General features: G+C 59.8%; 373 protein-coding genes, 6 tRNA genes, 3 rRNA genes, 1 other RNA gene, 8 pseudogenes and 1 riboswitch (1 of these 392 running past the window's edge). Of the genes and pseudogenes, 176 read left to right on the top strand and 215 right to left on the bottom strand.

Annotated features, from left to right (window positions below; all coding sequences use genetic code 11):
- Positions 1-55: 55 nt before the first annotated feature.
- The 13 genes from truB to rlmE all read right to left on the bottom strand — a co-directional run bounded on the left by truB (position 56) and on the right by rlmE (position 12,659).
- Positions 56-973, bottom strand: a complete 918-nt coding sequence (truB, locus tag ACNYC6_RS09560) for a tRNA pseudouridine(55) synthase TruB (RefSeq protein WP_419712090.1) — start codon at positions 971-973, stop codon at positions 56-58.
- A 3-nt stretch (positions 974-976) separates the two neighbouring features.
- On the bottom strand, positions 977-1,378 hold the full coding sequence (rbfA, locus tag ACNYC6_RS09565; RefSeq protein ID WP_034148332.1) for a 30S ribosome-binding factor RbfA: 402 nt from the start codon (positions 1,376-1,378) through the stop codon (positions 977-979).
- A gap of 159 nt (positions 1,379-1,537) precedes the next feature.
- Entirely contained in the window at positions 1,538-4,057 is a 2,520-nt protein-coding gene (gene infB / locus ACNYC6_RS09570; protein WP_419712091.1) for a translation initiation factor IF-2, read from the bottom strand.
- 27 nt (positions 4,058-4,084) lie between these two features.
- Entirely contained in the window at positions 4,085-5,566 is a 1,482-nt protein-coding gene (nusA, locus tag ACNYC6_RS09575) for a transcription termination factor NusA (RefSeq protein ID WP_093226792.1), read from the bottom strand.
- Between the two features lie 47 nt (positions 5,567-5,613).
- The gene (gene rimP / locus ACNYC6_RS09580) at positions 5,614-6,072 is read right to left on the bottom strand and encodes a ribosome maturation factor RimP (protein WP_419712092.1); all 459 of its coding nucleotides are present in this window, start codon (positions 6,070-6,072) and stop codon (positions 5,614-5,616) included.
- A 138-nt stretch (positions 6,073-6,210) separates the two neighbouring features.
- A tRNA-Met gene (locus ACNYC6_RS09585) sits at positions 6,211-6,287 on the bottom strand.
- Between the two features lie 97 nt (positions 6,288-6,384).
- A tRNA-Leu gene (locus ACNYC6_RS09590) sits at positions 6,385-6,470 on the bottom strand.
- Positions 6,471-6,492: 22 nt separating this feature from the next.
- Positions 6,493-6,876, bottom strand: coding sequence for a preprotein translocase subunit SecG (secG, locus tag ACNYC6_RS09595; RefSeq protein WP_017336473.1), 384 nt, complete (start codon positions 6,874-6,876; stop codon positions 6,493-6,495).
- 4 nt (positions 6,877-6,880) lie between these two features.
- On the bottom strand, positions 6,881-7,636 hold the full coding sequence (gene tpiA / locus ACNYC6_RS09600; RefSeq protein ID WP_419712093.1) for a triose-phosphate isomerase: 756 nt from the start codon (positions 7,634-7,636) through the stop codon (positions 6,881-6,883).
- 66 nt (positions 7,637-7,702) lie between these two features.
- The gene (gene glmM / locus ACNYC6_RS09605; RefSeq protein WP_419712094.1) at positions 7,703-9,040 is read right to left on the bottom strand and encodes a phosphoglucosamine mutase; all 1,338 of its coding nucleotides are present in this window, start codon (positions 9,038-9,040) and stop codon (positions 7,703-7,705) included.
- A gap of 16 nt (positions 9,041-9,056) precedes the next feature.
- Entirely contained in the window at positions 9,057-9,908 is an 852-nt protein-coding gene (folP, locus tag ACNYC6_RS09610; protein ID WP_419712095.1) for a dihydropteroate synthase, read from the bottom strand.
- A gap of 8 nt (positions 9,909-9,916) precedes the next feature.
- The gene (gene ftsH, locus ACNYC6_RS09615) at positions 9,917-11,827 is read right to left on the bottom strand and encodes an ATP-dependent zinc metalloprotease FtsH (protein ID WP_338584640.1); all 1,911 of its coding nucleotides are present in this window, start codon (positions 11,825-11,827) and stop codon (positions 9,917-9,919) included.
- A gap of 202 nt (positions 11,828-12,029) precedes the next feature.
- Positions 12,030-12,659, bottom strand: coding sequence for a 23S rRNA (uridine(2552)-2'-O)-methyltransferase RlmE (gene rlmE, locus ACNYC6_RS09620; RefSeq protein WP_419712096.1), 630 nt, complete (start codon positions 12,657-12,659; stop codon positions 12,030-12,032).
- Positions 12,660-12,760: 101 nt separating this feature from the next.
- Between rlmE and ACNYC6_RS09625 the strand changes: the two genes are divergently transcribed.
- Complete coding sequence (locus tag ACNYC6_RS09625; protein WP_007942889.1) at positions 12,761-13,069, top strand: YhbY family RNA-binding protein; 309 nt, start codon at positions 12,761-12,763, stop codon at positions 13,067-13,069.
- Between the two features lie 9 nt (positions 13,070-13,078).
- On the opposite strand, the gene ACNYC6_RS09630 is transcribed toward ACNYC6_RS09625, so the two are convergent.
- From ACNYC6_RS09630 to grpE, 8 genes are all read right to left on the bottom strand, one after another.
- A complete protein-coding gene (locus ACNYC6_RS09630) occupies positions 13,079-13,483 on the bottom strand; it encodes an MFS transporter (protein WP_419712937.1) in 405 nt (134 codons plus the stop codon).
- A gap of 28 nt (positions 13,484-13,511) precedes the next feature.
- On the bottom strand, positions 13,512-13,988 hold the full coding sequence (greA, locus tag ACNYC6_RS09635; protein ID WP_003221530.1) for a transcription elongation factor GreA: 477 nt from the start codon (positions 13,986-13,988) through the stop codon (positions 13,512-13,514).
- Positions 13,985-17,206, bottom strand: a complete 3,222-nt coding sequence (gene carB, locus ACNYC6_RS09640; RefSeq protein WP_419712097.1) for a carbamoyl-phosphate synthase large subunit — start codon at positions 17,204-17,206, stop codon at positions 13,985-13,987. The genes greA and carB overlap by 4 nt, the downstream gene beginning before the upstream one ends.
- 115 nt (positions 17,207-17,321) lie before the next feature.
- A complete protein-coding gene (gene carA / locus ACNYC6_RS09645) occupies positions 17,322-18,458 on the bottom strand; it encodes a glutamine-hydrolyzing carbamoyl-phosphate synthase small subunit (protein WP_419712098.1) in 1,137 nt (378 codons plus the stop codon).
- Between the two features lie 259 nt (positions 18,459-18,717).
- Positions 18,718-19,524 carry a 4-hydroxy-tetrahydrodipicolinate reductase gene (dapB, locus tag ACNYC6_RS09650; RefSeq protein WP_419712099.1) on the bottom strand — a complete coding sequence of 269 codons (807 nt, stop codon included), beginning with the start codon at positions 19,522-19,524 and terminating at the stop codon, positions 18,718-18,720.
- Between the two features lie 10 nt (positions 19,525-19,534).
- Complete coding sequence (gene dnaJ, locus ACNYC6_RS09655) at positions 19,535-20,659, bottom strand: molecular chaperone DnaJ (protein ID WP_419712100.1); 1,125 nt, start codon at positions 20,657-20,659, stop codon at positions 19,535-19,537.
- A gap of 297 nt (positions 20,660-20,956) precedes the next feature.
- The gene (dnaK, locus tag ACNYC6_RS09660) at positions 20,957-22,873 is read right to left on the bottom strand and encodes a molecular chaperone DnaK (RefSeq protein WP_150703929.1); all 1,917 of its coding nucleotides are present in this window, start codon (positions 22,871-22,873) and stop codon (positions 20,957-20,959) included.
- Between the two features lie 102 nt (positions 22,874-22,975).
- Positions 22,976-23,542, bottom strand: a complete 567-nt coding sequence (gene grpE / locus ACNYC6_RS09665) for a nucleotide exchange factor GrpE (RefSeq protein ID WP_419712101.1) — start codon at positions 23,540-23,542, stop codon at positions 22,976-22,978.
- Between the two features lie 239 nt (positions 23,543-23,781).
- On the opposite strand from grpE, the gene recN reads away from it, so the two are divergent.
- On the top strand, positions 23,782-25,455 hold the full coding sequence (recN, locus tag ACNYC6_RS09670; RefSeq protein WP_419712102.1) for a DNA repair protein RecN: 1,674 nt from the start codon (positions 23,782-23,784) through the stop codon (positions 25,453-25,455).
- A gap of 73 nt (positions 25,456-25,528) precedes the next feature.
- Here the strand turns inward: recN and fur are convergent, their stop codons facing one another.
- Complete coding sequence (gene fur, locus ACNYC6_RS09675; RefSeq protein ID WP_003197684.1) at positions 25,529-25,933, bottom strand: ferric iron uptake transcriptional regulator; 405 nt, start codon at positions 25,931-25,933, stop codon at positions 25,529-25,531.
- A 97-nt stretch (positions 25,934-26,030) separates the two neighbouring features.
- Between fur and ACNYC6_RS09680 the strand changes: the two genes are divergently transcribed.
- On the top strand, positions 26,031-26,558 hold the full coding sequence (locus ACNYC6_RS09680) for an outer membrane protein assembly factor BamE (RefSeq protein ID WP_419712103.1): 528 nt from the start codon (positions 26,031-26,033) through the stop codon (positions 26,556-26,558).
- A gap of 61 nt (positions 26,559-26,619) precedes the next feature.
- Here the strand turns inward: ACNYC6_RS09680 and ACNYC6_RS09685 are convergent, their stop codons facing one another.
- Genes ACNYC6_RS09685 through ACNYC6_RS09695 form a run of 3 tightly spaced genes read right to left on the bottom strand, consistent with a single transcriptional unit; the run spans position 26,620 to position 28,772 of the window.
- Entirely contained in the window at positions 26,620-26,934 is a 315-nt protein-coding gene (locus tag ACNYC6_RS09685; RefSeq protein ID WP_419712104.1) for an RnfH family protein, read from the bottom strand.
- Positions 26,927-27,361, bottom strand: a complete 435-nt coding sequence (locus ACNYC6_RS09690) for a type II toxin-antitoxin system RatA family toxin (RefSeq protein WP_338584629.1) — start codon at positions 27,359-27,361, stop codon at positions 26,927-26,929. The genes ACNYC6_RS09685 and ACNYC6_RS09690 overlap by 8 nt, the downstream gene beginning before the upstream one ends.
- Positions 27,362-27,368: 7 nt before the next feature.
- A complete protein-coding gene (locus tag ACNYC6_RS09695; RefSeq protein WP_419712105.1) occupies positions 27,369-28,772 on the bottom strand; it encodes a sodium-dependent transporter in 1,404 nt (467 codons plus the stop codon).
- Between the two features lie 117 nt (positions 28,773-28,889).
- On the opposite strand from ACNYC6_RS09695, the gene smpB reads away from it, so the two are divergent.
- The gene (gene smpB / locus ACNYC6_RS09700) at positions 28,890-29,372 is read left to right on the top strand and encodes an SsrA-binding protein SmpB (protein WP_007933497.1); all 483 of its coding nucleotides are present in this window, start codon (positions 28,890-28,892) and stop codon (positions 29,370-29,372) included.
- A gap of 119 nt (positions 29,373-29,491) precedes the next feature.
- On the opposite strand, the gene ACNYC6_RS09705 is transcribed toward smpB, so the two are convergent.
- Positions 29,492-30,259, bottom strand: a complete 768-nt coding sequence (locus ACNYC6_RS09705; protein WP_419712106.1) for a GntR family transcriptional regulator — start codon at positions 30,257-30,259, stop codon at positions 29,492-29,494.
- 263 nt (positions 30,260-30,522) lie between these two features.
- Here ACNYC6_RS09705 and ACNYC6_RS09710 point away from each other — a divergent pair, with 263 nt between their 5' ends.
- From ACNYC6_RS09710 to ACNYC6_RS09745, 8 genes are all read left to right on the top strand, one after another.
- Positions 30,523-32,217 carry a lactate permease LctP family transporter gene (locus tag ACNYC6_RS09710; RefSeq protein WP_419712107.1) on the top strand — a complete coding sequence of 565 codons (1,695 nt, stop codon included), beginning with the start codon at positions 30,523-30,525 and terminating at the stop codon, positions 32,215-32,217.
- Positions 32,218-32,368: 151 nt separating this feature from the next.
- Positions 32,369-33,193: a (Fe-S)-binding protein gene (locus ACNYC6_RS09715; RefSeq protein WP_419712108.1), complete on the top strand. Its 825-nt coding sequence runs from the start codon at positions 32,369-32,371 to the stop codon at positions 33,191-33,193.
- On the top strand, positions 33,190-34,644 hold the full coding sequence (locus tag ACNYC6_RS09720; protein ID WP_419712109.1) for a LutB/LldF family L-lactate oxidation iron-sulfur protein: 1,455 nt from the start codon (positions 33,190-33,192) through the stop codon (positions 34,642-34,644). The genes ACNYC6_RS09715 and ACNYC6_RS09720 overlap by 4 nt, the downstream gene beginning before the upstream one ends.
- Entirely contained in the window at positions 34,644-35,315 is a 672-nt protein-coding gene (locus ACNYC6_RS09725) for a LutC/YkgG family protein (protein ID WP_419712110.1), read from the top strand. Before ACNYC6_RS09720 ends, ACNYC6_RS09725 begins: the two co-directional genes overlap by 1 nt.
- Positions 35,312-38,122: an FAD-binding and (Fe-S)-binding domain-containing protein gene (locus tag ACNYC6_RS09730; protein WP_419712111.1), complete on the top strand. Its 2,811-nt coding sequence runs from the start codon at positions 35,312-35,314 to the stop codon at positions 38,120-38,122. The genes ACNYC6_RS09725 and ACNYC6_RS09730 overlap by 4 nt, the downstream gene beginning before the upstream one ends.
- A gap of 193 nt (positions 38,123-38,315) precedes the next feature.
- A complete protein-coding gene (locus tag ACNYC6_RS09735; protein ID WP_419712112.1) occupies positions 38,316-38,591 on the top strand; it encodes a hypothetical protein in 276 nt (91 codons plus the stop codon).
- Positions 38,592-38,687: 96 nt separating this feature from the next.
- Positions 38,688-39,084, top strand: a transfer-messenger RNA (tmRNA) gene (ssrA, locus tag ACNYC6_RS09740).
- Between the two features lie 186 nt (positions 39,085-39,270).
- Positions 39,271-40,527, top strand: a complete 1,257-nt coding sequence (locus tag ACNYC6_RS09745) for an integrase domain-containing protein (RefSeq protein WP_419712113.1) — start codon at positions 39,271-39,273, stop codon at positions 40,525-40,527.
- A gap of 101 nt (positions 40,528-40,628) precedes the next feature.
- Here the strand turns inward: ACNYC6_RS09745 and ACNYC6_RS09750 are convergent, their stop codons facing one another.
- The 5 genes from ACNYC6_RS09750 to ACNYC6_RS09770 all read right to left on the bottom strand — a co-directional run bounded on the left by ACNYC6_RS09750 (position 40,629) and on the right by ACNYC6_RS09770 (position 49,275).
- Complete coding sequence (locus tag ACNYC6_RS09750) at positions 40,629-43,658, bottom strand: DEAD/DEAH box helicase (RefSeq protein ID WP_419712114.1); 3,030 nt, start codon at positions 43,656-43,658, stop codon at positions 40,629-40,631.
- A gap of 7 nt (positions 43,659-43,665) precedes the next feature.
- A complete protein-coding gene (locus tag ACNYC6_RS09755; protein ID WP_419712115.1) occupies positions 43,666-45,738 on the bottom strand; it encodes an EH signature domain-containing protein in 2,073 nt (690 codons plus the stop codon).
- A gap of 86 nt (positions 45,739-45,824) precedes the next feature.
- Positions 45,825-46,568, bottom strand: coding sequence for an OmpA/MotB family protein (locus ACNYC6_RS09760; protein ID WP_120125144.1), 744 nt, complete (start codon positions 46,566-46,568; stop codon positions 45,825-45,827).
- The gene (gene zorA / locus ACNYC6_RS09765) at positions 46,568-48,916 is read right to left on the bottom strand and encodes an anti-phage ZorAB system protein ZorA (protein ID WP_419712938.1); all 2,349 of its coding nucleotides are present in this window, start codon (positions 48,914-48,916) and stop codon (positions 46,568-46,570) included. The genes ACNYC6_RS09760 and zorA overlap by 1 nt, the downstream gene beginning before the upstream one ends.
- A gap of 182 nt (positions 48,917-49,098) precedes the next feature.
- A complete protein-coding gene (locus tag ACNYC6_RS09770; RefSeq protein ID WP_419712116.1) occupies positions 49,099-49,275 on the bottom strand; it encodes a hypothetical protein in 177 nt (58 codons plus the stop codon).
- A 1,268-nt stretch (positions 49,276-50,543) separates the two neighbouring features.
- Between ACNYC6_RS09770 and ACNYC6_RS09775 the strand changes: the two genes are divergently transcribed.
- The 11 genes from ACNYC6_RS09775 (at position 50,544) to ACNYC6_RS09825 (ending at position 66,929) form a co-directional block, all read left to right on the top strand.
- Positions 50,544-51,944, top strand: a complete 1,401-nt coding sequence (locus ACNYC6_RS09775; RefSeq protein ID WP_419712117.1) for a YfjI family protein — start codon at positions 50,544-50,546, stop codon at positions 51,942-51,944.
- Positions 51,928-52,281: a hypothetical protein gene (locus ACNYC6_RS09780; protein ID WP_419712118.1), complete on the top strand. Its 354-nt coding sequence runs from the start codon at positions 51,928-51,930 to the stop codon at positions 52,279-52,281. The genes ACNYC6_RS09775 and ACNYC6_RS09780 overlap by 17 nt, the downstream gene beginning before the upstream one ends.
- Positions 52,259-53,239, top strand: coding sequence for an integrase domain-containing protein (locus ACNYC6_RS09785; RefSeq protein ID WP_419712119.1), 981 nt, complete (start codon positions 52,259-52,261; stop codon positions 53,237-53,239). The genes ACNYC6_RS09780 and ACNYC6_RS09785 overlap by 23 nt, the downstream gene beginning before the upstream one ends.
- Positions 53,236-53,577 (top strand): hypothetical protein, encoded by a 342-nt coding sequence (locus ACNYC6_RS09790; RefSeq protein WP_419712120.1) that lies wholly within the window; start codon positions 53,236-53,238, stop codon positions 53,575-53,577. The genes ACNYC6_RS09785 and ACNYC6_RS09790 overlap by 4 nt, the downstream gene beginning before the upstream one ends.
- Positions 53,578-53,689: 112 nt before the next feature.
- Complete coding sequence (locus tag ACNYC6_RS09795; RefSeq protein ID WP_419712121.1) at positions 53,690-56,185, top strand: type I restriction-modification system subunit M; 2,496 nt, start codon at positions 53,690-53,692, stop codon at positions 56,183-56,185.
- Entirely contained in the window at positions 56,178-57,443 is a 1,266-nt protein-coding gene (locus ACNYC6_RS09800; protein ID WP_419712122.1) for a restriction endonuclease subunit S, read from the top strand. The genes ACNYC6_RS09795 and ACNYC6_RS09800 overlap by 8 nt, the downstream gene beginning before the upstream one ends.
- Before the next feature lies 1 nt (position 57,444).
- Entirely contained in the window at positions 57,445-59,097 is a 1,653-nt protein-coding gene (locus ACNYC6_RS09805; protein ID WP_419712123.1) for an ATP-binding protein, read from the top strand.
- 78 nt (positions 59,098-59,175) lie between these two features.
- Positions 59,176-62,502 (top strand): type I restriction endonuclease subunit R, encoded by a 3,327-nt coding sequence (locus ACNYC6_RS09810; protein ID WP_419712124.1) that lies wholly within the window; start codon positions 59,176-59,178, stop codon positions 62,500-62,502.
- A complete protein-coding gene (locus ACNYC6_RS09815) occupies positions 62,499-63,200 on the top strand; it encodes a M48 family metallopeptidase (RefSeq protein WP_419712125.1) in 702 nt (233 codons plus the stop codon). Before ACNYC6_RS09810 ends, ACNYC6_RS09815 begins: the two co-directional genes overlap by 4 nt.
- A 5-nt stretch (positions 63,201-63,205) precedes the next feature.
- A complete protein-coding gene (locus ACNYC6_RS09820) occupies positions 63,206-65,584 on the top strand; it encodes an McrB family protein (RefSeq protein ID WP_419712126.1) in 2,379 nt (792 codons plus the stop codon).
- Between the two features lie 13 nt (positions 65,585-65,597).
- Entirely contained in the window at positions 65,598-66,929 is a 1,332-nt protein-coding gene (locus ACNYC6_RS09825) for an McrC family protein (RefSeq protein ID WP_419712127.1), read from the top strand.
- 360 nt (positions 66,930-67,289) lie between these two features.
- On the opposite strand, the gene ACNYC6_RS09830 is transcribed toward ACNYC6_RS09825, so the two are convergent.
- The 11 genes and pseudogenes from ACNYC6_RS09830 to ACNYC6_RS09880 all read right to left on the bottom strand — a co-directional run bounded on the left by ACNYC6_RS09830 (position 67,290) and on the right by ACNYC6_RS09880 (position 82,496).
- Positions 67,290-67,550 (bottom strand): hypothetical protein, encoded by a 261-nt coding sequence (locus tag ACNYC6_RS09830; protein WP_419712128.1) that lies wholly within the window; start codon positions 67,548-67,550, stop codon positions 67,290-67,292.
- Positions 67,551-67,761: 211 nt separating this feature from the next.
- Positions 67,762-69,132 carry an exopolysaccharide Pel transporter PelG gene (pelG, locus tag ACNYC6_RS09835; RefSeq protein ID WP_419712129.1) on the bottom strand — a complete coding sequence of 457 codons (1,371 nt, stop codon included), beginning with the start codon at positions 69,130-69,132 and terminating at the stop codon, positions 67,762-67,764.
- Positions 69,133-70,647 carry a GT4 family glycosyltransferase PelF gene (pelF, locus tag ACNYC6_RS09840; RefSeq protein WP_419712130.1) on the bottom strand — a complete coding sequence of 505 codons (1,515 nt, stop codon included), beginning with the start codon at positions 70,645-70,647 and terminating at the stop codon, positions 69,133-69,135.
- A complete protein-coding gene (locus ACNYC6_RS09845) occupies positions 70,644-71,633 on the bottom strand; it encodes a HEAT repeat domain-containing protein (RefSeq protein WP_419712131.1) in 990 nt (329 codons plus the stop codon). Before ACNYC6_RS09845 ends, pelF begins: the two co-directional genes overlap by 4 nt.
- Positions 71,611-72,975 (bottom strand): PelD GGDEF domain-containing protein, encoded by a 1,365-nt coding sequence (locus ACNYC6_RS09850; RefSeq protein WP_419712132.1) that lies wholly within the window; start codon positions 72,973-72,975, stop codon positions 71,611-71,613. Before ACNYC6_RS09850 ends, ACNYC6_RS09845 begins: the two co-directional genes overlap by 23 nt.
- A 5-nt stretch (positions 72,976-72,980) precedes the next feature.
- Positions 72,981-73,499, bottom strand: coding sequence for a penicillin-binding protein activator LpoB (locus ACNYC6_RS09855; protein WP_419712133.1), 519 nt, complete (start codon positions 73,497-73,499; stop codon positions 72,981-72,983).
- A gap of 29 nt (positions 73,500-73,528) precedes the next feature.
- Positions 73,529-77,152: a tetratricopeptide repeat protein gene (locus ACNYC6_RS09860; protein ID WP_419712134.1), complete on the bottom strand. Its 3,624-nt coding sequence runs from the start codon at positions 77,150-77,152 to the stop codon at positions 73,529-73,531.
- On the bottom strand, positions 77,130-79,943 hold the full coding sequence (locus ACNYC6_RS09865; protein WP_419712135.1) for an endo alpha-1,4 polygalactosaminidase: 2,814 nt from the start codon (positions 79,941-79,943) through the stop codon (positions 77,130-77,132). Before ACNYC6_RS09865 ends, ACNYC6_RS09860 begins: the two co-directional genes overlap by 23 nt.
- A gap of 62 nt (positions 79,944-80,005) precedes the next feature.
- Entirely contained in the window at positions 80,006-80,938 is a 933-nt protein-coding gene (locus tag ACNYC6_RS09870) for an NAD-dependent epimerase/dehydratase family protein (protein WP_419712136.1), read from the bottom strand.
- 480 nt (positions 80,939-81,418) lie between these two features.
- Positions 81,419-82,182, bottom strand: a pseudogene (locus ACNYC6_RS09875) (HipA domain-containing protein).
- Entirely contained in the window at positions 82,179-82,496 is a 318-nt protein-coding gene (locus ACNYC6_RS09880; protein ID WP_419712137.1) for a transcriptional regulator, read from the bottom strand. The pseudogene ACNYC6_RS09875 and the gene ACNYC6_RS09880 overlap by 4 nt, the downstream one beginning before the upstream one ends.
- An 87-nt stretch (positions 82,497-82,583) precedes the next feature.
- Here ACNYC6_RS09880 and rimJ point away from each other — a divergent pair, with 87 nt between their 5' ends.
- Positions 82,584-83,171, top strand: a complete 588-nt coding sequence (rimJ, locus tag ACNYC6_RS09885) for a ribosomal protein S5-alanine N-acetyltransferase (protein WP_419712138.1) — start codon at positions 82,584-82,586, stop codon at positions 83,169-83,171.
- Positions 83,172-83,199: 28 nt separating this feature from the next.
- Here the strand turns inward: rimJ and ACNYC6_RS09890 are convergent, their stop codons facing one another.
- Complete coding sequence (locus tag ACNYC6_RS09890) at positions 83,200-84,042, bottom strand: phosphatase PAP2 family protein (protein ID WP_419712139.1); 843 nt, start codon at positions 84,040-84,042, stop codon at positions 83,200-83,202.
- The gene (locus ACNYC6_RS09895; protein ID WP_419712140.1) at positions 84,039-84,710 is read right to left on the bottom strand and encodes a histidine phosphatase family protein; all 672 of its coding nucleotides are present in this window, start codon (positions 84,708-84,710) and stop codon (positions 84,039-84,041) included. The genes ACNYC6_RS09890 and ACNYC6_RS09895 overlap by 4 nt, the downstream gene beginning before the upstream one ends.
- 376 nt (positions 84,711-85,086) lie before the next feature.
- Here ACNYC6_RS09895 and ACNYC6_RS09900 point away from each other — a divergent pair.
- Together ACNYC6_RS09900 and ACNYC6_RS09905 are read left to right on the top strand one after the other, a co-directional pair.
- Positions 85,087-85,965, top strand: a pseudogene (locus ACNYC6_RS09900) (methyl-accepting chemotaxis protein); the annotation flags it as partial.
- Between the two features lie 201 nt (positions 85,966-86,166).
- Positions 86,167-86,871 (top strand): methyl-accepting chemotaxis protein, encoded by a 705-nt coding sequence (locus ACNYC6_RS09905; protein WP_419712939.1) that lies wholly within the window; start codon positions 86,167-86,169, stop codon positions 86,869-86,871.
- A gap of 56 nt (positions 86,872-86,927) precedes the next feature.
- Here ACNYC6_RS09905 and ACNYC6_RS09910 read toward each other — a convergent pair.
- From ACNYC6_RS09910 to ACNYC6_RS09950, 9 genes and pseudogenes are all read right to left on the bottom strand, one after another.
- A pseudogene (locus tag ACNYC6_RS09910) lies at positions 86,928-87,139 on the bottom strand (XRE family transcriptional regulator).
- Between the two features lie 252 nt (positions 87,140-87,391).
- On the bottom strand, positions 87,392-87,760 hold the full coding sequence (locus ACNYC6_RS09915; protein WP_419712141.1) for a glyoxalase superfamily protein: 369 nt from the start codon (positions 87,758-87,760) through the stop codon (positions 87,392-87,394).
- 119 nt (positions 87,761-87,879) lie between these two features.
- The gene (locus ACNYC6_RS09920) at positions 87,880-89,337 is read right to left on the bottom strand and encodes an N-acyl-D-amino-acid deacylase family protein (RefSeq protein ID WP_419712142.1); all 1,458 of its coding nucleotides are present in this window, start codon (positions 89,335-89,337) and stop codon (positions 87,880-87,882) included.
- A 1-nt stretch (position 89,338) separates the two neighbouring features.
- On the bottom strand, positions 89,339-90,199 hold the full coding sequence (locus ACNYC6_RS09925) for a MurR/RpiR family transcriptional regulator (RefSeq protein ID WP_419712143.1): 861 nt from the start codon (positions 90,197-90,199) through the stop codon (positions 89,339-89,341).
- Between the two features lie 15 nt (positions 90,200-90,214).
- On the bottom strand, positions 90,215-91,564 hold the full coding sequence (locus ACNYC6_RS09930) for a gluconate:H+ symporter (RefSeq protein ID WP_056854921.1): 1,350 nt from the start codon (positions 91,562-91,564) through the stop codon (positions 90,215-90,217).
- Positions 91,565-91,750: 186 nt separating this feature from the next.
- A complete protein-coding gene (locus ACNYC6_RS09935; protein ID WP_419712144.1) occupies positions 91,751-93,196 on the bottom strand; it encodes a SulP family inorganic anion transporter in 1,446 nt (481 codons plus the stop codon).
- A gap of 190 nt (positions 93,197-93,386) precedes the next feature.
- Positions 93,387-94,280: an NAD-dependent epimerase/dehydratase family protein gene (locus ACNYC6_RS09940; protein ID WP_419712145.1), complete on the bottom strand. Its 894-nt coding sequence runs from the start codon at positions 94,278-94,280 to the stop codon at positions 93,387-93,389.
- Between the two features lie 103 nt (positions 94,281-94,383).
- Positions 94,384-95,295, bottom strand: coding sequence for a LysR family transcriptional regulator (locus tag ACNYC6_RS09945; protein WP_419712146.1), 912 nt, complete (start codon positions 95,293-95,295; stop codon positions 94,384-94,386).
- A 59-nt stretch (positions 95,296-95,354) separates the two neighbouring features.
- Positions 95,355-95,945 (bottom strand): NAD(P)H-dependent oxidoreductase, encoded by a 591-nt coding sequence (locus ACNYC6_RS09950; RefSeq protein ID WP_419712147.1) that lies wholly within the window; start codon positions 95,943-95,945, stop codon positions 95,355-95,357.
- 163 nt (positions 95,946-96,108) lie between these two features.
- Here ACNYC6_RS09950 and ACNYC6_RS09955 point away from each other — a divergent pair, with 163 nt between their 5' ends.
- Positions 96,109-96,423 carry a putative quinol monooxygenase gene (locus ACNYC6_RS09955; RefSeq protein ID WP_419712148.1) on the top strand — a complete coding sequence of 105 codons (315 nt, stop codon included), beginning with the start codon at positions 96,109-96,111 and terminating at the stop codon, positions 96,421-96,423.
- Here the strand turns inward: ACNYC6_RS09955 and ACNYC6_RS09960 are convergent.
- A complete protein-coding gene (locus ACNYC6_RS09960) occupies positions 96,413-97,177 on the bottom strand; it encodes a sulfite exporter TauE/SafE family protein (RefSeq protein ID WP_419712149.1) in 765 nt (254 codons plus the stop codon). The two genes, ACNYC6_RS09955 and ACNYC6_RS09960, sit on opposite strands and share 11 nt — an antisense overlap.
- A gap of 189 nt (positions 97,178-97,366) precedes the next feature.
- On the opposite strand from ACNYC6_RS09960, the gene ACNYC6_RS09965 reads away from it, so the two are divergent.
- The 3 genes from ACNYC6_RS09965 (at position 97,367) to ACNYC6_RS09975 (ending at position 100,299) form a co-directional block, all read left to right on the top strand.
- Complete coding sequence (locus ACNYC6_RS09965) at positions 97,367-98,269, top strand: LysR substrate-binding domain-containing protein (protein ID WP_419712150.1); 903 nt, start codon at positions 97,367-97,369, stop codon at positions 98,267-98,269.
- Between the two features lie 105 nt (positions 98,270-98,374).
- On the top strand, positions 98,375-99,778 hold the full coding sequence (locus ACNYC6_RS09970) for an amino acid permease (RefSeq protein WP_419712151.1): 1,404 nt from the start codon (positions 98,375-98,377) through the stop codon (positions 99,776-99,778).
- Positions 99,779-99,954: 176 nt separating this feature from the next.
- Positions 99,955-100,299 carry a cupin domain-containing protein gene (locus ACNYC6_RS09975; protein WP_419712152.1) on the top strand — a complete coding sequence of 115 codons (345 nt, stop codon included), beginning with the start codon at positions 99,955-99,957 and terminating at the stop codon, positions 100,297-100,299.
- Between the two features lie 109 nt (positions 100,300-100,408).
- On the opposite strand, the gene mmsB is transcribed toward ACNYC6_RS09975, so the two are convergent.
- Both mmsB and ACNYC6_RS09985 read right to left on the bottom strand, forming a co-directional pair.
- Positions 100,409-101,296: a 3-hydroxyisobutyrate dehydrogenase gene (gene mmsB, locus ACNYC6_RS09980; RefSeq protein WP_419712153.1), complete on the bottom strand. Its 888-nt coding sequence runs from the start codon at positions 101,294-101,296 to the stop codon at positions 100,409-100,411.
- Between the two features lie 10 nt (positions 101,297-101,306).
- Positions 101,307-102,833, bottom strand: coding sequence for a CoA-acylating methylmalonate-semialdehyde dehydrogenase (locus ACNYC6_RS09985; RefSeq protein ID WP_419712154.1), 1,527 nt, complete (start codon positions 102,831-102,833; stop codon positions 101,307-101,309).
- A gap of 149 nt (positions 102,834-102,982) precedes the next feature.
- Here ACNYC6_RS09985 and ACNYC6_RS09990 point away from each other — a divergent pair, with 149 nt between their 5' ends.
- Positions 102,983-103,930: a LysR family transcriptional regulator gene (locus ACNYC6_RS09990; protein WP_419712155.1), complete on the top strand. Its 948-nt coding sequence runs from the start codon at positions 102,983-102,985 to the stop codon at positions 103,928-103,930.
- A gap of 98 nt (positions 103,931-104,028) precedes the next feature.
- Here the strand turns inward: ACNYC6_RS09990 and recD are convergent, their stop codons facing one another.
- The 10 genes from recD to ACNYC6_RS10040 form a co-directional block, all read right to left on the bottom strand.
- Complete coding sequence (gene recD / locus ACNYC6_RS09995; RefSeq protein ID WP_419712156.1) at positions 104,029-106,137, bottom strand: exodeoxyribonuclease V subunit alpha; 2,109 nt, start codon at positions 106,135-106,137, stop codon at positions 104,029-104,031.
- On the bottom strand, positions 106,134-109,826 hold the full coding sequence (gene recB, locus ACNYC6_RS10000; protein ID WP_419712157.1) for an exodeoxyribonuclease V subunit beta: 3,693 nt from the start codon (positions 109,824-109,826) through the stop codon (positions 106,134-106,136). Before recB ends, recD begins: the two co-directional genes overlap by 4 nt.
- Positions 109,823-113,275 carry an exodeoxyribonuclease V subunit gamma gene (recC, locus tag ACNYC6_RS10005; protein ID WP_419712158.1) on the bottom strand — a complete coding sequence of 1,151 codons (3,453 nt, stop codon included), beginning with the start codon at positions 113,273-113,275 and terminating at the stop codon, positions 109,823-109,825. Before recC ends, recB begins: the two co-directional genes overlap by 4 nt.
- A gap of 154 nt (positions 113,276-113,429) precedes the next feature.
- A 5S ribosomal RNA gene (rrf, locus tag ACNYC6_RS10010) occupies positions 113,430-113,545 on the bottom strand.
- 167 nt (positions 113,546-113,712) lie between these two features.
- Positions 113,713-116,604 (bottom strand): 23S ribosomal RNA (locus ACNYC6_RS10015).
- A gap of 246 nt (positions 116,605-116,850) precedes the next feature.
- Positions 116,851-116,926 (bottom strand) — tRNA-Ala (locus ACNYC6_RS10020).
- A gap of 30 nt (positions 116,927-116,956) precedes the next feature.
- Positions 116,957-117,033 (bottom strand) — tRNA-Ile (locus ACNYC6_RS10025).
- A gap of 80 nt (positions 117,034-117,113) precedes the next feature.
- Positions 117,114-118,650: ribosomal RNA gene (locus ACNYC6_RS10030) — 16S ribosomal RNA — on the bottom strand.
- The 16S, 23S and 5S rRNA genes sit together here with 2 tRNA genes alongside, the layout of an rRNA operon.
- Positions 118,651-119,218: 568 nt before the next feature.
- Positions 119,219-120,712, bottom strand: a complete 1,494-nt coding sequence (locus ACNYC6_RS10035) for a CoA-acylating methylmalonate-semialdehyde dehydrogenase (RefSeq protein WP_419712159.1) — start codon at positions 120,710-120,712, stop codon at positions 119,219-119,221.
- A gap of 74 nt (positions 120,713-120,786) precedes the next feature.
- On the bottom strand, positions 120,787-122,136 hold the full coding sequence (locus ACNYC6_RS10040; protein ID WP_419712160.1) for an aspartate aminotransferase family protein: 1,350 nt from the start codon (positions 122,134-122,136) through the stop codon (positions 120,787-120,789).
- 124 nt (positions 122,137-122,260) lie between these two features.
- Here ACNYC6_RS10040 and ACNYC6_RS10045 point away from each other — a divergent pair, with 124 nt between their 5' ends.
- From ACNYC6_RS10045 to ACNYC6_RS10070, 6 genes are all read left to right on the top strand, one after another.
- The gene (locus ACNYC6_RS10045; RefSeq protein WP_338584572.1) at positions 122,261-123,181 is read left to right on the top strand and encodes a LysR family transcriptional regulator; all 921 of its coding nucleotides are present in this window, start codon (positions 122,261-122,263) and stop codon (positions 123,179-123,181) included.
- Positions 123,182-123,272: 91 nt separating this feature from the next.
- Positions 123,273-123,923, top strand: coding sequence for a TetR/AcrR family transcriptional regulator (locus ACNYC6_RS10050; protein WP_419712161.1), 651 nt, complete (start codon positions 123,273-123,275; stop codon positions 123,921-123,923).
- Between the two features lie 7 nt (positions 123,924-123,930).
- Positions 123,931-124,512, top strand: coding sequence for an IMPACT family protein (locus ACNYC6_RS10055; protein WP_419712162.1), 582 nt, complete (start codon positions 123,931-123,933; stop codon positions 124,510-124,512).
- Between the two features lie 534 nt (positions 124,513-125,046).
- The gene (locus ACNYC6_RS10060; protein ID WP_419712163.1) at positions 125,047-126,612 is read left to right on the top strand and encodes an ABC transporter ATP-binding protein; all 1,566 of its coding nucleotides are present in this window, start codon (positions 125,047-125,049) and stop codon (positions 126,610-126,612) included.
- A gap of 11 nt (positions 126,613-126,623) precedes the next feature.
- Positions 126,624-127,727, top strand: coding sequence for an ABC transporter permease (locus tag ACNYC6_RS10065; protein ID WP_419712164.1), 1,104 nt, complete (start codon positions 126,624-126,626; stop codon positions 127,725-127,727).
- Positions 127,727-128,653, top strand: coding sequence for an ABC transporter permease (locus ACNYC6_RS10070; protein WP_419712165.1), 927 nt, complete (start codon positions 127,727-127,729; stop codon positions 128,651-128,653). The genes ACNYC6_RS10065 and ACNYC6_RS10070 overlap by 1 nt, the downstream gene beginning before the upstream one ends.
- Before the next feature lie 70 nt (positions 128,654-128,723).
- Here the strand turns inward: ACNYC6_RS10070 and ACNYC6_RS10075 are convergent, their stop codons facing one another.
- Positions 128,724-129,158 carry a hypothetical protein gene (locus ACNYC6_RS10075; RefSeq protein ID WP_419712166.1) on the bottom strand — a complete coding sequence of 145 codons (435 nt, stop codon included), beginning with the start codon at positions 129,156-129,158 and terminating at the stop codon, positions 128,724-128,726.
- Between the two features lie 83 nt (positions 129,159-129,241).
- Here ACNYC6_RS10075 and ACNYC6_RS10080 point away from each other — a divergent pair, with 83 nt between their 5' ends.
- The 3 genes from ACNYC6_RS10080 to ACNYC6_RS10090 all read left to right on the top strand — a co-directional run bounded on the left by ACNYC6_RS10080 (position 129,242) and on the right by ACNYC6_RS10090 (position 131,852).
- Complete coding sequence (locus ACNYC6_RS10080) at positions 129,242-129,598, top strand: MerR family transcriptional regulator (protein WP_419712940.1); 357 nt, start codon at positions 129,242-129,244, stop codon at positions 129,596-129,598.
- A 19-nt stretch (positions 129,599-129,617) separates the two neighbouring features.
- Positions 129,618-130,307 carry an SDR family oxidoreductase gene (locus tag ACNYC6_RS10085; protein WP_419712167.1) on the top strand — a complete coding sequence of 230 codons (690 nt, stop codon included), beginning with the start codon at positions 129,618-129,620 and terminating at the stop codon, positions 130,305-130,307.
- Positions 130,308-130,493: 186 nt separating this feature from the next.
- Entirely contained in the window at positions 130,494-131,852 is a 1,359-nt protein-coding gene (locus ACNYC6_RS10090; RefSeq protein ID WP_419712168.1) for an 8-oxoguanine deaminase, read from the top strand.
- 125 nt (positions 131,853-131,977) lie between these two features.
- Here the strand turns inward: ACNYC6_RS10090 and ACNYC6_RS10095 are convergent, their stop codons facing one another.
- Positions 131,978-133,069 (bottom strand): calcium:proton antiporter, encoded by a 1,092-nt coding sequence (locus ACNYC6_RS10095; RefSeq protein WP_419712169.1) that lies wholly within the window; start codon positions 133,067-133,069, stop codon positions 131,978-131,980.
- Positions 133,070-133,355: 286 nt separating this feature from the next.
- Here ACNYC6_RS10095 and ACNYC6_RS10100 point away from each other — a divergent pair, with 286 nt between their 5' ends.
- The 3 genes from ACNYC6_RS10100 to ACNYC6_RS10110 all read left to right on the top strand — a co-directional run bounded on the left by ACNYC6_RS10100 (position 133,356) and on the right by ACNYC6_RS10110 (position 136,572).
- Entirely contained in the window at positions 133,356-134,429 is a 1,074-nt protein-coding gene (locus ACNYC6_RS10100) for a BMP family ABC transporter substrate-binding protein (RefSeq protein WP_419712170.1), read from the top strand.
- 141 nt (positions 134,430-134,570) lie between these two features.
- On the top strand, positions 134,571-135,536 hold the full coding sequence (locus tag ACNYC6_RS10105; RefSeq protein ID WP_419712171.1) for a 2-oxoglutarate and iron-dependent oxygenase domain-containing protein: 966 nt from the start codon (positions 134,571-134,573) through the stop codon (positions 135,534-135,536).
- An 82-nt stretch (positions 135,537-135,618) separates the two neighbouring features.
- Positions 135,619-136,572 (top strand): adenosine deaminase, encoded by a 954-nt coding sequence (locus tag ACNYC6_RS10110; protein ID WP_339556741.1) that lies wholly within the window; start codon positions 135,619-135,621, stop codon positions 136,570-136,572.
- 63 nt (positions 136,573-136,635) lie between these two features.
- Here ACNYC6_RS10110 and ACNYC6_RS10115 read toward each other — a convergent pair whose 3' ends face one another.
- Together ACNYC6_RS10115 and ACNYC6_RS10120 are read right to left on the bottom strand one after the other, a co-directional pair.
- Positions 136,636-137,370 (bottom strand): ArsR/SmtB family transcription factor, encoded by a 735-nt coding sequence (locus tag ACNYC6_RS10115; RefSeq protein ID WP_419712172.1) that lies wholly within the window; start codon positions 137,368-137,370, stop codon positions 136,636-136,638.
- Positions 137,371-137,684: 314 nt separating this feature from the next.
- Entirely contained in the window at positions 137,685-138,614 is a 930-nt protein-coding gene (locus tag ACNYC6_RS10120) for a LysR family transcriptional regulator (RefSeq protein WP_419712173.1), read from the bottom strand.
- Positions 138,615-138,731: 117 nt separating this feature from the next.
- On the opposite strand from ACNYC6_RS10120, the gene ACNYC6_RS10125 reads away from it, so the two are divergent.
- From ACNYC6_RS10125 to ACNYC6_RS10135, 3 genes are all read left to right on the top strand, one after another.
- On the top strand, positions 138,732-139,025 hold the full coding sequence (locus ACNYC6_RS10125; RefSeq protein ID WP_419712174.1) for a putative quinol monooxygenase: 294 nt from the start codon (positions 138,732-138,734) through the stop codon (positions 139,023-139,025).
- Between the two features lie 30 nt (positions 139,026-139,055).
- Entirely contained in the window at positions 139,056-140,069 is a 1,014-nt protein-coding gene (locus ACNYC6_RS10130; protein WP_419712175.1) for a zinc-binding alcohol dehydrogenase family protein, read from the top strand.
- A 169-nt stretch (positions 140,070-140,238) separates the two neighbouring features.
- Positions 140,239-140,412 (top strand): hypothetical protein, encoded by a 174-nt coding sequence (locus tag ACNYC6_RS10135; RefSeq protein WP_419712176.1) that lies wholly within the window; start codon positions 140,239-140,241, stop codon positions 140,410-140,412.
- A gap of 7 nt (positions 140,413-140,419) precedes the next feature.
- Here the strand turns inward: ACNYC6_RS10135 and ACNYC6_RS10140 are convergent, their stop codons facing one another.
- Complete coding sequence (locus ACNYC6_RS10140) at positions 140,420-141,616, bottom strand: multidrug effflux MFS transporter (protein WP_419712177.1); 1,197 nt, start codon at positions 141,614-141,616, stop codon at positions 140,420-140,422.
- Positions 141,617-141,709: 93 nt separating this feature from the next.
- Positions 141,710-141,907: a heavy-metal-associated domain-containing protein gene (locus tag ACNYC6_RS10145; RefSeq protein WP_338584553.1), complete on the bottom strand. Its 198-nt coding sequence runs from the start codon at positions 141,905-141,907 to the stop codon at positions 141,710-141,712.
- A gap of 159 nt (positions 141,908-142,066) precedes the next feature.
- On the opposite strand from ACNYC6_RS10145, the gene ACNYC6_RS10150 reads away from it, so the two are divergent.
- From ACNYC6_RS10150 to cueR, 3 genes are all read left to right on the top strand, one after another.
- A complete protein-coding gene (locus ACNYC6_RS10150) occupies positions 142,067-142,450 on the top strand; it encodes a hypothetical protein (protein WP_419712178.1) in 384 nt (127 codons plus the stop codon).
- 111 nt (positions 142,451-142,561) lie between these two features.
- Complete coding sequence (locus ACNYC6_RS10155; RefSeq protein WP_419712179.1) at positions 142,562-144,955, top strand: heavy metal translocating P-type ATPase; 2,394 nt, start codon at positions 142,562-142,564, stop codon at positions 144,953-144,955.
- A complete protein-coding gene (gene cueR / locus ACNYC6_RS10160; protein WP_419712180.1) occupies positions 144,952-145,365 on the top strand; it encodes a Cu(I)-responsive transcriptional regulator in 414 nt (137 codons plus the stop codon). Before ACNYC6_RS10155 ends, cueR begins: the two co-directional genes overlap by 4 nt.
- 843 nt (positions 145,366-146,208) lie before the next feature.
- Here cueR and ACNYC6_RS10165 read toward each other — a convergent pair.
- Complete coding sequence (locus ACNYC6_RS10165; RefSeq protein ID WP_419712181.1) at positions 146,209-147,102, bottom strand: PA4780 family RIO1-like protein kinase; 894 nt, start codon at positions 147,100-147,102, stop codon at positions 146,209-146,211.
- A gap of 603 nt (positions 147,103-147,705) precedes the next feature.
- Between ACNYC6_RS10165 and ACNYC6_RS10170 the strand changes: the two are divergent.
- Together ACNYC6_RS10170 and ACNYC6_RS10175 are read left to right on the top strand one after the other, a co-directional pair.
- Positions 147,706-148,590, top strand: a pseudogene (locus ACNYC6_RS10170) (cache domain-containing protein); the annotation flags it as partial.
- A gap of 201 nt (positions 148,591-148,791) precedes the next feature.
- A complete protein-coding gene (locus ACNYC6_RS10175) occupies positions 148,792-149,496 on the top strand; it encodes a methyl-accepting chemotaxis protein (protein ID WP_408003245.1) in 705 nt (234 codons plus the stop codon).
- Between the two features lie 47 nt (positions 149,497-149,543).
- Here ACNYC6_RS10175 and ACNYC6_RS10180 read toward each other — a convergent pair whose 3' ends face one another.
- Together ACNYC6_RS10180 and ACNYC6_RS10185 are read right to left on the bottom strand one after the other, a co-directional pair.
- Positions 149,544-150,335, bottom strand: a complete 792-nt coding sequence (locus tag ACNYC6_RS10180) for an AraC family transcriptional regulator (RefSeq protein ID WP_419712182.1) — start codon at positions 150,333-150,335, stop codon at positions 149,544-149,546.
- Positions 150,336-150,516: 181 nt separating this feature from the next.
- Positions 150,517-151,794, bottom strand: coding sequence for an acetyl-CoA C-acetyltransferase (locus tag ACNYC6_RS10185; RefSeq protein ID WP_419712183.1), 1,278 nt, complete (start codon positions 151,792-151,794; stop codon positions 150,517-150,519).
- 122 nt (positions 151,795-151,916) lie between these two features.
- On the opposite strand from ACNYC6_RS10185, the gene ACNYC6_RS10190 reads away from it, so the two are divergent.
- The 4 genes from ACNYC6_RS10190 (at position 151,917) to ACNYC6_RS10205 (ending at position 157,792) form a co-directional block, all read left to right on the top strand.
- Entirely contained in the window at positions 151,917-153,269 is a 1,353-nt protein-coding gene (locus ACNYC6_RS10190; RefSeq protein WP_419712184.1) for a 3-oxoacyl-ACP reductase, read from the top strand.
- Positions 153,270-153,271: 2 nt separating this feature from the next.
- Complete coding sequence (locus ACNYC6_RS10195) at positions 153,272-154,126, top strand: MaoC family dehydratase (RefSeq protein ID WP_419712185.1); 855 nt, start codon at positions 153,272-153,274, stop codon at positions 154,124-154,126.
- A gap of 378 nt (positions 154,127-154,504) precedes the next feature.
- Complete coding sequence (locus tag ACNYC6_RS10200) at positions 154,505-155,995, top strand: collagen-like triple helix repeat-containing protein (RefSeq protein WP_419712186.1); 1,491 nt, start codon at positions 154,505-154,507, stop codon at positions 155,993-155,995.
- 126 nt (positions 155,996-156,121) lie between these two features.
- On the top strand, positions 156,122-157,792 hold the full coding sequence (locus ACNYC6_RS10205; RefSeq protein WP_419712187.1) for a ShlB/FhaC/HecB family hemolysin secretion/activation protein: 1,671 nt from the start codon (positions 156,122-156,124) through the stop codon (positions 157,790-157,792).
- A 274-nt stretch (positions 157,793-158,066) separates the two neighbouring features.
- Here ACNYC6_RS10205 and ACNYC6_RS10210 read toward each other — a convergent pair whose 3' ends face one another.
- Entirely contained in the window at positions 158,067-158,513 is a 447-nt protein-coding gene (locus tag ACNYC6_RS10210) for a response regulator (RefSeq protein ID WP_419712188.1), read from the bottom strand.
- Between the two features lie 39 nt (positions 158,514-158,552).
- A complete protein-coding gene (locus tag ACNYC6_RS10215) occupies positions 158,553-158,750 on the bottom strand; it encodes a Flp family type IVb pilin (protein WP_419712189.1) in 198 nt (65 codons plus the stop codon).
- A gap of 322 nt (positions 158,751-159,072) precedes the next feature.
- Here ACNYC6_RS10215 and cpaB point away from each other — a divergent pair, with 322 nt between their 5' ends.
- The 8 genes from cpaB to ACNYC6_RS10255 are packed head-to-tail and all read left to right on the top strand — an operon-like array spanning position 159,073 to position 166,563.
- Entirely contained in the window at positions 159,073-160,023 is a 951-nt protein-coding gene (gene cpaB / locus ACNYC6_RS10220; RefSeq protein WP_419712190.1) for a Flp pilus assembly protein CpaB, read from the top strand.
- A 22-nt stretch (positions 160,024-160,045) separates the two neighbouring features.
- On the top strand, positions 160,046-161,308 hold the full coding sequence (locus tag ACNYC6_RS10225) for a type II and III secretion system protein family protein (RefSeq protein ID WP_419712191.1): 1,263 nt from the start codon (positions 160,046-160,048) through the stop codon (positions 161,306-161,308).
- Entirely contained in the window at positions 161,305-162,492 is a 1,188-nt protein-coding gene (locus ACNYC6_RS10230) for an AAA family ATPase (protein WP_419712192.1), read from the top strand. The genes ACNYC6_RS10225 and ACNYC6_RS10230 overlap by 4 nt, the downstream gene beginning before the upstream one ends.
- Complete coding sequence (locus tag ACNYC6_RS10235; RefSeq protein ID WP_419712193.1) at positions 162,489-163,769, top strand: CpaF family protein; 1,281 nt, start codon at positions 162,489-162,491, stop codon at positions 163,767-163,769. Before ACNYC6_RS10230 ends, ACNYC6_RS10235 begins: the two co-directional genes overlap by 4 nt.
- 10 nt (positions 163,770-163,779) lie before the next feature.
- Complete coding sequence (locus tag ACNYC6_RS10240; RefSeq protein ID WP_419712194.1) at positions 163,780-164,664, top strand: type II secretion system F family protein; 885 nt, start codon at positions 163,780-163,782, stop codon at positions 164,662-164,664.
- An 8-nt stretch (positions 164,665-164,672) separates the two neighbouring features.
- Positions 164,673-165,551: a type II secretion system F family protein gene (locus tag ACNYC6_RS10245; protein ID WP_419712195.1), complete on the top strand. Its 879-nt coding sequence runs from the start codon at positions 164,673-164,675 to the stop codon at positions 165,549-165,551.
- An 11-nt stretch (positions 165,552-165,562) separates the two neighbouring features.
- On the top strand, positions 165,563-166,276 hold the full coding sequence (locus tag ACNYC6_RS10250) for a tetratricopeptide repeat protein (RefSeq protein ID WP_419712196.1): 714 nt from the start codon (positions 165,563-165,565) through the stop codon (positions 166,274-166,276).
- A gap of 11 nt (positions 166,277-166,287) precedes the next feature.
- The gene (locus ACNYC6_RS10255; protein WP_419712197.1) at positions 166,288-166,563 is read left to right on the top strand and encodes a DUF3613 domain-containing protein; all 276 of its coding nucleotides are present in this window, start codon (positions 166,288-166,290) and stop codon (positions 166,561-166,563) included.
- A gap of 166 nt (positions 166,564-166,729) precedes the next feature.
- Here ACNYC6_RS10255 and ACNYC6_RS10260 read toward each other — a convergent pair whose 3' ends face one another.
- The 3 genes from ACNYC6_RS10260 to ACNYC6_RS10270 all read right to left on the bottom strand — a co-directional run bounded on the left by ACNYC6_RS10260 (position 166,730) and on the right by ACNYC6_RS10270 (position 169,428).
- A complete protein-coding gene (locus ACNYC6_RS10260) occupies positions 166,730-167,089 on the bottom strand; it encodes a DUF6124 family protein (protein ID WP_419712198.1) in 360 nt (119 codons plus the stop codon).
- A 971-nt stretch (positions 167,090-168,060) separates the two neighbouring features.
- Positions 168,061-168,846: a response regulator gene (locus ACNYC6_RS10265; RefSeq protein WP_419712199.1), complete on the bottom strand. Its 786-nt coding sequence runs from the start codon at positions 168,844-168,846 to the stop codon at positions 168,061-168,063.
- Positions 168,847-168,957: 111 nt separating this feature from the next.
- Entirely contained in the window at positions 168,958-169,428 is a 471-nt protein-coding gene (locus ACNYC6_RS10270; protein WP_419712200.1) for a prepilin peptidase, read from the bottom strand.
- Between the two features lie 75 nt (positions 169,429-169,503).
- Here ACNYC6_RS10270 and ACNYC6_RS10275 point away from each other — a divergent pair, with 75 nt between their 5' ends.
- Positions 169,504-169,944 (top strand): TadE/TadG family type IV pilus assembly protein, encoded by a 441-nt coding sequence (locus ACNYC6_RS10275; protein WP_419712201.1) that lies wholly within the window; start codon positions 169,504-169,506, stop codon positions 169,942-169,944.
- Positions 169,941-172,694: an ATP-binding protein gene (locus ACNYC6_RS10280; RefSeq protein ID WP_419712202.1), complete on the top strand. Its 2,754-nt coding sequence runs from the start codon at positions 169,941-169,943 to the stop codon at positions 172,692-172,694. Before ACNYC6_RS10275 ends, ACNYC6_RS10280 begins: the two co-directional genes overlap by 4 nt.
- Here the strand turns inward: ACNYC6_RS10280 and ACNYC6_RS10285 are convergent.
- The 5 genes from ACNYC6_RS10285 to ACNYC6_RS10305 all read right to left on the bottom strand — a co-directional run bounded on the left by ACNYC6_RS10285 (position 172,679) and on the right by ACNYC6_RS10305 (position 177,114).
- Positions 172,679-174,601, bottom strand: a complete 1,923-nt coding sequence (locus tag ACNYC6_RS10285; protein ID WP_419712203.1) for a pilus assembly protein TadG-related protein — start codon at positions 174,599-174,601, stop codon at positions 172,679-172,681. The two genes, ACNYC6_RS10280 and ACNYC6_RS10285, sit on opposite strands and share 16 nt — an antisense overlap.
- A 216-nt stretch (positions 174,602-174,817) precedes the next feature.
- Positions 174,818-175,375, bottom strand: a complete 558-nt coding sequence (locus ACNYC6_RS10290; RefSeq protein WP_419712204.1) for a DUF4136 domain-containing protein — start codon at positions 175,373-175,375, stop codon at positions 174,818-174,820.
- Between the two features lie 54 nt (positions 175,376-175,429).
- Positions 175,430-176,050 (bottom strand): DUF4136 domain-containing protein, encoded by a 621-nt coding sequence (locus tag ACNYC6_RS10295; RefSeq protein WP_419712205.1) that lies wholly within the window; start codon positions 176,048-176,050, stop codon positions 175,430-175,432.
- 12 nt (positions 176,051-176,062) lie between these two features.
- Positions 176,063-176,812, bottom strand: a complete 750-nt coding sequence (locus ACNYC6_RS10300; protein ID WP_419712206.1) for a methyltransferase domain-containing protein — start codon at positions 176,810-176,812, stop codon at positions 176,063-176,065.
- Positions 176,812-177,114: a MazG-like family protein gene (locus ACNYC6_RS10305; protein ID WP_419712207.1), complete on the bottom strand. Its 303-nt coding sequence runs from the start codon at positions 177,112-177,114 to the stop codon at positions 176,812-176,814. Before ACNYC6_RS10305 ends, ACNYC6_RS10300 begins: the two co-directional genes overlap by 1 nt.
- 165 nt (positions 177,115-177,279) lie before the next feature.
- On the opposite strand from ACNYC6_RS10305, the gene ACNYC6_RS10310 reads away from it, so the two are divergent.
- The gene (locus ACNYC6_RS10310) at positions 177,280-177,573 is read left to right on the top strand and encodes a hypothetical protein (RefSeq protein ID WP_419712208.1); all 294 of its coding nucleotides are present in this window, start codon (positions 177,280-177,282) and stop codon (positions 177,571-177,573) included.
- Positions 177,574-177,643: 70 nt separating this feature from the next.
- Positions 177,644-178,990 carry an MATE family efflux transporter gene (locus tag ACNYC6_RS10315; protein ID WP_419712209.1) on the top strand — a complete coding sequence of 449 codons (1,347 nt, stop codon included), beginning with the start codon at positions 177,644-177,646 and terminating at the stop codon, positions 178,988-178,990.
- An 11-nt stretch (positions 178,991-179,001) separates the two neighbouring features.
- Here ACNYC6_RS10315 and ACNYC6_RS10320 read toward each other — a convergent pair whose 3' ends face one another.
- The 6 genes from ACNYC6_RS10320 to ACNYC6_RS10345 form a co-directional block, all read right to left on the bottom strand.
- Positions 179,002-179,790 (bottom strand): DUF4123 domain-containing protein, encoded by a 789-nt coding sequence (locus tag ACNYC6_RS10320; protein ID WP_419712210.1) that lies wholly within the window; start codon positions 179,788-179,790, stop codon positions 179,002-179,004.
- Positions 179,787-181,109, bottom strand: a complete 1,323-nt coding sequence (locus ACNYC6_RS10325) for a type VI secretion system Vgr family protein (protein WP_419712211.1) — start codon at positions 181,107-181,109, stop codon at positions 179,787-179,789. Before ACNYC6_RS10325 ends, ACNYC6_RS10320 begins: the two co-directional genes overlap by 4 nt.
- Before the next feature lie 232 nt (positions 181,110-181,341).
- Positions 181,342-183,255 (bottom strand): arginine decarboxylase, encoded by a 1,914-nt coding sequence (gene speA, locus ACNYC6_RS10330; protein WP_419712212.1) that lies wholly within the window; start codon positions 183,253-183,255, stop codon positions 181,342-181,344.
- 219 nt (positions 183,256-183,474) lie between these two features.
- Positions 183,475-183,846 carry a translation initiation factor Sui1 gene (locus tag ACNYC6_RS10335; RefSeq protein WP_338584517.1) on the bottom strand — a complete coding sequence of 124 codons (372 nt, stop codon included), beginning with the start codon at positions 183,844-183,846 and terminating at the stop codon, positions 183,475-183,477.
- A 273-nt stretch (positions 183,847-184,119) separates the two neighbouring features.
- Positions 184,120-184,677 carry an NUDIX hydrolase gene (locus ACNYC6_RS10340; RefSeq protein WP_419712213.1) on the bottom strand — a complete coding sequence of 186 codons (558 nt, stop codon included), beginning with the start codon at positions 184,675-184,677 and terminating at the stop codon, positions 184,120-184,122.
- Positions 184,678-184,680: 3 nt separating this feature from the next.
- Positions 184,681-185,748 (bottom strand): DUF2333 family protein, encoded by a 1,068-nt coding sequence (locus ACNYC6_RS10345; protein ID WP_419712214.1) that lies wholly within the window; start codon positions 185,746-185,748, stop codon positions 184,681-184,683.
- A 425-nt stretch (positions 185,749-186,173) separates the two neighbouring features.
- Between ACNYC6_RS10345 and gcbA the strand changes: the two genes are divergently transcribed.
- From gcbA to ACNYC6_RS10415, 14 genes are all read left to right on the top strand, one after another.
- Positions 186,174-187,844, top strand: coding sequence for a diguanylate cyclase GcbA (gene gcbA, locus ACNYC6_RS10350; RefSeq protein WP_419712215.1), 1,671 nt, complete (start codon positions 186,174-186,176; stop codon positions 187,842-187,844).
- Between the two features lie 955 nt (positions 187,845-188,799).
- Positions 188,800-189,843 carry a methyl-accepting chemotaxis protein gene (locus tag ACNYC6_RS10355; protein WP_419712941.1) on the top strand — a complete coding sequence of 348 codons (1,044 nt, stop codon included), beginning with the start codon at positions 188,800-188,802 and terminating at the stop codon, positions 189,841-189,843.
- 81 nt (positions 189,844-189,924) lie between these two features.
- Positions 189,925-191,670 (top strand): protein-disulfide reductase DsbD, encoded by a 1,746-nt coding sequence (locus tag ACNYC6_RS10360; RefSeq protein WP_419712216.1) that lies wholly within the window; start codon positions 189,925-189,927, stop codon positions 191,668-191,670.
- A 132-nt stretch (positions 191,671-191,802) separates the two neighbouring features.
- On the top strand, positions 191,803-192,258 hold the full coding sequence (gene aroQ / locus ACNYC6_RS10365; protein WP_223541706.1) for a type II 3-dehydroquinate dehydratase: 456 nt from the start codon (positions 191,803-191,805) through the stop codon (positions 192,256-192,258).
- A 24-nt stretch (positions 192,259-192,282) separates the two neighbouring features.
- The gene (accB, locus tag ACNYC6_RS10370; protein WP_419712217.1) at positions 192,283-192,741 is read left to right on the top strand and encodes an acetyl-CoA carboxylase biotin carboxyl carrier protein; all 459 of its coding nucleotides are present in this window, start codon (positions 192,283-192,285) and stop codon (positions 192,739-192,741) included.
- 17 nt (positions 192,742-192,758) lie between these two features.
- On the top strand, positions 192,759-194,117 hold the full coding sequence (gene accC, locus ACNYC6_RS10375; protein ID WP_056852463.1) for an acetyl-CoA carboxylase biotin carboxylase subunit: 1,359 nt from the start codon (positions 192,759-192,761) through the stop codon (positions 194,115-194,117).
- 321 nt (positions 194,118-194,438) lie between these two features.
- Positions 194,439-195,317 (top strand): 50S ribosomal protein L11 methyltransferase, encoded by an 879-nt coding sequence (prmA, locus tag ACNYC6_RS10380; protein ID WP_419712218.1) that lies wholly within the window; start codon positions 194,439-194,441, stop codon positions 195,315-195,317.
- Between the two features lie 30 nt (positions 195,318-195,347).
- Positions 195,348-196,601, top strand: a complete 1,254-nt coding sequence (locus tag ACNYC6_RS10385; protein WP_419712219.1) for a DUF3426 domain-containing protein — start codon at positions 195,348-195,350, stop codon at positions 196,599-196,601.
- A 185-nt stretch (positions 196,602-196,786) separates the two neighbouring features.
- Positions 196,787-197,797, top strand: a complete 1,011-nt coding sequence (gene dusB / locus ACNYC6_RS10390; protein ID WP_419712220.1) for a tRNA dihydrouridine synthase DusB — start codon at positions 196,787-196,789, stop codon at positions 197,795-197,797.
- A complete protein-coding gene (gene fis / locus ACNYC6_RS10395; RefSeq protein ID WP_015093301.1) occupies positions 197,794-198,114 on the top strand; it encodes a DNA-binding transcriptional regulator Fis in 321 nt (106 codons plus the stop codon). The genes dusB and fis overlap by 4 nt, the downstream gene beginning before the upstream one ends.
- Before the next feature lie 81 nt (positions 198,115-198,195).
- Positions 198,196-199,803, top strand: a complete 1,608-nt coding sequence (gene purH / locus ACNYC6_RS10400; RefSeq protein ID WP_419712221.1) for a bifunctional phosphoribosylaminoimidazolecarboxamide formyltransferase/IMP cyclohydrolase — start codon at positions 198,196-198,198, stop codon at positions 199,801-199,803.
- A 156-nt stretch (positions 199,804-199,959) separates the two neighbouring features.
- Complete coding sequence (gene purD / locus ACNYC6_RS10405; protein ID WP_419712222.1) at positions 199,960-201,255, top strand: phosphoribosylamine--glycine ligase; 1,296 nt, start codon at positions 199,960-199,962, stop codon at positions 201,253-201,255.
- A 98-nt stretch (positions 201,256-201,353) separates the two neighbouring features.
- A complete protein-coding gene (locus tag ACNYC6_RS10410) occupies positions 201,354-204,131 on the top strand; it encodes a response regulator (RefSeq protein ID WP_419712223.1) in 2,778 nt (925 codons plus the stop codon).
- Between the two features lie 61 nt (positions 204,132-204,192).
- On the top strand, positions 204,193-204,789 hold the full coding sequence (locus ACNYC6_RS10415; RefSeq protein ID WP_419712224.1) for a MarC family protein: 597 nt from the start codon (positions 204,193-204,195) through the stop codon (positions 204,787-204,789).
- Between the two features lie 19 nt (positions 204,790-204,808).
- Here the strand turns inward: ACNYC6_RS10415 and ACNYC6_RS10420 are convergent, their stop codons facing one another.
- The 7 genes from ACNYC6_RS10420 to ACNYC6_RS10450 all read right to left on the bottom strand — a co-directional run bounded on the left by ACNYC6_RS10420 (position 204,809) and on the right by ACNYC6_RS10450 (position 211,784).
- The gene (locus tag ACNYC6_RS10420; protein ID WP_419712225.1) at positions 204,809-205,471 is read right to left on the bottom strand and encodes a hypothetical protein; all 663 of its coding nucleotides are present in this window, start codon (positions 205,469-205,471) and stop codon (positions 204,809-204,811) included.
- A gap of 108 nt (positions 205,472-205,579) precedes the next feature.
- Positions 205,580-206,404 carry a hypothetical protein gene (locus ACNYC6_RS10425; protein ID WP_419712226.1) on the bottom strand — a complete coding sequence of 275 codons (825 nt, stop codon included), beginning with the start codon at positions 206,402-206,404 and terminating at the stop codon, positions 205,580-205,582.
- 185 nt (positions 206,405-206,589) lie between these two features.
- Positions 206,590-208,293: a precorrin-3B C(17)-methyltransferase gene (cobJ, locus tag ACNYC6_RS10430; protein WP_419712227.1), complete on the bottom strand. Its 1,704-nt coding sequence runs from the start codon at positions 208,291-208,293 to the stop codon at positions 206,590-206,592.
- The gene (locus ACNYC6_RS10435; RefSeq protein ID WP_419712942.1) at positions 208,293-209,024 is read right to left on the bottom strand and encodes a precorrin-2 C(20)-methyltransferase; all 732 of its coding nucleotides are present in this window, start codon (positions 209,022-209,024) and stop codon (positions 208,293-208,295) included. Before ACNYC6_RS10435 ends, cobJ begins: the two co-directional genes overlap by 1 nt.
- Entirely contained in the window at positions 209,024-209,650 is a 627-nt protein-coding gene (locus ACNYC6_RS10440; RefSeq protein WP_416129421.1) for a precorrin-8X methylmutase, read from the bottom strand. Before ACNYC6_RS10440 ends, ACNYC6_RS10435 begins: the two co-directional genes overlap by 1 nt.
- Positions 209,643-210,965, bottom strand: coding sequence for a precorrin-3B synthase (gene cobG / locus ACNYC6_RS10445; protein ID WP_419712228.1), 1,323 nt, complete (start codon positions 210,963-210,965; stop codon positions 209,643-209,645). Before cobG ends, ACNYC6_RS10440 begins: the two co-directional genes overlap by 8 nt.
- A 141-nt stretch (positions 210,966-211,106) precedes the next feature.
- Complete coding sequence (locus tag ACNYC6_RS10450; protein WP_419712229.1) at positions 211,107-211,784, bottom strand: hypothetical protein; 678 nt, start codon at positions 211,782-211,784, stop codon at positions 211,107-211,109.
- Between the two features lie 213 nt (positions 211,785-211,997).
- Here ACNYC6_RS10450 and cbiE point away from each other — a divergent pair, with 213 nt between their 5' ends.
- The 25 genes from cbiE (at position 211,998) to ureC (ending at position 236,399) form a co-directional block, all read left to right on the top strand.
- A complete protein-coding gene (cbiE, locus tag ACNYC6_RS10455) occupies positions 211,998-213,209 on the top strand; it encodes a precorrin-6y C5,15-methyltransferase (decarboxylating) subunit CbiE (RefSeq protein WP_419712230.1) in 1,212 nt (403 codons plus the stop codon).
- Positions 213,202-214,299 carry a cobalt-precorrin-5B (C(1))-methyltransferase gene (locus ACNYC6_RS10460; protein WP_419712231.1) on the top strand — a complete coding sequence of 366 codons (1,098 nt, stop codon included), beginning with the start codon at positions 213,202-213,204 and terminating at the stop codon, positions 214,297-214,299. The genes cbiE and ACNYC6_RS10460 overlap by 8 nt, the downstream gene beginning before the upstream one ends.
- Positions 214,296-215,033, top strand: a complete 738-nt coding sequence (locus ACNYC6_RS10465; protein WP_419712232.1) for a cobalt-precorrin-6A reductase — start codon at positions 214,296-214,298, stop codon at positions 215,031-215,033. Before ACNYC6_RS10460 ends, ACNYC6_RS10465 begins: the two co-directional genes overlap by 4 nt.
- A 183-nt stretch (positions 215,034-215,216) precedes the next feature.
- On the top strand, positions 215,217-215,519 hold the full coding sequence (locus ACNYC6_RS10470) for a type II toxin-antitoxin system RelE/ParE family toxin (RefSeq protein WP_419712233.1): 303 nt from the start codon (positions 215,217-215,219) through the stop codon (positions 215,517-215,519).
- Positions 215,520-215,522: 3 nt separating this feature from the next.
- Positions 215,523-215,813, top strand: coding sequence for an addiction module antidote protein (locus ACNYC6_RS10475; protein WP_419712234.1), 291 nt, complete (start codon positions 215,523-215,525; stop codon positions 215,811-215,813).
- Positions 215,814-215,911: 98 nt separating this feature from the next.
- Complete coding sequence (locus ACNYC6_RS10480; protein WP_419712235.1) at positions 215,912-216,310, top strand: DUF2946 domain-containing protein; 399 nt, start codon at positions 215,912-215,914, stop codon at positions 216,308-216,310.
- Positions 216,311-216,358: 48 nt separating this feature from the next.
- Positions 216,359-216,838 (top strand): copper chaperone PCu(A)C, encoded by a 480-nt coding sequence (locus ACNYC6_RS10485; protein WP_419712236.1) that lies wholly within the window; start codon positions 216,359-216,361, stop codon positions 216,836-216,838.
- A gap of 21 nt (positions 216,839-216,859) precedes the next feature.
- Positions 216,860-217,327: a DUF2946 domain-containing protein gene (locus ACNYC6_RS10490; RefSeq protein WP_419712237.1), complete on the top strand. Its 468-nt coding sequence runs from the start codon at positions 216,860-216,862 to the stop codon at positions 217,325-217,327.
- 83 nt (positions 217,328-217,410) lie between these two features.
- Positions 217,411-219,528 (top strand): TonB-dependent copper receptor, encoded by a 2,118-nt coding sequence (locus tag ACNYC6_RS10495; protein WP_419712238.1) that lies wholly within the window; start codon positions 217,411-217,413, stop codon positions 219,526-219,528.
- 109 nt (positions 219,529-219,637) lie between these two features.
- Positions 219,638-221,017, top strand: coding sequence for a PepSY-associated TM helix domain-containing protein (locus ACNYC6_RS10500; RefSeq protein ID WP_419712239.1), 1,380 nt, complete (start codon positions 219,638-219,640; stop codon positions 221,015-221,017).
- A 153-nt stretch (positions 221,018-221,170) separates the two neighbouring features.
- Positions 221,171-223,291 (top strand): TonB-dependent receptor, encoded by a 2,121-nt coding sequence (locus ACNYC6_RS10505; protein WP_419712240.1) that lies wholly within the window; start codon positions 221,171-221,173, stop codon positions 223,289-223,291.
- Between the two features lie 114 nt (positions 223,292-223,405).
- The gene (locus tag ACNYC6_RS10510; RefSeq protein WP_419712241.1) at positions 223,406-224,194 is read left to right on the top strand and encodes an ABC transporter ATP-binding protein; all 789 of its coding nucleotides are present in this window, start codon (positions 223,406-223,408) and stop codon (positions 224,192-224,194) included.
- Positions 224,191-225,141, top strand: coding sequence for an ABC transporter substrate-binding protein (locus ACNYC6_RS10515; RefSeq protein WP_419712242.1), 951 nt, complete (start codon positions 224,191-224,193; stop codon positions 225,139-225,141). Before ACNYC6_RS10510 ends, ACNYC6_RS10515 begins: the two co-directional genes overlap by 4 nt.
- Entirely contained in the window at positions 225,138-226,148 is a 1,011-nt protein-coding gene (locus ACNYC6_RS10520) for a FecCD family ABC transporter permease (protein WP_419712243.1), read from the top strand. Before ACNYC6_RS10515 ends, ACNYC6_RS10520 begins: the two co-directional genes overlap by 4 nt.
- Before the next feature lie 224 nt (positions 226,149-226,372).
- Entirely contained in the window at positions 226,373-227,638 is a 1,266-nt protein-coding gene (gene urtA / locus ACNYC6_RS10525; protein ID WP_057712186.1) for an urea ABC transporter substrate-binding protein, read from the top strand.
- 138 nt (positions 227,639-227,776) lie between these two features.
- Positions 227,777-229,279 (top strand): urea ABC transporter permease subunit UrtB, encoded by a 1,503-nt coding sequence (gene urtB, locus ACNYC6_RS10530; RefSeq protein WP_419712244.1) that lies wholly within the window; start codon positions 227,777-227,779, stop codon positions 229,277-229,279.
- On the top strand, positions 229,279-230,358 hold the full coding sequence (gene urtC, locus ACNYC6_RS10535; RefSeq protein WP_419712245.1) for an urea ABC transporter permease subunit UrtC: 1,080 nt from the start codon (positions 229,279-229,281) through the stop codon (positions 230,356-230,358). Before urtB ends, urtC begins: the two co-directional genes overlap by 1 nt.
- A complete protein-coding gene (urtD, locus tag ACNYC6_RS10540) occupies positions 230,355-231,227 on the top strand; it encodes an urea ABC transporter ATP-binding protein UrtD (protein ID WP_419712246.1) in 873 nt (290 codons plus the stop codon). The genes urtC and urtD overlap by 4 nt, the downstream gene beginning before the upstream one ends.
- Positions 231,228-231,253: 26 nt before the next feature.
- Positions 231,254-231,952, top strand: a complete 699-nt coding sequence (gene urtE, locus ACNYC6_RS10545) for an urea ABC transporter ATP-binding subunit UrtE (RefSeq protein ID WP_008031204.1) — start codon at positions 231,254-231,256, stop codon at positions 231,950-231,952.
- A gap of 42 nt (positions 231,953-231,994) precedes the next feature.
- Entirely contained in the window at positions 231,995-232,834 is an 840-nt protein-coding gene (locus tag ACNYC6_RS10550) for an urease accessory protein UreD (RefSeq protein ID WP_419712247.1), read from the top strand.
- A gap of 33 nt (positions 232,835-232,867) precedes the next feature.
- Positions 232,868-233,170 (top strand): urease subunit gamma, encoded by a 303-nt coding sequence (gene ureA / locus ACNYC6_RS10555; protein ID WP_007907366.1) that lies wholly within the window; start codon positions 232,868-232,870, stop codon positions 233,168-233,170.
- A gap of 9 nt (positions 233,171-233,179) precedes the next feature.
- The gene (locus tag ACNYC6_RS10560; RefSeq protein WP_419712248.1) at positions 233,180-233,713 is read left to right on the top strand and encodes an N-acetyltransferase family protein; all 534 of its coding nucleotides are present in this window, start codon (positions 233,180-233,182) and stop codon (positions 233,711-233,713) included.
- A 6-nt stretch (positions 233,714-233,719) separates the two neighbouring features.
- On the top strand, positions 233,720-234,253 hold the full coding sequence (locus ACNYC6_RS10565) for a GNAT family N-acetyltransferase (RefSeq protein WP_419712249.1): 534 nt from the start codon (positions 233,720-233,722) through the stop codon (positions 234,251-234,253).
- On the top strand, positions 234,253-234,558 hold the full coding sequence (locus tag ACNYC6_RS10570; RefSeq protein ID WP_419712250.1) for an urease subunit beta: 306 nt from the start codon (positions 234,253-234,255) through the stop codon (positions 234,556-234,558). Before ACNYC6_RS10565 ends, ACNYC6_RS10570 begins: the two co-directional genes overlap by 1 nt.
- A gap of 140 nt (positions 234,559-234,698) precedes the next feature.
- Positions 234,699-236,399 (top strand): urease subunit alpha, encoded by a 1,701-nt coding sequence (gene ureC, locus ACNYC6_RS10575; protein WP_419712251.1) that lies wholly within the window; start codon positions 234,699-234,701, stop codon positions 236,397-236,399.
- Between the two features lie 66 nt (positions 236,400-236,465).
- Here ureC and ACNYC6_RS10580 read toward each other — a convergent pair whose 3' ends face one another.
- Positions 236,466-241,736 (bottom strand): dermonecrotic toxin domain-containing protein, encoded by a 5,271-nt coding sequence (locus tag ACNYC6_RS10580; protein ID WP_419712252.1) that lies wholly within the window; start codon positions 241,734-241,736, stop codon positions 236,466-236,468.
- Between the two features lie 249 nt (positions 241,737-241,985).
- Between ACNYC6_RS10580 and ACNYC6_RS10585 the strand changes: the two genes are divergently transcribed.
- Positions 241,986-243,113 (top strand): sensor histidine kinase, encoded by a 1,128-nt coding sequence (locus tag ACNYC6_RS10585; protein WP_419712253.1) that lies wholly within the window; start codon positions 241,986-241,988, stop codon positions 243,111-243,113.
- 230 nt (positions 243,114-243,343) lie between these two features.
- On the opposite strand, the gene ACNYC6_RS10590 is transcribed toward ACNYC6_RS10585, so the two are convergent.
- Positions 243,344-243,649 carry a chaperone modulator CbpM gene (locus ACNYC6_RS10590; protein ID WP_419712254.1) on the bottom strand — a complete coding sequence of 102 codons (306 nt, stop codon included), beginning with the start codon at positions 243,647-243,649 and terminating at the stop codon, positions 243,344-243,346.
- A gap of 23 nt (positions 243,650-243,672) precedes the next feature.
- A complete protein-coding gene (locus tag ACNYC6_RS10595; protein WP_419712255.1) occupies positions 243,673-244,617 on the bottom strand; it encodes a DnaJ C-terminal domain-containing protein in 945 nt (314 codons plus the stop codon).
- 297 nt (positions 244,618-244,914) lie between these two features.
- On the opposite strand from ACNYC6_RS10595, the gene ACNYC6_RS10600 reads away from it, so the two are divergent.
- Positions 244,915-246,189, top strand: a complete 1,275-nt coding sequence (locus ACNYC6_RS10600) for an Hsp70 family protein (RefSeq protein WP_419712256.1) — start codon at positions 244,915-244,917, stop codon at positions 246,187-246,189.
- Positions 246,190-246,244: 55 nt separating this feature from the next.
- Here ACNYC6_RS10600 and ACNYC6_RS10605 read toward each other — a convergent pair whose 3' ends face one another.
- From ACNYC6_RS10605 to ACNYC6_RS10620, 4 genes are all read right to left on the bottom strand, one after another.
- Positions 246,245-247,258 carry an AI-2E family transporter gene (locus ACNYC6_RS10605; protein WP_419712257.1) on the bottom strand — a complete coding sequence of 338 codons (1,014 nt, stop codon included), beginning with the start codon at positions 247,256-247,258 and terminating at the stop codon, positions 246,245-246,247.
- 144 nt (positions 247,259-247,402) lie between these two features.
- Positions 247,403-247,711: a PsiF family protein gene (locus tag ACNYC6_RS10610; RefSeq protein ID WP_419712258.1), complete on the bottom strand. Its 309-nt coding sequence runs from the start codon at positions 247,709-247,711 to the stop codon at positions 247,403-247,405.
- 102 nt (positions 247,712-247,813) lie between these two features.
- Positions 247,814-252,286 carry a dermonecrotic toxin domain-containing protein gene (locus tag ACNYC6_RS10615; RefSeq protein WP_419712259.1) on the bottom strand — a complete coding sequence of 1,491 codons (4,473 nt, stop codon included), beginning with the start codon at positions 252,284-252,286 and terminating at the stop codon, positions 247,814-247,816.
- 46 nt (positions 252,287-252,332) lie between these two features.
- Entirely contained in the window at positions 252,333-253,115 is a 783-nt protein-coding gene (locus ACNYC6_RS10620; protein ID WP_419712260.1) for an AraC family transcriptional regulator, read from the bottom strand.
- Between the two features lie 96 nt (positions 253,116-253,211).
- Between ACNYC6_RS10620 and ACNYC6_RS10625 the strand changes: the two genes are divergently transcribed.
- A complete protein-coding gene (locus ACNYC6_RS10625) occupies positions 253,212-254,102 on the top strand; it encodes a DMT family transporter (RefSeq protein ID WP_419712261.1) in 891 nt (296 codons plus the stop codon).
- An 8-nt stretch (positions 254,103-254,110) separates the two neighbouring features.
- Here the strand turns inward: ACNYC6_RS10625 and ACNYC6_RS10630 are convergent, their stop codons facing one another.
- The 3 genes from ACNYC6_RS10630 to ACNYC6_RS10640 all read right to left on the bottom strand — a co-directional run bounded on the left by ACNYC6_RS10630 (position 254,111) and on the right by ACNYC6_RS10640 (position 256,053).
- On the bottom strand, positions 254,111-255,001 hold the full coding sequence (locus tag ACNYC6_RS10630; RefSeq protein WP_419712262.1) for a lipase family alpha/beta hydrolase: 891 nt from the start codon (positions 254,999-255,001) through the stop codon (positions 254,111-254,113).
- Positions 255,002-255,108: 107 nt separating this feature from the next.
- Entirely contained in the window at positions 255,109-255,414 is a 306-nt protein-coding gene (locus ACNYC6_RS10635) for a DMT family transporter (protein ID WP_416130089.1), read from the bottom strand.
- Positions 255,415-256,053, bottom strand: a complete 639-nt coding sequence (locus tag ACNYC6_RS10640; RefSeq protein WP_419712263.1) for an FMN-dependent NADH-azoreductase — start codon at positions 256,051-256,053, stop codon at positions 255,415-255,417.
- 131 nt (positions 256,054-256,184) lie between these two features.
- Here ACNYC6_RS10640 and ACNYC6_RS10645 point away from each other — a divergent pair, with 131 nt between their 5' ends.
- Positions 256,185-257,129, top strand: coding sequence for a LysR substrate-binding domain-containing protein (locus ACNYC6_RS10645; protein WP_419712264.1), 945 nt, complete (start codon positions 256,185-256,187; stop codon positions 257,127-257,129).
- Positions 257,130-257,157: 28 nt separating this feature from the next.
- On the opposite strand, the gene ACNYC6_RS10650 is transcribed toward ACNYC6_RS10645, so the two are convergent.
- Complete coding sequence (locus tag ACNYC6_RS10650) at positions 257,158-259,233, bottom strand: AsmA family protein (protein WP_419712265.1); 2,076 nt, start codon at positions 259,231-259,233, stop codon at positions 257,158-257,160.
- A 388-nt stretch (positions 259,234-259,621) separates the two neighbouring features.
- On the opposite strand from ACNYC6_RS10650, the gene ACNYC6_RS10655 reads away from it, so the two are divergent.
- The 7 genes from ACNYC6_RS10655 to ACNYC6_RS10685 all read left to right on the top strand — a co-directional run bounded on the left by ACNYC6_RS10655 (position 259,622) and on the right by ACNYC6_RS10685 (position 264,700).
- Positions 259,622-259,999, top strand: a complete 378-nt coding sequence (locus tag ACNYC6_RS10655; protein WP_419712943.1) for a hypothetical protein — start codon at positions 259,622-259,624, stop codon at positions 259,997-259,999.
- Between the two features lie 172 nt (positions 260,000-260,171).
- Positions 260,172-260,804, top strand: coding sequence for a TetR family transcriptional regulator (locus ACNYC6_RS10660; protein ID WP_419712266.1), 633 nt, complete (start codon positions 260,172-260,174; stop codon positions 260,802-260,804).
- A gap of 208 nt (positions 260,805-261,012) precedes the next feature.
- The gene (ureE, locus tag ACNYC6_RS10665) at positions 261,013-261,513 is read left to right on the top strand and encodes an urease accessory protein UreE (RefSeq protein ID WP_419712267.1); all 501 of its coding nucleotides are present in this window, start codon (positions 261,013-261,015) and stop codon (positions 261,511-261,513) included.
- Positions 261,510-262,184, top strand: coding sequence for an urease accessory protein UreF (locus tag ACNYC6_RS10670; RefSeq protein WP_419712268.1), 675 nt, complete (start codon positions 261,510-261,512; stop codon positions 262,182-262,184). Before ureE ends, ACNYC6_RS10670 begins: the two co-directional genes overlap by 4 nt.
- Before the next feature lie 23 nt (positions 262,185-262,207).
- On the top strand, positions 262,208-262,822 hold the full coding sequence (ureG, locus tag ACNYC6_RS10675; RefSeq protein WP_419712269.1) for an urease accessory protein UreG: 615 nt from the start codon (positions 262,208-262,210) through the stop codon (positions 262,820-262,822).
- Positions 262,823-262,851: 29 nt separating this feature from the next.
- Positions 262,852-263,424 carry a HupE/UreJ family protein gene (locus ACNYC6_RS10680; RefSeq protein ID WP_419712270.1) on the top strand — a complete coding sequence of 191 codons (573 nt, stop codon included), beginning with the start codon at positions 262,852-262,854 and terminating at the stop codon, positions 263,422-263,424.
- A 142-nt stretch (positions 263,425-263,566) separates the two neighbouring features.
- Positions 263,567-264,700, top strand: a complete 1,134-nt coding sequence (locus ACNYC6_RS10685; protein WP_419712271.1) for an AGE family epimerase/isomerase — start codon at positions 263,567-263,569, stop codon at positions 264,698-264,700.
- Between the two features lie 88 nt (positions 264,701-264,788).
- On the opposite strand, the gene ACNYC6_RS10690 is transcribed toward ACNYC6_RS10685, so the two are convergent.
- From ACNYC6_RS10690 to ACNYC6_RS10730, 9 genes are all read right to left on the bottom strand, one after another.
- Complete coding sequence (locus tag ACNYC6_RS10690) at positions 264,789-265,550, bottom strand: SDR family oxidoreductase (protein WP_419712272.1); 762 nt, start codon at positions 265,548-265,550, stop codon at positions 264,789-264,791.
- A gap of 242 nt (positions 265,551-265,792) precedes the next feature.
- The gene (locus tag ACNYC6_RS10695) at positions 265,793-266,041 is read right to left on the bottom strand and encodes a hypothetical protein (RefSeq protein ID WP_419712273.1); all 249 of its coding nucleotides are present in this window, start codon (positions 266,039-266,041) and stop codon (positions 265,793-265,795) included.
- 337 nt (positions 266,042-266,378) lie between these two features.
- Positions 266,379-267,095: an ABC transporter ATP-binding protein gene (locus ACNYC6_RS10700; RefSeq protein ID WP_419712274.1), complete on the bottom strand. Its 717-nt coding sequence runs from the start codon at positions 267,093-267,095 to the stop codon at positions 266,379-266,381.
- A complete protein-coding gene (locus ACNYC6_RS10705; RefSeq protein ID WP_419712275.1) occupies positions 267,092-267,964 on the bottom strand; it encodes an ABC transporter ATP-binding protein in 873 nt (290 codons plus the stop codon). The genes ACNYC6_RS10700 and ACNYC6_RS10705 overlap by 4 nt, the downstream gene beginning before the upstream one ends.
- Positions 267,961-269,244 carry a high-affinity branched-chain amino acid ABC transporter permease LivM gene (gene livM / locus ACNYC6_RS10710; protein ID WP_419712276.1) on the bottom strand — a complete coding sequence of 428 codons (1,284 nt, stop codon included), beginning with the start codon at positions 269,242-269,244 and terminating at the stop codon, positions 267,961-267,963. Before livM ends, ACNYC6_RS10705 begins: the two co-directional genes overlap by 4 nt.
- A 3-nt stretch (positions 269,245-269,247) precedes the next feature.
- Positions 269,248-270,162: an ABC transporter permease subunit gene (locus tag ACNYC6_RS10715; protein ID WP_046819754.1), complete on the bottom strand. Its 915-nt coding sequence runs from the start codon at positions 270,160-270,162 to the stop codon at positions 269,248-269,250.
- A 171-nt stretch (positions 270,163-270,333) separates the two neighbouring features.
- Positions 270,334-271,467 carry an ABC transporter substrate-binding protein gene (locus ACNYC6_RS10720; protein WP_338584448.1) on the bottom strand — a complete coding sequence of 378 codons (1,134 nt, stop codon included), beginning with the start codon at positions 271,465-271,467 and terminating at the stop codon, positions 270,334-270,336.
- Positions 271,468-271,830: 363 nt separating this feature from the next.
- Positions 271,831-273,114: an NAD(P)/FAD-dependent oxidoreductase gene (locus ACNYC6_RS10725; RefSeq protein WP_419712277.1), complete on the bottom strand. Its 1,284-nt coding sequence runs from the start codon at positions 273,112-273,114 to the stop codon at positions 271,831-271,833.
- 98 nt (positions 273,115-273,212) lie between these two features.
- The gene (locus tag ACNYC6_RS10730; protein ID WP_419712278.1) at positions 273,213-274,703 is read right to left on the bottom strand and encodes an aldehyde dehydrogenase family protein; all 1,491 of its coding nucleotides are present in this window, start codon (positions 274,701-274,703) and stop codon (positions 273,213-273,215) included.
- Positions 274,704-274,879: 176 nt separating this feature from the next.
- Here ACNYC6_RS10730 and ACNYC6_RS10735 point away from each other — a divergent pair, with 176 nt between their 5' ends.
- The 3 genes from ACNYC6_RS10735 to nadE are packed head-to-tail and all read left to right on the top strand — an operon-like array spanning position 274,880 to position 277,917.
- Positions 274,880-275,818: a LysR family transcriptional regulator gene (locus ACNYC6_RS10735; protein ID WP_419712279.1), complete on the top strand. Its 939-nt coding sequence runs from the start codon at positions 274,880-274,882 to the stop codon at positions 275,816-275,818.
- Positions 275,819-275,858: 40 nt separating this feature from the next.
- A complete protein-coding gene (gene pncB / locus ACNYC6_RS10740; RefSeq protein ID WP_419712280.1) occupies positions 275,859-277,085 on the top strand; it encodes a nicotinate phosphoribosyltransferase in 1,227 nt (408 codons plus the stop codon).
- Between the two features lie 4 nt (positions 277,086-277,089).
- Positions 277,090-277,917, top strand: a complete 828-nt coding sequence (gene nadE, locus ACNYC6_RS10745; RefSeq protein ID WP_338584443.1) for an ammonia-dependent NAD(+) synthetase — start codon at positions 277,090-277,092, stop codon at positions 277,915-277,917.
- A gap of 156 nt (positions 277,918-278,073) precedes the next feature.
- Here the strand turns inward: nadE and azu are convergent, their stop codons facing one another.
- Positions 278,074-278,520 carry an azurin gene (gene azu / locus ACNYC6_RS10750; RefSeq protein WP_419712281.1) on the bottom strand — a complete coding sequence of 149 codons (447 nt, stop codon included), beginning with the start codon at positions 278,518-278,520 and terminating at the stop codon, positions 278,074-278,076.
- Between the two features lie 344 nt (positions 278,521-278,864).
- Between azu and ACNYC6_RS10755 the strand changes: the two genes are divergently transcribed.
- Together ACNYC6_RS10755 and ACNYC6_RS10760 are read left to right on the top strand one after the other, a co-directional pair.
- Positions 278,865-279,452 carry a TIGR00730 family Rossman fold protein gene (locus tag ACNYC6_RS10755; RefSeq protein ID WP_419712282.1) on the top strand — a complete coding sequence of 196 codons (588 nt, stop codon included), beginning with the start codon at positions 278,865-278,867 and terminating at the stop codon, positions 279,450-279,452.
- 68 nt (positions 279,453-279,520) lie between these two features.
- Positions 279,521-279,700: a hypothetical protein gene (locus tag ACNYC6_RS10760; RefSeq protein ID WP_419712283.1), complete on the top strand. Its 180-nt coding sequence runs from the start codon at positions 279,521-279,523 to the stop codon at positions 279,698-279,700.
- Positions 279,701-279,779: 79 nt separating this feature from the next.
- On the opposite strand, the gene ACNYC6_RS10765 is transcribed toward ACNYC6_RS10760, so the two are convergent.
- The 11 genes from ACNYC6_RS10765 to rnr all read right to left on the bottom strand — a co-directional run bounded on the left by ACNYC6_RS10765 (position 279,780) and on the right by rnr (position 296,610).
- Positions 279,780-280,670, bottom strand: coding sequence for a transglutaminase family protein (locus ACNYC6_RS10765; protein ID WP_419712284.1), 891 nt, complete (start codon positions 280,668-280,670; stop codon positions 279,780-279,782).
- Positions 280,670-283,156, bottom strand: a complete 2,487-nt coding sequence (locus tag ACNYC6_RS10770) for a circularly permuted type 2 ATP-grasp protein (RefSeq protein WP_419712285.1) — start codon at positions 283,154-283,156, stop codon at positions 280,670-280,672. The genes ACNYC6_RS10765 and ACNYC6_RS10770 overlap by 1 nt, the downstream gene beginning before the upstream one ends.
- 88 nt (positions 283,157-283,244) lie before the next feature.
- A complete protein-coding gene (locus ACNYC6_RS10775; protein ID WP_419712286.1) occupies positions 283,245-286,520 on the bottom strand; it encodes a DUF2126 domain-containing protein in 3,276 nt (1,091 codons plus the stop codon).
- A 347-nt stretch (positions 286,521-286,867) separates the two neighbouring features.
- Entirely contained in the window at positions 286,868-289,171 is a 2,304-nt protein-coding gene (locus tag ACNYC6_RS10780; protein WP_419712287.1) for a YgiQ family radical SAM protein, read from the bottom strand.
- Between the two features lie 143 nt (positions 289,172-289,314).
- Positions 289,315-290,712 carry a replicative DNA helicase gene (gene dnaB / locus ACNYC6_RS10785; RefSeq protein ID WP_110661047.1) on the bottom strand — a complete coding sequence of 466 codons (1,398 nt, stop codon included), beginning with the start codon at positions 290,710-290,712 and terminating at the stop codon, positions 289,315-289,317.
- Between the two features lie 121 nt (positions 290,713-290,833).
- Positions 290,834-291,280 carry a 50S ribosomal protein L9 gene (gene rplI, locus ACNYC6_RS10790; RefSeq protein ID WP_034149636.1) on the bottom strand — a complete coding sequence of 149 codons (447 nt, stop codon included), beginning with the start codon at positions 291,278-291,280 and terminating at the stop codon, positions 290,834-290,836.
- A gap of 19 nt (positions 291,281-291,299) precedes the next feature.
- On the bottom strand, positions 291,300-292,193 hold the full coding sequence (locus ACNYC6_RS10795; RefSeq protein ID WP_419712288.1) for a hypothetical protein: 894 nt from the start codon (positions 292,191-292,193) through the stop codon (positions 291,300-291,302).
- Positions 292,194-292,229: 36 nt separating this feature from the next.
- Positions 292,230-292,460, bottom strand: coding sequence for a 30S ribosomal protein S18 (gene rpsR / locus ACNYC6_RS10800; RefSeq protein ID WP_002551829.1), 231 nt, complete (start codon positions 292,458-292,460; stop codon positions 292,230-292,232).
- 28 nt (positions 292,461-292,488) lie between these two features.
- The gene (gene rpsF / locus ACNYC6_RS10805) at positions 292,489-292,911 is read right to left on the bottom strand and encodes a 30S ribosomal protein S6 (protein ID WP_008048087.1); all 423 of its coding nucleotides are present in this window, start codon (positions 292,909-292,911) and stop codon (positions 292,489-292,491) included.
- A 307-nt stretch (positions 292,912-293,218) separates the two neighbouring features.
- A complete protein-coding gene (gene rlmB, locus ACNYC6_RS10810; RefSeq protein ID WP_419712289.1) occupies positions 293,219-293,986 on the bottom strand; it encodes a 23S rRNA (guanosine(2251)-2'-O)-methyltransferase RlmB in 768 nt (255 codons plus the stop codon).
- Positions 293,983-296,610, bottom strand: a complete 2,628-nt coding sequence (gene rnr / locus ACNYC6_RS10815) for a ribonuclease R (RefSeq protein ID WP_419712290.1) — start codon at positions 296,608-296,610, stop codon at positions 293,983-293,985. Before rnr ends, rlmB begins: the two co-directional genes overlap by 4 nt.
- Before the next feature lie 224 nt (positions 296,611-296,834).
- Between rnr and ACNYC6_RS10820 the strand changes: the two genes are divergently transcribed.
- The 4 genes from ACNYC6_RS10820 (at position 296,835) to ACNYC6_RS10835 (ending at position 300,013) form a co-directional block, all read left to right on the top strand.
- Positions 296,835-296,921 (top strand) — tRNA-Leu (locus tag ACNYC6_RS10820).
- Positions 296,922-297,088: 167 nt separating this feature from the next.
- Positions 297,089-297,175, top strand: a tRNA-Leu gene (locus ACNYC6_RS10825).
- A gap of 268 nt (positions 297,176-297,443) precedes the next feature.
- The gene (locus ACNYC6_RS10830) at positions 297,444-298,454 is read left to right on the top strand and encodes an extracellular solute-binding protein (RefSeq protein WP_419712291.1); all 1,011 of its coding nucleotides are present in this window, start codon (positions 297,444-297,446) and stop codon (positions 298,452-298,454) included.
- Entirely contained in the window at positions 298,454-300,013 is a 1,560-nt protein-coding gene (locus ACNYC6_RS10835; protein WP_419712292.1) for an ABC transporter permease, read from the top strand. Before ACNYC6_RS10830 ends, ACNYC6_RS10835 begins: the two co-directional genes overlap by 1 nt.
- 90 nt (positions 300,014-300,103) lie before the next feature.
- Here the strand turns inward: ACNYC6_RS10835 and ACNYC6_RS10840 are convergent, their stop codons facing one another.
- The 12 genes from ACNYC6_RS10840 to ACNYC6_RS10895 all read right to left on the bottom strand — a co-directional run bounded on the left by ACNYC6_RS10840 (position 300,104) and on the right by ACNYC6_RS10895 (position 315,108).
- Complete coding sequence (locus tag ACNYC6_RS10840; RefSeq protein ID WP_419712293.1) at positions 300,104-302,038, bottom strand: methyl-accepting chemotaxis protein; 1,935 nt, start codon at positions 302,036-302,038, stop codon at positions 300,104-300,106.
- A gap of 149 nt (positions 302,039-302,187) precedes the next feature.
- The gene (locus tag ACNYC6_RS10845; protein ID WP_419712294.1) at positions 302,188-303,480 is read right to left on the bottom strand and encodes an adenylosuccinate synthase; all 1,293 of its coding nucleotides are present in this window, start codon (positions 303,478-303,480) and stop codon (positions 302,188-302,190) included.
- Between the two features lie 54 nt (positions 303,481-303,534).
- On the bottom strand, positions 303,535-304,722 hold the full coding sequence (locus ACNYC6_RS10850) for an ATP phosphoribosyltransferase regulatory subunit (RefSeq protein WP_419712295.1): 1,188 nt from the start codon (positions 304,720-304,722) through the stop codon (positions 303,535-303,537).
- A gap of 313 nt (positions 304,723-305,035) precedes the next feature.
- Positions 305,036-305,905 carry a protease modulator HflC gene (gene hflC / locus ACNYC6_RS10855; RefSeq protein WP_419712296.1) on the bottom strand — a complete coding sequence of 290 codons (870 nt, stop codon included), beginning with the start codon at positions 305,903-305,905 and terminating at the stop codon, positions 305,036-305,038.
- Positions 305,905-307,077: an FtsH protease activity modulator HflK gene (gene hflK, locus ACNYC6_RS10860; protein ID WP_338584428.1), complete on the bottom strand. Its 1,173-nt coding sequence runs from the start codon at positions 307,075-307,077 to the stop codon at positions 305,905-305,907. The genes hflC and hflK overlap by 1 nt, the downstream gene beginning before the upstream one ends.
- 96 nt (positions 307,078-307,173) lie before the next feature.
- Positions 307,174-308,475, bottom strand: a complete 1,302-nt coding sequence (hflX, locus tag ACNYC6_RS10865; protein ID WP_419712297.1) for a ribosome rescue GTPase HflX — start codon at positions 308,473-308,475, stop codon at positions 307,174-307,176.
- A gap of 12 nt (positions 308,476-308,487) precedes the next feature.
- On the bottom strand, positions 308,488-308,748 hold the full coding sequence (hfq, locus tag ACNYC6_RS10870) for an RNA chaperone Hfq (protein WP_007902656.1): 261 nt from the start codon (positions 308,746-308,748) through the stop codon (positions 308,488-308,490).
- A 93-nt stretch (positions 308,749-308,841) separates the two neighbouring features.
- Positions 308,842-309,813: a tRNA (adenosine(37)-N6)-dimethylallyltransferase MiaA gene (gene miaA, locus ACNYC6_RS10875; RefSeq protein WP_419712298.1), complete on the bottom strand. Its 972-nt coding sequence runs from the start codon at positions 309,811-309,813 to the stop codon at positions 308,842-308,844.
- Positions 309,813-311,723: a DNA mismatch repair endonuclease MutL gene (gene mutL, locus ACNYC6_RS10880; RefSeq protein WP_419712299.1), complete on the bottom strand. Its 1,911-nt coding sequence runs from the start codon at positions 311,721-311,723 to the stop codon at positions 309,813-309,815. The genes miaA and mutL overlap by 1 nt, the downstream gene beginning before the upstream one ends.
- Positions 311,720-313,150: an N-acetylmuramoyl-L-alanine amidase gene (locus tag ACNYC6_RS10885; RefSeq protein WP_419712300.1), complete on the bottom strand. Its 1,431-nt coding sequence runs from the start codon at positions 313,148-313,150 to the stop codon at positions 311,720-311,722. Before ACNYC6_RS10885 ends, mutL begins: the two co-directional genes overlap by 4 nt.
- Positions 313,151-313,621, bottom strand: a complete 471-nt coding sequence (gene tsaE, locus ACNYC6_RS10890) for a tRNA (adenosine(37)-N6)-threonylcarbamoyltransferase complex ATPase subunit type 1 TsaE (RefSeq protein ID WP_419712301.1) — start codon at positions 313,619-313,621, stop codon at positions 313,151-313,153.
- Positions 313,609-315,108 carry an NAD(P)H-hydrate dehydratase gene (locus ACNYC6_RS10895; protein ID WP_419712302.1) on the bottom strand — a complete coding sequence of 500 codons (1,500 nt, stop codon included), beginning with the start codon at positions 315,106-315,108 and terminating at the stop codon, positions 313,609-313,611. The genes tsaE and ACNYC6_RS10895 overlap by 13 nt, the downstream gene beginning before the upstream one ends.
- Before the next feature lie 63 nt (positions 315,109-315,171).
- Here ACNYC6_RS10895 and queG point away from each other — a divergent pair, with 63 nt between their 5' ends.
- The gene (queG, locus tag ACNYC6_RS10900) at positions 315,172-316,251 is read left to right on the top strand and encodes a tRNA epoxyqueuosine(34) reductase QueG (protein WP_419712303.1); all 1,080 of its coding nucleotides are present in this window, start codon (positions 315,172-315,174) and stop codon (positions 316,249-316,251) included.
- Here queG and ACNYC6_RS10905 read toward each other — a convergent pair.
- Both ACNYC6_RS10905 and orn read right to left on the bottom strand, forming a co-directional pair.
- Positions 316,233-316,844, bottom strand: a complete 612-nt coding sequence (locus tag ACNYC6_RS10905) for a trimeric intracellular cation channel family protein (protein ID WP_053153668.1) — start codon at positions 316,842-316,844, stop codon at positions 316,233-316,235. The two genes, queG and ACNYC6_RS10905, sit on opposite strands and share 19 nt — an antisense overlap.
- A 225-nt stretch (positions 316,845-317,069) precedes the next feature.
- Positions 317,070-317,612, bottom strand: coding sequence for an oligoribonuclease (gene orn / locus ACNYC6_RS10910; protein WP_419712304.1), 543 nt, complete (start codon positions 317,610-317,612; stop codon positions 317,070-317,072).
- A 107-nt stretch (positions 317,613-317,719) separates the two neighbouring features.
- Here orn and rsgA point away from each other — a divergent pair, with 107 nt between their 5' ends.
- The 4 genes from rsgA to ACNYC6_RS10930 all read left to right on the top strand — a co-directional run bounded on the left by rsgA (position 317,720) and on the right by ACNYC6_RS10930 (position 320,823).
- Entirely contained in the window at positions 317,720-318,751 is a 1,032-nt protein-coding gene (rsgA, locus tag ACNYC6_RS10915) for a small ribosomal subunit biogenesis GTPase RsgA (protein ID WP_419712305.1), read from the top strand.
- A gap of 211 nt (positions 318,752-318,962) precedes the next feature.
- Positions 318,963-319,370, top strand: a complete 408-nt coding sequence (locus tag ACNYC6_RS10920; RefSeq protein WP_419712306.1) for a TIR domain-containing protein — start codon at positions 318,963-318,965, stop codon at positions 319,368-319,370.
- A 2-nt stretch (positions 319,371-319,372) separates the two neighbouring features.
- On the top strand, positions 319,373-320,332 hold the full coding sequence (locus ACNYC6_RS10925; RefSeq protein WP_419712307.1) for a caspase family protein: 960 nt from the start codon (positions 319,373-319,375) through the stop codon (positions 320,330-320,332).
- Positions 320,332-320,823, top strand: a complete 492-nt coding sequence (locus ACNYC6_RS10930) for a toll/interleukin-1 receptor domain-containing protein (RefSeq protein WP_419712308.1) — start codon at positions 320,332-320,334, stop codon at positions 320,821-320,823. The genes ACNYC6_RS10925 and ACNYC6_RS10930 overlap by 1 nt, the downstream gene beginning before the upstream one ends.
- A gap of 49 nt (positions 320,824-320,872) precedes the next feature.
- Here the strand turns inward: ACNYC6_RS10930 and motB are convergent, their stop codons facing one another.
- On the bottom strand, positions 320,873-321,901 hold the full coding sequence (gene motB, locus ACNYC6_RS10935) for a flagellar motor protein MotB (RefSeq protein WP_419712309.1): 1,029 nt from the start codon (positions 321,899-321,901) through the stop codon (positions 320,873-320,875).
- A gap of 3 nt (positions 321,902-321,904) precedes the next feature.
- Positions 321,905-322,756, bottom strand: a complete 852-nt coding sequence (motA, locus tag ACNYC6_RS10940) for a flagellar motor stator protein MotA (protein ID WP_419712310.1) — start codon at positions 322,754-322,756, stop codon at positions 321,905-321,907.
- Between the two features lie 166 nt (positions 322,757-322,922).
- Here motA and ACNYC6_RS10945 point away from each other — a divergent pair, with 166 nt between their 5' ends.
- The 3 genes from ACNYC6_RS10945 to asd are packed head-to-tail and all read left to right on the top strand — an operon-like array spanning position 322,923 to position 326,198.
- Entirely contained in the window at positions 322,923-324,461 is a 1,539-nt protein-coding gene (locus tag ACNYC6_RS10945; protein ID WP_419712311.1) for an HDOD domain-containing protein, read from the top strand.
- A 42-nt stretch (positions 324,462-324,503) separates the two neighbouring features.
- The gene (gene rhdA / locus ACNYC6_RS10950; RefSeq protein ID WP_419712312.1) at positions 324,504-325,319 is read left to right on the top strand and encodes a thiosulfate sulfurtransferase; all 816 of its coding nucleotides are present in this window, start codon (positions 324,504-324,506) and stop codon (positions 325,317-325,319) included.
- A gap of 18 nt (positions 325,320-325,337) precedes the next feature.
- Entirely contained in the window at positions 325,338-326,198 is an 861-nt protein-coding gene (asd, locus tag ACNYC6_RS10955) for an archaetidylserine decarboxylase (protein ID WP_419712313.1), read from the top strand.
- A 119-nt stretch (positions 326,199-326,317) separates the two neighbouring features.
- Here asd and serB read toward each other — a convergent pair whose 3' ends face one another.
- The gene (gene serB / locus ACNYC6_RS10960) at positions 326,318-327,532 is read right to left on the bottom strand and encodes a phosphoserine phosphatase SerB (RefSeq protein WP_034148725.1); all 1,215 of its coding nucleotides are present in this window, start codon (positions 327,530-327,532) and stop codon (positions 326,318-326,320) included.
- Between the two features lie 135 nt (positions 327,533-327,667).
- Between serB and ACNYC6_RS10965 the strand changes: the two genes are divergently transcribed.
- Positions 327,668-329,185 (top strand): AhpA/YtjB family protein, encoded by a 1,518-nt coding sequence (locus ACNYC6_RS10965; RefSeq protein ID WP_419712314.1) that lies wholly within the window; start codon positions 327,668-327,670, stop codon positions 329,183-329,185.
- A 220-nt stretch (positions 329,186-329,405) separates the two neighbouring features.
- On the opposite strand, the gene ACNYC6_RS10970 is transcribed toward ACNYC6_RS10965, so the two are convergent.
- The 9 genes from ACNYC6_RS10970 to ACNYC6_RS11010 all read right to left on the bottom strand — a co-directional run bounded on the left by ACNYC6_RS10970 (position 329,406) and on the right by ACNYC6_RS11010 (position 338,727).
- Positions 329,406-330,119: a PqiC family protein gene (locus tag ACNYC6_RS10970; protein ID WP_419712315.1), complete on the bottom strand. Its 714-nt coding sequence runs from the start codon at positions 330,117-330,119 to the stop codon at positions 329,406-329,408.
- Between the two features lie 226 nt (positions 330,120-330,345).
- Positions 330,346-332,613 (bottom strand): DNA topoisomerase IV subunit A, encoded by a 2,268-nt coding sequence (parC, locus tag ACNYC6_RS10975; RefSeq protein ID WP_419712316.1) that lies wholly within the window; start codon positions 332,611-332,613, stop codon positions 330,346-330,348.
- Between the two features lie 7 nt (positions 332,614-332,620).
- Positions 332,621-333,145, bottom strand: coding sequence for a retropepsin-like aspartic protease family protein (locus ACNYC6_RS10980; protein WP_419712317.1), 525 nt, complete (start codon positions 333,143-333,145; stop codon positions 332,621-332,623).
- Entirely contained in the window at positions 333,142-334,134 is a 993-nt protein-coding gene (locus ACNYC6_RS10985; RefSeq protein WP_419712318.1) for an esterase-like activity of phytase family protein, read from the bottom strand. The genes ACNYC6_RS10980 and ACNYC6_RS10985 overlap by 4 nt, the downstream gene beginning before the upstream one ends.
- Positions 334,134-336,041, bottom strand: a complete 1,908-nt coding sequence (parE, locus tag ACNYC6_RS10990) for a DNA topoisomerase IV subunit B (protein ID WP_419712319.1) — start codon at positions 336,039-336,041, stop codon at positions 334,134-334,136. Before parE ends, ACNYC6_RS10985 begins: the two co-directional genes overlap by 1 nt.
- Positions 336,042-336,085: 44 nt before the next feature.
- On the bottom strand, positions 336,086-336,694 hold the full coding sequence (locus ACNYC6_RS10995) for a YqiA/YcfP family alpha/beta fold hydrolase (RefSeq protein WP_419712320.1): 609 nt from the start codon (positions 336,692-336,694) through the stop codon (positions 336,086-336,088).
- Between the two features lie 45 nt (positions 336,695-336,739).
- On the bottom strand, positions 336,740-337,555 hold the full coding sequence (cpdA, locus tag ACNYC6_RS11000) for a 3',5'-cyclic-AMP phosphodiesterase (RefSeq protein ID WP_419712321.1): 816 nt from the start codon (positions 337,553-337,555) through the stop codon (positions 336,740-336,742).
- Positions 337,556-337,666: 111 nt separating this feature from the next.
- Positions 337,667-338,119 carry a DUF1249 domain-containing protein gene (locus ACNYC6_RS11005; RefSeq protein WP_008063540.1) on the bottom strand — a complete coding sequence of 151 codons (453 nt, stop codon included), beginning with the start codon at positions 338,117-338,119 and terminating at the stop codon, positions 337,667-337,669.
- Entirely contained in the window at positions 338,110-338,727 is a 618-nt protein-coding gene (locus ACNYC6_RS11010; protein ID WP_419712322.1) for an NUDIX domain-containing protein, read from the bottom strand. Before ACNYC6_RS11010 ends, ACNYC6_RS11005 begins: the two co-directional genes overlap by 10 nt.
- A gap of 223 nt (positions 338,728-338,950) precedes the next feature.
- On the opposite strand from ACNYC6_RS11010, the gene ACNYC6_RS11015 reads away from it, so the two are divergent.
- Positions 338,951-339,697 (top strand): RsiV family protein, encoded by a 747-nt coding sequence (locus tag ACNYC6_RS11015; RefSeq protein ID WP_419712323.1) that lies wholly within the window; start codon positions 338,951-338,953, stop codon positions 339,695-339,697.
- Here ACNYC6_RS11015 and cytX read toward each other — a convergent pair.
- Together cytX and thiC are read right to left on the bottom strand one after the other, a co-directional pair.
- Positions 339,666-340,958, bottom strand: coding sequence for a putative hydroxymethylpyrimidine transporter CytX (gene cytX / locus ACNYC6_RS11020; RefSeq protein WP_419712324.1), 1,293 nt, complete (start codon positions 340,956-340,958; stop codon positions 339,666-339,668). The two genes, ACNYC6_RS11015 and cytX, sit on opposite strands and share 32 nt — an antisense overlap.
- Positions 340,959-341,109: 151 nt before the next feature.
- Positions 341,110-342,999, bottom strand: a complete 1,890-nt coding sequence (gene thiC / locus ACNYC6_RS11025; RefSeq protein WP_338584399.1) for a phosphomethylpyrimidine synthase ThiC — start codon at positions 342,997-342,999, stop codon at positions 341,110-341,112.
- Between the two features lie 150 nt (positions 343,000-343,149).
- A riboswitch (TPP riboswitch) is annotated at positions 343,150-343,255 on the bottom strand.
- A 205-nt stretch (positions 343,256-343,460) separates the two neighbouring features.
- Here thiC and ACNYC6_RS11030 point away from each other — a divergent pair.
- A complete protein-coding gene (locus tag ACNYC6_RS11030) occupies positions 343,461-344,900 on the top strand; it encodes a TolC family outer membrane protein (protein ID WP_419712325.1) in 1,440 nt (479 codons plus the stop codon).
- Between the two features lie 64 nt (positions 344,901-344,964).
- On the opposite strand, the gene waaA is transcribed toward ACNYC6_RS11030, so the two are convergent.
- Together waaA and ACNYC6_RS11040 are read right to left on the bottom strand one after the other, a co-directional pair.
- Positions 344,965-346,242: a lipid IV(A) 3-deoxy-D-manno-octulosonic acid transferase gene (gene waaA / locus ACNYC6_RS11035; RefSeq protein WP_419712326.1), complete on the bottom strand. Its 1,278-nt coding sequence runs from the start codon at positions 346,240-346,242 to the stop codon at positions 344,965-344,967.
- An 11-nt stretch (positions 346,243-346,253) separates the two neighbouring features.
- Positions 346,254-347,156 carry a LysR family transcriptional regulator gene (locus ACNYC6_RS11040; protein WP_419712327.1) on the bottom strand — a complete coding sequence of 301 codons (903 nt, stop codon included), beginning with the start codon at positions 347,154-347,156 and terminating at the stop codon, positions 346,254-346,256.
- A gap of 103 nt (positions 347,157-347,259) precedes the next feature.
- Between ACNYC6_RS11040 and ACNYC6_RS11045 the strand changes: the two genes are divergently transcribed.
- From ACNYC6_RS11045 to ACNYC6_RS11060, 4 genes are all read left to right on the top strand, one after another.
- Complete coding sequence (locus tag ACNYC6_RS11045; RefSeq protein WP_015093202.1) at positions 347,260-347,592, top strand: DMT family transporter; 333 nt, start codon at positions 347,260-347,262, stop codon at positions 347,590-347,592.
- Between the two features lie 133 nt (positions 347,593-347,725).
- Entirely contained in the window at positions 347,726-348,901 is a 1,176-nt protein-coding gene (locus tag ACNYC6_RS11050; RefSeq protein WP_419712328.1) for an NAD(P)/FAD-dependent oxidoreductase, read from the top strand.
- The gene (locus tag ACNYC6_RS11055) at positions 348,898-349,710 is read left to right on the top strand and encodes an aldo/keto reductase (protein ID WP_419712329.1); all 813 of its coding nucleotides are present in this window, start codon (positions 348,898-348,900) and stop codon (positions 349,708-349,710) included. Before ACNYC6_RS11050 ends, ACNYC6_RS11055 begins: the two co-directional genes overlap by 4 nt.
- 33 nt (positions 349,711-349,743) lie before the next feature.
- The gene (locus ACNYC6_RS11060) at positions 349,744-350,712 is read left to right on the top strand and encodes a metal ABC transporter ATPase (protein ID WP_419712330.1); all 969 of its coding nucleotides are present in this window, start codon (positions 349,744-349,746) and stop codon (positions 350,710-350,712) included.
- A gap of 45 nt (positions 350,713-350,757) precedes the next feature.
- On the opposite strand, the gene hldE is transcribed toward ACNYC6_RS11060, so the two are convergent.
- From hldE to ACNYC6_RS11085, 5 genes are all read right to left on the bottom strand, one after another.
- A complete protein-coding gene (gene hldE, locus ACNYC6_RS11065) occupies positions 350,758-352,182 on the bottom strand; it encodes a bifunctional D-glycero-beta-D-manno-heptose-7-phosphate kinase/D-glycero-beta-D-manno-heptose 1-phosphate adenylyltransferase HldE (RefSeq protein WP_419712331.1) in 1,425 nt (474 codons plus the stop codon).
- A 102-nt stretch (positions 352,183-352,284) separates the two neighbouring features.
- On the bottom strand, positions 352,285-352,890 hold the full coding sequence (gene cysC, locus ACNYC6_RS11070) for an adenylyl-sulfate kinase (protein ID WP_419712332.1): 606 nt from the start codon (positions 352,888-352,890) through the stop codon (positions 352,285-352,287).
- Positions 352,883-353,587 carry a sulfotransferase family 2 domain-containing protein gene (locus ACNYC6_RS11075; protein ID WP_419712333.1) on the bottom strand — a complete coding sequence of 235 codons (705 nt, stop codon included), beginning with the start codon at positions 353,585-353,587 and terminating at the stop codon, positions 352,883-352,885. Before ACNYC6_RS11075 ends, cysC begins: the two co-directional genes overlap by 8 nt.
- Positions 353,588-353,777: 190 nt before the next feature.
- On the bottom strand, positions 353,778-355,583 hold the full coding sequence (gene msbA, locus ACNYC6_RS11080) for a lipid A export permease/ATP-binding protein MsbA (protein WP_419712334.1): 1,806 nt from the start codon (positions 355,581-355,583) through the stop codon (positions 353,778-353,780).
- A gap of 15 nt (positions 355,584-355,598) precedes the next feature.
- Positions 355,599-356,771, bottom strand: coding sequence for an O-antigen ligase family protein (locus ACNYC6_RS11085; RefSeq protein ID WP_419712335.1), 1,173 nt, complete (start codon positions 356,769-356,771; stop codon positions 355,599-355,601).
- 108 nt (positions 356,772-356,879) lie between these two features.
- Here ACNYC6_RS11085 and ACNYC6_RS11090 point away from each other — a divergent pair, with 108 nt between their 5' ends.
- Positions 356,880-357,485 carry a toluene tolerance protein gene (locus ACNYC6_RS11090; protein WP_419712944.1) on the top strand — a complete coding sequence of 202 codons (606 nt, stop codon included), beginning with the start codon at positions 356,880-356,882 and terminating at the stop codon, positions 357,483-357,485.
- Here ACNYC6_RS11090 and ACNYC6_RS11095 read toward each other — a convergent pair.
- From ACNYC6_RS11095 to glnE, 15 genes are all read right to left on the bottom strand, one after another.
- Positions 357,480-358,574 carry a glycosyltransferase family 4 protein gene (locus ACNYC6_RS11095; protein WP_419712336.1) on the bottom strand — a complete coding sequence of 365 codons (1,095 nt, stop codon included), beginning with the start codon at positions 358,572-358,574 and terminating at the stop codon, positions 357,480-357,482. The two genes, ACNYC6_RS11090 and ACNYC6_RS11095, sit on opposite strands and share 6 nt — an antisense overlap.
- Positions 358,575-358,579: 5 nt before the next feature.
- Positions 358,580-359,536 carry a glycosyltransferase family protein gene (locus tag ACNYC6_RS11100; RefSeq protein ID WP_419712337.1) on the bottom strand — a complete coding sequence of 319 codons (957 nt, stop codon included), beginning with the start codon at positions 359,534-359,536 and terminating at the stop codon, positions 358,580-358,582.
- An 84-nt stretch (positions 359,537-359,620) separates the two neighbouring features.
- Positions 359,621-361,021: a PIG-L deacetylase family protein gene (locus ACNYC6_RS11105; RefSeq protein WP_419712338.1), complete on the bottom strand. Its 1,401-nt coding sequence runs from the start codon at positions 361,019-361,021 to the stop codon at positions 359,621-359,623.
- Positions 361,022-361,029: 8 nt separating this feature from the next.
- Positions 361,030-361,926, bottom strand: a complete 897-nt coding sequence (locus ACNYC6_RS11110) for an antimicrobial resistance protein Mig-14 (protein ID WP_419712339.1) — start codon at positions 361,924-361,926, stop codon at positions 361,030-361,032.
- Positions 361,926-363,056 carry a glycosyltransferase gene (locus tag ACNYC6_RS11115; protein WP_419712340.1) on the bottom strand — a complete coding sequence of 377 codons (1,131 nt, stop codon included), beginning with the start codon at positions 363,054-363,056 and terminating at the stop codon, positions 361,926-361,928. The genes ACNYC6_RS11110 and ACNYC6_RS11115 overlap by 1 nt, the downstream gene beginning before the upstream one ends.
- Complete coding sequence (locus tag ACNYC6_RS11120; RefSeq protein WP_338584384.1) at positions 363,040-364,797, bottom strand: carbamoyltransferase; 1,758 nt, start codon at positions 364,795-364,797, stop codon at positions 363,040-363,042. The genes ACNYC6_RS11115 and ACNYC6_RS11120 overlap by 17 nt, the downstream gene beginning before the upstream one ends.
- 165 nt (positions 364,798-364,962) lie before the next feature.
- Complete coding sequence (locus tag ACNYC6_RS11125; protein ID WP_419712341.1) at positions 364,963-365,298, bottom strand: YceK/YidQ family lipoprotein; 336 nt, start codon at positions 365,296-365,298, stop codon at positions 364,963-364,965.
- 145 nt (positions 365,299-365,443) lie between these two features.
- Positions 365,444-366,895 carry a lipopolysaccharide kinase InaA family protein gene (locus tag ACNYC6_RS11130; RefSeq protein ID WP_419712342.1) on the bottom strand — a complete coding sequence of 484 codons (1,452 nt, stop codon included), beginning with the start codon at positions 366,893-366,895 and terminating at the stop codon, positions 365,444-365,446.
- Positions 366,895-367,647, bottom strand: coding sequence for a lipopolysaccharide kinase InaA family protein (locus ACNYC6_RS11135; protein WP_419712343.1), 753 nt, complete (start codon positions 367,645-367,647; stop codon positions 366,895-366,897). Before ACNYC6_RS11135 ends, ACNYC6_RS11130 begins: the two co-directional genes overlap by 1 nt.
- Complete coding sequence (locus ACNYC6_RS11140; protein ID WP_419712344.1) at positions 367,644-368,378, bottom strand: lipopolysaccharide kinase InaA family protein; 735 nt, start codon at positions 368,376-368,378, stop codon at positions 367,644-367,646. Before ACNYC6_RS11140 ends, ACNYC6_RS11135 begins: the two co-directional genes overlap by 4 nt.
- On the bottom strand, positions 368,378-369,184 hold the full coding sequence (gene rfaP / locus ACNYC6_RS11145; RefSeq protein WP_419712345.1) for a lipopolysaccharide core heptose(I) kinase RfaP: 807 nt from the start codon (positions 369,182-369,184) through the stop codon (positions 368,378-368,380). The genes ACNYC6_RS11140 and rfaP overlap by 1 nt, the downstream gene beginning before the upstream one ends.
- Positions 369,185-370,306: a glycosyltransferase family 4 protein gene (locus tag ACNYC6_RS11150; RefSeq protein WP_419712346.1), complete on the bottom strand. Its 1,122-nt coding sequence runs from the start codon at positions 370,304-370,306 to the stop codon at positions 369,185-369,187. It lies immediately after the preceding gene.
- Positions 370,306-371,367 carry a lipopolysaccharide heptosyltransferase I gene (gene waaC / locus ACNYC6_RS11155; protein WP_419712347.1) on the bottom strand — a complete coding sequence of 354 codons (1,062 nt, stop codon included), beginning with the start codon at positions 371,365-371,367 and terminating at the stop codon, positions 370,306-370,308. Before waaC ends, ACNYC6_RS11150 begins: the two co-directional genes overlap by 1 nt.
- Position 371,368: 1 nt before the next feature.
- Positions 371,369-372,403 carry a lipopolysaccharide heptosyltransferase II gene (gene waaF, locus ACNYC6_RS11160; RefSeq protein ID WP_419712348.1) on the bottom strand — a complete coding sequence of 345 codons (1,035 nt, stop codon included), beginning with the start codon at positions 372,401-372,403 and terminating at the stop codon, positions 371,369-371,371.
- A 50-nt stretch (positions 372,404-372,453) separates the two neighbouring features.
- Positions 372,454-375,393: a bifunctional [glutamate--ammonia ligase]-adenylyl-L-tyrosine phosphorylase/[glutamate--ammonia-ligase] adenylyltransferase gene (gene glnE / locus ACNYC6_RS11165; RefSeq protein WP_419712349.1), complete on the bottom strand. Its 2,940-nt coding sequence runs from the start codon at positions 375,391-375,393 to the stop codon at positions 372,454-372,456.
- A 383-nt stretch (positions 375,394-375,776) separates the two neighbouring features.
- Here glnE and aceE point away from each other — a divergent pair, with 383 nt between their 5' ends.
- The 5 genes from aceE to msrA all read left to right on the top strand — a co-directional run bounded on the left by aceE (position 375,777) and on the right by msrA (position 385,678).
- Entirely contained in the window at positions 375,777-378,422 is a 2,646-nt protein-coding gene (gene aceE, locus ACNYC6_RS11170) for a pyruvate dehydrogenase (acetyl-transferring), homodimeric type (RefSeq protein WP_419712350.1), read from the top strand.
- A gap of 11 nt (positions 378,423-378,433) precedes the next feature.
- Entirely contained in the window at positions 378,434-380,404 is a 1,971-nt protein-coding gene (gene aceF / locus ACNYC6_RS11175; protein WP_419712351.1) for a dihydrolipoyllysine-residue acetyltransferase, read from the top strand.
- Positions 380,405-380,683: 279 nt separating this feature from the next.
- Entirely contained in the window at positions 380,684-382,084 is a 1,401-nt protein-coding gene (locus ACNYC6_RS11180) for an alkaline phosphatase D family protein (RefSeq protein ID WP_419712945.1), read from the top strand.
- A gap of 190 nt (positions 382,085-382,274) precedes the next feature.
- Positions 382,275-384,968, top strand: a complete 2,694-nt coding sequence (locus tag ACNYC6_RS11185; RefSeq protein WP_419712352.1) for a putative bifunctional diguanylate cyclase/phosphodiesterase — start codon at positions 382,275-382,277, stop codon at positions 384,966-384,968.
- A gap of 62 nt (positions 384,969-385,030) precedes the next feature.
- Positions 385,031-385,678 carry a peptide-methionine (S)-S-oxide reductase MsrA gene (gene msrA / locus ACNYC6_RS11190; protein WP_419712946.1) on the top strand — a complete coding sequence of 216 codons (648 nt, stop codon included), beginning with the start codon at positions 385,031-385,033 and terminating at the stop codon, positions 385,676-385,678.
- 149 nt (positions 385,679-385,827) lie between these two features.
- On the opposite strand, the gene ACNYC6_RS11195 is transcribed toward msrA, so the two are convergent.
- The 6 genes and pseudogenes from ACNYC6_RS11195 to putP all read right to left on the bottom strand — a co-directional run bounded on the left by ACNYC6_RS11195 (position 385,828) and on the right by putP (position 395,180).
- Positions 385,828-386,664, bottom strand: coding sequence for a 23S rRNA (adenine(2030)-N(6))-methyltransferase RlmJ (locus ACNYC6_RS11195; RefSeq protein WP_419712353.1), 837 nt, complete (start codon positions 386,662-386,664; stop codon positions 385,828-385,830).
- Positions 386,665-387,057: 393 nt separating this feature from the next.
- Positions 387,058-387,783: a DUF4123 domain-containing protein gene (locus tag ACNYC6_RS11200; RefSeq protein WP_419712354.1), complete on the bottom strand. Its 726-nt coding sequence runs from the start codon at positions 387,781-387,783 to the stop codon at positions 387,058-387,060.
- Between the two features lie 549 nt (positions 387,784-388,332).
- Positions 388,333-388,680, bottom strand: coding sequence for a hypothetical protein (locus tag ACNYC6_RS11205; RefSeq protein ID WP_419712355.1), 348 nt, complete (start codon positions 388,678-388,680; stop codon positions 388,333-388,335).
- Between the two features lie 1,330 nt (positions 388,681-390,010).
- The gene (locus ACNYC6_RS11210; protein ID WP_419712356.1) at positions 390,011-390,400 is read right to left on the bottom strand and encodes a hypothetical protein; all 390 of its coding nucleotides are present in this window, start codon (positions 390,398-390,400) and stop codon (positions 390,011-390,013) included.
- Positions 390,401-391,442: 1,042 nt separating this feature from the next.
- A pseudogene (locus ACNYC6_RS11215) lies at positions 391,443-393,437 on the bottom strand (type VI secretion system tip protein VgrG); the annotation flags it as partial.
- A 258-nt stretch (positions 393,438-393,695) separates the two neighbouring features.
- Entirely contained in the window at positions 393,696-395,180 is a 1,485-nt protein-coding gene (gene putP, locus ACNYC6_RS11220; RefSeq protein WP_419712357.1) for a sodium/proline symporter PutP, read from the bottom strand.
- A gap of 461 nt (positions 395,181-395,641) precedes the next feature.
- Between putP and putA the strand changes: the two genes are divergently transcribed.
- A complete protein-coding gene (putA, locus tag ACNYC6_RS11225; RefSeq protein WP_419712358.1) occupies positions 395,642-399,592 on the top strand; it encodes a trifunctional transcriptional regulator/proline dehydrogenase/L-glutamate gamma-semialdehyde dehydrogenase in 3,951 nt (1,316 codons plus the stop codon).
- Between the two features lie 145 nt (positions 399,593-399,737).
- Positions 399,738-401,540, top strand: a complete 1,803-nt coding sequence (locus ACNYC6_RS11230) for an acyl-CoA dehydrogenase (RefSeq protein ID WP_419712359.1) — start codon at positions 399,738-399,740, stop codon at positions 401,538-401,540.
- Between the two features lie 158 nt (positions 401,541-401,698).
- Here ACNYC6_RS11230 and ACNYC6_RS11235 read toward each other — a convergent pair whose 3' ends face one another.
- From ACNYC6_RS11235 to ACNYC6_RS11250, 4 genes and pseudogenes are all read right to left on the bottom strand, one after another.
- A complete protein-coding gene (locus tag ACNYC6_RS11235; RefSeq protein WP_419712947.1) occupies positions 401,699-402,544 on the bottom strand; it encodes a methyl-accepting chemotaxis protein in 846 nt (281 codons plus the stop codon).
- A gap of 66 nt (positions 402,545-402,610) precedes the next feature.
- Positions 402,611-403,636, bottom strand: a pseudogene (locus tag ACNYC6_RS11240) (cache domain-containing protein); the annotation flags it as partial.
- A 100-nt stretch (positions 403,637-403,736) separates the two neighbouring features.
- The gene (locus tag ACNYC6_RS11245; RefSeq protein ID WP_338584357.1) at positions 403,737-404,036 is read right to left on the bottom strand and encodes a cell division protein ZapA; all 300 of its coding nucleotides are present in this window, start codon (positions 404,034-404,036) and stop codon (positions 403,737-403,739) included.
- Entirely contained in the window at positions 404,033-404,263 is a 231-nt protein-coding gene (locus ACNYC6_RS11250) for a hypothetical protein (protein ID WP_008149645.1), read from the bottom strand. Before ACNYC6_RS11250 ends, ACNYC6_RS11245 begins: the two co-directional genes overlap by 4 nt.
- A 341-nt stretch (positions 404,264-404,604) precedes the next feature.
- Between ACNYC6_RS11250 and ACNYC6_RS11255 the strand changes: the two are divergent.
- The 6 genes and pseudogenes from ACNYC6_RS11255 to trxC all read left to right on the top strand — a co-directional run.
- Positions 404,605-405,261 (top strand): annotated as a pseudogene (locus tag ACNYC6_RS11255) (MCP four helix bundle domain-containing protein); the annotation flags it as partial.
- Between the two features lie 303 nt (positions 405,262-405,564).
- A pseudogene (locus ACNYC6_RS11260) lies at positions 405,565-406,164 on the top strand (methyl-accepting chemotaxis protein); the annotation flags it as partial.
- A gap of 229 nt (positions 406,165-406,393) precedes the next feature.
- A complete protein-coding gene (locus ACNYC6_RS11265; RefSeq protein WP_419712360.1) occupies positions 406,394-408,136 on the top strand; it encodes a potassium/proton antiporter in 1,743 nt (580 codons plus the stop codon).
- Positions 408,137-408,170: 34 nt separating this feature from the next.
- Positions 408,171-411,524, top strand: a complete 3,354-nt coding sequence (gene mscK, locus ACNYC6_RS11270; RefSeq protein ID WP_419712361.1) for a mechanosensitive channel MscK — start codon at positions 408,171-408,173, stop codon at positions 411,522-411,524.
- Positions 411,525-411,572: 48 nt separating this feature from the next.
- Positions 411,573-413,036 carry a protein adenylyltransferase SelO gene (gene selO, locus ACNYC6_RS11275; RefSeq protein WP_419712362.1) on the top strand — a complete coding sequence of 488 codons (1,464 nt, stop codon included), beginning with the start codon at positions 411,573-411,575 and terminating at the stop codon, positions 413,034-413,036.
- Positions 413,037-413,110: 74 nt separating this feature from the next.
- The gene (trxC, locus tag ACNYC6_RS11280) at positions 413,111-413,545 is read left to right on the top strand and encodes a thioredoxin TrxC (RefSeq protein WP_030129872.1); all 435 of its coding nucleotides are present in this window, start codon (positions 413,111-413,113) and stop codon (positions 413,543-413,545) included.
- Positions 413,546-413,609: 64 nt separating this feature from the next.
- Here trxC and ACNYC6_RS11285 read toward each other — a convergent pair whose 3' ends face one another.
- Entirely contained in the window at positions 413,610-414,380 is a 771-nt protein-coding gene (locus ACNYC6_RS11285; RefSeq protein ID WP_419712363.1) for a ParA family protein, read from the bottom strand.
- Between the two features lie 355 nt (positions 414,381-414,735).
- Here ACNYC6_RS11285 and ACNYC6_RS11290 point away from each other — a divergent pair, with 355 nt between their 5' ends.
- From ACNYC6_RS11290 to ACNYC6_RS11385, 20 genes are read left to right on the top strand one after another with little or no spacing between them, the layout of a single operon-like run.
- Positions 414,736-415,461, top strand: a complete 726-nt coding sequence (locus ACNYC6_RS11290; RefSeq protein WP_419712364.1) for a beta-ketoacyl synthase chain length factor — start codon at positions 414,736-414,738, stop codon at positions 415,459-415,461.
- The gene (locus ACNYC6_RS11295) at positions 415,437-416,246 is read left to right on the top strand and encodes a lysophospholipid acyltransferase family protein (protein WP_419712365.1); all 810 of its coding nucleotides are present in this window, start codon (positions 415,437-415,439) and stop codon (positions 416,244-416,246) included. Before ACNYC6_RS11290 ends, ACNYC6_RS11295 begins: the two co-directional genes overlap by 25 nt.
- Complete coding sequence (locus ACNYC6_RS11300) at positions 416,227-416,487, top strand: phosphopantetheine-binding protein (protein WP_338584348.1); 261 nt, start codon at positions 416,227-416,229, stop codon at positions 416,485-416,487. The genes ACNYC6_RS11295 and ACNYC6_RS11300 overlap by 20 nt, the downstream gene beginning before the upstream one ends.
- Positions 416,488-416,496: 9 nt before the next feature.
- Positions 416,497-416,751, top strand: coding sequence for an acyl carrier protein (locus ACNYC6_RS11305; protein WP_007992314.1), 255 nt, complete (start codon positions 416,497-416,499; stop codon positions 416,749-416,751).
- Positions 416,748-417,293 (top strand): hypothetical protein, encoded by a 546-nt coding sequence (locus tag ACNYC6_RS11310; protein ID WP_419712366.1) that lies wholly within the window; start codon positions 416,748-416,750, stop codon positions 417,291-417,293. Before ACNYC6_RS11305 ends, ACNYC6_RS11310 begins: the two co-directional genes overlap by 4 nt.
- Positions 417,290-418,969, top strand: coding sequence for an AMP-binding protein (locus ACNYC6_RS11315; RefSeq protein ID WP_419712367.1), 1,680 nt, complete (start codon positions 417,290-417,292; stop codon positions 418,967-418,969). Before ACNYC6_RS11310 ends, ACNYC6_RS11315 begins: the two co-directional genes overlap by 4 nt.
- A complete protein-coding gene (locus tag ACNYC6_RS11320) occupies positions 418,962-419,696 on the top strand; it encodes a glycosyltransferase family 2 protein (RefSeq protein WP_419712368.1) in 735 nt (244 codons plus the stop codon). Before ACNYC6_RS11315 ends, ACNYC6_RS11320 begins: the two co-directional genes overlap by 8 nt.
- Complete coding sequence (locus ACNYC6_RS11325; RefSeq protein ID WP_419712369.1) at positions 419,693-420,634, top strand: glycosyl transferase; 942 nt, start codon at positions 419,693-419,695, stop codon at positions 420,632-420,634. The genes ACNYC6_RS11320 and ACNYC6_RS11325 overlap by 4 nt, the downstream gene beginning before the upstream one ends.
- Positions 420,615-422,159: an HAL/PAL/TAL family ammonia-lyase gene (locus ACNYC6_RS11330; RefSeq protein ID WP_419712370.1), complete on the top strand. Its 1,545-nt coding sequence runs from the start codon at positions 420,615-420,617 to the stop codon at positions 422,157-422,159. The genes ACNYC6_RS11325 and ACNYC6_RS11330 overlap by 20 nt, the downstream gene beginning before the upstream one ends.
- Positions 422,152-422,577 (top strand): acyl-CoA thioesterase, encoded by a 426-nt coding sequence (locus ACNYC6_RS11335; protein ID WP_419712371.1) that lies wholly within the window; start codon positions 422,152-422,154, stop codon positions 422,575-422,577. The genes ACNYC6_RS11330 and ACNYC6_RS11335 overlap by 8 nt, the downstream gene beginning before the upstream one ends.
- On the top strand, positions 422,574-423,278 hold the full coding sequence (locus ACNYC6_RS11340; protein ID WP_419712372.1) for an outer membrane lipoprotein carrier protein LolA: 705 nt from the start codon (positions 422,574-422,576) through the stop codon (positions 423,276-423,278). The genes ACNYC6_RS11335 and ACNYC6_RS11340 overlap by 4 nt, the downstream gene beginning before the upstream one ends.
- On the top strand, positions 423,268-425,601 hold the full coding sequence (locus ACNYC6_RS11345; RefSeq protein WP_419712373.1) for an MMPL family transporter: 2,334 nt from the start codon (positions 423,268-423,270) through the stop codon (positions 425,599-425,601). Before ACNYC6_RS11340 ends, ACNYC6_RS11345 begins: the two co-directional genes overlap by 11 nt.
- Positions 425,601-426,758 carry a sodium:proton antiporter gene (locus ACNYC6_RS11350; RefSeq protein ID WP_419712374.1) on the top strand — a complete coding sequence of 386 codons (1,158 nt, stop codon included), beginning with the start codon at positions 425,601-425,603 and terminating at the stop codon, positions 426,756-426,758. The genes ACNYC6_RS11345 and ACNYC6_RS11350 overlap by 1 nt, the downstream gene beginning before the upstream one ends.
- Positions 426,745-427,992, top strand: coding sequence for an NAD(P)/FAD-dependent oxidoreductase (locus tag ACNYC6_RS11355; RefSeq protein ID WP_419712375.1), 1,248 nt, complete (start codon positions 426,745-426,747; stop codon positions 427,990-427,992). Before ACNYC6_RS11350 ends, ACNYC6_RS11355 begins: the two co-directional genes overlap by 14 nt.
- Entirely contained in the window at positions 427,989-428,714 is a 726-nt protein-coding gene (locus ACNYC6_RS11360; protein ID WP_419712376.1) for a class I SAM-dependent methyltransferase, read from the top strand. The genes ACNYC6_RS11355 and ACNYC6_RS11360 overlap by 4 nt, the downstream gene beginning before the upstream one ends.
- Positions 428,714-429,313, top strand: coding sequence for a hypothetical protein (locus ACNYC6_RS11365; RefSeq protein WP_419712377.1), 600 nt, complete (start codon positions 428,714-428,716; stop codon positions 429,311-429,313). The genes ACNYC6_RS11360 and ACNYC6_RS11365 overlap by 1 nt, the downstream gene beginning before the upstream one ends.
- Entirely contained in the window at positions 429,310-430,506 is a 1,197-nt protein-coding gene (locus tag ACNYC6_RS11370) for a beta-ketoacyl-[acyl-carrier-protein] synthase family protein (RefSeq protein WP_419712378.1), read from the top strand. The genes ACNYC6_RS11365 and ACNYC6_RS11370 overlap by 4 nt, the downstream gene beginning before the upstream one ends.
- On the top strand, positions 430,503-430,976 hold the full coding sequence (locus ACNYC6_RS11375) for a hotdog family protein (RefSeq protein ID WP_419712379.1): 474 nt from the start codon (positions 430,503-430,505) through the stop codon (positions 430,974-430,976). The genes ACNYC6_RS11370 and ACNYC6_RS11375 overlap by 4 nt, the downstream gene beginning before the upstream one ends.
- Positions 430,973-431,701 carry a 3-oxoacyl-ACP reductase FabG gene (gene fabG, locus ACNYC6_RS11380; protein ID WP_419712380.1) on the top strand — a complete coding sequence of 243 codons (729 nt, stop codon included), beginning with the start codon at positions 430,973-430,975 and terminating at the stop codon, positions 431,699-431,701. Before ACNYC6_RS11375 ends, fabG begins: the two co-directional genes overlap by 4 nt.
- Positions 431,701-432,927, top strand: a complete 1,227-nt coding sequence (locus tag ACNYC6_RS11385) for a beta-ketoacyl-ACP synthase (protein WP_419712381.1) — start codon at positions 431,701-431,703, stop codon at positions 432,925-432,927. Before fabG ends, ACNYC6_RS11385 begins: the two co-directional genes overlap by 1 nt.
- A gap of 113 nt (positions 432,928-433,040) precedes the next feature.
- On the opposite strand, the gene ACNYC6_RS11390 is transcribed toward ACNYC6_RS11385, so the two are convergent.
- The gene (locus ACNYC6_RS11390; RefSeq protein ID WP_419712382.1) at positions 433,041-433,943 is read right to left on the bottom strand and encodes a LysR substrate-binding domain-containing protein; all 903 of its coding nucleotides are present in this window, start codon (positions 433,941-433,943) and stop codon (positions 433,041-433,043) included.
- A gap of 152 nt (positions 433,944-434,095) precedes the next feature.
- On the opposite strand from ACNYC6_RS11390, the gene ACNYC6_RS11395 reads away from it, so the two are divergent.
- The gene (locus tag ACNYC6_RS11395) at positions 434,096-435,343 is read left to right on the top strand and encodes an MFS transporter (protein ID WP_419712948.1); all 1,248 of its coding nucleotides are present in this window, start codon (positions 434,096-434,098) and stop codon (positions 435,341-435,343) included.
- Here ACNYC6_RS11395 and gspM read toward each other — a convergent pair.
- The 23 genes from gspM to ACNYC6_RS11510 all read right to left on the bottom strand — a co-directional run.
- Positions 435,336-435,767: a type II secretion system protein GspM gene (gspM, locus tag ACNYC6_RS11400; RefSeq protein ID WP_419712383.1), complete on the bottom strand. Its 432-nt coding sequence runs from the start codon at positions 435,765-435,767 to the stop codon at positions 435,336-435,338. The two genes, ACNYC6_RS11395 and gspM, sit on opposite strands and share 8 nt — an antisense overlap.
- A gap of 20 nt (positions 435,768-435,787) precedes the next feature.
- Positions 435,788-436,894 (bottom strand): type II secretion system protein GspL, encoded by a 1,107-nt coding sequence (gspL, locus tag ACNYC6_RS11405; RefSeq protein ID WP_419712384.1) that lies wholly within the window; start codon positions 436,892-436,894, stop codon positions 435,788-435,790.
- Positions 436,891-437,721, bottom strand: coding sequence for a general secretion pathway protein GspK (locus ACNYC6_RS11410; protein ID WP_419712385.1), 831 nt, complete (start codon positions 437,719-437,721; stop codon positions 436,891-436,893). The genes gspL and ACNYC6_RS11410 overlap by 4 nt, the downstream gene beginning before the upstream one ends.
- Positions 437,718-438,260: a type II secretion system minor pseudopilin GspJ gene (gspJ, locus tag ACNYC6_RS11415; RefSeq protein ID WP_419712386.1), complete on the bottom strand. Its 543-nt coding sequence runs from the start codon at positions 438,258-438,260 to the stop codon at positions 437,718-437,720. Before gspJ ends, ACNYC6_RS11410 begins: the two co-directional genes overlap by 4 nt.
- A complete protein-coding gene (gspI, locus tag ACNYC6_RS11420) occupies positions 438,253-438,636 on the bottom strand; it encodes a type II secretion system minor pseudopilin GspI (RefSeq protein WP_419712387.1) in 384 nt (127 codons plus the stop codon). The genes gspJ and gspI overlap by 8 nt, the downstream gene beginning before the upstream one ends.
- Positions 438,629-439,096 carry a type II secretion system minor pseudopilin GspH gene (gene gspH, locus ACNYC6_RS11425; protein WP_419712388.1) on the bottom strand — a complete coding sequence of 156 codons (468 nt, stop codon included), beginning with the start codon at positions 439,094-439,096 and terminating at the stop codon, positions 438,629-438,631. Before gspH ends, gspI begins: the two co-directional genes overlap by 8 nt.
- A gap of 3 nt (positions 439,097-439,099) precedes the next feature.
- Positions 439,100-439,549, bottom strand: a complete 450-nt coding sequence (gspG, locus tag ACNYC6_RS11430) for a type II secretion system major pseudopilin GspG (RefSeq protein WP_419712389.1) — start codon at positions 439,547-439,549, stop codon at positions 439,100-439,102.
- A gap of 3 nt (positions 439,550-439,552) precedes the next feature.
- The gene (gene gspF, locus ACNYC6_RS11435) at positions 439,553-440,761 is read right to left on the bottom strand and encodes a type II secretion system inner membrane protein GspF (protein WP_419712390.1); all 1,209 of its coding nucleotides are present in this window, start codon (positions 440,759-440,761) and stop codon (positions 439,553-439,555) included.
- 3 nt (positions 440,762-440,764) lie between these two features.
- Complete coding sequence (gspE, locus tag ACNYC6_RS11440; RefSeq protein WP_419712391.1) at positions 440,765-442,246, bottom strand: type II secretion system ATPase GspE; 1,482 nt, start codon at positions 442,244-442,246, stop codon at positions 440,765-440,767.
- Entirely contained in the window at positions 442,243-444,171 is a 1,929-nt protein-coding gene (gene gspD / locus ACNYC6_RS11445; protein WP_419712392.1) for a type II secretion system secretin GspD, read from the bottom strand. Before gspD ends, gspE begins: the two co-directional genes overlap by 4 nt.
- Before the next feature lie 7 nt (positions 444,172-444,178).
- Entirely contained in the window at positions 444,179-444,718 is a 540-nt protein-coding gene (locus tag ACNYC6_RS11450) for a type II secretion system protein N (RefSeq protein WP_419712393.1), read from the bottom strand.
- Positions 444,719-444,797: 79 nt separating this feature from the next.
- Positions 444,798-446,264 (bottom strand): N-acetylglucosamine-binding protein GbpA, encoded by a 1,467-nt coding sequence (gene gbpA, locus ACNYC6_RS11455; protein ID WP_419712394.1) that lies wholly within the window; start codon positions 446,262-446,264, stop codon positions 444,798-444,800.
- A 291-nt stretch (positions 446,265-446,555) separates the two neighbouring features.
- Entirely contained in the window at positions 446,556-447,623 is a 1,068-nt protein-coding gene (gene hemE / locus ACNYC6_RS11460; RefSeq protein WP_419712395.1) for a uroporphyrinogen decarboxylase, read from the bottom strand.
- Between the two features lie 251 nt (positions 447,624-447,874).
- A complete protein-coding gene (locus tag ACNYC6_RS11465; RefSeq protein WP_218439012.1) occupies positions 447,875-449,293 on the bottom strand; it encodes an FAD-dependent oxidoreductase in 1,419 nt (472 codons plus the stop codon).
- 32 nt (positions 449,294-449,325) lie between these two features.
- On the bottom strand, positions 449,326-453,774 hold the full coding sequence (gltB, locus tag ACNYC6_RS11470; protein ID WP_419712396.1) for a glutamate synthase large subunit: 4,449 nt from the start codon (positions 453,772-453,774) through the stop codon (positions 449,326-449,328).
- 350 nt (positions 453,775-454,124) lie between these two features.
- Positions 454,125-455,720: an AAA family ATPase gene (locus ACNYC6_RS11475; protein WP_419712397.1), complete on the bottom strand. Its 1,596-nt coding sequence runs from the start codon at positions 455,718-455,720 to the stop codon at positions 454,125-454,127.
- Positions 455,721-455,730: 10 nt separating this feature from the next.
- Positions 455,731-456,831 (bottom strand): 3-dehydroquinate synthase, encoded by a 1,101-nt coding sequence (gene aroB / locus ACNYC6_RS11480; RefSeq protein WP_419712398.1) that lies wholly within the window; start codon positions 456,829-456,831, stop codon positions 455,731-455,733.
- Between the two features lie 151 nt (positions 456,832-456,982).
- Positions 456,983-457,501 carry a shikimate kinase AroK gene (aroK, locus tag ACNYC6_RS11485; RefSeq protein ID WP_047536474.1) on the bottom strand — a complete coding sequence of 173 codons (519 nt, stop codon included), beginning with the start codon at positions 457,499-457,501 and terminating at the stop codon, positions 456,983-456,985.
- Positions 457,502-457,505: 4 nt separating this feature from the next.
- Positions 457,506-459,575 (bottom strand): type IV pilus secretin PilQ, encoded by a 2,070-nt coding sequence (pilQ, locus tag ACNYC6_RS11490; RefSeq protein ID WP_419712399.1) that lies wholly within the window; start codon positions 459,573-459,575, stop codon positions 457,506-457,508.
- Between the two features lie 13 nt (positions 459,576-459,588).
- Complete coding sequence (locus ACNYC6_RS11495) at positions 459,589-460,116, bottom strand: pilus assembly protein PilP (protein WP_419712400.1); 528 nt, start codon at positions 460,114-460,116, stop codon at positions 459,589-459,591.
- Positions 460,113-460,736: a type 4a pilus biogenesis protein PilO gene (pilO, locus tag ACNYC6_RS11500; RefSeq protein ID WP_419712401.1), complete on the bottom strand. Its 624-nt coding sequence runs from the start codon at positions 460,734-460,736 to the stop codon at positions 460,113-460,115. The genes ACNYC6_RS11495 and pilO overlap by 4 nt, the downstream gene beginning before the upstream one ends.
- Positions 460,733-461,299, bottom strand: coding sequence for a PilN domain-containing protein (locus tag ACNYC6_RS11505; RefSeq protein WP_419712402.1), 567 nt, complete (start codon positions 461,297-461,299; stop codon positions 460,733-460,735). The genes pilO and ACNYC6_RS11505 overlap by 4 nt, the downstream gene beginning before the upstream one ends.
- Positions 461,299-461,373, bottom strand: the final stretch of a protein-coding gene (locus ACNYC6_RS11510) for a pilus assembly protein PilM (protein ID WP_419712403.1). The gene runs 987 nt beyond the window's last position; only the last 75 of its 1,062 coding nucleotides appear in the window; the start codon falls outside the window, past its right edge — the gene reads right to left on this strand; the stop codon is at positions 461,299-461,301. The genes ACNYC6_RS11505 and ACNYC6_RS11510 overlap by 1 nt, the downstream gene beginning before the upstream one ends.

Below are 461,373 nucleotides of genomic sequence, written 5' to 3' on the forward strand. Positions count from 1 at the left end.
CCCTGTATCTAAAAATGAGTAGTGACCGTGCCTGTTAACAGCCACCCTCGTTCGGTCATTCTGACCGAATCAGTCGACGTGGCGCGATGCGCCCGTCTTCGCTCACTTCACCGATACCGATGAAGCGACCATTGTGATCCTGTACCCGTACCATGCCAAACTTCGGAGCATCCGGAGCACGTACCGGCTGGCCGTTGAGCCAGTAGAACGCGCTCGCTTCCGAGAATTGCAGCAGTGGCCAATCCAGCAGGCCGCTGTCCGATGGCATCAGGAAGCGATCGACCGCTTCGTTGCCGCCTTCGGCATGTACCGCTTCCAGCTCTTCCAGAGTGACCGTCTGCGCCAGCGTGAAAGGCCCGGCCTGGGTACGTCGCAGTTCTGCCACGTAAGCGCCACAACCGAGTTGTTCACCAATATCCTCCACCAAGGTACGGATATAGGTGCCTTTGCTGCAATCCACTGCCAGTCGAGCAGTATCACCTTCGAAGGCCAGCAATTCCAAGCGCGTAATAGTAACAGAACGCGGTTCACGCTCCACTACTTCGCCAGCACGAGCCAGCTTGTACAGCGGTTGCCCATCACGCTTGAGTGCCGAGTACATCGGCGGTATCTGACTGATTTGACCGCGAAAACCCGGCAAAGCAGCTTCGACATCGGCGCGACCAACGGTCACCGGGCGCTCCTGCAAAACCTCACCCTCGGCATCCGCCGTGGTGGTGGTTTTGCCCAATTGCGCCAGGGTTTCGTAACCCTTGTCGGAATCGAGCAGATATTGCGAAAACTTGGTGGCCTCGCCGAAGCACAACGGCAACACACCGGTGGCCAAGGGATCAAGACTGCCGGTGTGCCCGGCCTTCTCAGCGTTGAGCAACCAGCGAACCTTCTGCAAAGCCGCGTTGGAAGTAAACCCCAGCGGCTTGTCGAGCAGGATGATGCCGCTGACGTTACGACGGATACGTTTGACCTGAGCCACCGGTTACTCCTTGGTGTCTTCGGCTTCTGCCGCAACCGGATGCTGATTGTCTTCAGCCACTGCGCGCTCGATCAATGCCGACAGGTGCGCACCGCGTACGACGCTTTCGTCGTAATGGAAGTGCAACTGTGGAACGCTGCGCAGCTTCATCTCACGAGCCAGCTGCATGCGCAGGAAACCGGCGGCGGAGTTCAGCACCTTGATGCTTTGTGCAATGTCTTCGGCACTGTCCTGCCCCATCACGGTGATGAAAATCTTGGCGTGACCGACGTCGCGACTGACTTCCACAGCAGTAATGGTGACCAGGCCTACGCGCGGGTCTTTGACTTCGCGACGGATCAGTTGGGCCAGCTCGCGCTGCATCTGATCGCCGATACGCTGGGTACGGCTATATTCTTTTGCCATGTCTTGTTACCTGTAACTGCCCCACGGTGAAACCCGTAAGGTCTGAAAGCGGCAAACGCCCGGCCTGACAGAAGCCAGACCGGGCGTTGCGTTTAGAGTCCGGACGATGCGCTGCACAATTGCATGCGGCAGGCCATCGCGGCTCTTGAAGTGCGCGAGTTAGAGGCTGCGAGCAACCTGAACCTTCTCGAAGACTTCGATCTTGTCACCGACTTTGACGTCGTTGTAGCTCTTCACGCCGATACCGCATTCCATGCCGGCACGTACTTCAGAAGCGTCATCTTTGAAGCGCCGCAGGGATTCCAGCTCGCCTTCGAAGATAACGATGTCTTCACGCAGTACACGGATTGGACGGTTACGGTGAACAACACCTTCGATAACCATGCAACCGGCGATCGCGCCAAACTTCGGCGAACGGAACACGTCACGCACTTCGGCGACACCCAGGATGTTCTCGCGAACATCGCTGCCGAGCATACCGGTCAGGGCTTTCTTGACGTCTTCGATGATGTCGTAGATCACGTTGTAGTAACGCATATCCAGACCTTCCTGCTCGACGATCTTGCGAGCGCCGGCATCGGCACGCACGTTGAAGCCGAACAGTACAGCGTTGGAGGCCAGTGCCAGGTTGGCGTCGGATTCGGTGATACCACCAACACCGCCACCCACTACACGCACTTGCACTTCGTCGTTGCCCAGGCCGTTCAAGGCACCGTTCAACGCTTCCAACGAACCACGGACGTCGGATTTGAGGACGATGTTGAGCGTCTTCTTCTCTTCCTGACCCATGTTTTCGAAGATGTTTTCCAGCTTGCCGGCGTGAGCGCGAGCCAGTTTGACTTCGCGGAACTTGCCTTGACGGAACAGAGCCACTTCACGGGCTTTCTTCTCGTCGGCAACCACGCTCATCTCGTCGCCAGCGTCTGGGGTACCGTCCAGGCCGAGAATTTCGACAGGGATGGCCGGACCGGCTTCCTTGATTGGCTTGCCGTTCTCGTCGAGCATGGCACGTACACGGCCATAGTTCGAACCGACCAGGACCATGTCGCCTTGACGCAGGGTACCGTCCTGAACCAGAACGGTAGCCACCGGGCCACGGCCCTTGTCCAGACGGGACTCAACCACGACACCACGGCCAGGAGCCGATGGAGTTGCAGTCAGTTCCAGAACTTCGGCTTGCAGCAATACGGCTTCGAGCAGTTCGTCGACGCCAGTACCCATCTTCGCCGAGACCGGTACGAATGGAGTGTCACCACCCCACTCTTCCGACGTCACGCCGTGAACGGACAGTTCGCTACGGATGCGATCGAGATCAGCGCCCGGCTTGTCGATCTTGTTCACTGCAACAACCAGTGGAACGCCGGCCGCTACTGCGTGCTGGACAGCTTCAATGGTCTGCGGCATTACGCCGTCGTCCGCTGCAACCACCAGGATCACGATGTCGGTCGCCTTGGCACCACGGGCACGCATTGCGGTAAACGCGGCGTGACCAGGGGTGTCGAGGAACGTCACCATGCCACGGTCGGTTTCAACGTGGTATGCGCCGATGTGCTGGGTGATACCACCGGCTTCGCCAGCAGCAACCTTGGCACGACGGATGTAGTCGAGCAGGGAAGTTTTACCGTGGTCAACGTGGCCCATTACGGTCACGACCGGAGCACGGGAAACTGCCTCACCTTCAAACTTCAGGGACTCGGCCAGGGAATCTTCCAGGGCGGTGTCGCTGACCAGGGTCACTTTGTGGCCCAGCTCTTCAGCAACCAGTTGGGCAGTTTCCTGATCCAGTACCTGGTTGATGGTCGCTGGAGTACCCAGTTTGAACATGAACTTGATGATTTCAGCAGCCTTGACCGACATCTGCTGAGCGAGATCGCCCACAGTGATGGTCTCGCCGATCTTCACTTCACGCACGACAGGGCCGGTTGGGCTCTGGAAACCGTGGGCGTTGCGTTTCTTCAGCTTGGCTTTGCCGCGACCACCACGACGGAAGCCATCGCTTTCTTCGTCGGTAGTACGTGGGGCAACGCGTGGCGCAGGCGCTTTCTCTTTGACCGAAGCACGATGCGGAGCGTTTTTGCGCTCACCATCGCCACTGCCGCGACGATTGTTATCGTCGGCACGTGGTTTGTCCGGACGGCGTGGTTCGTCACGCTTGCGAGCGTCGGCAGCTGGCGCTGCAGCCACGACCGGCGCGCTTTCACGCACAGGCTCGGCCACTGCAACAGGTGCAGCAACAGGTTCGGCTGGAGCGGTCGGCGCAGCAGCAGGCTGGCGACGCGCTTCTTCTTCGGCGCGACGCTTGGCTTCTTCTTCAGCCTTCTGACGAGCAGCATTTTCTACTGCGCGACGTTCATCCAGTTCACGCTTGCGCTCGGCTTCAATTTCTTCCGGGCTGCGCTGTACGAAGACTTTCTTCTTGCGTACTTCAACGCTGATGCTTTTGCTGCCAGCAACACGCAGGGTGCTGGTGGTTTTACGCTGCAGCGTAATCTTGCGTGGTTCTTCCACTTTCGCCTTGTGGCTGCTTTTCAAGTGAGTCAGCAACGATTGCTTCTCACTGTCAGTCACACTTTCTTCGGCGGCGGTGTGCGGCAGACCTGCCTCACGCATCTGCTGCAACAGGCGCTCTACCGGTGTTTTGACCTCATCGGCCAGTTGTTTCACCGTGACTTGCGTCATGCACTTCTCTCCTCAGGCCGCGCCTAATTACTCGAACCAGTGGGCTCGGGCGGCCATGATCAACTTGCCGGCACGATCATCGTCAATGCCGTCGATGTCGAGCAGGTCGTCAATAGACTGCTCGGCCAGGTCTTCGCGGGTAATTACGCCGCGCACCGCCAGTTCCATCGCCAAATCCTTGTCCATACCCTCAAGCGAGAGCAGGTCTTCGGCCGGATGGGCGTCTGCCAGCTTTTCCTCAGTAGCGATGGCTTTGGTCAACAAACGATCCTTGGCACGAGCGCGAAGCTCGTTGACGATGTCTTCGTCAAAGCCGTCGATGTTGAGCATTTCTTCCAACGGTACGTAGGCAATCTCTTCCAGGCTGGTGAAGCCTTCATCTACCAGCACCTGAGCCAGTTCTTCGTCGACTTCCAGCTCGTCGATGAAGTTGCGCAGGATGTCGCCGGTTTCTGCTTGCTGCTTAGCCTGGATGTCCGATTCGGTCATCACGTTCAGGGTCCAGCCAGTCAATTGGCTGGCCAGACGCACGTTCTGACCACCGCGACCGATGGCCTGAGCCAGATTGTCTGCGCCAACGGCGATGTCCATTGCATGGGCATCTTCGTCAACGATAATTGCCGCAACCTCGGCCGGGGACATGGCGTTGATTACGAACTGAGCCGGGTTGTCGTCCCACAGGACGATGTCCACACGCTCACCGCCCAACTCGCCCGACACTGCCTGGACGCGCGAACCGCGCATACCGATGCAAGCGCCCTGCGGGTCGATGCGTTTGTCCTTGGAGCGGACGGCGATCTTGGCGCGTGAACCCGGGTCACGGGACGCTGCCATCACTTCGATCAGGCCTTCAGCAATTTCCGGCACTTCGATGCGGAACAACTCGATCAGCATTTCCGGCGCGGTACGCGACAGGATCAGCTGAGGGCCGCGGTTCTCGGTACGGATTTCCTTGAGCAGCGCACGCAGACGCACGCCAACCCGGAAGGTTTCGCGAGAAATGATGTCTTCACGAGCCAGCAACGCTTCAGCGTTGTTGCCCAGATCGACGATCACGTTGTCGCGGGTCACTTTCTTCACGGTGCCGGAGATGATTTCACCCAGGCGTTCGCGGTAAGCGTCAACAACCTGAGCGCGCTCGGCTTCGCGAACTTTCTGCACGATCACTTGCTTGGCAGTCTGTGCAGCGATACGGCCGAATTCGATGGACTCGATTTTCTCTTCGACGACGTCACCGACCTTGGCGCCTGGATGCGTTTCAGCAACCTTGCTCGGCCAGGTTTCGATGGCCGGATCATCCAGGTCATCTTCTTCGACGACCGTCCAGCGACGGAAAGTCTCGTAAGCACCGGTGTGGCGATTGATTTCCACACGCAGATCGACTTCGTCCTCGAAACGCTTTTTGGTAGCAGTGGCCAGAGCCAGCTCCAGCGCTTCAAAAATTACGTTTGCCGGTACACCCTTTTCGTTGGATACCGACTCAACAACCAGCAGTACTTCTTTGCTCATCGTACGCCTCGCCTTTCGCAAGCCATTGGATCCGCGGGATCCGCGTCTCAGTCAAAACTGGGAATAATGTTGGCCTTGTCGATCATATCGATCGGCAACAGGAACTCATGGTCTTCAACCTGCACCACGACGTCCTGCTCTTCTACGCCGCGCAGAAGGCCCTGAAAGTTGCGTCGACCTTCAAAAGGCGAGCGCAGCTTGATCTTCACTTGTTCACCGGCAAATTTTGCAAACTGCTCAAGAGTGAACAGAGGGCGTTCCATGCCAGGCGAGGAAATTTCAAGGGTGTATTCAACGGAGATTGGATCTTCAACATCCAGTACACCGCTGATCTGACGGCTGACAATGGCGCAATCGTCCACCAGCACGCCGCCCTCTTTATCGATATAAACGCGCAACATCGAGTGACGACCCTGGGCCGAAAACTCAATACCCCAGCATTCATAGCCTAGGGCCACGACCACCGGGGCCAGCAAGGCCTGCAACTCTTCTAGCTTGCTCGACACCTGAACCCCCTAGTGCATGTATGTGCATGCTATGCAAAATAAAAAAATGGGCGAAACGCCCATCCTTGAAACGCCGTCGAACATCGGCGTTGAAAGTGTCCAGCTAACAAAAAGCCCCTTAAAAGGGGCTCCTTAAACTGGTTGCGGGGGCCGGATTTGAACCGACGACCTTCGGGTTATGAGCCCGACGAGCTACCAGACTGCTCCACCCCGCGACAAAGCTGGGGCGGAAGTATACGACCGATCCCCTACAGGGTCAATGTAACCTTCCACCTGCAAGAAAGCCCGCAACAGCGGGCTCTCCTGACTAATTGGTACCGAGAAGGGGACTCGAACCCCTACACCCTATGGGCACAACCACCTCAAGGTTGCGTGTCTACCAATTCCACCACCTCGGCAATACTACGTTTGAAACCCTTCTTACTTCTGCTCTTGAGCTGGAGGCACGTCAGTCGCTGGGGTAGCCGACTTTTGCTCTTGAAGCACCGGGACATCATCAGAAGCCGGTTGTTGCTTTGGAACTTCCAGAACTGCTGGATTTGGGAGACCTACTTGAGTCAGCTGGTGAGCCTTCTCTTTAGCAAAGTAACCTAACCCCAAGCTGGTTATGAAAAAACCTGCGGCAAGTATAGCAGTAAACTTACTAAGAAAGGTAGAGGAACCTTGGCTTCCGAACACAGTATTTGAAGCACCTGCTCCGAAAGACGCGCCAGCATCCGCACCTTTACCCTGCTGCAGCAATACGAGAGCAACTACGCCCAATGCACCCAACAGATGAAAAACGACTACGACTGTTTCCAGCATTTTTTCAGTTTCCCGCGGCGCGACAGATCGCACCGAACTCATCTGCATTCAGGGAAGCCCCACCAATGAGACCCCCATCGATATCCGGCATGCCGAACAGTTCGACCGCATTGGCCGCCTTCACGCTGCCGCCGTATAGAAGTCGCACACCTTGTGCGACTTCAGAATTCTCTGCCGCCAACTGGGCGCGGATGGCTGCATGCACATCCTGCGCCTGTTGCGGCGAAGCAGTCAGCCCGGTACCAATGGCCCAGACCGGCTCGTAAGCAATTACTGCATTTGCAAAGACACCGACACCCAGCTCGTCGATGATGCTGCTCAGCTGACGCGAGACAACTTCAACAGTCTTCCCCGCTTCACGCTGTTCAAGGGTTTCCCCTACACACAACACCGGGATCAAGCCACTTGCCTGTGCCGCTGCGAACTTGCGGATCAGCACTGCATCCTGCTCGCCCATAATCTGGCGGCGTTCGGAGTGCCCGACAAGCACCAGGGAACAACCTGCATCCACCAACTGACTCGGTGCAACTTCACCGGTCAACGCACCTTGTCCGGATTCCACCGCAGCATTCTGCGCACCAACCGAAATCGGCTTTTCCTGCAAGCCATCAATCACTTGATTGATATGCAGGCAGGACGGGAATACCGCGACATCAACACCACTCGGCAAGGCCAAGTCACGAAGGCCGTTGATCAGCTCAGCGACGCTGGCGCGGGTACCGTGCATCTTCCAGTTACCAGCTACCATAGGGCGACGCATGCTGTACCTCGTCGGTCAAAGTGGGCGCAGATGTTACCCAACACAATCATGGCTGGCAAGCCGAATTCAGGCAGAAACTTCAGCAACCAGTTTTGCCAGCTCTTCGGCGTAGCCGCGAACCTGCGTTTCGTCCTCGCCTTCAACCATGACACGCACCAGCGGCTCTGTTCCGGACTTGCGCAACAGCACCCGTCCGCGACCCGCCATGGCCTTGGTCACACGCTCGCTGGCCTCTTTCACCGATGGGTGATCGAGAGGGTTCGCACCACCACCAAAACGCACGTTGATCAACACCTGAGGGCATTTGCGCAGGGCCTGACGAGCCTGCCCCAAGCCTTCGGACCGAGTCTTCAGCGCCATCAGCACCTGCAGCGCGGCAATGATCGCATCACCCGTTGTGGTGTGGTTGAAGCACACGATATGCCCCGAGTTTTCACCACCCACCAGCCAGTTGCGTTCCAGCAGATCAGCGATGACATAACGATCACCGACATTGGCCCGCACAAATGGAATCGCCAGGTCCGCCAAAGCCAACTCAAGACCCAGGTTACTCATCAGCGTACCGACCACGCCGCCTTGCAGCTTGCCCCGCTCATGCAGATCACGAGCAATGATAAACAACAGCTCATCACCATCGACGATAACACCGGTGTGATCGACCATCAGAACGCGATCACCATCGCCATCGAAGGCGATACCCAGGTCTGCGTGCTCAGCCAGGACAGCAGACTGCAACTGTTCCATGTGCGTCGAACCACAGTTGTCGTTGATGTTCAAACCGTCGGGCTGCGCGGACAGCACCACGACCTCGGCGCCCAGCTCACGGAAAACGCTAGGCGCAACCTTGTAGGTCGCTCCATGGGCGCAGTCGATAACGATTTTCAGCCCAGCAAAACTGGTGCCGGTCGGCACACTGCTTTTGCAGAACTCAATGTAACGGCCGGAGGCGTCGTTGATTCGCGACACCTTGCCGATCTTGCTCGACTCGACAACTGTCATCGGGGTATCGAGCAACTCTTCGATCATGTGCTCGACCTCATCCGGTAGCTTGGTACCCTTGCCGGAGAAGAACTTGATGCCGTTGTCGTCATGCGGGTTGTGCGAAGCACTGATCACAATACCGGCTTCAGCGTGGAAGGTACGCGTCAGGTAAGCGATGGCCGGGGTCGGCATCGGGCCCAGGAGCATCACGTCGGCGCCCGCCGAAGTGAGCCCGGCCTCAAGTGCCGATTCAAACATGTACCCGGAAATCCGCGTGTCTTTGCCGACCAGCACCTTGCAGGCACCCATCTTGCGAAATGCCATGCCCGCGGCCCAGCCCAGCTTGAGCATGAAGTCAGGAGTAATCGGGTACACACCGACCCGACCACGAATGCCATCGGTTCCAAAATATTTCTTAGTCATAAGCGCTCCATCATTCTTATTCGGCTGATTCCACTGCGGCGATCATCCTCACCACATCGACTGTTTCGGCTACATCATGGACGCGCAATATACGCGCACCCTTGTGCGAAGCCAGCGCCGCGAGAGCGAGACCACCGTACAAGCGCTCACCCACAGGGCGATTCAACGCCCGACCGATCATGCTCTTGCGCGACACCCCGACCAACAGGGGTCGCCCCAAGGCATGCAAAGCTTCCATATGCTTGAATAAGCTTAGATTGTGCTGCAAGGTTTTGGCGAAACCGAAGCCCGGATCGAGAATGATCCGCTCGGCCGGAATACCCACCGCCGCACACTGAACCATGCGCTCGGCAAGAAACTCGCCCACCTCTTTCGTAACGTCCTGGTAGTGGGGGCTGTCCTGCATGTCGCCCGGCTCACCGAGCATATGCATCAGACAGACCGGCAAACCCGTTGCCGCCGCAGCATCCAGCGCGCCATCGCGGCGCAAGGAACGTACGTCATTGATCAACCCAGCCCCCAGCCGTGCGGTTTCGCGCATGACGGCTGGCGTGGAGGTATCGACCGAAACAATCACATCCAGCTCGCGATGTATCCGCTCGACGATCGGTGCAACGCGCTCAAGCTCTTCCAGCGGTGAAACCACCCTGGCGCCCGGCCGCGTCGACTCACCACCAACATCAATGAGCGTTGCGCCGGCCGCGACCATGGCCTCAGCATGGCGCAAAGCCGCATCGAGCTGGCTGTATTGGCCACCATCGGAGAAAGAATCGGGAGTGACATTGAGAATGCCCATGACATGCGTCTGGGCCAAATCAAGAACCCGGTTGCCGCAAGGCAACCGGGTCGAGGACTGAACAGAAGTCATTTCAAACCTTAAACGTCAGCAGCCGGACCGCCGATAGGTGTTTGCGGACGCTCATCCTGTACCGCAGGAGGTGTTCCGGATGTACCGGTACCACCCGACCAATCACGCGGTTCACGCGGAGTGCGCCCCGCCATGATGTCGTCGATCTGCTCGGCATCGATCGTTTCGTACTTCATCAGGGCATCCGCCATGGCGTCAAGCTTGTCACGGTTGTCCGTGAGGATCTGCTTCGCCGTGCCGTAGCACTGATCAATGATACTGCGCACTTCAGAATCGATCAGCTTCGCCGTCTCGCCCGAGAAGCTTGCACTCTGACCGCCACCGCCGCGACCGAGGAACACTTCACCCTCTTCTTCGGCGTACATCAACGGACCGAGTTTCTCGGACAGGCCCCACTTGGTCACCATGTTCCGCGCAATCTGGCTGGCACGCATGATGTCGTTGGATGCACCGGTGGTGACACCATCGAAACCCAAGGTCATCTCTTCAGCGATACGACCACCGTACAGCGAACAGATCTGGCTGATCAGTGCACGCTTGGAGAGGCTGTAGCGATCTTCTTCCGGCAGGAACATGGTCACACCCAGCGCACGACCGCGCGGGATGATCGACACCTTGTACACCGGATCATGCTCTGGCACGACGCGACCAACAATAGCGTGGCCAGCTTCGTGATAAGCGGTGTTCTGCTTTTCTTTCTCGGACATGACCATGGATTTGCGCTCGGCGCCCATCATGATTTTGTCTTTGGCCAGTTCGAATTCCTTCATCTCGACGATGCGCTTACCGGCACGGGCAGCGAACAGCGACGCTTCGTTGACCAGGTTGGCCAGATCTGCACCCGAGAAGCCCGGAGTACCACGAGCGATCACGGCCGGAGCGACGTCGTCACCCATTGGCACTTTGCGCATGTGGACCTTGAGAATCTGTTCGCGACCACGGATATCCGGCAGACCGACCACAACCTGACGGTCGAAACGGCCCGGGCGCAGCAGCGCTGGGTCGAGTACGTCAGGACGGTTGGTCGCAGCAATCACGATGATCCCGTCATTCATTTCAAAGCCGTCCATCTCCACCAGCAACTGGTTGAGAGTCTGCTCGCGCTCGTCGTGACCGCCGCCCATACCGGCACCACGGTGACGACCGACGGCGTCGATTTCGTCAATGAAGATGATGCATGGAGCGTGTTTCTTGGCCTGTTCGAACATATCGCGAACGCGGCTGGCACCGACACCGACGAACATTTCGACGAAATCGGAACCGGAAATGGTGAAGAACGGCACCTTGGCTTCGCCGGCAATCGCCTTGGCCAGCAGAGTTTTACCGGTACCCGGTGGACCCACCATCAGCACGCCGCGTGGAATGCGACCGCCCAGACGCTGGAATTTGCCCGGGTCACGCAGGAACTCGACCAGCTCGCCGACTTCTTCCTTGGCTTCGTCGCAACCGGCAACGTCAGCCAGGGTGGTTTTCACCTGATCTTCAGAGAGCAGGCGCGCCTTGCTCTTGCCGAAGCTCATCGGCCCGCCCTTGCCACCCGCACCGCCTTGCATCTGGCGCATGAAGAACATGAACACCGCGATGATCACAAGGATCGGGAAGCTGGCGACCAGAAGCTGGGTCCAGATGCTTTGCTGCTCAGGCTGCTTGCCTTCGACCACGACGTGGTTATCCACCAGATCGCCGATCAGGCCATTGTCCTGGATCGCCGGACGAATGGTCTTGAAGCTGTCGCCATCGTTGCGCTTGCCGGTAATCACGTAGCCATCAACCGCCACGCGCTCGACCTTGCCATCCTTGACCTGCTGGATGAAGTCGGAATAGTTGAGGGTCTGCGGCTCGTTAGGGCTGGAGAAGTTGTTCATCACCGTCACCAGGACTGCCGCGATGATCAACCACAGGATCAGATTCTTTGCCATATCGTTCAATTAACTACCCTCTGAAGCAAGCGCCGCTGGTGGCGCGCGCTTCGCATGATATTCACCGGCCTAACTTACTACATTACCTACAACACTGGCAGGCGCCGTCTGTAACCCTTTGTGAAACACTTTCTACACAATATTCGTTTATGCACCCGGGGCGAAATACGAAAAACCTATCACCCCGCAAAAAAACCTCGTTTTACTCACTACGGCCGCGGTAGCCCCAAGCCAGCATGTATTGCTCACGGGAACTACCACGAGACGAGTCGGGCTTGATCATCTGGACCTTGTCGAATTTCTGACGAGCGTCCTTCACGTAAGCATCAAACCCCTCACCCTGAAAAACCTTGATCACAAAATTACCACCCGGCTTGAGTATCCGGGCTGCCAGATCAAGCGCCAGCTCGCAAAGAAACATCGCTTTTGGCATATCTACAGCAGGCGTACCACTCATATTGGGGGCCATATCGGAAATCACAAGGTCCACCTGCGAATTACCCACGGCGTCCAGGATCTTAGCGAGCACTTCGTCCTGGGTGAAATCACCCTGGATGAAAGTCACGTCCGGAATGCTGTCCATTTCGAGGATGTCCGAGGCGATCAGACGCCCCTGCCCACCGATCAGCCGGCTAGTGACCTGCGACCAGCCACCGGGCGCCGCACCCAGGTCGACAACGCTCATGCCCGGACGGATCAGCTTGTATTTCTCCTGGACCTCAAGAAGCTTGTAACTCGCACGCGAGCGGTATCCATCCTTCTGCGCCTGCTTCACATACGGATCATTGACATGTCTTTTCAGCCAACCAAGGCTTGTCTTGGAACGCGCCATTGGGCACCTCGATGATAAGGGTCGTGATTAATTGGGCGGATCCACGAACCCTCGGGTAAAATGGCCGCCATTTTACAGAATCCAGACGAAAGGGTCAGATTATGCCGCTCACTCAAGAGCAGAAGAAACAGTACAAATCCATTGGCCACCATCTGAAACCAGTTCTGATTGTGGCAGACAACGGTTTGACTGAAGGTGTCCTAGCCGAACTGGAACGCGCTCTGGCGGATCATGAGCTGATCAAAATCAAGCTCAACATCCTCGATCGCGAGTCGCGCCTGGCGTCCATTGCAGAACTGTGCAAGGTCGGCAAAGCGGACCTGGTTCAGGTCATCGGCAAGATGGCACTGATTTACCGCAAGAACTTCAGCGTCAACAAGCAGCTGTCGAACGTTCATCGCTTCAAGTGATGACAAGGGTCACGGGTGTGCTTCGCGCACCCTGCCACTCCATCCCGGCACCGGCTGCAGTACCAGCACCAGCCCGGAGAAGCCCAGAATCAAAAAGCTGAAAACCTGCCAACGCACCGCATCCGGCCAGCCAATGCGCGCAACGATGTACATCACGCACGCATAAAGCGCCATCAACAGCAGTTGCCCACGAATATCGCGCCATACACTGGCAAGGCCCTCGGCCCGTATCAGCACCAAAGCCTGAAAAATTACACACGCCGCTGAAAATCCAACCATCAGCGCATTCAGCGTGCCTGCGATTTCGTCAATCAGCAGCGGTGCCAGGCCGATTTGACCCAGCACCGGCGGCAGACCGATGTGCAACAACCACAGGCCGCCAACCCAAAACATCTGGGCGAGCTGCCAGAGCATGGCGCCCGCACGGAGCGGGCGCCTGCCTTTAGATGTGGCGAACTTCGACAATCTCATACTCGATAACGCCACTTGGCGTTTTCACCGCGACCACATCACCCTCTTCCTTGCCGATCAAGGCACGAGCCAAGGGCGAACCGACCGAAATCTTGCCGAGTTTGAAGTCAGCTTCATCCTCACCCACGATGTGGTAAGTGACGCTTTCATCCGTCTCGACATTGGCGATTTCAACGGTAGTGCCGAAAATCACTTTGCCAGTGTGTGGAATGGTCGTGACATCGATGATGACCTGATTCTGAATCCGGCCTTCGATGTCACGGATCCGCGCCTCGACCATACCCTGCTGCTCGCGGGCAGCGTGGTATTCGGCGTTTTCCTTCAAGTCACCCAACTCGCGGGCCGTACCGATGTCCTGGCTGAGCTTAGGACGAACGACCTTGGTCAGGTGAGCGTGCTCCTCTTCCAGGGCTTTGGCGCCCTGGACGGTCATTGGGTATTTGATCATGCCTTCAATCCTGCGTGTAGATCCTGCAAGCGGCGTACGGTCTTCTCGGGACCGAACTTCAGCGCTTCGCAGATGGCTTCGCCAGCAGCAATGGTGGTGGTGCAGTAGATCTTGTGCTGCAGGGCGTTGCGACGAATGGAATAAGAGTCCGCGATCGACTGACGACCTTCGGTGGTGTTGATGATCAGGGTGACTTCGTCATTCTTGATCATGTCGACCACGTGTGGACGGCCCTCGGTCACCTTGTTCACGCGGCGCACTTTCAGGCCTGCGGCTTCGATCAACTTGGCAGTACCGGCAGTGGCGACTACTTCGAAGCCCAAGTTGATCAGATCACGGGCCACGCCCGCAACCAGTGGCTTGTCGTCGTCACGCACGCTGATGAACGCTGTACCGCCAGTCGGCAGCACTTCGCTGGCGCCCATCTGAGCCTTGGCGAACGCTTCACCGAAGGTATCGCCCACGCCCATCACTTCACCGGTCGACTTCATCTCTGGGCCGAGGATCGGGTCAACGCCAGGGAATTTGGCGAACGGGAACACCGCCTCTTTCACGCTGTAGAAGTTCGGAATGATTTCCTTGGTGAAGCCCAGTTCCTTCAGGGTTTTACCGGCCATCACACGTGCCGCGATCATCGCCAGGGAAACACCGATGCACTTGGACACGAACGGTACGGTACGGGAAGCGCGCGGGTTGACTTCGATGACGTAGATGTCTTCGCCTTGCAGCGCCAACTGAACGTTCATCAGGCCGACAACGCCCAGTTCCAGGGCCATTTTCTTGACCTGCTCGCGCATCTCGTCCTGGATGTGCGCTGGCAGCGAGTACGGCGGCAGCGAGCATGCGGAGTCACCGGAGTGAACACCGGCCTGCTCGATGTGCTGCATGATTGCGCCGATCACGACGTCTTTGCCGTCGCAAACCGCGTCCACGTCCATTTCGATGGCGCAGTTGAGGAAGTGATCCAGCAGCACCGGGCTGTCGTTGGACACTTGAACCGCTTCACGCAGGTAGCGCTTGAGCTCCTCTTCTTCGTAGACGATTTCCATCGCACGGCCGCCCAGTACGTAGGACGGACGCACCACCAGCGGGTAACCGATCTTGCTGGCTGCACGAATCGCTTCGTCTTCGCTGCGCACGGTGGCGTTTGGCGGCTGACGCAGGTTCAGGCGCTGAACCATTTGCTGGAAGCGCTCACGGTCTTCGGCACGGTCGATGGCGTCAGGGCTGGTGCCGATGATCGGCACGCCAGCGGCTTCCAGGGCACGCGCCAGTTTCAGCGGGGTCTGGCCGCCGTACTGGACGATCACGCCTTTCGGCTTCTCGACGCGGACGATTTCCAGTACGTCTTCCAGGGTCACTGGTTCGAAGTACAGGCGATCTGAAGTGTCGTAGTCGGTGGAAACGGTTTCCGGGTTGCAGTTGACCATGATGGTCTCGTACCCGTCATCGCGCAGGGCCAATGCTGCGTGTACGCAGCAGTAGTCGAACTCGATGCCCTGGCCAATACGGTTCGGACCGCCGCCCAGGATCATGATCTTGTCGCGGCCCGACGGCGCGGCTTCGCACTCTTCTTCGTACGTGGAGTACAGGTAAGCGGTGTCGGTGGCGAACTCGGCAGCGCAAGTATCGACGCGCTTGTAGACCGGGAAGACTTCCAGCTTTTGACGGTGAGCGCGCAGGCTCTTCTCGGTCACACCCAGCAACTTGGCCAGGCGCATGTCGGAAAAGCCTTTGCGCTTGAGGCGGAACATCAGGTCGCGGTCGATGCTGGTCAGACCCAGGGTCTTGACCTTCTCTTCGTCCTTGATCAGATCTTCCATCTGCACCAGGAACCAAGGATCGATCATGGTCATGCCGAAGATATCTTCAACACTCATGCCGGCGCGCATTGCGTCCGCCACGTACCAGATACGCTCGGCGCCCGGCACGGTCAGTTCGCGCTTGAGTACGCTCATGCTTTCCGGATTGCTCAGGTCAACCTTTTCGTCCAGACCGCAAACACCGACTTCCAGGCCACGCAGGGCTTTCTGCAGGGATTCCTGGAAGGTACGGCCGATGGCCATGACTTCACCAACCGACTTCATTTGAGTGGTCAGGCGTGCGTCAGCCTTGGCGAATTTTTCGAAGGCGAAGCGTGGCAGCTTGGTGACGACGTAGTCGATGGACGGCTCGAAGGACGCCGGGGTCTTGCCGCCGGTGATGTCGTTCGACAGTTCGTCGAGGGTGTAACCCACGGCCAGTTTGGCCGCGACCTTGGCGATAGGGAAACCGGTGGCTTTCGAAGCCAGTGCCGAGGAACGCGATACACGCGGGTTCATCTCGATCACGACCATGCGGCCAGTGTTCGGGCAGATACCGAACTGAACGTTGGAACCGCCGGTTTCCACGCCGATCTCGCGCAGTACCGCCAGGGAGGCGTTACGCAGGATCTGGTATTCCTTGTCGGTCAGGGTCTGTGCCGGCGCCACGGTGATCGAGTCACCGGTGTGCACGCCCATCGGGTCAAAGTTTTCGATCGAGCAGACGATGATGCAGTTGTCCTTCTTATCGCGGACAACCTCCATTTCGTACTCTTTCCAGCCGATCAGCGATTCGTCGATCAGCAGCTCTTTGGTCGGCGACAAATCCAGACCACGGGCGCAGATTTCTTCGAACTCTTCACGGTTGTAAGCGATACCGCCACCGGTGCCGCCCATGGTGAAGGACGGACGGATGATGCACGGGAAGCCCAGCTTCTCAAGGACCGCGTTGGCCTCTTCCATGCTGTGGGCGATACCGGAACGCGGGCACGCCAGGCCGATGGATTTCATCGCCTTGTCGAAACGCGAGCGGTCTTCAGCCTTGTCGATGGTGTCAGCGTTGGCACCGATCATTTCTACGCCGAACTTCTCCAGAACGCCTTCGCGCTCCAGGTCCAGGGCGCAGTTCAGAGCGGTCTGGCCACCCATGGTTGGCAGCAGCGCGTCCGGACGCTCTTTCTCGATGATCTTGGCAACGGTCTGCCACTTGATCGGCTCGATGTAGGTGGCGTCGGCCATGGCCGGGTCGGTCATGATGGTGGCCGGGTTGGAGTTCACCAGGATGACGCGGTAACCCTCTTCGCGCAGGGCTTTACAGGCCTGGGCGCCGGAGTAGTCGAATTCGCAGGCCTGGCCGATTACGATCGGGCCAGCGCCGAGAATCAGGATGCTTTTAATGTCTGTACGTTTTGGCATGGGGTTGTCACTCAAATCCGCAGGTCAGTCGGCAAGCCGTCTTGTTCAATCTCTTACTTGAGGGGGCCGCCGGTGTCGGGACCGCCCTCAAGCGTTGCTACATCAGGGCGAGCGATCAGCGTCGCTTGGCCATCTCGTTGATGAAGCGATCAAACAATGGCGCTACGTCGTTCGGGCCAGGGCTGGCTTCAGGGTGTCCCTGGAAGCTGAAGGCGCTCTTGTCGGTACGCTCGATCCCCTGCAGGGTGCCGTCGAACAGCGACTTGTGGATCGCGCGAACGTTGGTTGGCAGGGTCGCTTCGTCTACCGCAAAACCGTGGTTCTGGCTGGTGATCATCACGACGCCAGTATCCAGGTCCTGGACCGGGTGGTTCGCACCGTGGTGACCGTGACCCATTTTCAGGGTCTTGGCGCCGGAGGCCAGGGCCAGCAGTTGGTGACCGAGGCAGATACCGAAGACCGGAATCTCGGTTTCCAGCACGTCCTTGATTGCCTGGATCGCGTAGTCGCAAGGCTCCGGGTCACCAGGGCCGTTAGACAGGAACACACCGTCCGGCTTCAGTGCCAGTACATCGGCAGCAGGCGTTTGCGCCGGCACCACGGTCACACGGCAACCGCGCTCTACCAGCATGCGCAGGATATTCACCTTGACGCCGTAGTCGTAGGCAACCACGTGGTACGGCAGCTCGGAAGCTTCGATGGTTGCGTGACTGTCGGTTTTCAGATCCCAGACGGTCGAACGCCATTCATAGGCGTCCTTGGTGCTGACGACTTTAGCCAGGTCCATGCCTTTCAGGCCAGGGAAGCCCTGGGCAGCGGCGATGGCGGCTTCTTCGGAAATATTGTCACCGGCCATGATGCAGCCGTTCTGCGCACCTTTTTCACGCAGGATGCGCGTCAGGCGGCGGGTGTCGATACCGGCGATGGCTACAACATTGTTGGCCTTCAGGTAGTCGGACAGGGACATCGTGTTACGCCAGTTGCTCGCTACCAGTGGCAGGTCACGGATGACCAGGCCAGCGGACCAGACGCGGTTCGATTCGGCGTCTTCCGGCGTGGTGCCGGTGTTGCCGATGTGCGGGTAAGTCAGGGTAACGATCTGTTGGGCGTAGGAAGGATCGGTAAGGATTTCCTGATAGCCGGTCATTGCGGTGTTGAACACCACCTCACCAACGGTTTGACCGTCGGCTCCAATGGCTTCGCCGCGAAAAATGCTGCCATCAGCAAGGGCGAGTATGGCTGGCTTAGTCAAGAAGACCTCCCGTAAATAAAGCCTGAAAGGGCGATCGCAGGTTGTAAAAAAGCGGAGTGACGTATGGACACGTCACCCCGCTTCTTCACTGAATTATTCTGCGCGCTTTTAGTGGACACACTAAAGCTGTAGCTTACAGAAAAAGGCATTTTTGGTCTACCGCCAATGAGCCCGAAAGGCCAGAGAATGCGACAGGTCGTCGCTTGGCGGAACAAAACCGGGCTCAAACGCTGTGCGCGAGCCCGATTTCGGGTGCATCTTAACGCAAGTCGAGCACGTCTTGCATGTCGTAAAGACCAGACTCACGTCCGTCGAGCCACAATGCGGCACGCACCGCGCCTTTGGCGAAGGTCATGCGACTGGATGCCTTATGAGTGATTTCCAGGCGCTCACCTTCGCAAGCGAACAGCACGGTGTGATCACCAACCACATCGCCACCACGAACCGTGGCAAAACCGATGGTTTCACGCTCACGCGCACCGGTATGGCCTTCACGCCCATAAACCGCGACCTTCGACAGATCGCGATCCAGCGCGCCGGCGATCACCTCGCCCATACGCAGGGCAGTACCTGAAGGCGCATCGATCTTGTGCCGATGGTGCGCCTCGATGATTTCGATATCCGCGTCATCGCCGAGCACCCGCGCCGTCATCTCCAGCAGTTTCAGCGACAGGTTTACACCCACGCTGAAATTCGCAGCGAACACGATAGGGATATCCTTGCCCGCCTCGGCCAGCAACTGCTTCTGCGCAACATCCAGCCCGGTGGTGCCGATGACCATGGCCTTGCCCGCCTTGCGGCAGAACGCCAGGTTTTTCAGCATGACTTCCGGCAGCGTGAAATCGATCAACACATCGAACTCTTCCGCCACCGCATCCAGGTTACCGGACAGCGGCACACCGATACGCCCCAAGGAAGCGAGTTCGCCGGCATCCACACCAATCAGCGTGCTGCCAGGCCGCACGATGGCGGCCGTCAGACCGGTCAGCGGCGCACGCTGCTGCACCGCCTCGACCAGGATTTTACCCATGCGCCCGGCGGCACCCATCACAGCAATACGTCGCATGCCTGTCTCCTTACAAGTCGCCGAAGAAGCGCTTCACGCCTTCGAACCAGCCAGTGGTTTTCGGCGAATGACTGTTGTCGTCCGCCAGCGAACTGCGGAACTCTTCGAGCATTTCGCGCTGACGGCGGCTCAGGTTGACTGGCGTCTCGACCGCCACACGGCACATCAAGTCACCAGCACCGCCGCCACGCACGGGCGCAACGCCTTTGCCACGCACGCGGAACTGCTTGCCGGTCTGAGTCCCTTCAGGGATCTTCAGTTTGACTCGACCATCAAGGGTCGGAATCTCCAGCTCGCCACCCAGCGCCGCGTCGACGAAGCTGATCGGCACTTCGCAGAACAGATGCTTGCCGTCACGCTGGAAGATCGAGTGCTCACGCACGTTGATCACCACGTACAGATCGCCGGTCGGTCCGCCTTGAGCGCCCGCCTCACCTTCGCCCGACAGACGAATGCGATCACCGGTATCGACACCGGCCGGCACTTTCACCGACAGGGTCTTGTACTCTTCGACACGACCTTCGCCGTGGCAGGAATCGCACGGGTCGGAAATGATCTTGCCCTGGCCATGGCAACGCGGGCAGGTTTGCTGCACCGAGAAGAATCCTTGCTGCATGCGCACTTGGCCAATGCCGCCACAGGTCGGACAGGTCACTGGCGAAGAACCTTTCTTGGCACCCGAGCCATCGCACGGCTTGCAGTTGACCAGCGTCGGAACGCGGATATTCACGGTCGTGCCGCGCACCGCTTCTTCCAGATCCAACTCCAGGGTGTAGCGCAAATCGCTGCCACGCTGGGCGCCGCCACGGGAACCGCCGCGACCGCCACCGAAGAAGTCACTGAAGACATCGCCAAAGATGTCGGAGAAATTCTGCCCGCCGAAACCGGCACCGCCACTCCCCATGCTCGGGTCGACGCCGGCATGGCCGTACTGGTCGTACGCCGCACGCTTGCTGGAATCGGACAGCACTTCGTAGGCCTCGTTGGCCTCCTTGAACATCTCTTCCGACGTTTTGTCATCGGGATTACGGTCCGGGTGGTGCTTCATCGCCAGGCGACGGTAGGCCTTTTTCAGGTCCGCCTCGCTTGTGCCTCGCTCAACACCCAATACTTCGTAATAGTCACGCTTTGCCATAAGTCATTTGCACTCTTGAGGACGTTCGACAAACCTCTCCTGAGCCTCGCCGAACTCGTTGAGCCCCAATACAGGCCCGGACCCAACTCACGTCAATTCAACGATCCTGGTCTTGTTTCGATGTGGCACTTTCAGCTCGGAAAGCAGGAGCATTCCCGGCCATGCCTCCAGCACGCGAACGCTGTCGCATGCTGTAAAAATTCGCGTATTCCAGACACGCCAACGCGGGAGCAAGCTCCCGCGCGGCGACATCCTACCAGTCACCGCCTGAAGGCAGTCAACCGGGCGACCAACAACTTACTTGTGGTCTTTTACTTCTTCGAACTCAGCATCGACAACGTCGTCAGCCTTCTCGGCGGATTCACCTTGCGGTGCTGCGCCTTCAGCTGGCTGAGCCTGTTCGGCGTACATTTTTTGAGCCACTGGCGCGGAGACCTTGGACAACTCCTCAACCTTGGCTTCGATAGCGGCCTTGTCGTCGCCTTTAACAGCGGTTTCCAGGGCTACTACGGCAGCTTCGATTGCAGTCTTCTCTTCAGCGCTCACTTTATCGCCAGCATCAGCGACCATTTTGCGCGTCGAGTGAACCAGTGCATCACCCTGGTTACGGGCAGCGGCCAGCTCTTCGAACTTGCGGTCTTCCTCGGCGTTGGCCTCGGCATCACGCACCATGCGCTCGATTTCTTCGTCGGACAGACCGGAGTTGGCCTTGATCACGATCGACTGAGTCTTGCCAGTAGCCTTGTCTTTCGCGCCTACGTGCAGGATGCCGTTGGCGTCGATGTCGAAGGTCACTTCGATTTGTGGCACGCCACGCGGTGCTGGTGGAATCTCGGCCAGGTCGAACTTGCCCAGGGACTTGTTCTGTGCAGCCTGCTTACGCTCACCTTGCAGCACGTGAATGGTCACGGCGCCCTGGTTGTCGTCGGCAGTCGAGAACACTTGCGATTTCTTGGTAGGAATCGTGGTGTTTTTCTCGATCAGCGCAGTCATCACGCCGCCCATGGTTTCGATACCCAGGGTCAGTGGGCTTACGTCCAGCAGCAGAACGTCTTTCACGTCACCGGCCAATACCGCGCCCTGGATGGCAGCACCCATGGCAACCGCTTCGTCCGGGTTCACGTCTTTACGTGCTTCTTTACCGAAGAACTCGGTGACCAGCTTCTGAACCAGTGGCATACGGGTCTGACCGCCGACCAGGATCACGTCGTTGATCGCGCCAACGTCGATACCGGAGTCTTTCAGCGCAATGCGGCAAGGCTCGATGGTACGTTGAACCAGGTCTTCAACCAGCGCTTCCAGCTTGGCGCGAGAGATCTTCACGTTCAGGTGCTTAGGACCGGTGGCATCTGCAGTGATGTACGGCAGGTTCACGTCGGTCGACTGAGCGGAAGACAGCTCGATCTTGGCCTTCTCAGCGGCTTCTTTCAGGCGCTGCATCGCCAGCGGATCACCTTTGAGGTTCATGCCGCTTTCTTTCTTGAACTCGTCGACGAGGTAATCGATCAGACGAATGTCAAAGTCTTCACCGCCCAGGAAAGTATCGCCGTTGGTGGCCAATACTTCGAACTGGTGCTCGCCATCGACTTCAGCGATTTCGATCACGGAAACGTCGAAAGTACCGCCACCCAGGTCGTAAACGATCACGGTGTGATCGCCCTTGGCCTTGTCCATACCGTAAGCCAGAGCGGCTGCGGTTGGTTCGTTGATGATACGTTTTACGTCCAGGCCCGCGATGCGGCCGGCGTCTTTGGTCGCCTGACGCTGGCTGTCGTTGAAGTAGGCCGGAACGGTGATCACCGCTTCGGTCACAGGCTCGCCGAGGTAGTCTTCGGCGGTCTTCTTCATTTTCTTCAGAATTTCAGCCGAGATTTGTGGCGGCGCCATTTTCTGGCCGTTCACTTCAACCCAGGCGTCGCCGTTGTCAGCCTTGGCGATCTTGTAAGGCACCATCTGGATGTCTTTCTGTACAACTTCTTCTTCGAAGCGACGACCGATCAGACGCTTTACCGCGTACAGGGTGTTGTGCGGATTGGTCACTGCTTGACGCTTGGCGGACTGACCAACCAGGATTTCGCCATCGTTGGCGTAAGCGATGATCGACGGCGTGGTACGCGCGCCTTCGGCGTTTTCGATAACTTTGGCTACGCCGTTTTCAAGTACGGAGACGCAGGAGTTGGTAGTCCCCAGGTCGATACCGATAATTTTGCCCATGTTCACTCTCCCGAAACTTTGGATTTGGTTGCCGCAGCAGTGGTGGCTAACTGCGGTAGCACTTAAACGCTTGACTTATAAATGGGGGCCTTGCGGCGGATTTCAAGCCTGCTCATCAATCGAAGGCGAAACCGGCGCAGGCACCTTGCTGACCACAACCATTGCCGGGCGCAACAGGCGACCATTGAGCTGATAGCCCTTCTGGAACACCTTGAGTACGCTGTTCGGCTCGACGTCAGCGCTTTCCTGCATGGCCATTGCCTGATGAAGAACGGCGTTGAACGGTTCGCCATGCGGATCAATCGCTTCCAGCTGATAACGCTTCAGGGTGTCCTGGAACATTTTCAGGGTCAGCTCGATGCCTTCGCGCATTGGACGGATGCTTTCGTCATCCGGATTGGACAACTCCAGGCCGCGCTCCAGGCTGTCGATAATCGGCAGCAGATCGCCGGCGAATTTTTCCAGCGCGAATTTGTGCGCTTTTTCTACATCCTGCTCTGCACGACGACGGACGTTCTGCAGATCGGCGGCTACACGCAATGCCTGATCCTGCGCGCCTGCCAGTTGCTCTTCGAGCACTTGAACACGAGCCGCCAGGTCATCACCCGAGGACTGGGGAGCCTGATCGGCGTCTAGATTTTGCGTATCCACTGTCTGTTCGTCAGCCATAGAATTCTCCTTTCAATATCGTCCGCGAGCTCGACTCGCGCTTCTGCCCAGCTATATGGGGCCGCAAAATCCGGCTTCAAGGGGTGGAAGTGATTAACCCTACAAAAAGCTCAGTATTGTCATTCCAAGGCGCGCTAAGGATTTCGTCGGATCAAGCGAAACGAGCTAAGCGAGGGCATTGTCAGCCAGAAACAAAACACTGTATAAATAACCAGACCTAAAGCCTGGGAGCGGCCTTTATGCTGGTGCACCTGTCCGTACACAACTACGCCATCGTTGAACATCTCGATCTCGAACTCGATCGCGGAATGAGCGTGATCACGGGGGAAACCGGCGCCGGCAAGTCGATCATGCTCGACGCCCTGGGCCTGACACTCGGCGATCGCGCCGACAGCGGCGTGGTCCGTCCCGGCGCAGACAAGGCCGATATCCTGGCAACTTTCGACCTGACCGATATTCCGGAAGCCAGCACCTGGCTGGCCGAGCGCGATCTCGAGAACGATGGCCCGTGCATCCTGCGCCGAGTGATCACCGCTGAAGGTCGCTCGCGCGGCTACATCAACGGCACGCCCTGCCCTTTGGGCGACCTCAAGGCACTGGGTGAGCTGCTGATCGACATCCACAGCCAGCACGAACACCAATCCCTGCTCAAGACCGACACCCATCGCCGTCTGCTCGACGAGTACGCCGGCGCGACCGATCTCGCCCGACAGGTACAGCTTGCCGCCCAGCGTTGGCGCCAGACTCGCCAGGAGCTGGAGCGACTCTCCAACTCCGGCGATGAACAGCGCGCCCGCCACCAATTGCTCAGCTATCAACTTGAAGAGCTGGAAAACCTCGGCCTTGGCGACAATGAACTGGAGCAACTGGAACAGGAACACAAGAATCTGACCAATGCCGAAACCTTGCTGGGGATCTGCCGGCAAGTGGTCGAGCAATGCAGCGAAAGTGATTCCGGCAATGTACTGAATGCCCTCACCGTCAGCCTCAACCGCCTGTCGAGCGTGAACAACTCGATTGGCGCATTGGGCGAAGCCAGCAGCCTGCTGACCAGCGCACAGATTCAGGTTGAAGAAGCCGTGGGCGAGCTCAACCGCTTCCTGGACAACTTCGATGCCGACCCGGGTCGGCTTCAATACCTGGAAGAACGTCTCGACGCGATTTACACCATGGCGCGCAAACATCGCATTCAACCGACCGAAGTCGCGGAGATGCAACAGCGCCTGCTGGATGAAATCGAAACCCTGAATGCCAATGACGAATCCATCGAGCGACTGAGCGACGAGCTGTCTTCCTATGCCCGTCACTACCAGGAAAAAGCCCGGGAGTTGAGCGACTTGCGCCACCAGGCATCCAGCAGCCTGGCCAGCGCCGTGGAGCAGGAAATCCAGCGACTGGGCATGCCCGGCGGCCGTTTCACCATTGAGCTGCGCCCCAACAGTGGCGATGAATTGCTGCCTAACGGACTTGAACAGGTTGAATTGCTCGTCAGCGCCAACCCGGGGCAGCCTTTAAAAGCCCTGGCGAAAGTCGCATCGGGCGGTGAACTGTCGCGGATCAGCCTGGCCATCCAGGTAATCACCGCACAAACATCTCGCGTGCCGACGCTGGTGTTCGACGAAGTTGACGTGGGCATTGGCGGCCCGACCGCCGAGATCGTCGGGCAGTTGCTACGCCGACTTGGCGAACGCGGACAGGTTCTGACCGTGACCCACTTGCCGCAAGTAGCCGCACAGGGACATCAGCATCTATTTGTGCACAAGGTACGAGGCGAGGACGCCACTCGCACCGCTGTCTCCAAATTGAGCAAGAACGATCGTGTCGAAGAGGTGGCTCGAATGCTGGGCGGCATCGATCTCACCAAGGAATCTTTGGCCCACGCCAAAAAAATGGTGGTTACCGCAAAAGTTTAAGACGAGCAGAAAGCACGAAGGCGACCCTGAGGTCGCCTTCGTTCGTTTCGCGAACCAGGTTCGCGCGACATGCTTACTTTTTCTTGCGTACGTACAGCACCAGATTGTGATCAACCATCTCGAAGCCATACTTGTCGACGATTGCTTTCTGCAGGCGCTCGATTTCTTCGTCGAAGAATTCGATCACTTCGCTGGTTTCGACGTTGACCATATGGTCGTGATGCTTGCCGTCGTCCAGCTCGAAGACCGCATGGCCCCCGTCGAAGTTGTGCCGCACCACAAGGCCAGCTGCCTCGAACTGGGTCAGTACACGGTAGACCGTGGCCAGACCGACGTCCTCGCCAGCCTCCATCAGTGCCTTATAAACATCTTCAGCACTCATGTGGCGTTGCTCGGCGGAATCGAGCATTTGCAGAATTTTGACCCGTGGCAGGGTCACTTTGAGGCCGGCTTTGCGTAGTTCGCTATTTTCAACCATGGTCAGCTTTCTCGCGATGCTGCTTCGCAGCTTCTCTTAATGCGGGTATGATCGGCGTTTACGTTGTCCCAGCCAAGATAGTGGAAGTCGCCCACCGATGCAAAACACCAAGCTCTTGCTAACCAGTTTCACCTTTGTGGGACTGCTCGCACTCGCCGGTTGTTCATTCCCCGGGGTTTACAAAATCGACATCCAGCAGGGCAATGTCGTCACGCAGGACATGATAGACCAGTTACGCCCGGGAATGACCCGCAAGCAAGTACGGTTTATCATGGGTAACCCTCTGCTGACCGACACGTTCCATGCCGATCGCTGGGATTATCTGTACAGCCTGCAACCGGGTGGCGGTGAACGCCAACAGGAACGCATTAGCGTTATCTTCAACCCAAATGACCAGCTTGTCAGCCTTTCTGGTGATTTCATGCCAGGCGTGAGCCGCGACGAAGCCATTCTCGGCAAGGACAGTGACACGACAGTGGCCGCCCCAGCAGAGAACGTCGAGAAGCCGAAACCGGAAAAACCGGTCAAGCCAGGCTCGCTGCTCGATCAGATCCAGAAGGAAGTGGACGGCGTAGAGACTGTCCCGGTCCCGACTCCAGAACCACTGGACACCACGCCGCAATAATTTGCGACGCAATAAAAAACCCGGCATGTCCGGGTTTTTTTATTGCCTGGCGTTTATCGTCTCACTGATTTCGGGCTTTAGCCTCGGCCGCCTTGGCCGCACGCAACCGACGAACTTCCTTCGGGTCCGCCAGCAACGGCCGGTAAATCTCGATGCGATCCCCCGTCTGAACCGGGCGACTGCCCGCATCGACGATCATTTTGCCGAAAATTCCCACGGGGCAAACAGCCAAATCCAGCTCCGGAAACGCCTGGCCAATACCGGATTTGAGCATCGCTGCCCGAACGCACGTTCCTGCCGGCACGGTCACCGACAAAAGCACCTGACGATCCACGGCAGCGTACGCCACCTCGATCTCGACCACCGCCTCAACCATGTATTTGCTTGGCCCGCTGGCAGAACGCATCCACCAGCGTATTGGCCGCCTGATTGAACAAAGGTCCGAGCGTCGCTCGAATAATGGGGCCAGCGTAATCAAACGACAGGTCCAGACTGATCTTGCAGGCCTTTTCGCCCAACGGCTTGAATACCCAGACTCCGTGCAACTGAGTGAACGGCCCCTCTTCCAGGTTCATTTCGATCGACTGACCGGAAACCAACGTATTACGCGTCACGAAATGCTGGCTGAGCCCTCCCTTGGCCACACCGACGCTGGCGCGCATGTGCTCAGGGGAGCTTTCAAGGACTTCAGCTGTTGAGCACCAGGGCAGGAACTCCGGGTACCGCGCCACGTCGTTGACCAGGTCATACAGGGCTTGTGCCGGGTACGGCAGCAAGGCCGAACGTGAAATGTGTGTCGTCATGTCAGCGTCACTTCCACAGCTGGGCGGCAAATACTACGAGAATGCCGATGGGCGCCACATAGCGCATCAAAAACAAAGACAAGGCGAACAACGCAGGATTACGGATCGACAACTCGTCGCGCACCGCTTCCCGCCCCATCACCCAGCCCGCAAACACCACGAAACACAAACCGCCGAGTGGCAACATGATCCGCGAGGTGAAGAAATCGATCACGCCAAAAAAGTCCAGTCCGCCCGCAGCACCCCATTGATAGAGGTGGAACAAACCGCCTTCGTTCACGAAAAACTTGGCTTCCTTCCAGACATTGAAAGAAAAAACTGTACCCAGGCCGACAAACCAACAGCTGAATGCAAGCCAGAAGGTCACCCAGGCGCGGCTGATTTTGCTCCGCTCGACCAGGTACGCCACCATCGGCTCAAGCAGCGAGATCGCCGAGCTCCAGGCCGCAATGGCCACCAGCACGAAGAACACTACGCCCATCACCTGGCCGAACGCTACGTTACCGAAGGCAAACGGCAGGCTGACAAACATCAGGCCAGGCCCCTCACTCGGGTTCAACCCTGCGGCAAACACAATCGGAAACAACGCCAGGCCGGCCACCAGAGAAACAAAGGTATCGAGCAGTGCCACGCCAACCACGGTCCCGGAAATCGACGAATTCTTCGGCATGTAGGCGCCGTAGATCATGATCGAACCGACGCCGACGCTCAGGGAAAAGAACGCGTGCCCCATGGCTGGTAACAAGCCGTCGAGGACTTTTTCCGGCTGGAAGTCGAACATGAAATGCACTCCCTCCATGAAATGCCCGGTGGTCATGCTGTAGCCCAACAGCACAAGGATCATCACGAACAGCAGCGGCATCATGATCCGCAAGCTGCGTTCAAGCCCGGCAACCACGCCCTTGGCGATGACGATCGCCGACAGCAGCATGAAAATCGTGTGCCAAAGTGTCAGGCGCCACGGGTCGGCAATGACGCCGCCAAAATAGGCGCCCACCTGATCCGGTGTCACCCCCTGGAAATCGCCACGCCCCATGTCGATGATGTAATCGAGCGACCAACCGCCAACCACACTGTAGAAAGACAGGATCAGTAACGCCGTGATCATCCCGGCGAAGGCGCCCCAGGACCACTTGGCCGAATGCCCCACCTCCAGCGCCAACACCTTCAAGGCGTTGGCCGGACTCTGCCGTGCACGCCGGCCGATCAGGGTTTCCGCCAGCATCACCGGAATGCCGATCAGCGCGATACAGGCCAGGAACATCAGCACGAAGGCGCCGCCGCCGTAGACACCGACCATGTACGGGAATTTCCAGATGCTGCCCAGCCCCACGGCCGAACCGGTCGCGGCGAGTATGAAAACCCAGCGGCTAGCCCAACTGCCGTGGACAGAAACCTTGTCTGTCGACATTGATATTACGACCAAGCGTTAATAAAGAGCGCGCATTGTCCGGGATTCAATCAACCTGCTCAAGCACGCAGCAACACCGTAGCCGACTCGCGTGCAACTCCCTATAATGCCGCCCCTATGGCTAAACAGAAGAAACACCCAACAGGGACCATCGCGCAAAATAAAAAGGCGCGACACGATTACTTCATCGAGCATAAGTTCGAGGCTGGTCTGGTCCTGGCCGGCTGGGAAGTAAAAAGTCTGCGGGCAAGCAAGCTACAGCTGGTTGACAGTTACGTACTGCTCAAGGATGGCGAAGCCTGGCTGCTCGGCAGCCATATCACGCCGTTGACGACTGCCAGTACCCACGTCATCGCTGACCCGGTCCGCACCCGTAAACTCCTGCTCAACCGGCGCGAGCTGGAAAAGCTCGCCGCTGCCGTGCAGCAGAAGGGCTACGCCTGCGTCTGCCTGTCCTGGTACTGGAGCAAGCACATGGTCAAGTGCGAGATCGCTCTGGGCAAGGGCAAGAAGGAATACGACAAGCGTGATACCGAACGCGAACGTGACGCCGGTCGCGAGTTGCAGCGTGCGGTGCGCAACAAAGGCAAGGAAGATTAATCTTTCGGCCTGAGTTTTGCGGCGCTAGCGAAAAGATCGCAGTCTGCGGCTGCTCCTACCTTGGAATGTGTTCCCTGTAGGAGCTGCCGCAGGCTGCGATCTTTTTTTGCGTTCAACGATCACATCCCCTTGCGCCGCTCCGCCCGTGCCATGCGCTGCACTTCCTGGCGCACCTCTTCCAGCACTTCCTGTACGTACAGAATGTGGCGACTGGAAACCTCCCGCGCGTGTTCCGCCCTGCCTTCGATAATCGCCAGGTACAACTCCCGATGCTGCGTGATCAGCATGTCGCGGGTTTCGGTGCGCTGCTTGTACATGCCGCCGATATTGGTCACCACGTTGCGCTTGAGCAGATCGAACAAGCCACGAATGGTGTGCAGCAAAACCGCGTTGTGACTGGCCTCGGCAATCGCCAGGTGAAACTTGGCATCCGCCGCGCCCTCTTCCGCCCGACTGACTTCATCGTGCCGCGAATAGCAGTCCTGCAATTCATTGAATGCCGCAGTCAGTCGCTCGCGATCGACATCCGTAGCGCGTAACGCCGCGTAATAAGCACAGGACGCTTCCAGAGTATGGCGAAACTCCAGCAGGTCTCGTTGCGCTTCAGGATTACTTTCCAGCAGTTGCAGCAATGGGTCACTGAAGGTCGTGCCCAGGGATTCCACCACATAATTGCCGCCGCCCTGACGACTGACCAGCAAGCCCTTGGCCGTCAGCTTTTGAATGGCTTCGCGCAGCGAAGGACGCGATACACCGAATTGCTCGGCTAACGCGCGCTCGGCCGGCAAGCGCTCACCCGCCTTCAGCGTGCCTTCGAGGATCATGCCCTCCAACTGCTCGACAATATCGTCAGACAAACGGCGCTGACGAATCTGATCAAACCCCATAACTCGATTTCTCCACGATCCCGACGGCTCGCCGGGGCTCTATTCTGGCCGATTCGCGCTGCGACAGCACCTGCCAGAAAGCAATTACCCAAGCACAGCAGGTGCCCGGTCGGGCCACACCTCAGACAAAAGTTTTAGGGCGGCAAATTGACACACCGCCTACAAGGCTTTTACCCTAGCCAACAGCGATTGTAAATTGGTATTACCAATTACCCAAGAACGCTGAACAGTGCCTGACCAACAACAATTAGGGGCCACCCCATATGCAAACCTGGCAACAGCTCTACAGCCCGCTCGGCAGCCTCGGTTTATCCGCGCTCGCAGCCGTCATTCCCATCGTGTTTTTCTTCCTGGCCCTGGCCGTGTTCCGTCTCAAAGGACACGTTGCCGGCAGCATCACGCTGGCCCTGTCGATCCTGGTGGCGATCTTTGCCTTCCAGATGCCCGTCGACATGGCGTTCGCCGCCGCCGGGTATGGCTTCGCCTACGGCTTATGGCCGATTGCCTGGATCATCGTGGCGGCCGTGTTCCTCTACAAACTGACGGTCAAAAGCGGCCAGTTCGAAGTGATCCGCAGCTCGGTGCTGTCGATCACCGACGACCAGCGCCTGCAAGTGTTGCTGATCGGCTTCTGCTTTGGCGCCTTCCTTGAAGGTGCGGCCGGCTTCGGTGCGCCGGTGGCAATTACCGCCGCGCTGTTGGTAGGCCTGGGCTTCAACCCGTTGTATGCCGCAGGTCTGTGCCTGATCGCCAACACCGCTCCGGTAGCCTTCGGCGCGCTGGGGATTCCGATCATCGTCGCCGGCCAAGTGACCGGCATCGACGCATTCAAGATCGGCGCCATGACGGGCCGCCAACTGCCGCTGTTGTCGCTGTTCGTGCCGTTCTGGCTGGTATTCATGATGGATGGCCTGCGCGGCGTCCGAGAAACCTGGCCGGCAGCATTGGTCGCGGGTTTGAGCTTCGCCGTAACCCAGTACTTCACGTCCAACTTCATCGGCCCGGAACTGCCGGACATCACCTCGGCCCTGGCCAGCCTGATTTCCCTGACCCTGTTCCTGAAAGTCTGGCAGCCAAAACGCGCTGCAGGCCAACACATCGCCGGTGCCGTTTCGGCCTCCGTGGTCACCGCCAGCGCCGGTGGTTTCGGCCAGAAGCGCAGCACCGTTGCCTCGCCTTACAGCCTGGGAGAGATCTTCAAGGCCTGGTCGCCGTTCCTGATCCTGACCGTGCTGGTCACCATCTGGACTTTGAAACCGTTCAAGGCGATGTTCGCCGCCGGCGGTTCGATGTACAGCTTCGTGTTCAACTTTGCCATCCCGCATCTCGATCAAATGGTGATCAAGGTCGCGCCGATCGTGGCCAACCCGACCGCCATTCCAGCAGTGTTCAAGCTCGATCCTATTTCCGCGACAGGGACGGCGATTTTCTTCTCCGCGCTGATCTCGATGCTGGTGTTGAAGATCAATCTCAAAACTGGTCTGACCACTTTGAAAGAGACCTTTTACGAACTGCGCTGGCCGATCCTGTCCATCGGCATGGTGCTGGCTTTTGCCTTCGTCACCAACTACTCGGGCATGTCGTCGACCATGGCCCTGGTGTTGGCCGGCACTGGCGCAGCGTTCCCGTTCTTCTCGCCGTTCCTCGGTTGGCTGGGCGTGTTCCTGACCGGTTCCGACACCTCGTCCAACGCGCTGTTCAGTTCGCTGCAAGCGACCACCGCACACCAGATCGGCGTCAACGACACTCTGCTGGTCGCGGCGAACACCAGTGGCGGAGTGACCGGCAAAATGATCTCGCCACAATCGATCGCCGTGGCCTGCGCCGCGACTGGCCTGGTGGGCAAGGAATCGGATCTGTTCCGCTTCACCCTCAAGCACAGCCTGTTCTTCGCCACGATTGTCGGTTTGATCACCCTGGCTCAAGCCTACTGGTTCACCGGCATGCTGGTGCACTAAGTACGACACGCGACATGGAAAAAACCGACGCCGGACCACGATTCCGGCGTCAGCTATTCACAACCCGGTCTGCAAGGCTGCTGAAAGAATCTCTCTCTATATTCAGCAGCCTCAGCGGACGGATAACCGGGCCCACCCGGAGACACGCCTGATGAGCGAGCTTTTTTACAACGCCGTGCCGAATGCGACCCGCGTCGCCCCGCCACTGCCCGAGCCTCGGCAATACCCCAGCGAGAAACCGCAACGGGTGTACCTGTTCGGGACTTGCGTAGTGGATTTGTTCTACCCGCAAGCCGGAATGGACGCGATTCACTTGCTGGAGCGCGAAGGCATCCGTGTCGAGTACCCGCAAGGGCAAAGCTGCTGCGGTCAACCGGCCTACACCTCGGGTTACACCGAGCAGGCACGGACCGTGGCGCGCTCGCAACTGGCGCTGTTCGCCGGAGATTATCCGGTGGTGGTGCCATCCGGTTCCTGCGCGGGCATGTTGCGTGAACACTATGCCGACTTGTTCAAGGACGAGCCGGACACGCTGAAACAGGTTCAGGCCCTGGCCGCCAGAACCTACGAACTGGCCGAGTTCCTGTTGTTTGTCTGCAAGGTGCAGCTCAATGACAGTGGCGAGCCGGTAAAAGTCGCGCTGCACACATCGTGTTCGGCACGCCGTGAAATGAACACCCACCTGCACGGCCGCGAGTTGTTGGCGCAACTGAGCAATGTGGAGCGTGTCGACCACAGCCATGAAAGCGAATGCTGTGGCTTCGGTGGGACTTTCAGCGTCCGTATGCCAGATATTTCCGGCGCGATGGTGGCTGACAAGACCCGCTCGTTGAAGGAATCCGGCGCGCACAAGGTACTCAGTGCCGACTGCGGTTGCCTGATGAACATCAACGGCTCGCTGGAAAAGCAGCAGGAAGCGTTGCGCGGCCAGCATCTGGCGAGTTTCCTCTGGCAACGTACCGGGGGTGCCCGATGAGCGCCGCCGAGATTATTCCTACGGTTACCGTAGAAGAGGATTTCCGCACCCGGGCTCACGAGGCCTTGGGGGATGCGCAATTGCGAGGCAACTTCCGCAAGGCGATGGATTCGCTGATGACCAAACGTGCGGCCGCTTTCAGCGATGCCCACGAAAGAGAACATTTACGCGCGCTGGGCAATGCTGTCCGCGCCCGTGCGTTATCCAAGTTGCCCGAATTGCTCGAGCAACTAGAACAGAACCTGACCCGCAACGGTGTGACAGTGCACTGGGCGGAAACGGTGGACGAGGCCAATGGCATCGTCCTCTCGATCATCCGCGCTCACGAGGGGCGGCAAGTGATCAAGGGCAAATCGATGGTCAGCGAAGAGATGGAGATGAACCATGTCCTCGCTGAACAGGGCATTGAATGCCTGGAATCGGACATGGGCGAGTACATCGTCCAGCTCGACCACGAGAAGCCTTCACACATAATCATGCCGGCGATCCACAAGAACGCCGGTCAGGTCGCGTCCTTGTTCCACGAAAAACTTGGCGTGGAATACACCAAGGACGTAGACCAACTTATTCAGATCGGTCGCAGGGTCCTGCGGCAGAAATTCTTCGAAGCGGACATCGGCGTCTCCGGTGTCAACTTCGCCGTGGCCGAAACCGGTACCTTGCTGCTGGTGGAAAACGAAGGCAACGGTCGTATGACCACCACAGTGCCGCCGGTGCATATCGCCGTCACCGGTATCGAAAAAGTCGTGGAAAACCTGCGCGACGTGGTGCCGCTGCTGTCGCTGCTGACCCGCTCGGCGCTGGGCATCCCGATCACCACCTACGTCAACATGATCTCCGGCCCACGCAAGGAACATGAGCTCGACGGCCCACAGGAAGTGCATCTGGTGCTGCTCGACAACGGTCGCAGCCAGGCCTTTGCCGACAGCGAATTGCGCCAGACCCTGAACTGCATCCGGTGCGGCGCCTGTATGAACCATTGCCCGGTCTATACCCGAATCGGCGGCCATGCCTACGGCGAGGTTTACCCCGGCCCTATCGGAAAAATCATCACCCCACACATGGTTGGCCTGGCGAAAGTCCCCGACCACCCGAGCGCCTCTTCGTTGTGCGGCGCCTGCGGTGAAGTCTGCCCGGTAAAAATCCCGATCCCTTCGTTGCTGCGTCGTTTGCGCGAAGAGAACGTCAAGGCACCGGACAGCACCCATCAAGTGATGCGCGGCCAAGGCAGCAAGTACTCGCGCAAAGAGCGTTTCATCTGGAACGCCTGGGCGAAACTTAATAGCTCACCCACGCTGTATCGCCTGTTCGGTCTGGCCGCTACTCGCCTGCGTGCCCTTACACCCAGCAATGTCGGCCCGTGGACGCAAAACCACAGCGCCCCGAAACCCGCTGCCCGCTCATTGCATGACATGGCTCGCGAGCATCTGGCCAAACAGGGAGATCATTGATGAGCGCCAAGCAAAACATCCTCGCCAAATTGCGCAAAAGTCTGACAGGCACCACGCCGGTGGCTGACAACTTCGATGTCGATCTGGTGACGCAGCCTTACACCTACGCTGCCGAACAACGCATCCCGCAACTGCGCAAACTGATGGAAGCCGTGCACACGGAAATCCACCTGACGTCAGGTGAGGCCTGGCCAGAATTGCTCGCGCAGCTGCTGCAGGATCGTCAGTTGCCGAGCCTGTTGATCGCGCCGACCACACCTCACGGACAACGTGTCGCACAACACTGGGAGAAAAATCCTGGCTTGCCAACACTCAAGGCCTACGATCGCCCAGTGGAAGAATGGAAAGCCGAACTGTTCAACGACACTCCGGCGAGCCTGACCACGACCCTCGGTGCAATCGCTGCCACCGGCAGCCTGATTCTCTGGCCGACACGGGAAGAACCGCGGCTGATGAGCCTCGCGCCACCGGTGCATTTCGCCTTGCTCAAGGCCAGTGAAATCCGCGACAACTTCTATCAGGTGCAGCAGGAGTTCGAGTGGGCCCAAGGCATGCCGACCAATGCGCTGCTAGTCTCCGGCCCATCGAAAACCGCTGACATCGAACAGGTGCTGGCCTACGGCGCCCACGGTCCGAAAGATCTGGTGGTGTTGATCCTGGAGGACCAATGAGTCTACCGGCCGCTTTCCTGCGTGACGCGCAGCAACTGATTCCCCGGGAGCGTCGCTTCGACGACCCGTTGTCGACCCTGGCTTTCGGCACCGACGCCAGTTTCTATCGCTTGATTCCGCAACTGGTGATCCGTGTCGAGTCCGAAGAGGAAGTAGTTGCACTGCTGAAACTGGCCCAGCGCGATCAAGTGCCGGTGACCTTCCGCGCCGCCGGCACCAGCCTGTCCGGACAAGCCATCAGCGATTCAGTGCTGATCGTCCTTGGGGATAACTGGAACGGGCGCGAGATCCGTGGCCAAGGCACGCAAATTCGCCTGCAACCCGGCGTGATCGGCGCACAGGCCAACGCATGGCTGGCGCCGTTCGGGCGCAAGATCGGCCCGGACCCGGCGTCGATCAACGCCTGCAAAATCGGCGGTATCGTCGCCAACAATGCCAGCGGCATGTGCTGCGGCACGGCGCAAAATACCTATCACACCCTGGCCGGCATTCGATTGGTGCTGGCCGATGGCAGTCGTCTCGATACCGAAGATGCCGCCAGTGTCGCGGCGTTTCGGCAAAGCCACGGTGGGCTATTGGAGCGCCTCGCAACGCTGGGCCGGGAGACCCGCGCAAATGCCGAACTGGCTGCGAAAATTCGCCACAAATACCGTCTGAAAAATACCACCGGCCTGTCACTCAACGCCCTGGTGGATTACGACGAGCCTGTGGATATCTTGAGCCACTTGCTGGTAGGTTCCGAAGGCACGCTCGGCTTCATCAGCGCGGTGACTTACGACACAGTGATCGATCACCCGAACAAAGCCTCGGCGCTGATCGTGTTCCCGGATGTGGAAACCTGCTGCAACGCGGTCACCGTACTGAAAAGCCAACCGGTGTCGGCGGTGGAACTGCTGGACCGGCGCAGCCTGCGCTCGGTGCAAAGCAAACCTGGCATGCCCGCTTTCGTACAGCAACTGTCGAACAATGCCTGCGCCCTGCTGATCGAATCCCGCGCCGCATCCTCCACACTACTGCAGGAACAACTGGCGCAGATCATGGCGTCGCTGGCGTCTTTCCCGGTGGAGAAGCAAGTCGACTTCACTGAAGACCCGCTGGAAAACGCCCGACTCTGGGCGATCCGCAAGGACACCTTCCCCGCTGTCGGCGCCGTGCGCAAAACCGGGACCACGGTGATCATCGAGGACGTGACTTTCCCGGTGGAACAACTGGCCATCGGCGTGAACCGGCTGATCGAGCTGTTCGACAAACATCACTACGACGAAGCGATCCTTTTCGGACACGCTCTGGAAGGCAATCTGCACTTCGTCTTCACCCAAGGCTTCAACAACCCGGAAGAAGTCGCACGCTACCAGGCGTTCATGGACGATGTCGCGCAGTTGGTCGCGGTGGAATTCGGTGGCTCGCTCAAGGCTGAACACGGCACCGGACGCAACATGGCGCCGTTCGTCGAGCTGGAATGGGGCAGCGATGCCTACCAGTTGATGTGGCAGCTCAAACGCCTGCTCGACCCCAACGGCATTCTCAACCCGGACGTCGTGCTGTGCGACGACCCGCAGATCCATCTCAAGCATCTCAAGCCGTTGCCGGCCGCCGACGAGATTGTGGATAAGTGCATCGAATGCGGCTTCTGCGAGCCGGTCTGCCCGTCGAAAGGCCTGACCCTGAGCCCGCGTCAGCGCATCGTGATCTGGCGTGACATCCAGGCGAAAAAACGCGCCGGGGTCGACACCCGCGAACTTGAAGCCGCGTATGAATACCAGGGCATCGACACCTGCGCTGCCACTGGCCTTTGTGCGCAACGCTGCCCCGTGGGAATCAATACCGGCGAACTGGTGAAAAAGCTTCGCGGCCAGCACGCCACTCATACGAAAACCGCCAATTGGCTTGAAGGCAATTTCGCCACGGCGCTGCAAGGCGCGCGTTTCTCCCTGCACGTGGCCAATGGTGCGCGGATGCTGCTGGGCGCACCAAGATTGGCGAAGTTATCGGCAACGCTGACACGTTTGTCCAAAGGTCAGGTCCCCCAATGGACCAACGCCATGCCGCAACCGGAAAAAGCCATTCGCTTCAGCCCGACGGTGACGGATGAGCGTCCGCGCGTGGTGTATCTGGCCGCGTGTGTTTCACGCGCCATGGGCCCGGCGGCCGGCGACAAGGAGCAAATGTCGCTGTACGACAAAACCCGTGGCCTGCTGGAAAAGGCCGGTTATCAGGTGGTCTTCCCGGACAACCTGGACAACCTCTGCTGCGGCCAGCCATTCGCGTCCAAAGGCTATGCCGAACAAGCCGAACACAAACGCCAGGAGCTGATCGGTGCCCTGCTCCATGCCAGCCGTGGTGGTCTCGATCCGATCTATTGCGACACCAGCCCTTGTACTCTGCGTTTGACTCAGGACCTGGGCGATGTGCGCCTGGACCTCTACGATCCGGTGCGTTTCATCCGCACGCATTTGATGGATCGACTGGACTTCACGCCGCAGGACACGCCGATTGCGGTGCATGTCACGTGCAGCACCCAACACCTTGGGGAAAGCCAGGCGCTGATCGATCTGGCGCGCAAGTGCAGCAAAAACGTGGTCATCCCCGAAGGCATTCATTGCTGCGGATTTGCCGGCGACAAAGGCTTCACCACGCCCGAATTGAATGCGCATTCACTGCGCACGTTGAAGGACGCGGTGCAGTATTGCAGCGAAGGCATTTCCACCAGCCGCACCTGCGAAATCGGCCTGAGCCAGCATGGCGGAATCGATTATCACGGGCTGGTTTATCTGGTGGATCGTGTGACGCAAGCACGCCCGATTTAAGGACGCTGGATTGAAAAGGGGTATTTTTTGCCCCTTTTTACTGTGCATCGCCATCCTCCACCCGCAAAAAAAAACCGAATTCCTGCGCGCGGCTATAGTCATTTAGCTAGGCCCTGTGAAAGGGCTTATAACCACCTCGGCCAGCGGCCCGCTTCACCGGCAGCACCGAGCCCTCATGCGCAAGGAGATAACCATGAAGCACACTGCAATTGCTGGATTGTTCATCGCTGCTGCAATGTTGGCGTCGCCGGTGTTTGCGGCGGATAAAGATCTGTGTGCCGGGAACATTCAACAAATAAGCGATTTCGTGGACAGCGCGCCGTCCCTCCCGGAAGGCACAATGGACTCCGTCAAAGCTGCCCTGACAAAAGCGAAAGAAGCTCAGGCCGCTGGTAACGACAAGGACTGCGTGGAAATTTCCTCTGGCATCATCACTAAAATGCAGATTCGCAACCCTACCCGGAACTGATACCAGACAGGGCCAACCTTCGGGTTGGCCTTCCGGGGCACATTGACGTAGACTACACAGGCTTGTTGCTCATCGTGATTCACGAGCAATGAGTTCGGGGCCGTTTAGGATTCGACGCCGGTTGCGAAACTTTAGGTGCATGCCGAGTTGGTAACAGAACTCGTAAATCCACTGTTGCAACTACTTATAGTTGCCAATGACGAAAACTACGGCCAGGAATTCGCTCTCGCTGCGTAAGCAGCCTTAGCCCTGAGCTTCTGGTACCTTCGGGTCCAGCAATCACCAGGGGATGTCTGTAAACCCAAAGTGATTGTCATATAGAACAGAATCGCCGTGCAGTACGTTGTGGACGAATCGGCTAAAACTTACACAACTCGCCCAAAGCACCCTGCCCGTCGGGTCGCTGAGGGTTAACTTAATAGACACGGCTACGCATGTAGTACCGACAGCGGAGTACTGGCGGACGGGGGTTCAAATCCCCCCGGCTCCACCAAATGATCAAAAAAGACGTCCACGGACGTCTTTTTTTGTGCCTACGACCCAGCAAATACGCGGCTTCCAGCGCTTTTGCCGTCTTTTGGGAGTTTTTGAGTTCCAGCCATTCGGGTATTCCAGGCGGTATTCCAGCTCATCCGGTGCTAGTCTTTGGAATACCGAATCAGTGCCTGAGGAGAATCTCATGCCTGCTCAAAACCTCCGCCTCTCCGATCGACAGCTCAAGGGAGTCAAACCCGCGTCCAAGGATTACGTCCTCACTGACGGTGATGGTTTGCAGCTCCGCGTACGCAGCAACGGCTCGTTGCTGTGGAATTTCAACTACCGCGAACCGGTGACCAAGAAGCGCATCAACATCGGCTTCGGGACCTACCCCGAACTGTCACTGGCGAATGCACGAAAGATGGCAGTCGATGCGCGCGAGCTGCTCGCCCAAGGCATCGATCCGAAGGTGCAGCGCAATACGCTGAATGAAGCCAAGCGCGCAGAAACGGAACACACCTTCGAGAACGTGGCCACCGCTTGGTTCGAACTCAAGAAGGACTCGGTCACCCCTGCCTACGCCGAGGACATTTGGCGGTCGCTCACGCTGCACGTGTTCCCCGATTTGAAGACGACACCACTCACGAAAATCACCGCGCCGATGGTGATCGCATTGCTTCGTCCAATCGAAGCGAAAGGCAGCCTGGAAACGGTCAAGCGTCTTAGCCAGCGGCTTAACGAGATCATGACCTATGGCGTGAACTCCGGCCTGATCTTCGCCAACCCGCTCAGCGGTATCCGAGCGGTATTCAAGAAGCCCAAGAAAGAGAACATGGCTGCGCTTCCGCCCGAAGAGCTCCCCGAGCTCATGCTGGAGATCGCGAACGCCAGCATCAAACGCACGACGCGCTGCCTGATCGAATGGCAGTTGCACACGATGACTCGCCCCGCCGAGGCGGCAACTACTCGGTGGGCAGACATCGACTTTGAAAGGCGTGTCTGGACTATCCCACCGGAGCGGATGAAGAAGCGCCGCCCACACAGCATTCCGTTGAGTGATCACGCTGTCGCACTGCTGGAGTCACTGAAGACTCACAGCGGACATCGCGAATACGTCTTCCCTGCAGACAGAAATCCACGCACCCACGCCAATAGCCAGACCGCCAACATGGCGTTGAAACGCATGGGATTCCAGGATCGGCTGGTCAGCCACGGCATGCGCTCGATGGCCAGCACCATATTGAATGAACATGGGTGGGACCCGGAGCTCATTGAGGTCGCACTGGCGCACGTCGACAAGGATGAGGTGCGGAGCGCCTACAATCGAGCCGACTACATCGAGCGCCGGCGTCCGATGATGGCCTGGTGGAGTGAATACATCCAAAAAGCGGCCACCGGTAGCCTGCTCGCTTCGGCATACGGTCAAGCCAGAGACAGGAATGTGGTACCAATCCGCTGATTGCCGCTACAAGAGCAGTGACAACGGCGCTGACTTGGACTGCGTCGCTACTCGGCGAGATTGGTTAACAGCAGTTCCTGATTACCTTTGTGTAGAGTCAGCTAGAGCCCCATGGATTGAATCATCTCACTCTCGCTAACCGCTTCAGGCGTCACGACCGCATCCTTTAGCATCAGCTTGCCTCGAAGTAGGCGATCCAAATGAACATCGAACGAATCAAATTGCGGGTGTAGTACAGCAGGAAGATGAATGTGCACGTCTTTCTTCTGACCAATTCGATAGACTCGGTCAGATGCCTGCGCTTCCTTTGCAGGGTTCCAGTGGCGCTCCAAGTGCACAACGTGGTTGGCACCAACCACTGTCAATCCAACCCCTGCAGCTACTGGTGACATGATCATCACGTTGAAACCAGGCTTCGATTCGAAAACAGTGATCAGTTTCTTGCGAGTCAACTCGTCAGATTTCTTTGCAACTGCTGCCGTGTCACCATTGATAACAGCCACATCCAGTCCATAGATCTGGTCCAACCAAAGCTTCAGGATTCTCTGAAGCCGCTTGGTGACCATGAACAAAATGACCTTCTCTTCGTTCTGCCGGATACGATCAAGTAACTCCAGCAGCACTGCCAACTTCCCCGACTGCGCCATGTTTGCGCGCGCCTCGCTGGCATTGCTGGCCATCAGTTTTGTTTCTTCGCGAAGACACGGATGGAGCGAGATCTCACGCAACTGGGCCAATGCCGCCAGTGCAGTACCTCGCATGTCCTCGGTCGCACGTCGAGCACGAAAATCATTTAGTACTGCATCGTACGCCTGTAGCTGGGCACCCTTCATACAAACGGAAAGATGTGCCGCATGTAGCTGCTGGCCGCCCTTCGGCTGCTCCACACCGCTATGGATGGTCTTGCTGGGAAGCCCCTTCAGTTGATCTTCCTTGATGCGACGGAGCATAAACCTGCCGACGGCCTCGCGTAGCCCCGCGCCGAACTTCCGCCTTATCTCATCCTTTTCATCCTCTGCTGCGGACAGGATTGGTTTGATCCAGCTATCGCGGAACTGGCCCCATCCTCCGAGAATGCCTGGCTGCGCGGTGTCCATCAGGCACCAGAAATCCCCCAGGCTGTTCTCGACCGGTGTGCCAGTTGCCAGCAGCTTGAAATCCGCCTTCAGTCCTTTTGCCGCTCGCGTCTGCGCAGCATTGGGATTCTTGATGTTCTGCGCTTCGTCGAAGATCACCAAGCCCCAGTCAATCCTGCACAGTGAAAACTGGTAATCCCTGAGTGTCTGATAAGTGGTCAGTACAAGGCGGCGATCCATGTCCAGGCGATGTACCCCAGCCTCCGGGCCGATGGAAAGAGCGTAACGAATGGCATCGTCAGCCATCACTCCATCCTCATCAATCAGAGAAGCCAGCTGTGCCGACTCCCGCTCAGCCCCCTTGACCTTGAAGCGACTCAGATCCCTTCCCGACTGTAGTACCACGATGTCCCGGAAAGGGATGCCCTTGAAAGTCTGATTGACCTCATCCTCCCAATTCTCCAGGAGGCTTAAGGGTGCCACGACCAGAACTGGCTTCTGCGCACGTTCCGTAACTTTCTGACGGGCAAGGTATTCACCTACCGTCACCAATGACATGTAAGTTTTGCCAAGGCCCATGTCGTCGGCCAGCAGTCCACCCTGAAGCCGGTATAGATCACCATGATCATCCTGAACTGCCGACTCCAGCAGCCCAAGCATCCATTCGACACCCTCCCGCTGGTGCGGGAACGGCTGGCGAGCATAGGCTCCCCAATTAGGCTCATGCGCTGGTTTGGCCTCACTTGCCTTACACAGCAAAGCACTGTTGATCTCGTCGGCATCGTGCAGCAGTACGCTGACTCGCTCCTTCGGACCCACCGATGGCTCCTCATCAGAAGGCAAGTCGGTTTCCGGGTCTACCAAGGACCTCTCGACTTTCTTCAGCTGCTCATCGATTCGAACATGGTCGGAGATATCAATGACTTCTCCGGCGAAAATCATGCTGTCTGCGCCCTGCTCCTTGGCAGCCTTGTAGACTTCGGTGAAGCGTACCAAGTCCTCTTCGGATTGCACCAGGGTCGGAATGATCTCTGCGGGCGCCGGCCGTGAGTCAAGCGCGAACCAGTCATTCTTCCGATTGTCCAGGTCACCAAACTCCATGTGCTGGAGCTTGCCGATTCCGGTGACACGAATTGAGAAACCAAGATCGAGATTGACCAGGGCCGCATCCAGGAAAGCACTGGGAGTAGCGATGAACTCGGCCACTTTGTCAGCAGGAATACGCTTGTTACTCAGCACCTCCTTGATCGCCGCCATTTTCTGCGGCTCGAGAAGCACCACCCGATTGTCGATTCGCAAAACGCCGCCATCGGCCCCTATATCCAATTGCGACCAGCGTTTCTCTAATTGGTCCGGCGTAGAGCCATCTCCCAAGCTGGGGCTGAGCATTAGGCTGCCATTGGGCAATCGAGTTGCAATGACACCGATATTTTCAGGCACCACCACATCCAGCCTGTCGAAATGGCTGAGGTCGATACGCATACCACTACGAGCCGCAGTCTGCAGCTCGGCCATCATACGCAGATTGGCTGCCTCCCCTCGTTGCTCGGGTAGCAAATTCTGGTGGCGTTCCCAAGCCATCAAACCCATCAACTCGGCCGGGGTCAGTCGATAGGACTCTGTTGAAGTGAGAAAAAGCAGTGGCCCCTTGCGAGTGAAAGGTACTTCAACGGACTCGGATAGAACCGCCAGATCAATGCGGAAACCGCTATTCCCCGTTCTACCACCGATCTTACTGGCGAAGGTCATGTTGAAGCGTCGCGGCAGCCGAAGAATTTCCGCCTGCTCTTCATCCGTGCCTGCAACGTCCTCGGCAGCAACATGGAATCCATTGGCCAGGGGCTCAGCTATGCCCTGCTCCTGCATCATGCGCAGAACGACCATCTGGACCTTCTGCAAGGAATTACCCTTTCCCTCCAACAACGCTGTATACGCTGTCTTGTCCAGATAGAAATTCACACCATCCGAGTCCGCCGCGTGGGAGAAGCCCTGCTGGTTACTTAGCGTTACCCCCCCTTCCCCCAGCAAGCTTTTGAAGATGTCAGCTAGTCCCATGATCATCTCACTTCCCCGCCGGCTGGCGATCCAATGCCAAAGAAACTTCTTTTTTTACCGACCAGCAGAAGCCGCTGCCTTGCTCGCACGCACTCTTTAAGGGCCCATTGAGCACCCGATTAATTTCACGTGCATCGACCCCCAGCACATTTGCCGCGTGTCGAACCTTGTCCCCCGGGTTCTCTTTGAAATACCAGAGCACCTGTAACTCAAATACTCCAAGTCGCCCTAAGTCAATGGCTACAGGTGACCGAACTACTTTCGCCGCTACCGATGCTAAAGCGGTTTTACGCAGCAATGCATTACCCTTGTCGGACAATGACCATTGGAAGGCACCATTTTGCTGTACGTACGTTGAAAGGCTTCCGCCGAGGCTGTCCTGAATCTCATAAAAGAGCGCCTCATCTCCCTTTAAAGCCCGGCGGATATCTCCCATCAAACTTCCTGGATGATCGGCCAGATAAGTCAAAATGGACAGCTGATTATCGGTCAGCTCCTTGTCGACGGTACCAGGCACCCCCGAAGCGTGGGCGTCTTCCGTCATTACACGTGGCATAACCACACGCTGCTCCACCACAGACGCAATCGTTGATGGCTTGGTGGCTAGGGCTAAATCAGGCGTTGTGCCTTGTTGCGCCAGGGGCTCAACTCGCGCTTTCTTCCAACCCACAACCGGCATGCCGTACTTGCTCAGATATGCCTTGTACTCAGATCGGCTCAGCAGTTTCTCGATATCCACTGAAATACCGTTTTCCGCCAGGAAGTCGAATACCTTGCGTTGCCAGGAGCCATTGTGGGTTACCGCCTCGTAGGGAAGAGTCGGGTAGGCCGCCTTGTACTGCCCCGGCAACGACGTGGTCAAATCGTAATGCGAAAACTGATTGCGTTCGTAAGACTTGATCCAGTGCCCAGGCTGGCCGAGATACACCCAGATCTTGAAGCTGTGTGACCCCTCGACCAGATGGAAATCGCCGCAGTCCAGATAGATCACAGCCTTGTCGTTCATGATTGAGTCCATGCTCGCGAAGCTGGTTTTTACCTCGCCCCCGAGAATACGCTTTACGGAATGCTTGGCACTGCGACCGAGCATCAGCCTCGTGTGCCGGATCAATCCGAGCCTGAACAAACCCTCCAAAAACAATTTACGCGCCGGGAACATTCGCTTGAGATCTTCCTTTCCCGATTCCAAGCCATACTGTTCGACTGCCTGCAGGAACAGCCGCAAGTCCTCTTTGGAGAGCCAGCCACAGACCTTGGCAATGCGCTCCTGGCCTAATGGCTTCCACCATTCACGGAAGTTCTGCGCTGAACTGGCAATTCGCGGGTCGCCGGCGAGAGTGAGGAAGAAGTTCTGCCAAGCGTCACCGGGATCGTCCCCCGCTCGGTCGATCATTATCTCCAGGGCGGCATGACCTATTCGTTTGTCGCCCTCATAAGGAGCCTTGCTCACCGAAGGTTTGAGCAACTCATCAAGCACGTCATCCCATTCTCCAGGGTGCAGCTGGCGTAGTACTTCGAGATAGTAGTGCGCGCGACAAATATCGCCATAACGCCCGACATCGAAGCCACTTAGACCAAGGGTTTCAAAGGTCTGGCCCAGCTCCTCCCCCTTACTGCGGACTGACTTCACCAAAATCAGTGGGCCATCAAGCGTCAGTAGCCACTCACCTTCCCGTCTAAGGGTTACGAGTGAATCACTACCGAATGCCTGGCGTGGCGCAGGCATTCGCTTTAGCTGGTCCAACAAATGAAGTTCCAATCGACCACGTAAGCTGCTTTCTGCCTGTTTTTCGCGCTCGTCCAAATGATCGAAATGGCGGAAGTACAGCTGGATCAGCTGGATTAACGTCAGTCGGCTAAGTCGAGGCTTCTGGTGCTCAATCAGCACATCGAGCATTCGCGCATTGAACAGTCGGAAACCTACAACTTCGTCATGCAACCAGAGCCAAGTCAGCGCCCTCGCGCCAAGTCGACGCGTCAGCAACTCTTTAAGTCCGTCGAAACGCCCGCTGCCAGCCATGTCGCGAAATCGAGCGAGCATTCGTTCGAACGCACTACTCCCCCCCACCTTGGCCTTCATCCGATTGGCCTTTTCCACTAGCCGTACCCAACCCTCAATGACTGTAGGCGGCCATTCACCGGGGCGGTTGTCTATCGGCGGCAGCTTCACTGGCCGGAATTCCCAAGCAAGGTCTTGACTGCCTCATAATCAGCACTCTGCGGCCGACGGATAGTGAAGCGGATGTCAATGCGGCGGTTAAGCCGATAATCCTCTTCACCTCGTTGCTGCTTGCTCACGGGTCGAGTCTCTGCATAACCGCTAACTGAAAACAGTGGTTCGCCATCCTGGTTACTCAGCCGGTTCAGGCGCTCAGCCTCAGGTATCTCAGTGCTCCAGAATTGCCAAAGCGAGATTGCGCGAAACGTCGAAAGCCCCCAGTTACCTTTCCCCATGAAGCCAGGAAACGGACGGTTGTCCGTATGGCCTTCGATAAAAATGGTGTCGAGATAGTTGATGCGGTCATCCTGGCTAACCACCTGATTGATGACCTCACCAATCTCCAGTGCCGTTTGTTGATAACGCGGCTGGATCTCGTAAGCGCCAGTATCGAAGCCAAGTAATTCGTTGGGAATACGCAACACCGTATGGTTTTCACTAACCTCTACCTTGATGCCCCGCTGTCGCAGCTTTTCGACTGCTTCATCGAGAATCTGTTGCCGAACCGTTTCTGCCTTTTTCAGTTGCTCAACCTGCTGATCGAAGTCCGCGCTTTTCTCCATCAGCTGAAGAATCAGAACAACCGAAGCGAGGATAAATAGCACTAGAAGGGCCGACATGATATCTACGAAGGACTTCCAGTACGGATCTTCATCCTCCATTGGAACGTCATTAGATTTACGCCAGCGCATCAGCGGGCCTCCAGCTCATCGACCACGTCGTTAATCACCTTCACTACGGCATGCATCTGGTTGGCAAAGCTCATAGTCTCTTTGTTCCACTGGTCCATGCGCTCATGCACCTGATCACGCACCTCGCTGGAATAATTGCGCAACCATTGTTCTGCTTGCTGCTCTATGCCTTGTACCTGGCTACGCAGCACCTCCCCTAGGGCCGTGAACTCGCCACGCACACCCGCGAGGAATTCCTGCTGATGGCTCCCCATCTCACCAAATCCGTTTCGCGCCTCGGTGGCGGCCTGTTCGAAGCGCTGTGCACTTTCCAGCAGGGCGCCTTGAAGTTGTGCCAACGCAGCGGCCTGGCTCTGTAAGTGGCCAGCCAGCTGAGCGTTCTGCTCACCCGCAGACTCGATACGATGCGTCACGCTCTCCAAGCGCTGGCCGAGCAATTCAGCCGCTTGGCGAACATTGGTCGAAAGCAGGCCGAGCTGGTTGGCACTACTATCCATATGCCGACTGCTGGTAGCGGCAGCTTCACTGGCTTGCTGTAGGCGGCCCATCAGTTGCAGATGTTGTTCAGTCATCTGCCTGCTCTGCTGCTGAGTCGCCTGAACGGCCGTGGCTATACCCTCAAGAAGCGCCTGTTGTTGCAGCGCCATGTTTTCCAACTGCTCGGTAAAACGCTGCTGACGCGATTGTTCGCGATGTTCCGCTTGCTGCCCATGGCCTGCAATCTGCTCACTGAAGTTGCCCAGCAACTTACCGACTGTGACTTCCAATGCCTGCTGCTGAGCAGAAGCGGTCTCAGCTATAGCGTTGATTTGCTGCTGGCTGGTTTGCCCTAGGCTACCAATCAATTGCTGCTGTTGGGCCAGTGAAGCGGCCTGTTGATGCTCGTGACGCTGGGCACGCTCTTGCTCACGTGTTTCTGCAGCGCCCATCTGCGAATCCAGCTGGGAGTTCATCGTCATCATCAATCGCGAGAAAACTGTCTCCAGGCTCCTGTGTTGCTCATTGCCGGCCTCGGTCATGGCCTTCAGCTGCTCACGGCTGGCGCTGGCGGACTTCTCAAGCAACGCGGACTGGCTCGCACTGGCCTCGGCCAGAGTGCGTTCGAACAACAATTGGCGCTCCTCATCCCGTCTTTCGACGGAGCTGAGTTGAATGTCCAGTTGCCCCGTCAACCCGCTCATCAGCTCATTGAAACGCGTCTCCAATTGCTGCTGGCGCTGATCAGCTGAATTGGATAGTTGCTTCAGCTGGTCCTGAAACTCTCCGTTTTGCTGACGGACAACTTCTTGTTGGCGTCCCTGCTGGTCGCTCAAACTCTGGAACAGCTGGTTGAGTTGCTGCGTCATGCTACCCACGGCGGTGTTCACATCCGCAGCAGCCTGCTGCATCAGATTGCCCTGCTCACGCCCAGCCGAGGTCAGTCCTTGTGTGAAGTTGCTTACCAACTGTTCAAGCACTTGGGTGGATTGCTGACTGGTAGTGCTGACGAGCGTCTGAATGGCAGGTGCCATTATGTTGTTCAACGCATCGGTGAGTGCCGTCTGCATCGCCTCACTCATACCTACAAGGCTTTCCTGCAGGCGATCACCGATACGTTCGTGCAATTCCTGAAGGGCTTCCTTGCTTTCGCGACTGTAATCCGCGATATGTACCAGCGACTGCTCGGCAGGAATCAGTGGATACAGCGCGTCGATCTGGTGCTGAAGATCATGTATCCGACCTAACGCCCAGCGCTCGGCAATCTTCTCGATCAAGTTCAGCACTAGGCTAAACCCAACGCCCCATACCGATGCCATGAAAGCAACAGCTGCGCCCTGGATCATCACGGAGATTCCTGCCCGTAACTGATCTACTCCTCCGCTGCTGTCTAACTTCAGCTTAGACAGGCCGATGGTCAGACCCACAAACGTGGCCAGCACGCCCAAACCGACCAATAAACCAGGCAGCGAACCGAAAAACCGACTTCCGCTCAGGCCCGGAGCCAGAGTGCGCGCATTGAAGAAATGCTCAGCATCGAGAGTGTTGAACAACTGTTTGTGATCACTAGAGCTAACCAGGCTGTCGTCAAACTCGTGCCACAGTACACCGACTCGCTTGACCTTGAGCCCAAGCGCTTTCTGCAAGGTCTCTCGACGATTCAGGGCCAGGTTTTCACGACTCTGTCCAGCGACAAGGGTGTTCAGCGCACGCATGCGCGCCCTAAAGCTCAGCCCGCTGCGAATCAAAGAGATGACCGAATAGGTGAAAAGTGCCGCCATGATCAACCAGAACACGACACCTAGGGCCTCGGTACTACCGCTCTTCAGCAAGGAAAAGTTGGGCAACAGGTGATTCAAGAATTCCATGATATCGGTCCAGAGGATCAGCGTAAGCAGTAAGTAAGCAGCCTTTTCCACCAACACATTGGTCAGAGGCTCACACTTCTGACGATGTTTGGTTGAGGCGGGCGCAGGGTTAGTTGCAGAGTGGCGTTAGTTGATCAACCTTGGCGACAACAAGGTGTTATTTAGCAAGGGAGATGTTGAATTGCTCAACGTCGCCTCCCACAAAAAAAATTCAGATGCGACTTACCGCGCACGACGATAGCGCCCTTGATCAAGCCGTTTTTCTCTCGCACCGGCTTGCGCAGGCCCCATCTCCTATTGGCGATAGCCGGTGAGGTAAATTTGCTGAAGATGTCTCGTACCGAGAGCGACTTCTTGTCCATGCTGAATTCCTAGGGGACGCGGCCGAGCCAGCCCATACGAGCGTTCAGGGGCAGCGAGAAGCTGAAAAACGGCTGGGAACGCGCATTCGGTCACGAGTTCATACAGGCCGCTAGTGTGTGACTGCGATCACAATAACCACCAGATTTTCGTGCGTAAAGGTCGACGACCGTCGAAATGGAACTATTTGAGCAGAAGACTGTCCCGACGAGTATTGAACCCAATCGTGAATTGCCATTTCCCAGCCATCTCGCCCTTGATGACGACTCCCGAGCGTCACAACCCAATGCATGCCGATCCGTTAGGGTGGCGACAACGGCGACACGGGCGACAGACCGCGTGGCGTCTACATCATTGCCGTCGGAGCAGATGGCGACAGTCGCCAACGCCTCCCTGCTCTTAGCCTCTCCGGCTAAGTCCCTGAGCATGGGGAGGCTTCGCACCCCCATGCTCAGGGACTAACACTATAAAAGCGACAAACGGCCACTTTGCTAATGACTGCCACCGATCTCCAAAGCAGGCCAAACCATGTGCCTGGCAAATTTCCAGACGCTCTCCCCCGATTGACCCATACCCCTGCGACCGATAAAACAAAGCTTCAAAGCGCTGCCATCGGCAGCACCTAAGATGGCCAGAACCTTCAAGGTCATGCCGCTATCACGGTGGTTCATCCCTAAGTGCGATTCGCGCCCGGAGGCTCGCACAGTCATTCGCCAGAGTGATGGACGCCTACTTAACGATCCGCCTAGTGCGGCAACCCGCTAACCCTCAAGCCCCGCAGCAACGAGCCTGCCCGGCCAACTTTTTGCGCCAACCCTTCGCCCGTCTCTTTCTCCAGAAAAGAGACGGGCGCATCTCACACTGCTGCAGCTCTGCTCCCACGGGCCTTTGCAGCTCTCCCCCTCGTGACAATCGGCGTGACAAACGCCGCTGTCACCAGCAACAGCGCTGCAGATGATGGTGCCGCAGACCAAGGAATGGACTGCACCTGACTGACAGTCAGGCATGCCCCGGTCATCACATCGCTGCTTTTACCCGACTCAGGATCTCGCGGCACTGGTCTCGTCAGCCAGTGCAGCCTCCACCCGCCCACCGGTATCGGTGTTCAGGAGGCCAGATCATGAGATGCCCAAGCTCCCGGCCGTAAGGAGCCGTCAGTCCCGCGCTAGTGGACAAACCTCACAGGTCGCAGGGGCCTTGATCCCTGATAACACTCAACAACCGTGGCGGGATGAGTGAGGACAAAGTTGATCATCTCAGGAGAATAGCGATGCAACTGCGCGAAGCGTTCGAGCCTCCACAACCCTTGCTGGAATACCAGCAGGCACCACTGCCCTACCCGGTTGAAGCACTCGGGAAACTGTTGGCCCCTGCGGTCGAACGACTGGCCGAGGTGATCGGCGTGCCCCGCGCCATGGCTGCACAATCGGTGCTGGCCAGCGCTGCTCTGGTGAGCCAGGGTCATGCCAATGTCCAACTCGACGGCCGAACCTATCCGCTGTCCCTTTACCTGCTGACAGTGGCGTCCTCGGGTGATCGCAAAAGCGCGGTGGATCATCTGGCACTAAAGACGGCGCGCGACTGGGAACGACAGCAGTGGGCCCTGTATGCGGAAAAGCTCAAAGCTTATCGCGCCGCTACCAGCATCATGGCCAAACCCAAAACCTCAAAGAAACAAGCGGAGGCGGAAGGCAGCGAACTATCTGAGCCAGTCCCGCCGAGGCTGATCATCGCCGAACCCACCATTGAGGCCTTGATCAAAAGCTTATGCCATGGCTTGCCCAGCATGGGCTTGTTCAATGATGAAGGTGGCCAATTCTTGGGCAGCAGCACCATGAGCAAAGAGAACTTGCTCAAGGCGATCACCACCTTGTCGACACTGTGGGATGGCAGCCCCATCGACAGGGCGCGCTCCATGGCCGGAGAAAGCCTGCGCGCTTACGACCGCCGTCTCAGCCTGCATTTGATGCTGCAGCCTTACTTGGCCAACCAGCTACTCAAAGACTCGGTTATCAAAGGCCAAGGCATCCTGGGTCGCTGCCTGATCAGCTGGCCCGAACGTCTGGTCGGCCGGCGTTTGTACAAGGCAGTCGACTTGACGCGAGATGCCAAGGTCCAGCGCTACCAAACGCGCATCACCACCCTGCTGGATAAGCCATTGTCGCTGCACAAAGACGGTTCACTTAACCCCGCCAAGCTGGAACTGACGCCCAGCGCTCGCACTGCCTGGATTGATATTCACGACACCATCGAATGCCAGTCTGGCGAGTTCGGTGAGCTGGCGGGCGTCCAATCCGTCGCAGGAAAAGCGGCGGCGAATGTACTGCGCATCGCCGGTGTGCTCGCGGTAATTGAAGATGCGAATGTAGTGAGTGAGGCCCATATTCAACGCGCCTCAACACTGATGGATTACTACCTGGCGGAGATCCAACGCCTGACCGAACAAGAGCCAATCAACACTTTACGTGAGGAAGCGGATCGACTGTTGCGCTGGCTGACGCAAAAAGGCTGGACCCACTTCACCATCCGCGATCTCAATCGCAACGGCCCTCGCTTTGCCCGCAAGAGCAGCCATCACACCGCCACACTGCTCGTCGAGCTGATCACGCATAACTGGCTGAACTGTCGCGATGCCAAAACTTTCGAGGTCCGCCATGTTTCGCCTCAATGACGCGGTGCGCCGCTACCAGGCGCAACATCAATCACAATCAGAAACACGGCGTGTCGCCGCTTCTGTCGCCACCTTGTCGCCACACGCCAGGCCAAGAATGAAGCGGGTTGTCGCCACTGTCGCCGCTGTCGCCACACCACCTCTTGCCCCCGCCGACATCGCCCTGTTGATCGAGCAACTGCGTGAGGAAGGGGCACTGCTAGAACACCAGGAGAACGCCCTCCTGATCCGCCCAACACACTGGCAGCAGGTGGACAGGTTCAGCCCCCACTGGAAAGCCCTGCTTCTTTTTCTGCAAACACACGAAAACGGTGATGACGATGGTCGGTCGGCGTGATGGTCGCAACTTTGGCTATGGCCGCCAGTTGAGCTACGCCGGCCCACAAGCGCTCAAGGATCTGTTTGCCGGTGGCCACTTCGCCACGGTCAAAGCGCATAGCGACCGCTGGCAAGCGTTCGTGCGTTGGTGTCGATCAGAGGACGGCCCAGGTTGCAACGATGCGCGCCAGATTGATCGACAGACGCTGCAAGACTACGCCGCTTACCTGCGCCAGCAGATCCAGCAAGGTGAACTCTGCATCGCCACCGCGCAGAACCGCCTAAGCAGCGTCAACCGCACCCTCGCTGCGCTGCGCGGTGATCAGGACGTGAGGATCGCCAGCCCGAGTCAGGCGTTGGGACAACAGCGCTCCAGCGTACGCACCCGTGCGCCAGATGGTCAAGACCAGCAACAGGTGCAGCGAGTACTCGAGGCGCTCGGCGAACAGCAATACGAGCGGGTGGCCGCGATTGTTCTGTTGGCCCGAACAACCGGTATGCGCCTGCGCGAAGCGATCCTCGCTGACCTGCCGCGACTGCAACGCGAAGCCGAACACTTGGGACGTATCAACATTCAGGACGGCACCAAAGGTGGCCGCTCGGGGGCATCAGCACCGCGATGGGTCATAGCCAATGAAGCGGTGAAGGCGGCGCTGCAGTTTGCTCGTCATGCGGCACCGACCGGCAGCCGCAACTTGCTGGCCCGAAACGAAAGATACGCAGCGTTCCTGCAGAAGACCGTGCTCCCCACCCGCGAAACGCTGCATAAACAAGAGCTGAAGGGTTTTCATGAACTGCGCGCGGCCTACGCCTGCGAGCGTTACGAGCAACTCACGGGCCACGCCGCACCGGTCAACGGTGGCCACTGCTATCGCATTGACCGCGACCTTGACCAACAGGCGCGGCAACAGATCAGCCTTGAGCTCGGGCATAACAGGATCGATGTAGCGTCGGCCTACATTGGAGGTCGAGCGTGAGCAAGCCCTTTGATATGGCGCTGTTCCTGAGCGGCGTACTGACTGGCTCGAAGGTCACACAGCAACGTCACCTACGGCAAGCTCGAGTCATGCAAGCGGCCATTCAAGAGCGCTGGCAACGTGATAATCCTTGGACTTGGCAACTCAAGCATGTGCGCTGGTTTCTCACCCAGTACCTGAAAGACCATTCCGACGCCACCCGGTATTACTACCTACTCACGGCTTCATTGGTCTGGAAGCGATTAGGGAGGGACCGAGACTTGGTCATCGCCCCTGCCGTGTGTCGCAACACCGCTTATTGGCGGGATGACGTGAGGGAGAGATTGGTATTTCCCTGAATCCCTGCAACCGAGACTGCTCAGTGCCGAGCTTGGATTGGGGTACAATCACCGGCATTTTATGCCATCAGGATCGGCATCCGCTCCCTGGGTGCCCACAAGAGATTCCGCAATGCCCCTCACGCTGCAACAACTGGAACGCCATCTGTTCAAGGCTGCCGATATTCTGCGCGGCAAGATGGATGCCTCGGAGTTCAAGGAATACATTTTTGGCATGCTGTTCCTCAAGCGCTGCTCCGACGTATTCGAGGAGCGTTATGAGCAGGTAGTTGCCGATGAAGTAAACGCCGGCAAGAGCAAGGCCGAGGCCTTTGTCACAGCGGAAAACCCGCGCTGGTACAAGCGTGATGGCAATTTTTGGGTGCCCAGCCATTCGCGCTTCAAGTATTTGCTCAACGAAGCGCACATCAATGTCGGCGACCTGCTTAACAAGGCGCTGGGCGGCATCGAGGAAAACAACGTCTCCCTGGAAGGGGTGCTGGAGCACATCGACTTCACCCGCAAGGTCGGCCAGAGCAAGATTTCCGATCAGAAGCTGCGCCAGCTCATCACCCACTTTGGTGAAGTGCGCCTGCATAACAGTGACTTCGAATTCCCTGACCTACTCGGGGCAGCCTACGAGTACCTGATCGCCGAGTTCGCCGACTCGGCCGGCAAGAAAGGCGGTGAATTCTATACGCCGCGCTCTGTCGTGCGACTGATGGTTCAACTGCTCAAGCCGACTCTGGCACACGATGTCTACGACCCCTGCTGCGGCTCGGGCGGCATGTTGATTGCTGCCAAGGAATATATCGACGAGCACGGCGAGGACGGCCGCAAGGCCAACCTGTTCGGCCAGGAATTCAACGGTACCGTCTGGTCCATCGCGCAGATGAACATGCTGTTACATGGCATCAGCAACGCCTGGCTGGAGAACGAAGACACACTGGCCGACCCTCGGCATATCGAGGGCGGCGAACTGCGCCGCTTCGACCGAGTCCTCACCAACCCGCCATTCTCCATCAACTGGGGTCATACCGAGAAAAGCCCAGATGGCAGCCTGGCCTGGAACCCGACATTCCGCGAGCAGCGCTTCCGCTTCGGTGAAGTGCCGCTGGGCTCGAAAAAGGCCGACCTGATGTTCCTCCAGCACATGCTCGCCGTGACCCGCGACGAGGGCATGATCGCCACCGTACTGCCCCACGGCGTGCTGTTCCGGGGCGGTGAGGAACGCGGAATCCGCGCTGGCATTATCGAAAACGACCTGCTCGAAGCCGTGATCGGCCTGCCGGCCAACCTTTTCTATGGCACTGGCATTCCCGCCTGCATCCTCATCCTGCGCCAACAAAAGCAGGAAGGTGCCAACCGTATCAGCGCCAAGCCTGCCCAGCGGCAGGGCAAGGTGCTGTTTATCAACGCCGACCGCGAGTACTTCGAGGGCCGTGCGCAGAACTACCTACTGCCCGAGCACATCGAGAAGATCACCACCGCCTTTGACGAATTTCGCCGGATCGGCGGTCTCAGCGACGTGGTGGATATCGCCACACTGCGCGAAAACGACTACAACCTTAATATCCGCCGCTATGTGGATAACGCACCGCTGCCCGAGCCGCATGATGTGCGTGCACACCTGTTTGGCGGTGTGCCCGAGGCCGAAATCGAGGCGAAAGCTCCGTTGTTCGCCGCGCATGGTCTCGACCCGCATGACCTTCTCGTGGCGCGCGAATTGCAATATTTCGACTTTGGCGGCGAGCTAACCCGCCGTGCCGACCTCAAGCCGGCCATCGAAGGCAATGCCGGCCTGCAGTCCAAGGAAGCCGCCCTGCGTGAGGCATTCGAGAGCTGGTGGCACGAACACAGCCCGCGTATAACCGCCTTGGCCGGGAAGTTCGATAATAACGCCGCGCTGGTCAATCTGCGTGGAGAACTGCTGGTCAGCTTTAGCCAGACGCTGGAACGTATTGCCCTGCTCGACCCCTTCCAAGTCAGGGGCATCGTCGCCGGCTTCTGGTACCAGAGCAAGTATGACTTTCTCGGTTTGATGGCGCGCGGCAGTCGGGGTGTGATCGACGCTTGGCGCACCAGCATCATCACCGCCTTGGAAGACAAGGCCAGCAAGCAAAGCCCATTGGAGCACAAACTGGTGAAGTTCCTTCTCGGCGATTTCGTAGCCGGGCTAGCCGAGTTGGAAGCGAGAAAAGCCGAACTGGATAGCCAGCTTAAGACCGCCGCCACAAGCAAGGGAGAGGATTCCGACGAGGAAGACGGCGAAGTGGATGCCGACGACGAAGAAAGTCCGATCAACGAAGCCCATATCAAGGCCTGGAAGGTCGAGCTGGCCAACGTAAAGAAGCTGCTTAAAACCCAGCAGGAAAACTTCGCCAGCCACCTGAATCAAGCTGTCGACGGCCTGGACGAGCCACAAGCCGCCGAGCTGCTGCTGACTATTCTGCACAACGATATGCAGACTATCGTTGAGCGCTATATCTCCGCTCAACGCGCGCAGATTATTGCCGCATTCGAGAACTGGTGGGACAAGTACCGGGTAACGCTGAAAGAGATAGAGCAGAAGCGCGATGCGGCGGCAGAGGTGTTTGAGGGGTTCCTGAAGGGGTTGGGGTATGTTTGAGCTCGATAAGGCTCCATTACTCAATGGAAAGATTGAGGTACTATCTGGCTTTGCCTTTCCGTCTAGCGGCTTCAATCAGCTTGATGGTTTGCCGCTGATTCGGATTCGTGATCTCGGTGGCAGCACCACTGAGGTTCGATTCCGAGGCGCGTATGACCCTGCATATCGCGTCTCCAAAGGCGACCTACTGGTTGCCATGGATGGCGATTTTGAGGTGCATCGATGGGAGGGTGAAGATGCTCTGCTCAATCAACGTGTGTGCAGAATCTCATCGGCTAGTAGAGAAATTGATCAAGGCTTTTTGTATTGGTACCTGAAGCCAAAAATCGCGGAAATCCATCGTAGAACCCCGCAAACGACAGTCCGACATCTGTCGACGAAGGATGTTTATGCGATAGCCGAACCGCCTATTGGCTATCCCGCTCAGAAGCGCATTGCCCAAATCCTCGACACCCTCGACACCGCCATCCGCGAAACCCAGGAACTGATCGTCAAGCTCAAGGCCGTCAAGCAGGGCCTGCTGCACGACCTGCTGACCCGTGGCATCGACGCCAACGGCCAACTGCGCCCGCGGCAGAGCGAAGCGCCGCAGCTCTACAAGGAATCGCCGCTGGGGTGGATCCCGAGCAAGTGGGAGGTGCTCCGGCTCGATACGGTTACGGCACGTGGCAGCGGGCACACGCCGAGCAAGGATGTTCTTTCCTACTGGAATGGCGGAGTGAAGTGGGTTTCTCTGGCCGACTCGCATCGCCTCGACCAGATCTACATCCACGAAACGGACAAGGAAATCAGCGAGCTTGGTATAGCCAACTCATCGGCAGTTCTTCATTCCGAAGGAACTGTCATTCTGTCCCGCGATGCAGGGATTGGTAAGAGCGCCATCCTCGGCTGCAACATGGCGGTTAGCCAGCACTTTATGGCGTGGCGTTGCGGAGAAAAGCTGAACAACCTTTTCCTGTACTTCTACCTGCAGCGAGAAAAGCCTAAGTTTGAAGCGATAGCGATGGGAAGCACGATCAAGACCATAGGCCTGCCATTCTTCAAAGGCTACGAAATTGCGTTACCTCCGCGCCGAGAGCAGGATCAAGCGGCCGCCATCATGATGGAAACTGAGCAGCATTTGACAGCGCATGATGCCGAACTGGAAAAGCTTCGGCAGCAGAAGATTGGCCTAATGGACGACCTGTTGACCGGCCGCGTGCGTGTCACCCCGCTACTGGAATCTATGCAGCAAGCAGCTGCACAAACGGAAGCCTGATATGCCACAGCGCCTGCCACCTCGCGAATCCCTCACCGTCGAATTCAAGAGCGACCGCAGCAAGCTCCCCGACCGCGAACTAATCGAAGCGCTGGTCTGCCTGGCAAATGCCGAAGGCGGCGAGCTATGGCTAGGTGTCGAGGACGACGGTACGCCCACCGGCCTGCATGCGGAGCATCGCCTGCTGGAGGGCTTGGCCGGCATGGTCGCAGCGCGCACCTCGCCGTCGCTGAACGTACAGGCCGAGGCGCTCGACCTGGATGGCGTGACCGTGGCGCGTATCCATGTACCCAAAACCCAGGGCGAGGTGGCCACCACCAGCGGCGTCTACCTGCGCCGTCGTTTGAAGCACGACGGCACGCCCGAATGCATAGCCATGCTGCCACATGAGCGCAGCAGCCGCGCAAGCAGCTTCGGCCTGCTCGATGTTTCCGCCCAGCCGGTGGCCGGTGCCACTCTCGCCGACCTCGACCCGCTGGAGCGCGAGCGCCTGCGCCAGGCGGTGCAGCAATACGGCGGCGACCGAGTGCTGCTGGAATTGGACGACGAAGCCCTGGACGGCGCACTGCTGCTCACTGCGCGCCAGCCGGACGGTATGCGCGTGCCGACCCTTACCGGCCTGCTACTGATCGGCCGGGAAACCTCCCTGCGCCAACTGGTACCCACCCACGAGTTCGCTTTCCAGGTGCTGGCCCAGCAGGCAGTGCGCTTCAATGAGTTTCGCCGCTTCCCATTGCTCAAGGCACTGGACTGGCTGGAAACCAACTTCCGTCCCTACAACCCCGAGGAAGAACTGCAGGTCGGCCTGTTCCGCGTGCCGGTGCCCAAGGTGGACCTCGGCGCCTTCCGAGAAGCCGTGGCCAATGCCCTGGTCCACCGTGACTACCACGGCCGGGGCGCGGTGCATGTGCGTCTTGAAGACGATGCCCTGGTGGTCAGCAACCCCGGTGGCTTGGTCGATGGTGTGACCCTGGCCAACCTGCTGGTGACCGAACCGCGCCCGCGCAACCCGACCCTGGCCGACGCCATGAAGCGCGTCGGCGTAGTCGAACGCTCTGGCCGAGGCGTCGACAAGATTTTCCGCGGCATGCTCAAGTTCGGCCGACCGGCCCCGGACTACAGTTACACCACCGCCCAGAGCGTGGTGCTGCGCCTGCCCACCGCAGAGGCCGACCTGGACTTCCGCCGCCTGGTAGTCGAGCAGGAGCGTGCCACCAACGCCGAGCTGCCCATCGACAGCCTGATCGCCCTGGCCGCCCTGCACGAAAGTAAGCGCGTCACAGCCGACGAACTGGCCGTACAGATCCAGCGCGACCCCGCCAGCGCCAAACGCACCCTGGAAGCCCTGACAGAAGCCGGGTTGGTGGCAGCCCACGGCTCTACCCGCGGCCGCAGCTATACCCTGTCGGCCAGCCTGTACCAGGCAGTGGGCGACAAAGCCGCCTATACCCGCCAGGCAGGCTTCACACCCATTCAACATGAGCAAATGGTGTTGAACTATGTGCAGCAGCATGGGCAGATTCAGCGCGCTGAAGTAATGGATCTTTGCCGGCTCTCGCCTGATCAGGCGGCAAAACTACTCAAGCGCATGAAAGACAAGGGCGTACTGATACAGCAAGGTGAACGACGCTGGTCGGTCTATAAGCTCGGCTAAAAACTCTATGAGCTGCTATGAGCTGCTATGAGCCTGTATGAGCCCATACATACCTGAACTGGATTAAAGGAGTAACCCGTGGGCTGGGAACTGGAAGACGTCGAAAAACCCTTTGTGGCTCAGTTACAGGGGCTGAACTGGAAGCATATCGAGGGCAGCCTCGACGACCCGGCCATCACTGGCCGCAACAGCTTCAGTGAAGTGATTCAGCGGGCCGCACTGGCCGAGCGCTTGTGTGCCATCAACCTGCGTGACGGTCAGCCCTGGCTGGATGAGCAGCGCATTGCCGAAGCACTGGCGGCCATTACCCGCGTGGGCGCCGGCAAGTTGATGGAAGCCAACCAAACAGTCACTGAGCTGTTGCTCAAAGGCATCACTGTCGACGGCCTCCCGGGCTGGGAAGGCGGGCGTGGCCAGACTATCCAATACATCGACTGGGCCACCCCGGCCAATAACCACTTCAGTGTGATCAACCAGTTCCGAGTGGATTGCCCGCCAGGATATAACAGCGGCAAGAAATTTATTGTCCCGGATCTGGTGTTGCTGGTTAACGGCATCCCGCTGGTGCTGGTGGAGTGCAAGAGCCCCTCCATTCCAGAACCGCTTGCCGAGGCTGTCGATCAATTACGTCGTTACAGCAACCAGCGCAAGGCGGCCTTCGAGGTCGAGGAGAACGAGGGAAACGAGACTCTGTTCGCCAGTGTGCAGCTATTGGTCGCCAGTAGCTACGACGAAGCACGGGTGGGCTGCATTGGTGCTGGCTTCGGGCATTTCTCCCAATGGAAGACCGTGGTTGGCCCGGATGGCAACGGCAGCGAACAGTCAGGAGCCGAGCAGTTGGGCAAAGCCAAACTGTCCGAACAGGAGCGCCTGGTGGCAGGCATGCTCACGCCAGCCCACCTGCTCGACCTGATCCGACATTTCATGCTCTTTATGCAGGTTGGCGGGCAGACCATCAAGACGGTCTGCCGCTACCAGCAATACCGCGCGGTGAACCGCACATTGACCCGCATGAAACGCGGGCAGACACGTCTTGAGCATGGCGAGAGTGACCAGCGCGGCGGCATCGTTTGGCACACTCAAGGCTCGGGCAAAAGCCTGACCATGGTATTTCTGGTGCGCAAGATGCGCACGGATACACAACTGCGCCGCTTCAAGATCATCGTGGTCACCGACCGTAAAGACCTGCAAAATCAGCTCGCCGCCACTGCCACACTGAGCGGCGAGCTGCCGGAGGTGGCCTCCAATATTCAGGGTGTCAAGGCCTTGGCACGTCGCCAGGGCCCCGGCTTGGTATTCGCCACCATCCAAAAGTATCGAAATCCCGAGCAGGAGGAAGATGGGGAGGCGCCGATCCCTGTGCAAGCTGCGGCCCCCCTCAAAGCCGCAGAAAAGCGCGCGCCCTATCTTGTGAACAAACCGTTCGAGGTGCTCAACCACGACGAGAGCATTCTGGTATTGATCGATGAGGCGCACCGCACCCAGGCCGGCGATCTGCACGCGAACCTGCTGGCAGGCCTGCCCAACTGCGTGCGCATCGGTTTTACCGGTACACCGATCATCATGGGCGATAAAAAACGCACCCACGAAATTTTCGGCGCGTTCATCGATAAATACACCATCAAGGAAGCCGAGGCAGATGGCGCGACGGTGCCGGTGCTTTACGAAGGGCGCACTGCCCAGGGCGCAGTGAAAGATGGGGCGAGCCTGGATGAACTGTTCGAGGATTTGTTCCGCGAGCACAGTCAGGACGAGCTGGAGCTGATCAAGAAAAAATACGCCACCAAAGGCCATATCTTTGATGCCCCCGCGCTGATCGCTGATAAGGCGCGCGACATCCTCAGACATTACGTCACCAATATTCTGCCCAATGGCTACAAGGCGCAGGTTGTAGCCTATAGCCGGATTGCGGCAATCCGCTATTTCCACGCGCTGCAGGCCGCCCGCGATCAGTTGCTGGCCGAGGCCGAAGCGTTACCAGCAACCGACAAGGACCTCGACGATGAAGCACTGTGCCAGCGTCCACCCAAGCTGCAGGCGCGCGTGCAGGCGTGGCGCTATCGCGACAGGCTACGCAGCCTGGAGTTCGCGCCGATTATTTCCGGCTCAAATAACGATCCGACCGAGTGGAAAACCTGGACGGATGGCAGCAAGCACGAGCTGCTGATCCAGCGCTTCAAGAAGCCCCTGAATCATGAGCAGCCGGGCAAGGCCGACCCGCTGGCTTTCCTGATCGTTAAGTCTATGTTGCTCACCGGCTTTGACGCCCCCATCGAAGGGGTCATGTACCTTGACCGGCCAATCAAGGAAGCCGAGCTGCTGCAAGCCATTGCGCGGGTCAACCGTACTGGTTTCGGCAAGCGCTGTGGCATCGTGGTCGACTACTACGGGGTCGCCAACCACCTGCGCGAAGCCCTGGCAGCCTATGCCGACGAGGATATCGAAGGTGCGCTGAGCAGCATCAAGGACGAGGTGCCGGTGCTGCGAGATCGTCATCTGCGTGTAGTGGATGTGCTGCGTCGCCAGGGCATCGAGTCGCTGGAAGATGCCGAAGCCTGCATTGCCGCACTGGAGTCGGAAAAGGTGCGCGCCGAATTTGCGGTAAAGCTCAAAGCGTTCCTCGACTCATTGGACACCGTACTGCCACGCCCCGAGGGCCTGCCCTTCGTCAAGGATGCCAAGCGCCTGGCCTATATCCATGCACGCGCGCGCGGGCGTTACAAGGACCTGCCGCAACTGGGCAAGGATGTCGGCGCCAAGGTGCGCAAGCTGATCGACGATCACGTTATTTCGCTGGGCATCGACCCGAAGATTCCGCCGATCCAGCTCACCGATGCAGACTTCGAGAAACAGTTGTCCCGTAGCGTCAACGACCGCGCCAAGGCCTCAGAGATGGAGCACGCCATTCGCTCGCATGTGCGCAAGCATGCTGATGAAGATCCGGTGCTTTATCGCAAGCTGTCCGAACGCCTGAACGAGCTGCTCAAGTCGCTGGGCGAGCAGTGGGATCAGTTGGTTGAGCAGATGCAGAACATCATCAACGAGCTGCGCAGCGGTCAAATGAGCGATGACTACAGCCCTCTGGATTTGCCCGAGCACTATGCATCCTTCCTGCGTACCCTGCTGGATGTGGTGTGTGCCGACGCCAATCCGCAGCCCGCTGAGCTGCTGCGCTTGAAGGATGTGACAGTGGAACTGGTCGATCTGTTGGTGGGCGAACTCCAAAGCCACCGCGATATCTGGAGCCCGCGCAAGCGAGCGGCACAAGAGGAGCTGGCCGGGCAGCTATTCGATTACGTGATGCGACTACGTCCGCCCTTGGTAGATAGCGATACGGCGGGTGCACTGTCTGACCGCCTGATGGATCAGGCGAGAGCTAGCCATGAACGGTTGATGCAGCTGTGAGCAATCAAACCCTCACCGTAGACGACCTACAACTGACGCTACGCCGCAGCGCGCGGCGCAAGACGCTACAGATCACTGTCGAACGTGACGGCACACTTATTCTGTCTGCCCCGCCAGAGGTTGAGGAGCAGGCGCTGCGGCAATTCGTAGCGAAAAAAAGCTTCTGGATTTACTCGCGTCTGGCGGAAAAAGAACGCCTGCAACGCGCGATCCCTACCAAGGAATACGTCGACGGAGAGGGGTTTCTGTACTTGGGGCGAAGTTATCGCCTCAAACTGGTTGATGAGCAGGATGTGCCTCTGAAACTCTCTGCCGGTCGCTTCCGCCTGCTGCGCAGCGAATTGCCTCGGGCCCGCGAACACTTTATCCGCTGGTACAGCGAACATGCCCGCAGCTGGCTGGCCTTGCGCATTAAGAGCCACCAAGGCCGCATGGACCTTATCCCAAGCGGAGTGCGTGTGCAGGATTTGGGCTATCGCTGGGGTTCCTGTGGCAAGGGCGCTCAGCTCTATTTCCATTGGAAAACAATCCTGCTACCCAAGCCCATTGCGGAGTATGTGGTGGTGCATGAGATGGTGCACCTGCAAGAGCCACATCACACCCCAGAATTTTGGCTCCGCCTGGAGCGCGTCATGCCTGACTATGCACAGCGCAAGACATGGTTGGCAGAACACGGAATTGATGTTGAAGGAATCTGAGTACCATGGCGGACTATTTCACCAGTGACCATTTCGAGCTATTGAGCAAGTGGGCAGGACACAAGCGTGACGAGTCCAAACCCGAGCAAAACCGAGCTTACGATGATCTAAAAAAGGCCTATGCAGTCACACAGGCATGGGCGAACAAGCTCAAGGCTGAGCTGTTTCCTGTAGGGCGCGTCGAAATTCGCAAACGACCCACCAACCAGGGTAATCACTTCTCTGGCTACAACTGGGCGAAAATCTACCCCTCACCAGAAGCGCCGAAGGAATTGGCCTTTACCGTAGGTATCGATGCCGACGACGGTTTTGTGGTCAAGATCGATACCGTCGGGCTGGGTGAGTCTAATAAAACGCGTAAAGCCTATTTGGCCCTGCGAGGCGACTATTACAACGCCCCCTTTGTAACCACTATGCCCACAGGCGATGGTTTGGAAAAGTCGCTGGACCAGCTCACCGCATGGAGCGCTGAAGCCATCCGCAACTTCGAGCTGCGTTACGAAGAGGTAGTAGCCAAAATGAACCTGAGTAAGTCACTGGGCGACGAAGACCTGCTCCAACACTTCGACAGCAAGCCTGCATTCCAAACTTTCCGCGCCTCATGGTCGCCAGAGGACAAAGCGCTGTTCTGTCGGTTGGCACGGGCTGTTCATATGGCCGGCTTGGATTGGTGGCACACGAGCAAAGGTATCCAAGTGCGCTTTGGCCGCAAGAATCCCGGAAGCGAGCGCGCAATCGGCGTACTTGGCATAGTGCGTGGAATGCGAGTGCGGAAACTCTCGTGGACACGTGAGGTGGGCGCGCTCTCCAGACTCCACCGTGAACCGCTAACTGACGAACTGCTCGCGAAGATCGAAGCGTCCCTTTCTGACAAGCATGATTTACCGAACGACTGGATATTGCTTGAAGCCGAACGACCGGGACTGTGGCCAGATCAATTGCGGGACGATCCAGTGGAAGACAGCGATGAGCCTGACGAAGATGACACTGCTGATTCTGATGCAATGAGGCTTCCCCTCAATCGTATCTACTACGGCCCACCGGGCACGGGCAAGACCTACGAATTGTCGAAGCTAATGAAGCGAGAGTATGAGCAAGTCACGACCTCGGTATCCAAGGAAGAATGGCAAAATCAGTTTGTGAGCGAAAGGATTGCGAGCCTTACCTGGTGGGAGGCGACCGCAGCAACTCTGTACCACCTGGGCGGGAAAGCAAGTGTCGATGTATTACTTGATCACCCATTCATGAAATCGATTGCCGCCGCCAAAAGCGCGAACAAGAGTGTGCGAAACACCGTTTGGGGCGCTCTCCAGTACCATGCAATCGAGTCCTCCGAAACCATCAAGATGAGCAAGCGAATGGCACCGGCTGTCTTCGACAAGCTATCGGACTCATCATGGATACTAACTGGAGACTGGGCGGACGCAGCTGCCGATCTGAAGCGGCTGGTAGACGAGTACAATGCCGGCCCTCCCTCAGCCGAATACATCAAGCGCTACAGTTTTGTCACCTTCCACCAATCGTACGGGTACGAGGAGTTCGTGGAGGGTCTGCGTCCGGTTCTCGAGGGCGATGCGGAATCCGGTGAAGTCCAATACGAGATCCGCGCAGGTGTCTTCAAGGACTTGTGCCGCAAAGCACGTATGGCGCCAGATCAGCAGTTTGCGATGGTGATCGACGAGATCAACCGGGGAAACATCAGCAAGATCTTTGGCGAGCTGATCACCTTGATCGAATCTGATAAACGCGAAGGCGCTAAAAACGCCATCTCGGTGACTTTGCCATATTCCGGAGAGAGTTTTTCGGTACCAGCCAATGTCGACATTGTCGGCACTATGAACACGGCAGACCGATCCCTTGCGTTGCTGGACACCGCCTTGCGTCGCCGATTCGAGTTTGTGCCGCTAATGCCGGACGCTCGCGACGAGCCAGGCGCACCGCTTGCAAACCTTCGGGTCAGTCTGGGGGAGCAAGTGGTGGATGTGCCACGTATACTTGATGCAATAAACCAGCGTATCGAGGTGCTCTACGACCGCGACCATTGCATCGGCCATGCGTACTTCACAGCATTAGCGCAGGTGCCTGATGGGGACGAACGATTTGTGGCCCTGCAGCAGGTGTTCAGCACACGTATTCTGCCCCTGCTCGAAGAGTACTTTTTCGAAGACTGGCAAAAGATCCGCCTTGTCTTAGCAGACAATCAGAAATCCCAAGCCGCACGTTTTATCGTTGAGGGTGAAGATCAGGAGGACGATCTGGCTCGCCTGTTCGGCAGCGATCATGGCATGGACAGCTATTCCACTAAGCGCCACTACGCTCTGCAGAAGGCTGCGCTCTCTAATCCGGATGCCTACATTGGCATATACAAGACGCTGTCGACATGAAAGGCGGAGGCACGTGAGCGGAATATCGATTTACGAATTTGACGTGTTGATGGCTGCGACTTCGACTGGCTCGTTGTCCGAGGGTTTGCACATTATCCCGGACACGGTCTACGAATGGCTTGAGCGCCAGTGCCTGCAGGCCTCCAACGACAGTAGGCCAGCGTGGCTGCGCCTGACTCAACGGCGCGGGTATCGCGCCGTTCAGGTCACTAGTTTTGTTGGAGTGATACGTGCACCAGACGGTTACCAAATCGAGGTACTGCCGAAAGTCGGAAAAGTAATAGGTGCAGGCGCGTTGAAGGCTCGTCAGCTGTTGATCGAAATGCTCTGCTGCCTTCAAGAGTTTCGCCACCTTCAAACTGACACCGCCAAGCTCGCGGCGGCACGAATGCCCTTGCTGGAAGTTTTTATTGCCGAGTTCCTACGCACCGTCGGGCATATCATCAAACAAGGACTGCGCAGCACCTATACCACTCAGCAAGGCAACCTGTTTGCCCTTCGCGGCAAACTGATGATGGCATCTCATCTGCGGCAAAACCTTTATAGGGCGGACCGATTCTTTACAGAGCACGACGAGTTCTCGATTAATCGTCCAGAAAACCGTTTACTACACACCGCATTGCAACGAATCCTGCAACTGACGGCATCTCAGGTCCATCAGCAACTGGCCCGAGAACTTAAATTTGTCTTCGCAGAGGTCCCGATCTCAGCGCAACCCCATATGGATTTCCAGCGGGTACGCCTTGAGCGGGGCATGGGTTACTACGAAGAAGCACTCGCTTGGTCAAAGTTGATTCTAGAACAGCAATCACCCATGACAGGCCGCGGAGGCAATCATGCTCCGTCGCTGCTGTTCCCAATGGAGGCAGTATTCGAAGCGTTCGTCTCCAAGCATCTCGCGAAGCAACTGGCGAGGCCGCTTCACCTGAAAACCCAAGCACGCAGCCATCACTTGGTTCGCCATCAAGAACAGAATTGGTTTTGTCTAAAGCCAGACCTGTTGATCAAGGATACCAAGAAAGATCTGCTGGTTCTCGATACAAAGTGGAAACTGCTGGATGGTCTCAAGGCAAATGGGACGAATAAATACGGCCTCGCACAGGGTGACTTCTATCAGTTGCAGGCCTATGGGCAAAGCTATCTGAATGGGTCGGGAGATGTGGTGCTGATTTACCCCAGGACTGGGGCATTTGATCGACCGCTGCCAGTATTCGAGTTCCCCAAGACAGGCGGACTGCGGCTATGGGTACTGCCTTTTTGCTTGAAGTCACGCCAGCTGATGGTCCCAGGCGATGCGCCGTTCAAAACGGTGTTCAAAGACTCGTGTGGCGGGTTACCTGAGTAGCGGGCTGAGCTGGGTTTGGCAAACCCGCGACAGATGGCCTAGTTAGCTTGGCCGCTTTCGGATAAACAGATGATCTCTTCGGCCATGCCTGCAGGACGGTAATGAGGCATTTCGCTCGATTCAGCTCTCTTGGTATTCCAGCCGGTATTCCAAAGAATTTTACAGAATCACATTAGTCAGTTAGATCAAATGCCTAAGTAACGAATTCAACTTCCCCCGGCCCACCAGAATTACATCTAAAGACGTCCACGGACGTCTTTTTTTGTGCCTGAAATCCAGCAAAACCCTGGCGCTCATGAACCGCAATCCCGCCTGCACCACCACCGCTCAGGACAATCTGTAAAATCCGTGCCCCCCCTTTCACCACGTCGAATCGGACTCGATGGCGGTCACGACCTCGTTCAACGGCGGCATGGTTTCCGGGCCGTAGATGTTGTACGGCGGATTGTGGAACGTGACACGCCAATACTCGGGCGTAACGCGTGTGAGCTTGATCTCCTGTTTAACGGCGGTGCTCGATTGTGCCTTGTCGGATGATGCAGTGGTTTCAGCAGCGAGTACCACATCTGGCGTCGCCATTGCGGCGAAGATCATTGCAGCAGACAGCAAGTGAAGTCTCATGGGAGCCTCTCCAGAGAATGGCCTGAAGGCATGTGGAGTCCCGTTAGAGCTTTTGTTGCGGCTTGCCTGCAGCCGGAGCCGGCCTGGCACGAATAATCAAGCGTAGCCGCGCAATGCTGGCTTACTTGACCTGTCATCGGATGCAATCACGACGAATAAAAAAGGCACTGACGGTTTATCGCCAGTGCCTTTTTTCTACCGCAAGGAAGTATCAGCGCGACAACATGAACGTGTCGTACTCAAGGTCTTCCAGCGCCGTGGACAGTCGATGCAGCCCCAGCAACACGCACACCAGCAACGACAGGGTAAAGCCATAGCCGAAGAAGCTCGGGCCAAGGTGCATGCTGAGCAGGGTCAACCCGGCGTTCAACACCGCGAAGATCACGCACAGTTCCAGCACTACGGCGCGCTTGTCGAGGTAGAAGAACACGTTGAGCAACGCCATGAACACCACCTGAATGCTCACGCCAATCAGGTCGATGTAGAACAGCGGCAGGTAGTAACTGGAGATGCCCAGCCAGTCCAGCAAGCGCGGGGCGAACAGGAACAACAGCACCACGGTCAGCCCTTGCACCTTGCAGATTTCCAGCAGGCCCTGACGGATCGACAGGGTCATTTCGGTTTTCAGCGAACCGATGTGCTGCAGGGTTTCCCCCTCGCGAATGGCCCTGAACAGTCGGTCATACCATTCGGCGAAATCGGTTTCGATACGCACCAGGAACACCGCCATCCCGGGAATGATCGCCAGGTACGCGAGGAAGATCGGCAAGTCGTACAGGATCGAGGCGCGCAGTGGGCCGATGACAGTGTTCGAAGTGCCGGGGTTGAACCAGAAGATGAACTTGTCGACCCAGATGCCAAAATTGTAGAAAAACCCGGTCACCAACAGGCTGACAAACACTTGGCGGCGTTCAAGGAAATCGAAAGCCACCAGTTTCTCGGCACGGTACTCGCGCAGGATGTCGTAGAGAAACAGGAACAACAGCGTACTGTGCCCGATCAACAGCGCCAGCAGCAGGCCCGCGATCCCCAGGAAGCTAAGCAGATAAGCACTGATGACCATCAGCGTATAGCCCACCAGCATCACCAGCAGGATGCGATTATAGGCTTTCATCCCCGAGAGGAAGATGATCACCATCCACAGGTTGCACAGCACCACGAAGTTCGCCAGCACCAGCAACCGGTACATCAGCGGCTGATCGAACAAAACACTCAGCACAACGATACCCAGCAACCCGGCACCGATGGTGACCATCAACAGCACGCCCACCAGGTTGGGCAGGATCTGATCGTACTTGTGCTCGAACAGACGGTCGGAAACGAACCGGGTGAAAAACAGCTGCAAGCCGCCCGTGAGGATCAACGAGCTGGCCATCAGGTACGTCACCGTCACCAGGAACTGCCCCACCAGCGTATTGGGCACGACACGGCTCAGGCTGATGATCCCCACCAGCATCACGCTGATGATCGACAACACCCACGGCCCTGAGCTGATCAGCCCGGCATACACGTAGGCGTGCAGGGTCGAGGTGTAGGAATCGCGAGACAGGATCTTGCGAAGTTCGAAGCCAATACCGGCCATTTAACTGTTCTCCATGGCGGCTTGATACAAGTCGCGATAACGCTGCAGCATCAAGGCTTCGGTGTAATAACGATTGACCCGCAGCAAGCCGCTGGCCTGAGCGTCCTGCCAGCGTTGCGGGCTACGCAACAGTTCAAGGATCGCCACGCTGGTGGCTTGCGGGTCGGCAATCGCGACCACTTTGCCGGCCAGACCGAGGTCGCGATCTTCAGCGGTGCCGCCTTCGATCAGCTCGCGGCACGAACCCACGTCGCTGCTGACCACCGGCGTGCCGGCAGCCCAGGCTTCGAGAATCACCAGCGGTTGCGCCTCGCTGATCGAGGTCAGCACCATCAGGCCCAGTTGCGGCAGGATCTCCTGAATGCGCTGGAAGCCAAGGAAGTGCACCTTGCCCTCCAGTCCCAGACTGGCCATCAGGCTGCGGCATTCGCTGACGTATTCCGGGTCTTCCTCTTCCGGCCCGACGATCCAGCCTTCAGCCTCGGGCATGGCGCTGATCACGCCGCGCATGGCCCGCAAAAAGGTCTTCACGTCCTTGATCGGCACCACACGCCCGATCAGCCCCACCACCGGCGCAATGCCTGGCGCGCGGGACTCAAGCGCGGCAGTCCACTGCGGCAAATCAATGCCGTTGGGAATGACCCGGGTGCGGACCGGATCGGCGCCATCCTTGATTTGCCGCTGACGGTTGCCGTCATACAGCGAGATGATGCTGTCGGCACTGTTGTAGGTCAGTTGACCGATACGCTCGAAGAAGCGCACCCACAAGGTACGGATATAACCCGAGCCGGCGTCGAGGCTGCGGTTGAGTGCCTGCCCTGAACTCTCGGCGATCCAGCTGGCCTGGGCCAGGTCGATCTTGCGTTCCTTGGTGTAGATCCCGTGTTCGCTGAGCAGGTAAGTACAGTTCCAGCGTTGCTTGAGGATGCAACCCAGCAGCCCGGCGTAACCGGTGGAAATCGAGTGCAGCACCCGCGCCCGCGGCATGCGTCGCGACGCCTCGGCGAGCATCAGCAACGGCGACTGCATCGAGCGCAGGGTCCAGAAATAGTTGATGAACGACGGGTCGGCGCAATGCAGGCGATAACCTTCGCTCAACGCCTCCCAACTGGCGCGGCTGCGCAACACGTCGTCAAGGGTCAGTCGGCCTTGGGCAATGCTGTCGAGCAGGCTTTCACCCAGCGCAGGCTCCGGTGCATCCGGGTGATGCAGGAAGCGATACAAATCCTGCAACTGCTGAAGGTCGGCCTCGCGCGGCGTGCCACGAGTGTCAGTCGGATGAGTCGCATCTTCGAGGAAGACCTCTTCAATGTGCAGCACATTGGGCGGCACCTGATAGCGTCGCTCGCCATACGCCGAGCGCTGTCCGCCGATGAACATCACCGAGAACGTCACCTCGGGCAAACCGAGAATCATCTGGTGAATCCAGCTCGACACGCCACCACGCACATAAGGCCAGGTACCTTCGAGCAGCAGGCAGATGTCGGCCAGCGGCGCCTCTTCCTTGTGACTCATGTCCAGCTCCTCACCAGGTCAGCGAAGGGTGGACGCTGACGGGTTTTCTCCGGAAGGCTGGCGAGCAACCCTGGGATTTCATGGTAACGACCGGCCTCGAATGCCAGCTCGGCGTGGAACGGCAGAATCTGCGCCGCGCCCATGCCGTTTTCCTGGGCCTGGGTCAGCAGCACTTCGGCGCGCTCGATGTCACCGCGTTCCAGGGCAATGCGCCCGGCCAGCAGAAACAGCTCACCGCCCTCGCCCGCTTGCAGGCCTTGTTCGGCATGTTCGCTGGCCTGATTGAGTACGTGTTCAAGCACGCTGCCTTGCGCCAGCCCCAGATACGCCAACTCCCAATACCAGCGCGCCAGCGTGCCGTGCAGCACACCCGCGGCTTTGGTGGTGGTGCCGTGCAGTTGGCCCAAGGCGATCTGGATGCGCAGGTTGATATCGCTTTCCTGCTTGTCGAGCATCGAGTAGGCCAACAGGCGTACGTCATCGCTCGGGTCGCCCAGTGCCAGTTTGAGAATCGGCACCGCTTCTTTGCCGGGCATGCGTTTGGTCGCCAGCAAGGCGGCCAGACGTTGATCCGGGTCCGGCGCATGGCGCAACACGTCCTGCAATCCGCCATCGGCGAAAATGGGCGAATGCAAATTTGTCTGCGCGCGATACGGAAGGCTCGGAATGCCTACCGCTTGCCATTCTTGCTTGTCGCGTTTGCGCGGCAAATACAGCGCCGGGAAGATCGCCGCGACCACACCGACAGCACCCAGCACCGGCACAAAAAACGCCAGGCTGAAAATGAACAGCGGGCTCCACGGCAGCGGCGAGCGATAACGCGCCGGCAACAGCAGCCAGACCGCGCCACACAGCATCGCGCAGGCCAAGCCGTGGCTGAGGGTGAACACCAGCAATTGATGCGCCTCGGGCAAGTCGGTCCATAAACTGGCCCAACTACCCGTCTCTAACAACAAGGCTCCGCTAAACAGCCACTTGCTGATCATTCAGACCACACTCGTTGAACAGGTAATTACGCAGCCCGTTGGGTTCACCAGGCTCCAGATTGAACGGCATGACCCGCACGCCGAGGCTATCCATGTCACTTTCAATGCCGAAGTGTTCGTGGATCAGCAGGTTGATACGCGCCAGGTAACCTTCGGTGCCTTGCGGGCTGGTCAACGGCAGGAGCACCAGCAGCAGCTGATGATCGCGGTTATTGCGCAGTGGCAAGTGCAAGTCCAGACCGCGCTGACTGCGTTCCAGCAAGCGCGTCAGCTCTTCGTTGGCGCGGGTCATTTCAAAGGCGAACAGACCGGCCGACAATTTGTGCTGCTCGACGTCGACCAGCGAGCGTTTGAGTTGCAGGGTGAAGTGCTGCGCGTCGGCATCGGCCAGTTGCAGCACCTGAACGTCACGCAGCAACAGGTCGGCGATGTGCCCGGCCAACAGCGCCAAGAGACTCAGGGTACGATCCTGGAATGCAAAAAACGGCATCTGCCGCACCGCCAGCACCGCCAACAAACGCCCCTCGGCATCGATCAACGGAATGCACGCCTGCAACGACGAGAACTGCGCCGAGCTGCCGGCTTCGAGCAACTCCTGGCGCACGCTCACCAGTTCGCCACGATTCAGGCACAGCTTGACCAGGTCGTCTTCGGTATCCAGAGATCCCATGACGCCGATGGTCGCCAGCGGTGTAGGCAATACCCGTTCTCCGCGATCGTCGACCCGGTACAGACCGGCCACCCGCAGTGCACCGTACTGACCAAATACCGCGATGATCGGATCAGCCAATGCCGCCAGTGCATCGCCCTCTTCCGGCATCACCCGCAGTCTTTCGCGCAAGCCCAGCAACGAACTGCGCAAGCTTTGGTCGCTGCCCGCCACGCGTTGCTCCAGGCGGTCGTGGGAGACCCGCAGGATCTGATGCGCGCGGGTGAATTCATCGAGACGATACTGGCGATAATCGTTGGCCATCTGCAGACGCTCCAGGCGTCGCTCCCACAGATCGCGAACCTCGCCTACCAGCATGCCGCACACCAGCACACCGACGATCCACGACGGCTCAAGTTGCGCATACCCGGCATGGCCGCTGTAGCGCAGGGCGAATACCGCCATCACCAACAACGCGGCGCTGAGCAGACCGCGGAAAAAACCGTAACGCACACCCAACAGCAGCGGCGCCAGAATCGGCCAGGGGAAACCGCCGTGCATTTGCATCGGGTCGTCCGGGGTCAGCCACAGGCCGAGGCCGATGGCCAGGCCGGTCACCAGGAACGTTTCCAGCCAAGACACCGGGCTACTGGCGCGAGGCGCCAGGCTGTAATCCATGTGTGGAGAATTCATTGCGATCACTCGAACCGAAGGGCGCCAACAAGGTTATCGAGCACTTTTTGCGCAGTGCCGGCGAGGCTTTCACGGGACCAACCGGCGCGCGCGCCACTTTTGCTCCAGAGTACCCGGCCGCTGTTGGCATCGAGTACGCGCAGGCTGATGCCCACCGCCGGCTCGCCATCCAGACCGTTCTTGTACTGCCACTCCTCGACGCTGCCAGCGACCACGTAATCGAGTTTCTGCTCGCGCGCCCAGTCCAGGGCACCGGCCAGACGCTCGTTGTCATCCATCAACGCCTGCTCGCCCTGGGTGCTGGCCGGGTAAACACGTGGTTGCAGGCCGTGGCTGCTGAGCACGCTGAGCAGGATTTGCTCGCTGCGCTCACCGGCCTGCGGTGTCTGCGAGTAGTTGACCATCGGCACGATGCCCCACTGCGCAGTGCGCGGCAGGCTCGGGCTGCTTTCGTCGGTGAAGCTGGCGCAACCGGCGACAAACAGAACAGTCAGTGCCAGGCTCAGATTACGAATTGCTTGCATACGTTTTTCTCCCGTAGAAAATTCCATGATCAGCGTCCGAAACGCACGCCGTAGCTCACGCCCAGTGTTCCGCCGGCCTTGCCGTCCCCGCCTTGTGGCGCGGATTGGTAGCCGAAGGTCAGGGCCAGTTCGTCATCACCCAGCACCTCAACGCCGATCCCGGTGTTGATGCCGTAGTTGAAAGTTTGATCCGTCCATTGCCAGCCAGCCGTCAGGTCCACCAGCCAGGTGTATTGCGGCTTGGTCCGCACCAGCGCGCCGGGCAAACCACGGCGCCAGGAACTGCCGAAATACAGTTGGCCATAGCGGCTTTGCAGCAAGTCGCTGGCGTTGACGGTTTCGATATCCAGTGGATTGATCGGATCGGGCTCACCGGTATCCGGGTCGAACGTCTGCTCAGGCGCCGCCCTGATGACCGGCCCGCCAAAGTTACTGGACAGATAATCCAGATTTTTGTCCTTGACCCGGTTCTTCTGGTAATCGACACCGCTGCGCACGGTCCAGTTGGGACCGGCGAATTCCAGCGTGTGGTTGTACTCCATTTTCAGCGCGTGGCCATCGCCCAGATCGTCACCGGCACGGGTGGAAAACGACCGCTGTGCGACTTCCCAACTGATTTGATCACGGGCCGTGAGGCTATGGCGACCACCCAGGTACACACGGTCCTGTTGGCCGAAGGCGCGCATCAAACCGCTGTCTTCGTTTTTGCGATGCCAATCAACACCGGTCTCCAGCTCATCGCTGACGCCCAGCTGCCAGGTCCGGGACAGGCCCAGGCCGTTGCGGTCGTCATCGTCGCGCTGGCTGGTGTCTGCGAAGAGTTTGTAGCTGCCGTTATCCACTGCACGTTGCAGGGTCAGCGCCGCGTTGCGCTCCGTACCGATGCGCGATGATTCGATGTCGTCACCGCTGTAGTCGCCCTGTTCCAGCTCAAGATCGGCGTACCACTTATCACCCAGGTTGTGTGCAATCTCCAGGCGCGGCGCGTTGAACTCAAGGCCGCCGAAGTCCTGCTCATGCCACGACAGCTGTGCACCTTGCGGTGTGCGCTCGTGGATTTCCACGGCCTGGCGACGCAGTTGTTCGCGCACAGCTTCCGGCTGCTCGTCACCGAGCGCTGTCAGGCTGGTATCGAGCGCTTCACTCAAGCGCCCCAGACGGCTGAGCGCCTGGGCACGTTGCGCCGGGTTCAGGTCACTGCTGGCCAACAGCGTTTCGACCTGCGCCTTGTTACGGCTGCGTAGGGCCTGCTGAATTTGTTCATAACGCTCGACTTTCAAACCCTGACTGCGTGCCCAATCGAGCCATTGGTCTTTCTGCGCTTCCTGATTGGTCGCGTCAAGACGCGCCAGCAAGCGCTCGAACCACAGCTGCAACATCGCCGGCGAGCCGTCCTTCCACTTCAAGACTTCCTGCTGCGCTTTTTTCGGCGAATAACTGCTCGCCATCAGGCGCAGCCAGATGCCGTAGCGCTGGGACGACGGTTGCAGGTTTTCGCCTTCCGGGCTACGCAACAACTTCAAGCGCAAACGCTGCGCCGCATCCTGGTAACCGGCACTGTCCAGCGCATCGGCGTAGGCGGCTTGTACCAGCCAGTCATTAGGACTGGACTTGAGGTACATGCGATACCAGGCCAGCGCCTCGCTGTCGCGACCGAGCATCTGGCTGGCACTGGCAAACGACAGCCACAAGATCCGGTCTTCACGCGCCTGGGCTTTCCATTTAGTCAGCAACGGCTTGAGTTCGGCGGTGTTGCCTTGATCGACGTAGAGCCACATCAGGCGCTCACGGAACAAGTTGTCGTCAGGGAATCGCTCGAGGCCTTCCTTGTACAGGCGTTGCGCTTCGTCGGTCTGGCCTTTCTGCACAGCCAGCGCACCGCGTACCGCCAACACCTGAGCTTGCTCATAGGCGTTCGGGTATTGCTCCGCGTCCTTGAGCAACGACTCCACTTGTGGCCAGTCCTGCAATTCCTGCGCTTGTTGCAGTGCCTCGACCAAGCGCTGTTGGTCATGGGTACGCTGCCAACTGCCCACCATCAACTGCAAGGAACGCTGCGGATTGTTGTTGCGATACAGGGTGATCAACTGGCTCTCGTCGCCGCTGTTGAGCGAGCCTTTGAGCGTCAGCATCTTCTCCAGCGACTCTTGCAGCTCATCGTCCAGCTCCAGGTCCCAGGCCAGTGCGGCTCGGGAGCGCCAGTAGTTCGGGTCGGTGATTTTGCGGTTGTCGACCTGCAACACCTCCCAGGCTGATTTGTTATCAAACAGCTTGAGGTAGGTGTCGACCCAATCGACGCGCTCGGTGGTGGTCAGCGCGAAACGCTTGGAGTAGTCCTTGTAGACGTTGGCCTTCGCTTCGTACTGTCCGGTGTTTTCCAGGTTCTGCAGCAGGCGCGTCCAGGCCAGACGATGCGTGGGGTACTTGTGCAAATAGGTGTGCAGCCAGGCTTCGGCCTGCTTCGGTGTGCCACGCGACTCGTGACCGTAGATCAACGCATCGAGTTCGATATCGGTCAGCGCACGTTGGTCCATGATCTCGGCGAGCAACGGAATCGAGCGATCAAAGTCGAACTGCTGACTGGCCAGGCGCCAGGCGTGTTCACGGGTTTCCGCGGTTTCGCGCAACTTCAGCAGACGAATCCAGTAGCCGAGCGCCGCTTCGGTTTCGCCACGCCACTCACCGAGCTGAGCCATTTGCTCCAGCAGGTGCAAATCTTCCGGATGTTCAGCGAGCAGTTGTTGGCCGCTTTCCCAGGCACCGGACAAATCGCCGAGAGCCAGGCGCATGCTGAAATCCCTCTTCAGAATTTCCGGGTTGTCCGGTTGCAGGACGCGCCACTGTTGCAGGAAGCGTTGCGCCAGATCGAAACGCTTGCTCGCGATGGCCACATCGACGCCTTGCTGCACCCACGCCGTGTCGGTTTGCGGGTTGATCAGCGAGTCGATCTCATCGTCGAGCACTTGCGCCGCCTGGTCGCCCTGACCGGACGCCAGCAGGCTGTTGAATGCCAGCTGCGCGTACTCACGACGCTCGCCCGCCTGATCAGTATCTTTTTTCAGTTCAAGATAAATCTCGGCTGCGCGCGCCGGGTTCTCGCCTGCCAAGTACCACTGCGCAGCAGACTTGAGCGCCGCGATGTGCTGCTGCGGATCGCGGGCAGCAATTTCTTCATAGACACTGGCGGCAAACGCCGGGGCCTGCAAGGTCAGCGCAAGTTTGGCCAGGCTCTGCAATTGTGGCAGCGGCAACATCCGATGATCGAAGCTTTTCAGACGCTCGACCAAGGCCTGCTGGGTGATCAGATCACTGTCCTTGGCGGCTTCCAGCGCATCCAGCTCGAGCCGGTAATACGTCTGCAGTTGTGCGTTTGGCTTGGGCCAGTTTTCCAAGTGCAGACGCGCCTTGGTGTAATCACCGAGGCGAATCAACAGGTCGATCAATTGCAGTCGCAGGTGATCATCTTCCGGGTGGGCGGTCAGCAGTAGCTCGGCATAGTTGGCCGACACCGCATCCGGCTCGCGGCCATCGGGCTGGAACACTTCTTCACGCTGGAAGGTCGCCCACAGCAGACCTCCCACAGCAACCGCCACCACCGCCAATGCCCAAGGGTTGAGCAAGCGGCTGCTTTTAGTTGCAGAGGAGCTGACCATTACTCACCTGCTTCATTGGTAATTGAAAAATCCACAGACCGGCAGATGCCTTGCCTGCAAAACGCTGTCCATCGACTTCAACCCGGCAAGCACTCGCCGAGCGCACCGAGAAGGTCAGGTCGACTTGACCTGCAAAGGAAAAATTCACGCGCTGGTCATCCAGGTAACGCCATTCCAGCAACGGCAAGTTGGCTTCTTCCAGCGCCGGGCGCGGGTCGCGATCCGGGCGCAAGACCAGCAAGGCGCGGTCACTGCTCAAGTGCACATAACGCCCCTGCTTCAAATCACGCACCCCGGCAATTCCCTGCGAACGCAGCAAGTCCGGCCAACCCATTTGCGGGTCGAGGCGCACGGTGCGCAATGCGTCCATACCGCGAATCTGCCAGTCGCCGTCGGCGGTGCGCGCCAGGCTCGCCTGATACAGGCCATGCAGACGGTCAAGGTAATCGCTCATCCACAACGACATCGGCTGCTGGTCGCGCATGTAGCCGTAGATCTCGTCCATGGCCTTGATCGACGCCTGTTTGGTGCTCGAATAGAAGTGGTAATACAGATGCAGGCCACGTAGACGGCGCGGACTGTCGGTCAGTTCGAAGGTATCGATCACATCGCGAAAGCCGTAGTACGGACCTTTCCAGAGGTTGGTGTAGAGGTTCTCGTTGATGATCGGCGCGTAATATTGCAAGCCGCCGGCGGTTGGCCGCAGCAACGGATTCAGGCCCGTCAGAGAAGGGTTGGCCTTGGTCAGCATGGTTTCGGCGCCGTTGACGTTCTTCAGGCCTGCGTCGTAAGCCAGTTTGATTGTCGCCGCCGACGGCAAGGCATCGCCCGGCCAGAAGATCAGCTTCACCGGTTTTTGCGCAGTGGTCAGCTGCGAATTGATGTAGTCACGCGAGCCAAAAATCTCACGACGGAAATCCAGTTTGTCGTAGTTGGGAATGGCCATTTTCAGACCGTATTCCGCGTTGAAGCCTTCGCGTTTCTGCGCCACTTCAGGCTGCATGAAAAACGGGTGGCTGAAGGTGTGCGTGGCCACCTCGACTTTCGGATTGGCGAACAACTCGCGAGCGATGGGCTCAAGCTCGCGGGCCAGAAACGGAAACATCCCGCGCGGGGAGATTTCACCTTCGACGATCGATACCGAGGTCAGGAACGGATTGGGCCGAATGAAATCGTCGAGCACCTGCTTGCCCGCATAAGGCGTACCGCGCACTTCCGCGCGGGACGGGAAACCGTCGCCATCGATGTGCACCGTGGCGATGCGACGACCGTTTTCCGTGGTGGTGTCCGGACGCGGTTGCACCGGAAGACGCAAGCTGGCCTGGAGGAACGCGAACGGGTCGAGAATCCAGCGACTGCGCTCGTTATTGGTTTCGAGAATGTACGGCGCGAGCGCCAGACCGCCCCAATTGGCGATGGCCACCGGGGTAAACGTTTGGCCACCTTCGCCGGTTAACAGCAACGCGGGCTTAGGGCCGCCCGGCAGGACGGAAACAGCGGTCAGGTCACGGGATCGGGGCTGCACCGGTGCTTCGAATGCCCCAAGCAGCGCCTTGTCCTGATAAGTGATGGTCAACGCTTGGGTGGCCGGTGGAGCGCCGCGATTGAGGCCAAGACGCTTGAGCAGCAATTTGTCTTCCACCGGCAGGCCGGCAAAAAACACCAACGGCACCTGCTCGTCCAGACGCTTGCTCAACCAGCGGTTGAACGCGGGAGCATCCTGCGGCGGACCGCTGGTCATCCAGGTGATGACGCCGGCGTACAAACCGCTGAAACGGTGGTCGGGCAATGTCTCATCGGCAGGCAGGTAATCAACCCGGTAACCCAGGTACTCAAGCAAGCCGCCAAGCAACGTGTGCCCGGCGTTGCGGATCACATCACCTTCGCGCGGATCGTACACCAGCGCGACTCGACGTGGCTGGACTTCGATGCTGCTGATGCCCATCGAGTCCAGGTCCGGAGTACCGATGTACGGGATAAACCCTTCCTCGCGCAGACGCTTGGCCAGTTTGCGCGCTTCATCGCGGCGCTCTGGCGGCAAGTAGTCGATGGCCACCAGCGGGATGCCTTTGGCGCGCAGCGGTTGTATCTGGGTTTCCAGCCATTGGCGATCGGCTTCCGGCACCGGGCGATAACGCTTGGCGGAAGCGTCCCAACCAGCGTGAATGGACTCCACGGCCACGGCGGCGGCCACGCCATCGAGTTCTGGCAGTACTTCAAAACCGCGGTTGAAAAACAGCTTCAGGTTCGGTTGGGTCTTGTGCAGTTCACGCAGGAAACTGGCCAGGGCCAGACGCTGGTTTTCGCGCTCACCCTGGGGCAACAACTGGAAGCTGTCCAGGGTGTCAAGGAACAGACCGGCATAACCTTGCGCCTGGAACGTTTTGGCTTGTCCCAGCAAATGCTCACGCCACGCCGGCGAAGAGAGGTCCATGACCTGGCTGTCCCAGGCACCGTTACGCACCGGGCTGACGGCCTTGGCCAGGCCTGCCTTGGTGATGGCCGCCTTGTTGCCGCTGAACTCGCCAACCGACAGGTAGGCGAACGGCTGGCTGCCCAACTTGCGCAAGGTTTTGACGTCGCCCTCGCTCACATGACCTGGCTCTACGACCGCCCAGTCGAACTGTGCCAGTTCAGAGATTGGCGGCTCATCGGCATACCAAAAAGTCACGCTGGAGGGAGGCGTCAATGCGGCGGCTTGCACGGCTGGTCCGCTCACACACAGCGCCAAAGCGGCTAACAGTCGCTTGGCGACCGAGCGGACACGCGTCCTGCGAAAAACGATTTCCATAACTCACTCTTGAAATGACTTGATCAGTACTGCTTGTGCGTCGGACAGTAATACAGACCGAGTTACAAACTGTGGATGAGCTGCGCTAGACCTTTGCCGATGGATGTCGGTTCCGGGAGATTGAAGCGCTCAAGCAAGCGGGCATTGTTGGCGCGCGAATGGCGAATGTCGCCCTGCCGTGGCGCCTGATGATTCACCGTCAAAGGATTGCCGGTGGCATTCCCCAGTTCAGCGATCAGATCATTGAGGCTGGTGGAGCGGCTGAGGCCAATGTTCACTGCGCCGGCTCGCGGCTCGCGGGTCTCCACGGCCTGGAGCAGAATGCTCACCAGGTCCAGGACATACACGAAGTCGCGGGTCTGCTCGCCGTCACCGAAAATCGACACGGGCTGCTGTTTCAGTGCCCGCTCGGTAAAAATGCTGATCACGCCGGAGTACGGCGAAGACGGATCCTGGCGTGGGCCAAAGATATTGAAGAAGCGCAGGATCACCGGCTCCAGGCCGTGCTCACGGCGATAGAAATCCAGGTAGTGCTCACTGGACAATTTATCGCTGGCATACGGTGTGAGCGGCGACTTCGGTGTGTCTTCGTCGATCGCCGTGCCTTCGCCGTTATTGCCGTAAATGGCCGCGCTGGAGGCGAACACGACACGCTTGATGTCAGCCTTCAACATGTTTTCACAGACGTTGAGGGTGCCGACGAAATTGCTTTGATGAGTGCCGACCGGGTCATCCACTGAGGCTTGCACCGAGGCCACTGCCGCCAAATGAACGACCGCGCTGCAATCGCGCATGGCCTGAGCCACGGCGGCGCTGTCGGCGACATCGCCGATCACCAGGTTCAGGTTGGCGTTGTCCATCGGCAAATTACTGACTTTACCGGTGGACAGGTTGTCCAGCACGCGAACCTTGTACCCCTTGGCCAGCAATGCTTCCACAAGATGCGACCCGATAAATCCTGCCCCGCCAGTGACCAGTACTCGCTCAACGAACATGAAGTTTCTTCCTGAAGATTCAAGCGGATACTCGAGTTTGAAGTCCGCTGACGGTATGGGCTTTATCATCGTATTGCGGTTGCGAAGCGTGGGAAACTACCCAGTCACGACCGACGCTTTTATGGCGCAAAGCCATCAAAACGGGGCAGATAATGGGAGAACAAACGGATACTGTCAATAGCTTGTCTGTTTTGCCTTCATTCGGAAAATCGCAGCGCGATAACGCCATTTTATTGACGACTAAAATTGGATCCGCATGACCAAGCGCCCCTGGTCATTGATGTTCAACCCTGCTTTACCCGCCTCATCGGCTCGTTGCCCAGCGTCACCACCGTCGAACGCTACGCAGCCGACGTTGATCCGCGATCTGACAGTGGGTCGGCGCTGGCTCGGGCGGGTTAGGAGTCAGGTTTTAGGCGCATCATTTCAAGCACATTATAAAAATGAGTGAAATTTGATCAGCAACCCACTGGAGCGACATCAGCCAAACGTCAAAACAAAAGGCGCCGCGGCCTGTTCAATGGCACCAACGACATGAGGTGCCTGTTCTCGATATGGGGGGTAGCGCGCAATGACCACTTCAACGGCGGCAAGCATTTTCTGAATGCGCTCCCTTGGCTTTTCGATCTCGCAGTTTTGTGCAAACTCCAGCAATCCTTGTGGCGAGGCAAACATTGACTTGTTACCTGCCAGATCCAGCGCCAGCACATCCTCCGGAATATAGGCGGTGGTGTTGACGATGTCGTAAGCCGGTGCAAGGCGTGCATCGCGCTGCGTGGACTCCGAATAGAGCAAACCGAAGTTCTTCAAGTGTGCATCGCCATTTCCGACGATGCAGCTCAAGGCGACGCTATCGAACAGTTGATCAAGGGAGGACCGCAGATGTTGCGCGGGGCAGAACAAGCGAATGGCCTTGGTGATTGCCGCGTAGCTTTTGCTGTATTTCTGATCCGCTGACAGCCCCATGAGAGCGGCCATGTCCTCAAAACCAATCGGGTTTCAATTACGGTTTTAGCCAGGCGATTACGAAGCTGTTCCAGCACATAGCCTTCCGGCAGGTTCATCTGAAAAATCGGGTGCAGATTCCGTCGTCGAAACTCGTCAGGCCGCACAGGCATCGACAGGCTGATTGCCATTTCCGGCAATGCTTCTTCGTGATAACGAAAAATGAAATCGTCAGCGCTGGTGAGGACTCGGCCGTTGAGTCCCTCAGGTGTACTGACAGCAAGAGAAGTCATTTTCATTCAAACAGATCCCCTAGCTCTTCAAGGGTTGGCATCGCCGCAGGAGTGACCGCAAATTCACAATCCAGAGCGCCCAGGACGCGTGCATAAGCGACCATGGCTACCGACAGAGTGCCCTTCTCGACCGCAATGACTTTCTGTCGAGTCAGCCCGGCGAGTTCGGCAAGCCGAGCTTGTGTAAGGCTCAAGTACAACTTCTGACGCAGCGTCGATGGGTACACGCAGCGCTTCAGGCCTGCGTCGCCCATCGCCCGGCAGATGAACTTTTCTTCACCCCGCCGTTGCACGCCAACCTGTACATTTGCCTCGCTCATTCAAGAAACTACGGTTTGCCCGCCCTCCCGCGGGCTTTTTTTTGCCTGTAGATTGCTCGTCATCCGCAATGTCCACCGGAGCGCCCGATGACGATCCTCTCTCTGCCTTGCAAACGCGTGACGCTGGCCATCCTCAGCCCGAGCCAGGCTGCGTTGGAAAGCGACTTTTACCTTCGAAACCAGACACACCTCGCGCCGTGGTCGCCAATCCGTCCCGACGATTACTACAGCCCGGAAAAAATCCGCTCACGGCTCGCGCAACAAGCCATGGCATTTGATGAAGGCTACGCGGTGCATTTCGCGGTGCTCGATCGCGACAGCGGGCAGATGATCGGCGCGTGCAATTTCAGCGGCATCATCCGCGGGGCGTTCCAGTCCTGCTATCTGGGCTATCACATCGGCCATGCCCATCAAGGCCAAGGCCTGATGCAGGAAGCCGTGGAAGCGGGCATCCGCTATCTGTTCGAAACGATGAACCTGCACCGGATCATGGCCAACTACATTCCCGGCAACGAGCGCAGCGCGCGGTTGCTGGAGCGGTTGGGGTTTGAACGGGAAGGCTATGCCAAGGCCTATCTGAACATTGACGGACGCTGGCAGGATCATGTGCTGACGGCGTTGGTCAGCACGGTCTGGGAGGATCCGGACCGGCAATGGTCGCGGCGCCTGGGTTAACACACCAAAACGGTGTGCTGAACCGGCTCTACTGCAGGAGCGAGCTTGCTCGCGATGGTGTTGGTTCAGTCGATAGAGATCTCACCTGACTCACTGGCAATTCCAGCCGCGCCCGCCCATAAAACGCCAGCGCCGTCAGCAAACACGCCAGCCAGACGAAGATCCCGGCCCAGAATGTGTGGGACATGTAGTGCCAACCCTGCAACACCCGCGTCGTGCCATAGACGAAACCCAACGCCAGCGAACCGTACATGACTGCCTTGGAATATCGCCAGCGATAACGCCGCGCCACGAAATACAACGCGAGCATGGTGAAGCCCCCCGAAGCATGTCCGCCCGGCCAGCAGCGACCGTCACCGGCGACCTTCAGCAAATCGAAGTTCTCGTACCATTCCTTGTGTTCAATCTTGCCGCCGTACTGGGTCGTTTCAATCGGGCAATACACGCTGGTGTGGCCCTTGAGGTAGTGGATCACACCGGTGCTGATGGAGAACGCGAGCACCACGTAGAGAAAGTCCCGTCGATGTTTGCTGGCAAACCGCAGCACTGGCGCGACTTTGATTTTTTCCAGAAACGCGATGATCTTCGGATGTTTTTCCGCCTTCAGGCGTGGCCAGAGAAACGACAGCAAAGCGCCGATAATTGCGATCTCGCCGGTCCAGTTGGGGATGATCCGCGCCCATTTGTGGGTGATTTTTTCGAACAGGTGCACATGGTCCAGCGGGAACGTCTGCGTCACCGGGTCATAAAAAAGATTGTTGAAGGCGATGTCGATGTTGGTCAGGTCGAACATCAGGAACACCACCGCTGCACAGGCCAGTGGAATACCGAAGTTCATCCAGTAAAAACGATAACGGGATACTGACTTCATTGGGCGGTCACCGAGTGCCAGTCCGAGGCTTCGATGAAGCCGAGCATGCGGGGTTTGTGCAGTGTTTCGGCAGAAACAAACAACGAAGCGCCGTAACCCAGAGTCGATGTTGGCAATTTGAGGTCTTTCTCCAATTGCGCCATGCATTCGCTGTGGGTCACCAGGATCAGATTGCGCCCGGCGACCTTGTGCGCCAGAGCGTCGCGCAACATGGTGCCCTTGCAGTTGATCAGCCACTCGTCACCGCTACTGACCTTGTTAAACATGTAACCGGCGGTCTGTGCCGTACGCATCATCGGGCTGTTGTAGACATCGGTCTTGTCCAGGCCCAGTTGCTCGTACTCTGCACCGACGGCCACCGCGACACTGCGCGAACGATCAGTGATGCCATCGTTGCCACTCAGACAAGCGGCGCGGGAGTGGTCACAGCGCTCGACATGCCGCACCAGCACAATCATGTCGCCCTTGGCCCATCCCGCCAGCAAGGCGCGTGCACCCGCGACGTTACCGTGGGCCAGGTCCGGCACCGCTGCGGGCCGCAAAAGAAACACCGTGAGGGGAATCACCAGCAGCGCCGAGGCCAGCACCACTGCCGCATTGCGATATCGGGCAAAACGGCTCAAATCGATCGAGCGGCTTACCCCGAACAGACTCAGTCTCAATTCCACATTAAGCCGCCTCACCGGCATGCAACCTTTGATTCAATGCCGCGAGAGTAAAGAGGCTGGCGTCGGCAACCAGTGAAACGTATGTGAAAAAAACCTTGTTACATCATCCCGGTGACAAAATCCTTTCAGCTCTCACGATTGCTGCCGATACAGTCCGTCTACACCGCATGCTGGCCCCCAAAAACAACAATCTTCCAGCCAACCGACGATCAAGACGCATACGTTTCTGGAGGATTTTTTGATGAATAGCTGGTTCGGCAATATCAGCGTGAACCTGAAACTGGGCCTGGGGTTTGGCCTAGTCCTGGCACTGACCTGCGTCCTCGCCCTGACAGGCTGGACCAGCCTCGGCAGCTTGATTGACCGCAGCAACTGGATGAGCGACATCACCCAGCTCAACGCGGGCCTGACCAAGCTGCGCGTGGTACGTCTGCAATACATGCTGGCCAACGGCGACGAAACCACCGCACAAAATGTGCAGACCACCCTCGAAGCCTTTTCCGCTCAGCAGCAAGCGTTGCTGGTGAAATTCAAGAGCCCGGAAAACCTCAAGTTGCTCAAGGAGCAAGGCACCGTCATCGATGCCTACAAGACGTCCCTGAACAAAATGCGCGGTGCCTACCGCGCCGGCAACAGCGCGCGCGACGTCATGAGCGCCAACGCCGAAACCGCCAACACGTTGATCAATGACATCAACACCCGCGTGCAGCAAATGCCGCTGAGCGACCAACGCTTCGAACAGTTCCAGGTCATCACCGCCGCCAAGCAAGCGTTCCTGCTGGCTCGCTACGAAGTGCGCGGCTACACCGCCAGCACCAACGCCGAGACTGAGCAAAAAGCTGTCACCCAACTCGACGCCGCGATCGCCAGTTTAAAATCCCTCAACGCACACTTCGCCGACGTGCAGCCAGATGCCCTGCGTCAACTGGAAACCGCGCTGGGCAACTATCGCAGCGCGTTGCAGGCCTACAAGACCGCGAACAGCGATGTGGTGCAGGCACGCAAGGAAATGACCGACCAGGGCGCGGCTATCGTCAGCCTGAGCGAGCAGCTGTATCAGATCCAGCTTGACCGCCGTGACGCCGAGAGCGACAAGGCCCGCACCCTGCAACTGGTCAGCACGTTGCTGGCGCTGCTGGTGGGCATCATTGCCGCCGTGCTCATCACCCGGCAGATCACCGGCCCGTTGCGCGAAACCCTGGCAGTGGTCGATCGCATCGCCAGCGGCGACTTGTCCCAGGACGTCAAGGTCACGCGCCGCGATGAACTCGGCGTGTTGCAGCAAGGCATTGCGCGCATGGGCGTGACCCTGCGCGACTTGATCAGCGGCATCCGCGACGGCGTCACCCAGATCGCCAGCGCCGCCGAAGAACTGTCGGCCGTCACCGAACAAACCAGCGCCGGGGTCAACAACCAAAAAGTCGAGACCGATCAGGTTGCTACCGCCATGCACGAGATGACCGCCACCGTGCAGGAAGTCGCGCGCAACGCTGAACAAGCGTCGCAAGCCGCCGCTGCCGCCGATGGCGAAGCCCGTGAAGGTGACAAGGTGGTTGGCGAAGCCATCGCCCAGATCGAACGCCTGGCCAGCGAAGTCGTGCGCTCCACCGAAGCCATGGGCGTGCTGCAACAGGAAAGCGACAAGATCGGCAGCGTCATGGACGTGATCAAGGCCGTGGCCGAACAGACCAACCTGCTGGCGCTCAACGCAGCGATTGAAGCGGCACGCGCCGGTGAAGCCGGACGTGGTTTTGCCGTGGTGGCCGACGAAGTCCGCGGCCTGGCTCAGCGCACGCAAAAATCCACCGAAGAAATCGAAGGCCTGGTGGCCGGTCTGCAAAACGGCACCCAGCAAGTGGCCACGGTGATGAACAACAGCCGCACCCTGACTGACAGCAGCGTAGCCCTGACCCGCAAGGCCGGCGCCTCACTGGAAAGCATCACCCGCACCGTGTCCAACATCCAGTCGATGAACCAGCAGATCGCCGCTGCCGCCGAACAGCAAAGCGCGGTGGCTGAGGAAATCAGCCGCAGCATCATCAATGTGCGCGACGTGTCGGAACAGACTGCTGCGGCCAGCGACGAGACAGCGGCGTCCAGTGTCGAGCTGGCGCGGTTGGGGAATCAGTTGCAACAGATGGTGAGTCACTTCCGCGTATAAGTCGTCTACGCCGCCAACTCGAACAGAAGCCCTTTGAATAAAGGGCTTCTGTTTTTTCAGTGGGAGAAATTCTCGATCTTCACCTGCCCCTCAGGAAAGGTCGCGACAATTTCCAGTTCGCCACCCATGGCGCGGATGTAGTTGCGCAATGTACTGATGTACGTCGTTCCATTTTGGAAATCGCCGCCTGGTTGACGTGGAGTGTTTTGGCCAGGGTTTCCTGGCGCAACTCGTGCAGCGGCATTTCCGCTCGCAGCTTTTTCAGCAAGACCTCGACACGCGCTTGAGACGCAGGAGATCGAGGTGCCGCTGGTATATGGAAACCCCAAATGCGGCCCCCCCCCAGATCCCTCCATGGAATTGTTAATGGCGATGTCTGGGGGATAGTCGAGTGTGGGAAGTAGTGGCGGTATTATTGAGGGCGTTGCGGAGAATTAGCTGGCCCTGAACGAGGCCGAAGTGGACGCGAACTGATCACTCCCACGCTCCCGCGCGGGAAGGATCAATAGCTGTCTAAAACTCAAACACTGATCGCATTGGTAAACACCAACCGATTACCAAACGGATCGCTAATGGTCATGTCCTGGCTGCCCCAAGGCATCGCCTGGATCTCTGGCCGGGCGAACGTGTATTCCTTGGCCTGCAGTTGCTGCTGGAACGTTTCCAGTTCGTCGGTCTCGATGCGCAGGGCCGAGCCGGGTGTCGCGTCGCCGTGATGTTCGGAGAGGTGCAACACGCATTCGCCACGAGAGACTTGCAGGTACAGCGGGAAGTTGGCTTCAAAGCGGTGCTGCCAGTCGATCTTGAATCCGAGGAAGTCGACGTAGAATTCAATGGCCTTGATTTCATCGAAGATCCGCAGGATCGGGGTGGTTTTGCCGAAGCTCATCGAGTTGCTCCCAGACAGAAATAGCCCACAGTGTAGCCGGGCTGTACATCAGCAATTCGGCGTGTAGAGGGCTTTCTTTAATCTCAATGTGCCACTACTGTGACGCACTGCGCGATTCTTCAATTAAAGCCATCGCGCAAATCCCCTTCCCGTGCCAGAAACCGCCCTTCCCGGCGCCCGTTCGGCTGACCGTCCTGATAACTCAGCACGCCGTTGACCCACACACCCTCAATGCCTTCGGCCGCCCGTTGCGGATCGTTGAAGTCCGCTACATCGCGAATGGTCGCAGGGTCGAACAGCACCATATCCGCCCAATGGCCTTCGCGGATCTCGCCGCGCTCTTTCAAGCCGAATCGTGCCGCCGACAACCCGGTCATTTTGTGCACGGCGGTGTGCAGCGGGAACAGTCCTACGTCGCGGCTGAAATGTCCGAGTACCCGAGGGAATGCGCCCCACAAACGAGGATGGGGAAACGGGTCTTCCGGCAAACCATCGGAGCCGACCATCGACAGCGGGTGGGCGAGGATTCTGCGCACATCGGCCTCGTCCATTCCGTAGTAAACCGCCCCCGCCGGTTGCAATTGGCGAGCGGCATCAAGCAGCGACAGATTCCATTCGGCAGCGATGTCCATCAAGTCACGTCCGCCCATGTCCGGATACGGCGTCGACCAGGTAATGGTAATGCGATGGGCATCGGTGACCTGTTTGAGATCCAGCGTCGAAGAGCTCGCCGCATAGGGATAGCAATCGCAGCCCACCGGATGGGTTTTCGCAGCCTGTTCAAGCGACGCCAACAGTTGCGGACTGCGCCCCCAATTCCCGGCACCGGCACATTTGAGATGGGAAATGATCACCGGGGATTTCGCGTGGCGGCCGATCTGGAATGCCTCGTCCATGGCCTCCAGCACTGGTTCGAATTCGCTGCGCAAATGAGTGGTGTAGACCGCGCCGAACGCGGTCAGCTCTTCGGTCAATTGCATGACTTCATCGGTCGAAGCCGAGTAAGCGCTGGCGTAGGCCAGACCGGTGGACAAACCCAACGCGCCAGCCTCAAGACTCTCACGCAGTTGCGCACGCATACCGGAAATTTCATCTGGCGTTGCTGTACGAAACAGGTCATCGAGGTGGTTGCTGCGCAGCGCGGTGTGCCCGACCAGCGCCGCGACATTCAATGTGGTATTCGCAGCTTCGACCGCTGCGCGATAGTCGCTGAACGTTGGATATACAAACGCGGCCGCGCTGCCAAGCAGGTTCATCGGGTCCGGTGGATCGCCGCGCAAACTCACCGGCGACGCACTGATCCCGCAGTTGCCGACGATCACCGTGGTCACGCCCTGGCTGAGCTTGGGCAGCATCTGCGGCTGGCGGATCACCACCGTGTCGTCGTGGGTGTGCACGTCGATGAAGCCTGGCGCCAGCACTTTCCCCGCCGCGTCTATTTCTTCGCTGGCGTGTGCGTCGTGCAAGTCGCCGATGCGTTGAATGCGCCCGTTGAGAATCGCCACATCGGCGGAGTAACCGGGGCTGTTGCTGCCGTCGATGATCAGGGCGTTGCGGATCAGCGTGTCGTACATCATGTCAGTCTCCCAGCGGCAAGTGGTCGTCGCCGCCGCGGTAATCGTCCAGGGCGAGTTTGATCCGCCGCAGACGTTCTTGATTGTCCTGAGGATTGGCCAGTGCCAGCTCGGTGGCAAGCACATCGATGGCCAGCAGCATGCCGTAGCGCGCCGCCGTGGGTTTGTAGATGAATGAGGTTTCGGCGCTTTGCAGCGGCAGCACGATGTCAGCCAGTTGCGCCAGCGGCGAGTCGCTTCGGGTGATCGCCAAAATGCGTGCACCGTAGTTGCGTGCCAGCACCACCGTCTCAACCAGTTCCGGGGTGATCCCGGTCAGCGAGCAGACGATCACCACGTGCTCGGCGCTGAGGCTGGCGGCAGTGACGCGCATCATCACCGCATCGTGGCACACCGCGATCGGATAACCGAGGCGCACCAAGCGCACTTGCAGTTCATCACTGCACAGGGTCGAGCAACCGCCCATGCCGAAAGCGTGAATCATCTGTGCCTTGCCCAGCAGCTTCACGGCATCGGCGAAGCGTGACTCATCGAAGGCCGACAGATGCTGGCGCAAGGTCGATTCGATATCACCCACGATCTGCCCGTAGAACGCCGATTGTTCGGGAGTGCCCGCCGGGTCGAGAAACCGGCTGCCGACGCCGCTGGCCTGGGCCAGTTGCAAACGCAAGTCGCGCAAATCCTTGCAGCCGACCGTGCGGGCAAAACGCGACAGTGTGGCGGTGCTCACCTCTGCCCGCTGGGCCAGCTCATCGAGACTGGCGGACGCGGCAAATCCTACGTCGTCGAGCATCAGGCGAGCGATACGTCCTTCACCGGCACTGAAGGAATCCTGGCGAGCGCGGATCTGGTAGAGGATGTCCATGGCAGGCGACTCCGGTTAAATCAGGTAAGAAAGGCCGACGGTCAGACCGAAAGCAACGAGCGAGATCAACGTCTCCAGCACCGTCCAGGTCTTGAAGGTCTGGGTGACCGTCATGTTGAAGTATTCCTTGATCAACCAGAAGCCGCCGTCGTTGACGTGGGAAAAGATCACCGAACCGGCGCCGGTCGCCAGCACCAGCAACTCCGGATGCGGATAACCCAAGCCAATCGCCACTGGCGCGACCACGCCGGACGCAGTGGTCATGGCCACGGTGGCGGAGCCCGTGGCGATACGCATCAGTGCGGCGAACAACCAGCCCATCAGCAACGGCGACAAATGGAATTCGTGGGCCAGCCCGACGATCTGGTCGGTGACGCCAGCGTCCACCAGAATCCGGTTCAGGCCACCACCGGCGCCCACCAGGAGTGTAATGCTGGCAGTCGGTGCCAGGCATTCGTTGGTGAATTTGAGGATCGATTCACGGTTGAAGCCCTGGGCCAGGCCGAGGGTCCAGAAGCTCAGCAAAGTTGCCAGCAACAGCGCGATCACTGAGTTGCCGATGAACAGCAGGAACTGGTTGAAACCGGTGCCCGGCGTGGAAATCAGGTTAGCCCAGCCTCCAATCAGCATCAGCACCACCGGCAACAGAATGGTCGCCATGGTGATGCCGAAACCTGGCAGGCTGTCGCGTGGTTCACGTTCAAGGAACTGCCGCTCCAGCGGGTTTTCCGCCGGCAGCTGGATGCGCGGCACGATGAACTTGGCGTACAGGGGACCTGCGATGATGGCGGTCGGAATGCCAATCGCAATCGCGTAGAGCAAAGTCTGCCCCACCGAGGCCTGATACACCTGCACCGCGAGCATCGCCGCCGGGTGCGGCGGCACCAGCGCATGCACCACCGAAAGCCCGGCGACCATCGGCAAACCGACCATCAGGATCGACACGCCAACCCGCCGCGCCACGGTGAACGCAATCGGCACCAGCAACACGAAGCCGACTTCGAAGAACAGCGGCAAGCCCACCAGAAACGCGATGCAGACCATCGCCCAATGCGCGTTTTTCTCGCCGAAACGGTCGATCAGGGTGCGCGCCACCTGCTCGGCGCCGCCGGACTCGGCCATCATCTTGCCGAGCATCGTGCCCAGCGCCACCACCAACGCAATGTGCCCCAGGGTCTTGCCGACCCCGGCCTCGTACGCCCCGACCACACCCGATGGCGGCATCCCCGCCACCAGCGCCAGGCCAATGGAAATCAGGGTGATGACAATGAACGGGTTGAGCCGGTAACGGGCGATCAGAACGATCAGTGCAATGATGGCGATAGCGGCATACACCAGCAGCCAATAGCCGAAGGACAGGGTCATGCGGTACTCCTCGAGAGGGTCACGTCGAAATACTTGTGAAACTCTTAAAACATTTCGAGGCGTGATTATCAAACGAGGTGAAAGTAATTTTCGTGCAGAGGCAAGGGATGTCGCTAATGGATATGTCGTGTCGCGAATAATGAAAATCAGGGCGGCGAACTTTCATCGCCGACCACCTGTTTCCTGTCAGTCGTGATGCACGCGCGCACGCTTGAGCAGCTTCTTGCAACGCTCGGACAGGCCCAGCACCCGCAGGTGTTTGCCGGCCTTGGTGTAACGCTCGCGCAGGGTGTCCAGCGCGGCAATGGCGGAGTAGTCGACAAAGCTCAGGTGGCGACAATCCAGCGTCACTTGCGTCGGGTCGTTGGCCGGATCGAATTGATTGAGAAACGGCGTGGTCGAGGCGAAGAACAAGGTGCCATGCACCCGGTACAGCTTGCTGCCGTCGTTTTCCAGATGGCTGTCGGCGTACAACTGACGCGCCTGCTGCCAGGCAAAGTTCAGCGCCGCAATGATGATGCCGCACAGCACAGCCGTGGCGAGGTCGGTGAACACCGTGATCACCGTCACGGCGATGATCACCAGCGCGTCGTTCAGCGGTACTTTATTGATCACGCGCAACGAGGCCCAGGCAAACGTCTGCTGCGACACCACGAACATCACTCCCACCAGCGCTGCCAACGGAATACGTTCGATCAGCGGCGACAGGAACAGGATGAACAGCAGAATCGACACCCCCGCCACGACGCCGGACAAGCGCCCACGCCCACCGGAACTGAGATTGATCACGGTCTGGCCGATCATCGCGCAGCCGCCCATGCCACCGAACACACCGGAGACCATGTTGGCCGCGCCCAACGCCACGCACTCGCGATCCGGATAGCCGCGGCTCTCGGTGATTTCGTCGGTCAGGTTCAGCGTCAGCAGGGTTTCCAGCAAACCAACCAATGCCATCAGAATGGCGTACGGCGCGATGATGCGCAGGGTTTCCAGATCCCACGGAATGTCCGGCAGCGCCAGCGTCGGCAAGCCTCCGGCAATATGCGCCATGTCGCCCAGAGTGCGAGTTGGCAGGCCAAGCAGATAAACCGCCAGGCCCACACCCAGGATCGCCACCAGAGCCGGTGGCACGGTGCGGGTCAGGCGTGGCAGCACATAGACGATGGCCATGGTCACGGCGACCAGCCCGATCATCATGTACAGCGGTGTGCCGCTGAGCCACGTTTCACCGCTCTTGAAATGCTCCAACTGCGCCAGCGCGATGATGATCGCCAGGCCGTTGACGAAGCCAAGCATCACCGGATGCGGCACCATGCGCACCAGCTTGCCGAGTTTCAAAAGCCCGAACGCCATCATGATCAGCCCGCCCAGCAACACTGTTGCGAGCAAGTACTGCACGCCGTGTTGCACCACCAGCGCGACGATCACCACCGCCATCGACCCCGCCGCACCGGAGACCATGCCCGGCCGGCCGCCGAACAGCGCGGTCAGGGTGCAAATGATGAACGCGCCATACAGCCCCATCAGCGGGTTGAGGTGAGCAACCAGGGCGAAGGCGATGCATTCGGGCAGCAGGGCGAAAGAGGTGGTGAGTCCGGCCAGGACATCGGCGCGTAGACGTATTGGTTTCATGAGGGACCGCATGCAGGGGCGAAAAGAGAGTGCGGATGTTACGGAATCGCAGGCAGACCGACCAGTTATTGCGCCTCCGCCAACGCAATCGTGAGCAGGCTCGCTCCCACATTTGACCGCGCCAGTCTGGAAAACGCGGTCCACTGTGGGAGCCTGCTCGCGATGAACGATGACGCGGTCTAATGCGAACTCACACCATCTCGTTACGAATCCATTCAACCACCGATGTCCGCTTCGGCACCCAGCCCAACAACGCCCGTGCCTGCTTGCCACGCACCCGGCTGTTTGAACCCAGGCCATAGTTGGCCATTTCATAACCCCACTCGGTTTCAGCATCCTTGAGCGGCCAATCCTGCGGCTTGCCCAGACTCAACGCTTGGCCCATGGCCGTGGTCATGTCGATGAACGACGCTTCGCCGCTTTCGACAAAGTAGAACGTGCCCGGGATGTTTTTGGTCAGCGCCAACACGTACAACGAAACCACGTCTTCGATGTGCACGTTGGACCAGATGTTCTGGCCAGTGCCAACATGGCGCACCACACCGCTTTTGCGCGCCTGTTTCAGCAAGCGTGGCAGTTGCACGCTGTCGCGGTTGACGCCCAGGCTGTGGCCGTAGATCAGGGTGTTGCAGATGACTGCAGAGTTCACCCCGTCCTTCGCCGCGGCGAGGATCAGGTTGTCGATGGCCACGCGAGCCGCCTTGTCGACGGTCGGTGCCGGCAGGTTGTCTTCAACGTAAATGACGTCGCTGGATTTGCCGCCCGACGCATCGCCGACGATGCTCGAACCGCTGGTGTGCAGGAACACTTTATTGGAACCGCGCAAGGCATCGAGCAAGGCTTCCACGGCGCCACGATGGTCGCTGCTGGCTGCGTTAATCACGGCGTCCGCGGCGCGGGCCTGCTCGGTCAGTAGTGCGCTGCCATCAAGAGTGCCGATCACTGGCGTGATACCCAGCGCACGCAACTCTTGGGCTTGTGCGGGGTTGCGCACCAGTCCGGTGACGCTGTGACCGGCCTTGATCAGACCCGTGGCGATGGAGCCGCCGATAAAACCGGCAGCGCCGGTGACGAATACGTTCATGGAGAAACTCCCTGCGTTGATAAGTGATACAGCCAGTATCAAGCAGTGGTCCGTGACGAAAAATCCCTGCCGGACCAATTCACTCTTGCGCAACGATCACGAATCACTCACTGAAATCGTCGGAAGCGTAAAGCGCCAGTTTGCTCTGGATGAAGTCCAGGAAGCATTGAATCCGCAGGGCCAGTTGCGAGTTGCGGTAGTACACGGCGTTGATGGGTTGGCGATAACCGCTGTTGAACTCCGCCAGCAACACTTTCAAGCGCCCGGCACGAATGTCTTCGATGGTCATGTAGTGCGACAGGCTGGCGATGCCCTGGCCTTCCAGCGCCAGATGGCGGATGGTCTCGCCGCTGGAGGCGCTGAGCGACGCCTGGATCGGCCAGCGATCGCCGTGCACGTAGCGCAGCGGCCATTGGTTGAGGCCTTCGTTCTGGGTGAAGCCCAAAAGCGTATGTTCGGCCAGGTCGGCCACCGCCGTTGGCGTGCCGTGCTTTTCCAGGTACGCCGGGCTCGCGACGATGTGCAACGGACTGCAACCCAGGGAACGGGCGTGCAGGGTCGAGTCGGCCAGCGTGCCGATGCGAATGGCGATGTCGGTGCTTTGCTCAAGCAGGTCGATGATCAGGTCATTGCTGTTGAGTTCGAGCTGGATATCCGGATAGAGCCGGCGAAACTCATCGATGTACGGCACGATGGCGTGCAGCATGAACGGTGACGCGGCGTTGATGCGCAAGCGCCCCGACGGCGTTTGCTGGCGCGAGGACAAGCGCTCTTCAAGCTCATCCATCTGATCGAGAATCAGCTTGGCGTGCTCGAAAAAATACTTGCCCTCTTCGGTCAGGTCCATGCGCCGCGTGGTGCGGTTGATCAACGTCGTGTCGAGCTTGGCCTCCAGCCGTGAGAGCGTACGGCTGACTGCCGACGGGGTTTGCCCGACTTGCTCGGCCGCCGCGGAAATCGATCCGCATTCAATTACGCAGACGAAAATCTGCAACTCATCGGATCTGGCTTTCACGGCTGCCCCCTCATTCAAAAACTGGCTTGATAGTAGCCGGATGCGGGGCAAAAGGAACCTCAGGTCGGCAGGCCGAACACCTCGGTCAAATGCTGCTCATAACGCGCCACATCACCTTCGATGTTCGGGCGCTTCATCACGTCCACGCTCAGGAAGGTTGGCAGGCCGGTCATGCCGAGGAACTCGTTGGCCTTGTGGAACGGGAAGTACACCGCATCCACACCTTTGCCTTCAAAGAAATCAGTCGGGTCGTCGAAGGCTTGCTGCGGGGCGTTCCAGGTCAGCGACAGCATGTATTGCTTGCCGTGGATCAAACCACCACTGCCGTACTTCTGCGACGAATCGGAGCGGGTGCGGCCGTCGCTGGCGTAGAGGCTGCCGTGGCCTTCAGTGAAGACTTCGTCGAGGTACTTTTTCACCGTCCACGGCGCACCCATCCACCAGCCGGGCATCTGGTAGATGATCACGTCGGCCCAGAGGAACTTGGCGACTTCTTCAGCGACGTCGTAGCCCTCGTCGATGAACGTGGTTTTGACATCCACGCCGCCACGATCCAGCACGCTCAATGCAGCTTCATGCAGGGTGGTGTTGTAGCGGCCATCGGAGTGGGCGAATTTTTTGCCGCCATTGAGCAACAGGACTTTTTTCACAAGAAATCTCGGGAAGGTCAGGAATTGGATGGCGGCAGAGTAACGATCTGCCTCGCGCGGAAAAAGCGCCCACGGCGCAAAATTCATTTGACCTATACGCACGAATAGTCGACCGATTGTTGCTTTAGACTGGCGCCGATTCTGACCCTGAGGAGCGTCTTTCATGAGTGAAATCCAAGGCTTCATCCTGCACGCCAAGACCCGCCCGGGAAAATCCGACGCCTTCGAAGCCTTTTTCAGCGGTTACGTGGAAGCGAGTCGCGCCGAACCCGGCTGCATCGAGTACCACATGCTGCGCGACAAACAGGACCCGACCCTGTTTATCTTCTATGAGATCTGGCAGTCCCAGGCCCACCTCGACGTGCACTCGAGCCTGCCGCACATGAAGCAGTTTCTTGAACAGCGCGACGAGTATCTGGAACGGGATTTCGAGATTCGCGCCATCGAGATGATCAGCCCGTCGTCCGCTAACCGCTGATCAACAAATGGCCACCGAGCAATCCGAGGCCAATGAAGAACACGCGCTTGAACAGCACGGCGCTGATCCGCTGGCGCAGCCACTGCCCGAGCAACATGCCGAGCACCGCCGGAATCAGCGCCAGCAACGACGCACTCAACTCGTCACCGCCAAGCGCGCCGCGCCACAGCAATCCACCCGCCAGTGCCAGCGTCGAAACGGTGAACGACAAACCCAGCGCCTGCACCAGTTCGTCCTTGCTCAACCCCAGCGCTTGCAGGTACGGCACCGCCGGAATCACGAACACGCCAGTGGCCGAGGTGATGACACCCGTGATCAGGCCGCAGAACGGACCGAGCCAGCGCTCGCTGCGACTGCCCACGCGCAATGTCGGCAGGAATAAACCGCTCAACGCATAGAGCAACAGCGCCGCGCCCAATCCCCGCACCACCCAGTGTCCACCGGCCATGCCAATCCATAGAGTGCCCGCACCGGTGCCGATGAAAATCGCCAGCAGCATCGGCCACAGCCGTTTGACCAGCCCGAGCAGATGCCCGCCGAAAGCCAGTTGCCAGACATTGGTCAGCGTGGCCGGGATGATCAGCAACGCTGCAGCCTGCGACGGCGCCATAGCCAGACCGAGCAACCCCATGGCAATGGTCGGCAGGCCGAGACCGATCACACCCTTGATCATGCCGGCCAGCAGGAAGGTGGCGATAACCAGCAGTGAAAGGGACAGGCCGAGATTTTGGTAGAACGAGGCGAGCGTATTCATGAGCCAATCCTGAGCCCGGATAAGCTGGTTGGAAATCTGCCATATACTGAGGCTGCCTCTTTCAAATCAAGAGGCTTTAGTGAGACGACGATCGAAATCGCGAGCAGGCTAGCTCCCACGCACAACCACTGTGGGAGCTAGCTGCTAGCGATGAAGCCCTCCCAGACAACACACAACCAGAGGCCACCCATGCACTTCGACCTCACCGACCTGCGCCTCTACCTGAACATCCTCGACACCGGCAACATCACCGCCGGCGCTGCCCGCAGTCATCTGTCCCTGGCGGCGGGCAGTGCGCGCATCCGGGCCATGGAAGCATCGCTCGGGATCGACTTTCTGGAGCGCGGTCGCCGTGGAGTGACACCGACACCTGCCGGCAAAGCCCTCGCACAACACGCCCGCACGCTGCTGCAACACGCCGAACGCATGCAGCAGGATTTGGCCGAATACGCCAAGGGCGTCAAAGGCCAGGTCCGGTTGTTGTGCAACACCACGGCGATCAGCGAATACCTGCCCGAATTGCTCGCCGACTTCCTGAGCGGGCATCCCAACCTCGACATCGACTTGCAGGAACTGCCCAGCACCCGCATCACTCACGCCCTGCGCCAGGGTGCGGCGGACCTCGGGATCGTCTCGGATGCGGTGGACACCCACACCCTCGACACCCTGCCCTTTCGCGACGATCCGCTGGTGCTGATCATGCCGCCCGGGCATCCCTTGGCCGACGGCGAACCGCCGAGTTTCAGCGATACATTGCTGCACCACTACGTCGGCCTGACCGCCAGCAGCGCATTGGCGGTGTATCTGGAAGAACAGGCGTTGCACGCCGGTATGCGCATGCAGATCCGCGTCCGTGCGGAAGGCTTCGACGGGGTGATGCGCATGGTCGCTCACGGTGCCGGGCTGGGGATTGTGCCGTTGGCGGCCCTGCGTCGCTGGTCGGTCGATCAACCGCTGACAAGCTTCGCGCTGAAGGAGCCATGGGCGCAGCGAAAACTGCTGCTGTGCGCCCGCTCATTCGAGTACTTGCCCGCTTATGCCAGAGCCTTGCTCGAAGCATTGCGCACGACCAACCACAGCGCCAGCCCTTGAAAACCAACGCTCAACCCACCCCGTGACTGTATGACGAAGGGGTGAGCGAGAGTAAGATTCGACCTTTCAAATCAGGCTTGGCCACAACAGTCAGAAGGAAACCAGATGGCGGATGAAATCTTGCAACAGGGAACGCTCAAGCGAGGGTTGAAAAATCGACATATTCAACTGATCGCCCTGGGCGGAGCCATTGGTACGGGGCTGTTCCTGGGCTCGGCCGGCGTGCTCAAGTCCGCCGGGCCATCGATGATCCTCGGCTATGCGATTGCCGGGTTCATCGCGTTCCTGATCATGCGCCAGCTCGGCGAGATGATTGTCGAAGAGCCGGTGGCCGGTTCCTTCAGTCACTTTGCCCACAACTACTGGGGCGGCTTTGCCGGTTTCCTGTCCGGCTGGAACTACTGGGTGCTGTACGTGCTGGTGGGCATGGCCGAGCTGACGGCCGTCGGCAAGTACGTGCAGTTCTGGTGGCCGGAGGTGCCGACCTGGGTCAGCGCCGCGGTGTTCTTCGTGCTGGTCAACCTGATCAACACGCTGAACGTCAAAGTCTTCGGTGAAATGGAGTTCTGGTTCGCGATCATCAAGGTCGTGGCCATCATCGGCATGATCGTCCTCGGCTGCTACATGCTGTTCAGCGGCACCGGCGGCCCGCAAGCCTCGGTGAGCAACCTGTGGGATCACGGCGGATTCTTCCCCAACGGCTACAGCGGTTTGCTGATGGCGATGGCGTTCATCATGTTTTCCTTCGGCGGCCTGGAATTGGTCGGCATCACCGCCGCTGAAGCCAGCGAACCGAGAAAAGTCATTCCAAAGGCCATCAACCAAGTGGTTTACCGGGTGCTGATCTTCTACGTCGGTGCGCTGACCGTGCTGCTGTCGCTGTATCCGTGGGATCAACTGTTGCAGACACTCGGCGCGTCGGGCGATGCCTACAGCGGCAGCCCGTTCGTGCAGATTTTCGCCTTGATCGGCAGCGACACCGCCGCGCAAATCCTCAACTTCGTGGTGCTCACCGCCGCGCTGTCGGTCTACAACAGCGGCGTCTACTGCAACAGCCGCATGCTCTACGGCTTGGCCGAACAGGGTGATGCGCCGAAAGTGCTGATGAAACTGAACAAGCAGGGTGTGCCGTTGCTGGCGTTGGGCGTTTCAGCGCTAATCACCATGCTGGCCGTGCTGGTCAACTATGTTGCTCCGCACGAAGCCCTGGAGTTGTTGTTTGCCCTGGTGGTCGCCTCGCTGATGATCAACTGGGCGCTGATCAGCCTGACGCATTTGAAGTTCCGCAAAGCGATGGAACAACGCGGCGTCGTGCCGGGCTTCAAGGCCTTCTGGTCGCCGTACACCAACTTTCTGTGCCTGGCCTTCATGGCCGTGATCATCTGCGTCATCTGGATGATTCCGCCTGTACGCCCGTCGGTGTACGCCATGCCGGTGTGGGTACTGTTCATCTACGCCTGCTATCGGTTGCGCATGGCCAGGCACCGGAACCTGCCTGTGGCTCAGTAACCCCGCAAACGCTTAAAAAAACGCCCCGGCATTCAACCAATGCCGGGGCGTTTTTTATTGTGTGCATCAATGACGCGATGCGCTTCTGGATACCTCAGTGTCGAGCACAGACAACTGATGCCGGGCCAGGCCCGATAGGGTGCGACTTCAGCTCTCCCCCAACGCCCGGAGTCATCATGACCGCACCGATTACCGTTCTTCGCGATACCCACCCGCTGCCCGTACTCGACGCCTGCAAATGGGAAAAACTCGAAGGCGACCCGCACACCGTCAACCTCAACGCCTACACCAGCGAAGACGGCAGCAAGATCATGGGTACCTGGATCTGCACACCGGGCAAGTGGTACGTGGAATACGCGAAGTGGGAATACTGCCACTTCCAGGAAGGCTACTGCATCATCACCCCGGAAGGCATGGCGCCGATCCACCTGCGCGCCGGTGACATTTTCGTCATCGAACCGGGGATGAAAGGCACCTGGGAAGTGGTGGAAACCGTGCGTAAATATTTCGTGTTTGCCTGATAAAGCAAAAGATCGCAGCCTTCGGCAGAGCTGCCGAAGGCTGCGATCTTTTCTTTGCGCCAAATAAAAAACCGGGAACCCGCCCGACGCGGATCCCCGGAAACAGCCCCTATTGGGGTTTGCGATAGCTGTTGATGATCGCCGAGAAGTCGCTGCCACCTTCCCCACGCAAACTCATCGCCTGATACAACTGCTGGGCCACCGCGCCAAGCACCACCGGTTGGTGCGCCTGACGTGCCGCTTCCGTCGCCAGCCCCAGATCCTTGAGCATCAGTTCGGCTCCAAAGCCACCGGTATAACCGCGCGACGCCGGCGCCGTTTCGACGATGCCCGGCCACGGGTTGTACATCTCCGAACTCCAGCAACGCCCGGTGGAACTGTTGATGATGCCCGCCAGCACCTTGGTGTCGATGCCCAGGGCATCGCCAAGTGCCATGGCCTCGCTGACGCCGACCATGGAAATCCCCAGCAGCAGGTTGTTGCAGATTTTAGCGATTTGCCCGGTGCCGACCTCACCACAATGGACGATGTTGCGGCCCATTTGTGCCAGTACCGGTTGCAGCGTGGCGAACAGTTCCGGGGTGGCACCGACCATGAACGTCAGTGTCCCGGCCGCCGCACCGCCCGTGCCGCCGGAAACCGGTGCATCGGCCATGGTCACACCCTGTTTGGCCGCAGCGGCTGCCACGTCACGGGCAGTCTGTGGATCAATCGTGCTGCAATCCACCGCCGGCACGCCTCTGCCGATACCGGCGAGCACGCCGTCTTCACTCAGCCAGACACCGCGAACATGCACGGCAGCCGGCAACATGGTGATCACCAGTTCCGCGTCCTGCGCCGCTTCACGGGCCGACGCGCTGATGCTGCCGCCCAATTGTTCCAGCTCTGCCAGCACGGCCTTGTTCAGGTCGACCAGACGCAACGAATGGCCGGCCTTGATCAGGTTGCGCGCCATCGGCGCACCCATGTTGCCGAGACCGATAAAAGCGATTTTCATGTCCGGCTCCTTAACGCAAGTTGATGGTGGTGTTCACACCGTCGTTGACGCTGTCGTCATCGAACCAACGACTGGTGACGGTCTTGGTCTGAGTGTAGAACTGCACCACTTGCTTGCCATAAGGGCCGAGGTCGCCGAGTTTGGAGCCACGGGAACCGGTGAAGCTGAAGAACGGGACCGGCACCGGAATCGGGATGTTGATGCCGACCTGGCCGACGTCGATCTCGGTCTGGAATTTACGCGCCGCCGCACCACTCTGGGTGAACAGGCCCGTGCCGTTACCAAACGGGTTGGCGTTGACCAGGGCAATGGCTTCATCGAGCGTGGCGACTTCCAGCACCACCAGCACCGGGCCAAAGATTTCCTGGGTGTAGATCTGCATGTCAGTGGTCACGCCGGAGAACAGGGTCGGGCCGACGAAGTTGCCCTTCTCGTAGCCCGGAACCGAAATCTCGCGACCATCCAGTTCCAGCTTGGCACCTTCCTTGATCCCGCTCTCGATCAGGTCGAGAATCCGCGCCTTGGCCTTTTTCGAGATGACTGGACCGACGTCGGTGCCTGGCTCGCTGCCGGCATTGACCTTGAGTTTTTGCGCCAGCGCCTTCAGATCCGGCAGCCACTGCTTGGCCGCGCCCACCAGCACCACCACCGAAGTGGCCATGCAACGCTGCCCGGCGGCACCGAAACCGGCACCGACCAGCGCATTCAGCGCTTGTTCGCGATTGGCATCCGGCAGCACCACGGCGTGGTTCTTGGCACCCATCATCGACTGCACGCGCTTGCCGTGCTTGCCGGCCAGGTCATAGACATGCGTACCGACCGCGGTCGAACCGACGAAGGAAACCGCCTTGATGTCTTTGTGAGTGCAGAGACCGTCCACCACGTCCTTGCCGCCATGCACGACGTTCAGCACACCGGCCGGGATGCCGGCCTCGATAGCCAGCTCCACCAGCAGCATGGTCGACATCGGGTCCTGTTCGGACGGCTTGAGCACGAAGGTGTTGCCGCAGGCGATGGCCATCGGGAACATCCACAGCGGAATCATCGCCGGGAAGTTGAACGGGGTGATGCCGGCGCACACGCCGATCGGCTGGCGCAGGGTATAGGTGTCGACACCGCCCGCGACGTTTTCAGCGAATTCGCCCATTTGCAGGCTGCCGATGGAGCAGGCGTGCTCGACCACTTCCAGGCCACGGAAAATATCGCCCTCGGCGTCGGCAATGGTTTTGCCCTGCTCTGCGCTAAGGACCACGGCAATACGCTTGGAGTGTTCGCGAATCAGTGCCTGGAGCTTGAGCATGATGCGCATGCGCGCGCCGATCGGCGTCAACTTCCAGGTCTGGAAGGCACGATGGGCTGCGCTGATTGCCGCGTCGACTTCTTCGGCGGTGGCGAATGGCACCTTGGCCAGCACTTGCTGAGTGGCCGGGTTGATGATGTCGTGCCACTCGGTGGACTTGGATTCGACCCACTGGCCGTCGATCAACAGCTTGACCTTTTGCACGGTGGTTTCGTTAGGCGTGAGCGATGCGTTCATGTGGGTCTCCTGGACTTGTTGTTATCTAGAGAGCCAAGGCGAGAAAGTCGCCTTGCGATGAGGCGTGTGCCGCGAATTGGTTGTCGGGCTGTTTTTGGAGTATAGATGTGCAAACTTCTAATAAGAACGCACATAAAAGCCGGTCCATCATGCAAAAAAACATCACGTCTTTAGGTTCGCTGAACTGGGATGACCTCAAGTTTTTCCTTGAAGTCGCCCGGACCCGCAAGGCCAGCACCGCCGCCAAGCGCCTGGCGGTCGATTACACCACCGTGTCGCGACGCATCAGTTCACTGGAAGCTTCGTTGGGCACCTTGCTGTTCGAGAAGTCCCGGACCAGCGGTTTCGTCCTGACCGCCGAAGGCCAGCGCTTGCTCGGTTATGCCGAGTCGATCGAAAGCACGCTGCACATGGCGTGCGAGCAGGTTTCGGGCTCTGGCGTGGCGTTATCCGGGCATGTGCGCATGGGCTGCACCGAAGGTTTCGGCAGTTTTTTCATCACCCCGCAGCTGAGCCATTTCGTCGACGCCTACCCGGCAATCTCGGTGGACATCCTGCCTCTGCCGCACTTCATCAGCCTGTCCAAGCGCGAGGCCGATATCGTCATCGCTCTGGAACGTCCGGAACATGGGCCGTACGTCTGCTGCAAACTCTGTGATTACCGCTTGCAGCTCTACGCGACCCAGGAATACCTGGACAAACACCCGGCCATCCGCCGCCCGTCAGACCTGGGTAAACATTCATTTATCAGTTATGTCGACGACCTGGCATTCAGCTCGGAGCTGCTGTACCTGGCAAACGTGCTCCCCGGCGCCAGCGCCAATTTGCGCAGCACGAGCGTGATTGCGCAGTTCGTGGCGGCGCAGCAAGGGCGATCCCTGGCGATCCTGCCCTGCTTCCTCGCCGCCCAGGACCCGCGCTTGCTGCCGGTACTGCCGCAAGAAATCAACATCACCCGACAATTCTGGATGTACTGCCGCGAAGACCTGCGCAAACTCAAGCGGATCACCCTGTTGTGGGACTACATCAGGGAAGTCACTGAGCTCAATGGCCCGTTGTTGCTGGGTGAGACGGGGGAGTTGCGGTTTGTAGACTGAGTGACTCGATACCGATGTCGGGAGGATACCGGTACTTGACCACTTTCGCCGGGACGCCGGCGATTATCCGTACGGAGGCACATCGTGAGCGGCTTATATCACTCCGGGCTATCGCCGCCCTCCTTGAGCTCCAGCATCAACCCGCTCAAGCGTTTGACCTTGCGTCTCACCGCCTCTTCAAACACACCGGTACGCGGTTCGATCAAGGTAAACCAGTCCTTGGCCCGGGTGATGCCGGTATAGATCAACTCCTTGGTGAGCACCGGATTCAGGGCATCCGGCAGAATCAGCGCCGTATGGGCAAATTCCGAACCTTGGGATTTATGTACCGTCATGGCGTAAACGGTTTCGACATCATTGAGTCGACTTGGCAGAACAAAACGCACCCCGCCCTGCCCGTCATTGCGCGGGAACGCCACTCGAAGAACCTGCTTGCCCGCCTCTGGTCCATCACGCTCGGGAAGTTTGAGCGCGATGCCGATATCGCCGTTCATCAAGCCCAGGCCGTAATCATTGCGCGTCATCAGCACGGGCCGTCCCTCGTACCACTGCTGGTCGCTATCAATCAGACGGGCCTTGAGCAACGCCTCGGTCACTCGCAGATTCAAACCCTCCACACCCCACGGCCCTTTGCGAACCGCGCACAGTAGCTGGAAGGCATCGAAGGCTTGCAAGACCTCACGAGCCCAATCAGTCCAGCGTGAATCCTCAAGCGGACTGTCGAGCGCGGGTCGCTGCTTGCGCAGCAGGCTCAAGTAATGCCGATAGCCCTGCGGTCCATCGCCATGACCTTCGAGCAACAAACGCTCCAACGCCCGATCCTGTTCATTCTTGAGGGACAGGCAAAACACATCGCCATGACTGCGCGCCTCCAGCAACTTGCGCGCCTCTTCTGGCTGCTGCTGGTTGACCCAGCGGGCCAACTGACCAATGCCGCTGCCTTCGCCGAACCGGCGCGAGTGGCGCAGCATCACCACTTGCTGAGCCAGTGGATGACTGCCCTGGGTGTCCTCCTGCAACCCACTTGTCTCCAGGCTTTCGCCGCTGACCGCCTCCAGCCACTGGCGTGTCTGCGGGCTGTACCAGCCGGCTTCGGCATCGCGACATAAATCGCCAAGCACCGCACCGGCCTCTACCGATGCCAGTTGATCCTTGTCTCCCAACAGCACCAGCCGGGCGTGAGGTGGTAGCGCGTCGAGCAGATTCGCCATCATCTCCAGGTCGATCATCGAAGCTTCGTCCACCACCAGCACATCCAGCGGCAGGCGATTGCCCGCGTGGTGGCGGAAATGTCGCGTACCGGGACGGCTGCCAAGCAGGCGGTGAACCGTGGTGACGTCTGACGGGATTTTGTTGCGTATGTCTTCACTGACTTTCAGCGTCTGGATTTGCTGGCTGATCGACTCTGTCAGGCGCGCAGCGGCTTTGCCGGTCGGCGCGGCCAGGCGAATGCGCAGCGGCTTGCCGACCTCCACTGCCGGTGCCTGGAGCAATGCCAGCAAACGCACGACCGTGGTGGTTTTGCCGGTGCCCGGACCACCGGTGACGATGCTGAAAGCGCCACGTGTAGCGAGAGCACAGGCAAGTTTCTGCCAGTCGATCACTTCACCGGGTTTGGCCGGACCGAACAGACCGGTAAGGCGCTGGAGCAAGTCGGCCGGTGTTGCTTCGTGCTCCGCCAGACGTTGACGCAGCGAGTAATCTATACGCCGCTCATATACCCAGTAGCGGCGCAAATACAGCCGCTTGCCAGACAACACCAAAGGCCGTTGCCGCGCGGCCTCACGCCCATCGGCCGCCAGTGCGACCAGGCTGCTGGAAGCCAGCACCTTGCACCAATGTGCGCCATCCAGCGCCTCGAGCAATTGCGAGGGCAGCAACATCGCGCCACTGTGCAGATCGCCTTCCGGCGGCAGCGACAGGGCGAAGTCCGGTTCTTTCAACGTCTCGAACAGATCCAGGCAGACATGCCCGTGGCCCAATTGGTGACTGGTCAACGCCGCCGCCAGCAACACCAACGGATCATCATCCGGTGCCAGTTCATGAAGGAAGGCCACGAAGGCTTTGTCCAGCGCGCGCAACCAGTCACGCTCGACCCAGCGCGTGAGCAACAGCAGTAAATCGTCGGCGCGATTCAACGGGGCAAGGTCAGCCAGGCTGTCAGAGGCCAACGACGTGGGCAACAGATCGGCGAAGGTGCGGCTCATAGCAATACTCCCTGTTCCCACGACGGTTCAGCCTTCGGCTCCGGTTTACCTTGAAACATCCGATCCAGTCGCTCGATCAACTCTCTCGGCGGCCGGGCAAAATACACACCCTGGCTGGGCGCGCGCGTACCGCGCAGGAACAGATATATCGCGCCGCCGACATGCCGGTCGTAATCGTAGTCGGCAAGTCGGGCCTTGAGCTGTCGATGCAGGGCCAACAGGTACAACACGTATTGCAGGTCGTAGCGGTTGTCGAGGATCGACTGCTCCATGGCTTGCCCGGTGTACGCCTGGTCGTCAATGCCGAGCCAGTTGGATTTGTAGTCGGCGACGTAGTAGCGACCGTCGTGTTCGAACGTCAGGTCGATGAAGCCCTTGAACATGCCGTTGAGCAATACCGGTTCGGCAGCCATCCGGGCCACACCGTTGTGCGTGTATTGGCACACCAGCGCATCGAGCTTGAGTACATCGACCTTATGGCTGGCGAACCAGAACTCCATTTCGACCTGATATTGGGTCAGCTGCTCAAGCATCACCGGGGGTTGCCCAGCCCCAACAGGCAGCGGTGACTTGAGCAAATGCTGCAGCCAGTCGCTGAGCGTGGTTATCCAGCCTTCCCAGCCGCGACGATTACAGCGACGAGCGATGGCGTCCTCCACGGCCTGCGGCGTGGCACCGAAACCTTCGTCGCCAGCCCATTCGAGCAAGCCATGAAGAAAGGTGCCCGGATTCGGACCACGGGGGAATCGATGGATATCCGCGCCACCGGCAACCATCTCCCGGGGTGCCTGCGGATCGAGGCGTTCATCGTCGAAGAGTTTCTGGGCCTGCGGACTTTCGGGCGCCTCATCACTGCCGATGCTCAGGCTGTCGCTCAGGCGCAAGGCGCTGTAGGAGGCGATCCACCAGTTTTCGCTGGCCTTGCGTTTCGGAATCAACGGGGCAAGCAAGGCCGCTTCGTTTTGCGGTGGCTGGTAATGCTCTGCCGTAGCTTCCGGCATTTCGCCGTAGCCCAGCGCCGGACAGTCCTGTTGAAGATCTTGCAGCCAACGAATGAGTCCCGACGACTCGCTCAATGCTGCGCCGCCGCCCAACAAATAACCCAGCGCTGAAAGATGCAGCACCGAACTGTTGTTATTGCCACGCTTGAGGTCCGTCACCCCCAGCCAGCAGGCATGTTGCGCCCGTGTCAGGGCTACATAAAGCAAGCGCAGGTCTTCCGCCAGTCGCTCATCATCGGCCAGGGCAATCAACTCGGCGGACGGGCTCAAGGTCACTTGGGCCTTGCCGGTGGCGTCGTGGTAATGCAGCGGCAAGCGGCTGCCATCCACGGGTTTCGCCGAGCAAATGAAAGGCAGGAACACCAAAGGATATTCAAGCCCCTTGGACTTGTGGATGGTCACGACCTTGACCAGTTGCTCATCACTTTCCAGACGCAGGATTTGCTCTTCGCCGGCCTGACCGGACAGCGCCAGATGCTCGGTCAAATGACGGATCAGCGCTTGTTCGCCATCCAGCTCGGCGGCGGCCTGTTGCAGCAATTCGCAGAGGTGCAAAAGGTTGGTCAACACCCGCTCGCCATCGCTGCGCGCGATCAATGCCTGGGGCAATTGGAAGTCATGCAGCAAGCGGCGCAGCATGGGCAGCACGCCCTGCTTGCGCCAGATCTCGCGATAGCCGCGGAACTGCATGACTCGTGCTTCCCAGGCCAGTTCGTCCTGATTGAGCCGCTCCAGTTCCGGCAACGAAAGATTCAGCGTGATGCAGGCCAATGCGGCGCGCAGGGGGCGTTCGACATCCGGTTCGGCGCAGGCTTTGAGCCACGTCAGTACATCGTGAGCTTCCTGGGCAGCGAACACCGAATCCTTGTCAGACAGATAGACGCTGCGCACACCGCGGGCGGAGAGTTCGGCACGCACGGCCTGCGCTTCCTTGCCATCGCGAACCAGGATCGCGATGTCCGCGGGAAGCAGCCCCTGGAAATCCTTGCCGTCCCGCACAAACCCAGCCTGAGCCCCTTGCCCACCGTTGAGCAACGCGGTGATTTCACTGGCACACGCGGCAGCCAATTGTTGTCGATACACCGCGCCGGACAATGGCTGCTCGGCAGGCAAGTGCCAGATGTTGAGCGCGGGCACGACCTGACCGTCGATGTGCAGAACCTCTTTACGCCCCTGGGACTCAACAGGCAAAAACGGCACCGGGTTATCGCCATTGCGTTCACGAAACAGGAAGGCTCCGCGCCCGGCTTCGCGAGTCTCGGCGCGCTCAAACACATGGTTCACGGCGCTGACCATGCCGTGACTGGATCGGAAGTTGGTGCCCAAGGTATGCAAGCGGCCATAAGTCGCCTGACGGGCGCGCAGGTAGGTATAGATGTCGGCGCCGCGGAAGGCGTAGATCGCCTGCTTCGGATCACCGATCAGGAACAGGCCGCTCTCGGGATTGTTGTCTTCGATGCGATAGATGCTCTCGAAGATACGGTACTGCACCGGGTCGGTGTCCTGGAATTCGTCGATCAGCGCCACCGGAAACTGTTCGCGGATCAAGGTTGCCAGGCGCTCGCCGCCATCGGCCTGCAATGCCGCATCAAGGCGTAGAAGCATGTCGTCGAAGCCCATTTCCGCACGACGACGCTTTTCCTCCTCGAACCGTGCGCCGACCCAATGGGCGGCGTGTTGCAGCACGGCGGCATCCGGTGTCGGCAAACCATCAAGACAGGCTTTCAGAGCGGGCATTGCATCCAGCCCCGGATGGTTGGGAACGTCGCCTTTTTTCCAGGCTTCTGCCATGCCGTCGGGAGTAAGCCGCGTGAAGCCGGTGCCGATGTCCAGTTGCTCAAGGGATTCGTCTTCAGCCCAGGCTTTGATCTTCTCGAACCAGGGCTCGAAGTAACGCGCCTGCATTTTGCGACCGTCGACACTCTTGCTCGCGACGCCTTCATGGCAGATGGCGAGCAGCTCGTCAGCCCATTGCCGCCAAGGCATCTTGAGTTCCAGCAATGCAACCCGCCGCTCCTGCAAACATTCGGTGATCAGCTCGGCAGGTTCTTTGCCTTCAACGTTGTCGCGCTCGCTGGCAAACAGTCCGCGAACGCGCGGCAACAATGCCGCCGGGCCTCCCCAATTGCTACGCACCCAATTCAACGCATCGCCCTGCATCGGGTAACAGAACAGACGCCAGTAGTCGCGCAGGACTTCACCGAGCAGATCGCTGTGATCGGTTTCCAGGGTCTGGGTGAACAGGCTGCCACTGTCGAAGGCGTGCTCGCGCAACATGCGCTGGCACCAACTGTGAATCGTCGAAACCGCAGCTTCATCCATCCACTGCGCGGCAATGTCCAGTCGATTGGCACAACCGGGCCACTGCTCCGGCAAGTACTGTGCACGCAGTTCGGCAATCAGGCCGTCGGGTGCAGGGGTTTCGTCACGGAAAAAACGGGCGGCCTCCGCCAGGCGGGTGCGAATACGCTCGCGCAGCTCTTTGGTGGCGGCATCGGTGAAGGTCACGACCAGGATTTGCGGTGGCAACAGCTCGCGTCCGAAGCCATTGGCCTCCCCGCCGTGACCAAGAACCAGGCGCAGGTACAGCGCGGAAATAGTGAACGTCTTGCCGGTCCCGGCGCTGGCTTCGATCAACTGACTGCCGCGTAGCGGGAATGCCAAGGCCAGAGGCGTCTTGGTGGTCATGAGCGCGCCTCCTCGCTGGACGTTGAACGCCATGGGGCTTCGAGCAGTGGCCGGTAGAGCGCATTGCACCAATCGACGAAAGTCTCGTCGGCGACCAACGCGTCGTAATCGGCAAATTGACGAGCCAGCGCAACGCTTTCGCGTCGTTCACCGTCCGTGGTCAATCCATCGCCCTCATAAGCCTTGCGAGCCGCTGCTTCGGCCTTGACCGGTTCGGTTTGCCCCAGCCAGGCGAAGGCTGTCTTGACCGCGATCGGCAATGGTTGGCGCATACCGGATTGCCAGGCTTGCAACAGGTCGCCCAACATCTGTCGTGCTGAATCCGCCTCCATTGGAGCGAGTAGCAGACTGTCGTCACTGGCCACCAACGCGGTGGTCATCGACAGACCGCTGGCACACGCGACCAGATGATTGACCCAGGGCCGCGTCAGGCGATGCCATTTGCGTGACTTGGTCGAACCGATGCCATTGGGGATCGTAGTGACAGACAGCAAGCCACCATCAGCCCGTTGATGCAGACCGCTGAGCCAACCTTCAAGGCGCAGGTCATGCAACTCCAGATTGACAGGAAGAGCACTGGTCAATGGTGTTGGCCATAAAGCCAGAAGCTGCTGGTAACGCTGCAGCAAATCTGGCAACGGCTCGATCAGCTCTCGCTGAAGGCATTCGCCAAAACCGGCCATGGGCAACAACCCGCTGTTTTGCAAACGCCGGGCCTGCGCTTCAAGCGCGTGATCGGTGTCGTCCAGATCGGCCAATGCAGCTTCAAGCAAACTGTCGCTGAGGCTATAGCGTTGCAAGGCGTCGAGCACAAAGGGCTCCTCATCCGCCAAAGGCACTTCGGCGGCCTCGAAGAACACCTTCAAGCGTTGACTGAAGAAATGCCGCACCGGGTTGCGCAGGAAATCCTGGAGTTGCCCGAGGCTCAGCGGCTCCTCCTGAACGTGAGGTTCAAGGATCTCGATATCCATCGCTTGTGCCTGATCCTGGTGAAGCACCTGCCACTCATTGGCGTAGCTGAACAACTCATCGCCTTCATGGAAGTAACGGGCACTGAAGGGTTGCAGCGGATGCTCCTGAGTGATGGCCTCCAGCAAGTCTTCGTCGACACCGCTCAATCGCCAGCCACTGGCAAGGTGGTCACGGAGTTGACCGATCAGTACCGACGCAGGGCGCTCACTGTTATCGCGAATGCTGCGGCCGACCCAGCTGATATAGAGCTGGTCCCGTGCCGACAACAGGGCTTCGAGCAAGAGGTAGCGGTCATCTTCGCGTCGCGAACGATCCCCGGGACGGTAGTCACTGCCCATGAGGTCGAAGTCCAGCGGCGGCTGCGCACGCGGGTAGTCGCCATCGTTCATGCCCAGCAGGCACACCAGTTTGAAGGGGATCGCTCGCATCGGCATCAAGGTGCAGAAGTTCACCGCACCGGCGAGAAAGCGTTGAGACAAACGCCCCTGATCGAGACCGGCGAGCCAGGCTTCACGGACGACAGTCAGCGGTAGCTCATCTTGCAGGCTGACCGATTCACAATTCTCGAGCCAGGCTTCGCGTAACTCTTCCAGTTGAGTCAGCAAGAAGTCGTCGTGCTCGTTACTGGCCTGGAAGAATAGCGACACTAATGCCTGCAAACGCGCGCTCCATTGTTGGGGCGATGCCGGCTGCGTGAGTTCCTGATGGGCAACTTCCAACGCATCCAGCAGCGCAACCAACGGGCCGATGAGCGCAGCGTCGAGACCACCGATCTCATCGTAAGGCTCGATTCCGGCACAAGCGTCGGCACTGCCAACGGCATAACCCAGCAACATGCGTCGCAGGCCGAAACGCCAACTGTTTTGTTCCAACGCCTCAGGTAAACCGAGGCCCGCACGCTGCTCGGCATTCATCCCCCAGCGGATACCTGCACCTTCGATCCAGCGGTGCAGGGTCGGCAAGTCGCGCTCCTCGACACCAAAGCGGGCACGTAGCGCCGGAACGTCCAACAGGTCGAGGATTTCACTGACCGGGAAACGACTGTCGGGCAGCTTCAGCAGATGCTCGACAGCGATCAGCAGTGGATCGCGCCCGCGCTGCCCCTGGTCAGCCAGCGTGAAGGGAATGAAGCGCGGATCATTACGCTCCAGTTGTCCGAACACCGCCCGGATATGCGGTGCATAACTGTCGATATCCGGGACCATCACAATCACATCGCGAGGACGCAATTGTGGATCGGCGCTGAAGCGCGCGAGCAACTGATCGTGAAGGATCTCTACTTCACGCTGAGCGCTGTGAGCGATGTGAAAACGGATCGACTCATCTTTCTCAAGAGTTACGGCTGGCCAGTGTTCGCGCGTCTCGTTCAGTGGCCGCAATTCAAGGATGTCGTCCTGCAACTGGTTGAGCATGTTCAGAGGCAGGCTGTCGCTGAACAAGTCGATACGACCGTCGCGAAACGTCGAGCGATAGCTGTTGGGATCGTCGTAGCTGTCGAGCAGGTTGATGTAGTCACGCCCCTGCTTGCCCCATGCCGCCAGTAATGGATGCGCGTGCTGGTGAAGGGTTTGCGGATCGAGGACAACCGGCATGCCGCTTTTGCGAGCCTGCCGTTTGTACTGATGCCGCAGCAGGTCCTTATCGGCAACGATGTCGGCCCAGTGGTGACGACACGGGTTATGGACGCACAACAAAACCTGACTGAATCGAGCCAGCCCGGCCAAGGCTTCCAGGGCTTGAGCGGGCAAGGAGGAAATCCCGAAAACAATCACTCGGGAGGGCAAACCATCAGGGGCGACGTCGAGACTGTTGATGCGCTCGATAAACCGCTGATGGACACCGGCACGGCTCTGCGCCATACCTTCGTCACCGACATCCAGTAGCAGTGCACGCCATAATTCCGCCTGCCAGCAATTGGCCGGGGTTAACGGTTTGGTTTCCCCTCTGCCATTGCGTAACTGATGGCGACCTTCGGCCCAGTCTTCGAGCCAATCAGCGCGGTACACCTGATACTGGTCGAACAAGTCCGCCAAGCGCTCGGCCAATTGATAGCGTTTGCGAAGATCAGTGTCATTGGTAAGAAATCGTTGCAGGGGTTCGAAGTGCGGTTGATTGATCAACTGCGGAAGGAGGCGCATCAGACGCCAGGTCAGCGGGGCTTTATCGAGCAGCGACTTGACTGGAATTTCATCACGCCCCAAGACCATGCGATAAAGCTGCCACATGAAGCTGCCGGGTAACTGAACGTCGATGGCGGCGGCGACTCCACAGCCGCCCATGTCGTCATCTTCAGCGTCTTCTGCCAGCGCCAACTTTAGCCATTGGGCTATTCCGTTGCTCTGGACCAGGGCGATTTCATTTTCCAAGGGAGCCAACGGATAGCGCCGCATCCAGCTGACCACCAGGCTGCGCAACTCGTCCAGGCGGTTGCCGTGAACCACCATAAAACCAGCACTGAGGGACGTCGCGTCCGGCATAAAGGCTTCCTTGGGAAAATACAAAAGCTAGGGCCGAACCTTAGCATTGTCGGGAGACTGTGACAGCGTGGACCTGTCCGATGTTGCTGTACGAACTTTCCTGCGGACAAAACAAAACCCCAACTGCTTTCGCAATTGGGGTTTCGGAATTTAATCTTGACGATGACCTACTCTCACATGGGGAAACCCCACACTACCATCGGCGATGCATCGTTTCACTTCTGAGTTCGGGATGGGATCAGGTGGTTCCAACGCTCTATGGTCGTCAAGAAATTCGGGTACTGACTCGTGACCAGATGGTCTCGCTTCAGCAAATTGGGTATGTGATAGCTTGGTGTTTTGTGAGCATCGAACTTTCGGTTCATTGCGTCTTCACACACCGCAATCTGGTCTCTCTCGTTTCTTCAACGAGGAGCGTCAAATTGCTTGGGTGTTATATGGTCAAGCCTCACGGGCAATTAGTATTGGTTAGCTCAACGCCTCACAGCGCTTACACACCCAACCTATCAACGTCGTAGTCTTCGACGGCCCTTCAGGGAACTCAAGGTTCCAGTGAGATCTCATCTTGAGGCTAGTTTCCCGCTTAGATGCTTTCAGCGGTTATCTATTCCGAACATAGCTACCCGGCAATGCCACTGGCGTGACAACCGGAACACCAGAGGTTCGTCCACTCCGGTCCTCTCGTACTAGGAGCAGCCCCTCTCAAATCTCAAACGTCCACGGCAGATAGGGACCGAACTGTCTCACGACGTTCTAAACCCAGCTCGCGTACCACTTTAAATGGCGAACAGCCATACCCTTGGGACCGGCTTCAGCCCCAGGATGTGATGAGCCGACATCGAGGTGCCAAACACCGCCGTCGATATGAACTCTTGGGCGGTATCAGCCTGTTATCCCCGGAGTACCTTTTATCCGTTGAGCGATGGCCCTTCCATACAGAACCACCGGATCACTAAGACCTACTTTCGTACCTGCTCGACGTGTCTGTCTCGCAGTCAAGCGCGCTTTTGCCTTTATACTCTACGACCGATTTCCGACCGGTCTGAGCGCACCTTCGTACTCCTCCGTTACTCTTTAGGAGGAGACCGCCCCAGTCAAACTACCCACCATACACTGTCCTCGATCCGGATAACGGACCTGAGTTAGAACCTCAAAGTTGCCAGGGTGGTATTTCAAGGATGGCTCCACGCGAACTGGCGTCCACGCTTCAAAGCCTCCCACCTATCCTACACAAGCAAATTCAAAGTCCAGTGCAAAGCTATAGTAAAGGTTCACGGGGTCTTTCCGTCTAGCCGCGGATACACTGCATCTTCACAGCGATTTCAATTTCACTGAGTCTCGGGTGGAGACAGCGCCGCCATCGTTACGCCATTCGTGCAGGTCGGAACTTACCCGACAAGGAATTTCGCTACCTTAGGACCGTTATAGTTACGGCCGCCGTTTACCGGGGCTTCGATCAAGAGCTTCGCGTTAGCTAACCCCATCAATTAACCTTCCGGCACCGGGCAGGCGTCACACCCTATACGTCCACTTTCGTGTTTGCAGAGTGCTGTGTTTTTAATAAACAGTCGCAGCGGCCTGGTATCTTCGACCGGCGTGGGCTTACGGAGCAAGTCCTTCACCCTCACCGGCGCACCTTCTCCCGAAGTTACGGTGCCATTTTGCCTAGTTCCTTCACCCGAGTTCTCTCAAGCGCCTTGGTATTCTCTACCCAACCACCTGTGTCGGTTTGGGGTACGGTTCCTGGTTACCTGAAGCTTAGAAGCTTTTCTTGGAAGCATGGCATCAACCACTTCGTGTTCTAAAAGAACACTCGTCATCAGCTCTCGGCCTTAGAATCCCGGATTTACCTAAGATTCCAGCCTACCACCTTAAACTTGGACAACCAACGCCAAGCTGGCCTAGCCTTCTCCGTCCCTCCATCGCAATAACCAGAAGTACAGGAATATTAACCTGTTTTCCATCGACTACGCTTTTCAGCCTCGCCTTAGGGACCGACTAACCCTGCGTCGATTAACGTTGCGCAGGAAACCTTGGTCTTTCGGCGTGGGTGTTTTTCACACCCATTGTCGTTACTCATGTCAGCATTCGCACTTCTGATACCTCCAGCAAGCTTCTCAACTCACCTTCACAGGCTTACAGAACGCTCCTCTACCGCATCACCTAAGTGATACCCGTAGCTTCGGTGTATGGTTTGAGCCCCGTTACATCTTCCGCGCAGGCCGACTCGACTAGTGAGCTATTACGCTTTCTTTAAAGGGTGGCTGCTTCTAAGCCAACCTCCTAGCTGTCTAAGCCTTCCCACATCGTTTCCCACTTAACCATAACTTTGGGACCTTAGCTGACGGTCTGGGTTGTTTCCCTTTTCACGACGGACGTTAGCACCCGCCGTGTGTCTCCCATGCTCGGCACTTGTAGGTATTCGGAGTTTGCATCGGTTTGGTAAGTCGGGATGACCCCCTAGCCGAAACAGTGCTCTACCCCCTACAGTGATACATGAGGCGCTACCTAAATAGCTTTCGAGGAGAACCAGCTATCTCCGAGCTTGATTAGCCTTTCACTCCGATCCACAGGTCATCCGCTAACTTTTCAACGGTAGTCGGTTCGGTCCTCCAGTCAGTGTTACCTAACCTTCAACCTGCCCATGGATAGATCGCCCGGTTTCGGGTCTATTCCCAGCGACTAGACGCCCTATTAAGACTCGCTTTCGCTACGCCTCCCCTATTCGGTTAAGCTCGCCACTGAAAATAAGTCGCTGACCCATTATACAAAAGGTACGCAGTCACCCAACAAAGTGGGCTCCCACTGCTTGTACGCATACGGTTTCAGGATCTATTTCACTCCCCTCTCCGGGGTTCTTTTCGCCTTTCCCTCACGGTACTAGTTCACTATCGGTCAGTCAGTAGTATTTAGCCTTGGAGGATGGTCCCCCCATATTCAGACAAAGTTTCTCGTGCTCCGTCCTACTCGATTTCATGACCAAGAGATTTTCGCGTACAGGGCTATCACCCACTATGGCCGCACTTTCCAGAGCGTTCCGCTAATCTCAAAGCCACTTAAGGGCTAGTCCCCGTTCGCTCGCCACTACTAAGGGAATCTCGGTTGATTTCTTTTCCTCAGGGTACTTAGATGTTTCAGTTCCCCTGGTTCGCCTCTTGCACCTATGTATTCAGTACAAGATAACCATCTTATGATGGCTGGGTTCCCCCATTCAGACATCTCCGGATCAAAGTCTGTTTGCCGACTCCCCGAAGCTTTTCGCAGGCTACCACGTCTTTCATCGCCTCTGACTGCCAAGGCATCCACCGTATGCGCTTCTTCACTTGACCATATAACCCCAAGCAATCTGGTTATACTGTGAAGACGACATTCGCCGAAAATTCGAATTTCTCAACTAAGAGAACTCACAAATTTTACCTTAGCCTGATCCGTTACCAGTGAAAGTAACGTTCAGTCTATCTTTCTATCACATACCCAAATTTTTAAAGAACGATCTAGTCAAAGACTAGAAATCAACATTCACCATCTTACCGATGGAATGCTCATTTCTAAGCTTTATACAAGAGAAGCAGTAGTGGTGGAGCCAAGCGGGATCGAACCGCTGACCTCCTGCGTGCAAGGCAGGCGCTCTCCCAGCTGAGCTATGGCCCCGTATTTCTACAGGCGTTTCCCACACAAAATTGGTGGGTCTGGGCAGATTCGAACTGCCGACCTCACCCTTATCAGGGGTGCGCTCTAACCAACTGAGCTACAGACCCAATTTCGGGCTGCTTCTTTCGTCTTCTTCAATGAATCAAGCAATTCGTGTGGGAGCTTATGGAGCAGCTGAGTCGTCGATTAAGGAGGTGATCCAGCCGCAGGTTCCCCTACGGCTACCTTGTTACGACTTCACCCCAGTCATGAATCACACCGTGGTAACCGTCCTCCCGAAGGTTAGACTAGCTACTTCTGGTGCAACCCACTCCCATGGTGTGACGGGCGGTGTGTACAAGGCCCGGGAACGTATTCACCGCGACATTCTGATTCGCGATTACTAGCGATTCCGACTTCACGCAGTCGAGTTGCAGACTGCGATCCGGACTACGATCGGTTTTATGGGATTAGCTCCACCTCGCGGCTTGGCAACCCTCTGTACCGACCATTGTAGCACGTGTGTAGCCCAGGCCGTAAGGGCCATGATGACTTGACGTCATCCCCACCTTCCTCCGGTTTGTCACCGGCAGTCTCCTTAGAGTGCCCACCATAACGTGCTGGTAACTAAGGACAAGGGTTGCGCTCGTTACGGGACTTAACCCAACATCTCACGACACGAGCTGACGACAGCCATGCAGCACCTGTCTCAATGTTCCCGAAGGCACCAATCCATCTCTGGAAAGTTCATTGGATGTCAAGGCCTGGTAAGGTTCTTCGCGTTGCTTCGAATTAAACCACATGCTCCACCGCTTGTGCGGGCCCCCGTCAATTCATTTGAGTTTTAACCTTGCGGCCGTACTCCCCAGGCGGTCAACTTAATGCGTTAGCTGCGCCACTAAGAGCTCAAGGCTCCCAACGGCTAGTTGACATCGTTTACGGCGTGGACTACCAGGGTATCTAATCCTGTTTGCTCCCCACGCTTTCGCACCTCAGTGTCAGTATCAGTCCAGGTGGTCGCCTTCGCCACTGGTGTTCCTTCCTATATCTACGCATTTCACCGCTACACAGGAAATTCCACCACCCTCTACCATACTCTAGCTCGTCAGTTTTGAATGCAGTTCCCAGGTTGAGCCCGGGGCTTTCACATCCAACTTAACGAACCACCTACGCGCGCTTTACGCCCAGTAATTCCGATTAACGCTTGCACCCTCTGTATTACCGCGGCTGCTGGCACAGAGTTAGCCGGTGCTTATTCTGTCGGTAACGTCAAAATTGCAGAGTATTAATCTACAACCCTTCCTCCCAACTTAAAGTGCTTTACAATCCGAAGACCTTCTTCACACACGCGGCATGGCTGGATCAGGCTTTCGCCCATTGTCCAATATTCCCCACTGCTGCCTCCCGTAGGAGTCTGGACCGTGTCTCAGTTCCAGTGTGACTGATCATCCTCTCAGACCAGTTACGGATCGTCGCCTTGGTGAGCCATTACCTCACCAACTAGCTAATCCGACCTAGGCTCATCTGATAGCGCAAGGCCCGAAGGTCCCCTGCTTTCTCCCGTAGGACGTATGCGGTATTAGCGTTCCTTTCGAAACGTTGTCCCCCACTACCAGGCAGATTCCTAGGCATTACTCACCCGTCCGCCGCTGAATCAGAGAGCAAGCTCTCTTCATCCGCTCGACTTGCATGTGTTAGGCCTGCCGCCAGCGTTCAATCTGAGCCATGATCAAACTCTTCAGTTCAAACATCTTTGGGTTTTGAGAAAACCCTAAACTTGGCTCAGCAATCGTTGGTTACATCTTTGATTTCTCGCGGAGTAACTTGTGATGCTGATAATCTGTTGACTAGCAGTCTGACTCCACAAGCACCCACACGAATTGCTTGATTCAGTTGTTAAAGAGCGGTTGGTTAAGATCTTTCGTCTCAACCGAGGCGCGCATTCTACAGCAGCCTCATTTGCTGTCAAGTGATTATTTTCAGAAGCTTTCGAGGAATTCCCCAACAACTTCAACCACTTGCGCCTCAGATCTCTCATCAGCGGGAGGCGAATTCTACAGCGTTACACGCTGCTGTCAACACCTCTTTTTCAACTTCCTTTTGGCTTCGATGAACTGAAGCAACCTGCTGCCGAAAACTGCGTAACTCGTTGTTTACCAAGGAGTTTTCCGTTTCGACTGCGCCGGAAGTGGGGCGAATTATAGACACCTGAGATCTGCCGTCAACACCTATTTTCACAAAACTGTCATATAGGTCAAAAAAGCCCGGAAACGCGAAGGCCGGCCCAATCGGGCCGGCCTTCTTCCCTTCTACTTACAAGCTAGGGAACGCGAACTGCGATGCTTCATGGCTGGCGCGTTGTGGCCAGCGCTGAGTGATGGCTTTGCGGCGAGTGTAGAAACGCACACCATCCGGGCCGTAAGCGTGCAGATCGCCAAACAGCGAACGCTTCCAGCCACCGAAGCTGTGGTAAGCCACAGGTACCGGCAACGGAACGTTAACGCCAACCATGCCGACTTCGATCTCATCGCAGAACAACCGTGCCGCTTCGCCGTCACGGGTGAAGATGCAAGTGCCGTTGCCGTATTCGTGATCGTTGATCAACTGCATGGCTTCTTCCAGGCTGTTGACCCGAACGATGCACAGCACCGGCCCGAAGATCTCTTCTTTATAGATACGCATCTCTGGAGTGACGTTGTCGAACAGGCAGCCACCCAGGAAGAAGCCTTCCTCATGACCCGCCACGGTCAGACCACGACCATCCACCACCAGTGTCGCGCCGGCGGCCACGCCATCTTCTACATAACCGCTGACCTTGTCGCGGGCCTGGCCAGTGACCAGAGGCCCCATGTCCAGACCGCAAGAAGTACCGGCACCGATTTTCAGCGCCTGGATTTGCGGAACCAGTTTGGCTACCAGGGCATCCGCTACCTGATCACCCACGCACACGGCCACCGAAATCGCCATGCAACGCTCACCACAAGAACCGTAGGCAGCGCCCATCAGTGCGCTGACGGCGTTGTCCAGGTCCGCATCCGGCATCAGCACCGCATGGTTCTTCGCACCGCCCAGTGCCTGGACGCGTTTGCCGCGCTTGGTGCCTTCGGAATAGATGTACTCGGCAATCGGCGTCGAACCGACGAAGCTCAGTGCTTTGACTTCCGGCGCTTCGATCAACGCGTCCACCGCAGTCTTGTCACCATGCACCACGCTCAGCACGCCTTTCGGCAAACCGGCTTCCAGCAGAAGCTGTGCGATCAACAATGTCGAGCTTGGATCACGCTCGGATGGTTTGAGGATGAAGCAGTTGCCGCAGACGATCGCCAGCGGGTACATCCACAGCGGCACCATCGCCGGGAAGTTGAACGGGGTGATACCAGCCACCACGCCCAACGGCTGGAAGTCCGACCAGGCATCGATGTTCGGGCCGACGTTACGGCTGTACTCGCCCTTGAGGATTTCCGGTGCCGCGCAAGCGAACTCGACGTTCTCGATACCGCGCTTCAGCTCACCCGCAGCATCTTCGAGCGTCTTGCCGTGTTCTTCGCTGATCAATTGCGAGATGCGCGCTTCGTTCTGTTCCAGCAGTTGCTTGAAACGGAACATCACTTGGGCACGCTTGGCCGGTGGCGTGTTGCGCCAAGCCGGGAATGCAGCCTTGGCAGCGTCGATGGCGCTCTGGATGGTTTCGCGGGTCGCCAGTGGCAACTTGTGAATAGCCTGACCCGTCGACGGGTTGAACACATCAACTGCGCGACCGTTCTCGGTCACCAGTTCGCCATTGATCAAATGCGGAATAACGCTCATGGAAGCTCCTGAAAAGTTGTCCACAGGCGCCCTATTCCGGACGCCCGTTGTTGATAGCTATATAGAAGGAGAAATCAGTCGATCTTGCTCAGCACTTCGCCGACCGCGTCGAACAAACGATCCAGGTCTTGCGGCTTGCTGTTGAAGGTTGGGCCGAACTGCAGAGTGTCGCCGCCGAAGCGTACGTAGAACCCGGCTTTCCACAGCGCCATGCCGACTTCGAACGGACGCACGATGGCGTCACCGTCACGCGGTGCAATCTGGATCGCACCGGCCAGGCCGTAGTTACGGATGTCGATGATGTTCTTGGTGCCCTTCAGGCCATGCAGTGCATTTTCGAAATGCGGCGCGACTTCTGCCACGCTCTGCACCAGGTTTTCCTTTTGCAGCAGGTCGAGTGCTGCCAGGCCCGCGGCGCAAGCCACCGGGTGTGCGGAATAGGTGTAGCCGTGAGGGAATTCCACCGCGTACTCAGGCGTCGCCTGGTTCATGAAAGTCTGGTAGATCTCGGAGCTGGCAATCACCGCGCCCATCGGGATCGCGCCGTTGGTGACTTGCTTGGCGATGCACATCAGGTCCGGGGTCACGCCGAAAGTGGTGGCGCCGAACATGGTGCCGGTACGGCCGAAACCGGTGATCACTTCGTCGAACACGAGCAGGATGTTGTGCTGGTCGCAGATTTCGCGCAGACGCTTGAGGTAACCCTGTGGCGGAACCAGCACGCCAGCGGAACCGGCCAGAGGCTCGACGAATACGGCGGCGATGTTCGAAGCATCGTGCAACTCGATCAGCTTCAGCAGTTCGTCAGCCAGTGCGATGCCGCCCTGCTCCGGCATGCCGCGGGAGTAAGCGTTGCTTGCCAGCAGTGTGTGCGGCAGGTGATCGACGTCCATCATCGCCTGACCGAACAGTTTGCGGTTACCGTTCACGCCGCCAAGGCTGGTGCCGGCGATGTTCACACCGTGGTAGCCACGGGCACGGCCGATCATTTTGGTCTTGGTCGACTGGCCTTTCAGACGCCAGTAAGCGCGGACCATCTTCACGGCAGTGTCCGCACACTCGGAGCCCGAGTCGGTGAAGAACACATGGTTCAGGTTGCCCGGCGTCAAGTCGGTGATTTTCTCAGCCAGTTGGAACGACAGCGGATGGCCGTACTGGAAGCCTGGCGAGTAGTCGAGAGTGCCCAGTTGCTTGGCCACCGCTTCCTGGATTTCCTTGCGGGTGTGCCCGGCGCCGCAGGTCCACAGACCGGACAGCGAGTCATAAACCTTGCGGCCCTTGTCGTCGATCAGCCAGCTGCCTTCTGCACCAACGATCAGGCGTGGGTCGCGCTGGAAGTTACGGTTGGCGGTGTATGGCATCCAGTGAGCGTCGAGCTTGAGCTGGCTGGCCAGGGAAGACGGGGCGTTTTCAGGCAAGTTCATGGGCGAAACCTCGCAAGGCGATAAGCGGCGTAGGGAGAAAAACCGTTCTTGCAGCTAAATTGCCACGGGGATAAAGTCGGTGAAATCCAACTTTTCTAACCTTTAGTCAGGTCATTGCTAAACTATGAGTGTTCGTCGCCCCGATCCCCTGGCGCAAGTCAGCGACTTCGATATCCGTTTGTTGCGGATCTTTCGCAGCGTCGTCGAATGCGGTGGGTTCTCCGCGGCCGAAAGCGTACTCGGTATCGGTCGCTCGGCCATCAGCCAGCAGATGAGCGATCTGGAGCAGCGTCTCGGCTTGCGCCTGTGCCAACGCGGTCGTGCCGGTTTTTCCCTGACCGAAGAAGGCCGCGAGGTGTATCAGTCGGCGTTGCAGCTGTTGAGTGCACTCGAAAGCTTTCGCACGGAGGTCAACGGCCTGCACCAGCACTTGCGCGGCGAACTGACGATTGGCCTGACCGACAACCTCGTCACGCTGCCCCACATGCGCATCACCCACGCTTTGGCGCAATTGAAGGAGCGCGGGCCCGACGTGCAAATCCAGATCCGCATGATCGCGCCCAACGAAGTGGAGCAAGGTGTGCTCGACGGTCGCTTGCACGTCGGCGTGGTGCCGCAGGCCAGCGCGTTGTCAGGTCTGGAATATCAACCGCTCTACAGCGAACGCTCGTTGCTGTACTGCGCAGTCGGCCATCCGCTGTTTTATGTCGACGACAAGCAACTGGACGATGCGCGCCTCAATAGCCAGGACGCCATCGCGCCGACCTTCCGTTTGCCAGCGGAAATCCAGGCCCATTACCAGGCGCTCAATTGCACCGCCAGTGCGTCGGACCGTGAAGGCATGGCGTTCCTGATTTTGACCGGCCGTTATATCGGTTATCTGCCGGACCATTACGCGAGCCTTTGGGTGCAACAAGGCCGGTTGCGAGCGCTGAAATCAAAAACGCGCTTTTATGACTTGAGCCTCGCTTCGGTCACGCGCAAGGGGCGTCGCCCTCATCTGGTGCTCGAAAGCTTTCTGGAAAGTCTGGCAGCGACACGTTAATCATCTTTGCGCCGCATAAGGGCTTGTCTGAAGCCTGTGGGTGCGCTATCAACGCAATGGCCTGCACCCACCCACCCGATCGGAAGTGCCTATGACCTTTGAAGTCCCAGCTCACGGCGGCAAACCCGCCAGCCGCATTCGTCAGAAAAACGAAGAGACCATCATCAAAGCCGCCGAAGACGAGTTCGCCCGTCACGGGTTCAAAGGCACCAGCATGAACACCATCGCTCTGAATGCCGGGCTGCCGAAGGCGAACCTGCACTACTACTTCACCAACAAACTGGGTTTGTACGTGGCGGTGCTAAGCAACATCATCGAGTTGTGGGACAGCACCTTTAACACCCTGACCGCCGAGGACGATCCGGCACAAGCGCTGACCCGCTACATCCGCGCGAAAATGGAGTTTTCCCGGCGCCAGCCGCAAGCTTCACGAATCTTCGCGATGGAAGTCATCAGCGGTGGCGAATGCCTGACCGAATATTTCAACCAGGACTACCGCACCTGGTTCCAGGGTCGGGCGGCGGTGTTTCAGGCGTGGATCGACGCCGGTAAAATGGACCCGGTCGACCCGGTCAACCTGATCTTCCTGTTGTGGGGCAGCACCCAGCACTACGCCGATTTCTCCACGCAGATCTGCCGCGTCACCGGCCGCACCAAGTTGACCAAGCAGGACATGGAAGACGCCGGCGACAACCTGATCCGCATCATTCTCAAGGGCTGCGGCCTGACGCCAAGCATCTAAGACACTTATGCCATTTACCCTCAGCGGCTTTTGCGAATACCGCGAAGAGATTCGCAAAAGCCGTTTCATTACCTTCGCCGCCCCCATCGGCAGCCCTGCCGAAGCGCAAGCGTTTATCGAACAGCACAGCGACCTCAATGCCACGCACAATTGCTGGGCGTGGAAGCTCGGCGACCAATACCGCAGCACCGACGACGGCGAGCCTGGCGGCACCGCCGGGCGGCCGATTCTGGCGGCGATCGAGGCGCAGGATTGCGATCAAGTCGTTGTGCTGGTGATTCGCTGGTACGGCGGCATTCAACTGGGCACCGGCGGACTCGCCCGGGCTTATGGCGGTGGCGCCAACAAATGCCTGCAAATGGCGCCGAAACTCGAGTTGATCAGCCGGGTACCCTTGCGTTGCGCCTGCGCGTTCAGTGAGCTGGCCTTGGTAAAGCTGCGAGTCGCCGATCTCGGTGGGCTGGTTGTGCAAGAAGACTTCACGGCCAACGGTGTTGAACTGCAATTGGCGGTGGGTGAAGCGCAGATTGAAATCCTTCAGAAGCAACTGGCCGACTTGAGTCGCGGGCGCATTTTGTTGCAACGCTGAGGCTGCGATCTTTTGGGGCACGGCTTATTACTCATGCACCCGACAGTTGCCCACATCAACTGTGCACCCGACTGTGGATAACCTGAGCACATACCGCTGTAACCCTTCTGTCATGCGGCTTTGCGGGCTTTGCTCACTTTTCGTCCAAATCGCCATCAACCAGTACAAATCTACGCAAAAACAAATACTTAGAGTGGTTTATCACCTTTAGAAGATAGCCGCCCCGCGCTTATGCCCGACCTTTGCGCTTGCGCACAAATACTGTGGAGCAATCTGTGGATAACCCGTTCATTCCTGTCGCGGCACCATGCGGGGCATGGCTCGCACGCGACTGCTCATTTTTTGATCAATGAATGCGGGCAAAATTGGAGCCCTGCCCGTGGGCATTGCTCCCAAGTGGTGCTGCTCAGGATACAAACGTGAGCCAGGCACCGGACTCAACACCTTGCACCGCATGACTTTTCAGCTTTCCTGACTCAATGGCCAGGAAATTGCTTTATCCACAGGCATAAGTCCAATCGCCTTGAGCCTGTCATGCCCAACTCCGTGCCGATCCCCGATCAAACGCCGCGTCTGCAATTGCGCAGAATCAGTAAACGCTATCCCGGCTGCCTCGCCAACGATGCCATCGACCTGAGCATTGCCCCCGGTGAAATCCATGCCCTGCTCGGCGAAAACGGTGCAGGCAAAAGTACGCTGATGAAGATCATCTACGGCGTCGTCCAGGCCGATGCCGGGGAACTGCTCTGGCAAGGGCAGCGAGTGACCATGCGCAATCCGGCCCAGGCTCGCGGCCTCGGGATCGGCATGGTGTTCCAGCATTTCTCGTTGTTCGAAACCCTGAGCGTGGCGCAGAACATTGCTCTAGCCATGGGCGCCAAGGCTGGCACGCCGAAACAGCTCGAACCGAAGATCCGTGAAGTGTCGCAACGTTATGGCATGGCGCTGGAACCGGAACGACTTGTCCACAGCCTGTCCATCGGCGAGCGGCAACGGGTCGAAATCATTCGCTGCCTGATGCAGGACATCCGCCTGCTGATCCTCGACGAACCGACCTCTGTGCTGACGCCGCAGGAGGCCGACGACTTGTTCGTTACCCTGCGCCGACTCGCCGCCGAAGGCTGCAGCATTTTGTTCATCAGCCATAAACTCGGCGAAGTCCGCGCCCTGTGTCACAGCGCAACGGTGCTGCGTGGCGGACGTGTAGCCGGGCATTGCGTACCGACCGAGTGTTCGGATCAGCAACTGGCGCGGCTGATGGTGGGTGAGGCAGCAGAGTTGATCACTGACTATCCGAAGGTGACGGCTGCCGAGGCGTTCTTGCAGGTGAAGGGATTGTCCTGGCACAACCCTGATCCCTTCGGCTGTTCGCTGAAAAACATCGATCTGGAAGTGCGCAGTGGTGAAATCGTCGGCATCGCGGGTGTCGCCGGCAATGGTCAGGACGAATTGCTGGACTTGCTCAGCGGCGAACAGCGACTGGCCCGCGACGACGGCACGACGATCAGTTTCGCCGGTGAGCCGGTCGCGCATTTGCGCCCCGATGCCCGACGTCGACAAGGACTGGCATTCGTCCCCGCCGAACGCTTGGGCCATGGCGCCGTGCCGGAACTGAGCCTGGCGGACAACGCCCTGCTCACCGCGTTTCAGCAAGGGCTGGTGAGCAATGGCTTGGTGCAGCGCCGCAAAGTCGAGGCACTGGCCGAAGAAATCATTCGCCGCTTCGGGGTCAAGACTCCGGACAGCCAGACGCCGGCCCGCAGTCTGTCCGGCGGTAATCTGCAGAAATTCATCCTTGGCCGGGAAATTCTTCAACAACCGAAACTACTGGTGGCCGCGCACCCGACCTGGGGCGTGGATGTCGGCGCAGCAGCGACCATTCACCGCGCGCTGATTGCCTTGCGCGATGCCGGCGCGGCGATCCTGGTGATCTCCGAAGACCTCGACGAACTGTTTCAGATCAGCGACCGCCTCGGTGCCTTGTGCGGCGGGCGACTGTCGCCGCTCAGGGCCACGATCGACACCCGCCTTATCGATGTCGGCGGCTGGATGGCCGGCCGCTTCGACGCCCCTCAATCACCTGCGTCCGCACCGCTTTAACGGAGTGTCACATGCTGCTTTCTCTTGAACCCCGAGGCCAGCAATCGCGCCTGATGCTGTGGTGCTCGCCGTTGCTGGCCGCGGTCCTGACCCTGGGCTGTGGCTCGCTGCTGTTTATCGCCCTGGGACACGACCCGGTGCTGACCTTGCATACGCTGTTGATCGCGCCAATCAGCGACCTGTATGGCGTATCCGAACTGTTGGTCAAAGCCTTGCCGATTCTGCTCTGTGCATTGGGCCTCGCCGTGGCCTATCAGGCGCGGATCTGGAACATCGGCGCGGAAGGCCAACTGCTGCTCGGTGCACTGGCGGGCAGTGCGTTGGCGGTAAATATCATCGACATGCAAAGCCGTTGGGCACTGGTGATGATCCTGTTTGCCGGCACCCTGGCCGGCGCCGCGTGGGCGGGGCTGACCGCGTGGTTGCGCACGCGTTTCAATGCCAACGAAATCCTCACCAGCATCATGCTCAATTACATCGCCCTGAACCTGCTGCTGTTCTGCGTGCACGGTCCACTGAAAGACCCGGAAGGTTTCAACTTTCCACAATCGGCGATGTTCGGCGATGCCAGTCGTCTGCCGTTGTTGATGGAGGATGGCCGGGTTCACGCGGGTGTGTATTTCGCCCTGCTTGCCTTGGTGGCGGTGTGGGTGTTGTTGCAGAAAAGCTTTGTCGGTTTCCAGATCAAAGTGCTCGGGCTAGACAAGCGTGCTGCCGGTTTCGTTGGCTTTCGCGAGAAGCGCCTGATCTGGCTCGCGCTGTTGATCAGCGGCGGTTTGGCAGGGCTGGCCGGCGTGTGTGAAGTCACCGGGCCGATCGGCCAACTGGTGCCGCAGGTCTCTCCGGGTTACGGCTATGCGGCGATCACCGTGGCGTTTCTCGGACGGCTGAACCCCATCGGCATTCTGTTTTCCAGCCTGTTGATGGCGTTGCTGTACATCGGTGGCGAGAGCGCACAAATGAGTCTGAACCTGCCGCAAGCGATCACCCAATTGTTCCAGGGGATGATGCTGTTTTTCCTGCTGGCCAGTGATGTGCTGATTCTCTATCGACCGCGTTTGAACCTGCGCTGGTCCCGCCGCGCAACCACCGCCGTACCCGCAGGAGCGCTGTGATGGATATCGATCTGCTGAGCAATATTTTCTACGCCATGGTCCGCTGCGGCACGCCGCTGCTGCTGGTGGCGTTGGGCGAACTGATTTGCGAGAAAAGCGGAGTGCTCAACCTCGGTCAGGAAGGGATGATGCTGTTTGGTGCGGTGATCGGTTTCATCGTCGCCTTCAACAGCGGCAACCTGTGGCTTGGCGTGTTGCTGGCGATGCTCGCCGGGATGCTGTTGTCCTCGCTGTTTGCGTTGGTGGCGTTGGTGTTCAACGCCAATCAAGTGGCCACCGGGTTGGCGCTGACGATTTTCGGCGTGGGTCTGTCGACCTTTGTCGGCGCGGCGTGGGTCGGCAAGCCACTGGCGGGTTTCGAACCGCTGGCGATCCCGTATTTGAATGAGATTCCACTGATCGGGCGGATGCTGTTTGCCCAGGATCTGCTGGTGTATTTGTCGTTCGCGCTGTTTGCGCTGGTGGCCTGGGTAATTCTGAAAAGCCGCGTCGGGCTGATCATTCAGGCCGTGGGAGAGAGCCCGGATGCGGCCAGCGCCATGGGCTTGCCGGTGTTGCGCGTGCGGACGTTAGCGGTGTTGTTCGGCGGCGCCATGGCCGGGTTGGCCGGGGCGTATCTGTCGCTGGCTTACACGCCAATGTGGGCGGAAAACATGAGCGCCGGTCGTGGCTGGATCGCTTTGGCGCTGGTGGTGTTCGCCAGTTGGCGGGTGTGGCGCCTGCTGCTGGGCGCGTACCTGTTTGGCCTCGCCAGCATCCTGCACCTGGTGGCGCAGGGATTGGGGCTGGCGATTCCGTCGAGTTTGCTGGCGATGCTGCCGTATGTCGCGACCATTGTGGTGTTGGTGCTGTTGTCGCGGGATGCGGTGCGCACACGGTTGTATGCGCCAGTGTCGCTGGGGCAGCCGTGGCAGGCCGGGCATTAGGCGGTGACTGGGCGGGTCTCATCGCGAGCAGGCTCGCCCACAGGGATCGCCGGTCTGGCATCGATCTACGTCACACAACGGAACCCTGCAGGAGTGAGCCTGCTCGCGATGGCTGCTGAACAGGCAGCACTTGAGCGATGCCCCACGCCAATTCAAAGAACAAGAAAATCACCAGCAGCGAACTCGCGCCTTGGGCCAGGGCATATGCCTCCCAAGTCGCAAAAAGGAGTCTGGCCACCGCGTCATACCGCCCATAAACCTGCTGCGGATCACGAATCCGCAGCACCGCCCACACGCAAACAATCGAGCCCAACAGATTCGCCATCAACATGTGCGCTGGCGCGAACGGCGGCAGCTCTCCAGGCAGAATCAAAGCCTGACTCACAGCCGTCAACAGCCCATGCAGCGCCGCGAAACTCCACGGTGAGACAAACGCGATCGTAACGATCAAGTCATACCAGGCACTGCCTTGCACCAACCGGCGATATTGCGTTGAAGTCCACATCGACATTGCTCCATCAATTCAGGGAGCAATAACGCTAAAGCCTGGAGTATGCTCCAGGGTCAAGCCCTCCATGAGATGTGATGATGCGCATCGGTGAATTAGCCCAGGCCAGCGCGGTCAGCCGCGACACGTTGCGGTTCTACGAGCAACGAGGTTTGATTGCCGCGCAACGCAGCGCCAATGGTTATCGCGACTATCCGCCCGACATGGTGCAACTGGTGCAATACATCAAGACGGCTCAACGGCTGGGCTTTACCCTCGGAGAGATCGGCAACAGCGTCGCTACGATCTGGCAGTCGCCCGATCCCGACACGGCCGTCACCCAACTGCTGCAAGATAAACTCAAACTGATCGAAGCCCGGATGGCCGAACTCGGCGCGCTGCGCAAAGAGTTGCAACAACGGCTCGGGCAACAGTGTCCATTGAATCCACGACTCTGATTTTTCAAGGAAGCCACTCATGTCAACGGCAAAAAACGCACTCGTCATCGGCGCCTCCCGGGGCTTGGGCCTCGGTCTGGTGAAGACCCTGCTGGCCGATGGCTGGCAAGTCACCGCCACCGTGCGCAATCCGCAGAACGCCGAAGCCTTGCAGGCTTTGGGCGATGTGCGGATCGAGAAGCTCGACATGGACGATCAGCAAGCGGTGATCGCACTGAACCAGCAACTCAAAGGCGAAGTGTTCGATCTGCTGTTCGTCAATGCCGGGGTCAAGGGGCCGGAAGTCCAGACGCCGAACGGCGGTGCGACGCTGGCCGACGTTGGTCAGCTGTTTTTCACCAACGCCGTGGCGCCGATCAACCTGGCGCAGCGTTTCGTCGGGCAGATCCGTCCGGACACCGGCGTGCTGGCGTTCATGAGTTCGGTGCTGGGCAGCGTGACCATGCCTGATGCGCCGGAACTGGCGCTGTACAAGGCCAGCAAGGCTGCGCTGAACTCCATGACCAACAGCTTCGTCACCCAGTTGGGCGATACACAACTCACCGTGCTGTCACTGCATCCGGGTTGGGTGAAAACCGACATGGGCGGTGAAGGTGCAGACCTTGATGTGCAGACCAGCACGCGGGGTTTGGTGGATCAGGTGAATGCCTATGTCGGCAAGGGTGGGCATCACTTCGTCAATTACCGGGGTGAAACCATTCCCTGGTAAGCACCCCGTCCCCCTGTAGGCGCTAGCTCCAACAGGGGGTTTGGTGTTGTCCTGTCGGGCCGGGCTTGCCCCTGACAGCGTTTTGTTCGACACTTCGCACCTCGCCTCCCCGGCGACCCTGGATCAGCAGACAGGGCAACACTGAGCTGGCAACCCTGAACCCAACTTTCAGAGGAGCCGGCCAACATGCCTGCCATCCGTACCTGGTTAAAAAATCCCCTCGCCATTTTCACGGCCAACGGTCTCGATGCCCGTGGCGGCCTTGTGCTGCAAGACGGTGTGATCGTCGAAGTGCTCGGCGCGGGTCAACAACCGTCCCAGCCGTGCAATGAAGTGTTCGATGCCCGCGAGCATGTGATTCTGCCAGGCCTGATTAACACCCATCACCACTTCTATCAAACCCTGACCCGCGCCTGGGCGCCGGTGGTCAACCAACCGCTGTTCCCGTGGCTGAAAACCCTGTACCCGGTTTGGGCGCGCCTGACCCCGGAAAAACTCGCCCTCGCCACCAAAGTCGCGTTGGCCGAATTGCTGCTGTCCGGTTGCACCACGGCGGCCGATCACCATTACCTGTTTCCCGAAGGCCTGGAAAACGCGATCGACGTACAAGTCGAGAGCGTTCGCGACCTGGGTATGCGCGCCATGCTGACGCGCGGCTCCATGAGCCTTGGCGAAAAAGACGGTGGCCTGCCACCGCAGCAAACCGTGCAGGAAGGCCAGGTGATTCTCGATGACAGCCAACGTCTGATCGCCGAGTACCACGAACGCGGCGACGGCGCGCAGATCCAGATCGCCCTGGCGCCTTGCTCGCCGTTCTCGGTGACCCCGGAAATCATGTCCGCCAGTGCCGACCTGGCGAACAAGCTCGACGTGCGCCTGCACACACACCTGGCGGAAACCCTCGACGAAGAAGACTTCTGTCTGCAACGTTTCGGCCTGCGCACCGTGGATTATCTGGACAGCGTCGGCTGGCTCGGCCCGCGTACCTGGCTGGCCCACGGCATCCACTTCAACCCGGACGAAATCGCCCGCCTCGGCGCGGCCGGCACCGGTATCTGCCATTGCCCGAGCTCGAACATGCGCCTGGCCTCCGGCATCTGCCCGAGCATCGAACTGACCGACGCTGGTGCACCACTGGGCCTCGGCGTAGACGGTTCGGCCTCCAACGACGCCTCGAACATGATCCTCGAAACGCGCCAGGCTTTGTACATCCAGCGCCTGCGCTACGGCGCCGAGAAGATCACGCCGGAGCGCGTGCTGGGCTGGGCCACCAAGGGTTCGGCGCAGTTGTTGGGTCGCACAGACATTGGTGAAATCGCGGTGGGCAAGCAGGCTGACCTGGCGCTGTTCAAGCTCGATGAGCTGCGCTTCTCCGGCAGTCACGATCCGGTTTCTGCGCTGCTGTTGTGCGGTGCGGATCGCGCGGATCGGGTGATGGTCGCCGGCAAGTGGCGGGTGATTGACGGGCAGGTTGAAGGACTGGACCTGAAAGGGTTGATCGCTGATCACACTCAGGCGGCTCGGCAGTTGATCGCCGGTACCTGATTCAACACCGATCAAAACTGTGGGAGCGAGCCTGCTCGCGATGGCGGATGGTCAGTCGACACCATCTGTGTCTGACACACCGCGATCGCGAGCAGGCTCGCTCCTACAGGGTTTTTGTGGTGGTTTCAGAGTCCGAGCAAGGACAACATGATGAACGTCGCAAACAGCACAAAGTGAGTCATGCCTTCGATGGCGTTGGTTTCGCCATCGTTGAGGTTGATCGCGCTGACGATCAGGGTGATGAAGATCATCACGGTTTGCACCGGGGTCATGGCCATCTGGAATGGCTGGCCGGTGTAGAGCGCCATCGCTTCCATCACCGGCACCGTCAGAATCACCGTCGACAGCGACGCGCCCAGTGCGATGTTCACCACCGACTGCATGCGGTTGGCCAGCGCGGCCCGCAGCGCGGTCAGGATCTCCGGCGCCGCAGAAATCGCCGCCACCAGAATCGCCGTGATCACCGGCGGTGCGCCCGTCCCTTCCAGGCCCAGATCCAGGGTCTTGGACATCACCTCGGCCAATGCGCCGATCACCACTACCCCGAATACCAGAATGCCGATCGATAACGTCAGGTTGATCGGTGCCGGCTCATCTTCCAGCGGTTCTTTTTTGCGACGTTTGTCCGGGTAGCTGTAGCTGAAAAAGTAGCTGTGCGGCCCGACCTGCATACGCAGGAACAAAGCATAAAGCACCACCATCGCGCCGATGGTGAACGCCGAATAAAGCTTCCAGTTGGCTTCTGGAATGAACTCGGGCACCACCATCGAAACGCCCATGGCCGTGAGGATCATCACGCTGTAGCTGCGCGCCGAGTCATCGTTGTAGGACTGCTCGCCATGCTTGAGCCCACCCATCAGCGCCGCCAGGCCGAGGATGCCGTTGATGTCGAGCATGACAGCCGAGTAGATCGTGTCACGGACCAATGTCGCCGAGGCTTCGTTGCTCATCATGATCGCCAGGATCACCACCTCCACCAGCACGGCGGCCAGGGTCAGGATCATCGTGCCGTAGGGATCGCCGACTTTTTCCGCGAGCAATTCCGCCTGATGGGCCACGCGCATCGAAGCGGCGACGATGAAGGCGATCAGCACCAAACCGGCGCTCAACGCGATGACCTGACCGCTGTGCAGCAACCAGTGCTCCAGCGGGAAGGCAACCAAAGCGGCGATCAGGGCCAGCAGCAGAAAGGTTTCTTGCTTGAGGACAGTGAGCATGTCGGACCTTTGCCGTGAAGAAGCGGATAAGCGACTGACTGCGGGGCGGCGCTAACGTTTCGTTAAACCTTAGCGCACCAGTGGATGGCAGCCTTGTCAGGTTATGCACTTTTATCGGCCTCAAGGGCCCTATTGCGAGCAGGCTCGCTCCTACGAGGGAACGCGGTCAAATGTGGGAGCAGGCTTGCTCGCGAAGGCCGCGCCTCGGTTTGAAGCAGTTTGTTGTCTTGTTGGTCAGCAATTTGCATTGACCCTGTCCACACACAACAAAATGGGGTTCGAATTCATGCAAATACGTCCGCTGCAAAAACTGCTGTGCGCCGCCATCGGTCTGGGGATCAGCCTGACTGCCAGTGCCGCCGACCCGCTGAAAGTCGGCTTCGTCTATATCGGCCCGATCGGTGACCACGGCTGGACGTATCAGCATGAACAGGGACGCAAGGCACTCGCGGAAAAATTCGGCCCGCAGATCACCACCAACTACGTGGAAAACGTTGCCGAAGGTGCCGACGCCGAGCGGGTGATCCGCAACATGGCCAAGGACAAATACGACCTGATTTTCACCACGTCTTTCGGCTACATGAACCCGACGCTGAAAGTAGCCAAGCAGTTTCCCAAGGTGACCTTCGAACACGCCACCGGCTACAAGCAGGACAAGAACCTCGGCACTTACCTGGCGCGCACCTATGAGGGTCGCTACGTCGGCGGTTTCCTCGCGGCGAAGATGACCAAGACCAAGAAGATCGGCTACGTCGCCTCGTTTCCGATCCCTGAAGTGATCCGCGACATCAACGCCATTCAACTGGCCCTGAACAAGTACAACCCCGGCACCGAGATCAAAGTGGTGTGGGTTAACTCGTGGTTCGATCCGGGCAAGGAAGCCGATGCCGCCAACGCGCTGATCGACCAGGGCGTGGACGTGGTATTCCAGCACACCGACAGCCCGGCACCAATCCAGGCGGCCGAGCGTCGCGGTGTGTATGCCGTGGGCTACGCTTCGGACATGGCGCACTTCGGGCCGAAAGCGGTGCTGACCTCCATCGTCAACGACTGGGCGCCGCACTACATTCAGGCAACCCAGAGCGTGATCGACCGCACCTGGAAATCCCAGGATTACTGGGGCGGCTTGAAGGAAGGCACGGTGGAACTGCCGATCAGCGACCTGGTGCCTGCCACCGTAAAAGCTGAAGCCGAACAGATCATCACCGACATCAAGAGCGGTGCACTGCAACCGTTCACCGGCCCGATCAAGGATCAGGCGGGCGTCGAGAAAATCCCGGCGGGCGTGAGCGCAACCACGGAGGAACTGGCGTCGATGAATTATTACGTGGAAGGCATGAAGGCTGAGATTCCGAAGTAAATTTTGCTCCCCACACAAACCCTGTGGGAGCCAGCCTGCTAGCGATGACGGCGTATCAGGCGACTTTTTTGTTGCATGACACTCTGCTATCGCCAGCAGGCTGGCTCCCACAGTTGATCTTCAGCGTATTCAGGATTGTGTATGAACAGCCTTCCCATCATCGACATCGCCCCGCTCTACAGCGAAGACCAAAACGCCTGGCTCGCCGTGGCAAAAGAAATCGACCACGCCTGTCGCGAGTGGGGCTTTTTCTACATCAAGGGGCATCCGATCAGCGCCGAACGTATCGACGCGCTGCTCGACAATGCCAAGCGCTTCTTCGCTCAACCCGCTGACGAAAAACTCAAGATCGACATCACCCAGACCCGCCACCATCGCGGCTACGGCGCCATCGCCACCGAGCAACTCGACCCGAGCAAACCGAGCGACTTGAAAGAAACCTTCGACATGGGCCTGCACTTGCCGGCCGAGCATCCAGACGTACTGGCGGAAAAACCCTTGCGCGGCCCTAACCGTCATCCATCACTGCTCGGATGGGAAGCGCTGATGGAGCAGCACTACGTCGACATGCAGGCACTCGCGCAAACACTGTTGCGGGCAATGACGTTGGCGCTGGGCATCGAGCGCGACTTTTTTGATTCGCGCTTCGGCGAGCCGGTCAGCGTATTGCGGATGATCCACTACCCGCCGCGCCACACCGCCAGTTCCGCCGAGCAGCAAGGCGCCGGTGCCCACACCGATTACGGCTGCATCACCCTGCTCTATCAGGATGCTGCCGGTGGCCTGCAAGTCAGGAACGTAAAAGGCGAATGGATCGATGCACCACCGATCGAGGGCACCTTTGTAGTCAACCTCGGCGACATGATGGCGCGCTGGAGCAACGACCGTTATCTGTCGACGCCGCACCGGGTAATCAGCCCGTTGGGTGTGGATCGCTATTCGATGCCGTTCTTCGCCGAACCGCATCCCGACACCCGCATAGAATGTCTGCCCGGATGCCAGGACGCACAGCACCCGGCGAAATATCCGACCACCACCTGCGCCGAATTCCTGCTCTCGCGCTTCGCCGATACCTATGCTTATCGACGGGAACAGGAAGCGGTGTAATGAACCGGCTGGTCAGGTTTTACCAATTGTTGCGGCTAGCATCTGTAGAATGGCGACCATTGCACCTGATGAGAAAAGAATTATGTACGACTGGCTGAATGCCCTGCCCAAGGCAGAATTGCACCTGCACCTGGAGGGTTCGTTGGAGCCCGAGTTGTTGTTCGCCCTGGCCGAACGCAACAAGATCGCCCTGCCGTGGAGCGACGTCGAAACCCTGCGCAAGGCTTACGCCTTCAACAACCTGCAAGAATTCCTCGACCTGTATTACCAGGGCGCGGACGTGCTGCGTACGTCCCAGGATTTCTACGACCTGACCTGGGCCTACCTGCTGCGCTGCAAAGCACAGAACGTGATTCACACCGAACCGTTCTTCGATCCGCAGACCCACACTGACCGTGGCATTCCGTTTGAAGTGGTACTCAACGGCATCGCCGCAGCACTGAAGGACGGTGAGCAGCAACTGGGCATCACCAGCGGTTTGATCCTGAGTTTCCTGCGCCACTTGAGCGAAGAACAAGCGGAAAAAACCCTCGACCAGGCGCTGCCATTCCGCGATGCGTTTGTCGCTGTCGGTCTGGACAGTTCCGAGATGGGTCACCCGCCGAGCAAGTTCCAGCGCGTGTTCGACCGTGCCCGCCACGAAGGCTTCCTGACCGTCGCCCACGCCGGTGAAGAAGGTCCGCCCGAGTACATCTGGGAAGCCCTGGACCTGCTGAAAATCCAGCGCATCGACCATGGCGTGCGCGCCATTGAAGACGAGCGTTTGATGCAGCGGATCATCGACGAGCAAATCCCGCTGACCGTGTGCCCACTGTCCAATACCAAGCTTTGTGTGTTCGATCACATGTCGCAGCACAACATTCTCGACATGCTCGAACGTGGCGTGAAAGTGACCGTGAACTCCGATGACCCGGCGTACTTCGGCGGTTATGTCACCGAGAACTTCCATGCGCTGTACACCGATCTGGGCATGACCCAGGACCAGGCCAAGCGCCTGGCGCAGAACAGCCTGGATGCGCGGTTGGTAAAACCGTAAGCAAACAAATCGCATTGTAGGAGCCGAGCTTGCTCGCTCCTACAGGTTTAGTGTTCGGCCCCGTTAAAGCGCCATCTCCAACTCCGTATCCTTGGCGAATCGGTGGATTTCACGCTGACCGGCAGCGGTGACCTGCAAGGCCCGCGAATCGTTGGGCAGGCTCAACCAACCGGATTGCATGAACAGCTGCAACAACGCCGCGCCCAGCGCCCCACCCATGTGCGGGCGTCTTTCGCTCCAGTCAGGACAGGCACACGCAGACTGGCCATTACGATGGGCCAGTGCCTGGATGAATACACCACGCGCCGCCAACTCGGTAGAACCCTTGAGTGTGATCGTGATCCGCTGATCGAACTGTTCGATCCAGCCGGCATCCAGCAAACGCTGGAACAGATCCGCCGCCAGCGTGCCACCCAAATGGTCGTCGCAAAGTCGCGCGCGCAGCAACGACGAGCGTAGCGCCTGAGGTTTCGCCAAGGGCGGAGTGCGTTTGAAAATATCCGGGATGTCCTGGGGTGCGCTGGCCAGCGTGGCACTGGCCAGCGCTTCGATCGCGGCACCTATTTCGGGGGCTGCCAGGCGGAAGAAGCGTTTGCGTGCGCGGGTTTCGACTTTCAACAGACCTCCGGCAGACAAACGCCCCAAGTGGGCATTGGCCGAGGACGGTGACAACCCGGCCAACAGGGCCAGTTCTTCGGCTTGGCGCGCCGAGCCGTCCATCAAGGCCCACATCATTGTGCTGCGCTTTGGGTCAGCCAGTAAGGTGGCTATCTGGCTGATGCAAGGTGCATGTTCCATGAATTCACTCCCTGTTGAATCGTTTCGTCTACTGCTCGGAGACATCTTGACCAGAATTGTGCCGTCGGCCAAGACGTGGAAACCGCCACAAACCAGGCAACACCTTCGCTCATACCCACCATCACCGGGCACCGGTTGAAGAGGTCTGGTGATGGGGCATGGGGCACAGCCGAATCGAGCATGGCTGCGCTATTGCGATGAACGCGGCGTACATGAGGCGAGCGCTAGTATAGGCGGGTTGACCGCAGGTTCCTGCCCTCCGCAAACCAGCGAAGGTGATAGTTCCTGAGGGAAATTTCGCTTTTTGCCTGCGACTAATGATCGATTCCCGAGAACCCCGGAAAATGACTGCTCAACCGGGCGCAACGACTGGCAAGCATTTCCCGCAACAGGTTCACCGGCTTACTCAATTGTGCGCGATGGGCGCACAACAGATTCAGCGGTGCGCGCTCACAGAGCAGCTCCGGCATCAGTACTTTCAAGCGACCGGCGAGCACATCGGCGGCCACATCGAGCCACGACTTGTAGGCAATCCCGGCTCCCGCCACCGCCCACAGGCGCACGACATCGGCATCGTCACTGAAACGATCACCGCTGACGGTCAGGCCGACCTCGCGCTTGCCATCGTGGAAACTCCAGTGGTCGTGGACCCGACTGCCGAGCATGAACAGCAGGCAATTGTGCTGGGCCAATTGCTCCAGTTGCCGCGGCTCGCCATGTCGGGCCAGATAACTCGGCGCGGCACACAGCACGCGGCGGTTTTGCGGGGCGATGGGCAGCGCCACCAGGCTGGAATCTTCCGGCTCACCGTAGCGCAGGGCGATGTCCACCGGTTGGCGGAACAGATCGGCGATGCGGTCACCCAGCAACAAACGCACGGTGAGCTTCGGATGCTCACGCTGAAACTCGTCCAGCCAGGGCAGCAGCAAGTTGCGACCGAAGTCCGACGGCGCCGACAGTTGCAACACCCCACTGACCTGATCCTGGCCACTGGCCAATAAACGTCGGCCTTCGTCGAGGTTGCTCAGGGCCGCCCGGGCATATTCGAGAAAACCTTCACCTTCGGCGGTCAGGCGCAGGCTGCGCGTCGAGCGAGCAAGCAGACGGGCACCGAGTTGCTGTTCGATACGTTTCAACGCCGCGCTTGCCACCGCCGCCGACATGTCCATGCCCCGCGCAGCCGCCGACAGGCTGCCGAGGTCCGCCGCCCGAACGAACAATTGCAAGTCATCGAAACGCAGCATCTGAAGCCCTGATTATCAAAAAAATATTGAAAGAGACTGCTCTTTTAGCGGGTTTTATCTTCATGAGAAATAGCCAATCATCTGCCCATCGAAATCAGCCCGTTCCCGGAGTCGCCGATGTCCCACCCTTTTACCGCTATCGCCACCCTCATCGCCAAACCCGGCCAGCAGGACGCCCTTGAACAACACCTGCGGGCGCTGGTGGAGCTGACCCGCGCCGAAGCCGGTTGCGGACAATACGACCTGCATCAGGACCTGGCCAATCCGCAGGCCTTCTACATGATCGAACAGTGGAGCAGCGACGAAGCCCTGCGAGCCCACGACGACAGTGCGCATATCCAGAACTTCCGCGCCAAGGCCCCTGACTTCCTCGAACACTTCGAGCTCAAGCGCCTGCGCACCCTCGCCTGATTTTTCTTCCATTCGTTTGCGGAGTCTTTGATGAAAGCCATTGCCTATTACGCGTCCCTGCCGATCAGCGACGAAAAATCCCTGCAAGACATCGAACTGCCGGAGCCGGTCGCCGGGCCGCGTGACCTGTTGGTGGAGGTCAAAGCCATTTCGGTCAACCCGGTGGACACCAAGGTCCGCCAGAACGTCCAGCCTGAAGACGGCACCGCCAAAGTGCTGGGCTGGGACGTGGCCGGTGTGGTCAAAGCCGTCGGCAGTGAAGTGACCTTGTTCAAGGCCGGCGACAAAGTGTTCTACGCCGGCTCCATCGCCCGCGCTGGCGGCAACAGCGAATTGCACGTGGTGGATGAGCGGATCGTCGGCCATATGCCGAAAACCCTGGGTTTCGCTGAAGCCGCCGCCCTGCCGCTGACGGCGATCACCGCATGGGAATTGCTCTTCGAACGCCTGCAAGTGCGCGAAGGTAAAACCGACGAAGGCCAGAGCCTGCTGATCGTCGGTGCGGCGGGCGGTGTCGGCTCAATCCTGACGCAACTGGCCAAACAACTCACCGCTCTGAAGGTGATCGGCACTGCTTCGCGTCCGCAAACCCAGAGCTGGGTGACAGCGTTGGGTGCCGACCAGGTGATCGATCACAGCCAGCCACTGAGTGAAGAACTCAAGCGCGCCGGCATCCCTCAAGTGACTCACGTTGCCAGCCTGACCCAGACCGACCATCACCTGGATCAATTGGTCGAGGCGCTGGCGCCACAGGGCAAACTGGCGCTGATCGATGACCCGAAATCCCTCGACGTGACCAAGCTCAAGCGCAAGAGCCTGTCGCTGCACTGGGAGTTCATGTACACCCGCTCGCTGTTCGAAACCGCAGACATGATCGAGCAGCACAACCTGCTCAACCGCGTGGCGCAGCTGATCGATGCCGGGACACTGAAAACCACGGTTGGCGAACACTTCGGCACCATTAATGCGGCGAATCTGCGCCGGGCTCATGCCCTGCTGGAAAGCGGTAAATCCAAGGGCAAGATTGTGCTGGAAGGGTTCTAAACCCCGGAAAGCAACATCGCAGGCTGACCCAGAGCCTGCGATGTTTCTTGTTACAAACCGTCAGTCCGACAGTTACCTCTTGTCACAATAGCGATCGTATTCAGGTCTACAATCGAATCTCCTGCGAGGCACCCTTTTACAAAACGTCTTTTACAAGAGGAGTTCAGCTATGAAGATCCTGATAAAAGAAGTGGCAAAATCCCAGTGGCAGGTCCGCCTGGACCAGCATGCGGTTACCTTCCGCAGCGAAACCGAAGCCCGAACTTTCATGCGTACCCTTGAAGCACGCATTCAAGCCCCTCACCCGATTCCCGCCCTTCACGCGCAGCGTGCTGCTGGCTGACCCCCTCTCAAACCTGGGCTTGCGCCAGTGCCCGGGCATTTTGCAAACGCCGGGTGAGCATCGCCACGCTCACCACCAGAATTGCGCACAGGCTGATGACCATGGCCATCGGCATGGCGCTGCCATCGTGCAAAACGCCCACCAGCGCGGCCGCACCGGCGGCGACGCTGAATTGCAGGCAACCGAGCATCGCCGAAGCGCTGCCGGCGCGAGCACCCTGGCCGTTCATCGCACACGCTGACGCGTTGGGCAGGATGCAGCCGAGGCTGGAGATACAGACGAACAGTGGAATCAGCAATGGCCACAGTTGTGTCGTGTGCAATGCACTCACGGCAAGCAGAGCCAGGCCGGCGCCAAGGTAAACCCACACGGCGCGCGTCAACAGGAATGCCGGCCCACGCTTGGCCAGCAAACGTGCGTTGACCTGCGCCACCAGAATGAAACCCGCCGCATTGGCGCCGAAGAACCAGCCAAAATGTTCGGCCGGGACGCCATAGAGCTTGATGATGACGAACGGTGAACCCGCGATGTAGGAAAACATCCCGGCGATGGCGATACCACCGGTCAGCGCATGGCCGAGGTACACCGGATCCTTCAACAACCGACCGTACTGTCGCAGCGACCCAGACAACGGTTGGCGCGGCAAATGGGCGGGCATGCTTTCCGGCAACCCGAGTGCGACAGCCAACCCAGCCAGCGCGCTGAAACCGGTCAATACCAGAAAGATCGACTGCCAACCTGTGGTGTTGACCAACAGCCCGCCGAGCATCGGCGCGAGGATCGGCGCCAGGCCCATCACCAGCATCAGCTGCGAAAAGACTTTCGCCGAACCCACTGCATCGCATTTATCACTGACCACCGCCCGCGAGATCACCATCCCTGCGCAACCGCCCAGAGCCTGGACGAAACGTGCACCGATCAGCCATTCCAGGTTCGGCGCATAGGCGCACGCCAGCGAAGCGCCAGTGAACAGACCCACGCCCAAGAGCAATGGAAGGCGCCGCCCGAATCGATCCGCTACCGGCCCGTAAGCCAGCTGACCAATGGACAAACCAAGGAAATACGCCGCCAGGGTCAGCTGAACATGTTTCTCATCAGTGCCGAAGGCAAGCGCCATGGCCGGGAACGCGGGCAGGTAGAAATCGATCGCCAGCGGACCGAATGCGCTCAAGGCGCCAAGAATCAGAATTGTGCGGAAGTTCATCAGGCATCCAGTGAGGCAGAGGTCGGCAGCCCGACAGTTTAGCCGCGCATGGACGCCATGAACATTCAGATAGCTCGCTAACTATTAAAAAGCTCAGGCCAATTTGATGCCGTAGCCTTCTTCACTGATCGCGTCGATCACTTGCTGGGCGGTGAGCGCACTCTCGACACCGACCTCTTTCGCCGCCAGATCGACGCGCACGCTGGCCGCCGGGTCCTGAGCCTGAACCGCCTGAGTGATGGCCCTGACGCAGTGACCGCAGGACATACCTTCAACATTGAACACTTGCATGGAATGACTCCTTTGATGAGGCTCTTGAATGAGGCTGAGTACAGTCTTGAGCTTGCCACCATGGCAAGGTCAAGTTCTGCAGTGATCTGCCGGGCTGGCAATCGGCGCCGCGCTCGGCCAAGCTGCGTTCATCAATGACTCGACTCAGGAGATTCAGCCATGCGCTGGTCAGCTTTCAGCCTGTTTGGCTTCCTCAGCCTTTTCGCCGCCCTGCCTTCGGCCCATGCCGCCGGGGAGGACTATGGCGTGCTGATCATTTCCCGCGAGCGCCTGGAAGTCGCGACCAATTGCGAGATCGGCGTATATATCCAGGATCAATTGGCGGCGCGGCTGTTTCAAGAGCAAAGCACTTCGTTCAACCTGCCGCCGGGCAATGTGTCCCTGCGCCTCAAACTGCTGCCGGGTCAGGCACCGGGTTGCAACCCGGGCATGCTCGCACCGGGTTCGCAGGACATTCAGCTCAGGGCCGGCGACGTGCTCAAGTACCGGATTGCGATGACCCAGGAAGGGATGTACCTCAAGCGCGCAGGCTTGGGGTACTGACACCCATCCCTCTTCCTGCAATTGGATTTTCGGTGAATTTCAGAATGGCGCTTGACCTTGCCAGCATGGCAAGGTTGATCCTGTAGGCATCTTCTACAGGGAGCGCGACCGATGTCCGAATCCACCACTTTCGATCTGCCGATTGCCGGCATGACCTGCGCCAGTTGCGCCGGGCGTGTCGAGCGTGCCTTGAGCAGAGTCATCGGCGCCAGTGCCGTCAGCGTCAACCTAGCCACCGAACAGGCTCGGGTCCAGGCGCCTGCCGACAGCCTGCCAGCCTTGATGGATGCGGTGCAAAAGGCCGGTTACAGCGTGCCGCAGCAGACGATTGAATTGAGCATCGACGGCATGACCTGCGCCTCCTGCGTCGGTCGCGTCGAGCGGGCTCTGAGCAAAGTGCCGGGGGTGAAGAGCGTCAGCGTCAACCTCGCCAACGAACGCGCACACTTGGAACTGCTTGGGCAGATCGATCCGCAAACCTTGATCGCCGCCGTGACCAAGGCAGGTTACGCCGCCAGCCTCTGGGAAGCCGAACACCCACAGACCGACAATCAACAAACCCGCCTGCACCGCGAGCGCTGGGCCTTGATCGCGGCCATCGTCCTCGCCTTGCCGCTGGTGTTGCCGATGCTGCTGCAACCGTTCGGCGTGCACTGGATGCTCCCGGCCTGGGCGCAATTCGCCTTGGCCACGCCAGTGCAATTCATCTTCGGCGCACGGTTTTATGTGGCCGCGTGGAAAGCCGTGCGCGCTGGCGCGGGCAACATGGATTTGCTGGTCGCGCTCGGCACCAGCGCCGGTTATGGCTTGAGTGTCTATGAGTGGGCCACCGCCGCCGGACGCATGCCGCATCTGTATTTCGAAGCCTCGGCGGTGGTGATCGCTCTGGTGTTACTGGGCAAATACCTGGAGAGCCGCGCCAAGCGCCAGACGGCCAGTGCCATTCGCGCCCTTGAAGCGCTGCGCCCGGAGCGGGCGATTCAGGTGATTGACGGCCGCGAACAGGACGTCGCCATCAGCGCCCTGCGCCTCAATGATCTGGTAATGGTCAAACCCGGCGAGCGCTTTCCGGTGGACGGTGAAGTGATCGAAGGCCAGAGCCATGCCGACGAAGCACTGATCAGCGGTGAAAGCCTGCCGGTGCCGAAACAACCCGGCGACAAGGTGACCGGCGGCGCAATCAACGGTGAAGGTCGACTGCTGGTTCGCACTCAGGCGCTTGGCGCGGAAACCGTGCTGGCGCGCATCATCCGCCTGGTGGAAGACGCTCAAGCGGCGAAGGCTCCGATCCAGAAACTGGTGGATAAGGTCAGCCAGATTTTCGTGCCGGTGGTCCTGCTGCTGGCGTTGGCGACGCTGGTCGGTTGGTGGTTGTATGGCGCGCCGCTGGAAATCGCGCTGATCAATGCCGTTGCGGTGTTGGTGATCGCCTGCCCTTGCGCTTTGGGCCTGGCCACGCCAACCGCGATCATGGCCGGCACCGGCGTAGCAGCGCGCTACGGGATTCTGATCAAGGACGCCGAAGCGCTGGAGCGGGCCCATGAAGTCAGTTCGGTGGTGTTCGACAAGACCGGCACCCTGACCTCGGGCACGCCGCGCATCGCCCACTTGAGTGCCGTCGATGGTGACGAAGCGACCCTGCTGCAATGGGCCGGTGCCCTGCAACGCGGCAGCGAGCACCCGCTGGCCAAAGCGGTGCTGGATGCGTGCGAAGAACGCGATTTGTCCGTGGCCGATGTCACTGACAGCCAGTCGCTGACCGGGCGCGGTATCGCTGGCAGCCTCTATGGTCGTCGTTTGGCGTTGGGCAACCGGCGTCTGCTGGAAGAAAGCGGCCTGAGCACAGGTGCGTTGGCTGATTCAGCCACTGCGTGGGAAACCGAAGGCCGGACGCTGTCCTGGCTGATCGAGCAGAGCCCCGCGCCGAAGGTGTTGGGGCTGTTCGCCTTCGGTGACACGCTCAAACCCGGCGCACTGCAAGCGGTGCAGCAACTCAATGCACGGCACATCAGCAGCCACCTGCTGACCGGTGACAATCGCGGCAGTGCCAACGTCGTTGCCGAGGCGCTGGGCATCACCGACGTGCACGCCGAAGTGCTGCCGGCGGACAAAGCCGCCACCGTCACGGCGCTGAAAAAAACCGGCGTGGTGGCGATGGTCGGTGACGGCATCAACGATGCACCGGCCTTGGCGGCGGCGGACATCGGCATCGCCATGGGCGGCGGTACAGATGTGGCCATGCACGCGGCCGGAATCACCCTGATGCGCGGCGATCCACGTCTGGTGCCGGCGGCGCTGGAGATCAGCCGCAAGACCTACGCGAAGATCCGGCAGAACCTGTTCTGGGCCTTCGTCTACAACCTGATCGGCATTCCACTGGCGGCCTTCGGCTTCCTCAACCCGGTGCTGGCCGGTGCGGCGATGGCGTTGTCGAGCGTCAGTGTGGTGAGCAATGCGTTACTGTTGAAAATCTGGAAACCCGAGGATCTGGAGGACAACCGATGAACATCGGTCAAGCGGCTCGCCATAGTGGCCTGAGCGCAAAAATGATCCGTTATTACGAGTCGATCGGTTTGCTCAAGGCCGCACATCGTGCCGACAGCGGTTATCGGATGTACGGCGATGACGACTTGCATACGCTGGCGTTCATCAAGCGCTCCCGGGACCTGGGGTTTTCCCTGGAAGAGGTCGGCAAGCTGCTGACCCTGTGGCAGGACCGCCAACGCGCCAGCGCCGATGTGAAGGCCCTCGCCCGGCAGCATATCGATGAGTTGAACCAGAAGATCCGCGAGTTGGGGCAACTGCGCGATACGTTGCAGGATTTGGTTGAGCACTGTCAGGGGGATCACCGGCCGGATTGTCCGATTCTCAAGAGTCTGGAGTCGGGGTGTTGTGATACCCCAACCCGCGCGTGATTGCAGGACACTGCAAAACCCTGTGGGAGTGAGCCTGCTCGCGATAGCGGTGTATCTGACAAATCAATGTTGGATGTGCCGACGTCATCGCGAGCAGGCTCGCTCCTACAGGGGGATTTGCGTTGCAATCGAGTAGGAGGCGGGGTTGCCCCCGCCGTCCTCTCACACCACCGTACATACGGTTCCGTATACGGCGGTTCCTGCCTACTGACATACAACGTCAGCGAGCTTCGTTCCGTTGATGTGTCGCCTGTGGTATCTAAGCGCCCAGACCGGCCCTCGGAGCTTCCGGCTCCTACCTCCTAATGGTCTCGACCCCCGCTATGCGGTGTTTCTGCTTTACGCTCCAACAGAGATCACACCCGACTATCCACTCATGGCAGGTTCAGCCCTTCGTTACTCCGGTGTCGAGCAACTACTACGGCCTCTGCTGACTTCTGTCGCCCATCCCGTCATCTCGCGACGCCGGTAGCACATGGCAGGCTATACAGATCTCCCAGGGTAATTCGCGCGACCTTCCTGCTTATGCCTGTCGGATCTACGTCACAGCGTTCCGTGCAAGTATTGGGCTTTGAAGATATTGGCCTTCTTACCCCGCTGCACCGCCTAATCCGCTTCCTGTTCGTCAGGCCAGCATTTTGCCTCGGGCTTCCTTCAGATTCGCAGTCGCCCGCGACACCCTTGCCTCTGGCTAACACTTCCCCTTGCCGGGTGTGTAGAGGACTTTCACCTCCAAGTCACCAGCGTGGCCACCACAGCCAAGCTGGTTGCGCTTACGCGCAACGCGCCATGCCTGGCGCACCAATAAAAAACCCGGCCGAAGCCGGGTTTTTGTTTAGCCAATCACTGCATCCACGGCGGAGGCGGCTCTTCGGCTTTGTTGGGTGGTGCGTCATCAGCGGCACGGGCTGCTTGCTTGCGCGCTTCATCGAGGCGCGCGGCCTCGATCTCGCGCATGATGCCGCCCACGTCGGCCAGTTCTTCCGGTTCGTCGAACTCGCCGGTCAACACGCTGGCCGGGTGCAAGGTACCCGCCTCGTAGAGCGCCCACATTTCCTTGGCGTACCTGGTCTTTTTCAGCTCCGGCGCAAACCGGCCGAAATAGGACGCCATGTTGCCCACGTCGCGCTCCAGCATGCTGAACGCGTGGTTGTTGCCCGCTGCGTCCACGGCTTGCGGCAAGTCGATGATCACCGGGCCGGTCGGGGTCAGCAGCACGTTGAACTCGGACAGGTCACCGTGCACCAGGCCGGTACACAGCATCAGCACGATCTGCGAAATCAGAAACGCGTGATACTCGCGCGCCTGGTCCGGCTCCAGCACCACGTCGTTCAGACGCGGCGCGGCATCGCCGTACTCGTCGGCCACCAGCTCCATCAGCAGCACGCCTTCAAGGAAGTCATACGGCTTGGGCACTCGCACGCCGGCGTTGGCCAGGCGGAACAGTGCCGCCACTTCAGCGTTCTGCCAGGCGTCTTCGGTTTCCTTGCGACCAAACTTGGAACCCTTGGCCATGGCCCGGGCCTGACGGCTGTTGCGCACCTTGCGGCCTTCCTGATACTCGGCCGCCTGACGAAAACTGCGTTTGTTCGCCTCCTTGTAGACCTTCGCGCAACGTAACTGGTTACCGCAGCGCACCACGTAAACAGCTGCTTCTTTCCCACTCATGAGTGGGCGCAGCACCTCGTCGACCAGACCGTCTTCGATCAGGGGTTCAATGCGTTTTGGAGTCTTCATCAGCTTTTATTGTGGGTCCTTTATTACCAAACACGCGAAAGTCATTCGTTATACGGCAATCCACCCAATCGGGGGAGGGGGTGCCGACCTATGAACATTGCAGAAGCACACAATGTGCCGGTTTCATCATGAAAACCTGCGCTCCATCCCCCGCCTGCTTCGGATGATAACCGAGCCTGAAGCACTTGTTGTCCGGGGGTTGCATGGGCATTTGTGACAGAAGCTGACACCTGGACACGACCATTCTCAGGATTTTTCGGAACAGGCCTCAATTTCCTCCGACAACAGCCGAAGCCCTGAGTGACAAACTGATTTGTCCGACAATCGCAGCACCAACAATAGCGATGTCGCACTCATGGACCGGGATTGACCAAAAAACGTTTTCGGCTGCCAAAAAACCGCGAGTCATCTGCACTGCGTGGGCCTACAAGAAAATCTGGAGCGCGGATGAACATCAAACAGAAGTTGACCTGGGCGTTTGCAATCATCGCCTGCTTGCCCGTGGTGCTGGTCGCCACCCTCGTTGTGCTGAACTTGCGCAGTGATGCCAAGGACGAATTCGTCGACAACAGCGGTCGCGAAATCCGTCAGGTCAGCAATGCCATGCAACTGTTCTTCGACGGCATCAGCCAGAACGTCGAATACCTGGCCAGGCAACCGCTGATTACAAACTCCGACGACAGCCTCAAGACCTACATGAGCGCTAACGCCGCCAGCATTCCTCAGGGCGAGGCGGACAAAAAAGTCTTCAGCTTCCTGCAGGACCTGGGTAACGCCCATCCGTCTTATGCCTACGCGATTCTCGGCACCGCCGCCGGTGGTTACGTGTCATGGCCGGACGATGCCAAGCTGGCCAACTACGACCCGCGCCAGCGTCCGTGGTACAAGGCGGCCCAGGGCAAACCAGGCAAGCCGTTCCGTACCGAGGCCTATTACTGGGCCGAAAACGATACGTCCTACGTCAGCACCGTACGCACCATCGACAACAAGCTGGGCACCAACGGCGGCGTGGTCAGCATCGACGTGTCGCTCAAACAGCTCACCGAACTGGTCAAACAGATCAAGCTTGGCGAAACCGGCTACCTGATGCTGCTGGAAAACTCCGGCACCGTGCTGGTCGATCCGAAGCAACCGGAACACAACTTCAAGGCCCTCGGTAGCCTCGGCGAGGGTTATGCGCAACTGGCCAAGGCCGGCAAAGGCCTGGTCGAAGTCGAACTCAATGGCGAGCGCTACATGGCCAACGTCTGGCCGTCCGAGCAACTGGGCTGGACCTTCATCGGCCTGATCAAGCAGAGCGATGTGATGAGCACCGCGACCCAGCTAACCTGGTTGATCGCGATCATCGCCGCCGTGCTGGCCGTGGTCTTCGCCATCGTCGGTGCCAGTTTCGCCAGCGTCATCGTGCGGCCGATCCGCAGCGTGGCCGACGGCCTGGAAGGCATCGCCCAGGGTGAGGGCGACTTGACCAAGAACCTGCAAGTGCGCGGCAGCGATGAAACCGCGCAACTGGCCAACTGGTTCAACCAGTTCCTTACCGCGATTCGCAACCTGATCCAGAGCATCGGCGGCGCCGCGACCAAGATCCTCGCCACCTCCAAAAGCTCGACCCAGGTCTCCAGCGACATGGCCGAAGCTGCCGGGCGCCAGCGCGAAGCGGTGGACATGGTGTCCACGGCGTTCCACGAAATGGTCGCCACGGCCAACGAAGTAGCACGCTCTTGTAGCCAGGCCGCCGAGTCGGCAGACAGCGGCCAGCGTCAGGCCCGCGAAGGCCAGCAACAGATCGATGCCGCCGTGAACAGCGTGGATCGCCTGAGTCAGGAAATCGAACAGTCGGCGCAGTCGATGCAACAACTGGAACGCGACAGCAACGACATCCAGTCGATCCTCGGGACCATTCGTTCGATCGCTGAACAGACCAACCTGCTGGCGTTGAACGCGGCCATCGAAGCGGCACGCGCCGGTGAGCAAGGTCGTGGCTTTGCGGTGGTGGCCGACGAAGTTCGGGCGCTGGCCAAGCGCACGGCAGACTCCACGGCGGAAATCGACGGGCTGCTGGGCAACCTCGCCAAGCGCACCAGCCAGGTGACCCAGCAAATGCATGCGAGCCTGGAAGTGTCGCAGCAATCGGTAACTCGCATCGGCGAAGCACGCAGCAGTTTCGGGCAGATCCGTGAGTCGGTGGACGTGATCCGCGACATGAACACCCAGATCGCCACGGCGGCGGAACAACAGCACCAGGTGGCCGAAGACATCAACCGGCACATCAGCCAGATCCATGGCGATGCGCAGCTGGTGGCGGAACTGGCCAACTCGGCGCGCCTGGACTCCCAGAGCCTGGCCGGGTTGTCGAATGAGCTGGATGGGTTGGTTCGCCGGTTCAGAACCTGAAGATCAAAAGATCGCAGCCTGCGACAGGCTGCGATCTTTTAGCCTCATCACTGCCGAAACAGCTCTCCCGGGGTAAACCCGAACAAGCCCTTGAACGCCGCAATAAACGCCGACGTCGAGTCATACCCGCAGGCCAGCGCGGCATTGGTCACGCTGTCCCCCTCCTCCAGCAAACTCAGCGACGACAACAGCCGCATACGCTGGCGCCAGCCACGAAAACTCAACCCGGTTTCGCGCTGGAACAAACGCATCAGGGTTTTCTCCGACGTGCCCAAACGCTCTGCCCATGCCTGCAAGGTCGCGTGTTGTTCAGGGTTTTCAATCAGCTCGTTGCACAATCCCAACAACCGTTCATGGCGGGGCAGAGGCAGGGAAAATCCGACTTCCGGCAGCGTCGCCAACTGATCCAGCAACACACTCACCAGCCGTGCTTCCTGACTGTCGCCTTGCGGATACTCCACTGGCAACAAACAAAAACTCTTGATCAGCTCCCGGGCCAGCGGTGTCACTTCCAGCACCCGACAACGCCCGTCCGCCCATTGGCAATCCTCGCGACGCACGTAAAGGCTGCGCATCTCGGCCCGCATCGACGTGACCACCTGATGATCAAGATCCGCCGGAATCCAGATGCCCCACTGCGGCGGAGCGAAGAAACTGCCCTCGGCGGTGTGCACGCCGAGAACACCGCTGATGGCGTAGGAAAACTGCACCCAGTCATGGCGATGGGACGGCGTCCACGAACCGGCATTGAGGCTTTCCACCCGGGCGTACAGCGGGCGCGGTAGCGCGGTGATCGGCGGGATGCTGCGCTCGAGGGAAATTTGTCCGTTAGTCGGCATTGATGGGCCTTGTGTTGCGAGACGGCTGATGGAGCGACGTTAGGCCATGTCCCCAATCTATTCAACACCACAGATTCCCTGTGGAAGCGAGCCTGCTCGCGATAGCGATCTGTCGGTCACATCAGTATGAATGTGCTGCCGCCATCGCTAGCAGGCTAGCTTCCACAGGTATTGTCCGACTTCAACGTTCGATGATGGCGGTCACACCCTGCCCTCCCGCCGCACAAATCGAAATCAGCCCGCGCCCCTTCCCCGCCGCATCCAGCAGCTTCGCCAGGTTTGCAACAATGCGCCCACCGGTGGCAGCGAACGGATGCCCCGCCGCCAATGAACTGCCTTTGACGTTGAGTCGGCTGCGGTCGATCGAGCCCAACGGCGCCTCGAGGCCCAGGCGGGTTTTGCAGTACTCCGGATCTTCCCAGGCCTTCAACGTGCAGAGCACTTGTGCGGCGAAGGCTTCGTGGATTTCGTAGTAGTCGAAGTCCTGCAAGGTCAGGCCGTTGCGCGCCAGCAAGCGCGGCACGGCGTACACCGGCGCCATCAGCAAGCCTTCGGCACCGTTGACGAAATCCACCGCCGCCGCTTCGCCATCGCGCAGGTAGGCGAGGATCGGCAAGCCTCGTTCCTTCGCCCATTGCTCGCTGCCCAGCAACACCAGCGACGCGCCATCGGTCAGCGGCGTGGAGTTGCCTGCCGTCAGCGTGCCCTTGGCGCTTTTCTCGTAAGCCGGCTTGAGTGCGGCAAGCTTTTCCAACGTCGAATCCGGACGTAAATTGTTGTCGCGGGTGAGGCCGAGAAACGGTGTCATCAGATCGTTGTGCCAACCCTCGGCGTAGGACGCGGCGAGTTTCTGATGACTTTCCAGCGCCAGTTGATCCTGCGCTTCGCGAGGAATATTCCAGGTCTGCGCCATCAACTCGCAATGCTGCCCCATGGACAGACCGGTACGCGGTTCGCCATTGCGCGGGAACTCAGGGACAAAGTCTCGTGGACGCAATTGCAGGAAGGTTTTCAGTTTGTCACCGGTGCTCTTGGCGCGGTTGGCTTGCAGCAGAATCTTGCGCAGGCCTTCGCTGACACTGATCGGCGCATCCGACGTGGTATCGACACCACCGGCGATGCCGCACTCGATCTGGCCCAGGGCAATCTTGTTCGCCACCAGCAGCGCCGCTTCCAGTCCAGTGCCGCAGGCTTGCTGGATGTCGTAGGCCGGCGTCGAAGGCGACAGCCGCGAGCCGAGCACGCACTCGCGGGTGAGGTTCATGTCCCGCGACAATTTCAGCACTGCCCCGGCAACCACTTCACCGATGCGCAGGCCATGCAGGTTGTAGCGTTCGATCAGACCTTCGAGCGCGGCGGTGAGCATGTCCTGGTTACTGGCGGTGGCGTACGGTCCGTTGGAACGGGCGAAAGGAATCCGGTTACCGCCGATGATCGCGACGCGGTGCAGTTGAGTCATGAAAATCCCCTGATGAATGACCTGATCCTACAATGATCAAGCGTAGGCCTAATCTCGTGGATCGAACGACTGATCGCCATTCATGGTCCACACTTTGAACCCCAGCTTTCGGAGCGCGTTCCATGTCTGACCGCTATATCGACTTCGCCAACTCCTCCATCGGCCATCGTCTGGTCGGGGCCTTGGGCCTGCCTTCGCCGACCCGCCTGGAACGCTGGCAAGCCGGCCGGCTGCGGCCTGTAGACGGTGCGTTGCTGATCGGTGGCGGACCGCTGACGGAGAACGTCAGCGCGTTCGCCAACCGCCTGACCGATGCGATCTACCGCTACGGCACCGAGCCTTCGATGGCGACAGCGTGGATTCCCGGCCACGGCCCGAAACTCAAGGCCGTGGTGTTCGATGCCAGTGATCTGGTGCAAACCGATCAACTCAAACAGCTGCGCGAATTCTTCCAGCCGTTGATGAAGAACCTTGATCACTGCGCACATCTGGTGATTCTCGGGCGTGACCCACAGACCTTGAGCGACCCGTTCGCCGCCAGCGTGCAACGCGCTCTGGAAGGCTTCAGTCGCTCGCTGGCCAAAGAGCTGCGCAGCGGCGGCACCTTGCAGCTGATCCATGTCGGTGAAGGTGCCGAGGATCAACTGGAAGGGCCGCTGCGGTTTTTCCTTTCGCCGAAAAGTGCGTTCGTCTCCGGGCAAGTGATTCGCCTGAACGCTTGCGATACGCAGGTGAGTGACTGGACGCGACCGCTGGCCGGGCGCAAGGCATTGGTCACCGGTGCCGCACGTGGCATCGGTGCCTCCATCGCCGAAACCCTGGCCCGCGACGGCGCCGATGTCATCCTGCTTGACGTGCCACCGGCCAAAACCGATCTCGAAGCCCTCGCCGCACGCCTCGGCGGGCGCAGCATCACCCTCGATATCTGTGCCGAAGACGCCGCCGCACAATTGATCGAACAGTTGCCGGACGGTATCGACATCGTGGTGCACAACGCCGGCATCACCCGCGACAAAACCCTGGCCAACATGACCCCGGAATTCTGGGACGCGGTGCTCGCGGTCAACCTCAATGCGCCGCAAGTGCTGACCAAGGCCTTGCTCGACAACGGCACCTTGCGCGACGACGGTCGGGTGATTCTGCTGGCGTCGATCAGCGGCATTGCCGGCAATCGCGGGCAAACCAACTACGCGGCGAGCAAGGCCGGGTTGATCGGTCTGGCGCAAGCCTGGGCACCGCTGCTGCAGGAACGCGGCATCAGCATCAACGCGGTGGCACCCGGTTTTATCGAAACCCAGATGACCGCCCACATTCCGTTCGGCCTGCGCGAAGCCGGGCGGCGCATGAGTTCGTTGGGCCAGGGCGGCCTGCCGCAAGACGTCGCCGAAGCGGTGGCGTGGCTGGCGCAACCGGGCACTGGCGCGTTCACCGGACAGGCCTTGCGCGTCTGCGGGCAAAGTGTTCTGGGGGCTTAAACATGATCACTGACTGGCACACGCTCAACCGCGAACCCAGCCTGCCGGGGCTTTATGCGCGAGCAGCGACGCGACGAAAAATTACCGGCACCGCCCTGCCCGACTCGGGTTTGCGTTGCTGGGTCGATGTCGAGCCGAAACGTCTGGCGGCCTATCGCCAAGTCTGCGGTTTCGTCGACAACAGCCTGCTGCCACCCACCTATCCGCACATCCTCGCTTTCGCATTGCAGATGCAACTGCTCACTGCGAAAGCGTTTCCGTTTCCGCTGCTGGGGCTGATTCACCTGAGCAATCGTATTCGCGTGCTGCGCCCCATGGGCGGGGTCAATCGGGTGCGGGTCGGCGTACAAGTGCAGAACCTGCAACCTCACGCCAAAGGGGCAACGTTCGATCTGCTGACAACCCTGGACGATCAGTTGGGGCCATTGTGGGAAGCACAGAGCCAGATGCTCTGTCGTGGGGTCAAGCTCGAAGGCGAGCCTGTCGAAGAGGTGTTGGTGCCGACGTTGATACTGACGCAGGTCGCGCAATGGAAAGCGCCTACCGACATCGGCCGGCGATACGCCAAAGTCTCCGGTGACTACAACCCGATTCACCTGAGCGCGACCAGTGCAAAGCTGTTCGGCTTCCCCTCGGCCATCGCCCACGGGTTATGGAACAAGGCGCGCACACTGGCCGCGCTGGCCGACCATCTGCCGACGGCGAACATCGAGATTGCGGTGCAATTCAGGAAACCGGTGCGTCTGCCCAGCGAAGTCGCCTTGCTGGCCAGTGCAGCGGGGGCCAGCGGTGATCTGCAATTGATCGGGGCCGGGGATCTTGAGCACATGGCCGGGCATTGGCGACCGGTTACCTGACAGATCAAAAGATCGCAGCCTGCGGCAGTTCCTACAGTAGGAATGCATCCCCTGTAGCTGCCGTAGGCTGCGATCTTTTCGGCTCTCAAACATGGTCAATTGTGTATATATCACTTAAGTGTTCAACACCCGATTCCACCCTGAGTAACCATCCACGCCCATTGATTTACAAAGCATTTTCATCCAAGTCTATACCCAAGGTATTAGCCCTTAGGCAGCACGCCCGCGCCTGTATAGAACGGTTTAATACCAAGTTGAGAGTGGTGTTGTAGAGCCCTTGCGTTTGTCATGCGGACAACGGACGAAGACATGGCCGGCGACAGAACCGGTCAGCCATCGAAGACAACGACGTTGTTACAGGTGCAAGGACTCTCACTCATGAACACTCAAGTGTGGTGCAAATCGGCAACAGCATTGGCGCTCATTCTCTCCCTCGGCCTGGCCGGCTGCAGCAGCGGCGGTGGCGGCCATCACAGCAGCTCCGACAGTTCCTCCCCGGACAGCGAAACCACGGCGGGCACAGGAGGCACGGACGGCAGCGGCGGCGGAACGGGGGGCACTGGCGGCGGTGGCACCACCGACCCGACCAACCCCACCAATCCAACCAACCCCACAGACCCGACAGACCCAACCACCCCGATCAACCCCGGCGCGACACCGCTGGTGACTACCACGCTGGTGCAGGATGTCGGCACCACCGTGGGTGGTGTGGGCGAGGGTGTCGGGCAAATCGGCGACTCGCTGGGCTCGGTGCCGGTAGTCGGTGGCGTGGTGCAAAGCGTGGCCAACACAACCGGCAATGTGGTCAGCACACTCGGCGACGGCGTCGCCAATGGCCTGGGCAAACTGGGCACCGATCCGAACGGTCTCGGCGTCACGGCATCGGCGGTGGGCGGCGTGGTGCAGGATGTCGGCAACGGCGTGTCCGATGTCAGCGGCAAACTCGCTACCGCCACCAGCAGCGTCCCCGTGGTCGGCGGTGTAGTGACCCGGGTTGCCCCTGTACTCGATGGTGTCGGCGAGAAAGTCACCATGCTCGGCGACACCCTGAACACCGCGACCACGACCGGTCCGCTGGGCTCGGTGACCAAAGAAGTCGGCAACAAACTGGTGCCGGTGATCGCCATGGTCGAGAGCACCACCGACAAAATCGGTGACGCGACCGGCCTGGGTGATCCGCTCAAAGGCATCGTCAAAAAAGTCGGCGACAGCGTCGATGGCGTGGGGGACAACCTCACTACTGCCGGCAATGGCAATGCGTTGACCAACACCGTGGGCGGCGCACTGAGCAACACCGGCATTGCGGTCGGCAACGCCGGCGGCCTGGTGTCCAACGGCAGCGGATCGGGCGGCAGCGGCTTGCTCGAAACGGTGGGTGGCGCCGTGGTGAATGTTGGGGCGGGACTGAACATCGGCAACACCAATGGCGTGGTCAGTGCAGCCGGAGTAAACGGTGTCGCTGGCGGCAACCTGATTGCCACGGTGGGTGGTGCACTGGGCGGTAGCGGCATCGCCAACACAGGCCCGACCGCGCCGCTGGCCTCGCTGGGTACAAACATTGGCACCGCGGTCAACCCGGTCACAACTGCAGTGTCTGGGCTGACCCAAAACCTGGGCGCCGCCACCGGGACCGGTGCCCCGATCGCCAGCCTCACCGGCCAGGCCGGCGGTGCAGTCGCCAACCTCGGCGGCGCGATTGCCGGCAGCAACGCCAACCCCGTAGTCACCGCGCTTGGCAATACGGTCACCACCGTGGGCGGAACCGTCGGCGCGGTCGGCGGACTGGTCAATGGCGGCACGGGTACCACCGGTGGTCTCGGTGGCGTGCTGGGCGGACTGACCGGCGCACTGGGCGGTAATCAACGCTGATTTGCACCTGGCCGCATCGACGGCCATACCTACAGCGCCTACGCTTGGTTGGAGGCGGAAGATCCTGCTCAGTCTTCCGCCTTTTCTTTGGATCATGGAGATCCACACGCAAACAAGGAGTGTCCCATGCGAGTCATGGTTTGCTTGCTGCTATTGCCCCTCAGCTCCAACCTCTTCGCCGACACCTTGCCCAGTTTTCTCAACAGCAACGAAACCATCCGCAACCTGCCTGTGCCGAACCTGCCCGCCGACGCCTATCGTCCAACGACCGCGCCACTGCAAGTGCCGGAACCCGGCACGGCCCAGGCCCAACCGCTGATGATGGGCACCAAAGTCACCCTCAAAACCGTGCAGATCGAAGGCGGAACAATCTACCCGCTGAACGAACTGGCCGCGGTCTATCAACCGCTGCTGGGTCACGAAACCAGCCTGGCCGATCTGATCGAGGCAACCCGCAATATCACGCGTCGCTATCAACAGGATGGCTACCTGCTGTCCTACGCCTTCCTGCCACAACAGACGTTCGAAAACGGCGTGGCGCGCGTGGTGCTGGTGGAGGGTTACATCAAGGACTATCAACTGCAGGGCGACGTCGGCCGGGTCAAAGGTTTGCTCGACAAACTGGTGGCCAAACTCCAGGCCGAACGACCGCTGACCCGCAAGACGTTCGAACGCTACACCACACTGATGAGCCGCATCCCCGGCGTGACCTTGCAGGCGCAGGTGCCGCCACCGGGCACCACCGATGGCGCGACACAACTGCTCGCCCAGGCCAGCCGCAAAGCGTTCACCAGCACGATGAGCACCACCGAGGACAACCGCAACAGCCTTCAGGCATTGCTCGGTGTGAGCAGCAATTCCCAGACGGCGATGGGCGAACAACTGAGCCTCAGCGGCCTGTTTCCACCGGGCGATGATGACGAGCATTACTACCGTCTGGACTACAACCAGTTCCTCAATACCGAAGGCACGCAACTGGCGTTATCCGCCTCGCGCTACCGCGCCGACCCGGGCACGAATGTGCAACTGGACAACGGCCTCGAACTCAAACCCCATCGGGAAAACGATCGCTACTCGATCGGCTTCAGTCATCCCGTGATCGCCGCGCCCAACGAATTGCTCAGCGTCGGTTCGCGTCTTTATGCGGTCAATGACAAGACCCGCTACAAGGTGGTGGGCTTCCCGCTCAGCATCGAAGAACGCACCGACATCCGCGCCCTGGCGTTCGAAAGCGACTGGCGCAAAGCCGACGCGCAGCGATTGCGTATCCTCAGCGGCGGTTTGTATCAGGGCATCGACGGCATGGGCGCAAAAACCAACAACACCGCCCTCGACCTGGACTTCTTCCGGCTGCGTTTGTCGGGAGTGCAGAGCGACAAGTTTTTCGACAACTGGCAAGGCGTACTGTCCGCCGCGCTGTACTGGAGCGACGACACCTTGCCCGACAGCGAGCGCGCCGTGTTCGGCGGACAAAACTTCGGTCGCGGCTACCCCGACGACCAGGCGTCCGGCGACAAGGGTTGGGGCATGGCCTACGAGGTCAACTACAGCTTCAATCGCGAGGGGAATTGGGTGCGGGTCCTGCAACCGTATGTGGTGCTGGACCGGGCGAGGGCCTGGTTCAATGATTTGCCCGTCAAGGCCAATGACATGTCATCGGCGGCGGTGGGTTTGCGGTTTGGCGATGCCCGGTACTACAACATTGCGCTGGAGGTGGCCAAGGCGATGTCGGAGGAAGCGCTGGATACGTTCAATCGGCGGCCGCGGTATAGCGTTAGTTTTAGTTATCAGTTGTAGGCGATGGGTTGGCTGTGAGGCCGCCATCGCCAGCAGGCTGGCTCCCACAGGGGACGGGTGTATCCGTAAGAAATTGGTTGGCTGAGAGGGCGTCATCGCGAGCAGGCTCACTCCTACAATGGATCGGCGTACATCCAGGCTTTTCACCACTCCACAGGGCGAGCGCTTTTTTTGCTTACTTTTTTGAGGCGTTTGTCAAAAAAGTGAGTCGCCGTAAGGGCGAAACCATAAGTGGCCGTTACCGCAGCTACGGATATTCACTCAAAAGCCCGAATCACCCCTTGACCAAATAAACCTGCGGCAACGGAAACAAATTATTCAAAGTCTCCAACAACCTCACGTGATAAATCGGCTTGCGAAACAAGTCCAGCACCTGCAACCGCAACATGTCACTCACATCGTCCATATCCGCATGCCCGGACATCACAATCACCGGCAGATGCTGCCGCGACGTATGCTCGCGCAAACGCTTGATCAACGACAGGCCACTCTCCTCTGGCATGCGCAGGTCAGTGATGACCAGCGCAATATCCGGATGACGCGTCAAATGCTGCAACGCCACCTTGACCGAAGTAGCGGTAAAACAGTTAAACCCCTCGCCCTCCAGCCACTCCGCCAACTCAAGCAAAGCATCTTCTTCATCATCGACCAGAAGAAGTTGTTGGCGCGAACATACTGAAGAGTTCATAGGCAACACCGGCAATAAAATGAGCGCTGACATTAACCTGCCTTTTGCAATAGCAAGTCACCTGACTCCCTGTTACAGCGCACTCTTGATCGCGGTAAACGTATCAGTAATTCCCTTCGAAATATCCGTAGTAAACCCGGCTATCACCACTGCAATCATGGCCGCCACAATCGCGTACTCAATACCCGAAGCACCCTCGGTATCCTTGGCCAATCCCTTGTAAAACACGACTTCCGATTTGACCTTCTGAACAAGCTTCGAAAAAGACATGACCGTTCTCCTGGAGCACCGGGTGTTGCATAAGCGCAACATGATTCCCCTGTGCCAGCACCAGCATTGTCGGCATTCCCCCACCCAACAACTGTAAATACGCATTAACACGAAAGTATTAGTCGTTTCGTTGACGTCAAAAAAACACGACATTTCATCGTAATGTTTTACTTTCACTGGATTTTTACTCTTCGGTAATGGCGTTTTGCTCTAGCTGCGCTACGGTCAAATAGCGAAATGGTTTTATGTTCATAGCTGCCTGATTGCGAAGTTTTCTCGTTGGAAGGACGAGGTCGTTAGCAGAAGGAAAGGGAGAGCCGTCATGAACAGTCGTGTCATCTTGAGTCTTGCCGGATTGTCTCTGGTGGGCGCTGTCATTGCCGGTTACTGGGGATTCACATTAAGCCGTCAACCGGCCGCTGCCGCCGTTGCGCAACCCGCGATCATCACACCGGGAGCCACCGCTCAGGCACCTGTACCGCAGGAAGAAGACACCACCCGTCAACCGGTGGTGGTTCTGCAACGTGACATCACGCCGTTTGTGCAAATCACCGCTGCCGACGTCGCCCTGGAAAAACTCCGCACCGTTCCCGCCGGCAGCCTGACCCGGCTTGATCAAGCCATTGGCCGCACACCCTGGCGCGCGCTCAGCGCCGGCAGTTGGTTGAGCGACGAAAGCTTCGAAGCTGGCAGCACGCTGGCGCGGATGATCCGCCCCGATGAACGCGCCCTCGCCGTCGCCGTGGATGAAGTGATCAACGCCGGCGGCCAACTGACGCCGGGGGATTACGTCGATGTGCTGCTGTTTTTGCGCGGCGACACCAACAACCTTCAGCCCTCGGCACAACTGGTGGTTCCGGCCTTGCGGGTGCTGGGCGTGGGCGAGCAAATGGGTTTGACCAACGACGGCCAACCCGCCAGCCCGGCCCGCAGCAACGATGACAAGCTCAGACAGGAACATCAACGCGCCGGCGCCCGCACCGTACTGCTGGCCGTGCCTGAACAACTGCTCAGTCGCCTGATGCTCGCCGCGCAGGCCGGGGTGTTGCGCCTGGCCGTGCGCAGCGCCGATGAAAAGCGCCTGGCCCGTTACTGGGCCGGCCAAGGCGATTCGCCGTCCAACATCGCCAACGCCAATCGCGAATTGATCCAGTTCAACCAACTGGCCATGACAGCGCCATCCAAACCTGTCGTCGCCAGCGGTGCCGCCGCGCCGCGCAGGTCAGGCGTGGAAGTCATCCGCGGCAATGAAATCACACAACAGACCCCCTGAAATCGAGCAAGGACGCCTTTTAATGCGCAGACGTTTTACGCCGTTGTTCAACGGCTTGATCTGGGCCACCTTGCTGAGCGGCTTGCCGCTGGCGTCGGCAATCGCAGCAACCGGCAGTTGCGCCACGCTCGGCCCATTGCCGGCCGCGCTGGAAGTGGGCGAAGGTCAGCAACAGGAAGTGCAATCGCCCGTGGCGATTACCCGCATCGCTGTCGGCGACCCGAAAATCGCCGACGTGCGGGTCAACGGCAATCAGGCGTTCCTGCTCACCGGTGTCGCCCCCGGCACGACCAGCCTGATGGTCTGGACTGCCTGCTCCAGTGCACCGCGCCAAAGCATGGTGTTCGTCCAGGGGCGCGCAACAACGGCGATGACCACCGCGCGACAATTACCGTCCGCTGATCCCTTGTTGCCATCGCAGGTGCAGACCGACATCCGCTTCGTCGAAGTCAGCCGCACCAAACTGAAAGAGGCCAGCACCTCGATCTACGGCAAAAACTCGAACTTCCTGTTCGGCTCCCCCGGCACCGTCCCCGGCACAGCAGTGACGCCTCGGGTGTTCCCGCTGCGCAACCTCGATCCGCGTATTGCCGTGCCGAGCATTCCGCTGGCCAACGACATGTTCAACATCGTCGCCGGTGGCGGTAACTTCCTCGCCATCATCAACGCCATGGAAGGCAGCGGTTTTGCCTACACCCTGGCGCGGCCGAGCCTGGTGGCGATCAGCGGACAGAGCGCAAGCTTCCTGGCGGGCGGTGAAATCCCGATCCCGATTCCCAGCGCCAACAGCAACAGCTACTCCATCGAATACAAGGAATTCGGCATCCGCCTGACGCTCACGCCGACGGTGGTCAGCAGTGACCAGATCGCCCTCAAGGTTGCCCCCGAAGTCAGCGAACTGGACTACAACAACGCCGTGACCATCGGCGGCACCACCGTGCCGGCCTTCACTATCCGCCGCACCGACACCAGTATTTCCCTGGCCGACGGCGAAAGTTTCGTCATCAGCGGTTTGATCAGCACGCAAAACACTTCGCAGGTGAACAAGTTTCCGGGGCTGGGTGACATCCCGATCCTCGGCGCGTTCTTTCGCAGCTCCTCGATCAATCGCGAAGAACGGGAACTGCTGATGATCGTCACCCCACACCTGGTGCAGCCGTTGGCCGTCAACGCACCGCTGCCGTCACTGCCCGGTGAAAAACTGCGCAATTACGACCCGAACTGGTATCGCCTGTACTTCCTCGAAAACGGCGATTTCGATAAACGCAGCGGGCTATCGCAATGAGCCAGAACCTGAGTCAGACCTTTCTTGCGATCACGCGCAACAGCACCGATCTGGAGTGGCTGCAAGGCGCCCTCGCCCCGCTGGGCCAAGTGGTCAGCGCCGGTGGCGGCAGCCTCGACGAACTGCTGGCGCTGGTGGACGTGACCTTCGCCAGCCTGGTGTTTGTCGGCCTTGATCGGGAACACGTGGTCGCCCAATGCGCGTTGATCGAAGGTGCGCTGGAAGCCAAACCGATGCTGGCCATCGTCGCGCTGGGCGACGGCATGGACAACCAACTCGTCCTCAACGCCATGCGTGCCGGGGCGCGGGATTTCGTCGCCTATGGCTCGCGCTCCAGCGAAGTCGCCGGCCTGGTGCGCCGCCTGGGCAAACGCCTGCCGCCCGTGGCGCCGAACACTCAACTGGGTGGCCTGACCGTGTTGTACGGGGTGCAAAGCAATGCCGATGGCGCGTTGCTCGCCAATCACATGGCGCAGGTGGTGCAAAAGAGCGGCCAGCAAACCCTGTTGCTTGATCTCGGCTTGCCCCGCGGCGACAGCCTCGCGCTGCTCGGGCTGGAGAGTTCGTTTCATTTCGGCGATGCCTTGCGCCACGTGCGCCGCCTCGACGCGACACTGATCGACAGCGCTTTCACGCGTTGCGAAGTGGGGTTGCGCATCCTCGCCTACGCCAGCAACGACGAGCCGCTGGAACACACCAGCGCCGCCGAGCTGTACATGCTGCTCAGCGCCCTGCGCCAACACTTCCAGCACATCGTGGTGAACCTCACCGGCCAACCGGACAGCGAAGCCTTGCGTACCTTCGTCAGCCACTGCGACAAACTGCTGTGGTACACCGACCAGAACGTGATCGACTGCCGCCGCAACCTGGCAGTGCTCAACCTGTGGCGCGAAAAAGGCATGAAGCTCGATCACGCCAAACTGTTGATCGATCGCTACCTGCGCAGCGTCGCGCCGGACTCCGATGCCCTGGGCAAAAGCTTCGGCATGGAAATCATCGCCACCCTCGCCTACAGCCCGGAGGTGCGCCTGAACGCCAAGAACCAGGGCGTGACCCTGTTCGAACTGGCGCCCCGCGAAGTCCTCACCCAAAGCCTGCGCACCCTCGGTGAACGCCTGGCCAAACGTTCCGAAAGCCTGGCCAAACCCAAGTCCTGGTTCAGTCGCTTGCGAGGTGCGCAATGAGCGCAGAAAAACTGTTCGGCGCCAGCCCGCGCGCAGTGGCCGGCAACACCGACCACGAAGGCCTGAAGCTGGTGCTGCACCGCTACATCATCGATGCCATCGAAGAGTCCGGCAAAAACCTGCTGGAAGGTTCACGGCAAGTGCTGTCGCAGTTCGTCATCGACAAAGTCGCCGAGTACATCGCGCGTTTGCACCTGGCGATTTCCCGCTACGAGATGGAGCGACTGGCCGAAGAAATCGTCGACGAGCTCACCGGTTTCGGCCCGCTTGAAGTGCTGCTGCGTGACTCGGCCGTGACCGAAATTCTGGTCAACGGCCCGCACCGGGTGTTCATCGAGCGCGACGGCGTATTGCATCAGAGCGATTTGCGTTTCATCGACGCGCACCACGTCGAGCGCGTCATCCAGCGCATTCTGGCACCGTTGGGCCGGCGGCTGGATGAGTCCTCACCGATGGTCGATGCACGCCTGCCGGACGGCAGCCGGGTCAACGCGATCATTCCGCCGATTGCCCTCGACGGCCCGTGCCTGTCGATTCGAAAATTCCGCCAGGACATGCTCAACAGCACCGACTTGATGGCCATGCAAACCATCGATCAAGCGATCTACGAATTCCTGCAGGAAGCCGTCGGCAAGCGCTGCAACATCCTCATCAGTGGCGGCACCGGCACCGGCAAGACCACGTTGTTGAACATTCTCAGTCAGCTCATCAACCCTCACGAGCGACTGGTGACCATCGAAGACGTCGCCGAACTGCAACTCGGCCACCCACATGTCGTGCGCCTGGAAACCCGTCCGCCGAATGCCGAAGGTCATGGTGAAGTGAAGGCCAGTGACCTGATCCGCAACGCCCTGCGGATGCGTCCAGACCGGATCATCCTCGGCGAGATCCGTGGTGTCGAAGTGGTCGACGTACTCACGGCGATGAACACCGGCCACGACGGCTCCATGAGTACCGTGCACGCCAACAACGCACAGGACGCCTTACTGCGCCTGGAAACCCTGGTCGGCCTGACGGGTCGCAGCATCGCCGAACGAACTTTGCGCCAAATGATCTGCGCAGCGCTGGACGTGGTGATCCAGTTGACGCGCATGCCCGATGGTCGCCGCTGCGTCAGCGAAGTGGTCGAGGTGATCGGCATCCGCGAAGACGTGTATGTGACCAATACCCTGTTCCGCCTCGACCGGCGCACAGGTTTCGGTTTCATGCGCGAAGCGGCCAATCCAGCCGGCGACAAACTGCGTCGCGAAGCGGCGCTCTCCTCCAACGTGTACTGAAGGGCACGGCATGTTCAAACCGTTGCTGCTCACCCTCGTTTGCCTGGCCCTGCTCGGTCTGTCGGTGCGCCTGCTCGTTCGCGGGTTGCGCCAACCCGGCACCGAGCGCGCACTGGAACGCCTGACCCAGGGGCAACCGGAACGCGCAGTGCAGAAAGTCACGTGGGTGGCACTGGAACGCGCCTTTTTACGCGCAGGCCTGGGGCGCCCCACCGAGCGGCTGGGGTTATGGCTGACACTTTGGGGGGTGGGCGCCCTACTCGGCCTGGTAGCAGGCGGCTGGCTGGGGTTGCTCGTTCTGTTGCTGCTGCCGCCAGTGTTTTTGCGGCTGTATGTGCAGTGGCGATACCAGCGCCGGCTCAAGCGCATGATCGAACAATTGCCGCCGCTGCTCGATCACAGCGTGCGTAGCCTGAAGTCCGGACGCACCTTGGCCGATGCCGTGCTCGGTGCGATCGACGCCGCCGAGAATCCACTCAAGCAGGCGCTGGGTCGAGTGCAGCGCAATGTGCAGTTGGGCGTCAGCCTGCCGGATGCCGCCTCGGACTTCGCCGAGCTGTACGACAAAGATGAACTGCGCCTGTTCGCCCTCGGCCTGAAGGTCAACCACCGCTACGGCGGCAACGCCAGCGAGCTGCTGGAAAACCTGATCAAGTTGATTCGCGAACGCGAGCAAGCCGCTCGCCAACTGAGCGCCATGACCGGCGAAACCCGGGTCACGGCGGTGGTCCTGGCGCTGCTGCCGATTACCGTCGCCGCCTACTTTCTGATCTCCAATCCGAACTACCTGATGGGCATGTGGAACGACGGTTCCGGGCAAATGATGCTGGTGAGCGCGATCGGCTTGCAGGTGTTCGGATGTCTGGCGCTGTGGCGCATGTTGCGCAGCCTATGAACCTGTCCATGCTGCTGAGCTCGCTGCTGTTTCTGTTGGCCTCGTTGCTGATGCTGAGTGTGGTGCTGGAGCTGCGTCGACGTGCCCGTCAGGTGGTGCAGCGCCTGGACGGCAAAACCCCGAGCGACAATCGTTTCAGCCAGTGGCTGCATGCACTGGGCACCAGCCGCGTTGGCCAGCAGTCAGTCAAACTCGACAACGAAACCCAAACGCTGCTCAACGCCCTCGGCTGGCGTACCGCACGCAAGCGCGCGATGTTCGCGGCGTTCCAGGTTGGCGCCCCCGTACTGATGCTGATCTTGTGCCTGCTGATCCAGGGTTTGTTTTTCCCCAATGTGGTCAATCAGTGGATCGCCCCGGCATTCGCTCTCGGCATCGGTTATCTGCTGCCCAAACGCCTGTTGGCGGCGGCCGCACACCATCGGCAGAAAAAGCTGGCGATTGAAATTTCCACCTTCATTCCGCTGCTGCGCATCCTGTTTGAATCAGGCATGGCGGTGGAGCAATCGCTACGGGTCTTGAGCAACGACGGCAAACAACTGCTGCCCGTCCTGACCCATGAACTGCGCCTGGTGCTGGCCCGGGTCGACTCCGGCCTGGAACTGGGCGAAGAACTGCACAAAGCCACTCGCCTGCTGGCGGTGGAAGAATTCACCGACACCTGCGTGATCCTGCAACAGCTGATCCATCAGGGCGGCGGTGCGATGAAATCCCTGCTGGCGCTCAAGCTATTGCTCGATGACCGGCGCCTGACGCGCCTGCAGGAATACATCTCCAAGATGTCCGCAAAAATGTCCGTCGTGATGATGCTGTTCCTCTTCCCGGCGTTGTTGATCGTACTGGCCGGCCCGGGCTTCACCGCCCTGGCCCGGGCCTTTGCATCCTGAGAGGGAACCTGATGAAAGCACTGATTGCCGGTTTGAGTCTGCTGATGCTGGGCGGTTGCGCGAGCAACGGCCAGACACCCTGGAGCGCCCTGACCGACTCCGCCAGTTGCGGCAAATTGAGTTCCGAACAACAGCTGTCGCTGAACCTCGCCGATGACATGGCCAAGGACGGCAAACTGCACGCCAGCCTGGCCAACCTGCAAAGCCTGCCGGACAACCTCGCCGACGTGCGCCTGCGCAAGGCCAAGGTTTATCGACTGCTGGGCCGCAGCGAAGCCGAGCCGTTGTACCGCAGCCTGCTCGGCGGCTGCATGGCCGCCGAAGCCGAACACGGCCTGGGCCAACTCGCCGCCGCCTCGGGCGATCACGGCCAGGCACAAGCCCACCTGCAACGGGCCGCACGACTGGCGCCCACCGATGAGAAAATCCGCAACGACCTGGGCGTGGTGTACCTCAATCAATTACGGGTCGAAGACGCCAAATTCGAATTCCTCACCGCCATCGAACTCAAGCAAAGCGATCAACTGGCGGCGGTGAATCTGGTGACTTTATTGATCTACCAGGACGACTGGAACCGCGCGGCCGAACTGGTCAGTCGCCTCGGCCTGAGCCCGGCCCAAGTCACCGAAGCCCAAGCCCGCGCCGAAAAACTCAAGGTCCCGGCCAAACCCGGCGCAGCCATCGCCGCCCAAGTCGCCGCCGTCACCAGCCCGGTACTTCAGTAGGGAGAACCCGCATGAAACCGACTACCCTCTGCTGCCTCAGTCTGCTGGCCCTGCCCTTCGCCAGCCACGCCATCGACGCTGGCCCGGCCTCACCGCAACAACAGGAAACCGAAGGCTGGCTGCAACTGCAATCGCGCAACACCTTCGCCTCCGACAAACCACAAACCGCCAGCGCCACCGAACGCGAACTGGCCATGCAGCGCTGGTTGAAGAGCTTTCAGCATGAGATACCGGCGTTTTTTGATCAGTATGAGGGGGGGAAAGTGGACAGTGGGTCAGGGGAATAAATGGAGCGTTGCACCTGACAAACCGTGGCGAGGGAGCTTGCTCCCGTTCGACTGCGTAGTAGTCGCGATCAAGGGCCGCGATTTGCCATATGCACCGCAAACTGCGGTTTTGGGGTCGCTGCGCAACCCAGCGGGAGCAAGCTCCCTCGCCACAGGGAAGCTGTGATCAATCCTGCGGATCGAGGTTATCCAGCGCCCGATTCACTGCCAGCTCACCGAGCATGATGATCTGCGCAATACCCAGCAACGCATTGCGATGCGGACTGTCCAGAAAACCCGCAAGGTCACTGGCCATGATGCTGGCCGACGCCAACGATTCGCATGCGTGGGCCAACAGGGTTTCGGTGTTGATGTCGGGAACGATGACGAACATCGAGCTGGGCTGGCGCGGGGATGCCGAGTTTCTATCGGCATTGAGATGGTAATCCAGCGCACGATCGGCGGCTTCGTGGAGTTTTTTTGAGTGGGTAGATTCGTAGGGGGAAGCGGGGTCGGTTTCGGGGGGATTTGGGGTTGGTTTGATCATGGTGAAGCTCCATTCGAAGATCGGAGTTCGCCACCACTGCGACCAAGCAGAAGGGTGGCGAACTGAACGCAGGTTGGTCGACCAGGGAATGGAAACCCGGCAGGGCCTAGGCCCTCCCACGCACAGCTCGCCATTGAGCAAACACCAAAATGCCGCTCGCGCGGCACTGTGCGCCATTCTAAACCCGGGCGACCAAACCCGATCACTGAATTTGCAGTGACGAACAAAGGCTAAAGAACGCACGTCCGACGGACAACCTGAAAACCGTGTGGGAAGGTTCCGGTGTTTTTATCCACTGTTAAACATCGTCGACTTTTCCGCCGCCATCGCCAGCAGGCTGGCTCCCACAGTTGGATTGGGTGCAGTTGCAAGAAACTGGTCGGCTGACAGGTCGCCATCGCTGGCAAGCCAGCTCCCACAGGGTTGGTGGGTGTACCCAGGATTTGCGAACAACCGAGATTATTGTGGGAGCGGGCTTGCCCGCGATGAGGGCGTTGGATTCAACATCAATGTCGCCTGACACTCCGTCATCGCGAGCAGGCTCACTCCTACAATGGATCGGCGTACACCCAAGCTCTTCACCACTCAACAGGCCGAGCGTTAGCTCGCCTGCAGCTTTTGATCTTGATCCACCCGCCCCATCGGCAGGCTGAGTGGAGGCGTTTATCCGGGGGTGGGCGCGTAGCGCCGTGCGGCGAAGCCGCACACATCGAGAGGAGGTCGTCGCGCAGCAGACCGGAGGGCAGTGTCCCCGGATGGATACCGGAGCGAAGGAACCCCGAGCTCTAGCGAGGGGCCGTACGTAAGGGGCGAGGCTTTTTGGTTCCTTTTGTGGCGTTTGACAAAAGGGACTCGCCGTAAGGGCGAAACCATAAGCCGCCGTTACCGCAGAAATGGATATGTACACCGGGAGGCCGCCATCGCCAGCAGGCTGGCTCCCACCGTTTTGATCGGCGTACACCCAGGAAAACTCAGTGCGCCGTAACCCTCTGCCGCATCCCCGAATTACTAGGCGACAAAGCCAACGCCAACTGCGTCCGGTTATGCATATGCGTCAAACGCAAAACCTGCGACACATACAACTTCACCGTGTTCTCGGTAATCCCCAACTCACAGGCAATCTGATAATTGGTCTGCCCCTTGCCCACCAACCGCGCCACTTCCAATTGCCGCGGTGACAACTGATTGAAAATCGCCGGAATCTCCACCCGATCCACATCGCTGACATCACCGTCATCCGTCGAAGCGGACGAATACGGCGTACGCCGAACCTTGTCCAGGTCCTGGTACAAATCATCGATCGACTCGGACAGGTATTGCAGCTTCTGATTCAAATGCCCCAACTGCAGCGTCTTCTGCCGTTCATGCAACGCCACCTCCTGACGCCGCAAGCCTTCGAGCAACTCGTGCAGGTCAATCGGCTTCTGGTAGTAATCGGCAATCCCGGCGCGCAGGGCCTTGATCACATCCTGCTTGTCCGCCTGCCCGGTCAACATGATCGCTTCAAACGCACGATGCTTGCCGGACAACCGCTGAAGCTCCTGAACCAGTTGAATCCCGTCCAGGCCCGGCATCTGCAAATCACAGAGCACCAGACCGATGTCATTGTCGTCATTGAACTGTTCGATGGCCTGTTGGCCGGACTCGCAAGGCACGCAACGGTAACCGTTGCTCTCAAGAAATTCGCAGAGTTCTTCAACGATCGAACGCTGATCATCGACCACAAGGATTTTTACTGCCGAGGTACGCTTGTTCACGTGCAACTCCCTGCAAGGTCAAAGGCTGACCGTTCCTGTATCCACCGCTTAAGGCTGTACAACGCTCGTATGAAAGTAGTCGCTCTTGGCCACTCTGTACAAAACGAATGACTAGCGGAGCCAGGCCAACGTCAGTAAAAAACCCACCAGCAAGAACGGCGCAAAGGGTTGTTTTTTTGACATTCCCGGCTCCAGATAGCGGATATGGCTTCTAAAGCCTTGACCGATAAGCAGCCAGACTCTTGGCGCCAGCAGCCACCAAAACACGCTGGCCAATCCGGCGCCGATAAACACGCCCAGCACATGCCGACCGTCGGTCGCGAGACCCAGTGCGGTCATGAGTTTCACATCGCCCGCACCCAACCTTCGCAACGCATAACCGGGCAAGGTGAAGGCCAGTGCCAGCAATGCCGCCCAGCCGCCCTGTTCGGCAGGTGCGCCCAGCCAAGTGGTGCCGCTCCACAGCAACCAGGCCAGGGCCAATGCCCCGACGCCCAATGTCAGGCTATTGGCGATATGCCGCTCACGGGCATCCTGCGCGGCGCACAGCGCCAGCCAGATCAGTAGGACAAAGCTTTGCATTCGGTAAAAAACACCCCTTTTTGCTGAATGATTCTATGCTGACATTACGCAGTGATGGTCAGGGTAGACGCACTCATGAAAACCAACCTCCCCCGCAAACAAAAAGGCGCCGCCGCGATTGAATTTGCCTTGGTGTTCGTCATTTTTTTCGGCGTGTTCTACGCCATCGTTACGTACAGCGTGCCGCTGTTGTTGATGCAATCCTTCAACCAGTCCACCGCCGAAGCCGTGCGTCGCAGCGTGGCGCTGGACCCGAACACACCTGGCTACGAAGCCGCGCTGAAAACCGTGGTCAAGGATGAGTTGAAGCGGCAACTGGCGTGGATTCCCTCCGGGCTGCAATTCAACGTCGACACGGACACCAGCACCACGCTTACGGCCGGTGTGCTGAAGGTCAGCATCAACTACCCCTCCAACAAATTGAGCGCGGTGATTCCATTTCTGCACCTGCCGGGTATCGGCCCGGTACCGAATTTACCCGCCACGCTCACCGCCAGTTCGAGCCTGCAGTTTTGAGTGCCGGGGACAAACTTTTCGGGCGTCTGCTCAATCGTCATCCATCACCGCCTGCGCAATCCCTGAAACCGCTGAGCGTGCTGAGTGTCGGTTTGCAGATGCATCTGAATGCCGAAGGCCAGGTATTGCATCTGACGGGGCCGTTGCGGCATCTATTGGCCCAACAGAAACCCACCGCGCAGGCGCCGCTTCTGCTCGACTTTCTGTTGCCCCATTGCAGTCTCGTGATCGAGGGCTCACCGGCTGATTGGCAAGGGCACCAACTGGACCTGGACTTTTACAGCCTCAGCGGCCAACCCCTGCATTTGCGCGGCTGGGTTCAGCCGTTGGCCGATGCGTGGTTGTTGCAACTGCTGGACATCGGCGACCTGCTGCTCGAACGCCGGCAATCGCGCCTGCGCGAGCAATGTCAGTTGCTGGCGGCGCAGATCGGCGAGCATTTGCGCGTGTGCAGCCTGACGCGTTTACCCGAGATACTGACCGAACAACTGCAAAGCTTGGCCCAGCGTTTCCAGATCCCGTGCATCGCCTTGGCATTGCTCGACGAGCAGGAACAGGGTTGGAAAATTCATCAGCAATACGCCAGTTTCGATGCGCCGCAGCTTTGGCAAACCGGGCAACGCCTGGGCACCGGTCTCGACAGCCTCAACGGCTCCGCGCCCCAGCACCTCAGTCTGATGGAGCATGCGCGCCTGCAAGGCACCTTCGGCAATACCGAAGGTTTCGTCGTGCCTTATCACGACGCTCAAGGGGTGGCGGCCTGGTTGCTGTGTGGTGGCTGGTCGGTGCAGCGACGAGCGCCCGACGTCGGGATGATTGACTGGTTGCAATTCGCTGCCGCGCTCGCCGCGCCCGTGCTGGAGCGCTTGCGCGAACACCGGCATCACCTGCAACTGGAACGCCTTGAGTCGCTGCAAGCGCTGCTCGGCACGGGTTGGTGGGAGGTGTTCAGCGACAGCGCTGAGGTGCAATTGGCGCCCTCGCTGGCTGGCACGCTGAACCTCGGGATCTCGCGTTTACCCGTGCAGGCCTGGCTTGATCAAGTGCACCCGGCGGACCTCGAAGAGCTGCGCAGCCGCCTGCAATCCTTACAGGATGAAGGCACGCCACTGCTGCTGTGTGTGCGCCTGCATCCCCTCGATAACGCCTCGACACCCGCCTGGTATCGCTTGCAAGGCCAGGCCCTGGGCGTCGGCAAGAACCGACGGCTGGTCGGTTTCATGCTCGACATCAGCGACATCAAGAACCAGGAACAAAACGCCGCCGCGGCCCATGCGCGGCTGGACAATCTGATCGCCCGTTCGCCCGCGGTCATTTACGTGCAGCGCTACGTCGAAGGCGCGTTGCAATCGACATTCTTCAGCGACAGCCTGGGCCCGTTGCTCGGCTGGACCCTCGCCGAATGCACCGACGCGGCGTTGGTCGAACGGCTTCATCCCGAGGACCGCGACCGCTATTTCGAACGCACCCGCCAACTGTTGCGCGAAGGTTCGGTGAGCAGCCGCTATCGGCTACGCGACAGTCGTGGCGATTACCACTGGTTACTCGATGAAGCCAAGCTGCTGCGCGATGACCTTGGCCTGCCGGTGGAAGCCGTTGGCTTGTGGCTGGACGTCACCGAAGCGACCCTGGCGACCGAGCGGGTCAAGCAGAGCGAGGAGCGTTACCGGATTCTGGTGGAAGACTCGCCAGCGATGATCTGCCGCTATCGCCCGGACCTGACCCTGACCTTCGGCAACAAGCCACTGGCGACGTATCTGGAGTGCACGCCGGAACAGTTGCCGGGGGTGAATCTGGGCAGCTGGATGTCCCCGGAACAGCGCAAGGCATTCACTCAGCGTCTGAGTCAGTTGAGCCTTGAGTTTCCGGTCAGCACAGCGGAAATCAACCTGCAATTGCCTGGCCGTGAACATGCGTGGTGGGTCTGGTCGGATCGCGGCGTGTTCGACCAGCAAGGCCAATTGCTGGAAATTCAAGCCGTGGGCCGCGACAACACCGAAGTGCGGCGCTCGCAACAGCAACTCACGCAAAGCGCGAAAATGGCCACCCTCGGCGAAATGGCCACGGGCCTGGCCCATGAAATCAATCAGCCGCTGAACGTGATGCGCATGGCCATCGTCAATGTCCTCAAGCGCCTGAGCAACGGCGATGCGCAGATTGATTACCTGACCGACAAACTCAACCGCATCGATGCACAGCTGCAGCGCGCCGCTCGGGTGGTCGATCACATGCGCGTGTTCGGGCGGCGCTCGGAAATCGAAGATCATCCGTTCAACCCGATCCAGGCCATCGAAGGCACGCTGTCGTTGCTGGCCGAGGGCATGCGCGGCAAAGGTGTGGACTTACGCATCAGTGAGACGGATTTTGAGGTGTTGGTGCGCGGCCATGTCGATCAGCTTGAACAAGTGCTGATCAATCTGATGGTCAACGCCCGGGATGCATTGCTCGGCAAGCGTGAAGGCAATCCTGAATTCAAACCGTGGATCGCCGTGCACGCCGAGCAACATGAGCAGTCGGTGCGACTGTGGGTCGAGGACAACGGTGGCGGCATTGATCACCGTTTGCTGGAACGGATTTTCGAGCCGTTTTTCACCACCAAACCGGTGGGCGTCGGCACCGGCCTGGGGCTGTCGGTGAGTTACGGCATTGTCGAGAACATGGGCGGCACACTCAGCGTCGAGAACGCCACCGAAGGCGCGCGGTTTTGCATTGAATTGCCGGTTGTGCCGCCGGATCAGATCACCAGGTAGGCTTTGCCTTTCTCGCCGCAGGTCAGGTTGAAACCGACGTCGACTTTGTTGATGTCGATGCCGAGGTTCATCAGCAGATTGTCCACGATCGGGTCGACCAGCGGTGCGAGCAGGCCGCTGATGGCGGTGATCAATAGTGAAACGACGTCTGACAGAACTGACAACAGTGAACTGAGCAACGACCCCAGCAGGCTTCCGATAGTGGGCGCGTGCTTGATCAGGGTGACACCGCCCAGCGTCCCTTTCAGGCTGCCCACCACTCCGGACACTGCGACCGGGTGCGTGGGGTTCGGCGACACGTTGATCTCATGGGGATTGGCGAAGGTGTAATTAGGCTCGGTTTTACCGGCAATCGGACTGTCGATCATGATTTCGCTGCCGCCACCGCCGAAGGGGGTTCGCGCACCACAGGTGAACAGGTGACAGGTTTTCGAACCGATATCGACTAGAGGCAACGGCGACAGGCTTGGAGCGGGTGAGGACGAGAGCCAGATCGCGTCGTCGATCTGTCCGACTTTGACTTGTACCACCGCAATGTTGGTGGTGGCCGTGAGACTCTTGCTGTTCGGGGTGGCACAGGAGTAATCGGTCACATAACTACTGCCCATGCCCGCTTCGATACCGACGTCGAGGCTAAGTCCATTGGGCAATATTTTCAGATCCGTCTGCGTGCAGTTGCCGAGAATGCAGCCAGGCCACAGCAACGTATTGACCGCCCCCACCACCGGAGTCAGCAACGAGTTGACCAGTTGCAGAACGGAGTCGATCAACGACAAATCAACCGCCACCAATATGCGAATCTGCGCCGTACTCACATAAATCCTGTTCACCCCCAACGGTGCGACTTTCGCCAGCGCCGGGTCACCCACTGCCGAAAACTGCGGCGGCTGAATGACTTTTATACGGGTGGTAACGCCCGCCAATCCCAACAAATTCACCGGCAACACGGCGTTCACCGCGCTGTTCTTGTTGGCCAGTTGGACAACCCCCTGGATCAATTGGAACAGTTGCACCGTAGCGTCCAACCCTTGTGCTTGCGCACCGGTTTGCAGTTGCAGCAGATCACCCAGCTTGATGGGCGACGTGGCGGAGGCCGACAGTTGCAGATTGGCCAACGCAGCTTTGACCTCAACCGTGGCGCCGCTCTGACCCGCTACAGTGGCCGCAGCCTTGATGAACTGGGTGACACTGCCTTGCGTGTCCAGCAGCGCGGTGTAGTTGCCGGCCGTAACGCCCAATTCGATGGCGAGCTGATCCATGAATTTCAGCAGGTTGATATCGGTCTTGACCAGGCCGTCCCAGCCGCCGACGGTCAGGTTGACATTGCCCCCCAGCAGCGTCGAAAACAGTGGGTTCAACAGGTTTGATTTCGCGCTATCAACCCCCAGCAAGGTGCTGCGGATACTCAGTTGCGCCAGCGTCTGTTTGGGCTCGGCGGCGACGGCGGTGGCACTGAGCCGGGTCGTGAGGCTGACCGGTCCGCCGGACAACAAGGCACCGATGCCCGCCGCCACGCTGGTGGTGACCGGACGGCTGACGGTGACTTGCACGGCTGCGGTTTTCGTTGCGTCGGCGGTGAATGCTCGCAGGTTATCCGCGCCAGTCTGCAAGCTGCCGCAATTGACCGCCAGCGTGTTGTCCGCGTCGACGGTAAACCCGTTGCGCGCCGCACTTTCAGTAGCGTAGGTGGCGGCACTCTGGCCGGACTTGCAGTTGCCATCGCGGGCCACAGCTTCGAGTGCAGCAACATCAGCCACCCGTTGCAGCTTGCGTTGTTCCAGATAAAGCCTGCCGGAATCGATCACCAGCAGTGTGAACCCCAACGCCAGCGCCAGGGTGCCGGCCGCCATCAATCCAATCGCCCCCCGTTGCCGGGCCGGGCCGCGAAACTGCATGCGAGGCGACATCGCGCACTCCTTTGCCGGCGCACTGCCGAGCGCTACCTCCGTTGGTTAGAGCAGTGTAGACACAGGCTGACGTTACTGCTGGCAACTCGCCAGCCAAGACCACAAAAACCCCTGTGGGAGCCAGCCTGCTGGCGATGGCGCTGTATCAGTCAGCATCTGTGTCGACTGACACTCCGTCATCGCCAGCAGGCTGGCTCCCACAGGGTAACGAGATGATTATTTGGGTGGATAGTTCGCCAAAATCCGGGTCACCGTTTCGCGTATGGCATTGCTGCGATCGGAAGGGTTCGGGGTGCGGCTGAGCATCTGTTCGTCGCTGCCGCGCCACACGAGTTTGCCGTCCTTGCCGTCGAGCAGGTCGATCTGGATGGTCGCTACCTTGTAGTTGACCAGACGGGTTTCGTTGTACATCGGCGCGCCCCAGTAGCCGTTCCACGGGTTGCCCCAACCACCGCCGTAGTTGGTGGTCACCTGTTGCTGGCGCTCTTCGACAATCAGGTAGGTCTGCACATTCAAGTCACCCTTGGCACCCGCTGCGGCCGGGCGCAGGCCGCGCTGATCGAGTTGATCGGCTACCGACTGGCGGATGCGCTGCTCGGTCAGGTCGCTCTTGATTCGTGGGTCATCGGGGCGGTATTGCAGGACCGGTTCTTTCCAGCTCCAGCTGCGGTAGGCGGCGAAGTCGCGGCTGGCATCGAAGTCATGATTGACCTGGTTGGCGGCGCAGGCACTGAGCAGCGCGACCACTGCCAGTAAAGCGAAACGGCGGAACATGATGATTCTCCGATTGAAGACATGAACCTGCGAAATGCTTCTTAACTACAGAAGCTAACTAGGAGGATACGCCGACATTGCCTTTTCTACAGCCTCCCGTATGGCATCCACCTGCTGGCTTTGCGTGCCCCGGTTGCTGGTTTCGGCGCTGGAACTCCACACCGGCTGGCCGCTCTGTGCGTCGAACAGATCCACATGCACCACCACGACCTGTTCCTGATAGGTGCGGATGATCGGCACTGTGGCGTAGCCACCGTAGCCACTGCCATAGCGGTTGTAACCGCCATAACCACCGTAGTAGCCACCGTCGTAGTAATCATCGCGAACCTGGCGCAAACGGGTTTCCATCCGCAGATCGGCACTGACGAACAGGTCTGCCGGACGATTGTCATGCAGCGGACGCAAGCCGCGTTGATCAAGCGCACTGCTGACCGCTTCGGCGACCTGCGCCGAGTCTGCCCACGCGGTGCCCGGCGGCATTTGCCCGTTGAGCCAGGCCCAGCTGCGGTAGCGCCCGTAGTCACGGGGCGGCGCCGGGTAGGCGCTGCGGTCGAAGGTGCTGGCCGCCTGCGGTGGCGCCGGTGGAATGGGGTTGGAGGACGCCACATACGGGTTGCTGCCCTGACAGGCAGCCAAACCCAGACAGATCACCAACAACCCTGAGCGACTTTTCATTTCGGGCTCCGATCAGACCGGCCGACAGATCCAGTGCAAGTAACGCCCAAGCCCGGCAAAGCTTGGGTGACGGCGGTGCGCCAGTTCCATTTCGAGCAAATCCAGCAGTTCGGCGCGGGCCTGGAATTCCACCGGCATATAGTCGTGAAAAACCCGCACCCCGCTCTGGCTTTCGACCTGCCACAGGCCTTCAAGTTGCGCCGCCAATTCCCGTGGATCCAGCGGCTGTTGCGGAGTCAGGCTCTGCTTCTCGCCCGCCATGTCGTTCTTGCGCATCTTGCGGAAATGGCCCTTGAGCAAGTTTCGGTAAATCAGCGCATCGCGGTTGTAGAACGCCAGTGACAGCCAGCCATCGGCCTTGGTCAGTTGATGCAATACCGGCAGGATCGCATGGGGCTCGGCCAGCCATTCCAGTACGGCGTGGCACAGCACCAGATCGTAGGGTTCGGTGAGCTGGCCGAGCAGCTCCTGCCACGGCGCCTGAATGAACGTTGCCGTTTGACCGGCCTCGGCGAAGCGCTGGCGGGCGCCTTCGAGCATCGGCTCGGCAGGCTCGGCCAACGTGACGTCATGCCCGCGTTCGGCCAGCCACAACGACATGTGGCCAAGCCCCGCGCCGATATCCAGCACGCGCAGCGGTCGGTCCGGCAGGGTTTCGGCAAGGTCGGCCTGCAACACTGCCAGGCGAATCGCGCCTTTGGCACCGCCGTAGATTTTTTCCGCGAAACGGGTCGCCAGTTGATCGAAATGACGGTCGCTCATCAGCTGAACCTCCGCTCGCTGTCGGCCAGTTTGCTGTTCACCACTTCATTCATGTCCAGCCCCAACTCGCCGCACAGCAACAGTAGATAAAGCACGATGTCACCGATTTCCTGGCCGGCATGGGCCAGTTTTTCCGCCGGCAACTGCCGTGACTGGTCTTCGGTCAGCCACTGGAAAATCTCCACCAGCTCGGCCATTTCGACACTCGCGGCCATGGCCAGGTTTTTCGGGCTGTGAAATTGCCGCCAGTCATTGCGGTCACGAATGGCGTGCAGGCGTTCGGTCAGTTCAACAAGGTTCATCGGGCTCTCCTGAAGGCGTATAGCTTCGGGGGGATGGCGAGTGAAGGCAAGTGACAAAGAGTGGCCGGCTCCCACAGGTACAGCGCAACCCTCTATGCTTGTGGGGAACTCGGTACGGCGATCAATGGCCCAACCGTGCATCTCATTCATCAGGACGCTCATTCCATGCAGGTAGAAGGTTTTTTCGAATGGCTCGGTCAGGCCCTTGGCTCCGTCATCCGTTTCATCGTTGATGCCCTCAGTGGCCTGTTCCAGTTGGTGAGCCGTGCCAGCAGCAACTTTGTCGAAGGCTTGTCTCGTGCCCTGGGCATGGACACCTCGATCATCAGCATCGCTATCTTGATCCTGGGCCTGGTGCTCTTGTGGTCCGCGATCCGCGCGTTCATGAATGCGGCGTTCATCATGGGGATCATCTGGCTGATGCTGGGGCTTTGGTTGCTCAGCTGGATCATGCACTGACACCCCCCACATTCGATCGCGGCAGATTGCCGATGTGCCGCTACAATGCCCGCTCCCCCAAGGAGCCTGCATGTCCAACCTGATTGCCGACTGGCGCGACCATCCTACCCATCTTCGGGTCTGGGCGCTGGCGGCGCCGATGATTCTCTCGAACATTTCCGTACCGCTGGTGGCGCTGGTCGACAGCACCGTCATCGGTCACTTGCCCCATGCCCATCAACTCGGCGCCGTCGCGGTCGGGGCCAGCCTGTACACTTTTCTGGCCTGGGCCATGGGCTTTCTGCGCATGGGCACCACCGGGTTCGCGGCTCAAGCCGCCGGGCGTGGCGATGGCGCGGCGTTGCGGCAGATTTTGTTGCAGGGCCTGCTGTTGGCCATGGGCCTGGCAATTGTGCTCGGCGCCGTGGGCGTGCCGTTGAGCGGGGTCGCGCTGCACTTCATGCAGCCGTCGGCGGAACTGGACCAGATGACCCGCGAGTTTTTCCACACGCGGCTGTTCGGCCTGCCGGCGGCACTGGCCAGTTATGCGCTGGTCGGCTGGTTCCTCGGCACCCAAAACGCCCGTGCTCCACTGGCGATTCTGCTGACGACCAATCTGGTCAACATCGCCCTGAACCTGTGGTTTGTCCTTGGTCTGGAATGGGGCGTGGTCGGTGCCGCCCGCGCCTCGGTGATTGCCGAGTGGACCGGCGCATTGATCGGCCTGCTGATGACTCGCCACGCCTTGGGCGCATACCCCGGTCACATCGTCTGGGCTGCATTGCGACGGTGGCAGAGCTGGCGGCCGCTGCTGGCGGTTAACCGCGACATCTTCCTGCGCAGCCTGGCCCTGCAATCGGTGTTTTTCCTGATCACCGTGCAAGGCGCGCGTTTGGGTGATGCCACTGTCGCTGCCAACGCCCTGCTGCTCAACGGCTTGCTGCTGACGGCCCACGCGCTCGATGGCCTGGCCCACGCCGTGGAAGCCCTGTGCGGGCATGCCATCGGAGCCCGTGACCGCGATGCCCTGCGTCGCTCTCTGGTGGTGGCGGGCGGTTGGTCGTTGCTGGCGAGCCTGGGCTTTGCCGCATTGTTTCTGTTGGCCGGGCACTTGTTCATCGAGATGCAGACCGACATCACCAGTGTGCGTGACACCGCGTTCATCTACCTGCCCTACCTCGCCGCGCTGCCATTGATTGCAGTCTGGAGCTACCTGCTCGACGGCTTGTTCATCGGCGCCACCCGCGCCCGTGAAATGCGCAACGGCATGCTGCTGACCGTGGTTTTGCTGGTGCCGTTCGCCTGGGCGTTGCAAGGTTTGGGCAACCATGGATTGTGGATAACTTTCCTGCTGTTCATGGCGTTGCGCAGCCTGACCCTCGGTGTCATCGCCTGGCGCCTGCGCCGCAACGACGGCTGGTTCGCCCGCGCACACTGATCGAAGGGTGTTCAGGATTGATCGCTCTGCCAGCGGTTGCGCAGGCCGTCGAGCCGCTCCTGCTGGGTTTGCCCGGTCAATGGCGATAAAAGCGATGCGTAAGGATGCAGCAGGCGCAACCATAACCAGTCATCCAGCACCGGGCGCTCGCTGAAACCCAGCGCCAGCCCTTCCTGCAAATGGCACCACAGGCGCGCGTAGTCCGTCGCGGTGGACCGACTCCAATGCCAGGCGTGTTGTTCGAGCAGGCAGGTTTGCAGCTTTTCCCGCTGCCGGGGGCTGAGGTTTTCTTCGACGGTCAAAGGGCTGACGGCCACCCCGGGATTGAGCAACTGCTGCCAGCCCTGACTGCCGATCGCCCGGTCGGCCCAGGTGCCACCGAACCAGCGCATCTGGCTGATCGGCCCCAACCAGCGAGTCAGTTCCCCGGCATCACAGGCATCGAAAAAGTAACTGGCGGTGTGCGGGTTGTAGTAACTCAGCAAGGCGCGATGGTGCAGGCCGAAGCTGACCGTGAGCATACGCCGCAAGTGCGCCAGCAACATCGATGTCGAGGCCTCGCTGACCAACAGCAAGCCACGCCAGTGCTGAGCTTCGCGCTGGCATACCTGGGCCAGCGCCGGGCAGCTACGCAGGTCAATCAGCGCCGGGCCTTGTTCGCGCAACACATGCCATTCGGTAGTTTCGAACAGCCAGAACCATCGGGCCTGGGCAAACCTGCTTTTCAACATCACACCCGCCTGCGGCACATCCAGCAACAGCCATTGCGCGATCGCATCGGGCGTGTGCACGGCGTTCATGCCGCACCGCTCTGGCCAAGTCGCATTGCCACCCGGCAGGTGCACAGCGCCTGCGCGCAATGATTGAAGCTGCCGCCACCGGGTATCAGACACAACATTAGCAAGGGCTCACCTGAACGCAGCCAGTCCTGCACGCCTTCGGGCGGGTGTCCATCGACGGGGGCGGCCCCCATCGCATCAGTCTTTTCACCCTGCTTGGGCGGGTGAAGAACCCCGGTAATCAATGGCTGATCCGGATCGCCTTCGATGAAACTCACCACCACCTCCACACCTTCGTTCAACGACACGCCACTGGCCGCTTTCAACTGCGGCGCCAACGGCAGCCAACAGTGGCCGGGCGTTGCTCCTTCACCCTGATACGACCAGTCAAACTGCACGGCCACCGGTCGTGACGGATCCGGCTGTGGCTCATCAACACTCACCACCCATCCCCGTTGCAGACTGTGCATCCTCGGCTTTGGCGCGCATTGCGGTGACTCGAACGGTGCAGCCCAGTGCATCGCACGCACCTGATTACGGTAAGGAGTGTGCGGGTCCTGGCTGCCCTGATGTTCGACATGGGTCAGCAGCCACAGCTGATTCCACTCCTTGACCGGATGGTCGGCCAGCGGCATCCATTGCCCGCTGCGCAACGTCGCCAGATCCGTGTGGCATTCAGCACGTTGCTGCACGCTGTCGGCACATCGCTGCACCTCAAAGCGTCGCACCGACGATGGATCACCCTCGCGCCTGAAGACCGCCACGTCACCCACGGGGAAATGCGCCTGCCCATCGGCGAACACCACGCAGTGCCCACGTGCGGGGGACTCAAAGTGATAGTGAATCCGCTCCTGGGCACACAACCGTTGCAGGAATTGCAGATCCGATTCGCGGTACTGCGTGCAGAAATCCCGCAGCGGATAATCATCATCCAGCTCGAAGCACCGGTCCTGGCCGACAATTCCGTGTTCCCTGAGCACCTGGTCGAGGATTTGCGGCACCGAACGGGCGCTGAAGATTCGCTGGCTGACTCGCTGGGCCAGGCACGAAAGTTTCGGCCCAAGCCGCACATGGCAAAGCCTGAGCGTCGAACCATGGTCGCGCTGCACCAGTTCATGCAATTGACCATGGACGCTGTTTCCCACTGGCCCGAAATGCAAGACGGCCGAGCGGTACAGCAGACTGGCGAGGTCGAGTGCCGGGTCGTTGATCAGCAGATCCACGTCGAACACGAACGGCTCGCTGATGGCTTCTCTACCGGTAAAGGCCAGGACCTCGAAGGCGTCGGACAGACCTGCTACGACCAGACGAAATTCAGGTTCGTTGACTGGATCGAACATCGGCGATTCTCTACAGGAGGGACAGCCGGGGATTCTCGCCGAGAGACATGGCCGAGTAGAGAGGCGAAGGACAACTTAGGAAATGACCTACGCGAAAAGAAGACCAAATGGCTTGGATAGCCGAGGACGTAGGTCGTTTCGCGTGAAAAAAGAGAGTCGCCGCACCAGGCCATCTGAAATTTCCGCAGCGTGCGGTACATTTTCAGACAACCTGATGTGAGCGGGACTTACCTCAGGAAGACAGGTAAGACGAACGGGTCAGGCCCAGACGCAGGGCATCGAGGAACTGGGTGCGCTCGGAGGCACTGATGCGGGCATTGGCGCACTTGTCGCGGTAATGGGTCATCAGCTCTTCGGGCGACAAGTGCACATAGCGCAGCATGTCTTCGATGGTGTCGTGGGTTTCGATACCGGCGTGGTACACGCTGCCATCGGCGTTCTGGTAGATGTTCACCGAATCGGTGTCACCGAACAGGTTGTGCATGTCGCCGAGAATTTCCTGGTAGGCGCCCACCAGGAACACGCCCAACAGATAATCCTCGCCTTCGTTCAACGCGTGGACCGGCAGGCTGGTTTCAATGCTCTGCTCGTCGACGTACTGGTTGATCTTGCCGTCGGAGTCGCAGGTCAAATCCTGCAGCACGGCACGGCGCAGCGGCTCTTCGTCGAGACGGTGCAGCGGGATGATCGGCAGGACCTGATCGATGGCCCAGGTGTCTGGCAGGCTCTGGAATACCGAGAAGTTGCAGATGTACTTGTCGGCCAGCTTGTCGTTGAGCTCGTCCAGCACCTGACGGTGGGAACGCTGACGCGCCTTCAACGAGTTGTGCAGGCGACGGCACACGGCGAAATAGCATTGCTCGGCCAGGGCTTTTTCGGCCAGGGTCAGCTTGCCGTCGGCGTACTGCGACGCCACGTCGCTCATGTAGTGCGTGGCGCGCCAGTAGGTTTCGGTGACCATCTCGATATCGGTCGGGCCCAGCAGGTCCACCAGCCACTGCACGGTTTCCGGCAGCGCTTCCTTGTTCTCGATCTGCGGCACGTCGTCGTTGTGTTTCTCGACGTCGGTCACCTGGATCACCAGCATGGCGTGGTGCGCAGTCAGGGAGCGGCCGCTTTCGGAGAAAATGTTCGGGTGCGGCAGGTTCTGCGCGTCGCAGAATTCCTTGAGCATCCCGACCACGACACCGGCGTAATCGTCCATGTCGTAGTTGATCGAACTGGCGTTACGCGAGTGCGTACCGTCGTAGTCCACGCCCAAACCACCGCCGACGTCGATGTGGTCCACCGGCAGGCCGAGGTTGCGCAATTCGCCGTAGTAACGGATCGCTTCCTTGAACCCGTGCTGGTAGTCCGCGAGGTTGGCGATCTGCGAACCCATGTGGAAGTGCAGCAGGCGAATGCCCTGATCCAGGCCAGCGGCGCGGAAACGCTCGACCACCGACAGCAGCTGTGCCGCCGACAGACCGAACTTGGATTTCTCGCCACCGGTGTCCGCCCACTTGGACGAGGCCAAGGACGACAGGCGCACACGCAGGCCAACCTGTGGCTTGACCTTCAGCGAAGCCGCTTCTTCGATCACCAGGCCGACTTCGGATTCTTTCTCGATCACGATGAACACGTTGTGGCCGAGCTTCTGGCCCATCAAGGCCAGGCGAATGAACTCGCGGTCCTTGTAGCCGTTGCAGACGATGGTGCCGCCCTTCGGCGCCAGTGCCAGCACCGCCAGCAGTTCAGGCTTGGAGCCCGCTTCCAGACCGATGGACACGTTCTGGGTAGCGATGATGTTCTCGATCACCGCTTCCTGCTGGTTCACCTTGATCGGGTACAGCGCGGTGTACTTGCTCTGGTATTCCAGACGCGCAATGTTGGCGTCGAACGCACCGGTCAGCTGACGCACGCGGTCTTGCAGAATGTCCGGGAAACGAACCAGCAACGGCAGCGACAGGCCGCTTTTGCGCAGCTGGTCGACTTGTTCGAACAAGTCGATAGGCGAACTGCTCGGACCGTTCGGACGAACTTCGACGCGACCGGCGTCATTGATCGCGAAATACCCGGCCCCCCAATGGCGAATCCCGTAAACACTGCGGCTATCCGCAACTGTCCATTGGCTGCCATCGTCTTTGCGTGTGCGTCGTACGGACATCGAAGTCCCCTATAAAGAAGTCATAGTGCGTCGCCTGGATTCAGGCCGGCGCAGTCTAAAGAATGAAAATGACGGTTCGTCAACGAGGGGGTAGACCCCGCCGACGGCAGTGAGTTTAGAAACCGGTCATGAACAGGCTCTGTGAAAACCATGGTGACGACGCCGGGCCTGAACGCAATCAGGACCGGATCAAGCCGCAGGTGGGTTTCACAGAGGCTGCTAGCCGCCGGACTTCTTCGCTTTGAAACCGAGCTTGATCAGTTCAGCCAAGAGTAGCTCGACATGATCGCCCTGGATTTCAATGATCCCGTCTTTCAACGCCCCGCCGGTGCCACAACGTTTCTTCAACGTGGTCGCCAGCTCCTTGAGCGCGTCTTCAGCCAACGGCACGCCGGTGATGGTCGTCACCGTCTTGCCGCCACGGCCCTTGCTTTCGCGACGCACGCGAGCAATGCCGTCGCCGGCCGGGATAACGGTCTGTTTGCAGATGCAGGCGTCCACCGGTTTACTGCAATCCGGGCAATGACGACCTGCGTCGGTGGAAAATACCAGGCCACCTAAGGCGGCGAAGGATGCGGCTTTTTTGGCCACCGGCAATCCTCTTGGGAGGACAAAGACTGGTCGCAGCACTCGGGAAGTGCCATCGACCGCGAAGCCCCACTCAGGCAGGGGCAGCGCTACTGAAACGGTACAACATGCATTTCACTGCAGGAGCGAGCCTGCTCGCGATGGACGTCAACGATAACGCACGGCATCAGGCAGCACACGTCGTCCTTGCGTTTTTCGCGAGCAGGCTCGCCCCTACAAAAGGTCGCGCAGTGTAACGGCAAAAACGCCGATTGCTAAGGGCCAATCAGCGCCAATTTATGCCTCTTTTGCGACGTCCTCGCCACGGGAACGAAGATAGCGCTTCAACGCGGCCAAAGAGTCCGGGCAGTAAGGCTTTTGCTCGATTTCCTGCATGACCTGTGCAATGGGGATAAAGCGCGCTTCCAGCACCTCTTCCGGCTGCAGGATCAATGGGCCGTCCCACACCGCCGAAAACGCCGAACACCACAGGCGATTGCCGGTGTCCTCGAAGAAAAAGTGATCGTGGGCGCTCAACGCCACGCCGCTCACACCCAACTCCTCTTCCAGCTCCCGGGCCGCCGACTCGGCATAGGTTTCCGTGGCAAGCACCATACCGCCCGCCGCGACGTCCCAGTAACCGGGATAAATAGCCTTGCTCAACGTCCGCCGATGCACGCAAAGCTCACCGGCGGAGTTGAACAACATAATGTAGGTGCCGCGCCCGATCAGCCCGCGCTCACGCAGCTCGGAACGGACAAGGGCGCCGAGCAGGTTGTCTTGCTCGTCGACCCAGGCGATCTGTTCAGCATCCGAGGCCGCACGGTGCGCAGCCTCTCTGGCGTTATCGACCATGACTCAGCCCTGATTGAGCAATTGACGCAAATCGATCATCGCCGCGTTGGCCCGGGAAATATAGTTGGCCATGACCAGCGAGTGGTTGGCCAACACGCCGAAGCCGCTGCCGTTGAGGATCATCGGGCTCCAGACCGGTTCCTGGGAAGCCTCCAGCTCACGAATGATCTGGCGCACGCTGACCGTGGCGTTCTTCTTGGCCAATACATCGGCGAAGTCGACTTCGATGGCGCGCAGCAAGTGCGACAAGGCCCACGCCTGGCCGCGAGCTTCGTAGAACACGTTGTCGATTTGCAGCCATGGGGTTTCGACGATTTCTTCGTCAACCTGCGGCGCTACACCCGGTGCCACGACCTCGGTCTTCAGCGCCGTGTTGAGCTTGACCCGGCCAACGCTGGCCGACAGGCGTTGCGACAACGAACCCAGGCGCGTGCCGACATCGCCCAGCCAGTTGTTCAGGTTGTCGGCACGGGCATAAAACAGTGCGCTCTTCTGGTTCGGGTCGGACAGACGCGCCTGATAGCGGCTCAGGGAGTTGATGCCTTCCTGATATTCGGACTCACTGGACGGCAGCACCCAGCTCTTGTTGTCGAAGTTGAAACGCGGCTCGGCCTTGGCCAGGTCGGCGTCTTCAGCGGACTGCGATTGCGAGCGCGCGAAGTCTTTACGCAGTGCACGGCTCAAATCACGCACCTGCACCAGCACGCCATATTCCCAGCTCGGCATGTTGTCCATCCACAGGCCCGGCGGGAAACGGTCGTTGGAAATGTAGCCGCCCGGCTTGGTCAGCAACGTGCCGGCAACGGTCTTGAGGGTTTCCACCGTGGTGTAGCCGATCACCATTTGCTTGCCTTCTTTCTCGGCAGCCATTTGCGCCGTCTGCTGCACCGGGAACAACTCGGGCTCCTGGCTCCAATACCAACCGAGAGCAATCGCCACCAACAGGTAGAGGCCGATCAACGTGGCCAGCGCGCGGCTGAACAACAGGCCACCCAGATAACTGCGGGTGGCCGATTTCGGCTCAGCGGCACGTTCAGGTGCGCTACCGGCGCGGTTCTTCCAGTCCAGCATGGCGATTTCCTTTCAATTACTTGGGTTCATCGGTTCGACCACAACCATACAACAACGTGCCTTGGCCCGGCACCCGACGTCGGGTTAATGAGGAAAATTATCCGCCCGCAGCCTCTAAGGGAATCCCTGAGCCCCCTACACGCGAAATTGCTCTTCTATTTACTTCGACGAAAAATCGAAAGAGCCTGACAGACGAGGTTCACTTTCACCCTCGGAAATAGCTGTGTGAACAGCAGTAAAACCCTTGAAAGCCCCAGCTAACAGACACTTCACGAGAATCAGCATTCGATTATCGACTCATGAGTCAGAAACTGAATGCGCTCGCTTGGCAGATTATTGACGTACAACTCTCATGTTATTGAAAAGAGATGCTAGCATAGAGCCACCAGTCGACCTCAGCGTGCCCCCTAATCAGTAGTCAGGATATGACCGAGCCAGCAGACCCCAGCCGCGAGCGCCTCAAGCACCACTTTGCCCAGCGGGTAATTCATCAGGCACGTCAGATACTTGAGATATGGCAGCGCCTGCAACGCAGCGAGTGGTCCACTACCGATTTGTCGGAACTGAGCGAGGCAAACCTGCGCCTGCTGCGTTTCGCCGAGCGCTTCGAACAGCCGGAACACACGCAACTGGCACGCCACATCGGCCAGTCGCTGGAGGCTGTCGACGCCAATCGCGGACGCCTGAGCAGCGGCCTGATCACCGACCTCAACCGTTTGATGCAGCGCCTGTCGCGCACCGGTCTGCGGCATGGCGATCAGCTCGACCAAACGTTCCTGCCGCCGCTGCGCAAGCCGATCTACGTGATGCTGCAGGACCATGACCGCGCCGAACGCCTGGCCAAACAACTGGAATTCTTCGGGCTCAGCGCCCAGTCCCTCGACAGCGTGGCGGCGTTTCGCTCCTCGATGGTCGAGCGCCTGCCTGCTGCGATTGTCATGGACGTCGACTTCAGCGGCCCCGGCGTTGGCCTGAAACTGGCCGCCGAAGCCCAGGAAGGTCTCGATCATCGTTTGCCGCTGCTGTTCTTCAGCCTGCACGAAACCGACACCCCGACCCGTCTCGCCGCCGTGCGCGCCGGTGGCCAGGAGTTCCTCACCGGCACCCTTGAAGCGTCGAGCCTGCTGGAGAAAATCGAGGTCCTGACCTGCGTCGCCCAGTACGAGCCTTATAAAGTGCTGATCATCGACGACTCCCGCGCCCAGGCCCTGCACACCGAGCGCCTGCTCAACAGCGCCGGGATCGTCACCCGCACGCTGATCGAGCCGATCCAGGCCATGGCCGAACTGGCGGACTTTCAGCCGGACCTGATCATCCTCGACATGTACATGCCGGCCTGCACCGGTACCGAACTGGCCAAGGTGATCCGCCACAACGACCGTTACGTCAGCGTGCCGATCATTTATCTCTCGGCCGAGGACGATCTGGACAAGCAACTCGAGGCCATGAGCGAGGGCGGCGACGACTTCCTGACCAAGCCAATCAAGCCTCGGCACCTGATCACCACCGTGCGCAACCGCGCGGCGCGGGCGCGTAACCTGAAGGCACGGATGGTCCGCGACAGCCTCACCGGTCTGTACAACCACACCCACATCCTGCAATTGCTCGAAGATTGCTCGTTCCGCGCTCGCCGGGAGAGCAAGCCGCTGAGCTTTGCCATGCTCGACATCGACCACTTCAAGCGGGTCAACGACAGCCACGGGCACCCCATGGGCGACCGGGTGATCAAGAGCCTGGCGCTGTTTCTCAAGCAGCGGTTGCGCAAGACCGACTTCATTGGCCGATACGGCGGCGAAGAATTCGCCATCGTCATGCCCGACACCGACCTCGAAGCGGCGTGGAACGTACTGGATGAAATCCGTCAGCGTTTTGCCGAAATTCACTACCCTGCCCAGCCGCAGGACCTGTGGTGCACCTTCAGCGCCGGGGTGGTCGAACTGTGTGAAAACTCCGACAGCCTGTCGATGGCCAGCCTGGCCGACGAGGCGCTGTACCGTGCAAAAGGCGCCGGACGCAACCGCGTGCAGGCCGCACAGACGTCAAAGCAAAGTGCCACTTTTTCATCTCAATCGACCCCTTCCGTCATAACCCTGTAACAGAAACGCAATAACTTCAGGCGCTTACCATTCTGCCGTTGGTAGTCCCGCGATGCGCCTGAAGCTGCTGACCAATCTCAACACCGTCCTTTTAGTTGCCGTGTGCGTGGCCCTTGGCGCCACGCTCTGGTGGTCGCAAAAAGCCCTCGAACGCCCCTATCTATTAATGGAGCGTTACCTGGGTTTGTCCCAGCAGTTCCAGAATGAAGTGGCGCGCAATGTCGAGGACTACCTCGGCAATGGCGACGCCCTGCGCTTGAGCAGCGCCAGCCAGGCCATCGATAACCTGCAAAAGGAACTCGGTGAGTTACCACCGGCGCTGGCTGAAACCTTGCGCCCCAGCCTGTCGAACCTCAATGACTTCAGCAAAACCGACTTGCTCGCCGCTGGCAAACTTGCGGGCGACCCGCAGGCCCTGTTGCTGCAAGCCGAGCGCGAACTGAGCGCCAGCCTTGACCAACTCAGCCAGTACGCCAAAGGTAACCCGACCTACCTGACACCGCTGCTCACCGCGTCCCAGCATCTGGGCAAACTGTCGCTGGCCCGGGACAAACTGGTGAGTAGCGGTCGCAGCGAACTGACCGCCGATGTCGAGCGCGAAGTCAGCAATATCCGCACCCAAGCCGAGCAAATCGACGCCTTGCCGTTGCTTGGCGTGGCGGTCAGCAGCGAATCGAACACCGATGATTTCGCCGCAATGATGGGTCTGGAGAACACCGAGAAAGCTGTCGCCGAAGACGCCGGGGTCGGTTTCAAGCGCGAACTCAACAGCCTGCTCAACCGCTACCCGGCGGAACTGGCACGCACCCGTGACCAGATCCGGAAACGGGCCGACCTCAGCACCGCGACGCACCTGAAAATCGCCGACGTGCAGCACGCCATCGCCGGCCTGGAGCCGGTGGTACGTGCCCAGCACGGACAGATCCAGGGCGAAGTGCGATTGATGCAAGGGCTGATGATCGGCCTGATTCTGCTGATCGCGCTGCTGATCGACACCCTGCAACGCAAACTCGCCCGTACGCTGACCAACCTCGCCCCCGCCCTGTCGACCTGGGCCGAGGGTAATTTCAGCCAGGACATCCAGTTGGGCAAGACCAACCGCGAACTGCATGACATTGAGGCGTCGCTCAATCGCTTGCGCACCTATCTGGTGGCCCTGGTGGGGACCATTCGCCTCAACGCCGAACAAGTCGCCGGCAGCAGCCGCACCCTGGCCGAGTTGAGCAATGAACTGCACAGCGGCGCCGAACATCAGGCCGGAGACACCGCGCTGATCCGTGATTCCCTCGGTGAGCTGGAAGCGACCATCCAGCAAGTCGCCGGAGACGCCAGCCAGGCCGCCGACGCCAGCCGTCATGCCGGGCTGGCAGTGGAGCAGGGGCAAAAAGTCATCGGCCTGAGTCTCACCGGCCTGCATGCGCTGGTAGAAGAAGTACAGGGCAACGCGCAGATGATCGAACATCTGGCCGAAGAATCCGCAACCATCGGCGGCGTGTTGACGGTGATCCGCTCGATCGCCGACCAGACCAACCTGCTGGCCCTGAACGCCGCCATTGAAGCCGCACGTGCTGGGGAAATGGGCCGCGGTTTTGCCGTGGTGGCCGAAGAAGTGCGCTCGCTGGCGCAACGCACCGCTGGCGCCACGGCCGAAATCCAGACCTTGATCGCCGGCCTGCAAACCGCCGCACGGCAATCGGTCGAGGGCATGCGCGCCCAGGTCGAACATGCCGAGGCCACGGCCAACCAGGCCCAGGCCGCCGACGGCGCGCTGGATAAAATCGTCGGGGCGATCCAGACCATTTCCGATACCGCCGTCCGCATCGCCGATGTCACCGCCCAGCAGAGCGGCGCCGTCAGCGAAATTCGCGATCACAGTGAGCGGATTCATCAATTGGGTGGGGATAACTTGCTGCGCATCGGTGAAGGGCGTGAGCAAGGGGAGAATCTGCTGGTGCTGGGTGGGCGACTGCATACCGCCGTCCAAGCCTTCCGCGTCTGATCGATCGCCTTCACTGTAGGAGGGCGGCGACAGCGTGCGCTCTCAGCTATCATGCCGGCATCATTGATACGCGAGATTGTCATGCGCCGTTTGCTCTGCCTGCTGCTTTTAGTCTTCGCCCTGCCGGCCGCCGCCACCGGTCTGCTGGAAAGTCGCCCCAGTTCCACCCTGGGATCGATCAACAACAGCGCCGACTTTCTGCCGGTGCGCGAAGCGTTTCAGTTGAGCCTGGTAGAAAGCACGCCGCAATCGATCAAACTGCGCTTCGTCGCCACCGAGGGTTATTACCTCTACCGCCACCGCTTTCAATTCCGCGCCGATCCGGCCGATGTCGTCCTTGGTGCGGCGCAATTGCCCGACGGGCAAAAAAAGCACGATGAGTACTTCGGCGATGTCGAGGTCTACCACGGCATTCTCGATGTAGAACTGCCGCGCACCGATCAGCGCGCCTTCACCCTGGCCGTGACTTATCAGGGCTGCGCCGACAAAGGCCTGTGTTATCCGCCGGAAACCGAGCGCCTGAGCATCGACGGCAGCGGCAGTCCTGCAACGATTCATGACTGGGGCTGGCGCGAACTGGCGCTGTTCTTCCTCGCCGGCCTCGGCCTGACCTTTACCCCCTGCGTGCTGCCGATGCTGCCGATCCTTTCCGGCGTGGTGTTGCGTGGTCAGGTCGGCGGCTGGCGTGGTTTCAACCTGTCGCTGGCTTACGTGCTGCCGATGGCGGTGTGCTTCGCTTTGCTCGGTGCGTTGATGGGGATGTTCGGCGCGCAGTTGAATCTTCAGGCGCGGCTGCAATCAGCCTGGGTGCTGGTGCCGTTCGCGATGTTTTTTGCCGTGTTCGCTTTGGCGATGTTCGGCGTGTTCGAACTCAAGCTGCCGCAAGCCATCAGCACTCGACTGGACCGCATTGCCGGTCGCACCGAGGGTGGTTCGCTGTGGGGCGCGGCGGTGCTCGGCGTGGTTTCCAGCCTGTTGGTTTCGCCCTGCGTTTCAGCACCATTGGCCGGCGCGTTGCTGTACATCAGCGCCAGCGGCGATGCCTTGGGCGGCGGCTTGAAACTGTTCATGCTCGGTCTCGGCATGGGTGCGCCGTTGTTGCTGGTGGCCACTGGCGGCGCGGCGTGGTTGCCGAAAAGCGGACCGTGGCTGATCTACGTGAAAAACGCGATTGGCGTATTGCTGCTGGGGCTGGCGATCGGCTTGCTCAGCCGGGTATTGCCAGGCCAGGTCACTTTGCTGTTGATCGGTTTGCTGGCCGCTGGCGTCGGGTTGTTCATGGGCGCGCTGGAGTTCGTCTACAAGCCGCCGAGAAAACGCCTGGCTCAACTGTTCGGAATGTTCCTGCTGTTTTATGCACTGGCCTGCTGGTATGGCGGATTCAGCGGGCAGAGCGACCCGTTCAATCCGATCGGCCAGTCGCGCACGGTCGCCGGCAACGAGCCTGCACCCGACACCAGCCGCTGGCAAACCGTCAGCACCCCGGCAGACCTCGACCGCGTTCTCGCCGAAGCCAGCTCGTCCAGCACCCCGCTGCTGCTCGACTGGTACGCCGACTGGTGCATCAGTTGCAAAGTCATCGAGCACGAAGTGCTGAATGACACTACCGTTGTCGAACGCCTCAAGGGCTACCGCCTGGTCCGTTTCGACATCACCGAGAGCAATGCCGAACAACGCGCACTGCTCGACCGCTACAAACTGTTCGGACCACCGGCCCTGATGTTTTTCGGCAAAGACGGTGTCGAACGCGCCGATGTGCGGGTGATCGGCGAGATCAATGCGGCGGACTTCGCCGAACGTGTCGCCAAAGCGAATGACCGGATTTAATCAGGCAGTCATATATTTCGCGCAAACATCGGTCATCGTGCTGGCTATTGCAGAGAACTGGACAGTCACAAAGGCTTTGCGGCATAGTCGCCGGGTTCTGACAATTGCACACGGATAACAAAGGAACAGCCGATGGCGACGCTACTCGTCCTGCACGGACCCAACCTGAACTTGCTCGGCACCCGCGAACCGGGCACGTACGGCGCCACGACTCTGGCGCAGATCAACCAGGACCTGGAACGCCGCGCCCGTGAAGGCGGCCACCATTTGCTGCACCTGCAAAGCAACGCCGAGTACGAATTGATCGACCGCATCCACGCGGCTCGCAGCGAAGGCGTTGACTTCATTTTGATCAACCCGGCAGCTTTTACACATACAAGTGTCGCATTACGTGACGCGCTGCTGGCGGTGAGCATCCCATTCATCGAAGTGCATTTGTCTAACGTGCACAAACGCGAACCTTTCCGCCATCACTCTTACTTCTCCGACGTAGCGGTGGGAGTGATCTGCGGCCTTGGCGCCAGCGGTTACCGACTGGCCCTGGAGGCCGCCCTGGAACAGCTTGAACAACAAGTTAACCGCCCCTGACCGACCCTTGGGAGTTGATGATTCATGGATATCCGTAAAGTTAAGAAACTGATCGAATTGCTGGAAGAGTCCGGCATCGACGAGCTCGAGATCAAGGAAGGCGAAGAGTCCGTACGCATCAGCCGCCATAGCAAGACCCCGGCTCAGCAGTACTACGCACCGGCTCCAATGCCTGCTCCGGCCGCCGCGCCTGCCGCTGCTCCGGCTGCCGCAGCTGCACCAGCCGCTCCTGCTGCACCAGCGCTGAACGGCACCGTTGCCCGTTCGCCGATGGTCGGTACGTTCTATCGCAAATCTTCGCCAACCTCGCCGTCCTTCGTTGAAGTCGGCCAGACCGTGAAGAAAGGCGACACCCTGTGCATCGTTGAAGCCATGAAGATGATGAACCACATCGAAGCTGAAACCAGCGGTGTGATCGAATCCATCCTCGTTGAAGACGGCCAGCCGGTTGAGTACGACCAACCGCTGTTCACCATCGTTTGAACCGCGGAGAGCCTTTGATGACTGCGAAGTTGGAAAAAGTTCTGATCGCCAACCGCGGTGAGATCGCCCTGCGGATCCTGCGCGCTTGCAAAGAGATGGGCATCAAGACCGTCGCCGTTTACTCCAAGGCTGACAAGGAACTGATGCACCTGGGTCTGGCAGACGAGTCCGTCTGCATCGGCCCGGCATCGGCCGCCCACTCCTACCTGCACATTCCGGCAATCATCGCCGCCGCCGAAGTGACTGGCGCCACCGCCATTCACCCGGGCTATGGTTTCCTCGCGGAAAACGCCGACTTCGCCGAGCAGGTCGAGAACTCCGGCTTCGCCTTTATCGGTCCGAAAGCTGAAACCATCCGCCTGATGGGCGATAAGGTTTCGGCCAAGCACGCGATGATCGCCGCTGGCGTACCGACCGTTCCCGGTTCCGACGGCCCGCTGCCGGAAGACGAAGAAACCGCTCTGCGCATTGGTCGCGAAGTCGGTTATCCGGTGATCATCAAGGCCGCTGGCGGCGGCGGTGGTCGCGGCATGCGCGTTGTGCATAAAGAAGAAGACCTGATTTCCTCGGCCAAACTGACCCGCTCCGAAGCTGGCGCGGCGTTCGGCAACCCGATGGTCTATCTGGAAAAATTCCTGACCAACCCACGTCACGTGGAAGTTCAGGTCCTGTCCGACGGCCAGGGCAATGCCATCCACCTGGGCGACCGCGATTGCTCGCTGCAACGTCGTCACCAGAAAGTTCTCGAAGAAGCGCCGGCACCGGGCATCGACGAGAAGGCTCGCCAGGAAGTTTTCGCTCGCTGCGTCAAGGCGTGCATCGACATCGGTTACCGTGGTGCAGGTACTTTCGAGTTCCTGTATGAAAACGGTCGCTTCTACTTCATCGAGATGAACACTCGTGTCCAGGTAGAGCACCCGGTTTCGGAAATGGTCACCGGTATCGACATCGTCAAGGAGATGCTCAGCATCGCCGCCGGTAACAAGCTGTCGTTCACCCAGGATGACGTGGTCATCCGCGGTCACGCGCTGGAATGCCGGATCAATGCCGAAGACCCGAAAACCTTCATGCCGAGCCCTGGCACGGTCAAGCACTTCCACGCTCCAGGCGGCAACGGCGTTCGCGTCGATTCGCACCTGTACAGTGGATATGCCGTTCCGCCGAACTACGATTCGTTGATCGGCAAGCTGATCACCTACGGCGCAACCCGTGACGAAGCCATGGCGCGCATGCGCAATGCGCTGGACGAGATCGTGGTCGACGGGATCAAGACCAACATCCCGCTGCACCGCGACCTCACCCGCGATGAAGGCTTCTGCAAAGGGGGCGTGAACATTCACTACCTCGAGCACAAGCTGGCTGGCGAGAAGCACTAAGCTTCGACCCGATCAACAAAGCCGCCTTCGGGCGGCTTTGTTGCTTCTGGACATTACTGCGCACCGTATCTTTGTGGCGAGGGAGCTTGCTCCCGCTCGGTTGCGCAGCAACCGCAAAACCATCAAGCCGGGCCAGAGAGATCCGTTTCTGCCATTTTGGGACCGCTGCGCGCTCCAGCGGGAGCAAGCTCCCTCGCCACAAGTTTTTCGTTCACACCTGAACACTACCAACCCGGTCGTCATCCGCCCCGCGCTCGCGTAAACTTGCGCGCTTCTCGCAGCCCGCTAGGCTGCAATCAATATTTTTCAAAGGTGCCCGCCATGCCTTGGCTGCAAGTCCGTCTCGCCATCAGCCCAGAACAAGCCGAAACCTACGAAGACGCTTTCCTTGAAGTGGGCGCCGTATCGGTGACCTTCATGGACGCCGAAGATCAGCCGATCTTCGAGCCGGAACTCAACACCACGCCACTGTGGTCGCACACGCACCTGCTGGCCCTGTTCGAAGGCGGCACCGAGCCTGGCCCGGTGCTGGCCCATCTGGAATTGCTGACCGGCAGCCCGCTGCCCGAACATCACAGCGAAGTGATCGAAGACCAGGATTGGGAGCGCAGCTGGATGGACGGTTTCCAGCCAATGCGTTTCGGCCAGCGCCTGTGGATCGTGCCGAGCTGGCACGCAGCACCGGAGCCGGATGCGGTAAACCTGCTGCTTGATCCGGGCCTCGCATTCGGCACCGGCACTCACCCGACCACCGCACTGTGCCTGGAATGGCTCGACGGTCAGGACCTGAAAGGCTGCAACGTGCTGGACTTCGGCTGCGGTTCGGGGATTCTGGCGATTGCCGCCCTGCTGTTGGGCGCCAAGGAAGCGGTCGGTACTGACATCGACGTGCAGGCGCTGGAAGCCTCCCGCGACAACGCCGGGCGCAACCATATTGCTGACGAGCTCTTCCCGCTGTACCTGCCGGAAGATCTGCCGCAGGTTCAGGCCGATGTGCTGGTCGCCAACATTCTCGCCGGCCCACTGGTATCCCTGGCACCGCAACTGTCCGGTCTGGTCAAGTCCGGCGGGCGTCTGGCGCTGTCGGGCATCCTCGCCGAGCAAGGCGATGAGGTCGCCGCCGCCTACGCCAAGGACTTCGATCTGGACCCAATCGCCAATCGCGATGGCTGGGTGCGCATCACAGGCCGTCGGCGCTAGAATGAACGCCTGCACAAACCGGATCGCCGCATGACCGACAGCTTCGTCACCCAGTGCCCGCATTGCCAAACCAGCTTCCGCGTCAGCCACGCTCAGTTGAGCGTGGCACGTGGTGTCGTTCGCTGTGGCTCTTGCCTGCAGGTGTTCAATGCAGCCAAGCAATTGCTTGAGCAGGCTGGCAAAGAGCCGGTCGCTCCGACTGTCGTCGAAACACCACCAGCCGCGGAGCCCCGGGCCATCAGCCAAAAGCAATGGTCCGCCGCCGAGCTGGATCTGGACAGTCTCGACCTCGACGAAGAACTCGCCCGCCTCGAACAGCGGGAAATCCAGCCGACCACCGAATTCGGCCGGCCTCGCGAAGACAACCTCAGCGCGCGCCGCGACAGCGTCGAAAATGACGAGGAACCCTGGACCACCGACAGCCTGTTCAGCGAGTCGGTCGCCGACCGCACGCAAGCGGACAATGATCTTGATGACCTCGACACACTCGACTCGCCTGTCTCAGAGGAACCGCTGAACGAGACGGGCATACTTGCACGCACCGAACCGTCGCTGTCGCTGGAACCCGTGGAGCTGGACGACGAACCGCAGCCGCCGCAGCTTCGCCTGAACGATCCGCTCGACACACCGCTTCATCACGAACGCCTGTCGGCAACGACAACTGAAGAAATCGACGACGAACTGCCCTCGGTCGAGCCGCTGCGAAAGCGACGCGAACGCAGCGAACCGGGAGTTCGTGCCGAAGTCTTGCAAGACCTGACCGATGACCCACTGCAACTGGATTGGCAAAAACGCCGTTCCCCGTGGGGTCGCCGTTTTTTCTGGTTGTTGATGATCCTGCTCGGCGCCGGCGCACTCGTCGGCCAATACGTCGCGTACCACTTCGACGAACTGGCGCGCCAGGACCAGTACCGCCCATGGTTCCAGCAACTGTGCCCGCAAATCGGCTGCACCGTGCCTTCCAAGGTCGACATCGCGAAGATCAAAAGCAGCAATCTGGTAGTGCGCAGCCACCCGGAATTCAGCGGTGCACTGGTGGTCGATGCGATCATCTACAACCGCGCGACCTTCTCCCAGCCCTTCCCGTTGCTGGAATTGCGTTTTGCCGACCTCAACGGCCATCTGATCGCCAGTCGTCGCTTCAAACCCGGCGAGTACCTCAACGGCGACCTCGAAGGCATGGTGGAAATGCCTCCGCAAACGCCGATTCACATCGCGCTGGACATTCTCGACCCCGGCGCCAAAGCGGTGAATTACAGCCTGAGCTTCCACTCGCCCGAGTGAAACGATTCACTGCCCCCCGATTGACGACGGCTTTCTGACTACGCCCGCCCGGACCAAACCGCTGGCGATAACAGAATAACTGTTCAGATTTTGTTCAATTCGACCTTTATCCAGTCATCGAGAGCGGGTATCATGCCAACCCTTTTTCGAACTCTCATGATCCGGCCCCACAACAGGGAAGTCCTATGTCGGCGGTACGCATCGGTCCATATACATTACACAACGGCTTGATTCTCGCCCCGATGGCGGGCGTCACCGACCAACCCTTTCGTCAGTTGTGCAAGCGATTGGGCGCGGGACTAGTAGTCTCGGAAATGGTTACCAGCGACATGAGTTTATGGAACACCCGCAAGTCGCGGATGCGCATGATCCACGAAGGTGATCCCGAGCCACGCTCGGTACAGATCGCCGGTGGTGACGCACAGATGCTGGCGGATGCGGCCCGGGCCAACGTCGAACTGGGCGCACAGATTATTGATATCAACATGGGCTGTCCGGCAAAGAAGGTCTGCAACAAGGCCGCCGGTTCCGCACTGTTGAAAGATGAAGCACTGGTAACCGAGATCCTGCAGGCTGTCGTGGCGGCGGTCGATGTGCCGGTTACCTTGAAGATCCGTACCGGCTGGGACCGGGACAACAAGAATGGCCTGACGGTGGCGAAGATCGCCGAGCAGGCAGGCATTACGGCGCTGGCGGTCCATGGCCGCACCCGCGCCGACCTGTACACCGGTGAAGCCGAGTACGACACCATCGCCGCGATCAAGCAGGCGGTGTCGATGCCGGTTTTCGCCAACGGCGATATCGATTCGCCGGAAAAGGCCCGTTACGTGCTCGACGCGACCGGTGCCGATGGCCTGTTGGTTGGCCGGGCTGCCCAGGGGCGGCCATGGATTTTTCGCGAGATTGACCATTTCCTGCGTACCGGCGAGAAGCTCCCGGCGCTGGAGCTGGCCGAAGTGGAACGCATTCTGCTAGAGCATCTGGCTGCGCTGCACGCCTTCTATGGAGACGTGATGGGCGTGCGCATTGCTCGAAAGCATGTGGGCTGGTATCTCGCAACCTTGCCGGGCGCCAGGGAGTTTCGCGCCCACTTCAATCGTTTGGAAGATACGGAAGCACAATGCGCCAACGTTCAGGGCTTCTTTGCTGAACGTTACAAGAGCCTGACAGGGGACGGAGAGTGGGTGGCCGCATGACGATGATGACCGAGACTTTAGTGAGTGGAACAACACCCGTGAGCGACAACGTGAATTTGAAACAGCACCTCAATACCCCGAGCGAAGAAGGCCAGACCCTTCGCGGGAGTGTCGAGAAAGCGCTGCACAATTATTTCGCCCACCTTGAGGGCGCTGCCGTCACGGATGTGTACAACCTGGTGCTCTCCGAAGTCGAGGCTCCCCTGCTCGAATGCGTGATGAACTACGTCAAGGGCAACCAGACCAAGGCCAGTGAGATGCTCGGACTGAACCGGGGCACGCTGCGCAAGAAACTCAAGCAGTACGATTTGCTGTAAGCATTCAATCAAACCAGAAAGGCGCCCGCGTAAAACCGGTCGCCTTTTTTGCTGACTCCTTTGCTTTTGATGGAAATTGAGATGACCGACCAGACTACCCGCCTGCCGATCCGCCGCGCTTTGATCAGCGTTTCCGACAAGACCGGGATCCTCGAATTCGCCAAAGAGCTTGAAGCCCTGGGCGTCGAGATCCTCTCCACCGGCGGAACGTTCAAGCTGCTGCAGGACAACGGCGTTGCCGCAGTGGAAGTCGCTGATTACACCGGTTTTGCCGAAATGATGGACGGCCGGGTAAAAACCCTGCACCCGAAAATCCACGGCGGGATCCTCGGTCGTCGCGGTATCGACGACGCCATCATGAACGAGCACGGCATCAAGCCGATCGATCTGGTAGCGGTGAACCTGTACCCGTTCGAAGCCACCATCAACAAGCCAGGCTGCGACCTGCCGACCGCGATCGAGAACATCGACATCGGCGGCCCGACCATGGTCCGTTCCGCAGCCAAGAACCACAAAGACGTGGCCATCGTGGTTAACGCCGGCGATTACGCCAGCGTCCTGGAAAACCTCAAGGCCGGCGGCCTGACCTACGCTCAGCGTTTCGACCTGATGCTCAAGGCCTTCGAACACACCGCTGCTTATGACGGCATGATCGCCAACTACATGGGCACCGTGAACCAGGCTGCCGAGACACTCTCGACCTCCGGCCGCAGCGAATTCCCACGCACCTTCAACAGCCAGTTCATCAAGGCCCAGGAAATGCGCTACGGCGAGAACCCGCACCAGAGCGCGGCGTTCTACGTGGAGGCCAATCCTGCCGAAGTCGGCATCGCCACCGCGACCCAACTGCAAGGCAAGGAACTGTCGTACAACAACGTGGCCGACACCGACGCCGCGCTGGAATGCGTGAAGAGCTTCGTCAAGCCGGCCTGCGTGATCGTCAAGCACGCCAACCCGTGCGGCGTGGCCGTCAGCCCTGACGCTGAAGGCGGTATCCGCAAGGCCTACGACCTGGCTTACGCCACCGACACCGAATCGGCTTTCGGCGGCATCATCGCCTTCAACCGCGAGCTGGACGCCGAGACTGCCAAGGCCATTGTCGAGCGTCAGTTCGTCGAAGTGATCATCGCGCCATCGGTCAGCGAAGAAGCCCGCGCCATCGTCGCGGCCAAAGCCAACGTACGCCTGCTGGCCTGCGGCGAGTGGTCGGCTGACCGCGCCGCTGCCTGGGACTACAAGCGCGTCAACGGTGGCCTGCTGGTGCAGAGCCGCGACATCGGCATGATCAGCGCCGATGACCTGAAAGTCGTGACCAAACGCGCACCGACCGAACAGGAAATCCACGACCTGATCTTCGCCTGGAAAGTCGCCAAGTACGTGAAGTCCAACGCCATCGTCTACGCCAAGAATCGCCAGACCATCGGTGTCGGCGCGGGCCAGATGAGCCGCGTGAACTCGGCACGTATTGCTGCAATCAAGGCAGAGCATGCTGGCCTGCAGGTAGCCGGCTCGGTGATGGCTTCCGACGCATTCTTCCCGTTCCGCGACGGTCTGGACAATGCAGCCAAAGTTGGCATCACTGCGGTGATCCAGCCAGGCGGTTCGATGCGTGACGCAGAAGTGATTGCCGCCGCTGACGAAGCCGGCATCGCCATGGTCTTCACCGGCATGCGCCATTTCCGTCACTGATTCAACTCGATCCAAATGTGGGAGCTGGCCTGCCAGCGATAGCCTCTCCTCGGTCTAACTGATGAACCGGGTCGCCAGCATCGCTGGCAGGACAGCTCCCACAGAAAAGCAGCCTCAGTGCTGCCTCCAGAATTAGCGTCATCCGAGGTTTTTGAAATGAATGTTTTGATCATTGGCAGCGGTGGCCGTGAACACGCCCTGGCCTGGAAAGTGGCTCAGGATCCGCGCGTACAGAAGGTTTTCGTCGCGCCTGGCAACGCCGGTACCGCCATCGAAGCCAAGTGCGAAAACGTCGCCATCGACGTGCTGGCCCTTGAGCAACTGGTGGACTTTGCCGAGAAAAACGTTTCCCTGACCATCGTTGGTCCGGAAGTACCACTGGTCGCTGGCGTCGTTGACCTGTTCCGCTCCCGCGGTCTGGACTGCTTCGGCCCGACCGCTGGCGCCGCTCAGCTGGAAGGCTCGAAAGCCTTCACCAAGGACTTCCTGGCTCGCCACAAGATCCCGACCGCCGACTACCAGAACTTCACCGAAATCGAGCCGGCTCTGGCTTACCTGCGTGAAAAAGGTGCGCCGATCGTAATCAAGGCCGATGGCCTGGCGGCCGGTAAAGGCGTGATCGTTGCCATGACCCTGGCCGAAGCCGAAGACGCCGTGCGCGACATGCTGGCGGGCAATGCCTTCGGCGATGCCGGTTCGCGCGTGGTGATCGAAGAATTCCTGGACGGCGAAGAGGCCAGCTTCATCGTCATGGTCGACGGCAAGAATGTGCTGCCGATGGCCACCAGCCAGGACCACAAACGCGTCGGCGACGGCGACACCGGTCCGAACACCGGCGGCATGGGTGCTTACTCCCCTGCTCCAGTTGTGACCAGCGAAGTGCACAAGCGCGTCATGGACCTGGTGATCTGGCCGACGGTTCGCGGCATGGCCGAGGAAGGAAACGTCTACACTGGCTTCCTGTACGCGGGCCTGATGATCGACAAGGCTGGTAACCCAAAAGTTATCGAATTTAACTGCCGTTTCGGCGACCCTGAAACCCAACCTGTCATGCTGCGTTTGCAGTCGAGTCTGGTGTTGCTGGTAGAAGCGGCGTTGGCACAGGCGCTGGACAAGGTCGAGGCACAATGGGATCCACGTCCGAGCGTCGGCATCGTGCTGGCTGCAGGCGGCTATCCTGGTGACTACGCCAAAGGCGCGGCCATCAAGGGCCTGGATGCAGCGGCGGCACTGGACGGTAAAGTCTTCCATGCCGGTACTGCTCTCAAAGACAGTCAGGTAGTAACCGCCGGTGGTCGGGTGCTTTGCGCCACTGCCATGGGCGCCAGCGTCGATGCTGCACAGCAGCAAGCTTACAAACTGGCGGCCAGTATTGATTGGGAAGGCTGTTTCTATCGCAAGGACATTGGCTACCGTGCCATTGCCCGCGAGCGTGGCGAAAATCAGGAATAAGCTTCCATTCAGCCAGGCAAGGGCTTCGAGCCCTTGCCTGACTATTCCGGCGCCGCGCATAGTTATATTCTGGCATTAACCTACGAAGGGATTTCGCCGTGCGCTGGCTCAGGATTGCCATAGGTTTCACCGTCACTCTGCTGACCCTGCTCTGCATGCTCCCGGCTCAGGCCGGACAAGGCAGTGGCCTAGCGGTATTGCTCGACGAACAGGGCGACCTGCAACTGAGCGACATCCGCTCCGCTCGCTACACCAACCAATTCAGTCCTATCGACCTTGAACACATCACCGCAGCCGAACCCGATGGTGCGCTCTGGCTACGCTTTCGTCTTGCACCGGGCAAGCATGAGCAGCTGCTGAGAGTATTTGCACCCGACCTGCTGCAACTCAATATGTACGTGCTGGACGGCGACAAGCTGATCGAGCAATCGAGCACCGGCCACAAACAGCCCCAGGCTGACCGACCACTGCCCAGCAGCGACTTCATGCTGCCGTTGCCGCAAGTCGACAAACCCCTCGACGTTTACCTGCGACTGGTCTCCGAACACCAGTTACGGCCCTTTATCACCCTGCAATCGGCGGTGATGGCCGCGGCCAGCCAGAACCAGACGTTGATCTACGGCCTGCTGCTGGGCTGCATCGGCATGCTGATCCTGCACAACCTCATCCGTTACGCCTACACCCGCTCACGCAGCAGTCTCTGGCTCGCCGTCTGCGAAGGTTTGCTGATGCTCAGCCTGGTGCTGTTGCTGAATCTGGCCGGGCCCTGGCTGCCGAACTGGCAAGCCGTACAAACACCCGGCGCCTACCTCGCCTTGCTACTGACGGCACCTGCCGGTCTGATGTTCGCCTATCGCTTCTTCACCCCACTCGGCCCACACCCGCTGAACAAACTGATGCTCGGCGAGATCCTGTTCATTACGATCTGCGGCCTGTTGCTGCTGTTCGTCAACACATTGCCGCTGAACATCATCACCTATGGCCTGGTCGCCCTGGCGGGACTGACCATGCTGTTCGTCAGCACCTATCACTGGCAAAAGGGCTATCGCCCGGCGCGACTGTTCGTGGCGGCGATGGTAGCGTTCAACCTCGGCACGCTGATCATCCTGCCCGCACTGCTGGGGCTGACCCTGATCGAACCCCATGGCCTGATCACCACGCTGCTCGCGTTCATTTGCATCAGCGGCCTGCTGATGAGCATCGCCTTGAGCGAGCGCCAGCGCCGCATCACGGAAGATCGCTTCAGCATCAGCCGCGATCTGGCAGCCAGCAACGCCGAGATCAATGCCAAGGCCGAATTCCTGGCAAAGATCAGCCACGAGATCCGCACGCCGATGAATGGCGTGCTGGGTATGACCGAGCTGCTGCTCGGTACGCCACTCTCGGTCAAGCAGCGTGACTATGTGCAGACCATCCATAGCGCTGGCAACGAGCTGCTGACGCTGATCAACGAAATTCTCGACATCTCCAAACTCGAATCCGGGCAAATCGAACTCGACGACGTGCAATTCGATCTCAATGCACTGATCGAGGACTGCCTGAGTATCTTCCGCGCCAAGGCCGAACAGCAGAACGTCGAGCTCATCAGCTTCATCCAGCCGCAAGTGCCGCGGGTCATCAGCGGTGATCCGACCCGCTTGCGCCAGACCCTGCTGAGCCTGCTGGAAAACGCCCTGAAGAAAACCGATGAAGGTGAAATCCTGATCGTCGTCGCCCTCGATGAGCGCAGCACCAAACCGCGCCTGCGTATCGCCGTGCAGGACAGCGGCGAACCGATGGACGCCGAAGAGCGTGATGCGCTGATGCATGCCGAACTGCACAGCAAGCACTTCCTGTCGGCCAACCGCCTGGGCGGTAATCTGGGACTGGTGATCGCCCGTCAGCTGATTCGCTTGATGCAAGGCGAGTTCGGCATCAAGAGTGGCACCAGCCAGGGCAGCACCTTGTGGCTGACCTTGCCGCTGGACCCTGATCGTCTCGAACACCCGACCTCCGACCTCGATGGCCCGCTGCAAGGTGCGCGGGTATTGGTGGTGGATGACAACGACACCTGTCGCAAGGTCCTCGTGCAGCAGTGCAGCGCCTGGGGCCTGAACGTCAGCTCTGCGCCGTCCGGCAAGGAAGCCCTGGCGCTGCTGCGGACCAAGGCGCACTTGCGTGACTACTTCGACGTGGTCCTGCTGGACCAGAACATGCCCGGCATGACCGGCATGCAACTGGCCGCCAAGATCAAGGAAGACCCGAGCCTGAACCACGATATCCTGCTGATCATGCTCACCGGCATCAGCAATGCGCCGAGCAAGATCATTGCGCGCAATTCGGGGATCAAGCGCATCCTCGCCAAACCGGTGGCCGGCTACACCCTCAAGACAACCCTGGCCGACGAACTGACCCAGCGCAACAAGGGCCTCGCCGTCATGCAGCTACCCTCTTCCGGCCCGACGCTGCCAGTCAAGGTGCCCAGCGACTTCCGTATTCTGGTGGCCGAAGACAACAGCATCTCGACCAAGGTTATCCGCGGCATGCTGGGCAAGCTCAATTTGCAACCGGACACTGCCAGCAATGGCGAGGAAGCCTTGCAGGCAATGAAGGCCCAGCGCTACGACCTGGTGCTGATGGACTGCGAAATGCCGATCCTCGACGGCTTTTCGGCCACCCAGCAATTGCGCGCCTGGGAAGTCGGCAACCAGCGGACCCGTACTCCCGTGGTGGCATTGACTGCACACATCCTCGCCGAACATAAAGAGCGAGCACGTCAGGCCGGCATGGACGGGCACATGGCCAAACCGGTCGAACTCTCGCAGTTGCGCGAGTTGATCGAACACTGGGTTGCACAGCGTGATCTGCAGAACCGCACGGCGACACCAACGTCCTGAGCCGACAGCCCCATCGCCTGATAGACTCCCACTCGACTTCCCTCGCCAGTGAGCTTGCACCATGCTCCATGTGTTGTTCAGCGTTTACCTGAAGATGCTGGTGCTCTACAGCCCGTTCTTCGTGTTGTCCTGTTTCATCAGCCTCACCCGCGGTTACTCACGCAAGGAACAACGTCGGCTGGCCTGGAAAGTGGCGACCGCCACGCTGGTCTCCAGTGTCTTGCTGTACCTGTTTGGCCGAGTGATTTTCGACGTTTTCGGCATCACCGTGGACGCGTTCCGCATTGGCGCCGGCAGCGTACTCTTCATCTCCGCATTGGGCATGGCCCAGGGCAAGTCGGCCGTGCAGACCGACAACGTGCAGCAGGACGTGACCATCGTCCCGCTGACCATCCCGCTGACGGTCGGCCCCGGCACCATCGGTGCCTTGCTGGTCATGGGCGTGAGCCAGCCGCACTGGGACGACAAGCTCACGGCCATTCTCAGTATTGCCCTGGCCAGCTTCACCGTTGGCGTTGTGCTGTACCTGTCCAATCACATCGAGCGCATTCTCGGCGACCAGGGGTTGCAGATTGTCAGCCGGTTGATGGGATTGTTTGTGTGTGCGCTGGCGGCGCAGATTATTTTCACCGGGGTGAAGGGCTATCTGGTGCCCTAGCGGCCACCCGTTTCCCTGCTCATCGCAACGTCACGATCTGCTCCTGACGCCGATGCTCCAGCAATGAAATGATAGTCGCGCGGGACAGGTCGTAATCCTCGCGCTCCACGAGCGCTTGATAGCTGCTGACTGTCAGGTTTGCGTTGGCCTTTTCAAGACTGAAACGCTGCGTAGCAAGACTCTTGGTCACCGGCTCGCCATTCTCGAAAGCAATCGTCAAGACGATCAGGTGGGTGCCTTCGGACATAACGCCCACCTGCAAGCGTATACAGCGTTCATGCTGTAGGGCATGCGTTCGCAGCAACTCATTGGGGGCTGAAGCCGTGTCTTGGCGTGAGAGTCGCTCCAGGCTTGCGGTCAGCGATCTTAGCGCCCCAGCTGGCACAGCCTGTCCGACGATCTGCGGCAACAACTCACGCAAAGTGAAACTGTCGGGCAGCGTTGCCGGAATGGTGACATGGCTATCGCTGTACAGTGTACCGCCCAGCGTCCTGACAGCCATCTTGTTCGCATACGCCCAGTCGGCAACCGTGCTGTCGTCAGAGTTTTTAAGCGAAGCCACCGTGTGCGCATAAAGCAGTGCGTCCAGGCCATCCTGCGTGTCAGCTTCAGATAATTCTTTGGCCACCACGATCATGCAGCCTGCGCAAACATAAGTACTGTAGTTCAACTCCGTGCTCATTGATTCCCCCTCTCAAAAAACTTCAAAGCACTGCCGAATGCCAGCCAATAAAATTCTTTATTACAACAGCGAACCTGATTGACCGGCATAAACACACACCTGTACTTATCAGGCGGTTTGAGCTGATTTAAACTCGTAAGAAAGTGCTTTTTGGCGATTTTCAGCCAACGCCTTCAAGAGCAATGGCTCGACCATCAAATAATCTTCTTCATCCATGTGCATGGTGGCAGCACCGTTGTAAACCTCGACACTGGAGGTACTCCACTCAACGAACAACACTTTGGTCGGCTGCACTTTGGCAAAGTACTGAACTGCGGCAATGGTCATGGTGATATCGCTGTCCGCACCTTCCATTGCCGCCGACATGCAGAAGTTCCCGCCTTCAGCTTTCTTGGCGTTGCGCTCAAACAACTTCAGCGCTTCCGGTTCATTCTTTAATGCCTCCATGGTCGAATCGGCCACGCTGGACAGCACCTTGAGCGCCGTCGCGCCTTTGCTGACCGCCACGCCAACCGCGGCATGCAGAATACCGAGTGCAACATTGTCCATCGTCAGCTTCATGGAGGTCGATTGATAGCGATTATAAGGCTCACTGAAAGCGAACCATCCCGCCAGTTTCATCAACCTCATGAACTCGTTGTACCGTTGTTCTTTCTGGCTGGCTGCCGGGTATTTAAGCAACGCCACCAGATCGGCGTACATATAGGTGTTTTTTACAATACGCTTACTACGCCTGGACACGCTTGCATCGAATCCGGCGATACCCGTCCCCATAATGGCGGTATTCAGTTCATCCTTGTCGATGGGAAGTTCAATACGGGAAGAGATGGAACGCGAACGGGGCCGCGGCAACTGCGCAATGAAATTATTACACTCGTGAATTAACGCAATACGTTCAGCCGGAGCCATTTTTTGATTGATAACTTCAGTCACTTTATTGATTCCTTTCAAATTAATTAATCGCCATTGGGGCGCAAGAACAAAACTAACGCCACAACATCAGCTAATCAAACAACAAGGAATTCAATTAATTTCAGAAAAACCAACCGGGTCATTATTAACCCCTTATAACAACCCGATTCCTATAATTGAGCGCGGCCCGAACGGGCCGCTTGAAATCAAGAAACAGGTTTCTCGCCATACCAGCGTGGCGTGTAGACCCACTCACCACCTTCGGCACGCGCAAAAACACAGGTCAGGGATGAACCGATCAGGACCATGGTGCGCATGTCGACCTGATCCGGGGTCAACTGGCCCAAAGTCGTTACCCGCAGTGTCTGTCCCGGGCGACCGATATCCCGGCCCAATACCACCGGTGTTTCCGGCACACGGTGACGGGCGACGATCTCCAGCGCCTGGCCCAATTGCCATGGACGAGAGCGCGAGATCGGGTTGTAAAAAGCCAACGCCAGATCAGCTTGAGCAGCCAGGTCCAGGCGCTTCTCGATAATTGCCCAAGGCTTGAGATTATCGGACAGGGACAACACACAAAAATCATGCCCCAGCGGCGCACCGGCCTGCGCGGCCGTGGCCAGTGAGGCGGAAACTCCCGGCAAAACTTCCAGATCGACGCTGTGCCAATGGGCGTCGGTGGATTCGTGCAACGCCTCCAGCACTGCCGCCGCCATGGCGAAAACCCCCGGGTCACCCGAGGAAACCACAACCACCGATCGCCCTTGGGCAGCCAGTTCGAAGGCGTGACGGGCGCGTTGCATCTCTTCGCGGTTATCGGTGCAGTGCAACACTTGATCGGCGCGAAACGGACCTGCCATGCGCACGTAAGTCTCGTAACCCAGCACATCATTGGCGCGAGCCAGTTCCGCCTTCACGGCGGGCACCATCAGTTCAGCGGCCCCCGGCCCCATGCCGATCACGGCCAAGCGTCCGCGAGAGCGGCCGATCTGCAACGGATCCAGCGGACTCTCGGCGACAGCGATGGCAATCGCATCGTCGCCAAGCACGGAAACAGGCTGGCCGACAGCGATGCGCACTAGCTCACCAACATCGGTATCCGCTTTTGCAAAACGTAGAGGAACGCCCAACTCAAGTGCCGCTTCACGTAGCGCGGGGCTGGCCATTTGCGTATCGGACGCCAACAGGCAGGTCAGTGATTGCACCGCGATTGCCGCTTGATGCAAAGCCCCGCGAACCGCATTCGGCAGATCGGTAACACCGCCACTGACCGCCACTACGACGTTGCGTGGATAGATCAACAGTTCGTTGGCCGACGGTGTCCGTTCGGTATGACCAACATGCACCGCCAATCGGGCCTGAGCATCCTCAGGCAATTGCGCTTGCGCCAACCAAGGCGCCGCGCCTTCGATGCGCACCGTTTCACCGGCCAGCAGATCGGAAACGAAACGCTTGCCCAACTCCAGATCACCGAGTGCATAGCCGCTGGGCGGGTTGAGCAGGCACGTGCCAAAACGCAACTCGCCGCTGGTGGTGATGGCCGGTGCAACGTGCAGATGGGCAGCAATCTCCCGCGCCATCACGTTCACGCCGCCCAGACCACCAAGCAACGGCACCACGGCACTGCCGTCTTCGGCCACCGCCAGTACCGGTGGCTCCGCACCCTTTTCCAGCAGCAACGGCGCCAGCGTGCGGATCACGATTCCCGCCGCGCACAAGGCGATGATCGGCGAGCCCTGTTGATACAGCTCGCGCAGAGTTGCGCCGAATTCGCCATAGGCACGGTCTGCGCCATCGACACGTTCGGCCAGGCCATGAATCAGGGCACCGGGATAGACCTGCTGAATTGTGCGCGCGGTCGCGAGACTGCCGTTGCCGAGAATGACAATCGCTGGAACTGGAGGGGTCATCAGCCTTGCCACCTTTCGCCGGGAACGATGATCAGCGAGAAGTACGGCGAGGACATCGGTTCGACCTGATCCAGCGGCACGATTTTCTGGTTGGCCATGGTCGCGCGCTCGACGTACAACGCGCGCTCGGCCAGTCCGAGTTCTTCGAGCACCTGACGAACCTTGGGAAAGTTGCGCCCCAGTTTCATGATCACCGCCGCATCGGCATCGGCCAGGCGACGCATGAGTTCGTCGTGGGGCAACACGCCGGACAACACCGACAGGCTCTGATTGCGATACACCAGCGGCGCACCCAGTACCGAGGCACCGCCGAGCATCGAGCACACTCCCGGCACGACTTCGGCCTGATAGCGCTCGGCGAGCCGGTCGTGCAGGTACATGTAGGAGCCGTAAAAGAACGGATCGCCTTCGCAGATCACCGCCACGTCGCGACCGGCATCGAGGTGCGCCGCGAGCTCTTCAGCGGCGTCATCGTAAAAATCGCTGATTACCTGCTCATAGGACAACGGCGCCGGCAACGCTTCGGTGGTCACCGGGTAAACCAGCGGCAACAGGTTCTGCGCTTCCTGCAGATGCGCCTCGATGATGCCGAACGCATTGCCCTTTTTACCCTTGGCGACGAAGTACGCCACCACCGGCGATTCGCGCAGCAGGCGCAGGGCTTTCACGGTAATCAGTTCCGGATCACCCGGGCCCACGCCAAGGCCGATCAAACGTCCAGGTTGCTGCATCATTCGATCTCCGTGGCGAGGGCATTGACGGCGGCGGCGGCCATGGCGCTACCGCCCAGGCGACCTTGCATGATAACGAAAGGCACACCACGGCTGTCTGCCGCCAACGCTGCCTTGGATTCGGCGGCGCCGACGAAGCCCACCGGGAAGCCGAGGATCAACGCCGGTTTCGGTGCACCGGCGTCGAGCATTTCCAATAAATAGAACAGTGCGGTCGGCGCGTTGCCGATCACCACCACGCTACCCTCCAAATGAGGCCGCCATAGCTCCAGCGCAGCGGCGGAGCGGGTGTTGCCCAACTCTCGAGCAAGCTCCGGAACGCTCTCGTCGCGCAGTGTACAGATCACCTGATTGTTCGCCGGCAACCGTGCGCGGGTCACGCCTTCGGACACCATCCGCGCATCACACAGGATCGGTGCGCCGGCAGCCAACGCATCACGCCCCGCCTTGCCCGCACCTTCGGAAAACTGCAAACCGTCGATGGCATCGACCATGCCGCAGGCGTGTATCACCCGAACCGCAAGTTTTTCCAGATCGGCCGGAATGCGCGCGAGGTTGGCCTCGGCGCGAATGATCGCGAAGGAGTTGCGATAGATCTCCTGACCGTCGCGGATGTAATCAAGCATCAAGGGGGCTCCGTGAGCGGGCGTCGAGCAAAGTCGCGACCGCTTCAATAGTAAGGTTGCGTGCGTGCAGGGCGCCGAAACCGGGCTGCGCTGCATCGCGAAAATAGAGATCGTAGTGACCGGGGGCGACGGCCAGTAATGTGACCGGCGCAATGTGCGCGGCGGCACAGGAACGCGGGCAACCGCTCAGGTGCACATTCAGCGCCTGCCCGTGACGTTGCAGCAGTGTCGACAGTTGCAGGGCATCGCCCTTGGTCTCGGCCAGGCCTTTGCCACAGCCGTTTGAACCGGTGCAGGCGATCAGTCGTGTCAACGATTGTCCGGGGTCGCACAACAGGCCCAGCTGTTGCAGGCGCTGTATGGCGCCTGCGAAATGTTCATGACGGATATTGGGCAACAGCAGGCTCTGCCACGGTGTGAACCGCAGGTGGCCGTCGCCGAACTGCTCGGCCAGTTTTGCCGCGCCTCGCAGCATGGCGGGATCAAGTCGCCCCAGCGGCGGCACGGCGCCCACATAAAAAAGATTGGCCTGAGCCTGGGCGTGGGCGCCAATGTGCAAGACCGTCGAGTCCGGGGTGCGTTGCCAATCACTGACGGCCTGGATGGCAACACACTCGGCCAGTCGACTCAGAACGCTTTCGATTGAGTGCTCAGCCAGCAAATGACGCATCCGCGTTTGTTCGGGGCGTGCCAGCTCAAGGAACAACTCAAGCAGCGCAACCACCAGACAAAGACCCTCGCCCAGTGCAACCGAGCCGATGGGCCGGTCAGTGGGGCATCCGGCCAGACCAAACGCCAGGCGCGTCACGCCGTCTCGTTCAAAGGCCGAGAGCCATACATCATGGGGATGTTCAAGCATCGCTAAACGCTCGCCGCCGTCGAGTTGTACGGCAAACTTGGCACTCAAGTCGTGGAAGCACTGACGGGTTTGCAGCGTGTCGAGAATCCGCTCAGCCAATGGGCGCGTATCCAGCAACATCTGCCGATCGATCCCGGCACTCGGGCTGAGCATCAGGTTGCGCACATCGTCGCCCGCCGCCGTGCGCGGGCCCAAGCCTGCAATCAGCAGCGCGTCGATCAACGCACTTTGCTCACTGCCGATTCCGCGGATCTGCAGGTTGGCGCGATTCGTTGCCTCAATCGCCCCGCTTGCATAACGCTCTGCCGCATCGGCCACCGCCACGGCCTGAGCGCTGCTGAGCGAGCCACCGTTCAACTTGATCCGACAGATACCACCGTCCAGCGCCGGAACAATACGCAGCAACCCCGGACAAGCCGAGGGGCGTAGGGCGGTGGACAGTGGGCGTTGGTTCAAGGGGGACCCGTTCAGGTAGCGAGGCGATTCGCGGGAAAAGTGCGCCGTATTATGCCTGCTTTGCTCCACCGCATGAAAAGACTCCGGTCGGATATCCTGTGCGTCCTGAACAGAACCCCGCGTAATGGCCGTTGCCGACAGTTACTGCATCGTCAGTTCAATCTCCCTCAGGCGCATTTCTTTAACGGCCTCTTGAAGAGGCTCCCTGTAAGTATTGATGCCCCGCCGGTTTATCGCGAAGCGCCGTACGCGAACATCGAGCTGTGATTGCGGATTGGCCACTTCCCAGAATAAAAATGAGCTGCCCCAGTTAGAACCGAGCAACCGCACATTGGTCAGCACGATCTCAAGTTCGCCATACCGGTTGTATTCAGCGGGCAGGAAGCGGAAGTCACCTGACTGACTGGCACTGGAGGTCAATAGTTGAAGCGCCGCAGGGTTGTTTTCGAGCAAGGTGAAGGTTTCCTTCATCAAGCTCAACTTCGCTCGGCTGACCTGCGTCGACAGAGCCTTTGACCACGCGTCCATCAAGCGGCCCGTAAAGTCGTTATCGACGACAATCACGGGTTGGTGCTCCAGACTCCAGCCGACAGACCAAAGCACCCCCGAGTAAAACTCGAACCATTGAGCGGGGTCTTGCTCTTGGTCATGGCGAAGGTCTGCGCAACTCTCCGCCCAACGCATGCTGTTCTTGATGAACTGCCTGTCGTCTGCGGATAAGCCTGGATAGTACGCCAGTAAATTGCTGTCGAGTACTGAGGCGGCCTTTTCAAGGCGTGGCGTTGTCGTTTTCTGAGCGTCCTGCAAAGTAGTATCCATGGTGTTTCCCCTGCCTTCCTGGCATTGGTTGATTGAACCTTGAGGGTTTAATCCAAGGCGAAATTCACACTAACAACAAAAAACCACCGGCTAAAAAAACATCATCAACATTTGATGTCAGCCCCAGCACGACAGAGAAGAGAACGCAGTCAGCCCGGGAAAGCCGCGTTATCATGCCATCCAACATCGATGAACGCGTGATTGAGGAACGGCATGACACCCTGGCTGACGGTAGTAGGCATCGGTGAAGACGGTTTCAAAGGTCTGGGCAAAAACGCCCGGCATGCGCTGCTGCGTGCCTCACGGATCTTCGGCGGTCAACGGCATCTGGATTTATTGCCGCCGTGCATTCGCGGTGAACGCCAATGCTGGCCGAGTCCGTTCTCCGTCCAACCAGTGCTGGCGCTGCGTGGCGAACCTGTCTGTGTGTTGGCGAGCGGCGATCCAATGTTCTTCGGTGTCGGCGCCAGCCTCGCCCGGCAACTGCCCAACGATGAAATGCTGATCCTCCCGGCGCCCTCGTCTTGCTCACTGGCCGCTGCACGCATGGGTTGGTCCTTGCAGGACGTGGTCACGTTGTCAGTCGTTGCCCGTCCCGTCGCCGCGCTCAGCGCACAATTTTTCAGCGGCGTGCGCTTGCTGGTGCTGAGCAACGATGGAAATAGCCCCGCCGCCATCGCCGCACTGTTGCGTGAACGAGGCTTCGGCCCGAGCCGGATGACGGTGCTCGAACATTTGGGCGGCACCGCCGAGCGGCGTATCGACGGCACCGCCAATGACTGGGCCGATCCGCTAATCGCCGACCTGAACCTGATCGCCATCGATTGCCTGGCTGAACCCACCGCGCTGCGCCTGTCACGACTGGCCGGGCTGCCGGACAGCGCATTCAGGCACGATGGCCAGATCACCAAGCGCGACATCCGCGCAATCACCCTCGCGCGCCTGGCCCCCACCCCCGGCGAACTGCTGTGGGATGTCGGTGCCGGCAGCGGTTCGATCGGCATCGAATGGATGCGCGCCCACCCGAGTTGCCGGGCACTGGCCATCGAAGCCGACGACGGGCGACAGCAACTGATCGAACACAACCGCGATGCGCTCGGCGTGCCCGGTCTGCAACTGATTCGCGGCCGCGCGCCGCAAGCCCTCGACGGCCTCGAACCTCCGGACGCGATCTTCATCGGTGGCGGCGTCACCCGCGAGGGTGTATTGGACGCCTGCTGGAACGCCCTCAAACCCGGTGGCCGGCTGATCGCCAACGCGGTCACGCTGCAAAGTGAAGTGACCCTGATGGCCTGGCGCGAACGACACGGCGGTGAGCTGACGCGCATTCATATCGCTCAGGCGCAGCCGCTGGGTGACTTCGATACCTGGCGCCAGGCCTTGCCGATTACCGTGCTGGACATGACGAAACCACTCGATGCGTGACGAGACCGCCGAACAACCCGCACCGCTACGCAGCGGCCTGACCACGGGCAGCTGCGCCACCGCGACCAGTCTGGCGGCGGCTCGCCTGTTGCTCGCCGGCACGACGGCGGACGCTGTGGAAATCATCCTGCCCAAGGGCAAGCACGTGTCGATGCGCCTGGAGTTCTGCCGACTGGCGAATGAAGGTGCCGAAGCGGGAACCATCAAGGACGCGGGTGATGATCCGGACGTAACCCACGGCGCGCTACTCTACTCTCACGTGCGCCTGAACCATGAGCCGGGCATCCGCTTCAATGCCGGACGCGGGGTCGGCACGGTCACCCGTCCCGGGCTGGTACTAGGCGTCGGCGAGCCGGCGATCAACCCGGTGCCGCGCAAAATGATCAGCGAGCACCTGACCCGGCTGGCCGACGAGCTCGGCTACAGCGGCGGTTTCGAGGTCACGGTCAACGTCGAAAACGGCGAAGCCCTGGCACTGAAAACGATGAACCCGCGCCTGGGAATTCTCGGTGGCTTGTCGATCCTCGGCACCAGCGGCATCGTCCGACCGTTTTCCTGCGCCGCTTACATTGCCTCGATCCACCAGGGCATCGATGTGGCGAAAACCAACGGCTACCTGCACATTGCCGCCTGCACCGGCAACGCCAGCGAAGACACCATGCGCCGGGTCTACGATCTGCCGGAAATCGCCCTGATCGAAATGGGCGATTTCGTCGGCGCGGTGCTCAAGCATCTGCGCAAAGTGCCTGTGGATAAACTCAGCATCTGCGGCGGCTTCGGCAAGATCAGCAAACTGGCGGCCGGGCACATGGACTTGCACAGCCGGCATTCGAGCATTGACCTGCCACAACTGGCCGAATGGGCCGCCGCAGTCGGCGCCGATACAACGTTGCAGCAAGGCATCCGCGAAGCCAATACCAGCCAGCAAGCCCTGGCCATGGCCAGCGCAGCCGGTATCGCCCTCGGCGATGCGGTGTGCCGGCACGCCCTGGACTTTGCCCGCAGCGTGGTGCCGGCGCAGGTTCAAGTGGAAGTGTTTGCCATCGACCGCCAGGGCGGTGTTGTCGGCCACGCAGGAGCTTTTCAATGAAACGAATCTTGCTGCTCGGCGGCGTGACCGAGGCGCTTGCCATTGCCCGCACCTTGGGACCCGAGCACATCTACAGCCTCGCCGGCATCGGCCGGGTGCCGACGGATCTGAAATGCCAGGTTCGCGTCGGCGGTTATGGCGGTGCCGAGGGTCTGGCGCAGTTTATTCGCGATGAAGGCATCGATCTACTGCTCGATGCCACTCACCCCTACGCCGCACAAATCAGTCAAAACGCAGCGACTGCCTCGCGTTTGAGCGGCGTTCCCTGTTGGGCACTGCGGCGCCCGGCGTGGCAAGCGCAGGCCGGGGATGACTGGCGCGAAGTCAGCGATTGGTCCGAGCTGATCCAGGCCCTGAAACCCTTTCGCCGACCGCTGTTCACCCTCGGCCGCGAGCCATTGCAGCACCTGAACGAAATCCCGCCGGAGCAATTCTGGACCCTGCGCGCACTCGACGTTTACCCCGGTAATGAGCGCTGCGAAGTGATCGGCGCGCGCGGGCCGTTCCTGATCGATGATGAGCGGGAGTTGTTTGAGCGCCGGCAGATCGATGTGTTGATCAGTAAGAACAGCGGCAGCACGGCTACTGAGCCGAAGCTGGAAGTGGCGCGTGAGCGTGGGGTGCCGGTGTTGGTGTTGAAGCGGCCGGTGTTGCCGGGGGTTGAGCGGGAGTTTGGGTTGGTTCGAGAATTACTGGAAGCCATATCCCTGTCAGACCTTTCTCCAGGGCTGTAAAAGCCAGCGAATTAGCTGGCAAATTTTCAGGAAAGTGCTGGCTGTTCCCCTCAACAACTCAGCCATATATTCGAATTCCTTTAATCCGATCAAGCACAAGCCCGACGTTCACAGGGAATGGCTAGCCTCATCCCCAGAAAAGCGTTGCTTGCCAGCCCGTATCCCAAGGAATACGATTCAGACATGATCGACTTCGAACGGTCCCGAGAATTTGCTGATTGGCTCGACTCGTTGAGGGACACCATCGGTAAGGCTCGCATCATCGCCAGGCTCCGGGCTGCTGAACATGGAAGCTTTGGTGATTGTGTATCCGTTGGGGCGACGGTGTATGAAATGCGCGTTCATCATGGGCCTGGCTACCGGTTGTACTTCACACGCAGGGGCGAGGTGGTTTATCTACTGCTGGTGGGTGGAGACAAGTCGACTCAAAAACGAGATATCAAACGTGCCATTCAAATGGCGCAAAACATCGGTAATGAGGAGTAAATCATGGCCGAGCAATTTAGCCGTTTCGATGCCGCCGAGTTTCTCAAAACGCCGGAAGAAATGGCGGCTTACCTGGATGCCTGTTTTGACGAGGATGCCGGTGACGGCGTTCTAATACGTGCAGCACTCAACGATATCGCCAGAGCAAAAGGTATGACTCAAATTGCCCGTGATGCCGGCTTGGGACGTGAGAGTCTGTATAAAGCGCTGAGCAGTACCGGCAATCCCGAATTCGCGACTATCATGAAGGTTATGAAGGCGCTCGGTCTGCGTTTGCATGCCACCGTTGTCTGATGTGCTGCGACACCAAACCGCACGCACCTTTTTTACTTATCGGCCCTGATCAGGCTAAATAGCCCGCGCCTGATCGCCCACCCAAACGGATCTGTCCCATGTCCCGACAACGGCTCGCAATTGCCTGGATAGCCTGCTTCGCAGTGCTGTTCAACATGCTCGCCATGCCGATGTCCGGAGCAATGGCGCAGTCGGCGAAGTCACCCGCCGAACAATTGTTGTGGGGCAGTTTCTGCACGTCCGGCGGCACCAAACTGGTGGCGATCTCCATCGGCGATATTGAACAGAAAGCCCCGCAAAACGACGATCATTCCAACATGCAGCATTGCTGGTGCTGCTCCGGCTCCGCGCCATTGGTGGCGTTGCCCGGGCATATGCCGCAGTTGTATTTCGCGCAGTTCGAAGCCAATCGAAGCCTGCCCCCCGCCTCACTGAACGCCCCGTCACCGCGCCAGCAATGGCCGAGTCTCAATCCCCGCGCCTCGCCTCTGGTGTGATTCCTTCTCGCAATTGATCTGCGTTTTGAATCGCTCTGGAGAACTGCCATGTTGAACAAACTCATCGTTCTGGTCGCGTTGCTGCTGCCTGCCTGCTTTGCCAATGCCCACGAATACAAGGTCGGCGCACTGGAAATCGCCCATCCGTGGTCCCAGGAGTTGCCGCCGAATGCGCCGACCGTGGCTGCTTATTTCGTGATTCACAACTCAGGCACAAACGCAGACCGCTTGCTCAGCGTCGACTCGCCAATCTCTGGCGAAGCGCAACTGCACGAGCATGTGATGCAGAACGACCTGATGAAAATGCAGCAGGTTCCCAGTGTGGAAATCCCTGCCGGTGGCAACGTCACATTTGCACCAATGGCCTATCACGTCATGCTGCTGGGCTTGAAAGACCGCAGTCTGCTCAGTGATGGCAAGCGCTTTGCGATGACCCTGCACTTCGAGAAGTCCGGTGACGTGACGGTCGAAGTCGCGGTGCAGAAGCAGGCGCCCGAGGGTACGCAACAACACGCGCACGCCCAGTAATCAACTGAGCTGATCACGCCCATGCGCCCGCTTAGCGCCAGGTCCTCCAGTCCACGTCGTCAGCCAACGAGCCTGACACGCGGCAGCTGGATCAGCCTGTTTGCCATGCTGATGATCTTTATCGGTCCGCTGATTTCTCAGTCGATGCCGATGGATTCGCGTGCCATGTCAATGAGCATGCCTGTGGGCATGAACATGGACATGCCGATGGACGCGAGCATGGACATGTCGGCCATGGAGCACGCCGACCATGGGGCGCAGCCCACCGCCGAACACTGTCCGCCTGCGGCTGGGCACCATGCGATCTGGGAAAAATGCGGCTATTGCAGCCTGCTGTTCAATTGCCCGGCATTAACCAGCGGCGGGTCCTTCGTCGCTTTCAATATCCCGCCGGTCAACACGTTCACCATACCCTCCCCGCGCCTGGGCCATGCCCGGCAAACCTTCTTCCCCGGCGCCCGCACCCGCGCCCCACCCGTCGTCGCGTAAACAGCCAACTCTGATTCACACGGTTTAGAAGACAGCTTCTGGTTGTCTGCCGTGTCGTTTACGTCTGCTCGATGGAAATTGTCATGTCCAGGTTTTCTGCTGACACAGGCTTGAGCCCTGCCCAAGCCCTTTTTACCCAGAACGAATCCAGCATTCGTTTCAGGCACGCCACTGCGATTCTGTGCAGTGCGTTGCTGGCGCCCTCCGCGCTGGCCAATGAACACGCCGGTCACAGTGAAGAGCTGAGCCCGACGGTCATCACCGCCATTGCCCCGAGCTCACCGCTGACCATCGTCACCAACCCGAAAGACCCGCGCCAACCGGTGCCGGCGAGCGACGGCTCGGACTATCTGAAGACCATTCCGGGTTTCGCCCAGGTGCGCAATGGCGGCACCAACGGTGACCCGGTGCTGCGCGGCATGTTCGGTTCGCGACTGAACATCCTTACCAACGGCGGCATGATGCTCGGCGCCTGCCCTGGGCGGATGGACGCACCAACCTCGTACATCTCGCCGGAAACCTACGACACGTTGACCGTAATCAAAGGCCCGCAAACCGTGCTCTGGGGCCCTGGCGCTTCGGCGGGCACCATCCTTTTCGATCGCGAGCCGGAAAGCTTCGGCGAACTCGGCACTCGGGTAAACGCCAGCATGCTGGCCGGTTCCAACGGCCGCTTCGACAAACTGGTGGACGCCGCTGCCGGTGGGCCGCTGGGTTACGTGCGAGTGATCGGCAACACCGCGCATGCCGACGACTATCGGGATGGCAACAATGACACCGTCCCGTCGCGCTATGACAAATGGAACGGCGACGTCGCGCTCGGCTGGACCCCGGATGCCGACACCTTGCTGGAACTGACCGCCGGCAAGGGCGACGGCGAGGCGCGTTACGCCGGTCGCGGCATGGACGGCTCGCAGTTCAAACGTGAAAGCCTCGGCCTGCGTTTCGAAAAATCCAACATCAGCGACGTGATGGAAAAACTCGAGGCACAGGTCTACTACAACTACGCCGACCACGTCATGGACAACTACACCCTGCGCGCACCGTCCGGCACCGGAATGATGGCTGGCCCCATGGCCTCCAACGTCGACCGCCGCACCCTCGGTGCGCGAATCAAGGGCACCTGGCGCTGGGCCGACGTGCAGTTGATCAGCGGCATCGATGCGCAGACCAATGAGCATCGTCAACGCAACGCAATGGGCATCGACACCTATAAGGACCTGCCGTACACCAAGGACGCCGACTTCCACAATTACGGTGTGTTTGGGGAGCTGAGCTGGTACGCCGCCGAGCGTGACCGACTGATCAGCGGCGCACGCCTGGATCGTGCTTCGGCCAAGGATTTTCGCCAGACCACCGGTTCGGGAATGATGACCCGGCCGAACCCGACCGCCGACGACACCCGCGCCGATACCCTGCCGAGCGGTTTCATCCGCTACGAGCATGACCTGGCCGACAGCCCGACCACGTTGTATGCGGGCGTGGGGCATACCCAGCGGTTCCCGGATTACTGGGAGCTGTTTTCGCCCGACTCCGGCCCCGCCGGATCGGTGAATGCCTTCGATTCGATCAAGCCGGAAAAAACCACCCAGCTCGACTTCGGCCTGCAATACAAAACCGAAGTCCTCGAAGCCTGGGCCTCGGCCTACGTCGGCCAGGTACGCGACTACATCTTGTTCAACTACACGCCCGGGATGATGGGCATGACCTCGCAAGCCGAGAACATCGACGCGCGAATCATGGGTGGCGAACTCGGCGCTGCCTATAACTTCAGCCAAAACTGGAAAGCCGATGCGACCCTGGCCTACGCCTGGGGCAAGAACAGCAGCGATGGCAGTGCATTGCCGCAAATGCCACCGCTGGATGCGCGTTTCGGCCTGACCTATAGCGAAGACAACTGGAGCGCCGGCGCACTGTGGAGAGTGGTCGCCGCGCAAAACCGCATTGACCAGAACAAAGGCAACGTGGTCGGCAAGGACTTCGACAAGACACCCGGTTTCGCGGTGTTCTCCCTTAACGGTGCCTATCGGATCAACAGCCACTGGAAGGTCAGCAGCGGCGTCGACAACCTGTTCGGCAAGGCTTACGCCGAACACTTGAACCTGGCCGGCAACGCCGGTTTCGGCTACCCGGCCAATGACCCGCAAGCCATCAAGGAACCGGGGCGCACGCTCTGGACCAAGGTGGACATGAGTTTCTAAAAGCTTCGCAGGCAGCCCGCTCCCCTGTGGGAGCGAGCCTGCTCGCGATCGGTTGCGCAGCAACCGCCAACACACAACTAGAAGATCCAAGCCAAGCGGAGCACACGTGATGAAACAGCCCAAAGTGAATTTCTACAACCTGGCCTGGCGCTGGCATTTCTATGCCGGATTGTTCGTTGCGCCATTCATGGTGATGCTGGCCCTGACCGGCACCATTTACCTGTTCAAACCACAGCTCGACTCGCTGATGTACAGCAGCCTGCTCAACGTCCCCGCCGGCCATCACTCGATCCCGGCCGACGACCTGCTCAAGCGCGTCAAAGACTCGTATCCACAAGGCACGATCAAGCAGTACCTGCCACCGGTCAACGCCGAACGCAGCGCGCAGTTTGTCGTGCTCAACGCTGGCAGCGAACTGAACGTGTTCGTCGATCCGTACCACGGTGACATCCTCGGCGAGCAAGACGCCAAGAAGAACCTGCAAGCCATCGCGCGGGCGATCCACGGCGAGTTGATGATCGGCACCGTCGGTGACCGGTTGATTGAAATGGCCGCCGGTTGGGGCGTGGTGCTGGTGGTTTCCGGGGTATTCCTGTGGTGGCCGCGCGGCCAGGCGGCTGGCATTCTGTGGCCGCGCTTGAGCAGTCGCGGCCGCATCTTGTGGCGCGACCTGCATGCCGTTACCGGGTTCTGGGGCGCGTCCCTGTTGCTGGTGATGCTGCTCAGCGGCATGACCTGGACCGGGTTCTGGGGCCAGCAGTACGCGGCCGTCTGGAACGTCTTTCCGGCGGCGATGTGGGATGACGTACCGAAGTCCGATGTCGAGGCTCGCAGCCTCAACAGCGCCACCCGCCAGACTGTGCCATGGGCGATGGAAAACACACCGATGCCGATGTCCGGCGACCACGCCGAACACATGGCCCACGGTGGTACACAAGCCGGCCCGGCCGCGCCGACCATCAGCTTGCAGGATGTGCAAGACATCGCCACCCAAAGCAAAGTTGAACCGGGTTACAGCATCACCTTCCCGACCACCGCCACCGGCGTATTCACCATCGCGGTTTTTGCCGATGACCCGCGCAACGATGCCACCCTGCATGTCGATCAGTACACCGGCAAGGTCCTCGCCGATGTGCGCTACGAACAATACGGCACCGTCGCCCGCGCCACGGAAATCGGCGTGATGCTGCACGAAGGCAAGATGTTCGGTGTGGTCAACCAGATCATCGTGCTGCTGATTTGCCTGATGATCCTGCTCAGCGCCGTCAGCGGTGTGGTGATCTGGTGGAAGCGTCGTCCGCAAGGCAAGTTCGGCGTACCGCCCCTGCGTCACGACCTGCCGAAATGGAAAACCGCGATGGTGCTCATGTTCGCGCTGGCGGTGGCGTTCCCGTTGGTAGGAGCATCTCTGGTGGTGGTGTGGTTGCTGGATCGTGTACTGCTGTCGCGCTTCACCCGACAAACTGAAAGCGCTTCACCTTCATCATGAAACAGGCGAGATGCGCGGTTTAGAGAGGCCTGTACACTTTCGGCGCTTATCGCACGGTCTCTGTTAGCGTTAACCCATAACGCAACAGTACCGCCCGACCCGCAGCCTGCGTGCTGCGGGTTTTCTTTTTTGAAGAAGTGATTCGCCGCCCCGATGAACCAGTACCTCTTGTCCGGCCTGTGCCTGCTCGCCGTGAACACCAGCGCCCACGCGCAGCCCTTGACTCTACCCGCCGGCACCATCACTGCCCCGGCCATTGACGACGAAACCGTCAACCTGAATACCCCGACCACCGCCGGTTCGCGGCTGAACCTCACATCGCTGGAGACGCCGGCCAGTGTCGAAAGTCTGACCGGTGAGCAAATCCGTGCGCGTGGTGATCGCAGTGTGCAGGACGCGGTTTCGCGCAGCACCGGCATCAGTCGCACCGGCACGCCGGGCGACGGCGGTACGTCGTTGCAGGCACGGGGCTTTACCGGGCAAAGTTCGGTGATGCAGTTGTATGACAGCAATCGCCTGTACACCGGCATGGGCACCGTGACGTTCCCGGTGGACACCTGGTCGGTGGAGCGCATCGATGTGCTGCGCGGCCCGGCGTCGGTGTTGTATGGCGAAGGCGCTACCGGTGCGGTGGTCAACGTGATCCCGAAAAAACCTTTCGAAGGCGAGATCGAAAACCACCTGCGAGTGGGCTACGGCTCTTACGACAGCCAGCAACAGGCCTTCGACAGTGGCGGTTCGCTGAGCGATACCCTGAGCTACCGACTGAACCTCAATCGCCTGCGCAGCAATGGCTGGATTGATCGCGGCGACTCGTCCAGCGACTTCATCAGCGCCGCCCTGCGCTGGCAGGCGACCGATGATCTGGCGTTCACCCTCGCCCACGACTACGGCGACCAGAACCCGATGAACTACTTCGGTACACCGCTGATTAACGGGCGCTTCCACGAAGGTCTGCGGGACAAGAACTACAACATCAGCAATGACAAACAGCACTACAACGATCAATGGACGCGCCTGACCAGCGATTGGCAGATCAACGACAACGTCAGCGCCAGCAACGAACTCTATTACCTCAAGGCCCAGCGCCGCTGGCAGAACGCCGAGAACTACAACTTCGACAGCGACAGTCAGCAACTGAGCCGCAGCGGTTACTTCGGGATCGGTCACAAGCAGGAGCAGGTGGGCGACCGCCAGACCGTCACCTTCAAACATTCGCTGTTCGGCCTCGACAGCCAGACGGTCACCGGTGTCGATTACAACCGCATCCGTTTTCAGCTCGACAGCAACTCGCCATTCAATGACGTACTGGCGGACGGGCAACCGATCGATCTGCATCACCCGCAACCGGGACGGTTCGAAAGTGCCGACCCCTACCGCGATCAATTCCAGAGCACCACCAAACAGATGTCGGCGTTTGCCGAAAACCGTACGCAACTGAGCGAGCGCTGGTCGCTGGTGACCGGTGCGCGCCGCGACTATGTGCAGGTGGATCGCGACAACCTGGTCGATGGTAGCCAGAGCGCCAAGACCCTGACGGGCAACAACTGGAAGGCCGGGCTGGTTTTCGCGGTGACCCCGGACACCTCGATCTACGGCCAGTACGCCACCAGCACCGACGGTGTCGGCGGGTTGATCTCCCTGAGTCCGAGCCAGCAGCAGTACGATTTGTCCACGGCGAAACAGACCGAAATCGGGCTCAAGCAAATGTTCTGGAATCAGCGCGGCGAGTGGACGCTGGCGGCCTATCGCATCGTCAAAAAGAAACTGCTGACCGATGATCCGGGTAATCCGACGCTCAAGCAGCAGGTCGGCCAGCAATCGTCCAATGGCCTGGAAGCCAGCCTCGATCTGCAACTGCCTGCCGCCTGGCAATTGCAGGCCAACGCCTCCATCGTCAAGGCCAAGTACGATGACTTTGAAGAAGTGATCGACGGTGCGACGGTATCGCGCAACGGCAATCGCCCAGTGGATGTGCCCCGACGTACCGCGAATGTGTGGCTGAGCAAAGCGCTCAGCGATGACCTGAAAGCAGGCGCCGGTGTGCGTTATGTCGATGCGCGTTACGCCGATATGGCCAACCGCAATGAGCTGCCAAGCTACACCGTGGTCGATGCCACGTTGTCCTGGAAAGCGCTGCGCAATACCACGCTGGGTTTGCAGGTGAACAATTTGTTCGATCGCCAGTACGCGCAAAGCCAATACAATGACGGGCAGCAGTGGATCCTGGGTGAGCCTCGCTCGTTCTTCGTCACTGCAGATTACACCTTCTGATTCAAAGGCCCCTTCGCGCGCAAGCCCGATCCCACATTGGAATGCGGTCAACTGTGGGAGCGGGCTTGCCCGCGAAAGGGCCATCAGCAACACCGACTATTTCAGAGTAGATGCATGACCTCGCTGAACCTCACAAACCTCGCCTGGACACCCCTCGGTCACGGCCACTGTCATCACCAGTTCCAGCTGCGTGATGCCTCGCTGCAGGTGGCTGCCGGAGAGTTTGTCGGGTTGATCGGCCCCAACGGCAGCGGCAAGACCAGTCTGCTGCGTTGTGCATGGCGCTTCAGCAAACCGGAAAGCGGCGAGGTCAGGCTCGACCACCAGAACGTCTGGAAGCAATCCTCACGCTGGTGCGCGCAACGCATCGCCGTGGTGCTGCAAGAATTTCCCGATGCCTTCGGCCTGACCGTGGACGAAGTGGTCGCCATGGGCCGCACGCCGCACAAAGGCCTGTTCGATGGCGATACCCTGGAAGACTCCCGACTGATTGATCAGGCGTTGCAATCCGTTGGCCTCAAGGGCTTCGACGGCCATGCCTTCTCCACGCTGTCCGGTGGCGAAAAACAGCGGGTGATTCTCGCCCGCGCGCTGGCGCAGCAACCGCAACTGCTGATACTCGACGAGCCGACCAATCACCTCGACCCGCGCTATCAGCTGGAGCTGTTGCAGTTGGTCAAGCGCTTGAAGATCGGCACGCTGGCGAGCATCCACGACCTGAATCTGGCCGCCGCATTTTGTGACCGACTCTACGTGATCAATCACGGTCGCATCGTCGCCAGCGGTACACCGAAAGAAGTCCTGACCGCCGCACTGTTGCGCGACGTATTCGGCGTCGAAGCACTGATCGATGAACACCCCTTGCACGGCTACCCACGAATGACCTGGATAACCCAACCATGAACTTTCTGCGCTCCTGCCTTTCCCTCGTTCTGTTGCTGGGCAGCACCCAGGCATTGGCCGAGGCCACGCACTACCCGTTGACGATCCAGAGTTGCAACCGTGAGGTGACCTTCCAGCAAGCACCGAAACACGCGGTCAGCCATGACATCAACATGACCCAGATGATGCTCGCCCTCGGCCTCAAGCCGCAGATGGCGGGCTACAGCGGCGTGTCTGGCTGGAAGTCGGTGACGCCCGAGATGCAGACCATCCTCGACGGCTTACCGGAGCTGGCGGCCAAGTACCCGTCAGTGGAAACCCTGCTCAACGCCAATGTCGATTTTTTCTTCGCTGGCTGGGATTACGGCATGCGCGTGGGCGGTGATCTCACGCCGCAAACCCTGCAACCGCTGGGCATCAATGTGTATGAGTTGACCGAGTCTTGCGCCTTCGTGATGAAGCGTCCACCGGCCAGTCTGGAGGACACCTACAACGACCTGCGCAACCTCGGCAAAATTTTCGACGTGCAGGATCGCGCCAACGCGGTCATCGCCAGGATGCAGACGCAAGTCACCGAGATTCGCAAAGACCTGCCCGCCGACAAACCACGGGTGTTCCTGTACGACAGTGGCGAAGACCGGGCCATGACGTCCGGTCGCCTGGGCATGCCCCAAGCGCTGATCGACGCCGCTGGCGGGCGCAACATTCTCGACGACGTCGACGCGAGCTGGACCCGGGTCAACTGGGAGAACGTGGTCGAGCGCAATCCGCAGGTGATCGTGATCGTCGACTACGGCGAAGTCACCGCCGCACAGAAGATTGAATTTTTGCGCAACAACAAGGCGCTGCAATCGGTGGACGCGATCAAGCACCAGCGCTTCATCGTCATTCCATATGTGCAAGCCACGCCGGGAATCGATAACGTGCTGGCCGTCGAAACCCTGGCCAAAGGTTTCCACGGCGCATGATCAATCGTCGCTACGCCTTGTTGCTGATTGCCCTCGGCGCGCTGTTGCTGGTGTCGTGCGTGGTGTCGCTGGGTTTCGGTCCAGCGCGGGTGCCGGTAGACGTGGTGTGGCGGATTCTGTTGCACAAACTGTTCGGCTCCGGTGTGCCGGACTGGAGCGTCGGGCAGGAACATATCGTCTGGCTGATCCGCGTGCCGCGCATGTTGCTCGGTGCATTGGTCGGCGCCGGTTTGGCGCTGATCGGCGCGGTGCTGCAAGCGGTGACGCGCAATCCGCTGGCCGATCCGCACTTGCTTGGCGTCACGTCCGGCGCAACGCTCGGCGCGGTGATCGTGGTGTTGCACGTCGGTGAAATCGTCGGGCTGCTGACCTTGCCGATTGCGGCGTTCATCGGTGCGTTGCTGAGCATGCTGGTGGTGCTGATGATCGCCAGCCGTCACGGTCGCCTGGACAGTGATCGTCTGTTGTTGTGTGGCGTGGCGGTGTCATTCGTGATGATGGCGATGGCCAATCTGCTGCTGTTCATGGGCGACCACCGCGCCAGTTCGGCGGTGATGTTCTGGATGCTTGGCGGCCTCGGGCTGGCGCGTTGGGAGTTGTTGGCCGTGCCCGCCGTCAGTGTGCTGCTCGGTTTGGTTCTACTGCTGGGCATGGCGCGACCGTTGAACGCGCTGATGGCAGGTGAACAAACAGCGGTGACCCTCGGCTTGAATGCGCGCACCGTTCGCCTGCGGGTCTTTTTGATTGCCTCATTGATGACCGGGGTGCTGGTGTCGATCAGCGGCTCTATCGGTTTTGTCGGGTTGATGGTGCCGCACATTGCACGGCGTCTGGTGGGTGCCGAGCATCGTCGCTTGTTACCGGTGTGCGTGTTGCTGGGCAGTGTGTTTCTGGTTTGGGTCGACGTTGCTGCAAGGACATTGATCGCCCCGGAAGATTTGCCCATTGGCGTGGCCACCGCAGCCATTGGCGGCCTGTTCTTCATAGGCCTGATGCGGCGCCGCTAACCGACCTTCGCCTTCTACACCTACAGAGATTAGTGCGCCAATGTGGCGCATGGCGGCGCACCAGCGCACGCAAGCCGACCCTTCATGGTGCGCCACCAAGCCGCGCAACCACTCTAAAACGACATTTCCCTGCCTTTCCCCGACCGGGCACAGCCCTTGCTAAAGACCCTTCAGTAGTCCGCATCTGCCACCAAGAAAATTCATGAGTTCATGGAGATCGCACAATGAAGCGTCGCAGTTTGATCAAGGCTTTCACACTCTCGGCATCCATTGCCGCGATGGGCATGACCTGGACTGTCCAGGCCGCCGAGACCATCAAGGTCGGTATTCTGCATTCGTTGTCCGGCACCATGGCGATCTCCGAAACATCGCTCAAAGACATGGCGCTGATGACCATCGACGAGATCAACGCCAAGGGTGGCGTGAACGGCAAGATGCTGGAGCCGGTGGTCGTGGACCCGGCATCGAACTGGCCGCTGTTCGCGGAAAAGGGTCGTCAACTGCTAACCCAGGACAAGGTCGCCGTGGTGTTCGGTTGCTGGACGTCCGTGTCGCGTAAATCGGTGTTGCCGGTGTTCGAAGAACTCAACGGCCTGCTGTTCTACCCGGTGCAATACGAAGGCGAAGAAATGTCGCCGAACGTGTTCTACACCGGCGCAGCACCGAACCAGCAGGCGATCCCTGCCGTTGAATACCTGATGAGCGAAGAAGGCGGCAGCGCCAAGCGCTACTTCCTGCTCGGCACCGACTACGTCTACCCGCGCACCACCAACAAAATCCTGCGCTCGTTCCTGCATTCCAAAGGCGTGGCCGACAAGGACATCGAAGAGGTCTACACCCCGTTCGGTCACAGCGACTACCAAACCATCGTTGCCAACATCAAGAAATTCTCGGCCGGTGGCAAGACCGCAGTTATCTCCACGGTCAACGGCGACTCCAACGTGCCGTTCTATAAAGAGCTGGCGAACCAGGGTCTGAAAGCCACCGACGTTCCGGTCGTGGCGTTCTCGGTCGGTGAAGAAGAGCTGCGCGGCATCGACACCAAACCATTGGTGGGCAACCTCGCGGCCTGGAACTACTTCGAATCGGTAGAGAACCCGGCGAACAAGAAATTCGTAGCCGACTGGAAGGCCTACGCCAAGAAACACAACCTGCCGGGCGCCGACAAAGCGGTGACCAATGACCCGATGGAAGCCACCTACGTCGGCATCCACATGTGGGCGCAAGCCGCCGAAAAAGCCAAGTCCACCGACGTCGACAAAGTCCGCGAAGCCCTTGGTGGCCAGACCTTTGCCGCACCGTCGGGCTACACCCTGACCATGGACAAGACCAACCATCACCTGCACAAACCAGTGATGATCGGCGAGATCCAGGCCGATGGTCAGTTCAACGTTGTATGGCAGACCGAAGGGCCGATCCGCGCCCAGCCATGGAGCCCGTTCATTCCGGGTAACGACAAGAAGCCGGACTATGCGATGAAGAGCAACTAAGCCACTGGATGTCGAGGCCTGAGCATGGAGCCCGGGCCCGACACAACTCCCTGCGGGAGCTGTTTATTGTGGCGAGGGAGCTTGCTCCCTCGCCACAGAGACCAGCCTTCACATCTAGTCCGAGCAAGGCGACTCTCTATGCCCACTGCCCTTCACCGAATTCTCCTGACCATCGCATTCTTATTGCCGATGGCCGCTCACGCCGGCGACGCCGAAGACTTCGTCGCCGCCAATCCCGTGCAGCAAGCCAAGCTGCTGGAAGCCTGGGCCGCGCAGCCCGATCCGGCGCGTATCCAACTGATCAACGCCCTGCAACAAGGCGAATTGACCGTCGACGGCCAGCCGAAAACCTTGCGCCTGAACAACCGACTGCGGGGTCTGATCGACACCGCCCTGGCCAGTCATCAATTACTTGCCGCCGACGCCAAACTCCGCTTGACCGCCGCGCAGCAACTACAAAAAAGTGCCAAACCGGCGCAGCTTAAATTCCTCGACCAACAGCTCGCGGGCGAACAAGACGAAGGCGTCCACGCCGCGCTGAGCCTTGCCCTGGCCAACCTGCAATTGGTGGATGCCGACCCCGCCGTGCGTCTCGCCGCCGTACGCCTGCTCGGCGAAACCGGCGATCCGCTGGCCCGCACCCGCCTCGAAAGCTTGCTCGAACCAGGCGTCGAGACCGATGCCAATGTGCGCACCGCCGCCGAAACCAGCCTCGCTCAAGTCAAACGCAAGTTGCTGGTCGGCGAGCTTCTGGGCCAGGCCTTCAGCGGCATGTCGCTGGGTTCGATTTTGCTGCTCGCGGCATTGGGATTGGCGATCACCTTCGGCCTGCTCGGCGTGATCAACATGGCCCACGGCGAGATGCTGATGCTCGGCGCCTACTCGACGTACGTTGTGCAGTTGATGTTCCAGCGCTACGCGCCACAGGCCATCGAGTTCTATCCACTGATTGCACTGCCGGTGGCATTTTTCGTTACCGCCGCCATCGGCATGGCGCTGGAACGCACGGTAATTCGCCACCTCTACGGCCGTCCGCTGGAAACCCTGCTCGCCACCTGGGGCATCAGCCTGATGCTGATTCAACTGGTACGCCTGGTATTCGGGGCGCAGAACGTTGAAGTGGCCAACCCGCAATGGTTGTCGGGCGGGATTCAGGTGTTGCCGAATCTGGTGCTGCCGTACAACCGCATTGTGATCATCGCCTTCGCCTTGTTTGTCGTGGTGCTAACTTGGTTGCTGCTGAACAAGACACGCCTGGGCCTGAACGTGCGCGCCGTCACCCAGAACCGCAACATGGCTGCCTGCTGCGGCGTGCCCACCGGGCGCGTGGACATGCTCGCCTTCGGCCTCGGCTCGGGCATTGCCGGCCTTGGCGGTGTGGCGCTGAGCCAGATCGGCAACGTCGGTCCGGACCTCGGGCAGAGCTACATCATCGACTCGTTCCTGGTGGTGGTGCTCGGTGGTGTCGGGCAACTGGCCGGTAGCGTGCTGGCGGCGTTCGGCCTCGGTATCGCCAACAAGATTCTCGAACCACAAATCGGTGCCGTACTCGGCAAGATCCTCATCCTCGCGCTGATCATTCTGTTCATCCAGAAACGTCCGCAAGGCCTCTTCGCACTCAAAGGAAGGGTGATCGACTGATGAACCAGCCCCTGCTCGTTACCGCGACCCAAAAAGCCGGCCCCAAAGTCTCGATTGCCGTCGGTGTGGTGATCCTCGTTCTGTTGTTGGCGTTGCCGCTGCTGTCGCTGTTGTCACCGGACAGCGCGTTTCACATCTCGGCCTACACCCTGACCCTGGTCGGCAAAATCCTTTGCTACGCCATCGTCGCCCTGGCGCTGGATCTCGTCTGGGGCTACGCCGGTTTGCTGTCCCTCGGCCACGGCCTGTTCTTCGCCCTCGGCGGCTATGCGATGGGCATGTACCTGATGCGCCAGGCATCGGGCGACGGCTTGCCTGCTTTCATGACGTTCCTGTCGTGGACCGAACTGCCATGGTTCTGGACCGGCACCAGCAGCTTTCTGTGGACACTGTGCCTGGTGGTACTGGCGCCGGGGTTGCTGGCGTTGGTGTTCGGTTTCTTCGCCTTCCGTTCGCGGATCAAGGGCGTGTATTTCTCGATCATGACCCAGGCCCTGACCTTCGCCGGCATGCTCCTGTTTTTCCGTAACGAAACGGGTTTCGGCGGCAACAACGGCTTCACCAATTTCCGCACGATCCTCGGCTTCGGTATCACCGAACCCGGCACCCGCGCCGTGCTGTTTTTCGCCACGGTGATGTTGCTGGTAGCGAGCCTGTACATCGGCTGGCGACTGGCGCAAAGCAAGTTCGGCCGGGTACTGACCGCGCTGCGCGATGCGGAAAACCGCCTGATGTTCTGCGGCTACGACCCTCGTGGTTTCAAGCTGTTCGTGTGGGTGTTGAGCGCGGTGTTGTGCGGCCTCGCCGGTGCGTTGTATGTGCCGCAAGTCGGCATCATCAATCCGAGTGAAATGTCGCCGACCAACTCGATCGAAGCGGCAGTGTGGGTCGCCCTCGGCGGGCGTGGCACGTTGATCGGCCCGCTGCTCGGCGCCGGTGTAGTCAACGGCATGAAGAGCTGGTTCACCGTGGCGTTCCCGGAATACTGGCTGTTCTTCCTCGGCGCGCTGTTCATCGTCGTGACCCTGTACTTGCCCAAAGGCGTGATCGGTTTGCTGAAGAAAAGAGGTGAACAATGAGAGTCACTGCGACGGCTGAATTCATGCTTGAACCGGCGTTCTTCCCACCGCTGGAACCCAATCGCGATGCTGGCACCAGCCGCGACGCCCTCGGGCTCGGGCAACGTGCCGGCAAAGGCCTCAACACCCGCCATGGCACGATCCTGACCCTGGAAGACATCAGCGTCAGCTTCGATGGCTTCAAGGCCCTGAACGATTTGAACCTGTACATCGGCGTCGGTGAGCTGCGCTGCATCATCGGCCCAAACGGCGCGGGCAAGACCACGCTGATGGACGTGATCACCGGCAAGACCCGGCCCAGCCATGGCAAAGCGTGGTTCGGCGAAACCCTGGACCTGACGCAGATGAGCGAAGTGCAAATCGCCCAGGCCGGCATCGGTCGCAAGTTCCAGAAGCCGACCGTGTTCGAAGCCTTGAGCGTGTTTGAAAACCTTGAGCTGGCGCAGAAAACCGACAAGTCGGTGTGGGCCAGCTTGAGGGCTCGCCTCAACGGAGAACAGAAAGATCGCATCGCCGAAGTGCTCGACACCATTCGCCTGACCGCTTCGGTCAATCGTCCCGCTGGCTTGCTGTCCCACGGTCAGAAGCAGTTTCTGGAAATCGGCATGCTGCTGATGCAGGACCCGCAATTGCTGCTGCTCGACGAGCCGGTGGCGGGCATGACCGACGCCGAAACCGAATTCACCGCCGAGCTGTTCAAGAGCCTGGCCGGCAAACATTCGCTGATGGTGGTGGAACACGACATGGGTTTCGTCGGCTCGATTGCCGACCACGTCACCGTGTTGCATCAGGGAAGTGTGTTGGCCGAGGGCTCGCTGGAGCAAGTACAGGAAAACGAGCGGGTGATTGAGGTTTATCTCGGTCGCTAATGTCGCCACAGGAGGAGAATCTGGAAATGCTGCAAGTCGACAAGCTGCACCAGTACTACGGCGGTAGCCACATCCTGCGCGGCCTGACGTTTGACGTGAAGGTCGGCGAGGTCACCTGCCTGCTCGGACGCAACGGCGTGGGCAAAACCACCCTGCTCAAGTGCCTGATGGGTTTGCTGCCGGCCAAGGAAGGGGCGGTGAATTGGGAAGGTAAACCGATCACCACGTTCAAGCCCCACCAACGGGTGCATGCCGGCATCGCTTACGTGCCGCAAGGCCGTGAAATCTTCGGTCGCCTGACCGTGGAAGAAAACCTGCTGATGGGTCTGTCGCGTTTTCCCGGCAGTGAGGCGAAAGAAGTCCCGGCGTTCATCTACGAGCTGTTCCCGGTGTTGCTGCAAATGAAGCAGCGCCGGGGTGGCGACCTGTCCGGCGGCCAGCAACAACAACTGGCCATCGGGCGTGCCCTGGCCAGCCGCCCTCGCCTGCTGATTCTCGATGAGCCGACCGAAGGCATCCAGCCGTCGGTGATCAAGGAGATCGGTGCCGTGATCAAAAAGCTCGCGGCCCGTGGCGACATGGCGATCCTGCTTGTGGAGCAGTTCTACGATTTCGCCGCCGAACTGGCCGATCAATACCTGGTGATGTCCCGGGGCGAGATCGTGCAACAGGGACGCGGTGAAAATATGGAAGCCGAGGGTGTGCGCGGCCTAGTCACGATTTAGATCACGCTCTAATCTGTAGCGACCTAACGATAATTAGAAGTCATGAATTTACCTGCCCAAACAATGCTATTCACCCCAAGCTGGCACGCCGAGCTGGAACTGGGCTATGCCCGTTTCGGCGACAGCACGCGCCCGGTCCAGCGCCGCCACCTTGGGCCCTTGCGTGTGCAAAAGCATCTGTATGCCGAAGGGCCGCAAGTCTGCCAGCACATCATCGTTCACCCGCCGGGCGGGATTGCCGGGGGTGATCGACTGGACATCTCGGCGAGTGTCGGCAGCGATGCCTGGGCGCAAATCACCAGCCCCGGCGCGGCCAAGTGGTATCGCGCGACCGGTCCCGCTTATCAGCAGCTGGACTTGCGAGTGGCGGCCGGTGCGACATTGGAATGGCTGCCGCAGGAGACGATCATTTTCAGTGCGGCGCAGGCGGAACTCAGCACCTCAATTGACCTGGAAGGCGATGCCCGGCTGTTCTACTGGGACGTGGTGGCACTGGGTCGGCCAGCGAGTGGTGAACGCTTCGACCTCGGGCATTTTCAGGCGCAACTCAATATCCGTCGCGACGGCCAGTTGCTCTGGCACGAACGCCAGCGCATTGTCGGGAATGACGGCTTGCTTGATTCTCCGATTGGGCTGGATGGGCAACCGGTGTTTGCGACCTTGTTGGTGACGGGCGAGATCGATGGCGATTTGCTGGAGCAGTGCCGCTCGCTGCCCCACAACGTGCGTGGGGATCTGACCCAGTTGCCGGGGTTGTTGGTTGCGCGGTGCCTGGCGAGCGAGGCGTTACTCGCACGAGGCTGGCTGATCGATTTGTGGAAGCTGCTGCGCCCGGCGTTGCTGGGTCGCGAGGCCGTCCCACCCAGAATCTGGAACACCTGATACTTTTTTAACTGCCGAATATGGATGTCTACGATGGACCTGACCCCACGTGAAAAAGACAAGCTGCTGATCTTCACCGCCGGCCTCGTCGCCGAGCGGCGTTTGGCTCGCGGTGTGAAACTCAATTATCCGGAGGCCATGGCTTATATCTCCGCAGCGCTGCTTGAAGGCGCCCGTGACGGCCAGACCGTGGCCGAGTTGATGCACTTCGGCACCACCCTGCTCAGCCGCGAACAAGTGATGGAAGGCATCCCGGAAATGATCCCGGAGATTCAGGTCGAAGCGACTTTCCCCGACGGCACTAAACTGGTCACCGTCCACCAACCGATCGCCTGAGACCACGCCATGACTTACCACATACGCGATGCGGTGCATGCCGACCTGCCGGCGATCCGCGACATCTACAACGACGCGGTGCTCAACACCACCGCGATCTGGAACGAACAGGCCGTTGACCTCGGCAACCGCCAGGCCTGGTTCAGCGCCCGACAGTCCCAGGCTTACCCGATTCTGGTGATCGTCGACGCAGACAGCACCGTGCTGGGTTACGCCTCGTTTGGCGACTGGCGGCCGTTCGACGGCTTCCGTCACACCGTCGAGCACTCGGTCTACGTGCGCAGCGACCAGCGCGGCAACGGCCTGGGGCCGAAGTTGATGGATGCCCTGGTGGTGCGGGCCAGAGCGTGCGGCAAACACGTGATGGTCGCCGCCATTGAAAGCGGCAACGCCGCCTCGATTCGCCTGCATGAGCGCATCGGTTTCGTGACCACCGGGCAGATGCCTCAGGTGGGCACCAAGTTCGGTCGCTGGCTGGACCTGACCTTCATGCAACTGACCCTCAATCCTGGCGCACAACCACCGGCCGCCAACAAGGAGTGATAGCCCATGAACCCCGCCCAACTGCGACGCGTCAACGTTGAAAGCTTTGCGCACTATCGTCAGGGTTTGATTGATCTGCTGCTCGATGCCGTTGGCTATGGCGCCAGCGTCGGCTTCATGGCCGACCTCGATGCCACGCAGGCCCGCGCGTATTTCGATGAGGTTCAGGAGAACCTGAACAAGGGCAATGTGTTGCTGTGGGTGGTGGTCAAGGACGAACAGGTGCAGGCCAGCGTGCAACTGGGCCTGTGCCAGAAAGCCAATGGCCTGAATCGCGCCGAAGTGCAGAAACTGCTGGTGCGCGAGCACGCGCGGCGTCGCGGACTGGGCCAACAGTTGATGACCGCGCTGGAACAAGCCGCCCTGCTACACAAGCGCGGCATGCTCTACCTCGACACCGAAGCCGGTTCCCCCGCCGAAGACTTCTACAAGGCCCTGGGTTACACCCGCGCTGGTGAAATCCCCGACTACGCCTGCGACCCGAGCGGCCTCTACAGGCCGACCGCCCTCTATTACAAAGTTCTGCAAGGAGCCCATTGATGATTCCCGGTGAATACCAGATCCAGCCCGGCGACATCGAACTCAACGTCGGCCGCCGCACGATCAGCATGACGGTGGCCAACAGCGGTGACCGGCCGATCCAGGTCGGCTCGCACTATCACTTTTTCGAAACCAATGACGCCCTGACTTTCGACCGCGCTGCCAGTCGCGGCATGCGCCTGAACATTCCTGCCGGCACCGCCGTGCGCTTCGAACCGGGGCAGAGCCGCGATATCGAGTTGGTGGACCTGGCCGGGCATCGCCGGGTGTTCGGGTTTGCCGGGCGGATCATGGGCGACCTGTAACTAATGCGGTGTCTGCACTGGCCCCATCGCGAGCAGGCTCGCTCCCACATTGGAATGCGATCAACTGTGGGAGCGAGCCTGCTCGCGAAAAGCGAGCTATGCGAGCGGTCTCAAATTCAATTGAATCTCAAGGCGAACGAATGAAGATTTCCCGTCAAGCCTACGCCGACATGTTCGGCCCCACCGTCGGCGACAAGGTGCGCCTGGCCGACACCGAACTGTGGATCGAAGTGGAACAGGACTTCACCACCTACGGCGAAGAAGTGAAATTCGGCGGCGGTAAAGTCATCCGTGACGGCCAGGGCCAAAGCCAGTTGCTGGCCGCCGATGTCGTCGACACGCTGATCACCAACGCGCTGATCATCGACCACTGGGGCATCGTCAAGGCCGACGTCGGCCTCAAGGACGGGCGCATCGCGGCGATCGGCAAGGCCGGCAACCCGGACATCCAGCCCAACGTGACCATCGCCATTGGCGCCGGCACCGAAGTGATTGCCGGTGAAGGCATGATCCTCACCGCCGGCGGCATCGACACCCACATCCACTTCATCTGCCCGCAGCAGATCGAAGAAGCACTGATGAGCGGCGTGACCACCATGATCGGCGGCGGCACCGGCCCGGCCACCGGCACCAACGCCACCACCTGCACTTCAGGGCCTTGGCATCTGGCGCGCATGCTCCAGGCCGCCGACGCATTTCCAATGAACATCGGCCTCACCGGCAAGGGCAACGCCAGCCTGCCGGAGCCGTTGATCGAACAGGTCAAGGCCGGCGCCATCGGCCTCAAGCTGCACGAAGACTGGGGCACCACCCCGGCGAGCATCGACAACTGTCTGAACGTCGCCGACCAGTACGACGTGCAGGTGGCGATCCACACCGACACCCTCAACGAGTCCGGTTTCGTCGAAACCACCCTTGGCGCGTTCAAGGGCCGCACCATTCACACCTATCACACCGAAGGTGCCGGTGGCGGTCACGCGCCGGACATCATCAAGGCCTGCGGCTTTACCAACGTGCTGCCGAGTTCGACCAACCCGACCCGGCCGTTCACCCGCAACACCATCGATGAACACCTCGACATGCTGATGGTCTGCCACCACCTGGACCCGAGCATTGCCGAAGACGTGGCGTTCGCCGAAAGCCGCATCCGCCGCGAGACGATTGCCGCCGAAGACATCCTCCACGACCTCGGTGCGTTCTCGATGATCAGCTCCGACAGCCAGGCCATGGGCCGTGTCGGCGAGGTCATCACGCGCACCTGGCAAACCGCCGACAAGATGAAAAAACAGCGCGGCCCGCTGCCGCTCGACGGTGACGGCAACGACAACTTCCGCGCCAAACGCTACATCGCCAAATACACCATCAACCCGGCGATCACCCATGGCATCAGCCATGAAGTGGGTTCGGTGGAAGTGGGCAAGTGGGCGGATCTGGTGCTCTGGCGCCCGGCGTTTTTCGGTGTAAAACCGACGCTGATCCTCAAGGGCGGTGCCATCGCGGCCAGCCTGATGGGCGACGCCAATGCTTCGATTCCAACCCCGCAACCAGTGCATTACCGCCCGATGTTCGCCAGTTTCGGTGGCTCGCTGCACGCCACCAGCCTGACCTTTATCAGCCAGGCCGCGCACGCCGCAGGCTTGCCTGAAGCGCTGGGGTTGAAGAAGAAAATCGCCGTGGTCAAAGGCTGTCGCGAGGTGCAGAAGACCGACCTGATCCACAACGATTATCTGCCGAACATCGACGTCGACCCACAGACTTATCAGGTCAAGGCCGATGGTGTTTTGCTGTGGTGTGAACCGGCGGAAACCCTGCCGATGGCCCAGCGTTACTTCCTGTTCTGAATCGGCAGGTGCGCCATAAACAAAGGCCTCGTACACAGCGTGTCGAGGCCTTTGCTTTTTCCGGGTTTACTGAGCAGGTTCAATCCGCAGCCGATCCAGTTTGGCCCGAACCATCGCTTGGCGGGTCAGCGTTTTCAGTTGTTGCGTGATCTGCAGATCGATGTCATTCAAGGCTTCAACATACGCCTCGTCCGTCATGAGCCGGCCCTGCGCGAAATCACTTTCACTGTTGCCCAGCTCATCGCACAGCGCCTTGATTTCCGCTTCCACCTCGGTCTTTTCCTCAGCGGTTAATTGCGTCCCTTCAGCCCTGCGCTGCAACGCATCCTGCAAATCGGTGGTGGCGTCGATCCGACGCTTCAGGCCAGTCAATTCCTCACGGTAAGTGGACTCCAGCCAGTCTCTCCAGAGCGGTTGCTCGAAGATGCGGTCGGTCAGCAGATCACCTTCCTCCAGCGCCTTGATCCGCTCGAACGCGGCCTCGATCATTTCCTTGTCGACCCCGGCGATCTTGCGAAACTGCATGCCCCGCGCCTGCCATGGCAGATCAAGGCGCTCAGCCAGATCGGTCATGTAGGCCAGATGAACCTCGACCTCATCGATGGTCCCGGTCACATTGCCAAGATCGTCGACGCGACGCAATTGCTCCCCCTCCGCCAGCCGCGTCGCCACTCGCTGACGTGCGATGGCACCCAGCTCATCGAGCCGCGACTTGCCCAGGGCCAGCTCCAGCAATTGCGCCTCGATCAAGTCCGCGCGTTCCAGTGCGTAGGCCTCATGAATCAGCACCTGTACACCCATCGCGTTGAACAGTTGCGTGCCACCATCCACGCACTGAGTGGTGGATGCCGCTTCGCTGAACAGTTTGACGCGCAACTCACTGTCGCTGGCCATTGCTTCCAGCATGCGCCAGACCTTGGCGGTCAGTTCCGTTTGGTACGTGTCGCCCGCCTTGAAATCAGCGGATTGGGTGAGTTGGCGGATTTCGTTGAAAAACCGCATCGAGTCGAATTCATCCTCGACCGCGTTCCACACAAGTTGCCTGGCATCCCATTGCTTCTGTGTCATCCCCATCCACCAGTCGGCACTGTCCAGCGTGCCTCGGGGAGGATAGGGACGTTCGGGGTCCATGCCGACCGACTCGGTGTAAAACTTGAGGGTGTCGAGATTTTCCTGCGATATCCAGCGCGGCTCCCGACTGATCAGCGTGCGCGCCAGCAACTCGGCGCGAAATGAGCCCGGTGCAACCTCGGGTATCCGACTGATCGGATTGCGGCTCAGATCAAGATAGATGCTGCGTGGTCGCGACTGGGAAAACAGCCCGACCGGCCAGGTGTCCAGCCCGGTGTCGTTCAGCATCAACACCTGCAGATGCGGCATGCGGCTGATGTCCGGCACACGCTTCAGCGGATTGCCCCGCAACCCCAAGAACCGCAGACGAGTGAGCTTCTTCAAACGATCCACCGCCAGCACATCCAGTTCAATGTGGTTGTCGTTGAGGAACAGGTCGGTGAGATGGCGCATGTCTTTCAACACCTGCGGAACAGCCGTCAGCAGATTGTCTTGCAGGTTGAGGTAGCGCACCTGACGGAACGGGTCGAGGAACGGCAAGTGCGCGGAACGCAATTGGCCACCGCTCAGGCTCAGGCTGGTGACATGGTCAAAGTTGGCCTCCAGTTTGGGCAGGGTTTCCAGCAGTTGGCTCAGCTTGGGAATGTTGTCCAGTTTCAATGCCTGTGGCCGTATGACGCCGGAAGCCTCAATGCCCTCGGGCCCGGTTCGCTGCCAGCATTGCCTGATCATTTTGTAGAGCTGGTTTCGTGCATTCCACTCCGCTACGCCGGCAGGGCTGAATCGAAAGGACTGTGTTGGTGAGTTCATCCAGCGTTGCATGGCGTGGTTCAACTGATTGAACTCGGTCTCAAGTGACGTCAGCCGCTCATGCACCGTGCCTGGGCCCTCGCTGAGTTCCGTCAGCACGTTTTCAACCTCCTCTGGCGTGAACCCCGGATACAACCCACGCACCCGCCGCCGCAGGCCTGCCCCTCGCGGCACTTGTTGCGCATATCCCGGCACGCCGCCACGCAGGCGCTTGCCGGTCGGGTCGTACGCCGGTTTGAAATTCGGGTTGTCCCGCAGTATCGGCTCAAACAGGTAACGTTCCAGCGGACGTGCTTTTATCGCTTGTTCAAGCCGCGACGCCTCGTCGATTGCAAAACCCAGGGCTGTCCGTTGCGCGTCGGGCAAGGCGTGCAGCACGGCGGCGTACACATTGTCGGCGCCGTGCAGATGTTGATTGCTGTCATCGCGGGCTTGGTATTTTCCATCCTCGCCCCAGACCAGCACTTTGCGGATCGTCGCGTCGACGGGGCCGAGACTGTCGGTCAATGGGCCCTCGAATGAGTACTCACGAATTTCCAGACGCAAATCCGCCGGCCAGCCCGGCAGAGCTGCCAGCGAATGCAACTCCAGGCGTGCTGTATCGCGATTGTGCAGTCCGTCGAGGTACAGGCCTTCATAGGCCCGTGTCATGCGCAGTTGTTCTGCCGCTTTGCGGGTTTGCTCTGCCAGCCGCAACGGCACGCGTTGTTTTTCGCGCAAATGCTGCACATCCGAAGGGTGCGCTTCACTGAGCAGCGCCTGCGCCTGACTGGTCGAGATCGCTGCCCCATCCCCCTTGAGCAGATTCACCAATGGATCGTTCGACTGTGTCCGGCGCTTGTACAACAGCTCGAACAACTGACTTTTACGCTGACGCGCCAGCGCCGCCCACTGATCACGCAGCACTTGGGCACGTTTCACCCTGTCACCGGAATACCATTCTCCGAGCATTTCGCGTAGTGCTCGTTCGTCAAGAAAACCCAATACCCGTTCAGGCAGCTGACCAGCCCGCAGTTCGGACCAGGTTAACTGCAAGGTATGGGTCGCTGGCGCGTCGGCGTTGCCCTCCTTGATCGATGCACCGGTCAGGTCCGGTCCCTCGAACACTTCAATGGCCTTGTCAATGGGCCAGCCGCGCAAATCCGTCATGACCCGCAGCGAGTAGTCAGCCCACTCGTCATCAATCCGACTGTCCAGAATCTGTTGCGCGCAGGCTTCAGCATCGGCATGGGCCTTACAGCGCTTGAGGGTGTCGTCTAACAGCGCGGGCGGGGTTTCATGTTCGACATGCAGCCGACGCAGGGTGTTTTCGTGCACGCCGCTGACGGTCAGAATCTGCTCCAGGGTTTCATCGGACACCCCATCCACCGAAGCCCCCAGGTGCCTGAGTACTTCACGGCGACCCCATTCGAGTGGTTGGTCGATTTCCGTCTTCCAGCTGCCGGCGCCGTTGTGCTCCAGGCGCGGCTGGTAAGCGTCAGGGCGAGTCGGGTGTTGCAGGCGATGCTCGCCAGTGTTCGGGTCTTGCCTGACCTCATAGCTTTTGTCATTGAGCCGCAGCAGGTCCCGATCCTGATGTCGGTACAGTCCCTGATCGCTGGCCTTCGTTCCCTCGGGTATCGCGATTGGCTGTTCATATGGGCCGAGATCGGGGTTCCACAATCGCGCCTTGCCGCCGATTTCCACGGGCTTTAGCCCCTCGACGAACGGCGCGACCTTGATCGGCGCGACACTGGCACCGGGCAACACATGTGCGGAGCCCATGAGCGCCAATTGCGCGAAGTTGATCAGGACGCCGTTGAAATAGGCCGAGGCTTGTTCTTTGTCGCCCTTGCTCCAGTCCTCGACGCCCTCCGCCACCTCGGCAAGCATTTGCGCGACCATGATGCCGAGCATGGCTTCACCCAGTCCGGGCACCAGCATCGCGGCAAAATTGAAGACGTTCCAGCCGATCGACAGATAACCTGTCAAGCGCTTGAAGCGGGCAGTCGCATCCTCATCATCGGTCGGGACCGCGATGAGCCTGGCATCGGCGATGGCCTTGTTGCGACGCTCGCGGAACAGCGTTACCCACAAATCACCGTTAACCAGATTGGTGACGGGTTCGGCGTCGGGATTCTCGACTGCCGTTTCACGCCACCACGGGCCCATGTCGAGCGGTTCGCGCTCATGCCAGGTAAACGTTGTGAGGCGTTCATTGACCCGAGTGGAAAACAGCGCTTTGTCCTTCTGCGCGACAAAGCGGCTGAAGAAGGCCTGATATTCGGGGTTCCGCAACTGACCGATCAACGCCTTCATGAACGTGGTCAGTGACGAATATTCCTTCAAGGGATGGTCCGGGTCGTCCGGCACGTAGGCAATCAGCGGCCCGGACAAACGACTTTGCTGGTAGATGTCTTCCCGACGCAACAGCTCATCGCTCAGCCCCTGCGGCCCATTGGCGAAAAATGCCTGTAACAGTTTGAATCGATCGTATTCCTGCCCGGGTAACACAGGAATGCGCCGGGACCAATCGATCCAGAAGCTCAGCAGCGCCGGCGTCAACGCTTCGATTTCAAGCTGGACTTGCGAAGGTTCGCTGACCGCACTGAACAGCACGATACCGGTCAGCCTGCAGCCCATCAGTGATAAGCGATGGCAGCGCAATGGCTGGTCGTACAGCGTGGTGTTAGCCAAGCCCTCGCGTAACCGACCCAGTTGGCCGTAGGCATGATCGCTGATATCACCCTTCAACCGGGCAATCAGAGTGGCGACATGAAAAGCCGCCTTTTCGCTGGCGATCGAGTCTTGTTGCAAGGTCCGCTGCGCCTGGGTGGTCGCGGGCAGCAGGACATTCTTGATGTGCTGCTGATACTGGCCGCCGATGTCCAGGCTTCTGCATAACGAGGCGAACTCCGGCAGCGTGATATTCGGTTCAAGGGCAAGACTGCCGCGCCCATCTTTGCGGTAAATACCCGAGCTGCTTCGCCACGCGTCTGCGCTGGTTTCGGACGCTTCGAAATTGTGCAGCGCCGCTTCGAGCAGCGTGGAATGCCTGACGCGACTGGCTCCGGTATCAATACCGAAGATGATCGTGCTCGGCACCTCAAGTTGCACGGTCAGCTCATGGATGTTCTCGACCGAAGCGAATGTCGACTGGATTGACGCACTGAGCAGTGGTTCGGCGAAAGCCCCGATGTCGTGCTGCAAATCGCCCAACGTAGTGTCCAGCACGCCTTGCAGGCGCCAGCGTTCGTCAATCAATTCCTTGAGCGATTGGCGGTCGATTTCCCGTGCACCGCTGTACCAATCGGGCACTTGAGGCTTGATTTCCGCAAGGGCTGCCAGCCTCGGCAACGATGCATCTTTTATGGCGCCCGGAATCACATCGAGCACGCGACGGTAGTGCACGCCGTTATTTTCGTTGGCCAGGTTTCCCGGCATTTTCTGTGAATTGCTTCCATGCAAATCAGACACGTCTGAGTCACCTTGATGACAATAAATGAGCCACCAGCTTATTCGCCCCCGCCGGAAACAAAAGTCCAAATAACTGTTGGAGCAACCCGCTGAAACGGCCCGGACCGTTCGAAAATCAGTGAGCCGTCGATACATAAGTACCGCCACAGAGGCCTCGACTCGAGCCTCTGTATGAGCGGTCGTGTTTTTCCCGCCAAAGGGACTACTATTCGTCTCGCTGCCCCCGCGTTTCATGCTCAGGTAACCGCCATGCGTCTTTCCGGGTTCATCGTCAAAAACGTTGACCGCATCGTCGATGAGTGGGAGCTGTTCGCCAAAACCATCACCCCGGCTGCCGAGACCATGGACAGCCCCGAGCTGCGCGACCATGCGCGCTCGATCCTGCTGGCGGCAGCGCGAGACATGAGCAAACCCCAGAGCCCCGGTGAGCAAGCGGCCAAGGCGCGCGGCGAAGGCCCGGAAAAAACCCCGAGCCTGGATGAAGCCGGCGCCAGCCATGGCGAACTGCGACACACCGTGGGTTTCGACCTGGTGCAGATGACCAGCGAATTCCGTCATTTACGGGCGTGCGTGATTCGCTTGTGGGTCAACAGCCTCGAATCCCCGGACATGGCCTACTTTCAGGACATGATCCGTTTCAATGAAGCCATCGACGAGGCTCTGTCCGAGTCCACCGCGGCCTACGCCGAACGGGTCAATCGCTCGCGTGACATCTTCCTCGCCATCCTCGGCCACGACCTGCGTTCGCCCCTGCAAGCCGTGAGCATGTCCACGGAAATGCTATTGCGTAAGGTCGCCCTCGAAGACGATGCGTTGAAGTGTGCCATCAACATAAAACGCGGCACCCGGCACATGACGATGATGGTCAACGATTTGCTGGAACTGGTGCGCAGCCGCCTGGGCAAAAGCCTGCCGATCGAGCCCATCCCCATGGACCTGACCGACGCCGCACAGGAAGCCATTGCCCGAGCGTGTGCCGCGCAGCCCGAATGCGATCCGACGCTGGACATCCTGGGCGATACCAGGGGCGTGTGGGACCCGCGGCGTCTGGACCAGATGCTGCAAAACCTGATCGGTAATGCGTTGCAGCATGGCTCGGACAAGCATGAAGTGAGCTTGACGCTCAGGGGCGCAGCAGACAGCGTCCAACTGACCGTACACAACGACGGCATACCAATCCCCGCCGACGCGATCCCGACGATTTTTGACCCCTTGGTGCGCAGCGCCAGCGAAGAACTCGGCGAACCCACCACCAGCCTTGGGTTGGGGTTGTTTATCGTCAAAGAAGTGGTGGATGCCCATCAGGGGACGATTGAGGTCAGCTCGAATGAGGCTGACGGCACGCTGTTTACCGTGGTGTTGCCGAGGAAAGTGTGAGGCTTGTGACCGCGTTATCGTTCATCGCCAGCAGGGCTGGCTCCCACAGGGGAACGCGGTCAACTGTAGGAGCGAGCCTGCTCGCGATCGCGCCAGATCAGGCACCTTGGAAACCCTTCACTACCCGTTCTGATCGCTCCCAACCTTTCGCCGCCCGAGTAGAAATTCAATGCAGCCAGCGAAACGTTGAGAGGCTCGCCTTAACCGATACGCCGCCAGCACCCAGATAGCTACTCCACCACCAACCGCCCCAACCGCTGCTTCAACATCCGGTTCTCCGCCCGCAGTTGCTGGACCTCTTCAAGCAGGTCCAACGCCAGGGCGACGCCTTCCCACTCCAGGTCCAGGTCGCGCCGCAACTTGGCGGCGCGTTTGGCCAGGGTCAACTCGTAATCGGTGAAACGCCAATCCCTGGGCACGGCACCCTGAGGTTCGAGGATGCCGTGCTCGACGATTTCGATCACGTAGACGTCCGACAAATCGGTCGCCTCACAGAATTCGGCCAGGTCCAGTTGAACGATCAGGGGGTTGCTCATGACGGGCTACTCCGTGTCTTGAATCAGAAGTTTTCTCTCGGGTCGAATGCCGCTTTTTTCGCCAGTTCCTGCCACAAGGCCTTGATGTCATCGTCCGATTTTTTCGGCATGACCGCCTTCAATTGCACGAACAGGTAACCGCGCTCACCCGCCTTGTTCAGCAAACCGTGGCCCTTGGCGCGCATGCGCTGGCCGTTCTGGCTGCCGGCCGGAACCTTGAGGTTGATCTTGCCGGTCAGGGTCGGTACCGCGACTTCAGCGCCCAACGCCAGCTCCCACGGGGCCAGCGGCAGGGTGATGATCAGGTTTTCGCCTTCGACGTCGAACTTCGGGTGCGGTGCAAAACGGATCGTCAGGTACAAGTCGCCATTGGCGCCGCCGCCCACGCCCGGAGCACCCTGGCCCTTGAGGCGGATACGCTCGCCGTCGGTCACACCGGCCGGGATTTTCACGTTCAGGCTTTTCGGGGTATTGCTGACGTGCTGGCCGGCCGCGTTGTATTGCGGCACCTGGAAGGTGACTTTCTTCGATTCGTTCGAGAGGGTCTCTTCGAGAAAGATCCCAAGTTCCATTTCCACGTCTTGCCCTCGACGCCCGGTACTGCGACGCGACTCTGCCCCACCAAAACCAGGGCCACGGTTACCGAAGATCGAACTGAAGAAGTCCGAGAAATCGCCGGTATCCTGACCACCGCCACCGAAACCGCCACGGCTCTGCCAGCCCGGTGGTCCCTGGAACGGTTGGCCATGCTGGCCATAGCGGCGCAAATCGTCGTACTCGGCGCGCTTGTCGGCGCTTTTCAGCGCTTCATAGGCTTCAGAGGCATCCTTGAACTTGGCCTCGGCGTCCTTTTCCTTGCTGACGTCGGGGTGGTATTTGCGCGCCAGCTTGCGATAGGCGGCCTTGATCGCCTTGTCGTCTGCCGTCGGCTCCACACCGAGAATCTTGTAATAGTCTTTGAAGTCCATCGCTCGAATCACCATCCGTTATCGAAGTCGCGCCACCTGCCACAGCATGCGCCTGTTTGCAGCGCAGGGCTTGACCGATCTCAGGGTTGTGACCGGGCAGCGCATCAGAAGTTTATCGGCAGCAGGCGAGGCGACTTGCGGTCGCGACGCGGCTGTCCGGTTGATGCAGGGTAGTTTGGGGGTGATGGCGCGTCTTTCAAGGCGTCGAGCGGCAAGATTTAGCGGATAACCGGCCTTCGATTCTGTGCCGCACTGGCATACACTGCGCGGCCGTTTTTTAACCGGAACTTGAAAGACATGAACAACGCCTCTCCAGCCCGTGCCGTTGGTATCGATTTTGGCACGTCCAACTCCACCGTCGGCTGGCTGCGCCCCGGTGTGGAAACGCTGATTGCGCTGGAAGACGACAAGATCACCCTGCCCTCGGTGGTCTTCTTCAACCTCGAAGAACGCCGCCCGGTGTACGGCCGTCTGGCGCTGCACGAGTACCTGGAAGGCTACGAAGGCCGCCTGATGCGCTCGCTCAAGAGCCTGCTGGGCTCCAAGCTGATCAAACACGACACCAGCGTTCTTGGCACGGCGATGCCGTTCAAGGACCTGCTCGGGCTGTTCATCGGCCAGCTCAAGAGCCGCGCCGAAGCCGCCGCCGGTCGGGAATTCGAAGAAGTGGTGCTGGGTCGCCCGGTGTTTTTTGTCGACGATGATCCGCTGGCCGACAAAGAAGCCGAAGACACCCTGGTGGATGTAGCGCGCAAGATCGGTTTCAAGGAAGTCTCGTTCCAGTTCGAACCGATTGCTGCCGCGTTCGACTACGAGTCGACCATCGAGAAAGAAGAGCTGGTGCTGATCGTCGACATCGGCGGTGGTACGTCGGACTTCTCGCTGGTGCGCCTGTCGCCGGAGCGTCGCGGTGTGGATAACCGCCACGACGACATCCTGGCCACCGGTGGCGTGCACATCGGCGGGACCGACTTCGACAAACAGCTGAGCCTGCAAGGCCTGATGCCGCTGTTCGGCTACGGCAGCCGCATGAAGAGCGGCGCCTACATGCCCACCAGCCACCACATGAACCTGGCGACCTGGCACACCATCAACTCGGTGTACTCGCAGAAGTCGCAACTGGCCCTGGGCAGCATGCGCTACGACATCGAAGACACCGGCGGCATCGATCGCCTGTTCAAGCTGATCGAACAGCGCGCCGGGCACTGGCTGGCGATGGAAGTCGAAGAAACCAAGATCCAGCTGACGCACGCCGACAGCCGCCACGTACCGCTGGACCGCATTGAAACCGGGCTTAGCGTGGACCTGGGTCGTGCGCTTTTCGAATCGGCCATCGACAGTCTGCTGGAACGCGTGCGCAACAGCGTGACTCAGCTGTTGGCAGATGCCGACGTGCGAGTCGATCAGGTCGATACGGTGTTCTTCACCGGCGGTTCCAGCGGCATTCCGGCGCTGCGCAACAGCGTTTCGGCGATGCTGCCGAATGCGCGGCATGTGGAAGGGAATATCTTCGGCAGTATCGGCAGCGGTTTGGCGATTGAGGCGGCGAAGCGTTACGGTTCGATGGGCTGAGCAGATCTCTGTGGCGAGGGAGTTGCTCCCTCCCCACAATCAGATCAATAGCACATCAAACCATCCCCACCTGCTTCAACTCGCTCTTCAGATACGCGTAATAAATCGGCCCTGCCACCACCCCCGGCAGGCCGAACGCGGCCTCGAACACCAGCATCGCCAACAGCAACTCCCACGACTTGGCACTGATCTGCCCGCCGACGATGCGCGCGTTGAGAAAGTATTCGAGCTTGTGGATAACAATCAGGTAACCCAGCGCCGCAATCGCCACCCAAATCGACAGCGACAGGCCGACGATGGTGATCAGGGTGTTCGACATCAGGTTGCCGATCACCGGCAACAGCCCGAGCAGGAACGTCAGGACGATCAGGGTCTTGGTCAGCGGGAGCTTGATGCCAAACATCGGCAACACCACCGCGAGGAAGATCCCGGTGAAGAAGGTGTTGAGCAGGGAAATCTTGATCTGCGCGAACACGATGTTGCGGAAGGCCTGGACCAGCAGGTGCAGGCGATCGAACAGTGCCGCAGCCAATGGTTTGCGCTTGGTCAGGTCCGGAATTCGCTGCAAGGCGATGATCGCGCCGAGCACCATGCCGATCAGCAGCGTCACGAACATGTGCGCCGCGTCCTTGCCCACCAGTTGCAAGTCGCTGAGGTGCTTGCTGATCCATTCGCCAATCGCTACGCGAAACTCAGCGGCACTGGCCGGCAGATAGGCATCGATGAACGGCGGCAGTTGCCCGCGCGCGCGATCGACCACGCCCATGAACTTGTCGAGGGACGCACCGGGGTTTTCCGCTTCGTGCAGCAGGAAGCTGATGGCGCCGGCAAAGATCAGCGTCAACACGCTGACAATCAACGTCCCCAGCAACGCCACCGCCAGCCAGCGCGCACGCCGGCCTTCGATCAACCGCTGCAATTGCGGGGTGAGCATGTTGACCAGTTCGAACACCAGCAGCCCGGCCAGCAGACTGGGCAGCAACCGCAGCGGTATCACCAGCAGCAGTCCGCCAAAAATGATGACCCAGCTGATGACCAGCAAAACTTGGCGTTGAGAAAACGTTGGCATACAGCCTCAAAGCGAACGGCGTAAAAGGATTGGCAGTCTGCCAGCGATCCGGTGTCAGCACTAGGGATTGTGTGGGGCGACCTTGGTCGGGGGTTAAGGCTTTTTTGCAGCGCCTCAACCGCCCCCACCATTTCAGCTGAGTGTTTATTTTTTCTTCAGGCAATCACTCATGAACGCCTTGCGCTCATCGCCCTTCAGGGCCTTGGTGGCCGCATCGGCATTGCAGGTTTTCATTTTCTGTTGCTGCGGGGTCAAAGCGGTGCCGGCATCGTTGGCTGCCGGGGTGGCCTTGAGGCAATTGCTCATGAAGGCTTTGCGCTCATCGCCCTTGAGGGTTTTTGCAGTCGCCTCGGCGTTGCAGGTGGTCATCTTGTTCTGTTGGTCAGTGGCGGCGAAGCTTTGCGAACAGAGCAGCAAACCGATCATCAACAAAGGGGCACGCATTATCTTCATGGAGCTGTCTCCTTGTCGCCGCACCGAGAGGTGCGGCATTCACCCAGAGTGTAGTCAAACCTTGTTACACCTTCCTCCAGCCGCCGATGATCATTCGGCCCGTCATGCACCGGCGGACTGTTGCTCCAGCAGGCTCTTGAATGCCTGCTGATATTCTTGCCAGGCGGACAGGCGCTTTTCGATCACGGACCCAGGCAATCGCTCGAACGATACCCCGACTTCCCCAGGCAGACCGTAGCGTGTTCCCAACGCCTTCAATGAAGTGAATTGAGCATATGCCCCCGACTTGTACAGTTTGTTCATTTTTATCTGCCTGATGGTGTTGTCCCGGGAAACTTCCGGCAGCGCCGCCCGCCCCGCCGGCACATCATTGATAAAGACAAAGTCCGGACTGGCGGGGCCTGGCTCAAGGGTTGCCAGCGGCGGCAGTTCGAACTCGAAATAACCATTGTCCGCCGTATGGGCGACAGGAAACTCCGGCCAGGAATCAGCAACGACCAGTTGCTGGAGATTGCTCAAGTCATCGCCGATCACCACATATTGATGGTCGAAAGCTGTGGCTTTGACGAGATGAACCCGCGAGCTTCTCGGTTGGCTGGCCAGCAGCGCGAAGGTCACTTTCGAGTTTTCCGAACAGTTTCCACCCTTGATTTCAATGGCTTTGCGCGCATGTTCCGCGATTGTCATCTGCGCGGTAAATTGACCTTCCTGAAGATCCAGCCCTCGCAATCCCTTGATTTTCGCGATCGCAGAACCGCCGTTTTCCCAGATGCCCGGCAACTGGTTGCCCGATAAAGGCAACAGTTCTCTGGCCCGATAAATCGCGCGTTGCGCCTGACGCAGGTTGGCCATGACCTGAGGCGACACTTCGGTGGGCTGTCCTGGCGCTGATACACCCGATCCAAGCGCATCGGCATACTGCTGCAACGCAACCCATGGCTCACTGGACGGCGCGGCGTTATCCCTGACCGCCTGTTGCAGCGCCTGATACTCATCGAGACGCCCGGTTTGCTCGAGATCACGCGCGCGCGCCCCCAGATTGCGCTCGGACTCCGTGAGCGGTACCAAGCCGTCCTCGGTGAACAACCGCTCGAGCAATGCCTCGTACTGTTCAGCCGACATCAGCGTTTTCAGGTCCGGTAATACTTCGATGCTTTTCACCGCTCGCTGGTTGGCCTCGAAGCCCTCGGTGTTCGCCTTCGCAAGCCCATCCCAGAGTGCGCCCCAGCAATCGTAGGACAAGCTCTCGCCCATCAACTTCAGCCCGCGCAGGTAGTTGTATCGTTCTATCGAGGGGATGCTTGGATGAAACGCTCCGTTGACGAACTCCTGGTAGCGTTGCTCGACGTCCTGCAGTTGCGCGACCTCACCGGTCACGGTGGGAGACCCTCCACGCAGGCGCATGATCGCCGGATCGAATGCCGAATTTTTTAGCGCCGGCAGGTCGCCAAGAACACTCGGCAAGCGGTACGGTTTCAGGGCATGGTCGCGTAATGCCGCCTTCAGGATCGGGCCTTGGCCGATATGCATCTGCAACGCATCCCGCTCGGCATCGGGCAATGCCTGCAAGATCGAGGTAAACAAATCACTGCCTGAATGCAGGGACTCTCCATGCTCGTCACAGGCCTGGAACACTCCGTTTTCGCTCACGACAAGCGTACGTCGAATCGCCGCGTCATCTCGGCCGATGCTGTCCAGCTTCAGACCGTCGAGGCTGTAGAGACGGAGTTCGATCCGGACATCGGCGTTCCAGCCAGGCAGGTTTTCCAGCGAATGCAGGGCCAGGGCGTTGAAGTCCCGACTGTCGACCGAGTCCAGATAGAAGCCCTCATAGGCCCGACTGATCCGCACGTCCCTGAGCGCCCATTTCGCAAAACCTTCCAGTCGCTCGGGAAGCCTGCGCATCTTGAGCGCCTGCAACTCCTCCGGACGAGCCAGTGCCACCAGTTCCTGGGCGACGATAGCGGGCAGCCCTGCCACCTCGTCCTGGATGACCCGGGCTTCGAAACTAGCGGCTCGCTCGATGCCTCGGTAGCGAGTGTAGAACAACGAGGCCTTGCGCTGATCTGCCCGTTGCGCGAGCTGCATCCTGACACGCTCGGCACTCTTGTCGCGGCTGCCGAGCGGCGCATGGGTTTCATCACCCAGCAGTTGTCGGACTTCGTCGTCATCGAGAAACGACAACAAAGTGTCGATCAGATCGGTGTTCGCCAGTCGGTCCGCCTGGATGGACACAGGTTCTGCCCCGGACCCGATGGCGTACAGAACCTGTCCATCGGCCCCCACGAGCTCAATCGCCCGGCCGGGCCACAAACCGTCCAGCAGTTGAAACTGCCAAAGCGCATCGGCCTGCAGGTAATCCTGCGCATGGGTGCTGCCGATGTTGCGGATGAATGTGTGAATATCCCGGTCGATCTGGAAGCGGGTCACCGTATCGCTCAGCAACGGAATCGCCCGCTCGTTATCGGCGTACATGCGTACAAGCGCCCCAAGGTCGGCGCGGCTGACGGAGCGAATGTCGCCAAGCCGGTCCGTCAAGCCGTCCACCGAGGGACCAAGTCGCTTGATCAACTTATCGGCATCCCAGGTGTGAGGTTGTTCACCCTCGATCACAAACGCGCCCGTACCGTTACTCTCCGCCAGCGGCTGGTAAGCCTCGGGTCGAGTCGGATGCTGCACGCGATGTTTGCCGGTTCGCGAATCGAGCGTGAGTTCGAAATGGTGACCGTCCAGCGGCAGAATCTGCTTGCCCTGATGTTGATGCAGGCCATAAGCGTCAGGCTTGGAGTCCGCGGCCAGACGCAGGTTCTGTCGCTGATAGGGCCGCAGGTTTTGCCCCCATAACCGCTGCTCGCCGTTTCTTAGCATGACGGGGCGGGCACCTTCGAGGAACGACGACAGCCCGGGCTTCACCGCTTGAGCGAAAATAAACCCGCCAGCGGCAAAGGTGCCCAACTGAATCACGTTTTCAGCAACGCCGATCAAGTGCTCCGCCGCCTCCAGGTACTCGCCCTCGGCGAGCTCAACAACGCCCTCAACCACCCCGTCGACGAGTTGATAGACCATATACCCCATCATGGCCTCCCCAAGCACCGGCACGAACGGGGTCACGATGAGCAAGGCAACCTGCAGGATGTCGGAGAGCATTTTTTCCAGGTTTTCAATCCAGGCCCAGCGTGCGGCGCTGTCCGCATCGGCAGTGGTCACCGCCAGCGCGCGCCCGTCGGCCAGGATCTTGTCCACCTGACACTCGTAGAGATAAATCCAGGGATCGTCGTGATGGTGACTGGCGATATCACTTTCGAAGGACACTGGGGCGAACCGCAGATCAGGGTGTTCCACTTGGGTCTCACGCCAAGCGGGTAAATTGGAGCCCGGTTGCACGCCGTGATAGGTGACTTGCACCAGGCTGGCGTTGAGCGCGGCGAAAAAATGTCCACGTTGCCCATGATCCACGAATCGACTGAAAAACGCCTGGTAGCTCGTCGGGGCGGAAGCGGAGCCCTGCTTGTCACCTCGTAATTGGCGAGTCAGTTCACGCGCGAACTCGACCGTCGAGGCGTACTCTTTCAGCGGATGCTCGGGATCGTGCGGTACATAAGCAATAACGCGTCGGACATCCGCACCGGGAGTGTCAAGATCGGCGGCGATCAGCACAATGCCGCTCAAGCGGGTGCCCAGCATGCTCAAGTGGTAATAGCGAACGGGACCGCCATCGAATATCAGCCCCTTTTTGTTCCGAACCATGTGCAACACAGTCAGGTAGGCCGCAGACCCGATGTCTTTCTTCATCAACGCCAGATGTGCGGCGGCTTTCATAGCGCTTTTCTGACTATCGACGATGCGATGCTGCACGACTGCCCGGACCATGGCATCTTCGGGAATCAGATAACTTTCCAGATGTTTTTTATACTGGGTGCCGATATCCAGAGATCGGCACAGCGCCTTGAACTGCTCGACTGTCATACCCAGGTCTTTAATTTCAAACTGTCCGCCCTCGTCGGGTTTGCCAGTCAATACCGAGTCAGCACTAAACACTTCACCTTCGGCAAAATTGTGCAGCGAAGCGTTAAGCATAGAAACAGTTCGACTGCTGACACCACCCGTGACTTTAAATGCCCAAGGTGATGTTTTAGCCGTGGAATACAAGCGTAGGTAAGTTTTACGAACATCGACTACAACACCGTACTGTTCATGAATAGCCTGAGTCAGTATGGGTTGGGCGAAGGATTCAACGTCCTGCAGATTGCCGAGCATCCGATCGACTGTATTCTGGGCATTCCAGCCCGCCTGCGTGGCGCCTTTCGCGGCCAGGTGCTCGGTAGGGGACGCCGTTTTGTGCCATTCGGAAACAACTTTGGGGGTGTTGCGCAAATCAGCCATCCGCTGAAGAGAGGAATTGACAATCCAGTCGGGAATGGCACCTTTTATAAAATCAAAGTGAATACTGTTTTCATGCTCAATATCAGAAACGCTCGAAACACTCTCCGTTTTCAACAATAAACTTTTCACAACAATTACCTGCAAACCTTGATAAAGAGTATCGAAGCCTACAGCCCCCAATCCTGCGCCCATGAAGTTAATTTCGGATAATGCTGTATGAAATATCTTAATCAGATCGTTAAAATAGTTTGTTACGCCGATAGTAGTCAGGTGAACAACCCGCTTGACGCTGGAACATCGCAATAAATGCCGACGCCGTGCTGTAACCCATGTCGAAGGCAACTTCCTGAATACTGCGATGGCTGTCCAGCGCTTCAATCGCCGCCAGAAATCGCAGACGCTGGCGCCATTCCCCGAAACTCATGCCTAACTCACGGACAAACTGCCGGGCCAGGGTCCGTTCGCTGACGTGAACCTGCGCCGCCCAATGCGCCAAAGGCCGATTGTCATCAGGTGCGGCTTGCAGGGCCTCGCAGATACCCAACAGTCCCGGCGTGCTGGCGTAGGGCAGGTAACACTCATGCACCGGCGCCTGTTGCAACTGGTCTACCAGAACCTGGGCCAGGCGTTTATCGGCGGCCCGCTCGGGAATTTTTACGTCACGGACGGCGAAGTCCTTGAGGATCGCCTTGAGAATGTCACTGATGGCGAGCGTGCAGGCCTGTTTTGGCAGATCCTCACAGACCGCCGGCGCCAGACAAACGGCACGGTAATTGATCGGCTGATGGCTGTAGAAACTGTGCTCGATTTCGGGTGGCACCCACACGGCGTATTGCGGCGGCGACATGAAACGACTGCCGTCGACATCCATGTGCAACACCCCGTGCGCCGCATACTCCAGTGTGCCCCAGGGATGCCGGTGCGCCGAGGCGTATTCGTGGGTGTCGAAGTCGGCGTACCGAAAGTACACCGGGGCCGGCAGTTCGCTGAAATCCAGCAGGTCAATGTGTTTACGGGTCATGCTGTCCGGAATCAAGGGCGGTTTGTCTGGATCGAAGTATAGACCTGCATCCAGACAGGGGATAATTGCCCCTCATTAACGTTCTGGTTTTTCCCGATGCAATACGCTTATCCCTTGCTGGCCATTTTTATCTGGGCCGGCAACACCGTGATCACCAAAATGTCGGCCGGGGCGATCTTCCCCGCCGAGATCGGTTTCTACCGCTGGCTGCTCGCCGGTTTGTTGTTCACGCCTTTCATGCTCAAACCGGTGATCGCTCACTGGCCGCAGATTCGCTCGAACCTGGGCAAGATTTTCATCCTCGGCGTGCTTGGCATGGCGGTCTATCAAAGCCTGGCGTATTTCGCCGCGGCCCTGACCACGGCCACCAACATGGGCATCATCCTGTCGTTGATGCCGTTGATGTCGCTGGCCATGGCGATCATCAGCCTCGGCCAGCGTCTGACCGCGGGTGCGCTGGCCGGTGCAGTGCTGTCGTTCGCCGGGGTATTGGTGGTGGTTTCGTCCGGCAGTCTCAGTGTGTTGCTGGAGCACGGGGTGAACCTGGGCGACGCGATGATGCTGGTGGCGACGCTGGCTTACGCGGTCTACAGCACCCTGCTGAAAAAATGGCAGCTGAAGTTGCCGCCGCTGGTGTTGTTGTATTTGCAGGTGCTGGTGGCGGTGGTGGTGTTATTTCCGCTGTTTCTCGCCTCGCCGAAAATCGGCCCGACTTTGCAGAATATTCCGCTGGTGTTGTACGCCTGTTTGCTGGCCTCAATGGTCGCGCCATTGGCGTGGATGCAAGCAGTCGTGCGCTTGGGGCCGAGCCGCACCGTGCTGTTTTTCAATTTGCTGCCGTTGATTACCGCGCTGATTGCGGCGGTGGTGCTGCATGAGCAATTGGCGATGTATCACCTGGTGGGCGGGGTGTTGACGTTGGGTGGGGTAGTGCTTTCGGAGCGTTGGACCACGGTGTTGGGCGGTAAGGCTCGCGCGATCATTTGATCCGGAGCTTACAAACCCGCCGCATTCAACCGAGCCGCATGCTCGACAAACAACCGAATCGGCTCGGCGCCCTTCCCCACCAGCCCCAACGACTGGTTGACGATGTCGAAGTGATCCAGCGGAAACTCATCGCCAATCACCGTCCCCAGGTGCGAGCTGTAGCGCCCGACCATCCCGTCGCAGTGTCCCGCCTCACGGACGAACGTCCTGGCGAACAACCGGCAACTGCGGTTGGTGCCATCGAGCAGGTTGCGTCCGCGATCGGTCTTGCCCGGTTGCAGGGTTCCGGACCAAGAGTAATAACGCACACCGTTGACCTCTTCCGGCCCGTGCCCGCCCCAGGTCTCGGGCAGTCCTTGTGGATAACGCTGGTTGAACAACGCCACGCCTTCGGAAGTGAGGGAATGATGGGACGCATGGATATCCACTGGCAGCTTCGGTCCGTGATAACCGGTGTCCAGCAGGCACATCAGCGCGTTGACCATGCGTAACAAAAAGCTCAGTAGCCGCCCCTTGGCACTGTCGTGGGGATAGTGCTTGTGCAGGTAATCGGCCAGTTCCGAACCGTGATTCGGTCCCGCCACCGAGGTCACCGAGGCCACCAGGTCCGGCCGCTTGGCTGCCGCATATCGCGCCGTCAACGAGCCTTGGCTGTGGCCGATCAGGTTGACCTTCTCGGCCCCGGTTTCGCGCAGAATCGCTTCGATCCGCGCCAGCAACTGCTCGCCGCGCACTTCACTGGAGTTCAGCGGTGAAACCTGCACCGCAAACACGATGGCGCCGCCACGGCGCAACGCGTCAACGATCCCGTACCAGTACGGATAAAGCACCAAACGGATGAACCCGAGCATTCCCGGGACCAGCACCAGTGGATAGCGCGGGGCAGAACCTTGCGACATGGGCGGACATCCTTGTGATCGAGAAGTGACGCAAGGCGGGATGCAAGACATCCGCCAAGCATCGCCAGCGAAGATGACAACTCGACGACCAGTCTATGACATCCGCCCTACTTCAGCCCGACGACCCCCGCCACGATCAGCCCGACCGACAATAACTTGACCGCCGTCAGGCTTTCCCCCAACAACGCAAACCCGAGAAACACCGTGCCCAGCGACCCGATGGCGGTCCAGATCGGATAGGCGATGCTCACCGGCAACTCGCGCATGGCCAGGGTCAGGAAGTAAATCCCGCCCACTGCTGCCACGACAGTGATCAGCGACGGCCAGAGCCGGGTGAAGCCTTCGGCGTACTTCATGCCCATGGCGAACGTGACTTCAAACCCGGCGGCGATCAGCAGAAACAGCCAGGCCACTTAGAACGCCCTGGCCAGCGCGAGTAAGCGCTGTTCAGCCTCGGCAGCGGAAACTGCGAAAGTGCGCGCCTCGGACTCTTCGCCCTCGGCGGCGACCACGGTGATATCGGTGATGCCGATGAAACCCAACGCCGTGCGCAGCAATGGATCGGCATGATTCATGGCCTCCAGCTCGCCGCCCGGACCAAAACCGAAGCCGCCACGACTGGTGACGATCAATGCCTTTTTACCGTGCACCAGCGGTTCGTACTGGGCCACGCCGTTGTCCAGGGAGTGATTGAAAGTCAGGCCGAGCCGCACAATTTGATCGATCCAGGCCTTCAAGCCGCTGGGTACGCTGAAGTTGTGCATCGGCGTGGAAATCACCAGCAGGTCATGGCCGAGCAACTCGCCGACCAGTTCATCGCTGAACGCCAAATCGGCTTGCATCGACAAGGGACGGGCCTCGGGTTCGGGATAAAACGCGGCGGCCACAAACGCTTCGTTGACCGGCGCAATCAATGCCCGCCCGACTTCACGGCGGGTCAGTTGCGCATGCGGATGACGCGTCTGCAACGCCGAGAGAAACACCTCGGCCAACCGGCGGGAATGGGAACGCTCACCTCGTGGACTGGCATGAACAGCAAGAATTTTACTCATCTGAATCTCCTCAAGGACTAAACTCAAACTGCTTGTGGCTTGTGGCTTGTGGCTTGTGGCTTGCAGCTTGAAGCTCGTAGCCCTTGCTCTTCAAATGAGCAAAAATCACTCGGGATGAATTCATTTCATCCATGGAGCATTCAATGTTTGCCTCGTTGCCGCTGACCGCCCTGCGCGCCTTTGAGTCCGCCTCACGCTTGCTGAGCTTCAAGGCTGCCGCCGAAGAACTGGCCGTTACCCCAACGGCGGTGTCGCACCAGATCCGTTCGCTGGAAACCTGGCTCGGCGTGCCGCTGTTCGAGCGCCTGCCCCGCCAGGTGCGCCTGACCGAATGCGGCGAACGGCTGTTCCACAGCCTGCACGGAGCTTTTCTGGAAGTGGCGCAAAGCGTCGACACCCTGAGGCCGCAACGCAGCGGTACACATCTGACGATCTCCACCACCGCAGCCTTCGCCGCCCTGTGGCTGGTGCCACGGCTGGGACGTTTCTACGCCCGCCATCCGAACATCAACGTGCGCCTGGACACCCACTGTGAGGTCATCGACCTGCATCAGGACGCCAGCGTCGATCTGGTGCTGCGCTACAGCCTTGATGATTATCCGAACCTGTATGGGTTGTGCCTGTTCGATGAATCCTTCGGTGTCTACGGCTCACCGGAACAAGTGGCACTGGCGACCCAGCGCACGCCGACGCTGATCAGCGTGCACTGGCACAACTCCAAGCTCTATGCCCACGGCTGGGAGGCGTGGTGCGCTCAGTCCGGCGAGACATGGCTGAACGGCCAACCCGCCGTGCGTGAATACGACGAAGAACATTACGCCCTGCAAGCGGCGATTGCCGGCCAAGGCCTGGTGCTGGCGAGCAATATCCTGGTGTCGGAAAGTGTGGCCAGCGGGTTGCTCTTGCCTTATCGGGGGAATGTGCAGGTGGATGGCGCCGGTTACAGCGCGCTGTGTGTGCCGGGTCGCGAGCGACATCCGCCGGTGCGGGCTTTTTTTGCGTGGCTAGCAGAGGAAGCGTCAGTGTCCGGACTAACACCAGGATCGCAGCCTGCAGGAGAACGCATTCCTCTGTAGGCGTTGCCGCAGGCTGCGATCTTTTGATCTACCGGGTTGGCTTGACCGTCACCGGCGCCTTGCCCGACTTCATCTGTTCCAGCAGCGGCGCGCACTGATTCGGCTCGCCGCCGCTCGGTGCCACCAGCGCCAGCAACCCAGCCGCCGGTGCGGCAATCACCCCCAGCGCAACCATCCCGGCCCCGCGCAACATCAGCGGCACGGCCTTCACGCCGGCGTCGGGCTTGATGAACTTGCCCCGCACGTACAGCGGTGATCGCAGCGAGATCAAGCGCCAGCCCTTGGATTCCGGCGTGATGGTCAGGTCCAGTTGCTCGGTGGCCATGTTCGCGGTGCCATCGATGTAGATGATCGCGTTCTCGGTATCGAAGACGAACAATCGCGTGGTCGCCAGACCGTTCTTGATCTCGAAGTCGGACGCGGCGCAGTTGATCTTCACGTCCTTGTCGCCAAAGATTTTGCCGACCACATAGTTGCCGACGTTCAACCCGGCCAGCTCCATCAACTCGCGGCTGATCGCGCCATCGTTGATCAGCATTTTCAGGTTGCCGTTGGCGCTGCCCAGCAGTTTGGCCACCGAATTGCCGCGACCGGTGATGTCGGCATCGCCATTGAGTTCGCCGAAACTGGTTTTCATCGGTTCGAAGGTGGGGAACAACTGCTTGAGTTTGAAGCCCCGCGCAGTGAGTTTTGCCCGGCCTTCCAAGGGCTCGGTGCGACCGTTCAGGCGAATCTGCGAATCCAGCTTGCCGCCCGCCACGCCAAAGCGCAGCGGTTCAAGGCTGAGCACGCCATCAGTCAGCACCAGGTGCGTGTAGAGATCGTTGAACGGCAGTTTTTCGCTGTGGACAATGCGTTTGCCGGTGAACTCGACGTCGGCGTCCATATCGCGCCAGCGTTCGGTCTTGAACTCTTCGACCGGCAGCACCTTGTCCGCCGGCTGCTTGCTCTCGCCGCCACGGGCCTTTTGCTTGGCATTGGAATCGGCACCGATCAGCGGGGCCAGGTCGGCAAACAGCAGTTGATTGGACAGCAGCGAACCGCTGAGTTTAGGCCGCGGCTGGCCAGCGACGTAGGTCAGGCTACCGTGGATATCACTTTCACCGATCTTGCCGTTGAACGCCTCATAGCGGAACACCGCGCCCGTTGGCTCATGCAGCTTGGCGATCAGGTGACCGTCGGTAGCGTATGGCGGCGTATCCGGCAGGGTCACGCCGGTCAGCGGGTAAAGATTGCCCAGGCTGGCGCCAGCCAGTTTCAGGCGCAGGTCCAAAGCGCCAAGATTCATCGGATCAGTCAGCGTACCGGCCAGTTCGACGCTGGTGTCGGCGATCTTCACCTGCGCCTGCAGCGGGAACGGCCGGGCCGCGTCCTGCAAGGCCAGCAAGCCACCAATCTTGCCCTGACCTGCCAGTTTCTGACCGTGATACTGGCCTTTGACCTTGAGGCCGAACGCGTAGTCCTGTGGTGCAGCGCCCTGCTCCTGCGCGGTTTTCGCCGCTTTGTCACCGACGATCTCGCTGAATGGAATCGGCTTGCCCAACGGGTCGATCAACACGTCGAGTTGAGTCTTCAGGTTCTGGTCGTCGAGGGTGATATGGCCCTTGTCGAAGCCGATCGCGCCGATGTCCAGCACCCAAGGAGAAGGTTCGGCGTTCGGGTCTTTCGGGTCGAACGTGAAGGTCCAGTTGGCGCGACCGTCGGCCAGTCGTTGCAACTCGGCATTGGGTTCAGTGAGGTCGATGCGCGGGATGACGACACGTTGCGCCAGCAAGGCCAATGGCGAAATGCGCAATTCGACACGCTTGAGGCTGGCTATCTGCTGCGACTTCGACCAGTCCGGGTTGCCCAGACTCAGGTCTTCAGCCACCACATGCGGCCACGGCACCCAGGCACGCCAGCCGCCCTCGTCGGGCTCGCGCCGCCACACCACCGCCAGGTTGCCATTGATGGCGAACGGACGGTGCAGCTCTTCGGACACTTTGGTATTGAGGGGTGGTTTGATCCGGTTCCAATCGAAGAACACGATGATCAGCACCAGCACGGCCAGCAGGACAACCAGGCTGCCGAGGGTCCAGGCGAGAATTTTACGGGTGCGCGTCATTGCACAGAGCTCCTGATACGGCTGAGCGCCCCGACCGCGACGCACATGAAAAACGCTGGGCCAGAACCGGCCCGCTATGGAATCTACGACTGAAAAACGGCCCGCAGGTTTAATCCGATGACCGTTTTTCCAACAATCGACAAGTCAATTCATGACTCATCAGTCGCCTTCGGCGTTACCGGCCCCGCACTTTTACGTGGCGCGAGTGAGTCGAAAATACCCACCTCGGTGCAAACGCGCGAGCTTGAAAGCCACGGTTTACAAGGCCTGCAGAGAACAATCAATTCCGTTGATTATTAACATTGCGTTTATGAACTTTTATATCGACTTATCGAGAGTAGCATTGCCCTCGTACCCAATTTATCGCCCTCCTACGGAGCAACCGATCATGAAACGCCAACTTCTGCTTAGCCTTACACTCTCTATGCTGGCCAGCACGGCTTTCGCACTGCCAGCCGCTGACCAGGCCACTCCGCAAGTTAAAGATAACCACTCGGTGTTCAGCCAAACGGTTGCTGCCGATGGTTCCGATCGCACCCCGGGCCAAACCCTGGCTGAAGGCGGTAATGATCGCCTGAAAGAAAAAAACCTGATCACTGAAGATGGTTACGATCAAACCAAACAAGGCCAGACTGTTGCTGCTGACGGCTCCGATCGCACGCCTGGCCAAACCCTGGCCGCTGACGGCTCCGATCGCACCCCAGGTCAAACGCTTGCCGAAGGCGGTGGTGACCGTGTAATCGAACGCAACAGCACTATGAGCTGAGCCCATGGTGGCCCTGAAAAAAAGCCCAATCACCGGATTGGGCTTTTGACATTCTGGCCTTTCGCTTTATAGACGTTGCATCTCCTCGCCTGCCCCCCCTATCTCCGTTCGACGCCGGCAAAGCCGATTTGCTAGAGTGCGCCGCTGTCATTCTTCAGAAAACGCCCTTGCGATGCTGCCCCGCGCCGAACAGAAACAACAAACCCGCAACGCCCTGATGGACGCTGCCCGTCGCCTGATGGACGGCGGCCGAGGATTCGGCAGCCTGAGCCTGCGCGAAGTGGCGAAAACCGCCGGGATCGTTCCCACCGGTTTCTACCGGCACTTCGCCGATATGGATGAACTGGGCCTGGAGCTGGTCAGCGAAGTTGGCCAGACCTTCCGTGAAACCATTCGCTTGGTGCGGCACAACGAATTCGTCATGGGCGGCATTATCGATGCCTCGGTGCGGATCTTTCTCGACGTCGTCAGCGCCAACCGTTCGCAGTTCCTGTTTCTGGCCCGCGAACAGTACGGCGGCTCGCTGCCAGTGCGTCTGGCCATCGGCCGTCTGCGCGAAGTCATCAGCTCGGACCTCGCGGCGGACCTGTCGTTGATGCCCAAACTGCAACACCTGGACATCGCCGGTTTGAGCGTCATCGCCGACCTGATCGTCAAAAGCGTGTTCGCCACGTTGCCCGACATCATCGACCCACCGGCAGAAGCGCTGCCGGAACACCTGACAGCCCAGGCAAAAATCACCCAGCAGCTGCGCTTCATCTTTATCGGCCTGAAGCATTGGCAAGGCCTGGGCAGCACCGAGTGATGCATCAAAAGATCGCACCCTCCGGGCAGCGATCTTTTTTGAGCGCTACAAATTAGTGCATACAAAAACCGAAGCGCACCAATATCAACCAAAAATCACAGCGCCTCGCGCCTCGCCCTACGCCTCCTTCAGGCATTTCCTACGCATCGCCGCGATTGGCAAGCCCCTTGCTCTAGCCTGAGCAATGTCCATTGCTGGAAGCTTTCTGATGCTGGTGATTCATCGCAGAATCGACCCTCAACCCGTCTGGGCCGCCGAATTACACCTGACCTTCGAAGCCCGGAGCAAAAGCCGTTTGCGCTGTTTCAGTGCCGAGGGCGAAGACGTCGGGTTGTTTTTGGAGCGCGGGCAAGCGCCGCTGCACGACGGTGAATGTTTGCAGGCCGAAGACGGACGCATCGTCCGCGTCTGCGCCCGTCCGGAACAACTGCTGCACGTCACCTGCGCCAACGCCTTCGAACTGACCCGCGCGGCCTATCACTTGGGCAATCGTCATGTTGCCCTGCAAGTGGGAGATGGCTGGTTGCGCCTGCTCGACGATTACGTGCTCAAGGCCATGCTCGAACAATTGGGCGCCCATGCCGAAAACATCGAGGCACCGTTCCAGCCGGAACACGGTGCCTACGGCGGCGGCCATCATCATTCGCGTCACGGCGATGAAGATTTCAACTATCCACCGAAGCTGCACCAGTTCGGCGTGCGCCTGTGAACCCTGCATGGGCATTGCTGCGCCTGGCCAGTCCGCAATTGCCGATTGGCGGCTACAGCTATTCCCAAGGCCTGGAAATGGCGGTTGAGAACGGTCGCGTCCACGATCCAGACAGCGCGCGGCGCTGGATCAGTGATCAATTGCTGCTCAACCTCGCCCGCTTCGAAGCCCCATTGCTGCTCGCCCATTGCGTAGCGGCGGCCGAGGAAAACTGGAGCGAACTGCTGCAACGCTGCGAAGAGCACCGCGCCAGCCGGGAAACCCGCGAACTGCATCAGGAGAGCCGGCAGATGGGCTACTCCTTGCAGCAGTTGCTCAACGGCCTGCCGGAGCTCGATGCAGCGGCGCGTGCCTTTCTTGAGCAACGTCCCGAACCCCACCTGGCGCTGGGCTGGGCATTGGCCGCCCGCGCCTGGCAGATCAGCCCGCAGGATGCGCTGGCCGCGTGGCTCTGGAGCTGGCTGGAAAACCAATTGGCGGTGCTGATGAAAACCCTGCCACTGGGCCAGCAAGCCGCCCAACGCCTGACCAGCGAACTGCTGCCGCTGCTACAACAAGCCCAGCAGGACGCCAGCCACATCAACCCCGAACACTTTGGCAGCGCCGCGTTTGGCCTGTCCTTGGCGTGCATGGCCCATGAGCGCCAGTACAGCCGTCTGTTCCGTTCCTAGGACCCCCTATTTTGGAGAATCACATGAACACACAACCTCTGCGCGTCGGCATCGGCGGCCCGGTCGGTTCCGGTAAAACTGCCCTGACCCTGGCCCTGTGCCTGGCCCTGCGCGAGCGCTACAACCTGGCCGTCGTCACCAACGACATCTACACCCGCGAAGACGCCGATTTCCTGGTGCGCAACGAAGCATTGGCGCCGGAACGGATCATCGGCGTGGAAACCGGCGGTTGCCCGCACACGGCGATCCGCGAAGATGCCTCGATCAACCTCGAAGCGGTGGACCAGCTCAACCGCCGCTTTCCCGGCCTTGACCTGATTCTGGTGGAGTCCGGTGGCGACAACCTCTCGGCCACCTTCAGCCCTGAACTGTCCGACCTGACCATCTACGTGATCGACGTTTCCGCCGGCGACAAGTTGCCGCGCAAGGGTGGGCCGGGCATCTGCAAATCCGATCTGCTGGTGATCAACAAGATCGACCTCGCACCGCTGGTAGGCGCGTCGCTGACCCTGATGGACAGCGACACCACGCGCATGCGCAACGGCAAGCCGTTCGTCTTCAGCAACCAGAAAACCGGCGAGGGTCTGGAAAAGATCATCGCCTTCATCGAACGCCAGGGCTTGCTGACCGCAGCCTGATTACGACTTATCAACAAGGAAGCCAATCCATGACACTGAAACGTATTCTGGGCGCCATGGCCCTGCTGCTGACCCCGGCCATCGCTTTTGCCCACCCGGGGCACGGCGACAACGGCTTGATCGCCGGCATCAGCCACCCGATCGGCGGCCTCGACCATTTACTCGCAATGCTGGCGGTCGGCCTATGGGCGGCGCAGCAACAAGGCGCGGCGCGCTGGGCGCTGCCGTGCACATTCGTCGGCACCATGCTGCTTGGCGGTTTGCTGGGTTTTGAAGGGTTGAACCTGCCGGCGCTGGAAAGCGGGATTGCCGCGTCGGTGCTGGCGCTGGGTCTGGCTGTGGCCTTGGCGGTGCGTCCGCCGTTGAGCCTGGCGGTCGGCGCCACGGCGTTGTTCGCGTTGTTCCACGGCGTCGCCCATGGCCTGGAATTACCGGACATGTCGAGCCCTTGGCTGTATGCCGCAGGGTTTGTCGCGGCGACAGCGGCATTGCACGCGGCGGGTTACGCGGTGGTGCGGGTATTGCCGCAGGCGGCGGCGCCGTTGGTTCGATTGGCGGGTGCGGCTTCGGCGGTGACCGGGGCCTGGTTGCTAGCAGGCTGACTCTTTACTGCTTGTGATGGCCTGATCGCTGGCAAGCCAGCTCCCACAGGGATTTGCACTTAACCTGTGGGAGCTCAGACACCACCACTCTCAGGCCTGCTAACATGTCGCGCAATCGCCCCTGCCGTGACGACGCCAGCCAATGCCGCATGTTTCCCGCTCCGCCTCCCAGCCTGAACTGACCGCCCTGTTCGCTTCGGTGCAACAGCACTTCCAGGACGTGATCGTGCCGCTCTGGCAAGGTCCCGGCTGGAATACCGAGATGGCGCTGCCCTATGAGGCGCTGGACGCCGAGCATCAACCGCTGCCACCTCAACGCTACCGGGCCATGGCCTGTGCGCGGCAGTTGTATCTGTTTGCCAGTCTGATTGGCCAGGTGCCGGATGCCGAAGAGCGTGCGGCAGCGCTGTTCCGCTCCTTGCAGCGACACTTTCACGATGCCGAGCACGGCGGCTGGTTCTACAGCATCGACCCGCACGGCGCACCGCTGGATCAGCGCAAAGACCTCTACACCCATGCCTTCATTCTGTTCGCCTGCGCCCATTACTGGGACAAAGTCCGCGAGCCGTTGGTGGAGTCGGTGCTCAACGCCGCCCTGGAAGTGATTGCCCGGCGATTTGCAACGGGTGATGGCCTCTATGAAGCCAGCCTCGATCGCGACTGGTCGTCGCTGAACAGCGGACCGCTGCAGAATCCGTTGATGCACTTGGCCGAAGCCTTCCTCGCCACGCTGGCGGTACGCGAAGACCTGGGCGTCCAACGGGCACTCGTCGAGTTATGCACAGCCATGCAAAAGCGCTTCATCGATCCGCAACATGGCGTGCTGATGGAAAAACCGCTGGGAGCTGTGGATAACTGGTTTGAGCCGGGCCATCAGTTCGAATGGTATTTCCTGCTGGAGTCATCTGAGCTGCTGCGCGGTTCGAAACTGCATGCTTCGCTGGAACGTGCCTTCGCTTTCACCGAACAACTGGGTGTCGATCAACAAACCGGCGCCGTGCGGGCCATGCTTGACCTGGGCCCGGATGGCGGCGCTCGAGACGCCACCCAGCGGATCTGGGCGCAGGCCGAGTACTTGCGTGCATTGACGTTGCGGCCGGACAGCGAAGCCGAGGTGCTGCGCCAATTACAGGCGTTGCAGCAACGCTCGCTGCATGCCGGTGGCTGGTATGAATGCCGTGATGAGCAAGGTGAAGTCAGTCGTCGGGATATGCCGTCGACCACGCCTTATCACTTGGCGACTTGCTATCGCGGGCTGGCCGAGTACCTCGGCTGATATCGCCTTTCGCAAGCAGGCTCGCTCCTAAAAGGATCGCGCTGAACCTGTGGGAGCGGGCATGCCCGCGATTGGCCGTTACACGCTATTAAGACTTACGCTCGATAGCAAACCCGGCCCAGGTCTGGCTGACCGGCATCAATTCCAGACTGTTGATGTTGATGTGCGCCGGCGCATTGAGAACCCAGAAAATGGTGTCGGCGATGTCTTGCGGCTGGATCGGCTCGGCACCGGCGTACGTCGCGTTGTAGCGCTCCTGATCCCCGGCAAAACGCACCAGCGAGAACTCGCTTTCGCACAGGCCCGGCTCGATGTTGCTGACCCGCACGCCCGTGCCCTGCAGGTCGCAGCGCAGGTTCAGGGAGAACTGTTTGACGAATGCCTTGGTGGCGCCATACACATGGCTGCCCGGGTACGGATAATTACCGGCGATGGAGCCCAGGTTGATGATGCCCGCACCACGACCGTGAGCGATCAGGCGCGGCAACAACAGGCGAGTGCTGTACATCAGGCCTTTGACGTTGGTGTCGACCATGGTGTCCCAATCGTCCAGGTCGCACTTCGGTGCAGGGTCAACGCCCAGGGCCAGGCCGGCGTTGTTGATCAGCCCGCGCAATTTGGCGAAGGACGGTGGCAGGTTGGCAATGGCCTCTTCCATGGCCTTGCGATCACGCACATCGAGCACCAGGCCATGCACTTCAGTCTGCTTCGACAGCTCGGCACACAATGCATTGAGGCGTTCTTCACGACGACCGGTCAGCACCAGTTTCCAGCCAGCCTCGGCAAAACGACGGGCACAGGCTTCACCAAAACCGGAGGTCGCGCCGGTAATAAACAGGGTGTTGGACATCGTGTTCTCCTTGCGTCGGCTGATGCTCAGCCATGGGAATAGACAATCAGCAGGCAGCATGCCCGGCCTTGCTCATACGGGCAACCACTGCACAACCTGTACAAAAAACGATCAAATCAAGCGACACCTTAGCCTCCGTGGCTTGCAGCCATGTGCGCGCACGTTATCCACAGCCCCATCCACACATTCCGGGGGCAAGTGAAAAAGCTGAAAGCCGCTATCCACAAGGCTTTGCGAGGCGTTTAAAACTTTTTTGCTTGACCCTGACGGACCGGCTGTGTAGCCCATGGCAATTTTCCCGACCTGCCGGTCAAACCGGCGATGGCCGCAAGCCAGTAACCACGGCCTTCAGCCGAGTCTTTCCAGAGTTTAATCACAGACTTATCCACAGGCTTGTTCAGCGCAGTTCGCTGCACTTTCGTCACCCAGAAAAAGGTTGACAAACCCACCCTGAAGCCACGCAAAAACACCTGATCAAAAAACAACCGCATCGCTGGAGGCCACGGATTGAAAGGCTCTCAGCCAGCTACTCCCACGTTATTCACAGCCAGCTCCACAGCAAACGGGGACAAGTCAAAACCGTGACAAAACAACTATTTGCAGCGGCTTTATGTCGCGGTTTGGAAGCTTGTGGAATTTGTTTTCCACAATTTTACTTTACGTCGCAGCGCCGCTCTTGTAGGAGCTGCCGGAGGCTGCGATCTTTTGATCTTGATCTTAAAGATCGCAGCCTCGTTTCACTCGACAGCGCCTACAGCAGCTCCTACCGAGTGCGAAAAAAAACGCCCTGACGTTTAGCACGTCAGGGCGTTTTTTTACCGCTGAGGACTAATGCCCGCCGAGATAGGCGTTACGCACATCCTCGTTGACCAGCAACTCCTTGCCAGTACCCGTCATGCGAATTTCGCCGTTGACCATCACGTAGGCACGGTCGGACAGGCGAAGGGCGTGGTTGGCGTTCTGCTCCACCAGGAAGATGGTCATGCCGGTTTGCGCCAGTTCGCGCAGGGTGGCGAAGATCTGCTTCACCACGATGGGTGCCAGACCCAGGCTCGGCTCATCAAGCAGCAGCAGTTTCGGCCGGCTCATCAACGCACGGGCGATGGCGAGCATTTGCTGCTCACCGCCCGACATAGTCATCGCCCGTTGGGTACGCCGTTCTTCGAGCCGAGGAAACAGCTTGAACATGCGCTGCATGTCTTCCTTGGCGTACTTGTCGCCAATCGGAATGGTGCCCATCAGCAGGTTTTCCTCGACGGTCATGTCGGGGAACACCCGCCGCCCTTCCGGCGATTGCGCGATGCCGTTGGAGGCGATGTAGTGCGAGGATTTGTGGGTAATATCCACGCCCTGATAGAGGATCTGCCCGTCCGCCGCCCGCGGCTGACCGAAGATCGACATCAGCAGGGTCGACTTGCCGGCACCGTTGGACCCGATAAGGCTGACGGTTTCGCCTTCGTTGATGTGCAGCGACACGCCTTTGAGCGCCTGGATCGGGCCGTAGAACACGTCCAGATCCTTGAGTTCGAGGATGGGTTGGGTCATACCACTTCCTCTTCGTCAGCGCCCAGGTAGGCGGCAATCACTTTCGGGTCGTTGCGGATGTCGTCGGGACCGCCCTCGGCGATGACGACGCCGTGGTCCAGTACCACGATGTGGTCGGAAATACTCATAACCATGCCCATGTCGTGTTCGATCAGCACCACGGTCAGATCGTGCTCGTCGCGCAGCAGCCGGATCATCGCGCTCAGCGCTTCGGTTTCCTGAGGGTTGAGGCCGGCGGCCGGTTCGTCGAGGCAGATGATCTGCGGACGGGTGCACATGGCGCGGGCGATTTCCAGACGACGTTGCTGACCGTAGGAAAGCTCACCGGCCAAGCGGTTGGCGCAGTCCACCAGGTCCACCACTTCCAGCCAGTAGAACGCATGATCGAGCGCATCGCTCTCGGCCTTGCGGTAGCCCTTGGTGTTGAGGATGCCGGCCAGCAGGCTGCGGTTGACCCACATATGTTGGGCTACCAGCAGGTTTTCCAGTACCGACATCTCCTTGAACAGGCGAATGTTCTGGAATGTCCGCGCCAGCCCGGCACGATTCACCAGGTGGGTGCCGCCGAAAGCCTTGTAGTACAAACGACTGGCGAACGATTTAGGCGAGACGAAATCGGTCGGTTTGAACGATTCGCCCAGCAGCTTGATGACGTTGGTCTGCTCACCACGCACATTGAGTTCGATCTTGCCGCCGGAGGCCTTGTAGAACCCGGTCAGGCAGTTGAACACCGTAGTCTTGCCCGCACCGTTGGGGCCGATCAGGGCAAAGATCGAGTTACGCTTGACCTGCAGGCTGACGTCGTTCAACGCCTTGATGCCGCCGAAGTGCATCATCAGTTTTTCGACACTGAGTACGACTTCGCTCATGGCGCTACTCCTTTACGCGGGGTCACACCGGTACGGCTGATCCGAATCAGGCCGCGCGGTCGCCAGATCATCATCAACACCATCAGGATGCCGAACAGCAGCACGCGGTATTCGGCGAAGCCACGCAGCAGTTCCGGGGCGACGGTCAGCACAAAGGCCGCGATCACCACGCCGATGGTCGAACCCATGCCGCCGAGTACCACGATGGCGAGGATCAGGGCCGATTCGAAGAAGGTGAACGAGGTCGGGTTGACGAAACCTTGATAGGTGGCGAAGAACACGCCGGCCAGACCCGCCGTCGAGGCACCGATGGTGAATGCCGAGAGCTTGACCAGCACGTGGTTCAGGCCCATGGAACGGCAGGCGATTTCATCTTCGCGCAGCGCTTCCCAAGCGCGGCCCACAGGCATGCGGGTCAGGCGATGCTTGATGTACAACACGGCCAGGACCACCAGGAACAACACCGCGTAGATGAAGTAGTACTTCACGTCCGGGTTGTAGGCGATACCGAAGAACTCATGGAACGGTATGCCGCCGTCTTTCGCCCGCTTGCCGAATTCCAGGCCGAAGAACGTCGGCAGTGGTGCCGCCATGCCGTTCGGACCGCCGGTCAGCGACAGCCAGTTGTTGAGGATCAGGCGGATGATTTCACCGAAGCCCAGGGTCACGATCGCCAGGTAGTCACCGTGCAGGCGCAGCACCGGGAAGCCGAGGATGCAACCGGCCAGCCCCGCCGTGATTGCCGCCAGCGGCAGCACCGTCCAGAAACCCAGCCCCAGGTACTGATAACCGAGCGCCAGGCCGTAGGCACCGATGGCGTAGAACGCCACGTAACCCAGGTCGAGCAGGCCGGCCAGGCCGACCACGATGTTCAGCCCCAGGCCCAGCAGTACGTAGATCAGCCCGAGGATGACCACGCCCAGCAGGTAGGAGTTGGAGAAGAACGGGAACACCACGGCGATGACGATCATCAGCGGGATGATCCAGCGCAACCGGGACTTGTAGTCAGGCGCCAGTACATGGACCCCGGAACCGGTGGACTCAAAACCTTCGAGGATTCTCAGGCCCTTGGGGGTTTGCAGGAACATGCTCAGGGCAAAGCGACCGGCCATGACGATGGCGACAATCCACGCCACCCGGGTGGTTTCCAGGTTGAAGCCATAGCCATCGAGAACGACGCCCACAATCGGCCCGAACACAATCAGGGCGATGAGGCCGGCAAGAATCGCGTCAACCAGACTTTTTTTGATATCAATGGTTTTTTTAGTGGTTGAAGACATCGCTTACACCTTCGACACAAGAGGACGGCCGAGCAGGCCTTGGGGCCGAAAGACCAGAACGAGAACCAGCAGCGAGAAGCTGAAAACGTCTTTGTAGTCCGAGTTCACCAGACCAGAGAACAGCGACTCGGAAATCCCGAGAATGATCCCGCCGAGCATGGCGCCAGGCAGCGAGCCGATCCCGCCGAGCACCGCGGCGGTGAACGCCTTGATCCCGATGATGAAGCCGGCATAGAAGTCGAATGTGCCGTAGTTCATGGTGATCAGTACGCCGGCCAGGGCCGCCATCGCTGCACCGATGATGAACACGTAGGAAATCACCCGGTCGGTGTTGATCCCCAGAATCGAAGCCATCTTGCGGTCTTGCTGGGTTGCACGGCACATGCGGCCGAGCTTGGTGTACTTGATGATGTAGGTCAGCGCGGCCATCCCGACAAACGCGGCGACCAGAATGAAGACCTTGGTGTAGGTCAGCTGCACGAAACCTGTGCCGACCTCGACACGCCACGCACCCGTCAGCAACGTGGGAACGCCTTGTTGCTTCGCACCCTGGGCGATCTGTGCGTAGTTTTGCAGGATCAGCGAAATACCGATGGCGCTGATCAGCGGTGCCAGTCGGGTGGAGTTACGCAGGGGTTTGTAGGCGACACGCTCGATGACCCAGCCATACACCGCCGTGACGACGATGGTGAAGATCAGGGTGCCGAGCATCAGCAGCGGGAAGGATTCGATACCGAAGTAAGCCAGCAGAGCCAGACTGATCGCCGCGAGGTAAGCGGAAATCATGTAAACCTCGCCGTGGGCGAAGTTGATCATGCCGATGATGCCATAGACCATTGTGTAGCCGATGGCGATCAGGCCATAGACCGACCCGAGGGTCAGGCCATTGACCAGTTGCTGCAGGAAAATACCATCCATAACGCAATCTCACGCATTTGAGAGACTGCACAGAAGCCGGGTGCGACAGACCGGGGTTCAGCCGCCGGCGCAACACGGTTGTGTGCAGCTCTACGAGAAAAGACAGGTACTGCACGGACATGTTTCAGGATTGCCCGGCGCACAAGGCGCCGGGCAAATCAGCTGCTCATATCACTTCTGTTTTTCCAGTTGGTGGTATTTGCCGTCCTTGTCCCACTGGTAAACCACGTAGTCGGAGACTTTCAGGTCACCCTTGCTGTCCCAGGTCTTCTCGCCCATGACGGTCTTGACCGGGTTTTTCTTCAGCCAGGCAGCCGCTTCTTCGCCCTTGTTGGATTTGGCACCGTTGAAAGCGGCAGCCAGGGTTTGCACCGAAGCGTAGGCATACAGGGTGTAGCCTTCAGGTTCGGTACCGGCCTTGCGGAATGCGTCCACCACGGCCTTGCTGTCTGGCAGCAGGCGTGGGTCGGCGCCGAAGGTCATCAGCACGCCGTCAACGAATTGCGGGCCGCCAGCAGTAGTCACCAGCTCGTCGGTCACGATGCCGTCGTCGGACATGAACTTGACGTCTTTCAGACCTTGTTCGCGCAGTTGACGCACCAGTGGACCGGCTTCCGGGTGCAGGCCACCGAAGTAGACGACGTCAGCGCCGGCACCGCGGATTTTGGTCACGATGGTGCTGAAGTCTTTCTCGCCACGGGTCAGGCCTTCATACAGCACTGGCGTTACGCCGCGCTTGACCAGTTGAGCCTTGGTGGCGTCAGCCAGGCCTTGGCCGTAGGTGTCCTTGTCGTGCAGCACGACAACCTTCTTGCCCTTGAGCACGTCAACGATGTAGTCGCCGGCCACGATGCCTTGCTGGTCGTCACGACCGCACATACGGAACATGGCGCTCAGGCCGCGTTCGGTAACCTGCGGGTTGGTAGAGCCCGGAGTGATGGCGATGATGCCCGCTTCGTCGTAGATCTCGGAGGCCGGGATGGTCGACGAGGAGCAGAAGTGACCGACCACGCCGGCAACTTTCTGGTTGGTCAGGTCCTTGGCGACCGTCACAGCCTGTTTCGGTTCGCAGGCGTCATCGCCCTTGACCAGTACGATTTTCTCCCCGTTTACGCCGCCCGCTGCGTTCACCGCATCGGCTGCTGCCTGTGCACCCTTCATGTACTGCTCGCCAAATGCTGCGTTGGCGCCCGTCATTGGACCCGCTACGCCGATTTTCACATCAGCTTGAGCAAACGCAGAAACACCCAACGCAGTAGCCACTGCGAGGGCCAGAAAGCCTTTCTTGTAAAACGTCTGGGACATGAGGTGGTGCTCCAAGGTTTTTTTTAATTGGCACTGCGACTTCACTGAATGCTCAGAGCAAGGGCCGTGCCATCGGTTTTTTATTCTGAAAAAAGTCGCTGCTTTATTGTTATTTCGACTGTTTCTTACCCATTTTCATTGGGCGTGCAACCGTCTAAACCGCGGAAGGTGAAACCGCATTTTTTTCGAGGCGCAACCCCACTGCGCCATCATTGCAACCGCGGCACCAAACGGCGTGCAACCAGCCTGTAACAACGTACGTCACCGAACTGCACACTGCTGGTGCGGGACTGCTACAACCCGCACCATTACAGGCTAGCTGCTGAACGAAAAAGCGCCGCTCCCCGCAACAAATTTCAACAATCAGATCACGATCCGCAGGCACTGGCCTGCGTGATACAGCGAAAAACCTGCCTCGTACAAACAGCTGCGCAAGCCCACCCCGGCCAGTGGCTGCATGGGCGCGAAGGGAATCGGTAGCGCCTGAGGATTTCCGTTACACACGTAATCGGCAAAGGCTTTGCCGACGACTGTTCCTGTGGTCACTCCTCGACCGTTATAGCCGGTGACTGCCACTAAACCGGGCGCCGGCTCGAACAGGCGCATCAGATGATCGGGGGTAAACGCGATGCAACCGGTCCAGGTGCACTCCCATTCCACCGGTTTGAGGTAGGGGAAATAATGCTGCTGGACGCGATCGGCCCACGCCTTTAGGAACCAGGCTGGCTTCTGATTGCCATTACCCAGACTGCCAAGAAGCAGGCGCCCGTCCTTATCGCGACGAATACTGCTCAGGACTTGACGGGTGTCCCAGGAACCCTGGCCGCCGGGCAGAATTTGTTGCGCGGCGTCTTCGGTCAACGGCACCGACGCCACTTGATAGTAATAGCCGGGAAAAAAATTGCGCCGCAGCTCGGTCCAGGCGCCCTCGGTGTAGGCGTTGGAGGCGATCACCACTTGCTCGGCCAGTACCGAACCCTGAGCGGTTTGCACCGACCAGCGCTGGCCCTGTCTTTCGAGTTGGGTCACCGGTGAATGATCGAACAATTGGCCGCCGAGGCCGATAGCCGCTTTGGCCAGCCCCGTGGTGTAGGCCATCGGGTTGAGGGTGCCCGCACGCCGATCGAGCAATGCAGCGGCGATTTTCCTGGTTCCGGTAGCGTGTTCGCAGGCTTGTCCGGTGAGCAATTCCACCGGCGCACCACGACGCTTCCATTGCTCTTCACGACTGCGCAAGTCCGCTTCGCCACGGGCGTTGTGCGCCATGTGCAGCGTGCCTTCGCGGCGCAACTGGCAATCGATGTTGTACTTGTCGACCAGGCTGAACACCAGCGACGGCGCCGCACCCAGCATGCGGTTGAGCTGGCTGCCGACTTCGCTGCCAAACCCGGCTTCGATCTCGTCCGGTGGAATCCACATGCCGGCGTTGACCAACCCGACATTGCGCCCCGATCCGCCATGCCCGGCGCGATGGGCTTCGAGCACACAAACCGTCTTGCCCTGCTCCAGCAAATGCACCGCCGCCGACAGCCCGGTGAAACCGGCGCCGATGACGCAGACGTCGACCTTTACTTCCCCCTTGAGCGCCGCGTTGTCAGGCCTTTGCGGCGTCAGTTTTTCCCACAGACACTCTTCGCGTAACGGCATTGCCAGACTCCAACAGAAACCTAACCAACACACCATTTACCTGTGGGAGCGGCGCACCGCCGCTCCCACAGTGATCTTCATGGGTTCAAAGGATGCATTTAGTCAAACGTAATACCCTGCGCCAACGGCAACTCCAGCGAGTAGTTCACGGTGTTGGTCTGACGACGCATGTAGCCGCGCCAGGCGTCGGAGCCCGACTCACGACCACCGCCAGTTTCTTTCTCTCCACCAAACGCGCCGCCGATTTCAGCACCGCTCGGGCCGATGTTGACGTTGGCAATGCCGCAGTCGCTGCCCACCGCCGACATGAACTGCTCCGCTTCACGCACGTCGGTGGTGAAGATGCACGAGGACAAGCCTTGTGGCACGGCGTTGTTCAGGCGCAGCGCTTCGTTGAAGTCGCTGTAACCGACCACGTAAAGGATCGGCGCGAAGGTTTCGTGGCAGACCACATCGCTCTGCTCCGGCATTTCGACGATGGCTGGCGAAACGTAATAGGCATTCGGGAATTTGTCTTCCAGCTGACGCTTGCCGCCGAACACCCGGCCACCTTCGCTCAGCGCTTGCTCCAGCGCGTCCTGCATGTTTTCAAAGCTTTGTTTGTCGATCAGCGGGCCGATCAGGTTGCCTTCCAGCGGGTGACCGATGCGTACTTTGGAGTAGGCCGCTTTCAGGCGGGTGACGATTTCTTCCTTGACCGATTCGTGGGCAATCAGGCGACGCAACGTGGTGCAACGCTGACCGGCAGTGCCAACGGCGCTGAACAGGATCGCGCGAACGGCCATGTCCAGATCGGCGCTTGGGCCGAGGATCATCGCGTTGTTGCCGCCCAGTTCCAGAATGCTGCGGGCGAAACGTGCAGCGATTTTCGGCGCCACTTCGCGGCCCATGCGGGTGCTGCCGGTGGCGCTGACCAGTGCGACACGCGGGTCATCGACCAGTGCTTCGCCGGCATCGCGACCGCCAATGATCACCTGGCTCAGGTGCAGTGGCGCATCGCTGAAGTTTTTCAGCACGCGATCGAACAGCGCCTGGCAGGCCAGTGCGGTCAGCGGGGTTTTTTCCGACGGTTTCCAGATCACCGGGTTGCCGCAGACCAGCGCCAGCGTGGTATTCCAGGCCCAGACCGCGACCGGGAAGTTGAACGCACTGATCACGCCGACGACGCCCAGCGGATGCCAGGTTTCACGCATGTGGTGGCCAGGACGCTCGGAGGCGATGGTCAAGCCGTACAACTGGCGGGACAGGCCGACGGCGAAGTCGCAGATGTCGATCATTTCCTGAACTTCACCCAGGCCTTCCTGAGTGATCTTGCCGGCTTCCCACGACACCAACTCGCCGAGATCAGCCTTGTATTCGCGCAGGATGTCGCCCAGTTGACGCACCAACTCGCCACGACGCGGCGCCGGAACCTTGCGCCACAGTTCGAACGCATGATCTGCGCGACTGATGTGCTGCTCGACTTCGGCGGCGCCTTCCCAGTTCACGGCGGCAATCGTGCTGCCATCGATCGGCGAATGCACCGGCACTTTGCCGTTCTGGTACAGGGCCGGATTCACACCAAGACGATCAAGCAATGCGGCAACCATGGGTCACTCCTCAAGCAAAAAACGGAACGGGTGCAGCCGGAAAATCACGGCTGATCAGACCTGTAGTTTTAGCGCCCCCGAGGTTACTCAACAAACGACCATTAAGAGAGATATCATTCCGTTTATTCATGCTGCGCATTGCTGGCAAAAAAGAGACAAGAACAAAAGGACCGCCCATGCTGAACAAACGCTATTTGCCATCGATCGCTGCCCTGCAGTGTTTCGAAGCCGTGACCCGGCATCTGAGCTTCACTCGGGCCGCCGAAGAACTGAACCTGACCCAGAGCGCCGTCAGCAAACAGGTCGCGCAACTGGAAGAGTTGCTGCAGCACCTGCTGTTTCGCCGGGTGCGCCGACGCCTGCAAATGACCCCGGCGGGGGATTTGTACCTGGTAGAAGTACGAAAAATCCTCACACAGGTCGAGATGTCGACCCATTACCTGCGCTCCTACGGCGGCGAAACCGAAGTCCTGCGCGTCTCGACGCCCCCGACCTTCGGCGCACGCTGGCTGGTGCCAAAGCTCAAAGGCTGGCGCCTGCGCCACCCGTCGATTCACCTGGACCTGTGCAGCGAGCAAGAAGCCGATGATCTGCTGCAAGGCCGCAGCGACCTGGCGTTCTACTTCGGCCAGGGTTCACGGCCCGGCACCGAATGCCTGAAGCTGTTCAGCGAAGAACTGGTGCCGGTATGCGCTCCCGGCAGCCTGCCAGCCGAGCCCTTCACCGACCCGACGCAACTCACCGACCTGGTCCTGCTGCAAAACGCCTCGCGCCCCCAGGCCTGGCATGACTGGTTCGACAGTCAGGGCTACCACACCGAGCACAGCTACCACGGCCCGCGCTTCGAAACCTTCTACATGTGCATCCGCGCCGCGCAAGTCGGCTGCGGCGTAGCATTGCTACCGCGCTTTCTGGTGGAAGAGGAACTGGCCGAAGGCAAACTGGTCATTCCCTGGCAGCATGCAATGCCCAGCACCGATGCCTATTACCTGGCGTATCCGGAGCACTCGGCGGAAGTGCCGAAGGTGCGGGATTTTGTGAAGTGGATGCTGGAGCAGGTTGACCACCCCGCGACCACTGACAACGCAAAAAACGCTGGCAATCCTCACCGCTGATATGCGCCACTAGCTCTATTGAATGTGGAGAACCCCCGTTATGAGCGAGAGTGTGTTTGCCGATCGCATCGTGCAGAACCTGCTCGACACCGACTTCTACAAACTGACGATGATGCAGGCGGTGCTGCACAACTACCCGAACGTCGAAGTCGAATGGGAGTTTCGTTGCCGTAACAGTGAAGATTTGCGCCCGTACCTGGCGGAGATCCGTTTCCAGATCGAGCGCCTGGCCGAACTGAGCCTGAGCGCCGACCAATTGAGTTTCCTGGAGCGCATCAGCTTCCTGAAGCCGGATTTCCTGCGCTTTCTCGGGCTGTTCCGTTTCAACTTGCGCTACATTCACACCGGCATTGAAAACGGCGAGTTGTTTATCCGCCTGCGTGGCCCGTGGTTGCATGTGATCCTGTTCGAAGTGCCGATTCTGGCGATCGTCAGCGAAGTGCGTAACCGCTATCGCTACCGGGAAATCGTCCTGGAGCAGGCCCGCGAACAGCTCTACCGCAAGTTCGACTGGCTCACCGCCAACGCCAGCAGCGACGAATTGTCGGAATTGCAGGTAGCCGATTTCGGCACGCGCCGGCGCTTTTCGTACCGCGTGCAGGAAGAAGTGGTGAACGTGCTCAAGCACGATTTCCCCGGCCGCTTCGTCGGCACCAGCAACGTACACCTGTCCCGGGAACTGGACATGAAGCCGCTGGGCACCATGGCCCATGAATGGATCATGGCTCACCAGCAACTCGGCCCGCGCTTGATCGACAGTCAGATTGCCGCCCTCGATTGCTGGGTCCGCGAGTATCGCGGTTTGCTGGGGATCGCCCTGACCGACTGCATCACCATCGATGCCTTCCTAGGCGATTTCGACCTGTTTTTCGCCAAGCTCTTCGACGGCTTGCGTCATGATTCCGGCGATCCTGTGCTGTGGGCGGAAAAAGCCATCGCCCACTACCACAAGCTCGGCATCGACCCGATGAGCAAGACCCTGACCTTCTCCGACAGCCTGACGCTACCCAAGGCACTGGAAATATTCCGGGCACTGCGCGGCCGGATCAATGTCAGCTTCGGCATCGGCACCAACCTGACCTGTGACATTCCGGGTGTCGAACCGATGAGCATCGTGCTTAAAATGACCGCCTGCAACGGCGCGCCGGTGGCGAAGATCTCCGACGAGCCAGGCAAGACTCACTGTAAAGATCCGAATTTCGTCGCCTATTTGCGACACGTTTTCCAGGTTCCTGCCGCCCTTTCCAGCACATCAAGCAAGGAGTGAATTCATGCAAGCCGTACAGCGTGAGATTGCTGAGCAGCTCAAGGTTCAACCGCCGTTCGCCGACGACGCCGCCCTCGAGGCCGAAGTCGCCCGACGCATTACCTTCATCCAGGACTGCCTGGTCAATTCCGGGCTCAAGACGCTGGTGCTGGGCATCAGCGGCGGTGTCGATTCCCTGACCGCCGGCCTGCTGGCCCAGCGCGCCATGCGTGAACTGCGCCAGCGCACAGGTGACGGCAGCTACAAGTTCATCGCCGTGCGCCTGCCGTATGAGACCCAGTTCGATGAACACGATGCCCAGGCTTCGGTGGATTTCATCAACCCGGACGAACGCCACACCGTGAACATCGGCCCGGCGGTCAAATCCCTGGCCAATGAAGTGGCGGCGTTCGAAGGCAAGCACGCGGTCTCGGTGGATTTCGTGCTCGGCAACACCAAGGCGCGGATGCGCATGGTCGCCCAGTACACCATCGCCGGGGCGGCCCACGGCCTGGTGATCGGCACCGACCACGCGGCGGAAGCGGTGATGGGGTTCTTCACCAAGTTCGGTGATGGCGCCTGCGACCTGGCACCGCTCAGCGGCCTGGTGAAAAACCAGGTCCGGGCGATTGCCCGCAGCTTTGGTGCACCGGAGTCGCTGGTGGAAAAAGTCCCGACTGCCGACCTCGAAGATCTGTCGCCGGGCAAGCCGGACGAAGCGTCCCACGGCGTGACCTACGCCGAGATCGACGCTTTCCTGCATGGCCAGCCGGTGCGTGAGGAAGCGTTCAAGATCATCGTCAGCACTTACAACAAGACGCACCACAAGCGTGTGATGCCATTCGCGCCGTAAGCTGCACCCTGGCTCTGTAGGAGCTGTCGAGTGAAACGAGGCTGCGATCCTTTGATTTTGTTCAAGAGCAGGATCAAAAGATCACCGCCTGCGGCAGTTCCTACAGGTACAAAAGAAGCGTCCCATGTGGACGCTTCTTTCATGTGCGCTATTCGATTACTTCAGGGTAACCGTACCTTTCATCATCGAGATGTGACCCGGGAACGAGCAGAAGAAGCCGTATTTCTCAGCAGGGTCCAGCTTGGACACGTCGAAGGTCACCGAGTCGGATTCCTTGGCGCCGATGATCTTGGTGTGCGCGATCACGCGAGCATCGCCTTCCTTCAGATACTGCTTGTCGATGCCGGCGCTCAGGCCGTCGGTGGCGATCGGCTGCATGTCGGCTTCTTTACTCAGCACCCAGTTATGGCCCATGACGTTTTTCGGCAAGCTGCCGGAGTGGGTCAGTTCGACGGTGAAAGTCTTGCAGCTCTTGTCGATCTCAATGGCCTTGGTGTTGAAGGACATTTGGTCAGTGGAGTCAACGGTGACTTTGCACTCGGCAGCCATCAATTGGCTGCTGGCCAGCGTCAGCAGGGATACCGCAACAAGTTTGGCAAACATGGTGAATCTCCAAGGCAGGGTTAGGGAAAAATGCGAATGGACAGAAGACTGCCTGAAAACTTCGCAAGTTCATATGACTTGAATCAAAAATTGTATACAACTTTCGGGCTATGACACCTATCGAAAGAATCTACCAGCCAGGGGTCTGGCCCGGCCCTATGATCAGATCGTCATCAATCAACGGAGCCTCTGTCATGTCCCTCAATAGCTTGTTGTGCAGCTTGCTCGCCGCCTACGCCTGTGGCGCCAGCGGCACTTATGAAACACCCAAGCGGGGAGTTTAGTCCTTGGAGCGCCGAGCACCTGCCTTTACTCTGTGGCCCTGATCGACCATGGAGTCAGGCATGTCTTTAGCATCCGTATGTGTATTTTGTGGGGCCAGCACCGGCACCAACCCGGCTTATCGTGAAGCGGCTGTGGCTTTGGGCCAGGCATTGGCCACGCGCAAGCTGACGCTGGTCTATGGCGGTGGCGCCGTGGGCTTGATGGGTATTGTGGCCGACGCCGCGCTGGCGGCCGGTGGCGAAGTGATCGGCATCATTCCGCAAAGCCTCAAGGACAAGGAAATCGGCCACAGCGGCCTGACCCGCCTGGAAGTGGTCGACGGCATGCATGCGCGCAAGGCGCGGATGGCCGAACTCAGCGATGCTTTTATCGCGTTGCCCGGCGGCCTCGGCACCCTGGAAGAACTGTTCGAAGTCTGGACCTGGGGTCAGCTCGGCTACCACGGTAAGCCGCTGGGCTTGCTGGAAGTGAACGGTTTCTACAGCAAACTCACTGGTTTTCTTGATCACATCGTCGGCGAAGGCTTCGTTCGCGGGGCTCACCGTGACATGCTGCAAGTGAGCGAATCGCCACAGACGCTGCTCGACGCTCTCGATGCCTGGCAACCGAGCGTACCGCCGAAGTGGGTCGAGCAAAAACCCGACTAACGACTTGGCACCGATACAGGGCAGAATACGCGCCGCTCAACCTCACCTTCGACCCCAGAGGATCGCCCATGGCTAAACCCAATTATTCCTTCGCCAAACGCCAGCGTGACTTGGCCAAGGAGCAGAAGAAAGAGGAAAAGCTTCAGCGCAAGAAAGCTACAGCTGAAGAAGCGGCACTGAACCCTGAGGGTGAAGTGGCGGCAGAAGATGATGTTGATGCACCGAAAGACCAGGCGCCCGACGCCTGAGACCCTCCGGGCCGGATGATCTGATCAGGCCCCGAATCCCTATAGGAGCGAGCTTGCTCGCTCCTACAGTTGATCTTCTTTACTCCAATGGCATCACCGTAACGCGGACTTCCGGGTCGTGATGACCACCGCCCAGAATCACCCCACGCAACGGTGACACATCGGAAAAGTCCCGCCCCCACGCCAATGTGATGTGTTCCAGCGCTGGCTGCACATTGTTGGTCGGATCGAAATCCACCCAGCCCAACACCGGGCAATACACCGACACCCACGCATGGGATGCATCGGCGCCGATCAAGCGTGGCTGACCGGGTGGTGGCTGGGTCAGCAGATAACCGCTGATATAGCGCGCCGCCAGGCCACGGGAGCGCACGCAAGCGAGCATCAAGTGGGCGAAGTCCTGACAGACCCCGCGTCGACGCTCCAGCACTTCCACCAGCGGCGTCGCTACCTGCGTCGCTTCGGCGTCGAAGGTGAACTCGCTGAATATCTTCTCCATCAGAGCCTGAACGCCAAGCAACAGCGGTCGCCCCGCCGGGAAGCAACTCTCGGAAAACTCAACGAAGTTGCGCTTCAAATGCACATAGGGTGATTCGAAGCGGTAGCGGCAGGCTTCGAGCAGTTCGGGCGACAGCGGCTGGCTGCTGTAGGTCAGCGCATTGCGGGTGTCTTCCCACGCCGGGGACAGATTGAAGTCCAGCGCGATCCGGGGCAGCACTTCGATCGTGAGGCTGGCGTTGACCAACAGTTCGTCATGAGGGCGCTCGAACGCCAGCCGGGTCAGCGGGTTGCCGAACACGTCCAGCTCATCGCGACGCGCAGTCGGTTCCGGGCTGATCTGCAGTTGCTGATCCGTGCAGCGCTGCCACGCACATGCCCTTGGCCACAAATGGGCCAGTTGCTGCGCCAGGGACACCGGGCTGTCGTAGTGATAATGGGTGTCGTGGAAAATCTGGTAATGGGCGCTCATCAGACCGACACCGTGCGCTGACTGACATCATCGACATGGGCGAAATGGCGCAGGGCCAAGCGATCGGAGACTTGTCCGCTGGCCTCGGCAATCTCTTGCAGTAAATCCGCCAGCCCATCGATCGCCGCACGCACGCTGGCTTCACCGAACAACGGATTCTCCAGACAGCCGAGATCGAAACGGGCCAGCCGCTCGACCAATTGCGGCAACCCGGCTTCGCGCGGAGCGCCAAAGTCGTCATTCAGACGTTTCAGGGTGCGGGTTACCAATTTCAACTGGAACAGCACCGCGTGCGGGTTCTGTTCGTCGAGCAGCAATAGATCGAGCACCGGAATCAATTGCGCCACCGCCAGATACCGCGAGCGGTAGGTGATGCTGCTGTTGCCCAGTTCCAGCAGCCATTCCAGCCCGGCCTGATCGAAAGCCCCGGCGCCACGCAGAAACGCCGCCAGGCTGCCACTGAGAAATTGCAGACGCTCGATCCGCCGCCCGATCATCAAAAAGCGCCAGCCTTCGTCCCGGGTCATGTCGTCCAGGGCAAAACCGGACAGCGCCGCGAGGGACATCACCAGACGGTTGAGGAAATCCAGCAACTCGCCGAAATCCGGCTCATCGGTTTCCAGCTCGATGGCTTCGCGCTGCAACTCCACCAGCGCCTGCCAGTTTTCCCGCGACAGCTTGCCGCGTACCTGCGAGGCCGCCCACTGCAAGCGTTGCAGGTTGGACCGCAGGCTGAATGGCCAGTCATCACCGAGGATTGCCGCCAGCAACCGTTCCGGCAGTTCACCTTCTTCGGGCAACAGCATCAATCGCTCGCCAAGTTCGACCGCTGCTTGCAGGGCTTGCGGGTCATCGCCATCCACGTACCGCGCCAGCATGATCCGCAGCAACCGGGCACTGTCATCGCAGCGTTCGCAGTAGCGGCCAAACCAGAACAGGTTTTCCACCACCCTCGACGGCAGATACGGATCGCGCCGCACCAGATCATGTACGCCGATATTGCGCTGGGCTTTCCATTGTTCGCCGCTGGGCGAGCGGTTGCCCAACACCCAGGTGTCTTTGCTGGCACCGCCGCGCTGCATCGACACCACTTCGGCATCGGCTTCGGCGGCCACGCGGGTCAAACCACCGGGCAGCACCCGATAGCCCTCGCGGCTGGCCACGGCATACACGCGCATGCCAATGGCCCGGGGTTGCAGCACGCCGCCTTCGGCTTGCCAGATCGGCGCCTGGGACAGCTGCGCCAGTTCTTGCGCAACATAAGCGTAAGGCCGTGCCTGCATGCGCTCAGCGAGCTCCTGGCGCTGTTTTTCACTCAAGTCACGGCCAAAAACCGGGGCGAAACTCTGGGACGGAAATGCAGGTTTGATCAACAAATCCGGCAGTTTTTCCAGTGCCTGCGCCAGCACCGGCGCCTCGCCGCACCACCAGGTAGCGATGGACGGCAAGATCAGTTCTTCACCAAACAGGAACTGATTGATCTTCGGCAAGAAACCCAACAGCCCCGGCGACTCCAGTACACCGCTACCCAACGCATTGGCCACCAGCACCCGCCCCTGCCGCACAGCCTCCAGCAGGCCCGGCACGCCAAGGGCTGAATCGGTGCGCAGCTCCAGCGGGTCGCAGAAATCGTCGTCGAGCCGGCGCATGACGGCGTGAACCCGGCGCAGACCGCTCAGGGTCTTCAGGTAGACCGTGGCATCGCGCACTGTCAGGTCGCCACCTTCCACCAGCGGATAACCGAGCTGGCGTGCCAGGTACAGATGTTCGAAATAGCTCTCATTGAACCGTCCCGGTGTCAGCAACACCACCAGTGGCACTTCTTCATCGCTCGGCGCCTGTCGGGCCAGGGTTTCCTGAAGCGTGCGGAAGAAGCCGGCCAGATGCTGCACCTTCAGGTCGCGGTACAACTCGGGAAAGGCCCGCGACACGATGGTGCGGTTTTCCAACGCATAGCCGGCACCGGACGGCGCTTGAGTGCGGTCCGCCGTGACCCACCAGCGACCATCGGGGGTACGCGCCAGATCCACCGCATACAGATGCAGAAAAGCCCCGTCAGGTGGATTGATGCCCTGACAGGGCCAGAGGAAGTTGTTGTGGCCGAACACCAGCTCGGCCGGTAGCAGGCCTTCGGCGATCAGGCGTTGCGGGCCATACAGGTCGGCCAGTACGGCATTGAGCAATCGCGCACGCTGGGCGATACCGGCCGACAGCTGTTCCCACTCGTCAGCGGCAATCACGTGAGGTAGCAGGTCCAGCTCCCATGGCCGGTCGGCGCCCTTGGGATCGGCGTAGACGTTATAGGTGACACCGTTTTCCTGAATCTGCCGGGTCAGCAGGGCCTGACGCTGCACCAGTTGCGCTGGCGTGCTGCGCTGCAATTGGTCGAACAGTCGGCGCCAGTGCGGGCGCACGGCGCCGCTGTCGTCGAGCAGTTCGTGATAGGTGCCCGCCGTGAGCGGGTAGCGGTCTAGCAGGTCAGGCATGGAAGGCTCGGCAGACAGCAAGGAACGGTCAGACTAACGCAGGCTCATGACGCCCGGATAGACGAAAAATCCGAGCGTCGCGTACGGTTTAGAAACGTCGTAAATCGAGAGTCATCGGCAGCTCGTCGTTAATTTCCAGAATCGGGATAGGAAGTTTCCCAGGCGTGTGTCCGATCCGGAAAAAACGCGCCATTCGCCGGCTCTCGGCTTCATTGGCGTTGACCGGCAAGGTCTCGTAGTTGCGCCCGCCCGGATGCGCGACGTGATACTGGCAACCACCCAGCGAACGCCCCATCCAGGTGTCGAGCAGGTCGAACACCAGTGGCGCGTGAACGGGGATGGTCGGTTGCAGGCAGTTGGCCGGTTGCCAGGCGCGGAATCTCACGCCAGCGACGAATTCGCCTACACGCCCGGTCGGCTGCAATGGCACCGGGACGCCATTGCAGGTCAGCAAATAGCGTTGCGGCGGCATGCCGCTGAGCTTGACCTGCAAGCGCTCCAGGGACGAGTCCACGTAACGTACCGTGCCACCGACCGCGCCCTCCTCGCCCAGCACATGCCACGGCTCCAGCGCCTGACGCAGTTCCAGTGCAATGCCGCTGACGGCGTAATCGCCGACCTTGGGAAAACGAAACGCCAGATGCGCCGCGAACCACTCGGCCCGCACCGGATAACCGGCGGCGTTGAGTTCGACGACGACATCGGCGAAATCCTGTTCGATAAAATGCGGCAACAGGAACCGGTCGTGCAGCTCCGTACCCCAGCGAGCCAGTTTCGGCGGCGCATAAGGCTCGCGCCAGAAGCGTGCGACCAACGCCCGCAGTAACAGCTGCTGCGCCAGGCTCATGCGCGCATGGGGTGGCATTTCAAAGGCGCGCAATTCCAGTAGCCCAAGACGACCCGTTGCACCGTCCGGTGAGTAGAGCTTGTCGATACAGAACTCGGCACGGTGGGTGTTGCCGGCGACATCGATCAGCAAGTTGCGCAACAACCGGTCGACCAGCCACGGGGCACACTCTTCGCCCGGCTCAGGCATCTGAGCGAAGGCTATTTCCAGTTCATACAAAGCATCGTTGCGCGCTTCGTCGACTCGCGGCGCCTGGGACGTCGGTCCGATGAACAGTCCGGAAAACAGGTAGGACAATGACGGGTGGTTATGCCAGTAACTGATCAGGCTGCGCAGTAAATCCGGACGCCGTAGAAACGGTGAGTCAGCCGGTGTCGCACCACCCAGTACGAAATGGTTACCGCCACCGGTGCCGGTATGCCGACCATCGATGAGGAATTTCTCGGTGGTGAGTCGCGTCTGGCGCGCTTCTTCGTAGAGGAACTCGGTGCGCTCGACCAACTCGTCCCACGTTGTGGACGGCTGCACGTTGACTTCGATAACGCCCGGATCCGGGGTGATGCGGAAATTGCCCAGGCGCGGATCACTCGGCGGCTCATAGCCTTCCAGCAACACTGGGCAACGCAATTCTTCGGCGGTAGCTTCGATGGCCGCGACCAGTTCCAGATAGTCCTCAGCGCGCTCCAGCGGCGGCATGAACAAGTACAACCGGCCTTCCCGTGCCTCAGCGCAGAACGCAGTGCGAGTCAGCCAGTCGGCAGACTCGTCGATCTTCGGCGCTCGATCTTCAGCAACGGCAGCCACGCCCTGGCTTTGAAGTTGTGTCGCGTCAGGCAGCGGCGGGAACTCCTGATTAGGGTCTTGCGGATGAATAAACGGATATTCCGCCGCTTTCACCCAAGGCTGCGAACCCAGCGGCAAGCGGTAGCCCAGCGGCGAATCGCCTGGCACCAGGCGGCAATGCTCGTCGCGCAAGTACCAGCGACCGCTTTGCCATTGATCGCCCTTGGCGGTGCGCGCCAGCGGCAGCACCTGGCCGATGACCTTGTCCAGACCCTGGCTGAAGACTTTGCGCAGACGCGCACGCTCCAGCGGCTCTTCAAGACGAGAATCCTCGGCGCTGACGTTCTGCGGCAAAGTGCCTTCGCGCCAGAGGTAATAGAAATTGTCCTCGTAGGCCGGAAACACAAAGCGTGTCGGAATTTTCAGGCGTTCGGCGACGCTCGCCAGAAAACGCCCGGCCAGTTCGCCATTGGCGCCATAATCTTCCTGCTCATCGGCGATCAGCGCGTTGTTTTGCCAGATTGGCACACCGTCGCGTCGCCAGTAGCAATTGAGCGACCAACGCGGCAGCTGCTCACCGGGATACCACTTGCCCTGACCGAAATGCACCAGCCCCTGCGGCGCGTAGCGTTTACGCATGCGCTGGAACAGTTCGGCGGACAGTCGGCGTTTGTCCGGACCCAACGCCGCCGTGTTCCACTCGGCACCGTCCGGGTCATCGATGGACACAAAGGTTGGCTCACCGCCCATGGTCAGGCGCACATCGCCTTCCAGCAGGTCGGCGTCGATTTGCCGACCCAAGGCCTGAATCGCCAGCCATTGATCGTCGGTGTAAGGCTTGGTGACGCGGGGCGCTTCCCAAATCCGCTCAACCGACATTTCGTGGCTGAATTCGCACTCGCACGGTTCCACCAAACCCGTGATCGGTGCCGCCGAGGATGGATCGGGACTACAGGCCAACGGAATGTGTCCCTCACCGGCGAATAGCCCGGAAGTCGCATCCAGGCCGATCCAGCCAGCGCCGGGCAAGTACACCTCGCACCAGGCGTGCAGGTCGGTGAAATCGACTTCGGTGCCGGACGGGCCATCGAGGCTTTTCACGTCGGCGGTCAACTGGATCAGGTAACCGGAAACGAAACGTGCCGCCAGCCCGAGGTTGCGCAGCAGTTGCACCAGCAGCCACGCGGAGTCGCGGCACGAGCCGGAAGCCTGTTCGAGGGTGAACTCGGGGGTTTGCACGCCCGGTTCCATGCGAATCAGGTAATCGATGTCTTCGCTCAGGCGCTGGTTGAGTGCGACGAGGAAATCCACGGCAGGCAGTGGCGTGCGATCGATGCCGTCCAGATAGGCCTTGAATGTTGGCGTCAGGGGCAAGGTTTCCAGGTACGGCGCCAATTCCTTGCGCTCGTCCGCGGCATAAGCGAACGGGATTTTTTCTGCGTAGGGTTCGAGGAAGAAATCGAAGGGGTTGAAGACTGCCATTTCGGCCAGCAGGTCGACTTCGATCCGCAGCTCGTCGGTCTTTTCCGGAAACACCAACCGAGCCAGATAATTGCCCTGCGGATCTTGCTGCCAGTTGATGAAATGCTGCTCGGGCGAGACTTTCAGCGCATAGGAAAGTATCCGCGTGCGACTGTGGGCAGCCGGGCGCAGGCGAACGATCTGCGGACCGAGCTCGACGGCGCGGTCGTAGCGGTAATGCGTGACGTGGTGCAATGCGACATGAATCGACACGGCGTGCCTCCTGCGAGCCCTAAGCGTATTCGAAAGCGCGCAAGACTTATGCCATCCAGCAGTGCTGGCGCTTTCTCCGGTTACTGGAGGCAGTACAGCACCAAAATCGGGCGATGCGGGAAATTGGTTTGCAACGGTTGCACAGAAATGTTGCGGCACCGTCATCTGTGGCGAGAGAGCTGGCTCCCGCTGGGGCGCGGAACGGCCCCCTTCATGGCCTGATTGCCAGATTTACGACGGCTTCGCCGCCGAGCGGGAGCAAGCTTCCTCGCCACAATGGAATTCTGTGACCCTGCAATGCAAAACGCCAACCCGAAGGTTGGCGTTCTGTTCAGCTCCAGCAAGGTTTAGCGCGGTACGACCGGCTTGCGGGTCGGCTTCGGCCCTTTGCCCTTGGCCGCATCCTTGCGCTCCTTGGCCGCTTGCTGGTTGCGGGCGAACGCCGCCGCCTTGGCTTGTTCGCGCTTGTCCCACGGGTTGCCGCCATCGCTGGCGCGTGGTGGCAGGCCGGTATGCTGGGTCAGGATCTTGGTGGTCTTTTCCCCTGCAACCTTGTGGCTGCCGGCCGGCGTCGAGTTCTTGCGACGGGCGCTCTGGTAGCTGTCGGTGGACGGCTGGTGCAGCGGAATCAACTGGTTCTTGCCCGGCCCGATCAGATCGGCGCGGCCCATGCGGGTCAGCGCTTCACGCAGCATCGGCCAGCCTTTCGGGTCGTGATAACGCAAGAACGCCTTGTGCAGACGGCGCTGCTCTTCGCTCTTGACGATGGTGACCGCGTCAGACTTGTATGTGACCTTGCGCAGCGGGTTCTTGCCCGAGTGGTACATCGCGGTGGCGGTGGCCATCGGCGACGGGTAGAACGCCTGCACCTGGTCGGCACGGAAGCCGTTGCCCTTGAGCCACAGTGCCAGGTTCATCATGTCTTCGTCGGTGGTGCCCGGGTGAGCGGCGATGAAGTACGGAATCAGGTACTGCTCTTTGCCCGCTTCCTTGGAGTACTTCTCGAACATGCGCTTGAACTTGTCATAGCTGCCGATGCCCGGTTTCATCATCTGGTTGAGCGGACCTTCCTCGGTGTGTTCCGGGGCGATCTTCAGGTAACCACCGACGTGGTGGGTGACCAGTTCCTTAACGTACTCCGGCGACTCGACCGCGAGGTCATAGCGCAGGCCGGAAGCGATCAGGATTTTCTTCACACCCGGCAATTCACGGGCGCTGCGGTACAACTGGATCAGCGCCGAATGGTCGGTGTTCAGGTTCGGGCAGATACCAGGGAACACGCACGACGGCTTGCGGCACGCGGATTCGATTTCCGGGCTCTTGCACGCGATGCGGTACATGTTCGCGGTCGGGCCGCCAAGGTCGGAGATCACGCCGGTAAAGCCCGGGACCTTGTCACGAATCTCTTCGATTTCGCGAATGATCGACTCATGGGAGCGGTTCTGGATGATCCGGCCTTCGTGCTCGGTGATCGAGCAGAAGGTGCAGCCTCCAAAGCAGCCACGCATGATGTTCACCGAGAAACGGATCATGTCGTAGGCCGGGATCTTCTCCTTGCCGTACGCCGGGTGCGGAATGCGCGCGTATGGCATGCCAAACACGTAGTCCATTTCTTCGGTGGTCATCGGAATCGGCGGCGGGTTGAACCAGACGTCGACTTCGCCGTGCTTCTGGACCAGAGCGCGGGCGTTGCCCGGGTTGGTTTCCAGGTGCAGCACGCGGTTGGCGTGAGCGTAGAGCACCGCGTCATTACGGACCTTTTCCACCGAAGGCAGACGAATCACGGTTTTGTCACGGGTCATCTTCGGGCTTGCCAGGATCTGTACAACCTTGGCTTCCTGCGGATCTTCAACCGGACCTTTTTCCTGCTCGATGGCGCAGGCCTGGGTGTCCTGGGTGTTCACGTACGGGTTGATGATCTTGTCGATCTTGCCCGGACGGTCGATGCGCGTGGAGTCGACTTCGTACCAGTCTTTTGGCGTATCACGACGGATGAACGCGGTGCCGCGCACGTCGGTGATGTCTTCGATCTTGTGACCGTAGGACAGACGCTGGGCGACTTCGACGATCGCACGTTCGGCGTTGCCGTAGAGCAGGATGTCGGCGCTGGCGTCGATCAGGATCGAGTTGCGCACCCGGTCCTGCCAGTAATCGTAATGCGCGATGCGGCGCAGGGATGCTTCGATGCCGCCGAGCACGATTGGCACGTGCTTATAGGCTTCCTTGCAGCGCTGGCTGTAGACCAGGCTCGCACGGTCCGGACGCTTACCAGCCATGCCACCCGGGGTGTAGGCGTCGTCGGAACGGATTTTCTTGTCGGCGGTGTAGCGGTTGATCATCGAGTCCATGTTGCCGGCCGCGACACCGAAGAACAGGTTCGGCTCGCCGAGCTTCATGAAGTCGTCTTTGGACTGCCAGTTTGGCTGGGCAATGATCCCGACGCGGAAGCCCTGGGACTCCAGCAGCCGGCCGATAATCGCCATGCCGAACGACGGGTGATCGACGTACGCATCACCGGTGACGATGATGATGTCGCAGGAATCCCAGCCGAGCTGATCCATCTCCTCCCTGCTCATGGGCAGGAATGGCGCTGGCCCGAAACATTCGGCCCAGTACTTTGGATAGTCAAATAACGGCTTGGCTGCTTGCATGTCGATAACCGGTGTTGGCTTTCATTGAATTTCGCGGGCGCGGAATATAGCACAAATTTTGACCAATTCCGACGGCTGTGGTCGGAAATTGGTGGCGACCCCATCGCTGAATTGCCAGCAATGAGGCCCTTCAGGACGCTAAATTACTCGTCGTCATCAAAGTTGTAGCTACCCGGCGCCAGGTTCTCGAAGCGGGTGTACTTACCGATGAACGCCAGGCGGATAAAGCCGATCGGGCCGTTCCGCTGCTTGCCGATGATGATTTCGGCAATGCCTTTGTGCTCGGTTTCCGGGTGATACACCTCGTCGCGGTAAACGAACATGATCACGTCGGCGTCCTGCTCGATCGCTCCGGATTCCCGAAGGTCAGAGTTGATCGGCCGCTTGTTCGGCCGCTGCTCGAGGGAACGGTTGAGCTGTGACAGCGCCACCACCGGGCAGTTGAATTCCTTGGCCAAGGCTTTCAACGAACGCGAGATTTCAGAAATCTCGTTGGTTCGGTTGTCGCCGCCCGAACCTGGAATCTGCATCAACTGAAGGTAGTCGATCATGATCAGGCCGATCTCACCGTGCTCACGCGCCAGACGCCGGGTACGCGCACGCATTTCCGACGGGCTGATACCGGCGGTGTCGTCGATGAACAGCTTGCGGTCATTGAGCAGGTTCACCGCCGAAGTCAGGCGCGGCCAGTCGTCATCTTCCAACTGACCGGAACGCACCTTGGTCTGGTCGATCCGACCGAGGGACGACAGCATACGCATGACCAGCGATTCGCCTGGCATCTCGAGGGAATACACCAGAACGGCCTTGTCGCTGCGCAGTACGGCGTTTTCCACCAGGTTCATCGCGAAGGTGGTTTTACCCATCGACGGACGACCGGCGACGATGATCAAGTCAGCCGGCTGCAGGCCGCTGGTTTTCTCATCAAGGTCGGTGTAGCCAGTGGACAGTCCGGTAATGGCGTTGTCAGTGTTGAACAGCGTGTCGATGCGATCGATGGCTTTGGTCAGCAAATCATTCACACCCACCGGGCCACCGGTTTTCGGCCGGGCCTCGGCAATCGCGAAGATCTGTCGCTCGGCCTCGTCGAGGATCTCCTCGGCAGTGCGACCTTCCGGGTTGAAGGCGCTATCGGCGATCTCGGTGCTGATGCCGATCAGTTGGCGCAACGTCGCGCGCTGACGGACGATCTGCGCATAGGCCTTGATGTTGGCGACCGATGGCGTGTTTTTCGCCAGTTCGCCAAGGTAACCGAGGCCGCCGACCTGCGAGGTCTGACCTTCCTTGTCCAGTTGTTCGGACAGGGTCACGACGTCGATCGGCATGTTCTGATCGGCGAGCTTGGCGATCGCGCGGAAAATCAGACGGTGGTCATGTCGATAGAAATCGCCGTCGGAGACTTGGTCGAGCACGCGTTCCCAGGCGTTGTTGTCCAGCATCAGACCACCGAGTACAGCCTGTTCGGCTTCGATGGAATGCGGCGGAACCTTCAGCGCGGCGGTTTGCAGATCGTATTGCTCGGGAGCGGAGATTTCGTTCATGGCCACTTGGAATCAGGAGTTAAAAACTGGGATGCCAGAAAGACAAAGGGCACGACCTGTAAACAGGATCGTGCCCGATGTTACCGGCAAGCACCCGAGGGTGCCAGCCGACAAGTGCTGCTTAAGCTGCTACCACGACAACGCGTACGGTGGCTTCAACTTCGGCGTGCAGGTGCACGGCTACGTCGAATTCGCCTACGTTGCGGATGGTGCCGTTCGGCAGACGAACTTCGCTCTTCTGCACTTCAACGCCGGAGGCGGTCAGTGCGTCAGCGATGTCGTGAGTACCGATCGAACCGAACAGCTTGCCTTCGTCGCCAGCGGTGGCAGTGATGGTCACTTCCAGCTCGGCCAGTTGGGCAGCGCGGCTTTCAGCCGACGATTTACGATCTGCTGCTGCTTTTTCCAGCTCAGCACGACGCTCTTCGAACGCAGCCAGGTTGGCTGGGGTCGCAGCGGTAGCTTTGCCGTAAGGCAGCAGGTAGTTACGACCGTAACCAGCCTTAACGTTCACTTTGTCACCCAGGTTGCCCAGGTTGGTGACTTTTTCCAGAAGGATCAGTTGCATGTGAAAATCCTCTTAACTTTTAACCTTCACCGTTCGCGCTATCGGTGTCTTTCGGCACCAGACGACCGCGAAAATCAATCAGGCTGTCGACGATGGCCAGGACCACCAGCAACGGATAGATCAGCTGCATGAACAGCAACAGCGTGACGTACAACCCCACCAGCCAGAATCTGGCCAGTCGCTTTTGCGCCACCAGCCCGTGAATCAGGGCCAGCCCGGCGAAAACCAACGGTACGCTGCACAACGGTACGAGCATGGACATCTGGGCACCGAAATTCGGTGTCACAACCATGCCCGCCAGCAGCAACATCGCGGGACCCAGCGGGATCCGGATGGCGCGAAACTCGCGACCAAAACCGCCTGGGTTGTACAACAACGCCTGCCAGTAGCGCCCGATAATCAGGCTCAGTACACTGACGATCTGCAACAAGGCCGCAATCAGGCCGGTCAGGATCGGTGCAATCAGGGACGCGAAACGCGCTTGCTCATCTACCGACATTTGCTGGTAGACCTCACCGAGTAGCGACGGCATGACTTTTATCAAAGCCTGCGCCAACATCTCGATCTGAGGACCAAAAGCCGTCCCCAGCACCACTGAATACACCACTCCCATCGCTATGCTGACCAGCAGCACGCGGTTCCAGGACTCGCTTGCGCGTAAAACCAACGCAAGGCTCGCAGACCCCAGCAGCACCAGAAGTGCCCGTGGGTCGTCGGAGTAAAGCCACCAGATCAACGCCGGCAGCAGTCCCAGAGCAAGAACGCCCAGGGCGTCCTTCAATCCGCGCCGCAGGAGCACAAGGCATCCGGCGGCAGCACCCAACCAATACAACAACGGCAATGCCGCACATCCAGCCACTACCAGAGTGGCCTGCACACGGCCCCGCATGATGAACTCAGCTAAGGCACGCATACATTCAATCCTTTGCTACGTGTCGACTGCCCGGTCTCAGCGGCCGTGGCTGTCGGTGTAGGCCAGCAGGGCCAGGAAGCGGGCGCGCTTGATAGCGGTGGCCAGCTGACGCTGATAACGAGCTTTGGTACCGGTGATGCGGCTTGGAACAATTTTGCCGGTCTCGGATACGTAGGCTTTCAGAGTGTTGAGATCTTTGTAATCGATCTCTTTCACGTCTTCAGCGGTGAAGCGGCAGAATTTACGACGACGGAAGAAACGTGCCATTTGATAGGCTCCTTAAAAGGTCCGTGGATTACTCGTCAGCGTTATCGCTGTTGTCGCTGTCATCACTGTCAGCGCTTTCAGCGCCTTCGTGCTCAGGACGGTCGCGACGCTCACGGCGCTCACTGCGGTTTTCTTCAGCCTTGAGCATCTCGGACTGGCCGGTAACGGCTTCGTCGCGACGGATGACCAGGTTACGGATCACTGCATCGTTGTAGCGGAAGTTGTCTTCCAGCTCGGCCAGGGCCTTGCCAGTGCACTCAACGTTCAGCATCACGTAGTGAGCCTTGTGAACATTGTTGATTGCGTAGGCCAGTTGACGACGGCCCCAATCTTCCAGACGGTGGATTTTGCCGCCGTCTTCTTCGATCAGCTTGGTGTAACGCTCAACCATGCCGCCGACTTGCTCGCTTTGATCCGGGTGGACCAAAAAGATGATTTCGTAATGACGCATGAATGCTCCTTACGGGTTGTAGCCTGCCGCTCAAAAGCGGTCAGACAAGGAGTGAATGACACTTATGGACTTGCGTGGGTAAGGCACATGCGTGCCTGCCGTCACAGCAAGGGGCGCAATTGTAGAGAAGGGGCGAGGGAGGCGCAAGGTAATTGGTGATTATTTGAACAACCCCCAATCTTTCTTTCACCACAAAAATACTGTGGGAGCGAGCCTACTCGCGATGGGGGGCTTAACATTCAACATTGATGCTGAATATTACACCGCTATCGCGAGCAGGCTCACTCCCACAGGGACTGCAGCCGGATCAGGACTTCTTGGCAGCAGCCTTGGCTTTGACGCTACGCTGACGCTGGGCTTCAAACAGGCATACGCCGGTGGCTACCGAAACGTTGAGACTGCTGACGCTACCGGCCATCGGCAGATTCACCAGATAGTCGCAATGCTCACGGGTCAGGCGACGCATGCCTTTGCCTTCCGCCCCCATGATCAGGATGGTCGGGCCGGTCAAGTCCTGGTCATACAGGCTGACCTCAGCCTCACCCGCCGTACCGACAACCCACAAGCCGCGCTGCTGGAGCTTTTCCAGGGTGCGCGCCAGGTTGGTCACGGCGACCAACGGAATCACTTCCGCCGCACCGCAGGCGATTTTTCGTACAACCGGCGTCAGGGTGGCCGACTTGTCCTTTGGCACGATCACTGCCAGCGCACCCGCCGCATCAGCGGAACGCAGGCACGCACCGAGGTTATGCGGGTCAGTCACACCATCGAGCACCAGCAACAGCGGTGCGCCTTCGGTGCGATCGAGCAGCTCGTCAAGCATCGCCTCGCCCCAGACCTGGCTCGGACTCACGTCCGCAACCACGCCCTGGTGCACGCCTTCAACCCAGGCGTCCATTTCACGGCGCTCGGCCTGGCCGACCTGGACCCGGTTTTCGCTGGCCAGCTCGATCAGCGTCTGGACCCGCGGATCATTGCGACCTTCGGCCAGCCAGATCTGCTTGACGCGTTTCGGGTGATGACGCAGCAACGCTTCTACAGCGTGTACGCCATAGATCTTTTCCAACTGACTCATGGCTTGGCCTTAGGTTTACGCGCCCCGCCGCTTTTGGCTGGGGCCGAGCCCGCCTTTGGCGGACCTTTACGATGTTTGCTCGGTTTGGCTGGTTTGCCGCCGACCGCCTTTTCAGGCGCCGACCGGCTGGTCTTTCCCGCAGACGCCGCTTTACCGCCGCTTTTCGCACCGGCGAGCAACGCCTGTTTCATTTCACGACTTTTGCGCACTTCAGCGTTTTTCGCTGCCGCATCGCTCGGGCGATAGGCCTCGACAGCCTTTTCCTTGGCAGGACGACGACCGGCTTTCGCCGGGGCCGGCTCTGCTTCGGCTTTCGCCGCAGGCGCTGCGGTTTCGGCGCCACGCTTCTTGCGACCGATCGGTGCGCTGATGGTTTTTTCAGCCATCTCGAAGTCGATCTTGCGCTCGTCGAGGTCGACGCGCATGACCCGCACTTCCACGGTGTCGCCCAGGCGGAAGCTGCGACCGGTGCGCTCACCGGCCAAGCGGTGGTGCACAGGATCGAAGTGGTAGTAATCGCCCGGCAGCGCGGTGACGTGCACCAGGCCTTCGACGTAGATGTCGGTCAGTTCGACGAACAGACCAAAACCGGTCACTGCGGTGATCACACCCGGGAACGACTCGCCCACGCGATCTTTCATGAACTCGCACTTGAGCCAGTTCACTACGTCGCGGGTCGCTTCGTCGGCACGGCGCTCGCTCATCGAGCACTGCTCGCCGAGTTGCTCCAGCGCCGCTTCGTCGTACGGATAGATGCGCGCCTTCGGGATGGTCATCGCACCGGCACGACGAACGTGCGGGGTGTCCTGTTTCGAATGGATCACGCTGCGGATCGCCCGGTGCGTGAGCAAGTCCGGATAGCGGCGGATCGGCGAAGTGAAGTGGGTGTACGCTTCATAATTCAGGCCGAAGTGACCCTGGTTATCAGCGCTGTACACCGCCTGACTCAGCGAACGCAGCATGACGGTCTGGATCAGGTGGAAATCCGGGCGATCCTTGATACCGGCCAGCAACGCCTGGTAATCCTTCGGCGATGGACCGTCCTTGCCTTTGTGCAGGGACAGGCCGAGCTCGCCGAGGAACGCGCGCAGTTTTTCCAGACGCTCCGGCGGCGGACCATCGTGAACGCGGTAAAGCGCAGGGATTTCGTGCTTTTTCAGGAATTCGGCGGTGGCCACGTTGGCCGCCAGCATGCATTCCTCGATCAGCTTGTGGGCATCGTTGCGCACGGTCGGACGGATTTCGGCAATCTTGCGCTCGGAACCGAAGATGATCCGGGTTTCCTGCGTTTCAAAATCGATCGCGCCACGCACATGACGAGCCGCCAGCAGTACTTTGTACAGCGAGTACAGCTGCTTGAGGTGTGGTACGACGTCGGTGTACTCGCCGCGCAGTTTGCGCGCCTCGGTAGCCTTCGGCGTTTCCAGCATGGCGCTGACCTTGTTATAGGTCAGGCGGGCGTGGGAGTGAATCACCGCTTCGTAGAAGCAGTAGTCGGTCATTTCGCCGGATTTGGAGATGGTCATCTCGCAAACCATGGCCAGACGATCGACTTGCGGGTTCAGCGAGCACAAACCGTTGGACAGCTGCTCAGGCAGCATCGGGATCACGCGCTCAGGGAAGTACACCGAGTTGCCGCGAACCTGCGCCTCGGCGTCCAGCGCCGACCCGAGCTTCACGTAGCTGGATACGTCGGCAATCGCCACGTACAACTTCCAGCCACCGGAGAACAGGCGCAGCTTGCCCGGACGGGCCTCGCAGTAGACCGCGTCATCGAAGTCGCGCGCATCTTCGCCGTCGATGGTGACGAACGGCAGATGGCGCAGGTCGATGCGCTTCTCTTTGTCTTTCTCTTCGACTTCCGGCTTGAGCTTGGCTGCTTCCTTCAGTACGGCATCAGGCCAGACGTGAGGAATGTCGTAGGTGCGCAGGGCGACATCGATTTCCATGCCCGGCGCCATATAGTTACCCACGACTTCAACCACGTCGCCTTGCGGCTGGAAGCGTGGCGTCGGCCAGTGAGTGATCTTCACTTCGACGAACTGACCGATCTGCGCATTGGCATTACGGCCCGGCGTGACCAGCACTTCCTGCTGGATCTTCGGGTTGTCGGCAACGACGAAACCGATACCGCCTTCTTCGAAGTAACGACCGACGATGGTTTCGTGAGCGCGGGACACCACTTCGACGATCATGCCTTCACGGCGACCGCGACGGTCCAGACCGGAAACCCGGGCCAGTGCACGATCACCGTCGAACACCAGGCGCATTTGCGCCGGGCTCATGAACAAGTCGTCACTGCCGTCATCCGGCACCAGGAAACCGAAACCGTCACGGTGACCGCTGATGCGGCCAAGGATCAGGTCGAGCTTGTCCACCGGCGCATAAGTGCCGCGACGGGTATAGATGAGCTGAGCATCGCGCTCCATGGCGCGCAGACGGCGGCGCAGGGCTTCGATCTGGTCTTCTGTGGTCAGACCAAACTCTTCGACCAGCTGCTCGCGGTTAGCAGGCGAACCCCGATCAGCAAGATGCTGAAGGATCAGTTCGCGGCTAGGAATGGGGTTTTCATATTTTTCCGCTTCACGAGCGGCCTCGGGATCGAGGGACTGCCAATCGGCCATTAGAGAGTTTTCACCTTGTCTATATGCGGGTTAGTTTGGCATAGGCGTAATGAAACGGGAAATTTCAGGCTAAGACGACCCATCTAAAGCCCTGTATCGACACCGTAAAGCTGATTTGAAGACCGCTGGTGAAATTTTCCAGGTTTTTTTGATTCCGGGGGTTTACAGTTAAAAAGACGCTCCGTATAGTGCGCGCCATCGACGACGGAGACGTTGCCGATACTGCCCAGATGGTGAAATTGGTAGACACGCCAGCTTCAGGTGCTGGTGACCGCAAGGTCGTGGAAGTTCGAGTCTTCTTCTGGGCACCAATTTCGAGCTTGAGATTAGATCAATTTCAAGGCTCACACAAAAACCCGCGAAAGCGGGTTTTTGCATTCTGGACGACTGGTTTATTAATTTTAAAATCAGGGGTTTACAGATCAAAATGCGCTCCGTATAGTGCGCCTCATCAACAGCGGCAACGCCGAAGATGATTGCCCAGATGGTGAAATTGGTAGACACGCCAGCTTCAGGTGCTGGTGACCGCAAGGTCGTGGAAGTTCGAGTCTTCTTCTGGGCACCAATTCAAACTCAAGGTTACGACCTTGGATTTCACAAAAACCCGCGAAAGCGGGTTTTTGCGTTTCTGCCTTCTAAAATTAGTCCCCCCCTCTGTAGCGAGCTTGCTCGCGATGCACTCAAGGGAGGCACTGGTTAATGGGCAGAACGCGTCATCGTTCGCGTCCATCGCGAGCAAGCTCGCTCCTGCAGGATTTATCGGGGCATTTGAGAAACAATATCGTTTATCATTGTTGCAAGTTTTTGCAATGCGACAGTGAGGAACCCTGCGAATGATGTTTCGAAATACCCTGCGCCGCGGCCTGACCATCACCCTGCTCGGCCTGGCACTCGCCACTCCCTTCACCCAGGCTGCGGATCAAGCTTCCCTGACCCTCTACAACGGCCAGCACAAAGAAGTCGGCGACGCGGTCGCGAAAGCCTTCGAAGCCAAAACCGGTATCCACGTCAACGTCCGCAAAGGCAGCAGCAACCAGCTCGCCAGCCAGGTCGTCGAAGAAGGCGATCGCTCCCCCGCCGACGTGATCTACACCGAAGAATCCCCACCACTGAACAAACTCGGCGAGCAAGGCCTGCTGGCCAAAGCTGACGACGCCACCCTGGCCGTTTTGCCCAAGGAATACGTGGCCGGAAATGGTACCTGGATCGGCGTCACCGCCCGGGTGCGCGTCGTGGCGTTCAACCCGAAACTGATCGACGAAAAAGACCTGCCGAAATCGGTGATGGAGTTCTCTGATCCGAAATGGCAGGGCAAGGTTGGTTTCGTACCGACCAGCGGCGCCTTTCAGGAACAAGCCGTCGCAATCATCAAGGTGCACGGCATGGACGCGGCCGAAGAGTGGCTCACTGGCCTGCGCGCCTTCGGCAAGACTTACAGCAACAACATGGTCGCGCTCAAAGCCGTGGAAAACGGCGAAGTCGCGACGGTACTGGTGAACAACTACTACTGGTTCGCCCTGCAGCGTGAAAAGGGCCAGCTCGATTCGAAACTGCATTACTTCACCGGTGGCGACGTCGGCGGACTGATCACCGTGTCCAGCGCAGCCGTTCTGAAATCCAGCAAACATCCAAAAGAAGCCCAGCAATTGCTCGCCTACATGGCCAGTGAAGAAGGCCAGCGCGTGATCACCCAGACCACCGCTGAATACCCGCTGCATAAAGGCATGGAATCGGATCGCGGCCTCAAGCCATTCAGCGAACTGGAAGCACCGAAAGTCACGCCGGCCGACCTCGGCAACGCAGAAGAAGCCCTGGATCTGGAACGTGAAGTTGGCCTGAACTGATGAGCGCTTCGCCATCCGTTCTTGTCGGCGCCTACGTGCCTCGGCGCAAGCGGCCGTCGATCTGGCTGCTGCTGCCGGTCCTGCTGCTAGTCCTGCTCAGCCTGCTGCCGCTGGCCTATGTCGGGCTCAAGGCCTGGCAAGCGGGCTTGGCCAAGGCGCTGCATTTGCTCTGGCGACCTTATGTGTTCGGCTTGCTGCGCAATACCCTGGCGCTGATGACTGGAGTGACGCTGGCCTGCGGCGTGATCGGCTTGTCGCTGGCCTGGCTGCTGGAACGCAGCAATCTGCCAGGGCGGCGCCTGTGGGGCGTGATCCTGTGCCTGCCGTTCGCCGTACCGGCGTTTGTCAGCAGCTTCACTTGGGTTTCGCTGAGCGCTCATTTCGAAGGACTTGGCGGGGCAATCCTTGTCATGACTTTGTCCAAATACCCGCTGATTTTCCTACCGGTAGCGGCGACGTTGCGCAATCTCGATCCATCTTTGGAAGAGTCCGCGCGCACGCTGGGGCAAAATCGCTGGGGCGTGTTCTTCAAGGTCACCCTGCCCCTGCTCTGGCCATCGCTGCTCGCCGGCTCGCTGTTGATCGCGCTGCACATGCTGGTGGAATTCGGCGCGCTGTCGATCATCGGCCTGCAAACCTTCACCACCGCGATCTATCAGCAGTTCGAACTGGAATTCAGTAACGCCAACGCCGCGATGCTCTCGGCAGTGCTGCTGGCGCTGTGCCTGATGCTGCTGTGGCTGGAACTGCGCGTTCGCGGCAAAGGTCGCCACGTGCGCACAGGCCAAGGCGCGGCGCGACGGGCGGAGCAGGTTCGCCTGGGACCATGGGCCATCGCAGGGCAGTTTTACTGTCTGCTACTGGCGATCATCGGTAGCGGTATTCCACTGGGCATGCTGGCGTACTGGCTGGCAGTGGGTTCGTCTGCGGCATTTCCAGTAGGAGCCATCGGTGAGGCGCTGCTTTCATCCCTGGCGCTGTCACTGGGCGGCGCGGCGCTGTGTCTGGTGCTGGCCGTACCGGTGGGACTGCTGGTGGTGCGTTACAAGGGCCAACTGGCGATCTGGGCCGAACGCCTGCCCTATCTGCTGCATGCCCTGCCTGGACTGGTGATTGCACTGACGCTGGTGTATTTCGCGTTGCATTATGTGCCGGCGCTGTACCAGACCTCGGCGCTGCTACTGATCGCTTATGCGCTGCTGTTTCTGCCGCTGGCTCAGGCACCGATTCGTACGGCACTGAACAAGGCTGCGCCGCAACTGGAGGAAGCCGCACGAACGCTGGGGGCTTCGTCGTTCACCGCGTTTTGCCGGATAACCCTGCCGATCATTTTCCCGGCGCTGGGTGCGGCGTTTGCGTTGGTGTTTCTGGATGCGATGAAGGAACTGACGGCGACGTTGCTGTTGAGTCCGACCGGACTCAACACATTGGCAACGGAAGTGTGGGCGCATACCGCGAATGTGGAGTTTGCGGCGGCGGCGCCTTATGCGGCGTTGTTGATTCTAGTGTCGGGGTTGCCTGTATATCTGCTGACGACCCGGATGTATTTGAGCCGTTAAGACCCTCATCGCGAGCAGGCTCGCTCCACAGGGAAATGCATTCCAATGTGGGTCGAGCCTGATCGCGATGAGGCCAACCCCGGCGACACATCAAGCCCGGAACTGCCCCAGGCTCGCCTTCAACTGCGCCGCCAACCCATCCAGTACCTTGCCGCTGGCCGTGGTCTCCACCACTGCCTGAGCCGCTTTCTCGGCCTGAGCATGAATGGTCTCGACCCGCCCGCGTACAGCCTGCGCACCCTTGGCCTGATGCGCTGCTGCCTGGGTCGCCAGGCCGATCGCTGCATGCACTTGCTCGACCGATGCCTGCACCGACTGCTGCAACCGCGCACTGTCACGCAAGACCAGCAACCCTTCGCCGGCCTGACGCCCCGCCTGACCAATCGCCGCCACCGCTTCGCGCGCACCCTGCTGCAAGGCCACGATGTGCGCCTGAATATCGCCGGTGGAGCTCTGCGTCTTGCTCGCCAGTGCCCGCACCTCGTCAGCCACCACCGCAAACCCGCGCCCGGTCTCGCCGGCCCGCGCCGCTTCGATGGCCGCGTTCAATGCCAGCAGGTTGGTTTGCTCGGCGATCCCGTGAATCACCGTCAGCACCACCTCAATCTGTTCGCTCTGCTGGGCCAGTCGCTCTATCACTTGCGCGCCGGTATCGACCTGCCCGGCCAACGCCTCGATCAGGCTGCCGACTTTCGCCGAGGTCCGGGTGTTTTCATCGGTGGCCTGACGAATATCCACCACCTGCTTCAATGCCGCCTGCATGGCGTGGCTTTCCGACTGAGCTTCATCCGCCATTTGCGACAAGGCGCGCAGACTTTCAGCCACTTCATCACGCTGCATGCCCGCCGCCGCATCGGCCCCGGCGTTGCGCAGGGTCATCGCGCCGATTTCCACACCGGTGCGCCGGGCCACATCGCCCGCCTCGCGCACGATCGGCTGCAACTTATCCACAAAGCGATTGACCGCCGAGGCCATGTCGCCGATTTCGTCCTTGCTGTTGATTTGCACACGCTTGGTCAGGTCACCCTCGCCCGCCGCCAGATCATCCATGGCAACGATCAGCATTTTCAGGCGATTGACCACACGATGCCCGAGCACCACCGCCAGCAACAGCAAGACACCGAAGCCCACCACCGCCAGAAACACGCCGATGCGCCAGCGCAAGGTGGCCGCCGCTCCCTGCACCGTGCTGGTGGTGTTGGCCTTCATTTCAGATGCCGTCGACTGCGCCGACTGCAGGCGCGCACGCAAGGCTGTCGCACTGTCGGCCGCCGCACCCTTGAGGCTGTCGCCGACCAATTGATCGCTGCTGGCGATCAGCGCAGAGAAGCGCTTGTCCAGGGCCGCGAGATCGGTTTCCACCGAGGCGGTCGAGACCCCCATCAGCACCTTGCCGATTTCGACGCCATTGGGATTGATCGAGGCCTCGATGTAGAACACCGAAGGATCGTTCTTCGCCGCATCCAGCACCTTGTCCAGCGCCCGCTCGCCCTGGCCTTTTTCCAGCAAGGCCTTGTTGATCGGGTTTTCCCGGTTGAGGTAGCGCGTCAAGTGCTGACCCGTCGCATCGTCGTAGACCACGAACAGCACGTTGGGATTGCGCTGCGCACGACGGGCGAATTCGGAGAGGGTTGGAACGTCGCTGTCCCACATGGCACGCGGCGCGACCGACGCCAGGAGCTGCGCCATATCATTGGCGGAGTCCTTCAGGTCTTTTTCCAGCGTCGCACGCAGTTGCGCCTGCTCGTCTTTCAAACGAGAAGACAAACCTGCCGTGAGGCGCTGGCGTGTGCTGGTGGAGAGGTTGTCGAGGCTCGACGTGACTTCACGCCCCGCCTGCTCGAGTTCGCCCGAAAGCTTTTGACTGTCCGCGCCCAGGCGCACACCCAAATCGGCTTCCAACGCGGTCACCGTGCTCCGGGTCAGAGCAACAGCCACCAGCACCTGCACCAAAAGGGCGATACCGAGGGTAACGAACACAGGCCGCAGTAAACGGCTTTGTAACAGTGAGAGAACGGCCGACACTTGGAATCCCTCTGCTTTCGCGCCATTAAATTGATAGCACGCCAGAAGCGATGCTTTTTTAATGTTCACAGCAAAGGTCGTGCCGCACGACAGGCATAAACGACAAAGGGTCCGATTAAGGACCCTTTGTGTTTTACTTCAATGACTTATCAAGCGAACGGATGACGCAGAACGATGGTTTCGTTGCGATCAGGTCCCGTCGAAATAATGTCAATCGGCGCACCGACCAACTCTTCGACACGCTTGATGTAGTTGCGCGCAGCCTGCGGCAGCTCTTCCAGCGTCTTGGCACCGAGGGTGGATTCTTTCCAGCCCGGCATCTCTTCGTACACTGGCTCCAGGCCGATGTAGCTGTCAGCGTCGGTCGGCGCGTCGATGACAGCACCCTCCGCGTTTTTGTAGCCAACACAGATGTTGATGGTTTCCAGGCCGTCCAGTACGTCCAGCTTGGTCAGGCACAGGCCCGAGATGCTGTTGACGTCGATGGCGCGACGCAGGATGACGGCGTCGAACCAGCCGCAACGACGGGCACGGCCAGTGGTAGCGCCGAACTCGTGGCCGCGCTTGGCCAGGAATGCACCCACGTCGTCGAACAGCTCAGTCGGGAATGGACCCGAGCCAACACGAGTCGTGTAAGCCTTGGTGATGCCGAGGATGTAATCCAGGAACATCGGACCAACACCCGAACCGGTGGCGATGCCGCCAGCTGTGGTGTTGGAGCTGGTGACGTACGGGTAGGTACCGTGGTCGATGTCCAGCAGGGAACCCTGGGCGCCTTCGAACATGATGTCTTTGCCATCACGACGCAGCTGGTGCAGCTCGGCGGTGACGTCGAGCATCATCGGCTTCAGCAGTTCGGCGTATTCCATGCACTCGTCCAGAGTCTTCTGGAAGTCGATGGCCGGTTCTTTGTAGTAATTGACCAGTACGAAGTTGTGGTAGTCCAGCAACTCGCCCAGCTTGGCGGCGAAACGCTCACGGTGGAACAGGTCACCGATGCGCAGACCGCGACGTGCAACCTTGTCTTCGTAAGCCGGGCCGATGCCGCGACCGGTGGTGCCGATCTTCAGCTCGCCACGGGCCTTTTCACGGGCCTGGTCCAGCGCTACGTGGTAGGACAGGATCAGCGGGCAAGATGGGCTGATGCGCAGGCGCTCACGCACCGGTACGCCTTTCTCTTCCAGCTTGTTGATTTCCCGCATCAGAGCGTCGGGTGCAACCACCACGCCGTTACCGATCAGGCACTGAACGCCTTCGCGCAGCACGCCCGACGGGATCAGGTGCAAGACAGTTTTTTCACCGTCGATCACCAGCGTGTGGCCAGCGTTGTGGCCACCCTGGTAACGCACTACGGCGGCAGCATGTTCGGTCAGCAGATCAACGATCTTGCCTTTGCCCTCATCACCCCACTGGGTGCCCAGGACTACGACATTCTTACCCATAACACTTGTCCTCATTCGCGCAAACTTGGTGCCGGCGATCGCCGGCTGGAAAACTCAAGAAGCCAGTGGCGATACTTGCCAAAGCCCGTTCTGCTGAATCAATTGCCGGTCGCAGTCCGCTTCACGGGCGGCGGCCAATGGCTGCCCAGGCAATGCCTGAACGACACGCTGACCCTCACTGCGCAACTGGCAAACCTGCTGCCAGAGTGCCGCATCCGTACTGTCAGGCATCCAGATACCGCCAGACGGTAGCTCGATCTCAGCACGCCCCAGGGTCACCAGGGTTTTCAAATCGGTAGAGAAACCGGTTGCCGGACGAGCGCGACCGAAGTCAGCGCCGATATCGTCATAACGACCGCCCTGGGCAATGGACTGGCCAACACCCGGTACGAACACCGCGAACACCACACCGGTGTGGTAGTGGTAACCGCGCAACTCACCCAGGTCGAAGTAAAGCGGCAACTCCGGGAAACGCACGGACAGACGCTCGGCAATCGCCAGCAAGTCATCCAGCGCAGCCAGAACCGGGGCCGGAGCCTTGGCCAGACGCTCACGCGCAGCCGCCAGCACTTCACGGCCGCCACACAGGTCGACCAACGCTCGCAGCATGCCCGACAGATCGGCAGGCAAGCCTTCGGTCAAGGTAATGACCTCGTCGATGGCTTTACGTTGCAACGCGTCGAACAACTGCTGCTCGACTTCACCGGACAAACCGGCAGCACGGGCCAGGCCGCGGTAAATACCTACATGCCCGAGGTCCATGTGTACATCCGGCACGTCGGCCAGTTGCAGCATGGCCAGCATCAGGCTGATGACTTCAACGTCGCTGCCCGGGCTGCCGTCGCCGTACAACTCGGCACCCAGCTGGATCGGGCTGCGCGAGGACGACAAGGCGCGTGGCTGGGCATGCAGCACGCTGCCGGCGTAGCACAGACGACTTGGGCCTTCGCGACGCAGAGTATGCGCATCGATGCGCGCCACCTGCGGCGTGATGTCAGCACGGAAACCCATCTGCCGGCCCGATTGCGGGTCGATGACCTTGAAGGTACGCAGATCCAGGTCCTGGCCCGCGCCGGTCAGCAGGGATTCCAGGTACTCGATATGGGGAGTCACGACAAACTCGTAACCCCAGCTCTGGAACAGATCCAACACCTGGCGACGCGCTACTTCGATGCGCGCCGCTTCCGGTGGCAGTACTTCTTCGATGCCATCTGGCAGCAGCCAGCGGTCTACCGTTGCCATTACGCCAATCCCCTATGATCCGGGCAGCCAGCCTTGAGGCGAGCCTTGAGTGAAGCAGAAAATGATCGGTCCAGCACAAACCACGCGCATGAGCGACGTGGCGAAAAGCCTGAAACGGGCTTCGCCGACCACTTTCCTCGTAAAACCTTTCGAGCCATAGCGCTCGGGCACCTGCATAAAACAGCAATCAAACATGCAGACGCAAAAAAGCCGGGAATTTCCCGGCTGCCGCATCATACACACGTTTTCCCAAAGGATCACCCCGCCAGAGGTTTTAGCCGCCCGGCGGGGGATGATTCAGATCAACGCTGTATCAAGGCTTGGCTTTTTCCAGGTAGTGGAAGAAGTCGCTGCTTGGGTCCAGGACCATGACGTCGGATTTGTTCGCGAAGCTTTCACGGTAGGCACGCAGGCTACGATAGAACGCGTAGAACTCCTGATCCTGACCGTAAGCCTTGGAGTAGATCCCGGCGGCCTGAGCATCGCCGTCACCGCGAATCTCTTCAGATTCACGATAGGCTTCAGCCAACAGCACGCGGCGCTGACGATCGGCGTCGGCGCGAATACCTTCAGCCAGCTCGTTACCCTTGGCGCGGTGCTCGCGAGCTTCACGCTCACGCTCGGTGCTCATACGCTCGAACACACTGCGGTTTACTTCTTTGGGCAGGTCGATGGTCTTGACCCGAACATCGACTACTTCGATGCCCAGCTCTTTTTCAGCCATCTTGTTCAGCGAAGCCGTGATATCCGCCATCAGCGCATCACGCTCACCCGACACCACTTCGTGCAAGGTGCGTTTACCGAATTGGTCACGCAGACCCGATTCCAGACGACGGGACAGACGCTCGTCGGCGATTTGCTTGAGGCCGGAAGTCGCAGTGTAGTAAACCTCTGCGTTCTTCACGCGCCACTTGGCATAGGCATCGACCATCACGGCTTTCTTTTCCAGCGTCAGGAAGCGCTGTGTCGGTGCGTCGAGCGTCATCAGGCGTGCGTCGAATTTACGCACCTGGTTAACGTAAGGCACTTTCACATGCAGGCCTGGCTGTACATCGGTCTGAACCACGCGACCGAACTGCAGCAACACCGCACGCTCGGTCTGAGCCACGATGTAGAAGCAGTTCCAGGCAGCGATCGCCACGACGACGCCGACAATAAGGGCGATCAGCGATTTATTGCTCATCAGCGACTCTCCCTGGTACGTGCTTGCTGTTGCTGCAGATCAGCTGCCGCACGTGCATTCGCTTCATTGCTGCTGGCTGCCGCGCCGGTCACCGGAGTGCTGGTGCTGCGACCACTTTCGACCATCTTGTCCAGAGGCAGGTACAGCAGGTTGCTCTGGCCATTTTTGTTACCGGTCACGAGAACCTTGCTGGTGTTGCTGAAGACTTCCTGCATGGTGTCCAGGTACAGACGCTGGCGGGTGACTTCAGGTGCCTTGCGATACTCGGCAACCAGCTTGGTGAAGCGATCGGCCTCACCCTTGGCACGCGAGACGGTTTCGTCACGGTAACCATTGGCATCCTCGAGAATGCGCTGGGCCTGACCACGGGCTTCCGGCACGACGCCGTTGGCATAGGTTTCAGCCTGGTTACGCGAACGCTGCTCGTCTTCACGGGCACGGATCACGTCATCGAAGGCTTCCTGCACTTCTCGCGGTGCCGCTGCGCTCTGTACGTTGACCTGAGTGACGGTGATGCCGGTGCGATACGTATCCATGAAGCGTTGCAGACGCTCCTTGATTTCGCTGGCCATCAATTCACGACCTTCGGTCAGCACCTGGTCCATGGCGGTGGAGCCCACCACATGGCGCAATGCGCTGTCGGTCGCGTGCTGCAGGCTGATTTCCGGCTGATCGACGCTCAGCACGAAGTCCTGCAGGTTGCTGATCTTGTACTGCACGGTCAGCGGCACTTCGACGATGTTTTCGTCTTCAGTCAGCATCTGGCCTTGCTTGGTGTACGCACGCTCACGCGTTACGTTTTCCATGTACTTCTTGTCGATCGGCGGGAAATAGATGTTCAGACCCGGGCCGACGGTTTCGTAGTACTTGCCGAAGCGCAGCACCACGGCCTGCTCCTGCTCGTCGACTACATAGACCGCGCTGTACAGCCACACGGCCGCCAGCACGACGAGGCCGATGCCGAGCAGGCCGCCGAAGCCGCCACTCTTGCCCGAACCACCGCCGTCATCACCACGTTTCTTACCACCACCGAACAACCCGTTCAGGCTTTCCTGCAGCTTTCGGAAGGCCTCGTCGAGATCTGGCGGCCCCTTGCGGTCGCCGTTGTTACGACGCTTGCCACCCCAAGGATCCTGATTATTCGAGTTGCCACCCGGCTCATTCCAAGCCATAGCGCTCTCCATCTGATAAAGCAAAGACGCACCCACGGCGCGCCGACCAATGCTACAGAATGCCTGTCACCACGGCACAACCGCTTTCCCAGGCTTTTATTGCAAAGTGTGTTGCTCGATGAATTCCATCGGCTGCAATCCCTCGCGGCTTACCAGTCGATTCAACTCGACCCGGGGCAAACGAACGGCCAGCAAACTGATGCCTTCTTCGTCGTGCTCTTCTTTCTGCACCGCACCGAGTTCGAAGAACTGCGCACGCAGTCGAGCGAATCGTTGCGGCAAGCGCAGGGTACCGACAAACAAATCACTGCCCAGTAACTCGGCAATGGCTTGCTCAAGCAATTCCAGGCCACTGCCATCACGCGCCGACAGCCAGACCCGTTGGGGCTTGCCGTGTTCGTCGCGCTGGATTTGTGGCTCAACGCCTTCAAGCAAATCGAGTTTGTTATAGACCTCGAGGATCGGCAAGTCCTGAGCACCAATCTCGCCCAGCACCACCATGACCTGCTCGATCTGCAACATGCGATCCGGTTCGGCCGCATCGATCACGTGCAACAACAGATCGGAGTTGCTCGACTCTTCGAGGGTAGACCGAAATGCTTCGACCAGCTTGTGCGGCAAGTGGCGAATGAAACCCACCGTGTCCGCCAGGACAATCGGCCCCAGATCGTCTATATCCAGACGACGCAGGGTCGGGTCCAGCGTGGCGAACAACTGGTCAGCGGCGTAGACGTCGGATTTCGTCACGTTGTTGAAGAGCGTGGATTTACCGGCGTTGGTGTACCCCACCAAAGACACGGTAGGAATATCCGCACGCGATCGGCCACGGCGCGACTGTTCGCGCTGGCTGCGCACCTTCTCCAGTCGTCCCTTGATCTGCCGCAGGCGAACCCGCAGCAAACGGCGGTCGGTTTCCAGCTGGGTTTCACCCGGACCACGCATACCGATACCGCCACCCTGGCGTTCAAGGTGAGTCCAGCCACGAACTAGCCGGGTGCTCATGTGGTCAAGCTGGGCCAGTTCGACCTGGAGCTTGCCTTCATGGGTACGGGCGCGTTGGGCGAAAATATCGAGAATCAGACCGGTACGGTCGATCACGCGACACTCGAAAACACGTTCGAGGTTACGTTCCTGACTGGGTGTGAGGATGTGATTGAAAATCACCAGATCGGCGTGCTCGGCTTTGACCAGGTCGCGCAGCTCCTCGACCTTGCCACTGCCAATCAGGGTCTTGGCGGTCGGCCGATGACGCGGCACGTTAAAAAACGCAACGGTCTCGGCACCCGCCGAATTAGCCAATTCCTGAAACTCCTGCGGATCTTCGCGCGCCTCAGGGTCCTGTCCATCCAAGTGAACGAGGATGACTCGCTCACCACCACCGTGGCGCTCAAAGAACAAAGGAGACTCCTATCAGGCGTTACCTGGCTCAGCGTCACCTGCTTCGGATTCGGTTGCGCTAGGCAGACGAATTGGACGAACCGGTACCACTGTAGAGATAGCGTGTTTGTAAACCATTTGGCTGACGGTGTTTTTCAGCAGGATAACGAACTGGTCGAAAGACTCGATCGTGCCTTGCAGCTTGATACCGTTGACCAGGTAGATGGACACCCCAACTTTCTCTTTACGTAAAGTATTCAAGTAAGGGTCTTGTAGCGAATGCCCTTTTGACATGTGCCGCACTCCTTTAAGGATTCAATATAAAAAATAGGTAATCAGATGGCTTTAGCCGTCACACCCCCAAGGATAGACGGCAATTGCAAGGACTCAGCTCAATATGGAGATGGTCCCAAGGTATTTCAAGGCGCGCGGCAGATTGTCGCAATCCAGGCTGTCCAGCCAGTGTAAATCAGCCCAACTGCGCAGCCATGTGAACTGGCGTTTCGCCAACTGGCGCGTGGCAATGATTCCACGCTCCTGCATCTCGGCTGACGTCAGCTTGCCATCCAGGTAGTCCCAGACTTGGCGGTAGCCTACTGCACGTATAGACGGCAACCCGGCATGCAGGTCACTTCTCTTACGCAGGGCTACGACCTCGTCAATGAATCCCTGTTCCAACATTAAAGTGAATCTTTGTTTAATTCGCTCGTGCAGTACCTGACGATTTGCCGGAGCAATGGCCAAGTTCGCGACAGTATAGGGCAATTGTTGCCGTCCCGAAGCGGCTGCTTCAGTACTTTGCGCAGATTGTTGCAAGCGAAGTGCAGTCATGCTCTGACCGCTGACGCGATAAACTTCCAGCGCTCGACTCAGACGCTGCGGATCGTTCGGATGAATCCGCGCCGCTGACACCGGGTCGATCACTGCCAATTGGTCGTGCAGGGCTTGCCAGCCAAGGCGTGCAGCCTCTTCTTCGATTTGCGCACGGACCTCGGGATCGGCCGCCGGCATTTCTGCCAGGCCTTCGAGCAAAGCCTTGTAGTAGAGCATCGTGCCGCCTACCAACAGCGGAATTTTTCCGCGTGCGGTGATGTCGGCCATGGCTTCGAGGGCGTCTCGACGAAAATCCGCGGCCGAATAGCTCTCGGCCGGGTCAAGAATGTCGATCAACCGGTGCGGATATTGCGCCAGCAGTTCTTTGGAAGGCTTGGCGGTGCCAATGTCCATGCCACGGTAGACCAGCGCCGAATCGACGCTGATCAGTTCGCAAGGCAGGACCTTAGTGAGTTCGATGGCCAGGTCGGTCTTGCCGGCGGCGGTCGGACCCATCAGGAAAATCGCAGGAGGGAGCTGGCTCATCAACGACCGCGCAAGAACAGTTTGTCCAGATCGTCCAGACCCAGTTGGGTCCAGGTCGGTCGGCCATGGTTGCATTGACCGCTGCGTTCGGTGTTTTCCATGTCACGCAGCAGACCGTTCATTTCCGGGATGGCCAGACGCCGGTTCGCACGGACCGCGCCGTGGCAGGCCATGGTCCCGAGCAATTCGTTGATGTGCGCCTGAATGCGATCGCTGGTGCCGTACTCCATCAGGTCAGCCAGCACGTCGGCGACCAAGCGGTTGGCTTCGGCCTGCTTGAGCAGTGCCGGAATCTGCCGGATGGCCAGGGTTTCCGGGCCAAGACGCTGTAATTCAAAGCCCAGACGCTGGAACCAGGCGACATGCTCTTCGGCGCAATCGGCTTCACGCTGACTGACGGCCAGGGATTCCGGCACCAACAGCGGCTGACCACTCAGGCCTTCGCTGGCCATGGCGATTTTCAGACGCTCGTACATGATCCGCTCGTGAGCGGCATGCATGTCCACCAGCACCAGGCCTTGGGCGTTTTCCGAAAGAATGTAGATGCCTTTAAGTTGTGCCAACGCGTAACCCAACGGCGGAATATCATCCTGGCCGGCCGGCAGAGCGACCGCATTGGCTTCGGGCAACGGTGCGAAAAACTCGCGATAGGCTGCCTGCGCCTCAGCGGCAGGGACGGTCGATTGCGGGCGCGGCGTGTATTGATACTGATAACCCGCGCCAGCACCTGTACCTGCAGGCGTATTGAACGAAGGCTGAGCCTGAGGCTGCTCCAGCAGTGCATTGGCCGCCAGACGCATTTCGCCCTGAGGGCCGAACTCACCCGCATCGAGGCCTGTAGGGCGAACGATAGCCGTCGCCACCGGTGCCGCCAGGTGATCGTCCGGCCGCACATCGCCCAAGGCGCGGTGCAAGGTGCCATAAAGGAAATCGTGGACCATGCGCCCTTCACGGAAGCGCACTTCGTGCTTGGTCGGGTGCACGTTGACGTCGACGCCGGTCGGATCGACCTCGAAAAACAGCACAAACGTCGGATGTCGACCGTTGAACAGCACATCGCGATACGCCTGGCGCACCGCGTGAGCCACCAGTTTGTCGCGCACGGCTCGGCCGTTGACGAAGAAATACTGCAAGTCCGCCTGGCTGCGGTTGAACGTCGGCAAACCGACCCAGCCCCACAGATGCAGGCCATTGCGCTCGATTTCGATCGGCAGCGCCTGCTCCAGGAAACCCGGACCACAGATTGCCGCCACACGCCGGGCACGGGCCGCATCGTCATGGGCCTCGTGCAGACTGAGGATGGTCTTGCCGTTATGACGCAAGTGGAACGCCACGTCGAAGCGTGCCAACGCCAGACGCTTGATCACTTCTTGCAGATGATCGAATTCGGTCTTTTCAGTCTTGAGAAACTTGCGCCGCGCCGGGGTGTTGAAAAACAGGTCACGCACTTCAACCGATGTGCCCACCGGATGCGCCGCTGGCTGCACGCGGGGCGCCATGTCGCGGCCTTCGGTTTCCACCTGCCAGGCCTGATCGGCATCGCGAGTGCGGGAGGTCAGGGTCAGACGCGCCACGGAGCTGATCGAAGCCAGCGCCTCACCGCGAAACCCCAGGCTCATGACCTGTTCGAGGTCTTCCAGATTGCGGATCTTGCTGGTGGCGTGTCGCGCCAGGGCCAGCGGCAGGTCATCGGCAGAAATGCCGCTGCCATCGTCGCGCACCCGCAGCAACTTGACGCCACCCAACTCCACATCGACGTCGATGCGCTTGGCGCCAGAGTCGAGGCTGTTTTCCAGCAACTCCTTGATCACCGACGCCGGGCGCTCAACCACCTCACCGGCAGCAATCTGGTTCGCCAGGCGTGGGCTGAGCAGCTCGATGCGAGCGCTGTTGTTCACGACCTGATTCATTCTTTGGCCGCCAGTTCGGTGCCTGGGATGGTCAGGTGCTGACCCACCTTGAGTTCATCACTCGACAGCTTGTTGGCGCTGCGCAGGGCAGCCGGCGAGATCTGATAACGCACGGCGATCATCGCCAGCGTCTCGCCCGGGCTTACCCGGTGATCACGCGGCCCTTGGGCGATTTTCCCGGAGTCACGCAGCCAGGCAATGTAAGTGCCCGGTGGCGGGTTCTGCTGGAAGAACTGGCGCACGCCGCTGCTGATCGAACGCGCCAACGCTTGCTGGTGGCTCGATGCAGCGAGCTTCGACGCCTCGTTGGCGTTGGAGATGAACCCGGTTTCCACGAGGATCGACGGGATGTCCGGTGACTTCAGCACCATGAACCCGGCCTGTTCGACGCGCTGTTTATGCAACGGGGTGACCCGACCAATGTTGCTCAAGACTTTCTGCCCGACGTTCAGGCTGGAGGTCAGGGACGCGGTCATCGACAGATCGAGCAGTACACCGGCAAGCATGCGGTCCTTGTCATCGAGGCTGACGTTACCGGCACCACCGATCAAGTCGGAACGGTTTTCGCTGTCGGCCAGCCAACGGGCGGTCTCCGACGTTGCGCCGCGATCAGACAGGGCGAACACCGAGGCACCAAAAGCCGCGGCAGAAGGCGCGGCATCGGCGTGGATCGAGACGAACAGGTCGGCGCCCTTCTTGCGGGCGATTTCCGTACGGCCGCGCAGCGGGATGAAGTAGTCGCCGGTACGGGTCAATTCCGCGCGAAAGCCTTTCATGCCGTTGACCTGACGTTGCGTTTCGCGGGCAATCTGCAGCACCACGTCTTTCTCGCGCTGACCGCGTGAGCCGGAAGCGCCCGGGTCTTCACCGCCGTGACCGGCATCGATCACCACAATGATGTCGCGTTTGCCGGCTGGGGCTGGCGGCAACTTAATTGCTGGCTCCGTTGGCGTGACCGGCACGGCAGGCACCGTGGCCACCGAAGGCGTCGGGGCTGGCGGCGGCGCGGCGTCGGCCGGGTTATCGAACAAGTCGACCACCAGTCGGTTGCCGTACTGGGCGTTAGGCGCCAGAGAGAAGCTTTTCGGCGTGACGGCCTTTTTCAGGTCGATGACCACGCGCAGGTCGGTCGGCGTACGTTGGGCCGAGCGCATGGCCGTGATCGGCGTATTGGAGGTGTTGACGTTCAACGGCGCTCCCAGGGTCGCGCCATTGATGTCGATAACCAGGCGATCCGGGGCCGTCAGGGTAAAGACGCTGTGCTGCACCGGGCCGGTCAGGTCAAACACCAGCCGCGTGTTGTCCGGCGCCCGCCACAGGCGAACACTGTTGACCTTCGAGTCGGCCACAGCGTCGACGGTCACCGCCAAAAACAACACCCCAACGGCAGCAACCAACGCGCGAAAGCGCATACCTAACCCCATCATTTATTTGGATTCCAATGCCAAAGCGGCACACCAGGCCTCGCCACGCGAGCCCTGGGATAAAATTTTCAGCGAACGTCCGCTGTCTTGCCGGCTAATGGTAATGGTCAGGTCAGGCTTTGGCAAAAAGCCTGCACCTTTATCGGGCCACTCGATCAGGCACAACGCATCGTCTTCGAAGTAGTCGCGGATGCCGAGGAATTCCAGCTCTTCCGGGTCGACCAGTCGATACAGGTCGAAGTGGAAGGCGCGAATGTCGCCGATCTCGTAGGGCTCAACTAACGTGAAGGTGGGACTTTTCACCGCCCCGACATGGCCAAGACCACGGATGATGCCCCGCGACAGCGTGGTTTTACCCATCCCGAGGTTGCCCTCAAGGAAAATCAATCCATGACCTTGGGTGATGCGGGCGATGCGTGCGCCAAAGTCGCTCATGGCCTGCTCATCAGCCAGGTACAGGGTTACTTCAGACACGGTGCTTGCTCCTCCAACAACTGACGAATGGCTGGTATCAGATCACTGGCCGCCAACCCACGGCCGAACTTCCCTTGTTGCTCACCGGCATTGGCGTGCAGCCAGACCGCCAGGCAGGCCGCGTCGAACGCCGCCATGCCTTGAGCCAGCAATGCGCCGACCAGACCGGCCAGCACATCCCCCAAACCCGCCGCCGCCATCGCCGGATGGCCCTGATGACACACGGCCAACCGCCCGTCGGGACAGGCAATTAAGCTGCCTGCGCCTTTAAGCACAACTACGGCTGTATATTTTTTGCTCAATGCATGGGCCGCCGCCGGACGATCCGCCTGCACCTCGGCAGTGCTGATCCCCAACAAGCGTGCTGCTTCGCCCGGATGCGGCGTGATCACGCAATCCTTGGGCAATCTCACATGTTCCTCGGCCAGCATGTTCAGCGCATCGGCATCCCAGACCTGCGGCAGCGGCGCATTGGCGGCGGCCGATAGCAGACTGCGCCCCCAGCCAGCCTGCCCAAGTCCCGGGCCGACAACCAGCACGGAAACTTTTTGAAGCAAACCCATCAACTGATTGGCCGATGAAGTGCCCAGCACCATCGCCTCGGGAATCCGCGCCAGCGCGGCGGGCACGTGTTCGCTGCGGGTCGCCACCGACACCATGCCGGCACCGCTGCGCAGTGCACTTTGCGCACTCAACAGGATCGCGCCACCGAAGCCGCGATCGCCACCGATCAACAGCACATGGCCGAACCTGCCTTTGTGGGAAGCCGGTGCGCGTGAAGCCAGAAGCGGGAGGTTGCCGGCAGCCAAACGGCGCGCGGTCATTGGCGCAGTCTCAATCAGCTGCGGCTCGGCGTGCAAATCATTAAACACCAGGACACCCACCACATCCGCCGCATCGCCGGTGAACAACCCCAGTTTCAAACCGATGAACGTCACGGTCAGATCGGCTCGCACGGCGCAGCCAAGGAGACGACCGGTATCGGCACACAGTCCGGAAGGGATATCCACCGCCGCAACGGGCAAGTCGCTGGCATTGATCGCCGCGATAACACTGGCGTAGGGCTCGCGCACCTCGCCCGTCAGGCCGGTCCCGAGCAAAGCGTCCAGCACGATGCCGCGCAATTGGGTGTTTTCTGCCCAGGACTCGACGGAGACTTTTTCCGATACTGCCTCGGCATGTGCCGATGCCGCATCACCGCGCAGCTGCTGCGGATCACCTGCCGCCAGCACCCGCACCGCCCACCCGGCACGTTGGGCCAGCACGGCCACCAGATAACCATCGCCGGCGTTATTACCGTGACCGGCGACAACCGTCAATTCGTTCGCCGCCGGCCACTGGCGAACCAGCGTGCGCCAGGTCACCCGCGCCGCGCGCTGCATCAATTCGAAGCCCGGTGTGCCGGCCGCGATCAGGCTCGCATCGAGCCCTCGGACCTGCGCAGCGCTGTACAGCGCGTCGGGTAATTCATCTTTAGTGTGCGGCATGCGTCTTCAGGCTCCGATGTCTGGCAGAATTATACGCACCTCAGCTCCGGTTTCTCTCGCCTCATGCCCGCTATTACCACAGACCTGCCCGCCCTCGCCCAATCCATCAAGGACTGGGGCCGCGAGCTGGGCTTCCAGCAAGTCGGCATCAGCGGTCTCGACCTGGGCGAGCACGAGCAGCATTTGCAGCGCTGGCTCGACGCCGGCTACCACGGCGAAATGGACTACATGGGCGCCCACGGCAGCAAACGTTCGCATCCGGATGAACTGGTGCCGGGTACGTTGCGCGTAGTTTCGCTGCGAATGGACTACCTGTCCGGCGACACGCAAATGGCGAAAGTCCTCGCCCAACCGGAAAAAGCCTACGTCTCGCGTTATGCCTTGGGCCGCGATTACCACAAATTGATCCGCAAACGCGTGCAACAACTGGCAGATAAAATTCAGGCCGAGATCGGCCCATTCGGCTTTCGCGCCTTCGTCGACAGTGCGCCGGTGCTGGAAAAAGCCATCGCCGAACAAGCCGGCCTTGGATGGATCGGCAAAAATACGCTGGTCTTGAATCGCAAGGCCGGCAGTTATTTCTTCCTCGCCGAACTGTTCGTCGATTTACCGCTGCCAGTGGACCCGCCCCACGCCACCGAACACTGCGGTCGTTGCAGCGCCTGCCTCGACATCTGCCCGACCAACGCCTTCGTCGGCCCCTATGTACTGGACGCCCGACGCTGCATTTCCTACCTGACCATCGAACTCAAAGGCGCCATCCCCGAAGACCTGCGCCCACTCATCGGCAACCGGGTGTTCGGTTGCGATGACTGCCAGATCGTCTGCCCGTGGAACCGCTTCGCCCGCCCGTCCGGCGAAGGCGATTTCACGCCGCGCCACAATCTGGACAACGCCGGGCTGGCGGATCTGTTCATGTGGGACGAGGACAAATTCCTGAGCAGCACCGAAGGTTCGCCGCTGCGCCGGACGGGTTATGAAAACTGGTTGCGTAATCTGGCGGTGGGCTTGGGCAATGCGCCTTCAACGATTCCAGTGCTGGAAGCGCTGAAAGCGCGACGGGAGCATCCGTCGGAACTGGTGCGGGAACACGTCGAATGGGCGCTGAAACAACATGCCGAACGTCAGGCTTCGTCGTTGTAAACGAATTTAGGCATTTCCCAGTGGAAACGGATCGCCAGTAATCGCAGCAGGAAACCGCCGAACAAGGTGATCAGAATCGCCTGCTCTCCCGGCAAATTCAGATACAGACAAAGCATGTAGCACCACGCCGCCGCGAACGAGACGCTGGCGTACAGCTCTCGACGGAAGATCAGAGGAATATCGTTGCAGAAGATATCCCGCAGGATGCCGCCGAAAACCCCGGTGATCACACCGCTGACCGACGCGACCAACATGCCATGACCCATTTCCAGGGCGGTCATGCAGCCGATCAGCGTGAATGCCACCAGACCCACGGCGTCGAGCACCAGAAACAACGAACGCAAATGACGCATCCAGCGTGCGGTGAACACGGTGAACATTGCCGCAATAGAGGTCAAGACCAGATATTCCGGGTGTTTGACCCAAGTCAGCGGGTAGTGGCCCAGTAGCACGTCGCGTACCGAACCGCCGCCCAATGCCGTGACGCAAGCAATCAGCACCACGCCAAACCAGTCCATGCCACGACGCCCCGCAGACAGGGCGCCGGTCATGGCTTCGGCGGTGATGGCGATCAGGTAGAGCATCAGCAACATGGTGGCGGTCCTTGCAAAAAGGCGCGCAGTCTACTCACTTCGCCGAGGCACCAAAAGAGGGCAAGGGAAAGCCCGGAGAACCTGTGGCGAGGGCGCTTGCTCCCGCTCCGCGGCGAAGCCGTCGCAATTCCAACAAACCCGGATGACCCGGTACGCCTCATCGCCTGATTTCAGGGCCGCTACGCGCCCCAACGGGAGCAAGCTCCCTCGCCACAAAAGTCGTCATCAGAACTTGATGAAATGCTTGCGGTAGTGCTGCAGCTCGGCGATCGATTCGCGGATGTCGTCCAGCGCCAGGTGGGTGCTGCCCTTTTTGAAGCTGTCGCGCACATCCGGCGCCCAGCGTGCGGCCAGTTCTTTGAGCGTGGAGACGTCGAGGTTGCGGTAGTGGAAATAGCTTTCCAGGGATTTCATGTGCGTATAAAGGAAGCGACGATCCTGGCAGATGCTGTTGCCACAGATCGGCGACTTGCCCTTCGGCACCCACTTCTCCAGGAAGGCGATGGTTTCGGCCTCCCCTTCGGCCATGCTGATGCGGCTGTCGCGCACACGCTGGGTCAGACCGGAATTGCCGTGGGTGCGGGTGTTCCACTCGTCCATGCGGGCGAGGACTTCGTCGCTGTGGTGAATGGCGATCACCGGACCTTCGGCCAGGGTATTCAGGTCACTGTCGGTGACGATGGTGGCCATTTCGATAATGACGTCGTTTTCCGGATCCAGACCGGTCATTTCCAGGTCGATCCAGATCAGGTTCTGCGAATTTTGCATGTGTCGGCTCCTAGGCAATGCTGCGCAGTTTAGCCTAGGCCGGTGGCCGGGCGTGCTAAACTCGCGGCCGTTTTACCTAATCGCTGCATTCTTGATACGGAACACCCATGGCCAAACGCCAACTCAATCGTCGTCAAAACTGGCGCATCGAAAAGATTCAGGGCGAACGCGCTGCCCGCGCCGCCAAACGCGAGTCCTCGGCTGTCGAGGCACTCGAAGGTGGCGACCTGGGCCCGGAACAGCACGGCCTGGTGATCGCGCACTTCGGCGTGCAAGTCGAAGTCGAGGCCCGCGATGGCGAATTGGCCGGCCAGGTGTTCCGTTGCCACCTGCGTGCCAACCTGCCGGCGTTGGTGACCGGCGATCAAGTCGTCTGGCGTGCCGGCAACCAGGGTATCGGCGTGATCGTGGCGCAACTGCCGCGCAACACCGAACTGTGCCGCCCGGACAGCCGTGGCCAGCTCAAGCCCGTTGCGGCCAACGTCGACATGATCGTCATTGTGTTTGCGCCGCTGCCCGAGCCCCATGCCAACCTGATCGACCGCTACCTCGTAGCCGCCGAACACGCTGGCATCAAGCCGCTGCTGCTGCTGAACAAATTCGACCTGATCGACGAGAACAACGCCCCGGCGCTGAATGCCCTGCTGGCGGTTTACCGCACGCTCGGCTACCCGGTGCTCGAAGTGTCGGCTCACCACGGCAACGGCATGGAGCAACTGCAGAAGCAACTGGACGGGCGCATCAGTGTGTTCGTCGGTCAGTCCGGCGTCGGCAAGTCGTCGTTGGTCAACAGCTTGTTGCCGGAAGTCGAAACCCGTGTCGGCCCGCTGTCCGAACTGTCCGGCCAGGGCACTCACACCACCACTACCGCGCGACTGTTCCACTTCCCCGGTGGCGGTGAGCTGATCGACTCCCCGGGCATCCGCGAGTTCGGCCTGGGCCACGTCAGCCGTGCCGACGTCGAGGCCGGCTTCATCGAGTTCAACGAATTGCTCGGCACGTGTCGCTTCCGCGACTGCAAGCACGACCGCGAACCTGGTTGCGCACTGCTCAAGGCCTTGGAAGATGGCCGCGTGCAACAGCAACGGATGAACAGCTACCGCTCGATCATCGCCAGTTTGCCGGAAAACGGCTACTAAACAGGCCCGCCCACCGCTCCGAACAACCGGGGCGGTGGATGGCCGGTTCAACTGTTTAATTCCCCTGCCCGCTAAACATCAGACTTTTCTGTAAGGCGCCTGCACGCGTACTTGTAGGGCATTTCTCTTTAACTTCCATCCCCTTGTAGCCGCCAGCCATTGGCCTAAGTTCAAACCCTCTTCGCACTCCTGCGACACCGAGGGACAACCTTTGCAAACCTACCATTTGTTCATCAGCCACTCGTGGAACTACCCCCACGCCCACGACAATCTCGTGCGCTTGCTCAACGCGCAGCCCGGCTTCAGCTTCAAGAATTTCTCCGTGCCACCGCACAACCCGATCCTCGGCGCCCGCACCGACAAACAACTCGAAGAAGCCATCGAAAACAAGATCCGCCCCTGCTCCGCCGTGCTCATCATGGCCGGCATGTATTCCACCTACAGCAAGTGGATCAACAAGGAAATCGAGATCGCCAAACGCATGGGCAAGGTTATCATCGCCATCAAACCGTTCGGCGCCGAGCGTATTTCCACGGTCGTGCGCAATGCGGCTCACGCCGAGTGCGCGTGGAACACCGGTAGCATCGTCAAAGCCATCCGCCTGCATACGGTGGCCTGATCATGCGCAAGGGACTGTTTATCGGCATCAACGACTACACCCATGTTTCGCATTTGAACGGTTGCTGCAATGACGCCATGGCCATGGCGTCTGTATTGAAGACCGACGCCAATGGCGATCCGAACTTCAAGAACATCGTACTGACCTCCGCCGAAGACTACCTGGGCCGGGAAAAGCTCGAAGACCAGATCCGCGAGCTGTTTTCCGGTGATTGCAATGTCGCGTTGCTGTACTTCGCCGGCCATGGCAGCTTCGATACCGATACCGACGAAGGCATGTTGATCCCGCAGGATTACAAGAGCGCCAAGGACGGGATTCGCCTTAGCGACATTCTCAACTGGGCAAGCAAAGCCACGAAGATCAAAAACAAAGTGATCATTCTCGACTGTTGCCAGAGCGGCTCGGCCGGCGAACTCCGCGCCTTGCGTAGCGAAGGCAGCGTGGTCGGCGAAGGCATGACCATTCTCACGGCATGCAAAAAAGAAGAGCCGGCCATGGAAGGCGTGCAGCACGGCGTGTTCACCGGATTACTGCTCCAGGCGCTGCACGGTGGCGCCGCGAACATCCTCGGCAAAATCACCCCCGGCAGCCTTTATTCGTTTGTTGATAACGCGCTCGATGCCTGGGAGCAGCGGCCGGTATTCAAGACCAACGTATCGCAGTTCATCTCCCTGCGCGAAGTGTCGCCGCTGATCCCCAAGGAAATCCTGCGCAAGCTGCCCGAATGGTTTACCGAAGCGGAATCGGTGTACCCCCTCGCCCCCAGCTTTGAGCCCACTGAGCCTGAATTCAACCCGGAACACGGCGATGTCTTCGCCCAACTGCAAAAGTGCAATCGCCACAGCCTGATCGAACCAGTGGATGCCGAGCACATGTATTACGCCGCCATTCATTCCACCGGTTGCCGCCTCACCGCGCTCGGCGCCTATTACCGCGAACTCGCGACCAAGGGACATTTCTGATGCCAGTGTTTATCAGCTACCGCCACATGGATCGTGCCCACGCGATCAACATCAACACGCGCCTGATGCAGGCGAACATCAAGACCTACCTCGATGTACTGGACGCCGAATCCCAGACCACCGACGACATCACGGGGGTCATCACCCGCAACATCAGCGAATGCACGCACTTGCTGGCCGTGGTCTCGGAGAAAACCGCGCTGTCCTGGTGGGTCCCGTTCGAAATCGGCGAGGCAACCATCACCAACCGCCGCATCTGCTCGTTCAAGACCGGCCCGACTGAACTGCCGCTGTACCTGGACAAATGGCCGAAGCTGAGCTGTGATCGGGACATCGAGTTCTTTATTGATGCGTATCGCAATGAATCGACGGTCAAGCGCTCGATGTCGCTGGAGTCGGTGAATGGCAGTGAGTCTGTGCGCAGCGTTAACAGGACGAATGCCGATCGGTTCCATACGGATCTCAAGTCTCGAATCATTCGCGGATTCTAAAAGACAGCGTCCACAAAAAAGCCGACATTGCTGTCGGCTTTTTTGTGGATCACTGCTTCGGAGGCTCACCCGTTTTTGGCGCCGGATCGTCGAACAGGTTCAACCGCTCACGAAGCTCGTGAGCCGGCAGCGGTTCCTTGTCCGCCGGCAACGCGTTCGGGTCGACCGGTGCAGCCGGTGCGGCGCCCGGAGCAGCCGAACCCTGCGGCGCATCAGGAGCAGCCTCCGCCCCTTGCGAACCTTCGATGGCGCGTTGAGCCTTTTTGGTCAGCACTACGATGTCGATACGACGGTTGACCGGGTTGAACGGATGCTCGCGATCGAACAGCGCCGACGAGGCATAACCGACCACGCGCGCCACCTGACCGTCAGGGTAGCTGCCCGCCACCAGCGCACGACGTGCGGCGTTTGCACGGTTGGCGGACAACTCCCAGTTACCGAAGTCGCCCTGGCCGATGTACGGCTTGGCATCGGTGTGGCCGCTGATGCTGATTTTGTTCGGCACCGCTTTGATGGTGTCGGCCATGGCCAGCAGGATGTCTTCGAAATACGGTTTCAGACGCGCACTGCCCGAGTCGAACATCGGTCGGTTTTCGGCATCCACGATCTGGATGCGCAAGCCGTCCGGGGTGATCTCGAACATGATCTGGTCTTTGAATTTCTGCAGTTGCGGGTTTTCTTCGACCTTGTTCTGCAGTTCTTGCAGCAACAGTTCGAGGCGCTCCTTCTCGACCATCTCGGCCATGCCTTCGACCTGCTCGGCGTCGACGGTGACCTTGTCCGGTTGCGGCTGGGACTTCACCTCGGGATTGAGGGTATTTTCCGGCGCCAGGGTCGGTGTACCACCCAGGTCGATGATGTAAGGCGTACCGCTTTCGGAAAAGCCGATCGGGTCCTTGAAGTAGCCGGCGATGGCGATCTTCTGTTCCGGCGTTGCCGTGGACAGCAGCCACAACACCAGGAAGAACGCCATCATCGCCGTGGCGAAGTCGGCGAAGGCGATTTTCCAGGCGCCCCCGTGATGCCCGCCGGCGATGCGCTTGACGCGCTTGATGATTATCGGCTGATTGTTTTCCATAACTTAACGACCACGAACCGCTTGTTCCAGCTCGGCGAAGCTTGGACGGTGCGCCGGGTACAGAACCTTGCGCCCGAACTCCACGGCCAGCGATGGCGGCATGCCGGAAGCCGAAGCCACCAGCGAAGCCTTGATGGCTTCGTAGACGTTCAGCTCTTCCTTGGCGTCGTGGGCCAGGGAATGGGCCAGCGGACCGAAGAAACCGTAGGCCGCGAGAATACCGAAGAAGGTACCGACCAGCGCCGCACCTACGTGCAAGCCGATGGACTTCTGGTCGCCCTCGCCCAGGGAGGCCATGGTCACCACGATACCCAGTACCGCCGCAACGATACCGAAACCGGGCATGGCGTCGGCGATGCCGTTCACCGCGTGGGATGGGTGCTCAAGATCTTCCTTGAGGCTGTAAAGCTCCATGTCGAACAGGCCTTCCAGCTCATGGGGAGCCATGTTGCCGGAGGACATGATGCGCAGGTAATCGCAGATGAACGCAGTCATGCGCTCGTCTTTCAGGACCGTCGGGTACTTGGCGAAGATCGGGCTCGCGGCGGCATCTTCGATGTCGCCTTCGATGGCCATCATGCCTTCGCGACGGCTCTTGTTGAGGATCTCGTAAATCAGACCCAGCACTTCGAGGTAGAAGGCGTGAGTGAAACGCGAGCCGAACATGCTCAGGGATTTCTTGAGCACGTGCATCGTCATGTAGCCGGGGTTGGCCTGCAGGAATGCACCGAGGGCCGCACCGCCGATGATCATCACCTCGAAAGGCTGGATCAGGGCAGCAATTTTGCCGTGGGAGAGCACGTATCCGCCGAGCACGCTCGCGAATACGACGATGATGCCGATTATTTTAGCCATAGGTAGGAGAGCACTTACTGAGTCGGGTTCAAGGTCATATTCGGAAGTTAAAAAATCTCTTCTTCTACTTATCGGCAAAACTGCGCCAGACTATAGCCAGTTCAGGCGAAAAGCCACTTCGACCCATTCCGGGCACAGGTAATGCAGACGATGATCGCCTCCAGACATGGTTAACGAAACGAACGTCCCGACGCCAAAACCGATCACTCTTGAAGGCTGGGTCAAGCTTCTGGATGGTGTGCGCCTGCCGATTCCGCAGGCCAGTCACGACCGTGTCTGCCGGGCGATCCGCGACAACCGCAGCGCTCTGCGTGACATCGCCGATTTGATGCAGGACAGCCCGGCCCTGGCCTTGAGCGTTATTCGCGAAGCCAATCGGCACACCCATGGCAGCATGACCGAGCCAGCGGAAAACCTTGAGGTCGCCATCAATCGCCTCGGTTTGAAACGCACCGAAGAACTGCTTGAGCGCTTGCCGGCCGAACCCATGGCCGAGATTCCAAAAGCCCTGCGCCAGCTGCAAATGATCAGCCAGCACGCCACGCAACAGGCCAACGGTTTTTTCGCCAGTCGCCTGGCGCGACTGTGGCAGGACATCCATTGGGGCAGCCTGCTGTTTCTGTCGCCGCTGTGGCCACTGGCGCTGACGCATCCGCAATTGCTCGAAGAATGGGAACTGCGGGTCATCCATAAAGGCGAGTCGGCGCGCAAAGTCGAAAAGCAATTGTTCGGTACGCGCTTGCTGCAAATCGGCCTGGCCCTAGTGGATATCTGGCGCCTGCCGATTTGGGTGCAACAAGGCTATAAACTGTTGCTCACCGAGCAGCGGGAGCTGGTCAAAGTCTTGCGCATTGCCCGCGACAGCGAGCATCCATTGCGTCAACAAAATCGTCTCGATGACGATCCGACGCTGCGTCGTTGGCTCAACCAGCCGGCCAACACCGTGTTGCTGGCCAATGGGTTGGCGCTGTCGGCGCAACAGGCCTGGGACAGTCCGCACAGCGAGCGCTGGCAATACCTGACCAGCCTTTACCTGCAAATGCCAATGGACGAAGTGCAGCAACAACTGCACCAGCAAGCCGCCAACAGCGCGCGTCATCACGCCATGCCCGACCTCTGGCACCCCGCCATTGCGTTGCTCTGGCCGTGGGGCACGAACCGCGTGCACGCCGGCCTGCTTCCAGCCCCGGCGCCGACCGCCGAAGACCTGACAAAGTGGCGCAGTCAATGCGCTGAGCTGCTGGTCGAACCGAGTCGCTTCACCAACGCCATGCACTTGACCACCTCTGCCCGCGACGCGCTGGTCGCGTGCGGCATGCGTCGGGTGATGATTTTGATGGCCGACCGCACCCACGCCAATCTTCGGGTCCATCAGACGGCGGGCTTGCCGAAAGAAGTCGCCGGGGTGAACATCGCGGTCAGCCAGAGCACCGTGCTGCAACGACTGCTCGCGCAACAGGCCCAGGTGCGCCTGACGCCAGCCAACAATGCGCAATTTTCCGCGCTGCTGCCCAACACCCTGCGCTCGCAGTTCAGCGGCGAGCACCTGTTGCTGCGTTCACTGGTCAACAATGGCCGGGTGATCATGATTGTCGTGGCGGATCAGGGCGGCGGGCCGTTTTCGGAAATCACCGTACAAGCCTTCGGTAAAACCGCGCAGTGCATCGAGAAAGCGCTGCACAGTTTTAGCCGACGCGGCCAATGACGCTACGCTACAATCCTCCCTTTTGTGCCCTGGAGACCTCACATGTCTGACTTCTCTGGCTTGCCGCTGGTGATCGAACCGAGCGACTTGCTCCCTCGCCTCGACGCCCGCGAACTGATTCTGGTCGACCTGACCAGCAGCGCCCGTTACACCGAAGGGCATATTCCCGGCGCACGTTTTGTCGACCCGAAACGCACGCAACTCGGCCAAGCGCCTGCGCCGGGGCTGATGCCCCCGCAAGCGGCGCTTGAAGCCTTGTTTGGAGAATTGGGACACAACCCCGATGCGGTCTACGTCGTTTATGACGACGAAGGTGGCGGTTGGGCCGGGCGGTTCATCTGGCTTCTGGATGTCATCGGCCACAGCAAGTACCACTATGTCGACGGTGGCCTGCCGGCCTGGCTGGCAGAAGGTTTGCCGATGTCGATCCAGATCCCGGCGCACGTTGGCGGCCCGGTTGCGCTGACCCTGCACGACGAACCCACCGCCACCCGTGAATACCTGCAAAGTCGTCTCGGTGCTGCCGACCTGGCGATCTGGGACGCGCGCGGGCCGCTGGAGTACTCCGGCGAGAAAGTGCTCGCAGCCAAAGGCGGTCATATCCCCGGTGCAGTCAATTTCGAATGGACCGCCGGCATGGATAAGGCACGCCAACTGCGTATTCGCACTGACATGCCGCAGATCCTGGAACAACTGGGCATCACGCCTGACAAAGAAATCATTACCCACTGCCAGACCCACCACCGGTCGGGCTTCACTTATCTGGTGGCCAAGTCCCTCGGTTATCCGCGGGTCAAAGGCTACGCCGGTTCCTGGGGCGAATGGGGCAATCACCCCGACACCCCCGTCGAGCTTTAAGGTTTTTAAGGACACCCAATGAAAGAACGTTTGTTTATCCTCAGCCAATACCTGCTGCCCCACCACTTGCTCTCGCGATTGGCCGGCTGCATCGCCGAATGCCGCGTGCGCTGGTTCAAGAATGCGTTCACCGCGTGGTTCGCCAAGCGTTATCAAGTGGACATGTCCCAGGCGCTGGTCGAAGACCTGACCGCCTACGAGCATTTCAATGACTTCTTCACCCGCGCCCTGAAAGACGGTGCCCGTCCGCTCGACGAAACACCGGGTGCGATTCTCAGCCCGGCCGACGGCGCGATCAGCCAGCTCGGCCCGATCGAACACGGTCGCGTGTTCCAGGCCAAGGGCCACAGCTTCAGCGTGCTGGAACTGCTCGGTGGCGATGCCGCCAACGCCGCGCCGTTCATGGGTGGTGATTTCGCGACGATCTACCTGTCGCCGAAGGACTACCACCGCGTGCACATGCCGCTGGCCGGCACCCTGCGCGAGATGGTCTACATTCCGGGTCGCCTGTTTTCGGTCAACCAGTCCACCGCTGAAAACGTGCCGGAACTGTTCGCCCGCAACGAGCGCGTCGCGTGCATTTTCGACACTGAGCGCGGGCCGATGGCCGTGGTGCTGGTGGGTGCGATGATCGTTGCGTCGATCGAAACCGTGTGGGCCGGCCTGGTTACACCGCCGAAACGCGAGCTGAAAACCTTCCGTTATGACGAAGCTGCGCGCGCGCCGATCCATTTGGAAAAAGGCGCTGAGCTGGGCCGCTTCAAACTGGGTTCGACCGCTGTCGTGCTGTTCGGGCCGGATCAAGTGAAGTGGGCTGAAGAAATGACTGCCGGTACGGCGGTGCAGATGGGTCAGGGCATGGGCTCGCCGAAGGCCTGACCTGTAGAGATCTAATGTGGGAGCGAGCTTGCTCGCGATTGCATAGTGTCAGTCGACATCTTCGTTGACTGATACACCGCTATCGCGAGCAAGCTCGCTCCCACATTTATTTGTGGTGCCTAGAGCTGCCCGTCGCGATCGCGGAAGCCCAGCAGGTACAACACGCCATCCAGCCCCAGGGTCGAGATCGCCTGCTTCGCCGACTGCTTGACCAGCGGTTTGGCACGGAATGCCACGCCCAACCCGGCTATTGCCAGCATCGGCAAATCGTTCGCACCGTCACCGACCGCAATGGTCTGCTCCAGACGCAAACCTTCCTTGTGCGCCAACTCTTTCAGTAAATCAGCTTTGCGCTGCGCATCGACAATCGGCTCGATCGCCACACCAGTAACTTTTCCGTCGACCACTTCCAGTTCGTTGGCGAACACGTAGTCGATGCCCAACTTGGCCTGCAATTGCTTGGCGAAGTAGGTGAAGCCACCCGAGAGAATGGCAGTCTTGTAACCCAGGCGCTTCAGTTCCGCGAACAAGGTTTCAGCGCCTTCGGTCAGACGCAGCGAGGCGCCGATCGAGTCCAGCACGCCGACATCCAGACCTTTGAGCAAGGCCAGGCGTTCCTTGAAGCTGGCGCGGAAGTCCAGTTCCCCAGCCATCGCCCGCTCGGTGATTTCCGACACCTTGTCGCCCACGCCGGCAGCCTTGGCCAGTTCGTCGATCACTTCGGCTTCGATCAGGGTCGAGTCCATGTCGAACACCGCCAGACGACGGTTGCGACGGAACAGCGAGTCTTCCTGGAAGGCGATGTCGACGTTGAGCTCCTGGGCGACGCTGAGGAATTCAGCACGCAACGCCTGCGGATCGGCCGCTTCGCCACGCACGGAAAACTCGATGCAGCCCTTGCCCTTGTCAGCCGGGGTGTCCAGCGGCATACGCCCGGACAAGCGATCGATGTGGTCGATGTTCAGGCCGTACTTGGCGGTGATCGAGCTCACAGCCTGCAATTGCCCGGCGGTCACCTTGCGGGTCAACAGCGTCACGATGTGGCGTTTTTTGCCCTGGTTGCCGACCCACTGCTGGTAATCCTCTTCGGACACCGGCGTGAACCGCACTTGTTGATCCAGCTCATAGCCTTTGAACAGGATGTCCTTGAGCACGGACTTGCCTTGCTCGGTGTCGGGAATTTCAACCAGGATGCCGAACGACAAGGTGTCGTGGATCACCGCCTGACCGATGTCGAGAATGTTCACACCACCCTGGGCCAGAACGCCGGTTATGGCCGCAGTCAGACCCGGACGGTCGACTCCCGTGATGTTTATCAGGACGATTTCGCGCAAGGCGCACCCCCGCAGGTGGAAAAAAACCGCATTCTACCCACATTCAGTGACCATCGGGCACCGTGAGCGCTTTGCCGGTCTAGGGCCTCTCGCTATACTGCGCGTCAACTTCACGGACAAAAGAGCCGAGCTCAAGTGAACCGGCCCACGCCAGTAAAAACCGATAACTTCTTTCTGCTGATCTTCCGGGCACTGCGCCACCGCCGTGTACCGATTGCATTACGCATCGCCAGCCATAACGTGATCCTGGTCGCTCTGGCCCTGGTGATCTATGCCTGCGTGATGGGTTTGCAGTTCAAGCAGGCCATGCACGAGCAGGCCGATGCGCTGGGCGAAAGCCTGACCACGCAGACCGCCACCTCGGCTACCGAGCTGTTGGTGTCCAACGACATCCTCAGCCTCAACGTGCTGCTCAACAACCTGACCAAGAACAAGCTGGTGGCCCACGCCGCCATCTACAGCGTGGATAACCGCATCCTCGCTGAAGCCGGTCAGCGTCCCAAGCACGGCCTGTTGGGCGAAGCCGAGGGCATGTACCAGAGCAAGATCACGTTCCAGGACGTGACCGCCGGTCAGCTGCGCATCAGCCTGGACATGGATCAGTTCCAGCAACCGATGACCATCAGCCTGCAAAGCATGGGCATCTTGAGTGCAATCCTGCTGGCGCTGTCCCTGGCCTTGAGCCTGCGCCTGGGCCGGCACATTTCCACGCCGCTCCTGCAATTGCGCGTATGGCTGCGCAATATCGACGAATACACCCCGGCCACCGAGCGCCAGGATGAAATCGGCGACCTGGCGCGTCAGCTGCACGCCAATTTCGCCCCAGAGCCCGCCGAACCGGAACCGGTGCCGGAACCCGAGTTCGACGACGAAGACGACGATGCCGAACCGGGCTTCGAAGTGCGCAACCTGCGCGACCCGAGCTTCGACGAAAGCCGTCCGATGGCAGCGTTGAAGCCGGCGCCACGGCGGGTTGTCAGCACCGTCGAAGACGATGACGACGATGCCTTCGCCGATTTGATCGATGAATCGGCAGACAGCGCAGCAAAACCGGTCGCCCGTCCTGCGCCATCGAACGTGCCGCAACACAGTGCCGTTCTGGCTGTGCAGCTGGGATCCCAGGAGCAGCTGCGTCGCTTGCCGCGCACCCGCCTCGAAGAATTGCTCAAACGCTACCGCGACTGCCTCGACCAGGCCGCTTCGCTCTACCAGAGTGAACTGCACACCCTGAACGACGGCAGCACGCTGATGCTGTTCCACACCGAAGACAGCGGCGACGACTACCTGACTAACGCCATCTGCTGCGGCGAGTTGTTACGTGCGCTGGGCCATCAGTTGCAGATCGAAGTCGCCGACAGCGGCATCACCCTGCAATTGCAGCTAGGCCTGACCCTGGGCGACGAACTGTTCGGCCTGAGCCAGATCGATCTGCTGCTGACCGATGCCGCCCAGGATGCCCTGGCCCTGTCGCAACACAGCCGCAACCTGCTGCTGGTGGAGCGCAAGATCAGTGACGACGCGCTGATCCGTCAACGCGCACGGATCCGCCCGATTGCCAGCCCTGAAGGCGCTTGCTGCGTAGAGCGGTTGATGGAGCCTTATCCATCGATGCTGGAGCGGCAACTGGCGCGGATGCATGAGCGTCGGGCGTAAGCCGTAAGCCTGGTTGTGAAGAAGCCCGCAGACGGTCACTCGTCTGCGGGCTTTTTTGTTGCCTGCTCCTCCCCCATCGCACAAGCAGGCTCGCGCCTGTGTCGGTCACACCCCCCTATGGGTTTGCCCGCGATGAGGCCAGCACTGCGCACGAAGATCTCCAACCCGCAGAAACAACAAGGCCCGCATCAACGCGGGCCTTGTTTTGAATCCATGTGCCTTAGAACCGGAACACTTCCATGTCCGTACGGATCGGTGAAGCCATCGGGATCTTCGGCTGCTTTTCCGCATCCGCCGCAGGCGCCACAGGCTTGGCTGCCGGTTTCTTTGGCGCTTCGGCGATCGGTGGCTGGTTGGCCAGCGGCTTGAGCGCGGTCGACAGCTGTTCGGCCAGTTTCTGCAACAACACACCCTGAGCCTGAACCTGCGCTGCCGTGGTGCCGGCGTGCAGTTCCTGCAGATGGATGATGCGGTTGTCGCGGACTTGCCCGCGACGGTCGATCAGGCGCCATTGCGCATCGAGGATCGCCGGTTGCTTTTGACCGGAATCCAGACGTGTGATGGTCAGCAGTACTTGAACATCCGGTGTAAAGCCAACGGTTGCCGGCGCCAGCACCACGCGCTGGCTGTCCAGATGACCGGCGACCTGACGCAGCAGCAGCTGATCGATGTCCGAAGACAAGCTACCGGCCCAACGACCGTCGGTCGAGGCTTGCAGGCTGCCATCGGGTTGACGCTGCAACAGGGTTTCGCGTTGCAGGTAGTCCGCAACGGTTACCGGGCCCAGCAATACCGCTATGCCCGCGTTCTGCGCAGGCTGAACCGGACTTCCAGCGTCCAGTTGGTACAGCGACACCGGCTGGTGAACGCTGCAACCCGCCAGGCCAAGAACGCCAGCGAGCATCAAGATAAAAGGAAGGCGCAGAGCAGTCATCGTCCCATCCAGGTGATTGCCACAAGGCTAATCACAGTGAAAATACTCAATAAATATGAGGAACGCTCGGCCACGCCGGCGCTTGAAAGGCCATATCATCCGTGAATATGCGTTCCGACTCCAGCGCAAAGCGCCGATCTACGCGTTAAATCGTAGATCCGGCGCTCTAGGGGGCGTTCTCAGCTACTTTTGCCTGCGAAAGTAGCTGAGAACGCCCCCTAGCCGCTTAATTGAGGTTTTCGACGAGCAGCGCATCAACCCTCTGGAAGCCACGTGGCAATTTGTTACCACGACGCCCACGCTCACCCTTGTAGTGTTCGAGGTCGTCCGCTTTCAGTGACAAGGTACGTTTTCCGGCCTGCAGCACCAAAGTGGCGCCCTCCGGGATGACGGCGATGTCCGTGACATACTCTTCGCGACTGGCCACACGCTCACCGGAAATCCCGATGATCTTGTTGCCTTTGCCCTTACCTAATTGTGGCAGATCGCTGATCTTGAAGATCAGCAGGCGACCTTCGGTGGTCACCGAAGCCAGCCAGTTCTGTTCACGATCGGCCACCGCACGCGGCAGGATCACCTTGGCGTTGTTGGGCAGGCTCAACAGCGCCTTGCCCGCCTTGTTCTTGGCCTGCAGGTCTTCACCCTTGACCACGAAACCGTAACCGGCGTCGGACGCGATGACGTAAAGCGCATCATCTTCCGGCATCAGCACGCATTCAAAGCTTGCGCCCGGTGGTGGTGTCAGACGACCGGTCAGCGGTTCGCCCTGACCTCGGGCCGATGGCAGCGTGTGGGCAGCCACCGAATAGCTGCGACCGGTGGAGTCGATGAACACCGCAAACTGGTTGGATCGCCCGGCGGCGAGCGCCTTGAAGCCGTCGCCAGCCTTGTAGGACAGCCCGGTGGCGTCGATCTCGTGGCCCTTGGCGGAGCGCACCCAGCCTTTTTCCGACAGTACAACCGTCACTTTCTCGTTCGGCAGCAGATCGTGCTCAGTCAGCGCCTTGGCTTCAGTACGCTCGACGATTGGCGAACGGCGGTCATCGCCGTAGGTTTCAGCGTCCTTGATCAGCTCGGTGCGAACCAGTTTCTTCAGCTTGGCTTCACTGCTCAGCAGCGCTTGCAGCTTGGCCTGTTCCTTGAGCAGTTCATCCTGCTCGGCACGCAGCTTCATTTCTTCCAGTCGCGCCAGCTGACGCAAACGGGTGTCGAGGATGTAGTCGGCCTGGATTTCGCTGAGGGCGAAACGCTCGATCAGCGCGGCTTTCGGATGCTCCTCGGTACGGATGATGTGAATCACTTCATCCAGGTTGAGGTAGGCAATCAACAAACCGTCCAACAGGTGCAGGCGGCGCTCGACTTTATCGAGGCGGAATTGCAGGCGCCGACGAACGGTCTGCACCCGGAACTCCAGCCACTCGACCAGCAAGGCCCGCAGGTTTTTCAACTGCGGCTTGCCGTCCAGCCCGATGATGTTGACGTTGACCCGATAACTCGACTCCAGCTCGGTGCTGGCGAACAAGTGCTGCATCAATGCGTCGTGGTCAAAGTTCTTCCGCGCCCCTGGAATGATCACGATCCGGCACGGGTTCTCGTGGTCGGACTCGTCGCGCAAGTCGGCGATCTGCGGAGCTTTGGACGGCTTGGCCTGCATCATCGCAGCGATCTGTTCCAGCACCTTGGCGCCGGAGACCTGATGCGGCAGCGCGGTGACGATGATGTCGCCGTCTTCGATGTGATAAACGGCGCGCATGCGCACCGAGCCCTTACCGGTTTCATACATTTTCAGCAGATCGGCACGCGGAGTGATGATTTCCGCTTCGGTCGGATAATCCGGGCCCTGGATGTGTTCGCAGAGCTGTTCGACCGTGGCTTTGGGCTCATCGAGCAAACGCACGCAGGCACTGGCGACTTCACGCAGGTTGTGCGGCGGTACGTCGGTGGCCATGCCCACGGCGATGCCGGTGGTGCCGTTGAGCAGGATATTCGGCAAACGTGCCGGCAATACCAGCGGTTCGTCGAGGGTGCCGTCGAAGTTCGGGCCCCAGTCCGCGGTGCCCTGGCCCAGTTCGCTGAGCAGCACTTCGGAATAACGCGACAGCCGCGCTTCGGTGTATCGCATGGCGGCGAAGGACTTCGGATCATCCGGCGCACCCCAGTTGCCTTGACCGTCGACCAGCGTGTAGCGATAGCTGAACGGCTGGGCCATCAGGACCATGGCTTCGTAGCAGGCCGAATCGCCGTGCGGGTGGAACTTGCCGAGCACGTCACCGACGGTACGCGCCGATTTCTTGTGCTTGGAATCGGCGTCCAGCCCCAACTCGCTCATGGCGTAAACGATGCGCCGTTGCACAGGCTTCAGGCCGTCGCCGATATGCGGCAAGGCACGGTCCATGATCACGTACATGGAGTAGTTGAGGTAGGCATTTTCGGTGAAGTCAGCCAGCGATCGGCGTTCTACGCCATCTAAGCTGTCTGCAAGGATGTCGCTCATGCGGGCCTCATCGGTTCGTTGTCTGGCGCAGCAGCATGGTGCCACCGCGCTGGGTAAATTCAAGTTTGTTCAGTGCGCTCATGCCGAGCAGCACCTGGTCGCCATGCAGGCCGGGCGCCACCAGTGCGCGGACATCCCGCAGCACGATGTCGCCCAGTTGCAGACGGTCGATACGGGTGCGATAGCCCTGGCTCAGGCCATTGGCCGTGCTCAGGGTCACACCGAAACCTTCTTCGAGCTTCAAGCGCCTGGCCAGCTCTGCCGGGATCGCCACATCGGTCGCCCCGGTGTCGAGCATGAAATCCACCGGCTGACCGTTGATATGGCCGCTGGCGACGAAATGCCCCTGGGCGTTGCTCGCCAGTTTCACCTCGATAAAGCCGTCGCCCTGCTCCGAGCTCACCACCACATTCGGGTTTTGCTGACGCTCTTCCCACTGACCGAAAAACCGCGTCGCCAAAAACAGTGCCGCGCACCAGGCCAGCACCATCAACACGCGACCGGCGCGTTTTCCCGGTGCTTGCTGACTCACGGCTTGGCGCTCCAGCCACCGTCAGGCGCGGCAAAGCGAAAGACGATCGGACGAACCTCGCCATCGGCGCGGACACCGGTGTTGTTGTCGATACCGATCCAGGCACCGTCAGCGTCCACCACCAGCGCTTCCGCCAGGCCAAAAGGCTGTGGATAGCGCCGAGGTTCCTGCAGCATCTCTTCGGCAAACGACCAGCAACGCTCGACCTTGGCGGTCACCGCATCCCGACGGCAAATCTCATACGCATTGCGCTCAAGGGTAAACAGCTTGCCGTTGAACACGGAAAGGTCGGCAAAGTCCCGGGGCGCCGCTCTGGCGTTGGGAAATTGTGCAGGCTGCATTTCCTTCCCGGCCTCACTCAGTAGCACGCAACCGCCGTCGCAGTCCCAGACCGTCTGCTTGCGCTTGATCAGTAGCAACCCGCGGCTCTCGCGCTCGGCGGCCAACCATAATTTGTCACCGTCAGGACTGATCGCCAGCCCTTCGAACAGCGCGTTGAAACGCGACAACATGCCACTGGCCCGTGCTTCGCGAACCATCAGCGGAGAAATCTTCAGCCAGGACGTCGGTCCGGTGGGCGGGATTTGCAGGACGGCCGCATGGGATTCACTGACCACGTAGCGATTACCCGCGCTATCGCAGGTAATGCCCTCGAAATCCAGATCGCCTCCGCGCACGAACGACGCCGCCCAGGCCCGCGAACGCAGCCCCCAGGGTAAACCGCTGTCAGGCACCGCAGGCACGTCGATGCCCACGGTTTCCGCCTGCCAGACGCCGCCTTGGGTATCGAGGCGATAGATCTGATCGTCGTCGCGGTCGGAAACCGCCCACAGTTCCTTGCTGCCGCACTGCGCCAGCCCGGACAGGTTGCCGCCGCGCATGCCGTCGATGGCATGCTCGGACAACAGACGCAGTTGCGGTATCGGCTCGGCAGACACTGTGATCGAGGTCAGCAGCAACGCACACGCCAGGGCAAAGCCCAAGCGCATCAGCCCAGCACCTCCGCCAGGTTGCCCTTGGATTCGAGCCAGGTCTTGCGGTCGCCGGCGCGTTTCTTCGCCAGCAGCATGTCCATCATTTCCGAGGTCGCGTCGAAATCATCGCCCAACGTCAGTTGCACCAGGCGTCGGGTGTTCGGGTCCATGGTGGTTTCGCGCAGCTGCGGCGGGTTCATTTCACCCAGACCTTTGAATCGGGTGACCTGTGGCTTGCCGCGCTTCTTCTCGGCCACCAGGCGATCGAGAATGCCGTCGCGTTCGGCTTCGTCGAGGGCGTAGTAGATCTCTTTGCCCAGGTCGATACGGTACAGCGGCGGCATGGCGACATAGACGTGACCGGCATCGACCAGCGCACGGAAGTGCTGGACGAACAGGGCGCAGAGCAAGGTCGCGATGTGCAGGCCGTCGGAGTCGGCGTCGGCGAGGATGCAGATCTTGCCGTAGCGCAGCTGGCTCATGTCCGCCGCACCCGGATCGACACCGATGGCCACGGCGATGTTGTGCACTTCCTGACTGGCCAGCACTTCGCTACCGTCGACTTCCCAGGTGTTGAGTATCTTGCCGCGCAACGGCAGGATCGCCTGAAATTCTTTGTCCCGCGCCTGCTTGGCCGAACCGCCTGCGGAATCACCTTCCACCAGGAACAGCTCGGAGCGCATAGGGTCCTGCCCGGCGCAGTCGGCGAGTTTGCCCGGCAGCGCCGGACCTTGGGTAATACGTTTACGCTCGACCTTCTTGCTCGCCTTCAGGCGACGGCCGGCGTTGTTGATCGCCAGTTCGGCCAGCGCCAGACCGGTTTCCGGATTGGCGTTGAGCCACAGGCTGAACGCATCCTTGACCACACCGGAAACGAACGCCGCCGCTTCACGGGACGACAGACGCTCCTTGGTCTGACCGGAGAATTGTGGTTCCTGCATCTTCATCGACAGGACGAAAGCGATGCGTTCCCAGACGTCTTCCGGCGCCAGCTTCACGCCGCGCGGCAGCAGGCTGCGGAACTCGCAGAATTCGCGCATGGCGTCGAGCAGGCCTTGGCGCAAGCCGTTGACGTGGGTGCCGCCCTGGGCAGTCGGGATCAGGTTGACGTAGCTTTCCTGCACCGCATCGCCGCCTTCCGGCAGCCACAGCAGTGCCCAGTCCACCGCTTCCTTGTTACCGGCAAAAGCGCCGCAGAACGGCTCGTCCGGCAGGCGTTCGAATTCGCTGACCGCGTCGACCAGGTAGGAACGCAGGCCGTCTTCGTAATGCCATTCGACCTTCTCGCCGGTGGCCTTGTCTTCAAAACTGACCAGCAGCCCCGGGCACAGTACCGCCTTGGCCTTGAGTACGTGCTTGAGGCGGCTGATGGAGAATTTCGGTGAATCGAAGTATTTCGGGTCCGGTGCGAAGAACACGCTGGTGCCGGTGTTGCGCTTGCCAACGGTACCGACGACTTCAAGCTCGGTGGCTTTATAGCCATCAGCGAAGGTCATCTGGTATTCGTTGCCGTCACGCTTGACGCGCACCCGGACTTCGGTCGACAAGGCGTTGACCACCGAAATACCCACCCCGTGCAGACCGCCGGAGAACTGGTAGTTCTTGTTGGAAAACTTGCCGCCCGCATGGAGCTTGGTGAGGATCAGCTCGACGCCCGACACGCCCTCTTCGGGGTGAATGTCCACCGGCATGCCACGGCCGTCATCGCTGACTTCCAGCGAATGATCGGCGTGCAGGATGACCTGCACCGATTTGGCGTGCCCGGCCAAGGCTTCGTCGACGCTGTTGTCGATGACTTCCTGGGCGAGGTGGTTCGGCCGACTGGTGTCGGTGTACATGCCGGGGCGTTTGCGCACCGGGTCGAGGCCCGAGAGGACTTCGATGGCGTCGGCGTTATAAGAGCTAGCGCTGGGAGTGGCCATGGGGTCTCGTCGTCAGTCGTTCATTGAAAATAGGGGGCGCGGTTTCACAGTGCCGTGAAATCAATCGCCTGATACAAATCTGCGCCAATGCCGGCAAACGTCAGCATGGCTGGAAGCTGTGCGGCAAATCCCTGGAAACCATGGTCGCCACCGGCCTGGATGCGCAAGGCACAGGCCCGGTAATACTGCTGGGCGAGGCGATAATCCAGCGTTTCATCACCGGTTTGCAACCATACCTGATAGCGCTGCGGATCCTGGGGTGCCGGCACTTCCAGTTCGGCCAGGGCCGTCACGTGGTCGTGGGTCAATTCCCAGGTTTCATCGGTATACAGGTTTTTCTGCGCTCCCAGGAATCCGTCGAACATCCGGTGCGGACTGACGGCAGGGTTGATCAGCAGGGCTTTCAGGCCATGGCGCTCGGCCAGGTGAGTCGCATAGTAGCCGCCGAGCGAGCTGCCGACCAGCAGAGGCCGACCGAGCTCGGCGATCGCTCGTTCCAGCTGACCGATGGCCTCACGGGGATGATGATGCAGGGCCGGTACACGCAACTGGTCGCTCAGGCCCAGACGGTCCATCACTTCGCTCAACTGAGTGGCCTTTTTCGATGCAGGCGCGCTGTTGAAACCGTGGATATAAAGGATCGAACCGGACATTTGGACTCCCTGTGCGTCGGGTAAAGAAGGCGGGAGTTTACTGCATCAATACCCGTTGGAACCGTAATCCACCGTAAAATCGAAGCCGATGACCCGCTCCACTCCAGTTTCCAGCCGCCCATCAGGCATCAACCGCAACCACCGATACCCCGGCGCCTGTTCTCCGACCTTGAAATCTTCGCTGCCGGGTTCGAACTGAATGCAGGTCGACGGCGAAGCGATCAGACGCACGTCGTTACGTAATTGATCGATTTCCTGATGCACATGCCCCCAAAGCACGGCGCGCACCTGTGGAAAACGATCCAGGACTTCAAAAAACGCGTCGGGATTACGCAGCCCGATCGGCTCCATCCACGCACAACCGATCGACACCGGATGGTGGTGAAAGCACACCAGATGATAGCGCTCCGGCGCTTCGCTCAACGAACGGGCCAGCAACTGCAACTGTTCGTCTTGCAAGTAACCCGGCACCGAACCCGGCACCGCCGAATCAAGCAGCGTGACTCGCCAGTTGCCGATATCCACCACCGGCTCAAGGAAAGCACTTTGCACCGCCGCGACCGCCATGATTTGCGGCTCGTCGTGATTGCCGGGAATCCAGCGCGCCGGCGCATCGAGTTGTCGGGTCAGGTCGCGAAACTGCTGGTAAGACTCCAGCGTGCCGTCCTGGGACAGATCACCGGTGGCCAGAATCAAATCGATCCGCGGCTGCTGCGCCTGCACCAACTCGATCACTTTTTGCAGGCTGTCGCGGGTGTTCATGCCCAGCAGCGTACCGCCCGCCTCGGCGAACAGATGACTGTCGGAGAGTTGCACCAGCAACGCCGGTTCGGCGGTGGACAATGTGGATACGCTCGGCAAGGTGTTCTCCCAGGGCGCGATCACGGGATCGGATGAATGGCGCAATTATGCTGGGGGACGCTCGAAAGAGGAAACCTGTGAACCTGACGCAGTTCACAACTGCGACTCAACTTAACGTACGACTTCGTACTCATGCCCCAAGGCCAGGCAATGACTCAGCCATTCGCCCAGGAACATGTTCAGCTGAGCCTTTTCGTCAGGCTGGTGCATCGAGGCGTTCGGGTAAGGATAGATGCCGCGAAAGCGTCGCGCATGTTCGGCGCTGACCACTTCGGCCATGCAGGCGTCGTGATAGACCTGCACTTCCAGTTGCGGCACCGGCAGCCACGGCAGGCTGTGTTCCTGGCGCACTTGCAGGGTCGTGGTGTACGGACAGACCTGCAGCACCTCCAGCGCCAGCACGCCAAGCATCTGGTCGCCATGAGTCACGGCGATGCGCCGAGCCGCCGGCTCGCTGCGCATGTCCGGCAGCAGTCGCATCAGTCGCGCGTAATTCGCCTCGCAGGACGCTTGCAGCCCCACCAGGTCCACCCGATAGCGATCGCGCAGCTTGTTTACGACCATAACCCCCTCACTTCAACGCGGTTCAAAGCCAGCCACTGCAAGGCAATGATGGTGGCCGCGTTGGCAATACGTCCGTCGCGTACGGCTTGCAAGGCATCTTCAAACGCCCACACCGTGACGCGGATATCTTCTGCTTCTTCCTCCAGCCCATGCAGGCCGCCGGCCCCTTTACTGTCGCAACGCCCCAGGTACAAATGCACGAATTCGTCGCTGCCGCCCGGTGATGGAAAATATTTGGTCATCGGCCACAACGCCCCGATTACAAGCCCAGCTTCCTCCTGCGCTTCGCGGTGAGCAACTTCTTCCGGTTGTTCGTCTTTGTCGATCAGACCGGCGACCAGTTCGATCAGCCACGGATTGTCGGTCTTGCCAACGGCGCCGACGCGAAACTGCTCGATCAGCACCACTTCGTCGCGCTGTGGATCATAAGGAAGCACACACACCGCATCATGGCGGACAAACAATTCACGATGAATTTCACGACTCATGCCGCCAGCGAACAATTCGTGGCGCAAGTGCACGCGATCGAGTTTGTAAAAACCCTCGAAGCATTTTTCGCGCCGGACGATGTCGACGGCGGTCGGAATGGCGTTGGCAAAATCAGTCATGACAATCCTCGTTCTACAAATCCTGTTCAAGGCCGCTTTTTTCCCGGACCTCGACTTCGCGCCATCCTAACGCGCCCGTGACGTTTGATGCAGCCCCTTTCCCGTCAGCGGGATAGACGGTGAAGGCGAAACCCACTCTAATTAGCTTAGTGGCGAACTGACTGCCCCGTTGAGAGTCGAAGCGGGTAACTTTTTGCCTTTCCCTTTTTTATGAAGGACACCCATGTCGCTTTTTAAAATCGCCTCCGTGGCCGCAATCGCCCTGACCCTGGGCGCTTGCCAGAGCCTGTTCCAGCCCAACTACAGGGCGCCGCTGGAAACCACCCGCGACGCGACCGAACAGCTCAAGACAGGCTGCGCGGACCAGGACTGCCCGCTGGTGAACATCGACACCGTGCACTTCCCGGCCGAGCCACAGCTGGACGGCATCATCGAAAAACGCCTGCTGCAAATGACCCGTACCTCGCCCGACGACCCGGTGGCGCCGACGCTGGCGGCCTATCGCGAACAGTTTTTGCGCACCGCCGGCCCACGCAACAGCAGCTACCTGCAAGCGAAAGTACGCGAACAGCATGACGGCTTGGTGATCATCGAATTGTCCAGCTACCTGGACACAGGCGGCGCCCATGGCACGCCGGGTCGCGGCTTCATCAACTATTCACGCCAGCAACATAAAGTGCTGACGCTGGCGGACATGCTGGTGCCGGGGCAGGAAGAAGCGTTCTGGAAAGCCGCGCAAGTGGCGCACAACAGCTGGTTGATCAGCACCAAGCTCGATCAGGAACCGGAGTTCGTGAAGAGCTGGCCGTTCCAGAAAACCCAGAACGTGGCGCTGACCTATGGCGGGGTGATCCTCAAGTACGAAACCAGCAGCATCGCGCCTTACGCGCTGGGCCATGTCGAACTGAAGATCCCCTACCCTCGCCTGAACGGCATTATCAAGCCCGAGCTGTTTCCCGGCCGTAACTGAAGGCCCGGCCCAGCACCAGTTGCAGCAACCCTGCCACCACCAGTGCCGGCAGGGTTGCACCGATGTCCGGATACAGATTGGCCAGCAAGTGATACGTGCTGACCCCGCCCAGCCAGGCAAGCAGTGCCGGCCAGCGCAACGCGGCTGACGCCACCTGGCCACTGCGTTTGCGCAGGATGAAGTGGTCCACCAGCACCACGCCGAACAGCGGCGCAAACACCGAGCCGATCAACAGCAAGAAGTTCTGGTACTGCGCCAAAGGCGCCAGCAAGGCGATCAAGGTGCAGACCACGCCGATGGCCAATGCCAGGTGCTCGACTTTCAAGCGCAACAGAATCCCGCTGGACACCGCCGCCGAGTGAATATCGGCAAAAGCGTTTTCCGATTCATCCAACAGAATCAGCAACAGCGGAATCCCCAGGCCGGCACCCGCCAGCGCCAACAGCAAGGCATTGACTTCACCGCTCGGCGCGAACGCCAACGTGTAGGCGACGCCCAGGCTCATCAGCCAGAAATTACCAATGAAGAAACCGATGGCGGTGCCACCGAAGACGTTTTTCGCCCGCTTGCCGAAACGCGAGTAGTCGGCAATCAGCGGCAGCCATGACAGCGGCATGGCGATGGCAATGTCGAAGCCCACGGCAAACGGCATCGAACCGTCACCGGCCTGGGCCCACAATGCGGCCAGATCGGCTTTGGCGAACAGGTTCCAGGTCAGCCAGATACACGCGGCCAGCAGCAACCAGATGCCCCACTTACGCAGGATCTGGCGCACGAAGGTCAACGGTCCGCTGACGGCCAACAAGGTTGCCAAAGCGCCGAAGAACAGCGTCCACAGCACCGGATTGGACATCGCGCTACCTTCGCTGAACGCCTTCGCGCCCAACAGGCTGGCGGCATCGCGCATGACGATGATTTCGAACGAGCCCCAACCGATCAGTTGCAGCAGGTTCAGCACCGCCGGCAGGCTCGCGCCTTTGGCACCCAGGCTGAGCTTGAGCGCGGCCATCGACGACAGGCCGGTGTCGCTGCCGATCACGCCGACGGCGGCCAGCAGCAGAACGCCGACCAGCGTGCCAAGGAAAATCGCCAGCAACGAACCGGACAGGCCCAGACCCGGTGCGAGCAGTGCGCCGGTCTGCAGGACCATCAGGCCGATGCCGAGGGAGAACCACAGGGAAAACAGATCGCGACCGCCGAAGACACGTTTGTCGATCGGCACCGCGATATCAGGTGAATAAGTGCTGGGTTGAATGCTCAAGGGTGTTATCTCAGAGGGACATTTGTTGTTGTGTTGATCGCTATCGCCAACAGGCTGGCTCCCACATAGAACTTGCGAGCACTGCAAATCCCCTGTGGGAGCCAGCCTGCTGGCGATGAGGCCCTTTCAGGCCCCACCCATTCAGATCAGATCAAACTTTCTGGTACAGCTGACTGCCTTCCTTCTTGAAGCGCTCGGCCTGTTCGGCCATGCCTTGGGCGACATCCACGTCGACCGCTTCGATCCGTTGGTTGGCCGCGTACTCGCGGACTTCCTGGGTGATTTTCATCGAGCAGAATTTCGGCCCGCACATGGAGCAGAAATGCGCGACCTTGGCCGAATCCTTCGGCAACGTCTCATCGTGATACGAACGAGCGGTGTCCGGATCAAGGCCCAGGTTGAACTGGTCTTCCCAACGGAATTCGAAGCGCGCCTTGCTCAAGGCATTGTCGCGGATCTGCGCGCCCGGATGCCCCTTCGCCAGATCGGCGGCGTGCGCGGCGATCTTGTAGGTGATGATCCCGGTCTTCACGTCATCCTTGTTCGGCAAGCCCAAGTGCTCCTTCGGCGTCACGTAGCAGAGCATGGCGCAACCGAACCAGCCGATCATCGCCGCACCGATGCCGGAGGTGATGTGGTCGTACCCCGGCGCGATGTCGGTGGTCAGCGGACCGAGGGTGTAGAACGGCGCCTCGTCGCAGCACTCCAGCTGCTTGTCCATGTTCTCTTTGATCAACTGCATCGGCACGTGGCCCGGGCCTTCGATCATGCACTGCACATCGTGTTTCCAGGCGATCTTGGTCAGTTCGCCGAGGGTTTCCAGTTCGCCGAACTGCGCTTCGTCGTTGGCATCGGCGATCGAGCCTGGACGCAAGCCATCGCCCAGCGAGAAGCTGACGTCGTAGGCCTTCATGATTTCGCAGATTTCGTCGAAATGGGTGTAGAGGAAGTTCTCTTTGTGGTGCGCCAGGCACCACTTGGCCATGATCGAACCGCCACGGGAGACGATGCCGGTCACGCGTTTGGCGGTCATTGGCACGTAGCGCAACAGCACGCCGGCGTGGATGGTGAAGTAGTCGACGCCCTGCTCGGCCTGCTCGATCAACGTGTCGCGAAACAGCTCCCACGTCAGGTCCTCGGCCACGCCGTTGACCTTCTCCAGCGCCTGGTAGATCGGCACCGTACCGATCGGCACCGGCGAGTTGCGGATGATCCATTCGCGGGTTTCGTGAATGTGTTTACCGGTGGACAGGTCCATCACCGTGTCCGAACCCCAGCGAATGCCCCAGGTCAGTTTCGCCACTTCTTCTTCGATGGACGAACCCAGGGCGCTGTTGCCGATGTTGCCGTTGATCTTCACCAGGAAGTTACGGCCGATGATCATCGGTTCCAGTTCGGTGTGGTTGATGTTGGCCGGAATGATCGCGCGGCCGCGAGCGATTTCTTCGCGGACGAATTCAGGGGTGATTTCTTTCGGGATGCTCGCGCCGAAACTGTGACCGGCGTGCTGCTGCTTCAACAGGCCGGCAGCGCGGGCCTCTTGCAGCTTCATGTTTTCGCGGATGGCAACGTATTCCATCTCGGCAGTGATGATGCCTTTGCGCGCGTAGTGCATCTGGCTGACGTTGGCCCCGGCCTTGGCGCGGCGCGGGTTGTTCACGTGGGCAAAACGCAGCTTGGTCAGCTCCGCGTCGGCAAGGCGTTCCTGACCGAAGTTCGAGCTCAGACCGCTCAGGCGCTCGGTGTCACCACGGTCGTCGATCCACGCCGAACGCACATCGCCCAGGCCTTTACGCACGTCGATCACTACGTTCGGATCGGTGTACGGACCCGAGGTGTCGTAGACCGTCACCGGCGCATTGATTTCGCCGCCGAAGTCGGTCGGGGTCACGTCCAGGCTGATTTCCCGCATTGGCACGCGGATGTCCGGGCGAGAGCCCTGTACGTAGATTTTTTGCGAACGGGTAAATGGTTGAACCGACTGTTCATCGACCTTGGCCGACTCACTGAGGTTGATCGCGTTTTTTGCTTTTATGGTCATCACGGGCTCTCCAGACAGCATCCAGGCAGTGGATTGTCGGAGCAGAACCTGAAAGGCACGGACACACCAGGACTGGTGCTGTGCGTCGTCACACGGAGAGCGTTCGATTGTCGAACAATTTCCCGGACGAAGCACAAGAGGACTCGCCGGGTGACGAGAAATCTTGTTCCCTACGCAGGCGCTAACCTGATCAGGTTCAACGGGATCCGAAATTATTCGATCTCAGCCTCATAGCAAGGCACCCCGACAAGAACCCGGCCAGTCTAGACACAACTGGCAAAGAACGCCAACCCCGCTGCAAACACCATGATGAATGGCGCAATTGCCGGGAACGGCAGGATTGTTGCCGCCCGAATGCGCAACTACACTCGCTACGCCAAGCTGCGCCTTGACGCTGTAGGGGCCGCGCCGTACCTTGGCGCCAGAATTATTTTCATAATATTAATGCTAGGGATCGCCTCATGCTGCGCAAACTTTCACTGGCTGTTGCCGTGTCTTGTGCGTCCACCACAATGGCCTGGGCAGCAGAAGCGCCCATGTCGACCAAAAACGATCTGGTCAGCGTGTATCAGGAAGCGGTGGACAACAACGCCGACCTCGCAGCCGCCATCGCGCAGTATGGCGCCCAGAAAGAAGTCGTACCGCAGGCCCGCGCCGGGCTGCTGCCCAATCTGTCGGGTGGCGCGGATGTCACCAGCGTTCGCACCTCGATCGATCAGCCGTCGGCCACTGCCAACCGCAATGCGCATTCCTACCAGGCCACCCTGGCGCAGCCACTGTTCCGTGCCGATCGCTGGTTCCAGTTCCAGGCCGCCAAGGACGTCAACGAACAGGCCGCCCTGCAACTTTCGGCGACCGAGCAAAACCTGATCCTGCAAACCGCCGACAGCTATTTCAACGTGCTGCGCAGCCAGGACAACCTGGCCTCGACCAAAGCCGAAGAAGCCGCGTTCAAGCGTCAGCTGGACCAGTCCAACGAGCGCTTCGATGTCGGTCTTTCAGACAAGACCGACGTCTTGAACTCACAGGCCAGCTACGACACCGCGCGCGCCAACCGGATCGTCGCGCAGCGCCAGGTGGATGATGCCTTCGAAGCGTTGGTGACCCTGACCAACCGTCGGTACAACGCCATTTGGGGCATTTCCCATAACTTGCCGATCCTGCCGCCAGCACCGAACGATGCCAAGGCCTGGGTCGAGACGGCGGCCAGGCAAAACCTCAATCTGTTGGCCAGCAACTACGCCGTCAGCGCCGCCGAGCAAACGATCAAACAGCGCAAGGCCGGCCATGCCCCGACCGTCGATGCAGTGGCCCGATACGAAAAAGGCGACAACGATGCACTGGGTTTCAGCAACCCGAACGCCTTTGGCCAGCCGTACAAAGGTGACGTCGAACAATCCTCGATCGGTCTGCAACTGAACATTCCGATCTACAGCGGCGGCCTGATCAACTCCCAGGTGCGTCAGTCGTACTCGCAACTGGACCAGACCGAGCAGCAACGCGAATCCCTGCGCCGGCAGATCGTCGAAAACACCCGCGACCTGCACCGCGCGGTGAACACCGACGTCGAGCAGGTACAGGCGCGCAAGCAGTCGATCATCTCCAACCAGAGTGCGGTGGAAGCGACTGAAATCGGCTATCAGGTGGGTACGCGAAATATCGTCGACGTGCTGGATGCACAGCGCCAGTTGTACACCTCGGTGCGTGACTACAACAACACCCGCTACGACTACATCCTCGACAACCTGCGCCTCAAGCAACAGGCCGGTACGTTGAATCCGGGAGACTTGCAGGATCTGGCCCGCTGGCTCAAGGCCGACTACAACCCGGACAAGGACTTCCTGCCGCCGGATCTGGCCAAGGCTGCGGCTGAACAGTTGAAGGCACGGCCGGGTCAGTAAAAACAAAAAGATCGCAGCCTGGAGCGGCCGAAGGCTGCGATCTTTTTCGTTAAAACAAGGCTAACTAACGCTCGATCAACCGCCCCAACCCATCCAGCAACCGCTGCAACGCGCCCTGATTGGTGCGCATCACCTTCAATCCCGCCTCGGCCATGCGCTGCGCATCTCGCGGCAGCTCGAACAAACGCTGCACCGCCAGCGCCAACCCTTCGGCATCCTCCACTTCCTGCAACGCCCCGGCACTGCGCAATTGCGCGGCGATCTCGAGGAAGTTGAACAGGTGCGGGCCGCTCAAAACCGGTTTGGCGAGCGCCGCTGGCTCCAGCAAGTTATGACCGCCGTTCGGCACCAGGCTGCCGCCGACAAAAGCGCTGTCGGCCAAGGCATAAAGAAACAGCAGTTCACCCATGGTGTCGCCCAGCAACACGGACGTGGCGGCGGTGACCGGCTCGCCGCTGGAGCGCCGGACCGTGGCGAACCCTTGCTGCTGGCACAACCCAAACACCGAATTGAAACGCTCTGGATGACGCGGCACCAGAATCAGCAATGCATCAGGATGGCCGGCCAGCAACTGACGATGCGCCGCCAGCACCACTTCATCTTCGCCGTCGTGGGTACTGGCGGCGATCCAGACCGGGCGCTCCTGCGCCTGCCATTGCCGGCGCAATTCGCTGGCACGCTGCAACAGTTGCGGGTCGATGGTCAGGTCGAACTTGATCGAACCGGTCACCTCTACGGTTTCAGCACGCGCACCCAGGTTACGGAAGCGCTGGGCTTCGGCTTCAGTCTGGACCGCGAACAGACTCATCTCGGCGAGCATCGGCCCGGTCAGCTTGCCGAAGCGGCCATAACCCTTGGCCGAACGCTCGGACAATCGCGCATTGGCCAACGCCACGGGAATCCCCCGCTTGGCGCATTGATGGATATGGTTGGGCCAGAGTTCGGTCTCCATGATCACTGCCAGTTTTGGCCGGACCCGATCAAGAAAGCGCTTTGCCGCACAAGGCAAGTCATAGGGCAAATAGCAGTGCTGGATACGCGGCACATTGGCGAACAGCGCGTGGATGCGCTCCGAGCCAGTCGGGGTCATGCAGGTCACGGTAATCGGCAGGTCTGGATAACGCTGCAACAAGGCGCGAATCATCGGCGCGGCGGCAATGCTCTCGCCCACCGACACCGCGTGCACCCAGATGCCCCCCGGTTTCATCACCGGCATCCCATAGGAGAAACGCTCGCCAATGCGCTTGGCATACGCCGGCGCCTTGCGCGAGCGCAGCCACAGCCGAATCGCCACCAATGGCAGCCCCAGATAAAACAGCGCGGTGTAGAGAGTTCTATTCATGGCGGCGGAGTTTATCGGCTTTTCTCGCCGATCGCCTGCAAGTGCACGGCAAAACGTTCGGCGAGCCAGCGGGCAGCCGGGCCGAGCGGCTCATCACGGCGCCAGACCAACTCAACCACGAGCGCCGGCGGAGTCCATTCGCTGCTTAGCTCAACCATCTGGCCGTGATAGGTCGGGTACTGCACCACATGGCGCGGCAACCATGCCCAACCGAGTCCGCGCACCAGCCATTCGGCCATCACGTAGAAACTGTCGGCGCGCCAGACTTGCGGGCTGGCCGGCTCGCTGCCGGGGTAAACGCTGGACTGGGTCGACATCAGCAATTGGCGGTGCTGCGCCAGTTGCTGGCAATCGACCTGCGCCTGCTTCGCCAACGGATGATCGATGCCGCAGACGGTGACCATTTCCACGCTACCCAGCACCCGCCGTTCCAGCGCTTCGGGGATTTGATCGTGAAAGAACAGCAAGCCCAGATCGGCGCGACGTTCCACCAGCTTGCGTGCGACTTCGCCTTGAGCGGCGCTGGTCAATTGCACTTCAAGACTGGGAAATTTTTCGGCCAGTGCCTCAAAACTTTCGATGACCGGCGAATACGGCATCGCCTCGTCCTGAGCCAGCCGCAGGCGCGCCTCTTGCCCGCGCATCATCGCCAGTGCCCGGCCATTCAGACGCTCACATTGGCGCAGCACTTCACGCGCCTCATCCAGTAACGCAGTACCGGCTTCAGTGAGCTTCGGCTGACGGCCGCTGCTGCGATCGAACAGGCTCACGCCCAGGTCCTCCTCCAGCAATGCAATCGAACTGCTGACCGCCGATTGCGCCTTGCGCTGGTCGCGCGCCACGGCGGAAAACGAACGTTGCTCCGCCACGCTGACAAACAAGCGCAACTGCTCCAGATTCCATTGCATGCTCATGGCTCAACCCATCTTCCAAACAGATAGGTAATGACTTTACCGCATCTGGAGAATCTCTAGAATGCCGACCTTAGAGAGCAACACTTCACACGAGGATTGAACCATGACCGCTTACTACTACCTGGCCATAGCCATCTGCGCCGAAGTGATTGCCACTGTTTCGATGAAAGCGGTCAAAGGCTTCAGCACCCCGTTGCCGCTGGTACTGGTCATCGTCGGCTATGGCATTGCCTTCTGGATGCTGACCCTGGTGGTGCGCAGCGTGCCGGTGGGCGTGGCGTATGCGGTGTGGGCTGGCATGGGCATCGTGATGGTCAGCGTCGCCGCGCTGTTTATCTACGGGCAGAAACTGGATGTGCCAGCGATGCTGGGGATGGCGTTGATTGTATTGGGCGTTGTCGTCATTCAACTCTTCTCCAAAACCGCGGGGCATTGAAAAAGATCGCAGCCGGCGGCAGCGCCTGCAAAGGCGAACCGTATCCGTCTGTAGGCGCTGCCGCAGGCTGCGATCTTTATTCCTCGCCGAGCTCTGTATACTGCGCCCTCGTCTTGAACACTGAGGTCGCCGCATGCCATCCGTTATTTCCACCGACGTTCTGATTGTCGGCGCTGGTGTCGCCGGCCTCTGGCTGAACGCGCGCCTGCGCCGCCAGGGTTTTTCGACCGTGCTGGTGGAAAGCGCCAGCCTCGGTGGCGGGCAGAGCATGAAGTCCCAAGGCATCATCCACGGCGGCGCCAAGTACGCGCTGCATGGCGCCCTGACCGGTGCTTCGGAGGCCATCGCCGACATGCCGCGCCGCTGGCGTGAAGCCCTGGCCGGTGACGGCGAGCTGGACCTGTCCGGTGTGCGCCTTCTGTCCGAAGCCCATTATCTTTGGTCACCCGGCACAATCGCCGGCAACCTCACCAGTTTCTTCGCCAGCAAAGCCGTGCGCGGCCGTGTCGACCAGGTCAAAGGCGATCAACTGCCGCCCGCCCTGCAAGACAAACGCTTCAAGGGCAAGGTCTATCGCTTGGCCGAATTGGTGATCGACGTGCCAAGCCTGGTCCAGCGCCTGGCCGATCTGGCAGGTGACGGCCTGCTCGCCGGCCAGCACATCGAGCCGTTGCTTGAGGGCGGCCTGCTGGTCGGCCTGAAAGTCGACGAGCACGAGATCCGCGCGCAACGCATCGTCTTGAGTGCTGGCGCCGGCACGGCTGCGCTGCTCGAAGCGCTGGGCCTGACCCAGCCCGCCATGCAACGCCGTCCGCTGCACATGATCATCGCCAAAGGCCCGAGCCTCAAACCGCTGTACGCCCACTGCCTGGGCGGCGGCACTAAACCGCGCATCACCGTGACCACGCACCCGGCGGCCGATGGGCAGTGGGTCTGGTACATGGGCGGCGACATCGCCGAAAGCGAAGGTGTGGCCCGTGAGCCCGCCGAACAGATCGCCACCGCACAAAAAGAACTCGGCCAGTTGTTGCCCTGGATCGACCTGAGCACCGTGCGATGGGCCACCTTGCGGGTGGATCGTGCCGAACCGCTGCAATCGGGGCTGACTCGCCCCGACAATGCGTTCCTCGCCGAGGAAGGTCGACTGCTGGTGGGCTGGCCAACCAAACTGGCACTGGCCCCGGACTTTGCCGACCGCGTGATCGCCAGCCTGGCCCGCGACGACATTAAACCGGGTCCGGTGCCGGCGCTGCCGCCGCTACCAAAACCGCCCATGGGTGTCCCGGCGTGGGAGCAACTGTTGCCATGAGCCAACCGACCCTGCACGACCTGCATCGCCCCTTGGGCAGCACCGGCCTGCTGGTCTCGCCGCTGGGGCTGGGCACGGTAAAACTCGGCCGCGATCAAGGGGTGAAATACCCCAATGGCTTCCAGATCCCGGACGACAATGAAACGCGGATGCTGCTCAAACTCACGCGCGATCTGGGCATCAACCTGATCGACACCGCTCCGGCCTACGGTCGCAGCGAAGAGCGCCTCGGCCCGTTGCTCCGTGGTCAGCGTCAGGATTGGGTGATTGTCAGCAAGGTCGGCGAAGAGTTTGCCGACGGTCAGTCCCGTCACGATTTCAGCGCTGCGCATACCCGGTTCTCGGTAGAACGCAGCCTGCAACGGCTGGAAACGGATTTCATCGATCTGGTGCTGGTGCACTCCGATGGCAACGATCTGGCGATTCTCAACGACTGCGAAGTCTATGCGACCCTCGCCGAGCTCAAGGCTGAGGGCAAGATTCGCGGCTTCGGCTTTTCCGGCAAAACCGTCGAAGGCGGTTTGATGGCGCTGGAGCAAGGTGATTGCGCGATGGTCACCTACAATCTGAACGAACAAACCGAGAAGCCGGTCATTGACTATGCTGCTGCTCACGGCAAAGCCATTCTGGTCAAAAAAGCCCTCGCCAGCGGACATGTGTGCCTGAGTCCGGGAGTGGATCCGGTGCGCGCCAGTTTCGAGTTGTTGTTTGAACATCCGGGGGTTGCCAGTGCTATTGTCGGGACCATCAATCCGCTGCACCTCGCCCATAACGTCGCGACCGTTGCCCAAGTCCTACGTAGCAACTGATGCCGCCCCACGCGGCCTTAAGCAGGAGCCGACATGCCGCGTACGCTCATAAGAAAGAACCCGAGCAACTTCAAGACCCTGCCGTTATTCGTCGAAGCGACTCCCGAAGGCCTGAGTTATCAGAGCGTCGGGAGACCGCTGAATTTCTCCCAGATCCTGCAACGTCGCCGCCCGGTAACCGTCGCCGATAGCGAGCGGTTTTCCCTTGAACTGGCCAACCTCGGGGTTTCGGTGCGCCTGACCCTGCATTGGCAGAATCGCGATTACTGGGTGTTGGTACGCCAACGCCGCCAGGACCGTGGCGATGTGGTACTCAAGTTGATTTCCGGATATGTACCGGCCCATGAACTGAACCTGCCGCTGCATACGGCGATCCAGGAAATTGCCGAGGAATGCCTGCTGGAAACCCCAGAAGGCTGGCTTGGCGGGCGCTTCAACGACACCTGGCTGCCGGCGCCCTACTCGTCTGCCCTGCATTACCGCGAAGCCCTGCCGTTTCGCCTGACGCCACTGTCGGGCTCGGCACGACCGGTGCGTTGCGCCAATCTGCCGTTGATCGAGCGCCCTCGGGCCTATGTGCACTTGCCGACCGCGTCGTTGCAGTTGATCTACGATCTGCGACTGGACGTGCCCAAGGAAGCCAAACCCCTGAGCCTGTTCCATGTCGACGAGCGACTGGAAGGCGACCAATTGGTGGCCCGCCTCGACCGCAAGCGTCCCGATCTGTACCTGATGCCCTTGCAGGACGGCCACCCCACGGCCGAGCTCTATACCTTGAAAAAGGATCAACTGTATCCGGCAAGCACGCGTGGTTTGTACCTGGCGGAAAGCTTTTCCCGACAGGAAGGCTGGCTGGTGAGGGATGAGCGGATTCGCTGGAAGGATTGGGTGCGCCAGCAGGGCTTGAACCCACCGGGGAAGAATTCGGGGTTGGCGCTGTTACGCGGGAAGGCGAAGCAACTGCTGAAGAAGATCGTGCCAAGTAAAAAGGTCAGCTCTTAAACGCAAAAGATCGCAGCTTGTGGAGAGCTGCGATCTTTTTTGTTATCACTCGGACTTGCGGATTTTCTCGACAATCGCGGTCGTGGAACTGTTTTCAACCAGCCCCAGCACTTTCACGGTGCCGCCGTAAGCGGTCACGATGTCCGCGCCGACCACTTGATCGATCCCGTAGTCACCGCCCTTGACCAACACATCCGGTTTGACCTCGCGCAGCAGGTTCTCCGGCGTGCCTTCAGGGAAGCTGATCACCCAGTCCACAGCGCCCAGGCCTGCGAGCACAGCCATGCGCCGGTCGACGCTGTTGATCGGACGACCCGGCCCTTTCAGGCGGCTCACCGATGCGTCGTCGTTGACTGCAACGATCAGGCGATCGCCCTGCGCCCGCGCCTGTTCAAGGTACGTCACGTGGCCGGCGTGCAGGATGTCGAAGCAGCCATTGGTGAAGACGATCTTCTCGTTGTGCGCACGAGCATCGTCGACTGCCAGCAGCAGTTGTTCGAGACCCAGTACGCCGCGCTCGGAACCTTCTTCACGCTGGATGGCGCGACGCAACTCCGGCGCGCTGATGGCCGCCGTACCGAGTTTGCCGACCACGATGCCCGCCGCCAGGTTGGCCAAGCCCACTGCATGCGGCAGTTCCTCGCCAGCAGCGATCGCCGCCGCCAGGGTGGAAATCACCGTATCGCCGGCACCGGTCACGTCGAACACTTCACGGGCGCGGGCCGGTAGGTGCAGCGCCGGATGATCCGGGCGCAACAGGGTCATGCCGTGTTCGCCACGAGTGACCAGCAAGGCGCCGAGGTCCAGGTCGTGCATCAACTGCGCGCCCTTGCTCACCAGCTCGTGCTCATCGGCGCAACCGCCGACGATGGTTTCGAATTCGCTGAGGTTCGGCGTAATCAGGCTCGCACCGCGGTAGATCGAAAAATCCTTGCCTTTGGGGTCGGCCAGTACCGGAATGCCACGGGCACGAGCGGCCTGGATCAGCACCTGGTGATTCTTCAGCGCACCTTTGCCGTAGTCGGACAGCACCAGCACCTTGATGCCTTCGAGCAATTCGTCGACCTGCACCGCCAGCGCCAGTGAATCCGTGGCAAACGGTTCTTCGAAGTCGATACGCAGCAATTGCTGGTGACGACTCATGACCCGCAGCTTGACGATGGTCGGCTGGTGCGCAATGCGCTGGAACAACGCCCGCACGCCTGCACCCTTGAGGCTATTGACCAGGCTGTCGGCGGCTTCATCGTCGCCGGTCACACCGACCAGCGAGGCCGGAGCGCCGAGGGCGGCAATGTTCAACGCAACGTTGGCGGCACCGCCGGGACGGTCCTCGATGTGTTCGACCTTGACTACCGGTACTGGCGCCTCAGGAGAAATCCGTGAGGTACCACCATGCCAGTAACGGTCGAGCATGACATCGCCGACCACCAAGACAGGGGCTTGATCGAATCGCGGCATGGACAACTTCATGGAGCAACCCACATACAAAATGAACAGGGGCGCGATATTAACACAGGGTAGGCATCGGCTTGTGCGACGGCTGCAACGGGATGATTCGACGGGGTTTTCTGTTCAGTTTTTGAGCAGAAAAACCGATAAGCGCTCGCAGGCTTGTGCAATATCCTGCGTCTGGGTATCAATTTCGCACTCTGCAGCCAACGGTGCTTCGTACGGACTATCAATGCCCGTGAAATCCTTGATCCGTCCTTCCCGGGCCGCCAGGTACAAGCCCTTGGGGTCGCGGTGTGCGCAAACCGCGAGCGGGGTGCTCACATACACCTCAACGAAGTCACCCTCGGCGAACAGCTGACGCGCCGCCTCACGCTCGGCCCGGAACGGCGAGATCGCCGCGACAATCACAACCAGCCCTGCATCGACCATCAGGCGCGCCACTTCCGCCATGCGCCGGATGTTTTCTCGACGGCACGCGGTGCCCATTCCCAGATCACGGCAAAGCCCGGCACGCAGGTTGTCGCCATCGAGCACGAACGTATGCAGCCCTTGTTGGTTGAGTTGCAGCTCCAGGGCATTGGCCAGGGTCGACTTGCCCGCGCCGGACAACCCCGTCAGCCAAAGGCAACGCGGCCGTTGCGACTTGAGCGCGGCACGCGCGGCGCTCGACAGCGATAACGCATAGGGCGTGATGGTCAGAGCCGGTTTCGACAAAACGCTATTCATAGCCGAGCATCTCGTAGTCGCGCTGATAGGCCCGACGAACCAGGCGACGGGTACGCGTCGAGCAAAAATCCCGGGCAGGCAAAGAGCGCCGCTGCTGCGAACTGTTGACGTGGGGTAATGATGTTTGATGTCCCAGTTGCTCGCAAACCAGATGAAAATCCCGCTCCAGATGTTCCTGATAGCCGATGAAATCCAGTGCCAGGTGCCCCAGAGAGTCGACGAGGAAGTCGGTCTGCGGGGCGAAATGCAGTTGCCGCTGAACGGTCTCGGGGTGTAGCCAGCGGGCAACAAAATCGTCGAAGTCGCGGTATTGGCTGACGAGCTTTTGCGCAGGATGATCGCGCGGGCTCAGCGCATTGCCCCGAAGATAGGCGTAGGCCGAGTACGCTCTCTCCAGCGGGTCGCGAACAAAGGCAAACTTGAAGCTGTTGGCATACTTCTCGGGAAATTGCTGCTCGTACCAGTACAAGGGCAGGTGCCCCGGCGTCCAGCCATCGAACAGCGCGACACAGACACTGCTTCCGGCACATTTGGGTACGTGGATGAACAGACAGGAGCTCTGCGCGAAGCGTCGCGGATAACGCAGGTTGCCCGACAGTGACTTGCTCACCACCTGACGATCCACGACCGATAGTCGATCCAGCAAAAAGCATCGTTGCGATTTAGGCAACAACTTCCAGAGATAACGTTGCAACACAGCAGCACCCGCGCGAAAGGGATGATCCTTTGGATTGAAGTCAAAGTTCGTTGCGGAACCTTAACAAGCGCGTTGCCGAGATTTATCCCGGTTTGGTCAAGAAGCGTATCGATATGGATACAAGCCACTGCACGCATTGCACGTCGGGCCGGCAACAGGGCGAGTCGGGCTCGCCCTGTTGCTGTCAGGGTCAGGCGATGTCTTCGGCCGGCGTGTCCAGGCCCATCGCATGCAGGCGCGAGTAGTAGCCGTTTTGCGCCAGCAGCTGCGCGTGGGTACCTCGCTCGACAATCTGGCCCTGATCCATCACCAGGATCAGGTCAGCCTTCTCGATGGTCGACAAGCGGTGAGCGATGACCAACGTGGTACGACCTTTCATGACCTGATCCAGCGCCGCCTGAATATGGCGTTCGGATTCGGTGTCGAGTGCCGAGGTCGCCTCGTCGAGGATCAGCAGCGGCGCGTTTTTCAACAGTGCCCGGGCGATTGCCAGACGCTGACGCTGGCCACCGGACAGCAGCACGCCATTTTCACCGACCTGAGTATCGAGGCCTTCGGGCATCTGCGAAATGAAGTCCATTGCGAACGCATCCGTGGCGGCCTTCTCGATGTCGGCACGGGGTGCGCCGGCCAGGTCACCGTAAGCGATGTTGTTGGCGATGGTGTCGTTGAACAGGGTGACATGCTGCGTGACCTGCGCCACGTGCCGACGCAGGTTGCGCAGGCGATAGTCTTCGATCTCGATATCATCGAGCAGGATTTCGCCAACATCGTGATGATAGAAACGCGGAATCAGGCTGGCCAGGGTCGACTTGCCGCTGCCCGAGCGGCCAACCAAGGCAATCATCTGCCCCGGCGCTGCCGAGAAATTGATGTTCTTCAATACTTCACGGTCAGTTCCCGGATACGTGAAGCTGAGGTTGCGCACTTGCAGGTGGCCATTGACGCGATCACGCTCGACCGTGCCGTTATCGACTTCAGGCTCGACGTCCAGTTGCTCGAAAATGCTTTCGGCACCGGCAACGCCTTTCTGGATGGTCGAACTGACTTCCGAAAGCTGCCGGATCGGCTTCGGTAACAGACCCGCAGCGGTGATGTAGGCCACCAGATCACCCGCGGTGGCGTCACCGCGCAGGAACAGCACCAGGAACATCAACACGGCCATGGCGGTGTAGATCACCAGTTGCAGCATGGGCGTATAGACCGCACCGGTCTTGGTCATGCGCAATTGCTTGTCGGTGTTGCCCTGGCTGGCGGCGGCAAAGCGCTGCTCTTCGTAGCTTTCGCCACCGAAGCTGCGTACCACGCGATAGCCCTGAATGGTCTCGGAAGCCACGTGCGTCACGTCGCCCATCGCCACCTGGATCTTCTTGCTTTGCTTGCGAAATTTCTTGCTGGTATTGCCCACCATCAGTGCAATCAGTGGCAGGATGGCCAGCATCACCAGGGTCAGCTTCCAGTTCATCCACAGCAAATAGGCAAACAGGAAGACCACGGTCAGGCCTTCGCGGATCACCACCTTGATGGCATCCGTGGCCGCACCGGTCACCATCGTCACGTTGAACGTGATGCGCGAGATCAGATGCCCGGAATTATGGGTGTCGAAATAGCGGTTAGGCAGCACCAGCAGCTTGTTGAACAACTCGACGCGCAGGTCATGCACCAGCCCCAACGATACTTTCGCCAGATAGTAGTTACCGAGAAACGAACCCAGGCCTTGCCACGCCGCGATCAGGATGATCAGCAACGGCACGGCCATCAGCAGTTGCAGATCCTTCAGATAAGGAACGGTAGGGAACAGCACCGCTTCAGGATTGCTCAGGCCATCGACGAAATACTTGAGAATCCCGGCCAGCATCGGCTGCGTGGACGCAAAGATCACGAAACCCACGATACTCAGCAGGAAGAGACCCACGTAGGGTTTCACGTAACCCAACAGCCGAAGGTAGATTTTCAGGCTGGAATCCTGTCCCGCTTTGGGCGGTGCGTCAGTCATCGTAGAGCTCACTGATTAGGTAGAACGCGAAATTTTATCACAGGCGTCGGAATTGACCCGCGCCCACACCAAAAGACTGGCCAGACCTACGGGCAACCAGCTTATAAACCATTCGGGTCTCGGTGTCCCGGACAGGCTGGCAGCGTCGAACTGCATCGCCAGCGTCGAGAACAGCCAGATGCCAATGATTCCCTTGGCATAAAGCGTCTCCCGGGCTTTCCAGGCCTCGTACAACACCGCAAGCCAGATCGAACACCATAACAGCAGCCCTGGCAGCCCCAATTCGATGGTCACATGGGTAAACAAGTTGTGCGTATGATCAAAGTACAGATCTGAAGCGAACACGCGGTAATCGCCGCCGAGCCCCAAGCCAAGCCATGGATGCTCACCGATCATCTGCAAACTGGCCATCAGGATCTGCGGACGATAAGACACACCGCGCGCCACAACGAAGGATTCGAAAAACCAGACCGCCAGCACTGCCACGATCAATGCTACCGCTGCGATGGTGCGACTGCGTCGGTCACCGCTCCACACGGGCATGGCAAGTATCGTGAAAAACAATGCCAATCCGGCACCGCGGCTCTGGCTAAGTAGCACAAATGCGGAAAGCAGGCCCAGAGCAACCGCCCAGACCCATTGCAGCCTGCGGTTGTTCGGAGGCCAGAAAGCCAGCCAGACCGCTGCCAACCCAATGACATAGCCCCCCAGAATCGGATGAGACAACTCACCCAACCCTTGAAGTCGCGCAGTCCAGTCGTTTCCCTCAACGCCATAAAACCTGACGATCGCTACCAGCGCCGTCGCTGCCAACCCCAGGCCTCCCCATTGCATGATGCGGATCACACGCTCAGGCCGCCCATTGGCAAATATCGGAAAGAACAACAGGAACACCACGATATAGAGCAATCGCTTCGCCTCGCGAGCGACATCCGGTGTGTTCGTCCAGGCAAGACTGATCAGTGACCAGACCAGAAGCCCGAGCATCGGCAGGTAGACCCAGCGTTGCGCATGGAACAATTCCCGGAGCCGGGCACGTGCTGCCCAGGAAAACAATACCGCTGGCAACCAGACCAATGCGACCAGTCCTTGCTGGTAAATCTTGTTCGTAGGCGCAACGGCGATGGCCAACAAAAACCACAAAAGACCTATTGTCATCCATACTTGCGCCCAGCGTTTTTCTTGCATCAAATTACCCCTGAGAAAAATCACCCACCCCACCCGGCATGGTTAAAGCTGAAACTTTTCGGCATCATTGCCCGCCACGACACCCCGTATTCCAACAAGGCTTCTACGATGCAATGTTCCCGGCTTTCGCAAGCCGCTCTAAATCAGATGATTGAAGGCGCCAGAGTACTGGAAGCCGACAGCTTTGGGCCGAAAGTCTACCTGTTGCAGAATGGGAATATTCTGAAACTGTTCCGCCGCAAGCGTATTTTTTCATCCGCGCTGTTTCGTCCCTACTCGAAACGCTTCATAGACAATGCCATCGAACTGCAAAAGCTCGGTGTGCCGACCTTGCAGGTCCTGCAGTACTACCGACTGCAAACCCCGGGCATGACAGCAGTGCTTTACCAGCCTCTGCCAGGAGAGACCCTGCGCCAGATCGCCAGCAAGGAAGGCTTCACGTGGCCGCAGGCCCTGCCAGACCTGGTCGGACTGATACAAAGTCTTCATAAGTCAGGGATCTACTTCCGGTCACTGCATCTGGGCAACATCGTGGTCACACCCGATAACCGCATGGGCCTCATTGATGTAGCGGACATGCGCTTTCTACGGGCGCCGTTGCCCCGCCATTTGATCAAGCGAAACCTGCAGCACTTCGCGCGCTATATTGCACGCGAGAACCTGAACGACAGCTTTCCGATGCAAGCACTCGAACAGGCATTGCTGCCGTCATGAAAGCAACACCCGGGAAGTCTGGCTGAAGCTCAGCCAGGCTTGATCCGGGGCAAGTGCCTGGTACTGATCGGCGGCGATCGTCTGGGCAGAGACGCTGAACGCTCGCACAATGGCGTCGCGCCAGGCACTCACATCCTCGACCGGGGCGTACCAGCCGGCATCGCCCAGTTGCTCACGGAACACGTCCAGTTCGCTGGCGATTACCGGAACGCCCGCCATCACCGCTTCCTGCATGATGAGTCCCAGGCCTTCGCTCAGTGAGGGCATCGCGACCCAGTCGAATGCACAATAGAGTTGCGCCACGTCGTTGACGTGGCCTGGCAGCAACACCCTGTCGCGCACCCCTAGCGCATCGATTCGCGCTTCCAGCTCGGCACGTGTCGTACCCTCTCCAACAATCACCAGTCGCAGATCCGGTCGTTCATGCAATGCCGCCGCAAAGGCATCGAGCAGGCAACCAAAACCTTTTCCCACGACCAGCCGTCCGACGGCACCCAGCACCGGTGTGTTATCCACAGGCAGCCCCAAACGCGCGCGCGCCTGCTCGCGCGGCAGCAGCGCCGAACGGAAGGCCACAGGGTCGAAGGCGCTGCGCAGCGTCATGACCGGCACTTGCAGGTCCTGGCTCAACGAAGTGGCGAGGGTTTGCGACACCGCGACCACCGTCAGCCGGGAGGCCGCAAAGCGCTTAAAGAGCGCCCGATCTGTCGCGTGAACCCGCGTCGAGCCGTGAAAAACCACCACTGCGCGCAGATGCGGCAATGCCTCGAGCACCGGCAACAATGCACGTGCCACGCCCAGACCATCGAGCAACAGTACGTGTACATCGCTTTCCTGGAGGGCACGCTGAAACCTGTGGCGCATCCACGGCCTGGTCAGTCGCCAGAAATGTCGCCCCTTCAACCGGGCAGAGGACAACTCCCACTCCCGTACCTCACCGACTTCTACCCCGCTGTCGGACGCATGCCCCTGAAGCAGCCAGGTTTCAATCGGTACGCTGGACGGAGCCTGAGACAATATCTGTTGGTGAACCTTATGAGTCGAAGCAAACGGAGCACCGCTGGCCCACATGACGTTAAGAATGCCCATAGCTGTCAAATGCCCAACCTCAGGCGGATTTTTTCCAGCAGGCTCAACGGTGCGCGAGCACCCAAAGCAGGCTTGAGCTCCTCAACGATCCGCTGACCGATGCGCGCAAAACTGAACTGGCTGACCGCCAGTTCACGACCATTTCGGGCGATACGCTGTGCCAGTTCCGGGTCACCGCGCAATACCGCCAGCTTTTCCTGAAGCTGCGCGATGCTCTGGTAGAACACAATGTTGTGCATATCCTGAAGCCCCAGCGCCTGGTTTTCCGCCTCGCCCTGATCATAAGCGAGCAATACGCAACCGCAGGCCATGGCCTCGAAATTCTTGATCATGAACTCGCCCATGCCGACATCGGCGCTGACGAAAAAGCGGATTCGGTTGAGTGTATCGCGGTACTCCTCACCGGATTTCGTGCGAGTGACCACCAGGGGTTCAACGAGGGCCAACTCATCGAGCAGGGCCTTGCGTCCGCTGTAGGCGACACTGTTGGTGCTGCCGACAAAAGCCAGTTCGATATCCCGTTCGCGGCCTTGATCCTCAAGTTGCGTCTGGTCGTAACCCTTGGGCACGAACACCGCATCGAACCCCTCGGCACGCAAGCGTTCGGTGACAACGAAACCGGAACTGATGATTCGCGCCCACGGCAGCTGGCGGTAATGCGCGCTGAACTTACCGGTGTACTTGCAAGGAATGTAGTTCTGGTAAGCATCGTGTTCGAGAATGACCAGGTTGGGAATCGTGCGGATAAACCCGACCTGACGGATTTCCTGTTTGAAGCGCAGGAAAAACACGATGCGGTCATAGCGCGAAACATCGACTTCGCGCCGAAAATAGCTGCGCAGGTTGCGCTGTTCATTGCTGCTCAGCCACCGCAGGTCGCATTCGCAATGAGCCGCCACGCCGTCATACAAACGGTCCAAGATGGCACGTTGATCTTTCTGCACCAGAAATAGAACTTTCATCGTCTTCCTTGCCGCAACAGGCAAACCGAGCAACACCTGACACCCTTCCTGCTCGCAGCAGGCGGACTTCAGGCCCGTAACACTTTACAAATGCCAGAACAGCTCATGGCGACGCACAGTTTTGCGAAAAAATTCGTTCTCGCCGTAAGGCGAACCGGAGCGCCCGGCCAGCAGTCGCTGTAACCCGCGGCGCAACCGTCGTTTGAACGGGGCCCGGGGCTGCAAGTCATGCATCATCCCCAGTGCCATGGCCTTGTCCCGTTGCTGTGCCTGAGCCAGCAAAAGGCAGTAAGGCTGCAACAACGTGGCCGGATCGAACACCGGTGGAAGCGTCACACCGGCACCGCTATCGCCCATCGGCCAACGATCGTTGTCATGCAGATGATTGGCGTAACCGAGCAGCGTCGGCTGCCAGTCGAGTCCGTTCAAGGCTTCGAGCACTGCTGCGTGAGCACAAATATGATCCGGGTGCGGATCCAGAGTCGGGTGTGGCAGCACGATCACTTCAGGCTGTGCCCGCAGCAGCAGCTCACGCAGGTCGGCCAACAGGTTGTTCCAGGTAGGCGCACCGTCGGCATCGCCAGGCAAGGAAAACGGGTTCAACTGGCGAAACAATCGGGTGTCGCTCAAGTCCGCTTCACGCGAGCCTGCCGGCTGAGCAGGCGAGGCTTGCATGGCCGCCAGTTGCAAGCAGAAATAACCCAACTGCACGCAACGGCTTTCAGGCACTCCGGCCCAACGCGGCACCGCAATACTATCCCAGGCACGCAAACGACCTTTGAGTCGCGCGGCCTCGACTTTGCCCAAACCCATTTGCTGATAGTGTTCGGCTTCGATTTCACCGGCAGTCAGTGTGACGACCCAGGTTTCATCGGCCTGGCTGTACAAGCCATAGGCCGCCAATTCCGCATCATCGGCATGGGGCGCGATGACCATCACCCGCTGACGCCGGTAATCCGGATGTTCGAAAGCCCACAGCACAGGCTCGCCGAGCAATCGGCAAAAACGCCCGCGCAGACGCAACTCCCCTCGTGACAGCACTTGCGCCTGACCACTGAGATTGAGGTAACGCAGGCCGTTCACACCACGCTCGAAGGTTTGTCGGTCCGGGCTTTCGCCCCCGGACAACTCGACCACCGGATCGAGGAAACGCCCCAGCCATGTGCTTTTGATCCGCAGCGCCAACACCAGCGTTGCGTCGTCGACCAGCATCACACCGTCGTCCAGTCGCAGTCGGTCGCCGTTCAGATGGACCTTGGGTTTTGGTGTGTAGGGTGGGAAGTTGTACTGGTAATCGTCGCTGGGCGAGTAGAACAGATGATCGGCAAACCAGGCTTCGTGGGCAATCCAGCCCAGCACCGCCAGCACCAGTGGCAACCACCAGGCCACCAGCACACCGATGGCGATCAACACCGCCAGGGCGATCAACAGACCGATGCGTTTGTTGCGTCGATGGCGCTTGAGCAGTTGCTGTTTGCGGCTCATGGGCTGACTCATACGGTGTAGACCGGCACGGGGTTGCACCAGCGATCCTTGTATTCCCGGTCGGCGCGACCGAAGGAAAAGCGCAAGGGCTTATCCAGCGCCCGGGCGTGTTCCCAGGCACTTTGGGTGTTGAGAAAACTCAGCACGCTGCCGGGGCTGAACTCGCGGGTTTCAGGGTCGACACCGCCATTGATGTACTCGACGCTGATCCACTGTGGTGTCTCGACGCGGTACACCAGTTGAATGGCGATCGGCGCATCGTTGAGGAAAATCACCGAACCGATCAGCAACTCGCGCAGCAACTCGATGACTTCGGCCATGCGCTCGGCGCCCGTCGCCGGGAAGCCCCAGCGGCGATGGAACAAGTCGCAGTAGATCGCCGCCAGTTCGCTACTGGAAAACTCGGACACCGGCCGCACCGTGCCACCCGCCTCTTCCAGCAAACGCAATTCGCGGCGCTGGTTGTAGCGAAACTTCTTCGACAGCTCTTCGGGCGTACGGGCCATGGCCAGTTGTTCGGTCTGCAACTTGATGCCGGTGAAACGGCTTTCGTTCAGCGCCGACAAGTAACGACCGCGATGACGCAAGGGTGCCAAGGCATCTTCAGCGGCCGGCAAAATGATCTCGGCGTTGCCGAGGTCGAACAGGCCTTTTTTGCCGCGACGCTTGAGCACGTCTTTGGACAAGGCAAGGTCGCGTCCCCAGGTCGGGATCGCTGCCTTGACTTCGCCGTTCTGCTCCCAGGCCAGGTAACGCACCGGGATATCGGCCAACTGCGCCAGACGGTCGACCACCAGCGGATGGGTCGCGACGCTGCCGCCGTAACGTTGCCAGGCCTCGGCGTAAGTCGAGGCATCGACTAGCGACCAGCCACGTTCGCGCCAGCCTTGAAATCGGTTGAGCATCAGCCCCTCGGTGCCAGTTCGATAACGTGTGGCAAATGCCAGAAAGCATCGCGTACCGCGCGGTCGGAGAATCGCTCGCGCAAGCGGTCGAGCATCAGCTCGGCGCATTGGCGACGTTGCTGATCGTCCATCGCGGCCAGATGTTGCAGCCCTTGAGCCAGGTGTTCGGCATCGCCCAGCGGGAACAGAATGCCCACGCCCTCAACCACTTCCTTTGCCCCGCCACACGCGGTGGCGAGCAACGGCACGCCGGCGGCCATGGCTTCGAGCAAGACCATGCCGAACGGCTCGTGATCGGAACTCAGGGCAAACACGTCAAAGGCGCGGAAATAACGTCGCGCTTCCGGCACCTGGCCGAGGAACAGGACGCGATCGCCAATTCCCAACTCGCGGGCCTGGGCCTTGAGATCCTGCTCCAGACGGCCGCTACCGAGAATCACCAACTGACTGTTGGCCGGCAACCCCGGCAGCGCCACGGCAAAACCGTCCAGCAACGTGGCTTGATCCTTGTCCGGATGCAGCCGTCCGACATTGCCGACCACCCAGGCATCCGGCGCCAGCCCGAGAATCTCCCGAGCCTCGCGAGCCGTCACTTGGCTGTCCTGCAAGGTTTGCACATCGATGCGGTTATAGAGCGTCTGAATCCGTGACGCCGACCACTTTGGCAGACAACGGCGCATGTCATCGCGCACCGCATCGGACACCCCGAGCAGACTCAGGCGCTTGCGGAAAATATGCGCGAACAGTTTGCGCGTACCGCGTTTGTAGTCGTCAAACGCGTGATGCACGCCAATCACCGGCAATGAGGTACCGAGCAAGGCGATGTAGATCGGCTTGAAGCGATGGGCGATACAGAAACTGAAATTGCGTGAAGCGGCGATCTTGCGCAGATCGCCGATGGCACCCAGCTTGAGGCCACGAATGGCCTTGGAGCTGTATTCCATGAACAACACTTCGTCGGAAGCGCAACCCGCGGCGACTTCGGCGTCGGCGACCCCGGTGAGAAACACCGTGGTCACGCGATATCCGGTCCCCGCGAACAGGCTGGCATATTGCCGGGCACAGTCCAGAAACGGCCCGTCATAGCCGTGGCAGAACTGCAACACATGGCGTTCAGCCGAGCGTGTCATAGGTGTTCGCGCCCTCTTTGACCACCAGGATGTCTTCCATGATCAGATACTGTAGGTCCGAACCGAAGAACATGTTCAATGCATCGGTCGGCGAGCAGATCATCGGTTCGCCACGACGGTTGAGCGAGGTGTTCAGCGACACGCCATTGCCGGTCAGCACTTCCAGCGCCTTCATCATGTCGTAGTAGCGCGGGTTGTATTCGCGCTTGAGCACCTGGGCGCGGGAAGTGCCGTCTTCGTGGACGACTTCCGGCACGCGGGTTTTCCACTCTTCCGCCACTTCGAAAGTGAAGGTCATGAACGGCGCCGGATGATCGATCTTGATCATCTGTGGCGCGACGGTGTCGAGCATCGACGGGCAGAAAGGCCTCCAGCGCTCGCGGAACTTGATCTGGTGGTTGATGCGGTCAGCCACGCCGGGAATGCTCGGGCAACCGATGATCGAACGACCGCCCAGTGCGCGCGGACCGAACTCCATGCGGCCCTGGAACCAGGCCACCGGATTACCATCGACCATGATCTTGGCGATCTGCTCCGGCATGTTGTCGAGCTTGCGCCAAGTCGGCTTGTTCTCGTGACGGGCGCACGCGGCAATCACATCTTCGTTGCTGTACGACGGGCCGAGGTAGACGTGCTCCATCTTCTCGACCGGTACGCCACGGGCGTGAGACACATAGGCAGCAGCGCCGACGGCGGTGCCAGCGTCACCGGACGCAGGTTGTACGAACAGCTCCTTGACGTCGTCGCGGGCAATGATTTTCTGGTTCAGCTTGACGTTCAACGCACAGCCACCGGCATAGGCCAGCTTGCCGGTTTCCTTGAGCACGTCGCCCAGGTAGTGGTCGATCATCTGCAGCGAAATTTTTTCGAACAGCGCTTGAATGCTGGCGGCGTAGTGGATGTACGGCTCGTCGGCGATGTCGCCTTCGCGCTTCGGACCCAGCCACTCGATCAGCTTCGGCGAGAAGTAGTAACCCTTGCCCTTCTCTTTATAGCGACGCAGGCCGATAACGTTGGCGTAGTCGGTGTTGATCACCAGCTCGCCGTTTTCGAAAGAGGCCAGGCGCGAGAAATCGTACTTGCTGGCGTCGCCGTACGGCGCCATGCCCATGACCTTGAACTCACCGTCGAGCATGTCGAAACCGAGGAACTCGGTGATCGCGCCGTAAAGGCCGCCGAGGGAGTCCGGATCGAAGAATTCCTTGATCTTGTGGATCTTGCCGTTTTCGCCATAACCGAAGAAGGTCGTGGCGTACTCACCCTTGCCGTCGATGCCCAGGATCGCGGTTTTTTCTTTGAAGCCGGAGCAGTGATAAGCGCTGGAGGCATGAGCCAGGTGGTGCTCGACCGGCTCGATCTTGATCTTCTTCGGATCAAAACCCAGTTGTTCCAGGCACCAGACGATCTTGTTGCGATAGCGCTTGTAGCGACGGTTGCCCATCAGGATCGCGTCGAGTGCACGATCCGGGGCGTACCAATAACGCTTGGCGTACTGCCAGCGGGCCTTGCCGAACAGGCTGATCGGAGCGAACGGGATCGCTACCACGTCAACGTCGGAAGGCTTGATGCCGGCCTGTTCCAGGCAGAACTTCGCCGATTCGTAGGGCATGCGGTTCTTTGCATGTTTATCGCGCACAAAGCGCTCTTCTTCAGCCGCCGCGACCAGCTTGCCGTCGATGTACAAGGCTGCGGAAGGATCATGGCTAAGGGCGCCGGACAGGCCAAGAATCGTCAATGCCACAGGGGTCTAGCCTCTTTAGTCTGCGTGCAGGCGCAATGCGCCTCAAAAATTTATGTGCCCTCGCAGGGGGCGAGAGACAGCTAAAGGGCGGGATTATAGCGTAAAAGCAGCGGCAAACCTCTAGCGGCTAGCGGCATGCTTTTTCGGCCATGACCTTGCCGGTGTTTATCCGCGAGAAGATCGCCAGTAGATAAGGATGTTGCCGTCCACGCCCTGCCGGTAAATCGTGTACGGCAAGACAACCGTGTCCAAAGCACCGGACAAGGTCAGGTCCAGCAATACAAGTGGTACGAGGATACCCGTGGGATCGGGCGGTGCATTCAACACACAGAAATCATAGGAGAGGCCGCTGTAAATCCTGGGAATGGACTGACAATAGGTTTTTTGCCTTCGCAGCCCCTGAGCCGCCTCGGCATCATCCTGCAATACCGTTACGGCGGTTCCGCAGCCGGTCAAAGCCAGCAAGATAGCGCCCGATGCAACTGCCATTTTCATTGTCAAAGTCTGCCCTCCGAGAACGTCAGGGCAAACTAGCATCGGGGCGATTCGGGCCACAGTTCATGGCTTCCCAAGATCGCGTAGGACGGTTCACAAGAACTTGTCCCAAATCTTCGCTGACTGTTCGCGAAAGGCCCGAAGGCCCGATTCAGGCTGCGCTGGAGATGTCTTTGGGCAAACGCAGATCAATCACCTGATACAAGGCACTGCCTTCAGGCCAATTACGCATGAACCGCGCCCGGTCCCGCGCATACGCCGGTGCAAAACTGGCGAGCGAACCGTGTTGGCACATCGAATCCAGATCGATCAACGCCCAGCGATCCTCCTGCCAGAACAGGTTGTGACCCTTGAAATCGCCATGACTGATACGCTCACGAATCAGTTCGGCAAACAAATGATCCAGCGCCGCCAATTCGGACTCCGGTGCATCACCGTGTTCAACATAAGGAGCAAAGCGCTCAATGATGTCCGGCCCGGACAGATGCTCGGTGATCAGATAAGCGCGGCTGCGCAACCACAGAAACCGCTTTTCCAGCAACGCCAGCGGCTTGGGCGTGGCGATCCCGAGAAACGCCAGGCGATTGCCTTCGCGCCAGGAGTGCCAGGCCCGGCTCGGCCGCCAGAAGCGTTTGAGCCAGTGGGCAAAACCCTTGATGTTGTAGCGCTTGATGACCAGCGTGCGGCCATCCACCTCGACCTTGCCGACGCTTGCCGCGCCGCCGGTCTTGTACAAGTGGCCCTGATCGAGCAAGGCATCGGCCTGTTCCAGCACCGGCAACATCGCCGCTTCTTCCTCGCGACGTATTGCCCGCAAGCCGAACGCATCGCGCTGGACGCTGAACAGCGTACAGTCGCGACCGACCTTGATGAGAAAGTCCTTGAGACGCCAGCTGCGGACCTTGTCGATCTGCTTCTGCAACGCTTCCATGGGCAAGGCATGCTCGCCATTGCTCAGCAGGTAGTAGACCAGCAATTCTTCCGTGAACGGTTCAAGCGACTTGGGCAATTGAGCGAAAAACACCCCGAGATTTTCCAGAACTTTCTGCCGCGACAGCGGCTGGCCTGGGGTTTCGGTGCATATTCCAGCGCCATCGATCAAATACAGACGATTGCCCTGGCGCAGCAGGTTGTCCAGGTGCAGGTCTTCCTGCCACAGGCCTTTGCGATGCATCTGGCCAATTGCGCCCAAGGCTTCTGCCAGCACTACCGCTTGCTCATCGGCCAACACCGGCAGGGGCTCGACCTGCTGCCAGGCATCACCGAGGCTTGCAGCGTTTTCCAGAAACTCGAACAGCAGCCAACCGCCCTCGCCGTCCTTGAGCCCATCGGCCAACAGCAGCGGCGTGGTCAAACCTTGCGCCGCCAGCAGGCGCACGCCATCCAGCTCCCGCTGAAAATGCCGCGCCGCTTTGGCGCCGACCAGCAGTTTGGCCAGCACCGGACGACCCCGCCAGACACCAGCCCCGACATATCGCTGCCCGGGCAAAACCCGCAACAGACTCAGCAGTTGCAACTCCGCCGGTCCGGCGGCATCGGCCAGTGAAAGGTTCAGCGGCAGCGTCGGGCTGCGGCCGGCGTTCTTCAGTTCTGACAGACGCATCAACGTTTCCCCTTGCGGTTACGCCGTGCGGTCAGGCGATTGAGCCAACTGTCGATCAGCGAACTGTCCTGCGACTGGTCCAGATACGCGGCCAGCAAAATGCGCAACTGCGCCTCGCTCCACTCGGGCGCCCGTCGCAACAGAGGCTCCAGATCCTTGACCCGGTCACGCTGACCAAACAGTAGCGGCCGGGTCTTTTCCAGATCGATCAATTGGGCCTGGTAACCGTCGCCGGTGGCGCACAGGAAAATGTGTTTGGGGTAAAAGCAGCCATGCACCTGACGCTTGCCATGAAGACGCTGCGCCAGTTTCCCGCAGGCTTGCATGATGGCGTTGTGTTGCGCCTCGCTCAGCTCCGACCAGCGTTGCAGCAACGAATCCAGGTCATCCCAACCGTCCAGGGCCCGGGTCAGCAAGATCGCCCGGACCTCGCCGTCGACTTTGCGCTCACCGAAGAACACCGCCTTCAGCGCCGGAATACCGAGCTTTTCATAGACGCTGATGTTGCGAAATTCCCGGGCGAAGCTCGGCTCACCGAAGGGCGCATGCAACGTGTGCATCTGGTAGTTGCTCTGGCGCTTGAGGTAAAAGCCCTGACCCTCAAGATCGAGTCGAAACACGCTGCTCCAGCCACCGCGAAGGGTGTTGGGCTCGTCCACGGCTTCGAGTTGCCGAGACCATAGTGCGTCGAACGTACCGAGGCCGTGGCGCTCAAGCAACGCACGGTCTTCGGCGGCCAGAAAATCAGTCATTCGCGTCCCTCGAAAAATCTCACCACGTGCCGGATCCGTTTCTTGTCGGCGGCATTGAGCCGGGTCCGTTGGCAATATTGCAGATAAAAGCGCAGGCGCTGGGTGGTCGACAATTGATACTTGGCGACCTTGTCCAGGCAGGCCAGGTCCTTGGTGATGCGGTACTTGAGCCAGAAACCGCTCCAGAAATCGCCGTTCGGACAATCGATCAGGAACAATCTGGCATGGTCGTCGATCAGCAGGTTGCGCCACTTCAAATCGTTATGGGTGAAGCGATGCTCGTGCATGGTCCGGGTGTAGCCGGCCAACTGGCGGCTGACGGTATCGACCCATGCGCGGTCGGCGAGCTTGGGATCGTGCCGCTCGGCCAGCGCCGACAAATCCTCGGTATTGGGCAATTCACGGGTAATCATCGCGCCGCGATCGTACGCTGCACCGCGACGTTCCAACCCCCACGCCACCACTTCGGCGGTGGGAATGCCCCACTTGGCGAAGCGCTTGAGGTTTTGCCATTCCATCTTCACCCGGGGCTTGCCCAGATAACGACGCAAGCCCTTGCCGGCGCCCACGTAGCGTTTTACGTAATAATTGACGCCATTGCGCTGAACGCGGATGACCTCGGACAACGGGTCGCGGGTCAGGCGCTCACCCTCAAGCGCAAATACCGCGTCGAGGCTGCCGAAATCATCCGCCAAGTCGCTGTACTCAGGCTCCAGCTTCCAACCCGCCATCAGAGCGCGTCCCCGTATCGCTGCTTGCGATCGTAGAGTTTGTTGGCCTTGCCTTCGAGCCAGCTCAACAGTCCGGCCTCTTCACTGAGAATCTGCCGCAGTGGTTGCTGGAAATAGCCTTTGAGGAAACGCAACTTGTCACGACGAGTCAGGCCGATATCCAGCGCCGAAAAGTACAGCGCCGCCAGATCCTTGTTGCGCCAACGCGCCGTGATCGTCGGGCGCGTCTGGGCACGGTGCAGATCGATCACAGAGAGTTTGAAGTCTTCAGCCGTCACCGGTTTGTCGGTGTGCAGCAGGAAGTGGCAGATGTAGCAGTCACGGTGATTGACCCCGGCGCGGTGCATCATGCCAGTCATGCGCGCCACTTCAGCGATCAGTGCACGCTTGAGTTTTGGCTCCGGCGGCTGCTTGATCCAGTTGATGCTGAAGTCTTCGAGGCTGACGGTCGGCGCCAGTTCTTCGGTGACGATGAACGAGTGCTGATCCGCCGGGTTGCTGCCCTTTTCACCGTAAGCAACGGCGGTCATGGTTGGCACGCCGACTTCTTGCAGGCGCTGGATGGCGATCCATTCCTGGCCTGCACCGAGTACCGGCAATTTGGCGGTGAGCAGGTTCTTGAAGATTTCTCCCCAGCCAATGCCACGGTGGATCTTCACGAAAAACCCGTTGCCATTCACTTCAGTGCGCAGGGTCCGGCGAGCTTCAAGTTCGCGGTACACCTCGCCCTGCAAGCCTTCGACTTCGGCGAACGGATCACGTCCGGCCCAAAGGCTCTTGAACGGTTCAGCCAGCATCAACTTCATTTAAGCGTGCTCCGCCAGAATCACATCGGCCGCGTGCTGCGGCATGCTGTAGAGGTCGGCCGTTTCGGCGAAGGCCAGACCATTGCGGCTCCAGGCCGCCCGTGCTTGAGCGTCGTTCAACATACCCGTCAGGTACTGCGTCAGTTGCGCTTGTTCAAACGGTTCGTCCAGTACCAGGCCGGCGTCGGCCTCGGCAATGTAATGGGCGTAACCACAAACCGCGCTCACCAATACCGGCAACCCGGCCACCAGCGCTTCAAGCAGCACAGTGCCAGTGTTTTCGTTGTATGCGGGGTGGATCAACAAATCGGCGCCCAACAGGAAGCGCGGAATATCGCTGCGACCCTTGAGGAACGTCACGTTGTCGCCAAGCCCCAATGTGGCGCTCTGCATCTGGAACAATTTGGGGTCGTCCTGGCCGATTACAAACAGCCGGGTGCGTTTCTTCAGATCAGCGGGCAATGCCGCCAGCGCCTTGAGACTGCGATCGACGCCCTTGGTCTTGAACCCGGAGCCGATCTGCACCAGCAACAGTTCATCGTCCTTGAGGTTGAATTCGGCACGGAACCCGGCGCGAATGTCATCAGCATCCGCTGGACGGCGACGGTCCTGTGCGATGCCCGGCGGCAGCAGATGGAAGCGCTCCAGCGGCGTGTCGTAATGCTTGATGAACAGTGGCTGCTGCACTTCGGAAATCATCAGCACTTCAGTCTTTGCATCTTTGGCGAACACCGCACGCTCGTACTCGGCGAAGTGGCGATAGCGACCCCAGCGGCGGTACAGCGAGTTGCGCAGGTTCTGCGCCTTGTCTTCGAAGCAACCGTCGGCGGCGTAGTAGACGTCCAGGCCGGGCATCTTGTTGAAACCGATCAAACGGTCCACCGGACGCTTGGCCAGGTCCGCTGCCATCCACTCGCTGAGCTTTTCGTTGCGACGATGGTTGAAGAACGCCTTGACCGGCGCCACCAGCACTTCGAACCCCGGCGGCACGTCGCCTTCCCAGATCAACGTGTAGACGCGGATCTGGTGGCCGCGCTTCTGGCACTCCAGGGCGATACGCATGAAGTCGCGCTGCAAGCCACCAAACGGAAAGTACTTGTACAGGACAAATGCCAATTGCATCAGCGCAGCTCCTCAGCCAGTAACAACGTGCTCAGTCGGCTGGCGACACGCTCGGGATTCAGACGCGTGAAGCACAGGGGCCACTCGCGCTTAAGGTCAAACTGACGGGCATCTTCAGCCGTCGGTTGATAAGTGCATTTCTTTTGCAGACACGGCGCGCACGGAAAGTCGCTCGCCAGGTGGATCTGCGATTTGCCGTAGGCACCCGTCAAGCCCGGGTTGGTCGGACCGAACAGCGACAGTGTCGGCACATCCAGCGCTGCGGCCAGGTGACCGAGACCGGTGTCCACCGCCACGCACGCCTGTGCGCCGGCCAGCACCTTGCCGACACCGGCCAGGTTCAGCTTCGGCAACACTTCGGCATGTTTGAAACCCGCGGCGATGCGCTCGGCGCGGGCCTTCTCCGCCGCGTTGCCCCACGGTAGCTTCACGCCCACACCGAGATAGCCGACACGTTCGGTCAGCTCACGCCAGTAGGCTTCAGGCCAGTGTTTGGTGTCCCAGGTGGTGCCGTGCAGGAACAGCACGTAAGGATTCTTGCGCGGCAACTCCACCAGTCGCTCGACACTCAGACCGTAATCGCCCAAGCCTTTGGGCAAGTCGTAACCCAGGGCGATGGCGAACAACTGACGCACCCGCTCCACCGCGTGTTGACCACGGGCGACCGCCAGGCGTCGATCGTAAAAACGTGCAGCGATCGGCTCGCGTGCCGACGCTTTATCAAGGCCAGCCACGGGCGCTTTCACATAACGGGTCAGCAAAGCGCTTTTCAGCAGACCCTGGGCATCGATGACCAAATCGTATTTGGTTGCGCGAAGGCTTTGCTTGAAGCGCTTCCACTCGCCGCTTTTGATGGTTTGCCAGATGTTCTTGCGCCAGCGACGGATCGCCACCGGAATCACCTTGCCCACCGCAGGATGCCAGGTCGGGATTTCGGCGAAGCCTTCTTCCACCACCCAGTCGAATGTGATGCCGGGGATCGCCCGTGCCGCGTCGGTCAGCGCCGGCAACGCGTGAATCACGTCGCCCAGCGATGAAGTCTTGATCAACAGAACCCGCAAGCTATTTGACCTCGACCACAGTGCCCTGCAAACGCTGCAAGGCTTCGTTCACCGCTTGCGGCATCAGCTGGCGCAGGCAGTTGTAATGGCCGAAACGGCAGGTGCGGTCGAAGCAAGGGCTGCATTCGATGCCCAGGCGTACGATCTCGACATGCTCGGCCAGCGGCGGCGTGAAGCCCGGCGAGGTCGAACCGTAGACCGCTACCAGCGGGCGGTTCAGCGCAGCAGCAACGTGCATCAGGCCGGAATCGTTGGACACCACCGAGTCGGCGCAGGACAGCAGGTCGATGGCCTCGGCCAGCGAAGTGCCGCCACTGAGGTTCACCGACTCTTCGCGCAAACCGGGAATCAGCCGCGAACGGATGTCTTCACCCACGGCATGATCGTTTTTCGAACCGAACAGCCAGACTTGCCAACCCTCGCGAATCTTCGCTTCGGCCACCTTGGCGTAGTGCTCGGACGGCCAGCGCTTGGATTCGCCGAACTCGGCGCCGGGGCACAGTGCCAACACCGGGCGATCAAGGGTCAGGTCGAATTTGGCCAGTGCCGCCTCGCGGGTCACCGGATCGATCTGCAGGCTCGGGCGCGGATACGGTTTTGGCAGTTCGAAACCGGGCTCATAGGCCAGCGCCATGAAGCGCTCGATCATCAGCGGGTAACGCTCCTTGTCCAGCGTGCGCACATCATTGAGCAGGCCATAGCGGAATTCGCCACGCCAGCCGGTGCGTTTTGGAATACCTGCGAAGAACGGCACCAGCGCCGACTTCAAGGAATTGGGCAACAGGATCGCCTGGTCGTACTGGCCGGCCAGGGATTTGCCGATGCGCCGACGCGTTGCCAGCTCCAGCGCGCCGTGGCCGAGCGGGAAGCTCAAGGCCTGGCGAACTTCGGGCATGCGCTCAAGAATCGGCCGGCTCCACTCGGGGGCCAGCACGTCGATTTCGCATTGCGGGTGGCGTTGCTTGAGACGCTGAAACAGTGTCTGCGCCATCACCATGTCACCGACCCAACTGGGCCCAACGATCAGAATTTTCATGTAGTTTCCAAAAACGATCCGGGGAGGCAAAGGCCTCCCCGTTTCGAGAATCAGCTTAGCCCCAGCTCACGCCAGATCCGCATGACCTGTCGCCGTTCGTCCGCGAACTGATCGCCCGGTATCACCCCCGCGTCCTTCTGCAAGGCCTGCCGGTGGGCGGCGGAGCGGTACGCCTTATAGGCTTCGCGCAACAGACTGGCATCTTCGACGGGCATCAACCCTTCGTGTTCCAGCTCTTCCAGAATGCGGATGTTATCCGTCCAGCGCAGCAATGGCGGGTGTGTTTCGGACCACGCCAGGGCCGCGTATTGCACCATAAATTCAATATCGACGATACCTCCGGCGTCTTGCTTGAGGTCGAAGGGCGCCGTGGCTTCGAAGGCATTCGCCCCGGTGCCGGCCGCCGTGCTCTTGCTTCCGAGGTTATCGCGCATTTTGGCGCGCATCTCGCTGACCTCCTGGCGCAGCGTCGGCAAATCGCGCGCTTTACCCAGAATTGCGGCGCGAACCTGTTCGAATGCGCGACCGACATCCTCGCTGCCCACCAGCACCCGTGCACGCACCAGCGCCTGATGTTCCCAGGTCCAGGCTTCATTTTCCTGATAGCGGGAAAAGGCCCCGAGTGAACTCACCAACAACCCCGACGCACCGGACGGCCGCAGGCGCATGTCCACTTCATACAGCTGACCGGAGTTGGTCTGCGCCGTCAGCAAGTGAATGATCCGCTGCCCGAGCCGGGTGAAAAACTGCGCGCCATCGATCGGCTTCGGCCCGTCGGTTTCCGCCTGCGGATCACCGTCGTGGATGAACACAAGGTCCAGGTCAGAACCATGCCCGAGTTCCAGGCCACCGACTTTCCCATAACCGACAATAATGAAGCCGGGATCGCACAAGCTGCCGTCGGTGCGCAACGGCGTACCGTACTTGGCGACAGTCTGCCGCCAGGCCAGTGCCAATACTTGCTCAAGAATCGCTTCGGCGAGCCAGGTCAGGTAATCGCTGACTTTCATCAACGGAAGGCTACCGGCGATTTCCGAAGCGGCGACCCGCAAGCGGTGCGCCAGCTTGAAATGACGCAAGGCTTCCATTTGCTGTTCGAGGTCGTCCTCGGGAATCCGCGTCAGGCGTTCGCGCAACTCAGCAGCCAACTCCGGCGCCAAGGGCGGCTTGAACAACCGGCCTTCGTTGAGCAGTTCGTCGAGCAGCAACGGGAAACGGGTGATCTGCTCGGCGATCCACGGGCTCGCCGCGCACAAGGTCAGCAAGCGGCGCAGCGCGCCGGGGTTTTCGGTCAGCAAAACGAGATAAGCAGAACGCCGCGCCACGGCTTCCACCAATGGCAACACCCGCTCCAGCACCAAGTCTGGATTGGCGTGTTCCACGGCCTGGGCCAGCAAACGCGGAATAAAGGCATCAAGACGCTCGCGCCCCAGTCGCTGCATGGCACGCAACTGCGGGCTGCTGCGCAGGCCGGCCAAAGCCTTCAGCGCTTTCGGGGCATCGGCGAAACCGCCCTCCTCCAGCTGACGGCAGGCCGCCTCTTCGTCCTGGGCTTCTTCCCACAACGGCAGCCATTCACCACCGACCACCACTTCGCTTTCGGCACCCTGCTCTTCATCGGGATCGGCGATCACCTGCCCGAAATGCCAGGCCACACGGCCGCGCCAGTACATTAATTGTTCATGGAACGCCGGCCAATCGGCAAAACCCAACATAAAGGCAATGCGCGCCTGATCCTGAGCACCGTCCGGCAGCATCTGGGTCTGGCGGTCGGCGATCGCCTGGATCGCATGCTCGGTGTAGCGCAGGAATTCGTAGCCTTCGCGCAGTTCGCTGATCACCGCTGGCGGCAGGTAACCCTGACCTTCCAGGGTGCTCAGCACTTTCAACAGCGGACGTTGCTGCAGGCTCAAGTCACGACCGCCGTGGATCAACTGGAAAGCCTGGGCGATAAATTCCACTTCACGAATGCCGCCGGAACCGAGCTTGATGTTGTCGGCCATGCCCTTGCGCCGCACTTCCTGCTGGATCAACTGCTTCATGGTGCGCAGCGCTTCGATGGCCGAAAAGTCCAGGTAACGCCGGTAAACGAACGGCCGCAGCATTTCTTGCAGTTGCGCACCGGCCACTTGATCGCCGGCCACCACCCGCGACTTGATCATCGCGTAGCGTTCCCAGTCGCGGCCCTGATCCTGGTAATACTGCTCCAGCGCATTGAAGCTCAGCACCAGCGCACCCGCCGAACCGTAGGGGCGCAAACGCATGTCGACACGGAACACGAAGCCGTCGACGGTCATCGGGTCCAGGGCCTTGATCAGGCGCTGGCCGAGACGGATGAAAAATTCCTGGTTATCCAGCGGTCGTTTCACGCCGACCGTTTCTCCGCCCTCGGGGTAGGCGAAGATCAGGTCGATGTCCGACGACAGATTGAGCTCCACCGCACCGAGCTTGCCCATGCCCAGGACCACCATTTGCTGCGGCTCGCCGCTGCGTCGCCCGGTCGGCACGCCGAACTGCTGGCAATGGCGCGTGTACAACCATTGATAGGCCTGATCGATGCTGGCGTCGGCCATGTCCGAGAGATCGCGGCAGGTCTGGACCAGATCGGCCTGGCGGGTCAGGTCGCGCCAGATGATGCGCACCTGGTGGCGAGTGCGCTGGCGGCGCAACGCACGGCCGAGCTGGTCATCGGTTTCGGCGGCGTTCGTCGCCGTAGCGATTTGCGCGCACAACTCGCCGGGGGCAAAGCTGCGATCCAGCTCACCGGAGCGCACCAGCTCCAGCAACATCAAAGGGTCACGCACGCTCTGTTCAATCACGAAATCGCTGGCGGCGGTCACACGGGTAAATTGCGCCCAGCGCTCAGGCGTCCAGGTCGACAGGCCATGATCGTCATCCAGAGCGGCGACGGCGGTACGGAACGACTGCTCGGCGCGGGTGACAAACGGCAACAGAATGGCGGGCAGTTGGGCAAGCGAAGGGAGGCTCATGGTCTATCCTTGATCGGCGTGCAACGGGCTGCATGTAGTGAATCTCGCAAACCCACTACCTGATTGAGTGTCGAACAAAAGTTAGAAATAGCTGAAATTTCTTTATTATTGGCAGCCAACATCAAGCTTTCACCTTATACAGTTGGAAAAAGACCAACATTAACGATTATTCTCACAACACAGTCGGGGCCAACAAGCCGCTCATCTGTAGTTTTACTACTCGTATATACATTAGTAAGGCTGAAATGCCGGATCATTTGTAGTAAAACTACACACCGCCGGAACAACCTATCGGCATTCCAAGAATTCATAACGTCTGCCCACAAGGCCAGTCGCTAACTCAGGCAACCGATTCTGGTAGCCTTTCCGCCCTGGAGCAAGCCATGCAAGACCTCGATCCCGTCGAAACCCAGGAATGGCTGGACGCCCTGGAATCGGTTCTCGACAAAGAAGGCGAAGACCGTGCTCACTATCTGATGACCCGTATGGGTGAACTCGCTACCCGCAGCGGTTCGCAGTTGCCTTACGCCATCACCACGCCTTACCGCAACACCATCCCGGTTACCCACGAAGCACGCATGCCTGGCGACCTGTTCATGGAACGCCGCATTCGCTCGCTGGTTCGCTGGAACGCGATGGCCATGGTAATGCGTACGAACCTGAAAGATTCTGACCTCGGTGGTCACATCTCCAGCTTCGCCTCCAGTGCGACCCTGTATGACATCGGCTTCAACTACTTCTTCCAGGCCCCGACCGACGAACACGGCGGCGACCTGATCTACTTCCAGGGCCACACCTCGCCAGGCGTCTACGCCCGTGCGTTCATGGAAGGCCGCATCACCGAAGACCAGATGAACAACTTCCGCCAGGAAGTCGACGGTCAGGGCCTGTCGTCCTACCCGCACCCTTGGCTGATGCCTGATTTCTGGCAGTTCCCAACCGTATCCATGGGTCTGGGCCCGATCCAGGCGATCTACCAGGCACGCTTCATGAAGTACCTGGAACACCGCGGTTTCATCCAGCCGGGCAAACAGAAAGTCTGGTGCTTCCTGGGCGACGGCGAGTGCGACGAGCCGGAATCCCTGGGCGCGATCTCCCTGGCCGGCCGCGAGAAGCTGGACAACCTGATCTTCGTCATCAACTGCAACCTGCAGCGCCTCGACGGCCCGGTTCGCGGCAACGGCAAGATCATCCAGGAACTCGAAGGCGTGTTCCGCGGTGCTCAGTGGAACGTGACCAAAGTCATCTGGGGCCGTTTCTGGGACCCACTGCTGGCCAAGGACGTCGACGGCATCCTGCAACGCCGCATGGACGAAGTCATCGACGGCGAGTACCAGAACTACAAAGCCAAAGACGGCGCATTCGTGCGTGAACACTTCTTCAACACGCCAGAACTCAAGGCGATGGTTGCAGACCTGTCCGACGACGAGATCTGGAAACTCAACCGTGGCGGCCACGACCCGTACAAGGTCTACGCGGCGTACCACGAAGCGGTCAACCACAAAGAACAACCGACTGTCATCCTGGCCAAGACCATCAAGGGTTATGGCACCGGTGCCGGCGAAGCGAAGAACACTGCGCACAACACTAAGAAAGTCGACGTCGACAGCCTGAAGTTGTTCCGCGACCGCTTCGACATCCCGGTCAAGGACGAAGAGCTGGAAAACCTGCCGTTCTTCAAGCCGGAGCCGAACAGCGCCGAAGCCCGTTACCTGGCAGAACGCCGCAACGCACTGGGCGGTTTCGTGCCACAGCGCCGCGCGCAAAGCTTCAACATCCCGACTCCGCCACTGGACACCCTCAAGGCGATCCTCGACGGTTCGGGCGACCGTGAAATCTCCACGACCATGGCTTTCGTGCGGATCCTCGCGCAACTGGTCAAGGACAAGGAAATCGGCCCGCGCATCGTGCCGATCATCCCGGACGAAGCCCGTACCTTCGGTATGGAAGGCATGTTCCGTCAGTTGGGCATCTACTCCTCCGTCGGCCAGCTCTACGAGCCAGTCGATAAAGACCAGGTGATGTTCTACAAGGAAGACCAGAAAGGCCAGATCCTCGAAGAAGGCATCAACGAAGCGGGCGCCATGAGCTCCTTCATCGCTGCCGGTACTTCGTACTCCAGCCACAACCAGCCAATGCTGCCGTTCTACATCTTCTACTCGATGTTCGGCTTCCAGCGTATCGGTGACCTGGCATGGGCCGCTGGCGACAGCCGTACCCGTGGTTTCCTGATCGGCGGCACCGCCGGCCGTACCACGCTGAACGGTGAAGGCCTGCAACACGAAGACGGTCACAGCCACCTGCTGGCCGCGACCATCCCGAACTGCCGCACCTACGATCCAACCTACGGCTACGAGCTGGCGGTGATCATTCAGGACGGCATGAAGAAGATGACCGAAGAGCAACAGGACGTCTTCTACTACATCACCGTGATGAACGAGTCGTACCAGCAGCCAGCCATGCCGGTCGGTGCCGAAGAAGGCATCAAGAAAGGCATGTACCTGCTCGAAGAAGACAACCGCGAAGCGGCACACCACGTTCAGCTGATGGGCTCCGGCACCATCCTGCGTGAAGTCCGTGAGGCAGCGAAGATCCTGCGTGAAGAGTTCAACGTTGGCGCCGACGTGTGGAGCGTTACCAGCTTCAACGAACTGCGTCGCGACGGCCTGGCCGTTGAGCGCACCAACCGTCTGCACCCGGGCCAGAAGCCTAAGCTGAGCTATGTGGAAGAGTGCCTGAACGGCCGTAAAGGTCCGGTCATCGCATCGACCGACTACATGAAACTGTTCGCCGAGCAGATCCGTCAGTGGGTACCGTCCAAGGAATTCAAAGTCCTGGGCACCGACGGTTTCGGCCGCAGCGACAGCCGCAAGAAACTGCGTCATTTCTTCGAAGTTGACCGTCATTTCGTGGTGTTGGCAGCCTTGGAAGCACTGGCTGACCGTGGTGACATCGAACCTAAGGTTGTGGCCGAAGCCATCGCCAAGTTTGGTATCAACCCGGAAAAACGCAACCCACTGGACTGCTGAGGAGAGATTCTGTGAGCGAACTCATTCGCGTACCTGACATCGGCAGCGGTGAAGGTGAAGTAATTGAACTGTTTGTGAAGGTCGGCGACCGTATCGAAGCCGACCAGAGCATCCTGACGCTGGAATCGGACAAGGCGAGCATGGAAGTGCCTGCGCCGAAGGCCGGTATCATCAAGAGCCTGAAAGTGAAGCTGGGCGATCGCCTGAAAGAAGGCGACGAGCTGCTGGAGCTGGAAGTCGAGGGCGCTGCTGCTGCGGCGGCCCCTGCGGCTGCCGCAGCGCCGGCTGCCAAGGCTGAAGCCAAACCGGCTGCCGCTCCTGCGGCCGCCGCGCCAGCCGCTGCTCCTGCGGCGGCTTCGGTCCAGCAAGTGCACGTGCCGGACATCGGCTCGTCGGGCAAGGCCCAGATCATCGAGATCCAGGTCAAGGTCGGCGACACCGTCGAGGCTGATCAGTCACTGATCACCCTGGAATCCGACAAGGCCAGCATGGAAATCCCGTCGCCTGCCGCTGGCGTGGTCAAGGCCATCAGCGTCAAGCTCAACGACGAAGTCGGCACTGGTGACCTGATTCTGGACCTGGAAGTGGCGGGTGCTGCGGCGCCGGCTGCTGCCGCTCCGGCCCAGGCGGCTGCACCTGCCGCCGCTGCTCCAGCGCCTGCCGCTGCCGCTGCCGCTCCGGCTGCACCGGTTGCCGACAGCGTTCAGGACATCCACGTTCCGGACATCGGTTCGTCGGGCAAGGCCAAGATCATCGAAGTCCTGGTCAAGGCCGGCGACAGCGTTGAAGCCGACCAGTCGCTGATCACTCTGGAATCCGACAAGGCCAGCATGGAAATCCCATCGCCAGCCGCTGGCGTGGTGGAAAGCGTTTCCATCAAGCTCGATGACGAAGTCGGTACCGGCGACCTGATCCTCAAGCTGAAAGTCAAAGGCGCTGCCCCGGCTGCTGCTCCGGCACCTGCCGCTGCTGCACCGAGTGCATCTGCTCCAGCTCCGGCCGCTGCTGCTCCTGCCGCCGCACCTGCTGCCGCCCCGGCCGCTGCTCCCGCCAAGCCTGGCGCCAAGGTTCACGCCGGCCCTGCCGTGCGTCAACTGGCCCGCGAATTCGGCGTCGAGCTGAGCGCTGTCGGCGCCAGCGGTCCGCACGGTCGCATTCTGAAAGAAGACGTGCAGGTTTACGTCAAGGCCATGATGCAGAAGGCCAAGGAAGCACCGGCCGCTGCTGCCGGCGCAACCGGTGGCGCGGGCATCCCGCCGATTCCGGTCGTGGACTTCAGCCGCTTCGGTGAAATCGAAGAAGTGCCGATGACCCGTCTGATGCAAGTCGGCGCAGCCAACCTGCACCGCAGCTGGCTGAACGTGCCACACGTGACGCAATTCGACTCGGCGGATATCACCGAGCTGGAAGCGTTCCGTAACGCCCAGAAAGCCGTTGCAGAGAAGGCCGGTGTCAAGCTGACCATCCTGCCATTGCTGCTCAAGTCCTGCGCGCACCTGCTCAAGGAACTGCCGGACTTCAACAGCTCGCTGGCGCCAAGCGGCAAAGCGATCATCCGCAAGAAATACGTGAACATCGGCTTCGCCGTCGACACCCCGGATGGCCTGCTGGTACCGGTCATCAAGAACGTCGACCAGAAGAGCCTGCTGCAACTGGCCGCCGAAGCGGCTTCCCTGGCTGAAAAAGCCCGGACCAAGAAGCTCTCGTCGGACGAGATGCAAGGCGCCTGCTTCACCATTTCCAGCCTCGGCCACATTGGCGGCACCGGCTTCACGCCGATCGTCAACGCGCCGGAAGTGGCGATCCTCGGTGTTTCCAAGGCAACCATCCAGCCAGTCTGGGACGGCAAAGCCTTCCAGCCGAAACTGATGCTGCCGCTGTCGTTGTCCTACGATCACCGTGTGATCAACGGTGCCGCTGCTGCACGCTTCACCAAGCGTCTGAGCGATCTGCTGGCGGACATCCGCACCATCCTGCTGTAACACCGGCCGGCCCTCCTTCACCGGAGGGCCTGTCGCGTTTCACGTTTTCCGAGCGCCACGCTCGTACCTCAACCCCGCCAATTTGGCGGGGCTTTTTTTGCCTGGAGTTTTACTTCGAGCATGCCTTCCTACACTTGTCGCCGACATCGCCCACAACTTCAGTCCGTTTCCGCCTGATATCTTTTGCGTTTAAATCACTAGCCTTAGTTATACAGCGGGCAACACACCAACAACTTGGCCGCCTTTGATCAATACGCTAAACAACGAATGGACTCGAATATGCTCAAGCCTACTGTCGGCCCAATTATTGGCCATACAACAACTCGTCACGCACGTATTTTCATACGTGGCAACTGGCAGAAAAACACCTCGGTATTTGCCGGCATTCGTTATCGGCGTATCGGAGAGGAGCGCTGGAGTAACGGTGTATTTACCCAACTGACACTCGAACGCGACATGTCGGACGTCATCACCCTTGACGATCTTGCCGCCGATACCGAGTACGAATATCAAGCCGGATGGCTCTCGCCCATGAACCCGGTTCACACCGTAGAAACCGTACAGGAACTGCCGGTGCAATGGCCTCGGGACATCTATCGCCTGCGCACGCAGTCCAGCAAAGCCAACACGCCACGGGCCTACATCGTCGGGTCCTGCCGCTACCTGCGCATGACCGCCGGGGTGCCGTCCGCCCCGCACCTCGGCGACCGGATCTTCGCCGCCATCGCCGATCTGGCGCTAAGCACCACCCCACCGATCAGTGCCATGTTAATGACCGGCGACCAAGTCTACGTCGACGACTTGAACTTCATCGCACCCGACCGGGAATACAAGGAGATACTCGCCAAATACCGAACGGCGTTCTCTCAACCCCATATCGCAAAATTAATGTCCGCCATTCCGACTTACATGATCCTTGACGATCATGAAATTGAAGATAACTGGCCAGCCAATAAAAATAGCCGCGATGATCATTTATATAAAAATGCCATGAGCGCTTATGAGTTATATCAAGCCAGTCACAGCCCGGCTCATGAACTGAATACCCAAGGGCAAATAAGCTCATCGTTGAACCAATACTGGTACCAGTTCGCCAATGGCGACATCGAGTGGTTTGTCACCGACAGCCGAACCCGGCGCAATCTCAGCGCAAACGACCGGCGCATCCTTGATTTCGATCAGGAGCAGGCTTTATGCAACTGGCTGGTCAACAGCCCGGCACGGGTCAAATTCGTGGTCACCAGTGTCATGTTCTACCCCGACCGCAAACGCCTCGGCAATGACGCCTGGCAGGCCTTTCCGGAGCAGCGGCTGCGATTGCTGGAGACCATCCGCACGCACAGGATCAAGAATGTTGTGTTTATTTCCGGCGACGTTCATGGCTCCCTGACCAGTCGCCTGACTCACAGCGAAGACACGGACTTCGAAGTTCATACCATCGTCTCGTCGCCACTGTGCAACAGCAAACTCCTGCCTTATGCCAAAGCATCCACTTTCATCCTTGATCAACCGTTGGGGCGAACCGCCGCAGGTGATTATCGGCATGAACTGATGGGCAAGGTGATCAGCCAGGACAACTTCGCGCACCTGATGGTCGATGCAGAACAGATTCATGTGCGTTATCACAATCGGGATGGCAACCTGCTGCAATCGACGCGCATCGCTTTGAATCAGGACTGAAAATCGGTCAATAGCCTGACTTTTTGCTATTAACTGAAGAAATCTTCGCTTCTGCCGACATATTCTTATAGCACTTGGCCTTCATGTCTCTTGTCAGTCGGTGTCGCAATGATGCAACCTTGCCGCAGGCAACAGTAAAGAGGGCGAGAGCCCGGCGCGTTCAGCAAATTCGAAGCGAGTTTCCCTTCATATGAAAAGCCAACCCGATGCCGCCAGCCGTATGGTGGCCGAGGTAGTGACGCAATTGCCTGTGCCCTCGCGGCTCGGCATGCTGCGTTTCGAACGGCTGAATGAACCTAGCTGGGCGCTGCTGTTTCTCGATCCCAATTGCGAACGACAGTTCGGCCTGCCGGCCGTGGAGCTGTGCGCGCTGGTGGGTTCGCCCTACGCCAGCCTGATGGAGCCGGAGGCGCGCTATCAACTGCATGACGCAGTCCAGCAGCAACTGAGCGAAAACACGTATTACCTGATCCGATACACCCTGCACACCGCCTCGGGTTCCCTGAACCTGCTGGAACTGGGCGAAGCCTACAAACAACACAATCGACACCTATTGCGCGGCTACCTGCTGGTCATCGACGGCCTGTTCGAAGATGACCCGCTGCTGCCAGCATTGGACCTGGAAACCCAGAACTCGCGCCTGCAAATCGCCCTGGAGCTCAACCAGCGCGCCCAACAGGAACAACTGCTGCACCTGGACCGGGTGCGTGCCCAGCAGGACCTGATCCTGCTGCTGACCCGCCAGCGCTACAGCAGCAACAACTCCCTGCAAGAAGCCGCCGAGCTGATCACCCGCAGTGCCTGCGATATCTACGAAATCGACTGCGCCAGCTTGTGGCATCTGGAAGGTTCGCAGCTGGTGCCGATCTCGGCCTATCACCGCACGAACCAGGAATACCTGCTGCCGGAGCCGATCGACGTCAGCGTGTTCCCCGACTATCTCGACGCCTTGCACACCGGTCGCGCCATCGACGCCCACAACGCCATGCGCGACCCGCGCACCCGGGAAATGGCCGAAAGCCTGCGCCCGCGCGACGTCAACGCGATGCTCGACGCCAGTATCCGAGTCGACGGCCAAGTGGTCGGCGTGCTGTGCCTGGAACAAACCGGCGCCACCCGCGCCTGGCAGTCGGACGAAATCGCCTTCGCCGGTGAACTGGCGGATCAGTTCGCCCAGGTCATCAGCAATCACAACCGACGCACCGCCACCAGCGCCCTGCACCTGTTCCAGCGTGCCGTCGAACAAAGCGCCAACGCCTTTTTGCTGGTCAATTGCGACGGCGTGGTGGAGTACGTCAATCCGAGCTTCACCGCGATCACCCAGTACAGCACCGAAGAAGTCCACGGCCAGCGCCTGTCAGAACTGCCGGCCCTGGAAAATCTCAGCGAACTGCTGTTTGACGCGCCCTCCGCGCTGGCCAAGAGCAACAGCTGGCAGGGCGAATTCAAGAGCCGCCGGAAAAACCTCGAACCCTACTGGGGCCAGCTGTCGATCTCCAAGGTCTATGGCGATAACCGCGAGCTGACGCATTACATCGGCATCTACGAAGACATCACCCAGACCAAGCTCGCCCAGCAACGCATCGAGCGCCTGGCCTACACCGACAACCTGACCAACCTCGGCAACCGCCCGGCGTTCATCCGCAACCTTGATGAGCGCTTCGCCCGAGACAGCGATACCCCGATCAGCCTGTTGCTGGTGGACATCGACAATTTCAAGCGGATCAACGACAGCCTCGGCCACCAAACCGGTGACAAGCTGCTGATCAGCCTCGCCCGGCGCCTGCGCAACAGCCTTAGCCCGAGCGGCAGCCTGGCGCGGTTTGCCAGTAACGAATTTGCGGTGCTGCTGGACAACACCGACCTCGAAGTCGGCCAGCAAGTCGCCAGCCAGTTGCTGACCACCCTCGACAAGCCAATGTTCGTCGACAACCAGTTGATCAGCGTCACCGGCTCCGTGGGCCTGGCCTGTGCACCGCTGCACGGGCGCGACCCGCAAACCCTGATGCGCAACGCCGGGCTGGCACTGCACAAGGCCAAGGCCAACGGCAAACATCAGGTGCAGGTGTTTACCGAAGCCCTGAACGCCGAAGCCAGCTACAAGCTGTTCGTCGAGAACAACCTGCGCCGCGCCCTGACCCAGAACGAGCTGGACGTGTTCTATCAGCCAAAGCTCTGCCTGCGCAGCGGTCGGTTGCTGGGCATGGAAGCGCTGCTGCGCTGGGATCATCCGGAAAAAGGCATGATCCGTCCGGACCAGTTCATCAGCGTCGCTGAAGAAACCGGCCTGATCATTCCGATCGGCAAATGGATCGCCCGCCAGGCCTGCCGCATGAGCAAAGCGCTGACCGCTGCCGGCCTGGGCAATTTGCAGGTGGCGATCAACCTGTCGCCCAAGCAGTTCTCCGACCCGGACCTGGTGGCGTCCATCGCCAACATCCTCAAGGAAGAAGCGCTGCCGGCGCACCTGCTGGAACTGGAACTGACCGAAGGCTTGCTGCTGGAAGCCACCGAAGACACCCACTTGCAACTCGATCAGCTCAAGCGCCTGGGCCTGACCCTGGCGATGGACGACTTCGGCACCGGTTACTCGTCGCTCAGTTACTTGAAAAAATTCCCCATCGACATCATTAAGATCGATCGAAGCTTCATTCACGAAATCCCGGACAACCAGGACGACATGGAAATCACCTCCGCGGTGATCGCCATGGCCCACAACCTGAAACTCAAGGTCGTGGCTGAAGGCATCGAAACGGCCGCACAGCTGACCTTCCTGCGTCGCCACCGCTGCGACGTCGGCCAGGGCTACCTGTTCGACCAGCCGATCCCGGGTGCCGAGCTGATCGAGAAGCTCAAACGCTACCCGCGCGGCCCAATCGCCTGACAGCGAGCCAACACTCGGGCAAACTGCATGTCTAAATATTCCAACGACTGAGAGGACTGATGATGGTTCTGCGCTCGGAAATTCTGGTGAACAAAAACGTGCTCCCTACCAAAGAACAAGCTCTGCCTGGCCGCGAAACCCCCATGACCGTGCCGGAAAAACACTTCGTCCACGACGCCCCTCTACTGGGCCCGTTCGCGATGGACGTGGATTTCGCGATCTTCGGCCTTGGCTGCTTCTGGGGCGCGGAACGCAGATTCTGGCAACGTGAAGGTGTAGTCAGTACGGCCGTGGGTTACGCTGGCGGCTTCACCCCGAACCCGACTTACGAAGAAGTCTGCTCTGGCTTGACCGGCCATAGCGAAGTCGTGCTGGTGGTCTACGAGCCGGCAAAGGTCAGCTACGAAGAGCTGCTGAAGATGTTCTGGGAGCTGCACAACCCGACCCAGGGTATGCGCCAGGGCAATGACCTCGGCACCCAGTACCGCTCGGTGATCTACGCCACCAACCCGCCCCAACTGGAAACCGCGAAAAAAAGCGCACAGGTGTTCCAGGTCGAACTGACCAAAGCCGGCAAGGGCATCATCACCACCGAAATCGACGAAGCGCCGACGTTCTACTTCGCCGAGACGTATCACCAGCAGTACCTGGCGAAGAATCCGGAAGGTTATTGCGGGATTGGCGGTACGGGCGTGACTTGCCCGATTTAATTCAGAACCGACAATGTGGCGAGGGAGCTTGCTCCCGCTCGGCTGCGAAGCAGTCGCTAAATCGGTAGGCGGGTTCTTGCTGAAGGAACACCAATTCCGATTTTAGGGCCGCTTCGCGCCCCAGCGGGAGCAAGCTCCCTCGCCACAAATTACTCGGCAATCAACCAATCCATCTGCCACCCACCCTGGGTCTGCCCCAGTTTCTGGGACAACCACGGCAGCAGCTCACGCAATTCTTCTTCCAGCCCCCACGGCGGATTGGCAATCGCCAACCCGGAGCCGTTCAGGCTGTTCGGCGTATCCAGCGGATGCACCAGCAACTCCACGCGCAACAACTTCGGCGCCCCGGTGCCGGCCAGATCCTGATAGAAACGACGCAAGGCGCGCTGATCCTTCACCGGATACCAGATCGCCGCCACGGTCTGACGCATCCGGCCAATCGCGTCTTTCAACGACGCCGCACAGCGCTGCATCTCGTCGAGCTTTTCGAACGGCGGATCGATCAACATCACCGCACGCTTCTCCGGCACCGGCAACAAGGCCCGCGGCACATGCCAGCCTTCGCCCAGGTGCACCTTGACCCGCCGATCACCGGCCATGTTGTCCTTGAGCAGCACGCCGTCTTCCGGGTGTTTCTCGTTGAGCAACACGCGGTCCTGCGGGCGGGTCAGACGCCGCGCCAACTCCGGTGAACCGGGGTAATAGCGCAATTGGCCATCCGGATTCATCTCGTGCAGCACCTGCATGTAATCAGCGGTCAGGATCGGCAGATCCGGCTGATCCCACAAACGCGCGATGCCTTCCAGGTACTCGCCGGTCCGGTTGGCCTGATCGCCTTGAAGGTCGTACAGACCAATGCCGGCGTGAGTGTCGAGATAGGCAAACGGCTGCTCCTTGCGCGACATCAGGGCGATGAGGCGGGTCAAGGTCAGGTGTTTGAACACATCGGCGTGATTGCCGGCATGGAAGGCGTGGCGATAATTCATGGCTGCTCCTGCGAAGGCCGGCAAGTTTACCTTTTACCGGCCTGCAAGTCAGGACCTCACAGCCGAGTGGCTGGGCACGATTGCCCAGCCGGACACAAAACCCGTGGCGAGGGAGCTTGCTCCCGCTGGGCTGCGAAGCGGCCGTTAGGCACCCGGCGCACTCGAAAGCGCCCCGCGCACAACCACCATAAAACACAGACGATAAAAACGCCGAACTGGTGGCACTTGCGCGCCTAACGATAGAAGGGCTTCCACGCCCTGTCACTGAATTTGCAGTGACAGCCAAAGACTATCCCTCCAACCCATCGCCCACCAGTTCATGCAAACCGCTACAACTTGAAGGAAATATCCGAAGACCTTGCCCAGAAATTTCCTAGGACGGCTCTCATCCCTTCAGCTCATTTCCTCCACCAAGTACTCCAACAGTTCAGCCTTCGGCACGGGAGGCAAACCAGCCCCGGTTAAAAAATTCGCCACCTTGCTGCGCAACACACTTACAGAAAACGCCTCGTAAACCCCCTGCTGTTCTTCACTCAACCATTGCAACAGGTTGTCGATCCGGGTCGAAGCATCGTCGGCGCCAAGCTGTTGCAACAGAGACTCCGGCACCTCCCACCACGGAAAAACCCGCTCCGTCGTCACCGCGCCACCACCAATTTCCACCGACAGTCCGTTGATCAAACAACGCCCGATCACCGGCAACAGTTCAGCAGCATCAACCTCGGCAGACCGCAGAATAGGCAGCAAATACCGCCCATCCCAAAAACGAAAAAACACAGCCTTGCCATCCGGCAGCTTTACCTGAGTCAAGCTACGCAAATGCTCGACCACCACCTCAAGGCTCGCCGAAGACACCGCCAACCAACCCCAGTCCTGGGATTCAGTCGTGGCCACCCACTGCAAAAACTCACTCTCAGCGGCGACAATTCCCACATAGGGCATCACCTCTTTCCACTCGGCATAAACAGTGCCGGCCCAAACCGGGCGCGGCGCCTGAACCCCTTTTGAACGCTGCCAAACCTTGAAAGGCTCCGCGGCGCTGGTGCTGCTGAAGATGGCGAAGAGTTTTTCACTTTCAGATAGCGGGGTAATCTTTAGCCAAACATCGGGACTCGTCATAAAAACAACTCAGACTCAAATATAATTAAAAATAAAAAATTCAAAAACCAAACTTTAATAAAACCAACAAAGCAGACCAATAAGCTCAATACTTATCACGCCTAACGAACCCAACCCATACACACTCTAATTAGCCACATAACAAATAAAAAACCGAATGAAAACACGTTAAAAACAAAAAACACCCTAAAAACCAAAAGCATTCCGAAAGGAAAACTCAAATAATCCTCCTCATCCAAATCTCCACGCCTAATCGATAGCGCAGGAAACGTCAAAGCGAAACCTATTTTCCCCAGCGCGATATATCTAATAATAAACATGGATCCTTTTACTGGGCGCGCCATACCGACAGATCTAGAACGACCCAACAAATCAAGTATTCCCTCCATCCTGAAACATGCTAGGTAAAACGAAAAAAGCCACGTAACCAAAAGAAAAAAGCAACCAGCAATTCCTTCTGCCAAGTGAAACGCAACCTCGATCTCACTCTTCATAAAATCCCTAATCAGTCAATCCATACCATGTATTTACAGCCAATCAACATCACAATCATAGCGGCTCCACTTCCCAGTGCTGCCAAATAAAAAAACGAATCAATCTCAGAAGCCCACGGGGAAAATTCAAATAATCCTCTTTATCCAATCCACCACCTTTTATCGCCCACGAGGGTAAAGTCAAGAAAGCACCTACGCAAGTAAACATAAGGTAGGCACCAAACACCCCGAGCTCCAAAAAAGGCTTGCGCTCCAGAATCCCAGGAGAATTTCGAAGCAAGTTCAGGATTTCTTGCATTTTGAAAAAATATAAAAAACCCTGACCAAAAATAGATATAAATCCGAGCCCAAAAAACAACCCACCAAAAGTCAGGACAAACCAAACCTCGTCATCGTTCGTCACTCCCCAAACTCCACTCGCACAACCCCAAAAATACAGTCCTTTTAATCGCTAAGAAAACATCCACCACACCTAGCATAATCCCCAACAGCAACCACACACAGCAATACAAGTCTTTATCATCAACTTTAAACGACAGGGAAATTGCGCATAATCTTTCGCATCCAAAATTCCATTTCTTATAGACCTACGAGGAAAGGTCAACATCATCCCTACGTGACCGAAAATCGCAAAACGAACAACTGGCGAAAAACCGAACACAGCTTTACCGTATACCAACGGTGAGCGCCGCAAACAGACAAGAACATCTTTCATTTTGAAATATCCGAGATAAATCACAAAACAAAAAACCAACAATGAAACACCACTTAAAACCAGTCCACTCCCAATAAATTTCTCATCCCATTCACTGATCATTTCGAGACTTCATAAACCAACTCCCCTCCTGCGACATCTCCCCCAAACTTCCACGCCTCCGTAAATTTCACTTCCTGCAAGTCTCTTCTGTTCCAACCCTGCAGTCTCGTTAACCTTAAGCCCAGAAGCCCAAACCCCTCATCCCCAAGAACAACCCAGATAACAACCCAGATAACAACCAAGATAACAACTTAACAGATAAAATTTAGCTCCCCCATTCCATTATTTTTTTTACCAGCCACATCGTGATTAAAAAGAACCCATCAATCAACGCGAAGCAATAAAACAGTCTGACCATGAAAATTATTCCAGTTGGAAAGCTTAAATAATCTTCCTCATTTAGCTCACCAAGCCTAATTGCTCGCCTGGGCCATACCAGAAGTGGCGCGATGCTTACCAAGACAAAAAATCTAGAAAACGGATCTCTCCCGACTAAAAACCTCCGATTAACGACGCCTCTTGACCGCTGCAAACAACCTAATAGCACTCCAAACTTGAAGTAAGAAAGATAAATACTTGCTCCAAGCACCAAAAAGCCCAACAAGAAAAAAACTCCTCCTCCAATCAAAAAAAATGCGACTTCGGCCTCACTCCTCATGGATAAATACCTTCATATAAAACCTCGCCGACGTTCTCCCCAAACTCCTCACCGAATTTAGTGCCAATTACTGTTCCAAGCCCTACCAGAACAAGCCCACAAGCGACTCCACCCACACCTAAAGTCGTCACTCCCATGGCGATGCACACTCCGCTGCCTATCGCTGCTCCCCCTATGCTTCCAACGAAGGCACCACCAAACTTCCCCACCTCCGTAAACTTCACCTTCCTGCAAGCCTCTTCCGTGCCAACCCGACAAGTCTCTTTAACCTTAAGCCTCGAAGCCCCAACCCCTGCGCCTGATGTATCAGTTACGTATCTACTTTACCCACCCCATCCACTTCCCAAAACTAACAATTACAAACAATAGCAAACCAACCAGCAGGCCTGACAGATAAGTAACCTTAATCATGGCCATCAAGCCAGCGGGAAAATTTTTATAGTCGTCGATATCAAACTCACCGTTCTTGAGATAACGAGACGGGAACGCAAACACCACTCCCACACTTAAAATAATAAAAAAACGAGAAAACGGATCACTCCCCATCATCGACTTACGTGCCAAAAAGAACTTACTATTGCTTAAACCATTACTTATATCGTCGATTTTGAAATATGCAAAACAAAACAACACAATCAATATAACTGCAACCGCAACCATTGCCAGCAACAAACACAAAGCATACAAAAGCTCAAAATCACTTCGCATCGCCTACTTCCTCGTAGAACAGCTCACCGAGATATTCACCGGCCGCCCCCACATAATCCCCACCTACCGCCGACCCCAGACCTACAAAAACAAGTCCACAAATGATGCCTCCGACACCTAACGTACCCAAACCGATAGCGGGACATGCGACACTCCCAATTGCAGTACCTGCCATTCCCCCCGCACCGCCGCCCAAGAGGACTCCACTAAACTTACCTACCTCAGTAAATTTAACCTTCCTGCAAGCCTCCTCAGTGCCAACCCTGCAAGTCTCCTTAACCTTAAGCCCCGAAGCCCCAGCCCCCACTCCAACCCCAATCCACCCACCCACCTTGATGACCTTGCTCGCCTTGCTCACCCCATCAATATGCGTGGCATACCCCGGAATTCCACCCGCCGTACCCGCCTTGCTCCAGTGATGAACAAGGCTGCGACTGGAAATGCCCAGTGCAGTTTTAAGTTTCGGATGATCAGGAATGCCCACGCCTTTGCGCACCAGCGGACCGAGGCTGCTATCGAGCTGCTTCATCAGTTTTTCGCGCTTAGAAAAGAACTCGGCACCCGAAAGCTTTCCGTGTTTGTCGAAGGTGCGCTTGTGAAGGGATTCAAGCTCTCCCAATGTTCCCTGCAAGTTTTCCATGTGCTTGCCAAACATCGCCGCGCCAATACCTACAGCAGTCGAGCCCCGAGCCAGGAATGATTCGATTTCATCGTGATGAAGCGCCATAAACTCCACCTCGGCATCACTCATCGGCTCAAGCGCGGCATCGACTTTCTGCGCCGCCTCCATCAGCAGCGCCTCTTCACGGGTGCACTGTGTGTTTTGCGGGTCGCTGAGGACGATCAACTGGCCGGGTTTGGCGTAGTTGCCAAGTTGCGGGTTGAGGCTGCGGAATTTATTCAGCACCCGCGGGTTCGATTGCGGAAACAGCAGGGCTTCCAGCGCGGCGCGTGACAAGGATTGTTCAACGATGTGAAAACCCGGTTCGGCGCCTTCGCTCGCTGTTGTGTTGGGCGCATCGGGCAAGGCGTGCGGGAGATCGCAGAGGCCGTCCTTGCAGCGTTCGCACTCTTCGCAAAACGGCGCGCTGCTTTTCAGGCTTTGGGCCTGCGCAGTGCTGAGTGGCGCTGCCTTGAGTTTTGCCGGCGCGCCGGGCAAGCCCGGTAGGGCGCTCATGACCGCCATCGGCGCGCCACCGACCTCAATCGGCGCGCTGCTGAAGATCCCGGCGGGGCCGATGCTGATCCAGTGACCGCCCGCCTGAATGGTCGCGTTCACCCCGCCATCAATCACCACTTGCTGGCCGGCACTGAGATGAATTTGCTCAGTGGCGTTAAGCGCCTGGCTGGTCACGCGGATGAGTTGGGCGCCTGCCACCAACAGGTGATCATCCTGTTTGATTTCGGTCTGCCGCTGGCCGTGGGTGATGCGTTGCTCGTCGGCCTTGAGTTCATGGCGGGCCGCGCCGGTGACGACAACGCTGCGTTGGTTGTCGACCTGCACCCGCTGATCATGCAGCACATGCTGGGTCCAGTTTCGCTGGGCGCGCAGGTAAATTTCCTCGGCACCTTTGCGATCATCGATGCGCAATTCGTTGTAGCCGCCACCACCGGGACTGCTTCGAGTGCGGAAAATGCTGCGGCTCTTGTCCTCCGGCAAGTTCAATGGCACCGGCGTCGACGCATTGGGCAGACAGCCCATGACCACCGGCTTGTCAGCATCGCCATCGACAAAGCCCACCAGCACTTCCATGCCGACCCGCGGAATCAGCACACTGCCGTAGCCATCGTGCGCCCAACCGCTGACCACCCTGAGCCAGCAACTGGCATGCCCGTTCAATTGCCCGTCACGATCCCACATGAAACGAACCTTGATCCGGCCGAACTCGTCGCAATGGATTTCACTGTCTTTCGGACCGGTCACCACGGCCGCTTGATTCCCGGGCACCTGAGGTTTGCCAATCAGCGGCGGACGGAAGAAAACATCCCACGGCGTTGCCAGAAACGTATTGCGATAGCCCTGGAATTCATCCGGGCGACTCCCTGCCGACTCCTCAAGCACTTGCGGCTGTCGGCCCTGATGTTCAATTTCTGTCAGCAGCCACAGGCTGTTCCACTCTTGCTGAGGATGCTCGTCGAGCGGCAGGAAATGCCCAGTGACCAATGTCGATTGATCACCCTCACTTTGCGCCTGACGGTAATCCGCGCGGCGGCTCTCCAACGCTCGCCCGACCAGATGCCTGCCAACCTCGCGATCCTTGAATTGACCGGGAAAGCCATAGTCCTCCAGCACCGGCAGCTGTTCGCTGTCGAGACGGCTTTGCAGTTCAATGCGGGGTTTATGGAAGTCGTAATCGCGGCGCATTACCACGGTGGGTCGGGTTTCCAGGCGCACGTTGAACCGCTTGATGACGGGTTCATCCCCCACCATGCCGCTGCCCGGTCGGTACGAGGTCGGTTGAGGCAACCGTGGGAAAACCGTTTGGTCATCACCGAATACCAATAGGTGCCCGTCTGGACTGTGCTGGAAGTGGTAATGAATGCCGAGCTCGGCACATAGCCGCTGGATGAACGCCAGATCGCTTTCGGCGTATTGCACGCAGTACTCGCGCTCGGGGTAGTCACCGCCCAGCTGAAACTCAAAGGCATCGCCGAGGATGCCGTGGTCCTTGAAGATTTGCGTGATGATGGCCGGCACACTTCGGTGCTGGAACACTCGCTGGTTGATGCGCTGACCCAGGTAGGTCAGGCGCGGCACAAGGCTGATCTGGTAGCGCGTCAGACGCTTGCCGGAATCGCCCTGGCCAATGCGAAAAATCTGACCATGAACACCGGAACCTTGCGCATCGAAACTCAGAAACGCCTGACGATGCAGCAGGCTTTCGAGATCGATGTCCGGTCGCTCGCTGACCAGTTCCACTTCAAAGCGGTAAGGCTGGCTGATGGCTTCCTTGCCCGTGAACTCAAGTACTTTGAGTTCACTCTGGACACCGTCGACGGTCAACGTAAAGCGCGGTTGATTGGCAGAAGCGAACATCCGATGTGTCTCTGCAGAATGAAAGCGAGCGATTCTGCATGAGCACCAGGAAGCCCTGATCTAGAGGCAGGAAATTCAGATTTGCCCTACTGCCGCTGAAGCATTGGCTGTCAGAAAACGGTTTATTCGACTACAGACAACCTCGAAAACACCACCGCGCCTACAGCGGAAAACACAGGCACAAAAAAACGGCCCGCCTCCAAAGGAAGCGGGCCGTTTTCATTCAAGCCAATGGTTCAGAGCTTTCGCTCGCCCCAATTACTTGTTCAGGCGGAAATCCTTCTCGGCTGCGTCGAAACGCTGCAGCATGCCGGCAGTCGGTGCGCCCATTTTGCTGACGATGTAGATCGCCAGGCTGGCGAAGATGAAACCAGGGATGATTTCGTACAGGCCCAGCAGTTCGAAGTGTTTCCAGACGATCACGGTGATCGCGCCGACCAGGATACCGGCCAGTGCGCCATTGCGGGTCATGTCTTTCCAGATCACGGAGATCAGGACAACCGGACCGAATGCAGCACCGAAACCAGCCCAGGCGTAGCTCACCAGCCCCAGAACGCGGTTGTTCGGGTTGGCAGCCAAGGCGATGGCAATCAGCGCCACCAACAGCACCATGGCACGACCGACCCATACCAGCTCAACCTGGGAAGCGGATTTACGCAGGAAAGTCTTGTAGAAGTCTTCGGTCAGGGCGCTCGAGCACACCAGCAGCTGGCAGCTCAGGGTGCTCATGACAGCAGCCAGAATGGCCGACAGCAGCACACCGGCAACCCACGGGTTGAACAGGATCTTGGCCAGCTCGATGAACACGCGCTCCGGGTTCTCGGTGACTGCACCGGCCACATCAGGATGTGCCGAGAAGTAAGCGATACCGAAGAAGCCCACAGCCACGGTGCCGCCCAGGCACAGGATCATCCAGGTCATGGAGATGCGACGAGCCTTGGTGATCGATTTGACCGAATCCGCCGCCATGAAACGCGCCAGGATGTGCGGCTGACCGAAGTAGCCCAGACCCCAGCCCATCAGCGAGATGATGCCGATGAAAGTGGTGCCTTTAAGCATGTCGAAGTTGCTGGCGTCCTTGGCTTCGATGGCCAGGAACGTGGTGTCGACACCGCCGGTGGCCAACAACACGATGATCGGCGTCAGGATCAGCGCGAAAATCATCAGGGTGGCTTGTACGGTGTCGGTCCAGCTCACTGCCAGGAAACCGCCAATAAAGGTGTAGGCAATCGTTGCCGCAGCACCGGCCCACAGCGCTGTCTCGTAGGACATGCCGAAGGTACTTTCGAAAAGGCGGGCACCGGCCACGATGCCGGAAGCACAGTAGATGGTGAAGAACACCAGGATCACGACTGCCGAGATAATGCGCAGCAGGCCGCTTTGGTCTTCAAAACGGCTGGCGAAATAATCCGGCAGGGTCAGGGCATCACCGTTGTGCTCGGTTTGCACGCGCAGACGACCGGCGACAAACAGCCAGTTCAGATAAGCACCGACCACCAGGCCGATGGCGATCCAGCTTTCAGACAAACCGGACATGTAGATGGCGCCCGGCAGGCCCATCAACAACCAGCCGCTCATGTCGGAAGCACCGGCGGACAGTGCAGTCACGACGCTGCCCAGGCTACGGCCGCCCAGAATGTAGTCAGAAAGGTTGTTGGTGGAGCGATAGGCCATCAAGCCGATCAGCACCATTGCTGCGATGTAGATCACGAACGTGATCAGTGTTGGATTGCTTACGCTCATTATGTGACGCCCTGGCTTTGTTTTTATGTAGCGGCGGCTGGTGAACCGCTCGCAAACGGTGACGTTTGACAGACGATCCGGAATCCCGCGCATTTATGACTGATGTTTCCCCAGGAAAGCCATCAGCCGGTACACCGGACTCTTGATCTGGTTGCACCTTGGGCGCGAATGCTATTCAACAAAGCAAATAAGGTGCAACCCATTTCTCGGGAATAAGTTGCACCCAGTCGGAAAAATAATTTGAAGACCGTTTTTTGCTCCTTTTCGGAGCAAGAACCGGCAGCTACCAAACTAAAAGACACCAAGTAGACGCCGTACTTTCGTACCAGAATTTATTTCCTGACGAGCTGCGTATTATTCCGACAAAAAAAGGGTTGCACCCGGTTGCACCTCAACAGTCGCACGGCTAATCTTGCGGCCAGCTGATGCCACGCGGTCGTGGCAAACATGAGGATAAAAACATGGCTACCACCACCCTTGGCGTCAAACTTGACGACCCGACCCGCGAACGCCTCAAGGCCGCCGCGACCTCGATTGATCGTACGCCGCACTGGCTGATCAAGCAGGCAATTTTCAATTACCTGGAAAAACTCGAGGGTGGTGCAACCCTGACCGAGCTGAGCGGTTTGACCAAGGATTCCGACGATGCCGTCGATGCGCCTCTGGATCACGCCCACCAGTGCTTCCTCGAATTCGCCGAAAGCATCCTGCCGCAATCGGTACTGCGCGCGTCGATCACCGCCGCTTACCGTCGCCCGGAACCTGAAGTCGTTCCGATGCTGATCGAACAGGCGCGCCTGCCGGCACCGATGGCCGAAGCCACCAATAAACTCGCCGCGTCCATCGCGGAAAAACTGCGCAACCAGAAGAGCGCTGGCGGCCGTGCCGGCATCGTTCAGGGCCTGCTGCAGGAATTCTCCCTGTCTTCCCAGGAAGGCGTGGCGCTGATGTGCCTGGCCGAAGCGCTACTGCGTATCCCGGACAAAGGCACCCGCGACGCCCTGATCCGCGACAAGATCAGCACCGGCAACTGGCACCCGCACCTGGGCAACAGCCCGTCGCTGTTCGTCAACGCCGCGACTTGGGGGCTGCTGCTGACTGGCAAGCTGGTGTCCACGCACAACGAAGCAGGTTTGACCTCGTCCCTGAGCCGCATCATCGGCAAGAGCGGCGAGCCGATGATCCGCAAGGGCGTCGACATGGCCATGCGCCTGATGGGCGAGCAGTTCGTCACCGGCGAAACCATCGCGGAAGCCCTGGCCAATGCGAGCAAGTTCGAAACCAAGGGCTTCCGCTACTCCTATGACATGCTCGGCGAAGCCGCACTGACCGAGCACGACGCCCAGAAGTACCTGGCCTCGTACGAACAAGCCATCCACTCGATCGGCAAAGCGTCCCACGGCCGTGGGATTTATGAAGGCCCGGGTATTTCCATCAAGCTGTCTGCACTGCACCCGCGTTACAGCCGTGCGCAGTACGAGCGCGTGATGGATGAGCTGTACCCGCGCCTGCTGTCGCTGACCTTGCTGGCCAAGCAATACGACATCGGCTTGAACATCGACGCCGAAGAAGCCGACCGCCTCGAGTTGTCGCTGGATCTGCTCGAGCGCCTGTGCTTCGAGCCACAGCTGACTGGCTGGAACGGCATCGGTTTTGTGATCCAGGCTTACCAGAAGCGCTGCCCGTACGTAATCGACTACGTGATCGACCTGGCTCGCCGCAGCCGTCATCGCTTGATGATCCGCCTGGTAAAAGGCGCGTACTGGGACAGCGAAATCAAGCGCGCCCAGGTCGAAGGCCTGGAAGGCTACCCGGTCTACACCCGCAAGGTGTACACCGACGTTTCCTACATCGCTTGCGCACGCAAACTGCTGTCGGTGCCGGAAGTCATTTACCCGCAGTTTGCCACGCACAACGCCCACACACTGTCGGCCATTTATCACATCGCCGGTCAGAACTATTACCCGGGCCAGTACGAGTTCCAGTGCCTGCACGGCATGGGCGAACCGCTGTACGAACAAGTTGTAGGCAAAGTTTCCGAAGGCAAGCTGAACCGTCCGTGCCGCGTGTACGCTCCGGTTGGCACCCACGAAACCCTGCTGGCGTACCTGGTGCGTCGCCTGCTGGAAAACGGCGCGAACACCTCGTTCGTCAACCGTATCGCCGACCAGTCGATTTCCATCCAGGAACTGGTGGCCGATCCGGTAGCCAGCATTGAGCAGATGGCAACCGTGGAAGGTGGCTTCGGCCTGCCGCACCCACGCATTCCGCTGCCGCGTGATCTGTATGGTTCCGAGCGTGCCAACTCCAGCGGCATCGACATGGCCAACGAACACCGCCTGGCGTCGCTGTCCTGCGCCTTGCTGGCCACCGCGCACACTCACTGGAAAGCCGCGCCGATGCTCGGTTGCGCTTCCAGCACCGAAGCGCCGGCACCGGTCTTGAACCCGTCCGACTTGCGTGATGTGGTCGGCCATGTACAAGAAGCCACCGTCGAAGACGTCGACAACGCCATCCAGTGCGCCCTCAACGCCGCACCGATCTGGCAGGCCACCCCGCCCGCCGAGCGCGCCGCGATCCTGGAACGCGCCGCCGACTTGATGGAAGCCGAAATCCAGCCGCTGATGGGCCTGCTGGCTCGCGAAGCCGGCAAGACCTTCGCCAACGCTATCGCCGAAGTGCGTGAAGCCGTGGACTTCCTGCGTTATTACGCGGTGCAGGCACGCAACGATTTCACCAACGACGCTCACCGTCCGCTGGGTCCAGTGGTGTGCATCAGCCCGTGGAACTTCCCGCTGGCGATCTTCAGTGGTCAAGTCGCTGCTGCATTGGCCGCCGGTAACCCGGTATTGGCCAAGCCTGCTGAACAGACGCCGCTGGTCGCGGCTCAAGCCGTGCGCCTGCTGCTCGAAGCCGGTATTCCAGAAGGCGTTTTGCAATTGCTGCCGGGCCGTGGCGAAACCGTTGGTGCCGGCCTGGTCGGCGATGATCGCGTCAAAGGCGTGATGTTCACCGGTTCCACCGAAGTCGCTCGCCTGCTGCAACGCAACATTGCCGGTCGCCTGGACAACCAGGGTCGTCCAATCCCGCTGATCGCCGAAACCGGTGGCCAGAACGCAATGATCGTCGACTCGTCGGCACTGACCGAACAAGTGGTGATCGACGTAGTTTCCTCGGCGTTCGACAGCGCCGGCCAACGTTGCTCGGCCCTGCGCGTATTGTGCTTGCAGGAAGATTCCGCCGACCGCGTCATCGAAATGCTCAAAGGCGCGATGGCTGAAAGCCGTCTCGGCAACCCTGAGCGCCTGTCTGTGGACATCGGCCCGGTGATCGACGCCGAAGCCAAGGCGGGTATCGAGAAGCACATCCAGGCCATGCGCGACAAAGGTCGCAGCGTGTACCAGGTGGCCATCGCCGATGCCGAGGAAGTCAAACGCGGCACCTTCGTGATGCCGACGCTGATCGAACTGGAAAGCTTCGACGAACTGCAGCGTGAAATCTTTGGCCCGGTGCTGCACGTGGTTCGCTACAAGCGCAAGGACATCGATCAACTGATCGCTCAGATCAACGCTTCCGGCTACGGCCTGACGCTGGGCGTGCACACCCGCATCGACGAAACCATCGCCAAGGTGATCGACAACGTCAACGCCGGTAACGTCTACGTCAACCGCAACATCGTCGGTGCCGTGGTCGGCGTGCAGCCGTTCGGCGGCGAAGGTTTGTCGGGTACCGGCCCGAAAGCTGGTGGCCCGCTGTACCTGTACCGCTTGCTGTCGACGCGTCCTGCCGATGCGATCGAACAATCCTTCGCTCGCGGTGATGCTGCCGCAGCACCGGACGTTCGTCTGCGCGACGCCATGAGCAAGCCGCTGACTGCCCTGAAGGCCTGGGCCGACAGCAACAAATTCGCCGACCTGAGCACCCTGTGCGTACAGTTCGCCGCGCAATCGCAAAGCGGTATCACCCGCCTGCTGGCCGGCCCGACCGGCGAACGCAACAGCTATGCGATCCTGCCGCGTGAACACGTGCTGTGCCTGGCGGAAGTCGAAGGCGACCTGCTGACGCAACTGGCGGCGGTACTGGCTGTCGGTGGTTCAGCGGTTTGGCCGGAAGCTGAGCTGAGCAAGGCGCTGTTCGCACGCCTGCCGAAGGATATTCAGGCACGCATCAAGCTGGTTTCCGACTGGAACAAGGACGAACTGGTGTTTGATGCGGTTCTGCATCACGGCCATTCCGACCAGTTGCGCGCGGTTTGCCAACAGGTTGCCAAGCGTGCCGGCGCCATCGTTGGCGTGCAGGGTCTGTCGCAAGGTGAATCCAACATTGCGCTGGAACGTCTGGTGATCGAGCGTGCGTTGAGCGTTAACACCGCTGCGGCGGGTGGTAATGCGAGCTTGATGACTATCGGCTAAATAGTTGTAAAGCCAGGCTCCCGCAATGGGTGCCTGGTTTGTTAGACGCAAGATCTTTTGCTTCTCCATCACCAGGATCAATCATCCTGTTCAGCCTCTATTCGCACGCCTAGACTCGGTCCACTCCAATAAAAGGTAGGCCGCCATGTCCGAGACGTTGCTCAGTTCCCGCAATCTGGCTTTCGAGCTGTATGAAGTCCTCGATGCCGAGGGCCTGACCCAGCGTGAGCGTTTTGCCGAACACAACCGCGAAACCTTCGATGCGGCCATTGGCACCGCCCGCAGCATCGCCGAGAAGTTCTTCGCCCCGCACAACCGCAAGGGCGACGAGAACGAGCCGCGCTACGAGAATGGTCAGGCGATTCTGATTCCGGAAGTGAAACCGGCGGTGGATGCCTTCCTTGAAGCCGGCTTCCTCAACGCCGCGCGCAGTTTCGAGGCGGGAGGCATGCAGCTTCCTACACTGCTCTCCCAAGCCTGCTTCGCACACTTCCAGTCGGCCAACGCCGCGTCGACGTCTTATCCGTTCCTGACCATGGGCGCGGCCAACCTGATCGAAAGCTTCGGCACCGACGAGCAGAAGCGCCGCTTCCTGCAACCGATGATCGACGGGCGCTTCTTCGGCACCATGGCCCTGACCGAACCGCACGCGGGCTCCTCGCTGTCGGATATTCGTACCCGCGCGGAACCTGCGTCCGACGGCACTTATCGCCTCAAGGGCAACAAGATCTTCATCTCCGGTGGCGATCACCCGCTGTCGGAAAACATCGTGCACATGGTGCTGGCCAAACTGCCGGACGCGCCGGCCGGGGTGAAGGGCATTTCACTGTTCATCGTGCCCAAGTTTCTGGTCAACGATGACGGCAGCCTCGGCAAGCGCAATGACGTGCTGCTGGCGGGCCTGTTCCACAAGATGGGCTGGCGCGGTACCACGTCCACCGCGCTGAACTTCGGCGATAACGGCGAATGCGTCGGCTATCTGGTGGGCAAGCCGCACCAGGGCTTGAGCTACATGTTCCAGATGATGAACGAGGCGCGGATCGGCGTCGGCATGGGCGCGGTAATGCTGGGTTACGCCGGCTATCTGTATTCGCTGGAATACGCCCGCGAACGTCCGCAGGGCCGCGTGCCGGACAGCAAGGACCCGAACACCGCGCCGGTGCCGATCATTAACCACGCCGACGTCAAACGCATGCTGCTGACGCAAAAGGCTTACGTCGAAGGTTCGTTCGACCTCGGCCTCTACGCGGCGCGGCTGTTCGATGACACCACAACCCTGGAGACCGAAACCGAACGCAAACAGGCCCATGAACTGCTGGACCTGCTGACGCCGATCGTAAAATCCTGGCCATCAGAGTTCTGCCTGAAGGCCAACGAACTGGCGATCCAGATTCTCGGTGGCCACGGTTACACCCGCGAATATCCGGTGGAGCAGTACTACCGCGACAACCGCCTGAACCCGATTCATGAAGGCACCCACGGGATTCAGTCGCTGGACCTGTTGGGCCGCAAACTGGCGCAAAACAGCGGTGCCGGGCTCAAGCAACTGATCCGCCTGATCGCCGACACCGCCGAGCGCGCCCAGGCGTTTGATTCGCTGACACCATTGCGCGAACCACTGGAAAGACTGGTGGCACGCCTGCAAACCGTGACCATCGGCCTGCTGAGTGATCTGGCGCAGGGCAAGGTCAACAGCAGCCTGGCGAATTCCGCGTTGTACCTGAAAGTGTTCGGTCACACGGTGATCGGCTGGCGCTGGCTGGAACAGGCAATTCGCGCCGAAGAAGGGTTGGCCAAGGGTAATGCGGTGGATGCGAGTTTCTATAAAGGCAAGTTGCAGGCGGCGCGCTACTTCCTGACGTGGGAAGTGCCGGGTTGTCATCATGAGCTGGCGATTCTTGAGGCTCGGGATGATGTTTGTCTGGGCATGCAGGATGAGTGGTTCTGACGACCAGCAAATATTTGTGGCGAGGGAGCTCGCTCCCGCTGGAGTGCGGAGTGCTCCCAAATCCGGCAATTGAGGTGTATGTGATGCACCGTGTTGCCTGTACTTGCGACTGCTTCGCAGCCGAGCGGGAGCAAGCTCCCTCGCCACAAAGTTGTCTCTCAGCCCAGCTTGAACCCGCCCATCTGCCGCGCCAGATCATCCGCCAACCGCCGCAACGTCTGACAGTCTTCACGGCAGGCTCTTACCTCGCCTGCGGTGGCGCGGGCCAGATCGGAAATCCCCTGCACATTACGGTTGATCTCTTCGGTCACCGCCGACTGCTCTTCCGTCGCCGTCGCCACCTGATGGTTCATGTCACTGATGCGCTCGACCTGTCCGGTAATCGCGGTCAACGAGGCTCCGGTTCGCTGGCTCGATTCGACACCTGTGCCCGTCGCGGCTTGACCGCTATGCATCGATGAAACCGCGTTCTCCGCGCCTTGCTTGAGACTGCCAATCATCTGCTGAATCTCATCGGTAGACGATTGCGTACGCCGCGCCAGGGTCCGCACTTCGTCGGCAACCACCGCGAACCCACGCCCCATGTCCCCCGCCCGCGCGGCTTCGATGGCCGCATTGAGCGCCAGCAAGTTGGTCTGCTCGGAAATCCCGCGAATCACCGCCAGCACCTGATCGATGGACGCCACCTGGTGGGCCAGTTCACCCACCGCACTGGCGGCAACACCGATTTCATCGGACATGCTTTCGATATGCCGGATCGAACCGCCGACCACTTCTCGCGCCTGCATTGCCTCATCGCGAGCAGTTTGCGACGCGACGGCCGCGTTGCCGGCGTTCTGCGCAATTTCCTGAACGGTCAGGCCCATCTCGTGGACGGCCGTGGCGACCATGTCGGTCATTTCCTGCTGACGACCGGAGCGTTCGGCGGTGTTGTCCACCACCCGCGCCACTTGACCCACAGCGGTGCGCAAGCGTTCGCTGGTGGTCAGCACTTCGCCGATCATCTCGCGCTGGCTTTCAAGGAAGCGATTGAACCCACGCGCCAGATCACCCAGCTCATCGGCGCGGCTGGAATCCAGTCGATGGGTCAAATCTCCCCCACCGCTACCGATGGCTACCAGCGCCGCTGTTACCTGACGAATCGGTCGCACCAGCCCACGGGCCAGCAACACCACCAGCAACAGGCACACCAATGCCACCGCCAGGCCGATACCGCTGCTCATCCACATGGCACGACGAGCTTCGGCGTAGATCTGCGACTGTGGCACTTCGGCCACCAGGGTCCAGCCGAGATCGCGCAATGGCAGGCTCAACGCGAAGAAGTCTTCGCCGTCGCGCTGGAAGCCGCTGGTGGCGGCAGCTTTTTGACTCATCACTGCTTGTGCCGCCGCGGCACCAATCTGCTCGGTCAGGGTGCGTTTACCGCTGAATTGCGCTTCGGGATGGACCTGGATCAAACCGTCGGAACGCACGAGATAGACCTTGCCACGCTCCCCGAAGCTGAAGTTGTGAATCAGCTCGGACAGCTCTTTCACGCTCAGCCCCAAGCCAGCGACGCCCACGACCTTACCGGCTTGCTCGACCTTGATGTCGATGAAAAGCGCCAATTCTCCCGTGGCGGTGTCATTGTCGATATTGAGAGTGCGCGGCTGATTACTGTCGAGAAACGAGTAGAACCAGGCGTCTTTTGGGTTCGCGCGACTGAGGGTGCGATCCAGGCCTTTTTCGCTAATGTAGTGGTTTGACGCGGTGCCGATAATCAGCGCAGTAAAGGCTTTGTGTTCGGCGCGGATGCCTTCCAGATAGGTGGCGAAGGTATTGGTCTGCGCACTGTCTTCGCCGGTGGCCAGCCAGTCACGCACCATGCTGTTGCTGGCGATGTCCTTGGCGGCAGTGAGCGGTTGAACAAGGATGCGTTCGATGTCGTTGCGCATCGCTTCGATGCTCGACGGCAAGGCTTGCTCGACCAAATAGCTCTGGGCGAGGCGGTTGACCACGAGGGTATATATGCCAACCACGATCAGGATACTGACGAGCAGGGCGGTGCCCATACTCAGGATCAACTGCCATTGAATACTGCGTCGCCAGAACTGCATGGAGCACCCCCAAAGAATAAGAGGCTGAAACACTGCAACAGCCGTGCCGATTGTATACAACGCAACCGACAATCTATTCTTTGGTTGTGCGCAAAGCCGATCAGGCCTGATTGATCGTCTTGGAGATCACTTCAACCGTGGCGCTGACTTGCTCTTGGTAACGGTCGAGTTCGAGCTTGTGCTGCTTTTGCATTTCAATCTGCTGGGAGCACAGATTCATCGCGGCCAGAACCAGCAGTCGGTCACCGATCAGCGTCGGGTACTTTCTTTTGGTGTCGGCCAGGGCAGCCTTCAACATCATGGCCGCGTCCAGCAGGGTCTGCTCTTCCCCGGCCGGAGCCTTGATCGAATAGTCCTCCCCCAGGATCGAGACGACTTTCACACCCGGGCCGTAACTCATGCGCTGACTGGGCCAGCGCTGACACGCTCAACCAGGGCCTGGATGCGTGCGGCGGTGGCGCCTTGCTTCTCTTCCTGCTCCATCAGGCTCAGTTGCAGGCTTTCGTTTTCATCCTTGGCCTGAGCCAGTTCGGCGCTCAGGGTCTGGTTGGTGCCGAGCAGGGTCTGGTTCTGTTGTACCAGGTCGCTGACCAGCTGTTCCAATTGGCTTAGGGATGCTTCCAACATTTTGATTTTCCAGGCATTTTCAAAGGGCGCGTACGATAAAGAAAAGTCACCGCGGATGCCAGGGTTATACGGGCGCAAGGCCTTGATTTTCCTGACGAGTGACCGCTCTCGCGAACTGTAGAGACTGTGATTGGCCCATCTGGTTCCTGCACTTCGTCGCCATGGCATTTGTGCGGCAAAACTGCGCAGGGACTCAAGACTTTAGTCACATGACCGATAAGTCATTCATACGTCAGCCTCGCCACCGCTCTGGTGCGCCCTTTTCGGTAAACACCATGTCCCTTCGTAATATGAATATCGCACCGCGAGCGTTCCTCGGTTTTGCCCTGATTGGCGGTTTGATGATGCTTTTGGGCGTGTTTGCCTTGAACCAGATGAGCAAGATCCGCGACGCTGCCGAGGACATCACCGTCAGCAGCGTACCGAGCATCAAGAGCCTCGACGAGTTCACCCAACTGACCCTGCGCCTGCGCGTGCTGTCCTACCGTTTGCTGGTCAACCGTGAGCCGGATGTTCAGCAAAAAACCATGGAATTGCTGGAGATGCGCAATCAGCAGATCCGCGCCGCCCAAGCGACGTACGAAAAGCTGATCAGCAGCCCGCAAGAACGCGCCACCTACGATCAATACGTGCAGTTGCTGGCGCAATACCGTCAGATCGAAGACCGGATGAAAACCCTGTCGCGCAACAATCAGGTCGATGAGCTGCGTAGCCTGCTCAATGCTGATTTGCTGAGCAACTCCGAAGCGGTCAATACCGTGCTGAACAAGCTGCTTGAGATCAACACCCAGCAGACTCTCGACACCAACCAGCAAGCCGCCGACCAATACGACTCGGCGTTCAACCTAGTGGTGACCCTGCTCGTCATCGCGACCGGCCTGACCATTTTGTTCGCCTGGTTACTGACCAACAGCATCACCAAGCCAATCGCCAATGCGTTGAACGCTGCCGAACAAATCGCGGAAGGCAACCTGACGCGCCCGATCACCGTCGACGGTGAAGACGAGGCCGGTCGCTTGCTGCTGGCGATGTCGAAAATGCAGGACAAGCTGCGCGACACCCTGCAACGGATTTCCGGTTCGGCCACTCAGCTGGCGTCCGCCGCCGAAGAACTCAACAGTGTCACCGACGAAAGCGCCCGTGGCCTGACCCAGCAGAACAACGAGATCGAACAGGCCGCCACGGCGGTCAACGAAATGACCAGCGCTGTGGAAGAAGTCGCACGTAATGCGGTCAGCACCTCCGAAGCTTCGAAAAACGCCACCACATCCGCCGGTGACGGTCGTGATCTGGTACAGGAAACCGTCAGCGCCATCGAACGCATGAGCGCCGATGTACAGAGCACCGCGACGTTGATTGGTGACCTGGCAAATGAATCCCGTGACATCGGCAAGGTGCTGGATGTGATTCGCGGTCTGGCCGACCAGACCAACCTGCTGGCCTTGAACGCCGCGATCGAAGCAGCACGTGCCGGTGAGGCCGGGCGTGGATTTGCCGTGGTTGCCGACGAAGTGCGAGCGCTGGCCCATCGCACCCAACAATCGACCAGCGAAATCGAACGCATGATCGGCAGCATCCAGAGCGGTACCGAACACGCTGTGGATTCGATGCGCAACAGTACCGAGCGCGCCGAGTCGACCCTGAACATCGCCCGCGGCGCTGGAATGTCGCTGGACACCATCAACAGCGCCATCGTCGAAATCAACGAGCGCAACCTAGTGATCGCCAGCGCCGCCGAAGAGCAGGCGCAAGTGGCCCGTGAAGTGGATCGCAATCTGGTGAACATTCGTGATCTGTCGGTGCAATCAGCCACCGGCGCCAACCAGACCAGCGCGGCAAGCAATGAGTTGTCGCGATTGGCGGTGGATCTGAACACGATGGTTGGGCGGTTTAGCCTGTAACCCCCCTCTTGTAGGAACGAGCTTGCTCGCGATGAATTCAATGACGGCGCGCTGAATCAGACAGCACGCGTCATCGTTGACGTCCATCGCGAGCAAGCTCGCTCCTACAAGGGTTCGGTGACGACGCAAAAGCTTTTTGACAGCATCACATTTCAACAGGTTAGAATCGCTGGCACGCAGACTGCATGGTCAGTTTGTGCCCGCCTTTCAGCTTTCTGGAGTACTGCCTTTGAATGCGACGACCATCAACAGCCTGTTCTTGATCGGCGCGTTGCTGGTAGGTGCGAGCATTCTGGTGAGCTCACTTTCGTCCCGCCTCGGCATCCCGATTCTGGTGATCATCCTGGCTGTCGGCATGGCGGCGGGTGTCGATGGCGCCGGTCTTCTTTTTGATAACTACCCAACGGCCTACCTGGTCGGCAACCTCGCGTTGGCGGTGATCCTGCTCGACGGCGGTTTGCGCACGCGAGTATCGAGTTTCCGCGTGGCGCTATGGCCGGCGCTGTCGCTGGCCACGGTCGGCGTGTTGATCACCACCGGGCTGACCGGCATGGCTGCGGCCTGGCTGTTCGACCTGAACCTGATTCAAGGCCTGCTGATCGGCGCCATCGTCGGCTCAACCGACGCCGCGGCGGTGTTCTCATTGTTGGGCGGCAAAGGCCTGAACGAGCGGGTGACCGCCAGCCTTGAAATCGAATCCGGCAGCAACGACCCGATGGCGGTGTTCCTCACCGTGACCCTGATCGACATGCTCGCCAGCGGCCAGACTGGCCTGCACTGGAGCCTGCTGACCCACCTGCTGCGCGAGTTCGGCATCGGTGGCGTCATCGGCCTGGGCGGGGGCTGGCTGATGCTGCAACTGGTCAACCGGATCAACCTCGCCACCGGCCTGTATCCGATCCTGGTCATCGCCGGCGGTCTGGTTGTATTTGCCCTGACCAATGCCTTGCACGGCAGCGGCTTCCTCGCGGTGTATCTGTGCGGCCTGGTGATCGGCAACCGTCCGGTGCGCAGCCGGCACGGTATCTTGCACATGCTCGATGGCATGGCCTGGCTGGCGCAGATCGGCATGTTCCTGGTGCTGGGGCTGCTGGTGACGCCTCACGACCTGCTGCCGATCGCCTTGCCGGCACTGGCTCTGGCACTGTGGATGATTCTGTTTGCCCGGCCGCTGTCGGTGCTGGTTGGCCTGCTGCCGTTCAAGGCGTTCCATGGCCGCGAGAAGGCATTCATTTCCTGGGTTGGCCTGCGCGGCGCGGTCCCGATCATTCTGGCGGTGTTCCCACTGATGGCTGGCCTGCCCAACGCCCAGCTGTACTTCAACCTCGCCTTCTTTATCGTGCTGGTGTCGCTGCTGGTGCAAGGCACAAGCCTGCCGTGGGTTGCCAAGCTGTTGAAGGTGACAGTGCCGCCCGAGCCGGCGCCGATTTCTCGTTCGGCCCTGGAAGTGCACGTCACCAGCGAGTGGGAGCTGTTCGTTTATCGCCTCGGTGCCGAGAAATGGTGCATCGGATCACCCCTTCGCGAACTGAAAATGCCCGAAGGCACCCGCATCGCGGCCCTGTTTCGTGGCCAGCAACTGCTCCATCCGTCGGGTAGTACGGTGCTGGAAGTCGATGATTTGCTGTGTGTTATCGGCCATGAACACAACCTTGCGGCCCTCGGAAAACTGTTCAGCCAGGCGCCGCAACGAGGCCTCGATTTGCGCTTCTTCGGCGACTTCGTACTCGAAGGAGACGCCCAGCTGGCTGCGGTTGCTGCCCTGTACGGGTTGAAGGTCGAAGGCATCGATCCGGAGATGTCCCTGGGGCACTTTATTGCCCAGAAAGTCGGCGGTGCGCCTGTGGTCGGTGACCAGGTGGAATGGAACAACACCATCTGGACCGTCGCGGTCATGGAAGGGAACAAGATCGGCAAAGTGGGCGTCAGATTCCCCGAAGGAAGTCGCCCGGGTCCGGGCTTGTTCCTCTAAACTCCATTCTTCGCCTCGTATTTGATCGGTCTTTATGTCAAGCCTGCGCACCTTTTTTATCATGGCCCTGCTGGGCCTGAGCCTCTCCGTCGGCACGCTACAAGCCGCCGAACCGCCCACCCGCGAATCCGTGCAGACCAGTCTGGACAAGATCGCCGACCGCAAGCTGCCGGAGGCGGATCAAAAGGCTTTGCAGTCCGTTCTGCAAGGCACGCTGACGCAGCTCAACAACCGACGTGATTACGAGCAGAAACTCAGCGACCTCAAGGCGCAACTGGCCACGGCGCCCAAGCAGACCGTCGAGAACCAGCGTGAGCTGACGCGTCTCAAGGCCAGTGCCGTGGTGCCGGTGGCGCAACGTTTTACCAAGGAGTCGATTCAGCAGCTCGAGCAAATGCTCACCGAGCGCTCGACCCAGCAGAGCGACCTGCAAAAGGCCCTGGCCGACGCCAACAGCCTGATCATCACCGCCCAGACTCGTCCCGAGCGCGCCCAGGCCGAGATTTCCGCCAGCCAGACGCGCATCCAGCAAATCAACAACATCCTCAAGACCGGTAAAGACGCGGGCAAGACCTTGAGCGCCGAGCAGCGCGACCAGCTCAACGCCGAACTGGCGGCCCTCAACGCCCTGATCCCGCTGCGTCGACAGGAACTGGCCGGCAATACCCAGTTGCAAGACCTGGGCAACAGCCAACATGACCTGTTGTCGGAGCGATCCGACCGCCTGGACCAGGAAATCCAGGACTTGCAAAGCCTGATCAATCAGAAGCGCCTGGCCCAGTCCCAGGAGACGGTGACGCAGCAATCCATCGAAGCGCAAAAGGCCGGTGGCAGCAGCCTGTTGGCTACCGAAAGCGCGGCCAACCTGAAGCTCTCGGACTACTTGCTCAAAAGCACTGACCGCCTCAACGAAGTTACCCAGCAGAACCTGCAGACCAAGCAACAGCTGGACAGCGTGACGCAAAGCGATTCCGCGCTGGACGAACAGATCAACGTGCTCAAGGGCAGCCTGCTGCTCTCGAAGATTCTCTATAAACAGAAACTGGCGTTGCCGCGTCTCAAGGTCGACCGCGACCTGGCCGACCAGATCGCTGACATTCGCCTGTATCAGTTCGAAGTCAGTCAGCAACGGGAGTTGCTCAGCAACCCGGCCACTTATGTCGACAACTTGCTGTCGACCCAGCCGCCCGAACAGGTCACACCGCAGCTACGCAAGAGCTTGCTGGAACTGGCGACCACCCGCGCCGACCTGCTGGAGCGTCTGAACCGTGAGTTGAGCGCGGTGCTCAACGAGTCCATCACCCTGCAACTGAACCAGAAACAACTGCTCAGCACCGCGCAAAACCTGCGGGCGACGCTGGACGAGCAGATGTTCTGGATTCCCAGCAACAAGCCGCTGGACCTGGAATGGATTCGCGCCGTGCCGGATCGCCTGGAACGTCAGGTCACGACACTGCCTTGGGCTTCCAGCCTCAGCGAACTGACCGACGGCCTGACCCAGCGGCCACTGCTGTTCCTGCCGCTGGCGTTGCTGATAGGGGCGCTGTTGTGGCGTCGCAAGAGTCTGTATGCCCGTTTGAACAAGGTTCACCAGGACATCGGCCACTTCAAGCGCGACAGCCAGTGGCACACGCCGCAGGCGATTCTGATCAACATCCTGCTGGCGATGCCGGTGGCGCTGGGCCTGGCCTTGTGCGGCCTCGCCCTGCAAATCGATGCCCGCGGGCAAAACGCGAACATGGGCGCGGCCCTGCTGCAAATGGCCCAGGCCTGGCTGGTGTTCTACACCGCGTACCGGATTCTGGCGCCGGGTGGCGTGGCCGAACTGCATTTCCGTTGGGAAAAGCCTCAGGTCGAATTCCTCCGAGGCTGGATCCGTCGCCTCGGCATCGTGGTCATGGCGCTGGTCGCGGTGGTTGCGGTTGCCGAACTGCAACCGGCAACACTGGCCGACGACGTGCTCGGCATGCCGGTGGTACTGACCTGCTACGCCATGATGACCTGGCTGCTCGGCCGCCTGCTGATCAGCAGCCCGACCCACGACAGCACGCCGCTGTTCCGCAAGTTCATGGCCATCATGTTCACCGCCCTGCCGGTCGCGTTGTTCGTGGCCGTGTGCTTCGGCTACTACTACACCGCGCTGAAACTCAGCGACCGGTTGATTAACACGCTGTACTTGCTGATGTTCTGGCTGGTGATCGAAGCCACGTTCGTGCGTGGCCTGAGCGTGGCGGCACGGCGCCTGGCCTACCAGCGGGCCCTGGCCAAACGTCAGGCGGCGAAAGAGGCCGGCGATGGCGAAGCGGTGATCGAAGAGCCGACCATGGACATCGAAAAGGTCAACGAACAGTCCCTGCGCCTGATTCGTCTGGCACTGCTCGGTGGCTTCATGGCGTTACTGTACTGGGTCTGGGCCGACCTGATCACCGTGTTCTCGTACCTGGACAACATCACCCTCTACGAATACACCAGCGGCACCGGCGCCAACATGAGCATGGTGCCGATCAGCATTGGCGACATGCTTGGCGCGCTGATCATCATCGGTATCACCTTCGCCCTGGCGCGCAACCTGCCCGGTCTGCTCGAAGTGTTCGTGCTATCGAAGTTGAACCTGGCCCAGGGCAGCGCCTACGCCACCACCACGTTGCTGTCCTACGTGATTGCCGGTGTCGGTTTCGTCTCGACGTTGTCGACCCTCGGCGTAAGTTGGGACAAGTTGCAATGGCTAGTGGCCGCGCTGTCGGTCGGCCTCGGTTTCGGCATGCAGGAGATCTTCGCCAACTTCATCTCCGGCATCATGATTCTGTTCGAGCGTCCGGTGCGGATCGGCGACACCATCACCATCGGCAACCTGTCGGGTACCGTGAGCAAGATCCGCATCCGCGCCACGACCATCACCGACTTCGACCGCAAGGACATCATCGTCCCGAACAAGACGTTCATTACCGGACAATTGATCAACTGGTCGCTGACCGACACCATCACCCGGGTGACCCTCAAGCTTGGCGTCGATTACGGCTCGGACCTGGATCTGGTGAAAGAGCTTCTGCTGAAGGCTGCGCGCGATAACCCGCGTGTACTGAAAGATCCGGAACCCCACGTGTACTTCCTGAACTTCGGCGAAAGCACCCTCGATCACGAGTTGCGCATGCACGTACGCGACCTGGGTGACCGCAACCCGGTACTCGATGAGGTCAACCGCTTCATCAACCGCGAGTTCAAGAAGCAGCACATCAACATCTCGTTCCGGCAAATGGAGGTTTACCTTAAGAACCTGCAAGGCCAGGAATACAAGATGGTGCCGATCGAACCGGAAGCGAAAACCATCGTGCCGCTGACGGATGGCAAACAACCACCGCAAATGCCACCTGCCGCCAAACTCGACTAACCGGCCTTTCCCCAGCAGAATGCTCGGACATTCTGCTGGAGCCGGCCCTTGAAAGCCCTCGACGAACTGACCTTCGATAATCGCTTCGACCGCCTGGGCGATACGTTTTCCGCCCATGTGCTGCCCGAACCGATCGACAATCCGCGCCTCGTAGTCGCCAGCCCTGCCGCCATGGCGCTGCTGGACCTCGACCCGGCCGCGGCCGAAACCCCGGAGTTCGCCGAGCTGTTCAGCGGCCACAAGCTCTGGGCCGACGCGGTTCCGCGGGCGATGGTCTATTCCGGGCATCAGTTCGGTTCGTATAACCCGCAACTGGGCGACGGGCGTGGCCTGTTGCTGGGCGAGGTGTACAACGAGGCTGGCGAACATTGGGACCTGCACCTCAAAGGTGCCGGCCAGACGCCGTTTTCACGCATGGGCGATGGCCGTGCGGTACTGCGTTCATCGATCCGCGAATTCCTTGCCTCCGAAGCCTTGCACGCCCTGAACATCCCGACCACGCGGGCGTTGTGCGTGATCGGCTCCGACACCCCGGTGTGGCGCGAGAAACAGGAACGCGCCGCCATGGTCCTGCGCCTTGCGCCGAGCCATGTGCGCTTCGGGCATTTCGAATATTTCTACTACACCAAGCGCCCCGAGAAGCAGAAAGAACTCGGCGATCACGTGCTGGCCATGCATTTCCCGGAATGCCTGGAGCAACCGGAACCGTATCTGGCGATGTTCCGCGAAATCGTCGAGCGCAACGCCGAGCTGATCGCCAAATGGCAGGCCTACGGTTTCTGCCACGGCGTGATGAACACCGACAACATGTCGATCCTCGGCATCACCTTCGACTTCGGCCCGTTCGCCTTCCTCGACGACTTCGACGCCAACTTCATCTGCAATCACTCGGATGATCAGGGCCGCTACTCCTTCAGCAACCAGGTGCCGATCGGCCAGTGGAACCTCAGCGCCCTCGCCCAAGCCCTGACGCCATTCATCAGCGTCGAAGCGTTGCGCGAAACCCTTGGCCTGTATTTGCCGCTGTTCCAGGCCCATTACCTGGACCTGATGCGCCGCCGCCTCGGTCTGACCACCGCTGAAGAAAACGACCAGAAACTGCTGGAACAACTGCTGCAATTGATGCAGAACAGCGGCGTCGATTACAGCCTATTCTTCCGTCGACTGGGCGAAGAGTCACCGCAAGCCGCAATCGCTCGTTTGCGCGATGACTTCGTCGACCTCAAGGGCTTCGATGCCTGGGGCGAGCTTTACATCGACCGGGTTGCCCGCGAAGGCGAGCTAAACCAGGAACAGCGCCGCAAGCGAATGCACGCGGTCAATCCGCTGTACATCCTGCGAAATTATCTGGCGCAAAAGGCGATCGATGCGGCGGAGAGTGGCGACTACTCAGAAGTGCGTCGCCTGCATGCCGTGCTGAGCAACCCCTTCGAGGAACAACCGGGGATGGAAAGCTACGCCGAGCGACCACCGGAATGGGGCAAGCATCTGGAGATCAGTTGTTCTTCGTGAAGACAGCATGTCATTGAAAATGTGAGCGAGTATCACCAAATAAGGACTACTCGCTTCTAACCGGACCACTCGTCATGACCGACCCACTCCTAATCCCTTGCCCTCACTGCAACGGCCTCAACCGCATCCCCGCCGAGCGTCTCAACGACCATCCCAAATGCGGTCGCTGCAAGGCCGAAGTCCTGCTGAACAAGCCTTTCGAGCTGAAACAGGGCGACTACGCCAGCCAGATCAAGGGCGACCTGCCGTTGCTGGTGGACGTGTGGGCGGATTGGTGTGGGCCGTGCAAGTCGTTTGCGCCGGTGTTTGAGCAGGCGGCGGGGCAACTGGCGGGCAAATGCCGATTGGCCAAGCTGGACAGTGAAGCGAATCAGCAGCTGTCGGCACAGCTGGGGATTCGCTCGATTCCAAGCCTGATCCTGTTCAAGAACGGCCGGGAAGTCGCACGCCAGAGCGGTGCCTTCCCGTTACCGCAATTGATGAGCTGGTTGCGTAGCCAAGGCATCTGAAGCCATACAAATCCTGTAAGAGCGAGCTTGCTCGCTCTTACAGTGGTTTGGTGTACCTGGCAGGTCAGGCATTTTCCAGCAGGTTGTGCAGTTCGACGAATTGCCGCGTCAGCTTGTGCCGTGGGTCGAGGTGGATCAAAGGCGTGTTGGCCTGGTGTGATTCACGCATGCGCACCGAACTTGCGAGGTACACCGGCAACACCGGCAGGCCTTCGGCGATCAGTTCGTCGAGGATTTGCTGGGGCAGGCTGGCACGGGCCTGAAACTGGTTGACGACGATGCCTTCCACTTCCAACCCTTCGTTATGGTCTTCCTTCAATTCTTCAATTTCTGCCAGCAGGCCGTACAGCGCCTGACGCGAGAAACTGTCGCAATCGAAGGGAATCAGCACACGATCGGCGGCAATCAACGCTGAAACCGCATAAAAATTCAGCGCAGGCGGCGTATCGAGATAAATCCGGTCATAGTCTTCGCTCAATTCTTCAAGCAATTTACGCAGCTTGTTGATCTTGTGCTTGGCCTCAAGTTTTGGCTGCAGATCCGCCAACTCAGCGGTAGCGGTCACGACGTGAAGGTTGTCGAACGGGGTTTCGTAGATGTCGACCTGATTCTTCTTGGAGAACGGCCCGGAAGACAGGGTCTGCTTGAAGAAATCGGCAATGCCCATCGGTATGTCGTTGCCGGTGAGCCCCGTCAGGTATTGAGTGGAGTTGGCCTGAGCATCGAGATCCACCAACAAGGTGCGATAACCCTCGCTGGCGCTGACTGCCGCCAAATTGCAGGCAATGCTGGATTTGCCCACGCCACCTTTCTGATTGAACACCACGCGCCGCATGTCTAAACCTCCGTGTATCAAAGAATGACCGAGTGTAGTGGTCCACAGCGTTGCTTCGCTACCTCGCAGGCATGGGACTACACGGTCAGTCGTCATCTCTTGCCAAAAATCCGGCAAACATCCCGTTCAATCGCAGCCAGAACCGACAGACGGGGTGATGAAAACGTGAATAATTGCCAAACGTTCAGTTTTTTGCGAACTAACCGGTACATCTCATTGAGCAAAATGTAACCAGCATTTGCTACACGTTCCCGGCACCGGGATAATGCGCACCACTCGGCGCCCAGCGCCACGCAGGTGTGCCGTGCATTTTGCGCCACTCACCGCATCAACGAAGCCCGCAGGGGCGGGATGAATGTCAGTGATCAATTTCAACATCGCCCAATGGCGCGCGTGGGCCCCGGGGCTCGAAAGCGTGGACGATTGGCAGGCCTGGAGTCGACAACCGGTCGTGCTGCCGGTCAGCGATGCCGTTCCTGACGTATCGTTCCTGCCTGCGATGCAGCGCCGGCGCCTAAGCCGACTGGCGCGGATGGCGTTCTGTGTCGGCTGGCCCCTGGCCGAAGGCCGCCAGGACCTGCCGCTGGTCTTTGTTTCCCGGCATGGCGAAACGCCGCGCACCTTCGACATTCTCAGTGATCTGGCTGCCGAACAGCCGCTGTCGCCGACGCAGTTCAGCCTGTCGGTGCACAACGCGATTATCGGCCTGTGGTCGATCATGCGCGGCGAAACCAGCGAAATGACCGCCCTCGCCGCCGCTGGGGACGGCCTCGAACACGGCATGCTGGAGGCGGCGGCCCTGCTCAATGAAGGCGCGCCAGCCGTATTGCTGGTAGTGACCGAAGAACAACCACCCGAGGCTTACTCGACGTGGATCGATGACGTGCCGTTCCCCTACGCCGTCGGCCTGCTGATCACGCCCGGCAATGACTGGCAGCTGTCTCTGAACAGCCCCACGGATGCGTTGTCCAAACCCCGTTGGCCCCACGCCCTGAATCTGTTGAGCGCGCTGTTGGGTCAGCAAATCACCTGCCAACATGCCTGGAAAAATCGTGTATGGACCTGGCAACGCAATCCATGACCGAAAAGAACCGCGACGCCTATCACTGGCGCCTGCTGGCCACCGCCGCAAGCTTCGCCCTGTTCGGGCTGGGCGGGTTGTGCCTGCGCGTGGTTGTTTTCCCCCTCCTCGCCTGCCTGCCGGGCGATGCCCGGACTCACCGGCTGCGCGCGCAGCAGACGGTCAGCCGCTGCTTCTGGTTTTTCGTGCAGTTCATGGCCCGCGCCGGCGTGCTCACTTATGACATTCAGGGCGCAGAGAAACTCGGGCGCCCGGGGCAGATGATCATCGCCAATCACCCGTCGCTGATCGACGTGGTATTCCTGATCGGGCTGGTGCGCCACGCCAATTGCGTGGTCAAGCAAAGCCTCTGGGAAAACCCCTTCACCCGCGGCCCGCTGCGGCGCACCGAATACATCAGCAACGACGGCAGCATGGACATGCTCGATGCCGCCGCCGACGCACTGAAAGAGGGTCAAACCCTGATCATCTTTCCCGAGGGTACCCGCACCCAACCGGGCCAGGCGCCGGCCTTTCATCGGGGGGGAGCGGCAATTGCCGTGCGGGGTGCGAAAATCCTCACCCCCGTGGTGATCAAGGTCAATCCGACCACATTGACCAAGGCCGAGCCCTGGTACCGGATCCCCAAACGTCGCGTGCACTTCAGTTTCCGCGTCGGGGCCGATATAGACCCACAAGCCTTCGCCGCGCTGGGCCCTGCCCCTCAGGCCTCGCGCAAGCTCAACGATTATCTGCATTCTTACTTTATCAAGGAGCTCGCCGAAGATGAGCGATCTGCACCGTGAAATCAAAGACCTGATCATCGAAGCCCTCGGCCTCGAAGACATCAGCGCCGAAGACATCGGCAACGACCAGACGCTGTTTGGCGAAGGCCTGGGCCTGGACTCGGTGGACGCCCTGGAGCTCGGCCTGGCCATCCAGAAAAAGTACGGCATCAAAATCGATGCCGACGCGAAGGACACCCGTAACCACTTCAGCAACGTGGCGAGCCTTGCGGCGTTCGTCACTGCAAAACAGGCAGCTTGAGACCGGACCATGCAAACTCGTGACGACATTTTCAACACACTGCGCGATGCCTTGGTCGAGCTGTTCGAACTGGACCCCGAGCGCGTGAGCCTCGAATCCAACCTGTACCAGGATCTGGAAATCGATAGCATCGACGCGGTCGATCTGATCGACCACATCAAACGCCAGACCGGCAAGAAAATCGCCGCCGAGGAATTCAAATCGGTGCGTACCGTCAGCGACGTGGTCGAGGCGGTCTACCGCCTGGTTCAACCCGCCGCATGAGCCGACTGATCGGCCTCGGCCTGCTGCTGGCGGGCCTGCTGTACCCCTTTGCGGTGTATTTCGGCATGGAGCACTTCGCACCGTGGCAGTTCGGCCTGCTGCTGGGCAGCCTGTGGCTGGCCCGCGCAGTGAGCGGCCGACACAAGCCCGGTAGCCTGTGGATGGCTTCGGCAGCGATTGTGTTTTGCCTGCTGCTGGCGCTGTTCGACAGCCCGGCGTTGCTGCGTTGGTACCCGGTATTGATCAGCGGTTTCATGCTGGCATTGTTCGGGTTGAGCCTGAAGTATGGCCCGCCGATGGTCGAACGCCTGGCCCGCTTGCGCGAGCCGGATTTGCCGGCCAAGGGCATTCGCTATACCCGCCAGGTGACCATCGCCTGGAGCATGTTTTTTCTCTGCAACGGTTTGTGCGCCGCCGCCCTGACACTGTGGGCGCCGCTGAGCTGGTGGATGTTGTACACCGGCCTGATTTCCTACGGATTGATAGGCCTGATGTTTGCCATTGAATGGCTGATACGACAACGGGTACGAGGCCACCCATGAATTGGATAAAACTTGAGCAGTTGCTGCTCAAGGCCGAGCCGAAGCGTGCCGTAACGGCCGAGCCGCCGCTCGATCACGCACATTTGTGCGAACAGGCCCTGAGCCTGGCTGCCGGCCTGCAAGCCCAGGGCGTGCGGCGCATGGCCGTGCACCTTGAAGATGCCGCTGACCTGGCGATTGCCCTGTTCGGTGCATGGCGTGCGGGGGTCAGCGTGTTGCTGCCGGCCGACCTGCAACCACAAACCCGTCAACGCTGGTCGAGCGAAGTGGATGTATGGCTGACCGATCAACCTGAAGATGCGCATCTGAGCGACTATCGGCACTCACCGCTGAGTGCCGCGGCACTGAATCTGGATCAATGTCGGCTGAGCCTGTGCACGTCCGGCTCCAGCGGCGAGCCCAAGCGCATCGAAAAAACCCTGCGGCAACTGGCCAATGAAGTTGAAGCCCTGGAACAGCTGTGGGGTGCCGATATCGGCCCGGCGTGCATCATCGGCAGCGTCGCCACCCAACACATCTACGGCCTGCTGTTTCGGGTGCTGTGGCCGCTGTGCGCCGGTCGCCCGTTTGTGCGCAAGCAACTGGCGTTTCCCGAAGACCTGCAACGCGCCAGCCGTGAACATCCAGCCTTCGCCTGGGTCGCCAGCCCGGCGCTGCTCAAGCGCATGGGCGACAATCTCGACTGGCCAGCATTGAGCGCGGTGCGCCGGGTATTTTCTTCCGGCGGTGCATTGCCGGCCGAAGCCGCGCAGAGCCTGCACCAACGTTTGCATCAATGGCCGACCGAAATCTTCGGCAGCTCGGAAACCGGCGGCATTGCCTGGCGCCAAGGCGAGCCACTCTGGCAGCCATTTGCGGACGTTGAACTGAGTCAGGACCAAGACGGCGCGCTGCTCATCGCCTCGCCGTATTTGCCCCCCGGTCATCTCGAACATACCGCCGATGCTGCACGGATCGCCGACGACGGCCGTTTCGAGCTGCTTGGACGGCTGGACCGGATCGTCAAACTGGAAGAAAAACGCATCTCGCTGCCGATGCTGGAGCAGGCGCTGACAGCGCACGACTGGGTTGCCGAAGCGCGGCTTGGCGTCGTCCAGGAAAACCGCGCGTCACTGGGAGCGTTGCTGGTCCTGAGCGACGCAGGCCTGCATGCCCTGCGCAATCAGGGTCGACGCACGCTCACCGAACAATTGCGCCAACACCTGAGCCAGCACTGCGAAACGCTAGCCCTGCCAAGACGCTGGCGTTTGCTGCGGCAAATGCCGCTGAACGCCCAAGGCAAGTTGCCTCAGGCCAATGTCGAAGCCCTGCTGCTGGCGCCACGCCCCAAGGCGCCGGAGGTCCTGGAACAGACCGAAACCGAAGGCGAGTGGAGCCTGCAACTGGCCGTGCCGCCGGATCTTGCCTATTTCAGCGGCCACTTCCCCACCGCCCCGATATTGCCGGGTGTGGTGCAGGTGGAATGGGCGCTGAACCTCGGCCAGCAATTGATGAACCTGCCGGAAAAATTTGCCGGCATGGAAGTGCTGAAATTCCAGCAACTGGTGCGTCCAGGTGATGAAGTCCAGCTGCACCTGCGTTTCGACCCGGTTCGCAGCAAACTGTACTTCGCCTATCGCAACGAAACCGCCACCTGCTCCAGCGGACGAATCTTGCTGGAGGCTGCGCATGCATAGCCCCTGCGCAATCATCCCCGTTTACAACCATGAAACCGCGATCACCACCGTGGTCGATGCACTGATCGCCTGCAACCTGCCGTGCATTCTGGTGGACGACGCCAGCAGCCCGGCGTGCGCCAGAGTGCTCGATCGACTGGCCCAACGCGAAATGGTTTACCTGATTCGCCTCGCTGAGAATGAAGGCAAGGGCGGCGCCGTGATGACCGGTCTGCGCGAAGCGTCGCGCCTGGGTTTCAGCCACGCCTTGCAGGTGGACGCCGACGGCCAGCATGACCTGCAAGACGTGCAGCGGTTCATCGAGCACTCGCGCGCCCACCCTTACGCGGTGATCTGCGGCTATCCGCAGTACGACGCCAGCGTGCCCAAGGGCCGACTGTACGCCCGCTACCTGACCCACGTCATGGTCTGGATCAACACCCTGTCGTTGCAGATTCGCGATTCCATGTGCGGCTTCCGTGTCTACCCGTTGCCGCCGGTTCTGGCGCTGATCGACACCGCGAAGATCGGCAAACGCATGGATTTCGACTCGGACATTCTGGTGCGCCTGGCCTGGCGCGGGCAACCGATGCAATGGCTGCAAACCAAGGTCCATTACCCCCTGGACGGTGTTTCGCATTTCCGCATGTTCCACGACAACGTGCTGATTTCGAGCATGCACACCCGCTTGTTCTTCGGCATGTTGTTGCGCTCGCCGATGATCCTCTGGCGACGGTGGCGCGCATGAACGCAGAAAAACAACACTGGGCCGACCGTGAGGAACGCGGCAGTTTCTGGCTGATGAAATTCACCGCGCTCGCCGCCAAGGTGCTCGGTCGCCGGCTGTTGAGCCCGTTGCTGTACGGCATCGTCCTGTACTTTTTCCTGTTCGGCCGCAGCGCCCGACTCAGCGCCTGGCAATACCAGCAGCGGCTCGCCGACTGGAGCGGCCGCAGCGAATTGCGCCCGACCCATTGGCGAGTGTTCGGCCAGTTCATGGCCTTCGCTGATTCCATGCTCGACAAGCTCGACGTGTGGAACGGCAAGCTGAGCATCGAGCAGATCGAAATCATCGACCCGGCGCTGCTGCGCAACCAGTTGCGCGGTACACGCGGGCAGATGCTGGTGGGCGCGCACCTGGGCAATCTCGAAGTCTGCCGTGCGCTGGCCGAGATCGGCGAAAAGGTCACCATGAACGTGCTGGTGCACACCAAGCACGCCGAACAGTTCAACCGTTTATTGGGCGAGGCCGGTGCAACCAATCTGCGTCTGATCCAGGTCAGCGAACTGGACCCGGTGATCATGCTGCAACTGCACGAACGCCTGGAGCGCGGCGAGTGGCTGGCGATTGCCGGTGATCGCGTGCCGCTGCATGGCGGGCGCAGCGTGACCGTGGATTTTCTGGGGCACCCGGCAAAATTTCCACAAGGGCCGTGGTTGCTGGCCGGCCTGCTGAAATGCCCGATCAACCTGCTGATGTGCCTGAAAAAACCCGACGGTGATTATCGCCTGACCATCGAACCGTTCGCGGACTCGATAACGTGGAAGCGCAGCGACCGCGAGCAGGTCATTCATCAGTGGGCCTCCCGCTACGCCGAGCGCCTGAGTCACTATTGCCTCGATGCGCCCCAACAATGGTTCAACTTTTACCCTTTCTGGAAGACCGATGACGACGCCAACGCTTGAGCCGGTAACCTTCGGCGAACTCCCTTTGCGCATCGAAGACGTGCTGGCCCTGGCCAACCGTCAGGCGCCGACGCAGTTGCAGAGCGACCCTGAGTACCGCGAGCGCATTGCCAAAGGCGCACGGTTCCTCGATTCCCTGCTGGACAAGGAAGGCGTGATCTACGGCGTGACCACCGGCTATGGCGATTCTTGTGTGGTGGCAGTGCCGCTGCATCACGTCGAAGCGCTGCCGCAGCATCTCTACACGTTCCACGGTTGCGGTCTGGGCAAACTGCTTGATGCCCAAGCCACCCGTTCGGTGCTGGCGGCGCGTTTGCAGTCGCTGTGCCACGGCGTTTCCGGAGTGCGCGTTGAACTGCTGGAGCGCCTGCAAGCGTTCCTCGAGCACGACATCTTGCCGCTGATTCCGGAAGAGGGCTCCGTGGGTGCCAGCGGTGATCTGACGCCGCTGTCCTACGTCGCCGCCACGCTGTCCGGCGAACGCGAAGTGATGTTTCGCGGCGAACGCCGACAGGCCGCCGACGTGCATCGTGAACTCAGCTGGCAGCCGCTGGTGCTGCGTCCGAAAGAAGCCCTGGCGCTGATGAACGGCACCGCCGTCATGACCGGCCTCGCCTGCCTGGCCTTTGCTCGTGCCGATTATCTGTTGCAACTGGCCACCCGCATCACCGCGTTGAACGTGGTCGCCCTGCAAGGTAATCCCGAGCATTTCGACGAGCGCCTGTTCGCCACCAAACCGCACCCGGGGCAGATGCAAGTCGCCGCGTGGCTGCGCAAGGATCTGGCGATCGATGCGCCAACCGCACCGCTGCATCGCCTGCAGGACCGCTACTCCCTGCGGTGCGCGCCACATGTGCTTGGCGTGTTGGCCGACAGCCTGAACTGGCTGCGTTCGTTCATCGAGATCGAGCTCAACAGCGCCAACGACAACCCAATCATCGACGCCGAAGCCGAGCGTGTTTTGCACGGCGGACACTTCTACGGCGGCCACATCGCGTTCGCCATGGACAGCCTGAAAAACCTCGTGGCCAATGTCGCCGACCTGCTGGATCGGCAGCTCGCGTTGCTGGTGGACGAGCGTTACAACCATGGCTTGCCAAGCAACCTGTCCGGCGCCACGGCCGACCGGGCGATGCTCAATCACGGTTTCAAAGCGGTGCAGATCGGCACCAGTGCCTGGACTGCCGAAGCGCTGAAAAACACCCTGCCGGCCAGTGTTTTCTCGCGTTCTACCGAGTGCCACAACCAGGACAAAGTCAGCATGGGCACCATCGCCGCCCGCGATGCGATTCGCGTGCTGGAGCTGACAGAACAAGTCGCCGCCGCCACGCTGCTCGCCGCCAACCAGGGCGTCTGGCTGCGCGGTCAGGCCGAAGATGCGCGACCGCTGCCACCAGCGCTCGCGGCCATGCATGAAGCGCTGGGCAAGGACTTCCCGCCTGTCATCGAAGACCGTGCGCTGGAAGGCGAATTGCGCCTGTGCCTGCAACGAATCGCCAAACAACACTGGAGGCTGCATGCGTAGCAAGGGAGTGCTGCACACCGATACGGAAATCCTCGTGCCGTTCTTTGACGTCGACAGCATGCACGTCGTCTGGCACGGCCATTACGTCAAATACCTGGAGATCGGCCGCTGCGCGTTGCTGGACAAGATCGGCCACAATTACACCGCAATGTCCGAGTCGGGCTACGCCTGGCCAGTGATCGACCTGCAACTGCGCTACGTGCGCGGCGCGGTGTTCGGCCAGAAACTGAACGTGCGCGCCAATCTGGTGGAGTGGGAGAACCGGTTGAAGATCAACTACCTGATCAGCGACCTGCAAACCGGAGAACGCCTGACCCGCGCGGTTTCCGTGCAGGTCGCGGTCGACATGAGCAATCGCGAGATGCAACTGGCTTCGCCGAAGGTCTTTACCGATGCGGTCGAGAGGGCCCTGCCATGATTTTCTGCCGCCCCCGTTCCCCTGTGGGAGCGAGCCTGCTCGCGATGGTCGTTAACGATGACGCTGGGCACCTGACTCTCCGCAGCGCACTCAGGCTTTTCGCGAGCAAGCTCGCTCCTACAGTGTTCTACGTGCTATTGGCGGCTCCGGGGCTCGCCCAGGCCTTCGACCTGCAACAACTCAGCGATCAACTGGCCAAGCCCGATGTCATCCACGGCAACTTCGTCCAGGAAAAACACCTGCGCGCCCTGTCCCAGCCGCTGACCAGCAAAGGCACGTTCGTCCTCGCAAAAAACCACGGTCTGCTGTGGCTGCTGAAAACACCGTTGCAACAGGATTACCGTATTACCGACAAAGGCATCGCCCGGCGGGATGCCACCGGTTGGCAGATGCTCCCGGGCAAGAGCGCCGGCGCCGAGCAGAACCGCTTGTTCCTTGCGGTGCTGCAAGGCGACAGCAGCGGCCTGCAACGGGATTTCGAACTGTCGCTGAGCGGCGATGCACAGAACTGGAAACTGACGTTGCTGCCGCACTCGATGTTGCTCAAGCAGGTGTTCAACCAGATCAACATTACCGGTGGCGAACTGGTGCACAGCATCGAACTGCTGGAAACCCAGGGCGACAGCACCTTGTTGCGCATGCAGGACAGCACCAGCGCCCAACCGCTGAGCGACGCGGAGCAACACGATTTTGCCCAGTGAACGCAGGCTGCCGTGGCTGTTCCTGACCCTGCTGCTGGCAGTGCTGGCGCTCGCCGGGTGGCAATGGCGCGACGGTGCTCCGCTGTCGGCCAACCTGATGGAGCTGGTCCCCGGCACCGCGCCGGACGCGTTGGAACTGCGCGCCGAACAGCGCATGCAGGAACCGTTGAACCGCGAAATGCTGGTGCTGGTCGGCCATAAGCATCGTGAACAAGCCATCGCCATGGCGCAAAAGCTCGGCGATCAATGGCAAGCCAGCGGCCTGTTCGAGAAGGTCCAGTGGAACCTGCAAGCCGACTTGCCCGCACTGCGCACGCAACTGCTGCAAGGTCGATTGGCCATGCTGTCCGCCGATGACCGGCAGCAATTGATCGAGCATCCCGACGCCTTTATTCAACAACGGGTACAAGCGTTGTTCGATCCCTTTACCGGCTTCAGTCTGGTGCCAAGCCAGGACGACTGGCTGGGCCTGACCGGACGTATCCAGAACAGCCAGCCGCAGCACGGCGCGGTGCAACTGGACATCGGCAGCGGCGCGTTGATTGCCGATGCCGACGGCAAGAGCTGGGTGCTGCTGCGCGCACGTACCACCGGCAACGCCTTCGACATGAACCTGCCACTGCAAGTGGCCGACCTGCTTCAGCTCAGTCGCGAAGAAGCGGCCAAGGCTGACGTGCAACTGCTGGCTGCCAGCGGCTTGCTCTACGCAGCCAACGGTCAGCGACAAGCGTCCCGCGAAATGACCTGGGTCGGCGGCGGCGCCACTGTCGGCATCCTGTTGTTGCTGTTGCTGGCCTTCCGTCGTTGGCGCGTGTTGCTGGCGTTTGTTCCGGTGCTGGTGGGCATGCTGTTCGGCGCGGTGGCCTGCGTGGCGCTGTTCGGTCATATGCACGTAATGACGCTGGTGTTGGGCTCGAGCCTGATCGGCGTCGCGGTCGATTACCCGCTGCATTACCTGTCCAAGAGCTGGAGCCTCAAACCCTGGCACGCCTGGCCGGCGCTGCGCCTGACCTTGCCGGGCCTGACCCTGAGCCTGATCACCAGCGCCATCGGCTACCTGGCCCTGGCCTGGACACCGTTCCCGGCACTCACCCAGATTGCGGTGTTCTCCGCTGCCGGCTTGCTCGGTGCTTACTTGTCCGCCGTGTGCCTGCTGCCGGCGTTGCTCAAGGGTGCCGATCTACGTCCGGCGCAATGGCCGCTGCGGGTTTCCGAGTTTTTGCTGGGTCGCCGCGAAGCACTGCTCCGACACCTGAGCACACCGGTGTTGCTGGCACTGCTGATTGCCTTTTGCGTCGGTGGACTTTTGCAACTCGAAACGAAAAACGACATCCGCCAATGGGTCAGTGCACCGCAGCAATTGACCGACGAAGCGCAGACCATCGCGCGGATTACCGGTTATCAACCCACTAGCCAGTTCTTCCTGGTGCAAGGTGCCAACCAACAGCAATTGCTCGAACGATCGAGCGCCTTGAGCGAGCGTCTGGATCAGTTGGTCAACCTGGAAAAACTTCAGGGTTATCTGTCGCTCAACCAATTGGTCAGCCAGCCAAGCGATCAGCAACAAGTCCGTGAAGCCTTGGGCAAGCTGCCACGGTTTTGGCAGCCGCTGCTGGAGGTCGGCGTGCCGGTCGAAGCCCTGCAAGCGGAGTTGGCCAGACTTCAGGCACTGCCCGTTGAAGACATCGACGCTGCACTGGCCGGACCGCTGGCGGAACCTTATCGCTTGCTGTGGCTGGGGCAGACGAATGACGGCGTAGCGGCGATGGTCAGCCTGCAAGGCATCAACAACCCGACCTTGCTGCAAGTCCAGGCTGAGGATTTACCGGGTGTGGTGCTGGTGGATCGTCTGGGCGAGCTGAACAGCGTGTTCGCCGCCACCCAGATCAGCGCCGCCGAACTGAAACTCGCGTCCTGCGTACTGATCGTGCTGGTGCTAATCCTGCCGTTCGGCCTTGGCGGTGCATTGCGCATCGTCTCCCTGCCGCTGCTGGCCGCTTTGTGCAGTGTGGCCAGTCTTGGCTGGCTGGGGCAGCCGTTGACCCTGTTCAGCCTGTTCGGCCTGTTGCTGGTGACGGCAATCAGCGTCGACTACGCGATCCTCATGCGCGAGCAGGTTGGCGGCGCCGCCGTGAGCCTGTTGGGCACCTTGCTGGCGGCGCTGACCACTTGGCTGTCGTTCGGCTTGCTGGCCGTATCGAGCACGCCAGCGGTGAGTAACTTTGGTCTGTCAGTGAGCCTGGGCCTGATCTTCAGCTTCCTGCTCGCCCCTTGGGCCAGGCGACAAATGCATGCAGTCCCCGTCACAGAGTCAGCAGCGTGATGATTGCGCTGTTTTGGGCAATGGCCCTGGCGCTGTTCGCGGTGGCGACCCGCTTGGGCCGCCACTTCGGCCTGATTCCGATCGTCAGCCAATTGTTGCTGGCGACCATCGGTTTGCCGCTGCTGATGTACTTCTGGATCGAACCGCAATGGCAACTGAGCGGTGCGGCGCTGGTGTCGCCGGACTGGCTGAAAAACCTCTACAGCCTGAGTTTTGCGTTGCTGCTGGGCTATATCCTCAGTGACGTGATCGACCTGCAACTGGATCGCCAGAGTCTGAAAATCGCCCTGCCGAGTTTCTGCATTCCGTTTGCCTGCGGCTTGATCACGGCAGTCTGGCTATTGCCGCCGCAACCGTGGATCAGTTCGCTGGCGGTCGGCCTGTTGTTCGCCATTACCGCGATCCCGGTGTTGTACCTGTACCTGCGGCACATCGACTACCCGCCCGCCGCCACACGGCGACTGGTGCAGACCGCAATCCTGATCGACCTCGCCTGCTGGACCCTGTTCGCCCTCGCCCAAGGCAGCCTGCACCTGAGCAGTCTGTTGCTGCCCTTGGCTGGCGCATGCCTGCCGGTTCTGCTGCGGCTGCTCGGCCTGCGCCAACTGTGGCTGTATAGCCTGGGCTTTTTCGCACTGCTGGTGGTCGCTGAACACTACAAGCTCAATGCACTGATTTTCGGTATCGGCTATGTGCTGATCATGGCCGCATTGAAAGCACCGCTGGTGTTGCCGCTGCCGGCGATCTGGATGAGCCGCTTGCAAACGTACATTGCCATTCCGCTGATCCTCACCTTCGGCATCGTGCAGATCAATGTGCACAGCGCGATGGACAGCCTCGGCTGGTTGCAACTGGCGGCGCTGCTGCTGTTGCCGATTGCCAGCAAATTGCTGGGCAACTGGGTCGGCCTCGGCTGGGCTGGCGCCTCGTTCCTGGGCGCCAGCCGTTGGCGTGAAAGCGTGCTGCTGAACATTCGCGGCTTGAGCGAGATCGTCTTTCTCAACCTGCTGCTGCAACAACAGCTGATCAGCCCGGCGCTGTACTTTGCCTTGATGCTGATGGGCCTGATCGCGACACTGCTGCCGGCACTCGCCGGTATGCACCGGATTCCCCTGAACGCTGCCACCCCGGCAAGGAGCCCCCATGCCAACCGTTGAAATGCAACGCCGCACGATCGTGGTCATCGGGGCCGGTCCTTCTGGCGCCATCGCTGCCGCACTGCTCAAGCGCAAAGGGCACGACGTGCTGGTGATCGAGCGTCAGCATTTCCCACGGTTTTCCATTGGTGAAAGCTTGCTGTCGCACTGCCTGGATTTCGTCGAAGAAGCGGGCATGCTCGACGCCGTCAACGCCGCCGGTTTCCAAGTGAAAACCGGGGCCGCATTTGCCTGGGGCGAGCGCTACAGCACCTTCGATTTCGGCGACACGTTCACTCAGGGCAAGCCGACGACCTTTCAGGTTCAGCGCGCCGACTTCGACAAACTGCTGGCCGATCAGGCCGCGCTGCAAGGCGTGGAAATCCGCTACGGCGAAACCATCGTCAGTGTCGATATCGATCAAGCCAGACCGCTGCTCGGCGTTCGGCGTGAAGACGGTAGCGAGTACCGCATCGAAGCTGACTTCATGCTCGACGCCAGTGGTTATGGCCGCGTCTTGCCGCGCTTGCTCGACCTGGAGGCGCCGTCGAATTTCCCGATGCGCCAGGCCGTGTTCACCCATGTCGAAGACCATATCGACCACCCGAATTTCGACCGTACGAAAATCCTCGTCACCACCCATCCAACCCAGCGCGATGTCTGGTTCTGGACCATCCCCTTCAGCAATGGCCGCTGCTCGGTCGGCGTGGTCGCGGCAGCGGAGCATTTCGAAGGACGCACCGAGAACCTGGACGATTGCCTGCGCGGCTTCATCGCTGAAACGCCCAGCCTTGCAGGCGTACTGAAAAATGCCGTTTGGGATACGCCGGCGCGCACCATTGGCGGTTACTCGGCCAACGTCAAGACCCTGCACGGACCGGGTTTTGCCTTGCTGGGCAATGCAGCGGAATTTCTCGACCCGGTGTTTTCCTCCGGCGTGACCATCGCCATGCGTTCGGCGAGCATGGCTGCGGGAGTTCTACATCGCCAGTTGCAAGGTGAAACGGTCGACTGGCAACGCGAGTTCGCCGAACCGCTCAAGCGTGGCGTCGACACCTTCCGCTGCTACGTCGAAGGCTGGTACGCCGGGACCTTCCAGGACGTGATTTTTTACCCGGAAAGTACCGCAGACATCCGCCGCATGATCAGCTCGATCCTCGCCGGTTATGCCTGGGATGAGCGCAACCCGTTCGTCGCCGAACCCAAACGCCGACTGCGGATGCTGTCGGAACTTTGTGCAAGGGATGCCACATGAACTATTTGAGCAACACTTACGTTGAAGAGACCCGTTTCGGCCTCTGGTTCCTGCGCAGCCACACCTGGCAGCATCACGTGCTGCGCGTGGCGATCAACGATTTGCGCAGCCTGTTCAGCGAAGCGTTGCCGAGTCATCCGGTGTTGCTGGACGCCGGTTGTGGCCAGGGCAAGTCATTCCGCTACCTGCAACAAGCCTTCACGCCCGAGCGTCTGATCGGCGTGGACGCCGACCCGCACAGTCTGAACCAGAGTGGCGAAGAAGCGGTCAATCAAGGTATTGCCGTGGAGTTGATCGGCAGCGATTGCGCGACGCTCGCCGTACCCGACGCCAGCGTCGACCTGCTCTTCTGCCACCAGACGTTCCATCATCTGGTCGAGCAGGAACAGGCACTCGCCGAGTTCTATCGCGTGCTCAAGCCCGGCGGTTATCTGCTGTTCGCCGAATCCACCGAGGCTTACATTGATACCTGGGTGATTCGCTGGCTGTTCCGCCACCCGATGCACGTACAGAAAAGTGCCGCGCAGTATCTGCAGATGATTCGCCACCAGGGTTTCGAATTCAGTGCGCAAAACGTGTCTTATCCGTACTTGTGGTGGAGCCGCGCCAAGGACTTCGGCCTGTTTGAGCGCTTGGGCCTTCGCCAGCCGAAACCCTTTGGCCAGCGGGAGGAAACCCTGGTCAATGTGGTGGCGCGCAAACCGTTGGAAGGTGTTGTGTGATGCTAATTGCCGAACACATAACCTGTGGGGGCGAGCTTGCTCGCGATAGCGGTGGTTCAGTCAACCGGTATGCCGACTGTGACGCCGCCATCGCCAGCAGGCTGGCTCCCACATGGATCACCCGCATTCTGCTACTCGTCGTGGCCCTGCTACTGAGCGCCTGCGCCAGCCAGGCACCGTTGCCTGAACAAACACCAAGCCTTTCGCTGCCACTGCAGCTGCACATCCAGCGCCTGCAAGCCGAACAACGACAGGACTGGGTGCTGGTCATTCAGCGTGAAGGCCCCGGCATTCGCTGGTCGATGATGGACTTGCTGGGTATTCCGCAGGCACGCCAGAAACTGGTGGATAACCAATGGAAGGCTGATGGCCTGCTGCCGCCGAATCCGGAAGCCCGGGAATTGTTCGCCGCGTTGCTGTTTGCGCTGACCCCACAAGATGAACTGCCAGGCAACTACCCCACCGCCTGGCAACACGGGGCGCAACGTTCGCTGCCAGCGCGCTGGGACGTTCATTACTCACAACCATTGAGCTTCGAATTGAACCTGCCCAAAGGTCCGAACTATCAAATCACGCCCCTGAGCGGTGACACCCCATGACGGCCTACCTGAACGCACTTGGGGTGATCTGCTCCCTGGGTCGCGACAAACAGGAAGTCGCGCGCAACCTGTTTGCTGGCGATTGCTCCGGCATGCGCAGCGAAGCCGGTTGGGTGCCGGAGCGGTCGTTGCCGGTGGGCTCGGTCGATGGCGAAGTGGCGCCGATTCCCGCAAAGCTGATCCGGCAACGCAGCCGCAACAACCAACTGTTGCTCGAAGCCGCCCTGCAAATTCGCCAGGACATCGATCAAGCGATTCAGACCTACGGCCGCGATCGCATCGGCGTCGTACTCGGCACCAGCACCTCGGGCATCGACGAAGCCAGCAAGGGCCTGGCCCATTACATCCGTGAGCAGCAGTTCCCGGATGAATACGACTATCAGCAACAGGAACTTGGTGCACCGGCAGACTTCCTGGCCGACTGGCTGCAATTGAGCGGTCCGGCTTATGTGATTTCCACTGCCTGCACCTCCAGCGCCCGTGCGTTGATGAGCGCCCAGCGCCTGCTCGATCTGGGTATGTGCGACGTAGTGTTGTGCGGTGGTGTCGACACCCTGTGCAAGCTGACGCTCAATGGTTTCTCGGCGCTGGAGGCCGTGTCCGGGCAGCGCTGCAATCCGTTCTCGGTGAATCGCAACGGCATCAACATCGGTGAAGCCGCGGTGCTGTTCCTGATGAGCAAGCAGGCGGGCGACAACCAACCGATTGCCCTGCTCGGCAGCGGCGCCAGCTCCGATGCGCACCACATTTCTGCGCCAGAGCCCACGGGTCGAGGCGCTCAACAGGCGATGCGCAAGGCGCTGAGCCAGGCCAATCTGCAGCCTGAGCAGATCGCCTACCTCAACCTGCATGGCACCGCCACCCAGCACAACGATGCCATGGAAAGTCAGGCCGTGGCCGCGCTGTTTCCGGCCGGTGTGCCCTGCTCGTCGACCAAACCCATGACCGGCCACACCCTTGGCGCGGCTGGCGCGCTGGAAGCAGCGTTCTGCTGGTTGAGCCTGAGCACAGGCAATCGCGAGCACGCGCTACCGCCGCATGTCTGGGACGGTCAGGCGGACCCCGAACTGCCGGCCTTGGAATGGGTGACCCCAGCCGATCGCCTGGCGTCCACAAGACCTCGCTACCTGATGAGCAATTCCTTTGCCTTCGGTGGCAACAACGTCAGCCTGATTATCGGAGACGCCCCATGATTGACTGGCCGCTCGCCGAACTGCTGCCCCACGCTGGCGACATGATCTTTATCGATCAGATCCTGGCGTTCGATGAAGAGCAGATTCATACCCGCCTCACCGTCAAACCCGACGGTCTGTTCAGTCGCCCCGATGGCAGCCTGCCGGCCTGGGTTGGCATTGAGCTGATGGCCCAGAGCGTCGCAGCCTTCGCCGGTTGCCATGCGCGCCAGCGCGGCGATGCGGTGGAACTTGGCTTCCTGCTCGGCAGCCGCAAATTCGAATGCAACGTCGAAAGTTTTCCGGCCGGCACTGAGCTGACTATCCACGGCCTCCGCTCGCTGGAAGACGACAACGGCATGGGCGTGTTCGAATGCCACATCAACGCGCCGGGCATCCACGCCACCGCCCGTCTGAACGTGTATCGCCCGCCTCAGGCGGCCCACTATCTTCATGAGCCCCTCAGCTCTTCACAAGGAGCACAGCCATGACTGAATCCGTACTGGTCACCGGTTCCAGCCGTGGCATCGGCCGCGCCATCGCCCTGCGTCTGGCCCAGGCCGGGCATGACATCGTGCTGCATTGCCGCAGCGGCCTGACCGAGGCCACGGCAGTACAAGCCGAAATCGCAGCCTTGGGACGCAACGTGCGCATCCTGCAATTCGACGTGTCCGATCGCGCTGGTTGCAAAGCGATTCTTGAGGCCGACGTCGAAACCCACGGCGCCTACTACGGCGTAGTGCTCAACGCCGGGCTGACGCGTGACGGTGCTTTTCCGGCGCTGAGCGAGGATGATTGGGATGTGGTGATGCGCACCAACCTCGACGGTTTCTACAACGTGCTGCACCCGGTGATGATGCCGATGATCCGTCGTCGCGCCGCCGGGCGGATTGTCTGCATCACCTCGGTGTCCGGCTTGATCGGCAACCGTGGTCAGGTCAACTACAGCGCCTCCAAGGCCGGTTTGATCGGTGCGGCGAAGGCATTGGCGATCGAGTTGGGCAAGCGCAAAATCACCGTTAACTGTGTCGCCCCCGGCCTGATCGACACAGCCATGCTCGACGAAAACGTGCCGGTGGAAGAACTGATGAAAATGATCCCTGCACAACGCATGGGCACCCCTGAAGAGGTGGCCGGCGCGGTGAACTTCCTGATGTCGGCAGAAGCTTCGTACATCACCCGGCAGGTTCTGGCGGTCAATGGAGGCCTGTGCTGATGAAGCGCGTCGTCGTCACCGGCATGGCCGGCATCACCTCACTGGGCAGCGACTGGGACACCATCGCCGGCAACTTCGCGGCCAACCGCAGCGGCATCCGCCGCATGGACGAGTGGGATCGTTTCACCGAACTCAACACCCGCCTGGCCGGTCCGATCGACGGTTTCAAGGTGCCGAGCCACTGGACCCGCAAGCAACTGCGCAGCATGGGCCGGGTTTCACGGCTGGCGGTCGGCGCGGCGGAACAGGCACTGACCGACGCCGGATTGCTCGGTGACGAATCGATCAAGGACGGACGCATGGGCGTTGCCTGTGGTTCATCCACCGGCAGTACCGACGAGATCAAGGCGTTCGGCAACATGCTGCTCAACTCGGTGGCCGAGGGCCTGAACGCCAACTCCTACGTACGCATGATGCCGCACACCACGGCGGCGAACATCAGCATCTTCTTCGGCCTCACCGGACGCCTGATTCCCACCTCCAGCGCCTGCACCAGCGGCAGCCAGGGCATCGGTTATGCCTACGAAGCGATCAAGTTCGGCCGCCTGCCGCTGATGCTCGCCGGTGGCGCCGAAGAGCTGTGCCCGACCGAAGCCATGGTCTTCGATGCGCTCTACGCGACCAGCCTGAAAAACGACACTCCGCAAAAAAGCCCGCGTCCGTACGACAAGGGACGCGACGGGCTGGTGATCGGTGAAGGCGGCGGCATGCTGGTGCTCGAAGAGCTGGAACACGCTCTGGCGCGTGGCGCACGCATCCACGCCGAGATTGTCGGTTTCGGCAGCAACGCCGACGGCCAGCACACCACCCGTCCCGAGCAAGTCACCATGCGCCGGGCCATGGAGCTGGCGCTGGAAGACGCCGGGCTACACCCCTCGGACATCGGCTACGTCAACGGTCACGGCACTGCCACCGAACAGGGCGACATCGCCGAAACCCAGGCCACCAGCAGCCTGTTTGGCGAACACATGCCGATCAGCTCGCAGAAAAGCTTCCTCGGTCACACCCTCGGCGCCTGCGGTGCACTGGAATCCTGGTTCAGTATCGAAATGCTCAATCGCGACCTCTACGTGCACACCCTGAACCTCGACGAAGTCGACCCGCACTGCGGCAAGCTCGACTACTTGCGCGGCGAATTTCGGCAGATGAGCAATCAATTTGTGATGAACAATAACTTTGCGTTTGGCGGGGTGAATACTTCGTTGATTTTCAAGCGTTGGGTGTAACGCCGCTTTTGCGAGCGAGCTCCCACAGTGGATCAGCGGTGCGGCAAAATATCATGCTCACACCGCAAAACCCTGTGGGAGCGAGCCTGCTCGCGATTGACGCGGCACAGCCGTCACGGCTTCAGCGGCTCAACCTTCCTCGTCAACAATTCCACAAACGCCTTCGCCATCGCCGATTTCTGATCCTTGCGCTGCACCAGCCACACCGCCGACACCGCTGCCGGATCAAGCAATGGCCGATAGACCACGCCATCAATGCGCATCCGTTGATACGACGCCGGCAGCACCGAAACGCCGAGTCCCGCCGCCACCAGACCAATGATGGTCATCGCCTCCCCAGCCTCCTGGGCGAAATGCGGACTGAAGCCGGCATCCCGGGCCAGGCTGAGCAGTTGCGCATAAAGTCCACTGCCGTAACTGCGCGGGAAAAACACGAAAGGTTCCAGGGCCAGGGCCGACAGAAACAATCCTTCTTCACTGTCCTTCACCAACGGATGCTTGGAACTGAGCACCGCGACCAGTGGCTCGCGCATCAGCTCGACCACACTGAGCGAATCGGGTAGCCCGAGCGGGCGCATGATCCCGACCTCGATCGACTCATCCACCAGCGCATCGGCCACCTGGGTACTGCTCAGTTCCCGCAGGTTCAGATGCACCGCCGGGAAGCGCTGGCGAAACGAAAAAATCGCCTGGGGAATCGTCGAGTTGAACGGTGCCGACGAAGTGAAGCCGATTTTCAGTTCGCCCAGTTCACCCAACTGCGCCCGCCGCGCCACATCCGCCGCTTTATCGACCTGCGCCAACACCAGTCGCGCCTCTTCGAGGAACAGCCGACCGGCCTCGCTCAGCTCGACCCGACGATTGGTACGCTCGAACAAACGTGCGCCGACTTCCTGCTCCAGCGCCTGAATCTGCTGGCTCAGGGGTGGCTGAGAGATGCCCAGCACCTGTGCAGCGCGGCCAAAATGCAGTTCTTCGGCGACGGCGATAAAGTAGCGCAGATGGCGCAATTCCATGAAAACCCCATTAGGTCGTAAAAGCTATCAAACAGGTCGAACAATATATTGGATTGAATCATTAGCCAGCTATATGCTTTTTTCATTGCCTGACCGGTTGCGCTCCTCCGAGGTCCATCGTGAAAACTGCTGTCGCCCCACTCGCCCATGAAATTCCACCCGCCGCACAAGGCGATGTCGTCGCTGAGCTGGCGGAGATCTACATCGAAAAAGGCACGCCTGCGTTCATGCGTACGGTGCTGGCGTTATTCTGCGGCGGCTTCGCGACATTCGCCCTGCTCTACTGCGTACAGCCGATGATGCCGCTGCTGTCCCACGAGTATTCCATCAACGCGGCGCAAAGCAGCCTGATCCTTTCCATTGCGACGGGCATGCTTGCCATCGGCCTGTTGATCACCGGTCCTATCTCCGATCGCATCGGGCGCAAAAAGGTGATGGTGGCGGCACTGTTCGCCGCCGCACTGTGCACCATGGCCAGCGCGATGATGCCGAGCTGGCATGGCGTACTGGCGATGCGCGCGCTGATCGGGTTGTCGTTGAGCGGTCTGGCAGCGGTTGCGATGACCTATCTGAGCGAAGAAATTCACCCGCAGCACATCGGCCTCGCCATGGGTTTGTACATCGGCGGCAACGCCATCGGCGGGATGAGCGGTCGCTTGATCACCGGCGTGTTGATCGACTTCGTCAGCTGGCACACGGCGATGCTGGTGATCGGCGGCCTGGCGCTGATTGCGGCAACGGTGTTCTGGAAAATCCTCCCCGAATCACGCAACTTTCGCCCCCGCTCGCTGCACCCGCGCAGCCTGGTCGACGGTTTCACCATGCACTTTCGCGACGCCGGTCTGCCGCTGCTGTTCCTCGAAGCGTTTGTGTTGATGGGTGCGTTCGTCACGCTGTTCAACTACATCGGCTATCGCTTGCTGGCCGCGCCCTATCACATGGAACAGGCCTTCGTCGGACTGCTCTCGGTGGTGTACTTGTCGGGCATCTACAGCTCGGCGAAAATCGGCTCGCTGGCCGACAGACTCGGCCGGCGCAAAGTGCTTTGGAGCACCATCGCACTGATGATCAGCGGCCTCGCCCTGACGATGCTCACGCCGTTGCCGCTGGTGATCATCGGCATGCTGATCTTCACGTTCGGCTTCTTCGGCGCCCACTCGGTGGCCAGCAGCTGGATCGGTCGTCGCGCCACCAAAGCCAAGGGCCAGGCATCGTCCTTGTACCTGTTCAGCTACTACGCCGGGGGGAGCATTGCCGGTACGGCGGGCGGCGTGTTCTGGCACCTGGGCGGCTGGAATGGCATCGGCCTGTTCATTGGTACATTGCTGGTGATTGCGCTGCTGGTGGCGTTAAAACTGGCGAAGTTGCCACCGCTGCCGGGAAGCGGCACGACTATCTGAGCACCACCCGCGCCTCAAGCACCGCGTCACGTTTTTCCAGGGTCAGTGATTGCAGGTCAATGCCCTCTCGTTCGATACGGTCGAGCCATGGCAGCAACGCCATGGCGTCGCCGCTGAGGGTCAGGCGCACCACGTCGTTGTCGCTGTCCATCTGATGCAATTCTAGCCCCGCCGTCTCGACGCTTTCGCTGATACGCAATGACAGTGGCTGGTCGAGCGGCTGGGGAATATGGCTGCGCGGACGCGCCTGTTGCAGTTGCGCGGCCAGTGCCAGTTGCTGCTGATAGTGACGCTCGGCTGTTGCAAGTCGTTGTTGCGTCGGCTGCCAGATCAACGTGAATGCCATCACGCTCAGAATGAAAACACCCATTACCAGCAACAGTCGCTGCTCCCGTCGGGACAGGCGTTGAAACTTCGCGGCCATCGATTTCAACCCCATCGACTTCATGAGTCTTGCTCCACGGTCAGAGTCGCCTGCACTCGGTCGCGGTCCTTGTTCGAGCTGTCGAGCCGCACCGCAATGCCTTGTTGTCGCCCACGCTCACGCAGCAGTTCCAGCTCGGCAAAGCTGTTGGCGGTCAACTGGATTTTCCAGCCGTCGCCTTCACGAAATTCGATGCGCTGGACCTCGACGTTGCTGGCGCCGATGACGTGCTCGACCAGATTGACCAACCCGGCGATACAACCACCCTGCGGCTGCGCACCCTGGCTTTGCAGCGACCGGAATTGCGCTGCCAGGTCGACGATGCGGGTCTGCTCCGGGTAGAGCGTCTTGAACTGTTGCTCGCTGCGGCTGTAGAGCTGACGACTTTCATGGTCGAGAAAACGGATGCGCGTTTCACTCGCCCCCCAGACCAGCAGCAACACCATCAACATCGCCATGCCACCGAGGCGCCACGGCAGGCGTTTTCGGCGCGGTGCGAAATCACCTTGCAACAGATCGATTGCGTGCTCGTAAGTACCGCTGAGCCACGGGTCGAACTCAGCAGTGTCCTGACGCTCGTCACGCCACTGGATGTCCTGCGGCAAGCCCGGTCTGAGCAAGGCCATCCCGTCTTCAGTCAGCGTCAGGCGCGCCGATAGCTCGCCCCCCAGCAACCATCGACCAAACCACCAGACAGCCAACGGCTGATCGGACGGCAACACATCGGCATCGACGTAAACCGAGCGTACTTCAATGCCCGCCCCGGCCAACAATTCAAGCACGCTCGCAAAACGCTTTCGGTCAATCACCATCACCGGATAGCGACCCTGCGTATCGCGAGCGCCGACGCAAAGGTGCAGATTCTCCAGTGCTTCGCTCAATTGATCCTCAACCGCGAACGCAATGGTTTGGGTATCGGGTCGACGCCGGGAAGGCCACGGTTCGCTGCGCAACCAGCTGCATAGTTCCATGGGCAACAGCAGATCCACCACTTGCCCGTTCAGCGCTTGCGCCGCTTGCTGCAATGGCATGCACTGTCGATGGCCGGTCGGTGACCACATGCAGCAGGGCCAATCAAACGTCACGGCGTCCAGGCCTTCGGCCGTCAGGTAGAGCCAGTTTTTCATTGCGCTATCTCGTTGCTGTTCGGCGGCAGAACACGCCGTTGCAGGATGTCCAGTCGGCGCGTCTCGGGGTCACGTTCGACATCAGTGGCCAGGCGCAGGCGGCTCTGCCCCTGAGTCACCTGGACCGTGATCCGGTACCAACGGCTGTCGATGCCCAAGCCGTGGCTGCTCAAGCCCTTGCCGGATAACAAAGGGTCTTGGGTGAAGGCCTGAACGCTCGGCCATGGCGCCGTTGAACGCTGGCGCAGCAGGGCATCCGCCTCGGCTGCCTCGATGCTGTCGAGTGTGCGCAAAATCAGCGCCGGGGCCGTGTTGATGTTCAATGCGGCGTTTGCGGGCAACAACGCGACCCAGGGTTCCAGTCGACGCAGGCGTTCACCGTCGACACCGGGCAGCAGCCGCAACTGACTCAGCTCTCGCAAAGCGCCCACTTGCTCCAGTTGTAACTCGGGCAGTTCAAGCAGCGCCTGCAAGCGCGCCCAGCGCTTGAGCGTGACTTGATCAGTCTGCCCTCCAATCAACAGGGAGTTGAGATTGAAGCGCCCGGCCAGGTCCTCGATGTTGATGTGGATTTGCGCGTCTTCCACGTCGAAACCCGGGGCCGGACCAGGTATCCGGTCGCTGTCTTTCTGCTGCGCCTTGAGCAATGACAAAGCCCAGGTTTCCCCGACCATGCCCAGTTGACGCAAATGCAGTTGCTGTAGCTGTTGCCCACTGCTTTGCAGCAACAGCCGATGACTGCGCAGCACCCCGCCGATGATCAACAGCGCCAGGCTCATGACCAGCAGCACACTGACCAGTGCCACACCGCGTTGACGCGTTCTCACAGCAGTGCCCCTGGCAGCAAAATCACCCGACGAATGGCCTGGTAACGCCCCGCCGACAGTTGCATTTCCACTGCCAACGGAGCCTTCGTGTTCTGCCCGGTCGGCGAATCGCTACGCCAACCGGTGCGACCGTCGAACAGCCGCCAGCGCAAGTCCCGAACATCGTCGAGCAGTTTTTGGCGCTGCACGACTGGCGAGCCTTCTGCCTGGCTGTCTCGCCACAGCACACCACTATCGAGACGATAGATCAGTGTTTGACGTTCACTGCGCGGCAGGTCCAGCGGGTTGCGCCAATTGCTGCGTTGCCATTGCAGTTGCCCCGGTTCCAACACCAGAGGCTGCTCCGTGATGTGCAGTAGGTCACGTTCGATCACCGCGATGGCGCGTTGCAGGCTTCTGAATTCACGTTCGTGGGCCATGCTGCCCTGTTCCACGCGCACCACGCCTTCGAACAGCGTCCAACTGGCCAATCCCAACAAGGCGAATATCGCAATGGCGATCACCAGCTCCAGCAAGGTGAAACCGGTTTGCCTATTCATCGGAGCTGAGTATCCAGCCGTTGGCGTGGTACAGGGGCTGGTCGCGATTGGTCAGGCTGACCTGCATCTCGACTTTGTGCAAACGCGGTTCGGTGGTGGCACTGATACGCTCACGCAGCAGCCAGTCACGACTTGCCATGTGCACAGCGTATTGCGATTGCCCATCCGCTGGAGCAGTTTGCAGGCGCAACTCGTTCAATTGGTTGTCGGCCACCCACGCCGCGAATAGTCGCTCCTCGACGGCAACAGACTGCTTCAGCACGTATTGGCCCGCGGACAACACAGCGGTCGCCAGGGTTGCGAAAATCGCCAGCGCCACCATGATTTCCAGCAGGGTGAAGCCGGCCATGCGCGGCGTGAATCGCAGCCTAGCCATCGATCACCACCTCGCCGATGCCATCGGCGGACAGACTCGACCAGATCCTGTCCCGGGTCTCGAACGTCAGCGTGAACGTGCTGGTTTCATCACTGCTGAGCATCAGCAACTGAGGAGGGCCTGCGTCAGCACCGAGTGTCACCAAATACCCATCGTGTTTCAGACGCAGCCGCAGGTGATCGGGCCATCGATAAAGGGTCGTGAGCGACTCCCAGTCACGCACACCCAGGCGCATCGCCCGGTAGCCGTCGACACTCAGTCGCACGCCATACTCTTGACCTTCAAGCACCGCCCGTTCACGCAGCTGCCGAATCACCCCGGCGAGAGTAGCCGCTTCTTGTCGGGCCTGTTGCGCCGGGTTCATGCCGGTGGCAAAACTCACCATGCCCACCAGCACGCCGATCAACACGATCACGATCATCAGTTCCAGCAAGGTAAACCCCCGACAACGACACCGCATGAATCAACCGCCCCAATTGCCGATGTCGGCCGCATGCCCTTCGCCGCCCACCACGCCATCGGAGCCGAGGGAATACAAGTCATAGCTGCCATCGACCGATTTCACGCCGGGGTTGAGGTATTGATAGGGTGTGTTCCATGGGTCCACGGGCAGGCTTTTCAGGTAACCGTTGGGGTTCCAGTTCCGCGCCGCCGGCAGCCCGGACGGACGTTTGCTCAAGGCTTCCAATCCCTGTTGCGTCGAGGGGTAATGGAAGTTGTCGAGGCGATACATCTCCAGCGCAGTAGAGATGGCCTGGATGTCGACTTTGGCGGCCGTGACTTTGGCCTGGTCGGGGCGGCTCATGAACTGCGGCACCACGATGGCTCCCAAAATGCCGATGATGACCACCACCACCATGATTTCGATCAGGGTAAAACCGCGCTGGAAAGTTCTGTTTCGTGGAGCGTTCATCGGTCAATTCACCAATTGGTTGAGGCTGAGAATCGGAAGCAGGATGGCCAGGACGATCAGCAGCACCACACCGCCCATCAGCACCAGCATGGCGGGCTCGAACAGGCTCACCACCAGGGCGATACGCGCAGCCAGGGTGCTTTCCTGTTGCTCGGCGGCGCGGGCCAGCATGCGGTCCAGTTCACCGGCGCGTTCGCCGCTGGCGATCATGTGCAACATCATCGGCGGGATGTCGCCGCCGAGTTCCAGGCCACGGGTCAGGGTTCCCCCTTCACGGACCGAGCGGGCGACATCGGCCATGCGCGCGCGAATGGTCAGGTTGCCAATCACGGCGGCGGCGATTTCCAGTGCGTCGACCAAAGGCACCGCACTTTTACCGAGAATCGCCAGGGTGCTGGCGAAACGAGCGGCTTCCATCGCCCGCAGCACTTCACCGAAGACCGGGACATCGAGCACCAGACGATGCCAACGCAGCCGCCAGACCGGCTGCCGCAGACTCCAGCGCCAAAGAGCAACCACCATCGCCAACGTGCCGAGCAGCAACAGACTATGGTTGCGCAGCCCGTCACTGGCGCGGATCAATGCCCGGGTCAACCACGGCAACGGCTGGCCGCTGTCGACGAAAATCTTCACCACGTCCGGCACCACGTAACCGAGCAGAAAACCGACGATCACCACGCTGGTCAGCATCAGGATCAGCGGATACACCAAGGCCATCTGGATCTTTTGCCGCGACGCCTGGCGGGCCTGGGTGTAGGCGGCCAGTTGCTCCAGCACATGGCCCAGATGCCCGGAACGTTCCCCGGCCGCCACGGTGGCGCGGAACAATTCCGGGAACGCCTTGGGAAACTGCGCCAATGCCGTGGCCAGCGCATGCCCTTCCATCACCCGGCCTCTGACCGCCGACAACAGGCCCGCGACCCGCCGTTTGGCACTTTGTTTTGCCACGGCATCAAGCGCCTCTTCCAATGGCAAACCGGCCTGTACCAGCGTCGACAGTTGCAACGTCAGCAACGCCAGATCGGCGGCGCTCAGCCGTCCCGCCCCCCGTGGTGCTCTCATACCCTCCGCGAACTGGACCGCACTCACGCTACGCGGCCAAAAGCCGCGCTCACGCAGCAGTTGCCGCGCATGACGGTCGCTGTCGGCCTCCAGCTGTCCCTTGCACCGGCGACCTTGAGCATTGTCAGCGCGATAGTCGAATGTCGGCATGCCTCAGTCCTCCCGCGTCACGCGCAGTAACTCGTCGAGGCTGGTCTGCCCGTCGATCACCCGTTGCCGGCCGTCCTGAAACAGGCTGCGCGACACCTTGCGAGCTTCGGCGGTCAATGCCTGCTCACCGCCCCCCTGATGAATCAGCGTCGAGATGGCCGGCGTCACGCAGATCAATTCATAGATCCCGATCCGCCCGCGATAACCGTACTGACACTGTTCACAGCCCACCGCTCTGAACAGTTGCAACGACGCGCCAGTGTCGAGCCCAAGACGCTGGCAGCCAGCGGCATCAGCGCTGTACGGCGCCTTGCAATGCGGGCACAAAGTACGCAACAACCGCTGGGCCAAAACGCCCACCAGCGACGATGCCAACAGATACGCATCCACCCCCATGTCCACCAGACGCGTCACCGCGCCGACCGCGCTGTTGGTGTGCAACGTCGACAACACCAGGTGGCCGGTCAACGACGCCTGGACGGCGATTTCGGCGGTCTCACGATCACGGATTTCACCGACCATCACCACATCCGGGTCCTGACGCAGAATCGCCCGCAAACCCCGGGCGAAGGTCATGTCGACTTTCGGGTTGACCGGCATCTGCCCGACGCCGGGCAAGTGATATTCGATCGGGTCTTCGACCGTCAGGATGTTGCGGGTCTGATCGTTGAGGCTGCTGAGCGCGGCATACAGGCTGGTGGTCTTGCCGGAGCCCGTCGGGCCGGTCACTAACAGAATGCCGTGGGGTTTGCCCAGGAGTTGGCGCAGGTCCGCAAGGGTGTCCTCCGGCATGCCCAGACGTTGCAACTCCAGGCGCCCGGCCTGTTTGTCCAACAGCCGCAACACGACCCGTTCGCCATGGGCCGAAGGCAAGGTCGAAACCCGCACATCGACTTCATGCCCGGCTAACCGCAGGGCTATCCGGCCATCCTGGGGCACACGTTTTTCAGCGATATCCAGCCGCGCCATCACCTTGATCCGTGACACCAGCAGCGTCGCCAATTCACGCCGTGGCCGAAGCATTTCGCGCAACTGCCCATCGACCCGCATGCGCACCGAGAGGTATTGCTCGAAGGTTTCCAGGTGCACGTCCGAGGCGTGTTCACGCACGGCCTCGCTGAGCAGCGCGTTGATCAAGCGGATGATCGGCGCATCGCCCTGCTGCTCCAACAGATCGGCGGTTTGCGGAACCTGATCCACCAGGCTGAGCAGGTCCAGTTCCTCGTCCAGCCCTTGAGCCACCTGTTCAGCGGCGCTCTGGCCTTCGCGGTAGGCTGCGGCCAGTCGTGTGGCGAATACCGCCGGTGACAACAGGCGCAACGGCAGCGCCCGGCCGCACACCCGATGCGCTTCGGCCAGGGCCGTGAGCGGCGTATCGGCGCGCATCGCCAGGCTCCATTCCCCGCCCTCGCACGCCACCAGCACGCCGAAACGCCGAGCGAAACCGAAGGGCAGTGGCTCGTAAAAAACGGTCGTGTGGTTCATGGCGTATTGGGCGTCGGCTGGCGCAGATCAAACACCGGCGCGTCGGAACCCGGCTCGAACAACCGCCGTGCATCCGCTGGCAGCAGCAACGAGTTGTTGCCCGCCGCTCCCTGCTGACTCAAATCGCGCAGCGCGTTGTAACGCTGCTGGCTGACGTCGACCAGGTCTTCCTTGCTGCGCACGATGGTCGGCCGCAAAAACACCATCAGATTGCTTTTCGTTTGGGTGTCGCGGGTCCAGCGAAACAGAGCGCCGAGGTAGGGAATGTCGCGCAGCAACGGCACGCCGCTTTTTTGCGTGCGCACGCTGTCCCGGATCAGGCCGCCAATGACGATGATTTCGCCGTCGTCCGCAAGAATCGTGCTCTTGAGCGCGCGCTTGTTGGTGATCAGGTCGGAAGAATCGATACCGGAAACCGACGGCGCAATGTCCGAGACTTCCTGTTCGACCTCCAGACGCAACGTCGAGCCTTCATTGATGTAGGGCTTGATCTTCAGGCTGATGCCGACGTCCTTGCGTTCGACCGTGGTGAACGGATTGTCCGCACCGCTGCTGTTGGTCGCGTAGGAACCGGTTTTGAACGGCACGTTTTGGCCGACGATGATTTCCGCTTCCTGATTGTCCAGGGTCAACAGGCTCGGCGTGGACAGCAGGTTGCTGTGGGTGTTGCTGGCCAAGGCCGAAATCAACGCACCGAAACGGTCGCTGCCCAGCCGCAGCAGTGCGCCTTCCGGCGCCGACTTCTTCTCGTCAAATGTCAGGCCGCCGACGATCGGGATGTCAGTGCCGGGGAAGTTGATGAAGCCTTTCGCGTCGCCCGTGTTCAGGCCCCATTGCACACCAACGGCTTCGGCGATGTCCCCGGAAATCTCGACGATGGCGGCATGGATCAGTACCTGCGCCCGAGGCTGGTCCAACTGACGCACGATGCTTTCGATGGTTCGCACCTGCGCCGGTTCGGCGATCAGCACCAGCGCATTCTGGCTTTCGTCGGCCTTGATCATGAAGGTAGCGCTGGACGAAGTGTCCTTGCTGGTGCCAATGGCGGGCGATACTTTTCTGCCCTGCCCCATGCTTTCCAGAATCTCGGCCAACTGCTTGGCATCGCTGTGACGCAGGCGGATTACGCGGGCATTGTCAGGTGTCACTGTGGTCGGGATATCGAGGCCGCGAGCCAGTTCGGCCAGGCGTTGGCGAACCGCGGGCGGGCCAATGAAGATCAAGCGATTGGTTCTGCTGTCGGCCAACACCTGGATTGTGCTGTCGGCATTGCGTTTACCCAATGAGGCTTCCATCACCGGAGCCACATCGCGGGCCTGGGCGTGGCGCAGTTGAACCACGGCGTGCATGTTGCCCTGCCCGGAATCCAGCTGGCGCACCACCTGCGTGATTCGTTGCACATTCGCCGCCGTGTCGGTGACCACCAGCGCATTGGCCGACACCGACGGGCCGACATAGCCATTGACCGATACCAGCGGCCTGACCAGCCCGCCAATATCAGTGGCGCTGCTGGTATTCAACTCGATGACTCGGGTGACGAACTGCGAAGGCGTGGCGTTTTTTTCCGGGCCGTTGCCGGCGCGGGTTTTGGCTTCGGTCACTGGAGTGATCAGAATCCGGTCGCCTTCGTCGATCACCGTGAAGTTATGGGCGTCGAGCACTGAATAAAACAAACGGCGAACACCCTCTCGATCGAGGGCTTGCCGAGACATCACCGTGATGCGCCCGGAGACTCTGGGATCAAGCACCACGGTGGTCCCGAGAATGCTGGAGATTTCTTCAACGATGTCTCGCAGCTCGGCGTTGTTCATTGCCAACTGCCATTTTTCTTGCGCAGCAGACAGCGCTGGCGGAAAGCTTGCCGTCGCCAGAACGGCAAGAAAAAGCATGGAGCGCAGGGACTGCGCGCCAGTGAAGCTGTTCATGATCTGATCACTCTGACGGCCCGGAAAACGGGCGTAGATAACGCGCTGAAACAACGGGAGCTTGAGGCTCGGTTGAAGATTCGAATCGGCGCAGAAAACGCACGGCTGGCGACTGCAGGGTCAATAGTTCTTCGCGGCCCTTGTTCCACAGCATCACTTGGCTGGCCTCGACGCGGCGCAGAACGCTGCCACCGGGTAACCGCTCGCCGACCTGGTACAAACGTGAGCCTTGGGCATCGGCCAGCAATGCTCTGGACAATCCATTGCTGACGACAAAACTGGCCTGCAAGGTCAAAGGCTCGGCACTGGTTCGGGGGGAGTCGTCTGTAGTCAGTCCAAATACCGTTACCACCGCCGTCGCATTCAGCGGTAAACGAACAGGTTCCGGGGCAACAGCGACCATCGCCGGTATTGCCCGGGTGATCTGTTCGCGAAAAAGCTGTTCCTGCCACACGACAAAAACGGCGCAGCCCACCGGCAACATCAGCAGGCCTGCCGTGATCGGGTGCAGACCGAAACAGGTCACCACCTTCAGTGAAAGTTTCACGATCGGTTCACTCGATGCTCAACGGAAAAGACCGGCCGTCAGGCGACCCTTTCAGGTCGCCTGACGTGCTGCGGGGGATTTAGAGTTTGTTCCACGCCATGTGCCAATGCGCACCGACGCCTGGCTCGTAGCCGTTGGCGGACGGGCTGTATTGCTTGCAGTAGCCCGACTCGGGGAATGGCTTGCACTCAAAGACTTCGTTGGTCTTCGGTTGCAGCACTTTGGTACCGGCGGTGTAGCCGCTGATGCCTTCCGGGAACACGAAGTCGTAATCGGCACCGGCGCCTTCACCAATCAGTTTCGTGGGCTGGGTGTCCTGGCGAGTGGTCCGGCCGTCGAGGCTCGTGCCGACCAGGGTCAGGGTATGTGCGCCGGGATTGCTGCGAACATCTATGGTCAGCCCTGTCGCACCGCTGTCCACTTGTGCAGTGGTGGAGCCGACCGGCTTGTTGCTCTCATCGAACAGCGTCGCTTCGACGTTCATTTTGCGGTTGGACAAAATGCTGAAATCAACCTTGGCCAAGCCTTTTTCCAGCACATATTCAGCTTGCTGGGAGGCCACCGACAGACGGGCTGCTGCATCTTCCTGCATGTTCAATTGCACTTCGTAGCGTGTCACACCACTTTCTTTTTGTGCGTACACGCTGTTGTTGCCCTTGACCGGCTCGATCGTGCCGCTTTCATCACGAACACCCGCACGGACAAGTGTATGTGCCTTGTTGATGGCTTCTGCCAACTTGAACGACCAGTTGTTTGGCGAACCTTCCTCGGCCGTGTTGATAGCTATCTCGACACTGAATTCCGGGTATTCGCCATTGGCCGAGAAGGCGCGAGCCTTGACCTTGTCACCCACCAGCAACGTGGTCGAAGGCGCAATGCTGCCCACCGAAGACCAGCCGCCCGGCAACTCCGGTTCCGACAGAATGTTTACGTCCGCCGGGTTGTAGAACGCGGCATCGGTATCACCGACAGTCCAGACCGCCAATATGACGTGATGACCGGATTTGTCGGCGGGGATGGTGCAGTTGTGCTTGTCACTGTTGGATGGCTTCTGATTGCCGCCGTCGATGGTGCAGAACGGTGTGCTCTCGAAGGCAGCTCGCTTGAGCGCTTCGTTCGGGTTCCAGCCGTTGCGGGTGATGAAGTATTCATGCTTGGTGGCCGGATGAACGGCCGTGTAGTGCCATTGGAAATCCAGCGTGCGATTGCGGATTTCCGTCAGATGCCAGCGGCTGGCGGACTGAGCGTCCAGTGCCGAGAACAGCGAGATACCACCGCTTGGAATCTTGCCGTCTTCCGGTCCCTGCAAGGGAGCGTCACCGGCACCGGCGGGGAAGCCCTTGAAGGTTTCGCCAACACTTTGTGGTTCGTATTGCGCCCCACCACACTGGCTGTTCAATCCTTTCTGACATAGCAGTGCGCGCGACGGTGGCACTTCGAGAAAGCCATGCGCTGAAGCACTTTGGGACACCAACATTGCCGATAACAGGATCATCGAAGAGGTGCACGCAGCAAACGCACTTCCCTTGTACGAAGTATTTTTCATCAAATGAGTTCCAGACTACTTATCGAAATTTGAGGCGCACATTGCTGACGCCGATGGTTGCGATATTGCTCAGCGACTGGCCGAGCAAGGGTCCGAACGTTACGTGGATGAATGAATTTTCTATGTAGGGAAAGTCTCTGCCGAACGCAGGAACAGTCTCTTCAGCTCTTTCTCCGACAATGGATGGAAGAGTTCTTACGAGCTGTGGCGCCACCTCCAAGCAAGAAAAAACGCATAAAAAAAGCCTGTCCGGCGCCATGCCGGACAGGCTTTCAATCACGTCAAAGACGTTTATTCGTGATATTGCGCCGACAACTCATGCACAGCACGCAAGAACGCGCCAGCATGTTCCGGATCGACTTCCGGCGTGATGCCATGACCAAGGTTGAACACGTGACCACTGCCTTTACCGTAGCTCGCGAGGATGCGGCCGACCTCGGTGCGAATCGCTTCCGGTTTTGCGTAGAGCACCGTCGGGTCCATGTTGCCTTGCAGGGCCACTTTGTCGCCGACACGGGCACGGGCGTTGCCGATGTCGCAGGTCCAGTCCAGGCCGAGGGCATCAGCGCCGGCATCGGCGATGCTTTCCAGCCACAGGCCGCCGTTCTTGGTGAACAGAATCACCGGCACCTTGCGACCTTCGTGCTCGCGGATCAGGCCGCTGACGATTTTCTTCATGTAGGCCAGCGAGAATTCCTGATACGCCGCAGCCGACAGGTTGCCGCCCCAGGTATCGAAGATCTGCACCGCTTGCGCACCGGCCATGATCTGGCCGTTGAGGTAGCTGGTGACCGACTGCGCCAGTTTGTCCAGCAACAGGTGCATGGCTTGCGGGTTGTCGTAGAGCATGGCTTTGGTTTTGCGGAAGTCTTTCGACGAGCCGCCTTCGACCATGTAGGTGGCCAGGGTCCACGGGCTGCCGGAGAAACCGATCAGCGGCACACGACCGTTCAGTTCGCGGCGAATGGTGCTGACCGCGTCCATCACGTAGCCGAGGTCTTTGTGTGGATCAGGGATTGGCAGGGCTTCGATGTCGGCCAGGGTGCTGACGACTTTTTTGAAGCGCGGACCTTCGCCGGTTTCGAAGTACAGGCCTTGGCCCATGGCATCGGGGATGGTCAGAATGTCGGAGAAGAGGATCGCCGCGTCCAGCTGCGGGTAGCGGTCTAGCGGTTGCATCGTGACTTCGCAGGCGAATTCCGGATTCATGCACAGGCTCATGAAATCACCGGCCTGGGCACGGCTGGCGCGGTATTCAGGCAGGTAGCGTCCGGCCTGGCGCATCATCCACACAGGGGTGACGTCTACAGGTTGCTTGAGCAGGGCGCGCAGGAAACGGTCGTTCTTCAGGGCAGTCATGTCGGCATCCGGAAAAAAAGTGCGGGCATTTTCTCAGAGCCGGACGCAAAAGGCACGGTTGCAGGTCAGCCTTTTGTCTATCGGGTCAATTTATCGCAATAAATACGCAGATTTCAGCAACACCCGCAAACCAATGTGGGAGCTGGCCTGCCAGCGATGCAAGCACCTCGGTGTATCAGCCAGACCGAGGTGATGCTATCGCTGGCAGGCCAGCTCCCACAGGTATTGCGTTGCAGTCAGTTGGGCGGGGTTTAGACGCCCAGATAATCCAGGATCCCTTCCGCCGCATTACGGCCTTCGAAGATCGCCGTCACCACCAAGTCAGAACCGCGCACCATGTCGCCACCGGCGAAGATTTTCGGGTTGCTGGTCTGGTGCTTGTACTGACCTTGTTCCGGAGCCACGACACGGCCCTGGCTGTCGGTCTGGATGCTGAACTGCTCAAACCACGGCGCCGGGCTCGGGCGGAAACCGAAAGCGATGACCACGGCGTCGGCCGGGATGATCTCTTCGGAACCCGGGATCGGCTCAGGGCTGCGGCGGCCACGGGCGTCCGGCTCGCCGAGACGGGTCTCGACCACCTTCACGCCTTCGACCTTGTCTTCGCCGACGATGGCGATCGGCTGGCGGTTGTAGAGGAATTTCACGCCTTCTTCCTTGGCGTTCTTCACCTCTTTGCGCGAGCCAGGCATGTTCGCTTCGTCACGACGATAAGCGCAGGTCACCGATTTGGCGCCCTGGCGGATCGAGGTACGGTTGCAGTCCATCGCCGTGTCGCCGCCGCCGAGAACCACGACCTTCTTGCCTTTCATGTCGACGAAATCTTCCGGCGACTTTTCAAAGCCCAGGTTGCGGTTGACGTTGGCGATCAGGAAGTCCAGCGCGTCATACACGCCCGGCAGGTCTTCACCGGCAAAGCCGCCCTTCATGTAGGTGTAAGTGCCCATGCCCATGAATACCGCATCGTATTCTTCGAGCAGTTGTTCCATGGTCACGTCCTTGCCCACCTCTGTGTTGAGGCGGAACTGGATGCCCATGCCGCTGAAGACTTCGCGACGATTGCTCAGCACGGTCTTTTCCAGCTTGAACTCGGGGATGCCGAAGGTCAGCAGACCGCCGATTTCCGGGTTCTTGTCGAACACCACCGGGGTTACGCCGCCACGCACCAGCACGTCGGCACAGCCCAGGCCCGCCGGGCCCGCGCCGATGATCGCAACACGCTTGCCGGTTGGCTTGACCTTGGACATGTCCGGACGCCAGCCCATGGCGAACGCGGTGTCGGTGATGTACTTCTCCACCGAACCGATGGTCACCGCGCCGAAGCCGTCGTTGAGGGTGCACGCACCCTCGCACAGACGGTCCTGCGGGCACACCCGGCCGCACACTTCCGGCAGGGTGTTGGTCTGGTGCGACAGCTCGGCGGCCTGGAGGATGTTGCCCTCGGCTACCAGCTTCAGCCAGTTGGGAATGAAGTTGTGCACCGGGCACTTCCATTCGCAATACGGGTTACCGCAACCCAGGCAGCGATGGGCCTGGTCGGCCGACTGCTGGGGTTTGAAGGGTTCGTAGATTTCCACGAACTCTTTCTTGCGTTGACGCAACAGTTTCTTCTTCGGATCCTTGCGCCCGACCTCGATGAACTGGAAGTCATTATTCAGACGTTCAGCCATTTTAAAACCTCATCAAACTCTTCAGGCGCATATCACTGCGGGTTGGCACGGGTGCTGGAAAGCAACGACTTGAGGGTGGCAGCCTTGGGCTTGACCAACCAGAAACGACGCACGTAATCATCGAGGTTTTCGGCGAGGTTACGACCCCACTCGCTGTCGGTTTCCTCGACGTACTCATTCAGCACGCGTTGCAAATGGCTACGGTAGGCTTCCATCGCCTCGCCGCTGATCCGCTGGATTTCCACCAGTTCGTGGTTGACCCGGTCAACGAAGGTGTTGTCCTGGTCGAGCACGTAGGCGAAACCGCCGGTCATGCCTGAACCGAAGTTGTAACCGGTCTTGCCCAGAACGCAGACGAAACCACCAGTCATGTACTCGCAGCAGTGATCGCCAGTACCTTCCACGACGGTGTGGGCACCGGAGTTACGCACGGCAAAACGCTCGCCCGCGGTGCCGGCGGCGAACAGCTTGCCACCGGTAGCGCCGTACAGGCAGGTGTTACCGATGATGGCACTGTCCTGAGTCTTGTAGGCGCTGCCCTTCGGCGGAACGATGACCAGTTTGCCGCCGGTCATGCCCTTGCCGACGTAGTCGTTGGCGTCGCCTTCCAGGTACATGTCCAGGCCGCCGGCGTTCCACACACCGAAGCTCTGACCAGCCGTGCCCTTGAAGCGGAAGGTGATTGGCGCATTCGCCATACCCTGGTTGCCGTGCTTGCGCGCGATTTCACCGGAGATCCGCGCACCGATCGAACGGTCGCAGTTGCAGATGTCCAGGTCGAACTCGGCGCCGCTCAGGTCATTGATGGCCGAGGTGGCCAGGTCGACCATTTTCTCGGCCAGCAGGCCTTTGTCGAACGGCGGGTTGCGCTCCACACCGCAGAACTGCGGCTTGTCCGCCGGCACGTGGTCGCTGCCCAGCAATGGGGTCAGGTCCAGGTGATGTTGCTTGGCGGTCTGGCCTTCGAGGACTTCCAGCAGATCGGTACGGCCGATCAGCTCTTCGAGGGAGCGCACGCCCAGCTTGGCCAGCCACTCACGGGTTTCTTCGGCGACGTAGGTGAAGAAGTTCACCACCATGTCGACGGTGCCGATGTAGTGATCCTTGCGCAGCTTCTCGTTCTGAGTTGCGACGCCGGTGGCGCAGTTGTTCAGGTGGCAGATGCGCAGGTATTTGCAGCCCAGGGCGATCATTGGCGCGGTGCCGAAGCCGAAGCTTTCAGCGCCGAGGATAGCTGCCTTGATCACGTCGAGGCCGGTTTTCAGGCCACCGTCGGTCTGTACCCGGACTTTGCCGCGCAGGTCGTTGCCACGCAGGGTCTGGTGGGTTTCGGCCAGGCCGAGCTCCCACGGAGCGCCCGCGTATTTGATCGAGGTCAGCGGCGATGCACCGGTGCCGCCGTCGTAGCCGGAAATGGTGATCAGGTCCGCATAGGCCTTGGCCACACCGGCGGCGATGGTGCCGACGCCCGCTTCAGCAACCAGCTTCACCGAGACCAGCGCCTTCGGGTTGACTTGTTTCAGGTCGAAAATCAGCTGCGACAAGTCTTCGATCGAGTAGATGTCGTGGTGCGGCGGTGGCGAAATCAGGGTGACGCCCGGTACTGCATAACGCAGCTTGGCGATCAGCCCGTTGACCTTGCCGCCTGGCAGTTGACCACCTTCGCCCGGCTTGGCGCCCTGGGCGACCTTGATCTGCAGCACTTCGGCGTTGACCAGGTATTCCGGGGTCACACCGAAACGGCCGGTGGCGACCTGCTTGATTTTCGAGCTCTTGATGGTGCCGTAACGCGCCGGGTCTTCACCACCTTCACCGGAGTTGGAACGCGCACCGAGGCGGTTCATGGCTTCGGCCAGGGCTTCGTGAGCTTCGGGCGACAGCGCGCCCAGCGAAATACCGGCGGAGTCGAAGCGCTTGAGCACCGATTCCAGCGGTTCGATCTCGCTGATGTCCAATGGCGTGTCGAGGGTTTTGACTTTCAGCAGGTCGCGGATCATCGACACCGGGCGGTTATCCACCAGCGACGTGTATTCCTTGAACTTGCTGTAGTCGCCCTGCTGCACGGCGGCTTGCAGGGTATTGACCACGTCCGGGTTGTACGCGTGATATTCGCCACCGTGGACGAACTTCAGCAGGCCGCCTTGCTGGATCGGCTTGCGCGGGCTCCAGGCTTCGGTGGCGAGGGCTTTCTGCTCGGCTTCGATGTCGACGAAACGCGCACCCTTGATGCGGCTTGGCACACCACGGAAGCTCAGGTTGCAAACCTCTTCGGACAGACCGATAGCTTCGAACAACTGTGCACCGCGGTACGAAGTGATGGTCGAGATACCCATCTTCGACAGAATCTTCAGCAGGCCCTTGGTGATGCCTTTACGGTAGTTCTTGAACACCTCATAGAGGTCGCCCAGTACTTCACCGGTACGGATCAGGTCGCCCAGCACTTCATAAGCCAGGAACGGATAAACGGCAGATGCACCGAAACCGATCAACACGGCGAAGTGATGCGGATCGCGAGCGGTCGCGGTTTCCACCAAGATGTTGGAGTCGCAACGCAGGCCTTTTTCGGTCAGACGGTGATGCACGGCACCGGTAGCCAGCGACGCGTGGATCGGCAACTTGCCCGGAGCAATGTGACGGTCACTCAGCACAACCTGGGTACGACCGGCGCGCACGGCTTCTTCAGCCTGATCGGCAACGTTGCGGATTGCCGCTTCAAGGCCGACGCTTTCGTCGTAGTTGAGGTCGATGATCGCGCGCTCGAAGCCCGGACGATCGAGGTTCATCAGCGAACGCCACTTGGCCGGGGAAATGACCGGCGAGCTGAGGATCACGCGCGAGGCGTGCTCCGGCGACTCCTGGAAGATGTTGCGCTCGGCACCGAGGCAGATCTCCAGCGACATGACGATGGCTTCACGCAGCGGATCGATCGGCGGGTTGGTGACCTGCGCGAACTGCTGGCGGAAATAGTCGTACGGCGTGCGCACGCGCTGGGACAGCACGGCCATCGGCGTATCGTCGCCCATCGAGCCCACGGCTTCGTAGCCCTGCTCGCCGAGCGGACGCAGCACCTGGTCGCGCTCTTCGAACGTGACCTGGTACATCTTCATGTATTGCTTAAGCTGATCGACGTCGTAGAACGCCGAACCATGGTCGTTGTCTTCCATGGTCGCCTGGATGCGCAGGGCGTTCTTGCGCAGCCATTGCTTGTACGGATGACGCGACTTCAGACGGTTGTCGATGGCGTCGGTGTCGAGGATCTGCCCGGTTTCGGTGTCCACGGCAAAGATCTGGCCCGGACCAACGCGGCCCTTGGCGATCACGTCTTCAGGCTGGTAGTTCCAGACACCGATTTCCGAAGCCAGGGTGATGAAACCGTTCTTGGTGGTGACCCAACGCGCCGGACGCAGACCGTTACGGTCGAGCAGGCACACCGCGTAGCGACCGTCGGTCATTACCACGCCGGCCGGGCCGTCCCACGGTTCCATGTGCATCGAGTTGTATTCGTAGAACGCACGCAGATCCGGGTCCATGGTTTCGACGTTCTGCCACGCTGGCGGAATGATCATCCGCACGCCACGGAACAGGTCGATGCCGCCGGTGACCATCAGTTCGAGCATGTTGTCCATGCTGGAAGAGTCGGAACCGACGCGGTTGACCAGCGGGCCGAGCTCTTCGAGATCGGGCATCAGGTCGTTGGCGAACTTGGTGCGACGGGCCACGGCCCAGTTGCGGTTGCCGGTAATGGTGTTGATCTCGCCGTTGTGCGCCAGGAAGCGGAACGGTTGGGCCAGCGGCCATTTCGGCAGGGTGTTGGTGGAGAAACGCTGGTGGAACACGCAGATCGCGGTTTGCAGGCGCTCGTCGCTCAGGTCTGGATAGAAGGCGGTCAGATCCGCCGGCATCATCAGGCCTTTATAAATGATGGTCTTGTGGGAAAAGCTGCAGATATAGTGATCGACGTCGGCGGCGTTGGCCACGGACGAGCGACGACGGGAGCTGAACAGCTTGATCGCCATGTCCTGATCGCTCAGGCCTTCACCGCCAATGAACACTTGTTCGATCTGCGGCAAACGCTCAAGGGCCAGGCGGCCGAGGACACTGGTGTCGATCGGCACTTTGCGCCAGCCGACCAGCTGCAGGCCGGCGGCCAGGATCTCGCGGTTCATGTTCTCGCGAGCGGCTTCGGCTTTGACCGGGTCCTGGTTGAAGAAGACCATGCCCACGGCGTATTGCTTGGGCAATGCAACGCCGAAGGTTTCCTGGGCGATGGCTCGCAGGAACACGTCCGGCTTTTGAATCAGCAGACCGCAACCGTCACCGGTCTTGCCGTCGGCATTAATCCCACCGCGGTGGGTCATGCAGGTCAGGGCCTCGATGGCCGTTTGCAAAAGGGTATGACTGGGCTCGCCCTGCATATGGGCTATCAGGCCGAAACCGCAGTTATCCTTGAATTCATCTGGTTGGTACAGACCTGCTTTCATAGACACTTTCTCACCAGGCTGCCTCTTAACGAGGCAAATTTCTTTTCAATTCAACCACTTGCCATCCGCGCCGAACGTACGCCAGCTTTGCGGGGACAAAAGGGAGGTCATTGTACACACCGACACTTGGCCTCACAAATTTGACGACGAAATGTCGCAAATCTATGTCGCATTTGTGAAAGGTTTAAAGCGATACGCTGTGCTAGTCAAAACTTTTTTAATTCTGACCGCAACGACTCAAAGACTACTGTAACGCAGACACCACAAGGCACGCGGCCTGTAGAGGCGGCATGCGCTTGTAGAAATTTTGAGGTGCCGGGAGAGGCGGCCTGGGTAAGGCCGCCGAATCTTCAGCGAGCTGTTGCCAGTTCCTGTTGGACGCTGGCGACAGAGCGAGGCCAAGGTTTACCAGCCTGAACCTTCGCTGGCAAGGCCTTGATGGCGGAAACGGCTGCATCACGATTGGCGAAGCTGCCGTAGGTGATGACGTAAAGCGGTTTGCCGTTGAGCACTTTCTTGAAGTAACGGTACTCGCCGCCCTGCTCCTTGACGAAGTTTTGCGCGCTCGCTTCGGAGCTGGTACCGAGGATCTGCACCACGTAGTTACCCGGGGCCTGACCGGCGTACCAGGTGCCGCCAGCAGCCTTGGCTGGAGTGGCCGGTTTCTCGGCAGACTTGGCAGCAGCGGCAACGGCCGGCTTGACTGGCGCCGGGGCAGGCTTGGCGGCAGGCGCTGGAACCGGTGCCGGCTTGGCGGTGGCGACCTGAGTCGGTGCTGGGGTCGGCTTGGCCGCTGGTGTTGGCGCAGGGCCAGCCGGGACACCGACAGGCGGTGCGGTGGTGGTAACGGTTGGCGGTGTTTCACTGGAACCTTCCAGCGGCACGCCATCGTCGCCTTCGGTAATGCCACCGGCCGCTTCAGCCAGCGGACCACGCATCACCGGCTGCGAATTACCGACCAACGGCAATGGCATCGGCTGCGAGTTGCCGGCGAATTCGACGGCTGGTGCACCGCCATTGCCTGTTGGCTGCCCCTGACCCAGCGGCAGTTGTGCCTGTTCGTTGGCCGGAGCACCGGTGGTCGGCGCTTTGCTGCGACCCGGCATCAACCAGGCGGCGGCTACCGCGACCACGACGACGGCGGAAATCGCCAATACGTGTTTCTTCGGCATATTGAACCCCATACTTGGACGCTTGACCGCTGAGCGGCTGGCAATCATGGCTTCGATCATTGCATCGCGGGCAACCTGGTTGATATTGCCAGGCCAACCCTCGGAGCTTTCGTGAATATCAGAGATCTGATCCGCGGTGAAAAGTTCGATACCCCGGCCTGCGCCTTCAAGACGCTGGTCCAGATATTCGCGAGTCTCTTCTTCGGTGTACGGCTGCAGTTCGATGACGTGGAAGCGCTCTTCCTCAAGCTGCAAAGCCTCAAGCTGGGCAATCAGCGATGACTCGCCGAACAGGAACACATGCGGACGACCTTCCGGCGCACCGGCAGCCAGCGCCATCAGGGCTTCGAGCCCTGACTCGTCGAGCTGCTCGGCATCATCCACCAGCAAATAGACTTCCTGGCCGGTAAGCGCCAGTTGCACCACCTGCGCCAGGATCGCGTCGATCTCGGGCTGGGCGACGTCCAGCGCCTGGGCGACCTGTCGCAGCACGCCAGCCGAGTCCCCGGCACCGCGGGCGGAAACCACCACACTCTGTACCGACTGCTTGTTGGTGCTGGCCACCAGCGCCTGACGCAGCAGGGTTTTACCACTGCCGTGCGGGCCTGTGACCACCAGCAACAACTGGCTGTAACGTGCCAGATGGTGCAACTGCCCCAGCACGGGTTTGCGCTGGGCCGGGAAAAACTTGAAGCCAGGAACCCGCGGAGCAAAAGGGTCATGATTCAACTGGTAATGGCCGAGGAAAGCCTCGTCGGCATGCAAACTAGTCATCGCGTTCTTATTAACCTTTAAGCTGAGCCAGGGCGCGGTAATCCGCTCCCAGCGTGGCCTGTAGAACCTCTTTCGGATAATCGTCGGTCACCACCGCTTCGCCCATGTGGCGCAGCAGCACCAGGCGCAAACGACCGTCGATCACTTTTTTATCAATTGCCATGTGTTCGAGGAAATCGGCTTCGGTCATCTCTTCAGGCGGGATAACCGGCAGGCCTGCGCGCTGGAACAGGCGAATGCCGCGATCGCGTTCCTGTTCGCTGATCCAGCCCAGGCGCGCGGACATTTCCAGTGCCATTACAGTGCCTGCAGCGACCGCTTCGCCATGCAGCCAGACACCGTAGCCCATATGGGTTTCGATGGCGTGACCAAACGTGTGACCCAGGTTGAGCGTGGCGCGCACACCCGTCTCTTTTTCGTCGGCGCCGACCACCGCAGCCTTGGCCGCGCAGGAACGTTCGATGGCATAGGTCAGGGCTTGCTGGTCCAGATTACGCAGGCGGTCGACGTTGTCTTCGAGCCAGGTCAGGAACGGCTCATCGCAAATCAAACCGTACTTGATGACTTCAGCCAGGCCGGCTGACAGCTCACGGGCCGGCAGAGTGTTGAGAGACGCAGTGTCGATTATCACCACGTTCGGCTGATAGAAGGCGCCGACCATGTTCTTGCCCAGCGGGTGATTGATGCCGGTCTTGCCGCCCACCGACGAGTCGACTTGCGACAGCAACGTGGTCGGGACCTGAATGAAATCAACGCCGCGCTGGTAGCAGGCGGCCGCAAAACCGGCCATGTCACCGATCACGCCGCCCCCGAGGGCGATTACCGTGGTGCGACGGTCATGCCGTGCGGTCAGCAGACCGTCGAAAATCAATTGCAGGGTTTCCCAGGTCTTGAAGGCTTCGCCATCGGGCAGCACCACGGAAATCACCGAGAACTGCGCGAGGCTGCGGGTCAGACGTTCGAGATAGAGCGGCGCAACGGTTTCGTTGGAGATGATCGCCACTTGCCGTCCGCGAATATGCGGGGCCAGCAGCTCAGGCTGATCCAACAAACCTTCGCCAATGTGAATCGGGTAGCTGCGCTCGCCTAGATCGACCTTGAGTGTCTGCATGTGTCCCCACAATGAAGATGGAATCAGGCATCGTGCCTTGAATTAACCAATGTCCACGGCGTCTGTTGGTGTGACGCCGTTCAGTAGCCGTTCGCCACAACCTTGAGCGGTCATGACAGGACGCCGAGGATAGCGCATTTCGTGCGGCGCTTTAACGTGGCGGCAGCTGCTGCAAGCGCTCGAGGATATCAAGCACGACCATCCGCGGCGGCCGCTCATCGGTTTCCACCACCAGATCGGCGATTTCCCGATAAAGCGGATCACGGATCGCCAGCAGATCCCGAAGGGTCTTGGCCGGATCGGCGGTACGCAACAAGGGCCGATTGCGATCGCGGGACGTGCGGCCGACCTGCTGCTCGACAGAAGCATGCAGATAGACCACCCGTCCACCGGCGTGCAATGCCCGACGATTGGCTTCGCGCATGACTGCGCCACCGCCGGTCGCCAGCACCACACCGTCGTAATCGCACAGCTCGGCAATCATTGCCTCCTCGCGATCACGAAAGCCCGGTTCGCCTTCCTTGTCGAAGATCCATGGGATATTGGCGCCCGTGCGTAATTCAATTTCCTTATCGGAATCTTTGAATGGCAAGCGCAGCTCTTTGGCCAGCAACCGGCCGATGGTGCTTTTTCCAGCGCCCATCGGTCCTACAAGAATCAAATTTCGCACAGAATCAACGACTCACAGCAATCGCCTGGTTATTCATGATACGCGGAGTGAGAAACACCAACAGCTCGGATTTTTTCTCCGAAACCACGTCACGCCGGAAAAGGCGGCCAAGATACGGCACATCGCCAAGAAATGGCACCTTATCTACAACCTTGCTTTGAGTATTTGAGAAAACACCACCAATGACGATGGTCTCGCCATCGTTGACCAGGACCTTGGCGTTGACCTCGTTTTTCTTGATCGGCGGCACATCCTGGACCTTGTTCAGGTAGTCAGGCTCGTCCTTGGTGACCTTGACCTCCATGATGATCCGGTTGTCCGGGGTGATTTGCGGCGTCACTTCCAGCGACAGCGAGGCTTCCTTGAAAGACACGGAAGTCGCGCCGCTGGAGCTCGCTTCCTGATAGGGAATCTCGGTTCCCTTGAGGATTTTCGCGGTTTCCTTGTCGGACGTAACCACTTTGGGTTGCGAGACGATTTCGCCGTTGCCGGTTTTCTCCATGGCCGTCAGTTCAAGGTCGAGCAAGACGTTGTCGGTGATGAACGCGATGCCGATTCCAGAGGTGTTGTTGACGGCTCCCAAGTCGACGAACGGCGAATTGGTGCTGGTGCTACCTGGCGTGCCGATGGTCGACGATGCGTTTGCACCATTGCTGACGCCTGATGTATTCCAGTTGCCCTTATTCTGGATCGAACCGCCCCAGCGCACACCCAGGCTCTTGTCGTAATCAACGTTGGCTTCGACGATCCGCGCCTCGATCATCACCTGCCGTACCGGGATATCCAGCTGCGCCACGATCCGCCGCAATTCGTCGAGCCGATCCTGAGTCTGGTAGGCAATGATGTTGTTGGTACGCTCATCGACGGTGATCGAACCCCGTTCGTCGACTTTCGCTTCAGCGCTGGTCACCGACTGGAACAGCTTGGCGATATCGGCTGCCTTGGCGTAGTTGACCTGTAGCAACTCCCGCCGCAGGGGGGCCAGATCAGCGATTTGCTTCTGCGACTCCAGTTCCTGGCGCTCACGGGCAGCGATTTCATCGGCCGGCGCCACCAACAGAACGTTGCCGATCTTGCGCTTGTCCAGCCCCTTGGTTTTCAGCACCAGATCCAGCGCCTGATCCCACGGCACGTTTTGTAAACGCAGGGTAATGCCGCCTTGCACCGTGTCGCTGGCCACCAGATTGAGGTTGGTGAAGTCGGCGATCAATTGCAGCACCGAGCGCACATCGATGTCCTGAAAATTCAACGAGAGCTTTTCACCGCTGTAGGCGTAGCGGTCGGCATTGCGCTTTTGCAAGTCGTCGGCAGTCATCGGGCGGATGCTGACGGTCAGCTTGTTGTCGGTCTGGTAGGTCGAATAATCGAAGGCACCGCTGGGCTCGATGGTAATAGTGGCCCTGTCGCCTGTAGCGCTGGCATTGACGAACTGTACGGGCGTGGCGAAGTCCTTGACGTCCAGGCGCACACGCAACGGCTCAGGCAATCGGGTTCTGGCGAAACCGAGAATGATCTTGCCCTCGCGCTCCTGAATGTCTGGCGCGATGGACGGATCCGTCAGGTCGATCACTACATTGCCTTCGCCCTGGGTGCCGCGCTGGAAATCTACCGAGCGAATGGCCTTGGCCACTGGCGCAACGGCGCGCGCCGGAGCCGGAGCGGCGACAGCGGCCCGCCTCGGCGCCGGGTTGTTGCCTCCCTGGCCGACCACCACAAACAGGCTGTTGCCTTCGATCCGGGTGTCATACGGGGTCAATCGAGTGAGGTTGATGATCAGCCGTGTCCGGTCCTTGGCTTCCACCACCGTTGCGCTGCGGGCATTGCCGCCGCCCAGATCGCGGGTCTTGCTCGCCAGCTGACTGACGACACCGGGCAAGTCCAGCGCAATCCGCGCAGGCGATTCGGTGGTGTACCCGTGAGGCGCCGGGGGAGGCTCATCGAACGCCAACTTCAACTCGACGCGGTCGCCCGGCAGCGCTGCGACATCCAGCGCCTTGAGGTTGGCCGCTTGTACCATCGGCGACAGCAGCGCTATCCATAGCGACACTCCGAGGGTGGAGAAAATCCTGTTCATTGTTCGAGTTCCACTATGAGTGTTCTTTCAAAGGGAGGGTCCGCGGCCGCTCCAGCCAGGCGCCTTCGCCATCCGGGACGATTTCCACCACATCGACTTGCGAGGCGTTGATGGCGACGATCCGCCCATCGTTACGCCCCAGGTAATCGCCGACTTTCAGACGATGCACACCGCCAGCGCCACGCAACAGCGCGAAGGAGCCTGATGCATTGGAGATCGTGCCGACCATTTCAAACTGCTCGATATTGAAACCCTCGAGGTACTGCTTGACCCGATCGGGGTCAGGTTTGACATTGCGCGAGCCATGCCTCTGCCCGGCCAGGTCGACTCTGACCTGTCGGGAAAACGGGCTGCGCAGGTTGGCAGCGCTGTAGGTGAATGTCGGGTAAGACCGAAATGTTGGCGTTGGTTCAATCTTTCCCGGTGCCCGCAGGCGCATTTCGTTCATGTAGGCGTCCAGGTCGCTGACATCATCGCCACCGCTACAACCGGCCAGGACCACCAGCAACACCGCCATGGAAAAAACACGAACAAGGCTCATTGATGCAGCCCCTTGTCGTTGTAACGGTAGGTCTTGGCCAGGATGCTCATGCGCAATTTTGTCCCGCCGTCAGGATTGACCGGCGCCAGGTCAAAATCATGCAGGGTGACGATGCGCGGCAGTCCGGCCACGCCGCTGACGAACGTCGCTAGGTCGTGATAGGCCCCGGTGACGGTGATCTGGATCGGCAATTCGATGTAGAACGGCTGGGTGACCTCGGGCAACAATTTGATTTCTTCAAACTCCAAGCCGCTGCCCAGGCCGGTGCGGGTGATGTCTTCGAGCAGGCCGGGGACTTCGGTATCACTGGGCAGTTGCCGCAACAGCACGCCAAAGGAGTTCTCCATTTCCTTCATCTGCTGGGTGTACAGCTCCAGGTTCGCCGCCATATGAGCCTTGGAGGCGAACTGTTCTTTGAGCGTCGTTTCTTCCTCGCGCTTGAGGTCAAGCTGAGCCTCAAGCTCACTCGTGGAAAAGCTGTAACCGAGCGCCAGCACCAGCAGCATCACCAGTACGCTCACCAACACCTTGATCGCCGGCGGCCAGGAACCGATGTTGCTGGTATCCAGTTCGTTGATATCGATCTTGCGCAGCCCGTCGAACCATGCGGACGGGCTCATTTGCCTTCCTCCACGGCGGCGGGCCGAGTCTGACGAACGGTCAGCTGAAAGACGTTGGCCTGATCCAGTTGACCGGCGGTGGTCGCCTTGACCTCCGTCAGGCTCGGCGCATCGAACCAGTCCGACGCATCAAGGTTGCGCATCAGGTCGGAAACACGGTTGTTGGACTCTGCCGCGCCGGTGATGGATAAGGTCTTGCCATCCATTTTCACTTCCGTGAAATACACACCGTCGGGCAGGGTCCGGGCCAATTGATCAAAGATTCGCCCGCTGATCGGCCGATTGCCTTGCAGGTCCTGGATGATGCGCATGCGCTCGACCAGTTGCTGGCGCCGGGCCTTTAGATCACTGATCTGCTTGATGCGTTCGTCGACCACGACAATCTGCTTGCCGATGTAATCGTTGCGCGCCACTTGCCGGTCGATGGCACTGTAGATCGCCTGATTGGCAATCAGCACCGCCGCTGCGGAACCCACCAGCACGCCAGCCAGAATCAATAAAAAGCGTTTGCGGCGTTGTTCGCGCAGCTCTTCACGCCAAGGTAAAAGATTGATCCGCGCCATCAGTCGAAACTCCTGAGGGCCAGCCCGCAGGCGATCATCATGGCCGGAGCGTCGCTACTCAGTGCCGCGGCGTT

The sequence above is a fragment of the Pseudomonas sp. NFX224 genome (assembly GCF_048565165.1).
GTDB lineage: Bacteria > Pseudomonadota > Gammaproteobacteria > Pseudomonadales > Pseudomonadaceae > Aquipseudomonas.

Bases quoted from the DNA above. Each gene is read 5' to 3' on its own strand.
- ACNYC6_RS10510 (WP_419712241.1), top strand. From the start codon at position 223,406: ATGACCTCGCTGAACCTCACAAACCTCGCCTGGACACCCCTCGGTCAC.
- ACNYC6_RS10945 (WP_419712311.1), top strand. From the start codon at position 322,923: ATGGTTAACGAAACGAACGTCCCGACGCCAAAACCGATCACTCTTGAA.
- dusB (WP_419712220.1), top strand. From the start codon at position 196,787: ATGTCGGCGGTACGCATCGGTCCATATACATTACACAACGGCTTGATT.
- ACNYC6_RS11100 (WP_419712337.1), bottom strand. From the start codon at position 359,536: ATGAAAGTTCTATTTCTGGTGCAGAAAGATCAACGTGCCATCTTGGAC.
- ACNYC6_RS09925 (WP_419712143.1), bottom strand. From the start codon at position 90,199: ATGGACATCCTCTACCAGATCCGCGCTCGCCAGGATTCCTTCAGTGCC.
- ACNYC6_RS10460 (WP_419712231.1), top strand. From the start codon at position 213,202: ATGCGTGACGAGACCGCCGAACAACCCGCACCGCTACGCAGCGGCCTG.
- ACNYC6_RS10135 (WP_419712176.1), top strand. From the start codon at position 140,239: ATGAAGATCCTGATAAAAGAAGTGGCAAAATCCCAGTGGCAGGTCCGC.
- ACNYC6_RS11330 (WP_419712370.1), top strand. From the start codon at position 420,615: ATGACGACGCCAACGCTTGAGCCGGTAACCTTCGGCGAACTCCCTTTG.
- ACNYC6_RS10720 (WP_338584448.1), bottom strand. From the start codon at position 271,467: ATGTCCCAGACGTTTTACAAGAAAGGCTTTCTGGCCCTCGCAGTGGCT.
- ACNYC6_RS10885 (WP_419712300.1), bottom strand. From the start codon at position 313,150: ATGATGGGGTTAGGTATGCGCTTTCGCGCGTTGGTTGCTGCCGTTGGG.
- rfaP (WP_419712345.1), bottom strand. From the start codon at position 369,184: ATGAAGTTGATGCTGGCTGAACCGTTCAAGAGCCTTTGGGCCGGACGT.
- livM (WP_419712276.1), bottom strand. From the start codon at position 269,244: ATGTCTTCAACCACTAAAAAAACCATTGATATCAAAAAAAGTCTGGTT.
- ACNYC6_RS10715 (WP_046819754.1), bottom strand. From the start codon at position 270,162: ATGGATGGTATTTTCCTGCAGCAACTGGTCAATGGCCTGACCCTCGGG.
- aroB (WP_419712398.1), bottom strand. From the start codon at position 456,831: ATGCAGACACTCAAGGTCGATCTAGGCGAGCGCAGCTACCCGATTCAC.
- putP (WP_419712357.1), bottom strand. From the start codon at position 395,180: ATGAGCGTAAGCAATCCAACACTGATCACGTTCGTGATCTACATCGCA.
- msbA (WP_419712334.1), bottom strand. From the start codon at position 355,583: ATGACTGACGCACCGCCCAAAGCGGGACAGGATTCCAGCCTGAAAATC.
- ACNYC6_RS11110 (WP_419712339.1), bottom strand. From the start codon at position 361,926: ATGCTCAACCGATTTCAAGGCTGGCGCGAACGTGGCTGGTCGCTAGTC.
- ACNYC6_RS09915 (WP_419712141.1), bottom strand. From the start codon at position 87,760: ATGAGCTTCGGCAAAACCACCCCGATCCTGCGGATCTTCGATGAAATC.
- glnE (WP_419712349.1), bottom strand. From the start codon at position 375,393: ATGAGCCTCCCTTCGCTTGCCCAACTGCCCGCCATTCTGTTGCCGTTT.
- ACNYC6_RS09865 (WP_419712135.1), bottom strand. From the start codon at position 79,943: ATGGAAATCGTTTTTCGCAGGACGCGTGTCCGCTCGGTCGCCAAGCGA.
- ACNYC6_RS10150 (WP_419712178.1), top strand. From the start codon at position 142,067: ATGCGCTGGTCAGCTTTCAGCCTGTTTGGCTTCCTCAGCCTTTTCGCC.
- gspI (WP_419712387.1), bottom strand. From the start codon at position 438,636: ATGGCTAGGCTGCGATTCACGCCGCGCATGGCCGGCTTCACCCTGCTG.
- recC (WP_419712158.1), bottom strand. From the start codon at position 113,275: ATGCCGGACGCGACGTCCCTCAGTGCTGGTTTTATGGTGGTTCACGGC.
- ACNYC6_RS09850 (WP_419712132.1), bottom strand. From the start codon at position 72,975: ATGAATTCTCCACACATGGATTACAGCCTGGCGCCTCGCGCCAGTAGC.
- ACNYC6_RS10200 (WP_419712186.1), top strand. From the start codon at position 154,505: ATGAACACTCAAGTGTGGTGCAAATCGGCAACAGCATTGGCGCTCATT.
- ACNYC6_RS10050 (WP_419712161.1), top strand. From the start codon at position 123,273: ATGACCTTTGAAGTCCCAGCTCACGGCGGCAAACCCGCCAGCCGCATT.
- ACNYC6_RS10565 (WP_419712249.1), top strand. From the start codon at position 233,720: ATGAACCCCGCCCAACTGCGACGCGTCAACGTTGAAAGCTTTGCGCAC.
- ACNYC6_RS11005 (WP_008063540.1), bottom strand. From the start codon at position 338,119: ATGGTCGTAAACAAGCTGCGCGATCGCTATCGGGTGGACCTGGTGGGG.
- ACNYC6_RS09755 (WP_419712115.1), bottom strand. From the start codon at position 45,738: ATGAAGGCCAAGGTGGGGGGGAGTAGTGCGTTCGAACGAATGCTCGCT.
- ACNYC6_RS10105 (WP_419712171.1), top strand. From the start codon at position 134,571: ATGAACAGCCTTCCCATCATCGACATCGCCCCGCTCTACAGCGAAGAC.
- putA (WP_419712358.1), top strand. From the start codon at position 395,642: ATGGCTACCACCACCCTTGGCGTCAAACTTGACGACCCGACCCGCGAA.
- ACNYC6_RS10415 (WP_419712224.1), top strand. From the start codon at position 204,193: ATGCTCCATGTGTTGTTCAGCGTTTACCTGAAGATGCTGGTGCTCTAC.
- ACNYC6_RS10690 (WP_419712272.1), bottom strand. From the start codon at position 265,550: ATGTCCAACACCCTGTTTATTACCGGCGCGACCTCCGGTTTTGGTGAA.
- cbiE (WP_419712230.1), top strand. From the start codon at position 211,998: ATGACACCCTGGCTGACGGTAGTAGGCATCGGTGAAGACGGTTTCAAA.
- ACNYC6_RS09820 (WP_419712126.1), top strand. From the start codon at position 63,206: ATGGCGGACTATTTCACCAGTGACCATTTCGAGCTATTGAGCAAGTGG.
- ACNYC6_RS09845 (WP_419712131.1), bottom strand. From the start codon at position 71,633: ATGATCAGCAAGTGGCTGTTTAGCGGAGCCTTGTTGTTAGAGACGGGT.
- ACNYC6_RS09685 (WP_419712104.1), bottom strand. From the start codon at position 26,934: ATGGTTGAGGCGGTGGTCGAGATCGAGGTGGCGTACGCTGCCGTGGAT.
- urtA (WP_057712186.1), top strand. From the start codon at position 226,373: ATGAAGCGTCGCAGTTTGATCAAGGCTTTCACACTCTCGGCATCCATT.
- ACNYC6_RS10165 (WP_419712181.1), bottom strand. From the start codon at position 147,102: ATGAAGACTCCAAAACGCATTGAACCCCTGATCGAAGACGGTCTGGTC.
- ACNYC6_RS11465 (WP_218439012.1), bottom strand. From the start codon at position 449,293: ATGGCTGAACGTCTGAATAATGACTTCCAGTTCATCGAGGTCGGGCGC.
- ACNYC6_RS09960 (WP_419712149.1), bottom strand. From the start codon at position 97,177: ATGAATACGCTCGCCTCGTTCTACCAAAATCTCGGCCTGTCCCTTTCA.
- ACNYC6_RS09880 (WP_419712137.1), bottom strand. From the start codon at position 82,496: ATGAGCGAGGCAAATGTACAGGTTGGCGTGCAACGGCGGGGTGAAGAA.
- ACNYC6_RS09770 (WP_419712116.1), bottom strand. From the start codon at position 49,275: ATGGACAAGAAGTCGCTCTCGGTACGAGACATCTTCAGCAAATTTACC.
- ACNYC6_RS10700 (WP_419712274.1), bottom strand. From the start codon at position 267,095: ATGACCCAACCCATCCTCGAACTCAAGGATCTGGACGTGTTCTACGGC.
- gspF (WP_419712390.1), bottom strand. From the start codon at position 440,761: ATGCCGACATTCGACTATCGCGCTGACAATGCTCAAGGTCGCCGGTGC.
- ACNYC6_RS10680 (WP_419712270.1), top strand. From the start codon at position 262,852: ATGACACTGAAACGTATTCTGGGCGCCATGGCCCTGCTGCTGACCCCG.
- ureC (WP_419712251.1), top strand. From the start codon at position 234,699: ATGAAGATTTCCCGTCAAGCCTACGCCGACATGTTCGGCCCCACCGTC.
- cueR (WP_419712180.1), top strand. From the start codon at position 144,952: ATGAACATCGGTCAAGCGGCTCGCCATAGTGGCCTGAGCGCAAAAATG.
- accB (WP_419712217.1), top strand. From the start codon at position 192,283: ATGGATATCCGTAAAGTTAAGAAACTGATCGAATTGCTGGAAGAGTCC.
- ACNYC6_RS11185 (WP_419712352.1), top strand. From the start codon at position 382,275: ATGAAAAGCCAACCCGATGCCGCCAGCCGTATGGTGGCCGAGGTAGTG.
- ACNYC6_RS10260 (WP_419712198.1), bottom strand. From the start codon at position 167,089: ATGATCAAACCAACCCCAAATCCCCCCGAAACCGACCCCGCTTCCCCC.
- ACNYC6_RS10130 (WP_419712175.1), top strand. From the start codon at position 139,056: ATGAAAGCCATTGCCTATTACGCGTCCCTGCCGATCAGCGACGAAAAA.
- ACNYC6_RS09955 (WP_419712148.1), top strand. From the start codon at position 96,109: ATGAGTGAAATCCAAGGCTTCATCCTGCACGCCAAGACCCGCCCGGGA.
- ACNYC6_RS10325 (WP_419712211.1), bottom strand. From the start codon at position 181,109: ATGTTCGATCCAGTCAACGAACCTGAATTTCGTCTGGTCGTAGCAGGT.
- ACNYC6_RS11300 (WP_338584348.1), top strand. From the start codon at position 416,227: ATGAGCGATCTGCACCGTGAAATCAAAGACCTGATCATCGAAGCCCTC.
- ACNYC6_RS09940 (WP_419712145.1), bottom strand. From the start codon at position 94,280: ATGAACGTATTCGTCACCGGCGCTGCCGGTTTTATCGGCGGCTCCATC.
- rsgA (WP_419712305.1), top strand. From the start codon at position 317,720: ATGGCCAAACGCCAACTCAATCGTCGTCAAAACTGGCGCATCGAAAAG.
- ACNYC6_RS10660 (WP_419712266.1), top strand. From the start codon at position 260,172: ATGCTGCCCCGCGCCGAACAGAAACAACAAACCCGCAACGCCCTGATG.
- rnr (WP_419712290.1), bottom strand. From the start codon at position 296,610: ATGGCCGATTGGCAGTCCCTCGATCCCGAGGCCGCTCGTGAAGCGGAA.
- ACNYC6_RS11150 (WP_419712346.1), bottom strand. From the start codon at position 370,306: ATGCAATTGGCATTTGTCCTGTACAAGTACTTTCCGTTTGGTGGCTTG.
- ACNYC6_RS10970 (WP_419712315.1), bottom strand. From the start codon at position 330,119: ATGACTGCTCTGCGCCTTCCTTTTATCTTGATGCTCGCTGGCGTTCTT.
- orn (WP_419712304.1), bottom strand. From the start codon at position 317,612: ATGCAAAATTCGCAGAACCTGATCTGGATCGACCTGGAAATGACCGGT.
- ACNYC6_RS11250 (WP_008149645.1), bottom strand. From the start codon at position 404,263: ATGTTGGAAGCATCCCTAAGCCAATTGGAACAGCTGGTCAGCGACCTG.
- gltB (WP_419712396.1), bottom strand. From the start codon at position 453,774: ATGAAAGCAGGTCTGTACCAACCAGATGAATTCAAGGATAACTGCGGT.
- gspD (WP_419712392.1), bottom strand. From the start codon at position 444,171: ATGAACAGCTTCACTGGCGCGCAGTCCCTGCGCTCCATGCTTTTTCTT.
- ACNYC6_RS10450 (WP_419712229.1), bottom strand. From the start codon at position 211,784: ATGGATACTACTTTGCAGGACGCTCAGAAAACGACAACGCCACGCCTT.
- ACNYC6_RS09690 (WP_338584629.1), bottom strand. From the start codon at position 27,361: ATGACGACACACATTTCACGTTCGGCCTTGCTGCCGTACCCGGCACAA.
- ureE (WP_419712267.1), top strand. From the start codon at position 261,013: ATGCTGGTGATTCATCGCAGAATCGACCCTCAACCCGTCTGGGCCGCC.
- ACNYC6_RS10570 (WP_419712250.1), top strand. From the start codon at position 234,253: ATGATTCCCGGTGAATACCAGATCCAGCCCGGCGACATCGAACTCAAC.
- ACNYC6_RS11095 (WP_419712336.1), bottom strand. From the start codon at position 358,574: ATGGGCATTCTTAACGTCATGTGGGCCAGCGGTGCTCCGTTTGCTTCG.
- ACNYC6_RS10905 (WP_053153668.1), bottom strand. From the start codon at position 316,844: ATGTTGCTGATGCTCTACCTGATCGCCATCACCGCCGAAGCCATGACC.
- ACNYC6_RS11385 (WP_419712381.1), top strand. From the start codon at position 431,701: ATGAAGCGCGTCGTCGTCACCGGCATGGCCGGCATCACCTCACTGGGC.
- ACNYC6_RS10055 (WP_419712162.1), top strand. From the start codon at position 123,931: ATGCCATTTACCCTCAGCGGCTTTTGCGAATACCGCGAAGAGATTCGC.
- ACNYC6_RS11295 (WP_419712365.1), top strand. From the start codon at position 415,437: ATGGACCTGGCAACGCAATCCATGACCGAAAAGAACCGCGACGCCTAT.
- ACNYC6_RS09990 (WP_419712155.1), top strand. From the start codon at position 102,983: ATGCAAAAAAACATCACGTCTTTAGGTTCGCTGAACTGGGATGACCTC.
- ACNYC6_RS11200 (WP_419712354.1), bottom strand. From the start codon at position 387,783: ATGACGAGTCCCGATGTTTGGCTAAAGATTACCCCGCTATCTGAAAGT.
- ACNYC6_RS09730 (WP_419712111.1), top strand. From the start codon at position 35,312: ATGAGTCTACCGGCCGCTTTCCTGCGTGACGCGCAGCAACTGATTCCC.
- ACNYC6_RS11350 (WP_419712374.1), top strand. From the start codon at position 425,601: ATGATTGCGCTGTTTTGGGCAATGGCCCTGGCGCTGTTCGCGGTGGCG.
- queG (WP_419712303.1), top strand. From the start codon at position 315,172: ATGCCCGCTATTACCACAGACCTGCCCGCCCTCGCCCAATCCATCAAG.
- ACNYC6_RS11245 (WP_338584357.1), bottom strand. From the start codon at position 404,036: ATGAGTTACGGCCCGGGTGTGAAAGTCGTCTCGATCCTGGGGGAGGAC.
- ACNYC6_RS10600 (WP_419712256.1), top strand. From the start codon at position 244,915: ATGAACAACGCCTCTCCAGCCCGTGCCGTTGGTATCGATTTTGGCACG.
- folP (WP_419712095.1), bottom strand. From the start codon at position 9,908: ATGACTTCTGTTCAGTCCTCGACCCGGTTGCCTTGCGGCAACCGGGTT.
- ACNYC6_RS11105 (WP_419712338.1), bottom strand. From the start codon at position 361,021: ATGAGCCGCAAACAGCAACTGCTCAAGCGCCATCGACGCAACAAACGC.
- nusA (WP_093226792.1), bottom strand. From the start codon at position 5,566: ATGAGCAAAGAAGTACTGCTGGTTGTTGAGTCGGTATCCAACGAAAAG.
- ACNYC6_RS11375 (WP_419712379.1), top strand. From the start codon at position 430,503: ATGATTGACTGGCCGCTCGCCGAACTGCTGCCCCACGCTGGCGACATG.
- ACNYC6_RS10500 (WP_419712239.1), top strand. From the start codon at position 219,638: ATGAAACAGCCCAAAGTGAATTTCTACAACCTGGCCTGGCGCTGGCAT.
- ACNYC6_RS10070 (WP_419712165.1), top strand. From the start codon at position 127,727: ATGGATATCGATCTGCTGAGCAATATTTTCTACGCCATGGTCCGCTGC.
- ACNYC6_RS10290 (WP_419712204.1), bottom strand. From the start codon at position 175,375: ATGTTCCGCCGTTTCGCTTTACTGGCAGTGGTCGCGCTGCTCAGTGCC.
- glmM (WP_419712094.1), bottom strand. From the start codon at position 9,040: ATGACTAAGAAATATTTTGGAACCGATGGCATTCGTGGTCGGGTCGGT.
- ACNYC6_RS09625 (WP_007942889.1), top strand. From the start codon at position 12,761: ATGCCGCTCACTCAAGAGCAGAAGAAACAGTACAAATCCATTGGCCAC.
- ACNYC6_RS10230 (WP_419712192.1), top strand. From the start codon at position 161,305: ATGAGCCAGAACCTGAGTCAGACCTTTCTTGCGATCACGCGCAACAGC.
- ACNYC6_RS11045 (WP_015093202.1), top strand. From the start codon at position 347,260: ATGACCGCTTACTACTACCTGGCCATAGCCATCTGCGCCGAAGTGATT.
- rlmE (WP_419712096.1), bottom strand. From the start codon at position 12,659: ATGGCGCGTTCCAAGACAAGCCTTGGTTGGCTGAAAAGACATGTCAAT.
- ACNYC6_RS10465 (WP_419712232.1), top strand. From the start codon at position 214,296: ATGAAACGAATCTTGCTGCTCGGCGGCGTGACCGAGGCGCTTGCCATT.
- ACNYC6_RS10610 (WP_419712258.1), bottom strand. From the start codon at position 247,711: ATGAAGATAATGCGTGCCCCTTTGTTGATGATCGGTTTGCTGCTCTGT.
- ACNYC6_RS10065 (WP_419712164.1), top strand. From the start codon at position 126,624: ATGCTGCTTTCTCTTGAACCCCGAGGCCAGCAATCGCGCCTGATGCTG.
- ACNYC6_RS09830 (WP_419712128.1), bottom strand. From the start codon at position 67,550: ATGAGACTTCACTTGCTGTCTGCTGCAATGATCTTCGCCGCAATGGCG.
- ACNYC6_RS10925 (WP_419712307.1), top strand. From the start codon at position 319,373: ATGCGCAAGGGACTGTTTATCGGCATCAACGACTACACCCATGTTTCG.
- rbfA (WP_034148332.1), bottom strand. From the start codon at position 1,378: ATGGCAAAAGAATATAGCCGTACCCAGCGTATCGGCGATCAGATGCAG.
- ACNYC6_RS10095 (WP_419712169.1), bottom strand. From the start codon at position 133,069: ATGCTCACTGTCCTCAAGCAAGAAACCTTTCTGCTGCTGGCCCTGATC.
- urtD (WP_419712246.1), top strand. From the start codon at position 230,355: ATGAGAGTCACTGCGACGGCTGAATTCATGCTTGAACCGGCGTTCTTC.
- fis (WP_015093301.1), top strand. From the start codon at position 197,794: ATGACGATGATGACCGAGACTTTAGTGAGTGGAACAACACCCGTGAGC.
- ACNYC6_RS10110 (WP_339556741.1), top strand. From the start codon at position 135,619: ATGTACGACTGGCTGAATGCCCTGCCCAAGGCAGAATTGCACCTGCAC.
- ACNYC6_RS10035 (WP_419712159.1), bottom strand. From the start codon at position 120,712: ATGAGCGTTATTCCGCATTTGATCAATGGCGAACTGGTGACCGAGAAC.
- ACNYC6_RS11365 (WP_419712377.1), top strand. From the start codon at position 428,714: ATGCTAATTGCCGAACACATAACCTGTGGGGGCGAGCTTGCTCGCGAT.
- hldE (WP_419712331.1), bottom strand. From the start codon at position 352,182: ATGAAGTTGTCCATGCCGCGATTCGATCAAGCCCCTGTCTTGGTGGTC.
- ACNYC6_RS11305 (WP_007992314.1), top strand. From the start codon at position 416,497: ATGCAAACTCGTGACGACATTTTCAACACACTGCGCGATGCCTTGGTC.
- ACNYC6_RS10620 (WP_419712260.1), bottom strand. From the start codon at position 253,115: ATGACCCGTAAACACATTGACCTGCTGGATTTCAGCGAACTGCCGGCC.
- ACNYC6_RS10040 (WP_419712160.1), bottom strand. From the start codon at position 122,136: ATGAACTTGCCTGAAAACGCCCCGTCTTCCCTGGCCAGCCAGCTCAAG.
- ACNYC6_RS10245 (WP_419712195.1), top strand. From the start codon at position 164,673: ATGCTGCTGAGCTCGCTGCTGTTTCTGTTGGCCTCGTTGCTGATGCTG.
- dapB (WP_419712099.1), bottom strand. From the start codon at position 19,524: ATGCGACGTATTGCTGTGATGGGTGCCGCCGGGCGCATGGGTAAAATC.
- ACNYC6_RS09775 (WP_419712117.1), top strand. From the start codon at position 50,544: ATGCAACTGCGCGAAGCGTTCGAGCCTCCACAACCCTTGCTGGAATAC.
- ACNYC6_RS09860 (WP_419712134.1), bottom strand. From the start codon at position 77,152: ATGGTCAGCTCCTCTGCAACTAAAAGCAGCCGCTTGCTCAACCCTTGG.
- mutL (WP_419712299.1), bottom strand. From the start codon at position 311,723: ATGAATCAGGTCGTGAACAACAGCGCTCGCATCGAGCTGCTCAGCCCA.
- ACNYC6_RS10895 (WP_419712302.1), bottom strand. From the start codon at position 315,108: ATGCCGCACACTAAAGATGAATTACCCGACGCGCTGTACAGCGCTGCG.
- parE (WP_419712319.1), bottom strand. From the start codon at position 336,041: ATGGCCACTCCCAGCGCTAGCTCTTATAACGCCGACGCCATCGAAGTC.
- accC (WP_056852463.1), top strand. From the start codon at position 192,759: ATGACTGCGAAGTTGGAAAAAGTTCTGATCGCCAACCGCGGTGAGATC.
- ACNYC6_RS09725 (WP_419712110.1), top strand. From the start codon at position 34,644: ATGAGCGCCAAGCAAAACATCCTCGCCAAATTGCGCAAAAGTCTGACA.
- tpiA (WP_419712093.1), bottom strand. From the start codon at position 7,636: ATGCGTCGCCCTATGGTAGCTGGTAACTGGAAGATGCACGGTACCCGC.
- ACNYC6_RS09905 (WP_419712939.1), top strand. From the start codon at position 86,167: ATGACCGCCACCGTGCAGGAAGTCGCGCGCAACGCTGAACAAGCGTCG.
- ACNYC6_RS10485 (WP_419712236.1), top strand. From the start codon at position 216,359: ATGTTGAACAAACTCATCGTTCTGGTCGCGTTGCTGCTGCCTGCCTGC.
- pilO (WP_419712401.1), bottom strand. From the start codon at position 460,736: ATGAGCCCGTCCGCATGGTTCGACGGGCTGCGCAAGATCGATATCAAC.
- ACNYC6_RS10995 (WP_419712320.1), bottom strand. From the start codon at position 336,694: ATGTCCGGTTCGATCCTTTATATCCACGGTTTCAACAGCGCGCCTGCA.
- ACNYC6_RS10705 (WP_419712275.1), bottom strand. From the start codon at position 267,964: ATGAGCGAAGTCGTACTCAGTGTCGAAAAACTGATGATGCACTTCGGC.
- ACNYC6_RS09710 (WP_419712107.1), top strand. From the start codon at position 30,523: ATGCAAACCTGGCAACAGCTCTACAGCCCGCTCGGCAGCCTCGGTTTA.
- ACNYC6_RS10075 (WP_419712166.1), bottom strand. From the start codon at position 129,158: ATGTGGACTTCAACGCAATATCGCCGGTTGGTGCAAGGCAGTGCCTGG.
- greA (WP_003221530.1), bottom strand. From the start codon at position 13,988: ATGATCAAATACCCAATGACCGTCCAGGGCGCCAAAGCCCTGGAAGAG.
- hemE (WP_419712395.1), bottom strand. From the start codon at position 447,623: ATGACTGCCCTGAAGAACGACCGTTTCCTGCGCGCCCTGCTCAAGCAA.
- rimJ (WP_419712138.1), top strand. From the start codon at position 82,584: ATGACGATCCTCTCTCTGCCTTGCAAACGCGTGACGCTGGCCATCCTC.
- rpsR (WP_002551829.1), bottom strand. From the start codon at position 292,460: ATGGCACGTTTCTTCCGTCGTCGTAAATTCTGCCGCTTCACCGCTGAA.
- ACNYC6_RS11115 (WP_419712340.1), bottom strand. From the start codon at position 363,056: ATGACACGCTCGGCTGAACGCCATGTGTTGCAGTTCTGCCACGGCTAT.
- ACNYC6_RS11060 (WP_419712330.1), top strand. From the start codon at position 349,744: ATGCCGCGTACGCTCATAAGAAAGAACCCGAGCAACTTCAAGACCCTG.
- ACNYC6_RS10835 (WP_419712292.1), top strand. From the start codon at position 298,454: ATGAGCGCTTCGCCATCCGTTCTTGTCGGCGCCTACGTGCCTCGGCGC.
- rhdA (WP_419712312.1), top strand. From the start codon at position 324,504: ATGTCTGACTTCTCTGGCTTGCCGCTGGTGATCGAACCGAGCGACTTG.
- smpB (WP_007933497.1), top strand. From the start codon at position 28,890: ATGGCTAAACAGAAGAAACACCCAACAGGGACCATCGCGCAAAATAAA.
- cobJ (WP_419712227.1), bottom strand. From the start codon at position 208,293: ATGACCCCTCCAGTTCCAGCGATTGTCATTCTCGGCAACGGCAGTCTC.
- ACNYC6_RS11040 (WP_419712327.1), bottom strand. From the start codon at position 347,156: ATGAGCATGCAATGGAATCTGGAGCAGTTGCGCTTGTTTGTCAGCGTG.
- ACNYC6_RS09855 (WP_419712133.1), bottom strand. From the start codon at position 73,499: ATGCAAGCAATTCGTAATCTGAGCCTGGCACTGACTGTTCTGTTTGTC.
- recD (WP_419712156.1), bottom strand. From the start codon at position 106,137: ATGAGCCGCACCTTCGCCGATCTGTTGCCCACGTCGTTGGCCTCTGAC.
- ACNYC6_RS09870 (WP_419712136.1), bottom strand. From the start codon at position 80,938: ATGTTCGTTGAGCGAGTACTGGTCACTGGCGGGGCAGGATTTATCGGG.
- ACNYC6_RS09890 (WP_419712139.1), bottom strand. From the start codon at position 84,042: ATGAAGTCAGTATCCCGTTATCGTTTTTACTGGATGAACTTCGGTATT.
- ACNYC6_RS09795 (WP_419712121.1), top strand. From the start codon at position 53,690: ATGCCCCTCACGCTGCAACAACTGGAACGCCATCTGTTCAAGGCTGCC.
- ACNYC6_RS10585 (WP_419712253.1), top strand. From the start codon at position 241,986: ATGCGTCTTTCCGGGTTCATCGTCAAAAACGTTGACCGCATCGTCGAT.
- ACNYC6_RS10615 (WP_419712259.1), bottom strand. From the start codon at position 252,286: ATGGGCGCAGGATTGGGGGCTGTAGGCTTCGATACTCTTTATCAAGGT.
- ACNYC6_RS10985 (WP_419712318.1), bottom strand. From the start codon at position 334,134: ATGCGCTTGGGCTTTGCCCTGGCGTGTGCGTTGCTGCTGACCTCGATC.
- grpE (WP_419712101.1), bottom strand. From the start codon at position 23,542: ATGGCTGACGAACAGACAGTGGATACGCAAAATCTAGACGCCGATCAG.
- prmA (WP_419712218.1), top strand. From the start codon at position 194,439: ATGCCTTGGCTGCAAGTCCGTCTCGCCATCAGCCCAGAACAAGCCGAA.
- ACNYC6_RS10725 (WP_419712277.1), bottom strand. From the start codon at position 273,114: ATGCCGTTACGCGAAGAGTGTCTGTGGGAAAAACTGACGCCGCAAAGG.
- ACNYC6_RS10770 (WP_419712285.1), bottom strand. From the start codon at position 283,156: ATGCCTGACCTGCTAGACCGCTACCCGCTCACGGCGGGCACCTATCAC.
- motB (WP_419712309.1), bottom strand. From the start codon at position 321,901: ATGGAAAACAATCAGCCGATAATCATCAAGCGCGTCAAGCGCATCGCC.
- hflC (WP_419712296.1), bottom strand. From the start codon at position 305,905: ATGAGCAATAAATCGCTGATCGCCCTTATTGTCGGCGTCGTCGTGGCG.
- ACNYC6_RS10385 (WP_419712219.1), top strand. From the start codon at position 195,348: ATGACCGACAGCTTCGTCACCCAGTGCCCGCATTGCCAAACCAGCTTC.
- ACNYC6_RS11210 (WP_419712356.1), bottom strand. From the start codon at position 390,400: ATGCGAAGTGATTTTGAGCTTTTGTATGCTTTGTGTTTGTTGCTGGCA.
- hflK (WP_338584428.1), bottom strand. From the start codon at position 307,077: ATGGCTTGGAATGAGCCGGGTGGCAACTCGAATAATCAGGATCCTTGG.
- ACNYC6_RS11310 (WP_419712366.1), top strand. From the start codon at position 416,748: ATGAGCCGACTGATCGGCCTCGGCCTGCTGCTGGCGGGCCTGCTGTAC.
- ACNYC6_RS09750 (WP_419712114.1), bottom strand. From the start codon at position 43,658: ATGGGACTAGCTGACATCTTCAAAAGCTTGCTGGGGGAAGGGGGGGTA.
- ACNYC6_RS11055 (WP_419712329.1), top strand. From the start codon at position 348,898: ATGAGCCAACCGACCCTGCACGACCTGCATCGCCCCTTGGGCAGCACC.
- fabG (WP_419712380.1), top strand. From the start codon at position 430,973: ATGACTGAATCCGTACTGGTCACCGGTTCCAGCCGTGGCATCGGCCGC.
- ACNYC6_RS10270 (WP_419712200.1), bottom strand. From the start codon at position 169,428: ATGCAAAGCTTTGTCCTACTGATCTGGCTGGCGCTGTGCGCCGCGCAG.
- ACNYC6_RS11180 (WP_419712945.1), top strand. From the start codon at position 380,684: ATGCTCAAGCCTACTGTCGGCCCAATTATTGGCCATACAACAACTCGT.
- recB (WP_419712157.1), bottom strand. From the start codon at position 109,826: ATGACCACCAAGACGCCTCTGGCCTTGGCATTCCCGCTACGCGGCAGT.
- motA (WP_419712310.1), bottom strand. From the start codon at position 322,756: ATGGCTAAAATAATCGGCATCATCGTCGTATTCGCGAGCGTGCTCGGC.
- ACNYC6_RS10195 (WP_419712185.1), top strand. From the start codon at position 153,272: ATGATCACTGACTGGCACACGCTCAACCGCGAACCCAGCCTGCCGGGG.
- ACNYC6_RS09800 (WP_419712122.1), top strand. From the start codon at position 56,178: ATGTTTGAGCTCGATAAGGCTCCATTACTCAATGGAAAGATTGAGGTA.
- ACNYC6_RS10605 (WP_419712257.1), bottom strand. From the start codon at position 247,258: ATGCCAACGTTTTCTCAACGCCAAGTTTTGCTGGTCATCAGCTGGGTC.
- ACNYC6_RS09780 (WP_419712118.1), top strand. From the start codon at position 51,928: ATGTTTCGCCTCAATGACGCGGTGCGCCGCTACCAGGCGCAACATCAA.
- ACNYC6_RS11085 (WP_419712335.1), bottom strand. From the start codon at position 356,771: ATGCAAGAAAAACGCTGGGCGCAAGTATGGATGACAATAGGTCTTTTG.
- ACNYC6_RS10560 (WP_419712248.1), top strand. From the start codon at position 233,180: ATGACTTACCACATACGCGATGCGGTGCATGCCGACCTGCCGGCGATC.
- ACNYC6_RS10640 (WP_419712263.1), bottom strand. From the start codon at position 256,053: ATGAGTAAAATTCTTGCTGTTCATGCCAGTCCACGAGGTGAGCGTTCC.
- gcbA (WP_419712215.1), top strand. From the start codon at position 186,174: ATGACCGAGCCAGCAGACCCCAGCCGCGAGCGCCTCAAGCACCACTTT.
- ACNYC6_RS10515 (WP_419712242.1), top strand. From the start codon at position 224,191: ATGAACTTTCTGCGCTCCTGCCTTTCCCTCGTTCTGTTGCTGGGCAGC.
- ACNYC6_RS11290 (WP_419712364.1), top strand. From the start codon at position 414,736: ATGTCAGTGATCAATTTCAACATCGCCCAATGGCGCGCGTGGGCCCCG.
- gspG (WP_419712389.1), bottom strand. From the start codon at position 439,549: ATGAACGCTCCACGAAACAGAACTTTCCAGCGCGGTTTTACCCTGATC.
- purD (WP_419712222.1), top strand. From the start codon at position 199,960: ATGAATGTTTTGATCATTGGCAGCGGTGGCCGTGAACACGCCCTGGCC.
- ACNYC6_RS09920 (WP_419712142.1), bottom strand. From the start codon at position 89,337: ATGATGTACGACACGCTGATCCGCAACGCCCTGATCATCGACGGCAGC.
- ACNYC6_RS11130 (WP_419712342.1), bottom strand. From the start codon at position 366,895: ATGCGTCTGTCAGAACTGAAGAACGCCGGCCGCAGCCCGACGCTGCCG.
- ACNYC6_RS10590 (WP_419712254.1), bottom strand. From the start codon at position 243,649: ATGAGCAACCCCCTGATCGTTCAACTGGACCTGGCCGAATTCTGTGAG.
- ACNYC6_RS10275 (WP_419712201.1), top strand. From the start codon at position 169,504: ATGAAAACCAACCTCCCCCGCAAACAAAAAGGCGCCGCCGCGATTGAA.
- ACNYC6_RS10120 (WP_419712173.1), bottom strand. From the start codon at position 138,614: ATGCTGCGTTTCGATGACTTGCAATTGTTCGTTCGGGCGGCGGACCTC.
- rplI (WP_034149636.1), bottom strand. From the start codon at position 291,280: ATGCAACTGATCCTTCTGGAAAAAGTCACCAACCTGGGCAACCTGGGT.
- ACNYC6_RS10625 (WP_419712261.1), top strand. From the start codon at position 253,212: ATGCAATACGCTTATCCCTTGCTGGCCATTTTTATCTGGGCCGGCAAC.
- gbpA (WP_419712394.1), bottom strand. From the start codon at position 446,264: ATGAAAAATACTTCGTACAAGGGAAGTGCGTTTGCTGCGTGCACCTCT.
- ACNYC6_RS10435 (WP_419712942.1), bottom strand. From the start codon at position 209,024: ATGCAGCAACCTGGACGTTTGATCGGCCTTGGCGTGGGCCCGGGTGAT.
- ACNYC6_RS11015 (WP_419712323.1), top strand. From the start codon at position 338,951: ATGTCGCTTTTTAAAATCGCCTCCGTGGCCGCAATCGCCCTGACCCTG.
- ACNYC6_RS10795 (WP_419712288.1), bottom strand. From the start codon at position 292,193: ATGCGTGCCTTAGCTGAGTTCATCATGCGGGGCCGTGTGCAGGCCACT.
- ACNYC6_RS09735 (WP_419712112.1), top strand. From the start codon at position 38,316: ATGAAGCACACTGCAATTGCTGGATTGTTCATCGCTGCTGCAATGTTG.
- ACNYC6_RS11370 (WP_419712378.1), top strand. From the start codon at position 429,310: ATGACGGCCTACCTGAACGCACTTGGGGTGATCTGCTCCCTGGGTCGC.
- ACNYC6_RS10295 (WP_419712205.1), bottom strand. From the start codon at position 176,050: ATGAAAAGTCGCTCAGGGTTGTTGGTGATCTGTCTGGGTTTGGCTGCC.
- gspL (WP_419712384.1), bottom strand. From the start codon at position 436,894: ATGAAAAACTGGCTCTACCTGACGGCCGAAGGCCTGGACGCCGTGACG.
- ACNYC6_RS11195 (WP_419712353.1), bottom strand. From the start codon at position 386,664: ATGAATTATCGCCACGCCTTCCATGCCGGCAATCACGCCGATGTGTTC.
- gspE (WP_419712391.1), bottom strand. From the start codon at position 442,246: ATGAACCACACGACCGTTTTTTACGAGCCACTGCCCTTCGGTTTCGCT.
- ACNYC6_RS10735 (WP_419712279.1), top strand. From the start codon at position 274,880: ATGCTGAACAAACGCTATTTGCCATCGATCGCTGCCCTGCAGTGTTTC.
- ACNYC6_RS09805 (WP_419712123.1), top strand. From the start codon at position 57,445: ATGCCACAGCGCCTGCCACCTCGCGAATCCCTCACCGTCGAATTCAAG.
- ACNYC6_RS11315 (WP_419712367.1), top strand. From the start codon at position 417,290: ATGAATTGGATAAAACTTGAGCAGTTGCTGCTCAAGGCCGAGCCGAAG.
- pelG (WP_419712129.1), bottom strand. From the start codon at position 69,132: ATGGCCGGTATTGGCTTCGAACTTCGCAAGATCCTGTCTCGCGATTCC.
- ACNYC6_RS10210 (WP_419712188.1), bottom strand. From the start codon at position 158,513: ATGTCAGCGCTCATTTTATTGCCGGTGTTGCCTATGAACTCTTCAGTA.
- thiC (WP_338584399.1), bottom strand. From the start codon at position 342,999: ATGACCATAAAAGCAAAAAACGCGATCAACCTCAGTGAGTCGGCCAAG.
- ACNYC6_RS10760 (WP_419712283.1), top strand. From the start codon at position 279,521: ATGGCTAAACCCAATTATTCCTTCGCCAAACGCCAGCGTGACTTGGCC.
- ACNYC6_RS11140 (WP_419712344.1), bottom strand. From the start codon at position 368,378: ATGGCGGGTTGGAAGCTGGAGCCTGAGTACAGCGACTTGGCGGATGAT.
- ACNYC6_RS11230 (WP_419712359.1), top strand. From the start codon at position 399,738: ATGTCCGAGACGTTGCTCAGTTCCCGCAATCTGGCTTTCGAGCTGTAT.
- secG (WP_017336473.1), bottom strand. From the start codon at position 6,876: ATGCTGGAAACAGTCGTAGTCGTTTTTCATCTGTTGGGTGCATTGGGC.
- ACNYC6_RS09720 (WP_419712109.1), top strand. From the start codon at position 33,190: ATGAGCGCCGCCGAGATTATTCCTACGGTTACCGTAGAAGAGGATTTC.
- carB (WP_419712097.1), bottom strand. From the start codon at position 17,206: ATGCCAAAACGTACAGACATTAAAAGCATCCTGATTCTCGGCGCTGGC.
- rpsF (WP_008048087.1), bottom strand. From the start codon at position 292,911: ATGCGTCATTACGAAATCATCTTTTTGGTCCACCCGGATCAAAGCGAG.
- ACNYC6_RS10185 (WP_419712183.1), bottom strand. From the start codon at position 151,794: ATGACTCAACTGCACCGCGTCGCGATCATCGGCGGTAACCGGATTCCT.
- ACNYC6_RS10850 (WP_419712295.1), bottom strand. From the start codon at position 304,722: ATGGCAACGGTAGACCGCTGGCTGCTGCCAGATGGCATCGAAGAAGTA.
- ACNYC6_RS10285 (WP_419712203.1), bottom strand. From the start codon at position 174,601: ATGTCGCCTCGCATGCAGTTTCGCGGCCCGGCCCGGCAACGGGGGGCG.
- cpaB (WP_419712190.1), top strand. From the start codon at position 159,073: ATGAACAGTCGTGTCATCTTGAGTCTTGCCGGATTGTCTCTGGTGGGC.
- ACNYC6_RS10100 (WP_419712170.1), top strand. From the start codon at position 133,356: ATGCAAATACGTCCGCTGCAAAAACTGCTGTGCGCCGCCATCGGTCTG.
- ACNYC6_RS11505 (WP_419712402.1), bottom strand. From the start codon at position 461,299: ATGGCGCGGATCAATCTTTTACCTTGGCGTGAAGAGCTGCGCGAACAA.
- ACNYC6_RS10645 (WP_419712264.1), top strand. From the start codon at position 256,185: ATGGAGCATTCAATGTTTGCCTCGTTGCCGCTGACCGCCCTGCGCGCC.
- dnaJ (WP_419712100.1), bottom strand. From the start codon at position 20,659: ATGGCAAAGCGTGACTATTACGAAGTATTGGGTGTTGAGCGAGGCACA.
- ACNYC6_RS10755 (WP_419712282.1), top strand. From the start codon at position 278,865: ATGTCTTTAGCATCCGTATGTGTATTTTGTGGGGCCAGCACCGGCACC.
- ACNYC6_RS09935 (WP_419712144.1), bottom strand. From the start codon at position 93,196: ATGAAACCAATACGTCTACGCGCCGATGTCCTGGCCGGACTCACCACC.
- ACNYC6_RS10730 (WP_419712278.1), bottom strand. From the start codon at position 274,703: ATGGTTGCCGCATTGCTTGATCGTCTTGGTGTGAATCCGGCCCTGTAC.
- ACNYC6_RS09975 (WP_419712152.1), top strand. From the start codon at position 99,955: ATGACCGCACCGATTACCGTTCTTCGCGATACCCACCCGCTGCCCGTA.
- ACNYC6_RS10845 (WP_419712294.1), bottom strand. From the start codon at position 303,480: ATGGGTAAGAATGTCGTAGTCCTGGGCACCCAGTGGGGTGATGAGGGC.
- ACNYC6_RS10505 (WP_419712240.1), top strand. From the start codon at position 221,171: ATGAACCAGTACCTCTTGTCCGGCCTGTGCCTGCTCGCCGTGAACACC.
- ACNYC6_RS10650 (WP_419712265.1), bottom strand. From the start codon at position 259,233: ATGACGCGCACCCGTAAAATTCTCGCCTGGACCCTCGGCAGCCTGGTT.
- gspM (WP_419712383.1), bottom strand. From the start codon at position 435,767: ATGGCCGCGAAGTTTCAACGCCTGTCCCGACGGGAGCAGCGACTGTTG.
- ACNYC6_RS10175 (WP_408003245.1), top strand. From the start codon at position 148,792: ATGGTCGCCACGGCCAACGAAGTAGCACGCTCTTGTAGCCAGGCCGCC.
- ACNYC6_RS10180 (WP_419712182.1), bottom strand. From the start codon at position 150,335: ATGCCGACTAACGGACAAATTTCCCTCGAGCGCAGCATCCCGCCGATC.
- ACNYC6_RS10355 (WP_419712941.1), top strand. From the start codon at position 188,800: ATGATCGGCCTGATTCTGCTGATCGCGCTGCTGATCGACACCCTGCAA.
- waaF (WP_419712348.1), bottom strand. From the start codon at position 372,403: ATGAAAATTCTGATCGTTGGGCCCAGTTGGGTCGGTGACATGGTGATG.
- aceE (WP_419712350.1), top strand. From the start codon at position 375,777: ATGCAAGACCTCGATCCCGTCGAAACCCAGGAATGGCTGGACGCCCTG.
- dnaK (WP_150703929.1), bottom strand. From the start codon at position 22,873: ATGGGCAAAATTATCGGTATCGACCTGGGGACTACCAACTCCTGCGTC.
- ACNYC6_RS09760 (WP_120125144.1), bottom strand. From the start codon at position 46,568: ATGCGCTGGCGTAAATCTAATGACGTTCCAATGGAGGATGAAGATCCG.
- ACNYC6_RS09785 (WP_419712119.1), top strand. From the start codon at position 52,259: ATGACGATGGTCGGTCGGCGTGATGGTCGCAACTTTGGCTATGGCCGC.
- speA (WP_419712212.1), bottom strand. From the start codon at position 183,255: ATGTCCGTACGACGCACACGCAAAGACGATGGCAGCCAATGGACAGTT.
- ACNYC6_RS10310 (WP_419712208.1), top strand. From the start codon at position 177,280: ATGCAGGTAGAAGGTTTTTTCGAATGGCTCGGTCAGGCCCTTGGCTCC.
- ACNYC6_RS09695 (WP_419712105.1), bottom strand. From the start codon at position 28,772: ATGTCGACAGACAAGGTTTCTGTCCACGGCAGTTGGGCTAGCCGCTGG.
- ACNYC6_RS10595 (WP_419712255.1), bottom strand. From the start codon at position 244,617: ATGGACTTCAAAGACTATTACAAGATTCTCGGTGTGGAGCCGACGGCA.
- ACNYC6_RS10550 (WP_419712247.1), top strand. From the start codon at position 231,995: ATGAATTTACCTGCCCAAACAATGCTATTCACCCCAAGCTGGCACGCC.
- urtC (WP_419712245.1), top strand. From the start codon at position 229,279: ATGAACCAGCCCCTGCTCGTTACCGCGACCCAAAAAGCCGGCCCCAAA.
- gspJ (WP_419712386.1), bottom strand. From the start codon at position 438,260: ATGAATAGGCAAACCGGTTTCACCTTGCTGGAGCTGGTGATCGCCATT.
- ACNYC6_RS10140 (WP_419712177.1), bottom strand. From the start codon at position 141,616: ATGAACTTCCGCACAATTCTGATTCTTGGCGCCTTGAGCGCATTCGGT.
- ACNYC6_RS10495 (WP_419712238.1), top strand. From the start codon at position 217,411: ATGTCCAGGTTTTCTGCTGACACAGGCTTGAGCCCTGCCCAAGCCCTT.
- urtE (WP_008031204.1), top strand. From the start codon at position 231,254: ATGCTGCAAGTCGACAAGCTGCACCAGTACTACGGCGGTAGCCACATC.
- purH (WP_419712221.1), top strand. From the start codon at position 198,196: ATGACCGACCAGACTACCCGCCTGCCGATCCGCCGCGCTTTGATCAGC.
- ACNYC6_RS09715 (WP_419712108.1), top strand. From the start codon at position 32,369: ATGAGCGAGCTTTTTTACAACGCCGTGCCGAATGCGACCCGCGTCGCC.
- ACNYC6_RS10490 (WP_419712237.1), top strand. From the start codon at position 216,860: ATGCGCCCGCTTAGCGCCAGGTCCTCCAGTCCACGTCGTCAGCCAACG.
- ACNYC6_RS10235 (WP_419712193.1), top strand. From the start codon at position 162,489: ATGAGCGCAGAAAAACTGTTCGGCGCCAGCCCGCGCGCAGTGGCCGGC.
- ACNYC6_RS10685 (WP_419712271.1), top strand. From the start codon at position 263,567: ATGCCGCATGTTTCCCGCTCCGCCTCCCAGCCTGAACTGACCGCCCTG.
- urtB (WP_419712244.1), top strand. From the start codon at position 227,777: ATGCCCACTGCCCTTCACCGAATTCTCCTGACCATCGCATTCTTATTG.
- ACNYC6_RS09930 (WP_056854921.1), bottom strand. From the start codon at position 91,564: ATGACCCTGTCCTTCGGCTATTGGCTGCTGGTGTATGCCGCTATCGCC.
- ACNYC6_RS10470 (WP_419712233.1), top strand. From the start codon at position 215,217: ATGATCGACTTCGAACGGTCCCGAGAATTTGCTGATTGGCTCGACTCG.
- ACNYC6_RS10205 (WP_419712187.1), top strand. From the start codon at position 156,122: ATGCGAGTCATGGTTTGCTTGCTGCTATTGCCCCTCAGCTCCAACCTC.
- ACNYC6_RS10315 (WP_419712209.1), top strand. From the start codon at position 177,644: ATGTCCAACCTGATTGCCGACTGGCGCGACCATCCTACCCATCTTCGG.
- ACNYC6_RS11135 (WP_419712343.1), bottom strand. From the start codon at position 367,647: ATGACTGATTTTCTGGCCGCCGAAGACCGTGCGTTGCTTGAGCGCCAC.
- ACNYC6_RS11475 (WP_419712397.1), bottom strand. From the start codon at position 455,720: ATGACTAGTTTGCATGCCGACGAGGCTTTCCTCGGCCATTACCAGTTG.
- ACNYC6_RS11285 (WP_419712363.1), bottom strand. From the start codon at position 414,380: ATGCGGCGCGTGGTGTTCAATCAGAAAGGTGGCGTGGGCAAATCCAGC.
- ACNYC6_RS10655 (WP_419712943.1), top strand. From the start codon at position 259,622: ATGAAACGCCAACTTCTGCTTAGCCTTACACTCTCTATGCTGGCCAGC.
- ACNYC6_RS10155 (WP_419712179.1), top strand. From the start codon at position 142,562: ATGTCCGAATCCACCACTTTCGATCTGCCGATTGCCGGCATGACCTGC.
- ACNYC6_RS11355 (WP_419712375.1), top strand. From the start codon at position 426,745: ATGCCAACCGTTGAAATGCAACGCCGCACGATCGTGGTCATCGGGGCC.
- ACNYC6_RS09965 (WP_419712150.1), top strand. From the start codon at position 97,367: ATGCACTTCGACCTCACCGACCTGCGCCTCTACCTGAACATCCTCGAC.
- nadE (WP_338584443.1), top strand. From the start codon at position 277,090: ATGCAAGCCGTACAGCGTGAGATTGCTGAGCAGCTCAAGGTTCAACCG.
- ACNYC6_RS10630 (WP_419712262.1), bottom strand. From the start codon at position 255,001: ATGTCGCAAGGTTCTGCCCCGCGCTATCCACTGGTGCTGGTCCCGGGA.
- ureG (WP_419712269.1), top strand. From the start codon at position 262,208: ATGAACACACAACCTCTGCGCGTCGGCATCGGCGGCCCGGTCGGTTCC.
- ACNYC6_RS11235 (WP_419712947.1), bottom strand. From the start codon at position 402,544: ATGATCGGCGAAGTGCTGACCACCAGCGAACGCTTGCGCACCGCTGTG.
- fur (WP_003197684.1), bottom strand. From the start codon at position 25,933: ATGGTTGAAAATAGCGAACTACGCAAAGCCGGCCTCAAAGTGACCCTG.
- ACNYC6_RS11495 (WP_419712400.1), bottom strand. From the start codon at position 460,116: ATGAGCCTTGTTCGTGTTTTTTCCATGGCGGTGTTGCTGGTGGTCCTG.
- cysC (WP_419712332.1), bottom strand. From the start codon at position 352,890: ATGAATAGCGTTTTGTCGAAACCGGCTCTGACCATCACGCCCTATGCG.
- asd (WP_419712313.1), top strand. From the start codon at position 325,338: ATGAAAGAACGTTTGTTTATCCTCAGCCAATACCTGCTGCCCCACCAC.
- gspH (WP_419712388.1), bottom strand. From the start codon at position 439,096: ATGCGGTGTCGTTGTCGGGGGTTTACCTTGCTGGAACTGATGATCGTG.
- ACNYC6_RS10240 (WP_419712194.1), top strand. From the start codon at position 163,780: ATGTTCAAACCGTTGCTGCTCACCCTCGTTTGCCTGGCCCTGCTCGGT.
- ACNYC6_RS10215 (WP_419712189.1), bottom strand. From the start codon at position 158,750: ATGTCTTTTTCGAAGCTTGTTCAGAAGGTCAAATCGGAAGTCGTGTTT.
- ACNYC6_RS09970 (WP_419712151.1), top strand. From the start codon at position 98,375: ATGGCGGATGAAATCTTGCAACAGGGAACGCTCAAGCGAGGGTTGAAA.
- recN (WP_419712102.1), top strand. From the start codon at position 23,782: ATGCTGGTGCACCTGTCCGTACACAACTACGCCATCGTTGAACATCTC.
- ACNYC6_RS11335 (WP_419712371.1), top strand. From the start codon at position 422,152: ATGCGTAGCAAGGGAGTGCTGCACACCGATACGGAAATCCTCGTGCCG.
- ACNYC6_RS09680 (WP_419712103.1), top strand. From the start codon at position 26,031: ATGCAAAACACCAAGCTCTTGCTAACCAGTTTCACCTTTGTGGGACTG.
- ACNYC6_RS10255 (WP_419712197.1), top strand. From the start codon at position 166,288: ATGAAACCGACTACCCTCTGCTGCCTCAGTCTGCTGGCCCTGCCCTTC.
- ACNYC6_RS11360 (WP_419712376.1), top strand. From the start codon at position 427,989: ATGAACTATTTGAGCAACACTTACGTTGAAGAGACCCGTTTCGGCCTC.
- ACNYC6_RS10145 (WP_338584553.1), bottom strand. From the start codon at position 141,907: ATGCAAGTGTTCAATGTTGAAGGTATGTCCTGCGGTCACTGCGTCAGG.
- ACNYC6_RS10520 (WP_419712243.1), top strand. From the start codon at position 225,138: ATGATCAATCGTCGCTACGCCTTGTTGCTGATTGCCCTCGGCGCGCTG.
- miaA (WP_419712298.1), bottom strand. From the start codon at position 309,813: ATGAGCCAGCTCCCTCCTGCGATTTTCCTGATGGGTCCGACCGCCGCC.
- ACNYC6_RS11010 (WP_419712322.1), bottom strand. From the start codon at position 338,727: ATGACTGATTTTGCCAACGCCATTCCGACCGCCGTCGACATCGTCCGG.
- ACNYC6_RS11390 (WP_419712382.1), bottom strand. From the start codon at position 433,943: ATGGAATTGCGCCATCTGCGCTACTTTATCGCCGTCGCCGAAGAACTG.
- dnaB (WP_110661047.1), bottom strand. From the start codon at position 290,712: ATGAACGAAATCTCCGCTCCCGAGCAATACGATCTGCAAACCGCCGCG.
- ACNYC6_RS10440 (WP_416129421.1), bottom strand. From the start codon at position 209,650: ATGCTTGATTACATCCGCGACGGTCAGGAGATCTATCGCAACTCCTTC.
- aroQ (WP_223541706.1), top strand. From the start codon at position 191,803: ATGGCGACGCTACTCGTCCTGCACGGACCCAACCTGAACTTGCTCGGC.
- ACNYC6_RS10695 (WP_419712273.1), bottom strand. From the start codon at position 266,041: ATGCGGTTGTTTTTTGATCAGGTGTTTTTGCGTGGCTTCAGGGTGGGT.
- mmsB (WP_419712153.1), bottom strand. From the start codon at position 101,296: ATGAAAATCGCTTTTATCGGTCTCGGCAACATGGGTGCGCCGATGGCG.
- mscK (WP_419712361.1), top strand. From the start codon at position 408,171: ATGTCAAGCCTGCGCACCTTTTTTATCATGGCCCTGCTGGGCCTGAGC.
- ACNYC6_RS09985 (WP_419712154.1), bottom strand. From the start codon at position 102,833: ATGAACGCATCGCTCACGCCTAACGAAACCACCGTGCAAAAGGTCAAG.
- ACNYC6_RS10420 (WP_419712225.1), bottom strand. From the start codon at position 205,471: ATGAGCACGGAGTTGAACTACAGTACTTATGTTTGCGCAGGCTGCATG.
- infB (WP_419712091.1), bottom strand. From the start codon at position 4,057: ATGACGCAAGTCACGGTGAAACAACTGGCCGATGAGGTCAAAACACCG.
- ACNYC6_RS09745 (WP_419712113.1), top strand. From the start codon at position 39,271: ATGCCTGCTCAAAACCTCCGCCTCTCCGATCGACAGCTCAAGGGAGTC.
- hfq (WP_007902656.1), bottom strand. From the start codon at position 308,748: ATGTCAAAAGGGCATTCGCTACAAGACCCTTACTTGAATACTTTACGT.
- ACNYC6_RS10045 (WP_338584572.1), top strand. From the start codon at position 122,261: ATGAGTGTTCGTCGCCCCGATCCCCTGGCGCAAGTCAGCGACTTCGAT.
- ACNYC6_RS11325 (WP_419712369.1), top strand. From the start codon at position 419,693: ATGAACGCAGAAAAACAACACTGGGCCGACCGTGAGGAACGCGGCAGT.
- ACNYC6_RS10085 (WP_419712167.1), top strand. From the start codon at position 129,618: ATGTCAACGGCAAAAAACGCACTCGTCATCGGCGCCTCCCGGGGCTTG.
- ACNYC6_RS10115 (WP_419712172.1), bottom strand. From the start codon at position 137,370: ATGGAACATGCACCTTGCATCAGCCAGATAGCCACCTTACTGGCTGAC.
- ACNYC6_RS11340 (WP_419712372.1), top strand. From the start codon at position 422,574: ATGATTTTCTGCCGCCCCCGTTCCCCTGTGGGAGCGAGCCTGCTCGCG.
- ureA (WP_007907366.1), top strand. From the start codon at position 232,868: ATGGACCTGACCCCACGTGAAAAAGACAAGCTGCTGATCTTCACCGCC.
- ACNYC6_RS11090 (WP_419712944.1), top strand. From the start codon at position 356,880: ATGCAATGTTCCCGGCTTTCGCAAGCCGCTCTAAATCAGATGATTGAA.
- ACNYC6_RS09630 (WP_419712937.1), bottom strand. From the start codon at position 13,483: ATGCTCTGGCAGCTCGCCCAGATGTTTTGGGTTGGCGGCCTGTGGTTG.
- ACNYC6_RS10780 (WP_419712287.1), bottom strand. From the start codon at position 289,171: ATGCAAGCAGCCAAGCCGTTATTTGACTATCCAAAGTACTGGGCCGAA.
- ACNYC6_RS10830 (WP_419712291.1), top strand. From the start codon at position 297,444: ATGATGTTTCGAAATACCCTGCGCCGCGGCCTGACCATCACCCTGCTC.
- ACNYC6_RS10060 (WP_419712163.1), top strand. From the start codon at position 125,047: ATGCCCAACTCCGTGCCGATCCCCGATCAAACGCCGCGTCTGCAATTG.
- ACNYC6_RS10360 (WP_419712216.1), top strand. From the start codon at position 189,925: ATGCGCCGTTTGCTCTGCCTGCTGCTTTTAGTCTTCGCCCTGCCGGCC.
- ACNYC6_RS10930 (WP_419712308.1), top strand. From the start codon at position 320,332: ATGCCAGTGTTTATCAGCTACCGCCACATGGATCGTGCCCACGCGATC.
- ACNYC6_RS10250 (WP_419712196.1), top strand. From the start codon at position 165,563: ATGAAAGCACTGATTGCCGGTTTGAGTCTGCTGATGCTGGGCGGTTGC.
- ACNYC6_RS11030 (WP_419712325.1), top strand. From the start codon at position 343,461: ATGCTGCGCAAACTTTCACTGGCTGTTGCCGTGTCTTGTGCGTCCACC.
- ACNYC6_RS10225 (WP_419712191.1), top strand. From the start codon at position 160,046: ATGCGCAGACGTTTTACGCCGTTGTTCAACGGCTTGATCTGGGCCACC.
- ACNYC6_RS10190 (WP_419712184.1), top strand. From the start codon at position 151,917: ATGTCTGACCGCTATATCGACTTCGCCAACTCCTCCATCGGCCATCGT.
- ACNYC6_RS10765 (WP_419712284.1), bottom strand. From the start codon at position 280,670: ATGAGCGCCCATTACCAGATTTTCCACGACACCCATTATCACTACGAC.
- ACNYC6_RS10090 (WP_419712168.1), top strand. From the start codon at position 130,494: ATGCCTGCCATCCGTACCTGGTTAAAAAATCCCCTCGCCATTTTCACG.
- pncB (WP_419712280.1), top strand. From the start codon at position 275,859: ATGAGCGAGAGTGTGTTTGCCGATCGCATCGTGCAGAACCTGCTCGAC.
- ACNYC6_RS10340 (WP_419712213.1), bottom strand. From the start codon at position 184,677: ATGGTCGATAACGCCAGAGAGGCTGCGCACCGTGCGGCCTCGGATGCT.
- msrA (WP_419712946.1), top strand. From the start codon at position 385,031: ATGGTTCTGCGCTCGGAAATTCTGGTGAACAAAAACGTGCTCCCTACC.
- ACNYC6_RS10305 (WP_419712207.1), bottom strand. From the start codon at position 177,114: ATGAACCTTGTTGAACTGACCGAACGCCTGCACGCCATTCGTGACCGC.
- trxC (WP_030129872.1), top strand. From the start codon at position 413,111: ATGACCGACCCACTCCTAATCCCTTGCCCTCACTGCAACGGCCTCAAC.
- pilQ (WP_419712399.1), bottom strand. From the start codon at position 459,575: ATGAACAGGATTTTCTCCACCCTCGGAGTGTCGCTATGGATAGCGCTG.
- ACNYC6_RS11320 (WP_419712368.1), top strand. From the start codon at position 418,962: ATGCATAGCCCCTGCGCAATCATCCCCGTTTACAACCATGAAACCGCG.
- ACNYC6_RS11050 (WP_419712328.1), top strand. From the start codon at position 347,726: ATGCCATCCGTTATTTCCACCGACGTTCTGATTGTCGGCGCTGGTGTC.
- ACNYC6_RS10300 (WP_419712206.1), bottom strand. From the start codon at position 176,812: ATGAGCGACCGTCATTTCGATCAACTGGCGACCCGTTTCGCGGAAAAA.
- azu (WP_419712281.1), bottom strand. From the start codon at position 278,520: ATGTTTGCCAAACTTGTTGCGGTATCCCTGCTGACGCTGGCCAGCAGC.
- ACNYC6_RS09705 (WP_419712106.1), bottom strand. From the start codon at position 30,259: ATGGGGTTTGATCAGATTCGTCAGCGCCGTTTGTCTGACGATATTGTC.
- waaA (WP_419712326.1), bottom strand. From the start codon at position 346,242: ATGAATAGAACTCTCTACACCGCGCTGTTTTATCTGGGGCTGCCATTG.
- pelF (WP_419712130.1), bottom strand. From the start codon at position 70,647: ATGAGTCACAAGGAAGAGGCGCCGCTGGCCGACATCTGCCTGCTGCTC.
- rlmB (WP_419712289.1), bottom strand. From the start codon at position 293,986: ATGAGTCAGTTGGAAAAGATCTATGGCGTACACGCTGTAGAAGCGTTG.
- ACNYC6_RS10080 (WP_419712940.1), top strand. From the start codon at position 129,242: ATGCGCATCGGTGAATTAGCCCAGGCCAGCGCGGTCAGCCGCGACACG.
- ACNYC6_RS10345 (WP_419712214.1), bottom strand. From the start codon at position 185,748: ATGCTGGACTGGAAGAACCGCGCCGGTAGCGCACCTGAACGTGCCGCT.
- ACNYC6_RS10475 (WP_419712234.1), top strand. From the start codon at position 215,523: ATGGCCGAGCAATTTAGCCGTTTCGATGCCGCCGAGTTTCTCAAAACG.
- ftsH (WP_338584640.1), bottom strand. From the start codon at position 11,827: ATGGCAAAGAATCTGATCCTGTGGTTGATCATCGCGGCAGTCCTGGTG.
- ACNYC6_RS10125 (WP_419712174.1), top strand. From the start codon at position 138,732: ATGTCCCACCCTTTTACCGCTATCGCCACCCTCATCGCCAAACCCGGC.
- ACNYC6_RS10480 (WP_419712235.1), top strand. From the start codon at position 215,912: ATGTCCCGACAACGGCTCGCAATTGCCTGGATAGCCTGCTTCGCAGTG.
- ACNYC6_RS10320 (WP_419712210.1), bottom strand. From the start codon at position 179,790: ATGAACGCCGTGCACACGCCCGATGCGATCGCGCAATGGCTGTTGCTG.
- parC (WP_419712316.1), bottom strand. From the start codon at position 332,613: ATGAGCGACATCCTTGCAGACAGCTTAGATGGCGTAGAACGCCGATCG.